426 protein-coding genes, 5 tRNA genes, 7 rRNA genes, 7 pseudogenes and 7 riboswitches (2 of these 452 only partly in view) are annotated in these 461,373 nt (G+C 36.0%); of the genes and pseudogenes, 131 read left to right on the forward strand and 314 right to left on the reverse strand.

What is annotated here, in order from left to right; all coding sequences use genetic code 11:
* The 8 genes and pseudogenes from V6S17_RS10075 to V6S17_RS10110 all read right to left on the reverse strand — a co-directional run.
* On the reverse strand, positions 1-72 hold the 5' end (the start) of the coding sequence (locus tag V6S17_RS10075; RefSeq protein ID WP_029091424.1) for a helix-turn-helix domain-containing protein. The gene continues 291 nt to the left of window position 1, outside the view; the window shows 72 of its 363 coding nt (coding positions 1-72); it begins with the start codon at positions 70-72; its stop codon lies beyond the left edge, outside the window.
* 110 nt (positions 73-182) lie between these two features.
* Entirely contained in the window at positions 183-3,107 is a 2,925-nt protein-coding gene (locus V6S17_RS10080; RefSeq protein WP_036027214.1) for an insulinase family protein, read from the reverse strand.
* Positions 3,108-3,208: 101 nt separating this feature from the next.
* Positions 3,209-3,913, reverse strand: coding sequence for a YjjG family noncanonical pyrimidine nucleotidase (locus tag V6S17_RS10085; protein ID WP_029091422.1), 705 nt, complete (start codon positions 3,911-3,913; stop codon positions 3,209-3,211).
* Between the two features lie 15 nt (positions 3,914-3,928).
* Positions 3,929-4,297, reverse strand: a complete 369-nt coding sequence (locus tag V6S17_RS10090) for a Crp/Fnr family transcriptional regulator (protein ID WP_244990823.1) — start codon at positions 4,295-4,297, stop codon at positions 3,929-3,931.
* Positions 4,280-4,495: pseudogene (locus V6S17_RS10095) on the reverse strand (Crp/Fnr family transcriptional regulator); the annotation flags it as partial. The pseudogene V6S17_RS10095 and the gene V6S17_RS10090, both read right to left, overlap by 18 nt.
* Before the next feature lie 242 nt (positions 4,496-4,737).
* Entirely contained in the window at positions 4,738-5,463 is a 726-nt protein-coding gene (locus V6S17_RS10100; protein ID WP_029091421.1) for an amino acid ABC transporter ATP-binding protein, read from the reverse strand.
* Entirely contained in the window at positions 5,456-6,124 is a 669-nt protein-coding gene (locus V6S17_RS10105; protein ID WP_051457400.1) for an amino acid ABC transporter permease, read from the reverse strand. The genes V6S17_RS10100 and V6S17_RS10105 overlap by 8 nt, the downstream gene beginning before the upstream one ends.
* Before the next feature lie 33 nt (positions 6,125-6,157).
* Positions 6,158-6,946 carry a transporter substrate-binding domain-containing protein gene (locus V6S17_RS10110; RefSeq protein ID WP_029091419.1) on the reverse strand — a complete coding sequence of 263 codons (789 nt, stop codon included), beginning with the start codon at positions 6,944-6,946 and terminating at the stop codon, positions 6,158-6,160.
* A gap of 337 nt (positions 6,947-7,283) precedes the next feature.
* Between V6S17_RS10110 and V6S17_RS10115 the strand changes: the two genes are divergently transcribed.
* From V6S17_RS10115 to V6S17_RS10125, 3 genes are all read left to right on the forward strand, one after another.
* Positions 7,284-8,498, forward strand: a complete 1,215-nt coding sequence (locus tag V6S17_RS10115) for an NAD(P)/FAD-dependent oxidoreductase (RefSeq protein WP_029091418.1) — start codon at positions 7,284-7,286, stop codon at positions 8,496-8,498.
* Positions 8,499-8,752: 254 nt separating this feature from the next.
* On the forward strand, positions 8,753-10,228 hold the full coding sequence (locus V6S17_RS10120; protein ID WP_029091417.1) for an aldehyde dehydrogenase family protein: 1,476 nt from the start codon (positions 8,753-8,755) through the stop codon (positions 10,226-10,228).
* A 126-nt stretch (positions 10,229-10,354) separates the two neighbouring features.
* On the forward strand, positions 10,355-10,786 hold the full coding sequence (locus tag V6S17_RS10125; RefSeq protein ID WP_029091416.1) for a GNAT family N-acetyltransferase: 432 nt from the start codon (positions 10,355-10,357) through the stop codon (positions 10,784-10,786).
* A gap of 125 nt (positions 10,787-10,911) precedes the next feature.
* Here V6S17_RS10125 and V6S17_RS10130 read toward each other — a convergent pair.
* From V6S17_RS10130 to V6S17_RS10205, 16 genes and pseudogenes are all read right to left on the reverse strand, one after another.
* Positions 10,912-11,756: pseudogene (locus V6S17_RS10130) on the reverse strand (aldo/keto reductase).
* A gap of 11 nt (positions 11,757-11,767) precedes the next feature.
* Complete coding sequence (locus V6S17_RS10135) at positions 11,768-12,961, reverse strand: MFS transporter (protein ID WP_029091415.1); 1,194 nt, start codon at positions 12,959-12,961, stop codon at positions 11,768-11,770.
* A 184-nt stretch (positions 12,962-13,145) separates the two neighbouring features.
* Positions 13,146-13,676: an NADPH-dependent FMN reductase gene (locus V6S17_RS10140; RefSeq protein ID WP_051457399.1), complete on the reverse strand. Its 531-nt coding sequence runs from the start codon at positions 13,674-13,676 to the stop codon at positions 13,146-13,148.
* Positions 13,677-13,870: 194 nt separating this feature from the next.
* Entirely contained in the window at positions 13,871-14,440 is a 570-nt protein-coding gene (locus tag V6S17_RS10145; RefSeq protein ID WP_029091414.1) for a hypothetical protein, read from the reverse strand.
* Between the two features lie 64 nt (positions 14,441-14,504).
* On the reverse strand, positions 14,505-15,119 hold the full coding sequence (locus V6S17_RS10150; RefSeq protein WP_051457398.1) for a hypothetical protein: 615 nt from the start codon (positions 15,117-15,119) through the stop codon (positions 14,505-14,507).
* A gap of 238 nt (positions 15,120-15,357) precedes the next feature.
* Positions 15,358-15,540, reverse strand: coding sequence for a hypothetical protein (locus tag V6S17_RS10155; RefSeq protein ID WP_029091413.1), 183 nt, complete (start codon positions 15,538-15,540; stop codon positions 15,358-15,360).
* A 23-nt stretch (positions 15,541-15,563) separates the two neighbouring features.
* Positions 15,564-16,301: an ABC transporter permease gene (locus V6S17_RS10160; protein ID WP_029091412.1), complete on the reverse strand. Its 738-nt coding sequence runs from the start codon at positions 16,299-16,301 to the stop codon at positions 15,564-15,566.
* On the reverse strand, positions 16,298-17,152 hold the full coding sequence (locus V6S17_RS10165) for an ABC transporter ATP-binding protein (RefSeq protein ID WP_029091411.1): 855 nt from the start codon (positions 17,150-17,152) through the stop codon (positions 16,298-16,300). The genes V6S17_RS10160 and V6S17_RS10165 overlap by 4 nt, the downstream gene beginning before the upstream one ends.
* Before the next feature lie 97 nt (positions 17,153-17,249).
* Positions 17,250-17,927 carry a DUF6320 domain-containing protein gene (locus V6S17_RS10170; protein ID WP_029091410.1) on the reverse strand — a complete coding sequence of 226 codons (678 nt, stop codon included), beginning with the start codon at positions 17,925-17,927 and terminating at the stop codon, positions 17,250-17,252.
* Positions 17,920-19,194: a hypothetical protein gene (locus V6S17_RS10175; protein ID WP_029091409.1), complete on the reverse strand. Its 1,275-nt coding sequence runs from the start codon at positions 19,192-19,194 to the stop codon at positions 17,920-17,922. The genes V6S17_RS10170 and V6S17_RS10175 overlap by 8 nt, the downstream gene beginning before the upstream one ends.
* 921 nt (positions 19,195-20,115) lie before the next feature.
* Entirely contained in the window at positions 20,116-21,294 is a 1,179-nt protein-coding gene (locus tag V6S17_RS10180; protein WP_029091408.1) for an MFS transporter, read from the reverse strand.
* 182 nt (positions 21,295-21,476) lie between these two features.
* A complete protein-coding gene (locus V6S17_RS10185; RefSeq protein WP_029091407.1) occupies positions 21,477-22,043 on the reverse strand; it encodes an NADPH-dependent FMN reductase in 567 nt (188 codons plus the stop codon).
* Positions 22,044-22,055: 12 nt separating this feature from the next.
* Positions 22,056-23,111, reverse strand: coding sequence for an LLM class flavin-dependent oxidoreductase (locus V6S17_RS10190; protein ID WP_029091406.1), 1,056 nt, complete (start codon positions 23,109-23,111; stop codon positions 22,056-22,058).
* Positions 23,112-23,123: 12 nt separating this feature from the next.
* Positions 23,124-24,062 (reverse strand): VOC family protein, encoded by a 939-nt coding sequence (locus tag V6S17_RS10195; protein ID WP_029091405.1) that lies wholly within the window; start codon positions 24,060-24,062, stop codon positions 23,124-23,126.
* A gap of 83 nt (positions 24,063-24,145) precedes the next feature.
* Positions 24,146-24,577, reverse strand: a complete 432-nt coding sequence (locus V6S17_RS10200) for a MarR family winged helix-turn-helix transcriptional regulator (RefSeq protein WP_029091404.1) — start codon at positions 24,575-24,577, stop codon at positions 24,146-24,148.
* Positions 24,578-24,674: 97 nt separating this feature from the next.
* Positions 24,675-25,652, reverse strand: a complete 978-nt coding sequence (locus V6S17_RS10205) for a ring-cleaving dioxygenase (RefSeq protein ID WP_029091403.1) — start codon at positions 25,650-25,652, stop codon at positions 24,675-24,677.
* Positions 25,653-25,778: 126 nt separating this feature from the next.
* Here V6S17_RS10205 and V6S17_RS10210 point away from each other — a divergent pair, with 126 nt between their 5' ends.
* Positions 25,779-26,747 carry a quinone oxidoreductase family protein gene (locus tag V6S17_RS10210; RefSeq protein ID WP_029091402.1) on the forward strand — a complete coding sequence of 323 codons (969 nt, stop codon included), beginning with the start codon at positions 25,779-25,781 and terminating at the stop codon, positions 26,745-26,747.
* Between the two features lie 87 nt (positions 26,748-26,834).
* Here the strand turns inward: V6S17_RS10210 and V6S17_RS10215 are convergent, their stop codons facing one another.
* From V6S17_RS10215 to V6S17_RS10235, 5 genes are all read right to left on the reverse strand, one after another.
* A complete protein-coding gene (locus V6S17_RS10215) occupies positions 26,835-27,314 on the reverse strand; it encodes a tetratricopeptide repeat protein (protein WP_029091401.1) in 480 nt (159 codons plus the stop codon).
* A 166-nt stretch (positions 27,315-27,480) separates the two neighbouring features.
* Complete coding sequence (locus V6S17_RS10220; protein WP_029091400.1) at positions 27,481-27,882, reverse strand: DUF2871 domain-containing protein; 402 nt, start codon at positions 27,880-27,882, stop codon at positions 27,481-27,483.
* A 113-nt stretch (positions 27,883-27,995) separates the two neighbouring features.
* On the reverse strand, positions 27,996-28,988 hold the full coding sequence (locus V6S17_RS10225) for an acryloyl-CoA reductase (protein WP_029091399.1): 993 nt from the start codon (positions 28,986-28,988) through the stop codon (positions 27,996-27,998).
* Positions 28,989-28,990: 2 nt separating this feature from the next.
* Positions 28,991-29,476, reverse strand: coding sequence for a GNAT family N-acetyltransferase (locus tag V6S17_RS10230; protein ID WP_051535966.1), 486 nt, complete (start codon positions 29,474-29,476; stop codon positions 28,991-28,993).
* Between the two features lie 210 nt (positions 29,477-29,686).
* A complete protein-coding gene (locus tag V6S17_RS10235) occupies positions 29,687-30,847 on the reverse strand; it encodes an MFS transporter (RefSeq protein WP_211250352.1) in 1,161 nt (386 codons plus the stop codon).
* A 233-nt stretch (positions 30,848-31,080) separates the two neighbouring features.
* Between V6S17_RS10235 and V6S17_RS10240 the strand changes: the two genes are divergently transcribed.
* Positions 31,081-31,527 (forward strand): Lrp/AsnC family transcriptional regulator, encoded by a 447-nt coding sequence (locus V6S17_RS10240; protein WP_029091397.1) that lies wholly within the window; start codon positions 31,081-31,083, stop codon positions 31,525-31,527.
* Between the two features lie 22 nt (positions 31,528-31,549).
* Here the strand turns inward: V6S17_RS10240 and V6S17_RS10245 are convergent, their stop codons facing one another.
* The 9 genes from V6S17_RS10245 to cdaA form a co-directional block, all read right to left on the reverse strand.
* Entirely contained in the window at positions 31,550-32,467 is a 918-nt protein-coding gene (locus V6S17_RS10245) for an NAD(P)/FAD-dependent oxidoreductase (RefSeq protein ID WP_029091396.1), read from the reverse strand.
* 125 nt (positions 32,468-32,592) lie between these two features.
* Complete coding sequence (locus V6S17_RS10250; protein ID WP_029091395.1) at positions 32,593-32,985, reverse strand: RrF2 family transcriptional regulator; 393 nt, start codon at positions 32,983-32,985, stop codon at positions 32,593-32,595.
* 95 nt (positions 32,986-33,080) lie between these two features.
* Positions 33,081-34,100 carry an NADP-dependent oxidoreductase gene (locus V6S17_RS10255; RefSeq protein ID WP_029091394.1) on the reverse strand — a complete coding sequence of 340 codons (1,020 nt, stop codon included), beginning with the start codon at positions 34,098-34,100 and terminating at the stop codon, positions 33,081-33,083.
* 447 nt (positions 34,101-34,547) lie between these two features.
* Complete coding sequence (glmS, locus tag V6S17_RS10260) at positions 34,548-36,356, reverse strand: glutamine--fructose-6-phosphate transaminase (isomerizing) (RefSeq protein ID WP_029091393.1); 1,809 nt, start codon at positions 36,354-36,356, stop codon at positions 34,548-34,550.
* Positions 36,357-36,725: 369 nt separating this feature from the next.
* Positions 36,726-37,910: a phosphopentomutase gene (gene deoB, locus V6S17_RS10265; protein WP_029091392.1), complete on the reverse strand. Its 1,185-nt coding sequence runs from the start codon at positions 37,908-37,910 to the stop codon at positions 36,726-36,728.
* A 41-nt stretch (positions 37,911-37,951) separates the two neighbouring features.
* A complete protein-coding gene (locus V6S17_RS10270; protein ID WP_029091391.1) occupies positions 37,952-38,509 on the reverse strand; it encodes a sugar O-acetyltransferase in 558 nt (185 codons plus the stop codon).
* A gap of 205 nt (positions 38,510-38,714) precedes the next feature.
* Entirely contained in the window at positions 38,715-40,064 is a 1,350-nt protein-coding gene (gene glmM / locus V6S17_RS10275; RefSeq protein ID WP_029091390.1) for a phosphoglucosamine mutase, read from the reverse strand.
* A gap of 41 nt (positions 40,065-40,105) precedes the next feature.
* Entirely contained in the window at positions 40,106-41,248 is a 1,143-nt protein-coding gene (locus V6S17_RS10280; protein WP_036027208.1) for a CdaR family protein, read from the reverse strand.
* Positions 41,245-42,054, reverse strand: coding sequence for a diadenylate cyclase CdaA (gene cdaA / locus V6S17_RS10285; RefSeq protein ID WP_051457393.1), 810 nt, complete (start codon positions 42,052-42,054; stop codon positions 41,245-41,247). Before cdaA ends, V6S17_RS10280 begins: the two co-directional genes overlap by 4 nt.
* Before the next feature lie 213 nt (positions 42,055-42,267).
* Here cdaA and V6S17_RS10290 point away from each other — a divergent pair, with 213 nt between their 5' ends.
* Positions 42,268-42,903 (forward strand): SDR family oxidoreductase, encoded by a 636-nt coding sequence (locus V6S17_RS10290; RefSeq protein ID WP_029091388.1) that lies wholly within the window; start codon positions 42,268-42,270, stop codon positions 42,901-42,903.
* A gap of 176 nt (positions 42,904-43,079) precedes the next feature.
* On the opposite strand, the gene V6S17_RS10295 is transcribed toward V6S17_RS10290, so the two are convergent.
* The 5 genes from V6S17_RS10295 to V6S17_RS10315 all read right to left on the reverse strand — a co-directional run bounded on the left by V6S17_RS10295 (position 43,080) and on the right by V6S17_RS10315 (position 43,532).
* Positions 43,080-43,152, reverse strand: a tRNA-Lys gene (locus tag V6S17_RS10295).
* Positions 43,153-43,161: 9 nt separating this feature from the next.
* Positions 43,162-43,236, reverse strand: a tRNA-Gln gene (locus tag V6S17_RS10300).
* 9 nt (positions 43,237-43,245) lie between these two features.
* Positions 43,246-43,326: transfer RNA gene (locus tag V6S17_RS10305), tRNA-Tyr, on the reverse strand.
* Between the two features lie 31 nt (positions 43,327-43,357).
* Positions 43,358-43,430, reverse strand: a tRNA-Val gene (locus V6S17_RS10310).
* 30 nt (positions 43,431-43,460) lie between these two features.
* Positions 43,461-43,532 (reverse strand) — tRNA-Glu (locus tag V6S17_RS10315).
* A 229-nt stretch (positions 43,533-43,761) separates the two neighbouring features.
* On the opposite strand from V6S17_RS10315, the gene V6S17_RS10320 reads away from it, so the two are divergent.
* A complete protein-coding gene (locus tag V6S17_RS10320; protein WP_036027207.1) occupies positions 43,762-44,247 on the forward strand; it encodes a GNAT family N-acetyltransferase in 486 nt (161 codons plus the stop codon).
* A gap of 12 nt (positions 44,248-44,259) precedes the next feature.
* Here the strand turns inward: V6S17_RS10320 and V6S17_RS10325 are convergent, their stop codons facing one another.
* Both V6S17_RS10325 and V6S17_RS10330 read right to left on the reverse strand, forming a co-directional pair.
* Positions 44,260-45,159, reverse strand: a complete 900-nt coding sequence (locus V6S17_RS10325) for an NAD(P)-dependent oxidoreductase (protein WP_157679097.1) — start codon at positions 45,157-45,159, stop codon at positions 44,260-44,262.
* Between the two features lie 92 nt (positions 45,160-45,251).
* Positions 45,252-45,533 carry a hypothetical protein gene (locus V6S17_RS10330; RefSeq protein ID WP_029091386.1) on the reverse strand — a complete coding sequence of 94 codons (282 nt, stop codon included), beginning with the start codon at positions 45,531-45,533 and terminating at the stop codon, positions 45,252-45,254.
* A 165-nt stretch (positions 45,534-45,698) separates the two neighbouring features.
* On the opposite strand from V6S17_RS10330, the gene V6S17_RS10335 reads away from it, so the two are divergent.
* Complete coding sequence (locus tag V6S17_RS10335; RefSeq protein WP_154657734.1) at positions 45,699-45,872, forward strand: hypothetical protein; 174 nt, start codon at positions 45,699-45,701, stop codon at positions 45,870-45,872.
* Positions 45,873-45,943: 71 nt separating this feature from the next.
* Here the strand turns inward: V6S17_RS10335 and V6S17_RS10340 are convergent, their stop codons facing one another.
* From V6S17_RS10340 to V6S17_RS10380, 9 genes are all read right to left on the reverse strand, one after another.
* The gene (locus V6S17_RS10340; RefSeq protein ID WP_029091385.1) at positions 45,944-47,284 is read right to left on the reverse strand and encodes an MATE family efflux transporter; all 1,341 of its coding nucleotides are present in this window, start codon (positions 47,282-47,284) and stop codon (positions 45,944-45,946) included.
* Positions 47,277-47,882, reverse strand: coding sequence for a TetR/AcrR family transcriptional regulator (locus V6S17_RS10345; protein WP_029091384.1), 606 nt, complete (start codon positions 47,880-47,882; stop codon positions 47,277-47,279). The genes V6S17_RS10340 and V6S17_RS10345 overlap by 8 nt, the downstream gene beginning before the upstream one ends.
* Before the next feature lie 150 nt (positions 47,883-48,032).
* The gene (locus tag V6S17_RS10350; protein WP_029091383.1) at positions 48,033-49,763 is read right to left on the reverse strand and encodes a pyruvate oxidase; all 1,731 of its coding nucleotides are present in this window, start codon (positions 49,761-49,763) and stop codon (positions 48,033-48,035) included.
* 207 nt (positions 49,764-49,970) lie between these two features.
* On the reverse strand, positions 49,971-50,519 hold the full coding sequence (locus V6S17_RS10355) for a DJ-1 family glyoxalase III (RefSeq protein WP_029091382.1): 549 nt from the start codon (positions 50,517-50,519) through the stop codon (positions 49,971-49,973).
* Between the two features lie 15 nt (positions 50,520-50,534).
* On the reverse strand, positions 50,535-51,299 hold the full coding sequence (gene asd, locus V6S17_RS10360; protein ID WP_029091381.1) for an archaetidylserine decarboxylase: 765 nt from the start codon (positions 51,297-51,299) through the stop codon (positions 50,535-50,537).
* A complete protein-coding gene (locus V6S17_RS10365; RefSeq protein ID WP_029091380.1) occupies positions 51,292-51,780 on the reverse strand; it encodes a DedA family protein in 489 nt (162 codons plus the stop codon). Before V6S17_RS10365 ends, asd begins: the two co-directional genes overlap by 8 nt.
* Positions 51,781-51,783: 3 nt before the next feature.
* Positions 51,784-52,299: a CDP-diacylglycerol--serine O-phosphatidyltransferase gene (pssA, locus tag V6S17_RS10370; protein WP_051457389.1), complete on the reverse strand. Its 516-nt coding sequence runs from the start codon at positions 52,297-52,299 to the stop codon at positions 51,784-51,786.
* 270 nt (positions 52,300-52,569) lie between these two features.
* The gene (locus V6S17_RS10375) at positions 52,570-53,205 is read right to left on the reverse strand and encodes a response regulator transcription factor (RefSeq protein WP_051457388.1); all 636 of its coding nucleotides are present in this window, start codon (positions 53,203-53,205) and stop codon (positions 52,570-52,572) included.
* 335 nt (positions 53,206-53,540) lie between these two features.
* Positions 53,541-54,077, reverse strand: coding sequence for a YceI family protein (locus V6S17_RS10380; protein ID WP_029091378.1), 537 nt, complete (start codon positions 54,075-54,077; stop codon positions 53,541-53,543).
* A 199-nt stretch (positions 54,078-54,276) separates the two neighbouring features.
* Here V6S17_RS10380 and V6S17_RS10385 point away from each other — a divergent pair, with 199 nt between their 5' ends.
* Positions 54,277-55,272, forward strand: a complete 996-nt coding sequence (locus V6S17_RS10385; protein ID WP_029091377.1) for a Gfo/Idh/MocA family protein — start codon at positions 54,277-54,279, stop codon at positions 55,270-55,272.
* A gap of 82 nt (positions 55,273-55,354) precedes the next feature.
* Here V6S17_RS10385 and V6S17_RS10390 read toward each other — a convergent pair whose 3' ends face one another.
* Both V6S17_RS10390 and V6S17_RS10395 read right to left on the reverse strand, forming a co-directional pair.
* The gene (locus V6S17_RS10390) at positions 55,355-55,816 is read right to left on the reverse strand and encodes an S-ribosylhomocysteine lyase (protein WP_029091376.1); all 462 of its coding nucleotides are present in this window, start codon (positions 55,814-55,816) and stop codon (positions 55,355-55,357) included.
* Positions 55,817-55,850: 34 nt separating this feature from the next.
* Positions 55,851-56,474 carry a copper homeostasis protein CutC gene (locus V6S17_RS10395; protein ID WP_029091375.1) on the reverse strand — a complete coding sequence of 208 codons (624 nt, stop codon included), beginning with the start codon at positions 56,472-56,474 and terminating at the stop codon, positions 55,851-55,853.
* Between the two features lie 171 nt (positions 56,475-56,645).
* Here V6S17_RS10395 and V6S17_RS10400 point away from each other — a divergent pair, with 171 nt between their 5' ends.
* Both V6S17_RS10400 and V6S17_RS10405 read left to right on the forward strand, forming a co-directional pair.
* Entirely contained in the window at positions 56,646-57,470 is an 825-nt protein-coding gene (locus V6S17_RS10400; RefSeq protein ID WP_051457387.1) for an alpha/beta hydrolase, read from the forward strand.
* Positions 57,471-57,487: 17 nt separating this feature from the next.
* Entirely contained in the window at positions 57,488-58,327 is an 840-nt protein-coding gene (locus V6S17_RS10405; RefSeq protein WP_029091373.1) for an alpha/beta hydrolase, read from the forward strand.
* Between the two features lie 46 nt (positions 58,328-58,373).
* On the opposite strand, the gene V6S17_RS10410 is transcribed toward V6S17_RS10405, so the two are convergent.
* The 10 genes from V6S17_RS10410 to V6S17_RS10455 form a co-directional block, all read right to left on the reverse strand.
* Positions 58,374-59,153, reverse strand: coding sequence for a GNAT family N-acetyltransferase (locus V6S17_RS10410; RefSeq protein WP_051457386.1), 780 nt, complete (start codon positions 59,151-59,153; stop codon positions 58,374-58,376).
* Between the two features lie 107 nt (positions 59,154-59,260).
* The gene (locus tag V6S17_RS10415; protein ID WP_029091372.1) at positions 59,261-59,572 is read right to left on the reverse strand and encodes a PTS lactose/cellobiose transporter subunit IIA; all 312 of its coding nucleotides are present in this window, start codon (positions 59,570-59,572) and stop codon (positions 59,261-59,263) included.
* Between the two features lie 3 nt (positions 59,573-59,575).
* A complete protein-coding gene (locus V6S17_RS10420; protein WP_051535968.1) occupies positions 59,576-60,406 on the reverse strand; it encodes an ROK family protein in 831 nt (276 codons plus the stop codon).
* Between the two features lie 79 nt (positions 60,407-60,485).
* Entirely contained in the window at positions 60,486-61,823 is a 1,338-nt protein-coding gene (locus V6S17_RS10425; RefSeq protein ID WP_029091370.1) for a PTS sugar transporter subunit IIC, read from the reverse strand.
* Between the two features lie 55 nt (positions 61,824-61,878).
* A complete protein-coding gene (locus tag V6S17_RS10430; protein WP_029091369.1) occupies positions 61,879-62,184 on the reverse strand; it encodes a PTS sugar transporter subunit IIB in 306 nt (101 codons plus the stop codon).
* 648 nt (positions 62,185-62,832) lie between these two features.
* Positions 62,833-64,278 (reverse strand): glycoside hydrolase family 1 protein, encoded by a 1,446-nt coding sequence (locus V6S17_RS10435; protein WP_029091368.1) that lies wholly within the window; start codon positions 64,276-64,278, stop codon positions 62,833-62,835.
* A 266-nt stretch (positions 64,279-64,544) separates the two neighbouring features.
* Positions 64,545-65,276: a MurR/RpiR family transcriptional regulator gene (locus V6S17_RS10440; protein ID WP_029091367.1), complete on the reverse strand. Its 732-nt coding sequence runs from the start codon at positions 65,274-65,276 to the stop codon at positions 64,545-64,547.
* A gap of 167 nt (positions 65,277-65,443) precedes the next feature.
* The gene (locus V6S17_RS10445; protein ID WP_051535965.1) at positions 65,444-67,252 is read right to left on the reverse strand and encodes an ABC transporter ATP-binding protein; all 1,809 of its coding nucleotides are present in this window, start codon (positions 67,250-67,252) and stop codon (positions 65,444-65,446) included.
* Positions 67,249-68,973, reverse strand: coding sequence for an ABC transporter ATP-binding protein (locus tag V6S17_RS10450; RefSeq protein WP_029091365.1), 1,725 nt, complete (start codon positions 68,971-68,973; stop codon positions 67,249-67,251). The genes V6S17_RS10445 and V6S17_RS10450 overlap by 4 nt, the downstream gene beginning before the upstream one ends.
* Positions 68,974-69,012: 39 nt before the next feature.
* Positions 69,013-69,492: a DUF6530 family protein gene (locus V6S17_RS10455; RefSeq protein ID WP_029091364.1), complete on the reverse strand. Its 480-nt coding sequence runs from the start codon at positions 69,490-69,492 to the stop codon at positions 69,013-69,015.
* Positions 69,493-69,711: 219 nt separating this feature from the next.
* Between V6S17_RS10455 and V6S17_RS10460 the strand changes: the two genes are divergently transcribed.
* Positions 69,712-70,092 carry a hypothetical protein gene (locus V6S17_RS10460; RefSeq protein ID WP_029091363.1) on the forward strand — a complete coding sequence of 127 codons (381 nt, stop codon included), beginning with the start codon at positions 69,712-69,714 and terminating at the stop codon, positions 70,090-70,092.
* A 146-nt stretch (positions 70,093-70,238) separates the two neighbouring features.
* Here V6S17_RS10460 and V6S17_RS10465 read toward each other — a convergent pair whose 3' ends face one another.
* Positions 70,239-72,659, reverse strand: a complete 2,421-nt coding sequence (locus tag V6S17_RS10465) for a DEAD/DEAH box helicase (protein WP_051535964.1) — start codon at positions 72,657-72,659, stop codon at positions 70,239-70,241.
* A gap of 362 nt (positions 72,660-73,021) precedes the next feature.
* Here V6S17_RS10465 and V6S17_RS10470 point away from each other — a divergent pair, with 362 nt between their 5' ends.
* Positions 73,022-74,824, forward strand: a complete 1,803-nt coding sequence (locus V6S17_RS10470) for a LysM peptidoglycan-binding domain-containing protein (RefSeq protein WP_051457309.1) — start codon at positions 73,022-73,024, stop codon at positions 74,822-74,824.
* Between the two features lie 394 nt (positions 74,825-75,218).
* Here V6S17_RS10470 and V6S17_RS10475 read toward each other — a convergent pair whose 3' ends face one another.
* The 4 genes from V6S17_RS10475 to V6S17_RS10490 all read right to left on the reverse strand — a co-directional run bounded on the left by V6S17_RS10475 (position 75,219) and on the right by V6S17_RS10490 (position 78,036).
* Positions 75,219-75,593, reverse strand: coding sequence for a hypothetical protein (locus V6S17_RS10475; RefSeq protein WP_338515675.1), 375 nt, complete (start codon positions 75,591-75,593; stop codon positions 75,219-75,221).
* Between the two features lie 377 nt (positions 75,594-75,970).
* Positions 75,971-76,444, reverse strand: a complete 474-nt coding sequence (locus V6S17_RS10480; RefSeq protein ID WP_029091361.1) for a hypothetical protein — start codon at positions 76,442-76,444, stop codon at positions 75,971-75,973.
* A 12-nt stretch (positions 76,445-76,456) separates the two neighbouring features.
* Entirely contained in the window at positions 76,457-77,506 is a 1,050-nt protein-coding gene (locus tag V6S17_RS10485) for a lactonase family protein (RefSeq protein WP_029091360.1), read from the reverse strand.
* Positions 77,507-77,586: 80 nt separating this feature from the next.
* Positions 77,587-78,036, reverse strand: a complete 450-nt coding sequence (locus tag V6S17_RS10490) for a thioredoxin family protein (protein WP_051457310.1) — start codon at positions 78,034-78,036, stop codon at positions 77,587-77,589.
* 163 nt (positions 78,037-78,199) lie between these two features.
* On the opposite strand from V6S17_RS10490, the gene V6S17_RS10495 reads away from it, so the two are divergent.
* From V6S17_RS10495 to pta, 3 genes are read left to right on the forward strand one after another with little or no spacing between them, the layout of a single operon-like run.
* Complete coding sequence (locus V6S17_RS10495; protein ID WP_029091359.1) at positions 78,200-78,457, forward strand: hypothetical protein; 258 nt, start codon at positions 78,200-78,202, stop codon at positions 78,455-78,457.
* A 39-nt stretch (positions 78,458-78,496) separates the two neighbouring features.
* Entirely contained in the window at positions 78,497-78,880 is a 384-nt protein-coding gene (locus tag V6S17_RS10500; RefSeq protein WP_029091358.1) for a DUF423 domain-containing protein, read from the forward strand.
* Positions 78,881-78,901: 21 nt separating this feature from the next.
* Positions 78,902-79,879 carry a phosphate acetyltransferase gene (pta, locus tag V6S17_RS10505; RefSeq protein WP_036027201.1) on the forward strand — a complete coding sequence of 326 codons (978 nt, stop codon included), beginning with the start codon at positions 78,902-78,904 and terminating at the stop codon, positions 79,877-79,879.
* A 249-nt stretch (positions 79,880-80,128) separates the two neighbouring features.
* Here pta and V6S17_RS10510 read toward each other — a convergent pair whose 3' ends face one another.
* The 3 genes from V6S17_RS10510 to hemH all read right to left on the reverse strand — a co-directional run bounded on the left by V6S17_RS10510 (position 80,129) and on the right by hemH (position 82,890).
* Complete coding sequence (locus tag V6S17_RS10510) at positions 80,129-80,362, reverse strand: hypothetical protein (RefSeq protein WP_029091356.1); 234 nt, start codon at positions 80,360-80,362, stop codon at positions 80,129-80,131.
* A 243-nt stretch (positions 80,363-80,605) separates the two neighbouring features.
* A complete protein-coding gene (gene hemG, locus V6S17_RS10515) occupies positions 80,606-81,961 on the reverse strand; it encodes a protoporphyrinogen oxidase (protein ID WP_029091355.1) in 1,356 nt (451 codons plus the stop codon).
* Positions 81,958-82,890 carry a ferrochelatase gene (gene hemH, locus V6S17_RS10520; RefSeq protein WP_029091354.1) on the reverse strand — a complete coding sequence of 311 codons (933 nt, stop codon included), beginning with the start codon at positions 82,888-82,890 and terminating at the stop codon, positions 81,958-81,960. Before hemH ends, hemG begins: the two co-directional genes overlap by 4 nt.
* 191 nt (positions 82,891-83,081) lie before the next feature.
* On the opposite strand from hemH, the gene hemQ reads away from it, so the two are divergent.
* From hemQ to V6S17_RS10545, 5 genes are all read left to right on the forward strand, one after another.
* Positions 83,082-83,825, forward strand: coding sequence for a hydrogen peroxide-dependent heme synthase (gene hemQ, locus V6S17_RS10525; protein ID WP_029091353.1), 744 nt, complete (start codon positions 83,082-83,084; stop codon positions 83,823-83,825).
* A gap of 88 nt (positions 83,826-83,913) precedes the next feature.
* Positions 83,914-84,786 carry a Cof-type HAD-IIB family hydrolase gene (locus V6S17_RS10530; protein ID WP_029091352.1) on the forward strand — a complete coding sequence of 291 codons (873 nt, stop codon included), beginning with the start codon at positions 83,914-83,916 and terminating at the stop codon, positions 84,784-84,786.
* A gap of 32 nt (positions 84,787-84,818) precedes the next feature.
* Positions 84,819-85,631 (forward strand): bifunctional hydroxymethylpyrimidine kinase/phosphomethylpyrimidine kinase, encoded by an 813-nt coding sequence (gene thiD / locus V6S17_RS10535; protein WP_029091351.1) that lies wholly within the window; start codon positions 84,819-84,821, stop codon positions 85,629-85,631.
* 23 nt (positions 85,632-85,654) lie between these two features.
* Complete coding sequence (locus tag V6S17_RS10540; RefSeq protein ID WP_029091350.1) at positions 85,655-86,209, forward strand: DUF420 domain-containing protein; 555 nt, start codon at positions 85,655-85,657, stop codon at positions 86,207-86,209.
* A gap of 11 nt (positions 86,210-86,220) precedes the next feature.
* Entirely contained in the window at positions 86,221-86,757 is a 537-nt protein-coding gene (locus tag V6S17_RS10545; protein WP_051535963.1) for a GNAT family N-acetyltransferase, read from the forward strand.
* Between the two features lie 23 nt (positions 86,758-86,780).
* On the opposite strand, the gene V6S17_RS10550 is transcribed toward V6S17_RS10545, so the two are convergent.
* Positions 86,781-87,743: a rhodanese-related sulfurtransferase gene (locus V6S17_RS10550; protein WP_029091349.1), complete on the reverse strand. Its 963-nt coding sequence runs from the start codon at positions 87,741-87,743 to the stop codon at positions 86,781-86,783.
* Positions 87,744-87,996: 253 nt separating this feature from the next.
* Between V6S17_RS10550 and V6S17_RS10555 the strand changes: the two genes are divergently transcribed.
* Positions 87,997-88,461: a hypothetical protein gene (locus V6S17_RS10555; protein ID WP_029091348.1), complete on the forward strand. Its 465-nt coding sequence runs from the start codon at positions 87,997-87,999 to the stop codon at positions 88,459-88,461.
* A gap of 134 nt (positions 88,462-88,595) precedes the next feature.
* Here the strand turns inward: V6S17_RS10555 and V6S17_RS12710 are convergent.
* The 8 genes and pseudogenes from V6S17_RS12710 to V6S17_RS10590 all read right to left on the reverse strand — a co-directional run.
* Positions 88,596-88,706, reverse strand: a pseudogene (locus V6S17_RS12710) (IS3 family transposase); the annotation flags it as partial.
* Between the two features lie 388 nt (positions 88,707-89,094).
* Positions 89,095-89,210 (reverse strand): 5S ribosomal RNA (rrf, locus tag V6S17_RS10560).
* 3 nt (positions 89,211-89,213) lie between these two features.
* A 5S ribosomal RNA gene (gene rrf, locus V6S17_RS10565) occupies positions 89,214-89,329 on the reverse strand.
* A 257-nt stretch (positions 89,330-89,586) separates the two neighbouring features.
* Positions 89,587-92,515, reverse strand: a 23S ribosomal RNA gene (locus V6S17_RS10570).
* A 325-nt stretch (positions 92,516-92,840) separates the two neighbouring features.
* A 16S ribosomal RNA gene (locus V6S17_RS10575) occupies positions 92,841-94,388 on the reverse strand.
* A 222-nt stretch (positions 94,389-94,610) separates the two neighbouring features.
* Positions 94,611-94,726 (reverse strand): 5S ribosomal RNA (gene rrf / locus V6S17_RS10580).
* A 257-nt stretch (positions 94,727-94,983) separates the two neighbouring features.
* Positions 94,984-97,912 (reverse strand): 23S ribosomal RNA (locus V6S17_RS10585).
* 325 nt (positions 97,913-98,237) lie between these two features.
* Positions 98,238-99,785, reverse strand: a 16S ribosomal RNA gene (locus tag V6S17_RS10590).
* Together the 16S, 23S and 5S rRNA genes form the textbook arrangement of a ribosomal RNA operon.
* A gap of 552 nt (positions 99,786-100,337) precedes the next feature.
* Here V6S17_RS10590 and V6S17_RS10595 point away from each other — a divergent pair.
* Entirely contained in the window at positions 100,338-101,606 is a 1,269-nt protein-coding gene (locus V6S17_RS10595; protein ID WP_029091777.1) for a M20/M25/M40 family metallo-hydrolase, read from the forward strand.
* A 126-nt stretch (positions 101,607-101,732) separates the two neighbouring features.
* Here V6S17_RS10595 and trhA read toward each other — a convergent pair whose 3' ends face one another.
* The 3 genes from trhA to V6S17_RS10610 all read right to left on the reverse strand — a co-directional run bounded on the left by trhA (position 101,733) and on the right by V6S17_RS10610 (position 104,759).
* Positions 101,733-102,389 (reverse strand): PAQR family membrane homeostasis protein TrhA, encoded by a 657-nt coding sequence (gene trhA, locus V6S17_RS10600; RefSeq protein WP_029091776.1) that lies wholly within the window; start codon positions 102,387-102,389, stop codon positions 101,733-101,735.
* A 26-nt stretch (positions 102,390-102,415) separates the two neighbouring features.
* Positions 102,416-103,594, reverse strand: coding sequence for a class I SAM-dependent rRNA methyltransferase (locus V6S17_RS10605; protein ID WP_036027416.1), 1,179 nt, complete (start codon positions 103,592-103,594; stop codon positions 102,416-102,418).
* Positions 103,595-103,697: 103 nt separating this feature from the next.
* Positions 103,698-104,759 (reverse strand): PTS transporter subunit IIC, encoded by a 1,062-nt coding sequence (locus V6S17_RS10610; RefSeq protein ID WP_373453435.1) that lies wholly within the window; start codon positions 104,757-104,759, stop codon positions 103,698-103,700.
* Positions 104,760-105,013: 254 nt separating this feature from the next.
* Positions 105,014-105,123, forward strand: a riboswitch (SAM riboswitch).
* Positions 105,124-105,252: 129 nt separating this feature from the next.
* Here V6S17_RS10610 and metE point away from each other — a divergent pair.
* From metE to V6S17_RS10635, 5 genes are all read left to right on the forward strand, one after another.
* The gene (gene metE / locus V6S17_RS10615; RefSeq protein ID WP_029091773.1) at positions 105,253-107,538 is read left to right on the forward strand and encodes a 5-methyltetrahydropteroyltriglutamate--homocysteine S-methyltransferase; all 2,286 of its coding nucleotides are present in this window, start codon (positions 105,253-105,255) and stop codon (positions 107,536-107,538) included.
* A 20-nt stretch (positions 107,539-107,558) separates the two neighbouring features.
* On the forward strand, positions 107,559-108,662 hold the full coding sequence (locus V6S17_RS10620; RefSeq protein ID WP_029091772.1) for an aminotransferase class I/II-fold pyridoxal phosphate-dependent enzyme: 1,104 nt from the start codon (positions 107,559-107,561) through the stop codon (positions 108,660-108,662).
* A complete protein-coding gene (locus V6S17_RS10625; protein WP_029091771.1) occupies positions 108,659-109,804 on the forward strand; it encodes a trans-sulfuration enzyme family protein in 1,146 nt (381 codons plus the stop codon). The genes V6S17_RS10620 and V6S17_RS10625 overlap by 4 nt, the downstream gene beginning before the upstream one ends.
* A 12-nt stretch (positions 109,805-109,816) precedes the next feature.
* A complete protein-coding gene (locus tag V6S17_RS10630) occupies positions 109,817-111,682 on the forward strand; it encodes a bifunctional homocysteine S-methyltransferase/methylenetetrahydrofolate reductase (protein WP_029091770.1) in 1,866 nt (621 codons plus the stop codon).
* 143 nt (positions 111,683-111,825) lie between these two features.
* A complete protein-coding gene (locus tag V6S17_RS10635; protein ID WP_029091769.1) occupies positions 111,826-112,968 on the forward strand; it encodes an AI-2E family transporter in 1,143 nt (380 codons plus the stop codon).
* Between the two features lie 64 nt (positions 112,969-113,032).
* On the opposite strand, the gene ade is transcribed toward V6S17_RS10635, so the two are convergent.
* The 6 genes from ade to V6S17_RS10665 form a co-directional block, all read right to left on the reverse strand.
* Positions 113,033-114,775, reverse strand: coding sequence for an adenine deaminase (ade, locus tag V6S17_RS10640; protein WP_029091768.1), 1,743 nt, complete (start codon positions 114,773-114,775; stop codon positions 113,033-113,035).
* 116 nt (positions 114,776-114,891) lie between these two features.
* Positions 114,892-115,197: a hypothetical protein gene (locus V6S17_RS10645; RefSeq protein ID WP_029091767.1), complete on the reverse strand. Its 306-nt coding sequence runs from the start codon at positions 115,195-115,197 to the stop codon at positions 114,892-114,894.
* Positions 115,198-115,475: 278 nt separating this feature from the next.
* Positions 115,476-116,657 (reverse strand): MFS transporter, encoded by a 1,182-nt coding sequence (locus V6S17_RS10650; protein ID WP_029091766.1) that lies wholly within the window; start codon positions 116,655-116,657, stop codon positions 115,476-115,478.
* A gap of 259 nt (positions 116,658-116,916) precedes the next feature.
* Positions 116,917-117,387, reverse strand: coding sequence for a hypothetical protein (locus V6S17_RS10655; protein WP_029091765.1), 471 nt, complete (start codon positions 117,385-117,387; stop codon positions 116,917-116,919).
* Between the two features lie 22 nt (positions 117,388-117,409).
* On the reverse strand, positions 117,410-118,216 hold the full coding sequence (locus tag V6S17_RS10660) for a Cof-type HAD-IIB family hydrolase (protein ID WP_080712928.1): 807 nt from the start codon (positions 118,214-118,216) through the stop codon (positions 117,410-117,412).
* 13 nt (positions 118,217-118,229) lie between these two features.
* Entirely contained in the window at positions 118,230-119,003 is a 774-nt protein-coding gene (locus tag V6S17_RS10665) for a Cof-type HAD-IIB family hydrolase (RefSeq protein ID WP_029091763.1), read from the reverse strand.
* 119 nt (positions 119,004-119,122) lie between these two features.
* Here V6S17_RS10665 and V6S17_RS10670 point away from each other — a divergent pair, with 119 nt between their 5' ends.
* Complete coding sequence (locus tag V6S17_RS10670) at positions 119,123-120,109, forward strand: YdcF family protein (RefSeq protein WP_036027414.1); 987 nt, start codon at positions 119,123-119,125, stop codon at positions 120,107-120,109.
* A gap of 124 nt (positions 120,110-120,233) precedes the next feature.
* Here V6S17_RS10670 and V6S17_RS10675 read toward each other — a convergent pair whose 3' ends face one another.
* From V6S17_RS10675 to V6S17_RS10695, 5 genes are all read right to left on the reverse strand, one after another.
* Complete coding sequence (locus V6S17_RS10675) at positions 120,234-121,406, reverse strand: aminotransferase class I/II-fold pyridoxal phosphate-dependent enzyme (protein ID WP_029091761.1); 1,173 nt, start codon at positions 121,404-121,406, stop codon at positions 120,234-120,236.
* Between the two features lie 78 nt (positions 121,407-121,484).
* Positions 121,485-124,097, reverse strand: coding sequence for a YfhO family protein (locus V6S17_RS10680; protein ID WP_029091760.1), 2,613 nt, complete (start codon positions 124,095-124,097; stop codon positions 121,485-121,487).
* A 162-nt stretch (positions 124,098-124,259) separates the two neighbouring features.
* Positions 124,260-124,886, reverse strand: coding sequence for a YcnI family protein (locus V6S17_RS10685; protein WP_029091759.1), 627 nt, complete (start codon positions 124,884-124,886; stop codon positions 124,260-124,262).
* Between the two features lie 22 nt (positions 124,887-124,908).
* Entirely contained in the window at positions 124,909-126,573 is a 1,665-nt protein-coding gene (locus tag V6S17_RS10690; protein WP_029091758.1) for a copper resistance CopC/CopD family protein, read from the reverse strand.
* Positions 126,549-127,106 (reverse strand): DeoR family transcriptional regulator, encoded by a 558-nt coding sequence (locus V6S17_RS10695; RefSeq protein WP_029091757.1) that lies wholly within the window; start codon positions 127,104-127,106, stop codon positions 126,549-126,551. The genes V6S17_RS10690 and V6S17_RS10695 overlap by 25 nt, the downstream gene beginning before the upstream one ends.
* Positions 127,107-127,331: 225 nt before the next feature.
* Here V6S17_RS10695 and V6S17_RS10700 point away from each other — a divergent pair, with 225 nt between their 5' ends.
* On the forward strand, positions 127,332-128,303 hold the full coding sequence (locus V6S17_RS10700; RefSeq protein WP_029091756.1) for a Gfo/Idh/MocA family protein: 972 nt from the start codon (positions 127,332-127,334) through the stop codon (positions 128,301-128,303).
* 58 nt (positions 128,304-128,361) lie between these two features.
* Here the strand turns inward: V6S17_RS10700 and V6S17_RS10705 are convergent, their stop codons facing one another.
* Entirely contained in the window at positions 128,362-128,574 is a 213-nt protein-coding gene (locus V6S17_RS10705; protein WP_029091755.1) for a DUF2187 family protein, read from the reverse strand.
* 185 nt (positions 128,575-128,759) lie between these two features.
* Here V6S17_RS10705 and V6S17_RS10710 point away from each other — a divergent pair, with 185 nt between their 5' ends.
* Positions 128,760-128,960: a cold-shock protein gene (locus V6S17_RS10710; protein WP_029091754.1), complete on the forward strand. Its 201-nt coding sequence runs from the start codon at positions 128,760-128,762 to the stop codon at positions 128,958-128,960.
* A 449-nt stretch (positions 128,961-129,409) separates the two neighbouring features.
* Positions 129,410-131,380: a fructose-bisphosphatase class III gene (locus V6S17_RS10715; protein WP_029091753.1), complete on the forward strand. Its 1,971-nt coding sequence runs from the start codon at positions 129,410-129,412 to the stop codon at positions 131,378-131,380.
* A gap of 62 nt (positions 131,381-131,442) precedes the next feature.
* On the opposite strand, the gene V6S17_RS10720 is transcribed toward V6S17_RS10715, so the two are convergent.
* From V6S17_RS10720 to opp3b, 7 genes are all read right to left on the reverse strand, one after another.
* Entirely contained in the window at positions 131,443-131,793 is a 351-nt protein-coding gene (locus V6S17_RS10720; protein ID WP_029091752.1) for a DUF3899 domain-containing protein, read from the reverse strand.
* A 360-nt stretch (positions 131,794-132,153) separates the two neighbouring features.
* The gene (locus V6S17_RS10725; protein ID WP_029091751.1) at positions 132,154-133,827 is read right to left on the reverse strand and encodes a peptide ABC transporter substrate-binding protein; all 1,674 of its coding nucleotides are present in this window, start codon (positions 133,825-133,827) and stop codon (positions 132,154-132,156) included.
* A gap of 868 nt (positions 133,828-134,695) precedes the next feature.
* Positions 134,696-136,360 carry a peptide ABC transporter substrate-binding protein gene (locus V6S17_RS10730; RefSeq protein WP_029091750.1) on the reverse strand — a complete coding sequence of 555 codons (1,665 nt, stop codon included), beginning with the start codon at positions 136,358-136,360 and terminating at the stop codon, positions 134,696-134,698.
* Between the two features lie 140 nt (positions 136,361-136,500).
* Entirely contained in the window at positions 136,501-137,469 is a 969-nt protein-coding gene (locus tag V6S17_RS10735) for an ABC transporter ATP-binding protein (protein WP_029091749.1), read from the reverse strand.
* The gene (locus V6S17_RS10740) at positions 137,469-138,524 is read right to left on the reverse strand and encodes an ABC transporter ATP-binding protein (protein WP_029091748.1); all 1,056 of its coding nucleotides are present in this window, start codon (positions 138,522-138,524) and stop codon (positions 137,469-137,471) included. Before V6S17_RS10740 ends, V6S17_RS10735 begins: the two co-directional genes overlap by 1 nt.
* A 23-nt stretch (positions 138,525-138,547) precedes the next feature.
* Positions 138,548-139,570, reverse strand: a complete 1,023-nt coding sequence (gene opp3C, locus V6S17_RS10745) for an oligopeptide ABC transporter permease (protein WP_036027410.1) — start codon at positions 139,568-139,570, stop codon at positions 138,548-138,550.
* Complete coding sequence (gene opp3b, locus V6S17_RS10750; protein WP_029091746.1) at positions 139,567-140,496, reverse strand: oligopeptide ABC transporter permease; 930 nt, start codon at positions 140,494-140,496, stop codon at positions 139,567-139,569. The genes opp3C and opp3b overlap by 4 nt, the downstream gene beginning before the upstream one ends.
* 476 nt (positions 140,497-140,972) lie before the next feature.
* Here opp3b and V6S17_RS10755 point away from each other — a divergent pair, with 476 nt between their 5' ends.
* Complete coding sequence (locus V6S17_RS10755; RefSeq protein ID WP_029091745.1) at positions 140,973-141,761, forward strand: hypothetical protein; 789 nt, start codon at positions 140,973-140,975, stop codon at positions 141,759-141,761.
* A gap of 47 nt (positions 141,762-141,808) precedes the next feature.
* On the opposite strand, the gene V6S17_RS10760 is transcribed toward V6S17_RS10755, so the two are convergent.
* From V6S17_RS10760 to V6S17_RS10790, 7 genes are all read right to left on the reverse strand, one after another.
* Complete coding sequence (locus V6S17_RS10760; protein ID WP_029091744.1) at positions 141,809-142,480, reverse strand: histidine phosphatase family protein; 672 nt, start codon at positions 142,478-142,480, stop codon at positions 141,809-141,811.
* 91 nt (positions 142,481-142,571) lie between these two features.
* Complete coding sequence (locus V6S17_RS10765; protein WP_036027419.1) at positions 142,572-143,186, reverse strand: GTP pyrophosphokinase; 615 nt, start codon at positions 143,184-143,186, stop codon at positions 142,572-142,574.
* A 27-nt stretch (positions 143,187-143,213) separates the two neighbouring features.
* On the reverse strand, positions 143,214-143,558 hold the full coding sequence (locus tag V6S17_RS10770) for a hypothetical protein (RefSeq protein WP_029091742.1): 345 nt from the start codon (positions 143,556-143,558) through the stop codon (positions 143,214-143,216).
* A 149-nt stretch (positions 143,559-143,707) separates the two neighbouring features.
* Positions 143,708-144,160, reverse strand: coding sequence for an ASCH domain-containing protein (locus V6S17_RS10775; protein ID WP_029091741.1), 453 nt, complete (start codon positions 144,158-144,160; stop codon positions 143,708-143,710).
* A gap of 134 nt (positions 144,161-144,294) precedes the next feature.
* The gene (locus tag V6S17_RS10780; RefSeq protein WP_036027406.1) at positions 144,295-145,599 is read right to left on the reverse strand and encodes an NCS2 family permease; all 1,305 of its coding nucleotides are present in this window, start codon (positions 145,597-145,599) and stop codon (positions 144,295-144,297) included.
* Positions 145,600-145,743: 144 nt separating this feature from the next.
* Complete coding sequence (locus V6S17_RS10785; RefSeq protein WP_029091739.1) at positions 145,744-146,073, reverse strand: AzlD domain-containing protein; 330 nt, start codon at positions 146,071-146,073, stop codon at positions 145,744-145,746.
* On the reverse strand, positions 146,070-146,780 hold the full coding sequence (locus V6S17_RS10790; protein WP_232011792.1) for an AzlC family ABC transporter permease: 711 nt from the start codon (positions 146,778-146,780) through the stop codon (positions 146,070-146,072). Before V6S17_RS10790 ends, V6S17_RS10785 begins: the two co-directional genes overlap by 4 nt.
* Positions 146,781-146,905: 125 nt before the next feature.
* Here V6S17_RS10790 and V6S17_RS10795 point away from each other — a divergent pair, with 125 nt between their 5' ends.
* From V6S17_RS10795 to V6S17_RS10805, 3 genes are all read left to right on the forward strand, one after another.
* Positions 146,906-147,832 carry a permease gene (locus V6S17_RS10795; protein ID WP_036027401.1) on the forward strand — a complete coding sequence of 309 codons (927 nt, stop codon included), beginning with the start codon at positions 146,906-146,908 and terminating at the stop codon, positions 147,830-147,832.
* A 15-nt stretch (positions 147,833-147,847) separates the two neighbouring features.
* Positions 147,848-148,717 carry a TIGR03943 family putative permease subunit gene (locus V6S17_RS10800; protein WP_029091736.1) on the forward strand — a complete coding sequence of 290 codons (870 nt, stop codon included), beginning with the start codon at positions 147,848-147,850 and terminating at the stop codon, positions 148,715-148,717.
* A 90-nt stretch (positions 148,718-148,807) separates the two neighbouring features.
* Entirely contained in the window at positions 148,808-149,173 is a 366-nt protein-coding gene (locus V6S17_RS10805) for a DUF1516 family protein (RefSeq protein ID WP_029091735.1), read from the forward strand.
* A gap of 263 nt (positions 149,174-149,436) precedes the next feature.
* Here V6S17_RS10805 and V6S17_RS10810 read toward each other — a convergent pair whose 3' ends face one another.
* Positions 149,437-150,327 (reverse strand): phosphate ABC transporter substrate-binding protein PstS family protein, encoded by an 891-nt coding sequence (locus tag V6S17_RS10810; protein ID WP_029091734.1) that lies wholly within the window; start codon positions 150,325-150,327, stop codon positions 149,437-149,439.
* Between the two features lie 419 nt (positions 150,328-150,746).
* Between V6S17_RS10810 and V6S17_RS10815 the strand changes: the two genes are divergently transcribed.
* The 3 genes and pseudogenes from V6S17_RS10815 (at position 150,747) to V6S17_RS10825 (ending at position 153,605) form a co-directional block, all read left to right on the forward strand.
* Positions 150,747-152,111: a L,D-transpeptidase family protein gene (locus tag V6S17_RS10815; RefSeq protein ID WP_029091733.1), complete on the forward strand. Its 1,365-nt coding sequence runs from the start codon at positions 150,747-150,749 to the stop codon at positions 152,109-152,111.
* A gap of 202 nt (positions 152,112-152,313) precedes the next feature.
* Positions 152,314-152,832 (forward strand): transposase family protein, encoded by a 519-nt coding sequence (locus V6S17_RS10820; protein WP_069132781.1) that lies wholly within the window; start codon positions 152,314-152,316, stop codon positions 152,830-152,832.
* A 17-nt stretch (positions 152,833-152,849) separates the two neighbouring features.
* Positions 152,850-153,605: pseudogene (locus V6S17_RS10825) on the forward strand (ISL3 family transposase).
* 321 nt (positions 153,606-153,926) lie between these two features.
* Here the strand turns inward: V6S17_RS10825 and V6S17_RS10830 are convergent.
* From V6S17_RS10830 to V6S17_RS10865, 8 genes are all read right to left on the reverse strand, one after another.
* A complete protein-coding gene (locus V6S17_RS10830) occupies positions 153,927-154,328 on the reverse strand; it encodes a hypothetical protein (RefSeq protein WP_051457112.1) in 402 nt (133 codons plus the stop codon).
* A 120-nt stretch (positions 154,329-154,448) separates the two neighbouring features.
* Positions 154,449-155,282, reverse strand: a complete 834-nt coding sequence (locus V6S17_RS10835) for a hypothetical protein (protein ID WP_051535988.1) — start codon at positions 155,280-155,282, stop codon at positions 154,449-154,451.
* Positions 155,282-157,144 carry a bacterial Ig-like domain-containing protein gene (locus tag V6S17_RS10840; RefSeq protein ID WP_029091731.1) on the reverse strand — a complete coding sequence of 621 codons (1,863 nt, stop codon included), beginning with the start codon at positions 157,142-157,144 and terminating at the stop codon, positions 155,282-155,284. The genes V6S17_RS10835 and V6S17_RS10840 overlap by 1 nt, the downstream gene beginning before the upstream one ends.
* A 390-nt stretch (positions 157,145-157,534) precedes the next feature.
* Entirely contained in the window at positions 157,535-158,515 is a 981-nt protein-coding gene (locus V6S17_RS10845) for a DUF916 domain-containing protein (RefSeq protein ID WP_029091730.1), read from the reverse strand.
* A gap of 96 nt (positions 158,516-158,611) precedes the next feature.
* On the reverse strand, positions 158,612-160,045 hold the full coding sequence (locus V6S17_RS10850) for a helix-turn-helix domain containing protein (RefSeq protein ID WP_029091729.1): 1,434 nt from the start codon (positions 160,043-160,045) through the stop codon (positions 158,612-158,614).
* Between the two features lie 1,274 nt (positions 160,046-161,319).
* Positions 161,320-162,159: a LysM peptidoglycan-binding and 3D domain-containing protein gene (locus tag V6S17_RS10855; RefSeq protein ID WP_106786311.1), complete on the reverse strand. Its 840-nt coding sequence runs from the start codon at positions 162,157-162,159 to the stop codon at positions 161,320-161,322.
* Between the two features lie 409 nt (positions 162,160-162,568).
* A complete protein-coding gene (gene isdG, locus V6S17_RS10860; protein WP_029091727.1) occupies positions 162,569-162,907 on the reverse strand; it encodes a heme oxygenase IsdG in 339 nt (112 codons plus the stop codon).
* A gap of 107 nt (positions 162,908-163,014) precedes the next feature.
* Positions 163,015-163,401, reverse strand: coding sequence for a DUF1149 family protein (locus tag V6S17_RS10865; RefSeq protein WP_029091726.1), 387 nt, complete (start codon positions 163,399-163,401; stop codon positions 163,015-163,017).
* 213 nt (positions 163,402-163,614) lie between these two features.
* On the opposite strand from V6S17_RS10865, the gene V6S17_RS10870 reads away from it, so the two are divergent.
* Positions 163,615-164,496 (forward strand): MetQ/NlpA family ABC transporter substrate-binding protein, encoded by an 882-nt coding sequence (locus V6S17_RS10870; RefSeq protein WP_029091725.1) that lies wholly within the window; start codon positions 163,615-163,617, stop codon positions 164,494-164,496.
* Positions 164,497-164,569: 73 nt separating this feature from the next.
* Here the strand turns inward: V6S17_RS10870 and V6S17_RS10875 are convergent, their stop codons facing one another.
* Genes V6S17_RS10875 through V6S17_RS10885 form a run of 3 tightly spaced genes read right to left on the reverse strand, consistent with a single transcriptional unit; the run spans position 164,570 to position 167,501 of the window.
* Positions 164,570-165,463: a glycine betaine ABC transporter substrate-binding protein gene (locus tag V6S17_RS10875; protein WP_029091724.1), complete on the reverse strand. Its 894-nt coding sequence runs from the start codon at positions 165,461-165,463 to the stop codon at positions 164,570-164,572.
* An 11-nt stretch (positions 165,464-165,474) separates the two neighbouring features.
* Positions 165,475-166,317 (reverse strand): ABC transporter permease, encoded by an 843-nt coding sequence (locus V6S17_RS10880; RefSeq protein ID WP_029091723.1) that lies wholly within the window; start codon positions 166,315-166,317, stop codon positions 165,475-165,477.
* On the reverse strand, positions 166,317-167,501 hold the full coding sequence (locus tag V6S17_RS10885; RefSeq protein ID WP_029091722.1) for a quaternary amine ABC transporter ATP-binding protein: 1,185 nt from the start codon (positions 167,499-167,501) through the stop codon (positions 166,317-166,319). The genes V6S17_RS10880 and V6S17_RS10885 overlap by 1 nt, the downstream gene beginning before the upstream one ends.
* A 250-nt stretch (positions 167,502-167,751) precedes the next feature.
* On the opposite strand from V6S17_RS10885, the gene V6S17_RS10890 reads away from it, so the two are divergent.
* From V6S17_RS10890 to V6S17_RS10915, 6 genes are all read left to right on the forward strand, one after another.
* Positions 167,752-168,141: a VOC family protein gene (locus tag V6S17_RS10890; RefSeq protein WP_029091721.1), complete on the forward strand. Its 390-nt coding sequence runs from the start codon at positions 167,752-167,754 to the stop codon at positions 168,139-168,141.
* 109 nt (positions 168,142-168,250) lie between these two features.
* Complete coding sequence (locus V6S17_RS10895; RefSeq protein ID WP_029091720.1) at positions 168,251-169,000, forward strand: tyrosine-protein phosphatase; 750 nt, start codon at positions 168,251-168,253, stop codon at positions 168,998-169,000.
* Between the two features lie 73 nt (positions 169,001-169,073).
* Positions 169,074-170,063: a dihydroxyacetone kinase subunit DhaK gene (dhaK, locus tag V6S17_RS10900; RefSeq protein WP_029091719.1), complete on the forward strand. Its 990-nt coding sequence runs from the start codon at positions 169,074-169,076 to the stop codon at positions 170,061-170,063.
* Positions 170,064-170,076: 13 nt separating this feature from the next.
* Positions 170,077-170,673 (forward strand): dihydroxyacetone kinase subunit DhaL, encoded by a 597-nt coding sequence (gene dhaL, locus V6S17_RS10905; RefSeq protein WP_029091718.1) that lies wholly within the window; start codon positions 170,077-170,079, stop codon positions 170,671-170,673.
* Entirely contained in the window at positions 170,666-171,037 is a 372-nt protein-coding gene (gene dhaM, locus V6S17_RS10910) for a dihydroxyacetone kinase phosphoryl donor subunit DhaM (protein ID WP_029091717.1), read from the forward strand. Before dhaL ends, dhaM begins: the two co-directional genes overlap by 8 nt.
* Before the next feature lie 263 nt (positions 171,038-171,300).
* Positions 171,301-172,212 carry a DNA-binding domain-containing protein gene (locus V6S17_RS10915; RefSeq protein WP_051535987.1) on the forward strand — a complete coding sequence of 304 codons (912 nt, stop codon included), beginning with the start codon at positions 171,301-171,303 and terminating at the stop codon, positions 172,210-172,212.
* A 522-nt stretch (positions 172,213-172,734) separates the two neighbouring features.
* Here V6S17_RS10915 and V6S17_RS10920 read toward each other — a convergent pair.
* From V6S17_RS10920 to V6S17_RS10940, 5 genes are all read right to left on the reverse strand, one after another.
* Positions 172,735-173,904 (reverse strand): amidohydrolase, encoded by a 1,170-nt coding sequence (locus V6S17_RS10920; protein WP_029091716.1) that lies wholly within the window; start codon positions 173,902-173,904, stop codon positions 172,735-172,737.
* A 20-nt stretch (positions 173,905-173,924) separates the two neighbouring features.
* Positions 173,925-175,124, reverse strand: a complete 1,200-nt coding sequence (locus tag V6S17_RS10925) for a DUF819 family protein (protein WP_029091715.1) — start codon at positions 175,122-175,124, stop codon at positions 173,925-173,927.
* 165 nt (positions 175,125-175,289) lie between these two features.
* Positions 175,290-176,246, reverse strand: a complete 957-nt coding sequence (locus V6S17_RS10930) for a metal ABC transporter substrate-binding protein (RefSeq protein ID WP_029091714.1) — start codon at positions 176,244-176,246, stop codon at positions 175,290-175,292.
* On the reverse strand, positions 176,230-177,093 hold the full coding sequence (locus tag V6S17_RS10935) for a metal ABC transporter permease (protein WP_029091713.1): 864 nt from the start codon (positions 177,091-177,093) through the stop codon (positions 176,230-176,232). Before V6S17_RS10935 ends, V6S17_RS10930 begins: the two co-directional genes overlap by 17 nt.
* Before the next feature lie 9 nt (positions 177,094-177,102).
* On the reverse strand, positions 177,103-177,795 hold the full coding sequence (locus V6S17_RS10940) for a metal ABC transporter ATP-binding protein (RefSeq protein ID WP_029091712.1): 693 nt from the start codon (positions 177,793-177,795) through the stop codon (positions 177,103-177,105).
* 252 nt (positions 177,796-178,047) lie between these two features.
* Between V6S17_RS10940 and V6S17_RS10945 the strand changes: the two genes are divergently transcribed.
* Together V6S17_RS10945 and V6S17_RS10950 are read left to right on the forward strand one after the other, a co-directional pair.
* Positions 178,048-179,712, forward strand: coding sequence for a peptide ABC transporter substrate-binding protein (locus V6S17_RS10945; protein ID WP_051535986.1), 1,665 nt, complete (start codon positions 178,048-178,050; stop codon positions 179,710-179,712).
* A 190-nt stretch (positions 179,713-179,902) separates the two neighbouring features.
* A complete protein-coding gene (locus V6S17_RS10950; RefSeq protein ID WP_029091711.1) occupies positions 179,903-181,573 on the forward strand; it encodes a peptide ABC transporter substrate-binding protein in 1,671 nt (556 codons plus the stop codon).
* A gap of 50 nt (positions 181,574-181,623) precedes the next feature.
* Here V6S17_RS10950 and V6S17_RS10955 read toward each other — a convergent pair whose 3' ends face one another.
* The 3 genes from V6S17_RS10955 to V6S17_RS10965 all read right to left on the reverse strand — a co-directional run bounded on the left by V6S17_RS10955 (position 181,624) and on the right by V6S17_RS10965 (position 184,990).
* A complete protein-coding gene (locus tag V6S17_RS10955) occupies positions 181,624-182,937 on the reverse strand; it encodes an APC family permease (protein WP_029091710.1) in 1,314 nt (437 codons plus the stop codon).
* A 109-nt stretch (positions 182,938-183,046) separates the two neighbouring features.
* Positions 183,047-184,366: an RNA polymerase factor sigma-54 gene (rpoN, locus tag V6S17_RS10960; protein ID WP_029091709.1), complete on the reverse strand. Its 1,320-nt coding sequence runs from the start codon at positions 184,364-184,366 to the stop codon at positions 183,047-183,049.
* 117 nt (positions 184,367-184,483) lie between these two features.
* Complete coding sequence (locus tag V6S17_RS10965) at positions 184,484-184,990, reverse strand: PadR family transcriptional regulator (protein WP_051535985.1); 507 nt, start codon at positions 184,988-184,990, stop codon at positions 184,484-184,486.
* A 224-nt stretch (positions 184,991-185,214) separates the two neighbouring features.
* Between V6S17_RS10965 and V6S17_RS10970 the strand changes: the two genes are divergently transcribed.
* Complete coding sequence (locus V6S17_RS10970) at positions 185,215-185,721, forward strand: VanZ family protein (RefSeq protein ID WP_029091708.1); 507 nt, start codon at positions 185,215-185,217, stop codon at positions 185,719-185,721.
* A gap of 357 nt (positions 185,722-186,078) precedes the next feature.
* Here V6S17_RS10970 and V6S17_RS10975 read toward each other — a convergent pair whose 3' ends face one another.
* From V6S17_RS10975 to V6S17_RS10985, 3 genes are all read right to left on the reverse strand, one after another.
* Complete coding sequence (locus tag V6S17_RS10975; RefSeq protein WP_029091706.1) at positions 186,079-186,615, reverse strand: chromate transporter; 537 nt, start codon at positions 186,613-186,615, stop codon at positions 186,079-186,081.
* Positions 186,612-187,172: a chromate transporter gene (locus V6S17_RS10980; protein ID WP_029091705.1), complete on the reverse strand. Its 561-nt coding sequence runs from the start codon at positions 187,170-187,172 to the stop codon at positions 186,612-186,614. The genes V6S17_RS10975 and V6S17_RS10980 overlap by 4 nt, the downstream gene beginning before the upstream one ends.
* Positions 187,173-187,308: 136 nt before the next feature.
* Positions 187,309-188,163, reverse strand: a complete 855-nt coding sequence (locus V6S17_RS10985; RefSeq protein WP_029091704.1) for a DUF2653 family protein — start codon at positions 188,161-188,163, stop codon at positions 187,309-187,311.
* A 203-nt stretch (positions 188,164-188,366) separates the two neighbouring features.
* Positions 188,367-188,478: riboswitch (SAM riboswitch) on the forward strand.
* Positions 188,479-188,560: 82 nt separating this feature from the next.
* Here V6S17_RS10985 and V6S17_RS10990 point away from each other — a divergent pair.
* The 3 genes from V6S17_RS10990 to V6S17_RS11000 are packed head-to-tail and all read left to right on the forward strand — an operon-like array spanning position 188,561 to position 191,081.
* Positions 188,561-189,376, forward strand: coding sequence for a MetQ/NlpA family ABC transporter substrate-binding protein (locus V6S17_RS10990; RefSeq protein WP_029091703.1), 816 nt, complete (start codon positions 188,561-188,563; stop codon positions 189,374-189,376).
* Positions 189,377-189,403: 27 nt separating this feature from the next.
* Positions 189,404-190,426, forward strand: coding sequence for a methionine ABC transporter ATP-binding protein (locus V6S17_RS10995; RefSeq protein ID WP_029091702.1), 1,023 nt, complete (start codon positions 189,404-189,406; stop codon positions 190,424-190,426).
* Positions 190,419-191,081: a methionine ABC transporter permease gene (locus V6S17_RS11000; protein WP_029091701.1), complete on the forward strand. Its 663-nt coding sequence runs from the start codon at positions 190,419-190,421 to the stop codon at positions 191,079-191,081. Before V6S17_RS10995 ends, V6S17_RS11000 begins: the two co-directional genes overlap by 8 nt.
* Positions 191,082-191,133: 52 nt before the next feature.
* Here V6S17_RS11000 and tenA read toward each other — a convergent pair whose 3' ends face one another.
* The 4 genes from tenA to manA all read right to left on the reverse strand — a co-directional run bounded on the left by tenA (position 191,134) and on the right by manA (position 194,712).
* Entirely contained in the window at positions 191,134-191,805 is a 672-nt protein-coding gene (tenA, locus tag V6S17_RS11005) for a thiaminase II (protein WP_029091700.1), read from the reverse strand.
* 118 nt (positions 191,806-191,923) lie between these two features.
* Positions 191,924-192,027, reverse strand: a riboswitch (TPP riboswitch).
* Positions 192,028-192,071: 44 nt separating this feature from the next.
* Entirely contained in the window at positions 192,072-192,758 is a 687-nt protein-coding gene (locus V6S17_RS11010) for an N-acetylmannosamine-6-phosphate 2-epimerase (protein WP_198400967.1), read from the reverse strand.
* A gap of 351 nt (positions 192,759-193,109) precedes the next feature.
* Positions 193,110-193,733: a LysE family translocator gene (locus V6S17_RS11015; RefSeq protein WP_029091698.1), complete on the reverse strand. Its 624-nt coding sequence runs from the start codon at positions 193,731-193,733 to the stop codon at positions 193,110-193,112.
* Between the two features lie 16 nt (positions 193,734-193,749).
* Entirely contained in the window at positions 193,750-194,712 is a 963-nt protein-coding gene (gene manA, locus V6S17_RS11020) for a mannose-6-phosphate isomerase, class I (protein ID WP_029091697.1), read from the reverse strand.
* Between the two features lie 139 nt (positions 194,713-194,851).
* Here manA and V6S17_RS11025 point away from each other — a divergent pair, with 139 nt between their 5' ends.
* From V6S17_RS11025 to V6S17_RS11050, 6 genes are all read left to right on the forward strand, one after another.
* Positions 194,852-197,683 (forward strand): sigma-54-dependent transcriptional regulator, encoded by a 2,832-nt coding sequence (locus V6S17_RS11025; protein ID WP_029091696.1) that lies wholly within the window; start codon positions 194,852-194,854, stop codon positions 197,681-197,683.
* A 196-nt stretch (positions 197,684-197,879) separates the two neighbouring features.
* The gene (locus tag V6S17_RS11030) at positions 197,880-198,314 is read left to right on the forward strand and encodes a mannose/fructose/sorbose PTS transporter subunit IIA (RefSeq protein ID WP_029091695.1); all 435 of its coding nucleotides are present in this window, start codon (positions 197,880-197,882) and stop codon (positions 198,312-198,314) included.
* Positions 198,315-198,800 carry a mannose/fructose/sorbose PTS transporter subunit IIB gene (locus V6S17_RS11035; RefSeq protein ID WP_029091694.1) on the forward strand — a complete coding sequence of 162 codons (486 nt, stop codon included), beginning with the start codon at positions 198,315-198,317 and terminating at the stop codon, positions 198,798-198,800.
* 34 nt (positions 198,801-198,834) lie between these two features.
* Entirely contained in the window at positions 198,835-199,644 is an 810-nt protein-coding gene (locus V6S17_RS11040; RefSeq protein ID WP_269461287.1) for a PTS mannose/fructose/sorbose transporter subunit IIC, read from the forward strand.
* Positions 199,645-199,660: 16 nt separating this feature from the next.
* The gene (locus V6S17_RS11045) at positions 199,661-200,506 is read left to right on the forward strand and encodes a PTS mannose transporter subunit IID (protein ID WP_029091692.1); all 846 of its coding nucleotides are present in this window, start codon (positions 199,661-199,663) and stop codon (positions 200,504-200,506) included.
* Positions 200,507-200,613: 107 nt separating this feature from the next.
* A complete protein-coding gene (locus V6S17_RS11050; RefSeq protein WP_029091691.1) occupies positions 200,614-201,069 on the forward strand; it encodes a YobD family protein in 456 nt (151 codons plus the stop codon).
* A gap of 58 nt (positions 201,070-201,127) precedes the next feature.
* Here V6S17_RS11050 and V6S17_RS11055 read toward each other — a convergent pair whose 3' ends face one another.
* The 13 genes from V6S17_RS11055 to V6S17_RS11115 form a co-directional block, all read right to left on the reverse strand.
* Positions 201,128-201,418: a hypothetical protein gene (locus V6S17_RS11055; protein WP_029091690.1), complete on the reverse strand. Its 291-nt coding sequence runs from the start codon at positions 201,416-201,418 to the stop codon at positions 201,128-201,130.
* 111 nt (positions 201,419-201,529) lie between these two features.
* Entirely contained in the window at positions 201,530-203,689 is a 2,160-nt protein-coding gene (locus V6S17_RS11060; RefSeq protein ID WP_338515870.1) for a lectin-like domain-containing protein, read from the reverse strand.
* A 9-nt stretch (positions 203,690-203,698) separates the two neighbouring features.
* Positions 203,699-204,358 carry an adhesive domain-containing protein gene (locus V6S17_RS11065; RefSeq protein WP_029091688.1) on the reverse strand — a complete coding sequence of 220 codons (660 nt, stop codon included), beginning with the start codon at positions 204,356-204,358 and terminating at the stop codon, positions 203,699-203,701.
* A gap of 159 nt (positions 204,359-204,517) precedes the next feature.
* The gene (locus V6S17_RS11070; RefSeq protein WP_051457099.1) at positions 204,518-205,369 is read right to left on the reverse strand and encodes a WxL domain-containing protein; all 852 of its coding nucleotides are present in this window, start codon (positions 205,367-205,369) and stop codon (positions 204,518-204,520) included.
* Between the two features lie 26 nt (positions 205,370-205,395).
* Positions 205,396-205,728 carry an LPXTG cell wall anchor domain-containing protein gene (locus V6S17_RS11075; RefSeq protein WP_029091686.1) on the reverse strand — a complete coding sequence of 111 codons (333 nt, stop codon included), beginning with the start codon at positions 205,726-205,728 and terminating at the stop codon, positions 205,396-205,398.
* A gap of 68 nt (positions 205,729-205,796) precedes the next feature.
* Positions 205,797-206,570, reverse strand: a complete 774-nt coding sequence (locus V6S17_RS11080; protein ID WP_211250360.1) for a WxL domain-containing protein — start codon at positions 206,568-206,570, stop codon at positions 205,797-205,799.
* Positions 206,563-207,606 (reverse strand): DUF916 and DUF3324 domain-containing protein, encoded by a 1,044-nt coding sequence (locus V6S17_RS11085; RefSeq protein WP_036027381.1) that lies wholly within the window; start codon positions 207,604-207,606, stop codon positions 206,563-206,565. The genes V6S17_RS11080 and V6S17_RS11085 overlap by 8 nt, the downstream gene beginning before the upstream one ends.
* 29 nt (positions 207,607-207,635) lie before the next feature.
* Positions 207,636-208,478 carry a WxL domain-containing protein gene (locus V6S17_RS11090; protein ID WP_029091683.1) on the reverse strand — a complete coding sequence of 281 codons (843 nt, stop codon included), beginning with the start codon at positions 208,476-208,478 and terminating at the stop codon, positions 207,636-207,638.
* Between the two features lie 552 nt (positions 208,479-209,030).
* The gene (gene gdhA / locus V6S17_RS11095; protein ID WP_051457474.1) at positions 209,031-210,386 is read right to left on the reverse strand and encodes an NADP-specific glutamate dehydrogenase; all 1,356 of its coding nucleotides are present in this window, start codon (positions 210,384-210,386) and stop codon (positions 209,031-209,033) included.
* Positions 210,387-210,571: 185 nt separating this feature from the next.
* On the reverse strand, positions 210,572-212,308 hold the full coding sequence (locus tag V6S17_RS11100) for an FtsX-like permease family protein (RefSeq protein WP_051535983.1): 1,737 nt from the start codon (positions 212,306-212,308) through the stop codon (positions 210,572-210,574).
* A gap of 81 nt (positions 212,309-212,389) precedes the next feature.
* The gene (locus tag V6S17_RS11105; protein WP_069124469.1) at positions 212,390-213,349 is read right to left on the reverse strand and encodes an IS30 family transposase; all 960 of its coding nucleotides are present in this window, start codon (positions 213,347-213,349) and stop codon (positions 212,390-212,392) included.
* Between the two features lie 111 nt (positions 213,350-213,460).
* A complete protein-coding gene (locus V6S17_RS11110) occupies positions 213,461-214,219 on the reverse strand; it encodes an ABC transporter ATP-binding protein (RefSeq protein WP_029091882.1) in 759 nt (252 codons plus the stop codon).
* Positions 214,220-214,401: 182 nt separating this feature from the next.
* Positions 214,402-214,998 carry a PepSY domain-containing protein gene (locus V6S17_RS11115; RefSeq protein ID WP_029091881.1) on the reverse strand — a complete coding sequence of 199 codons (597 nt, stop codon included), beginning with the start codon at positions 214,996-214,998 and terminating at the stop codon, positions 214,402-214,404.
* A gap of 161 nt (positions 214,999-215,159) precedes the next feature.
* Between V6S17_RS11115 and V6S17_RS11120 the strand changes: the two genes are divergently transcribed.
* Positions 215,160-215,786: a pentapeptide repeat-containing protein gene (locus V6S17_RS11120; protein WP_051457290.1), complete on the forward strand. Its 627-nt coding sequence runs from the start codon at positions 215,160-215,162 to the stop codon at positions 215,784-215,786.
* Between the two features lie 75 nt (positions 215,787-215,861).
* Here the strand turns inward: V6S17_RS11120 and V6S17_RS11125 are convergent, their stop codons facing one another.
* From V6S17_RS11125 to V6S17_RS11185, 13 genes are all read right to left on the reverse strand, one after another.
* Positions 215,862-216,647, reverse strand: a complete 786-nt coding sequence (locus V6S17_RS11125; protein ID WP_029091880.1) for an ABC transporter ATP-binding protein — start codon at positions 216,645-216,647, stop codon at positions 215,862-215,864.
* Positions 216,648-216,659: 12 nt separating this feature from the next.
* On the reverse strand, positions 216,660-217,664 hold the full coding sequence (locus V6S17_RS11130) for a FecCD family ABC transporter permease (protein ID WP_029091879.1): 1,005 nt from the start codon (positions 217,662-217,664) through the stop codon (positions 216,660-216,662).
* Positions 217,661-218,680 (reverse strand): FecCD family ABC transporter permease, encoded by a 1,020-nt coding sequence (locus V6S17_RS11135; RefSeq protein WP_029091878.1) that lies wholly within the window; start codon positions 218,678-218,680, stop codon positions 217,661-217,663. Before V6S17_RS11135 ends, V6S17_RS11130 begins: the two co-directional genes overlap by 4 nt.
* Positions 218,681-218,722: 42 nt before the next feature.
* The gene (locus V6S17_RS11140; protein WP_029091877.1) at positions 218,723-219,766 is read right to left on the reverse strand and encodes an NAD(P)/FAD-dependent oxidoreductase; all 1,044 of its coding nucleotides are present in this window, start codon (positions 219,764-219,766) and stop codon (positions 218,723-218,725) included.
* Between the two features lie 14 nt (positions 219,767-219,780).
* Positions 219,781-220,713, reverse strand: a complete 933-nt coding sequence (locus V6S17_RS11145) for an ABC transporter substrate-binding protein (RefSeq protein ID WP_051457289.1) — start codon at positions 220,711-220,713, stop codon at positions 219,781-219,783.
* A 356-nt stretch (positions 220,714-221,069) separates the two neighbouring features.
* Entirely contained in the window at positions 221,070-222,158 is a 1,089-nt protein-coding gene (locus V6S17_RS11150) for a DUF871 domain-containing protein (protein ID WP_029091876.1), read from the reverse strand.
* 73 nt (positions 222,159-222,231) lie between these two features.
* Positions 222,232-223,503: a PTS sugar transporter subunit IIC gene (locus V6S17_RS11155; protein WP_029091875.1), complete on the reverse strand. Its 1,272-nt coding sequence runs from the start codon at positions 223,501-223,503 to the stop codon at positions 222,232-222,234.
* A gap of 77 nt (positions 223,504-223,580) precedes the next feature.
* A complete protein-coding gene (locus V6S17_RS11160; protein WP_172588623.1) occupies positions 223,581-223,892 on the reverse strand; it encodes a PTS lactose/cellobiose transporter subunit IIA in 312 nt (103 codons plus the stop codon).
* A 14-nt stretch (positions 223,893-223,906) separates the two neighbouring features.
* Positions 223,907-224,221 carry a PTS sugar transporter subunit IIB gene (locus V6S17_RS11165; protein ID WP_029091873.1) on the reverse strand — a complete coding sequence of 105 codons (315 nt, stop codon included), beginning with the start codon at positions 224,219-224,221 and terminating at the stop codon, positions 223,907-223,909.
* Between the two features lie 231 nt (positions 224,222-224,452).
* Positions 224,453-225,619: a GNAT family N-acetyltransferase gene (locus tag V6S17_RS11170; protein ID WP_029091872.1), complete on the reverse strand. Its 1,167-nt coding sequence runs from the start codon at positions 225,617-225,619 to the stop codon at positions 224,453-224,455.
* 15 nt (positions 225,620-225,634) lie between these two features.
* Positions 225,635-227,029, reverse strand: a complete 1,395-nt coding sequence (locus V6S17_RS11175; protein ID WP_029091871.1) for a glycoside hydrolase family 1 protein — start codon at positions 227,027-227,029, stop codon at positions 225,635-225,637.
* 247 nt (positions 227,030-227,276) lie between these two features.
* Positions 227,277-228,038, reverse strand: coding sequence for a formate/nitrite transporter family protein (locus V6S17_RS11180; protein ID WP_029091870.1), 762 nt, complete (start codon positions 228,036-228,038; stop codon positions 227,277-227,279).
* Positions 228,039-228,174: 136 nt separating this feature from the next.
* Positions 228,175-229,089, reverse strand: coding sequence for an aldo/keto reductase (locus V6S17_RS11185; protein WP_029091869.1), 915 nt, complete (start codon positions 229,087-229,089; stop codon positions 228,175-228,177).
* A gap of 404 nt (positions 229,090-229,493) precedes the next feature.
* On the opposite strand from V6S17_RS11185, the gene V6S17_RS11190 reads away from it, so the two are divergent.
* The 8 genes from V6S17_RS11190 (at position 229,494) to V6S17_RS11225 (ending at position 235,849) form a co-directional block, all read left to right on the forward strand.
* On the forward strand, positions 229,494-230,162 hold the full coding sequence (locus tag V6S17_RS11190; protein WP_029091868.1) for a hypothetical protein: 669 nt from the start codon (positions 229,494-229,496) through the stop codon (positions 230,160-230,162).
* Between the two features lie 116 nt (positions 230,163-230,278).
* Positions 230,279-231,532, forward strand: coding sequence for a dicarboxylate/amino acid:cation symporter (locus V6S17_RS11195; RefSeq protein ID WP_029091867.1), 1,254 nt, complete (start codon positions 230,279-230,281; stop codon positions 231,530-231,532).
* Between the two features lie 156 nt (positions 231,533-231,688).
* Entirely contained in the window at positions 231,689-232,378 is a 690-nt protein-coding gene (locus V6S17_RS11200; RefSeq protein ID WP_051457288.1) for a helix-turn-helix domain-containing protein, read from the forward strand.
* Entirely contained in the window at positions 232,371-232,655 is a 285-nt protein-coding gene (locus V6S17_RS11205; RefSeq protein ID WP_029091866.1) for a hypothetical protein, read from the forward strand. Before V6S17_RS11200 ends, V6S17_RS11205 begins: the two co-directional genes overlap by 8 nt.
* A 115-nt stretch (positions 232,656-232,770) precedes the next feature.
* The gene (locus V6S17_RS11210; protein WP_029091865.1) at positions 232,771-233,166 is read left to right on the forward strand and encodes a GntR family transcriptional regulator; all 396 of its coding nucleotides are present in this window, start codon (positions 232,771-232,773) and stop codon (positions 233,164-233,166) included.
* Positions 233,156-234,028: an ABC transporter ATP-binding protein gene (locus tag V6S17_RS11215; protein WP_029091864.1), complete on the forward strand. Its 873-nt coding sequence runs from the start codon at positions 233,156-233,158 to the stop codon at positions 234,026-234,028. The genes V6S17_RS11210 and V6S17_RS11215 overlap by 11 nt, the downstream gene beginning before the upstream one ends.
* Position 234,029: 1 nt before the next feature.
* Positions 234,030-235,076, forward strand: coding sequence for an ABC transporter permease subunit (locus V6S17_RS11220; RefSeq protein ID WP_029091863.1), 1,047 nt, complete (start codon positions 234,030-234,032; stop codon positions 235,074-235,076).
* 113 nt (positions 235,077-235,189) lie between these two features.
* Positions 235,190-235,849 carry a Crp/Fnr family transcriptional regulator gene (locus V6S17_RS11225; RefSeq protein ID WP_198400963.1) on the forward strand — a complete coding sequence of 220 codons (660 nt, stop codon included), beginning with the start codon at positions 235,190-235,192 and terminating at the stop codon, positions 235,847-235,849.
* A 326-nt stretch (positions 235,850-236,175) separates the two neighbouring features.
* Here V6S17_RS11225 and pflA read toward each other — a convergent pair whose 3' ends face one another.
* The 4 genes from pflA to V6S17_RS11245 form a co-directional block, all read right to left on the reverse strand.
* Complete coding sequence (gene pflA, locus V6S17_RS11230) at positions 236,176-236,925, reverse strand: pyruvate formate-lyase-activating protein (RefSeq protein ID WP_029091861.1); 750 nt, start codon at positions 236,923-236,925, stop codon at positions 236,176-236,178.
* A 60-nt stretch (positions 236,926-236,985) separates the two neighbouring features.
* On the reverse strand, positions 236,986-239,238 hold the full coding sequence (pflB, locus tag V6S17_RS11235) for a formate C-acetyltransferase (RefSeq protein ID WP_029091860.1): 2,253 nt from the start codon (positions 239,236-239,238) through the stop codon (positions 236,986-236,988).
* Between the two features lie 362 nt (positions 239,239-239,600).
* A complete protein-coding gene (locus V6S17_RS11240; protein WP_029091859.1) occupies positions 239,601-240,851 on the reverse strand; it encodes a nucleoside permease in 1,251 nt (416 codons plus the stop codon).
* Between the two features lie 127 nt (positions 240,852-240,978).
* The gene (locus V6S17_RS11245) at positions 240,979-241,797 is read right to left on the reverse strand and encodes a purine-nucleoside phosphorylase (protein WP_029091858.1); all 819 of its coding nucleotides are present in this window, start codon (positions 241,795-241,797) and stop codon (positions 240,979-240,981) included.
* A gap of 195 nt (positions 241,798-241,992) precedes the next feature.
* Between V6S17_RS11245 and V6S17_RS11250 the strand changes: the two genes are divergently transcribed.
* The 3 genes from V6S17_RS11250 (at position 241,993) to V6S17_RS11260 (ending at position 245,068) form a co-directional block, all read left to right on the forward strand.
* Entirely contained in the window at positions 241,993-243,192 is a 1,200-nt protein-coding gene (locus V6S17_RS11250) for an ROK family protein (RefSeq protein WP_051535994.1), read from the forward strand.
* A 291-nt stretch (positions 243,193-243,483) separates the two neighbouring features.
* Positions 243,484-244,413: an endo-beta-N-acetylglucosaminidase H gene (locus V6S17_RS11255; protein WP_036027458.1), complete on the forward strand. Its 930-nt coding sequence runs from the start codon at positions 243,484-243,486 to the stop codon at positions 244,411-244,413.
* Between the two features lie 109 nt (positions 244,414-244,522).
* Positions 244,523-245,068, forward strand: a complete 546-nt coding sequence (locus tag V6S17_RS11260; RefSeq protein WP_029091855.1) for an AAA family ATPase — start codon at positions 244,523-244,525, stop codon at positions 245,066-245,068.
* A gap of 263 nt (positions 245,069-245,331) precedes the next feature.
* Here V6S17_RS11260 and V6S17_RS11265 read toward each other — a convergent pair whose 3' ends face one another.
* Positions 245,332-245,829 (reverse strand): cupin domain-containing protein, encoded by a 498-nt coding sequence (locus V6S17_RS11265; protein WP_029091854.1) that lies wholly within the window; start codon positions 245,827-245,829, stop codon positions 245,332-245,334.
* Between the two features lie 111 nt (positions 245,830-245,940).
* Between V6S17_RS11265 and V6S17_RS11270 the strand changes: the two genes are divergently transcribed.
* A complete protein-coding gene (locus V6S17_RS11270) occupies positions 245,941-246,315 on the forward strand; it encodes a VOC family protein (RefSeq protein WP_029091853.1) in 375 nt (124 codons plus the stop codon).
* On the opposite strand, the gene V6S17_RS11275 is transcribed toward V6S17_RS11270, so the two are convergent.
* From V6S17_RS11275 to V6S17_RS11290, 4 genes are all read right to left on the reverse strand, one after another.
* Positions 246,266-247,294 (reverse strand): MMPL family transporter, encoded by a 1,029-nt coding sequence (locus V6S17_RS11275; RefSeq protein WP_051457285.1) that lies wholly within the window; start codon positions 247,292-247,294, stop codon positions 246,266-246,268. The two genes, V6S17_RS11270 and V6S17_RS11275, sit on opposite strands and share 50 nt — an antisense overlap.
* A gap of 58 nt (positions 247,295-247,352) precedes the next feature.
* On the reverse strand, positions 247,353-249,446 hold the full coding sequence (locus V6S17_RS11280) for an MMPL family transporter (protein ID WP_157679017.1): 2,094 nt from the start codon (positions 249,444-249,446) through the stop codon (positions 247,353-247,355).
* Between the two features lie 163 nt (positions 249,447-249,609).
* Positions 249,610-251,013 (reverse strand): PTS transporter subunit EIIC, encoded by a 1,404-nt coding sequence (locus V6S17_RS11285; protein ID WP_029091852.1) that lies wholly within the window; start codon positions 251,011-251,013, stop codon positions 249,610-249,612.
* A gap of 21 nt (positions 251,014-251,034) precedes the next feature.
* The gene (locus V6S17_RS11290) at positions 251,035-251,553 is read right to left on the reverse strand and encodes a PTS transporter subunit EIIC (RefSeq protein WP_029091851.1); all 519 of its coding nucleotides are present in this window, start codon (positions 251,551-251,553) and stop codon (positions 251,035-251,037) included.
* A 287-nt stretch (positions 251,554-251,840) separates the two neighbouring features.
* Here V6S17_RS11290 and galE point away from each other — a divergent pair, with 287 nt between their 5' ends.
* Positions 251,841-252,824: a UDP-glucose 4-epimerase GalE gene (gene galE, locus V6S17_RS11295; RefSeq protein WP_029091850.1), complete on the forward strand. Its 984-nt coding sequence runs from the start codon at positions 251,841-251,843 to the stop codon at positions 252,822-252,824.
* 371 nt (positions 252,825-253,195) lie between these two features.
* On the forward strand, positions 253,196-253,543 hold the full coding sequence (locus V6S17_RS11300) for a transposase (protein WP_080712931.1): 348 nt from the start codon (positions 253,196-253,198) through the stop codon (positions 253,541-253,543).
* 554 nt (positions 253,544-254,097) lie between these two features.
* Here the strand turns inward: V6S17_RS11300 and V6S17_RS11305 are convergent.
* The 23 genes and pseudogenes from V6S17_RS11305 to V6S17_RS11415 form a co-directional block, all read right to left on the reverse strand.
* On the reverse strand, positions 254,098-254,847 hold the full coding sequence (locus V6S17_RS11305; RefSeq protein WP_338515677.1) for a DUF5776 domain-containing protein: 750 nt from the start codon (positions 254,845-254,847) through the stop codon (positions 254,098-254,100).
* Positions 254,834-256,471, reverse strand: a complete 1,638-nt coding sequence (locus tag V6S17_RS11310; protein WP_338515678.1) for a glycoside hydrolase family 73 protein — start codon at positions 256,469-256,471, stop codon at positions 254,834-254,836. The genes V6S17_RS11305 and V6S17_RS11310 overlap by 14 nt, the downstream gene beginning before the upstream one ends.
* Positions 256,472-257,018: 547 nt before the next feature.
* Positions 257,019-257,894 (reverse strand): UTP--glucose-1-phosphate uridylyltransferase GalU, encoded by an 876-nt coding sequence (gene galU / locus V6S17_RS11315; protein WP_029091140.1) that lies wholly within the window; start codon positions 257,892-257,894, stop codon positions 257,019-257,021.
* Positions 257,895-257,896: 2 nt separating this feature from the next.
* A complete protein-coding gene (locus V6S17_RS11320) occupies positions 257,897-259,051 on the reverse strand; it encodes a CDP-glycerol glycerophosphotransferase family protein (protein ID WP_051535956.1) in 1,155 nt (384 codons plus the stop codon).
* Positions 259,052-259,074: 23 nt separating this feature from the next.
* Positions 259,075-260,568, reverse strand: a complete 1,494-nt coding sequence (locus tag V6S17_RS11325; protein ID WP_029091138.1) for a glycosyltransferase — start codon at positions 260,566-260,568, stop codon at positions 259,075-259,077.
* 2 nt (positions 260,569-260,570) lie between these two features.
* Positions 260,571-262,604 carry a CDP-glycerol glycerophosphotransferase family protein gene (locus V6S17_RS11330; RefSeq protein WP_029091137.1) on the reverse strand — a complete coding sequence of 678 codons (2,034 nt, stop codon included), beginning with the start codon at positions 262,602-262,604 and terminating at the stop codon, positions 260,571-260,573.
* A 12-nt stretch (positions 262,605-262,616) separates the two neighbouring features.
* The gene (locus tag V6S17_RS11335) at positions 262,617-263,513 is read right to left on the reverse strand and encodes a hypothetical protein (RefSeq protein WP_029091136.1); all 897 of its coding nucleotides are present in this window, start codon (positions 263,511-263,513) and stop codon (positions 262,617-262,619) included.
* A gap of 219 nt (positions 263,514-263,732) precedes the next feature.
* A complete protein-coding gene (gene tagD / locus V6S17_RS11340) occupies positions 263,733-264,119 on the reverse strand; it encodes a glycerol-3-phosphate cytidylyltransferase (protein ID WP_029091135.1) in 387 nt (128 codons plus the stop codon).
* 131 nt (positions 264,120-264,250) lie between these two features.
* A complete protein-coding gene (locus V6S17_RS11345; RefSeq protein ID WP_029091134.1) occupies positions 264,251-265,186 on the reverse strand; it encodes an alpha/beta hydrolase in 936 nt (311 codons plus the stop codon).
* Positions 265,187-265,518: 332 nt separating this feature from the next.
* On the reverse strand, positions 265,519-266,295 hold the full coding sequence (locus tag V6S17_RS11350; RefSeq protein ID WP_029091133.1) for a PHP domain-containing protein: 777 nt from the start codon (positions 266,293-266,295) through the stop codon (positions 265,519-265,521).
* 18 nt (positions 266,296-266,313) lie between these two features.
* A complete protein-coding gene (locus V6S17_RS11355) occupies positions 266,314-267,327 on the reverse strand; it encodes an ABC transporter ATP-binding protein (protein ID WP_029091132.1) in 1,014 nt (337 codons plus the stop codon).
* A gap of 19 nt (positions 267,328-267,346) precedes the next feature.
* Positions 267,347-268,135: an ABC transporter permease gene (locus tag V6S17_RS11360; protein ID WP_029091131.1), complete on the reverse strand. Its 789-nt coding sequence runs from the start codon at positions 268,133-268,135 to the stop codon at positions 267,347-267,349.
* Entirely contained in the window at positions 268,136-268,984 is an 849-nt protein-coding gene (locus V6S17_RS11365; protein ID WP_029091130.1) for an ABC transporter permease, read from the reverse strand.
* A gap of 15 nt (positions 268,985-268,999) precedes the next feature.
* Positions 269,000-269,809, reverse strand: a complete 810-nt coding sequence (locus tag V6S17_RS11370) for an alkaline phosphatase family protein (protein WP_029091129.1) — start codon at positions 269,807-269,809, stop codon at positions 269,000-269,002.
* 12 nt (positions 269,810-269,821) lie between these two features.
* Positions 269,822-270,934: an ABC transporter substrate-binding protein gene (locus V6S17_RS11375; protein WP_029091128.1), complete on the reverse strand. Its 1,113-nt coding sequence runs from the start codon at positions 270,932-270,934 to the stop codon at positions 269,822-269,824.
* A gap of 349 nt (positions 270,935-271,283) precedes the next feature.
* Positions 271,284-272,609 carry a DUF5068 domain-containing protein gene (locus tag V6S17_RS11380; RefSeq protein WP_051535955.1) on the reverse strand — a complete coding sequence of 442 codons (1,326 nt, stop codon included), beginning with the start codon at positions 272,607-272,609 and terminating at the stop codon, positions 271,284-271,286.
* Between the two features lie 458 nt (positions 272,610-273,067).
* Positions 273,068-274,507, reverse strand: coding sequence for a glycoside hydrolase family 1 protein (locus V6S17_RS11385; protein WP_036027037.1), 1,440 nt, complete (start codon positions 274,505-274,507; stop codon positions 273,068-273,070).
* Positions 274,507-275,958, reverse strand: coding sequence for a 6-phospho-beta-glucosidase (locus tag V6S17_RS11390; RefSeq protein WP_029091126.1), 1,452 nt, complete (start codon positions 275,956-275,958; stop codon positions 274,507-274,509). Before V6S17_RS11390 ends, V6S17_RS11385 begins: the two co-directional genes overlap by 1 nt.
* A gap of 90 nt (positions 275,959-276,048) precedes the next feature.
* Positions 276,049-277,443 (reverse strand): annotated as a pseudogene (locus V6S17_RS11395) (PTS transporter subunit EIIC); the annotation flags it as partial.
* Between the two features lie 47 nt (positions 277,444-277,490).
* Complete coding sequence (locus tag V6S17_RS11400) at positions 277,491-279,404, reverse strand: beta-glucoside-specific PTS transporter subunit IIABC (protein ID WP_029091125.1); 1,914 nt, start codon at positions 279,402-279,404, stop codon at positions 277,491-277,493.
* 212 nt (positions 279,405-279,616) lie between these two features.
* On the reverse strand, positions 279,617-280,471 hold the full coding sequence (locus V6S17_RS11405; protein ID WP_029091124.1) for a PRD domain-containing protein: 855 nt from the start codon (positions 280,469-280,471) through the stop codon (positions 279,617-279,619).
* 345 nt (positions 280,472-280,816) lie between these two features.
* Complete coding sequence (locus tag V6S17_RS11410) at positions 280,817-282,112, reverse strand: nucleobase:cation symporter-2 family protein (RefSeq protein WP_029091123.1); 1,296 nt, start codon at positions 282,110-282,112, stop codon at positions 280,817-280,819.
* Positions 282,113-282,215: 103 nt separating this feature from the next.
* A riboswitch (purine riboswitch) is annotated at positions 282,216-282,317 on the reverse strand.
* A 283-nt stretch (positions 282,318-282,600) separates the two neighbouring features.
* Complete coding sequence (locus tag V6S17_RS11415) at positions 282,601-283,650, reverse strand: 2,3-butanediol dehydrogenase (RefSeq protein WP_029091122.1); 1,050 nt, start codon at positions 283,648-283,650, stop codon at positions 282,601-282,603.
* Between the two features lie 232 nt (positions 283,651-283,882).
* Between V6S17_RS11415 and V6S17_RS11420 the strand changes: the two genes are divergently transcribed.
* Positions 283,883-284,905, forward strand: a complete 1,023-nt coding sequence (locus V6S17_RS11420; protein WP_029091121.1) for an asparaginase — start codon at positions 283,883-283,885, stop codon at positions 284,903-284,905.
* A gap of 62 nt (positions 284,906-284,967) precedes the next feature.
* Here V6S17_RS11420 and V6S17_RS11425 read toward each other — a convergent pair whose 3' ends face one another.
* From V6S17_RS11425 to V6S17_RS11435, 3 genes are all read right to left on the reverse strand, one after another.
* The gene (locus tag V6S17_RS11425) at positions 284,968-286,836 is read right to left on the reverse strand and encodes a beta-glucoside-specific PTS transporter subunit IIABC (protein ID WP_029091120.1); all 1,869 of its coding nucleotides are present in this window, start codon (positions 286,834-286,836) and stop codon (positions 284,968-284,970) included.
* A 202-nt stretch (positions 286,837-287,038) separates the two neighbouring features.
* The gene (locus tag V6S17_RS11430) at positions 287,039-287,857 is read right to left on the reverse strand and encodes a PRD domain-containing protein (RefSeq protein ID WP_029091119.1); all 819 of its coding nucleotides are present in this window, start codon (positions 287,855-287,857) and stop codon (positions 287,039-287,041) included.
* A gap of 931 nt (positions 287,858-288,788) precedes the next feature.
* Positions 288,789-289,130, reverse strand: a complete 342-nt coding sequence (locus V6S17_RS11435; RefSeq protein WP_029091118.1) for a zinc ribbon domain-containing protein YjdM — start codon at positions 289,128-289,130, stop codon at positions 288,789-288,791.
* A gap of 252 nt (positions 289,131-289,382) precedes the next feature.
* Here V6S17_RS11435 and V6S17_RS11440 point away from each other — a divergent pair, with 252 nt between their 5' ends.
* Both V6S17_RS11440 and V6S17_RS11445 read left to right on the forward strand, forming a co-directional pair.
* Positions 289,383-290,228: a Cof-type HAD-IIB family hydrolase gene (locus tag V6S17_RS11440; protein ID WP_029091117.1), complete on the forward strand. Its 846-nt coding sequence runs from the start codon at positions 289,383-289,385 to the stop codon at positions 290,226-290,228.
* A gap of 30 nt (positions 290,229-290,258) precedes the next feature.
* Positions 290,259-290,675, forward strand: a complete 417-nt coding sequence (locus V6S17_RS11445; protein WP_029091116.1) for a hypothetical protein — start codon at positions 290,259-290,261, stop codon at positions 290,673-290,675.
* A 350-nt stretch (positions 290,676-291,025) separates the two neighbouring features.
* Here the strand turns inward: V6S17_RS11445 and V6S17_RS11450 are convergent, their stop codons facing one another.
* The 5 genes from V6S17_RS11450 to V6S17_RS11470 all read right to left on the reverse strand — a co-directional run bounded on the left by V6S17_RS11450 (position 291,026) and on the right by V6S17_RS11470 (position 297,426).
* Entirely contained in the window at positions 291,026-291,844 is an 819-nt protein-coding gene (locus V6S17_RS11450; protein WP_029091115.1) for a response regulator transcription factor, read from the reverse strand.
* Positions 291,837-293,531, reverse strand: coding sequence for a sensor histidine kinase (locus tag V6S17_RS11455; protein ID WP_036027035.1), 1,695 nt, complete (start codon positions 293,529-293,531; stop codon positions 291,837-291,839). The genes V6S17_RS11450 and V6S17_RS11455 overlap by 8 nt, the downstream gene beginning before the upstream one ends.
* An 18-nt stretch (positions 293,532-293,549) precedes the next feature.
* Positions 293,550-295,205: an ABC transporter permease gene (locus V6S17_RS11460; protein ID WP_029091113.1), complete on the reverse strand. Its 1,656-nt coding sequence runs from the start codon at positions 295,203-295,205 to the stop codon at positions 293,550-293,552.
* On the reverse strand, positions 295,195-296,307 hold the full coding sequence (locus V6S17_RS11465; RefSeq protein ID WP_029091112.1) for an ABC transporter ATP-binding protein: 1,113 nt from the start codon (positions 296,305-296,307) through the stop codon (positions 295,195-295,197). The genes V6S17_RS11460 and V6S17_RS11465 overlap by 11 nt, the downstream gene beginning before the upstream one ends.
* Positions 296,308-296,391: 84 nt before the next feature.
* Entirely contained in the window at positions 296,392-297,426 is a 1,035-nt protein-coding gene (locus V6S17_RS11470; RefSeq protein WP_029091111.1) for an extracellular solute-binding protein, read from the reverse strand.
* Positions 297,427-297,662: 236 nt separating this feature from the next.
* Between V6S17_RS11470 and nhaC the strand changes: the two genes are divergently transcribed.
* Positions 297,663-299,036 (forward strand): Na+/H+ antiporter NhaC, encoded by a 1,374-nt coding sequence (gene nhaC / locus V6S17_RS11475; RefSeq protein WP_029091110.1) that lies wholly within the window; start codon positions 297,663-297,665, stop codon positions 299,034-299,036.
* 174 nt (positions 299,037-299,210) lie between these two features.
* On the opposite strand, the gene V6S17_RS11480 is transcribed toward nhaC, so the two are convergent.
* Complete coding sequence (locus tag V6S17_RS11480; RefSeq protein ID WP_029091109.1) at positions 299,211-300,269, reverse strand: bifunctional transcriptional activator/DNA repair enzyme AdaA; 1,059 nt, start codon at positions 300,267-300,269, stop codon at positions 299,211-299,213.
* Positions 300,269-301,030: an isocitrate lyase/PEP mutase family protein gene (locus V6S17_RS11485; protein WP_051457138.1), complete on the reverse strand. Its 762-nt coding sequence runs from the start codon at positions 301,028-301,030 to the stop codon at positions 300,269-300,271. Before V6S17_RS11485 ends, V6S17_RS11480 begins: the two co-directional genes overlap by 1 nt.
* Positions 301,031-301,290: 260 nt before the next feature.
* Between V6S17_RS11485 and V6S17_RS11490 the strand changes: the two genes are divergently transcribed.
* Positions 301,291-302,286 carry a N(5)-(carboxyethyl)ornithine synthase gene (locus V6S17_RS11490; protein ID WP_069124526.1) on the forward strand — a complete coding sequence of 332 codons (996 nt, stop codon included), beginning with the start codon at positions 301,291-301,293 and terminating at the stop codon, positions 302,284-302,286.
* A 785-nt stretch (positions 302,287-303,071) separates the two neighbouring features.
* Here V6S17_RS11490 and V6S17_RS11495 read toward each other — a convergent pair.
* From V6S17_RS11495 to V6S17_RS11505, 3 genes are all read right to left on the reverse strand, one after another.
* Positions 303,072-305,657, reverse strand: coding sequence for an efflux RND transporter permease subunit (locus tag V6S17_RS11495; protein WP_029091108.1), 2,586 nt, complete (start codon positions 305,655-305,657; stop codon positions 303,072-303,074).
* Between the two features lie 112 nt (positions 305,658-305,769).
* The gene (locus V6S17_RS11500; protein WP_029091107.1) at positions 305,770-306,312 is read right to left on the reverse strand and encodes a TetR/AcrR family transcriptional regulator C-terminal domain-containing protein; all 543 of its coding nucleotides are present in this window, start codon (positions 306,310-306,312) and stop codon (positions 305,770-305,772) included.
* A 148-nt stretch (positions 306,313-306,460) separates the two neighbouring features.
* Positions 306,461-307,354: a LysR family transcriptional regulator gene (locus tag V6S17_RS11505; protein ID WP_029091106.1), complete on the reverse strand. Its 894-nt coding sequence runs from the start codon at positions 307,352-307,354 to the stop codon at positions 306,461-306,463.
* 260 nt (positions 307,355-307,614) lie between these two features.
* Here V6S17_RS11505 and V6S17_RS11510 point away from each other — a divergent pair, with 260 nt between their 5' ends.
* The 10 genes and pseudogenes from V6S17_RS11510 to V6S17_RS11555 all read left to right on the forward strand — a co-directional run bounded on the left by V6S17_RS11510 (position 307,615) and on the right by V6S17_RS11555 (position 315,251).
* Entirely contained in the window at positions 307,615-308,166 is a 552-nt protein-coding gene (locus tag V6S17_RS11510; protein WP_029091105.1) for an NAD(P)H-dependent oxidoreductase, read from the forward strand.
* 19 nt (positions 308,167-308,185) lie between these two features.
* On the forward strand, positions 308,186-308,722 hold the full coding sequence (locus V6S17_RS11515) for a GNAT family N-acetyltransferase (protein WP_029091104.1): 537 nt from the start codon (positions 308,186-308,188) through the stop codon (positions 308,720-308,722).
* Between the two features lie 26 nt (positions 308,723-308,748).
* On the forward strand, positions 308,749-309,555 hold the full coding sequence (locus V6S17_RS11520; RefSeq protein ID WP_029091103.1) for an amino acid ABC transporter substrate-binding protein: 807 nt from the start codon (positions 308,749-308,751) through the stop codon (positions 309,553-309,555).
* 15 nt (positions 309,556-309,570) lie between these two features.
* Positions 309,571-310,383, forward strand: coding sequence for a transporter substrate-binding domain-containing protein (locus V6S17_RS11525; RefSeq protein ID WP_036027033.1), 813 nt, complete (start codon positions 309,571-309,573; stop codon positions 310,381-310,383).
* A 30-nt stretch (positions 310,384-310,413) separates the two neighbouring features.
* On the forward strand, positions 310,414-311,133 hold the full coding sequence (locus V6S17_RS11530; protein ID WP_029091101.1) for an amino acid ABC transporter permease: 720 nt from the start codon (positions 310,414-310,416) through the stop codon (positions 311,131-311,133).
* Positions 311,134-311,149: 16 nt separating this feature from the next.
* Positions 311,150-311,857: an amino acid ABC transporter permease gene (locus tag V6S17_RS11535; protein ID WP_029091100.1), complete on the forward strand. Its 708-nt coding sequence runs from the start codon at positions 311,150-311,152 to the stop codon at positions 311,855-311,857.
* Positions 311,854-312,609: an amino acid ABC transporter ATP-binding protein gene (locus tag V6S17_RS11540; RefSeq protein ID WP_029091099.1), complete on the forward strand. Its 756-nt coding sequence runs from the start codon at positions 311,854-311,856 to the stop codon at positions 312,607-312,609. Before V6S17_RS11535 ends, V6S17_RS11540 begins: the two co-directional genes overlap by 4 nt.
* Positions 312,610-312,621: 12 nt before the next feature.
* Entirely contained in the window at positions 312,622-313,644 is a 1,023-nt protein-coding gene (locus V6S17_RS11545) for an MsnO8 family LLM class oxidoreductase (RefSeq protein ID WP_029091098.1), read from the forward strand.
* A 3-nt stretch (positions 313,645-313,647) separates the two neighbouring features.
* On the forward strand, positions 313,648-313,920 hold the full coding sequence (locus V6S17_RS11550; protein WP_029091097.1) for a glutaredoxin family protein: 273 nt from the start codon (positions 313,648-313,650) through the stop codon (positions 313,918-313,920).
* A pseudogene (locus V6S17_RS11555) lies at positions 313,920-315,251 on the forward strand (LLM class flavin-dependent oxidoreductase). The gene V6S17_RS11550 and the pseudogene V6S17_RS11555 overlap by 1 nt, the downstream one beginning before the upstream one ends.
* A 392-nt stretch (positions 315,252-315,643) precedes the next feature.
* Here the strand turns inward: V6S17_RS11555 and V6S17_RS12715 are convergent.
* From V6S17_RS12715 to V6S17_RS11580, 7 genes are all read right to left on the reverse strand, one after another.
* Positions 315,644-315,748 (reverse strand): putative holin-like toxin, encoded by a 105-nt coding sequence (locus tag V6S17_RS12715; protein WP_080712882.1) that lies wholly within the window; start codon positions 315,746-315,748, stop codon positions 315,644-315,646.
* A 429-nt stretch (positions 315,749-316,177) separates the two neighbouring features.
* Entirely contained in the window at positions 316,178-316,282 is a 105-nt protein-coding gene (locus tag V6S17_RS12720) for a putative holin-like toxin (RefSeq protein ID WP_080712881.1), read from the reverse strand.
* A gap of 433 nt (positions 316,283-316,715) precedes the next feature.
* Positions 316,716-317,393, reverse strand: a complete 678-nt coding sequence (gene thiE / locus V6S17_RS11560; RefSeq protein WP_051457139.1) for a thiamine phosphate synthase — start codon at positions 317,391-317,393, stop codon at positions 316,716-316,718.
* The gene (gene thiD / locus V6S17_RS11565) at positions 317,386-318,198 is read right to left on the reverse strand and encodes a bifunctional hydroxymethylpyrimidine kinase/phosphomethylpyrimidine kinase (RefSeq protein ID WP_029091096.1); all 813 of its coding nucleotides are present in this window, start codon (positions 318,196-318,198) and stop codon (positions 317,386-317,388) included. The genes thiE and thiD (V6S17_RS11565) overlap by 8 nt, the downstream gene beginning before the upstream one ends.
* Positions 318,195-319,001, reverse strand: a complete 807-nt coding sequence (gene thiM / locus V6S17_RS11570; RefSeq protein WP_029091095.1) for a hydroxyethylthiazole kinase — start codon at positions 318,999-319,001, stop codon at positions 318,195-318,197. Before thiM ends, thiD (V6S17_RS11565) begins: the two co-directional genes overlap by 4 nt.
* The gene (locus tag V6S17_RS11575; protein ID WP_154657729.1) at positions 318,952-319,128 is read right to left on the reverse strand and encodes a hypothetical protein; all 177 of its coding nucleotides are present in this window, start codon (positions 319,126-319,128) and stop codon (positions 318,952-318,954) included. The genes thiM and V6S17_RS11575 overlap by 50 nt, the downstream gene beginning before the upstream one ends.
* Positions 319,113-319,215, reverse strand: a riboswitch (TPP riboswitch). Its footprint overlaps the gene before it by 16 nt.
* Positions 319,216-319,271: 56 nt before the next feature.
* Positions 319,272-320,150: a LysR substrate-binding domain-containing protein gene (locus V6S17_RS11580; protein ID WP_029091094.1), complete on the reverse strand. Its 879-nt coding sequence runs from the start codon at positions 320,148-320,150 to the stop codon at positions 319,272-319,274.
* Between the two features lie 124 nt (positions 320,151-320,274).
* Here V6S17_RS11580 and V6S17_RS11585 point away from each other — a divergent pair, with 124 nt between their 5' ends.
* Entirely contained in the window at positions 320,275-321,408 is a 1,134-nt protein-coding gene (locus V6S17_RS11585) for a CynX/NimT family MFS transporter (protein WP_029091093.1), read from the forward strand.
* A gap of 63 nt (positions 321,409-321,471) precedes the next feature.
* Here V6S17_RS11585 and V6S17_RS11590 read toward each other — a convergent pair whose 3' ends face one another.
* Positions 321,472-322,236, reverse strand: a complete 765-nt coding sequence (locus tag V6S17_RS11590; protein WP_029091092.1) for an alpha/beta fold hydrolase — start codon at positions 322,234-322,236, stop codon at positions 321,472-321,474.
* Positions 322,237-322,281: 45 nt separating this feature from the next.
* Complete coding sequence (locus V6S17_RS11595; protein WP_036027029.1) at positions 322,282-322,674, reverse strand: GtrA family protein; 393 nt, start codon at positions 322,672-322,674, stop codon at positions 322,282-322,284.
* Positions 322,675-322,846: 172 nt separating this feature from the next.
* Between V6S17_RS11595 and V6S17_RS11600 the strand changes: the two genes are divergently transcribed.
* The gene (locus V6S17_RS11600; RefSeq protein WP_029091090.1) at positions 322,847-324,424 is read left to right on the forward strand and encodes a hypothetical protein; all 1,578 of its coding nucleotides are present in this window, start codon (positions 322,847-322,849) and stop codon (positions 324,422-324,424) included.
* Positions 324,425-324,468: 44 nt separating this feature from the next.
* Here the strand turns inward: V6S17_RS11600 and V6S17_RS11605 are convergent, their stop codons facing one another.
* From V6S17_RS11605 to V6S17_RS11615, 3 genes are read right to left on the reverse strand one after another with little or no spacing between them, the layout of a single operon-like run.
* A complete protein-coding gene (locus V6S17_RS11605; protein WP_029091089.1) occupies positions 324,469-324,849 on the reverse strand; it encodes a VOC family protein in 381 nt (126 codons plus the stop codon).
* 29 nt (positions 324,850-324,878) lie between these two features.
* Entirely contained in the window at positions 324,879-325,247 is a 369-nt protein-coding gene (locus V6S17_RS11610; RefSeq protein ID WP_029091088.1) for an MmcQ/YjbR family DNA-binding protein, read from the reverse strand.
* Between the two features lie 4 nt (positions 325,248-325,251).
* Positions 325,252-325,803 (reverse strand): GNAT family N-acetyltransferase, encoded by a 552-nt coding sequence (locus V6S17_RS11615; protein ID WP_029091087.1) that lies wholly within the window; start codon positions 325,801-325,803, stop codon positions 325,252-325,254.
* A gap of 340 nt (positions 325,804-326,143) precedes the next feature.
* On the opposite strand from V6S17_RS11615, the gene V6S17_RS11620 reads away from it, so the two are divergent.
* The 3 genes from V6S17_RS11620 to V6S17_RS11630 are packed head-to-tail and all read left to right on the forward strand — an operon-like array spanning position 326,144 to position 329,834.
* Complete coding sequence (locus V6S17_RS11620; protein WP_029091086.1) at positions 326,144-327,646, forward strand: FtsX-like permease family protein; 1,503 nt, start codon at positions 326,144-326,146, stop codon at positions 327,644-327,646.
* A 12-nt stretch (positions 327,647-327,658) separates the two neighbouring features.
* Positions 327,659-328,333, forward strand: coding sequence for an ABC transporter ATP-binding protein (locus tag V6S17_RS11625; RefSeq protein WP_029091085.1), 675 nt, complete (start codon positions 327,659-327,661; stop codon positions 328,331-328,333).
* A complete protein-coding gene (locus V6S17_RS11630; RefSeq protein ID WP_051535954.1) occupies positions 328,326-329,834 on the forward strand; it encodes a PASTA domain-containing protein in 1,509 nt (502 codons plus the stop codon). Before V6S17_RS11625 ends, V6S17_RS11630 begins: the two co-directional genes overlap by 8 nt.
* A 395-nt stretch (positions 329,835-330,229) precedes the next feature.
* Here V6S17_RS11630 and V6S17_RS11635 read toward each other — a convergent pair whose 3' ends face one another.
* From V6S17_RS11635 to V6S17_RS11655, 5 genes are all read right to left on the reverse strand, one after another.
* On the reverse strand, positions 330,230-331,465 hold the full coding sequence (locus V6S17_RS11635; protein ID WP_029091084.1) for an ABC transporter permease: 1,236 nt from the start codon (positions 331,463-331,465) through the stop codon (positions 330,230-330,232).
* A complete protein-coding gene (locus tag V6S17_RS11640; protein WP_029091083.1) occupies positions 331,458-332,366 on the reverse strand; it encodes an ABC transporter ATP-binding protein in 909 nt (302 codons plus the stop codon). Before V6S17_RS11640 ends, V6S17_RS11635 begins: the two co-directional genes overlap by 8 nt.
* 450 nt (positions 332,367-332,816) lie before the next feature.
* Positions 332,817-334,325, reverse strand: a complete 1,509-nt coding sequence (locus tag V6S17_RS11645; protein WP_029091082.1) for a DUF1846 domain-containing protein — start codon at positions 334,323-334,325, stop codon at positions 332,817-332,819.
* A gap of 279 nt (positions 334,326-334,604) precedes the next feature.
* Positions 334,605-334,922, reverse strand: coding sequence for a MazG-like family protein (locus tag V6S17_RS11650; RefSeq protein ID WP_029091081.1), 318 nt, complete (start codon positions 334,920-334,922; stop codon positions 334,605-334,607).
* A 22-nt stretch (positions 334,923-334,944) separates the two neighbouring features.
* The gene (locus tag V6S17_RS11655) at positions 334,945-335,547 is read right to left on the reverse strand and encodes a DUF1349 domain-containing protein (RefSeq protein WP_051535953.1); all 603 of its coding nucleotides are present in this window, start codon (positions 335,545-335,547) and stop codon (positions 334,945-334,947) included.
* 201 nt (positions 335,548-335,748) lie between these two features.
* Here V6S17_RS11655 and V6S17_RS11660 point away from each other — a divergent pair, with 201 nt between their 5' ends.
* Positions 335,749-336,747 (forward strand): LLM class flavin-dependent oxidoreductase, encoded by a 999-nt coding sequence (locus V6S17_RS11660; RefSeq protein WP_029091080.1) that lies wholly within the window; start codon positions 335,749-335,751, stop codon positions 336,745-336,747.
* Positions 336,748-336,867: 120 nt separating this feature from the next.
* Here the strand turns inward: V6S17_RS11660 and V6S17_RS11665 are convergent, their stop codons facing one another.
* Positions 336,868-337,332 (reverse strand): MarR family winged helix-turn-helix transcriptional regulator, encoded by a 465-nt coding sequence (locus V6S17_RS11665; RefSeq protein WP_029091079.1) that lies wholly within the window; start codon positions 337,330-337,332, stop codon positions 336,868-336,870.
* 129 nt (positions 337,333-337,461) lie between these two features.
* Between V6S17_RS11665 and V6S17_RS11670 the strand changes: the two genes are divergently transcribed.
* Positions 337,462-339,108, forward strand: a complete 1,647-nt coding sequence (locus V6S17_RS11670) for an alpha-keto acid decarboxylase family protein (protein WP_029091078.1) — start codon at positions 337,462-337,464, stop codon at positions 339,106-339,108.
* Positions 339,109-339,228: 120 nt separating this feature from the next.
* Here the strand turns inward: V6S17_RS11670 and V6S17_RS11675 are convergent, their stop codons facing one another.
* Positions 339,229-340,155: a TDT family transporter gene (locus V6S17_RS11675; RefSeq protein ID WP_029091077.1), complete on the reverse strand. Its 927-nt coding sequence runs from the start codon at positions 340,153-340,155 to the stop codon at positions 339,229-339,231.
* Positions 340,156-340,292: 137 nt separating this feature from the next.
* Here V6S17_RS11675 and V6S17_RS11680 point away from each other — a divergent pair, with 137 nt between their 5' ends.
* The gene (locus V6S17_RS11680) at positions 340,293-341,135 is read left to right on the forward strand and encodes a LysR family transcriptional regulator (RefSeq protein ID WP_029091076.1); all 843 of its coding nucleotides are present in this window, start codon (positions 340,293-340,295) and stop codon (positions 341,133-341,135) included.
* Here V6S17_RS11680 and V6S17_RS11685 read toward each other — a convergent pair.
* From V6S17_RS11685 to V6S17_RS11705, 5 genes are all read right to left on the reverse strand, one after another.
* Positions 341,125-342,516 (reverse strand): sensor histidine kinase, encoded by a 1,392-nt coding sequence (locus V6S17_RS11685; protein ID WP_051457146.1) that lies wholly within the window; start codon positions 342,514-342,516, stop codon positions 341,125-341,127. The genes V6S17_RS11680 and V6S17_RS11685 overlap by 11 nt on opposite strands.
* Entirely contained in the window at positions 342,506-343,144 is a 639-nt protein-coding gene (locus V6S17_RS11690) for a response regulator transcription factor (protein ID WP_029091075.1), read from the reverse strand. Before V6S17_RS11690 ends, V6S17_RS11685 begins: the two co-directional genes overlap by 11 nt.
* Positions 343,145-343,158: 14 nt before the next feature.
* Positions 343,159-343,737 carry a glycoside hydrolase family 73 protein gene (locus V6S17_RS11695; RefSeq protein WP_029091074.1) on the reverse strand — a complete coding sequence of 193 codons (579 nt, stop codon included), beginning with the start codon at positions 343,735-343,737 and terminating at the stop codon, positions 343,159-343,161.
* Positions 343,738-343,847: 110 nt separating this feature from the next.
* Positions 343,848-344,348, reverse strand: coding sequence for a DUF1456 family protein (locus V6S17_RS11700; protein WP_029091073.1), 501 nt, complete (start codon positions 344,346-344,348; stop codon positions 343,848-343,850).
* Between the two features lie 298 nt (positions 344,349-344,646).
* On the reverse strand, positions 344,647-345,183 hold the full coding sequence (locus tag V6S17_RS11705) for a dihydrofolate reductase family protein (protein WP_036027026.1): 537 nt from the start codon (positions 345,181-345,183) through the stop codon (positions 344,647-344,649).
* A gap of 104 nt (positions 345,184-345,287) precedes the next feature.
* Between V6S17_RS11705 and V6S17_RS11710 the strand changes: the two genes are divergently transcribed.
* Entirely contained in the window at positions 345,288-345,800 is a 513-nt protein-coding gene (locus V6S17_RS11710; RefSeq protein ID WP_029091071.1) for a TetR/AcrR family transcriptional regulator, read from the forward strand.
* A 4-nt stretch (positions 345,801-345,804) separates the two neighbouring features.
* On the opposite strand, the gene V6S17_RS11715 is transcribed toward V6S17_RS11710, so the two are convergent.
* The 4 genes from V6S17_RS11715 to V6S17_RS11730 all read right to left on the reverse strand — a co-directional run bounded on the left by V6S17_RS11715 (position 345,805) and on the right by V6S17_RS11730 (position 348,760).
* Positions 345,805-346,824, reverse strand: coding sequence for an ROK family protein (locus V6S17_RS11715; protein WP_029091070.1), 1,020 nt, complete (start codon positions 346,822-346,824; stop codon positions 345,805-345,807).
* 33 nt (positions 346,825-346,857) lie between these two features.
* The gene (locus V6S17_RS11720) at positions 346,858-347,241 is read right to left on the reverse strand and encodes a VOC family protein (protein ID WP_029091069.1); all 384 of its coding nucleotides are present in this window, start codon (positions 347,239-347,241) and stop codon (positions 346,858-346,860) included.
* Between the two features lie 23 nt (positions 347,242-347,264).
* Positions 347,265-347,876, reverse strand: a complete 612-nt coding sequence (locus tag V6S17_RS11725; RefSeq protein ID WP_029091068.1) for a sugar O-acetyltransferase — start codon at positions 347,874-347,876, stop codon at positions 347,265-347,267.
* A 71-nt stretch (positions 347,877-347,947) separates the two neighbouring features.
* Positions 347,948-348,760: a helix-turn-helix domain-containing protein gene (locus tag V6S17_RS11730; RefSeq protein ID WP_036027049.1), complete on the reverse strand. Its 813-nt coding sequence runs from the start codon at positions 348,758-348,760 to the stop codon at positions 347,948-347,950.
* Between the two features lie 121 nt (positions 348,761-348,881).
* Here V6S17_RS11730 and V6S17_RS11735 point away from each other — a divergent pair, with 121 nt between their 5' ends.
* Positions 348,882-350,114, forward strand: a complete 1,233-nt coding sequence (locus V6S17_RS11735) for a beta-ketoacyl-[acyl-carrier-protein] synthase family protein (protein WP_036027023.1) — start codon at positions 348,882-348,884, stop codon at positions 350,112-350,114.
* A 17-nt stretch (positions 350,115-350,131) separates the two neighbouring features.
* Here V6S17_RS11735 and V6S17_RS11740 read toward each other — a convergent pair whose 3' ends face one another.
* From V6S17_RS11740 to V6S17_RS11775, 8 genes are all read right to left on the reverse strand, one after another.
* Positions 350,132-350,524 (reverse strand): YbgA family protein, encoded by a 393-nt coding sequence (locus tag V6S17_RS11740; RefSeq protein ID WP_029091066.1) that lies wholly within the window; start codon positions 350,522-350,524, stop codon positions 350,132-350,134.
* A gap of 21 nt (positions 350,525-350,545) precedes the next feature.
* Positions 350,546-351,643: a DNA alkylation repair protein gene (locus V6S17_RS11745; RefSeq protein WP_029091065.1), complete on the reverse strand. Its 1,098-nt coding sequence runs from the start codon at positions 351,641-351,643 to the stop codon at positions 350,546-350,548.
* A 21-nt stretch (positions 351,644-351,664) separates the two neighbouring features.
* On the reverse strand, positions 351,665-352,483 hold the full coding sequence (locus tag V6S17_RS11750; RefSeq protein ID WP_029091064.1) for an AAA family ATPase: 819 nt from the start codon (positions 352,481-352,483) through the stop codon (positions 351,665-351,667).
* A 16-nt stretch (positions 352,484-352,499) separates the two neighbouring features.
* Positions 352,500-352,997 carry an LURP-one-related/scramblase family protein gene (locus tag V6S17_RS11755; protein ID WP_029091063.1) on the reverse strand — a complete coding sequence of 166 codons (498 nt, stop codon included), beginning with the start codon at positions 352,995-352,997 and terminating at the stop codon, positions 352,500-352,502.
* Between the two features lie 56 nt (positions 352,998-353,053).
* Positions 353,054-354,463: a SulP family inorganic anion transporter gene (locus V6S17_RS11760; RefSeq protein ID WP_051457385.1), complete on the reverse strand. Its 1,410-nt coding sequence runs from the start codon at positions 354,461-354,463 to the stop codon at positions 353,054-353,056.
* A 79-nt stretch (positions 354,464-354,542) separates the two neighbouring features.
* Entirely contained in the window at positions 354,543-355,106 is a 564-nt protein-coding gene (gene efp / locus V6S17_RS11765) for an elongation factor P (protein WP_029091062.1), read from the reverse strand.
* A gap of 173 nt (positions 355,107-355,279) precedes the next feature.
* On the reverse strand, positions 355,280-356,974 hold the full coding sequence (locus V6S17_RS11770; protein ID WP_051535952.1) for a hypothetical protein: 1,695 nt from the start codon (positions 356,972-356,974) through the stop codon (positions 355,280-355,282).
* A 247-nt stretch (positions 356,975-357,221) separates the two neighbouring features.
* Positions 357,222-357,656 (reverse strand): GNAT family N-acetyltransferase, encoded by a 435-nt coding sequence (locus V6S17_RS11775; protein WP_029091061.1) that lies wholly within the window; start codon positions 357,654-357,656, stop codon positions 357,222-357,224.
* Positions 357,657-357,946: 290 nt separating this feature from the next.
* Between V6S17_RS11775 and V6S17_RS11780 the strand changes: the two genes are divergently transcribed.
* The 3 genes and pseudogenes from V6S17_RS11780 to V6S17_RS11790 all read left to right on the forward strand — a co-directional run bounded on the left by V6S17_RS11780 (position 357,947) and on the right by V6S17_RS11790 (position 359,404).
* Entirely contained in the window at positions 357,947-358,279 is a 333-nt protein-coding gene (locus V6S17_RS11780; RefSeq protein ID WP_029091060.1) for a DeoR family transcriptional regulator, read from the forward strand.
* 12 nt (positions 358,280-358,291) lie between these two features.
* Positions 358,292-358,396, forward strand: a pseudogene (locus tag V6S17_RS11785) (helix-turn-helix domain-containing protein); the annotation flags it as partial.
* An 84-nt stretch (positions 358,397-358,480) separates the two neighbouring features.
* Positions 358,481-359,404, forward strand: a complete 924-nt coding sequence (locus V6S17_RS11790; RefSeq protein WP_338515871.1) for a M protein trans-acting positive regulator PRD domain-containing protein — start codon at positions 358,481-358,483, stop codon at positions 359,402-359,404.
* A 58-nt stretch (positions 359,405-359,462) separates the two neighbouring features.
* Here V6S17_RS11790 and V6S17_RS11795 read toward each other — a convergent pair whose 3' ends face one another.
* The 4 genes from V6S17_RS11795 to V6S17_RS11810 all read right to left on the reverse strand — a co-directional run bounded on the left by V6S17_RS11795 (position 359,463) and on the right by V6S17_RS11810 (position 363,274).
* Entirely contained in the window at positions 359,463-360,185 is a 723-nt protein-coding gene (locus tag V6S17_RS11795) for a GntR family transcriptional regulator (protein WP_029091058.1), read from the reverse strand.
* 64 nt (positions 360,186-360,249) lie between these two features.
* Entirely contained in the window at positions 360,250-361,521 is a 1,272-nt protein-coding gene (gene celB, locus V6S17_RS11800) for a PTS cellobiose transporter subunit IIC (protein ID WP_029091057.1), read from the reverse strand.
* A gap of 11 nt (positions 361,522-361,532) precedes the next feature.
* Positions 361,533-362,927 (reverse strand): glycoside hydrolase family 1 protein, encoded by a 1,395-nt coding sequence (locus V6S17_RS11805; RefSeq protein ID WP_036027017.1) that lies wholly within the window; start codon positions 362,925-362,927, stop codon positions 361,533-361,535.
* Between the two features lie 26 nt (positions 362,928-362,953).
* Complete coding sequence (locus tag V6S17_RS11810) at positions 362,954-363,274, reverse strand: PTS sugar transporter subunit IIB (RefSeq protein ID WP_029091055.1); 321 nt, start codon at positions 363,272-363,274, stop codon at positions 362,954-362,956.
* 376 nt (positions 363,275-363,650) lie between these two features.
* On the opposite strand from V6S17_RS11810, the gene licT reads away from it, so the two are divergent.
* From licT to V6S17_RS11825, 3 genes are all read left to right on the forward strand, one after another.
* Positions 363,651-364,484, forward strand: coding sequence for a BglG family transcription antiterminator LicT (licT, locus tag V6S17_RS11815; RefSeq protein WP_029091054.1), 834 nt, complete (start codon positions 363,651-363,653; stop codon positions 364,482-364,484).
* 93 nt (positions 364,485-364,577) lie between these two features.
* Positions 364,578-366,437 (forward strand): beta-glucoside-specific PTS transporter subunit IIABC, encoded by a 1,860-nt coding sequence (locus V6S17_RS11820; RefSeq protein ID WP_029091053.1) that lies wholly within the window; start codon positions 364,578-364,580, stop codon positions 366,435-366,437.
* A 13-nt stretch (positions 366,438-366,450) separates the two neighbouring features.
* On the forward strand, positions 366,451-367,854 hold the full coding sequence (locus V6S17_RS11825; RefSeq protein WP_120488015.1) for a 6-phospho-beta-glucosidase: 1,404 nt from the start codon (positions 366,451-366,453) through the stop codon (positions 367,852-367,854).
* Between the two features lie 44 nt (positions 367,855-367,898).
* Here V6S17_RS11825 and V6S17_RS11830 read toward each other — a convergent pair whose 3' ends face one another.
* The 7 genes from V6S17_RS11830 to V6S17_RS11860 all read right to left on the reverse strand — a co-directional run bounded on the left by V6S17_RS11830 (position 367,899) and on the right by V6S17_RS11860 (position 377,034).
* A complete protein-coding gene (locus V6S17_RS11830) occupies positions 367,899-368,528 on the reverse strand; it encodes a DUF421 domain-containing protein (protein WP_029091051.1) in 630 nt (209 codons plus the stop codon).
* A 20-nt stretch (positions 368,529-368,548) separates the two neighbouring features.
* Positions 368,549-369,001, reverse strand: a complete 453-nt coding sequence (locus V6S17_RS11835; protein WP_029091050.1) for a DUF3290 domain-containing protein — start codon at positions 368,999-369,001, stop codon at positions 368,549-368,551.
* A 252-nt stretch (positions 369,002-369,253) separates the two neighbouring features.
* Positions 369,254-372,625 carry a hypothetical protein gene (locus V6S17_RS11840; RefSeq protein WP_029091049.1) on the reverse strand — a complete coding sequence of 1,124 codons (3,372 nt, stop codon included), beginning with the start codon at positions 372,623-372,625 and terminating at the stop codon, positions 369,254-369,256.
* Positions 372,626-372,743: 118 nt separating this feature from the next.
* Positions 372,744-373,850 (reverse strand): non-hydrolyzing UDP-N-acetylglucosamine 2-epimerase, encoded by a 1,107-nt coding sequence (wecB, locus tag V6S17_RS11845; RefSeq protein ID WP_036027013.1) that lies wholly within the window; start codon positions 373,848-373,850, stop codon positions 372,744-372,746.
* A gap of 16 nt (positions 373,851-373,866) precedes the next feature.
* Positions 373,867-375,702: an LTA synthase family protein gene (locus V6S17_RS11850; protein WP_029091048.1), complete on the reverse strand. Its 1,836-nt coding sequence runs from the start codon at positions 375,700-375,702 to the stop codon at positions 373,867-373,869.
* A 13-nt stretch (positions 375,703-375,715) separates the two neighbouring features.
* Complete coding sequence (locus tag V6S17_RS11855; protein ID WP_211250342.1) at positions 375,716-376,033, reverse strand: hypothetical protein; 318 nt, start codon at positions 376,031-376,033, stop codon at positions 375,716-375,718.
* A 113-nt stretch (positions 376,034-376,146) separates the two neighbouring features.
* Entirely contained in the window at positions 376,147-377,034 is an 888-nt protein-coding gene (locus V6S17_RS11860) for a glycosyltransferase family 2 protein (protein ID WP_211250340.1), read from the reverse strand.
* A gap of 414 nt (positions 377,035-377,448) precedes the next feature.
* Here V6S17_RS11860 and V6S17_RS11865 point away from each other — a divergent pair, with 414 nt between their 5' ends.
* Positions 377,449-378,948: a helix-turn-helix domain-containing protein gene (locus tag V6S17_RS11865; RefSeq protein ID WP_029091047.1), complete on the forward strand. Its 1,500-nt coding sequence runs from the start codon at positions 377,449-377,451 to the stop codon at positions 378,946-378,948.
* Between the two features lie 512 nt (positions 378,949-379,460).
* Here V6S17_RS11865 and ribE read toward each other — a convergent pair.
* The 8 genes from ribE to truA form a co-directional block, all read right to left on the reverse strand.
* Positions 379,461-379,925: a 6,7-dimethyl-8-ribityllumazine synthase gene (gene ribE / locus V6S17_RS11870; RefSeq protein ID WP_029091046.1), complete on the reverse strand. Its 465-nt coding sequence runs from the start codon at positions 379,923-379,925 to the stop codon at positions 379,461-379,463.
* 13 nt (positions 379,926-379,938) lie between these two features.
* Positions 379,939-381,144, reverse strand: a complete 1,206-nt coding sequence (locus tag V6S17_RS11875; protein ID WP_029091045.1) for a bifunctional 3,4-dihydroxy-2-butanone-4-phosphate synthase/GTP cyclohydrolase II — start codon at positions 381,142-381,144, stop codon at positions 379,939-379,941.
* A 20-nt stretch (positions 381,145-381,164) separates the two neighbouring features.
* A complete protein-coding gene (locus V6S17_RS11880) occupies positions 381,165-381,800 on the reverse strand; it encodes a riboflavin synthase (protein WP_029091044.1) in 636 nt (211 codons plus the stop codon).
* A 1-nt stretch (position 381,801) separates the two neighbouring features.
* Positions 381,802-382,872 (reverse strand): bifunctional diaminohydroxyphosphoribosylaminopyrimidine deaminase/5-amino-6-(5-phosphoribosylamino)uracil reductase RibD, encoded by a 1,071-nt coding sequence (ribD, locus tag V6S17_RS11885; protein WP_051535951.1) that lies wholly within the window; start codon positions 382,870-382,872, stop codon positions 381,802-381,804.
* A 220-nt stretch (positions 382,873-383,092) separates the two neighbouring features.
* A riboswitch (FMN riboswitch) is annotated at positions 383,093-383,235 on the reverse strand.
* Between the two features lie 500 nt (positions 383,236-383,735).
* Entirely contained in the window at positions 383,736-383,984 is a 249-nt protein-coding gene (locus V6S17_RS11890) for a hypothetical protein (RefSeq protein WP_029091041.1), read from the reverse strand.
* 299 nt (positions 383,985-384,283) lie between these two features.
* Positions 384,284-384,931 (reverse strand): DUF5105 domain-containing protein, encoded by a 648-nt coding sequence (locus tag V6S17_RS11895; protein ID WP_029091040.1) that lies wholly within the window; start codon positions 384,929-384,931, stop codon positions 384,284-384,286.
* 11 nt (positions 384,932-384,942) lie between these two features.
* On the reverse strand, positions 384,943-385,515 hold the full coding sequence (locus V6S17_RS11900; protein WP_029091039.1) for a hypothetical protein: 573 nt from the start codon (positions 385,513-385,515) through the stop codon (positions 384,943-384,945).
* A gap of 320 nt (positions 385,516-385,835) precedes the next feature.
* On the reverse strand, positions 385,836-386,576 hold the full coding sequence (gene truA, locus V6S17_RS11905) for a tRNA pseudouridine(38-40) synthase TruA (protein WP_029091038.1): 741 nt from the start codon (positions 386,574-386,576) through the stop codon (positions 385,836-385,838).
* Between the two features lie 143 nt (positions 386,577-386,719).
* Between truA and V6S17_RS11910 the strand changes: the two genes are divergently transcribed.
* The 3 genes from V6S17_RS11910 (at position 386,720) to V6S17_RS12725 (ending at position 388,557) form a co-directional block, all read left to right on the forward strand.
* Positions 386,720-387,328: a YdeI/OmpD-associated family protein gene (locus V6S17_RS11910; protein WP_051457415.1), complete on the forward strand. Its 609-nt coding sequence runs from the start codon at positions 386,720-386,722 to the stop codon at positions 387,326-387,328.
* A 139-nt stretch (positions 387,329-387,467) separates the two neighbouring features.
* Positions 387,468-387,737, forward strand: a complete 270-nt coding sequence (locus V6S17_RS11915; protein ID WP_029091037.1) for a zinc ribbon domain-containing protein — start codon at positions 387,468-387,470, stop codon at positions 387,735-387,737.
* A 109-nt stretch (positions 387,738-387,846) separates the two neighbouring features.
* Positions 387,847-388,557: a LytR/AlgR family response regulator transcription factor gene (locus V6S17_RS12725; protein WP_080712876.1), complete on the forward strand. Its 711-nt coding sequence runs from the start codon at positions 387,847-387,849 to the stop codon at positions 388,555-388,557.
* A gap of 51 nt (positions 388,558-388,608) precedes the next feature.
* Here V6S17_RS12725 and V6S17_RS11920 read toward each other — a convergent pair whose 3' ends face one another.
* The 5 genes from V6S17_RS11920 to V6S17_RS11940 all read right to left on the reverse strand — a co-directional run bounded on the left by V6S17_RS11920 (position 388,609) and on the right by V6S17_RS11940 (position 392,529).
* Entirely contained in the window at positions 388,609-388,965 is a 357-nt protein-coding gene (locus tag V6S17_RS11920) for a hypothetical protein (protein WP_029091036.1), read from the reverse strand.
* A gap of 371 nt (positions 388,966-389,336) precedes the next feature.
* Positions 389,337-389,681: an LPXTG cell wall anchor domain-containing protein gene (locus V6S17_RS11925; protein ID WP_029091035.1), complete on the reverse strand. Its 345-nt coding sequence runs from the start codon at positions 389,679-389,681 to the stop codon at positions 389,337-389,339.
* Positions 389,656-389,829, reverse strand: a complete 174-nt coding sequence (locus V6S17_RS11930) for a hypothetical protein (protein WP_157679137.1) — start codon at positions 389,827-389,829, stop codon at positions 389,656-389,658. Before V6S17_RS11930 ends, V6S17_RS11925 begins: the two co-directional genes overlap by 26 nt.
* Positions 389,830-390,166: 337 nt before the next feature.
* Positions 390,167-391,660: a glycerol kinase GlpK gene (gene glpK, locus V6S17_RS11935; protein ID WP_029091034.1), complete on the reverse strand. Its 1,494-nt coding sequence runs from the start codon at positions 391,658-391,660 to the stop codon at positions 390,167-390,169.
* A gap of 2 nt (positions 391,661-391,662) precedes the next feature.
* Positions 391,663-392,529, reverse strand: a complete 867-nt coding sequence (locus V6S17_RS11940; protein ID WP_036027009.1) for an MIP/aquaporin family protein — start codon at positions 392,527-392,529, stop codon at positions 391,663-391,665.
* Positions 392,530-392,903: 374 nt separating this feature from the next.
* Here V6S17_RS11940 and V6S17_RS11945 point away from each other — a divergent pair, with 374 nt between their 5' ends.
* The 3 genes from V6S17_RS11945 to V6S17_RS11955 all read left to right on the forward strand — a co-directional run bounded on the left by V6S17_RS11945 (position 392,904) and on the right by V6S17_RS11955 (position 396,179).
* Complete coding sequence (locus V6S17_RS11945) at positions 392,904-393,386, forward strand: hypothetical protein (protein ID WP_029091033.1); 483 nt, start codon at positions 392,904-392,906, stop codon at positions 393,384-393,386.
* A gap of 415 nt (positions 393,387-393,801) precedes the next feature.
* Positions 393,802-394,614, forward strand: coding sequence for a metallophosphoesterase (locus tag V6S17_RS11950; protein ID WP_029091032.1), 813 nt, complete (start codon positions 393,802-393,804; stop codon positions 394,612-394,614).
* Between the two features lie 435 nt (positions 394,615-395,049).
* Positions 395,050-396,179 (forward strand): IS3 family transposase gene (locus tag V6S17_RS11955; RefSeq protein WP_141690152.1). Its coding sequence is split into 2 segments (ribosomal slippage): positions 395,050-395,296 and positions 395,296-396,179, totalling 1,131 coding nucleotides; the frame shifts between segments, so codons are not numbered across the junction.
* A gap of 462 nt (positions 396,180-396,641) precedes the next feature.
* On the opposite strand, the gene V6S17_RS11960 is transcribed toward V6S17_RS11955, so the two are convergent.
* The 8 genes from V6S17_RS11960 to V6S17_RS11995 form a co-directional block, all read right to left on the reverse strand.
* Entirely contained in the window at positions 396,642-397,982 is a 1,341-nt protein-coding gene (locus V6S17_RS11960; RefSeq protein ID WP_029091495.1) for a sensor histidine kinase, read from the reverse strand.
* On the reverse strand, positions 397,969-398,634 hold the full coding sequence (locus tag V6S17_RS11965; RefSeq protein WP_029091494.1) for a response regulator transcription factor: 666 nt from the start codon (positions 398,632-398,634) through the stop codon (positions 397,969-397,971). The genes V6S17_RS11960 and V6S17_RS11965 overlap by 14 nt, the downstream gene beginning before the upstream one ends.
* Positions 398,635-398,667: 33 nt before the next feature.
* On the reverse strand, positions 398,668-399,303 hold the full coding sequence (locus V6S17_RS11970) for an ABC transporter ATP-binding protein (RefSeq protein WP_029091493.1): 636 nt from the start codon (positions 399,301-399,303) through the stop codon (positions 398,668-398,670).
* Positions 399,304-399,312: 9 nt separating this feature from the next.
* Positions 399,313-400,656, reverse strand: coding sequence for an ABC transporter permease (locus V6S17_RS11975; RefSeq protein WP_029091492.1), 1,344 nt, complete (start codon positions 400,654-400,656; stop codon positions 399,313-399,315).
* Between the two features lie 453 nt (positions 400,657-401,109).
* Positions 401,110-402,480 carry a hypothetical protein gene (locus V6S17_RS11980; protein WP_029091491.1) on the reverse strand — a complete coding sequence of 457 codons (1,371 nt, stop codon included), beginning with the start codon at positions 402,478-402,480 and terminating at the stop codon, positions 401,110-401,112.
* A gap of 715 nt (positions 402,481-403,195) precedes the next feature.
* Positions 403,196-404,344, reverse strand: coding sequence for a hypothetical protein (locus tag V6S17_RS11985; RefSeq protein WP_029091490.1), 1,149 nt, complete (start codon positions 404,342-404,344; stop codon positions 403,196-403,198).
* Positions 404,345-404,668: 324 nt separating this feature from the next.
* Complete coding sequence (gene rlmH / locus V6S17_RS11990) at positions 404,669-405,148, reverse strand: 23S rRNA (pseudouridine(1915)-N(3))-methyltransferase RlmH (RefSeq protein WP_029091489.1); 480 nt, start codon at positions 405,146-405,148, stop codon at positions 404,669-404,671.
* A gap of 68 nt (positions 405,149-405,216) precedes the next feature.
* On the reverse strand, positions 405,217-405,408 hold the full coding sequence (locus V6S17_RS11995) for a CxxH/CxxC protein (RefSeq protein ID WP_029091488.1): 192 nt from the start codon (positions 405,406-405,408) through the stop codon (positions 405,217-405,219).
* A gap of 179 nt (positions 405,409-405,587) precedes the next feature.
* Here V6S17_RS11995 and V6S17_RS12000 point away from each other — a divergent pair, with 179 nt between their 5' ends.
* Positions 405,588-407,051, forward strand: coding sequence for an ABC transporter permease (locus V6S17_RS12000; RefSeq protein WP_029091487.1), 1,464 nt, complete (start codon positions 405,588-405,590; stop codon positions 407,049-407,051).
* Between the two features lie 5 nt (positions 407,052-407,056).
* Positions 407,057-407,725, forward strand: coding sequence for an ABC transporter ATP-binding protein (locus V6S17_RS12005; protein WP_422388459.1), 669 nt, complete (start codon positions 407,057-407,059; stop codon positions 407,723-407,725).
* Between the two features lie 377 nt (positions 407,726-408,102).
* On the opposite strand, the gene V6S17_RS12010 is transcribed toward V6S17_RS12005, so the two are convergent.
* The 13 genes from V6S17_RS12010 to V6S17_RS12070 form a co-directional block, all read right to left on the reverse strand.
* Positions 408,103-409,374 carry a sensor histidine kinase gene (locus V6S17_RS12010; RefSeq protein WP_036027264.1) on the reverse strand — a complete coding sequence of 424 codons (1,272 nt, stop codon included), beginning with the start codon at positions 409,372-409,374 and terminating at the stop codon, positions 408,103-408,105.
* Positions 409,374-410,060, reverse strand: a complete 687-nt coding sequence (locus V6S17_RS12015; RefSeq protein ID WP_029091485.1) for a response regulator transcription factor — start codon at positions 410,058-410,060, stop codon at positions 409,374-409,376. Before V6S17_RS12015 ends, V6S17_RS12010 begins: the two co-directional genes overlap by 1 nt.
* A gap of 21 nt (positions 410,061-410,081) precedes the next feature.
* The gene (locus V6S17_RS12020; RefSeq protein WP_036027263.1) at positions 410,082-410,462 is read right to left on the reverse strand and encodes an iron chaperone; all 381 of its coding nucleotides are present in this window, start codon (positions 410,460-410,462) and stop codon (positions 410,082-410,084) included.
* A 72-nt stretch (positions 410,463-410,534) separates the two neighbouring features.
* Positions 410,535-411,863 (reverse strand): S1C family serine protease, encoded by a 1,329-nt coding sequence (locus V6S17_RS12025; protein WP_051457246.1) that lies wholly within the window; start codon positions 411,861-411,863, stop codon positions 410,535-410,537.
* 207 nt (positions 411,864-412,070) lie between these two features.
* A complete protein-coding gene (locus tag V6S17_RS12030; RefSeq protein ID WP_029091483.1) occupies positions 412,071-412,904 on the reverse strand; it encodes an MBL fold metallo-hydrolase in 834 nt (277 codons plus the stop codon).
* Between the two features lie 31 nt (positions 412,905-412,935).
* Complete coding sequence (locus tag V6S17_RS12035) at positions 412,936-413,751, reverse strand: two-component system regulatory protein YycI (protein WP_029091482.1); 816 nt, start codon at positions 413,749-413,751, stop codon at positions 412,936-412,938.
* A 15-nt stretch (positions 413,752-413,766) separates the two neighbouring features.
* A complete protein-coding gene (locus V6S17_RS12040; protein WP_029091481.1) occupies positions 413,767-415,041 on the reverse strand; it encodes a YycH family regulatory protein in 1,275 nt (424 codons plus the stop codon).
* Positions 415,038-416,897 (reverse strand): cell wall metabolism sensor histidine kinase WalK, encoded by a 1,860-nt coding sequence (gene walK / locus V6S17_RS12045; protein WP_029091480.1) that lies wholly within the window; start codon positions 416,895-416,897, stop codon positions 415,038-415,040. The genes V6S17_RS12040 and walK overlap by 4 nt, the downstream gene beginning before the upstream one ends.
* A 6-nt stretch (positions 416,898-416,903) precedes the next feature.
* Entirely contained in the window at positions 416,904-417,614 is a 711-nt protein-coding gene (gene yycF / locus V6S17_RS12050; protein ID WP_029091479.1) for a response regulator YycF, read from the reverse strand.
* Positions 417,615-417,879: 265 nt separating this feature from the next.
* A complete protein-coding gene (locus tag V6S17_RS12055; RefSeq protein WP_029091478.1) occupies positions 417,880-418,818 on the reverse strand; it encodes a siderophore ABC transporter substrate-binding protein in 939 nt (312 codons plus the stop codon).
* A gap of 15 nt (positions 418,819-418,833) precedes the next feature.
* Positions 418,834-419,592 (reverse strand): ABC transporter ATP-binding protein, encoded by a 759-nt coding sequence (locus tag V6S17_RS12060; RefSeq protein ID WP_029091477.1) that lies wholly within the window; start codon positions 419,590-419,592, stop codon positions 418,834-418,836.
* Positions 419,592-420,554 carry an iron chelate uptake ABC transporter family permease subunit gene (locus V6S17_RS12065; protein ID WP_029091476.1) on the reverse strand — a complete coding sequence of 321 codons (963 nt, stop codon included), beginning with the start codon at positions 420,552-420,554 and terminating at the stop codon, positions 419,592-419,594. The genes V6S17_RS12060 and V6S17_RS12065 overlap by 1 nt, the downstream gene beginning before the upstream one ends.
* Positions 420,541-421,497 (reverse strand): ABC transporter permease, encoded by a 957-nt coding sequence (locus V6S17_RS12070; RefSeq protein WP_029091475.1) that lies wholly within the window; start codon positions 421,495-421,497, stop codon positions 420,541-420,543. The genes V6S17_RS12065 and V6S17_RS12070 overlap by 14 nt, the downstream gene beginning before the upstream one ends.
* A 310-nt stretch (positions 421,498-421,807) precedes the next feature.
* Between V6S17_RS12070 and V6S17_RS12075 the strand changes: the two genes are divergently transcribed.
* The 5 genes from V6S17_RS12075 to V6S17_RS12095 are packed head-to-tail and all read left to right on the forward strand — an operon-like array spanning position 421,808 to position 426,392.
* Positions 421,808-422,053, forward strand: coding sequence for a hypothetical protein (locus V6S17_RS12075; RefSeq protein ID WP_029091474.1), 246 nt, complete (start codon positions 421,808-421,810; stop codon positions 422,051-422,053).
* Positions 422,050-423,402, forward strand: coding sequence for a tripartite tricarboxylate transporter permease (locus V6S17_RS12080; protein ID WP_029091473.1), 1,353 nt, complete (start codon positions 422,050-422,052; stop codon positions 423,400-423,402). Before V6S17_RS12075 ends, V6S17_RS12080 begins: the two co-directional genes overlap by 4 nt.
* An 18-nt stretch (positions 423,403-423,420) precedes the next feature.
* On the forward strand, positions 423,421-424,350 hold the full coding sequence (gene mvk, locus V6S17_RS12085; RefSeq protein ID WP_029091472.1) for a mevalonate kinase: 930 nt from the start codon (positions 423,421-423,423) through the stop codon (positions 424,348-424,350).
* Positions 424,351-424,354: 4 nt separating this feature from the next.
* Positions 424,355-425,323, forward strand: coding sequence for a diphosphomevalonate decarboxylase (gene mvaD, locus V6S17_RS12090; protein ID WP_029091471.1), 969 nt, complete (start codon positions 424,355-424,357; stop codon positions 425,321-425,323).
* Complete coding sequence (locus tag V6S17_RS12095) at positions 425,316-426,392, forward strand: phosphomevalonate kinase (RefSeq protein ID WP_051457248.1); 1,077 nt, start codon at positions 425,316-425,318, stop codon at positions 426,390-426,392. The genes mvaD and V6S17_RS12095 overlap by 8 nt, the downstream gene beginning before the upstream one ends.
* An 80-nt stretch (positions 426,393-426,472) precedes the next feature.
* Here the strand turns inward: V6S17_RS12095 and V6S17_RS12100 are convergent, their stop codons facing one another.
* From V6S17_RS12100 to V6S17_RS12135, 8 genes are all read right to left on the reverse strand, one after another.
* Entirely contained in the window at positions 426,473-426,772 is a 300-nt protein-coding gene (locus tag V6S17_RS12100) for an ArsR/SmtB family transcription factor (protein ID WP_029091469.1), read from the reverse strand.
* A gap of 93 nt (positions 426,773-426,865) precedes the next feature.
* Entirely contained in the window at positions 426,866-427,855 is a 990-nt protein-coding gene (locus tag V6S17_RS12105; RefSeq protein WP_029091468.1) for a metal ABC transporter substrate-binding protein, read from the reverse strand.
* Positions 427,856-427,867: 12 nt separating this feature from the next.
* Complete coding sequence (gene rpmG, locus V6S17_RS12110; RefSeq protein WP_029091467.1) at positions 427,868-428,017, reverse strand: 50S ribosomal protein L33; 150 nt, start codon at positions 428,015-428,017, stop codon at positions 427,868-427,870.
* Positions 428,018-428,035: 18 nt separating this feature from the next.
* On the reverse strand, positions 428,036-428,305 hold the full coding sequence (rpsN, locus tag V6S17_RS12115; protein ID WP_029091466.1) for a 30S ribosomal protein S14: 270 nt from the start codon (positions 428,303-428,305) through the stop codon (positions 428,036-428,038).
* Between the two features lie 54 nt (positions 428,306-428,359).
* On the reverse strand, positions 428,360-428,548 hold the full coding sequence (gene rpmF, locus V6S17_RS12120) for a 50S ribosomal protein L32 (RefSeq protein ID WP_029091465.1): 189 nt from the start codon (positions 428,546-428,548) through the stop codon (positions 428,360-428,362).
* A 308-nt stretch (positions 428,549-428,856) separates the two neighbouring features.
* The gene (locus V6S17_RS12125; RefSeq protein WP_029091464.1) at positions 428,857-429,045 is read right to left on the reverse strand and encodes a helix-turn-helix domain-containing protein; all 189 of its coding nucleotides are present in this window, start codon (positions 429,043-429,045) and stop codon (positions 428,857-428,859) included.
* 288 nt (positions 429,046-429,333) lie between these two features.
* The gene (locus V6S17_RS12130; RefSeq protein WP_154657737.1) at positions 429,334-429,510 is read right to left on the reverse strand and encodes a hypothetical protein; all 177 of its coding nucleotides are present in this window, start codon (positions 429,508-429,510) and stop codon (positions 429,334-429,336) included.
* 18 nt (positions 429,511-429,528) lie between these two features.
* Positions 429,529-429,984, reverse strand: coding sequence for a hypothetical protein (locus tag V6S17_RS12135; RefSeq protein ID WP_029091463.1), 456 nt, complete (start codon positions 429,982-429,984; stop codon positions 429,529-429,531).
* Positions 429,985-430,646: 662 nt separating this feature from the next.
* Here V6S17_RS12135 and V6S17_RS12140 point away from each other — a divergent pair.
* Positions 430,647-431,099 carry a DUF5626 family protein gene (locus V6S17_RS12140; protein ID WP_029091462.1) on the forward strand — a complete coding sequence of 151 codons (453 nt, stop codon included), beginning with the start codon at positions 430,647-430,649 and terminating at the stop codon, positions 431,097-431,099.
* On the opposite strand, the gene V6S17_RS12145 is transcribed toward V6S17_RS12140, so the two are convergent.
* From V6S17_RS12145 to pfkB, 5 genes are all read right to left on the reverse strand, one after another.
* Positions 431,089-431,601, reverse strand: a complete 513-nt coding sequence (locus V6S17_RS12145) for a helix-turn-helix domain-containing protein (RefSeq protein WP_080712908.1) — start codon at positions 431,599-431,601, stop codon at positions 431,089-431,091. The two genes, V6S17_RS12140 and V6S17_RS12145, sit on opposite strands and share 11 nt — an antisense overlap.
* A gap of 214 nt (positions 431,602-431,815) precedes the next feature.
* Complete coding sequence (locus V6S17_RS12150; protein ID WP_029091460.1) at positions 431,816-432,343, reverse strand: DUF5626 family protein; 528 nt, start codon at positions 432,341-432,343, stop codon at positions 431,816-431,818.
* A 1,013-nt stretch (positions 432,344-433,356) separates the two neighbouring features.
* Positions 433,357-434,316: a tagatose-bisphosphate aldolase gene (gene lacD / locus V6S17_RS12155; protein WP_029091459.1), complete on the reverse strand. Its 960-nt coding sequence runs from the start codon at positions 434,314-434,316 to the stop codon at positions 433,357-433,359.
* A gap of 14 nt (positions 434,317-434,330) precedes the next feature.
* Positions 434,331-436,217, reverse strand: a complete 1,887-nt coding sequence (locus tag V6S17_RS12160) for a fructose-specific PTS transporter subunit EIIC (RefSeq protein ID WP_036027259.1) — start codon at positions 436,215-436,217, stop codon at positions 434,331-434,333.
* A gap of 2 nt (positions 436,218-436,219) precedes the next feature.
* Positions 436,220-437,146, reverse strand: coding sequence for a 1-phosphofructokinase (gene pfkB, locus V6S17_RS12165; protein ID WP_036027257.1), 927 nt, complete (start codon positions 437,144-437,146; stop codon positions 436,220-436,222).
* 144 nt (positions 437,147-437,290) lie between these two features.
* Here pfkB and V6S17_RS12170 point away from each other — a divergent pair, with 144 nt between their 5' ends.
* A complete protein-coding gene (locus V6S17_RS12170) occupies positions 437,291-438,067 on the forward strand; it encodes a MurR/RpiR family transcriptional regulator (RefSeq protein ID WP_036027275.1) in 777 nt (258 codons plus the stop codon).
* 165 nt (positions 438,068-438,232) lie between these two features.
* Here V6S17_RS12170 and V6S17_RS12175 read toward each other — a convergent pair whose 3' ends face one another.
* Positions 438,233-439,882, reverse strand: coding sequence for an ABC1 kinase family protein (locus V6S17_RS12175; RefSeq protein WP_029091455.1), 1,650 nt, complete (start codon positions 439,880-439,882; stop codon positions 438,233-438,235).
* A 221-nt stretch (positions 439,883-440,103) separates the two neighbouring features.
* Here V6S17_RS12175 and V6S17_RS12180 point away from each other — a divergent pair, with 221 nt between their 5' ends.
* Both V6S17_RS12180 and V6S17_RS12185 read left to right on the forward strand, forming a co-directional pair.
* Positions 440,104-440,643 carry a folate family ECF transporter S component gene (locus V6S17_RS12180; RefSeq protein WP_051457250.1) on the forward strand — a complete coding sequence of 180 codons (540 nt, stop codon included), beginning with the start codon at positions 440,104-440,106 and terminating at the stop codon, positions 440,641-440,643.
* A gap of 71 nt (positions 440,644-440,714) precedes the next feature.
* Positions 440,715-441,836 (forward strand): aminotransferase, encoded by a 1,122-nt coding sequence (locus V6S17_RS12185; protein ID WP_029091454.1) that lies wholly within the window; start codon positions 440,715-440,717, stop codon positions 441,834-441,836.
* 8 nt (positions 441,837-441,844) lie between these two features.
* Here the strand turns inward: V6S17_RS12185 and V6S17_RS12190 are convergent, their stop codons facing one another.
* Together V6S17_RS12190 and V6S17_RS12195 are read right to left on the reverse strand one after the other, a co-directional pair.
* Positions 441,845-442,000, reverse strand: a complete 156-nt coding sequence (locus tag V6S17_RS12190; protein WP_154657736.1) for a hypothetical protein — start codon at positions 441,998-442,000, stop codon at positions 441,845-441,847.
* A 74-nt stretch (positions 442,001-442,074) separates the two neighbouring features.
* Positions 442,075-442,178, reverse strand: a riboswitch (SAM riboswitch).
* Between the two features lie 68 nt (positions 442,179-442,246).
* On the reverse strand, positions 442,247-442,504 hold the full coding sequence (locus V6S17_RS12195; RefSeq protein ID WP_029091453.1) for a GlsB/YeaQ/YmgE family stress response membrane protein: 258 nt from the start codon (positions 442,502-442,504) through the stop codon (positions 442,247-442,249).
* A gap of 209 nt (positions 442,505-442,713) precedes the next feature.
* Between V6S17_RS12195 and V6S17_RS12200 the strand changes: the two genes are divergently transcribed.
* The 5 genes from V6S17_RS12200 to V6S17_RS12220 all read left to right on the forward strand — a co-directional run bounded on the left by V6S17_RS12200 (position 442,714) and on the right by V6S17_RS12220 (position 447,740).
* The gene (locus V6S17_RS12200; RefSeq protein WP_029091452.1) at positions 442,714-443,997 is read left to right on the forward strand and encodes an ABC transporter permease; all 1,284 of its coding nucleotides are present in this window, start codon (positions 442,714-442,716) and stop codon (positions 443,995-443,997) included.
* A gap of 202 nt (positions 443,998-444,199) precedes the next feature.
* A complete protein-coding gene (locus tag V6S17_RS12205; RefSeq protein ID WP_029091451.1) occupies positions 444,200-445,132 on the forward strand; it encodes a VOC family protein in 933 nt (310 codons plus the stop codon).
* Positions 445,132-445,737 (forward strand): alpha/beta hydrolase, encoded by a 606-nt coding sequence (locus tag V6S17_RS12210; protein ID WP_029091450.1) that lies wholly within the window; start codon positions 445,132-445,134, stop codon positions 445,735-445,737. Before V6S17_RS12205 ends, V6S17_RS12210 begins: the two co-directional genes overlap by 1 nt.
* A 13-nt stretch (positions 445,738-445,750) precedes the next feature.
* Positions 445,751-446,344: a flavin reductase family protein gene (locus V6S17_RS12215; RefSeq protein WP_029091449.1), complete on the forward strand. Its 594-nt coding sequence runs from the start codon at positions 445,751-445,753 to the stop codon at positions 446,342-446,344.
* A 487-nt stretch (positions 446,345-446,831) separates the two neighbouring features.
* On the forward strand, positions 446,832-447,740 hold the full coding sequence (locus V6S17_RS12220; protein ID WP_029091448.1) for a magnesium transporter CorA family protein: 909 nt from the start codon (positions 446,832-446,834) through the stop codon (positions 447,738-447,740).
* 40 nt (positions 447,741-447,780) lie between these two features.
* Here V6S17_RS12220 and V6S17_RS12225 read toward each other — a convergent pair whose 3' ends face one another.
* A complete protein-coding gene (locus V6S17_RS12225) occupies positions 447,781-448,485 on the reverse strand; it encodes a hydrolase (protein WP_029091447.1) in 705 nt (234 codons plus the stop codon).
* 545 nt (positions 448,486-449,030) lie between these two features.
* The gene (gene brnQ, locus V6S17_RS12230) at positions 449,031-450,374 is read right to left on the reverse strand and encodes a branched-chain amino acid transport system II carrier protein (RefSeq protein WP_338061108.1); all 1,344 of its coding nucleotides are present in this window, start codon (positions 450,372-450,374) and stop codon (positions 449,031-449,033) included.
* 299 nt (positions 450,375-450,673) lie between these two features.
* Between brnQ and V6S17_RS12235 the strand changes: the two genes are divergently transcribed.
* Positions 450,674-450,838: a hypothetical protein gene (locus V6S17_RS12235; protein WP_154657735.1), complete on the forward strand. Its 165-nt coding sequence runs from the start codon at positions 450,674-450,676 to the stop codon at positions 450,836-450,838.
* A 23-nt stretch (positions 450,839-450,861) separates the two neighbouring features.
* The gene (locus V6S17_RS12240) at positions 450,862-451,716 is read left to right on the forward strand and encodes a cation:proton antiporter (RefSeq protein WP_051457251.1); all 855 of its coding nucleotides are present in this window, start codon (positions 450,862-450,864) and stop codon (positions 451,714-451,716) included.
* Between the two features lie 364 nt (positions 451,717-452,080).
* Here the strand turns inward: V6S17_RS12240 and V6S17_RS12245 are convergent, their stop codons facing one another.
* Positions 452,081-453,526 carry a helix-turn-helix domain-containing protein gene (locus tag V6S17_RS12245; protein WP_029091445.1) on the reverse strand — a complete coding sequence of 482 codons (1,446 nt, stop codon included), beginning with the start codon at positions 453,524-453,526 and terminating at the stop codon, positions 452,081-452,083.
* Between the two features lie 259 nt (positions 453,527-453,785).
* On the opposite strand from V6S17_RS12245, the gene V6S17_RS12250 reads away from it, so the two are divergent.
* Positions 453,786-454,616 carry a LysR family transcriptional regulator gene (locus tag V6S17_RS12250; protein WP_051535972.1) on the forward strand — a complete coding sequence of 277 codons (831 nt, stop codon included), beginning with the start codon at positions 453,786-453,788 and terminating at the stop codon, positions 454,614-454,616.
* A gap of 379 nt (positions 454,617-454,995) precedes the next feature.
* Positions 454,996-455,928, forward strand: a complete 933-nt coding sequence (locus V6S17_RS12255; RefSeq protein WP_029091444.1) for an L-lactate dehydrogenase — start codon at positions 454,996-454,998, stop codon at positions 455,926-455,928.
* A gap of 115 nt (positions 455,929-456,043) precedes the next feature.
* Here the strand turns inward: V6S17_RS12255 and V6S17_RS12260 are convergent, their stop codons facing one another.
* The 4 genes from V6S17_RS12260 to V6S17_RS12275 all read right to left on the reverse strand — a co-directional run.
* Positions 456,044-457,471, reverse strand: a complete 1,428-nt coding sequence (locus V6S17_RS12260) for a helix-turn-helix domain-containing protein (RefSeq protein WP_029091443.1) — start codon at positions 457,469-457,471, stop codon at positions 456,044-456,046.
* An 87-nt stretch (positions 457,472-457,558) separates the two neighbouring features.
* Positions 457,559-458,566 (reverse strand): acyltransferase family protein, encoded by a 1,008-nt coding sequence (locus V6S17_RS12265; RefSeq protein ID WP_029091442.1) that lies wholly within the window; start codon positions 458,564-458,566, stop codon positions 457,559-457,561.
* A gap of 228 nt (positions 458,567-458,794) precedes the next feature.
* Positions 458,795-460,096: a murein hydrolase activator EnvC family protein gene (locus V6S17_RS12270; RefSeq protein WP_029091441.1), complete on the reverse strand. Its 1,302-nt coding sequence runs from the start codon at positions 460,094-460,096 to the stop codon at positions 458,795-458,797.
* Between the two features lie 164 nt (positions 460,097-460,260).
* Positions 460,261-461,373: the 3' portion of an MSCRAMM family protein gene (locus V6S17_RS12275; RefSeq protein ID WP_338515872.1), read on the reverse strand. Its footprint extends 1,017 nt past the window's final position; only the last 1,113 of its 2,130 coding nucleotides appear in the window; its start codon lies beyond the right edge, outside the window; its stop codon occupies positions 460,261-460,263.

The raw sequence follows: 461,373 nt of genomic DNA on the forward strand, positions 1-461,373 counted from the left end.
TCGTTCAGCTAATTCTTTTTGTGTGTACCCTCTTTTTTGACGCTCGTCTTTAATTTTATCCCCAATATTCACAGCCTTCACTCCTTTGATAACTTTCTTCTTTATCTTATTTTACCATTGTTCCACAACAAAAAAAGCCTGTTCCCTCATTAATTATATTAAGAGGGACCAGACCTTGTATTTTAGATATCACGAACACTATCAAACAAATCAATATTTTCTTGAATTTTTTCATTATTTCCAAACACACAGATTTTTGCATCTTCTAATGCGTCTGCAAACATTTGCGCCATTTCACGGATGTCTTCTGCTGTTGTAGAAAGTATCTCATCGCGTGTTTTTTGGATATCTTTTACAGTGAGGCCTTTTTGGTGGCGAGCAACTGCACGAGCTCCCTCTTGTCGAGGTGATAGCGGCATATCCATCCCACCCATCGTTCCAATAATATATTTCGTCATTTCATAATCACTTGCATCAAACGTGCGTAAATAATCAACAACTTTATCATATACCGCCAATGTTTCAGGAAGATTAGGATCTCGGTACGACCAGAACAACCATTTTCCGTTTTCTTGCATTACAAAACCTGCACCATAAGCGCCACCAAGTACACGGACTTGATTCCATAAATAATCATATGAAAGAATTTTTTTCAATACAGTAATATGTCCATTATAGGGATATTTTTTATTATCCAATTTCCCACCTTTGACAACATATTGTACTTTACTAGACGTTTGAAGTCCTTCATTACTATTTTCATTTAATTCATAAGAACGATTCGCATTATTGCTACGCTCACTATGGTTTAAATCCAAAGCTTCAATCGCTTGTGTCACTTCTTGATAAATACTGTGATCACCTGTTACTGAAATACTCAAAGCCTCTACACTAATAATATCTGCTAACAAGTTAGTGAAACGTTCTTGAACTGATTCAAAGTCTGTTTCCAATTGTGTTGTTAAATCACAAATAAAATCATAAAAACCAAGTCCACGAATGTCTTCTGAGTAATTACTCAACGGCTCAATATATGAACCCAAACGAGCCGCAGCAATATTATGTCCTGCTTGATTCATGCTCATCTCAATACGTGATTTTATAATCTGAACAATCTCAGTAATACGTTTTTTATCAGTGAAAAGTGTTTCTTTTAAAATTTTAGTAACAAATGCTAAGCCATTTTTCACTTCATCCTGTAAAATTTTTGTTTTTACAGTGAAGTATGTTTGGAACTCTTCAGAAGGTGCTTTTTCACTTAAAATACTGTTGTAGAAACTTGTTCCACCTGTCACAATATTAAGTTCATTCGAAAGCTCAGAATAGTTGTATGATGATGTATCTAACTGGCCGACTAAGTCTTCTAAAAGTCCCAGGTATGGAACATCGGCTTTTGCAACATGAGAAGTGTTAAACATCAAGGCTATATATGCGATTTTATTCGTATCCGCCTCATAAAACATGACTGGTATATCATTAGATTTAGTCAATGATAATGGATAATCAGTCGCTTCAGCTTTTAAATCGGCACGTGTTAACATCGGCAATTTTTTCAACGCTTCTTCATCATCTACTAACTCTTGTTGCGCTTTTAAGTCAGCTGTTGCTACAACTAAATCAGCAACTTCTTGTTCAGATAAACTCGTTTTAAATGCATTAAGCTCAGCTGTTACATTCGCATTTGTTTCATCTGCTAAAGTATGTGAAGGTTCGACAATAACCAAACTTTGATGCAAGCTGTTCAAGAAATAGCGATCAATTAATTTTTCAAAATAAGGTGAATGTAACCCTTGTTTTACAGCCGTTAATGTTTTTTCATAAGCTAAGTGAGTGGCTGGTTTTCCTTCATATAACCAACTGTCCATTGCTCGCATCGAATAAATAAGACCTTTTGGCATCGAACCAAAATCTGCTTCACGTAATTGGAACTCTTTCAACATAATAGCAGATTCGATTAAATCTTTATCAATACCTTCTGACACAAGTTTTTGTAATGTTTCACGTACAACCTCTTGGAAACGCTCTTTATCTGACGCATTGGCATTTTTAATAACAATACTAAATAATGGCTGTAATATGCCGTTATCGTACATTCCAAAAACATCATTTCCTAATTTCGCATCTAATAAAGCTTGTTTCAAGGGCGCTGCTGAGCTTTCTAATAAGATATATTCAAGCACATCTAAGGCAAAATAATTTTCTGCATCAAATATGTCTGAGATTACATAGTTTAAACTTAAGAATGATTTATTATCTAATGATTCTGTTGGTAATACCGCATATTCTTTCACTTCCTCATGTAAATCGCCCAAGGCTAATTGATAAGGAATTGCTGTTGTATTTTCCACTTTTTCAAATTCTGATAAATACTCAGCATCTAAAAAGGCTAATTTTTCTAAGATATCTAAATCCCCAGCTAGCGTAATAAAACTATTTGAGGCATTATAAAAACGTTGGTAATCCTTGACGAACTGGTCGTAAGTTAACTCAGGAATCGCAATGGGATCACCGCCAGATTCATAGCGATAAGGCGTATCTGGAAACAATGATTTTTGAATACTGCGCATTAAAATTTGTTCCGGCGAAGAAAAAACACCTTTCATTTCATTATAAACGACACCTTTATACTCGATAGGCTCTTCCACACTATTTAATTCATAATGCCAACCCTCTTGTTTTAAGATACCTTGTTTTTCAGTTAATAATGGATGAAAAACTGCATCAAGATACACATCCATTAAATTATGAAAATCTTTGTCATTTTGACTTGCGACTGGATACATTGTTTTATCACTAAATGTCATTGCATTTAAAAAAGTGTTTAGTGATCCTTTTACTAATTCCACAAATGGTTCTTTTAATGGATACTTGCGCGAACCGCAAAGAACTGAGTGCTCGAGAATATGGAATACACCTGTATCATCTTCTGGTGGTGTTCTGAACGAAATTGAGAACACTTTATTTGTATCATCATTTTCAAAATAGAGTAATTTAGCCCCTGTTTTTTCGTGTTCGAAAACGTGTGTAATTGATTTTATTTCTTCAACTTCTTCACGTTCTTGGTAAATAAAGCCATGATACCTTGCTTCTAATTGTAAGTCTATCATCTGTTTCCTCCTATTTATACTGTCTATTTGTTCAATGACTCTATTATAGCAAATTACTGCTGTTATTTGACCAATTCAGCTTATTCCTTCATTAAAATAGCTTAATGCACAGTGCTAGTGACATTTAATAGGATTAAAATTTCTTCTAATTTTCTAATTTCAAGCGTTGGTTGATCCTCTTGACCAGCAATTGTTCCTCCTGGGTTATACCAACAAGTCGTAATACCGGCTAAATTACCACCTTTTATATCAGAAGTTAAGGAATCACCAATAATAATCGTTTCATTTTTTTCAAAATTAGGAATACGTTCAAAAACATAAGAGAAGTATTCTGGCATTGGTTTTTGATAACCTGTGTCTTCGGAAACAAATACATTTTTAAAATAAGGACGTAAACCTGAATCTTCAAGGCGACGATATTGTGTTGTAGAGACACCATTTGTTACGATATATAAATCGAATTTTTCATGTAATTCTTGGATTAAATTGAGAGCACCTTCAATTAAATGATGACCTTCTGCTAAAAACTCACGATATCTTTGGTCTACTTTAGCACCATCAATTTCTTTACCATACGCTTTAAAAACCTCTGTAAAACGGTTAGAGATAACTTCCTTTTGTGTGACCTCTCCACGTTCAAATGCACGCCACATCGCTTGATTAATCGTATGATAATGCAGCTCAATTTCAGCTGTTAACTCTAGTTTTTGTTCTTTAAAAAGTTTTTTCAAAGCAGCTTGTTCTGTTGCTTTAAAATCTAATAATGTATCATCGATATCGAATAATAGCGTTTTGTAATTTTTCATCTATATAAACCCCTTTTAATTATAAATATCTTTTGCTATGGCAATGAGTTTCTCTCGGTTTTTTATTATAATATCTGTTTCCGTACGCTCAATCATCCCATCTTCAATAAATGCCTTTATGATACGATTAAGATGTCTTGAACTGGTACCTATTAAATCAGCAGTGTCTTTAAGTTCAGACCGATTAAGGGCACAATTTTGTTCATCGCACACAATTGATGTTAAATAACTCGCAAAACGCACTTCGACTGGGTACAACAAATTAATGCTTAACGCCTCAGATTTTAACCAAAATTTTTCAGAAACGACATTCAACAATAATTGTAAAAACCTTGCATCTTGAAAACCATTCTGATGAATGACCTTTTTAGATATCGCCAACATTTTAACTGTTGATATTGCTTCAATGGTATTCATACATGATACATCTTGAATACATTCGACATCACCTAATATTTCAAATGGCTCTTTAATTGCAACAATTAAATTTTTCTCTTCTGAAGAAGTAGTGAAGATTTTCACTCGACCCTCTACTTGAAAAAGGACGTGCTCTATTTCCTCACCTTGTGTACAAATAAGTTCACCACTTTGATAGGTTTAAATGGTCATAAAAGAACGTAATTCTTCATTGATATGCTGATCTAAACCATATTTTTGAATATAGTAATCAACTTGTTCTCGATTCATAACTCGTTCCAAATCGACGCCTCCTCTTAGTTGATAACATTTTATCATAAAGTTAGCCCTATTATCGAGACTTATGTCCTGACAGTATTATCATCCCATAAAAAAAGCCCCTAATAAAATATTAGGGACGACAAATTCTATAACACTTTTTCTAAAAATATTTTTGCTCGTTCTGATTTTGGTGAATCAAAAAACACTTTCGGCTCTGTTTCTTCAATAATCGTACCTTCATCCATAAAAACAATTTTACTAGACACACGTTCAGCAAAAGCCATTTCATGCGTTACGATTACCATTGTAATACCTGTATCTGCTAATGATTGAATAACTTCTAACACTTCTTTAACCATTTCAGGATCCAGTGCAGACGTTGGTTCATCAAATAAAAGATACTTCGGTTTCATCGCTAAAGCTCGGGCAATTGCTACACGTTGTTTTTGTCCACCAGATAGTTTTGACGGATAAACGTCTGCTTTATCGGATAAACCAACTTGTTCAAGCAAAGCTTTGGCTTCTTTATGAGCCTGTTCTTTTGCTGTTTTACGAACTTTAATCGGTGCATAAGTAATATTTTCTAGCACTGTTTTATGTGGAAAGAGATTAAAATGTTGAAAAACCATCCCAACTTCACTACGCATCTTCATGACTTGTTTTTCTGACAATGATGTTATATTCTCATTATCGATAAAAATTTCGCCAGTTGTTGGCTCACCAAGTAAGTTAATACAGCGTAATAGTGTTGATTTTCCAGAGCCTGAAGGACCAATGATTGTAACAACTTCTCCATCATTAATCTTTGTACTGATATCTTTTAAGACATGTAATTTACCAAAGTTTTTATTAACGGTTTTCATCTCAATCACTGCGACCTAGTCTCCTTTCTAATAAAGAACCAATAAATGTTAAGATCATTGTTAAACAGTAGTATACGATAAATGCCACAATCATTGGTGGGAAGTAGGTATACATGTTCGCGGCAACAATCTCTGAGCGACGCATCAAATCGGTTACTGCAATCGTTGAAACAATTGCTGATTCTTTTGTTAATGTTATGAACTCATTCATTAATGCTGGAAGAATATTTTTAATTGCTTGTGGCAAAATAATATCTAACATGAATTTATTGTATGGGACTCCCAATGCCTTAGCAGCCTCATATTGTCCTTTATCCACAGCATTTAAACCTGAACGAATAATTTCAGACATATATGCTGCTGAATTTAATGAAAAGGTCAAAATTGCTGCTGTTAAAGGTTCAATATCAAAATGAAACAGCTGTGGTAATGCTAAATATACTAATGAAAGTTGCATAATAAGTGGTGTTCCTCGGAAAATCGAAGTGTAAAAATGTGCAAAACCACTTAATACTTTATATTTACTAATTTTGAAAATTGCTAAAATGATTCCTAATATAAAACCAAATAATGCGGAGAAAAAGGCAATTTGTAATGTGACCCAGACACCGTTTAATATATAAGGAATCGATGGTTTAAGATTATTGAATGTTTCTATTAACTCCTGCATGCCATCGTTCGCTCCTCTCTCACTTCGCGGTAATTACTTACCGCTTGTTTCAATCCATTTTTTAACGAATTTATCTAACTCACCGTTTTCTTCCATTTTTTTCAATTCTTTATTAAACTCTGCTGTTAACTTACTTCCTTTAGGAAATGCGATTGACATTGGATCACCTGTGACAACTGAATCATCTTTAATGTTAAATTGTGCTAAACGATCTGAATCATTTGTATATCCAAAAGCTACAGTATCCACTGTCACAATTGCATCTAGTTTATTTCCTGCCATTGCTTCTACCATTTCATTCACTTTATCCCATTGTTCAATATCCATTGGGTATTTCTTACTTAAATCTTCAGCTAATGTTGCTTGTGTTGATCCAATTTGAACTCCGACTTTTTTACCTTTTAAATCTGCTGCTGTTTTGATTTTGCTATCTTTAGGCACTAGGATAACTTGATGTGACGTATAATAAACATCCGAAAAATCAACTTGTTTAGCACGTTCTTCATTTTTCACCATACCTGACATTACAAAATCAATACTGTCTTGATTAAGTGCTGCTATTAAACCACCAAATTTTTGATCTTTCACTTCTAAATTATACCCTAATTTCTTTGTAATGTAGTTAGCAACATCAATATCAAATCCAACAATTTTGTTTGTTTTTGTATCAACTGATTCAAACGGTGGATAATCCGCACTTGTTCCCATTACTAATGTCTTTTTACCATTATCATCTTTTTTAGTTGGCGCATCTGCATTAGCGCCACATGCTGCTAGTACAAATAACGATGCCATCATTAGTATCAATACAATTTTCTTCATTTTTTTTCCCCATTTCAATTCAATTTTGTGTGTATTATTTTCAATTAATAATTCATTTATTATTTACTTCTATAGTTAATTATTTTACATGTAATAATTATACACGTCAACCCTTTTTTATAAATAATTAAGCTTTTTTATACATAAATAACTCTTTTTATTCATTATTTTATACATAATTTCCGTTTTATGATTCCCGCTTGGATGCAAGCGCTTTCTTTTTTGTGCAAAACACTACACTATATACAACATTTACACGATTGTAAAGAACTTTCATTTGCGTTATACTGAAATTGTGTCAAGAGTTTGTCTTATAAGACAAAAGGAGTTGAGTAGCTTGGTTAAGAAAAAAATTGTTATTTTAGGTGCTGGTTATGGTGGTTTAAGAGCACTTAAACGATTACAAGATTTAAAACCGAATGCTGAGATTGTATTGGTCAACAAGAATAGTTATCATTGTGAAAAAACAGCATTGCACGAAGTTGCCACTGGAGCTGCTAGCCCAGGTGACATCTGTTATCCCGTTTCTAGTGTGGTAGACCCTCAATACACAACTTTTATTAAAGCGACTGTATCTAAAATTGAGCATCACAGTAAAACGATTGTATTTGAGAATCGTGAACCGCTCAGGTACGACTACTTACTTATCGCACTTGGCTTTGAGTTCGAATCATTTGGGATTAAAGGTTTAAGTGACTATGCTTACCAGATAACAAATATCCCGTCTGTAGAACATATTTATAAACAATTAAATGAGAAATTACGTGCTGTGAAACCAGGAGAAAAATTATCAATTGTTGTTGGTGGGGCTGGTTTTACAAGTATAGAGTATATTGGTGAATTAATGGAACAGCTGCCTTTTCTTACAAAAGCGGCTCATTTGAAGCGTGACCAAGTCTCTGTTTCTTGTGTGCAATCCAATGTTTTGCCGATGTTTTCAGAAGACCTCAGTGGTTATATAATTGGAAAATTAGAGAAAAAAGGCGTTACTTTTATCAAAGGTCGCGTGGCTAATATAACTGCAAATAGTGTTTTCTATAAAGAAAGTAAAGCATCAACTGACTCATCTGAGCTCACTGCTGATATGTTTGTCTGGGCTGGTGGCGTTAGAGGGAGTTCAGTCATTACAAATTCAGATTTCAAATCTGATCGTGGGCGTGTGTTAGTTAATAATAATCTCACTGTACCTGACTGTGAAGATGTTATGATGATTGGAGACTGTTCGATTGTCATCGATGATGTTACAGGCTTACCTTATCCAACAACCGCTCAAATCGCAATGCAACAAGCTGATTGTGCGGCAGCAAATATTGTAGCTATCTTTAATCAAAAACCCGCTAAAGATTTTTATTATAAACCTAAAGGAACCGTCTGTTCCATTGGTCGACATGACGCTGTTGGTGTCGTGATGGGTAAACAATTACGCGGTGTTACAGCTTCGGTCTTAAAAAAAGTAATCGATACCCGCTCAATTGTTTTAATCGGCGGAGTTGATACTGTAATTAAAAAGCAAAAATTATTCCGTAAAAAAAGTATGCATGTTGTTAACTAGACTATTTTTAAAACCTTCTAATAATTAAATTAGGAGGTTTTTTTCTATCTTATAAAATTAATACCCATTAATACAAATCATTCAACATCCTCAAGTTAATCACACTCTCTATTAATACAAATAAACACCTTTTATTAGTCGTCATCGTCAATGCTTTATAAGCTATATCATTTTACAAATACTTCCAAATCATTTACACTTTATTTGTAAGCGCTTTCTATATTGTATTCTACTATCGAAAGGATGTTTTAGAAATGACTAAAATTACAGATGATCACTACGGATTATATATTGACGGAAAGTGGATAACTCCTGCTGGAGCCTCTCTTATTACTGCTGAAAATCCTAGCAACGGAGACGCTCTTGCTACTTTTGTTGACGCAACCCATGCTGATGTTGATGCGGCTGTTTTAGCTGCTCGTAATGCCTTTCCTACTTGGAAAAAAGTAGATGTTGTCTCTCGAAGTAAGATGTTGCTAGAAATTGCTGATTTGATTGATGCAAACAAAGAGCGTTTAGCCATGATTGAAACACTTGATAACGGAAAACCCATTCGAGAAACATCATCAGTTGACGTTCCATTTTCAGCGGATCACTTCCGCTATTTTGCTGGTGTTATTCGTGCAGAAGAAGGCAGTGTCAAAGATTTTGATGAAGATACCTTATCCATTATATTAAAAGAACCTATTGGTGTTGTGGGACAAATTGTTCCTTGGAACTTTCCAATATTAATGGCTGCATGGAAAATCGCTCCTGCTATCGCAGCGGGGAATACTCTGGTTATCCACCCCTCTTCATCTACAAGCCTAAGCTTGCTTGAATTATTTAAATTATTAGATCAGGTCTTACCTCCAGGCGTTGTTAACTTAATCACAGGCCGTGGGTCTGATTCTGGCGACTATATGTTAAAACATGATGGTTTTGATAAACTTGCCTTCACCGGTTCAACTGAAATTGGTTATGAAGTTGCTGAGCAAGCTGCCAAAAAATTAATTCCTGCAACATTGGAACTTGGTGGAAAATCAGCAAATATTTTCTTTGATGATATGCCTTTTGACCGTGCCATTGAAGGGGCTCAATTGGGCATTCTCTTTAATCAAGGTCAAGTTTGTTGTGCAGGTTCTCGTATTTTTGTTCAGGAAGGTATTTATGATAAATTTATTGCAGCCTTGAAAACTGCATTTGAGAATGTAAAAGTTGGTTTGCCATGGGAGATGGACACGCAAATGGGCGCCCAAGTAAATCAACGTCAACTTGAAAAAATCAAAGAATATATAAAGATTGGTACCGAGGAAGGTGCAGAAGTTATTACTGGTGGTATGACGCTTGAAGTTGATGGTAACAATAAAGGCGCATTCTTAGCACCCACTCTATTAGGTAATGTTGATAATAACATGCGCGTTGCAAAAGAAGAGATTTTTGGGCCTGTTGCCTCCGTTATTAAGTTTAAAACAATCGAAGAGGTCATTGAGCTTGCCAACGATTCTGAATATGGTCTTGGCGGTGGTGTCTGGTCAACCAATATCAATACTGCTTTGAAAGTCGCACGCGGCATCGAAACAGGTCGTATTTGGGTAAATACCTATAATCAAATTCCAGCTGGTGCACCTTTTGGCGGTGTTAAAAAATCAGGTTATGGACGCGAAACCCATAAAATGATGTTAGATGCATACTCACAAACGAAAAACATTTATATTAGTACCAAAGAAGCGACTGACGGGTTATACTAAAAAATTATTATTTCTACTCGTTAATTTCACGGGGCCAGAGCTGATATTTAGTTCTGGTCTGTTTGTATTCATTAGAAATTCCATGCTATACTTAAGGACAACTTTACTTATAGGGGGATTTTTTAGATGCATTTTATCCAAGTAACAACTAAAGAACAATTACAAGAAGCTTTCAAAATTCGTTTTACTGTCTTCGTTGATGAACAAGGTGTGGATGCCGCACACGAACTTGATGACTTTGATTCACTCGGTTCGACTGCTATTCATCTTATTCTTGTTGATAATGAAAAAACAATCGGTGCTGCTCGTCTCCGTTTTATAGATGACTGCGCTAAAATGGAACGCATTTGCGTGCTTGCCGAATATCGTAAAGGCGGTGTGGGCCGTTTAATTATGACTGGTTTAGAAAATATTGCTCGTGACAAACAAATGACGTTTGCTAAATTACACGGACAAACACAAGCCGAAGGTTTTTATAATAAACTTGGTTATGAGAAATCCTCTGATATCTTTTTTGAAGAAGGCATCCCTCATATTGAAATGAAAAAAACTTTATAAAAAAAGCGTTTCAAACCTTAGCACTCGATGCCATGGTTTGAAACGTTTTTTAGTTAAAACAAAGACTCCAACCTATCTACTTTTACATTTCATGAAACGTAACAAGCTAATTTATAACTGTTATTTTATGCAAAATCAAAAGTATCTGGGTCTGGTCCCACTCTTGTATCCATGTTCATGTTATTCAACTCTATCATCTCAAAAGTGGTTAATTCAAAATCAAACAAATCTGCATTAGCAATCATACGCTCACGTTTAACTGATTTTGGAATCGTAATTACCTCATTTTGAACATCCCAACGCAGAATGATTTGTGCTGCTGATTTATTGTATTTTTTAGCAATTGTTACAATCGTTTCATTATTTAACAACTCACCTTGCATCAATGGTGACCAGGCTTCAATATGAATACCATGTTTTTTTCCAAATTCGCGTATTTGTATTTGGCTAAGGCGTGGATGTAATTCAACTTGATTTATAGCAGGTACAACTCGCGCCTCTGCTAATAATGTTTCTAAATGTGATATTTGGAAATTGCTGACACCAATAGCTTTTATTTTTCCATCCAGATATAAATCTTCTAAAGCGCGCCACGCCGTCATGTATTTATCATTACCTGGCCAATGAATTAAATACAAATCTAAATAGTCTAAGCCTAATTTATCTAAACTCGTTTGATAAGCAGCTTGAGCTTCTTCATAGGTTAAACCATCATTCCAAATCTTAGATGTGATAAAAGATCTTCTCTTTTTAATCCCGTAGCTACTAAACCAGCTGCGATTCCAGCTCCAACACCCGCTTCATTGCCATAAATCGCCGCGGTATCAATACTACGATAGCCTACTTCTATTGCTGTTTTAACCATTTCAGCAACGTCTTGTCCATCCTCTACTTTAAATACACCTAAACCAAAACCTGGCATTTCTACTTCATTATTTAATACGACTGTATCTGTTAAACTTTTAATCATTATAATTCCTCCTAATATTTTTTATTTTTTTCGCGGTCAACTAATAACCATATCAATGTAATTATGGCAGCGATAAATACCATGATGAAACCAAATAATGGTGTCCATTGTAACCCCACAGTGGTTATCACTCTACCACCAATATATGAACCTAGAGCAATACCAATATTAAAAGCTGAAATATTTAACGCTGATGCCATAGCTATTGCATTTGGCACATATTTTTCAGCTAATTGCACAGCTAACAGTTGCAACCCAGCAACATTCATAAAAGAAAATAACCCCATGAGCAACACTGCGAACAACCCAAGTAGATGGAAATTAAGAAAGGCTAAAATTAATAACATGTTAAATGCTTTTAATATAAATACAAAGAACACCGCTCGTAGTGGACGATTATTCGATAAACGGCCTCCAATCGTATTACCGATGGCTACCATCACTCCGTATATTACTAATATAAGAACGATGGCACTGTCTGAATAGCCCATAAATTCTTTTAAAACGGGTGATATGTATGTATATACAACAAATATCCCACCGTATCCGAGTGCTGTAATCAATAACACTAACAATAAACGGAAATTACTTAATACTTTACCAATATCTCCCAGTGAAATGGCAGCGCCTTTTGAAAGATTTTTTGGCACTAACAGAAGCGTTGCAATTAAAGCAATGACACCGATTAACACAATGAAAATAAATGAGTAACGCCATTGCGTTGCTTGTCCAATAAAGGTTCCAAGTGGCACACCTGTGACGGTAGCCACAGTTAATCCGGTAAACATGAGAGCAATTGCGCTCCCTCTTTTATTTGGCGCTACCACATCGGCTGCAATCACTGAGGCAATCGACATAAATACACCATGTGCTAATGCTGATACAACACGACCTACTAATAAGATTGTAAATGTAGGAGATAGTGCTGCAATCAGATTACCGATAATGAATACTACCATGACCAATAACAAGACATTTTTTCGTGAAAATTTTGATGTTAAAACAGTCATAACAGGTGCGCCTATCGTAACACCAATTGCATAGAGTGATACGGTTAAACTGGCATTACTTAAAGTGACGCCCAGATCACTGACAATTAGCGGTAATAATCCTACGCTAATAAATTCTGTTGACCCTATCCCAAAAGCACTGATTGCCAATGCGAGTAAGGTCAAGGCTGGATTAATTTTCCTCGTTTGATCCATAATTGCTTTTCCTCCTTTATTCCTTCGATTCGATATTCTATATTATGGTTTAATAGGTACTAAAAGACAACAAGGTACTTTTTTGTTTCATAAGTACCTTTTGGAAACAATTGTATAATATCAGCCTATTTAGTCAAAAAAAAATAACACTCTTTACAATTATCCATTGCAGAGTGTTATTTATTTAGACTTTTTCTTCAGCTGTTTGTACTAACTGATGACCCATTTCATCAAGTCGATTCAGTACCGCTAAGTTTATTATCGCTTTATTTTGATAGTCCGCTTCTTCTAAAAATACATAAGAAGGCAATAAATTAGCTTTCATGTAAGAAAGAATCGGCTTTAGCTGTTGTTCTATCATTAAGAAATGTTTTTGTGTTCCTGCTGTGACTATGATGCCTACTGTTTTATGTTTTAAGGCATCGATTGGTAATAAATCAAAAATGTTTTTTAATGCGCCAGGGATAGACGCTTGAAAAGTTGGTGTTCCAACAATTAAAGCATCAGCTGCCATCAATGTCTCGGTGATATACAATGTATCTCCCGTATATTCTTGATAATGCCGCCCATCACTATAAGCAACCTTATACTCGCTGATATCAATCAACGTCACTTCATGTTGTGGGTACTCGTTTTCCAGCATCGTAAGCGTTCGTTCCATCGCAGTAAGTGTCTTTGTGCCAATCACTGCGCCTACTAATCCTACTATTTTCAAAACTGTAAGTCTCCTTCTGTATGTTCGAGCAATCACTAATGATCACTAAAAAGTTTTTATTTTAATCGTACCATTCTATTATAACGGTGATTTGTTATTACTGCTGTAAAAGTGTTCAAAAAAAACCAACAACTTTTCGAATTGTTGGTTTTAACTATGAAAAACTTTGCTTTTTATTTACTAAAAGGCGAAACCTATTGATGAAGTCCCTGATCAAGACCATGTATTACATTTTTTTGTTCTTTTTTCTCATTTAAGAAAACCAGTGCATAATATTTACCATCCATTAATTTAGTCTTATCTACTTTAGTCGGTTTTTTCAACAATGGGACTTCTATTTTATAAAAATAGAAACCATCTTTTTCCTCCAATGTATTTAAATCATTTTCATAAAAAGGTGATCCCGCATAGAGTGCTGATTTATTTTCAATAGTTTTTGTATATTTAGCTAAGATACCGTTACCCTCTTCTTCGATAACCTGATAGTAGCTCATCTGTTTTGTATTCTTTAATTTGTCGATAATTTTCTGAGGGTAACCTACCTCAAAAAATATGTTCAATTTTTTCCCTTCAATTGTAAACGTAGGTTTTGATATCGACACACCATCACCTGTAAGTTCTTCAAAGTAGTCATCCAACGAATCGTATTCTTTTTGTTCCGTTGTATTATTTGTTTTCCCTTCTTTTTCTACTGAAGCAGTATTAACTGCACAGCCCCCAAGTAAGATAACTAACATTACACTAACTATTAAAAAAAATTTCATGACTTTAGCTCCTTTGCTCTATAAAAATCGCTATTTGATTATACTAAAATTAAATATCCTACTATTATTTTATTTTTTTAGATACTTTAGATGTGTATTCACAGTGTGAATACTTTGCATCGACTGGTTTTCTCTTAATAACTTTTCCTCTATCATATCTAACGATGTTACCACGAGTAGTATATACTTTCGAACCAAATTTAATCGTTGTTTTTGTTTTAGCAGGAATAGTCCAAGTATGCTGAGTTGTAACAGTCTTAGATTTTCCAACCCCAATCTCTGCTTTCACTCCCACTTTAGCTGCAATCATTTTAAAATCTGCAGTTGTTGAAACACTGCCTTTTAAAAATTTATTACGTGTGACAGTTCTTTTTATAGTATCTGCTTTTTTGCTATTATTAACTGCCTCTGCCTTATATTTAATTTCTACCGATGAAGATTTATTTGTTGCTTCATAAATAGTCGCAGAATAATCAATGTATCTTGCGTTTTTTGAAAGTATTGGCTCTTTATCTAAAGGAAAAACTTCTGGTTGTTCTAACAAAATTTCAACACCATTGATACCATTTTTCAATTTAAATTCATTCAGTGTATCCGCTTGTATAATACTTGGTTTTGCTAAAAAAAGTAAAACAATCATTCCCAACACAATTCTTACAACGCTTCTTTTCTTTATCATAAATCCCATCCTATTCTTCAGAACAACCGCTTTGATAAAAAACAGATTATTCTGTTATTATCAGTTTAAAGTATTTAATGCAAAAAAAAACAGCTATTATTTGGCCAATTGTATCTATTAAACTCAAAAAAAATAATCTAGAGTAATAGATGGCTCTTGAAACATCAAAAGGCCAATCATTAATCACAGATTATCTTAATTAAAATTTACTGAATTTTTTATCTTAAAGTTTTTTATTCTAATACTTAGTTTTAAATGCACTATACAAACAAATAAGGCTCAATGTTGCCAGCGCAATTGAAGACGAAATTATTTTCACAAGGTAAATCTCAAAATATTCTTCTGATGCCATAATAAGTGTTGGCAAAAAAAAGATAAAACTAGCTAAAGCTACCGATAAACCCAACAATAATTTTTTCATAATTTCTCCTTATTCTACTAGATTTAATCGTTATCTAGACCACGTCGTTTATAATAATATAAAAACGCAACTAAACTAACAATTAACCAAATAAAGTGCACAATCACTGTATGTGTTGAAATCGGATCAGCAGATTTTGAAGCTAGATTAGCAATCGATTCACTCATACCACCTGTATATAAGTAATCGGCAACTTTTGCCATTCCTTCGTTCATATTAGAGAACAAGGGGATCATCATTAATACCATCACTAAAGGTACCGATAATAACGAAGCCGTCATTTGCGTATTAGCTACTAACCCTACAAGACCACCGATAATCAATGTGATTAAACTCGAAAATGTTGTTATTAAGATATATAAACCAATATTTATTCCAGAAACACCACTCACTGGCAATAGTAATATATTAACAATAACCATAATCAAAAGCACAGGTGCCATACTACCAATGAAAAACTCGCTCCCTTTTACTGAAGAAGTCATTAACACTCGTAATGTGTTTTTTTCTTTCTCTTCTGCTAAAGGCATACTTGATGCCATAATCCCTGTCATCATAATATTAAAAAGTAATCCTAACTGTAAAAAATAGGATTGCATAAATTGAGCTTCTTCTGCATTACCGCCACTTGGCATTATTTTACGATACATAAATACAAAGCCTAGCGCCATTAATGGACCAATCATAATTGATAAATTCGCCAATATCATTCTTAGTTTCATCATGAAAATAACCTTAACTTTTCTTAATGAGATGTTCATTGTAATTCCCTCCCTGTAACTGTGAGAAAGACAGTTTCTAGTGTTGGCTCCGTTGAATGCAGAGTCATAACTTCATCAGCTGATAACCAATCTGTTAATTTCTGCATATCTTCTTTTGTATTTTGTAACTCAACTTGAGTACCGTCATTCAGTAAAACTTTATATGCTTTTGATGTATTATATTTTAAACACACTTCTTTTGGCTTACCTGATTCAACAATTTCTCCCTGAAATAATAGAGCGACATTATCACATAGTTTAGTTGCTTCTTCCATGTTATGAGTTGTTAAAAAGATCGCTGTCCCTTGATCACGAAGCTCCAATAACAATTCATGTATTTCACTGGCTGTAGATGGATCAAGACCACTAGTAGGTTCATCTAAAAAAAGCATTTTGGGCTGATGTAAAATTGTACGTGCCAAGACAAGACGCTGTTTCATCCCTTTAGATAATTTACCTGTTGGTTTTTTCTTATCTTCTAATAGTCCAACGCGCTGTAAAACTTGATCAATTCGTTTTGTCTCAACATTCAGTAATTTTGCGAAATAGTGAAGATTATCATAGACGCTGAGTTTTTCATATAAACCACTATTATCTGTCACAATACCAATTTGTTCATAGATTGACTCATTGATTTCACGCGTATCTTTTCCTAATAAAATGGCAGTACCGCTTGTTTGTTTTAACTGCCCTGTTAGTATTTTTATGGTTGTTGTTTTTCCGGCTCCAGAAGGTCCTAAAAAGCCTAATATTTCACCACGTTTAATGTTAATTGAGATATCTTTTAATGCTGTCCTATTACCGAATTCCTTAGCAATATGATTCATTTCAAGTACATTTTGTAATTCCATTAAATCGCTCCTTTTAACTAATTATATAGTTATTTTAACATAGTATTAACAAACAACCTATCTTGATAAAAGATAGGTTACTGCAAATTAGTCGTTATTATCTAAAATGAAAACGTTTAACAAGCTCCGCTTTAAACTGTTTATCTGAGAAAATAATCATGCCGATAATCGTTATTAACGAGTACACAATCGTCGCAATTGTTGGCCAAATAACTGATGATAAGTTGAATATAAATAACAACATTGGGCATAAATTGATAAAAAACATTGCAAAAATATAACCGATATCATCTTGCCATAACGAACGTTTCCAAAGTGCGATGAGTGTCATTAAAAAGGTTGCACCCATACCAAGCAAAGGTATTGTATAGTTGGTTGACCACTGTTCAAATCCTAAGCAAAGATCAATCACAAAGAAAAACAACGCCAGCCAGATATAATGATACAGCAATCGTTTACCAATGTGATTTTTTGCAAGTAGCGTACCCTTAATAACAATCCATAAGTAAAAAATACCAAAACCGACAATAACAGACCAAAATACGCTATTTAGATTTAATGTCAGTAAATTGATAGTCAACGCAACCATTACAACGCTAATAGATAAAAACAAAAATATTTTTTCTTTTGAAATACGATTGACCTTTTTATAATGAATTGTATAGTCAGGATAAGTTGTTTGTGCAGATTTTTCTTCTTTCAAACTATGACCACATAATGGGCAATGTAAATGTTGCTCAGCTATATTGACATGACATCGAATACACTTAGTCATCTAACACACCCCAATCATTTGAATATATTTCTACATCTAACTCTAATTCTTTTGAGAGGTATGTAAAGAAAAATTGTAAGATATCAACATCAACAATATTACGTGCAAAGGTAATAGTCATACGATCACCCACAGTACATAAACTACAATTAAGTGGACTGTTTTTTGTCGGATACATAATTGTTTCTAACGCCTCTATCTCATCCGCCATTTCAGGTGGAAAATTCACCCTACCTAAATTAGACATTGAAATGGTCTTTTTATTTTCACCTAATTTTTGAAAACCAATATTCATAAAATAGCTTTTAAGAAAAAGTGGAACAAAATAAGCTGACTTTTTTCGTTCAAGCGATACGTAGTTATAAATAAGGTTTTGTAAATGTTCTTTGCTCGTTTTATGTACTAGCATGCTGTTACAACGTTTAATAATACTGCTGATTGTGGTTTCTTTTTCAACAAACACACCGATATTAACAACACCAAAAAAATTACGTAAGGTTTTAGAAGGGAACGCTTTTCTTAAATTAACTGGGACAGCTACAACAATCGGTTGATTTTTACGGTCATATTGTACTCTCGTTTGATGAATAGCATAAATAAGAATACCTGTTAATAACGCCGTAATCGTCACATTCTCTTTTTTTGCCAATGCATTAAGTGCAGCTGCACTGACAACCCCATGAGTCACATTTGTCCCTGGTGTATTAAAGGGCATACCTTTGATATGATATGCTTTTTGATTTTCCGTAGTTTCAACATAACACGGTTTATAATACCTTTGGAAACTGTCCTCTGCTTCAGCTAAACTATTCGTCGATTCTGCAGTTAGAATGTCGCTGCCCACAGTGAACGAATTGCCATTATTTTTAAAGTAATAGTACAATAACGTTTTTAAAAATTCGATTGCACCATTACCATCAGTTAATGCATGAAACATTTCTACTGCTATGCGTTTCTTATAATAAAGCACACGGAATAAATAACCATTATTTTGTTCAGTGTGAATGGTACTGCAAGGAAAATCTTGCTCCTCTTCTATCTTCAATTCTTTTTGATTATCATCTAAATAATTCCAAAAAACACCTTTACGCAACTGTACGGTAAACATTGGATAACGTAATAATGTTATTTTTATCGCTTCTTTTAATGCCTCAGGCTTAACTTCTGTTTTTAATATGGCTGCAACTCGAAAAACAGAAGAATTTCGTTCACTTGTTACAGATGGGAATACTTTTGCAGCATTATCTAATTGATACCATTTTTCCATTGTTTTGCCCCTTTTATAATCGTTACTCTGACTCCTTTAATCTTAACATAAGTTTGTTAACTTATAATACTAATATCGTAGCGGATTTATCCACCTTACGAAAGTAGTATGGGTGCTAATATCGTGGCGGATTTATCCACTTTACGAAAGTAGTATGGGTGCTAATATCGTAGCGGATTTATCCACCTTACGAAAATAGTATGGGTGCTAATATCTGAGCGGATTTATCCACTTTACGAAAGTAGTATGGGTGCTAATATCGTAGCAGATTTATCCGCTTTAAGAGATTAGTATGGGTGCTAATATCGTAGCAGATTTATCCGCTTTACGAGATTAGTATGGGACGGAGCGCAAGCGAGTACCAATCCTTCTATCTATTAATAACTTAGAAGTACCATTCCTTATATTCATAACTTGTGAGTACCAATCCTTCTATCTATTAATAACTTAGAAGTACCTTTCCTTATATTAATGACCTAGGAGTCTCATTCCTTATATTCATAACTTGTGAGTACCTTTCAACCAAATTATTGAAAAGCCCCTATTTCCTGTGAATGTTTTTCAGTATTTTTACATTGCACTTCATTTGAAAAGAGAGCACATTAGTTTAGTTAAAACTATTGATCGATAAGCTGAAAAATTTTGTGTTTTAGAACAACCATTACTAGGATCAAAAACAAAAAAACACACCAACAGGTGTGTTTACGATTATATATAACAACAAAATGGACAACTACATCTCATTTTTTTATGACTGATTATTTACTTTGTACGCCATACTTTTATGCAAAATATGATGCTGAAAATTAAACCCATCGCCATTACTATCCCTATAGCTATTTGCATAACATTCCCCCGAATCCTTTATATTATTATTTTAGCACAAAGGAACCGCGAGTTTGTGAGCAAAATGTGTCATTATTAGGTCGTTTCTGCCAGTAGCTGTTTATCTTTACGACCGTGTAAAAGGAAGTAAACAAAAATTCCAACTACCATATAAGCAGCCAACCCTAGATAAACGCCTCGGTAACCGAATGTTGGAATAAGATAACCTAATGCAACTGGTCCAAAACCAAGACCTAAATCTAGAAAAATAAAATAGGTTGAATTTGCTAAACCCATTCGTTCCTTAGGTGCAGCTTTAACCGCAATAGCTTGCGTTGCTGATTGGAAATTACCGTACCCTAAACCAATGATTGCCGCTGCTAATAAAAACATCAGTGTAGATGTACTCTGACTAAGAAGAACCAAACCAATTGCAAACAAAATAATGCCTGGGTAGATGATGCTATTACCACCACGTATATCCATAATTCTTCCTGTAAATGGACGTGATGCCAAAATAATCAAAGCATAAACTAGGAAATATAAACTCCCGGCAGATATTAAATTAACTTCAGCAGCATAGGCGGTAATAAATGAAAGTATACTTGAGTATGCCAATGCTCCATAAAACATCATCAATGAAATTGGTAACGAACGCACTTCAAAATACTGACTCCATTTAAAACCCGTTTGTTGTACATGTGAAATGATATAAGGTGGTTTAATAACTAATGTAAGTAACAGACTCACAACACCTATAATAAATGAAAATACAAAAATACTCTCGAACCCCTGTGTTCTCATTAAATAAATACCAATTAACGGACCAATTGCAGTTGAAAGAACAGTACTTAAACTAAAATAACCGATACCTTCTCCTCCACGACTAGCCGGCATAACTTGTGAAACGATTGTTCCGGTTGCTGTTGTTGCAATCCCAAAACCAATCCCATGAATCAAGCGAATGGCCATTAAAAGTAACAGGTTGCTCGGTATAAAATAACATAACGTCATAATCAAAAATAAAATAGTACCGATGATTAACATTTTTTTAGTCCCTAGTTTCGTAATTAAACGACCCGCAAATAAACGACCGCATAATGAACCAATAATAAAAATACTTGCAACAAAACCAGCCATACTTGCAGATGCTGCATGTGTTTCAATCGCATAAGTTGCCATTACAACAAGTAACAAATACATCGACAATGTTAACACGAAGTTAACGACTGATGTTGTGATAAAATCTTTTGTAAATAATTTCTCTTTTTCCATTTATAATCTGCCTTTCTATTTCTAATCTATCGTCTCGAACTATCTATTAAAAAAATATCACTAACATTAACTTTAATAATAGTTAGTTAGTGAAACTAACACAATTATAGTATCACTCTTTTTCAACTTTTTGTCAATATAAAAAAACACCTTTTAGTGATAAAAGATGTTTTTAAAACGGATTAAAAATCATACGCTTCGTCTTTTTCAATTCTAATTTTCTCTAACACATTAATCATTGTATAAGTATCGTCAACTAACCGCTCTAAACGAAAAACACTATCATCATTAATCAATTCATTACGTGAAAAATCTTTTTCTTCCATAAAAACATAAGTTTCAACTACTTGTGCTTTCATATAAGTTAAGATTGGTTTGAGTTGATGTTCGACAATTAAATAATGTTTTGCAGAACCTGCTGTAACAAACATACTCACAACTTTGTCACGGAAGGCATTAACGGGTAATAAATCAAAAATGTTTTTTAGAATTGCAGGAATCGATGCCTGAAAAATAGGCGTTCCTATTATAATTGCATCAGCTGCCATAATAGTCTCAGCAATATATTTAGTATCACCTGTGTAGGTACGATAATCACGACCATCACTAAAAACCATTTCATAATTTGCTAAATCAATCATTGTCACTTCAGCATCGGGGTGTTTTTTCGTTAAAAAATCCATGGTTACATTCATTGCTGTGCGTGTTTTAGATCCTACATTTGAACCGGATAATCCAACAATATGCATGTAATCTCCACCTTATTTTTTTGTGTATTTTTTAATCGCTGGCATAATTTCTGTCGCAATTAATTCAATGTTTTTTTCAATTTTGTCCATTGGAACGCCACCAAAATCAATTTGTGCCATAAAACGTTGTTGTCCGAATAATTCATATTGATAAAGCATTTTTTCAATAATTTGTTGAGGGCTCCCTACCATCAAAGCATCTCTTTTATCTATCGCTTGTGCAAATTGTTGTTTTGGATAACCACCGCCACGAATTGCTTGCATCCCCATGTTCAAATGAGGGTAATATTCACGTAATGCATCCTGAGAATTTTCTGCAACATAAAATAGACTCGTTGTTGCTATTGGCAATGCCTTTGAATCATGGCCATTGGCAGTTGCAGCTTCACGATAAGCGTCTACTGCAATCTTAAAATTCGATGCAGGGCCACCTAAAGTTGTAAGCATCATCGGTACACCTGCTCGACCCGCTTTAATTGCACTGGCAGGCGGTCCACCAACAGCACGCCAAATCGGCAAATTACCATTTAAAGGTTGTGGTAATATTGTCGCATTGTTTAAAGGTGCACGAAACTGCCCTTCCCAAATAACGCGTTCTTCACGATTAAGCTGCAATAATAACTCTAATTTTTCTTCAAATAACTCTTCATAATCCTGCACATCATACCCAAGTAAGCTATAAGCACCAATACGAGAACCACGCCCTGCAACAATTTCTGCACGCCCATTTGATAGTAAATCAATCGTTGCAAAATCTTCGTAAAGTCTTACCGGGTCCGCGGTGCTAATAACGGAAGCGGAGCTGGCAATTTTAATCCGTTCTGTTGCTTGAGCAATTGCTCCTAAAATCACAGTATGCGCTTGTGTTGTAAAATATGCTTCATGACTTTCACCAACAGCAAAAACATCTAGACCTGCTTTTTCAGCTAATTGGCTTGTTTTAACAAGTTCTTGAATGCGCTGTTGTGCAGGAATTGCAGTGCCTGTATGTGGATTAGGTACTAAATCACCAATTGAGTATAATCCAAATTCCATTCCTTTTGTTGTATCTATCCGGTATTTTTCCATTTTATTCACTCCTTAATTTAAAGGGGATAACCCTGCTTCTATTTCTGCTCTACGCTCTTCTAAAAACGGAGGTAAATCTAGTTTTTCTCCCAATTGCTCTTCTTTACTATCGATTAAAAAACCAGGTCCCATCGTTGCGACTTCAATTAAAATACCATTTAGTTCCCTAAAATAAAGGCTCTCAAAGTAATAACGATTCACAATACCCGATGAATGATAACCTCTTTGCTGAACACGTTGTTCAATTAGGACTAACTCTTCCTTGCTCTCTACAGCTAAAGCAAAGTGATGGATGCTTCCTTTGCCAGGTTTTTGCACGGAACCTTCATTTTTTTTGACGATGATATTACTACCACCATGTGCTTTATTTTTGTAAAGTATTCCTTCTTCATCACTCATTTTTTCTTCATATTCAAAAACTTCCGTGAGCATTTTTCCAAATCGCTCGGCTCGTTTCACTTGAGTTTCGATGATGTGAATTCCCATAATAGAGTGTTTTTCAGCAATGGGAGAGTGCTGCCAATAGTGCCAGCTAGATGGTATTGTTGTGTTTTCATCAACCAATAATACCAATTCCAAACCTTCAGGATCCTCAAACGGCAATGCTGAATACCCAGCATATGTTGTAATGGAATCATGAATCACATTTTTGGAATTAAAACGCCTTTGCCAAAAGGTTAAACTCTCGATTGATGGCACTCGCAAACCTATGCGGCTAATACTATTGCTACCTTTTGTTGTATGCCCTGCACGAGGTAATTCAAAAAAAGAAAGTTCAGTTCCCACACTGCCTGTCGTATCACCATAAAAAAGATGATACATACTTGGGTTATCTTGATTTACTGTTTTTTTCACTAATCTTAACCCTAACACTTCTGTATAAAATTGTTTATTCATTCGTGCATCTTTTGTAAACATCGATACATGGTGATGACCTTTTACTAATGACATATAAACCCTCCTTTTAATTGACTAGTCAATTGATTTTCTGAAAAGAAGGGCTCGCTTCAAATAAAGAGCTGCCCTTCCTATGTTTATTGTTTTTTTAAACTGTTCTTATGAACTTTTGTCATTAACTGATACAATGTTTTTTGCTCTGATTCTGTCAATGCGTCTTCAAAAAATGAAGTTTGAAATTTCAATTGATGCGGCATTGCCTTATTAACGATTTCTTCGCCACTTTCTGTTAGAGTGATGTATTTTGTTTTCCAATCCTGTGTACGATTAATATAACCTTCTTTTTCCAATCGCGTTAACATCCTTGAAATACCACCCTGAGTTACAGTTGCTTTCTCTGCCAGTTCCATCTGTGTAATTGATTTATATACTTGTATTTGTACAAGTACATCAAATTGTGCAGTTGTTAGCCCGAATTCTTTTAAAAATTCATTAGAGAGTTGATTACTAATATTTGTAAAGCGGATTATGCGTAACCAAATTAATGATCCTAATGTGTTTTTTTCCATTGATTGCGCTCCTTGACATAATTTATTTCTCTCGTCTAACTTTACTCTCCCTAGGCTAATATTGCAACTCATCCGTTTAATTAACACTGAATATTAACTACTCTTTTGTGTAGTTAATTGTGCTACGAACTGTATTAATCGGACGAACACTTTTTTCGATTGTTGTTCGTTTTGGTTCGAGGAATGGAGGTAATGATAATTTTTCACCGAGTGTCTCATAAGGTTCATCCCCCATAAAGCCAGGACCATCTGTAGCTAATTCAAATAATATTTGTGGTGCGACTTGTGAGTACAACGATTCGAAGAAATGTCGATTAACATAGCCTGATGTGTTTAAACCATATGATTGAATATGATTGATCCACTCTTCTAAAACTTCACGATTCTCCACACGGAATGCCACATGATGCACACTACCATAACCTTGGCGTGCTTGTGGTAACAATGGATTGTCCTCAATAATTACTTGAGCACCATTTCCTCCTTCACCCACTTCAAAAAGGTGATCAAAATCAGATACTGCTTTTTCTTTGAAGTTAAATACTTTTTCTAATACTTCTTTCATATAATCAAAATGGGCTGTGCGAATAAAAATCGGACCTAAGCCTGTAATTGCATGCTCCAATGGAATCGGACCAGCTTGCCATGGCGTGCCTGCAGCAACACCCGTATTATGTTCATCAGAAATCAACTGATAGTGTTGGTCGTCAAAATCAATAAATGATAACGTACGTACACCAAAACGTTCGATGATTGATTTGTGTGTAACATTCAATCTCTCAAAACGCTCTAACCAATATTCTAATGAGGCATTTGTTGGAACACGAAAAGACGTTTTTGAAATTTCGTTTGTACCATGTTCACCTTTTGGAATACCTGGGAAATCAAAGAACGTCATATCTGTCCCCGCATTTCCTTTATCATCTGCAAAAAACAAATGATAGGTTTGGATATCATCTTGATTCACTGTTTTTTTAACCAAACGCATTCCTAATACATTTGTAAAAAAATCGTAGTTTTTTTCGGCACTGCTTGTAATAGCTGTTACATGATGAATCCCAATTAATCCGTTCATTTTCATTCCTCCTATGTACTTTCTATATCTATCACTTTACTACTCAAGTGATAAAAAAGCAAGTAAATTTGTCTATTTTATAAAATTCCGTTAAACTGACAAAAACGAGTAGATTGGAGCTTTATTATGAATGCATTAATTTTTGAAAAATTTGGTTCTGCTGACGTCTTAGAATACCGCACTAATTTACCCCAACCGTTGCTTAAATCTGATGAAATTTTATTAGAAATGAAAAGTATCGGCGTAAACTATGCAGATGTGTATCGACGCAAAGGAAACTATCATTTAGCTGGACAACCCCCTTTTATTCTAGGGTATGAAGGATCAGGAATCGTGGCTGCTATAGGAAAAGATGTCTCGCACATTACGATTGGAGATCGTATCGGCTTTGCTGATGTGCCTTATGCAAATGCAGAATACGTTGCTGTCCCTATTTCTAAAGCAATTCCCTTACCTGAAGGCATTTCATTTGATACAGCTGCAAGCATGCTACTACAAGGATTAACTGCTCAATATTTAACAGAAGATAGCTATAGTATAAAGAATAATGATACTGTGTTAGTTCATGCCGCAGCAGGCGGTGTTGGACAGAATTTAGTTCAAATTGCTAAAATGAAAGGCGCTACTGTTATTGGCTTAACTTCTTCCCTAGAAAAAGCAGCGATAGTTTCAAACATCGGTGCAGACGCTGTTTTCCTCTATAAGGATGAGTGGGTAGCTCAAACACTTGATTTCACTGCGAATAAAGGGGTTTCTGTTGTCTATGAATCTGTCGGAGCTACTTTAATGTCTAGTTTTGAGGCAACTCGTATTGCTGGAACTGTTGTTTTTTATGGCATGGCAGGTGGTGATCCAGAACCAATTGACCCTCGTATGTTAATGGATACATCCAAAACATTAACCGGTGGTGATTTGTGGAACGTGTTAACAACCCCAACGGCACGTCAAGAAAGAGCCAACCGTCTTTTCAATTGGTTACTAGAAGGACATATTAAAACACCTGAACCCACAGTCTTTGCATTAGAAAATGGAGCTGATGCACATCGCTTTTTAGAAAGTCGTCAAAGCACTGGTAAGTTATTACTTCATCCATAAAGCATAAAATAAAAAAAACGATTGTAAGAACACAACCTTGTGTTTCTCTCAATCGTTTTTTTATAGTGCCGCTTTATCACAAGCTACTTATCCAATCTTATTTAAATCAGCAGCATAGTTAAGTAATGCTTTACTGTATTTTTTTATATGTTCATCATTGGTTGATTTCACTAATATTTTCAGTAGCTCCTCAACAGCTTGTTTGCTGTCATTTAAATTATAAAGAGTCATGCTCTTAAATGTCTGAAAAACTAAATTAGTTGGAAATTTTTCGATTGCTGTTTCAAAAGTCAGCAACGCTTTATCATATTTCCCGATCGAACGATAAGAACTTCCTAAACCAATTAACGCATCTTCTAATACATCCGCCTTCAAACCTAACATGATTGCTTTTTCATACAAAGGAATCGCTGCTACCTCATTACTTAGAAGGTCAAAACTCCAAGCACATTGATAATTAATCACTGAATCAGTTGGAAATTTTTTCACTAATTCCACAAGCATTTCATTCGATTTTTCATTATTTTTATAACGTAAGTCCAGTGCCGCTTGTAATCTTTCTTTCACTAAATTCAACTCCTTTTTTTGTTGTGAGACATTGACTCGTTGCAATTATATGATATCCAACATCCTAATTATATTAAAATTAATAAATACCCACAAATAAAAAAGCACGCTGACAAAAACGTCAACATGCTTGTTTCCAATTTATTCGTGGCTAGATGACTCAGTATTACTTTTTAATTTTCTCAAATAAAATAATAAATAAATACATGAGCCCCACTGTTAGCAAGATATGCCCTAAACCTGCCATACCAGCTAAAGCACTCCCTGTTGTTCCACCTAAAACCGTAATACTGCCTTTAATCACAAACAAAGTGACTGTCACAATCAAACCAGCATTATAAAGATAATAAAACAACTTAAAATTCTTGCTGCTCATAATTTGAAAGTTTTTTTCCAATACTAAAACAATCAAAAACATAAACATTCCCAACATTAGTAAATGTGTATGGATAACGCTTAACTGCGTATCCCCAGTAAAATCATTGTACTTCGTGAACTCACGATAATACACACCTGAAGCCAGGCCTAATAAACAATAAACGAATGACGTCATTAACAATTTTCTCATGGTTCTCTCCTTTTTAAAGCTTATTTGTAGATAAGTATGAAGAGTGTTACACCATTGATATTAGTCGTTATCACTTCGTTTTACAACCGCTCTTTCAATTTGTCCTAAAATGTTCACAGTTTCACAAGGTACCGTCCAACTGCTTGCCCTTTTAATAAGGTTGGCAATACTGTTGGTAAATCTTCTAATGTAATTTCTTCATCAATCAACTGTTCCAAATTTTGTGGTTTTAAATCAGTCGCTAAACGTTGCCACAAAGCGCGTCGGTCTGTGCTTGGAAATTCAACTGAATCAATTCCCAATAGATTAATCCCCCGTAAAATGAAGGGGAAAACCATCGTTGGCACGGCAGTTCCTGCTGTTAATCCACTTGCTGCTACACTGCCACCATACTTGATTTGACTTAAAAGCGAGGCTAATACTTCTCCACCAACTGTATCAACTGCGCCCACCCATTTTTGTGTGCCTAAGGCTTTTATCTTCCCATCATAAACCGCTTCACGCGAAACGACTGAGCTTGCTCCAATTTTTTGAAGAAACGCTGTTTGTTGTGCTTTACCCGAACTAGCGACGACATTGTAACCTTTATCGGCTAGTAAAGCGACTGCCATACTTCCAACGCCGCCTGTTGCACCTGTAACCAGTACTTCTCCTTGTTCTGGTTTCAAACCATTAGCTTCTAAACGATCAATCGATAGTGCAGCCGTAAACCCAGCTGTGCCATAAATCATCGCTTCTTTCATGGTTAATCCTTTCGGTAACGGTATCACCCATTCAGCAGGTAAAGCTGCATATTCACTGTAACCACCGAAATGAGAAACACCAATTCCATAACCCAATGCGATGACTTCATCTCCTGCTTTAAACGCGGCATTTTTTGATGAGACGACTGTTCCAGCAATATCTACACCTGGAATAAACGGATACTCTTTCACAATATTACCATTCGGAATCGTGGCTAAGGCATCTTTATAATTAATGCTTGAATAGGCCACCTTAACAAGCACATCTTCTACTGGTAGGTCTGCAAAAGTAATTTCCTCAATACCTACTTTAAAAGAATCTGCTTGCTTATCAACGATAAGTGCTTTGAATTTTTCTGTCATGTTTAGCTGCCTCCTTCAATTTTATGTACCATCTTACGACTATAAACCATTTGCTCACCTTTTATACCCCTAATACGTTGCGTTGTATCTTTAAAACCGCACGCTTGATATAATTTGATTGCTGGATGGTTCAGACAATTAACCAGTAATATAATTTCAGTAATGTTCGGAAAGTGCTTTTCAAGGTAGAATGGCAATGCCATCAATGACTGTTTGGCGTACCCTCTTCCCTGATAATTTGAATCGGTAGAAAAAGAACGCAAAAGAATAGCATTCGAATTTTCTGTATAAATTTGGACTGCGTCTCCAACTGACAAACTAAAAAAAGTAACAAGCTGTTCATCACTGATTGTTAAGACAGAAAAACGTTGACTATCGTCCTTTGCCTTTTGCACACAAACGGTCGGCAATTCAGTAAACCGCTGATGTTCTTCTAATAGTTGATAAGCTTCAATGTGTTTCTGATAACTAGGTGTATAGGCTTTCAACTGAATGATAAGCGTCCCCCCCCTCACATAATTACAGTATAACTTTTCTAAAAGCAAAATCAAAGGTGCCTGCCTTATACAAGACTAACGACACCTTTGACTTCTATTTTAATCCTTCTTGCTGTTTTATTCTACTACCTATCTGTTCAAGGAGTGAACACTTCCAAACAATTATTATGCTGTTTTAATCTTAATAAGATGCCCCTATTTTCACTTAGAAAAACCGGCTTTAGAGGCTGCGCCAGAAACAACCAATGCCCCTAATATAAGTACCAACATTACCCATGCAAAAGAAGCAGCGCCATAGTCATTTAACAACAACGCACCAATAATCCCAGCAATACCAATTCCTGAATTCCATGCTGTGACTAGCATGGACTGTGCCACATTAGCCGATGCTTGACCAACATCAGCAATCGCTGTTTGTAGTAATGTCGGTGCGACACCAAAAGTTAATCCCCATAATCCCATTGAAATACCAATTAGTATAGGTGTTGTCGTATACAACCCAAATAAAAGTGCGCCCAAAGCAAAGATAGTTAATGAACTCAACACCAATATTCGTAAATGTCGATCGATTAATACCCCCACTAAAAACAAGCCTACGATTGTAGTAACACCAAAAATAAAGAGCATCACATCTACACGCGCTTCCAGTCCACCTAAAGTGAGATAAGGCCCAATATAGCTGTAAAGGATATTATGCGCAAGCATCCAAGTAAAGGTAACAAATAGAACACTCCGCACGCCCGGCAATAATAAAACTTGTTTTAACGTCGTACGTTGTCCGACGGGTTGTCCCTCAAAATTAGGCATGTTAAGACTAATCCATATCAATAAACCAGCTGCTATAACTGATATAGCAGCAAAGATAAATCGCCAGCCTACTAGATTACCAAAAAAGGTACCTATTGGGACGCCTAATGCTAAAGCTAGTGGCGTTCCCAACATCGCCACAGCCATCGCGCGTCCCTTTAATTCATAAGGGACTAAACGTCGTGCATAAATGGCAACAATCCCCCACAAAACACCCGCTACAACACCCACTAAAAAGCGTGCGATTAATAACACGGTATAATTTGTAGCGATAGCTGTAATGCTATTGAAAAGTAAAAAACCAGCGATACAAGCTAATAATAGTGGTTTACGAGACCAAGTTTGTGTTAATGCTGTTAATGGCATTGCTGTAAGAACTGATCCTATCGCAAAGACTGTGATAAGTTGACCTACTCTTCCTTCCGATATAGCTAGACTATCGCTCATAGGTAATAATAAGCCCGCCGGTAATGTCTCTGTTAAAATACAAATAAAACCTGATAATGCCAAAGCCAATAATGGCGCCCAAGGTAAACGTTGTTGCTTTTCTCCCATAATAAAACCCCTCTTCTTTTATATCAATGATTGACGATTCGAAAATCAACATCGTCTATCCATTATACGAGGGAAAAAGCTAGTTAAGAATCGCTTTTTAACGGAGTTTTAAATAATAAACCGTTAAATACAAAGTATTTCTATCAAAAAACCTTTAATCTCTAAAACAGTAATTTAATGGTGTATCATGCTATACTTACGGTATTTTAAACCTAAGGAGTGAAACGTCCACTATGGATACTATTGATAAAGAAATACTAAAACACTTACAAACAGACGCTCGTCTTTCAATGACAGCCATTGGGAAACGCGTTAATTTATCACAACCCGCTGTAACCGAGCGTATTAAACGTTTAGAAGAACAAGCAATCATTGATTCTTACCAAGCTGTCATCAACCATGAAAAAATTGGCAAACCACTCGTGGCATTTATTATGTTCCGCACATACAGTTGCGATAACTTTTTGGCATTTTGTGAAACCTGCCCAGAAATCAGTGAATGTCATCGTATTAGTGGTGAATATAACTATTTAATAAAGGCTGTGGTGAGTGAAACAAAAGCGATAGAACGATTGGAAAATGAGTTGATTCCATTCGGATGTGCCTCAACACTTGTATCATTATCCTCACCGATTCCTTCCAAAATTTTACTACCTGAAGATGCGTTTTTAAAACATTAAAAGATACATCTTAACTCTTTATTTATAGACTTTTTTGATATTTAGCACTGATTGAATCCATATTAACTGCCGTAGCCACTAGATTACCATCTGCTGCTGCAAGCATCAATGAACTGGACTTTAATGTTCTGTATTCACCAGCAACATAAAGATGAGGGATTGTTGTTCGTCCTTGATCATCTGTAATAATTTGTTGGTTATTATCAAAATCACACCCAAGTTCTTCAGCAAAAGTAACCGAACGTTCATAGTCAGGCACAACAAAACCACCTTGGCGCTCAATGCTACGTCCTGTTGTAAAAGTTATCGCTTCTAACATCCCCTCTTTGCCTATTAAACTAGCAATTGGCGTGGTCTCAATTTCTATACCATGCCTTTCAAACAAATCGTTAGTTTCATTTGATACAGGCTGTCCATTAGTAGCGATAATTAAATCATTTGTCCAATTACTCACTAACTGTCCAAGATGACGAATAGTGCCTTCATTCTCTGCAATCACAACAAGTGCTTTATCTCGCAAAGGGTAAGCATCACAGTAGGGGCAACTGAATAAAGAACGCCCATAATATTGTTTGATCGGTAATTTCATCGAAAAACGTTCTTGAATACCAGTTGCCAATACCACACGTTCTGCTAAACAACGTCCACCTGCAGTGGTTTCAATCAAAAACTGATGAGCCATGGTCTGTTTCAGCTCTATAACTGTTTCAGAAACCACCCTCACATTCTCGTAGGCGTCAACATCTTGACGTGCCTTATCACGCAACTCGCTTGGCGTAATACCATCACGTGTTAAAAAGCCATGTGATTTTTGTGTCACACGGTTACGATTGGTACTATTATCAAACACGACGACTTTTTTTAATGATATACCCAAATAGAGCGCTGCACTTAAGCCAGCCGCGCCACCACCAATAATTGCAACTTCAAATTTCTCCATTCTATTCACTCTCGCTTTCTTATCGTGGATATTAAAGACTCTTATTATCCATGATTAGCATAAAAGAAAAAAGCGCACGCGTCAACCATTGTCGCTTTTCTTAGTCACACCTTTAGAACCAGAAATTATTTTATTTGATGGGCAACATCGATAATTCGTTTTTGTTTAAGCTGCCGTTCCATTTCAGTCTCTGCTTCAAGCATCACTTGATGTACCAAACAATGTTCACCATGCTGTGGATCACATTCAAATAATGATGCTTTCCCTTCAATTGCTTGAATCACATCGAGAAAAGAGACATCATTTTTATTTGCAGCTAAACTATAACCACCCTGTGCGCCAGAACTTGAAAGAACTAATCCTTCTTTTACTAACTTTGCTAATATTTTTGATAAGTACGTCGTTGATACACTTAATTCAGTCGCTAAGCTTTGCACCCCAATACTTGTTTTCTCTGTTTTATTTGCTAAGGAGAGCATGGCATGTAATGCATAGTTTGTCGCTTTCGAATACTTCATTGTTCATCCCTCTTTCTTACATCATTTCGCATAACTCCAGTATAGAACAAAATTGTCGTTATTTATAGTGAGGGGACTAACTACATTTCAAAATGCTAACTTCCCGAAAGATGCCCCTTTACTGTAATAACGACTTTTCCTTTCGTCTTACCAGCCTCAACATAATCCAACGCAGCCTGTGTCTCTTCAAAAGTGAAAATTTTATCTATAATAGGTTTGATGACACCTTTTTCTATCAAATGAGTAATTTTTTCCAATTGAATACCGTCGGCACGTTTCATAAAATAGTGATAGCTCACCTCATGTTTCTTCGCTAATGAGTGCACTTTGCGTGCATTAATTGCAAGCGCTAACTGAATCGCTTGTGGCAACTCTTCTCTTTTAGCAAAAGCTTTATCAGGTATGCCTGCAATTGAAACGATTTTTCCTTTTGGCTTGAGAATTGAAAAAGCCTTGATAAGATCATCGCCACCTCGTGTATCAAATACACCATCATAATTAGTTAATTGTTTGCTAAAATCAGTTGTTTGATAATCGATAAAAAGGTCAGGATGTAATGAGTTTATCAATTCGCGCCCTCGTGGACTACCTGTTGTCGCCACATAAGCACCTAAGTGTTTTGCGATTGGAATCGCAACAACACCCACACCACCAGCACCCCCTGGAATAAAGATTTTTTGACTGGGTTGAACATCCAACCATTCAGTTAAAGCTTGATAAGCCGTTAATGCTGTCAGTGGTAATGAAGCGGCTTCTGTAAAGCTGAGATTACTTGGTTTCAAAGCCGCGTATTGTTCTCCAACGACAAAATACTCTGCAAAACTGCCCCAACGGTCGGCACTCGCTGCCCCATAAACTGCATCACCCTCTTTAAAACGTGTCACCTCTACACCAATCTTCGTAATAATACCAGCAAAATCATTGCCTAATGTTAAGGGCAATTTTTTAGGACGCACAGCTTTTAATGCACCGTCACGTAATTTGTAATCAACAGGGTTCACGCTAGCCGCATAGACTTCAATTAAAATATCATGAGCGCCAACAGCAGGTGTTTTTACCTCTGTTAAAATAACTTTTTCATCTTTGCCGTATTGACTAATTTGCATTGCTTTCATTCCGCTTCACTCCTATCAATTTATCGTGATTAAAGCTTTTAATTTCTACAATGCTAAGTGTAAAACAAGTAGGGATTGAACGCAAAAATAAGAACTTCATTCAAAAGATACATAATGAGATAAATGACTATAGTATTTTGACGATTTTAAAATTTTTTATTACATTCATTTAATTAATGATAATGTTAAATTAACAACGTTATCGGTTGATACACGATTTCAATAAATATATAAACAAACTACGGTTGGAAAGGCATTTGTATCTTCGGTTTTACTATTAGTTTTTTAGCAATTATATTTTGGTTAACCACTTACAACACTACCAAAAAGCTTATAAAATAGCTTCTCTTCAAGATTAAACTACCTAAAAATAAGCTAAAATAAAATTGTCGTCAAAAAAAAACCTTTTAGATAATAACACATCCAAAAGGTTTTTTAAAAATAACTCTATTCTACTGTCACTGATTTTGCAAGGTTACGTGGTTTATCAACATCACAGCCGCGTGAAAGCGCTGCGTAATAAGCAAATAATTGCGTAAAGACAACAGATACAAGTGGTGTTAATTCAAGTGCAGTGTTTGGGATAACAAACGTATCGCCAGTTTGAGCCAATTCTTCCGTCACAACAATCGCTACTTTAGCGCCACGAGATTGTACTTCCGAACAGTTACTACGAATTTGTAATTGTGTATGAGGTTGCGTCACCAAAGCAATCACTGGTGTATCATCTTCAATCAAGGCGATTGTACCATGTTTTAGTTCACCACTTGAAAAGCCTTCTGCTTGAATATAAGAAATTTCTTTTAATTTCAATGCCGCTTCTAAAGAGACAAAGTAATCAACGCCACGTCCTAAGAAAAACGCGTTACGTGTTGTTGCAACATAATCTAACACCATTTGTTGGATTTGCTCTTTCTCATCAATGATTGTTTGCATAGCATTAGCTACAATACCTAATTCATGAGCCATATCATGCACTTGAACAATATCTTGAGCTTTGCCTAGAGTTTCAGCCAGAATGCTTAATACAGCTACCTGAGCTGTGTATGCTTTAGTTGATGCAACAGCAATTTCAGGTCCAGCATGTAATAACAATGTATAGTCTGCTTCACGTGATAACGTCGAGCCAGGTACATTTGTTAAAGTAATTGCGGGATGTCCTAATGCTTTTACTTTAACAAGGACTTGACGGCTATCTGCTGTTTCACCACTTTGCGAGATGAATAAAAATGCTGGTTTTTCAGATAATAAAGGCATATCATACCCAAACTCACTTGCCACAACCACTTCTACAGGAATGCCCGCTTTTTCTTCAATCAATTTACGACCAATTAAACCTGCGTGATAACTTGTTCCACATGCTACGATGTATAAACGGTCAGCGTTGATAACAGCAGCTTGTAAATCTTCTGCAATCGTAAACGCACCTGTTTCATCTTGATATTTTTGAACAATACGGCGAATAACACCTGGTTGCTCATCGATTTCTTTCATCATATAATGCGGATACATACCTTTTTCAACATCGTCTGCATCAATTGAAGCTGTAAACGGTGCACGTTCAATGGCTTCATTTGTTGTTCCACTAAAAAGTTGGTATCTCTCTGCTGTTAAAATACCATATTCACCATCATTAATTTCAACAAATTGATCGGTTTCTTTGATAACAGCCATAGCATCACTTGCGAGCATATTGCATTCAGCAGCTACACCGATTAGCAATGGACTTTTATTTTTAGCGAAAAAAAGTTCTCCTGGACGTTCACTATCAATTAAACCAAACGCAAATGAACCATCCAAAACATCTAACACATTACGGAAAATTTGTTCTGTTGATAAACCTTTTTCAGCAAATTTATCCATTAATTGCACAACAATCTCTGTATCTGTATCGCTTTGTAATGTAACCCCGTTTAAATACTGTTCTTCTAACTGACGGTAATTATCAATAACACCGTTATGAACAATCGTAAAACGACCTGATTGTGATTGATGTGGATGCGCATTTTCTTCATTTGGCACACCATGTGTCGCCCAACGTGTATGTCCAATTCCACAAGTACCAGTAGCGTCATTAGCTACGGCTTGACGTAAATCAGCGATACGTCCCTTAGTCTTAGTCGTAATAACTGTTTGATCATCAGCTACAAGGGCAATCCCCGCTGAATCATAACCACGATATTCCAATTTTTCTAAACCATCCAACAAAATATTTTTTGCATTTAACTTTCCAATATAACCAACAATTCCACACATCTTATAATTCCTCCTAAAGTGTATTAAACGCTTCAAGAAAGACCGTTGTTTACTCGGTTCTTGTGCAAACAGTCACCTGCTTGTTTTAACCTCGCATATCGACCCCAACAGGCCGGAAAGTATCCGCCGATTCCTCGATAACTTTCTCCTCGTCTACTTATTTAACTATAAGTACTGGCGCTAGCAATTAAGCTTTCAATAAATTGGTACAGTCTTAAACGTTTTATGTAACAAAGTAAATTTTACACCAATACGCTTATCAAAGTCAATTTTATTCATTATAAAATAAACAAAAAAGACATAATTCTATGTAAGAATTATGTCTTTTTATCAATTGGTATAGCTCAATTCCGATGACTAATGGAAATACTAGTTTAAATCACCTAAAAAGCTTTTTCCGTATGCTGGCATTTTAACACCAAAATTATCAGAAACTGTCGCTCCCAAATCAGCAAATGTTTCTCTTAATGCTAATTCACCGTTTCCTGTTAAGTTTTTCCCATAAACCAATAACGGTACATATTCACGTGTATGGTCTGTGCCTTTGTATGTCGGATCATTCCCATGATCGGCAGTGATAATCAAAAGATCATCCTCTTTCATGTTGGCGAATACCTCAGGTAAACGAGCATCAAATTCTTCCAATGCATCACCATAACCAATAGGATTACGACGGTGGCCATATACCGCATCAAAATCAACTAAGTTTAAGAAACTCATACCATGGAAATCAGATTTCAACACTTCAACAAACTTATCCATTCCATCCATGTTTGATTGTGTGCGGACTGCTTTCGTTACACCTTCGCCATCAAAAATATCTGAAATTTTCCCAATAGCGACAACATCTAAACCACCATCTTTAACATGATCCATAACTGTTTTATCAAATGGTTTGAGCGCATAATCGTGACGATTTGGCGTACGTGCAAAATCTGCTGCATTTGTCCCTAGATAAGGACGCGCAATAATACGTCCAAGCATATACGGGTCTTCACGTGTGATTTCACGACAGTACTCACAAATGCGGTACAATTCGTCTAATGGAATAACCTCTTCATGGGCAGCAATTTGCAACACTGAATCAGCTGATGTATAAACAATTAATGCACCTGTTTTCAATTGCTCTTCACCAAGTTCTTCTAGAATTTCTGTCCCACTGGCTGGTTTATTACCAATAACTTTTCGACCTGAGAAAGCTTCGATTTTTTCAATTAATTCATCAGGAAAACCATTTTCAAAGACACGGAAAGGCGTATCAATAAATAACCCCATGATCTCCCAATGACCTGTCATTGTATCTTTACCTGCTGATGTTTCTTGCATTTTTGTATAATAACCAAGTGCTGTTTCTGCTTTAGGAACGCTTTGTATTTCTTTAATATTCGAAAGACCTAAATCTGCTAAGTTAGGAACAGTTAAGCCGCCTTTTTCACGAGCTATATGCCCAAGTGTATCAACATCAAAATCACCAAATTCAGCTGCATCTGGTGCTTCTCCAATACCGACTGAATCCATTACAACTACATGTATACGTTTGAATTTTTCACTCATTTTTAAAACTTCCCTTCATTTTAAGTAATATGCCATCTTCATTATACTATGTCTTTTAACTTTTTAGCAGGATTTCCACCCACAAGTGTATTAGCTACAACGTCCTTGGTTACAACAGAACCTGAAGCAATGACTGCATTATCTCCAATTGTAACACCTGGATTAATAATAGCGCCGCCACCAATCCAAACATTGTTGCCAATATTAATTTCTTTGCCAAATTCAGCACCTGATATTCTTGTCTGTGCATCTAATGGGTGTGTTGCTGTGTAGAGATGAACCCCCGGCGCCAACATGCAGTTATCACCGATACGAATGACACACACATCTAAAAAAACACAATCAAAATTGGCATAAAAATCAGCACCAACATGGATATTATACCCGTAATCACAACGAATATTAGGTTCAATATAAGTATTTGTATCTGATGTTCCTAATAATTGTTTTAACAATGCTTTTCGTTCTTGGATGTCTATCTCCGATGTAGCGTTATATAATCGTGTTTTCGTTCGTGCTTGTGTTCGTTCAAAGACAAGTTCTGCATCCATTGAATTGTGCAGCTTGCCCGCTAACATTTTTTGCTTCTCAGTTAGCATTATCATACCTCCTTATTAACTTTCTACTCTCTCATTTTAACATATAAAACGCTTTCATCACATCGTTTGAACAAATTCTCTCTAACAGTTTTTACTTTTGTTCACATCGCTTTCATCAGTTGCTTTCGATAGCTCATCATCGTATGCATAAAAAAAGGGCTTCCTGCCAAAACTGTCAGCAAGAAACCCATTATATTTTATAATCCTATAAACCCATTTCTGTTTGTACAACTGCTACAATTTTATCGCAGTAATTTTCACAATCTTCTTCACTTGCCGCTTCAACCATAACACGTACTAACGGTTCTGTTCCTGAAGGTCTAACAAGGACACGGCCTTTATCGCCCATCAAAGCTTCTACCTCAGCAATAACAGCTGCAACAGTTTGGTTATCAGTGACATGATGTTTATCGGTTACACGCACGTTTACAAGCTTTTGCGGGTATTTATCCATTTGTTCAGCAAGTTCTGACATCTTTTTGCCCGATTGTTTTAAAATATCTACCAATTTGACCGCTACAAGCATACCATCACCTGTTGTATTATGATCTAATAAAACGATATGACCTGATTGTTCGCCACCAAAATTGAAATTATTCTTACGCATTTCAGCAACAACGTAACGGTCACCGACTTGAGTCATTACATCGTTAATACCAGCTTCTTCTAAGCCACGATGGAAACCAAGGTTGCTCATGACAGTTGAGACAACTGTGTTGTTTTTCAACAAACCTTTTTCAGATAAGTAATTACCAATGATAAACATTAATTGGTCACCATCAACAATATTACCTTTTTCATCAACTGCAATAATACGGTCACCATCACCATCAAACGCTACACCAACATCCGCTTCATTATCAACGACAAAACGTGCCAAAGCTTCTGGATGTGTCGAGCCAACACCATCATTAATGTTTAACCCATCTGGTGTAGAAGCCATTGTGAAGATATCAGCATCTAAGTCAGCAAACAATCGGTTAGCAAGTTGACTCGTTGCACCGTTAGCCATATCGATAGCTACCTTAACACCTGTAAACTCTTCACTTGCACAAGAACGTAGGTATTGTAGATATTTTGCTGAGCCTTCATAAAAGTCTTCAACTGATCCTAAACCATCGTCACTCGGGCGTGGTAGAGTATCCTCCGTTTGATCAAGCAACGCTTCAATTTCAAGTTCAGCTTCATCACTCAATTTGAAACCATCAGGTCCAAAAAATTTAATCCCATTATCCTGTACCGGATTATGTGATGCAGAAATCATAATACTTGCAGCAGCATCTTGTACGCGCGTTAGATAAGCTACACCAGGTGTCGAGATAACACCAAGACGCATTACTTCACAACCAACTGAAATAAGACCGGCAATTAGTGCCTGTTCTAACAACACACCTGATATTCTTGTATCACGACCTACAAGTACGCGCGGATGTTTTGTATCTGAGTGCTGCGTTAATACATAACCTCCAAAACGACCTAATTTAAAAACTAGCTCCGGTGTTAATTCTTGGTTAGCTACACCTCGTACGCCATCTGTTCCAAAATATTTACCCATTTTTTATTTCGCTCCTTTAAATTAATCCACGTTACAACTTATTATTCCGTTGTTTCTGAGGATGTATTAGTTTCTTTATTTTCAGTTTCACTATCAGACGTTGTTGCTTCATCAGTTGTGTTATTTTCAGCCTCTGTGTTTGTGTCTGTTGCTTTTTTTTCGCTACTTTCAATTACTTCTTCATTCTGTTCATTTGTTTCTTCTCTCACATTGTTTACTTTTTCCCCTGTACGAATTGTTACATTAATTGTTGGTGCTGAAACTAACTTTATGCCATCAGGCACCTGTATGTTAACTTTTTTTATGATATTACCACTCACATCACTCACATCACTGACATCAACTGGTACTTCGAGCGATTTTATTTTATCGAGCTCTTTTTCATCACCTTCTAAAGTGACTTGTGAAACATTAGAAGTCAAACTAGAAATAGTCAGATTGTTTTTTGGCTCTCCCTTTTGAATTAATGAAATCGGGATGCTTTTACCTGATTTTGAAATCGGTACTGTAATTTCAACAGACTTTTTACTTAATTGAACATTCGTGATTTTATTATAGTTATTATCAAGCACTGTTAAATTCGTTTTAATCGTTGTTGTCTCATTTAACGGTTGCTCAGATGTAACCTTAGCCTTTACAGCTGTAATATTTAAAATTGTATCTCGTGGTCCAGTCACCTTGATTTTATCGACATCTGAAGTAGGCGTTCCAGATTTATAGCCCGTAGCAATAAGCTGTGGTGATATTTCAGGTTCGACATTAAATTCCTTGGTGATTTTTTCTTGAATCGTTACAGTAATTTCAGCAGGCGTAACAGTCGCTTCGATACCCTCTGGTAAATTAGTCGGTTCCAGTTTGACTATCTGTGTACCTACAGATACATTCTGTAAATCAGCAACAACCGAAAAATCACCTTGCTGTTCCATCGCTTTAATTACATTGCGTGAACCTTTAACTTCCATTGTTACCTCTGAAGGCACACCAGAAATAACGATACCATCTGAATCATTTAATACCTTAACTTGAACACCAGTAATGACTTCTGTATCATTGCCTAACAAAGACAGGCCACTCTCTTGTGTTTTACTTGCTGTAGAATCTGTTGTCACACTGTAGAGTACAAGCGTTAAAACCAATGCTAACACTCTTAATGCCCAACGACTCGATAGTATGCGGTCAATCATTTTTTACGCCCCCTTTTTGGGAATATCCATAGGGTTTGTTTGCTCTCTTGTTTTTCGAACGTTTTTTCAAGATACGCTCGTAAATCGCTTAAACTTAACTCTTGTTGCATTTTTCCATTCATTGTTGTTGAGATGCCACCCGTTTCTTCTGATACGATGACTGTCAATGAATCCGTTACTTCAGAAATCCCCATCGCAGCACGGTGACGTGTTCCTAGCGATTTAGAAATCAACGGACTTTCTGATAAGGGTAAATAACCTGCTGCTGCTGCAATCTTATTATCCTTAATAATAACGGCACCATCATGTAAAGGCGTGTTGGGTATGAAAATATTGATGAGTAATTGTTCGGAAATATCAGCATCTAAAGGAATTCCCGTTTCAATATAATCATCTAACCCCGTCGTTCTCTCAATTGAAATCAATGCACCAATACGACGCTTAGCCATATACGAAACAGCTTTTTCAATTGATTCAATCAAATTCATACGTTCTTTCTCAGCTTGGTTTCTCTTACGTCCAAAAATATTTCCACGACCAATTTGTTCTAATGCACGTCGCAGTTCGGGTTGGAAAATAATAATAAACGCTAAAAATCCCCAAGTAAGTGCTTGATCTACTAACCATTCAATTGTTTTTAACTCGAAAAAACTACTCAAAAGTTTAACGATAACAATAATTAAAATCCCTTTAAGTAATTGCACAGCTTTAGTGCCACGCACAAGTAAGATGATTTTGTAAATCACAAACCAGACGACAAGTATATCAATTATACCCGCAATTCCCGGTAAATGTGATAGCAACATAAGCCTTCCTCCAATAGCTAATTAGTTAAACAGTTTCTTATTAAAAAACTCTTCTCTATTATATCATACTCTTTAATATCTTTCGGGTGAAACCAAAAGCCTTTAATTCTAAGATACTTTTCCACTTTTATCTATTGTAATAAGCACAATTTTTGGATGTATCTTAAAAAGAGCTTACAATAGAAGTATTACACATAGAAAGTAGGTATAAAAATGAATGTCTTAGTTATTGGAGCAAATGGTCAAATTGGGCAACAATTAGTTGCTAACATTGCAAAAAAAACAAAACATACGCCCTTCGCAATGATTCGTGATGAAAAACAGCGAGGTCACTTAGAAGCATTAGGTGCTGAAATTATCATTGGTGATTTACTCGAAGATTTTAGTTTTGCCTACAACAATATGGATGCGGTTATTTTCACAGCAGGTAGTGGTGGCAAAGGCGGTCCTGAATTAACAAAAAAAATCGATCAAGAAGCCGCTATTAAAGCCGCCACCATTGCCCAAGAAAAAGGCATACAACGCTTTATACTTGTCAGCACTATCCACTCCGGTGAAAGTGATAAAGTGCCTGAAGCGCTCGCTTACTACATGGAAGCAAAAGGTATTGCTGATCAAGCTGTTCTTGCAAGTGATTTAGCCTACACCATAGTAAGACCCGGCACATTAACAGATGACGGTGCTACGAACAAGTTTGCGACTTTTACAAACGAGGGCAATAATGCAATTACTCGTGCTGACGTTGCGTCATTCCTTACAGCAATTCTGTTCAAGGAGAATACCTACCGTAAAATTTTAACGATTCGTAATGGTGAACTTTCCTTATCGGACTATTTATTGAACATGTAACCTTCTATTATTGATTAAAGCATTGGTGATAACTCATCAATGCTTTTTTTATAAAAAAAGACGATTACAAGTTTTAGCACTAATCGTTGACTGTGTATCCCTATTATTTTTTCATCCTAATTTCTATGTGATAAAAAAAGACAAAAAAATACCTCGGCTACTGCCGAGATACTATATGAGCCGTGCTGGGCTCGAACCAGCGACCCTCTGATTAAAAGTCAGATGCTCTACCAACTGAGCTAACGGCTCTTATTATAATGGCTGGGGTGGCAGGGATCGAACCTACGCATGATGGAATCAAAATCCATTGCCTTACCGCTTGGCTACACCCCATTATAAGAGTGGAGGAGAGTGGATTCGAACCACTGAACCCTAAGGAACGGATTTACAGTCCGTCGCGTTTAGCCACTTCGCTACTCCTCCATATAAAATTAAAGTTGTTTTAAAAAAACAATGGGGGATGACGGGCTCGAACCGCCGACCCTCTGCTTGTAAGGCAGATGCTCTCCCAGCTGAGCTAATCCCCCTGCTGCTAAATATAACTAATATATAAGCAATGACCCGTACGGGATTCGAACCCGTGATACCGCCGTGAAAGGGCGGTGTCTTAACCGCTTGACCAACGGGCCTAAGATTTTTTGATGTGTCATTTGTTCCTTAACACAAAATCTATTATATAAAGAATAAACACATTTGTAAACCCTTTTTAACAAAATAAATCTTTTTCTTTTTTAAAATAGCTTTTACCCTTGATGTATATGGGTTCCTTCTTTTATATAATTTTCCAAACTCTCTTCTAAAAGCCCTTTTTTTGTTAAATCTGATATAATTTTATATAACTTAAAGGAGCTGATTATAGTGAAAAATTTAACGATTCGAAAAATACAAAAAGAAGATTATCCACAATTAGTTGCAATTGAAAATAGTGTGTGGACTGTCGAAAACACCCCGGGGATTGTTCACTATAATAATACTTCTGAATATATGAGTCGTTACCCTATTGGATCAAATTTTGTCGCTGTCGACGAAAACAATCATGTTCTAGGTGTTTTACAATATGAAAACGCGACACCCTTACCCACAAGTAATAAAACACTGAGTTTAAGTATCGCCGTTTCTCAGACAGCTCAAAATGCTGGTGCTGGTTCCGCTTTAATGAACCGTGTAAAAGACTATGCACGTGAACATAATTATAGAAAGCTAACACTACGTGCTTTAGGATCAAATGCACGCGCATTAGCTTTTTATCAAAAACATCAATTTGTGATTGAAGGACATCTCAAAGATGAATTTTATATTGATGGAAAATTTGTTGATGATTATTTACTCAGTTATTTTCTGTGAAAATATGTAAGTTTACAACACTCGGTTTTGAGGTTCTTCACCGTTCAATACTGCGGTTAAGTTAGCCACTGCATCACGTTCCATTCGATTTCTCGTTGCCAATGTAGCTGAGCCCATATGAGCTGTTACGACCACATTATCCAACGTTAATAGCGGATGATTTTGATTGATCGGTTCTTTCTCAAATACGTCAAGACCCGCACCGGCAATTACACCTGTTTTTAAAGCCTCATACAGCGCTGTTTCATCCACTGTTTTACCTCGACCAACATTAATGAAAAAAGCACTATCTTTCATTTTCGAAAAAGTTTTTTCATTCATTAAATGATGTGTTTCTTCACTGTATGGCGCAAGCATGACAACAAAGTCAGCTGCCTCTAAAAAACCATCTAAATCAGGGTAATGTTTGGCATCATATGCGACTTCAGCATTTTCATGACGAGATCTAGTATGATAAATAACATCCATTCCAAACCCAGCATGAGCGCGTTGTGCCACCGCTGTGCCGATGCGCCCCAATCCAATAATACCGATTGTTTTCTGATAAACATCTGTTCCGTAAAGGCCTGTTGCTGTATCGAGGGGGCCTTTTACCCATTCATTAGCCCTTATAGCACGATCAACAGTTGTTATCCTACGTGCCGCTGCAAGTAATAAGCCCATCGCTAAATCTGCCACAGTTTGAGTTAGTGCATCTGGCGCGTTAGTAATACTCACCTCTGCTTTATCAAAGGCATTCCAATCAAGCGTATCAAAACCAGCTGTTATATTACTTACTACTTCTAATTGAGGCATTTTTTGTAATTCCTCTGCACCCATTACAATCCCTGCACCTAAAAGACCATTTACAGTTGGAAGAGCCTCTTCAAATTCTGCTTTTTGCGTGGTTAAATAATCTGGTAAGTATTTCACGTTAAAACTCTTTTTCAATTCTTATAATAAATGCGTTTGAATTGTTCGATAGACAATGATATTCTTCATTTTCTTCTCCTCCTCAAGCAAATTTATTGGCGCACAAACAAACCTGCGTCGTTGTAATCAATAACAATATTAGCTACTTTTTCATTAAGTTCTTTGTTCCAGGCGACATTTAAATACCCATTAATTGGCATCACAATATCATCTGGCAAAGGCGCTTCTAATGACAATGAAAGGTGATGATGGGTTGCGTCACCGTGTTCACTCCCACAATCACACGAAGAGTCAAACACACAGATGGTGTCTAACGCTTCGTAAGCTGCTAATATTGGTGCTAAAAAAGCTTGTGCTTCATCTGTTACTTTCACAATATCCCTCCTCTATGACTACGTTCTCTTATATTATAAGCACTGCTTAAAGTGATAGCAACAGCCGTGCATTCAGGTTTGACAATTTTAAGCTTTTACCTTATGATTATCATTATGACAACATCAGGATAAGCAGTTCAAACCTGTCTAAGAGGAGGGAGTCGTATGAAATGGTTCGGCATTATATTATTAATCGTTGGTCTTGCCGCCATCTCAATTTCATTTAGCATTGCACACATCACTGGTTTAATTGTATGTGTAGCTGGCTTTTGCTTTGTTATTATCGGTACAATTCTATTATTTAAACATCAACCAAAAAGAACCAATCGATATTATTAAAAAAAACATCATCTGTACTTTTTTATAAATAAAAACGACTACTCCATATGGAGTAGTCGTTTTTTTATTTATTATAACGCCGTTAATTTATCTTTGCGCTTGATAAATATAAAGTAAACACTGAGTAAAATACAGATAATAAACTCTGCAATTGGTACCGCTAACCAAACACCTACTGTACCTAATAACGGTGTTAAAACAAGTAAGAATATAATAACCAACACGAATTCTCGAATAGCCGTAATAAAAATCGCAAAATTCACATGGCCACTTGTTTGCATAAATGTAATCAATACAAAGTTAGTTCCCATAAATAAATAGGCGAAGAAGAATATACGAATACTCTCAGTTCCTAACGCAATTAATTCTGGCGTAAATGAACCAAATAACGAGATAATCTGTGTCGTGAACACTTGACCTATAACAATAATCACAAGACCAATGATCACTGATGACGTAATCCCATACTTCACAATCGCTTTTTGTTCCTTATACATTTTCGCACCTTGATAATACGAAATAAGTGGTTGTGTTGCTGAACTTAAACCTAGGAATAGTAATAAGGCGATACTGTGTGTGTAATTCACAATCGAAAATGCCGCCGCACCCATCGTTCCAGCTGCACTTACAATCGCAATGTTATATGCAATCGTGAAAACTGAAATTCCCATTTCAGCTAAGAAACTCGGGAAACCGATATAAAAGAAACTCTTTAAATACCAATTGCCTTTAAATTTAAAATTAAACTTCAAATTATTAGATTTGTGCACAAAATGGGTAAGTAATACGAGGATACCTACTGCTGCAGCGATAATCAAACCTAATGCCGCAGACATAATGCCCCACTTCAATACAATCAAGAAATAGTAATTCAAACCAATATTAACAACAGCAGTAACAATTAATACAATCATCGCTAACATCGGAGAACCATCGTTTCTAACGAATAAACTCAACATATTCTCTAAGGTTAATACAAATCCGAATAGTAAAAAGATATGTAAATACTCTGATGCCATGGGTGTAATTTCTGCATTTGCACCCAACCATGATAATAAATTATCACCTAATAATCCTAAAGTTGAACTCACTACTATTGATATACTAACAATTAAAAACACTGCTTGAGTGAAAATTGTCTGTGCTTTTTTTCTATCACCCTCACCCATTGCTTGTGAGTATCGAGTCGTCGCTCCTACACCAATCCATAATGACATTGCAACATAAAAACTGTACACTGGAATAACGATATTAACTGCTGCTAAAGCAGTTGCGCCTAAAGCATGACCGACAAAAACACCATCCATCACGACATTTATCGCCATCAGCATCATTCCGAACATTGAAGGTATCGCATATTTCGCAAATACCAACAATGGATTTTTATCTTTCATAGCATCTAATTTATTCATTGTCTCCTCCTTCAAACCCATTAACATCTGTTTCTATTTTTTTAAGATATATCTCTAAGAACAATTTAAAAGCAGACATTATCTGCTCATCGCTTTCTTGACGCATTGTATCTGACATGCCATAAAGACTGCCAACGATGAGGTTCACATGCGTATTCATCTGTCCCGTTTCGATATTATAGTACCCTTCACTCACACCGCGAGACAATATAAAAGCAATAGATTCTTGATCGCATTCGACCCAGCGTTCCTTTTCTTTCTGCTTAGAATCTGCATCACCTAAAAATTCATCAAAGGCTTTGCGTAAGGGATGGCGTAAATCTTCGTAAATAAACACATGAAAAAAACCTTGTAACTGCACGCTAGGATGACAAGTTTCCGCTTTAATCCGTTCCCAAGTGACAACCCATTCATCTTCCCAGTCTTTTAAAATGATTTCGAAAAGGGCTGCTTTACTTTTATAATGATACAAAATATTGCTACGGGTTGTCCCCACTTCATCTGCTATCATTTGCAACGATGCGTCGTTATAACCTTTCTCAACAAAAAGACGCTGCGCCGCTACTAGAATCGCTTGCTTTTTCAATTCTTTTTTCATGAATTAACCTCCTCAAAAAAACTGACCACCTGTTCAGTTTATGATATTTATAAAAAAATGTCAATAAAAAAAGAACTATCTTTAGAAGATAGCTCCAATTTCACATACGTTCATCACAATTGCTCTATTAAAAATTAAACACTCATCATTTTAAAAGAATTGGCGCATTACATCTTTTAACGGTGGCATTGACGCAATTCGTTTTTCCTCTAAAGCCGTTCTAATCTCAAATTTCGCAAAACCTTTTGCTTCATCCATCACAATTTTACCTGGTAGTGGTGCTGCTTCAGGATCAACAACAACATCGATAATTACTGGACAATTATCTGCTTTCGCTGCTGTAAACACCGCTTCTAAATCAGCGGTGTTCTCAACACGGTAGCCCTTACCACCACACGCTTCTGCGTATTTGGCAAAATTGATATCGCCATGATCAATTCCATAATTCAACTGACCTTGAGCTTGTTGTTCATATTTAATAAACGATAATTGCTTATTGCTTAAAACAACATTAATTATTGGTAAATCATAATAAACTGCTGTAGCAAAATCTTGCATTACCATTGAAAATGCACCATCTCCTTGTAAAGAGATAACTTGTCTATTTGGATAAGCAATTTTAGAAGCAATTGCTCCTGGTAAAGCACAACCCATTGTGCCTAACCAAGCCGACACAAGAAAATCATTTTTTTGACCTAGCTTCAAATAGCGAGTGCTCCATACAGTTGAAGTCCCAACATCTATTGAGAAAATAGCATCCTCATCAGCGATACGTTGCATTTGTTTAATGACTGCTTGTGGTGCGATTGGTGAAGTGTCACGAGCCATATGTTCTTCCATCCATTTCCACCACGTTTGCATATTTTTAGTACAAGCTTGTAAGAACGGACGGTTGGTTACTTCTTCACCATGAGCTGTTAAGTACGCCAACGCTTCTTTGGAATCGCCTACAATACCGACTGTAACATCATGTCTTTTCCCCATGCGTGAAGGTTCTATTTCAATTTGAATACATTTAACATCTTTAGGTAAATAAGTTCCGTATGGATAATCGTTACCTACCATTAATAATAAATCAGCTTCTTGCATTGCTTCAAAAGCTGGTTTTGTTCCAATTTTCCCAATGTTCCCTAAATAATTTGAATGTTCATCAGGCATAATTCCTTTTCCTGGCAAGGTTGACATCACTGGAATATCAAATCGTTCTGAAAAAGCCAAAACTTCAGCTTTCGCTTTTTTTGTACCCGTACCAATTAACATTACCGGTTTTTTTGACTCATTAATCAATGCCACTGCAGCTTCTAAATCAGGCGTATTTAACCCTACTTGTGTTGGCTTTTTAGCTTCTTTAACACGTTCTACTGTATCAACAATTTTGTTAGCAGGAATATCATCAGGAATTATAACAACTGCTACGCCTCGTTTCTCATATGCTGTACGAATCGCTTGATCAACAATAAGTGGTAATTGTTCTGGACGAGTAATTTCCTTGTTAAAGACAGCAACATCTTCGAAAATTGCTGAAGTATTTACCTCTTGAAAATAATCGCTATTTGCAAGGTCACTCGGTATTTGACCAACTAACACCAATTGCGGTACTTTATCCATTTTCGCATCATACATTCCGTTTAATAAATGAATCGCCCCAGGACCACCGATTGATAACGCAACTCCGATTTTTCCTGTCAATTTTGTATAGGCTGCTGCCGAAAGTGAAGCAACTTCTTCATGACGCACATGGATGAACTTAATAGCTTCCTGTTCTTTTTGTAACGCATCAACGATATGATCAATTGAATCTCCTGGTAGTCCATAAACATGGTCTACATCCCAATTTTTCAATACATTCACTACTGCGCTACCTGCATTAATTTTCGCCATTTTATATTCCTCCTCAGGTTGAAAACCTATTCTATCTTCCTTGATTACACCCTCATACTAACAACAATATTTTTATTTTTCAACAATTCAATTCACAATCTCACTTTACAAACACATTGATAATACTATGTTATAACAGTTAAATACCCTGTTTTTCACAAATTAAAAACGATAGTAGTTACCTACTATCGTTCACTTTAAAACTTATTATTTATGCAAAATCGCTAACGAAATTTCATTCGCTACATCAGGATAACCTAATTCTGAAACAAGTATTAAGGCGAATTCAATTGTTGTTCCAGCAGCACGTGATGTAATAATATGCCCTGAAATAACCACTGACTTTTCTTCATAAATTGGTGTCACTATTTGCGGTTTCATCGCTGGAAAACTGGTAGCATGGTGCCCTTTTAAAATACCAGCTTCTTCCAATGCAATCGGTGCCGCACAGATTGCTGCGATTTTCAATTTCGCTTGGTGATGACGTTTAATTATCTGTTGCACAACAGGATCTGAGCGCAATGCTTCTGCACTGCCGCCACCACCTGGAAGGTAGATGAGATCAAATTGTTTTTCTGCGACTGTATCTAATGTAATATCCGCATTCACCTCAATTTGATGCGCACCCTTCACCGTTATATCATTGGTTAATGAGGCCACTTGTACATCAAACTCTGCTCGTCTAAAAATGTCAATTGCGCTAATAGCCTCTATTTCCTCAAAACCTTCAGCTAAAAATACCAATACATCTGTCATGTTATCAACACCCCTTTATTTATAGTCAGCAATCCCACTTCGTACTTTAATAAATTTACCTGGCGCAAGATCTTGCTGCCATTCTAGTTGTTTATCTGGTGACAGTAATACTACCGTTGATCCAAACGTAAAGTAGCCTACTTCTTGCCCTTGTTTTTCAGAACCTGCCTCATAACTATCAACAATCGAATTGATATTCAATGCACCTACAGCAATCAATAGGGTCTCTTCACCAATTTGATAAGCAATACGATGATTTTTAACATATAATTTATCAACGTTATCAAGTCCCCAATCATTGACAGGAAAACTGACCTTACCAAATTCAGCAAGCTTCTTTACTTTACCCGTTACTGGAGAATGATATCGATGGTATTGACTTGGACTGAGGTAAACGATAATAAAACTGCCTCCATTACCAAATTTCCCAGCAGTTCGATCATCTAACAACTCATTTAATCGATACTTTGTTCCTTTGACAGTAAATGTTTGTTCTTTATCAATTTCACCAAACTCTTGAACAAATCCGTCTACAGGACTTACCCAATCATTTGCTGCTATCGGACGTTTCTCTAAATTAATTTCGCGTGCAAAAAATGCAGATAAACTCTTGTAACTTTTTATATCTGCTACCATATCACCTTGATTTATTTGATAATGCTTTGCAAAAACAGGGATCAATGGACGACTTATTTTTGATAAAGTTAGCGCCTTCAACGGATATGAAAAAAAGCCTAATGAAAGAATACGTGCACCTATAATTAATAATTTATTAAACATTTAAAACTCCTATAAATTTACCAATGAGTATAAAAAACGAGCTCCATATAAGAGCACCTGCAAAGGCAAAAACCATATATTTTTTTAATGAAATCTTAGAAATTCCACAGAAATAACAAATTGCGTGTCGAAAACCAGGAATAAAATAACCAAAGGTTACTGTGTAATAACCAAACTTCATCATCCATTTTTCAACACGTAAAAGTCTTTTGGTGGTTAAACCAATCCACTTCCCCACACGATAAATAATTGGGCGGCCTATTTTAGACCCAACAAAGTAACTGACAACCATCCCTAAAAAAGAACCTAAAGTTGCAATCAGTATTGCAACTGGTGTACTTAAAAAACCGACACTACAATAGTATCCGATCGTCGTCATTAAAACTTCATCGGGTACCGGCAGTCCAATAAGGCCTAAAAAAAGTGAAACAAAAATTGCAAGATACCCATAATTAAGAATAAACCATTCAATTTTATCCATTACTTAGACCTCTATTTCTTCTTTCGCATGCCCTAATTTTTTAACATGGATGTTACTAACCATCAAACCACCGAGTACTACGATAACTAACCCACATAAAATGCTCGGTAATATTTGAACAATAAGTAATGCAACTAATGCAGCAGCCGGAACTGGTAAACCAATAAAATAATTCAATTGTGACTGTGCCACGTTAAAACGTGCAAGCCTCACAATCGCTCCAATAGAAAATGCAAACATACTTAATATTGTCCAAAATCCCATGCCGTTGACTGCAAAATGGATAATCATCGGCGCTACACCAAATGTCACAACATCAGCTAACGAATCGAGTTCTTTTCCAATCGGAGAACACACATTAAGAAGCCGAGCTGAGTAACCATCAAAACAATCAAACAGCATTCCCATTAATATCATCACTACTGCATAGAATATATAACCGTGTGACGCAAATAAAATAGCACTGATTCCAGCTATAAAATTACTGATTGTAAGTATCGAAGGAACATATTTCACCATCGACACCTCCTTCCTAATCTCCCTATCATTATATACCTTTCTATAGTTCTTTCATACCGCTTTAATGATTTTTGCAGTAATATATACGTTGTAAGCAAAAAAAATAGTACATGAGCTCATTCAACAGAGATTATTCATTCAATAAAAAAGAACATCTGCTAAAAATCAGCAGTTTTCATTTCTGCATTAATTTTTATAAGATGCTCTACTATTTATTTTATATTCATCATTGTTATTAAATAACACATGCTTGCAAGAAAAATTACGCCTTTATAATGAATACTCATATTCTTCTGTTGGATTTATATCACTATGTGAACGAACTTTTAAGATGACTTGATTACGACTTTTAACATTCATTTTTTGCAAAATATGACTGACATGATTTTTCACCGTATTTTCACTTAAACCTAACTTATCAGCAATTTTTTCATTATTGAACTGTCCAATGATTAATTGTAATACATCACTTTCACGCGCAGTAAGCTTATAGCGTATTGCACCATTAAGACCTCGATCTTTTTTCAATTCTATAACATTATTCATAAAAAAAGGATCAATAAAAGTTTCTTTATTTAGCACAGCCTCTAAACCACTATGTAAATTTTCTTTGCTTATACTAAAAGAAAAGAACCCTTTTACTTTATTGTTGCATGATCTCGAATTAAATGATTGTGAAAAAAGCACGTACTTTGTTTTTGCTTCATTGTAATCGACCCGATTACTTCCTGAATATTCAGCATCTATCACACAAATTTTCGCCTCTGCTGTTCTTACATCTTCATACGCTCTATAATGCTTTGTTTTTATATGATTTTCCTGAATAACATTAACCAGTGACTCATCCAACATACTCTTTATGCCCTCACAAAAAATATTACGTCCTCGCAGCTCAATATAAATCATTTTTTTGCCTCCCCATAAAGATTAAAATTTTAAAAAATAAAATTACATTTACCCTCGTACTTAGGTACATTCCCCTTTTTTAGAAAAAGAAACTTATTACTAGCCATTTTTCGTAAATTTTATTTTAAAATCCGCTTCCTCTTTAAGTCTATCCTCTTAAAATACTAACAGTATGAGTCTTGAAAGTCCATTGTTAAAGAACAACAGCCGCTTGATTCGCCCTTATTAATTTTTCTGTGTCATTAGACCTAATTTTTTTAAAGAAAAAAATTTTATAAAAAAAACTCAAGATGAGTAACGATACTCCCATCCTGAGGTTTCAGAAAATTATTTAATTATTCAGCAGTTGAAACTTCAATTTCAACACTAATTTTAATATCATCACCAATAAGCACGCCACCTGTTTCTAATGGTGAATTGTAGACAATACCGAAATCTTTACGGCTAATTGTTGTATTTGCTGAAAAACCTGCAACTGTAGTGCCATCCATCGGGTTTTTACTTTGACCTTCAAAAGTGACATCAAATGTCACTGGTTGAGTCACACCAGCTAAACTTAATTCACCAGCCATGTTATATTTGTCACCAGATTTTTTTGTGATTTCAGTTGCTTTGAAATCAATTGTAGGGAATTTTTCAACGTTAAAGAAATCTTCACCTTTAATGTGTCCATCACGTTGTTCTTGTTTTGTATTAACACTATCTGCTTCAATAGTAAAACTAATATCTGCAGTAGTTAAATCTTCAACATCCATTGTGATATCTGCACTAAATTTTTCGAATGTTCCTTTTACTTTTGAAATCATCATGTGTTTTACTTGGAAATCCACTGAAGAATGTGCTGCATCTAAGATATATTTACTTTTTGTCATTTTAATTCCTCCTAATTTGTTTGTTATCTGTTTATATATGTATAATAACACACTTACTTTATGTAAGCAAGTTATTTATAGTATACACTATTTTATTTTCCCTCTTTTTATTGACACTAAACATTTCTATAATTTCTAAGTACCTATTTCCGAAAAATTTTATGCTATAATTATGTAAAATATGAAACGAGGCGATTATATGATAAATTATGCAGTTATTGGAACAAGTATGATTACAGGAAAGTTCATTGAATCCGCACAAGCAACAAATAAATGGGACCTCACAACAATTTATTCACGAACTGCAGAAAAAGCAGAGAACTTTATAGATTCAGAAGCTTTAAAGGATATTACAATTGAAACGGACTGGAATGTTTTTTTAAATTCTACTCATTTTTCAACCGTTTATATTGCCTCACCAAATAGTATCCATTTTCAACAAGCAATTGCTCTTTTAAAAGCAAAGAAAAATGTTGTTGTTGAAAAACCAATTTTCCCTACTGCTGCCGAATTAAAAGAGGCACAACGTATCGCTAAAGAAAATAATGTTTTCATTTTTGAAGCAGCACGTCATATTCATGAAGCGAACTTTAAAATTGTTAAAGAATTAGTAGCAAATACACCTAACATAGAAGGCGCTACATTTGCCTATTCAAAATATTCATCTCGTTATGATCAAGTACTTAACGGTGAACAACCTAATATCTTTACCACTAAATTTGCAGGTGGCGCATTAGTCGATTTAGGCATTTATCTTGTTTATTCAGCTGTTGCGTGGTTCGGTGTTCCCGAGCGTTCACATTATTTTGCCAAAAAAATTGTAACTGGTGTTGATGGTTCTGGCACAATCATTTTAGAATATCCTGATTTCAATGTCACTTTACTTACAGGTAAAATAGTTCAATCATACCTAGGTTCTGAAATTTACAGCAACCAGTCAACCATTTTATTGGATGCTGTGAATGCAATCACAACAATTGATGTTTGGGACAGAAAAACAGATACTACAACAGCTAAAGGCGTAGAAGCTCCTGAGCTATTGCTTTATGATGAAGCGATTGCTTTTGCAAGTGTTATTAATAATCCAACAGATGCTAAAGCTCTTGAGGATTATCGTGAATGGTCAGAATTAAGCCTTAACGTTACTACTTTAGTAGAAAGTTTACGTAAAGATGCTGGTATTGTATACGATTAAGTGAAAATAAAAAAATAGTAAACCGTTATGAACGATTTACTACAACTCAGCAATTCACTTTTTAGTGAGTTGCTTTTTATTTCTAAAAAATACGTTTAAAAGGATCGCGACTAATACCTTGATTTAAAACATTCTCGGCATAAATTTTAGCAGAAAATAAAGAATGATCTTTATAATTACCACATTCTAATGCTGAAACCGCAGGTACATCCACAGTTTCAATGATACGTTTCAATGTTTTTTCTAAAGCGACAGCAATCTCTTCAGGTTCATGTAAATCCCATAAAATTAAGTAAAAGCCTGTACGGCATCCCATTGGCGAAATATCAATAATGCCTTCTACTTCGTCCCGTAAATAAGTAGCAAGTAAATGTTCTAAGGTATGAACTGCAGCTGTTGGTAGTGAATCTTCATTAGGTTGTAAAAAACGTAAATCATATTTTTGAACAGTACTTCCTTGCGGGCTTGTTTCCACACCTGCTGCTCTAACATAAGGTGCTTTTACAATCGTGTGATCCAATTCAAAACTCTCTACTCTCGCCATATCGCTCATCCTCTTTTCTAGTATTTTAAAATTGTTAAACTAAACGCGTACCATGAACTTCGTGAACAGCTAAATTTTCTGCTACAGATGCCATATTCTCTTTTGTAATCCCACCACCAGGTAATATAATTAGGCGATTACCAGCATATTCTTGATATTGGCGTAATCTGTCATAATTATCTGAAAGTGCAGTATTTAGTGGACCTCCATGTGTCAAGATACGATGTACTCCTTGCTCAGCTAACCAATCAATTGCCGCCAGTGGCTCGTTTAATTCGTCAAACGCCATATGAAAAGTTAATAAAGCACCCTGAGCTGCTGAAATAATTGCTTGATTGGCTGCTAAATCTAAGTTATTGTCAGCTGTTAAACAGCCAAAAACAATACCATCCATACCAAGTTCACGATAAGCCGCCACATCTGTAAGCATGCTACGTAACTCCGCTTCTGAAAAAACAAAATTACCTTTACGTGGACGTACCATGGCCATTATCGGCACTTTATGTTTCTTGCTAATACTAAGTGCCTCTTTAGCAACACCGATACTAACAGACGTTCCGCCTTCTGCTAGATTATCACACAATTCAATGCGATCAACTTCTCCAATAATTTTCGGTAATCGTTCAAAATTTTCTACACAAACTTCTTTTAATAACACAGACTAACCTCCTTTATAGTTTGTTTTATTATAGCTCAATTTCTCTTCTAAAAAAAATATTTTCGCTCCTTAACATTGAGATGTCACATACAACAAATATTGTTATAACAGTCAGCAATTTATGTTATAATTAGCTCAACTTACAATCTACTGCAAGGAGGTCGGAATTATATGAAAAAACAGTTTCTTATTATGATAAGTCTGCTGCTTCTCTTCATTAGTGGTTGTCAATCAAACAAAACAGAAGCTGCTTTTTCTCCGAGAAAGGAAACAGCGATTCCAATTATTTTAGTGCCTGGCACCAATGCAACGGAAGATCGTTTTGATGAATTTACTGATGATTTAAAAATAAGTTATTTACATAAAGCCGATGCTCTTAAAGTAACTGTTAAAAAAGATCAAACATTATCATATAGTGGAAAAGCTTTAACATCTAAAAATCATCGTCCGTTTATTGTAATCGCTTTTGAAGATAACTCAGAGAAAGGTATTTTAAAACAAGCGGAATGGCTTGCGATTGCTCTAAATGATCTTTATGGAAAATATCATTTCTCTACTTTTGATGCTATTGGTCATTCTAATGGTGGTCTTGTTTTAACTAATTTTTTAGAATACCATAGCACCGAAATTGAACCTCATCTCCGTAAATTGGTGACTGTATCAACACCTTATAACGACACAGATGAAAAAGATAATGGTAGCGCCCATGATTTGAAGAAATTACCGAAAAAAACTAGTCTATTGCAGACGTTTATTGATCGTAAAGGTTTTATCCCAAAAAGTATTTCAGTATTGAATATTACTGGCGATTTAAAAAATAATCATGTATCCGATGGAATAGTCCCAGTAAACAGTGCGTTAGCTGGTGAACTAATCTACAAAGGAACTGTCAGTTCATACTCGAGTAAGATATATAATGGGAACGATACTGGACATAGCGATATTTTATCTAATAAACATGTTCAAACGCGTATCATCCATTTTCTATTCAAATAATAATGAGGTGACCTTTTTTGAAAAATTATCAACTGATCTTTTTTGCTTTGATAGCCTTACTCATACTTACCTCTTGTACAAAAGAGTCTGATTCAAAAGAGACTCGCGAGCAATTGCCTGTCACCAAAAATAGCCAACCGATTGTTCTAGTACCCGGGACAAATGGCACAGCAAATGATTTCGACGATTTTATAGCTGATGTTTCAAAAATATATGATTATCAACCTGAAATATTGCGTCTAACAGTTAATGAAGATAATAGCATCATCCACAGTGATGAGCCTCTTAAAAAAAATGCCTATCGACCTTTTATCGTAATTGCGTTTGAAAATGCGACGGAAGACGGTACATTAGAACAGTCTAAACGTCTAAAAACGGCATTAATGTCATTAGAAAAGAAGTATTCTTTTAAAAACTTTGATGCTGTAGGTTATTCTAACGGTGGTTTAGTTTTAACACATTTTCTAAAACACGACGCTAACACAACTAAAATCAAGCTTAGACGAATGGTCACTTTAGCAACACCCTATAATTATTTAAGCATGGACGAAAATGGAAAAGAAAAAAAGGTGACGCCTCTTCCATTTCATTATGAATTACTGACTGAACTATTAACCGATGATGATTCAATTCCGCAAAATATTTCCTACTTAAATATCACAGGTGATATCGACTCTGACCATGGTTCTGACAGTGTCGTTCCCGTTAACAGCGCCTTAGCTGGAAGACTCATTTATCAAGATAAAATCAAGTCATATAAAGAACAAATCTTCTCTGGAAAACAATATAGTCATAGTGGCATTGTTAATGCGACAGCGAGCGAAAAAGCAGTCATGTCGTTTTTATACGGAGACTAAAAATAAAACCGTTGAACTCAGGAAATAAATGAGTTCAGCGGTTTTTTTAATTAAATTTCAATTTTGATAATTGTTTACCTTCGTTATCAAAATTTTCAGGTGATAACCATTTCACGTAGTTTTCTACCTGATTACGCCAAGCTATATCCGTCATTGCATACCAAGTGGTGTCACGATTACGTCCATGTGTCGTCGTAATTTGCTGAAAAAGACCTTCGTATGAAAATCCTAAGCGTTTAGCTGCTTTTTTAGAAGGTTCATTCAATGCATCAGCTTTCCATTCATATCTCCTGAAACCAAGCGTTTCGAATACATAGCGCGCAAGTAAATAATGCGCCTCAGTTGAGACAACTGTTTGTCTCATTTTTTCCGAAAACGTAACCATTCCCACTTCGACAACACCGTTAACGATGTCTAAACGCATCAATGCAAATGTTCCAACTGCTTCATTGTTTGCGTTAATAATCGTAAAACAATCATAATCATTGCTGTTTTCCATTCCCAATACGTAATCATTAAATTCAGAATAGACTGTTGGTACAGCGCTCGGTAGATAAGTCCATTGTTGTGGTGACTGGTTCTGACTAAAAGAGTGAAAGAGACTTTCTGCGTGCGCTTCAGCATTAACTGGCTCTAAACGACAGTATTTACCCGTTAAAACAACTTTTTCAGGCTTTTTGAATGTCAGGGTATCTTCTGCTAAGGCGACTCCCACTGGCTGTCCATAGTCATTCATACGACTATTTATTTCATCAAACTGTTCGTCACCACAGACACACCGAATCTTATCAATTCTACCTAAACCACAACTTTTACAAATCCTCATTTCTTCATCCCCTTAACGCTATTATTTTCATATAACTTAACACGATAACCAATATTAACAAAAAAAGCCCCTGTAGAGCAAATTTATCTCTACAAGAGCTTAATTTTTTATTTTTCCATACGTTTATAAACGTTAACAAACTCAATCACGACTTCGCGTAATGTTTCAGTTGTAATTAAAAGATCCTCAGCATGTACTAATAAAAGTTGAATTTCGACTTTCTCACCTGATGCTTCTTTTTGGATCAATTGGTGGTGCACACTGTGACCTGTTTTTAATGATTCGTTTCCTTCTTCAATTTTACTCTCAGCTTCTGTAAAATCGCCGGTTCTTGCTGCTCGCAAGCCCTCGAGATAGCTACTACGTGCTGAGCCGACATGGCTAATCATACCAAATATAATCGTTTCCATTTCATTCATCTTTTATTCCCCCTGTAGATAATGATAAACTGCCCCTAACAATCCCGCTTGATTACGATGCGTCACTGCCTCAATCACAGTGTCACGTAAACCAAACCATGTCATTTGTTCCTTTAACTCCTCAATAAATGTTGGACGACTGGTAATTCCACCACCAATAAAAATATGTGATGGATCAAAGAGATAGATTAAATTGTACAATCCTGTACAAATACCGTTATAAAATGAAGAGACCAATCGCGTACAAACAACATCACCTGCATCATACCCTGCAAAAATTTCTTCACCTGTAATATCTTCCAATGCACGTTCTGTGTATGCTGCATATTGCATTCTCATACGATAAATCGTCGTTGTATCATTAAGTGTTTGTGTACCCGGCAATGCTGTACCCGGTGTTTCAGTGAACATATAGCCAAATTCGCCCGCTCTATAGCGATTGCCACGAACTAGTTTATCATTCACATAAATGCCGCCACCAATTCCCGTTCCGATTGTTAAGCACAAGAAGTTTTCTAACGGTTTGGCTTTGCCCAACCATTTTTCTGCTAATAATGCACAATTAGCATCATTTTCAATTGCAGTTGGTAGCTTTAAATTTTTTTCTGACCATTCTAACATATTAAATTCATCAAAATCACGAATAGCACCACCCATTGAAATAACACCCGTTTTGGGATTAACGTAACCAGGCGCACTAATTGCAATTCCACTAACTTCTGGATGTGCAATCACCCATTCTTTCATCTCTGATAAAATATGTAAACCATCAAAATGCTGAATCGTCACTTCTTTTGTTTCAACAATTTCGCCATCGGTTAGTACAACGCCCATTTTGAGCGCTGTGCCACCAATATCGAATGCTGCAATACTACTACTCACTGCTATCACATCCTATTACTTAAAATACAATTTATGCTTCAGAAGCACGTTCTTCTGCATCAGCTGCGTTAACTTTATTCGATACCATTACAAACGGTAAGTAAATCAGAACTGATACTGCCAAACATAAGAGACCCACAGCTAAAGCTAAGAAATTACCACCGGTTCCTAAGAACGGAATTAACGGTCCAGGTGTTGTCCAAGGTACTTGATAAGCTATTGGCGGAATAATCTTTGTTGATACAAAGAAGAAACCAATTAACGTATTAATTGCAGGTGTGATGATAAACGGAATAATAAGGATTGGATTCAATACAATCGGTAAACCAAAGATTACTGGTTCATTGATATTGAATAATCCGGGTCCTATCGATAGTTTTGCTATATCACGATAATCCGCTCGACGAGATGCAATGAAGATGGCAATTAACAAACCAAGTGTCATACCAGAACCACCATAGTTAGCGAATGCATCATTTAATCCACCCCATGTTTCAGGATATGGCGCGCCCCAAGCTGTACCATGTGCTGCAACATAAGATAAGTTTTCTAAGTTTGGCTCTGTGAAAATAGTATCGCGAATAGCTGCGATTGTATTTGGGCCGTGAATACCAAGCACCCATAAAATGTTGGAAATGAATCCAAGTAATAAGACTGAATAAATATTGGTACCCATATCTTTTAATGGTGATTGAATAACTGTATAAACCAAATCATTGATCCCTTTTGGTGAAACCAATGTGATTAAATAGTTTAATACTGAGAATAGAATTGTGATAATTACAATTGGAATTAACACTTTAAACGAACGTGCGACTGCGGGTGGTACCTGATCAGGCATTTTTATTAGTAATTTAGGAGAACGTGATAGTCGACTGAAAACCTCGCCGACAATAATACCAACAATAATAGCAACGAAAAGACCTTGAGCTCCTAAAAACTTAACTGTCATATATGCTTGGTTATTTACTGTTTCATACGGTGTATAAACAATAAAGAACGCACCAACAGCTGTTAAACCTGCGAGTAAATCATCTTCCTTAAATGATATCGCCAAATTTCGGGCGACGAGGAAAACAATTAATATTGCCATAATATTCGTGGAACCTTGCATAACCGGTGTAAATAGTGCCTGTGCCGAAGCTAGATTCGGAAAAATCTTTCCTAAGAACAATATTTTCGCAATAAATCCATCTGGTGAAAGAACTGCAAAGTTTAGTAATGTAACAATTGATCCTGCCATAATAAGCGGGAACACCAGGATAAAAGCATCACGAATCGCAGCAATATGGCGCTGCGAGTTTAATTTATTGGCAACTGGTACCAACATTTTTTCCATACCACGTTCAAACTTTGTCATCATACTCATTTCAATTACCCCCCATAGGTCTGATTTTCATTCATCATCACTGATGATTTACCCCTTAGCCTTCGATTGCTTTTAATGCAGTTTCTAAAACGGCTTTCCCATTAATCATTCCATAATCTTTCATTTCAATCACAAGTACAGGAATACGACCAGCTACCATTTCATCAACTTGTGGTTTTTGATAACGTACTTGAGGCCCTAACATTACGATATCTGCTGTATCAATTTTTTTTGATGCTTCTGAAATTGATAAAGCTTCAATCGATACTTCAACGCCAACTTCGTCTGCATGCGCTTTCATTTTGTTAACCAATAAACTTGTAGACATTCCTGCTGCACATACTAATAATATTTCCTTCATAATAAATTCCTCCTCTAAGTGATGTTCATTGATTGATAGATAGACTGATTCGTTATGAATCAGTCTATCCTAAATAAAATTCCTAGTCTAACGAGTATTGAACATATTTTCTCAAACTACAACAACCGATGTTTTTAGCTATTTCAAAAAAATCATTAGACACAGATAGCCTTCTTCATTTTTCTACAATATCTTCAACACCAACCAGGTTGTTTTCGTTCTCAAAGATTCCAATTTATCAGTGTTTTACAAGGTTGAAGATGCTTTTACTCTTCTCTAGCACTTCAACCTAAAACACCTTTAAATTTCATACCCTTATAAAATCTCAAGTACTAGACCTGAAATTTGTATGATAACGTCGAAACATTTCCAGAAAAACTAAGCTGTCTTTATCGAAATTTCATAACGGGATTAAATAATATAACGAGACCTGAAATTTAAGTTTTAAATAGACGTGAATCAGTCTATCCTAACTGAAATTTCTAGTCTAATATGTTATATTTCTAATCCATTCCAATTTGGATAAAGTAGAACGAGCTTATTTTTCTTTCAATAATCAGTCGACGCTCATTAAAATTTCTAGTCTAACGAGTATTGAACATTTTAAAGATTCCAATTTATAAGTGTTTTACAAGGTTGAAGATGCTTTTACTCATCAACTAAATTGGCACCATTTTCTTTAATTGTTTTTTGGTACCAATAAAAGCTGTCTTTCTTATATCTTTTAAGCTCTTTCTCATCGTTTTCTTCACGGTCAACATATACAAAGCCGTAACGTTTTTGGTAACCGTTTAACCAACTTAGTAAGTCAGTGAAGCTCCATGTACAGTAGCCTAACATTTCAACCCCATCTGTAATCGCTTCTTGAATCGCTAATGAATGTTGGCGTAAGTAATCAATTCGATACTCATCGTGAATTTCCTTATCGTCTGTCAAACTATCGTATTCCCCTAAACCATTCTCTGTAATTAAGATTGGTAAACGATAGCGACTTGCGATACGACGCAAACCTATTCTTAAACCAGTTGGGTCAATTTCCCAATCCCAGTTTGTTTTTTCAAGATATGGATTATCTTGTATCTTGAATAGTCCTGGCACACCTTTTTCTTCACTTGTACCTTTTTCACCTGTTGTATTCATTTTACCGTGCCCGACTCCATCAATTGGATTAAAGGCATTTGTCATTGTACGGTAATAGTTTACGCCCATAAAATCTGGCTTTCCTTTTTTCAGTAATTCAGTATCACCTGTTAATATCTCCGGTGCCCAACCTTGTTCTTCTAGCCAGTGGAAGATAGCCTTAGGATACTCACCCCATACATAAATATCCATCCAGAAATTAGCATTAAATTCTTCTGCATTTAAAGCCGCTAATTCATTTTTAGGATGTGCATCAATCGCATAGTTAGGACCATATGCAAAACTTGGACCTATTTTACCTGATGTCCCTAATTCACGGAACTTGTTGATTGCTGAAGCATTTGCTAAGTTTGCGTTATGGTTTGCATTATACATACGTTTTTCATCTGAAACGCCTGGTGGATGGTACGCTAATTGATAACCGTGCGAGATGAACACATTTTGTTCATTCAAAGTTACCCAGTGATGTACTCGCCCGTTGAAACGTTCGAACAAAATTGCAGCATATGTTGTGAAATCTTCAATGATTTGACGTGATTCCCAACCACCATAAGCATCTTGTAGACCTTGAGGAATATCCCAGTGATATAAAGTCACGACAGGTTTAATATTATGAGCAATTAATTCATCAATTAAATCATCATAAAATTGTAAACCTTGTTCATTGATTTCACCTCGACCTGTTGGTAAAACACGGCTCCATGCGATAGAAAAACGATAAGCTTTTAATCCTTGTTCAGCCATTAAAGCCACATCTTCTTTGTAACGATGATAATGGTCCACGGCTACATCACCGTTTGTTTCTTTAAATGTTGTACCTGGAATACGGACAAATTCATCCCATACTGATGGGCCTTTGCCGTCTTTATCCCATGCACCTTCTACTTGGTAGGCTGCTGATGCCGATCCCCATAAGAAATCTTTTGGAAAAGGACTTAAACGTTTATGCTCCATAATTCGTACCTCCAAAAAAACTTTATTTTCCTTGCTCCTTTAATGTATACGCTTTCTTTACTTTGAACAACTGTTTCTGAAGGTTCTGACGATTGTTTCACACGTTAGGAAATTATTTCAGAGCTGAAACACAGCGTTTCACTGTCAAAAACCTTTATTACCAAGGACTATCGTCTTTTTTTAACGTTTTTATCATTTTAAAGCGTTCTCAATACAGTCAAATAAAAAACAGTGTATCTATTTCATACACTGTAACTGGCACCCCGTTAATCATTATGCTCACGATCGTAATTCTTTTTAGCCATTGCTTCTAAAATAAAAAGGACAGGAATTTGAGTGGTGATATTCGTTCGATCAACCATTTCTTGCGTTACATAGTATGAAATATTAACATCAGATAACCCTGCTAATGTATTATGCGTTGTATTTGTAATACTGATAATTTTACTACCGTAATCTAACATGTTATGAGCCTGCTCCAACACCTGATCTGTTTCACCCGATACGGATAATATAATCATGACGGCATTTTTAAATTGTTGTCCTGCATTTGGATAAAAGGGATCCTTTATAAAAAAAGTACGTTGTTTCATATTAGAAAAGAAACGTGAACCATACTCTGCTAAAATGCCTGATGTTCCAATACCAAAGAAAACCACTAAATCAGCTTCATTAATCATATCAACCGCTTCATCTAATATTTCATCATAACCACGGTTCATTGTTCGCTCAAAAAATTCTTCCAACACTTCAACTGTATCGATTGTTTGTGCTTTTTCTTTTTTGACAGCTTCTTGTTTTAATTTAACTTTAAATTCTGAAAAACCTTCACAACCTACTTTACGTGTAAAACGAACAATTGACGCTGGAGAAACATGAGTTGCCTCGGAAAGTTCACGCACTCGCATAAACATCACTTTATCTCGATTATCTCGGATATAGCGATACAAGTGATGTTCCGTTTCAGTGAATTGTCTAACTTCTTCATTTGTAAACATCATGCCACCCACTCCTTCTTACACTCTTCTTTTATTTAATTATAACTGACAAAACAACAATCACAATATGTTTTTATTTCTAAATGCCTTCTATTAATAATAGTTCGCATAAATTTCCAACAAAAAACCGCCATGAAGTTTTAATTCTTCAATGACGGTCATACTAATTATTCAGTTACACCAAATTGGCTATTGTACAAATCAGCATAAAAACCTTTTTGTTCAATTAACTCTTGATGATTACCACGTTCGATAACATCGCCTTCTTTCATGACTAATATTAAATCAGCATCTCTGATTGTAGATAGTCTGTGTGCAATAACAAAGCTGGTACGACCACTTCGTAAATTATCCATTGCTTTTTGTAGGTTAACTTCTGTTCGTGTATCAACTGAAGAAGTGGCTTCATCTAACACAAGCATATCCCGGTTAGCGATAATTGCACGTGCGATTGTTAACAATTGTTTTTGACCTTGTGAAATATTATTACCATCTTCATCTAGTACTGTGTCATAACCTTCAGGTAATTTTCGAATAAAGTCATCAGCATATGCAGCTTTTGCTGCTTCGACTATCGTTTCATCATCTGCATCATTGTTACTGTATCTAATATTCTCACGTATTGTTCCTTTAAATAACCAAGTATCTTGTAACACCATACCAAACTTCGCACGAATTTCTTCACGCGTTTGACTTTGAATATCGTAGCCATCAATAAAAATATGGCCTTTGTTCACATCATAAAAACGCATCAGTAAATTGATAATCGTCGTCTTACCTGCACCAGTTGGCCCAACGATAGCCACAGTCTGGCCTTTATTAACCGTGAAATCAAGATTTTCCATCAATAATTCTTTACCGTTATAACCAAAAGCAACGTTCTCAAATGCTACTGCATCTGCATATTTTGGTGTATAAACTGCTGGTACTGTTGCTCTTGTATCAATCTCATCAGGTTCATCTAACATTTCGAATACACGCTCAGCTGATGCAATAGTTGATTGGATAATATTTGCAATATTTCCGACATCTGCAAAGGGTTGATTAAACTGACGTGAATATTGAATGAATGCCTGAATATCACCTACGTTGATGCGACCATTTAAGGCATAAAAACCACCGACTAAGGCCACACCAACATAACCAAGATTACCTACAAAACGCATGAGCGGCATTATCAAACCAGAAATAAATTGTGCTCGACGTGCTGCTTTGAAATATTTTTCATTTCCTTCGTTAAAAACAGTAAGAGATTCATCTTCTCTTTGGAAAGCTTTTACTAATTGATGACCACTGTACATTTCTTCTATATGGTTATTTAGTAAACCTAGCTCTTTCTGTTGTGATTTAAAAGCTGATTGTGATTTTTTAGCAACAAAGATAACCACAATAAGGCTCAAAGGAACCGTCAACAAAACAATCAGTGTTAGATTGAAGTTAATCGTAAACATCATGATTGTGATACCAATTATGGTCACGATTGATGTTATCGCAGTCGTTAATGATTGTTGTAATGTATTAGCGATGTTATCCATATCGTTAACAGCTCTTGATAATAAATCACCGTTATTACGTTGATCATAGTAATTCAATGGCAAACGATCCATTTTTTCTTTTAATTGTTTACGCATGTCATATACAGTATTTTGCGCGACTGAACTCATTATGTACTGTTGAACAAAACTAAAGATTGAGCTTAGTAAGTAGAGCGCAATTAACCAAATGACAATCGTTCCTACTGCCTCGTAATCAACATGACGTTCTGGACTCATTACACCTTTAAAAATCAAAGTTGTTGCTTCACCTAATATTTTTGGTGAAACAATTGTAAATAACGTCGAGAGTATTGCAAATATAAACACGATAATAAGATTCAGACGATAAGGTTTCAGATAACCTAGCAATCGCTTAAAACTCGTTTTAAAATCCTTTGGCTTCTCTACTTTATTCATACTATTTCCAGGTCCATGACTCATGCCCACTCCTCCTCTGACAGTTGTGAACGCATAATCTCTTGATACACTTGGTTAGTATTTTTTAACGTTTCATGTGTTCCCACGCCAACCAGATGACCTTCGTCCATCACTAATATTTTTGTTGCTGACATTACTGATGTAATGCGCTGTGCAATTGTAATCATAATTTTTTCATCTTGATAAGCAGTTAATGCTTTACGCAATTTCGCATCCGTTTTAAAATCCAATGCAGAGAAACTATCATCAAAGATATAAATTCCAGCATCTTTAACTAACGCTCTTGCAATTGCCAAACGTTGTTTCTGACCACCTGAAAAGTTATCGCCACCTTGCTCAACTGGTGCTTCTAATTGTTGCTCTAATTCACGCACAAAATCAGCTGCCTGAGCAATTTCTAAAGCTTTCCATAAATCACTGTCGCTTGCATTGGGATTACCGTAACGTAAGTTATCAGCAATAGAACCCGTGAACAATAACGCTTTTTGTGGCACAAGACCGATTTTAGATCTTAATTCAAGTTGAGTTAAGTTTTTTATGTCCACACCATTGATCGATACCTTACCTGCAGTTGCTTCATAAAAACGAGTAATCATATTAATAACAGTCGTTTTCCCTGAACCAGTACTACCGATAATCGCTATTTGATCACCTTTATTTGCAGAAAAGCTGATGTTTTCAATTGCTGCTTTTTCGGCATTTTCAAAATTAAATGACACATTGTCAAACACTAATTGTTCAACACTATTAGTGGTTTGAGGTTGTTTAGGATCATGAATTTCTGTTTCTAACGCTAAGACATCATTAATACGTTGTGCCGAAGCAGCTGCTCTAGGAATAAGTACAAACATCATTGCTAACATCATGAATGAAAATAACACTTGCATGCCATATTGGATAAAGGCCATCAAGTTACCTACTTCCATTTCACCTTGTCCAATTAATTTACCACCAAACCATACAATTGCTATGCTTGTTACATTCATTATTAACATAATAACAGGCATTGCAAATGCCATGACTTTGTTTGCATAAATTGCTGTATCAGAATATGAACGGTTAACATCATCAAAGCGTTGACGTTCATCACCACTTTTATTAAATGCTCTTATAACACGAATCCCATTTAAACCTTCACGAATAACGCGGTTTAATGCGTCTGTTTTTAACTGTAATTTCTTAAATATTGGGGTTACTTTCATACCTATAAATATCATTACTAAAATCAAAATCGGCAATACAACGCAAAATACTAATGATAATTTTGCATTTCGTGATACTGCCATTACAATACTTCCCACTAACATAATGGGCGCAGTTAGCATCATTCTTAATACCATCATTGTTAAAGTTTGCATTTGTACCACATCATTCGATGTTCTTGTAATCAATGACGCGGTTCCAACTTTATTAAATTCTTGCAAAGAAAATGATGTCACTTTCTTAAAGATTGCATCTCTCAAATCACGGCCATATGACATGGATACTTTCGCTGAGAAAAATACAATAAATACCATTAATATGATACTGATTAATGTTAACACCATCATTTGAATACCACTTTGCCAAATGTAAGCTGTATCAGCTTGAACAATTCCTTTATCAACGATATTTGCCATTACAGTAGGTAAGTACAATTCTGCAATAACCTCCGCAAAAGTCAAAATGACAATAATCATAATCGACCACTTATAAACTTTTAATCGTGAGAGTAGTTTAATCATTTTTTCACCTCTTCATGTTATTGTTTCTATTTAAGATAATTATAAAACATCTTTTAATGCTTCTTTTAAACGTTGAATTCGCTCACCAATCAACTCATCGTCTTTTCGCATCGTTTCATTAAATAATTTAATATCTTCATCAATATGTTCATTATTTGTGCATATCCCTAAACGCATCGCATTCCCTTGCAATGCTACCTTAGCTATTTCAACCTGTTCAGGATCATACAATTTTTCATGTTGATAAGCCTCTTGTAAATATTTTTTTGCTTCAGCAATCATAATTGCCAAATCTAACACCCGATGCAAAGGTAATTCCTCTGATTGACGAGACCACTTTTCGCCCGTATAACGCCATACTTTAGCTGAAACGTCATAATTACCACGCTTACTCCACTGTGCTATCCCTAAAGATAACCCTTTAGTATCAGTTTCTTCTTTTGTTAGTCTTCCGTCGATGTCATCATAGTTCTCTACTGTAAACACAGGTGCATGCTTTAAATTTGTTGGAATCTCCATAACATCCTCCTTTACTAAAATTAGTAATTTCACTAAACTTAGTAGCACTAATGCATAATACCATTTATTTTTTCGATAAGCAAACAATAATATACTACTAAATAATAACTAATAAACGGTATTATACAGTAGTATATATCAATTTTTTTATGCCATTGTAACTTTCATGTTTTTCATCTACAATAAGCATATAATGTATTTATGAAAGGGATGTTTTTTATGCGTTTTGTCGTAACTTTTTTAGCGACGATTGTACAGTTTATCATCTTCGCTTTTATCGCTTATATGATTGTTTTCAGAGAAAATTACACACTCGGGATTCTGATGTGTGTGTTGATTAGTGCACCTGTTGTTTTTATTGGCGCAACTGCTGCAGAATTATATTACGGTTTACGTAAAGGTACCCCTATACGTTTCGCAATGTATGGCGCTGCTTATGGTTTTTTTGTTGGTTTATTAGTAGCTTCTTTATTCCAACTCTCAACGGCTTTGTTGATACTTACTTGCTTATTAGGTGTCGTTTTCGTTGGTATTTTAGGCGTTACATTCTACTATATCCGCGGTGCTAATCCTGGACAAGCTCGTAAAAAAATTGCTTAATAGAAATTCGGCTCACTTAATAGTGTTGATGACATTTTGTCGTCAACACTATTTTTATTTACTTTTCACAGTACAACTTATCTTTTTTAGAAATTTATATTATTAAAAAACACCCCTCTGATATAACTATTAGAAGGGTGCTAATTTTATTTTTTATTATACGATTCATGTAGCATACGAATAGATTCTTCTTCTGAGTCTGCCTCAATCCCTAACTCTTTCATCACGCGTTTAACCTCATTAATATCTAAAGCCAATGTCGTTTCTGCTGGTGACGAAGGCACTGGTAGAGTAAGGATTTTAGTTACATAAGCTGCATTGCATGCTTCAATAAAACGGTTATAAAGAATGTTAGTTTCTCTTTGGAACGTCACTAATGGATCAATTTGCCCATAAGCTCTTAATCCAATACCTTCCTTAATTGCCTCAACTTGATAAAGATAATCGATCCATTGTTCATCTATCGTTTCAATAAACATTTCACGCTCCATTTGATTAATTGAATAAGCATTAAAACGCAAACGATTCTCATTATACCATTTCAGCATAAACGTTACACCCTCACGTTTACCCATATCAACTAGTTCATCGACCGGTAGTGGCAAAGCGATACCATCAAACAAATCAAAAATAGCAACTTTTTTTGCTTCATCTGTCTTTTCTTTTATAAATATCGTTGTCAAAATTTCTTCCATAATTGCTTCAGTAAAAGCTTTTGTTGTTGTCATATCTAAAATTTTGCGTCTTTCAGCATAAACTGTCTGACTTTGAACATGTAAAATTTCATCGTATTGCAACAATTGTTTACGCACATCAAAATTATGTGCTTCCATTGCTTCTTGAGCATTACGCATTAACTTTTTGATGAATTTACCTTTAAGTGGTTGATAGGTCAGTTCTCGTTTTTTTAATTTGTAGCGTTCCCATCGTTTACTATCAAATTGCTTCAGAAGCTCGTCTTCTAACGATAAAATAAATTTGCTGTAACCTGGATCACCACGACGGCCTGAACGACCAATTAATTGTAAATCAATGCGACGACTATCAAAACGAGAGGCTCCAATCACACATAAGCCACCGCGTTTTAAAGATGCTTGATCTAATTTAATATCTGTACCGCGACCTGCCATATTGGTTGCTATGGTCACCGTTCCTACAGTCCCAGCTTTTGATATAATAGCTGCTTCTAATCGATGATTTTTAGCATTTAAAATGTTATACGGGATGCCTTCAATGTTAAGTAATTCCCCAAGCCACTCACTATCTTGAATAGAATTAGTACCTACTAAAGACGGTCTACCTTCTTTCAAATTGTGATAAACTTCTTGTACTATTGCTTTTCCTTGCTCTTCTCGTGTTCGATATATTTCCTCTGCTTTATCTTTACGATTTATTCTCATGTTGGTCGGGATGACCACAACATCCAAATTATAAATATTATGAAATTCTTCTGCCTCTGTTGATGCAGTTCCAGTCATACCAGATACTTTTTGATACATTCTAAAATAGTTTTGAATCGTAATCGTTGCTAAAGTTGTTGATTCATAGTTAATTTCAACACTTTCTTTTGCTTCAAGCGCTTGATGAATACCATCATTATAACGACGGCCTGGTATTGCTCGACCAGTATTTTCATCCACGATGACAACTTTACCATCCATTACAACATAGTTTTTATCCTTTTTCATTAAAATATGTGCTCTCAGAGCTGTCATTGTTGCGCGTATTAAATGTTGATTCTCTGAAGAAAACAAATCTTTCACTTGCCAAAAATACTCTGATTTTTCAATACCATTTTCTGACAACCATACTGTATGATGAATTTCATCAAAATTATAGTCTGACTGATTAAATGTTGACAACAAGCGGTTGGCACGTTGATATAAAGATAAATCTTCTGTTTTAGTACTTGAGATAATTAACGGTGTCCGTGCTTCGTCAATTAGAATAGAGTCTGCTTCATCTAATAAAACAAAATCCAATCCAGTCTGAACACGATCTTCGTTGTTTTTTATCATATTATCTCGCAGATAATCAAAGCCGAATTCTGAAGCCGTGCCATAAATAACATCACCTTCATAAATCGCTTTTTTTTCTCCGATGGATGCTTCAGCTATATTTAAAGTAACCGTTAAACCCATAAATTCAAGGATACGTCCAATTTCTTCCCGGTCTCTTTCAGCAAGATATGTATTTGCAGTCATAAGATGTACTTTATTCCCTTTTAAAACTTCTGAATACAATACAAATAATGATACGAGCGTCTTTCCTTCACCCGTTTTCATTTCAGCAATACAACCATCCTCGAGTGCAAGTGCTCCTATAAGCTGCACATAAGCCGCTTCAAAACCAATAACACGGTGGATCGCTTCACGCAGTAAGGCAAAAGATTTCACAAGATCATCCTCAGTTAAGGGTTGACCTTCTTTATATTTAATTCGCCAAAAGGCTGTTTGTTCACTAAATTCACTATCATCAAAATAAGTATAGAGTTTACTTTGCTTCAAAACACGACGGGCTAGACGGCGGTATTCTGTCATCTGTTTATTATGTTTACCAATGTTCATAGTTTAATACCCTCCTGATTGCTACTCTTTCATTATACAATGATTAAAATTTAAATGGTATTTTTATATTATAATATCTAATAACTTACCATTGTTGCATCAATAATTATACTTTTCAATACAATAATGCGATATAACTCATAAATATATGACATATTATTCAATTTCAAGTCGAAATTAATTAGGTCTTAAGACCCTTAAATATTTCAAGTATGTGACATTCGTTGTAATTATGTTCTTTTCACTGTAGAATTAGTATGTAGATTGAATGTTATGATGAGATAGGTTTATTTCAAATTATTAGCATTACAATTATTTGTACATGAACACACTATTACGAGCATGAAAGGGAGAGAGAAAACATGAAAAAATTAACGTTATCTTTAGCTTCAGCTAGTATCGCTGCAACATCTATTGTAGCACCAACAGCAGCGGCAGCCTCAACCGATATCACAGTTGAAAAGAACGATACACTTTGGGACTTGGCAAATAAACATAAAACAACCGTAAAAGATTTAAAAGAGATTAACAATTTAGACTCAGATAATATCCAAATCGGTCAACAATTAAAAGTGGCACAAAATAAAGACACATATGTCGTTAAAAGTGGTGATTCTCTTTGGAAGATCGCTCAAGCAAACCATACTTCTGTTGAAGAATTAAAAAACATCAATAAGTTAACATCTAATACTATTTTTGTTAATCAAAAATTAGAGATACCAGGAATTGATTATGTAATGGATACGACAGCTGTTGTTCAAAAAACATCAGACGTTTCAACCTCTGCACAAACTCCTGTTGCTGAAGAAGTAGCTCCTGTTGCTGAAGAAACTGCTCCTGTTGCTGAAGAAACTGCTCCTGTTGCTGAAAAAGCAGCTCCTGTTGCTGAAGAAGCAGCTCCTGTTGCTGAAGAAACTGCTCCTGTTGCTGAAGAAACTGCTCCAGCCGCTGAAGAAACTGCTCCTGTTTCTGAAGAAACTGCTCCAGCCGCTGAAGAAGCAGCTCCTGTTGCTGAAGAAACTGCTCCAGCCGCTGAAGAAGCAGCTCCTGTTGCTGAAGAAGTTGATACAAATGCTTCCACTTATGAAGTTAAAGCGGGTGATTCATTAAGTAAAATTGCTGATTTATTCAATACATCTGTGAATAAAATTGCCGCACTCAATGAATTAACAAATTCTGAAACTTTATCTGTCGGACAAGTTCTCGCTGTAAAAGGTGAAGTTAAAGCCCCTACAGTTTCAGAAACACCAAAAGAAACAAAACCTGTTGCCGAAGAAAAAACGGAAGCTACAGTTAATACTAATGCTTCAACTTACAAAGTTAATGCTGGTGATACATTAGCAGTTATCGCTAGTCAATTTGGAACAACGACTTCTAAATTAGTCGCTCTTAATAACCTTTCAAATGCTAACTCGCTTACAGTAGGACAAACATTAAAAGTTAAAGGTTCAGTTCCAGCACCAACAGTTACTGCACCAAAACCTACACAAACAGTAGCTACACAAACACCTTCAACACAAACAGTAGCAAAACCTTCTGTATCAGCTTCAACTCATACTGTAAAATCTGGTGATTCATTAGGTAAAATCGCATCACAATATGGTGTATCTGTAAGTTATCTTGTTAACCGCAATAATCTTTCAAATGCTAACGATTTATCTGTCGGACAAGTACTTCAACTTAAAGGTGCTGCTTCATCATCAGTAACACCTAAACCAACTACACCTAAACCAACTACACCTACAACAACTTATAAACCTTCTAAGCCTTCTGCACCTTCAACAAGTGGCTTAAGTTTTAATACACTGTTTAGTTTTGCTCAACAATTCAGCGGTACTCCTTATGTTTGGGGCGGTACAACACCATCTGGATTTGATTGTTCAGGATTTACACAGTATGTTTACGGAAACTCAGGTGTTTCGTTAAACCGTACTGCTGGAGATCAAATGAACCAATCAACTAAAATTTCTGAAGGCCAAGCTAAACCCGGAGATTTAGTATTCTTCTCTTACAACGGTGGTTCTTCAATCGATCATGTTGGTATTTACATGGGTAACGGCCAAATGATCAATGCTCAAAATAATGGTGTTAAAATTGACAACATTCACGGAAACGGCTGGGGCGAGTTCCTTGTTGGATTCGGAACTGTTGGTAACTTTAACTAAACTAAATTATTATTCAAAAGCCACACATAATGTGTGGCTTTTTTTGTTGCTATCATCGTTGTAAATTTATTTGCTTACGAGGATAGTATGGGACGGAGCGAAAGCGAGTACCACTCCTTTGTTATCATCGTTGTAAATTTATTTGCTTACGAGGATAGTATGGGTGCTGACATTGTTGCGAATACATGAGCTTACAAAGACAGTATGGGTGCTGACATTGTTGCGAATATATGGGCTTACAAAGACAGTATGGGACGGAAATTTCCAAAGGAAATTGAGTACCACACCTTTTGTTAGTTGCTTGAGTACCATTCCTTTTGTTAGTTGCTGAATACCACACATTTTGGTAGTTGCTGAATACCACACATTTTGGTAGTTGCTTGAGTACCACACCTTATGCTAGTTGCTTGAGTACCACACCTTTTGTTAGTTGCTTGAATACCATTCCTTTTGCTAGTTGCTTGAGTACCACATCTTTTGCTAGTTGCTTGAGTACCATTCCTTTTGTTAGTTGCTTGAGTACCATTCCTTTTGTTAGTTGCTTGAATACCGTTCCTTTTGTTAGTTGCTTGAATACCATTCCTTTTGCTAGTTGCTTGAGTACCACATCTTTTGCTAGTTGCTTGAGTACCATTCCTTTTGTTAGTTGCTTGAATACCATTCCTTTTGCTAGTTGCTTGAGTACCACATCTTTTGCTAGTTGCTTGAATACCATTCCTTTTGTTAGTTGATTGAGTACCACACCTTTTGGTAGTTGATTGAGTACCACACCTTATGCTAGTTGCTTGAGTACCATTCCTTTTGTTAGTTGCTTGAGTACCATTCCTTTTGTTAGTTGCTGAATACCACACATTTTGGTAGTTGCTTGAGTACCACACCTTATGCTAGTTGCTTGAGTATAGTTCCTTTTGTTAGTTGCTTGGGTACCGTTCCTTTTGTTAATAATGTATGATTCCGTATGCCGACGTATTCTTTTGTGAAAAATAGGCATCAGTGAAACTTCACCCACACCATAGATAGAATCTTTAAACACAGTCATTGTAAATGATAACACTAAAAAAACAGACTATCTATTGACGAATAAAAATTCGTAATACATAATCTGTCTATTAATTGAAACACTAACATGTTCTCTATTTATTAAACTTAGAGAGCTTTACTTAATGTGATATTCTCTTCCGTCTCAGTTAGTACAGAGTAACCTAATTTTTTCCAGAATGAAATACCAACGTCGTAACTTGATGGAAACGTAATATCAAATTGCTTCCCACCATCATCTTTTGCCCATTGAAGAGCAACTTTTTCTAGTAGTTCATCAAGACCTTCTTCAACTACATCTTCAGCAATAACTAACCATTCTATTGTAAAATGTGTACTTTCATTTGGATTTTGTAAAATATCCAACAAGCCTTTTGCATTGTCTTCACCGTCCAAAAGTGCAAACGTATACTTATTGAAATTCGGTTTATTCGTTCCAAGAACTAGTTCGATATCCGCTTCAGTAAATAAACGTTTTTTTGTTTCTTTAAAATAATTAGGTGCTTTTTCAAATACAGATCGTACTGTATTTTCATCTGCTGGATGTAAAACTTGGATATGGAAACCTTGATAATTTGACATAGAGAGACTCCTTTAGTTAATGTTATTTAAAAATGATACTGCCACTGTTTCAGGGACACTCACTTCTTTACTGACTGCTGTTAATTCACCAGATTCTGCATTAATTTTATACGATGTTGCAGTTCCTGTATCCTCATTTGCTGCAATCAGAACAGTTCCTGCTGCATTGACATTAATATCTCGTGGACCAACTCCGAATGATGAAATAAATTGTTTAACTGACAACGTGCCATCCGCTGCGATATCAAAAGCAGTAATCCCATCATAACCACGGTTTGAAACATATAATGTTTTTTCGTTTGGCGTAATACGGATAGCTGAACCTTTGTTAGCTCCTTTAAAATCTTCAGGGAGTGAGTAAATTGTTTGTTTTACTACAAGACCACCTGTCTCTTTGTTGAATTTAGCAACAATTACTTCGTTAGATAACTCTGTCATGATATACACTGTTTCACCATCTTTTGTGAAAACAAGATGACGAGGGCCACTTCCTGGCTTAACAGATAGTATAGCAACACGTTCTAATTCCGCTCCATTTACTTTATATGAATAAATCTCATCCGTTCCTAAATCTACACCTAAGACAAATTTACCATCAGGTGTTAAGTCTGAATAGTGAGCATAAGCTTTATCTTGACGTTCAGGATTAATGCTATTACCTTCATGTGCATCTCTTGAAACCACACGATCAATTGATCCATCTTCATTCAAAGCGACTGAATCAATTAAACCACGGTGATAGTTTGCTGTATACAATACATTACCTGCATTATTAATTGCAACATAACAAGGTGGTGCTCCCTCTTCTGAAATATTATTTAATGGTGTTAATGTTGCATCTTCATTAATTTTAAAAGATTGAATTCCACCTTTACCATCTACCTTAGCAATTGAATAAAGGTAACTATTAGTAGGATCAATTGTTAAATAGGTCGGATTATCTACCTTACCTGCAACAGCAACATTGCTTAATTCAGCTGTTTCATTATTAACCGTCGCTGTGTAAATGCCTTGGCTTGCTTTTTTTGTGTATGTTCCAAAATAAACGCGTTCATTACTCATAGTATATCTCTCCCTTACAATCTGTTTTCCTCTATATTATAACACCATTTTAACTTACCGTCTGTTCATAATGGGTGCGCTTACTTTAATTTATTAGTATCTAACCATTTTTCTGTTTGCGTCGCTGATTTATCTGCTGCATTAAAAGAGGCCTGTTTTTTATTATCTTTAATAACCATAAGTGTCGGTACGGAGGAAACATCTAAATTATTAAGCAGTTTAGTCAACGATTTATCATCACTTTTACGCGCTTTATCTGTATTGTAATAATAAACTGTCAGTTTTTTATCTTTTGCGATTTTTGCAAGCTTAGGTGTAAAAGCTCGGCAATATTTACACGTTGGTCGACCTATATAAACAACAAATCCATCTTTAGATTCTTTCATCGTCTCAAACTCAGTTGTTGTAATCGCTTTGAAGGTTGATGTATCCATTTCTTTCGTTGCAAAAGGTTTGAAAATCAATACTCCACTACCTATGACAAGTATTGCTACAACAATAATCATCCACCATTTTATCTTGTTAATCACAACTTTCCCTCCCTATTCTTAACTGCTTTAAGAATAACGTTTATTATGCTTAATTGCAATTGTATTTTTTATCGTTTCTTCATTGATTTCTAGATGTTTAATCACCTTTTTTATGATACAATTGTACTATGGGGCAAATTTATAAGAATTGGAAGGTGTTACAATGTCAACGTTTAAAATCATTGATGCCATTCAAACAGAATGTCTTTTGGCTAAAGAAGCCACAGGTAGTGAACAAGCAAAACACCTCTATACTATCAAACAACTGGCACTGTTGATTGAGGATGTTTCATCACCCTCGAATACGTCCACAATGGAACTCCCTAAACCAATCGCAACTGTTGCGTCTCACTCACCAACTGAATCTCTGACTGTCACTTCAGAAAGCGATCACTCATCAGGTTCATTACTAGACTTCTAACACGCATTTATTTCAAGCTACATGAAATGAGGAGCTCACATGAAAAAATTTGCTATTATTGGTGCAGTATTTGCAATGCTAGCCGTTGCACTTGGTGCATTTGGAGCACACGCCTTAAAAGAACAACTTGGCAGCTCTCGTTCCGTTTGGGAAACTGCAGTGCAATATCAAATGTTTCATGCACTCGCACTATTAGTAATTGCTATTTTACTTCATCTCTTCCGTGATTCGTTTTTTTCGATTGCGGCATGGTTGATGGTTATAGGTACTTTATTTTTCTCAGGTAGCCTTTATACACTTAGTCTTATAAAAATCACTGCAATTGGTATCGTTACACCTATTGGTGGCGTCTTTTTTATTCTTGCATGGCTATTTGTAATTTTGGGTATCTTTAGAATTCGCACATCACGTTTTAACTATTAAAAAATTTTAGGAGGCAACATTTTGAAAACATTAATCAATGAGTTAAAAGAAAAAGTTGTAGGGAAAGATATTCGTATTGTCTTCCCAGAAGGAAACGATACACGTATTGTATCAACTGCTGCACGTTTACAAGCAGAAGGAAGTGTTATCCCTGTATTATTAGGTAATCCTGAAGTCATTGCAGCCACAGCAAAAGAAGCTGGTGTTATTATTGATAACATTGAAACTCATGATCCAGCTAATGATGAATTATTTGAAGAATTGGTAACAGCCTTTGTTGAACGCCGCGCTGGTAAAACAACTGAGGAACAAGCTCGTAAAATGCTACTAGATCCAAACTATTTTGGCACAATGCTTGTGCATACTGACAAAGTACAAGGTCTTGTAAGTGGAGCAGTTCACTCAACAGGTGATACTGTTAGACCTGCTTTACAAATCATCAAAACTAAGCCAGGGATCAAAAAAACTTCTGGTGCTATGATGATGCTTGGTCGTTCATCACGTTTTATCTTTTCAGATGTTGCAATCAACATCAGTCCAGATAGTATTGACTTAGCTGAAACTGCTATTGCAAGTGCTGAAACTGCAAGTATTTTCAACATTGAGCCTAAAATTGCTATGTTGAGTTTCTCAACTCATGGTTCGGCAAAATCTCCAGAAGCAGAAGCTGTTGCTGAAGCAACTCGCCTTGTCAAAGAGGCACGCCCTGATTTAATAGTTGATGGTGAAATTCAATTTGACGCTGCATTTGTTCCAGAAGTTGCACAATTAAAAGCACCTGATTCACCTTTATTAGGTAATGCTTCTGTTTTCGTTTTCCCTAATCTTAGTGCAGGTAATATCGGATATAAATTAGTACAACGTTTTGCTAAATTAGAAGCAGTTGGACCTATTCTACAAGGTTTAAACAAACCTGTGAATGATTTATCGCGTGGTTGTACTGCAGATGATGCTTATAAATTAGCATTAATTACTGCAGCTCAAGCTGTCGCTAAATAATTAACACCCCAATATTACAGTATTTTTACAGCTGCACTTTGTGTGGCTGTTTTTTTGTATCGACATTCAAAATTTTCATTTGAATATCAATCAGTCCAATTGAGTGGTTCTCTTTTCCCACAAAAAATAGGCATCAGTGAATACTCACCAACACCATAATACGCTTACTTATAAATTAGAAAGTAAAGTTATCAAAAAAAGACCGTATATCACCATCAAATATCGGCAATATACAGCCTAAAATAATTTTTATGAAAATATTTGATTTTTAGGTAGCCAAGCAAAATTATGTTCGTGTATTCCAATAATGTTAATATCTTGTTGGATTGTATCCCTAAAACGCTTTTCTATTTGTATTTTTGTCCAATCGACTGGAAAAATACAATATCTATGTATTTTTTTCACTTCTTTATTTAAGTCTTTTTTAGAAGTAAAGACGATTGAATAAATCAAAACATCATCCCAATTATCTTCTATGCGCATCTTTATTCTCCTCTCTGATTTATATATATACCACCTTCATACAACTTGATTTTAACATAGAAACACCTCCTCATATAGCTCATTAAATACCTAAAAAGAAGCAGTTTATGGAAAAACAATCACCTTGTTATCACTTTATCCTTATTTATTCTTATGCACTATATATATTTAGCGAATATAAGTCATTCAAAAAAACTTTTCATCTGATTCAGATTATCTCCAAATCAAATAAAAAGTTCTTGTTCACATATTCTTTACTGTTTCTTTAGCTAATTGAATACAATCTGGAATACCTACACCCTCGTATGACATACCAATAAAATGCAGTCCTTCTCGTTGGTGTTTTGTCTTTTCTAATAACGAAGCTACTCTTTCAGTATGTCCAATATCGTATTGAGGCATTGCCATATTCATCTTACTTATTTCAGTAACTTCTGGTTCCGCCGTAACACCCATTATATCTTGTAGATAAGTACGTGCTAAGCTGATTAATTCATCATCTGCTAACTCAGTAACGTTAGATAGATTGCTTCTGCCTAAAAACACACGTAATAATATACGATTTTCTGGTACCATATGTGGCCATTTTGTATGGACCCATGTACAAGCTGTCATATGTTCGTCTTTTTCACGTGTCATTAAAAATCCTGTTCCGTCAGGTAGACTGGGAACATCATCTATCTTGAAACCAAATGACAATGTCGCTGAAGAAGCAATTTTTTGATTTTTTAATGGTGACTCATATTGAGGCATTAGTTCTAATGCTCTTAAATGATTAATTCCGAAGATAATCTCATCTACAACTTCTATTTCTCCATTTTTGAATAGTAAATGATATCTATCTTCTTTTTTTTCAATATTTTCAATTGCCTTATTAAGATGACATCGTTCTGTTGGAAGTTGTTTCACCAACTCATCAACAAGTTGAGTCATTCCACCCTTTAGTGTTCGAAATGCACCAATTGTTTGCTTTGTTCCTGTCGTTTGTACTCGTTGCTTTCGCAAACCTTTTAGTATACTACCATTTTCATTAAGAAGGGTTTCCATTGCCGGATAAGTTGCTCTCAAACTCATTTGATAGAGATTACCTGCATAAATACCTGAAAAAAGAGGTTCAATTAAATGAGTAACCATTTCTTTACCAAATCGCTTCTCAAAAAAATCACCTAATGATTGATCTTCTTTTGATCTATCTGCTGGTTTGATTAGTTCATATAATACCCTTACTTTACCAAGTGGCGAAAACAGTTTACTTTTTAAAAAGGGTTTTAACTTTGTAGGTATACCCATGATTGAACCATCAGGTATTGGGTGGAAAATTTTATTTTGATAAATGTATGACTGTCCCGTTGCATTTTTCACTAGTTCTGAATCTAGTTTCAAGTCATGAATCAACTGCATCCCTGCTGGTTTACGTGCTAAAAAAGAGTCTGGCCCTTTTTCAATGATATAACCTTGCTTATGAACAGTTTTTATATGACCTCCAAAACGTGCACTTGCTTCATACACTTGCCAATCTATGTTTTTATTTTGACGGGCTAAATAGAAAGCAGCCGTTAATCCAGACAAACCGCCACCAATAATAGCTACTTTTTTCATAGGTTAGTTTCACGGGCTTTCATAACAATATCAGTTAATGCTTCAATAAAAAGCGGATCTGTATTCGGCATCTCTAAACGGTGATAATTTGCACCGATTTCGGCTACAACATCTTTACATTCGATATCATTATCATAAAGAACTTCTAAGTGTTCTGCTACAAAACCAACGGGTAAGTATATGTACTCCGTATAATTATTTTCACTAAGTTCTCGTGTTAAATCTAAAACATCTGGACCGATCCATTCATCAGCTGTTCTACCAGCACTTTGCCACCCTACAACAAAATTCGTAATACCTGCTCGTTCAGCAATTAATTCCGCAGTTCGTTTCACTTCTTGAGGATAATAATCACCATCTTTTAAAATTTTCACTGGTAAACTATGAGCAGAAAAAACATACATTGCATTTTTTCTTTGTTCATCTGTAAATGAATGATTCAATGCTTTAATTTGATTTGCCCAAAAATCTAAGAATTTAGGTTCTTCAAACCAACGTAATATTTTTGTTAATTTAATTTCCGAACCAATTTCATCAATTTTTTTCTGAGCACGAGAATGATAAGATTGTGTACTAAAACCAGAATATTGTGGAGCTAGTACTATACCATAAGCCTCTTTAATGCCATCATTTTCCATCTCGACAACAGCCTCTTCAATCCAAGGTTCGATATGTTTTAGCCCAATATAAACCTGGTATTGAACATCTTCATTTTTACTGTTCAAACTTGAACCAAGTGCTGCAGCCTGTTCATCTGTAATACGTGCTAAAGGAGAAATCCCACCAATATCACGATAACGTTCTGCTAAATCATCATATAGTTCTTGCGTAGGTGCATGACCATGACGAATATCTGTATAATATCTTAAAATATCTTCTTCTTTATATGGTGTCCCGTAGGCCATCACCAATAAACCAATTTTTTTCAAAACATAGCCCCCTTATTTTTAATCACAATTAGCTTAACATACTTATTTAGAATAATTATTAGTAAATATCCGTCAAATGTTTCAATTTAGTGTCTAAATTCAAAATTTTTTCAGAGAACTTCCCTCTATTTTGGTTTTATAATCTGCTATCCTTTATAATTGAGGTATTAATATATAGAGGAGAGATAATAATGGTAGAAGCAGTTAAAACCCACGATGGCTGGTATTGCCTTCATGATTTCCGCACAATAAATTGGGCAAAATGGCGTATTTTAAGTTCTGAAAAACGTTCACAATTAACAAATGATTTTATCAACTTCATCACTTCACTTGAGAACGTTAGTGCTGAAAATAATGGTAGCCACTATTTCTTTGATGTTACTGGTCACAAAGCAGACCTAGGTTTAATGCTTTTACGTCCTGAGTTAAGCGACTTAAACAATGTTGAAAATCAATTCAATAAATTGGAAATTGCTGATTATTTTGTACGCACACATTCCTATATTTCTGTCATTGAATTGAGTACTTACTCAGGCGATTCATCAAATCCCAAAGTTATGAAACACATCCAAAATAGACTTTATCCGCAGTTGCCAAAAAATAAATACGTTTGTTTTTATCCCATGAATAAAAAACGTGATGGCGATGATAACTGGTTCCGTTTGTCGATGGAAGAGCGTCAAAAATTAATGTATGATCATGGCATGATTGGTAGACAATACGCTGGGCAAATACGCCAATTCATTACTGGCTCAATTGGTTTTGATGATCACGAATGGGGTGTTACGCTTTTCAGTAATGATGCTCTTCAATTCAAAAAAATCGTCTATGAAATGCGTTTTGATGAAGCGAGTTCTCGATATGGAGATTTCCCTTATTTTATGGTTGGTGTTCATTTACCAAAAGAAAATATCCCCACTTTTCTTTCACTATAAAATTAAAAAAATGAATCCTTAACTGCCTATATATTAACGAAACGTGGTAGACTAGGTATAGGTATGCATAAAATTTAAGGAGGATTCTATGATTCAATTAATTGCAACAGATATGGACGGAACATTGCTTGGAAGTGAGGCTAAAATCACTGATGATAATGCCCGTGCTATTAGAGATGCTCAAGCAGAAGGTTTTAAAGTTGTTGTGGCAACCGGAAGAGAATACGCAAGTGCTTCTGAGCTTTTAGCTGAAAAAAAATTGGAAAACATTCAAATGATTTGTTTAAACGGTGCTCAAACGCGGTCTGAAAAAGGCGAGTTAATTGAGGAAATCGTTCTTCCATCTAAAGAGATATTAGCTGTCTATAACGCTATTAAAAATGAGAAAGTTATCTTTCAAGTTTACACATCAGATGATGTTTTTGGCGAAAAACGCGAAGAAACAATCAGTCTACTAACTGAATATTTTTTAAGTATCAATGAAGAAATGACTAAAGATGGTGCTGAGAAGCTTTCTACAAAATTTACCGATGCTCATATTCCTCATTTTGTAGATGACTTCCAAGAATTTTTAAACACCTATACTGAAAATAGTTTCTTGAAAATTATTGTTTCAGGATATCATGCAGATATGATTGGTTATTTGAGTCCTAAATTAGATCATATTGAAAATATTGCTATTTCTGCTTCTGGTGGAAATAATATCGAAATCACACATATAAATGCACAAAAAGGAATTGCCTTAACTAACTTGGCCGATAATTTAGGAATTGATATTACTAATGTAATGGCTCTCGGTGACAATCTAAATGACATTTCTATGTTATCAATCGTAGGGCATTCTGTTGCTATGGGGAATGGTGTACAGGAAGTCAAAAATACTGCGCTTTATACTACAAAACCAAACTACGAAAGTGGCGTTGCTCACGCAATCGATAAATATGTTTTAAATAAAAAGTAAACCAATCGAATTATTTAATAGGGGGATTTTTAATGTCAATCAAAAAAACACTAACCATCGCCGGTTCTGATTCTAGTGGCGGAGCAGGTTTACAAGCTGATTTAAAAACATTTCAAGAGTATGGAACATTTGGTTTTTCTGCAGTAACTTCAATTGTAACCATGGATCCTGATAATAATTGGAGCCATGGTGTAACAATCATTGACTCTGAAGTTGTTAGGGCAGCTCTTAAAACGGTTCTTTCTGGTGGGCCAGTCGATGCAATGAAAACAGGTATGTTAGGTTCTGTAGAAAACACAAAAGCCGCAGCTGACGCAATTGAACAACATCAATTAAAAAATGTTGTTATTGATCCAGTTATGGTCTGTAAAGGTGAAGACGAACTTATGCAACCAGAAAACGCTGCTGCTATCCGTGATTTATTAGTTCCCTTAGCGACAGTGGTGACACCAAATCTATTCGAAGCAAGCCAACTAGCGCAGACTGCTCCTATTACCGATCTTGAAGGTATGAAAGTTGCGGCTGCCAAAATACATGCTTTAGGTGCTAAATACGTTGTTATTAAAGGCGGAAAAGCCTTGCAAACTGATAAAGCTATCGACTTGCTCTTTGATGGTAGTAACTACACTGTATTAGAAGCTCCAAAGGTACCTGGTAATCATAATCATGGTGCAGGTTGTACATTTGCAGCAGCAATTACTGCAGGACTTGCTAATGGTATGACTGTTTCAGAGTCTGTTGCTAAAGCAAAAGACTTTGTTACTGCAGCAATTAAAGATGGTTTTGCGCTTAACCAATTTATTGGACCTGTATGGCACGGTGCATATAACCGTCAAAAAAGCTAATTATAATTAAGGAGGACATTTAAATGTCTCAGGAACACCACCCAAAGAGTAAAAAAAATCACGTTGGTTTAATCATAACAGTCTCTATTCTAGCCGACATATTCATTCTACTACTCTTTTTCTCACCACTTGTTGGATACAGTGGAAAAGTATCATTCGATCTCTATCTTTTCCCTCGATTCAACGCTGTGTTTAACAGTTTTACTTTCATTTTCTTATGCTTTGCATTGTGGGCGATTATTAAGAAGAAAAACATTAAATTACACCGCGGCTTTATCTTAGCAGCGTGGGTAACGACAATGCTCTTTTTATTCTCTTATCTTACATTTCACTTTCTCCAAAGTGAACCACCTAAATTTGGTGGACAAGGTGTTGTTCGTCCGATTTACTTCTTTATTTTAGTAAGTCACAGTATATTAGCTGCACTTGTTGTGCCACTTGCTTTATTTTCTACATGGTGGGGTTGGTCAATGCAAACAGTCAAACATAAAAAAATTGTTCGTTGGACAATGCCTATATGGCTATATGTTAGTATAACTGGTGTAATCGTTTATCTCTTTATGGCACCCTATTATTAAGGTGCTTGGTAATGACACCTATCACAATTACTAAAAATGATAGCTCTTATCAAATTACACCTCGCTGGGCGACACCAGACGACTATCACTCTGTTTGGAACCTATTACTGCAAAAAGCTAAAGCGTTCAAAGAATCAGGTTCTAGTCAGTGGTCAGCGTTGTTAGATGGTGTTGACTCTCATAATACAAAATATCGAATAACTAATAATGAAGTTATGGTTTATGAATATAATAGTCAAATTATTGGTGCTGTGATATTACTTCACGAACAAAGTACTTGGGACACTAAACTATGGGGAAAAGATAAAGCCAAAGTCTTTTATATCCATCGTTTAATGGTTAGCAATGAATTTAATGGTATGAATCTCGGTTCACACATGTTAAAACACATTGAAGAGATTGCAGAAAGTTTATCTATCTCTTCACTAAGACTAGATTACTTAAATAGCAATAAATTTTTAAAACAGTTCTATACAATAAATGGTTTCACTGTTAAAAAAAAGCATCAAGAATTTACTACAATGCAAAAAGCAGTTTCTCTCAACTAATTTTGAGAGAAACTGCTTTTTTATTATTTACCATCTGTTATTAATAATAGACGTTCTTGATACTCTTCTTCAGACATATTATGGCGTTTAGTATAAATATTGTCTTCATGTACACGACATTCATGTGAACAACTTCCCAAGTATTTTAATTCATTTGATTCATTAGTTAAAATTTGTTTATTACAACGTGGATTCGCACAGTTAATATAACGTTCACAAGGTGTACCATCAAAATAATCGACACCAACAATAACTTCTTCTACTTGGTTGATTGGAACTGATATGCGCTTATCAAAGACGTACATTTTACCATCCCATAAATCGCCTTTAACCATTTCATCTTTACCATAAGTAGCAATACCACCATCAAGCTGTCCAACATCTTTAAAACCTTCACGTACAAGGTAACCAGAGAATTTTTCACAACGAATACCACCTGTACAATAAGTAACTACTCTTTTTTCCATCAATTCATCTTTATGATCCTGAACCCATTGAGGTAACTCACGGAAAGAGCGTATATCTGGGCGAATTGCGCCACGAAAATGCCCTAAATCATATTCATAATCATTACGAGCATCCAATACAACAGTATTTTCATCTAGTAATGCTTCACGGAACTTATCAGCATTTAAATACTCACCTGTTACTTCATGAGGGTTAATATCATCCTCTAACTCTAGAGCTACAATTTCAGTTCGTGGACGACAATGCATTTTATTAAAAACATGACCGTCTGCTTGATCAATTTTAAATTTTATGCCTTTAAATAGTGGATTCGCTTGCATATCTTTAACATATTGATTTGTTTTCTCTACAGTACCTGAGACAGTACCATTGATACCCTCATCACCAATTAATATACGACCCTTCAATTCCAAATCCTTACAGTATGCCAAATGATTTTGTGCGAATTCTGTTGGATTTTCGATTGGTGTGTATAAATAATAGAGTAAAACCTGGTAAGCTTCTTTTGTTTCTTGCATAAAAATAACTCCTTTCACTATATATATAATAGATTACAACTAATATATTATACCATGAAAATGTCACAATAAACTAATATTTTACACCAAATTAATTTTGTGTATTACTAATAAGTACAGTTGCTAAATTGGTAATTCTAATGATACTTTGCTATACTGTACTAGACTATTAGAAACATTCAAATACTTATAATTAAACTGTATTTTTAGTTTCTATCCAATGATAATAAAGATATTAAAAGGAGACTGACATATGTCATCATATAAAAATAATGATAGTACTGAACAAATTGCACACGAATTAGCACATACTTTTAGATTGGGCACTTTCAAAACAAAAATTAATGAATCGGAAACAAACTTAAAATGGTCTACGTATTTGATTCTTGATTTGTTAGCTGAAACACCAAAATTATCTGCTGATAAAATTTCAGAAATTTATCATATAGAATTAGAAAAAGTCAAAAAACAACTAAAAGATATGGTTAGTGAAGGTGTCCTTCGTGTCGAAACTAGCATCGAAGATAAAAAGTCAAAAAAATATTCTTTAACAGAAAGCGGACGTTATTTTTTAAAGAAAGCTCATCAAGCACGCCATAAAATTTATGAAAGCCTATTAGATGAATGGTCTGAAGCAGAGCGCCTCCAATTCTCTGGCCTCATTCAAAAATTCAACGGGGAACTAAACAAAACTGATTTTATGTCTCCAGTTAATTAATTTAGAAAATAAAAACACTTAATGTAGTAACCAAAAAAGCTAGACTTTTTACAGAGTAGATTTTCTACTCTGTTTTTTTACGTAGTTCCGCTCATTTTCTTTATGAATTGAGCCACACTTTGCTAGTTTAATTTTTATTTCATTTGAGAATGATGATAGTATGCTATATAATTTTCAATCCCTGATTTTAATTCCTGATATTTTTTATAGATAATGCCCTGGTAAAGTTCTAGTTTGAGTATGCTAAAGAAATTCTCCTATGGATAATTTCTAAGCAGTTTCGTTTACGAGACATACTTTGAAAAATATGCTTTTTTTAGTTCATTGTTAAAAACTTTCATTTGCTATCTCCATCCTTTATTTGAATAAAAAGTTCGATGATAAGTACCATCACTTTTTTCTCAATTGTTTATTTCAATGCAGTCATAACCGAATGATCTCTTGGCTTCACTGAAATTGCAGAAGAGAAAATCTCGTTATTATACATCTTCATGAATGGATTTAAATAAAGTTTCTTAATAAGCAAACTCCCTGAGTTATTTTTTCATAATATATAAATATTTTCAGGTCTAATTTTTTGGGGAGCGGTTAATATTTTCGAAAAAAAAATACCCATAAGGGTATTTTAAGTTTGCTTGGCAATGTCCTACTCTCACAGGGGGAAACCCCCAACTACCATCGGCGCTAAAAAGCTTAACTACTGTGTTCGGGATGGGAACAGGTGTATCCTTCTTGCTATTACTACCAAACTTGCTTGGCAACGTCCTACTCTCACAGGGGGAAACCCCCAACTACCATCGGCGCTAAAGAGCTTAACTACTGTGTTCGGGATGGGAACAGGTGTATCCTCTTTGCTATCGTCACCAAACGTTTTTTTGATGCCATTCTCTTAGTAAGCTGTGTATTTCGTTGTTGTCTTATCGTCTCAATTGTCACATACCATAAGTATGCTCCTCAATCGACTCAAAGCCGTCTAGAAATCCTTCGCTTCATAAGTGAATTCATCTCACTTGCTTGGATAATATGAAATTATCAAGAGAATTTGCACTCTCAAAACTGAATACTTATTGATATAGAAAGAATTTGCGACAACCAATCGTCATTTTCGCTTTTTTAAAAATTAATAAGGTTAAGTCCTCGACCTATTAGTATTCGTCCGCTCCATACATTGCTGTACTTCCACTCCGAACCTATCAACCTGATCGTCTCTCAGGGGTCTTACTCACATAAAGTGATGGGAAATCTCATCTCGAGGGGGGCTTCACGCTTAGATGCTTTCAGCGTTTATCCCTTCCACACATAGCTACCCAGCGATGCTCCTGGCGGAACAACTGGTACACCAGCGGTGTGTCCATCCCGGTCCTCTCGTACTAAGGACAGCTCCTCTCAAATTTCCTGCGCCCGCGACGGATAGGGACCGAACTGTCTCACGACGTTCTGAACCCAGCTCGCGTACCGCTTTAATGGGCGAACAGCCCAACCCTTGGGACCGACTACAGCCCCAGGATGCGATGAGCCGACATCGAGGTGCCAAACCTCCCCGTCGATGTGGACTCTTGGGGGAGATAAGCCTGTTATCCCCGGGGTAGCTTTTATCCGTTGAGCGATGGCCCTTCCATGCGGAACCACCGGATCACTAAGCCCGACTTTCGTCCCTGTTCGACTTGTAGGTCTCACAGTCAAGCTCCCTTGTGCCTTTACACTCTGCGAATGATTTCCAACCATTCTGAGGGAACCTTTGGGCGCCTCCGTTACTCTTTAGGAGGCGACCGCCCCAGTCAAACTGCCCATCTGACACTGTCTCCCACCCCGATAAGGGGTGCGGGTTAGAATGGTCATGTCACAAGGGTAGTATCCCACCAACGCCTCCTCCGAAGCTAGCGCTCCGGAATCTAAGGCTCCTACCTATCCTGTACAAGTGACACAAACATTCAATATCAGATTGCAGTAAAGCTCCACGGGGTCTTTCCGTCCTGTCGCGGGTAACCTGCATCTTCACAGGTACTATAATTTCACCGAGTCTCTTGTTGAGACAGTGCCCAAATCGTTACACCTTTCGTGCGGGTCGGAACTTACCCGACAAGGAATTTCGCTACCTTAGGACCGTTATAGTTACGGCCGCCGTTTACTGGGGCTTCAATTCGCACCTTCGCTTGCGCTAAGCACTCCTCTTAACCTTCCAGCACCGGGCAGGTGTCAGCCCATATACGTCATCTTACGATTTTGCATAGACCTGTGTTTTTGGTAAACAGTCGCTTGGGCCTATTCACTGCGGCTCTCTCAGGCTTTCACCTTAATAGAGCACCCCTTCTCCCGAAGTTACGGGGTCATTTTGCCGAGTTCCTTAACAAGAGTTCTCTCGCTCACCTTAGGATTCTCTCCTCATCTACCTGTGTCGGATTGCGGTACGGGCAGTCATTAACTAACTAGAGGCTTTTCTTGGCAGTGTGGAATCAGAACCTACGGCACTAGGTGCCACCACATCACAACTCAGCTTACACGGAAAGCGGATTTGCCTACTTCCCTGCCTAATTGCTTGTACATGCATATCCATCAGCATGCGTTCGTATCCTCCTGCGTCCCCCCATCGCTCAAACATTAATGACTGGTACAGAAATATCAATCTGTTGTCCATCGCCTACGCCTATCGGCCTCAGCTTAGGTCCCGACTAACCCTGGGCGGACGAGCCTTCCCCAGGAAACCTTAGATATTCGGTGGACGGGATTCTCACCCGTCTTTCGCTACTCATACCGGCATTCTCACTTCTAAGCACTCCACCAGTCCTCTCGGTCTGACTTCACTGTCCTTAGAACGCTCTCCTACCACGGACATCTTAGATGTCCATCCACAGTTTCGGTAATACGTTTAGCCCCGGTACATTTTCGGCGCGGTGTCACTCGACTAGTGAGCTATTACGCACTCTTTAAATGGTGGCTGCTTCTGAGCCAACATCCTAGTTGTCTAAGCAATACTACATCCTTTTCCACTTAACGTATATTTAGGGACCTTAACTGGTGGTCTGGGCTGTTTCCCTCTCGACAATGGATCTTATCACTCACTGTCTGACTCCCGAGTATAAGTCGATGGCATTCGGAGTTTATCTGAATTCAGTAACCCTAGATGGGCCCCTAGTTCAAACAGTGCTCTACCTCCATGACTCTCAACCTCGAGGCTAGCCCTAAAGCTATTTCGGAGAGAACCAGCTATCTCCAGGTTCGATTGGAATTTCTCCGCTACCCACACCTCATCCCCGCAATTTTCAACTTACGTGGGTTCGGACCTCCAGTAAGTTTTACCTTACCTTCATCCTGGACATGGGTAGATCACCTGGTTTCGGGTCTACGCCTACTAACTAATTCGCCCTATTCAGACTCGCTTTCGCTGCGGCTCCGTCTTATCAACTTAACCTTGCTAGTAAACGTAACTCGCCGGTTCATTCTACAAAAGGCACGCTATCACCCATTAACGGGCTTTAACTACTTGTAGGCACACGGTTTCAGGAACTATTTCACTCCCCTTCCGGGGTTCTTTTCACCTTTCCCTCACGGTACTGGTACACTATCGGTCACTAGGGAGTATTTAGCCTTACGGGATGGTCCCCGTGGATTCCGACGGGATTTCTCGTGTCCCGCCGTACTCAGGATCCACTCTGGAGAGAAACGCTTTTCGTTTACGGGACTGTTACCCTCTTTGGTTAACCTTTCCAGGTTACTCAACTAAACGTTTCTTTTGTAACTCCGTGTAGAGTGTCCTACAACCCCAAAGAGCAAGCTCTTTGGTTTGGGCTGTTTCCGTTTCGCTCGCCGCTACTTAGGAAATCGATTTTTCTTTCTCTTCCTGCAGGTAATAAGATGTTTCAGTTCCCTGCGTCTGCCGTCAACAACCTATGTATTCAGTTGAAGACACTATGCGATCAAGCATAGTAGGTTTCCCCATTCGGAAATCTCTGGATCAAAGCTTACGTACAGCTCCCCAAAGCATATCGGTGTTAGTCCCGTCCTTCATCGGCTCCTAGTGCCAAGGCATTCACCGTGCGCCCTTTCTAACTTAACCTTCAGGTTTACAATGTCTTTCGATGTAAGATGACTCCTACACTTCAATGGTTGTATTCCTTTACCTTGCCTCCGAAGAGGCAAAGTTCGACATGATGAACACATGTCTGGTTGATCGTGCGATACGATCTGATGATTATAAATCACCTAAAATGAGTCTCGGTTGTTACTTGGTCTTTCTATTTAATATCAATTAGTATTCAGTTTTCAAAGAACAAATTTTTATAGAGAAGATTGACTTCTCAAAACTAAATGAACGCTAGACATAACATATAACAATTAATTTGTAACATTATCACATCCGAAGATGTGTTCCTATTCCTTAGAAAGGAGGTGATCCAGCCGCACCTTCCGATACGGCTACCTTGTTACGACTTCACCCCAATTATCTATCCCACCTTAGACGGCTAGCTCCCGAAGGTTACCAAACCGGCTTTGGGTGTTACAAACTCTCGTGGTGTGACGGGCGGTGTGTACAAGGCCCGGGAACGTATTCACCGTAGCATGCTGATCTACGATTACTAGCGATTCCGGCTTCATGCAGGCGAGTTGCAGCCTGCAATCCGAACTGAGAATAATTTTATGGGATTGGCTCCACCTCGCGGCTTCGCGACCCTTTGTATTATCCATTGTAGCACGTGTGTAGCCCAGGTCATAAGGGGCATGATGATTTGACGTCATCCCCACCTTCCTCCGGCTTACACCGGCAGTCACTTTAGAGTGCCCAACTAAATGCTGGCAACTAAAATCAAGGGTTGCGCTCGTTGCGGGACTTAACCCAACATCTCACGACACGAGCTGACGACAACCATGCACCACCTGTCACTTTGTCCCCGAAGGGAAAGTTCTGTCTCCAGAATGGTCAAAGGATGTCAAGACCTGGTAAGGTTCTTCGCGTTGCTTCGAATTAAACCACATGCTCCACCGCTTGTGCGGGCCCCCGTCAATTCCTTTGAGTTTCAACCTTGCGGTCGTACTCCCCAGGCGGAGTGCTTAATGCGTTAACTGCAGCACTAAGGGGCGGAAACCCCCTAACACTTAGCACTCATCGTTTACGGCGTGGACTACCAGGGTATCTAATCCTGTTTGCTCCCCACGCTTTCGCGCCTCAGCGTCAGTAACAGACCAGAGAGCCGCCTTCGCCACTGGTGTTCCTCCAAATATCTACGCATTTCACCGCTACACTTGGAATTCCACTCTCCTCTTCTGTCCTCAAGTCTCCCAGTTTCCAATGACCCTCCCCGGTTGAGCCGGGGGCTTTCACATCAGACTTAAGAGACCGCCTGCGCGCGCTTTACGCCCAATAATTCCGGACAACGCTTGCCACCTACGTATTACCGCGGCTGCTGGCACGTAGTTAGCCGTGGCTTTCTGGTTAGATACCGTCAAGGGGTGAACAGTTACTCTCACCCATGTTCTTCTCTAACAACAGAGCTTTACGACCCGAAGGCCTTCTTCGCTCACGCGGCGTTGCTCGGTCAGACTTTCGTCCATTGCCGAAGATTCCCTACTGCTGCCTCCCGTAGGAGTTTGGGCCGTGTCTCAGTCCCAATGTGGCCGATCACCCTCTCAGGTCGGCTATGGATCGTCGCCTTGGTAAGCCATTACCTTACCAACTAGCTAATCCAGCGCGGGTCCATCTCACAGTGACAGCCGAAACCGTCTTTCACTTGAACATCTTATGATGTTCAGCACATTCGGTATTAGCATCGATTTCTCGATGTTATCCCCAGCTGTGAGGCAGGTTACCCACGTGTTACTCACCCGTCCGCCACTAACTTCAAAAGAGCAAGCTCTTTATCCGTTCGTTCGACTTGCATGTATTAGGCACGCCGCCAGCGTTCGTCCTGAGCCAGGATCAAACTCTCGTTAAAAAGTGATAGTGTTTAAACCATCAAATGATCCTTAACTAGTTCGCTAGCTAAAAATTTGTTACTTGTTTGCGTTACGAAATTAATTGGTTAAACTCCGAAGAGTTTAAGCATATAATATGTCTTTTCGTTCATTCAGTTTTCAAAGGTCAATCGCTGATTGAACAGCTATTTAATCTTACCATGTTTAGCGATCAATGTCAAGCATAAATCACATGATAGATTGCTTGGCAACGTCCTACTCTCACAGGGGGAAACCCCCAACTACCATCGGCGCTAAAGAGCTTAACTACTGTGTTCGGGATGGGAACAGGTGTATCCTCTTTGCTATCGTCACCAAACGTTTTTTTGATGCCATTCTCTTAGTAAGCTGTGTATTTCGTTGTTGTCTTATCGTCTCAATTGTCACATACCATAAGTATGCTCCTCAATCGACTCAAAGCCGTCTAGAAATCCTTCGCTTCATAAGTGAATTCATCTCACTTGCTTGGATAATATGAAATTATCAAGAGAATTTGCACTCTCAAAACTGAATACTTATTGATATAGAAAGAATTTGCGACAACCAATCGTCATTTTCGCTTTTTTAAAAATTAATAAGGTTAAGTCCTCGACCTATTAGTATTCGTCCGCTCCATACATTGCTGTACTTCCACTCCGAACCTATCAACCTGATCGTCTCTCAGGGGTCTTACTCACATAAAGTGATGGGAAATCTCATCTCGAGGGGGGCTTCACGCTTAGATGCTTTCAGCGTTTATCCCTTCCACACATAGCTACCCAGCGATGCTCCTGGCGGAACAACTGGTACACCAGCGGTGTGTCCATCCCGGTCCTCTCGTACTAAGGACAGCTCCTCTCAAATTTCCTGCGCCCGCGACGGATAGGGACCGAACTGTCTCACGACGTTCTGAACCCAGCTCGCGTACCGCTTTAATGGGCGAACAGCCCAACCCTTGGGACCGACTACAGCCCCAGGATGCGATGAGCCGACATCGAGGTGCCAAACCTCCCCGTCGATGTGGACTCTTGGGGGAGATAAGCCTGTTATCCCCGGGGTAGCTTTTATCCGTTGAGCGATGGCCCTTCCATGCGGAACCACCGGATCACTAAGCCCGACTTTCGTCCCTGTTCGACTTGTAGGTCTCACAGTCAAGCTCCCTTGTGCCTTTACACTCTGCGAATGATTTCCAACCATTCTGAGGGAACCTTTGGGCGCCTCCGTTACTCTTTAGGAGGCGACCGCCCCAGTCAAACTGCCCATCTGACACTGTCTCCCACCCCGATAAGGGGTGCGGGTTAGAATGGTCATGTCACAAGGGTAGTATCCCACCAACGCCTCCTCCGAAGCTAGCGCTCCGGAATCTAAGGCTCCTACCTATCCTGTACAAGTGACACAAACATTCAATATCAGATTGCAGTAAAGCTCCACGGGGTCTTTCCGTCCTGTCGCGGGTAACCTGCATCTTCACAGGTACTATAATTTCACCGAGTCTCTTGTTGAGACAGTGCCCAAATCGTTACACCTTTCGTGCGGGTCGGAACTTACCCGACAAGGAATTTCGCTACCTTAGGACCGTTATAGTTACGGCCGCCGTTTACTGGGGCTTCAATTCGCACCTTCGCTTGCGCTAAGCACTCCTCTTAACCTTCCAGCACCGGGCAGGTGTCAGCCCATATACGTCATCTTACGATTTTGCATAGACCTGTGTTTTTGGTAAACAGTCGCTTGGGCCTATTCACTGCGGCTCTCTCAGGCTTTCACCTTAATAGAGCACCCCTTCTCCCGAAGTTACGGGGTCATTTTGCCGAGTTCCTTAACAAGAGTTCTCTCGCTCACCTTAGGATTCTCTCCTCATCTACCTGTGTCGGATTGCGGTACGGGCAGTCATTAACTAACTAGAGGCTTTTCTTGGCAGTGTGGAATCAGAACCTACGGCACTAGGTGCCACCACATCACAACTCAGCTTACACGGAAAGCGGATTTGCCTACTTCCCTGCCTAATTGCTTGTACATGCATATCCATCAGCATGCGTTCGTATCCTCCTGCGTCCCCCCATCGCTCAAACATTAATGACTGGTACAGAAATATCAATCTGTTGTCCATCGCCTACGCCTATCGGCCTCAGCTTAGGTCCCGACTAACCCTGGGCGGACGAGCCTTCCCCAGGAAACCTTAGATATTCGGTGGACGGGATTCTCACCCGTCTTTCGCTACTCATACCGGCATTCTCACTTCTAAGCACTCCACCAGTCCTCTCGGTCTGACTTCACTGTCCTTAGAACGCTCTCCTACCACGGACATCTTAGATGTCCATCCACAGTTTCGGTAATACGTTTAGCCCCGGTACATTTTCGGCGCGGTGTCACTCGACTAGTGAGCTATTACGCACTCTTTAAATGGTGGCTGCTTCTGAGCCAACATCCTAGTTGTCTAAGCAATACTACATCCTTTTCCACTTAACGTATATTTAGGGACCTTAACTGGTGGTCTGGGCTGTTTCCCTCTCGACAATGGATCTTATCACTCACTGTCTGACTCCCGAGTATAAGTCGATGGCATTCGGAGTTTATCTGAATTCAGTAACCCTAGATGGGCCCCTAGTTCAAACAGTGCTCTACCTCCATGACTCTCAACCTCGAGGCTAGCCCTAAAGCTATTTCGGAGAGAACCAGCTATCTCCAGGTTCGATTGGAATTTCTCCGCTACCCACACCTCATCCCCGCAATTTTCAACTTACGTGGGTTCGGACCTCCAGTAAGTTTTACCTTACCTTCATCCTGGACATGGGTAGATCACCTGGTTTCGGGTCTACGCCTACTAACTAATTCGCCCTATTCAGACTCGCTTTCGCTGCGGCTCCGTCTTATCAACTTAACCTTGCTAGTAAACGTAACTCGCCGGTTCATTCTACAAAAGGCACGCTATCACCCATTAACGGGCTTTAACTACTTGTAGGCACACGGTTTCAGGAACTATTTCACTCCCCTTCCGGGGTTCTTTTCACCTTTCCCTCACGGTACTGGTACACTATCGGTCACTAGGGAGTATTTAGCCTTACGGGATGGTCCCCGTGGATTCCGACGGGATTTCTCGTGTCCCGCCGTACTCAGGATCCACTCTGGAGAGAAACGCTTTTCGTTTACGGGACTGTTACCCTCTTTGGTTAACCTTTCCAGGTTACTCAACTAAACGTTTCTTTTGTAACTCCGTGTAGAGTGTCCTACAACCCCAAAGAGCAAGCTCTTTGGTTTGGGCTGTTTCCGTTTCGCTCGCCGCTACTTAGGAAATCGATTTTTCTTTCTCTTCCTGCAGGTAATAAGATGTTTCAGTTCCCTGCGTCTGCCGTCAACAACCTATGTATTCAGTTGAAGACACTATGCGATCAAGCATAGTAGGTTTCCCCATTCGGAAATCTCTGGATCAAAGCTTACGTACAGCTCCCCAAAGCATATCGGTGTTAGTCCCGTCCTTCATCGGCTCCTAGTGCCAAGGCATTCACCGTGCGCCCTTTCTAACTTAACCTTCAGGTTTACAATGTCTTTCGATGTAAGATGACTCCTACACTTCAATGGTTGTATTCCTTTACCTTGCCTCCGAAGAGGCAAAGTTCGACATGATGAACACATGTCTGGTTGATCGTGCGATACGATCTGATGATTATAAATCACCTAAAATGAGTCTCGGTTGTTACTTGGTCTTTCTATTTAATATCAATTAGTATTCAGTTTTCAAAGAACAAATTTTTATAGAGAAGATTGACTTCTCAAAACTAAATGAACGCTAGACATAACATATAACAATTAATTTGTAACATTATCACATCCGAAGATGTGTTCCTATTCCTTAGAAAGGAGGTGATCCAGCCGCACCTTCCGATACGGCTACCTTGTTACGACTTCACCCCAATTATCTATCCCACCTTAGACGGCTAGCTCCCGAAGGTTACCAAACCGGCTTTGGGTGTTACAAACTCTCGTGGTGTGACGGGCGGTGTGTACAAGGCCCGGGAACGTATTCACCGTAGCATGCTGATCTACGATTACTAGCGATTCCGGCTTCATGCAGGCGAGTTGCAGCCTGCAATCCGAACTGAGAATAATTTTATGGGATTGGCTCCACCTCGCGGCTTCGCGACCCTTTGTATTATCCATTGTAGCACGTGTGTAGCCCAGGTCATAAGGGGCATGATGATTTGACGTCATCCCCACCTTCCTCCGGCTTACACCGGCAGTCACTTTAGAGTGCCCAACTAAATGCTGGCAACTAAAATCAAGGGTTGCGCTCGTTGCGGGACTTAACCCAACATCTCACGACACGAGCTGACGACAACCATGCACCACCTGTCACTTTGTCCCCGAAGGGAAAGTTCTGTCTCCAGAATGGTCAAAGGATGTCAAGACCTGGTAAGGTTCTTCGCGTTGCTTCGAATTAAACCACATGCTCCACCGCTTGTGCGGGCCCCCGTCAATTCCTTTGAGTTTCAACCTTGCGGTCGTACTCCCCAGGCGGAGTGCTTAATGCGTTAACTGCAGCACTAAGGGGCGGAAACCCCCTAACACTTAGCACTCATCGTTTACGGCGTGGACTACCAGGGTATCTAATCCTGTTTGCTCCCCACGCTTTCGCGCCTCAGCGTCAGTAACAGACCAGAGAGCCGCCTTCGCCACTGGTGTTCCTCCAAATATCTACGCATTTCACCGCTACACTTGGAATTCCACTCTCCTCTTCTGTCCTCAAGTCTCCCAGTTTCCAATGACCCTCCCCGGTTGAGCCGGGGGCTTTCACATCAGACTTAAGAGACCGCCTGCGCGCGCTTTACGCCCAATAATTCCGGACAACGCTTGCCACCTACGTATTACCGCGGCTGCTGGCACGTAGTTAGCCGTGGCTTTCTGGTTAGATACCGTCAAGGGGTGAACAGTTACTCTCACCCATGTTCTTCTCTAACAACAGAGCTTTACGACCCGAAGGCCTTCTTCGCTCACGCGGCGTTGCTCGGTCAGACTTTCGTCCATTGCCGAAGATTCCCTACTGCTGCCTCCCGTAGGAGTTTGGGCCGTGTCTCAGTCCCAATGTGGCCGATCACCCTCTCAGGTCGGCTATGGATCGTCGCCTTGGTAAGCCATTACCTTACCAACTAGCTAATCCAGCGCGGGTCCATCTCACAGTGACAGCCGAAACCGTCTTTCACTTGAACATCTTATGATGTTCAGCACATTCGGTATTAGCATCGATTTCTCGATGTTATCCCCAGCTGTGAGGCAGGTTACCCACGTGTTACTCACCCGTCCGCCACTAACTTCAAAAGAGCAAGCTCTTTATCCGTTCGTTCGACTTGCATGTATTAGGCACGCCGCCAGCGTTCGTCCTGAGCCAGGATCAAACTCTCGTTAAAAAGTGATAGTGTTTAAACCATCAAATGATCCTTAACTAGTTCGCTAGCTAAAAATTTGTTACTTGTTTGCGTTACGAAATTAATTGGTTAAACTCCGAAGAGTTTAAGCATATAATATGTCTTTTCGTTCATTCAGTTTTCAAAGGTCAATCGCTGTCAAACTCTCGCTGACAACTACTTTAGTATAGCACAGCTATTTTATTTCGTCAACAACTTTTTGAAAGTTATTTAAGAAGTTTTTATATCTGTTAGCTATCAATTAATGCTCTATCAACAACAGTTGTATTTGCTTTCTCTTGTTGAGAACTTTATAAATATACTACGTTTACTGATACATGTCAACGACTAAAAACATTTCATTTACATGGCCTATTAATTATAAAATCACTTATTTAGTATTTTGCGAACAAAACAATCTATCATCAAGTTTCCCGCTTGGTTTTATCGCTTAATAACAGACGATATACTCATTTATGAATACATTATATGCTTTTAGCAAAAAAAATAAATTACTGTATAATATAGAAGTATAAAAGGAAATGGGGTCATACAATGGAAAATGAAGCGAAAACATCGGATTTTCAACAAAACATCCAAAAAATATTATCTGATGACAGAGTGAAAGAAGCCTTACATCAGATTTTTTTAGAAAGCGAACAAACAATTGCAACACAGATAAAATTAGCCGAAACTGCTAGCCCGCCTTTTAATGAAGAAAAACGTCGTGAATTATTCATTAAACTCTTAAATGACAGTGGATTAGAAGATTTAACAATCGACAACGAAGGGAACACTTATGCTTATTTTAATAAAACAGATAACGCAGATACCCCTACACTGTTTTTAAGTGCGCACTTGGATAGTGTTTTTGATAACGAAACTGATGTCACTGTTACTTTCAAAGACGGCATGTATTATGGCCCTGGCATTTATGATGATGCTAGAGGCTTAGCTGTAGTAATAGCATTAACAAAAACACTTACACAATTTGATATCAAATTGGAGAGTTCTCTTATAATTGGTGCAACAGTCGGTGAAGAAGGTCCTGGTGATTTACGAGGTGCTAAACATTTCTTTAAAAAACACGACTCTATTGACGCCTTTATTTCTATTGATATCGATGTGCCTAACGAAATTATCTATCAAGCAACCGGCAGTTTACGCTACATTTATACTTTTAATGGCATGGGGGGGCATAGCTACAGCGACTTCGGTAAACCTAGCGCTGTTCATGCTGCAGCTAGAGCTGTAACATACATTGCCGACATGGTAACCCCATCAGACCCGAAAACAACATTCAATGTTGGTGTAATTAATGGTGGTACAATACCTACAGCCATTGCAGAAAAAGCAATGATATACGTAGATATGCGCTCAACAGACCCTAATGAATTAAAAAAGAGAGAACTTAACATTAATGCATGCGTCCAAACTGCGATTGATGATGAAAACAATAGATGGGCAGTATCTTCAAAAAATGATGCAGCTATTACTTTTTCTGCTGAACTAAAAGGTGACCGACCTGCAGGGAAACAATCAATTTCTTCTGAGCCAGTCATAGTCGCTGAGGAAGTTGCGAGAGCCTTAGGTCTTGACCCCTTACTATCTGAACCTGCAAGCACTGATATAAATGTTCCCCTAAGCTTAGGTATACCCGCTATTGCGATTGGTGGTGGTGGAAAAGCTTATAATCAGCATTCTCTTACTGAACATTTCGATCCGACCGATTCACATCTTGGTACACAACGTGCCTTTATAACTGTTCTAGCATTATTAGGAGTTACCGGTTTAACTCAACCACTATTAAAAAAGAGACTATAAACGTTCAAACAAAAAAGTAGCAAACCTTTAATGAGGCGCTACTTTTTATTTTTATATAAAAAATGACCTCCAGAAGTTAGCTGTTACTGCTAACTTTCTGTGGTCAGTTCAATAGATTCTTTTCAGTTACACGTATAACAATACGCTAAAGTATATAAAACCCGTTCCTGCTAATACAAATAAATGCCAAATTGCATGACCAAATTTTATTTTTGGAAAACTGTAAATCACAGCTCCTACCGTAAAAGCTAGCCCGCCAATAATTAGCAATATAATACCGTCGCCTGTTATTGCTTCGTAGAGTGGTTTCATCGCAAAAACAATACCCCAACCCATTATGATATATATAACTGTCGAAAGTATACGAAATTTTTCTAAGAAGAAAATTTTATATACTATACCTAAAATAGCCATTCCCCAGATAACTCCAAATAATGACCACCCTAATGCACCACCTAGACTTATTAACGCATATGGCGTATAAGATCCGGCAATCAAGAGGTAAATAGCAGCATGATCTAAAATATTAAAGAAATACCTCACTTTAGAAGGTGGTAGGCTATGCAACATTGTTGAACAAAAGTACAAAACCATTAGTGAAACACCATAGATTGTAAAACTTACAACATGCATGGCTCCACCTTTAGAAACAGCAATTAATATTAAAAACACTAATGCTGGAATACTCAATAAGAAACCTATACCATGTGTAATAGCATTTGCAATTTCTTCTGCCAGATTGTAAGATGATACTTTTTTTGCTGTTTGTGTCGTTGTCGTCATAGTCAACCCACCCTCTTTCTATTCCTCTAAGATAATACTTTAAGAATAACTACTTTTAAATAAGCACTTTCTGGATAACCTTTAATAGAAGCAAAATCCACTGGTTGCTCAAAAGTTGTTTCTACATGATACTTACGACCCTGTTTGGCAAACGAATTTTTGATTGTTTTGTTGAAATCAGACATCGTAATTCCACTGTGATTAGTTGAAGCAACAACATACCCATTAACTGCTGTAATATTGATTGCCTGTTCTAGCAAAGTACCATAATCTTTAGTTGCACTAAACGTTACTTTTTTTGTTTTTGCGAAACTTGGCGGATCTAAAATAACCAAATCAAATTCCAGTTCTTTACGAGTTGCGTATTTAAAGTAGTGGAAAACATCTTCAACCATGATTGTGTGATCCTGAGGGTTAAGATTATTAACTTCAAATTGTTCAGCTGTTTTAGCACGACTTCTGTTAGCAACATCAACACTTGTTGTATGTATAGCACCACCCATTGCAGCTGCAACAGAGAAAGCACCAGTATATGAGAACGTATTAAGAACACGCTTGCCAGCAGATAATTCTTCCATAATATAACGTCGTACATCACGTTGGTCAAGGAAAATACCCGTCATAGCACCATCATTTAAATACGTCGCAAAGTTAATATTGCTCTCTTTTATAATTAGTGGTTCAGGAGCTATCTCACCTTTGACAAAATTATCATCATCAACGAATTGACCATTTTCACCAAAACGTCGTTTAGCGTAGATACCTTTATATGAAATAACTTTTTCAAACGCAGAATAAATTGTATCTGAATGTAGAAAGAGTCCTTCACTATACCAACTAAATAAAGCAAAGCCATCGTACCAATCAATTGTTAAACCACCAATGCCATCACTAATACCATTAAAGACACGGAAAGCTGTCGTTTCTTCAGATTTGAATAACATTTCTCTTTTATCTACTGCTGCTCTAACTTTGCCTAAAATAAAAGCATAATCGAATACTTGGTTCTGTTTATTAGATATAACCCAACCGATACCTTTATTTTGCTTACCTACAAGCGCAGTTGCGACATAATGTTTTTTTTCATCCATTAATTCTACAACAGCACCTTCTTCTTTAGGTACTTTGTTATAGAACATTTCTTTCGTTAACAATGGTGTTCCACTGTTAATATTACTCACTGCCCATTTCTTAATTTCATACATTAACGCATTCCGTCCTTTTTTTTATTGACTTATAGCTATCATACCCTAAATACACATAGAACACTAGCAAGTTAACAAAAATGAAAAGGACTAAACACCTTTATTACATGACCTCCATCTTAAGATCTTTACGGTTAACCCACTTCAATTTCAACATCACTTGATGAACAATAAATGTAATAATAGCTGGAAGTACAATCCCCATTAATAGATAGACAAAGAAATCATTATTACCTTGTTTCCCCCAAATAGCTATTGGAGCAATCAATGAGTTTAAACCCAGACCCGCTAACTCATAGCTCGTCTTAAAATGAAAGACGGTTGTCGCTATAGGTGCACAAATAATAGAGGCCAAAAATGGACCAGCTACTAGTTGTGGATGTTTGATAAGATTTGGAAATTGTACTTTTGGAGTAATTAATCCTTGTGCAAGATTACCACCTAAATCATTTTGTCGGAAAGACATTACCGTAAATCCAACAAATTGTGCTGTACAACCTATCAATGCAGCAGCTGATGATACTGGGTCTAATTGTAATGCAATTGCCAGTGCTGCTGAAGATGCTGGCGTCATTAACAAAATACTCCAGACTAACGCTATAACACTTGAACCAAATAGTGGAGACACAGTAATTGATTGTGCCATAAAACCACTTAAATCGACTAAAAGTGGTGTAGTTACTGCTGCTAGACCTAATCCGGCTACGCCCCCCACAACAACTGCAACAAAAGGAATAAATACCATATCTAAAATCGTTTTACCTGTTAACCATAAACCCACTAACGTTGCAATTATCCCTGCTAAAACTGCTGATATTGGTTGCCCTGAGACGAAGACCAAACCTACTCCACCTGTTGCAGCATTGGCACCTTCCACAAAATGTACGGCAGCACCACCTACTGTTGCTGCAATCATTGAACTAAATACCACTAATGTATTTCCCTTAAGTTGATAAGCGATTGCCACACCAAATGCTGGTGCTAATAGTGACTTAGCGATTGTTCCGATACCAATAAAAGCTGGCCAATTAAGAAAACCACCTATCGTTTCAATTAATAAACCAATTCCTAACATTACTAAAACAGCGTTAGCTACTCCCGCCGATACACGATAAACATAATCGATAAAACGCATATTTTCTTCTTTCATTGTTTCTGTTTTCATAAAAAAACACTCTCCCTTTAAATGAATTATCTGACAATTCCGATAATATGCTTTTTAGTATACTCCTATTTGCATTAGTAATATAGACCTTTTTACAATTGGAAACACTTACATTGATATCACTTTTTTATGATTGCCTTATTACTAATCTATTTTTAATATTGGTAACATTTAGAATATTCTAAATTATTGTTGACTTCTGAAAATAACAAGTGTAATATCAGTATCAATAACATTCACAAATTCATATACAACTCTTATTACGAGTGGTTGAGGGACTGGCCCTATGACACCCGGCAACCTTTCATTTCGATGAAAAGGTGCTAAATCCTGCAAGGAATCTTTTTTCCTTGAAAAATGAGAGAAATCGAGCACATCATTTATTGCAGCTACGATTCGCCTCTCTATAGTTTTTTATAGAGAGGCTTTTCTTTTGGGACGGGGTTTGTTAATTGAAGTGAGGTTATCATTATAAATTGGAGAGGAATTGATCATTATGACAGTCAAAAGTTCAAGTTTAGGATACCCACGTTTAGGAGAAAAAAGAGAATGGAAGCGCGCGTTAGAAAGCTATTGGAATGATGGTTCATCGAAAGAAGAGTTACTTGCAACAACTAAAGAATTGCGTTTAGCAAGTTTACAAAAACAGGCGGATGCAGGTATTGATAAAATTCCATCGGGAGATTTTTCACTATATGATCATGTTTTAGATACTTCAGTGACATTGGGAATTGTTCCTGAACGTTTCAAATATACAGATGGTGAAGTTCCATTAGAAACTTACTTTGCAATTGCCCGTGGTAACAAAGATGCCGTTGCTTCTGAAATGACTAAATGGTTCAATACAAATTATCATTACATCGTACCTGAATTAGACAATGCAAGACCTCAATTAACTTTTAATCGCCCCTTATTTTATTATAACGAAGCAAAAAATGAGTTAGGTTTAGAAACTAAACCCGTTATACTTGGCCCCATTTCATACTTAAAACTTGCAAAAGGTTATGAAGAAGATCAATTTGAAACACTGCTTACTGCTCTTATTCCTGTCTATGTACAGATTTTCGCTGAATTAGAAGCTGCTGGTGTTCAAACAGTTCAATTAGACGAGCCTTATTTAGTGCTTCTTACAGATAAAAAAGAATTGAACTATTACAAAAAATCTATCGCTGCTTTCAAAGAGGCTGCCCCATCAATTCAATTGATTTTACAAACATATTTCGAACGCTTAGATCATTACGAAGCGATATTAGAATTACCAGCAGACGGTTTTGGGATTGATTTTGTGGCAGATCACGGTGATAACTTACGTTCACTTTTACAATTTGGTTTCCCAAAAGATAAGATATTAGCTGCTGGAATTATTGATGGACGTAATGTATGGCGTTCTAATCTTAAAGATAAATTAGCCTTACTGACTTTAATTCAAGCAAACGTTCCTGCTGAACGACTTATTATTCAACCTTCATCATCACTATTACATGTACCAATTACAGTCGCACATGAAACCACCTTCGAAAAAACATTAGTAAACGGCTTAGCTTTTGCTGATGAAAAATTACATGAAATTGTTCTATTAACAAAGGCTGTTCGTGATGGTGTATCATCTATTCAAACAGAATTGGATGATAGTTTTGAAAAATACACAGCGTTACAAAAAGCTGACTTTAGAAATAATCAAACGGTTGAAGCTGAATTAACTAGCATCCAAGGTGAAGAAGTTAATCGTGCGCTTCCTTACGCTGAAAGAATTTTATTACAACATGAAGCACTTAATTTGCCACTATTACCTACAACTTCAATTGGTAGTTTCCCGCAATCAGCTGTTGTCCGTCAAAAACGTGCGGCTTGGAAAAAAGGTAATCTCACAGAAGCTGACTACCGTTCATTCATTAAAGAAGAAACTGAACGTTGGATTGATATTCAAGAAGGTCTTGATTTAGATGTTTTAGTTCATGGTGAATTTGAACGTACTGACATGGTTGAATACTTTGGTCAACAATTAAGCGGCTTCCAAGCAAGTACATTTGGTTGGGTACAATCATATGGTTCTCGCGCAGTGCGTCCACCACTCATCTTTGGTGACATTGCCTTCGAAAAAGAAATGACTGTTGAAGAAACCGTTTATGCACAATCCCTAACTGAGAAACCAGTCAAAGGAATGTTAACAGCTCCTATCACAATTTTAAACTGGTCTTTTGTTCGTGATGACATCACGGTAGATAAAGTTGCCAACCAAATTGGTTTAGCATTACGTAAAGAAGTACTCGCATTAGAAAAAGCTGGTATTGGTATCATCCAAATCGATGAGCCTGCTTTAAGAGAAGGGTTACCTTTGAAAGAAGAACGATGGAAAAAGTATTTAGATGCTTCTGTTTATGCTTTTAAATTAACTACTGCTGGTGTTAAAAACGAAACACAGATTCATACACATATGTGTTACGCCGAATTTGACGACATCATTGATACTATCTCAGCCCTAGATGCAGATGTTATTTCAATTGAAACATCACGAAGTCATGGTGATATCATCGAAGCATTTGAAGTCCACACTTATGACAAAGAAATCGGGTTAGGTGTTTATGATATTCATAGCCCTCGGGTTCCTACTGCGGAAGAAATCAAACAAAATATCTCTCGTGCATTGCAAGTGTTTCCACCTGAACAATTCTGGATTAACCCTGACTGTGGTCTTAAAACACGTCATGAATCTGAAACAATCGATGCGTTAAAAACAATGGTCGATGTTACAAAAGAAATTAGAAAAGCCTATAACTAATACTCACGGAGGCGATATCAATGGGACATCACATCGACACTTTTTTAGCTCAGATTGGTAATAGAAATGACGAAAAAACAGGTGCAATTACAACACCGATTTACTTATCTTCAACATATGCCCATCCTGCATTAGGAGAATCAACGGGCTTTGATTATACAAGGACTGCGAACCCCACACGTTCTGTCGTTGAGGAAGCTTTAGCTAAACTGGAGGGCGGCTCATTTGCCGTCGCTACTAGTTCTGGCATGGCAGCTATTCAACTCGTTATGTCATTGTTTAAAACAGGCGATCATATCATCACTTCACATCACTCTTATGGTGGTAGTTTACGCTATTTTGATTTATTAACAGCTCAACAAGGTATAACCTTTAGCTTTTGGGATGATTTGAACAGTGATATATCTGCATTGATTACTCCTGAAACGAAAGCAATTTGGATTGAAACACCCACCAACCCTTTAATGTTGGAATTAGACATCGCTGCGATTGCTAAAATTGCGCATAAACACGATATATTAGTTTGTGTCGATAACACATTTTATACACCACTATTACAACAACCGCTTCAACTTGGGGCAGATATCGTTGTTCATAGTGCAACTAAATATTTATCCGGGCATAACGATGTCCTAGCAGGGGCTGTCATTTGTAATGACGATGCCTTAGCGAAAACACTAGGCGCTAACCTCAATACAACAGGTGCTACACTGGCACCTTTTGATTGTTTTTTACTCATCCGTGGACTCAAAACATTAGCTTTAAGAATGGCAAAACATCAAGAAAATGCTCAGGCTTTATTCAACTATCTAAGTACTCACCCTAGCATCGAACAAGTCTACTATCCTGGCCAAGGGGGCATGCTTAGTTTTTCAATTAAAGATGCCTCAAAAGTTGGGCCATTGCTTTCATCCTTAACTGTTTTTAGTTTTGCAGAAAGTCTTGGGAGTGTGGAAAGTCTTATTACCTATCCATTAACGCAAACACATGTGGATATGTCTGCTGAAGATTTAGCAATTTGTGGGATTGATGAACATCTTTTACGCTTATCTGTGGGTATCGAGGATAGCGCTGACTTAATTGCTGATTTAAAGCAAGCACTTGAAAGTGAGGAATTGTTATGACAGATTCAATCCAAACACAATTAATTCAAGCAACAACACAAATTGATCCAACTACAGGTGCTATCGTCGCTCCGGTTCACCATACAAGTACCTATCATCAAACAAGTGTTTCTGAATTTGGCAAATTTGATTACAGCCGTTCTGGTAACCCTACACGCGAATTATTAGAGACTGCAATCGCTGAACTTGAACACGGCACTCGTGGCTTTGCTTTTTCATCAGGTATGGCGGCTATTTCAGCAGCTTTATTAACGCTATCTCATGGTGACCATCTTGTCATTGCTCAAGATGTTTATGGTGGAACGTTCCGTTTTGTAACACAACATTTACCACGTTACGGGATCACTGCTACTTTTGTTGATCCTCAAGACTTGGATGCTGTTGTTGCCGCTTTTACACCACATACAAAAGTTCTCTATCTCGAAACGCCTTCAAATCCAACACTTTCAGTGACTGATATCTCTGCAGCAGCAGAATTAGCGCATCAACATAAAGTGAAGGTTTTTGTTGATAATACTTTTATGACACCCTATTTACAACAACCCTTATTATTGGGCGCTGATTTAGTTGTACATAGCGCAACTAAGTTTTTAGGCGGGCATAGCGATTTATTAGCTGGATTAGTTGTTACTAATGAAGCAAAACTTGGCGAACAAGTTTATAATGTCCAAAATTCATTTGGTGCAGTGTTAAGTCCTGCCGATTCTTGGCTCTTATTAAGAGGTATCAAAACACTGGGTGCACGTCTTGATGTTGAAACCGCTTCTGCTGAAAAAATAGCAAATTATCTCATCTCTCATAAAAAAGTAACTCATGTGTATTATCCGGGCCTAGCAACACACCCGCTCTCTCACATTCATTTAACGCAATCGAAAAATGGCGGTGCAATCGTCTCATTTGATATTGGCGGAGAGGAACAAGTGAAGATACTCCATCGCCACTTGCGACTCCCTGTATTTTCAGTCAGCCTGGGTGGTGTGGAAAGCATTCTCTCTTATCCAAGAACGATGTCACATGCAGCGATGTCCACTACAGATTGTGAAGAACGCGGTATTACTGACGGCTTATTACGTCTATCAGTCGGCCTCGAAAACGTTGAAGACTTAATTGCTGATCTAGATAATGCCTTATCCTATCTTTAAGGAGCTTAAACCATGACAAATTTACGCGATTCACTAAAAAATAATGTTTTAATTGCTGATGGTGCAATCGGTACTTTATTAAAACAACATGATCACACACATGGTCATGGCCCCTCTATTGATTCTCTCAACTTATCACAGCCTGACCAAATTCGTGACTATCATTTAGCATACTTGCGAGCTGGAGCTGATGTTATTCAAACAAATACCTATGGCGCAAATACTTTAAAGTTAGCTCGTTATGGTCTGGAAAAAGACATTGTAGCAATTAATCAAGCAGGTGTTCGCCTCGCTAAAGAAGCCATTAAAATACACGGGAGTGGTTTCTTACTTGGAAATATCGGGGGCATTAATGCCGAATATGTACCCGTCCACTTACGTTCAACATCACTCGATGATATTCAAAAAGTTTTCAGGGAACAACTTTATCTTTTATTACTTGAAGGTGTAGATGGGTTATTACTTGAAACATACTATGATCTTGAAGAGTTAAAAACGGTATTAAAAATCGCACGTGAAGTGACTGATATTCCCATCATAGCTAATGTATCTATTCATGAGGTCGGGATTTTACAGGATGGGACTCGTCTTGATATTGCCCTACAAGAATTGGCTGATTTAGGAGCTGATGTTGTTGGTGTTAACTGTCAATTAGGTCCTTATCATATGATTAAAGCTTTAGAAGGTGTTCCTTTACTCACTAATGCCTCACTCGCAGTTTATCCAAATGCTAGTTTACCCACTGTCGAAGATGGTGAAATCATTTACCAAACTGAGCCGAGCTATTTCAAAAAATATGCCGAACGCTTTCGCTTACAAGGTGCCCATTTAATTGGTGGCTGTTGTGGCACTACACCTGCTCACATTGCTAACCTGCGTAAAGGCCTTGAGTCTACAACACCAGTTGATACAAAAGTAGTCATTCCATTGCCTGATGAAGTCGTTTTTACCAAACCAAAAAAATTCAGAGGAAAACGTTTGGTTGATAAAGTCCTGACAGAAACAACTGTTTTAGTCGAACTTGATCCTCCGCGTACCCTTAATACTGAGACTTTTTTTAAAGGCGTACAAGCTCTTTATAATCAAGGAACTGATGCTGTTACTATTTCGGATAATTCGTTAGCTTCCCCACGTATTAGCAATTTAGCATTGGCGGCTTTAATTAAAGAACGATACAACCACAGTCCTTTAATACACATTACTACCCGTGATCATAACTTAGTTGGATTACATGCTCACGTTATGGGGCTGCATAAACTTGGCATCCATGATTTATTAGCAATTACAGGTGACCCTACAAAAGTTGGGGATTTCCCCGGTGCTTCGTCTGTCTTTGATTTACGTAGTGTTGAATTGGTACAACTTATCAAGCGCTATAATGATGGTTTATCCTATTCTGGTAAATCGTTGGGTGAAAAAGGCAATTTTAATGTGGCGGCGGCTTTTAATCCTAATATAAAAAAATTACAACAAGCTTATAAAATCATCCAACGTAAAATTGATTATGGCGCAGATTATTTCATTACTCAACCTGTTTATGATGTTGAAACAGTCCATCAATTAGCCGATATGCTAAATGAACACAACATTACAACACCCTTTTTCATCGGCGTTATGCCACTTCTATCTAGTCGTAATGCAGAATTTCTTCATAACGAAGTCCCAGGTATTCGCTTATCGGATGAGGTCAGAGGCCGTATGAAACAAGCTGATGTTGATAATCGTAGTTTAGAAGTTGGTTTGGAAATTTCAAAAGAAATTATTGATGCTATTTTAGAAAAATTTAATGGCATTTATATTATCACACCCTTCCAACGCTATGAAATAAGTCTGGAATTGTTGCATTATGCAAAAAAAACGGCACCCATCTTAAAATAATTACTTAACACGCCATTCTATATTGAATGGCGTCTTGTTTTCGTTTATAGTAAACAAAGTAAGGGAATAATTAAGGGTAAGAACACCTATTTTTAATTATATTCACTCTACATAAATTGATTAACAACTAAGGGGGAGACAACATGAAACAAACGCAAAAAACATCATTCGAAGAAGCCTTTTTAAACAATCGTTATGTCATCGGTTTAATTGTTTCATTGCTTCTAATTCTTAACATCATTGGTTTAACAAAAATATCATTTATTTTCCATCCACTTGCAGTAGTGATACAAACTGTGTTCTTTCCAGTCCTCATTGCCGGTGCGATATACTATGTATTAAACCCAGTCGTTAAGTTTTTATCACACCATAAAGTAAAACGCTGGTTAGCAACAACCATTATTTTTCTATTAATGATTGGAATTGTTGTTTTGTTAGGCTTTTGGATTGTTCCCGTTGTAAAAGAACAAATTCTAGAATTAATTGATGATATACCTGGCTATATTAAAGTATTAGAAGATAAACTTAATGAGCTTTCAAGCACTGGCGTTCTTTCACGCTATAAAGAACAGATTGATGCAGCAACAAATAATCTTGGAAATTTAGTTTCTAACAACGGCTTAGAATGGACGAAGAACTTCTTTGCTGGCTCATCTTCTTTCTTTAGTGCCTTATCCACAGTTGTTTTAACAATTGTTACAATTCCATTGGTGCTGTTCTATATGTTGAAAGATGCGGATAAAAAATTGTTACCCGCTCTTATCAAACCTTTTCCAGTAAAATGGCGTCCAATGTTGTCTCAAATGTTACGCGATATGAATGACAAAGTGAGCCATTATGTACGTGGACAATTGTTTGTTGCTTTAGTGCTGGCAATATTATTTTATATTGGGTATTTAATTATCGGAATGCCTAACAGTCTCACATTAGCGGTCTTAGCAGGTGCAACCAGTATCGTGCCTTACCTCGGACCAATCATTGCAATTTCACCAGCTTTAATTTTAGCTTTAATTACTTCACCCGCAATGCTGATTAAACTGATTATTGTTTGGAGTTGTGTGCAGTTCCTTGAAGGTAAATTTGTAACACCTCAAATTATGGGACGCTCACTAGATGCTCACCCACTTACAATTCTCTTTTCTATCTTAATTGCCGGACATTTGCTCGGTGTAGTTGGGATATTACTTGCGATTCCAGGTTACTCTGTTTTAAAAGTTTTAGTAAAATACATTTATCGCCTACTACATATCGAAACTGATTTATACAATGGCGACACGATGAAATAAAAAAAGCCCCCCTTGGAATATATTCCAGGGGGGTTGCTCTATTCTCTAACAACTATCTTTCATTTTACTTTGATTGTTCGACTTGAATAAAAGCGGCACTATAAAAATCATAATAACCTTGATCTGTAAGCTTCAACGCTGGGATAACTGGTAATGTCAAAAATGATAATGTGAGCATTGGGTCAAATCCTCTTGCCGTACTAATTGATTCAAATGCAGTATGTAGACCTTTTAATTGATCATTTACAATTTCATAGGGTTGATCCGATAAAAGACCCGCAATCGGTAAAGGTAAATCAGCAAGTACGCTAAGATTTCCATCAATCATTGCAATACCACCGCCAATATCAGTCACATGAGCAATCGCTTTAAGAATTGCCTCATCACTCGTTCCAACAGCCACGATATTATGTGAATCATGAGCAACAGTTGTCGCAAATGCTCCTTCTTTAAGCTCAAATCCTTTTACAAGCCCGACTCCAACACAGCCCGTACCATGATGGCGTTCAACAACAACCATTTTAACAATATCTTGCTGATAATCCGTTTTAAATTCACCATTATCTGGTGTAACTTGTAAGTGAAGATGATCTGTTTCAACATGATTTGGCTGAATCCCAATCACATTAACTTTTCCTGTGACCAACGGCAATACTAAGTCATTTTTTTTAACCTGATGTTCAATTTTTGGCGACTTAAATGTAGCTTTTTGCTGATTAAATAAAGCCTCATCTCGTTCACCATCAACAACAACAACTTGACCACGTTTAATAACAGTATCAATCTTTACTTTTTCTATATTGTCTAAAATTACAATATCCGCTTGATAGCCTGCTGCAATAGCTCCTATTTCAGTCAATTGGTGTGCTTCTGCTGCATTTAATGATGCCATCTGGTAAGCAATTTCTGGTGCAATCCCCGCTTCGATTGCTAACTTAACCGAATAATTAATAGAGCCTTCTGTCATTAAATCACTGATTAATTTATCATCGGTACAAAAAGAGAAACGGCGTGAATTTAAGGGAGTTACGGCACCTATTACATTCAACGTATCGCGGGTAATCGTACCTTCGCGAATAAATACATTCATTCCTGCTAACATACGTGCACGTGCTTCATCTTCTGTTGTGCTTTCATGATCTGTTCGAATACCAGCAGCCATATATATTTCAACTTGCTCTGCTGTTAAACCCGCACCATGGCCATCAACATGCCCACCTGAAACCAATGCATCAGTTATTTTTTGGATCATATCTTCTTCACCGCTAAAAACTGCTGGATAATCCATTACTTCTGCTAAACCAATAACTGTTTTTTCTTGATAGAGCGGTTTTAAATCCGCAGCTTTCAGAATTGCACCTGCGTGTTCAAAAGATACAGCAGGAACAGATGATGGTAGCATAAAGTACGTGTCTAATTGACTTTTTTCACCCTCTTTAATCATAAACCTAATCCCGTCAACTCCTGCAACGTTCGCAATTTCGTGTGGATCAGTCACAATTGAAGTAACACCGTTTAGCAATAATATCCGTGCCATCTCTTGGGGCGTCACATTCGAACTCTCTATATGAACATGTGCATCAATAAACCCGGGAACAATGTATTTTCCTGTTGCATCAATGATATGCTTAGCTTCGTGATAATCCCCTATACCTACAATTTTATCACCCGCAATAGCGATATTTTGTTGTGACCAACTACCATCGAATACATTTAAAACATTCCCATTTTTTATAATACTATCAGCACTAATTTTTTTTGTTGCTGTAGCAATTGCATGTTGCGTTGTTTTTTTTATAGTTGTCATTCCCTTAGCCCCTTTAACAGTTTTTACTAGTATAGCGATAAATTGAAAAAAATAAAAGTCCCTTTTAAAAAAGTTATTAACAAAAAATTGTTAATAGTGTGCACAACAATTTTTATTTATTTACGATGTCCCCACCATTCACCATAACTAAAATCATAGCCACCTTGTTGTGAGATATGTCCCAACTTCATTAGCGACATCTCACTTTCTTGTGTCATATGAATTCTGCGTTCAATAATTTCACGATAACAATCAGTAACAATCTTATTTAAAATAATCTGAGGTGCAGTTTCCACTTCTTCTAGTTGTTTCATTCCCGCTCGGACAATTTTTTTCAATGGGAGATCTTCAATTTCTAGCAATGTGGCATTCATTTCATTGAGAACTGCTTTTCCTTCTTGAATAACTTTTTTCTCTTGCATATGATATCACCCCTCTTTTTAACCATAACATAAATATGAGTAGGCTTCGAACAACTCGAATATTCCAAAAGAATAAAAAAATCCCGACAAGTCATTGTCGGGAAATCTTGTAAACAAAGTAATATCAAACTGTTTTTATATTCAAAATCAAATATAGCAATTTCTTAAAAGCTTTTTAAACGTCATCGATAAACCAAGAAGTAACGACCTAGCTCGGCTTAATTGTAGCTTCAAAAACTTTATATTACTATTATTTGATGAATATACTTCTTTACTTGTTAGCTGCCAGCTAACGCTGTATCTTTACGTCTCCGTAAAATACGATTAATATTTTCTGTGGATAACATCATTAGAACAACAAAACCTAAAATGACAATCGGGAAAATTCCAAATCCCACACGATTGGTTGCATAACCAACTAATGGTGGTACAAAGGTGCTCCCAATATAGGCTGTTGCCATTTGTATACCCATGATACCTTGCGAAATCTCTTTTCCAAAACGATGAGGTGTTTCATGTAACATTGAGGGATAAATCGGTGCACAACCTAAACCTAGAATGATAAAGCCCATCAATTGAAATTGATCTGTTAATGGAATAATCATCAAAGTCGCACCCACGATAATCAGGAATTGTCCCCCTCTAATCATATTGATGTTGGACACACGCACACTTATTAACCCCGCTATAAAACGTCCTACAGTAACACCGATATAGAAGAATGAGACCCACTTAGCTGCGGTAACTACCGAGATATCTTTGTATAGAACAAGATATGTACTGCCCCAAAGACCCGCTGTCATTTCGATTGCACAAAAGCAGAAAAAACCAACTAAAGCTGATTTAGCACCTTTAATTTTTAATAAGACACTTATTTTGACTTCTGCTTTTACTTCACTTGGACCAGTTGTGATTTTCGCACGTTTCCACATCGGAAGCGTTATAAATAGTACCAAGACCAAAATAATTTGTAGCACACCAATCACTAGATAACCCGTGCGCCAACCATTATCTTTCATTAAAAAGAGCGCCATTAACAATGGACCTGATGTTGCTCCTATCCCCCAAAAACAATGCAGCCAGTTCATATGTTTCGCATTATAGTGAAGTGCCACAAAATTATTCAATGCTGAATCCACTGCACCTGCACCTAGACCTAGTGGCACAGCTAAGAGACATAACCAAATAAAATTCGGTACAAAAGCAATACCTCCTAACGCAATTGCAGTCAATAAAACACTAACGATAGTAACATGAGCTGTTCCCCAGCGATTGATGAGACGTGCGCTGAACAAACTAGAAATAATGGTACCACCACAGATTATCATCGCAACTAGACCTGCTGAAGCAATACTTGAATTCAGGTCCATATACATACGTGGCCAAGATGAACCTAATACTGCATCTGGCAAGCCTAAACTAATAAATGTTACATAAATAATAATTAATAAGGTCGTCATTCTTGTTCTCCATTCTCAAGTAAATTACTTGTATAACTTAATAAAACTAATTAATAAAGTGTCTTTAATAATATAAATGATATCGCTTTCTTTGTCAATGTTATTTCAAAAAAACATTTGATTGATAACTTGATTATAGCTGTGGATAACTCTAGTTATTATTTAATTATCCATAAAAAAACGAAGTTCTATCGAAAAAATCTCGATAGAACTTCGTTTTGTTCAACAAGTGTGCATAGACTGTTGATAATATTTTAATTTAATCGTTACTCTTGAAAAAACCTTCATCTTCCAAATAACTCTCAGCTGCGGTTTTTGCATAAAAAGCCATCTCAATGTTACCATCATCAGTCAATACTTGCCACATATCTTTTTCGTGCGCTAAAATTAACTTTTGATGTAAACGCGTGTTGGCCCAAGTTTCTTTATAGTCTGCTTTAAAACCAGACTCATCCTTTTGTAATTCATCAATGCCCGCTTGTACAGCTGCAATTAATTGCTTTTCTGAGTAGTCACGCCCATTAACATAACCTTTATCATCTGTTTCTTCCATAGCTAAGAAAGGTGCATATATCCAAATGTTACCATTAGGATGTAAGTGTCGGACAAGGATTGTTTTTTCTTGTTCACTTTCTTCATAATGATAGTTGATACGTTTCAATGAGACCGGTTGTTTTTTTAATTCTGAAAATTGATCGATAATTGCTTCTTTTTGTTCAAATGTTAACATGTATTGTTCCTCTTTTCTTATATTACGGCTTCAACATAAATTTACGAACAACCGCTGCAACACCATCATCAGCATTACTCGGCGCTTCATAAGAAGCCAAATTTTTAATATTGTCATTGGCATTTGCCATTGCAACACCTAAACCTGCATATTTAATCATACTCTCATCGTTGTTACTATCTCCACAGGCAATAACATTCTCTGCCGTATAACCGAGAGACTTCGCTAATACGTCTAAACTAGCACCTTTTGTAATACCTTTCATAGTGCATTCTAAGAAGAATGGCTTTGAACGAACAACTTGTAGTCTATCCGCAAATACAGCCTTGATGAGTGGTTCAACAACATCTAAATCTTCTGATGCGGCTAAAAACATCATTTTATTTACTGGATGGTTAATTGCCTCTACCATATCTTCCTTTTCGAATACAGGCATATCCACAAGTCCACCTTCATAGGTTGCCCATTCATTAGGACGTCGCGTTAAGATGGTTCCCTCACTGTATGTAAGGATATCAATATCTCTAGTGATTGCTTCTTTCGTCATTTCTTGTGCTAATTCCACAGGAATCGTATTGGCAAAGATTGCTTCTTTCGTTTCACAATTATACACATAACCTCCATTATACGCTGAAATATAACCGTTATGTTGTTCTAATTGTAATTCTTTTGCTAATTTTGTCATTCCATCAAAAGGACGCCCGGAAGCTAAGACCACAGTATTACCTGCTAATTGCGCTTCTATCAGTACTTCTCTGTTAACCTGTGATAATTGACCTTCATTGTTTAACAGTGTTTCATCTAAATCTAGTGCAATAATTTTATACATTATTTGTGTCCTCCTATATCAATCCGTAGTGTTTCAAACCATTATAAATGCCCGACTGTTTAAAATCATCGGTTATATGATGTGCAATTTCTTTCAAAGGCGCCACCGCATTTCCCATGGCAACACCCTTATCAACCAACTTAAACATCTCCATATCATTGATACCATCGCCAAATGCATATGTCGGAATACCTTCAAACCCTTGTTGCTCAATAAATTGCAAAATACCAACTGCCTTAGAAGCGCCTTTAGGTACAACATCATATCCGTACGGTGTGTTTCTTAAAAAACTAAATTGTGGAAAACCTGTGAGTAACTCTGGATCTGGTTCTTTTGTCATTAATAACATTAAATAAATTTCTTTTTCTGTATACAACTGTGGACGATGTTGTGGATAACTACTATGCAAACTTTGGTAGTTTAATTCTGTCCACTGATCATCGGCGCGTTCCGATGTTATTTCAGCATCACTATAATAGGTGACGTTATAATTTTTAGATAGTGCCGCTTCTTTTAGTGCGTTCATATCTGCTACTTTAAGTGGATTCGAATAAATCAGCTCGTTTGCATTTACCACATACTGACCATTCATTGTTATTAGAGCTTCAATCCCCGTTTGTTCAAGTACACTTTCAATTTCGTGCCTTGCCCGCCCTGTTGCAATAACAGGTAAATACCCTGCTTGGCGTAATAATTTAATTGCTTCAAGTGAACTTTCATCAATTTGATTTGGTCCTATTAATAATGTTCCATCTAAATCAAAGAATATAATTGCTCGTGGCTTCATTTATATCGCTCCTTTATTTCGACTCCCTTTCATTCTATCATGAAGCGTATTATTTGTAAGTTCTTTCCTATACAAATAGAGTATAATAAAATTATAAAAGAAATAGGTGGTGACTTTCTGTGTTTGCTTTTTTAATTACCGGATTAGGTTTTGTTAGTCTCTTTTTTATTTTTAATGCCATTGATAATCGGCGCGTTAGCAATTCTATTTTGTTAACTATAGGCCTCTTCATTTTATTATTTGGGTTAGTCTCTATATGGACCTTAGATGATCTCAATACTAAAATTATCTATTATGGTTTTATTGGTGCCCGTGTATTTGTTATTTTAATTGGGGTAGCATTAATTCTTAATGGATTAGTTGTTATAAAAAAAGAAGGCCGCACATTACCCAATATTCTATCCTTAGCTTTTGGACTCGTATTGATTATTTTTATCAGTATCACTTTTACTGAACGCTTTTTAGCAGCACCTTCTATTCAACGAATATATGCAGCTTTTATTTTAATTGTTGGTTATTATATTTTCATCTTTTTTAATTGTTTTATTTCAGCGATGATTTACCAGCTAAATCGCCCAAGATTAAACCAAGATTTCATCATTGTTCTTGGCTGTGGATTAAATGGGGATAAAGTGACTCCCTTGCTAGCTAGTCGCTTAAATACTGCCAAACGTTTTTATCTTAAGCAAAAACATCGTACAACGCCACCGCTGATTATTGTTTCTGGTGGTCAAGGACCTGATGAATTAGTTGCTGAAGCAACCGCAATGAAACATTATTTAATTGAGCAGGGCATCCCTGAAAAACACCTTATTATCGAGGATAAATCCACTACTACAGAAGAAAACTTACGCTTCTCTAAAAAAATAATGGATGGTTTAAAAGATACCTATTCTAGTATTTTTGTTACAAATAATTATCACACATTCCGAGCTGGTATTTTTGCCAAACGTGTTCATCTTGATAGTGGTGGCATCGGTGCTCATACGGCACCTTATTACTTACCCACTGCCTTTGTTAGAGAATACATCGCTATACTGATGCTACACAAATGGTTACATCTCTGTGTGACAATACTACTGATTGCTTTACTCATTTTTGCTTAAAAAGAAGATGCATTTTAGATGCATCTTCTTTTTTATATTATAAGTAGACCGTGGATAAAATAAAAAGTGATTTTATACTGTGATCATTTATATTGATGTAGGATAAGTCACCTCTTTTTACTTTCTAAAACAAATTAAGCTTATCGATTCTATCAATCACTTCATGAATACGCGGTAACTCTTGTAACACACTCACACGGACATAATCCTTCCCCTCAGAACCAAATCCAGAACCTGGTGCAACCGCAATATTTGCCTTTTCTAATAAACAATCGGCAAACGTTTCACTAGTATATCCTTTCGGCACTTTAAACCATGCAAAAAGTGAGCCTTGTGGCGCTTCTACCTTCCAACCGATTGTTTGTAATCCGCTTACTAAGGCGTTTAAACGTTCTTCATAAATGTGACGATTGCTTTCAATTTTAGCATAAGAGCCATTTAAAGCTGCAGTCATTCCATCTTGAATAAAACCAGGAACAGTACTGTAAGCATTGCTATGATAATTTTTAAAAGCGGAGATAATTGATTCGTTTCCGACTACAAAACCAAAACGATAACCTGCCATCGAAAATGTTTTGGAAGCTGTGTACAATTCTACTCCGATATTTTTTCCATTACCCATTTGCATTAGGCTCAATGGTTTAACACCATTGTAGCCAATTGCTGCATAAGCAAAGTCATGAATAAGTGCAATATGGTACTTTTCACAAAATGTTATCGCTTTTTCAAAAAACGTTGTCGTTGCCACGGCACCTGTTGGATTATTAGGGTAATTTAACATCATTACTTTCGCTTTCTTAGCTACTTCAATTGGAATTTCTTCAAAATCAGGTAAAAAAGCGTTCTCAGCTAGTGCTGGCATTTCATATACTTCAGCTTGCGCCAATTTTGCAGCAGCAAAATACGGTGGATAAGCTGGATTAGTTAATAAAATGGTATCACCAGGATTCAAAAGCGTTTGTGGTACAGCAACTACACTTACACCCGATGAATTAACAATCATCACTTCTTTTTCAGCATCTATTACTACGCCATACATCCGTTGATAAAAGTTAGCTACTGCCTGTTTAAGTTTTGCTTTACCCGTAAACGGCGGATAAGCCTGGTTACTTGGATCTGTAAGAGCTAATTGTATCGCAGCTAAAACAGCTGGATCCATTGCCAAATCAGGACTACCACTTGCTAAATCAATAACATCTTCCCCAGCATCTATTTTCGCTGCTACTTTATCATCTATTCCACTAAAATAATTAAAAGGCAGAGATTTTACAATCTCTGCCTTTTCAAAATCAACCATGGCGCACAGCCCCTTTCATATACATCATATACTGATATATTACACTAAAAGGGCTTTTAAACCTAGTTAAATTCATTTTTATTTATATTTATCCATTCTTCTGTTGTAAATTAACAATAGGCAGAAAGCGCCAATTCCAACAAAGAAGAGGATTATCCCTGATACTAGACCTTCAGGGAAAAAGACAAGTTCTATCTTATGTTTGCCCTTTTCAACAGGAAGTGATAAAAATGCATCATTTACAGAATTAATTGGCGTTAGTTTGCCATCCACATAAAGCTTCCATCCTTTATCATAAGGAATGGTTGTGAAGATTGTCTGTTTAGCTTCTTTCACAGTGACATCAGCGGTTGCTTTACGACCTTCCACTTTAAAATCAACACCGTTTTGAGCAATTCTAGCAACATCATCTTGGTATTGATTAACATCCATAAACACAACAACTGGATCGCTTAATGTGATAACATCTGTTCCATAAAAATTAGTTGTAAATTCAATATCCTGCGCTTTAGGATAATAGCCTAAATCATGGTATTGTCCATTAATAGATAACTGAGTTGCCTTATTAATGCCATTCACAGTCATCAATACGGAAGAAGAGCTCAATTGACCATAATCGGTTGGCCATAAACTCATATAGGCTTGTTTATTGGCTGGAACATGAACTTTCCAAGTGATTTTTTTATCTATTTTATCTTTTATCGCGGTATAAGTAACATTGCCTGAGTTTGTATCTTTTGATAGCGTAATATTTTCAGTACTGACTACAGCTGGTTGGTTGCGTGTAAAGTAAGTATTGGTTGATTTAGCTAACTGACTAAACAAGGCAGCTTGTGTTCCCAAGTTATCTTTTGGTTTCACTTTGAAGTTATTAATTTTATCAGCAGTAACCATACCTAAAGGTAACGCATCAGTATTTCTAAAAACATAGTAACCTTTGTCATTTGAATATTGGCTAAAACCAAACTTATTAATAGGCACTTTTGAAATATTGTAACGAACACCAAACAATGCGTCCATCAACAACGTATTATTACCATAACGAATATTTAGATTGGTCCCCCGTGATTTAAAACCTAAATCATTCATAAATGAAAGGGCGTTTCGATTACGCACAGATGAAAATTGGCTAATACCGTTAAAACCATAGTTTATGGCATCATTGGCAGATACAGGATTCATTGTTTCTGTACGGTAAAATTCTTTAGTATCTTTTCCAACTGTTTTTTCAACCACTTCCCGGTATGTTGAATACGGTTCTGAATAAGCGGTTCTTGCTGGATAATTCCAATCAGAAAGTACACCATTAATCATTGTTCGCATATTAACAGCCGCTTCGCTCACCATTACAATTACTAAAAGTAATGCTAAGTATTTTTTTATATCTTTGTTAAAGCCAGCCAAAGAAAATATAACGACATATATAAGTAAAAAGGCTAGGGTTAAATAGAGTGAATCCATTGTTACGTAAGTATAGAGTGTTTCTGGTAATAAATACTTCACACCTAGGAATACTGCCGCTAATATAACACTGATAACTACAAGTTTACCACTGTCTTTTCGTTCATATTTTGCTAAGCCATACCCTGCTAACATCACAACTGTGAATGAAAACAGATACGAATAACGGAACAAGAACATGTATGGAGAATGCATCCCTTGCCAAAATAGATTAAGTGCCGATATATTAAAACTAATAAAAATAATCATTAATAATGAACCCAAAACAACTTTTGTTTTCAAGGCTATTTTTGGTGTAACAAAAAAGAAAATCGCCATAATGAGAGGTAACAATCCAACATATGTAAAAGGAATACTATTATACTTCGTTGTGTCATAAACACCTATCATTGATTTGACTACCATATCCCATAAATGTGTTTCTTCTGTTAAAAAACTTGTGATTGTCGATAATTTTTCACCATTATTTCGTAAATCTAAAATCATTGGCAAAATCATAATCATCGATGTTAAACCTGCTAGTATCGATGTGCTAAAATATAACACTAACTTACGTAAACGTCCTTCAGGTTCGAGTATAACCATGCAAATGACGTACATAACGGTAAATATTCCCACCATAAAACCCATATAGTAATTAGAAATAAATAATAGAGCATAAGCCACGAATAATAAAGTAGGTTTAGACTTTTGCAATAAGCGATTTATTCCCAAAACAACCATCGGTAAATAGATGAGTGCATCCAACCACATGATTGACATCGAATAGGCACCAACAAACGACATTAATGCGTAAGCAACACTCAAACCAAGATGAAAATAATGATTGATTTTAAAGGTTTCTTTCGCATAGATCCAAAAGCTCAATCCAATAACGCCAACTTTAACAATTGTCATTAAATACAAGACATCTGGCATATTCGCATTAGAAAAGAACACAACAAAGAATGGAAAAATACCACCTAAGTAGTAAGACATTAATGCATAATAATTAAAGCCTAATCCCAAGTTCCAATTATAAAAAAGACTCGCCTTTCCATGTAGCACATTATTTAAACTTGCATGAAAATTACTATATTGAGAAAAACTATCACTTGCTAAGATAGAACGTTCACTTCCCCAGTATATTCCTAAACTGTAATAAACAAGCGCCATGATGACAAGGGGTATCATGAAAGCCCAGATATAATAAATAAAATTGCTTTGTACAACGTTCCATATTTTTTTCATGAATAACCTCCTGCAACTTTCTTAATTTAGCTATTATTAACTATCTTACTTCTTACTATATTATACGCTTCACCGTCTTGCAATGACAAATAGCAATTTAACTCTGCAAGAGGAGGAGGAAAGAAAAAAACCAAGCCTAATCGGCTTGGTTTAAAAATCAATTTACTTTTTTCTTGTAGAAAGGACAATAGCCATTACACTTGCTAATAAGGCTAACCCACTTATAACCCAGAGGGCAATTGTATTTGTGTTATTGGTTGATTCTTTCCCTGAATCCTTAGTATCTGTAACTTTTGTATGTCCATGAGAGTCTGTTTTTTCTGCTGCTTTTTCAATAGTTGTTTGAGAATGTGGTGAGTCTGAATCGGAATCACCAGTCCACTCGACGATACTTTTATCTTCATAATACTGATACGCATCCCAGTCAATTGATCCCTCTTTATCGGGATTTTTAGCATCAAAACTAAATTGCTGAAATTGACCTACATCGATACCGCCTGCGTTTTTTTCTTTTTCCCAAGTCACGCGTTCAATTTTGTCATCTTTTGTTTTATCAGTTGTAACTTTCCAACCAGGGATAGGTTGATAATTATAAAACGTAACTTCTTTTGGTATAACTAGCACTACCTTGTTTGTAAGAATATCTTTTTCATTCGGCACCTTCATCGTATATGTTTCGTAAGACTCTGTTTGTGAAACTGCTGGTTTAACTGTGACATGTGCGCTTGCTGAAATATTCAGACCGAATACTCCAATAACTGTTAATAATACTATACTTAATTTTTTCAATATTATTTCCCCCTCTTATTGATTAACGTTCAATTCTAATAATAAACGTCTCTTCGACTGTTTTAAAATCTTCTGATAATGCCTTAATTGTAATTTTCCAACGACCAACTTGACTAATAAATAACCCTTGAGCTTCATAAGATTGCGCATCTTTGTTCCAAGACATCGTAGTTGTTGTTGAAACTTCGCTTCGATCTTTTTCTACAATCATCTTAATTTGTTGCCAATTACCTTCTTTTTTCTCTCTATCCATCCTAACTCTGAACGTATTTTGTCCAATAACGGCTGGAAGCACTTCAAGATCAATTGTATGATCGCCTACAACTACACTAGACGAAATTGGTTTTGGATCAGGTGGCGGTGGCGTTGCCGTATTAGTTAGAAAACCTACCACACCTAATATCAACAGTCCTGCTATAATTTCAGCCCACAATGTCCCTCTATTTGGCACTTTTTTATTTTTCATTGTACGAGATACAAAATGGAAAATGCCTAAAACACCCATGATGAAAATTAACAAGCCTTTAATCAACAATGTTTGTCCATAGGTTGATTTGAATATCTGCATCAATGATGACAAATAAAATGCACTGAGTAACACACCACTCATTATAAGAACTAAAACGGCAATAAATCCGACAGCTGCAAAACGTTCTAGACTTTTTGAATAGGCGACATTCACCACTTCATCACTTTTTTTAGAACGATGTGCCAGGTAAAGTGATAATAAAAGCATTACACCTCCTAGCCATATTCCAGCAGCTGTTAAATGAATCCAATCCGTTAAGGTTGAAAGTATTATTGTTGTATAAGCCTGTGTATGACCCATAAAAGAAGTCGCAAGACCCATTATAATAAACAACAACGTCATAACACCTAACTTAAGATGCCATTTATCGCTCGACCGATTAAAATAAAAATGACCTATTACTGCAAACATAAATAACGAAACTGTTCTGATTAACCAAATGATGCCAAACTCTGTACTGATTAAAGTCTTCCATGCAAGTCTAAAATCTAATGCTTTCACAACTGAAACATTATTTAACAAAGCCGTTTGCGCAATGAATTGAGTGATAGATGCGATGACTATCAATAAAATACCAATCATGGTCAATAGCTTCAAATTGTGAAAGAGATGGCGACGGCTTGTTCTAGGTATCAAATAAAATAATCCTAATAAAACACCTGAAATTAAGCTAAATCCTGTATAAAGTGGCCATTTAACAAGTGATTGTAGCACCGGTGTTTTACTTTCATCACTAGAAGCCGATGGTATCTCACCACTTGAGTTAAATCCAAACATAAAAGTGCCTGAAATCGCATGACCATCAGCCGAAATCACACGCCAATTGACCGTATAAATACCTTCTTTAATCCCTTTTTTTAAAGGCACACTAACAACATGTGAATTTTCTTTTTCAATTGAAGCATTACCATCGCTGATTTGTTCACCTTTTTGATTGGTTACAATGATTAAAGGTGATTGATTTTGAATCGCCTCATCAAATTGCACAACAACCTCTTTAGGTGCTTGTTTCACATTTTCTTGTATGCCCGGTGTTGTTTGTTGAACATAAGCATGCGCTGATACTTTTGTTTGCATACTTGTGAAACCTAAAATAATTGTCATCACAACAATTAAAAATACTCCCACCACACCTATTTTTTTGTGTGCTTGCAACATGACATCACCTCACTGACTTCTTCGATTGCTTTTTCGAGTGAGAGTACCCGCCCACCAAAACCTTTTGTAAATTGTGTTGCAATCTTACATTCTGAAAAAAGGTAAACACTCGGATCACAACAAAAATGAGGTAAATTTGCACCGATTACAAAATTAGCTCGCTTTACATTAACTGTCGTATCCATTAAAAAATCTGTACCTAAAATCTGTTGTACCTCTTTAATATGCTTCTCTAAATATATGAGTGCACAATGAGCACAACAAGCTTTTTTTTCTACCCCAGATATCAAATGCAGTGTTATTCTTTGACGCTTACTTTGCGGTTGTTTATGACAAACAACACAACTATCTATCGGTAATAGCTTCGCACCACCACTAATTCTTATTAACTTACCTGTCGTTTCAAGGTATTGCAAATCGCGGTAGAGTGTCATTTCAGACATTTCATAAGCTCGACTAAACGCTTTTAAATCAAATAGACCTGTTGCGTCTAATTCATTTAATATGAGTTTGTGTCTTTCTTCCTTTAACATTTATTCACTCCCCTAAATCTAAAATCAGTATAGCATTTTACCTGTTATTATTTGTTGAATTTAACAAATAATAACGCTTCCACTGAACATTTTTGTCTATTTTGTGACATTCTTTAAGTTTTCAATTGACAATTATTAAGCAAATTCTATTGAACAGTTATTTTCGCATAATTCCAAATACTATTATATACTGATTGTATCATGATAGAAATGGGGTTTTATTTTATGACAACATTTAATTGGGCGATAGTCGGACTAGGTGGTATTGCAGCTAACATGGCAGATACATTACAAGCAAGGGATAATAAAATTTACGCTGTTGCTTCTAGATCCACAGCAAAGGCAGAAGCATTTGCAGAAAATTACACTGTCGAAAAAACTTATGGTTCTTACTCAGAGGTTTTTGCAGATGAAAAAGTAGATATTGTATATATTGCTACACCACACAATAATCATTATGAATATATCATGGAAGCTTTACATCACAATAAGCATGTTTTATGTGAAAAAGCGATTACGGTTAACTCATCAGAACTCGAAGAAATTATTGCTTTAGCACAAGAAAAAAAATTATTTGTCTCTGAAGCGATGACAATTTTCCATATGCCTCTTTTCAAAGAAATTAAACGCTTAATTAATGAGGGCATTTTAGGTGAAATGAAAATGATTCAAGCCTCTTTCGGTAGTTCTAAACCTTATGATGTTACAAGTCGTTTCTTTAATCCTGATTTAGCTGGCGGGGCATTATTGGATATTGGTACCTATGCAGTTTCATTTGCACGTTACTTCCTTAGTAGCCAACCACATCAAATTAAAACAACGATGAAACAATTTGAAACAGGTGTAGATGAACAATCGGGTATCTTACTGCAAAATAATGAGGGTGAGATTGCTGTCATCAATCTAAGCATACGTGCCAAAACACCAAAAACAGCCGTTCTTGGTGGGGATAAAGGTTACATAACTATTACAGACTATCCTAGAGCTGATAAAGCAACATTTATAAGCACTGCTGGAGAAACCACGCTGATTCAAGCAGGGAGTGGCGCCGATGCGATGCTTTATGAAGTTGAAGATTTTGAAAAACTCCTGCTCGGAAATCTTGAAAACACATTACCTTTAAGCAAAGACGTGTTGGATATTTTAACAGATGTTCGTGAACAATGGGGCTTAGTTTACTCGTTTGAAAAAAAATAACAAAAAAGAAGGTTCCTCAATAGAGAGGAACCTTCTTTTTATACAAGAGGAGGCAGAATTATTTTTTTATGACTTTATAATTTTTAAAGTTTACGACTGTTGTCGGATTAGCTTTTACTTCTTCAATTGCCGACTCTCTCTTTGTAATCGTTAGAACTGCAGAGTTAGTTAAGAATTTTAAAATAATACCTTCTCCAGACATATCTACTCGTTTAAACTTTACCAAGTCTCCTACTTCTCCAACTGGTACAATCTCTTTTTTTTCTGACAAATCAAATCAGTCCCTTCATAATATAAGAATAACATATATTTGATTTTGTTTTGCTATTATTGTTTCAACGTGTTATGATTAACATGTGCTTTTGTAAGGTAAAGAAATGAATTTCAAACTTCTTTTTATGCCTAAAACAAGACTACAACTATTTGCACTTAGTGCATAACTGGAGGTTTTTTATAATGGAAACAGGTAAAGTAAAATGGTTTAACTCAGAAAAAGGTTTTGGTTTTATCGAACGCGAAAACGGCGACGATGTATTTGTACATTTCTCAGCTATCCAATCTGAAGGATTCAAAACTTTAGAAGAAGGCCAAGCTGTTACTTTTGAAGTAGAAGATGGTCAACGTGGACCTCAAGCTGCTAACGTTGATAAAGCGTAAGTAACTTAATGAAAGAGTCACCTTCGGGTGGCTCTTTTTTCATTTAAAACACTATATACAAGGTGTTTTTTTTATGCTATACTTAATACTTGCGATGAGCCTTTTGCAGCGTGAACATTCCGCTGCGCAGTGTGAAATAGTCACTGCATTATCCCCCTAACATCTTTGCTTTGTGGAAAGCAGTTAGGGGGATTTTTATATGCTAAAAATGTGCTATAACTTTTAAAAAATTCCGAAATTGAAAATCTTTTGATGTCATTGGACTACTCTACTAAAAATAAAAAAATACCCAATTAACAGATAAAAATCAATTCTTATCCATTAGTGGTCTACTCCAATGTGTTTATTTTGTTTTTTCAAACAATTTTTCTTGCAACCCTGCCCTTTTTTTCCTAGAATGAATCTATCGTACACGTTTTTACAATACTATAGAAGGAGGTCTTTCTCCATTGTCAAAAGGACAAGAAAAGTATTTGAATTTGTTATCAAAACAATATAAAAACAAAGCAGAAACAATTACAGAGATTATTAATCTTGAGGCCATCCTTAATTTACCAAAAGGAACAGAGCATTTTTTAAGCGATCTTCATGGTGAGTATGATGCCTTCGAACAAGTTTTTCGTAATGGATCGGGTGTCATTAAACGAAAAATCCATCATTTATTTAACGATCGTCTCACTTCAAAGGAAATTAATACTTTGGCAACTTTAATTTATTATCCTCGACCAAAAATGAGTCTGATTTTACGAGAACTAAATGATACAGAAAAAAACGAATGGTATCGTCTTACTATATTACGATTAATAGAACTAACAAATTTTGTTTCTTCTAAATATACACGGTCAAAAGTTCGTAAACAGATGCCAAGTGATTTTATCTATATTATCGAAGAATTACTCTATCAAAATAACGCTCAAATAGAAAAAGACGACTACTATAATGAAATTATAACAAGCCTCATTCATTTAAACGCTGCTCAAGACCTCATACACGCGTTTTCTAAACTTATAAGACGTTTAGTTGTTGATCACCTACATATCGTTGGTGACGTCTTTGACCGTGGTCCTGCACCAGATAAAATAATTGGTCGACTCAAAGAAAATCATTCACTTGATTTTCAATGGGGAAATCACGATATGATTTGGATGGGAGCTGCTAGTGGATCCGCAGTCTGTTTAGCAAATGTTTTACGTATATCAGCACGCTACCTCAATCTAGATACAGTAGAAGAAAGTTACGGCATTTCTTTACGCTCACTCGCTATTTTTGCTGATGAAGTATACGCTAACGATCCCGCAACTGCTTTTCAACCTAAAACTCAAGAGCATGCGGAGGAAACAACAACCGAATTACAACAAATAGCGCGTATGCATAAAGCAATCGCTATTATTCAATTCAAATTGGAAGGGGAAATCATACAGCGCCATCCTGAATTTAATATGGAAAATAGACGTCTCCTTGATAAAATTGATTATGCTGCTGGCACTATTAGTATCGCAGGGAAAGATTATTTACTTACCGATACCCATTTCCCTACTATCAACCCAAAATCTCCTTATACGCTCACTCCAGAAGAATCTGAAGTTATTCATCGACTCGTCTCTGGATTTGTCAACTCGGAGAAATTACAAGAGCACGTCGCCTTCCTCTATTCAAAAGGCAGTATGTACCTGCGTTATAATGGCAATTTAATTTATCATGGTTGTATTCCTCTAGATGATGATGGTTCGTTTGAAAAGTTATTGATTGCTGGCAAAACATATAGCGGACGATCACTCTTAGATCAATTTGATCGTTTTGCTCGTGAAGCTTACTCACAACCTGATGGAAGTGAAATTAAAAAGAATGCTTTAGATTATGTCTGGTATTTATGGACCGGTGAAACGTCGCCTTTATTCGGGAAAAAAGCAATGACTACATTCGAACGCTATTTTATCGAGGATAAAACGACACACTATGAAAAAAAGAATGCTTATTATCAACTGCGTAATAATGTCTCAACAGTCGATAAAATCTTAGTAGAGTTCGATTTAAATCCAGATATAGGTCATATCGTTAATGGCCACACACCCATCAAAGAAGGAAAAGGCGAGACACCTATCAAAGCTGATGGAAAGATGTTAGTAATAGATGGTGGCTTTTCTAAAGCTTATCATAACGTCACTAGCATCGCGGGCTATACACTCATCTATAATGCTTATGGACTTCAACTTGTCAGACATCAGCCATTCACGTCTACTGAGGATGCTATTTCAAATGAAACTGATATTGTTTCAACTCGTCGTATCATCGAAACAGAAACCTCACGAAAAATGGTAAAAGACACAGATATCGGTTTCAAACTTACAGCCCAAATAACTGATTTAAAAGCATTATTACTTGCTTACCGCAGTGGTATTATAAAAGAGAAAAACGTTTAATATAAAAAGAAACCTCTAAAAAACTATATGTTTTTTAGAGGTTTCTTTTTATTAAGAGCAGTTTAATAGAAAATAACGAGGAATAAAATATTCACAACAATATAAATACCACCGACAATTAATAAATGGTGATACTTAACCGCTACTAGTTCAGAAAGCATTCCGGCCTCTCTGATTTCTTCTGCGGATCGTCTGTTGGGCCCAAAATTGAATAACATACGCATTGATGAATGAAAGATATCAAAAAAGCCTCCACGAACAACCCAAATCAATAACCCTAATAACAACAAGACTAATCCAACGATGAAACTGACATCCATAAAATGCTCAATTGTCCAACCTGGTTCCTTAAAAGTAACAAAGCCACTTATTACTAAAAAACTGACAATTACATAAATCCCTAACTTTTTCAATATGAATATCCTCTCTTACTTTATCTTTTTCTTTATTATAGCTTATTTAAGTTCAATTACCAAACAACTATTACCTGGGAAATAAAAGTACTTCCTTTAAAGAAACCTTAAAGATGCCTAGTATTTGTCACTATTTTTTAAAGACCGCTATAATGTGTTTCCCTTAAAATTCAGCTGAATTCCCTCTTCGCATATACTAATTTATGTAAATTAAGTTTATTTTTTTCTTTACTAGTATCTATTTTTATCATTACCTCACTTACTTCTTCTAAGATTGTTGCTCCTAATATTTATTTTCAAGTATCACCAAAAAAAGCCTTTACGTTAAATAACGTAAAGGCTTTTCCAGTTGAGTAATTGCTATTTAATGTAAGCTGCTTTTAAGCTGTAATCAGAACCAAAGTTATGACGGTACATATCTTTGATTGCTGGGTTTTGAAGAATTGATAATGAACGTTGGTAAATTGGTGCGATTGCTGCATCTTGATTAATCAAGATATCTTGCGCTTTGATGAAGTTTTCCCAACGTTTTTGTGGGTCAGCTGCATCTGTTGTTTTGTTAGCATTAATCAATGCATCGTACTCTTTATTAGAGTAGTTAATGTTTGCATTAGATCCACCAGTTACATAAAGATCTAAGAATGTCATTGGATCTTGGTAATCTGCACCCCAACCAGATAATTCCATATCAAAGTTAGATTTACTATCTAAATCAACACGGTTGTTAAATGGTACGTTTTTAAGACTAAGTGTCAATCCTGGAAGATTTTTTTCTAATTGATCTTTCATATACTGTGAAGAAGATTTTGCGTTATCAGTATCGTCACTTAATAACTCAATTGTTACTTTATCACCAATTTCTTTTTGAGCTTCTTTCCACTCTTTTTGTGCAGCTTCAACATCATACGTTAAGTATTTGTTTGCTGCTGCTGCTGATTTCGTGAAATCTTCACCAGTTTTTGGATTTGCTGCAAGGCCTTCAGGTACTTGTTGATCTACTGCTACAGAGCCGTTAGCTAAGATTTGTTTAGCGTAAGCTTCTTTGTTAAATGCTTGAGCAATTGCTTTACGAGCATGTTCGTTAGCTAATGGCGTTTCTTTGCCATCACGTTTTTGGTTGAATTTAAGGTAGAATACTGATGCTTGTGGCACACTGATTCTATTTTTATCTTTTGCATATTGTTTAGCATATTCTGCAGATAAGTTTACAGCGTCAGCTTCGCCTTTAGTGTATAAGTTAATACCTGTTGAAGGTTGTTTAACAACGTTAATTTTAGCATTTTTCAACTTAACATCTTTAGCGCCCCAGTATTTATCATTTTTTACATATTCCCAAGTATCGCCATTACCATCCCAGTCTTTCAATGTGAAAGGACCGTTATAGATTAAGTTTTCACTTGTTTTAGCGTAGTTTTTACCTTGTTCTTTAACAAACTTTTCATTTTGTGGTTTGAAAGTTACAAATGCAAATAATGATTTGATGTAAGTAATCGGACGTTCTAATTGAACTTCAAGTGTTTTATCATCTACAGCTTTAACACCTAATGTATCAACGCCTTTTTTCTTAGTCATAATGTCAGAAGCATTTTCAATTACACCATCAAACATGTATGCGTATTGAGCACCCGTGTCTGGATTAACAGCTTTGCGCCATGCAAACACAAAATCGTTTGCAGTTACATCGTCACCGTTAGACCATTTAGCATCATCACGTAGTTTGAATGTATATGTTTTATTGTCTTTGCTGATAGTTGGTTCTTCAGCAGCAACACCTAATTCAAATTTATCATCTTTACCTAATGAATAAAGACCTTCAATTACTTGATCCATTGCTGTTCCAGATACAACATCTGTTGACATTACTGTATCCATTGTTGCAATTTGTGCTGACTCAAGCAAGTTAATAGTTTGCTCTTTATCTTTTTTGGCTGAATCTTTAGAATCGCTTGATGAGTTACCTCCACCACACGCAGCCAACACTAGACCAACGATTAATACGATTGCCATTACGGCAGATACTTTCAATTTCTTCATAAACAAATTCCTCCCCTAAAATAAGTTTTGAACCACAATACCATGCACTACTTAGATATGAACTGTTGTCTACAAACTATTGTATCACAAGTTGATTAATTAATCATAAAATTCTGACATTTATATGAAATAAATGTAACTTTTCTGACAATTATAATGTCACAAACCCCTAACCCCATGCTATCATTGGTTTTATCTGCATCTAATAACTGTTGTTTTTTGTAATTATTTTTTGTAAGTAGCTTTTTCATCCTTTAAAAAAGGTAGTTTAAGGGTATATATCGTTTAAATATTCTTTCTTCTTTAAAATTATCAGTAAATAGAATTGAAAATAATAATAATTAAAATGGAATTATTCAATATTTTTAGCACAAAAAATATAAGTAGTTTTGAGTTGTAAGAATTTCCATCTATTTTTTATGATATGTGTCTTTGTTATCAAAAAAATCGTTATACCAAATAGTAAAAGAATGGTTATCTAAATATTAAACGTTTTTCATATAAAAATAAAACAGCCACACATATATGTGGCTGCTTTAAAGTAAGGATTGGTACTCAATTGCTCTATGGATTGGTACTCAATTGCTCTAAGGATTGGTACTCGCTTTCGCTCCGTCCCATACTGTCCTTGTATGCTCATTTCTTCGCAACAATTTCAGCACCCATACTATCCTCGTATGCTCATTTCTTCGCAACAATTTCAGCACCCATACTATCCTCGTAAGCGAATAAATTCGCAACGACTTTAACAAAAAACAGCCACACATATATGTGGCTGCTTTAAAGTAAGGATTGGTACTCAATTGCTTACGCAATCACCGTCCCATACTATCCTCGTAAGCGAATAAATTCGCAACGATGATAGTAATTATTTAATATAAGCTGCTTTTAAGCTGTAATCAGAACCAAAGTTATGACGGTACATATCTTTGATTGCTGGATTTTGAAGAATTGATAATGAACGTTGGTAAATTGGTGCGATTGCAGCATCTTGATTAATCAAGATATCTTGTGCTTTGATGAAGTTTTCCCAACGTTTTTGTGGGTCAGCTGCATCTGTTGTTTTGTTAGCAGTAATTAAGGCATCGTACTCTTTGTTAGAGTAGTTGATGTTAGCGTTTGTTCCACCAGTTACATATAATTCTAAGAATGTAAGTGGATCTTGGAAGTCAGCTCCCCAACCAGATAATTCCATATCAAAATCAGATTTACTATCTAAATCAACACGGTTGTTAAATGGTACATTTTTAAGGCTAACTGTTAAACCTGGAAGATTTTTTTCCATTTGGTCTTTCATATACTGTGAAGAAGATTTTGCGTTATCAGTATCATCACTTAATAATTCGATTGTTACTTTATCGCCAATTTCTTTTTGAGCTAATTTCCACTCTTTTTGAGCTGCTTCAACATTATACGTTAAGTATTTGTTTGCTTCTCCAGCTGCTTTAGTAAAATCTTCACCTGTTTTTTCATTTTTAGCTAAACCTTTTGGTACTTGTTGGTCAGCTGCTACAGAGCCGTTAGCTAAAATTTGTTTAGCATAAGCTTCTTTGTTATATGATTGAGCGATTGCTTTACGTACGTGTTCATTTGCTAATACAGTATCTTTACCTGCACGTTTTTGGTTGAATTTAAGGTAGAATACTGATGCTTGTGGCACACTGATTCTATCTTTATCATTTGCATATTGTTTAGCGTATTCTGCAGATAGTACAACTGCGTCTGCTTCACCTTTTGTATATAAGTTGATACCTGTTGATGGTTGCTTAACAACGTTAATTTTAGCGTTGTTTAACTTAACATCTTTAGCACCCCAATATTTATCATTTTTTACATATTCCCATGAATCGCCGTTACCATCCCAGTCTTTCATTGTGAAAGGACCGTTATAGATTAAGTTATCACTAGTTTTTGCATAGTTTTTACCTTGTTCTTTAACATATTTTTCATTTTGTGGTTTGAATGTTACAAACGCAAATAATGATTTAGCATATGTAGTTGGACGCTCTAATTTAACTTCAAGCGTTTTATCATCTACAGCTTTAACACCTAATGTGTTAATGTCTTTTTTCTTAGCCATGATATCTGATGCATTAGCAATAAAACCATCAAACATATAAGCATATTGTGAGCCAGTTGCAGGATTTACTGCTTTTCTCCAAGAGTATACAAAATCTTGAGCTGTTACTGGTGTACCATTTGACCATTCAGCGTCATCGCGAATTTTAAATGTATATGTTTTATCATCTGAACTAATTGTTGGTTCTGCTGCTGCAACCCCAAGTTCAAACTTATCATCTTTACCTAATGTGTAAAGACCTTCAAATACTTGATCCATTGCTGTTCCAGATACAACATCTGTTGACATTACTGTATCCATTGTTGCAATTTGTGCTGACTCTAACAAGTTGATTGTTTGGTCTTTTTTGCCTGTTTCTTCTTTTGCTGTACTAGAACCATTACCACATGCCGCAAGTACAAGACCTACGATTAAGACAACTGCTGTTACAACCGATAACTTCAATTTTTTCATTTTATAAATCCTCCTCAAAATTAGATAATACTATTTACAAAGTAATCCGAAGGTTTACTTTTATAGATTTTTCAAATTAATACTAGGCATAATACAAGCACCCAAACTACAGGTGCTTATGAACCGCCGTTCTATTTTACTTATACTGAAACTTGAGCAATTTTTTTAGCAGCCAATTTCGCACGATAAGTCTCAACTTCATCTGCTTTACAGTAAACAAAGTGACCATTTTCAATTTCACGTAATTGTGCATCATCAGCTTCCACATATTGATGAGCTTTAGCATCATAAATAATACGTTGACGTGTACGCTCATAAATCGGATCTGGAATTGGAATCGCTGATAATAATGATTCAGTATATGGGTGTAATGGTGTTTGATATAAATCATCAGAAGTAGCAAGTTCTAAAATACGACCTGCATACATAACCCCAATACGATCACTGATATATTTAACCATTGATAAATCATGCGCAATAAAGAGGTAAGTTAAATTCTCCTCTAACTGTAATTCTTTTAAAAGGTTAACGACTTGAGCTTGAATTGAAACGTCCAATGCTGAAATTGGTTCATCAGCAATAATAAATTTCGGTTTAACTGCTAAAGCACGAGCGATACCAATACGTTGACGTTGACCACCTGAAAACTCATGAGGGTAACGACTTGCATGATCACGGTTTAAACCTACTCGTTCAAGCAAATCATCAACCATCGCATTACGTTCTTGTTTATCTTTTGCTAATTTATGAATATCGATACCTTCAGCAACAATATCACGAACTGTCATACGTGGATCAAGTGATGCATAAGGATCTTGGAAGATCATTTGCATTTCACGACGAAACGCTAACATTTGCTCGCGTGATTTAACAGCATGAACATCTGTACCTTCAAAATCGACTTCACCACTTGTTGCTTCATAAAGGCGTAAAATTGTACGACCAGTTGTTGATTTTCCACAACCAGATTCTCCAACAAGGCCAAAAGTTTCACCTTCATATATATCAAAAGAGATATCGTTGATGGCACGCACTTCTTTTTTAGTACCTTCGTTAAAATATTGTTTTAAATTCTTAACTTCTAATAATTTACGGCGTTCTTTTTCCATCAAACTCGCACCCCTTCATTTAATTTAGCGAAAACAGCTTGACGACGCTGAATCTCAGCTGGCGCTTCAACCTTCGGTGCATCAGGATGTAATAACCACGTTGCTGCAAAATGAGTGTCAGAAACTTTAAATAGTGGTGGTTTTTGTTCACTATCAATCTTCATTGCAAATTCATTACGTGCAGCAAAAGCATCACCTTTAGGTGGAATCAATAAATCCGGCGGTGAGCCTGGAATCGCGTAAAGAGATTCTGTGCTTGACTCTAAGCTAGGCATAGAGCTAATTAAGCCCCAAGTATAAGGATGTTTAGGATTGTAGAAAATTTCATCTACTGTTCCAATTTCAACAATTTCTCCTGCATACATTACAGCTACACGATCAGCAATACTTGCCACAACACCTAAATCATGTGTAATAAAAATAACAGCTGTGCCTGTTTTTTCTTGAATTTCTTTAAGTAATTCAAGAATTTGAGCTTGGATTGTTACATCCAATGCTGTTGTTGGCTCATCAGCAATCAATACTTCTGGATCACATGCTAGTGCAATTGCGATAACAACACGTTGACGCATACCACCTGAGTATTGATGTGGGTATTCTTTCAAACGTTTTTCTGCGTCTGGAATTCCTACTAATTCTAATAATTCAATTGCGCGACTACGTGCAGCATCACGGTTCATACCTTGATGTTTACGTAATGGTTCCATAATCTGTTTACCAATTGGGATTGTTGGGTTTAAAGAAGTCATTGGGTCTTGGAAAATCATTGCGATTTCTTTACCGCGGACTTTTTGCATTTTTTTCTCGCTATATTTAACAAGATCATTGCCTTTAAACTTAATGCTACCATTGGTAATTTCTGAGTTACGCGGAGGTAATAACCCCATTATTGCTTTAGAAGATACTGATTTTCCTGAACCAGACTCTCCAACAATTGCGAGTGTTTCACCTTTATATAGTTCAAAACTGACACCTCGAATGGCTCTAACTTCCCCAGCAAACGTGTGGAATGAGACATTGAGATTATCAACCTCTAAAATCTTTGATTTATCCATTGATACAACCTCTATTCTTTAAATTAATCACGCATTTTCGGGTCAAATGCATCGCGTAAACCGTCTGCAATTAAGTTAAACACAATCATAATCAAACAGATAACGAATGCAGGATACACAATTTGATACGGTAAGAAGCGCAATGACTTATAGCCTTCTTCAATTAATGTTCCTAATGATGCTGTCGGTGGTTGTAACCCAATACCGATGAAACTTAAGAAAGCTTCAAAGAAAATCGCATCAGGAATAGTGAACATCGTGTTAATAATGATAACACCTGACAAGTTAGGAATTAAGTGCTTAAAGAGAATTCCTGACGTTGGTTTACCCATTGCTTGTGCTGCCAATACAAACTCTTGTTGTTTCAGCATTAAAACTTGTGCCCTTACTACCCTAGCCATATTAATCCAACCTGTTATCGCAATAGCGATAATGATTGCATTTAAGCCTGGTTTCATAATAAGAAGCATTAGGATAACAACGACAAGGTTAGGAATCCCTGAGATTATTTCAATGATACGTTGCATAAAGTTGTCGACTCGTCCGCCTACATAACCTGATACCATACCGTATGTAACACCTACTGCCAAACTAATAATTGTTGCTATTAAAGCAATATATAAAGAGATACGTGTTCCTTCCCAAGTACGTGAAAAGAGGTCACGTCCAAGTGAATCTGTTCCGAACCAGTAATAATCTTTTACATTATTTTCTTTGTAAACATCTGTTTCTGTTCCAGCAAGCTCTTGTTTACCATTCCAAAAAGGCATATTTTCAAAACCTTGCACTTTAGGTGGTAAGTTTGAGTGTTCAACATTTTGATCGTTTGGCGCGTGAGGTGACATCCATGGCCCAGCAATCGCCATAAGCACAACAAGTACTAAGATCACTAAACTCACAATTGCTGCTTTGTTTTTTCTAATTCGCATCCAGCTATCCTGCATCGCAGTTAAGCTTGGACGTGAGATTTTTTCGCTTTTTTCAGTACTAATTCCAACTTGTTCAAACATTTCAGAAGGAATATTATCATTTTTCTTATATGTCATGCTTTATTTCCTCCTAAACGAATTCTAGGATCAATGATTCCGTAAAGAATATCAGTGATTAAAATAACAGATACAAGCAGCGCAGAGTAGAGCAGCGTTGTCCCCATAATTACTGAGTAGTCATTTAATTGAATCGCTTTAACAAATTGCTCACCAATACCTGGTATCGCATAGATTTGTTCAATAACCATTGAGCCTGTCATTAAACCGACTGCAAGTGGTCCTAAAACCGTAATAAGCGGAATTAAGGCATTACGAATCGCATGTTTAAAAGCAACTGCTGGTGCAGAGTTACCTTTTGCTTTTGCCAGTAAGATATAATCAGATCCAAGTACATCGATTAGTTCGGTTCGCATATACCTCGCGGCAATTGCTAACGGGAACATCATCAGTGCAATTGTTGGCAGAATGGTGTATTCTGGTCCATTCCAAAATGCAACTGGTAATAAGCCTAATTTAACAGCAATAAAATACTGTAATAGCGCGGCAAATACAAATGAAGGAATTGATTTACCTACAATTGCGATAAATGTACTTGTAGTATCCGCCCAAGTATTTTGGAAGATAGCTGCAACACATCCTAGTATGATACCAATAACAGTACCAAATACAAGCGCTTGAATACCTAATTGAATTGAAGGCGAGATACGTGCCATAATCAGAGCTGTTACACTTTGACCTTGGAATTGGTAACTTGTCCCTAAATCAAACTGCATTAAGTTCACAATGTAATTCCAATATTGTACCATCAATGGTTTATCTAAACCATAATGAGCAATAATAGCTGCTTTCTGTGTCGCTGAAAGTTTCTCTTGCGCACTGAAAGGTGTTCCTGGTAAAAACTTCATCAAGAAAAATGTCGCTGATGCAATAATGAAAAGTGTGATTAACATGTATAGAACACGTTTTAGAATATATCTTGCCATCTTAGTCCTCCTGTTGATTGATTAAATCAAAAATTCTGAAAATACCGATAAAAGTAAGAGAAAAACGCCTCGTTCTTTTGGTAATAGGTCTATTATATACTAAACCTTTTAGCATGACAATCAACTTTTTTTCTGTATATTTCTGAAAATTACCGATTAATTATACATATATTTTTTTATCGCATACCCAAAAACATTGAAAAATCAACAATCAATGCTAAAAAAATATTGAATGGGCTTTTTTTATCTACTCGTAATATACAAAAACCTGTATATCTGTGTTTTAAATTTCGTAAAAAAATTCGACAATTCAATTTATTCAATTTACTTAAACCTTGTCATTCCTTTATTACCAAGGTTTTTACTCATAACTTTTAGTAATTCTTTTTTGACGACTTCCCTGCAAACATTCAATTGCTTTTATCCGACTCAAATATTTGCTACACTAGTAGCTATATAAGAAAGAAGGTATGTTGATGGACGACCTTATAAAAAGTGGTCAGATAACGTTAGAACACTCTGCCCATTGGACAATTATTTTCAAACAACTATCTAGTATCCTGATAATGTTAATCGCAGTTATCATTTTATTTTCACTCACTGTATTTTTTAAAAAATTTATTAATTATTTTGTAAAACGAAAAATTTTTTCATACATAATATCAAGCATTATCTTCCTAGCAGCAGCTGGTGTGTTTTTAACAGTTTATATCAATGCTATGGTAGAAAGTGAAAATATGAATCAAAAGGTGTTACTAGCTGAAAAATGGAAAAAAGAAAAAGGGATTCCTTATATTAATAACCTCCCTTTACAACAACAGCTCCTATTTTCTTATGAAGAAGTGAAAGGAAAGGTGTCTGCAGATAACTTTATTGATTCTAGCACACTACTTCCTGCATCTATACCTGGTCGGACTGATGAAAATGATGCAAATCTAATCGATAGTAGTCGTATGGTCAATTTAATAAAAGGAGAACGTGTTAAATTTACATATGCGCTGGATGGCCAGCTCGTATCCGAAACAGGTTGGACTTCCGTACACTTCCAGCCTAACGAAAGTTTTCTTTTCCTAAGCTGGGATAACGATCGTTATATTACATTTAACCGGTTGCCAAAAGATATCGGTAACGGACTCAACGCAGGCATTTACGATATTAAAATTTATTTACCTCATAGTGATTTAGAAAAACTATTCGGCAATAAAGTTCCTGACGTTAAAGTTTCATCTGATGATGCTACTTCTGTAAAAGAAGAAAAAAAATAAAAACGCGGCGCTCAAGTCTACTGTATCAATTGAGCACTGCGTTTTTTTTATTTTTTAAAGTGTGATGTATCGTTAATTTTTTCAGCTTTAAATAAACCTTGTTCATAACTTAAAATAGAAACACTCGCATTATCCAACACAAATTGTTCCGTTATCGATGGATCTAATTCATGGATAATATTTCGAATGGTAACACCATGTGCAACAATAAAAATATTACCACCTTGAGCACGATGACGATTAATAATATCTAAAAACCCTTGCTCTACTCGTGACCAGAACATTTGAAAATCTTCAGCATCACCTGTCGGATCTGCCGCACGTGTTGTATTGAGAATTTCTCGAACAGATGATTGACTAAAAAGTTCTTGCTCATTAGATAAACCGCGTTGTGCAGCTATTTCTCCCCAAGCATATTTCCCATCAAGTCCTTCGAATGAACCAAAAAATGTTTCTCGAAATTCTGGTCGTTGTTCTAACTGTAAACCGTAAGCATGTTTATTTTCTGTTAACATTGCATTTGCAGTCGCAACTGTTCTTTGTAAGTCGCTTGAATAGGCTGCAATAAACTCAACATCGCTGAGTCCTCTTCCACTTGCTTTAACATTTTCCAATCCCTCCGGTGTAAGCGGAGCATCAGACCATCCTTGCATTCGACCATATTTATTTAAATATGTTTGACCGTGACGTATAAAATAAAGAGATAATTTTTTAGTCATACTAACCAACCCTTCTTCACTTATAATGTTATCGCTTACTCTATTATACCGTTTAATAGCATCTTGTATCAAGTTTTTGAATAGGTTGGTATTATGATTCCTTAATACGATTATTAATAGTTAACATTCTATCATCAAGTTCATTGACAATATTTGCTGTTTTAGTCAGTTCATCAATCAAACCATCTGGCACTTCTTTATCAAATTTATAATAAATTTTATGTTCGAGACTTGCCCAAAAATCCATAGCGATTGTTCGCAACTGAATTTCAACCTCCATCAACTCCATACCACCCTTTAGGAAAATTGGTATTTCAACAATAATATGGAAGCTACGATAGCCGTTTGCTTTTGGTTTACCGACATAATCTTTAATTTTCTTTACTTTTACATCAGTTTGTTGAGACAACATTGTGAAAATTTTATCTATGTCAGAAGTAAAAGCACAAATCACTCTAACACCTGCCATATCATGAATGTGTTCACGTGCCGATCGGGCAGTGAACGGGATTCCTTTACGTTCAAGTTTTTTAGAAATACTTTCAATTGATTTCACACGTGATTTAATGTGCTCAATCGGGTTCCCTTCATCTAAGTGTTGACATTCCTCATTTAAAATTTTAAGTTTTGTTGTAATTTCATCGAGTGCGAATTGATTCCACAATAGTAATTGGCGCCATTCTTTAAGTTCCTCTACTGGTGGCATTGACTTCACGATATGTACCCTCCTTTTTTATAAATGCGTTTGCATGCGTGATTGTTGTTCAATATCAAGCATCAAACTAATCTTTTCAGCAATTTTATGTTGTGCCTCATAATACCATTCTTGTTCTACTGACCATTCAGTAAAACGACCACTAAGCGCTTCAATACTAACGCCAATAAAACGTGCAATCTTATTTAAACTTTCATTATAGTTCATTGGTGATAATTTCATTCCTGCTAATAACTTCATAACAATATTTTGTTTTAGTCCAACTTTATTTGTAAAGTATTGTGGTGTCATTTCCATACTATCTATATATGTTGTTAAATTGTATGCTAACGCATTTCTTTGTGATTCCGTTTTAATTTTCATAATTTTCCTCCTGTGGGAATGTGATGTTATCTCTTGTTATACTAATCATAGCATTCAATTATGTTAAAACTATGATGAAAGAATGACAAAACAGGAAGAATTCAAAGAAAAAAGAATGCGATTGCACTCTTTTAAAAAACAAATTCATATTATTTATAAACGACTTTAAATGTCTCCAACACAACACCCATTTTTTCAGTAAATGGCAAATCAACACTACCAAGCTCTTTAATGAAATAATCGCGATGTGCTTCACGCCAATATTCTAAACTACGATCACCTTCACCTTCTAAATAAGCAAATTCCGCTGTTACATCTTCAAAATAAACAACCTTCACATCTGTTGTTTCAATAATAGCAACCGCTTCACCTTTACCATCAACAATAACATTCAACAAACCTGGATAAGGTAATGCATTATCATCTTCATAAAGATCATAGGCAGATGCTGTCGCTGTTTTGATCCCCTTAACTACAAGTTCACTCAATTCATCAGCCATTTTTTCTGAATCACCAAACGGCCATGCTGCGTAATCATCACCAATCGATGGATTATCTTTTTTATAGGTAGACCACATATTTTCAACTGATTGATCGTTCATTTATAACGCTCCTCTATTTTGGATGGATAAACAACAATTTATTGCTCCACTAGCCTTAATAGTTCCATTATACTTTAATCATTTATAATAATCAAAAAGCCCTTGATATGAAATCAAGGGATCACTCTTTCAATCTATTGTAGAATAAACGCGAAATATAGAATAAACAATACCATCAAAACATACATTAATGGATGTACTTCTTTTCCTCGTTTTGCTACCAGCATTGTAATCGGATAGAAAATAAAGCCAATTGCAATCCCTTCAGCAATACTGTAGGTAAGTACCATCATGATGATTGTAAAGAAAGCAGGTGTTGCAATTTCAAATTTCGTCCATTCAATATGACGAACATTACCTAACATCATAATCCCTACGATAACCAATGCCGGCGCTGTAACTGCCGATGTAATAACTGATAATAAAGGCGAGAAGAAAATCGAGACTCCAAACATGATAGCAACTACAACTGCCGTTAAACCTGTTCGACCACCTACCGATGCGCCAGAAGCTGATTCAACATAAGCAGTTGTCGTTGAAGTACCGAACACCGCACCCACTGTTGTTGCTGCTGCATCTGCAAATAATGCACGCCCAGCACGTGGAATTTCATTTTTTTCATTAACAAGACCTGCTTGTGTAGCCACTGCAACTAATGTTCCCGCTGTATCAAAGAAATCAACAAAGAAGAACGTTAGGATAACTACCAGCATTTGCCAAGTGAAAATGTTCGGTAAATTAATAATCGCTTGTCCAAATGTCGAAGAAACATCTGGTACCGCACCCACGATTGCTGTTGGCGTTGAAATTACACCTGTAATCATACCGATGACAGCCGTGGCTACCATACCGATAAAAATACCACCGTTAACTTTTGCCGTTACTAATACAATAGAAAGTACAATACCAAAAACAGCTAAGAGCACAGCACCGTTATGTAGATCACCTAGACCTACTGCTGTCGCTTCATTTGGAACGATAATTTTCGCATTTTGTAAACCTAGGAAGGCAATAAACAAACCAATTCCTGCTGAAACTGAATATTTCATAACGCCAGGTATCATGTTAACAATTTTTTCGCGAATACCTGAAGCTGTTAATAACATAAAAACAACACCGGAAACAAAAACACCTGATAAAGCCGTTTGCCATGGAATGCCCCATGCACCTGCTACGGTAAAAGCAAAAAAGGCATTCAGACCCATACCTGGAGCTAAAGCGATTGGAAAGTTTGCAAACAATCCCATAAACAACGTTCCAACGATTGCCGCTAATACAGTTGCTACAAACACAGCACCTTTATCCATCCCCGCGATTTCAAGTAAACTTGGATTGACAGCTAAAATATAAGCCATCGCTAAAAAAGTTGTTAACCCTGCTATAATTTCAGTTTTAATTGTTGTGCCATTTTCTTTCAGTTTAAAAAATTTGTCTAACAAACTGTTCACCCCTAGTTGATTTATATTCGTTCATTACCTTTATGAATAATACCACTTACACAGTATACATCCAAACACGAACGTTTTCAACCTTTTTTGAGTTTTCGTTAGCTTTTTAACATGTTTACGCTTCCAATAAAACGTTTATCCGAAAAGTAAGCGTAAAATAAACATAAACAAGATACCTGCAATTACAGTTATTAATAAATTTTTTGTTTTAAATGCGATTAAGAACGTCAAAATAGTGGCCATAATACTCACACCACTCAAATGATAGCCTCGAGAGCCTTCTTGCGTCACAATGCTGCTAATAACGAGCGCGATAAAAAGACAGATTGGCACATAATTTAACCACCGAATCACAATGATCGGTAGTTCGAATTTAGAGGATAACATAAATGGTACTAACCGCGGAATTGATGTCACTACCATCGCTGCGATTATTACCAAGATAAACCACCATGAAGTTGTCATTTTTCTCTTCTCACTCCCATCATCGCACCAATAATCGTGCTTACTAATACTGCTAAACTACTTGGCATCACTGCCATAAAAACAAACATTCCAATAAACGTTGTGGCAACAGCCTCTAAATTAGCGCGTAACTTGCTACGTTCAACAAGTTCTAACTGTAAAACTAACAACGCTATAAACATTGCTACTAAAGCAAAATCCAATCCTAACACTTCAGGATTTTTAATCCAATTACCTATTAGAGCACCTACAAGACAAGAAATAATCCAAACAATATAAGCTGTAATATTTAAACCCATCAGCCACTGTTTTCTAAGCGGTTCATTACGATTTTTTGCATACTTAATAACCGCCACACCGAATGATTCATCTGTCAATAAAAAGCCTAGTCCTAAACGAACCAATAGGGATTCATGTTTAAAGTGAGGAGCAATTGTCATACTTAACAACAAAAAACGAATATTAACAACGGCAACGGTAAGTATAATAGTAAAAAACGGTGCACCTACAGCAATCAATCCCGTCATCACCATTTGAGCTGCACCCGCATAAACAAAAATCGCTAACAACGTTACTTCTAGAACACTTAAATTAGATGCGGTTCCAATGATACCACATGCTAAACCGATACTTATATATCCCAACAATGTGGGTAAACAATCAATAATGCCTTCTTTAAAGTAATTAGGCTGTTCTACTGCCTTCATAATGTGTTCCCTCATTTCTATGTATATACTCTTCATATTAACATGTGTTCATATTATTTTCACTTTACTTTTTAGGCTGAATAAGAGTAAACTAGCACTACTTATAAATAAAGGATGTGGCTTCGTTGTTCCAATCACTCCCCCATTCATTTTTACAAATGAATACTATCTTCATCTCCATTTTAATTGAGGCACTCCCTTTCGTTTTAATTGGTGCTTTTATATCTGGTTTTATACAATCTTTTTTATCTGAAAAATTTATCGCACGAATTATACCTAAAAATAAATTCTTAGGTGTTCTGTTTGGCTCTTCACTTGGCGTCGCTTTTCCTTCTTGTGAATGCGGCATCGTACCTATTGTGCATCGTCTTAACAAAAAAGGCGTGCCCATTCACACAGGTGTAGCTTTCATGTTAACAGCACCTATTGTTAATCCCATCGTTGTCATGTCAACTTATATTGCATTTGGTAATACTTGGGAAATCCCTATACTGCGTGTAGTAGGTAGTCTTGTTGTTTCAATCGTAGTCGGAACGTTAATTGCCTATTTTTACAAAGGTGAAGGTCTTCGAAAGGTTGTAGAAAAAAAATTAAATGCTAAAGAACATGGCCATACAGGCCATCATCACCATCACTCTTCATCTCAAAAAGAAACAATCGGGCAAAAATTATGGCATGCTTCACAACATTCTGTCGATGAATTTTTCACTGTTGGTAAATACCTCGTATTCGGTTCGCTTCTTGCCGCAGCCATGCAAGTCTATGTTAAGACATCCATTTTAACAACTCTTGGCGACAACAAATTAATGGCCATCCTAGTAATGATTGTCTTAGCATTCCTATTATCACTTTGCTCTGAAGCCGATGCTTTTATTGCCGCATCATTCCGCGGATTGTTTCCACAATCGGCAATTGTTGCATTCCTAGTGTTTGGTCCAATGATTGATTTCAAAAATATTTTAATGATGATCAATGCTTTCAAGACAAAACTCACAGCATACATTGTCGTTTCTACCACTGTAGTAACAATTATATACGCTCTTGTAATATAGAAAGGAGGTTCACTAATGTTTCGTGTTTTTATTTTATATGGTTACGCCGGTTTAATGACATATTTACATGTTAGTGGTAATTTGAACCAATATATCAATATGAATTATGCCTATCTAAGTTTAATTGCACTTTTTGGTTCTTTATTGCTTGGAACAATCCAATTAATTATGGTTTTTAGAGATGAGGATGCCGCCGCTCATAAACACCAAACACCTCTAACTCATGGCCCTGATGAACATGTTCATTTAGGCGAGAATACGTGGTGGAAAAAAGTATTGGTTTATTCCTTACTATTTTATCCATTATTAGCAGGTTTCACTTTTCCTAAAGCTTCATTGGATTCAAATATAGTATCGGCAAAAGGTTTTAAATTTCCCACTAATGAGGATGCCGTTGGTGATTCGTTCGTGCGTAATCAATACCTCAAACCTGATACAAGTTTTTACTATAATAAAGAAGATTATGAAGCGACAATGAACAAAGATCTCAAACCGTATTTAAAACAGGACACCATTGTTTTAGACGAGAAAAACTATCTAACAGTTATGGAATTGATATATGATTATCCCGAAATATTTGAAGGGAAAAAATTGACTATCAACGGATTTGCTTATGTTGATAACAAAGTAAAATCTGCCAAAAATCAGATGTTCTTATTCCGTTTTGGTGTTATACATTGTATTGCTGATTCAGGAGTATTTGGAATGTTACTAAATCTTCCTGATGATAAAACATATAAAGATGACACCTGGCTTAGCGTAACAGGCGTTATTGGCACAGAATTTTATGCACCTTTCAAACAAAGCATCCCAACATTGAAAGTTGAAAAACTATCTGAAATTAAAACGCCGAAAGATAAATACGTTTATCGGGACTATTACTAGATTGTTTTCGGTCATAAGTTGCATTTAAAGTTAATACTCTGTACACTAAATGTGTTCGTGTATCTCATTAATTTTATAGGAGTGACTTAAATGTTTAAAACTTTTTTATCTATTCATGCTTCATCTTGGGCAGTATTAGTGGTATTACTTATCGTTACAGCGATTCTCTACAGCAATAATAAAATTAAGGTCGGCACAATTACACACATGATTTTACGTTTAATGTATATCATAATGCTTGTTACTGGAATTGGAATGCTCTCATTAGCCATTCAAAACAGTGGCATGACCAGCTTTACTTGGACATTTTTAGGCAAGGCAGTCCTTGCGATTTTAATGATTGGTGTAACAGAAATGTTATTAGTTCGCATTAAAAAACAAAAAACCAGCATGAAAATGTGGATTATTGACAGCATCTTACTCATCGCTGTATTAGGAATCGGTTTTTCGTTTTAATTGAAAGTAAAAAACAATACAAATGGAGTATTACCTTTATTTTTTCGACAAACAAAAAACCACCTAAAAGGTGGTTTCAGATTGTAGACAAAGTCTCGAAAAACCACTTTTTTTTGAAGATGATTTAAGCGACTTTGACTACAATATGAGAAAGCTGAATAGAAATGCTGTTATAGTAGGAAGACGACCTAGAACAGTGTTTATCTTCAGTCTCAAGCCACCTGAAAGGTGGCTTTTCGTTTATATGTGACATTATTTATCTGTTACTTATCTGTTACTTTACCATCTACTGAACGTTCAACTTTCATTGCGTTAACTGATGAGTAACCTAAGTCAGATACAGCACCTTTTTGAATTTCATCAGATAACATAAATTTGATGAAAGCTTTTGTTTGTGCATTTGCATCTTTTTTGGTGTACATGTGTTCGTAAGCCCAAATTTTCCAATCGTTTGTTTGAACATTAGCTTCGGTTGGTTCTACTTTATCGACTGTAAGAGCAGTTACTGAATCATCGAAGTACGAGAATGCTAGGTAGCTAATTGCACCCGGTGTTTTTCCAACCATTTGACGAACAGTACCTGAGTTATCTTGTTCTTGTGCTTTGACAGAGTCTTTACCATCAAGTCCCCATTTTTCGAAAGTTGCACGTGTTCCTGAACCCTCAGCACGGTTGATAACAGTAATCTCTAAATCTTTTCCACCGACTTCTTTCCAGTTTTTAATTTTACCTGTAAAGATACCGATAAGTTGTTCTTTAGAGATATCTTTCACGCCAGTATCTTTATTTACGATTGGCCCCATTCCAACGACCGCTACTTTATTATCTTTAATTTTATCAGTTGGAACACCTTCTTTTTCTTCAGCGAAAACATCTGAATTACCAACATCGACTGTACCAGCTGCGATTTGACTAAGTCCTTGACCACTACCGCCACCTTGAACATTAACCGTCACTTTACTATTTTCTTTAGTAAATGCTTTCCCAGCTTCTTCTGCTAAAGGTTGTAGCGCTGACGAACCAACAGCCGTGATTGTTCCTGAAAGATCTTTACTCTCTTTATCTGAATCTGATGAAGCCCCTCCATTACCACATGCTGCCAATACTAAACTTGCACTCATTGCTATAGCCATAAAGCCGATTGTTTTTTTCATATTTTACACTCCATTTCTGTTTTGGTGTTCCTTACATTTATTACTATAACGAAAATTTGTAAAGATGAAATAAAGGTCATGTATCGTTTTTGTAAAGGTTGTGTAAAGTTGATAATATTCTCAATGTTAAATTGGAAGAGTTTAAAATACTGCTACTTGTAAAACTATATGTGAGAGAACAACGCCAAAGACATTAATACTCCAACTTATCTTATGATTCTATCAATGGCTGTTTTGTAGAGCGATAAAATAACGCTTTTCTTCCTATATAATATCTATCATTCGAAAAAATATAACGCTTTATGAAAATATGTAGCGTTACTGTTTTTTGATTTATCTCTTTAAAAATGGTATCCTATATTAACCTTTGTAACTAGAGTCTGACTACTAGTTTGCTAAGTGAAAGGAGCGGTTTTATAATGAATAAAATTTTAAGAAACAGCCTTATCGCGCTTTTATTTGTCTTAATTGCGGTATACGGCATTGTAACCTACACATACAATTCAAAATTTTTACCAAACACCACTTTGAATGGAGTGGCCATTAACGGATTAACAACGGATGATGCAAACACCACATTAGCCAAGAATTTTCAAACAAAAAAATATCACTTAATCGAAGATGATAAGACACGTTTTACATTGACTGGAAGCCAGTTAGGTTTTAATGGTGATTTCAAAAAAACACTAACAACTGCGATGGCAGACCAAAATGCCTTCGCTTGGCCAATTGCACTTTTTACTAAGCAAAAAATCACTGCAGAAAACACAACAAATATGCTTAATCAAAAACAGTTGACCGCTACTTTAAATAAACTAGATATAAACGCTGGTGAGCGTACTGCTTCAAAAAATGCGAGCATAACAAAAAATGACAACTCTTTTCAAATAAAAAAAGAATCTTATGGTAACATAATTGATGAAAAAGCGCTTGAAAAAACAATAATTTCACAGGTTTCAGATAATAACACCACCATTAAACTTGATAAACTCTATATTAAACCTACATTATTAAGCAGTGATTCAAAGTTAACTGAAAGTCTTGAAAAATTAACAGCTTTAAAAGATAAAAAAATCAAATTGGCGATCAGTAAAAACGAAGTTGTTATTCCTCAAAAGGTAATGTTACAAGCTCTTACAGTAACAAATACAGGAGAACCAACAACTGACGAGACTGTTTTGAAAAATTACGTGACTAGTTTATCAAAAAAATACGATACAAATGATACTGCACGTTCATTTAAAAGTACAAAAAAAGGTGAAATCACCACAGCATCAACTGGAACATATGGATGGTCTCTTAATACTTCTGATACAGAAAAGAAGATTTCTAACGCCATCTTAGCAGGTAAAGATACCACTATTCAACCTTTACATTACGGTTCAGGTTATGGTGAAAATGATCATTCTATCTCTGGTAATTACGTTGAAATTGATATTGCTGCTCAACATATGTGGTTTTATCAAGATAACAAATTAGTGGTTGATACGCCAGTCGTTACCGGAAATGCTAAAAAGAACCACGATACTCCAAAAGGTGTTTTCGCAGTTTGGAAAAAAGAACGTAATGCAACATTGGTAGGCGAAGATTATAAACAACCTGTTTCTTACTGGTTGCCAATCGATTGGACAGGCGTCGGTATTCATGATGCAAACTGGCGACCAAAATTTGGTGGTGACATATATAAAACAAGTGGTTCACACGGTTGTATTAACACACCTCCAGATGTAATGAAAAAAATCTATGAGACTATTTCTGAAGGAACACCCGTTGTTGTATACTAAAAAAACTGAAAAAACGCGCTTAACTTTACACTTTCACATCAGGAGCAGCCTACCTTAACCAGGTAGCTGCTTTTTTTGGCTCTATAATTTATGGTGTTGGTGAGTTTTCACTGATGCCTATTTTTCCGCAAAAAAATAGCGACATTTTCAAAATCCCTGTAAAATTAAGTCACCACAACAAATTTATAAGGGGGATTCGAAAATGTCAACTATCACTTCTAATAATATCGCAAATTCCTCTGGAATTACAGATGAAAATATTTCTTTTTCAAAAACGTGGTGTGAAAAACAAGTAATTAAGGGATTTTCCAGCATTTGTTACTATGGAACGCTCACTTATACACCTAGCAGGTGTTCAAATTGTGGTTTTACTAGTGAGACAGTCAAAATTATTAAATATGGCACGAAATTATCCCGCATTACGCTTACTAAATCAGCGAATCTGCCTACCTATTTATTTTTGAAGAAACAACGCTTCTACTGTGAAGGTTGCCATACTACTTTCACCGCATCATCTTCACTAGTAAAAAGAAACTGCTTTATTTCAAAACGTGTGATACAAGCAATTTCGTCTGAAGGTCAATTTATTTCTTCTGAGAAGGATATTGCTTATAGACACAGTGTTTCTACGACAACTGTCAATCGTGCAATACATCCCAATTCAAACCCAGTTATGGGAGCCTCCCGGCTCACCTTTCAATGGATGAATTCAAATCAGTAAAAAGTGCAGACAGCCAAATGAGCTTTATTTTCACGGATGCGAGAAAAAATGAAACTATGGATATCTTGCCTACTCGAAGATTGCATCATTTGAGGGATTATTTTCTTAATTATTCCTACGAAGCGAGAGCTTCTGTAAAAACTGTCGTGGTAGATATGAATGCGCCTTATACCTCGCTAATTAGAGACGTTTTTCCAAAGGCAATCGTGATTATTGATCGTTTTCATTTGGTTCAATTGGTGATGCGCTCGCTTAATCAAACACGTATCAAGCTCATGAATCGCTATAACACTTCACGTCCAGAAGATAAAAAGGTTTATCGTAAGCTCAAATCTTATTGGAAATTATTACTTAAAAACAAAACAGAATTGAGTGATTCAGACTAACGCTACCAACGGTTATTTAAGGGACCTAAAAGTTCGATGGGGATTATCGATTATATTATGACACTTGATGTTGAATTTAAAGCAACCTATCAAGTAGCGCAAAACCTACTCGTTGCAGTGCAGCACAAAAATATTTCAGCGTATCAAACACTTGTTTTGAGTGAAAATAAATTGATTTCTCCACAAATGAAATGCAGTTTAAGAACATTGAAAAAATATTTACATAAAATAGCGAATAGCTTTAAATACAATGATTCTAATGGTCATTTGGAAGGTATCAACAATAAAATTAAAATGATTAAACGTATTTCTTTTGGTTACCGTAATTTCACAAATTTTCGCAACCGAATTTTACTTGGCTTCAATAATAAACGTGTAGCGTCATGACGTTTGCGAGGGGGACTCTAGCGGGAACAGTGGCATCTGAATACCCCACAGCGAAGCGAGGAGGATGAAGAGTCACCCGCAGAAAGCTTCCCTCACGTTAGGAATGACTAAAAATAAACAGCTACCAAAAAAAGGTAGCTGCCTAAGTGACATATTTTGCTTAATTTTGAATAACAACACTATTTGACATAGAGCCCTTTTTTTGCAGTCATTTGGTTAAAATATTGGATTGTAAGTGATCAAGTACGCAAAATAAACAGCTATCAAAAGATAGCTGTTTAACGACTTTAAATTAATTCAGTTGAATCTACTATTCTTTTCCTATTCTGCAATATCGGCTGTTGAACCTTTTGTTAATTCCCAATTGATCACAGATGTGAACGCTCTTGTTTCTGTCGCACCAGTATATTTTAAAGCAGCGTTTACACTACCCTCATTTTCACCAACATCATGAGTTGCTTCAGCGACTACTTCTGTAGCATCAGTATTAGATAATTCTGATTCTGATCCTGATGTACCAGTAATCCTTAATGAACGTGTTGTATCAGCATCCCCCAATTTTGCAGTGATTGTGTAACCATTGGTTGTTCCAGAGTAATCCGTCACTTTAAAGTTGATGACTTGATCATCAAAATTAACAACAGGTGCTAATTCTTTTTTTCCGAAATTAGTTGTTGCATCAACTGCTAATGTTACCTCACCCTCTGTGATTTCTGAATTCACAATTGTTTCACCATTCGTATTATTATCTGCTGCACCTAACGCTACTTACGAATGAGAACGCCATCATTCCCCCACATATTACGCTACCTGTCTTCATTAATTTTTTCATCTTAATCTCTCCTATTCTTCAATTTTTTTTTGTGTGTTCGGTTGTAAGTTCCATTCTAAATTTGCTATATAAGAACCAGCTAATGCTGTACCTACTATTTCCACTTTTGTATCATCTAATACGACTTTTCGACTCATTGTTTTCTGTCGTTTTTGAACCACTATTTGACTATTATTTGTGATAGCTTTTTGATTAATCACAATCGAAAAATTCTCTCGATACTGATCGTAATTAGGCGACTTTATTGTGAGTTGCCATCCTTCATTGATTCCACGATAATCAGTAACATTCGTCGTTATATCTTTCAACTCAACAGTTTGTTTCTTACCTGTTGTTAGTATTGTTTTAAAACTAATATCTGTTGGTTTTGTCATTGTAAAAACCCCCGGAGAGAGTTCTCCAATTACTGTTGACGTTGTATTTGCTTTACTCGCTAGTGGATGACTTAAAACTAACAGCATCGTTACTAATCCTAGTAATACCTTTTTAGAGACTACTGTTTTCAATACACCGCTTTTCCAGATAATTAATGTAACTATAATCAACACCCCCGCAAAGATAGTAATTGCGTCAGAGTCATCACCTAGCTTCGGTATTTTTGAAATAGTGTTGACATTTTTGGTGAGATTATTATCCGAATGAAGAATCAATTGATAGTCTGGCTGAGGGATATTCTCTTCTTGTTGTTTTTCTTGTTGTTTTTCTGACCCTTCTATCAAAACACCTTCAATTTTGGTCATCGTTTGTTCAGCATTCACAGTTGAAATACTTCCGCCAAAGACTACACCCATCATGATTAAAAACGTCATTAAATACATAATTGTTGTGTAAGGACTCTTCTTCATTATTCACTCACCCCTTTGATCGAAGGCGTAATATTCCACTCAAAGGTGGCATTATCCGTTCTCAATGACTTAGCATCAGCATAGTCAATATAAATTAACTCCTCATTTAATAGCTCATCACTTACTACTTTAGTACCTTTACCTTCATCAATTACAATTCGTTCGGTTCCGACTAATTGTTCTTGGTGATACACGTAGTTACTGAAATCAGTATTTGTTTTTACTTGCACAGAGAGTTCCCAACCCTTTTTGGCACTATCCGTGATTGTTATTCTATTTTTATCATCCCAATAAAGTTTTGTTTTACGTGTTCCTAAACTATATTTTCCAAAATCAACAACATCTGGGACAGAAATCTCAAGCGGTCTCTCTATAACATCTACGGTAAATGTTGAATCCACACTTTTAAATTTGCCTTTATAGGTGTAGGTGATTTTATGCGTTCCTGGTTTTGATGTATCCACTTTAGAGCCATTCGTACTAATAGCAGAAGAAGCCCACTCTACAGGTTCACCAGCCATGTCCGTCGCACTTACAAAATTATCTTTTTTATTCCAAATGTCGCCAACATATACCGTAGATGGCTTTGTTTTTAACGAGGACTGATCTTTTAATACCGTAACCGTTTGATTTCTATACGCAAGATCGTTATCAGCATTCTTCAGCCCATAAAACACAGAGGTCACACCAGGGGTATTCATATCAATGGTCGTGGCCTCGCCCCCAACCCAAGCAAGCTCATCATTGAAGGGGAGCTCATTCCCATCCTTATCCCATGCACCGACAAAACCATTTTTGAAATCAAACGTCTCACCTTGATAGTAAGTTGTATTAATCGCCTTTATAGCTGTTTTATCTTCTTTTACCGTTACGACATAATCCGAAGTGACCGTTTTATTTTCACTCTGAAAAACATAGGTGTAGGTTAACCGTTGTTTGTAGTTTCCGGGTTTAGTCATATCAACAACATCACCTGATACTTTCATCGTTTTTTCATCCCACTTTAAAGCATTACCATCAATGTCTGTACCGCCCACAAAATTATTTTTAGGATTATACGATTGTGTTGAATAAAGTACGCTGTCCTTTGTTTCAATTGTAGGTTCCGTTTCTAACGGTATTTTATATGTTTTATTCCAACTAAAGCCTTGCCAATTTCTGATATAATGTTGCACCAACCCATTTTGAAGAAAATAGCTCGTCTTCCAGTTTAATTTCGTCGGTATTTCAAGTTGTTTCCCTACAGTCTTTTTCAATCGCTTGATTTTTATATGAAATTTCGCCTTATTACCAATAGTATTGCTTGGGGGATTCACATTATCAGGAAAAACAATTTTCACTACCTTTACCTCAAATGCAGAACTATCAGCCGCTTTTAAATTAAAGTTAAACTCAACATTATTATGATACATTCCCGGAATATTATCACTCATAAATTTATTACCATAGAACATAGTTGCCTGTTTATAATCCACAATGGCTGTTAATGATAAATCAACATAGCCCTCTAACGTATCTCCGACATTTGAACCTAAGGTAGCATCCTTTGTTTGAAACGTGATATCTTGATCGTACTCATAAATCAACCAGGGTTTTGCGTATATATTGAAACCTTGTATACTCCAATCAAATTCTTCTGTCCACTCTATTGCTCTTGTGCTAGGTTTTTCAGCTTTATTATTTATTGTTTTTCCATAATCTGTTAGTGACGTTTTTGCTTGACTCTCATCTTTATTTTCCACTTCTTGCTGCTCTTGCTCATTTAAAACAGTTGTTTTTTCTAAAGTACTGGCATTCGCTAAATATATATTAGGTTGCAATAACAGACCTATCATTATAATTAAAAAAAGTTTTTTTAACATCCCACAAAGCTCCTCTCTGAAGATACTTCTTACTCTAATAATACTAACATCTTCGATTCTTATATCCCTTCTTTTTTTTACAAAAAAAATGAGCGTCGACAGTAATTTTTGAAAATTTCACAACGTCTACCTGACACATCATAAGCTACTAAATACTCTAAAAAGGGCTTTAAAGCAGCTTTTTCTAATCATTCCGCGCCACAATTGCTTAATTGATTTATTATAATAAAAATCAAGTTCACTAAAAATAGGCTATACTCTGCAATTGACTATCGAGAAAATTTCAACCTAAGAAACAACTTTTTATATCAGTCTATTTTGATAAGTCAGTTCAGTTCCAAGAGTTGCTGACATCGTCGTTTCATATTCCCTTATTGCAAATAATCACTACTATTTATGTCTTTTTCTTAAAAATATAATGAGACCTACTCCTGCAACCACAATCATACCCAGGATAATATATACCAGCCAATTCTTATTGTCATTCTGTGTAACAGCCTTAATATCCTTTACATCTTTCTTACTAATTGTAAATTTATCATCAAAAGTCCAACGATTTTTTTTACTATGATTTACTTGTAATTTCACCTGGTACTCACCTGGCTTATATTTCCCTTCTAATTTGATAGGGTAGACAAATTTTGTTTCTGGTGTGATATCTATCTGATTAGTTTGCGATTCAATCACATCACCTGCACTATTTGTTACCGTTGCTTTGAATTTGACTTCCTTCAAAAAATTAACATTCTTATTATTTAATAATATATTTAAAGCGTATTTATCACTTGAAAATTTAGCTACCTTGATAGTTTCTAGATTTATTTCTGGATTCGGTCTTTTATCCACATTTCCTCTCAATACAATCGGAATATTATAGGATACTGTATTGGCCACACTAGCAGAATTTTTACTGCTATCAATTTTCGAAATATGTAGCCCTCCCATAATTATGCCATTGAAATCTTTAGAACCAAAAAACACACTACCTTCTATGCTCTTAGTGCTGTTTGCCGGCACTTTTATTTTTTGAGGAAGCTTTACTATTTCAGTGATTTTATACTTTGCTGTTTCAGCTTCTGGTTCATTATTGGAATAATCAATTATTCCATTAATATTTGTTCGCGCTTTATTTAATTCAATCGAATAGGATTGTTCGGTAGCTTCATTATTTGTGATTTTTAGACCGATTATATCTTTTTGCTTTGGCTCCCAGCGAATATCAAAAAAACTGTCCACTGTTTTTGTTTGGTGCTCTGAAAAAATCGGACTTACAGAATAGTCTGCACCTTCATTAGCATAAACAGTCTGATTTTGTTTAAATAGACTGACTAGCAGCAATACCATCATAATTATTCCCAGCATTTTTTTCATGTTCATTCTCCTTTGTTATCTTTCTAGTATTCTTATTAACAACATTATCTTGCGTAATCCGGATCTATTCTACTACGTTGATAATCGCTTTAATTTCTAAGAATTGAGTTTTTTATAAATGTTTTTCAATTTCGAATCTAACAGATATAACCATTTTAAATCTATCGTTTCCTGAAAATGTACTTTCTTAGCTTCTAGATTTCCGAGAAAAAAATAATTACTAATTATCAAGTCCGACTCATGCAACTTGTCATTTATACAATCAGCTACATGCAACTCAATCCTGTCTCCAAAATAACTTTTGATTATTTTTATCGTCGATTGGATCGTGCTATGGCTTGCAAATAGGTAAATAGTGACACGTGGTCTTTTCAAAACATATTTCGGTAATGATAGTTCAAAATTCAACAAAAGTACAAGTTCTTTATAAAACAATTGTTTTTGTTTTTCACTTTCAAATAAGAAGTTATGCTTTGCAACTATTTTATTTAATTCTTCGTAAAAATAAAAATAGTATTCTTGCTGTGTTTTGTAATTCAACGCCACAAAATCCAAAAGAAAATACGTCACTTCTGGTCCATATTTATGCAGATGATTCATTTTTAAAGTGACTTTTTTTTCAGCACGATATCGATTTTCACTTTCTTCAGTAGTCAATATATAATCAAAAACATCATTTATAATTTTCATTATTTCCGAGGTGCCACTATCTATCTCTTCACATAAAGTAGGGAAATAATATTTAGGGAGGATTTGATTTCGTACATCGTCAGTGAAATAAACACCTGTTTCAATCGCCATTATATTTTCAAATTGGATTAATGTATTATTTTTCATGTTAGTACCAAATGAAAGATATACCTCTTCGTTATTATCCACATGCCCTTTATTGGTTCGATAGAGCGCTGCTTTAACATAAAAAAACGACTTTATTTTTTCATGCTCACTTGTGTTACTATCAAAAAAATCATTCTTTAAAACCGATTTATATGCCCCATATTCTCGGCTTTCTTGTAGCTTAAATTCATAGATATCGATATATTCTAATTCAAATAACATTGTATGATTAAACCATCTGATTTGTGTTTCATTACCTAAAATCATTGTACAATCGGCACTTGTTTTTATTAAGAAATCAAAATTTCTTTCATCAAAATATTGGTTCCATACATCTATTAACCTTCTGGTTTTTGATTCCGACATAAATAAACGGCGACTAATTTTCACGATAGATAGCTCTTCAATGAGTATCAATCTCAATACTTCTACATGTAAAGATTCTCTTAGATAGGTGCAATAAAAAAAGTAGAAATTAACACCTTTCGTCTTATTAAAAAAAAAACCTTTTTCTCGATGGTATTCAACAACATCATATGCTGCATTAATACTAGCTATATCCTTACTTAAAGTTTTACGTGTACAATTTAACAGTTCTATCATCTCTGCAATTGATATATGTCGATTACTTTTATATAAATTATCTAATATAGTTAATTTTCTTGATATATCGTTCTCCAATATAGATAACATTTTAATCAGACTCCTTATCATTTTATTACTACTACCTTATCCATTCTATTTTTTCAAACATAATAATCCTCTTTTTTACTTTCATTGTATTAATGACACCACAATAAAAAATAGACGTACATTTTCCATCTACCTTTATCCGTTAGTTCTATTATGCATCATCCTATTTCGTAAGTTATTTATATTAATGACTTTTTTCAGCATAATTGTCCTTATTAAATTTTCTATATCCCTCTTTTATCAGACAATACTTGTAATCACGGCCTTTTTTTTATTTGACTACTAAATTAAGACTCTAAGGTATTATTTAAATGAGTGATTACTTTATTAAGTACTTTATTTTTATCTCTTTTCATTTGTTTAGTTTACAGATTACAATAAATATTTCTTCGAAAATATTATCACACTCTTTTTGAACCTCTTTAATTTTTCTGCGTTGCTAGTTTCAGCTGTAACCCTATCTCGTATTTGTGTTGTTTATTCTTCTGATAAGGTAGTTATCTCACCAAGTTTTCCTTTTCTTTAATACCACTCACCACTATGTACTTCTTATTGGTACTGTTCCCGTTCAGATTTATTTTGCGTTCTTATTTTTTCCATTCGATTATTTCTCCTATTTTTAAAATATAGCTTATTATTTAATAATATATCGTGTAAGTTTATTGCTGCACGTTTCTTTTTTTACCACTTAACGATTAACAACGTGTCATTTTTGAAAAATGATGCTACTAGCAGAGAAAATATAATTACGCATCTTATTTAAACCGTAGAAAGAACGTTTATTGGTGCCGACTTATAATATCTATCAAGTATAGCGGTGATGAATTTTCACTTATACTATTTCCCATAAAAAATAGCACTATGTTCAAGATTCCTGTAAATTAGGTCTTTTCGACAAATTTATATGTGGAATTGAGAACAGTTGCTACTCTTGTCAAGATTATTGTAAATTTATCTGGCATTATAGTCACCACTATTCTTTTTCAAAAACATGGTTTGAAAAGCAGCTTATCCAAACGATTTCAATCAGCTGCTAAGCTATTATTTCAAAGTAATCACATACACATCATCAAAGTGTTCGATTGATTGAATAATAATATATATCTAGTCATGACGGTTTTGGAACTGCTTAAAAACACAATGTTCTCGTTTTTGAATACCCACAACGTATTCGCCGTAACAGATTTCAATATAAGAGGAATGTTTTAAAAAATTGCATAAAAAAAAGACCAGAAGAAACCCTCTGGTCAATCAATTCATAATTATTCGTACAATTATTTAACTGTTACTGTGACTGTTTGACGTCCCCATTGTACAGCTTCAGCTGTAGACATGTTTAAGTCAATGATGTTACCTTGGATAGCACCACCAGTATCACGAGCTACGGCCGTACCATAACCAGGGATATACACTGTTGATCCTAATGGAATAACACTTGGATCTACTGCAATAACTTTTTCGCTTGTCGATGTAACAAGGTGACCTGAAGCAGTTCTACCACCTAATGAAACGGCATCATATGCTGTTGCTTGAACAGTAATTTGACGACCAGAGGCAGAATTATTTGAAGCTTCTACTTTTGGCGCTGCAGCTTTTGGTGCTGCTTGCTCTGCTTTTGGTGCTGCTGCAGGAGTTGTAGGAGCTGTTTTTTCTACTTTCGGTGTTGTTTGTTCAGCTTTTGGTGTTGTTGCTTGTGGAGCAGCTTCTGTAGCTTTTGGTGCTGCTTCTTGTGCAACAGGAACATCAGAACCAGTTAATTTCAATACTTGACCTGGGAAAATAATATCAGTTGATAAATTATTCCATGACTTCAAGTTTTGCTCTGTTACTTGTTTTTTAGTTGCGATTTTCCAAATTGAATCGCCCGTTTTAACTGTATATGTTGCGTCTGTTTTTGATAATTGTAATGTTTGGTTGGTTTGGATAACATCTGAAGATAATTTATTAAGTGATTTCAATTCATCGATTGAAATATTCTTTTCGTTAGCAATCTTCCACAAAGAGTCACCAGATTTTACTGTGTATGAGTTGGCAGAAACTCCTGTTGCAGAAAATGTAACAGTTGCAAGTGTTAGTCCCGCTACCACAGTAGCAGTTAGTTTTTTAATATTCATAAGTTTGAATAACCTCCTTAAGATTATGTTATAACTTTACCATGGATAATCGTTGCATGGGTTACACACAAATTAAGAGATGGTAACGCTCAAATGTTAAAAAAACGTCTTTTCGTCATATTTGTAATTATTTCTCTCACTGTTTTTTTAATATAAAACACTGTCCTTCCGCGATTTGATGTTTCATTTTATTTATTTTAATATTACAAAACAGCATTTTTTGTCACACTCTATTAATATATAAGCTATAAATTATCCTGTTTTTTCATATCAACTACTATTTATTTTAAATTAAAAACTGCTTTTTTCTCTTATCATTCGAAAAAAATTACCAATCGAGATATTAATTGTATAAAAAAAAGAACCGCAAGATGCGATTCTTTTTTTTTTATAGTTATAAAACTGCTTTTTATAGAGGTAGTTGCTCATGAACAACGTTGTAGCGATCAATTGAGCTGCTGATGATACCTTCACGTTGCTCTTTTTGATGACGGGTATCTTTAGTACGACCATGCGCTTCCTTGAACTGTTTACTCTTAACCCAGTTTTTTTGCGCTTCATCACTTTCCCAACGACTCGTTACAACAACTTCTTCATATTCTTCAGCACTTTGATTATGCCACAATTCAAAACCTAAAAAGCCTTCAACATCTGCGATATTTTTTGATGCATTACCATCCGTAAATTGTGCAATCACGCGTTCACCAAATCCAGGTTCAATTCTAATCGTATTAGTAACAATAATCATATGCAATCTCCTCTATTCTTATGTATATTAAGATTAGTATAATTGATAACGATTATCAATGTCAATGCAATTTGACAGAATTATCTTTTTTTATTTGATAAGTACTTTTAGCTTGGTTCAAATTTCAAATCATATCCTGGTCTATCAAAAGATATTTCAGTTACATCATAAGTCAATCGTTGTACATAATCTAATAAATCACGCGATAATTCCTGTATTGCTTCTTCAGGCACTTTTTGTATTTCATCAAAATAATCTACGAATTGTATCGATTGGGTAACAAGTCCCTCAACTTTAAAATCCTGTAATTGGATATTAAATGTCAATTCTAGGCGACAAATTTTCCCTTTTTCGAAAACTTCACTATCCTCATTACTTACTGGAGCTAGCTCCACAATATTTGTTTGGATTTCTGGCGAAGTAATTTCGTACTGTTTTTCTGGTGTTTCAAAGTTGAATTTCATAACTTTTACATCTGATCGATTGATTTGCATTTTCTTTCCTCCTATTTTGCTTTATTACTATAACTATAACCACTATATATTCTCTTTGCTTATCCCGCTTACTATTTTACCATACACACTCAAATATATTGACTTATACCCCTTATATGATATGCTATTTTACATTAAGAGAAGTTGTCTTTAAAACCATTTATTTCTATTATATGGTGTTATTTTAATGTACAGGTTCACAAGGAGACTAAAATGAAACAAATAAAACACCTTACTTTATTGTTGTCTTTAATATGTTTGGTTCTCTTCATCGCTGGTTGTGGTAAGAAACAACCTAATGAAGCACCACAAGAATTAACAGTCGGAATTTTATCTGACACATTCATTTGGAAGCAACTTGTTCAAGATGCTCAAGAAAAAAATATTAGTATTTCTTTAAAAAAATACCCTAATTCAAACGCCTTAAACAAGGCACTTGCTGCCAAAGAAATTGATATTGCTGGTTCGCAAACTATTAGCGCATTTGACCAATCAGTCAAGGAAAAAAACCTGAATAATCTCGTTGCTGTCGCCTCATCCTATTGGGCGCCAATGGGTTTATACTCAGAGAAGTACACTAAAATTACACAGTTGAAATCAGGTGATACTATCGCATTGCCAAAAGATCCCACTGATTTAGGAAGAGCTTTGGTTATGCTTAATGAAGCTAAGTTAATCAAACTCTCTAAAGAATTTGATGGCATTGGTTCATTAGATAAAATAACATCTAACACTAAAAAGTTAACGTTTGATTTAATTGATGTCGATACTATAAAAACGCCGCTTAAAAACTATGAAGCTGTTATTTTACCAAATGAAAGTGCTTTGAAATATCATTTAGATATTTATAAAGATGCTTTAACAATTGAAGTTGTTGTACCAAAACCATATGTTTCAATTCTAGCAACGCGTACAGATAACCAAACAGATAAAACAGTTCGCCATTTCATTGCCATTAGTCAATCAAAAAAAATGATTGATTACGTTAGTACTCATGCGAAAAACGGTGAACAAATTGTAAAAATTCCAATTGAAGGTTTGCTAAATTATCACGATAGTTACACAGAAAAATTAGAACAACCTTCAGGCCTTTAATAATAAAAAAACGACATAAGAAAGCACCTCCTGCTAATTCGTTAGAATTAGACAAGAGGTGCTCTTTTTTATATTATTTAGAGAGTAAATCTTCGATTGAATTAATATTTTTCATATACGTTGGAACTGCTAAGCCAACTTTAGCGCCTTCAAGGTTAGGACCTAAGTCATCAAGATCATCTTTAAAATCAGAATAAAGTTTCCCTGATGTATTAGGTAACCATGCAGCCACCATTGCATCTGCTTTATTAGTTGCAATTGAAATCCACATTGGTTGAATCTCCATTACTTGAATAGAAACATCATAACCAATACCTCGAAGTACTTCTGCAACAACATTAGTTGAAGCAATTTCAGAATCCCAAGCAACATATGTCATCGTCAACTTATTGCCATTAACTTTTTTAGCGCCTTTTGTCCACTCAGCTACTTTTTTCGGATTTTTTTTAATCCAATTAGCAGCAGCTTCTTGAGGGTCATCGCCATCATTTACTTTCAACATAACATCAGACATATCTTCAGGTGTCCAATAAAAATTATTTAAAACTTTGTATGCCTCTGGTTCATCTTTTTTCAAACCTTTACGTACAACTGTATTAATATTTTCACTTCCACCAAAAACACCTTTTGGATCATCTAAAAATTTCAAATCAAATTTTGTAAACATCCAGTGTGGTTCCCACCCTGTGACAACAATTGGTTGCTTATTTTTAATAGCTTTTCCAAGTGTACTTGTCATTGCGGCTGTTGAACTTGTTTGTAATTGCCACTTATCTTTTTCAAGACCGTAAACTTTCAAAGCTTCAGTAGTTCCGCTCATAACACCTGTCCCAGCATCAATACCGGTAATTGTGTAATTAATTTGTGGACCTAATGGTTCTTTATCATTGTATGCGGCCATTTCAGTACATGAAGCAAGTAGCACCGTAGTGAGAAGTAATACGACAGCGAGGTAATATTTTTTCATCTCGTCAGCACCTACTTTCTTTTAGCCGTGAAGGCTTGGGTCATACGATCTAATATAATAGCAACGATTACAATTGCAAGACCTGCTGTAAATCCAGCTCCAGCTTCGTTACGTCCAACTGCAAAGTAAACTTGCGTTCCTAATCCCATTGCACCGATCATAGATGCAATAACAACCATAGATAATGCAAGCATCATTGTTTGGTTAATACCGGCCATAATTGTTGGTTTAGCCAATGGAAGTTGGACTTTAATTAGTTTCTGCCAACCTGTAGAACCAAATGAATCTGAGGCTTCGGTTAGTTCAGTTGGCACTTCACGAATACCTAAGTTCGTCATACGAACTGTTGGTGGCATTGCGAAAATAACAGATGCAACAACACCCGGTACCATACCAATACCAAAGAATGCAACAGCAGGAATTAAGTAAACAAATGCTGGCATTGTTTGCATAAAGTCTAAGATTGGACGAATAATACTTTCAGCTGTTTTACTTTTAGCCATCCAGATACCTAGAGGGACACCAAAAATAAAGGTAATTAAACTACTTGTGATAACCAAAGTTAATGTTTGCGTCATGTCACGCCAGAAACCAAGGTTCCATATTAACAAGAGTCCCGCTAAAGCAAAGACAATTAAACCATATTTTTTAGTCTTTCTCGTTACAGAGAAAATAATAGCAAGTAATAAAATAATAAATAACCACTCTGGTATTAAATCAAACACCCATTGAATTCCGCCAACAATACCACCAATTACATTGGTCACACCATTGAAAAATCCTTCAAACGTAGTCAGTCGATCAACAATCCAGTCAATCCATACATCTAATGGTAATTTTGGTAATTTATCCATTATTCATCGCCCCCATTTCCTGATAATGCAGCCAGTAATGAACCACGAATAACAATGCCGATAAATTTTTCATCTTTCAACACAGCTAAAGGAACAGGACTTGTAGACATTTCATCAATCAAATCAGTTACCGGTGTATCCGAAGATGTTGTTGGAATATCTCCATGAATGATATCTTCAAATTCGCCTTCACCTTTTTTAATAAACTCTGAAACTTCAAGTGCATGAACGATACCGATCAACTTATGACGACGTGTTACGAAAACACTTGATAAACCTTCTTCACCCATTAATTTAAGAGCAAAACGAGGTCCTCGACGATCGATATCAATTGTTGTTGGACGAATCATCACATTCTCAGCTGTTAAGACTTTAGAACGATCGACATCTTCCGTGAACTCTTCAACATAAGTGTTTGCTGGATTCATCAAAATTTCTTCCGGTGTACCAATTTGTACAACAGAACCGTCTCGCATAATCATAATGCGGTCACCAATTCTTAAAGCTTCATGTAAATCATGCGTAATAAAGATAATTGTTTTCTTCAAATCAGCTTGAAGCTCAATCAATTGCTCTTGCATGTCTTTACGATTTAAAGGATCTAACGCTGAAAAAGCCTCATCCATTAAGAGTACATCAGGATTATTAGCTAATGCTCGTGCTAATCCTACCCGTTGTTGCATCCCACCAGATAATTGATTTGGATATTGTTCACCATATCCTTCTAAACCAACTGTTTTTAAGGCTTTTTCTGCATTTTTGAAACGTTCTTCTTTATCGATACCTTGAATCTCTAAACCGAATTCAACATTCTTTTGAATGGTTCTGTTAGGAAACAAACCGAAATTTTGGAAGACCATACTCATTTTTTTACGACGAACTTCAATTAATTCTTTTTTAGTCATTGTCGCAAGATTTTCACCATCTAACAACATTGCACCAGAAGTTGGCTCTATTAGTTGATTCAACAAGCGGATAAGCGTAGACTTACCACTTCCTGAAAGTCCCATGATTACGAAAATTTCTCCTTCTTCAACATCAAAAGATACCTTGTTAACTCCGACAGTAGCTCCTGTTTGTTTTAAAATCTCTGATTTGGATAGCTTGTCATCTAATAATGATAAAGCTTTTGTTGAATTTTTTCCAAATACTTTTGTTAAATTCTTTACTTCGAACTTAGACATTTTACCCAACCTTCCTTAGTAATTTATTCGTTTGTTCTTGTATAAGCCTAACAAATATTTGACATTGATTCAACAAGGCATGCTTCATTGAAAAACCTTAGTGGCGGCTTATCCCACGCTATCACTACGATAGAGCGCCCTAAAAAAATAATCATTTTTATTAATAAATCCATGTATTTCGGTCGATAAAAGTTGAAATTAGGCACATCTTATACTAGTATTAAGGTAACTATAAAAGGAGTTGTTATCAATGTCATTTAGAATGTTACATACTTGTTACCGTGTCAAAAACTTAGAAAAATCAATCGAATTTTATAAATCTGCGCTTAACTTCCAGGTAGTTAAAGAGCGTGACTTTCCAGAGTCGCAATTTAAGCTTGTTTACTTGAGTAATTCTCTAACTGATGATCGTTATGAATTGGAACTAACTTATAACTATGATCAAACTGAACCTTATGATTTAGGTAATGGTTATGGTCATATCGCTGTTGAAGCTGATGATTTGCAACGCACTCATGCTGCTCATAAAGAGGCCGGATATGAAGTAACAGACTTAAAAAGCCTTTCAAATAATGCTGCAACCTATTATTTCATTACCGATCCTGATGGTTACCGTATTGAAGTCATTCAGGCTAAATAAAAAGGGCCTTTTAACAAATGATTTTTAAGTGTTCACGCACCAAATTACGTCGTTAATTTGGTGCTTTTCTTTATTATTTTCCCAACAGACAGCTGAGGTGATTCAAAAAATGAAAAGAAAGATTATTAATTTCCGCGATATTGGTGGTTTTTCAAATGATTCAAATCAATTTATTAAAGAAAAACAAATTTATCGCGCTGGTAACCTCTCACAAATCAAATCGATTTCTCCTGCATTCTCGTCTTATAAAATTGCCACAGTTATTGATTTACGCACCCTCGTTGAAAAAGGTTATCATTATACGCGTTATGATTTTAAAAATGTGGTCAATGTGCCTCTTGTTGATAAAAGCCGGCAACTACTTAATCGTAAAACCTTAAAACTAATTAGTGGTAAAGCCACTGAAAAAGATTTAGAAAACTTGATGATTGACACGTATAAAAACATGGCTCTCTATTGTCAGGATGAAATCAATACAATTTTTTCTCTACTCACAGAAGAAAAAAACTTCCCGCTATTAATTCATTGCTCTGCTGGTAAAGATCGTACAGGTTTCATTGTCGCTCTAATCCAACTCTTGTTAGAAATCCCGTATCAGATTGTTTTAACGCACTACCTTGCATCAAATGATCATGTTACAAAATCATTAAGAGGACCTGCTCGATTATTAAAAATAATCAGCTTTAATCGTCTTGATGACCAAACATTAAAACCAATTACAACCGTTCGTAAAGAGTATTTAGATGCTGCCTTAGACTTGATTTACGCTAAGCATTCATCGATTGAATCTTTTTTAGTGACTGATTGCAATATGTCTATAGATGATATCAAAAAAATTAAAGACAACCTCCTCAGTTAAAAATTTGCTGTCTGGTTGTTTTAGTTGTAAAATGAAAGCGTATACAAATTATAATGAAGGGAGACGATTTTTTATGAAGAAAATTATGAATCAACCAGAAAATATTGTGAACGAAATGTTGGAGGGTTTAGTGACGATACACGATGATTTAGTCTACCGTGTACCCAATACAAATGTCATTGCTAGATTAGCAAAAACCCCTAATAAAGTTGGGCTAGTTAGTGGCGGTGGCAGCGGGCATGAACCTGCTCACGCTGGTTTTGTTGGCGATGGGATGCTTTCAGCCGCTGCATGTGGGGCTGTATTTACATCACCCTCTCCTGATCAAGTATTAGAAGCGATTAAAGTTGCCGATAACGGTGCTGGTGTACTCATGATTATTAAAAATTATAGTGGGGATATTATGAACTTTGATATGGCAAAAGAATTAGCCGAATTAGAAGATATCAAAGTTGATTTTATCGTTGTTGATGATGATATTGCTGTTGAAGATAGTACCTATACATCGGGACGTCGTGGTGTTGCGGGTACCGTATACGTGCATAAAATTTTAGGCGCAGCCGCTCGATCTGGGTTATCGCTAGAAGAAATTAAAAAAATTGCGGATGATCTTGTGCCGAATATAAAAACACTTGGCTTAGCAATTAAAGCTGCTACTGTTCCAGAAGTTGGTAAACCTGGTTTTGACTTAGGCGATGATGAAATTGAGTTCGGTATCGGCATTCATGGAGAACCAGGTTATCGTAGAGAAAAAATGAAAACATCACAAGAAATGGCGAAAGAGTTAGTGGATACTTTATCACGCAGTATTTCTTTTGAAGGCAACTCATTCGCAATCTTAGTGAACGGGATGGGCGCAACGCCTTTAATGGAACAGTATGTGTTTGCAAATGATGTTTTACCTTTAATTGAAGCTAAGGGTGCAACAGTTGCTTATAAAAAACTCGGGGATTATATGACAGCAATCGACATGGCTGGTATTTCTCTTACTGTTTTGAATATTACTGATCCACGTTATCTTGAATGGCTAGATGAATCAGTCACTACTATTGCATGGAACTAAAGGAGGAATAAACATGTTAACTAATGATAAATTAATTGATTGGCTTACTTTATTTGCGGATGAATTAATCGCCAACAAAGCTTACTTGAGTGACTTAGATTCTCCTATCGGTGATGGAGATCATGGAGTAAATATGGCACGTGGCGCGACTTTTCTTAAAGAGGCATTTAGTGAGAAACAACCACAAAACATTTCTGAAACATTGAAATTAACGGGAATGACACTTTTAAGCAAAGTAGGAGGCGCTTCTGGGCCTCTCTACGGCTCAGCTTTTATTGAAATGAGTAAAGTGACTGAAGAAAAATTAAACTCCGAGGCTCTGATTACAAACCTTAAAAACGGGATGGCCGCTGTTGGTAAACGTGGAAAATCGACTGTTGGTGAAAAAACAATGCTTGATGTTTGGGACCCAGTCATAAAAAGCTTAGAAAAAAATGAACTTTCTTCTGAAGCAATCACTACTTTTGTTGATAAAACAAAAGATATCCTTGCAACAAAAGGTAGAGCAGCCTTCCTTGGTGAAAGATCCATTGGACATATTGATCCAGGTGCTGCTTCGTCCGGCTTGTTGTTTTCAACAATGTTGAAAGCAGGTGTTCTCAATGACTGAATTCGGTATTGTGATTATTTCTCATGTCCCTGAAATTGCTTCAGGTGTTGTGTCGCTTCTGAAAGAAGCCTCAAAAGACGTACCTATCACCTATTCTGGTGGTAATGACGATAATGAAATTGGAACTAGTTTTTCAAAGATAGAAACAGCTATAAACAAGAACTCTGCTAGTTCTATCTACGCTTTTTACGATTTAGGAAGTGCTAAAATGAATTTAGAGATGGTTGCAGAACTCAGTGATAAAAACATCACTATTTATGATACAGCATTGATTGAAGGTGCCTATACAGCTGCTGCATTATTAGCAACAGGGGCTTCAAAAGATATTGTGGAGGAACAATTAAAACCACTTGTTATTAAATAACTATCATTTTTTAACAAATTCTTTTAAAAAACAACCCTTTCTTTTATTGCTATAAATTAACAAAAATTGACACTCTATTTTTCAAAACAACAAAAGACTGATATACCTGCTTTCAGAGGGGTATATTTTTTTTTTTTCATAAAATGTGTTTTAAAACTAGTATTTTGTGTTTTACAAAAGACTAGTTACTATGTCAAACTATAAATATAATCATATATTATTTAATAAAACAGTTACTATATATACACAGAGGAGGAAAAAAAATGAAGAAAAAAGAATTAATGTTACTATTCTCTCAACTAAGAGAATCACCAATTGATTCAGACAAGAATAATAAAAAAGAATTAATGGCTATGGCCGAAAAGCACAACGTTGCATTTAAAACGCTTCAGGAATTCCGAAATTTAATAACTGAAACATATCAAGAAATTGAAAAACGTGGCGGTGTCGAAAAATATATTCATTCCGATACAAGTTGGTTAAAATCAGAACTTCAATTACTACTATTATCTTATCAATTCTGTTCAGACTATGGCTTGAAAATCGCAGATATCTCAGATCTTATCAGCTCTAATCAATCCAATCTTTTTCCAAAAACACCTAGCCAGTTGCAAAATACGTTTTATAAATTGAAAAAAGATGAAATCCTTGTAGAAGAGATATGTAAAAGTAAACCTGGACGAAAACGTAAATCAAAATCTGAAAAAACCGCAAATTTGAAAGCCTTACAAGCAAAGAAAAAGAAACAGTCAGTAACGTATTCTAATCCAGAAATATTACGGTTACTATCTGATACAATGAATAATGTTCAATCCCTCTCACATAATCCTAATAATAAAGATAAAATCAATGATGTTTATCAACTTATAAACGGCTTGCATACTTTATCCGAAATGGCTGTTGATGCAAGTAATATTCAAGCCACAAACACAAATACATTAAATGATTATATTTCTCTAAAAAGCCGCTTTCTTAACTTAGAATTAGAACAAGAACGTTTGCGTAAAAAATATTATCGTTTACAACTACTTGTAGCAAGCTATATTTTCTTAGAAGATAATAAACTCCATGGACATCTAGACGATTTTATAGATGAGGCTCGAGAGATATTAGCACTTCAAGGTGTTACTTTTGAAAATCATGTGAAAATTGAAGAGTTGATTGAAGCCTTATAAATAAAAATGAGAACAGTGTCTACCTTATAAAAGGTAGACACTGTTCTCATTTTACATTTAATTTGTGAAGAAAAACTAATGATGTATTTATCCATTCCAATTGAGATAAAGTAGGTGTAACGGTACTTTTAAGAAAATAGATGAAGACTACTCGCTTTCTTAAAAGTTTGGTACTCTTAAGACATTTACATAAGGATTGGTACTCGCTTGCGCTCCGTCCCATACTGTTCTCGTAAAGCGGATAAAACCGCTACGATAACAGCACCCATACTACTCTCGTAAAGCGGATGAATCCACTACGATATCAGCACCCCTACTACTCTCATAAAAACGGATGAATCCACTACGATATTAGCACTCCTACTATCCTTGTAAACTCATAACTTCGCAACAATATCAGCTGCTTATCCTTCTTTCAACAATCAGTCTATCCTAACTGAAATTTCTAATCTAACGAATGTTTTTAAGTTTTCCCAATTTCTTGAAGAACGAACGAGCTGTCTTCACTTTTAAATTATAATCTCATTTATTAAGGTATTCGAATGCATAGTTGGCGTACAATGTGGCTCCAACTCTCATGCCTTCCTCATCTATATTAAAACGACCATGATGATGAGCCCACTCTGTATCTTTTTCTGGATTACCTGAACCAACTAAAGCAAAACAACCTGGGATTGATTGAATATAGGCACTAAAATCCTCACCGCCTGTTGTTGGTGGCTCATGTTTAACAGCCTCTATCCCATATAAATCAGCCACCAGTGATTGAGCAAACAACGCACTGCTTTCTTCATTAATTACAGGCGCAGTTCCTTTCCTGTAATTAACTTTTGCTGTTGCACCATAGATACCTGCAACATGGTCAGCATATTCATTAATACGTTGAATCATACGATCTTGAGTCGCTTCATCAAAACAACGTACGGTACCTTCCAGACGCGCATTTTCAGCAATCACATTGAAGCGTGTGCCCACTTCCATCTTCCCTACCGTAAATACTACGGGATTTAAGGGATTAACTTCTCGTGCAACGATAGCTTGTGCATTCATTACAAATGATGAGGCGACCACCGCAACATCGATCGTTCCTTCAGGCATTGCACCGTGTCCACCTTTTCCTTTGAAATCAATTGTTACGACATCAGCTGATGCAAATGCAGATCCTGGATCAACAGCTACTTGACCGACAGGTACTTGCGACCAAATATGAATACCAAAAGCATTGTCGACACCTTCAACTGCACCTTGTCTTACCATTTCATCAGCACCTTCAGCATTTTCTTCTGAGGGTTGAAAAATAAAGCGAACCGTTCCATGTAATTCGTTTTGATATTTCTTTAAAACTTTTGCTGCAGTAACTAACATCGCAGTATGCGCATCATGTCCACATGCATGCATTTTACCATCTTCCACGGAACGATAACTCAATTCACGATTAAGTTCGTATACCGGTAAAGCATCCATGTCTGCTCGCAATGCCACCGTTTTACCAGGATGTGCCCCTACTAAATTCGCGATAATACCTGTGGGTTTTGTTCTAACAAATGGAATGTCTAACTCTGTTAAAACCGCAGCTACTTTTTCTGTTGTCCTAACTTCTTCCCACTGCAACTCAGGATGCGCGTGTAAATCTCGTCTGAATGCTACCATTTCATCAAATAATCCGTCAACTTCTTCTGCTAATTTATTCATTTTTTCCACTTCCTTTTCTGTTAAAGTCCAATTAAAATAGGGGCGAAAATCCCTGCTAACACCACTGAGACCATTGTGACTGATATAAAACCGCCAACTAACATGGGTGGTAACATGTAACTACGTAAAACAATGCGCTCTTCTTCATCTTCTGTTAAGGCAGCTACTACTTCATTCGTAATAATATAATCTGCTGGAAATCCATACAATGCAGTTAATGCAACTGCAAATGCCATATTAGTGCTTATTTTAAGTATTTTCGCGGCGATAAACGAAAAAATATACATACCAATGACTCCTATCACAATAATTAAAACCATTGGTCCCACTAATTCTTGTAACATTTTTGGTGTTGCATTTTTTATTCCATCAAATATGAATAACATTAAACCCATGATGGCAAACCCTTGTCCGTTGGCTTTCTCAAGTGGTTTTGTTTCTAAAAAACCAAGTGACGAAGCAATAACACCAAATAACAAACATAATACAAACGGACTCACTGTCAAAATTGGAGCTAATGCAGTTGATGCCAAGTAAGCCAAACAAGCAATGATTGCTAATCGAGCCAACTTAAAGAAATTGGTATTATATCTGATAGGTACTTTTGCGAATAATTTTGGCTGTTTATCGATTGTTTCACTAACAACATCAGATACATTTACTTCTGGCTTCCAACTTCCTTCACGATAATCCTTCAACAAACGTCGCCCTTCTTTTTTCAAAAAAATCGATGTTAACGGGTAACCCGCGAATCCTTGCATCACATATATTAAAATTGCTAATACGGACAAAGACGTTAAACCTGCCGTTTGTGCTGCTTCAGACATTATTAGTGCTGAAACAATACCTCCAACCAATGGTGGCCCTGCAACTAAAATTGTCTCAAGATCTAAGAACCAATATCCAATTGTAAAAAGTAATACTAACATACCGATAATACCACTTAATGAAATAACAATTGTTTTCCACTGATTTAGCAGCTCTTTAAACGATAATAAGGTTCCAAGATTTGTGATCAAGAGGTACATTAACATCACTGCTACGCCTCCAGAGATACCTGAAACTTCCACAATGTTTTTCGGAAAAAAAGTCCAATAACCGATTAAAAATAATAGTGCACTAATAAAAACTGATGAAACCCATGCTTTTGTTCTGACTGAAACAAGATCACCGATAAATAAAATCGTTACTAAAATCGCCAATGCTACTGGTTGTGCCATATGTCCACTTCCTCTTCTGAATTTTCTGAATATTCAACTTAAATAAGCTATGTCTATTACAGTACACAGTTATTCTATAAGTTGCAACGTTTATTTATATCATTTTAAATATGAGTGCATAAAAAAACAGTCCTATTATCTTTCAATAGGACTGTTTTTCACTACTTATTTTGATAAACCATCATGGATTTGTTTAATGTTCCATTCCATCATACTTAAATACGTATCACCAGGTTCACCTTTGTTCGCTAAGGAATCTGTAAAAAGTTTCCCCTCATGGATTGGTACGCCAGTTTCTTGCGATAGTGTTTTCATACTCTTATCATTAACACTTGTTTCAACAAACAAACTTGGTAACTTTAAATCCTTCGCTAAATCAACAATACGTGTTAACTGATCAGGTGTTCCCTCATTTTCTGAATTAATTTCCCAGATATATTCCGCTCGTAAGCCATACGCTTGCGTGAAATATTTAAAGGCGCCTTCACTTGTGATAAGAATTGCTTTATCTTTTGGAATATCAGACATCTGTTTCTTCGCCTTTTTATCCACGACTTCTAATTTAGAAATATAAGCTGCTGCGTTCTTCTCATAATCAGCTCTATTATCAGGGTCTTTTTCTGATAATGTTTTTTCAATGTTTTGTATATATTTAATACCATTTTGGATTGATAACCACGCATGTGGGTCCTGCTCATTTTCTTGGCCTTTAGACTCTAGATGGATTGGGTCAATACCTTTTGAAACAGCGAAAGTAACTTTGTCCTCTTTATCTTTTTGTTGAGTGCTATCCAACAACTTCGTAAACCAACCATTTCCTGTCTCTAAGTTTAAACCATTATAAAATATCAACTCAGCCTTGGATGTTTTTGCGGTATCTGCTGGTAAAGGTTCATGTTCATGTGGATCTTGTGCAATCGGTACGAGACTGTGAACATCCACATGTTTTCCTCCAACTTGATTAACCATATCTTCTAAAATTGAATTTGTAACAACAATTGATAATTTGCCCTCATCGCTCTTTTTTTCATCTTTACCTGCACTTGTACCACAAGCCGTTAGCATGAGTAAAGCCGCAATCATTAACGTTACATAGATCTTTTTTTTATACAGAAATTTCATTGCTTTTTTCTCCCCTTTTTTTATTGGATTTGAAAGATAGTGTACTTTTCTTAGAAAAGATAAATGCTAGTATAAATAAAATGGTAGCACTCATTACAATTGTTGGTCCTGAAGCAAAGTTATTCACAAAACTAAAATATAAGCCACTAACAGAACTAACCATTCCGATGATTGTTGATAAAACAATCATATGACTCAACTTATTAGTTAATAAGTATGCCGTTGATGCGGGGATAACCAACATCGCTACTACAAGAATTACCCCAACAGTTTGTAAAGCTACGACCGTTACTAGTGTTAGTAAAACCATTAAAAAATAATGGATTACTTTTGTGTTTAAGCCATAACTTTTTGCAATTGTTTCATCGAAGGTACTGACAAACAGTTCCTTATAAAAAATAATCACCAATAACAATACCAGCATCGTAACTACCAATGTTATCCACATATCCACACGTTGCACAGCCAATATATTTCCGAATAATATGTGATAAAGATTGGTAGAACTTTTTGCCATTGTTACCAAAATCATACCGAGCGCTAAAAAAGAACTCAAAATAATACCGATTGCTGAATCATTTTTCAGCGGACTCTTATCACTAATAAATCCGATACCTAATGCTGCTAAAATACCAAAAATTGTTGAGCCAATTAAAAAGTTAATACCTAACATATACGAAATAGCGACACCTGGTAAAACCGCATGGGAAATGGCATCTCCCATTAATGACATCCCTCGTAAAACTACAAAACTACCGATAACACCCGAACTTACCCCTACCAATATAGATGTAATCAATGCTTGTTGTAAAAAATTATATTCTTTCACTGCTTCGATAAAAATAATGGTCCCCTCCTATACGTGAATTTCAATTCCATAGATTTTTTTCAATGATTGTGGTGTAAACAGCTCATCCACAGATCCAAATAACGTATAATCTGGATGTAACAGAATAACATCATCAAAATATTCTCTTACTTTTGTCAAATCATGGTGAACAATCACTACTGTTTTACCTGCTGCTTTAAGTTTACGAATACGCTTCATGATAATGCCTTCACTCACCATATCAACACCTGCAAAAGGTTCATCGAGTAAATAAATATCTGCTTCTTGAACCAATGCGCGTGCAATAACTACACGTTGTAATTGACCCCCTGATAACTCTGATATTTGTCTTTTGACAAATTCTGCCATTTCAACAGACTCTAAACTCTCAATGACTTTTTCTTTTTCCTTTTTACCTGGGCGTTTAAATAAACCCAATGATGGATAAGTTCCCATTAAAACCATATCGAATACTGTAATCGGGAATGTTAAATCAATTGATTGTCGCTGTGGTACATATGAGATGATATCTTTCTCATTATTTAAGGTGATTGTTCCAGTATCAGAAGGTATTAATTTCATAATAGCCTTTATAAATGTCGATTTACCAGCACCATTTGGTCCTAATACACCTGTTAGCTTTCCTGCTTTTATCGTTAAACTTACATCATTAAGCACCTGGTTATTACCGTATGAAACGGATAAATTTTTTATTTCCATAGCTCCTCCTTTGTTGTCTATAACTAATAATGTTTCCCTAGACCAACTTAATCAAAGTATACTTGAGAACACTTCCGCTTGTAAAGTGTTTTCTCTTATTAATTACGTTCCCTTTTATCGGAATAATCTGTTATTTCTATTTTATCTATTTACAGACTATTCTAAATATTGTATAGTATACAGAATACATTCGTCTCTTATACATTGTATGTGTTTAATGTATGAGGAAAATTCGATATTGGGGGAAATGACATGAAACTTAAATCTTGGAAGAAAAAAGGAACACTGGTAACATCTGTTGTTCTAACGGCTGTTATCTTAGGCGCATGTGGTAGCTCTGGGGCAAAAGATGACAAAAAATCAGAAACAGCTTCAAAAATTAAATTAAGTGCTCAAACAAACATCTCATATATGGATTCACGTCTTGCTACTGATGAATCAAGTATACAAACGCTTAATCAAACGAATGAAGGACTCTATACGTATGATTTAGAGGGTAAATTAATTCCAGCAGCTGCGAAAGAAAAAGCTCAAACAAACAAAGACAAAACTGTTTATACATTTACACTTCGTGATGATGCAAAATGGTCTAATGACAAGCCTGTAACAGCGGAAGATTTTGTTTATGCTTGGAAAAGCGCCGTTGATCCTAAAACAGGTTCACAATACTCATATCTTTATGATGGCGTTGTGAAAAACGCAACAGCCATTCTTGGTGGTAAGAAAAATCCTAAAGAATTAGGTATCAAAGCGGTTGATTATAAAAAAATTGAAGTCACTTTGGAAAAACCCGTACCTTACTTTGAGTCATTACTTGCGTTCTCTGTTTTCTTCCCATTAAATGAAGAGTTTGTAAAAGATCAAGGTGATAAATATGCAAAAAACAGTGAGCATATTCTTTTTAATGGGCCATATAAAATGAAAGATTGGGACCCAACTTCTGACTCATGGACACTTGTTAAAAATGATAAGTACTGGGATAAGAAAAATGTGAAAACAGATACTTTTGTTTATAACGTTATTGCTAACTCTGGTACAGGTGCAAACTTATTCGAAACTGGCGAATTAGATCGTGCTGAATTAACAGGTGATTTCGCTAAACAATACAAATCAAACGAGAATTTTGTTAGTACAGCAGGTGCTTTTATGTATTACATCAAATACAGCCAAAAAGTAGATGTTGCAAAAACTGGACTTGATAATCTTAACTTACGTAAAGCATTAAATGCTGCAATTGATAGCAAAGGCTTAACTGAACATGTCCTTTCTAACGGTTCAACACCTGCTGAAGGTATTGTTCCTGCTAACTTCGTAACAAATCCTGATACAGGTGCTGATTTCCGTAAAGATGCTAAACCAGTTATTAAATTTGATGCAACTGAAGCGAAAAAATTGTTAGAGCTTGCGAAAAAGGAAACAGGCAAATCAACATTTACAATTGAATTATTAAACGATGATGCTGATGGTAGTAAACCAACAGCCGAATACATTCAAGATCAATGGCAAAAAAACCTTCCTGGCGTAAAGGTATCGTTAAAAACATTACCTTATAAAAACAGACTTGAACTTAATGCCAGTGGTGATTTCCAAGCGCAATTAACACGTTGGGGACCAGATTATCAAGACCCTTCAACATACATTGACCTCTTTAAAACTGGTTCTTCATATAATATGATGGATTACAGCAACCCTAAATTTGATGATTTACTTGTTGAAGCTTCAACAACTCAAGCTACTAAACCATTAGAACGTTGGAACACTTATATTGAAGCTGAAAAAATTGCGATCAAAGATGACGCTGCTTCTGCACCACTTTATCAAAATGCAATTGCTTCTTTAGAAAATCCAAAACTTAAAAACTTTAAACGTTTCCCATATACTATGACTGCTTTAAAATATGTTTATCTTGAAAAATAAATAATTTTAATTTAAAAAAGACTAGCAAACAGAAATTGTTTGCTAGTCTTTTTGTATGCCACTATACATTATTTTTAATTAATACCTGTATTTTTAAATTACACACATTAATATTTTATAAAAAAAACGTTTACATTAACATTTTTCTGCTGTACGATTTAGTTAATCGTGACCTAAGGGGGAATTATTTATGGTAAAAAAAACGCATGTTTTTCGTCTCTTGCTAATTATTGTTGCAAGCACTGCACTTCTAATGACTGCCTGCTCAAATAAATCTGGAAAAGGCGAAGCTACTGAAGAAAAAATAACAAATGATACACCGATACATTTATCTACCCAAGTTCCTATCAGCACACTTGATCCTCGTCTCATTGCTGATAGATCGAGCATGGAACACCTCAATCAAACAAATGAAGGTTTGTATGCTTATAACGCTGAAGGGCAACTCACACCAGCGGCAGCTGCTGATTTCCCTAAAATAAATAAAGAGCGTACTATCTATACAATTCCAATCAGAAAAAATGGCATTTGGTCTAATGGTGACCCTGTCACAGCTCATGATTTTGAATATTCATGGAAAAGTGCTATTTCACCAAATTCTGGTTCACAACTCACTTATATGTTCGACGGTCTTTTGAAAAATGCAAATGCAATACTAAAAAACGAGGCTAAACCAGAAAGTTTAGGTGTAAAAGCTTTGGATGATTATACGCTTCAAGTAACGTTAGAACGTCCTGTTGCCTATTTTCCAAGACTGTTACCGTATACAATTTTCTATCCTATCAATGAAAAATACGCAAATAAACAAGGTGATAAATTCGGAACAGATGCTGAACATATTTTGTTCAATGGTCCCTATATCATTAAAAACTGGAAACAATCTGCAAACTCATGGCGTTATGAACAAAACAAAGATTATTGGAATAAAGATAGCGTAAAAACTGCTAACTTTACCTTTGATGTTGTTCCTGATTCTAATACTGGCGCCAATCTGTTTGAAGCAAAAAAACTTGATTATGTTGAATTGTCTAGCGACTTTGCTAAACAATATAAGGATAATAAAGATTTTGTTGCCTTTCCCGGTGATACAACCAAATTTATTCGGTTCAACCAAAAACATGACGTTAATACTAGCCACCTTGACAATACTGATTTACGGTTAGCTTTATCATTGGCAATTGATCGTGACATGTTGGTGAATAAAGTACTTGATAATGGTTCGACTGTAACAAAAGGCTTAGTACCTGCTGGTTTTGTTTCCAATCCTGTAACTAAAAAAGATTATCGCAAACAAGCACCTGATGTTGTTTTTTCTAATAATGAAGCTGCACAAGAACACTTTGCAAAAGCAAAAAAAGCTTTGGCAAAACAAACCTTCTCTATCGAATTGTTAGTTGATGATAGTGATAATTCCAAAGTTGTTTCTGAATTTGTTAAAGAACAATGGGAGAAAAAACTTCCGGGTGTCAATGTTGAAATCAAACGTGTTCCTGCTAAATTACGACAAGAATTAGATGGAAAAGGCGATTATCAAGCACAATTAACTGGCTGGTCGCCAAACTATCAAGATCCACTGACTTATTTAGAAATATTCAAAAGCTCGTATCCTGGTGAATCAATGGGCTACAAAAATGAAAAATTCGATCAGTTAATTAACGATGTTGAGACTAAATTATATGATAATGAAACTGAACGTTGGAAAACAATGGTTGAAGCTGAAAAAGTAGCCATTGAAGAAAGTGCTGCTGTAGCGCCACTATTCGTTAACTCCGTTACCGTTTTAAAAAATCCGGAATTGCAAGACTATAAATTACATCCCTATACGCTGTTAGCACTTCGTTATATGTATCTGGGTAAATAAGAAAATCCCCAAGAAGTTAGAGTGTTCATCTACTTCTTGGGGATTTTTTTTTAATCTTTACGATGTATTAACCAATACAGTGGTAATCCTATTAAAACAATACCAATAGAAATTGCTACACCAACTAAATCAGCTGCAACTTGGCTCCAAATAATATAGACAGAGCCTAAGATTGCTACAATTGGTGTAAAAGGATACAGTGGCACTCGATAACTTAATTTAACGCCCTTATTACGTTTACGCATTATGAATACACCTATAAAAGCAAAAACATAAAATAGATAAATAACAAAAATACATATGACTGATAAATAATCAGCATCAAAGAATAACATCATTATAATTGAAAATAGCATAATTATTCCAATAGATACAATTGGTGTATTTGCTTTAGGATGTACATAAGCTAATTGTTTAGAGAATGGTAAATCATTTTCTTTTGCCATCGCATAAACAATACGAGGGAAAGTCATTATTTTACCATTTAAACAGCCTAATATTGAAATAATAATAGCAATATTAAGTAATTTCCCGCCGATATCACCAAATAACATTGTTGCAACAAAGGGAGCTGCTTTTTCACCTTCAGCGATAATCGTATCTGCAGGCAACATTTTATAAATTGCTAAGTTAATCATGATATAACAAAACATTACGACTAACAATCCAATAGTCATTGCTCTAGGCAATAATTTTTGTGGGTTTTTAAGTTCACCTGCCATATTAGATAATAAAATCCAACCATCATAGGCATACAATGTTGCTAAAATAGCCACACCAAAACTTCCAGTTGTAGTTGAGGTCGCCTGTGTTAAAACTTGACCAAGAGCCGCCTCGTCACCTTGTATTAATCCAAATACAATGATTGCAGCGATAGGAACCAATTTACAAACCGTTGTGATAATTTGGGCACTTGCACCATAACGTTTGTTGAGCATGTTTAAGAACATTACACCTACTGCTGCAATAATTGCAATCGGTATTTGCCATTGATCTCCTAGTCCGAAAAAATGAACCATTAATACTGCTAAATATAAACTTAACGATGCTATGATTGCAGGACCATAAATAATTATTTGCATCCAACCAGCCAAAAAGCCCCATACTTTACCATAAATATGGCTCATATAAATATAAAGACCACCTGTATATGGAAGTTGTGTACCAATTTCAGCAATTGTTAATCCAGCTGCGATTGTTAAAATCCCACCTGCCGCCCAAGCTGCTAATGCCATATTTGCACTTCCTACTTCACCTAATACAGAAGCAGGCTTAAAAAATACGCCTGAACCAATAATTGTACCAATAATTAGGGCTAGAGCAGACCATATCCCTAGTGTTGGTTTTAGTTCATTTTCTTTCATAGTTACCTCCACCTATTATTTTTGACTTGTAAAAAAACAATAGGTTGATTATATCATAGTTTGCACTGCCAAAGTATTTCCCTTTTATCCTTTTTATATGCAATTATTGCTAAAAGCGTTTTCGCTGTTGTGCAGAACCGATATGCAGCTGTGTACGGTACTTAGCAACCGTTCGACGTGAGATGACAATATCGCTTTTTTTCAAAAGATCCGTTATTTTCTGATCAGATAGCGGTTTTTTTGTATCCTCTTCTGCTATTATTACTTTAATCAATTCTTGAACCGTTTTATTCGAGATATTATTTTCCGAGACACCTTGAGTGAAAAATGAGCGCAATTCATAAATTCCAAAACTTGTTTCGAGATATTTATTATTAACTGTTCGACTAATTGTTGACTCATGCACGTCAATTTCTTTGGCCACATCCATAAATGTCATCGGTTGTAAGGGGTGATGTTCTTCGTTAAAAAAGGAGTGTTGTCTTTGCAGAATGGCTTCTGTCACTGCAGTTATTGTTGAAATACGTTTATCTAGCACTTGCTTAATCCAGTGATAGTCAGCTTGCTTTTGTTGCAAGTACTGTTGCACTTCACTTTCCGTTTCAGCCTTCATCGAGTCGAAATAGCTCGTATTGAATTGTACTTCCGGAATGCCTGAGTTGATTGGAATAATTTGCCATGCATCAGCAACTCTTGTAACCCGAACATCTGGTGATATATACAGATTTGTTTCTTCGTTAAATCGCTTTCCAGGATAGGGTGTGAGTGTTTTAATATAATCAGCAATTTTTTCAATTTCTTGTAGACTAATATTTTCAGAAATAGCAATTTTCTGCCATTTTTTTTGCGAGAACTCTTCAAAATGATTTTGAATGATTCTAAATGCGCTTTTAGGCGCGCGAATATCGCGATCGATTTGTAAACAAATACATTCACTCAATGACCTTGCACCTATACCGGCTGGATCCAGTTGTTGCAATAAGGTTAGCCCATTTTCAAACTCAACTTCAGTTGCATCGATACTATCACTTAACTCTTGATATGTAAATTTAAGGTAGCCGTTCTCATCTAAATTATCCACTAGAAACTGAACAATATCTCTTAACTTCATTTCGCGCATACTTAACATAACTTGTTCATGTAAAAATTGGGCTAAATTCTTTGTTTTTTCTGGAAGTTGTCCAATAACATCGTAATCATCGCTTGTATTTTTATACTGTTCTTTATACGTTTCTTTAAATCTATTCTTATCCAACACACTCTTTTGGTCCACAACAATATCCAAAAATGGATTTTCTAATGCTTTATCTTCAAGATAAGCTGTCAGTTCCTCTTTTGTATATTGCAAAACCGCAATTGCTTGTGAGAGTTCTTGTGTCATTTTTATCGTTTGACGTTGCTCTTGGAGATGTTTATGTTCTAAATTCATAGCTCCTCCTTCACTGTTAAACAGAGTAGTATAATCCCATCGTAATTTTATATGTAGTAATTGTCAATAAAAAATGAAGGTCGCCATGTGCGCAACCTTCATTTTGTGTATAAAATATTATAACTTTTTTATCATTTGTTTAGACCATTTACGAGCTAATTGCAACTCTTTCATCTCTGTTTCAATTAACCCATTAACGTGCTCATTAATCTCATGAGCTAAAATGGATTTTTTATAATTAATCAATATCGTTGTGTATTGAACATAATTCGCATAAATATTAACTGCATCGTAGCGGCTAATCCACTTAATGGCACTTAATTTCACTTTAAAATGCATCATATACAAATGTTTGAACTCGATTGGTTCAACCATTAATTTATTGAACTCCAGTCTGCCTTTTTCTGTAATTTGATAATCTTTTTTACTTTTCTCATTACTTTCATGAACGATAGCCTCAATCAGTCCTACTTCTGACAATTCATGTATCAATGGATATAATACGCCCCAACTAATTTTTTTAAAAGGCCCTAATACATCATTAAGCACGCTTTTCAGCAGATAACCATGCATATCTTTTTCCATCAGTGTTCCTAAAATAAACAGTGTGTATATTTTTTTCATCGGCAACATTCCTCCTAAAACCACATACGTTTTATTGAGTCTGCGATTTTTAAATTTTAAATCATTTTGAAATATGAAAAATACATTCCACCCATAATATGTTAAAATGAAGTGCCTTCACTATCCTCTCCTCTGGATAGATCGACTAGTTAACTAGTCTGATACTGTTTTACGAAATATATACTTAAAATGATAACGCCGAAAAGAGATAGGAGCGATTTTACATGAAAAAAAACAATGTTATTGGATTTACTTCTTTAATTATATTACTAGTTATTGCTGGAACAATTTTTTATTCTTCTTCTCAACCATATGGGAAACAAACACTTATTCCTGTTTTAGAGACATCTCTGTCTACAAAACCCTTCGAAGATGTATTAATGAAGGTGGAATTTACTTACGGAAGTCAACCCGTTAGTATTGCTAAAGGGGGGTATTATCATTTCATTGAATTTTTTATTCGTAAAGCAGCACACTTTTCAATCTATTTTATTATGGGAATGATTTATATCTTAATTTTACATTCTTTCAGGGTTAAAAAGCAACTGATTTGGGTGTTATCTCCTATTACTTTAAGCCTGTTTGCAGTGACTGATGAATGGCACCAATCATTCACAGTAGATAGAACACCTCTTGTTTCTGACGTTATATTAGATAGCATTGGTGCTTTATTAGGTATACTATTAATGATTATTATCTTAAGAATCAGAAAAAAACGTCAACTTTCCTAGTATTTGAAAGACATGAAAACGGAAACAACCTGTTTGGTATTAAAGATATTGGAGAAAAATGAAGTAGGTTATCTATACCTAATGATTTTTTGAAATAGCTGAAAATATCGGTTGTTGACGTTGGAGAAAAATCAGAATGATAACAACCTGTTTGGTATTAAAGATATTGGAGAAAAACTCACTCATTAAACGTAAAATGAAAGTATCTTCAACCTTGTCAAAATAACGATTATTTAGAATACAAAAAAGAGGGCGTGTTAGATTAGGAATTTTAAGTCCCACTCTAACACGCCCTCTTTTTTATCATTATGAACATTCACAAAAGAATACGTGTTCTGCTTCTGTTGCAAACAAGTTTTATAACAGTGGTAATATAAGTCCACCATATACAAAGGCACCTAAAATAACCAAGGCTGGATGGTATTTCATTTTTTCTAACGCAATATAACTGATGATTGCAAGAATTACAAATTGAATCCAGCCTAGTTGTACGATTGATGTTTTACCCATCGTATAGGTCACACTGAACATTAACATTGCAACAACAGGCTGTACCATTAACATAATACCTAACATTACTTTTGATTTTTTATATTGATCTAGTTTTTTAAAGATCACAATAAAAATAATCGCTGAAGGTAATACTGTAGCGATAATCGCAACAATTGAACCAAGTATTCCCATCACAGGATAACCGACTGAAACTGCTAATTTAGTTGCAATTGGGCCTGGTAAAGCATTAGCTAAGGCAATTCCATTTGAAAAGTCGCTTTGACTCATCCACTGATGTTTTTCTACTTCATGAAACACTAATGGGATTGATGCGGGACCACCACCATAACCAAAAATATTTGCTGTGAAAAATGACTTAAATAATTCCCAAAGTACGATCATTTCTTTTTACCTCCAATCAAGCGGTAATGTTGTGAACCGTATAGAGTAAATAGAATAATGACCAATGCTGGATGAATATAGTACAGTAATATCCCTGCAACTGCACATGCTATAAGCGTTAATATCATACCCAAACCATTATATGCCGTCTTAGCAAAACGATAACCCATCAGTAATAACATCACCACAACCACTGGGGTTACTGCAGCGATAACGCCTTGAACAATTGGTGAGTCATTCAATACTGTTGCAGCTGATAATAAAGCAATCATTGCAATTGTACTTGGTAATAGATGCCAAAAAACTGCCCATATTGCGCCTAAAGTTTTTTTCCGTTCATATCCTAAGTAAGCTGCCACTTTTGTTGCGATTGGGCCTGGAAGAACATTAGCAATCGCAAGCGAGTTATCAAAGTCTGCACTACTCATCCATTTATATTTATCTACTATCTCATGTTGAAATAGCGGCATAACGGAGGGTCCTCCTCCAAAACCTAATATTCCTGTTCGTAGCATAATCATCATTAAATCTTTATACTCTGTATCTTTTTGTTTCATACATCGCACTCCTATCAGTTGTTCGTATGTCTATTCTAGCACTGTCATTGTTAAAATAAAAGGAATCTAAAGAATTCAAAAAACGCCACAAACGGATATATTTACATCCATTTGAGACGTTTTCTTTTACTTTATTTTAGCTTAAAGTTGCTGTAATACCTTTATCCTCAGAGAAATTAAGTTTAATCCCCATATTAGGATTTAAGTCAGTTTCTTTCTCTGCCCAGTAACGAATAGCTTGAACTAATGAGAAATGGTCAAGTGATTGAATAACACTGCCCGATTTATTAAGAACATCAGCACCAAAGCCTTGTCGCTCATCATAAGTTAATGATACTTGCATTTCATACATATTAATTTGTTTTTCGTATGAGAAGAAGTCAATTACCGCGTTTGAAATGTTATCTTCATCTAAAACAATACCAGTTTCAGCTTCTGCAGTCGCAGCGCCACCACCCATAGCATTTTGATAATTAGTTTGAACGTCTTGATCACGATCCATTTGGCGACTATCTGAGTATCCACCAGCTGTTGCTTGCGCTTTTTTATTTTGACGTATACGTGAAATAATCATAAATACTAAACGAATAATAATAATAATCGCTAATACATTAATAATCATTCCCAAGATGTTTCCGAAACCACCCATATTTGCTAGCATACCACCAAATAGCATTCCTGCTAAACCTCCGAGCATCATCCCACCTAGGAATCCACCAAAACGACTTTTAGCTTGTGCTTTATTCGCTGTAACAGCTTTATTTGTAGCGGCACGATTTGTATTTGTTCGGTTTGTGTTACTCTTCACACGATTGCTATTAGTGTTATATGAACGATTGCTCGAACGGTATCCACCACCACGCATTTTTGCACTTACAGTTGTAACGGATGTTGTTTTATATTGATCAGGTGTGACAAAGTTAATAGCTTGTGTCCCTACCGGTGACATCATAATAACAACGGCCATCATAATACTTATTAATTTCTTCAAAATCTTCCCCCTCTATTTCTTTGTGTCTGACTTTATTTTACCATCTTTTTATACCTGACTCAAAAGATATGTATCCGTTATCATCAAAAACACAGTTAGTAACTTTTTTCAAATTGTTATTGACTGAATATTCGAAAGAGATTGACTTATTATCTTTTTATAGCTATACTCATATTTATCAAAGTTTAATAAACTAAATAAATTTCTTATCCAGAGTGGTGGAGGGACTGGCCCTATGAAACCCGGCAACCTGTCAATTTAATTTGATGAGGTGCTAAATCCAACACAATCTTCATAGATTGTGATAGATGAGAGAAGTATGTCCACTGCCAACTTCTCTTTTAGAGAAGTTTTTTTTATTATCTTTTTTCAAAACATATCCTAGGGGGAAATCATTATGCATAACATCAAAAAATCAGTAGGCTTTATCTTTATTTTAGTAGCAGTTTTCACTCTAACTGCTTGTGGTAACAGTAGCAAAGCACTTGATGATAAAAGAATTACAGTCGGTGTAACGGGTGGACCCCATGAGCAAATCATGCAAGAAGTTGCTAAAGTTGCTAAAAAAGATGGCGTAACGGTGAAACTTAAAGTATTTAGTGATTACAACACACCCAATACGGCTTTAGATCAAGGGGAATTAGATGCAAATAGTTTCCAAACTTTACCCTTTTTAAAAAACCAAGTTAAATCAAAAGATTTTAAAATAACGGAAGCTTTCAGCACAGTAGCATTTCCACTTGGTATCTACTCAGATAAACTTAAAGATTTAAAAGATCTCAAAAAAGGTGATAAAATCGCTGTTCCTAATGATCCTGCAAATGAATTGCGTGCGTTACAACTTTTTGAAAAAGCTGGCATCATTAAACTTGATAAAAACGCTGGCGAAAATACAACTAAAAAAGATGTTGTTGAAAATAAACTTGATTTGCAAATTGTTGAACTTGACGCTGCACAAATTCCAGCTCAATTAGGTGAAGTAGCTGTTGCTGCTATTAATACAAACTTTGCAATGGGTGCTGGGCTTAACATTAAAGATAATGCTATTTACCACGAGCCATTAGTTAAAAACCCATATCCTAACTACTTTGTTGTTCGTACCGAAAATAAAGATGATGCTATTGTCGCAAAACTTAAAAAGTATTATCAATCTGATGATGTGAAAGAATTTATCGCAAAACAATTTAAAGGTTCGGTTGTTCCAACTTGGTAAATGACTGTATTACTGGAGGCGTAAGGCATGATTGAATTAAAAAACATTACGAAAAATTATAAAGTTGGTAAAAAAACAATCAACGCATTAGATAACGTTTCTTTAAGTGTTCATAAAGGTGAAATTTATGGCGTGATTGGTTATAGTGGCGCTGGTAAAAGTACTCTCATACGTTGTATCAATCTATTAGAAACACCGACTGAGGGTGAAGTTTTTGTTGACGGTATCAAACTAAATGATTTAAATAAAAATGACTTACAACAAACACGTCAAAAAATCGGAATGATTTTTCAAGGTTACAATTTACTTACAACTGCAACTGTATATGATAATGTGGCTATTCCATTGAAACTCGCAGGGTTATCAAAAGATCTTATCCAACAGCGCGTTAAGAAATACTTAGAAATCGTTGGTTTAAGTGATCGAGCGTCAGCTTTTCCTGCACAGTTATCTGGTGGGCAAAAACAACGTGTAGCGATTGCACGTGCCCTTTCACATGAACCAGAAATTTTATTAAGCGACGAAGCAACAAGTGCACTTGATCCCACTACAACAGAGTCTATCCTTGATTTATTGTTAGAAATAAACCAGGAGCTAGGCCTAACCATCTTTTTAATCACGCATGAATTAAGTGTTATTCAGCGCTTGTGTGATCGTGTTGCGGTGATGCAAGATGGACAAATTGTAGAACAAGGGCCTGTCGTTGATGTGTTTACACAGCCGCGTTCAACTATTACCAAAACATTCGTTCAAGATTCGGCAAAATACAAATTGCCTGCTAAATTTTTGCAAACTTTACCAGAAGAAGGCGTTCTTATCCATTGTACTTTTGTTGGTATTTCATCAACTAAACCAGCATTAGCACATGTAGCAACTACTTTTGGAGTGGTACCTAATATCATTGCTGGTGGAATTGATCAATTTAAAAATGAATCCGTTGGCAATCTTCTGGTTCATTTAGAGGGCGAACCAGACAAAGTAACTGCAGCAATTAATTATCTGAGTGGTCAAGGAATTATTGTGAAGAAAGAAGGTGAAATCAATGGCTAATTTTTTTAATGAATGGGGTCCCACTTTACTCGATGGTTTAGCTGCGACGATTCAGATGACCGTGATTTCCCTACTGATTTCAATTATTCTCGGCGTCCCTTTAGCTATTCTACTTGTACTAACACGTAAAGGTGGTTACGCGGATAGTCCTGTCGCATACGCTATTTCAAATGCTGCTATCAACGTTATTCGATCAATCCCTTTCATCATATTGCTATTCTTTCTACTCCCTTTTACAAAGGTCGTAGCTGGCACAACGATTGGCGTCCAAGGTGTTATCGTTCCATTAGTTGTCTATTGTGCGCCTTATATTGCACGTTTGATTGAATCTGCATTATTAGAAGTCGATAAAGGTGTTGTTGAAGCGTATCAATCCATGGGTATCTCAACTTGGAAAATCATTTGGTTTGTGGTGGTTCGTGAATCCCGTTCATCGATTGTTTTAGGTTTAACAATTGCTACTATTGGTTTGATTGGCGCAACTGCTATGGCTGGCTTTGTAGGCGCTGGCGGTTTAGGTGACCTTGCTTATCAATTCGGTTATCTTCGCTTCCAACCTAACATGATGTATGCCACCTTAATTTTGTTGATTGTGATTGTACAAATTATTCAATCTCTCGGCAGCTTAATTGCTCGTCGTTTGAAAAAAAATTAATAAAAAATCGCACGGTAGACGTAAAACACGTCAGCTGTGCGATTTTTTTCACTTACTTTTCTGATGGCCATTGTTCTCCGGCATAAGCCATTTCCCAAAATGCCAATTCATACTCCTTAGCCCGTTTAAATGCATCGCGCATTTTTTCCTTTTCCGCTTCACTACTTAGTTCGGCTAAACGATTTAACAAATCAATTTGTACTTGAGTCTCTTTCTGAAATAGCTCGCTACCATAGTTTTCCAGCCAACTAGCATACAAGGGGTTCACTGGTTTACTGTCCCGATAATAAGACCCAATATCTGCATAAAGCCAATAACAAGGAAGTAGTCCAGCAATCGTTTGCCCTAAACTTCCTGCCATCGCCACACGATATAAATGTGATGTATACCCATATGCTGTTGGTAATGGACGAATATCAGTTTGTATTGTTGTCGACATCCCTAATAAACGAGCATGCTCCGTGTGCATTAACATCTCTGCTGCAATTGTTTCTTGTGCTTGCTTCAATAACATATGAGTAACAGCTGTTTCTTCTGCTTGAACTGCTGCTAGCGCATGTATTTTACTATAATGGTTTAGATAATACATATCCTGCACTAAATACCGTTTAAATGCTTCTTCTGGTAATGTTCCTTCTGCTAGTTCGACTACAAAAGGATGTGTCATGCTTTTTTCCCAACTCTTTGCTGTCATGACTTTTAACTCGTCTGTGAACAATGTCATTTTCTGATCCCCCTTTAATTAAGCGTAAAAAAACAACCACCTTCTAAAAAGAGAAAGTGGTTGTTTTTGTATGCGAAAAAACGGCTAAACACCAGCTGTTAAACAGAATGATGTTCCATACGAGAACAAGCCACATTCCTTCCGCTGGTACTAACCAGATCAAGTCAAAGGGTTGAGGACAATGTCCAATCTCAGCTTATCTAAGCTCCCCTAGTGGTGTTTATTTACTGCTTCATCTTAGCATGTTCATTCTAATCATTCAATCGTTATCTTTTTTCATTCATTTTCGTTACAAATTTTTCTGTAATAAGTTGTGGACGCGTAATTGCGCTTCCAACAACAATAGAATGAACACCTAATTGTTTACACTGCTGTGCTTTTTCAGGTGTATCAACATTACCTTCTGCGATGACAGGTAGTGTACATTTCTCAATAATTGTTCGTAGTTTTTCAAAATGATTAGCTGCCAAATCATGACCTTCAGATTCAGCTGTGTACCCAATCAATGTTGTCGATATACAATCAAACCCTAACGATTCAGCATTAAGGGCTTCATCTACTGTAGCAATATCTGCCATTAGTAATATATCAGGATAATTCAACTTAATTTTAGAGACTAATTCTGCTAAACTTTCACCATTCGGTCGTACTCGGCTAGTCGCATCTAAGGCAATCATTTCACAACCTGTTGTCATTAATTCATTAACTTCTAACATTGTGGCTGTAATAAATACAGGGGAGTCCTCATAGTCCCGTTTGATAATTCCTACAATGGGTAAACTTGTTGTCGCTTGAATTGCTATAATATCAATTACTGAATTTGCCCGAATACCAACTGCCCCACCTTGCTCAGCTGCAACTGCTAAACGGCTCATAATGTAAGAACTATGTAAGGGTTCATTTTCTAACGCTTGACATGACACGATTAAACCGTCTTTTACCTTTTTTAACATCGTCATTTTCATCCGCCTCCATTACCTTTTCACTACACTTCTTCACAGCACTCTCTGACGCCATTTTTTTCACGTTACTGTATCACTACTCAAAAATGTTTTCACACACTAAATATAACGATTGCAATCGCTTTCGTCAAATTATAACTGTCACTACTGACCTATTAATGGTGAAAAATTCGAGCTGAAATACATACTGCAAAAAACAGATATTAGAAGATACTTTTGAAGATAAATTCAATGTGAGACCTGAAAATTAAACTGAAGTATATGTCGTTGACTTTAATGCCTGTCTTCAATACTCCAACTAAAAAAGGTAATGGTACGCTTAAAAGATTGAGGATCCTTTCACTATTTACTTGCAAATAATTTAATGCCTAATAGCACTAAAATGCTGCCCATAATTTTATTCAAATAGTGTGAAATACTTTGATTTTTTTGTAGTTTCCCACTCAAAACACCTGCTATGCTTGCAATAACAACACTCCATATGAAACCTGTCATTGTAAAGGTAAACCCCAACAAAACAAATGTTAAGGCCGTACTATCAGAAGGATTAATAAATTGTGGTATAAATGATAAGAAAAACAAGGCTACTTTCGGATTCATCACATTTGTCAACATCCCTTGAACAAAGAGTGTGCGTTTATTAGAGCCCCCACTGATGTGTTCGATATTTCCAAATTGACTTTTATCACGGAACATCTTAACGCCTAAATAAATTAAATAGGCAGCACCTAACCATTTTACAATCGTAAACGCAACAATGGATTTTACGAGTAGCAAACTCAATCCTAAAGCTGCCAACAACGTATGTATAATTGTACCTGCCGTTATGCCTAACGCGGAGTATAACCCTGCTGACCTGCCCTGTGACATGCTTCGACTCAATATGTACATTGTGTCCGCTCCTGGTATTAAGTTCAATAATACACATGTGAGCACAAACGTTCCATAATCAATAATACCGAACATCGCTTTTCCTCCTTATTTAACTGTTCTTTTCGCCAGGAGTAGAAGCAATGATTTCCATGTTACCTTTTAATTTCCATGTTGTTACATCAGTCGGTAAAACTAAGTGATCGCCTGCTTTTAAATCGTACGAATCGTCATCAATTCTGATATGTCCTGTACCTGAAATAACACTTATTAATGTATACGGTCCAGTTGCATTCATTGTTGCAGCACCACGTACTTCCCATTTAAAGACGTTGAAATAAGGGCTTTCTACCAATGTAATCATGCTCATGTTTTCTGATATTACCTTTTTCATAGGCATTTCTTCAACATGATGCGGTACTGTAGTTACGTCTAATGATTCTGTAATTTGTAAAGGACGCGTTTTACCAGTTGCTTCTTCCACACGATCGTAATCATATAAACGATACGTTGTATCACTACTTTGTTGTGTTTCAAGAATAACAATTCCTGCTCCAATCGCATGAACTGTTCCACTTGGTACATAATAAAAATCGCCTGCTTTAACGGGAATAGAGTGTAGTAATTTATCCCATTCACCACTTGATGCTAACTTTTCAAATTCTTCTTTTGTTTTTGCATTGTGTCCATAAATAATTTCTGCACCTGGCTCAGCTGCAATCACATACCAACATTCAGTTTTTCCTTGTTCGCCTGCATGTGCTTTACCATATTCATCATCAGGGTGAACTTGAACAGATAAATCTTCGCTAGCATCTAATATTTTAGTTAATAATGGAAATTCAGCTTGCGTTGATCCACCAAAATATTCACGGTGTTTTTCCCATAGACTTGAGAGCGTTTCTCCTTTGAGGCTACTATTTAAGACTTTGGCGTCACCATTTTTATGTGCGCTAATCCCCCATTTTTCACCCATTTTACCTTTGCCGTCTCCGTAACCAAATAATTCATGAAGTTTTTTCCCACCCCATATTTTTTCATGTACTTCTCCGTCTAAAAAAATCGGTTCTTTCATTTTTTTACGCCCCCTATTTATAATAAGACAGTATCGCCTCTGCTTTTAGTAAACGCTGTCTTTTTTTTAATACTCTTATTATCAGAATATCTTTTTTCATGGTAAAATACAAGTATCATAGGGTAAGGGGTGTTCTAATTTGAAAAGAAATGAGCGTATTTTAGCACAACTCGAAATGCTTTCTGTTTCGCTATCGTGGAATGATTTAAAAAAGAATGGTGGTATAACAGCATTACAAATTGCTGAATCTGTTGAAATACAGCGTAATAATGTGAGTGCTGACCTAAACCAACTATTCCGTGAACATAAATTAATTAAAATTAACGGGCGTCCGGTCGGTTATTTAAGTTTGGCAACGGCTGAACGTTTACTCGGTACTTTGCCCGAACAAACCTTTTTTGATTCCCTCGCCGATTTTATTGCACTCGAACCTCATACACTTAATACAGACGAAGAAAAAACACCGTTTTCAGATTTAATTGGAGCAGATTCTAGCCTTCGTAATCAAGTTGAACAAGCTAAAGCGGCCATTCTCTATCCACCTAATGGATTGGATACTTTAATTGTTGGGCAAACTGGGGTTGGTAAGACATTATTCGCTAATATGATGTTCAACTATGCACGCCATATTGGCAAATACTCAGAAGATGCACCTTTCATTGTGTTCAACTGTGCTGATTATTATACAAACCCTCAACTGCTAATGTCACATTTATTTGGTCATGTTAAGGGCGCTTTTACAGGGGCAGATTCTGATAAGCGCGGTTTGGTCGAAAAAGCACACCGTGGTATTCTTTTCCTCGATGAAGTCCACCGCTTACCTCCAGAAGGTCAAGAAATGATTTTTTACCTAATGGATAATGGCGGTTACGCGAAATTAGGTGAAACTGAACGCACACATCATGCAGATGTATTAATCATTTGCGCCACTACAGAGAATCCTGACTCCTCACTATTAAAAACATTTGTACGACGCATTCCTATTATTATTACAATTCCAACTTTTGAAGAGCGCTCTGCTAAAGATAAAATTGATTTACTACGCTTCCTATTAACAACCGAAGCACATCGTATAAAAAAACCAATTGAAATTGATACTGAGGCCACAAAAGCTCTCATTGGGAACACTACCTACGGTAATGTTGGACAGCTCAAATCAAATATTCAATTAGTATGTGCCAATGCCTTTCTGCATTCTCTAAGAGAGGAAAAACTTTCTATCCGCTTCAAAGATTTACCTGCTGAAGTTAAAAATGGCTTCTTTCATCTAAGTGGCAATCGTGTTGAAATGCAGGAATTATCTGACCAATTACAAAGTGATGTTATCGTTATGCCTGATGGTAAAAATATTTCACTCATAAAAGACGACGCTTACGAGCCTGATTTTAATCTCTATAGTATTATTGAAGATAAAGTTGGTTTCATGGTCGATCAAGGAATTAAAGACGAAGAAATCAATCGCTTTATTGGTATCGATATTGATATACATCTCAATTCATTTTACGAAAAATTTCAAAACAACACACAATCACGTGAAAAGATGCTGAAAGTGATTAACGAGGATATTTTGAATTTCACCGAAAATATAAAATCAATGATTGAAGAAAGCTTACGTAAAAAACTAGATGAACGTTTTATCCTTGCTTTTGGTTTACACCTTACTGCCTTTCTGAAGCGTAATAAAGAGCATAAGATTGTGCGTTATGCCAATATCGAGAACGTTGTCCAAGAAATGTCAACTGAATACGAACTTTCTTTACAAATTAACCAAATGATTAAAACACACTTTTCTGTTTCTGTACCAATGATGGAAACTCTCTATCTAACCTTGCTGATTAATTCGCTTTTAAAAGATAATAAATCACAACGCGTTGCTATTTTAGTTGCCATGCATGGTAGCAGCACTGCAAGTAGTATGGTTAATGTCGTTAAAACTTTGCTTGGTGAAAGCAATATCCGCAGTATTGATATGCCTCTAGATCTCAGCCCAAAAAAGGTATTGGATGACATGAGGACAATTGTACGTGAAATAGACACAGGTAAAGGTGTTCTTTTAATGGTTGATATGGGCTCGCTCACTGGTTTTGGTGATATCTTAACCGAAGAGACAGGAATCCCTGTAAAAACGATTGATATGGTCTCTACGCCGACTGTGTTAGAAGCTGTTCGTAAAGCAACTATTATGGAAATGGAATTGGATACAATTTACCGTTCATTGAAAGACTTTCGTGGTTATGATAGCTACTTGGAAAAACCATTGGGTACTTCAACGGCCTTAACAACTGCAACACATTTCGATAAACCGACTGCTATCCTTAGTGTTTGTACTACTGGTGAAGGTACGGCTTTAAAATTACAATCATTTTTAGGTAACATTCTCGATAATATGGGTCGGAGCGATATTGAAATACTTGTCATGCCGCTTCATGAAGTGGCTCAGCGTAAGGAAGAATTAGAGCGTTATAACATTGTTGTTTCAGTGGGTATTGCTAATCCCAATGTCGGTGTGCCTTTTATCCCCTTGGAGCAATTATTTGATAATGAGGGTGAAGATATTATTGCACACTACTTTACTGCCTTCAACTCATCAATTCAACAACAGGTTAATAAACCATCGATGGTTTTACAAATGAGCGAAGAAAGCCTCAATGAATTCTTAACTTATTTAAACCCTTCAAAAATACTGCCGTTATTGCGCGCTTTTATCGATGATATCGAATTATTTGAAGAGATAAACCTCACTAATGGCCAAAAAATAAATATGATGGTTCATATTGGTTGTGCACTTGAACGTTGTGTTCTAAAGGAAACTTTGACTTATTACTCTAAACCAAGCCCTTCACAACTCAGCAAAGTCGTTGATTATCAAACGATTGCGCTACTCTTTTCAACCAGTCTACAGATTAAATTGCCTGACAGTGAACTATTTTATCTCATGGATATGATTGAAAATGTAAAAATCCAAAATTAGCAGTCGCACATTTTCGACAGTACAAGACACTATTCAAAGCATCCGCAGAATTAGTGTCTTGCACTGTCTTTTTTTGTGTCTTTTTTTACGAAACACTTTATGTGGTAACGTTTCCATACCCGTCAAAAAAGTTGGCACGAATCTTGCATTATATAAAGTGTAGACCAAATAAATAAAAAAAGATGAGGTGAGACAAATGACAGTTGCGATTGTTATAGGTACACATGGTGCCTCTGCTGAGCAATTATTACGCTCAACTGAAATGATTATCGGAGAACAAAGTAATGTTGGTTTTATCGATTTTATGCCTGGAGAAAATGCAGACACGTTAGTCGATAAATTAAACGAAGAAGCACAACAGCTTGATACAAGTGAAGGATTACTCTTCCTTGTCGATTTATTCGGTGGTAGCCCCTTCAACGCGGCGAGCCGTATCGTTATTGAAGATGAGAATGCCGATGTTGTAACTGGAGTCAGTATTCCAATGTTACTGGAAACATTTTCAATGCGTCCTAGTCAGACTTTAGTTGAATTAGTGCAAACAGCAATTACATCAGGTCAGTTCGGCATCAAATCCTTAAAAGAGAGTTTGTCGGGAGCTGCAGAAGAAGAGAATGAGGAGGAATTATAAATGATTATTAAATTAGCTCGTATTGATGACCGTCTAATTCACGGTCAAGTTGCCACTGTTTGGACAAAAGAAACAGGTGTAAACCGCATTATCGTTGTATCTGATGAAGTTGCTGCCGATACTGTTCGTAAAACTTTATTAACACAAGTTGCACCACCCGGTGTTAAAGCACATGTTGTTGATGTTTCAAAAGCATCTCGCGTGTACAACAATGCCAAATATGCAGATGATAAAGTCATGTTCCTTTTCACTAATCCAACTGATGTTGTACGTGTTATCGAAGATGGTATCGATATCACAAGTGTTAACATTGGTGGTATGGCATTCCATGAAGGAAAACAAATGGTTACAAATGCAATTTCTGTTGATGACACTGATATCGCAGCATTCAAAACATTGCATGATAAAGGAATTGAATTAGAAGCACGAAAAGTTGCTGCTGATCATAAAGTCAACATGATGACATTGCTTGATAAAATCAAATAAACTATTGTAGGAAAAGGAGGAAAATCTCATGGAAATTGGTACTATACAAATTATCCTGGTCTTTTTAGTAGCATGTGTTGCTGGTATGGGTTCCATCCTTGACGAGTTTCAAACGCATCAGCCCTTAATCGCTTGTACGCTAATCGGTTTAGTGCTTGGTGACATCTCTCAAGGTGTTATGATTGGTGCTTCACTTCAATTAATCGCATTAGGCTGGATGAACATCGGTGCAGCTGTTGCACCTGATACAGCTCTTGCTTCAATTATTTCAACAATCTTAGTTATCGGTGGTGGCCAAAGTATTGGTGCTGGTATCGCTTTAGCTATTCCGTTAGCTGCTGCTGGACAAGTATTAACTATCTTAGTTCGTACAATCACAGTAGGTTTCCAACATGCAGCAGATAAAGCTGCTGATCGTGGCGATTTAAATGCCATATCTCGATTGCATCTCACCGCACTATTATTACAAGCTATGCGTATCGCTATTCCAGCGGTAATTGTTGCTTACTCAGTCGGTACTGATACAATTAAAAACTTGCTTGACTCTATCCCTGATGTTGTTACTGGTGGTCTTGCTGTTGCCGGTGGTATGATCGTTGTTGTCGGTTACGCAATGGTTATCAACATGATGCAAGCCAACTATTTAATGCCTTTCTTCTTCTTCGGATTCGTTGTAGCGGCATTCACTCAGTTCAACCTAATTGCTTTAGGTGTTATCGGTGCCTTCTTAGCAATTATCTTTATCCAATTACACCCTAAATATTACAAAGATGGTAATAATGGCGGTGGTGGTGCAACTGCAAACGGCGCACCGGCGAATGATTTAGACGACGAATTAGACTAAGGAGGAGGAGACAATCATGGCTGAAAAAGTACAAGAGTTAGAAAAACAATTAACGAGTAAAGATATACGTAACGTCTTTTATCGAAGCAATGTCTTCCAAGGTTCATGGAACTTTGAGCGTATGCAAGCATTAGGTTATGCCTATGCTATGGTGCCTGCGATTAAACGTCTATATCCTGAAGGTTCACCCGAACGAGTTGCTGCGATTAAACGTCACTTAGAATTTTTTAATACGCATCCTTATGTCGGCGCTCCAATTATCGGAGTTACACTGGCGATGGAAGAACAACGCGCAAACGGCGCTCCAATTGATGATGGTGCCATCAACGGTATCAAAGTTGGTTTAATGGGACCTTTAGCTGGTGTTGGTGATCCCATTTTCTGGGGAACTTTACGTCCGGTAGCTGGTGCACTTGGTGCGTCACTTGCAATGAACGGTAGTATTCTTGGACCGATTGTATTCTTCGTATTCTTCAATGCTGTACGACTTTTCATCCGCTACTGGGGTGTATCTTACGGTTATAAAAAAGGATCTGCTGTTGTTGGAGACATGAGTGGTGGTCTCTTACAAAAATTAACAGAAGGTGCTTCAATTCTCGGACTCTTCATCATGGGAGCATTGGTTAATAAGTGGACCACGGTGAATATGCCATTCGTTCTTTCTAAAGTAAAAGGCGCAGATGGTAAAGTCGTTGAAACAACTGTTCAATCAATTTTAGATCAATTGATGCCTGGTTTAGTACCGTTACTCTTAACATTTGCATGTATGTGGTTATTGAAGAGAAAAGTTAATCCACTTTGGTTGATTTTCGGTTTCTTCGTAATCGGTATCCTTGGTTACTGGGTAGGTTTCTTAGCTTAAATAATTCTAAATTATCAAGCAGGTAAGGCGAGGTCGTACATCCACCTTGCCTTACCTGTTTTTATTTTATGCTATAATTAATACAACACAGACGGAGGTGTACTCACATGTCTCTTACCACTTTGTTTTTAGGAGGCTATGTCGTTCTTATCGTACTTTATCTCATTTATGATACGTTCATCATCGACATGCTAAAGGGAAAAACCAGTTTGACAATTCAATTGCGCAAACGTAATATCATGGATACACTCATTTTTGCTGCTCTCTTCTTAGTGATTTTTATCATCACTCTTTTCAAAGGTGGTAATATGACGGATGCTTATTTATTATTAGCATTAACAGTCCTTTACCTGATCCTTTCTTTTGTACGACAACCTAAAATCCGCTTTAAAAAAGAAGGTTTCTTTTATGGCAATTTCTTTGTTCGTTATGATGCCATTGACCAAATGAATCTTGCTGAAGATGGTATTTTAGCAATTATTGCCAATACTCGCCGTCATCTCATTTACGTACGTAATATGGATGATTTAGAGCGAATGCTCCCTTACTTTACACGACAATAAAAAAACAGTTTCTTAGAAGACATGTAACACTGCTCTTCTAGGAAACTGTTTTTTTATTTTAGAATTTAATCGCCTTTACTTTGACCACTTCTGTTGAAAGATCATCTAAACTTTCAATCACTAAGCGACATTGAATACTACTAGCTCGTCCTTGATGCCAATAATAAAGTAGTTGACCCGAATTAGTGATTTCTTCCACCATTCTCATTGTGTTCGTTGGACCTAATAACTTTGTTTCGAAACCACATGTGGTCATTTTTTTATTCACTTTTTTTAAGCTCGTAGCTGTGTTTACCGTTAATAATTCTTCAACTAATATCTGCAATTCTTCTTTTTTAGGTATCTCCATGATAACAACCTCCTGCTTTTATCCTTCTCTAGTGTATCAAAGGATACAACTAAAAAAAAGAGAATCATACGCCATCTCTTCATGAAGTTGATTCTCTTTTATACAAAGTGCTTAACTCGCTGGAGCATCGCTTAAAGTCCATTCAACGACACCTTTATAATCACCTGGCTTACCTTTACCCGCATCAATTAACAAGCGGAAGCCTTCTTTGTTTTCAGACCAGTTATCTGATAGATTATTTTCTACCGTCTTATTTTTCTCTTGATACAAACGCACAAACTCGTTATTCAACGATAGTCTTTTGCCATCAGCCGTGAAAAATTGAATGGCATCTGTTAATTCAGATTGATTATTATGCAATTGTTCAACCATCCGTGCGTTTAATTGCCACGTATCTTTTACAACTCTAGAATCTCTAATGGTCAACTTATTTTTGTAATTCACTAATGGGTATTTTTTTGTGGTCGGTTTAACAGTTAAATCCTTCCCAAAGTTTAGCTCTGCTGGTACTGATGCTAACTCTAGCCCCCCTTTGTATTTAACTGTTACGGTAGCATCGTCTCCTTTAAAATCATTGCCAAGCTCGTCTTTTCCAATTGCAGATAACCTATTTGTTATCGTATCAGTTGGTGGTACCTTCACTACTTTCACCTTGAGTTTAACGTTTTTTGTTTCACCTGCTGCTAATTCAGGAATACGCCAGGTAACTGTTTGGCCATCCACCGTTACACTAGAAGAACTTGAGACATATTTCAAACTATCTGGCAGCTTATCTGTCAGCACAACATCTTTCCATGCGCCCCTATTTTCAGCATTTTTTGCATTTAATGTATATTCAAATTCTTGATCTTTTGTCACTTCTTTTACATCTGTTGTTTTGTCGATTGTTGGTTCTGGGGTAGGAATTCTGTAATTGTTCAATTCCAATTTAGCGACACCTTGACTTTGATCTGCTTCAATCATGACAGGATGTGCTTCTTCATCTTTTAGATAACCAGGCAATGCTGTTTTTTCTTTTACCACATAGTTTCCCGGCGCTAAATAATTAACTTTGATTTGGCCTGTGGCATCCGTTTCAAGTTCATTGTTAATAATTTTACCATCTTGTTGTTCAAGTTGAAAAACAACGCCTGGCAATGGTTTTTTTATATCGCCATCTCTCTTGTTAACAATTAGATTTCCCGTACTTACATTTGCTTCATTTGATTCCCGAGCTGTCTCATAGTCCGCTTGATATGTTGCCGTATTTTTAATTTTACCCGGTTTTTTTACAGTTGCTTTAAATTCAATCGTTTTTTCATCACCAGGTAAAACATCTCCTAGTTGAATCGTACCTTTATTCCAAACTGTATCACTTTTTGATATACCATTTATCAATAAACTTCCTGTTTTAAAATCTAATCGATTATCTAAGGTATCTATAATTTGACCATTTAACGATTCAAAATAGTTCTCGTTTGAATTTTTCATTACGATTTTATAACCTACTGTGTCTCCTACTTTAACTGATACATCATCATTATAAGCAGTTGCTGTCGTATCGTTTTTTACTTGTTTAGATATTGTTGCCTCATTTTGTTCTGGCAAATTTACTAATGATACTGATTGGTAGTTTGTATAACCACCCGTGGAACCTGTAAAACCCCAATATACCATATTACCGCCAAAAGTTTTTGCAAGATTGTCAACTTTATAGATGATCGGTTTGTAATCATCTAAACTGTAAGTAAGCGTTTGTGTTTTACTATCCCAATTCACTTTAAGCTGTCGCCATGTGTCATTCGCTAAAATTTTGTTGTTACTATCTGCTATCTGCAAACCATAATGATCACCCGATTTATTACCATTGTCAATTCCCGGAACTTGTACGGCAATATGTCCTTTATTAACAGCTTTTTTTGAAACTAAACGGTCTGTCCCAGGATTTCTACCGGTGTTATAGTACGTATCTAATTCAAAAGCTAACGCATTTTGAATATAGGTACCTTTTTTAGCAGTTGCATAAGCACCTAAGCCAGCTCCCGCTTCGCCTAAGACATTTAATTTTCGCGGATCATTTTGGAATACCAAAGCCATACCATCTGCGCCTTTAGGGTTACCACCTAAATAAATTGCCATTTCCATTGAAAAATCTTTTTGCAAATCAATCGGTCTCTTATACCAAAGACCTCCCATTTGACTTTTTTCATCTTTGGTAACAACTACTTGCGATTTATTTTTATCGTGAATAAAACTATCTGTATTATTTACAATATGAAATGAACTCGCAATATTTAAATTTTATGGCGGGGGTGATTCTTGATTGGCCCTTGTTACTGCTCGTTTTTCAAGTGCTGCTAAATGATCATTTTCATCAATTACACTTTCATCATCCTCATCACTATTTGGAGGCACTGTTCCACTTGTACTCTCACTTTTTTCAGATTGTGGGGATTCATTTGGAGTTGAAGCGTCGGCTGTTTTTTGGGGAAGATTTTGAACAGCTGTTATTTTTTCATCTGCTGTTAACATTATATTATTCGCATCTTTAGCCACTGCAAAGGTAATTTCATTAGATACATTTGCACCCTCATTTTCTGACGTGTGTAATTGCAATTGATAAGTGCCTATTTTTTTCGCTTGCAACTGCAAACGACTATTCCCATCAAATGGTTCGAACGTAATGCGTCTATTTTTTTCATCATATTGTATTTTTTTACCTAATTCTTTTTTCTGTGCAACCCACTCAATACCATCTGGTAAATGGATTGAGGCTTTTTTTATCATTGGCGCCTTCGTTTTAACAGCTAATATAAAAGTGTCATTCATTTTTATGCTTTCGTCTAATAGCTCAATGTTGATAATTTCTTTTTCATTTGCTTTAACACTAATACTATCGGAAACGACTGACGAGATTAACAACATCACTGCTACAAAAATTACTGAAAAATGTTTCTTCATACGATTCTTCACTCCTATCTATTAAAAATACCTCTACTGATTGTTGTACTTTGAGCTAATCGTTACAAAAAAAGCAGTCACAGAATATTTTTCTCTGTAACTGCATCCTTCAACTGTCTAAATCATACTAGTACCGCAGCAATACACTATCTTTGTAGATTAGTCTTCGCCTTCTTCTTCACTACCGTTATCAGCAACTTCGGATAATGTCCATTTTAAAACTGAACGATATTCTGCTGCTGATTTGTTAGATTTGCCAGGAATTGCTAGTGTGACCGCATTGTTGCGTTTCACTGCAAACTCTGTTGGATCGTTACCTTCTTCACCAGGTTTCCAATCAGTACCATCAACAACAGTTGCTGCTGAGTTACCAAAATGATTTACCCATAAACCAGCACCTTCACCTTGGGCGGCAGACATTACAGACACTTCTTGACCAGGTACTAACTCAATTGATTTTGGTGCAGTGCTTGGCGCTTTAATTGTTGAACCTTCAACTGTCTTAACAGTTGCATTTTCTAAAGTAATCACCGCGCCTTCTAGTTCTTTACCTGCCGTAGATGTTAATTGTTGTTCTTGATTCACTGTTAAATTCCACCCTGCATCTGCCCCGCGGTTATCTGTAACTTGGACGTAGTGTGGGCGAAAAGAACTAACGCCATCACTCACAACTTCTTGTGCATATGCTGAGTATACTTCGTCTGTTGTTGTGATTTTGCTTGTTCCGAATTGTAAACTTGAAGCGAAATCAATACTTAATGGCCCCTGTGTTCCTGGATTTGGACCTCCAGGTTTTGTTGGATCTATTGGTCCAACGGGTTTACCTGGATTAGGATTTTCTGGATCAACAGGTTTTGTTGGTGTTGTATTTTCAACAAAGTTCACAACTGCATTAGATTCAAAACTTTGAGTAGCTGCTGCTTGCACATCTGTTGCATTTATAGCAACTACTGCTGCACCTAAAATTATTGCCGTTGCTACTGTTTTTCCTAATTCGCTTGTCATTGTCATTATACTAACTCCTTTTTCAATTAATTTTATTGAATGTTCATTCTTCGCTTTAAAAGATAGACAGAACTACCTCCCAAAAGAATTAAACCACTGATTATCATGAATACTGACTGTTCATCTCCGGTAGTTGGTAATACACCAATTCCACCACCATAACCATTGCTGTTAGTATTATCACCACTTTGTGTTGATGGGTCACTGTTATTATTTTCCTCTGTAAAAACATACTCCCCGTAGAAGCTAGTAGAACCATTTGATTTGTATTGAATTGTCTCTGATGCCTCTACTGTGTTTAAATGAACTAACATAAGCAGCAATAATAGAAAGGGAAACAAAGCTACTATTTTTTTCTTTCGCATTTTTCGCCCTCCTTTTTTCTATTAATGAATACAAAGTTCTTTCGCAGCGACTTTGGTTCTTAATAGAACTAATTGCTAGCTACTTCTGAAAGAGTCCACGTTAATTGGGCACGATATTCGACAGCTGATTTCGGCGTTTTACCAGGAACTTCCAGTTGAACGTCTGTATTTTTATTAACACTCTCTTTAACCCCTTCTTCATTCACTATTTCTACCTTCTTTAGCCCTCCAAATACATCAACCCAAGTCCCATCTCCAGCACCATCTGCTGCACTCATAACTGGAACGGATTCGCCTGGATTTAAACTCACACTTTTGACTGTCGTTGGTGCGGTAACACCTTCTGAATTAGAAGCAGGCTGCCCGTTATTCAAGGTAATAACCGATCCTTTCAGTGTTTTGTATTTTGCAGTCGCATTTTCAAATTGTGCCTCTTGCTTTACTTTTAAATCCCAACCTGTTGATACACCACGGTTATCTGTGACTTGTACATAGTTTGCTGTCGCTTTACCCTCTTCTTTGTACAGCTGAGGATTCGCGTAATAGACTTCGTCTACGGAAGAAATTTTATTTGTTCCAAACTCAATACTTGAAGCAAAGTCAATGCTTAATGGTCCAGGAGTTCCTGGATTTGGTCCACCAGGAGTCAAAGGATCTACGAGCTTTCCTGGATCTATAGGGTCTACTGGTTTTACAGGATCATTATTTGGTACGAATTCAACAGCACCATTTGACGCATAGTCTGTACCCGTTTCTTCTGCCGCTACTGGAACTGTAGCAGTTGCCACTGCAGTTACACTTAAAAGCGCAACAATTGTAAGGTGTTTGCCATATTTAATCATTTTCATTCTCCTCTGCTCTGTTCTTTTTTTTCTTCACCACGATTAACCAAATAATCAATAGTACTATCAACAATAAAACGAGACCACTAATAATATATAACCAGATATTATTATCTTCGATAGTGACATCTTTTGCATTCAATGCAGAAGCTTCATCATCAGTGATAGTAAAATCTTCTTTCCAGTGCCACTTGTTTTTATAAGAAGCAGCCGAAATATCCAATGTATATTTACCTGGTTTAAGTTTTTCACCTGTACCTAATGCGATAGGATAGTTAAAATTAGTATTTGGCGCCATTTGCATCATGTCTTTTTTCGATTCGTAAAGTACTTCCGTATCGTTTTTACGCATAATTTTAGCATCAACTTTTAGTTGATTAACATAAGTCGCTTCTGTATTTTGGAGATTAGCAGTAATCACATTCCGAAAATTTCTTTGAGCAGGTCCCACTTTATTTAACTTCAATTCTGGTTTTACTGGCTTTAAATCTTCACGTAATGATAAGCCGACGACGTAGGCATAACGATTATCGATTGCCATTCCGCTCGTTTGTGTGTCCACTTTCTTTTCAGGCTCATCTTCTTGCAACGATAAACCGCCGGTAATACTACCTTTAAAACTCTCTTTTGGCATTTTAACCATTAGCTTTAATACATAAGTAGAATCCGCTTCAATAATAACTTTTTTCTCAGTTGTCACAATATCTTCGATGTTATATTTTAGTGTTTCATCAGCCTTCTTTTTTGACGGACTGTAATCAACAACCCCACTATCATTTGTGGTAGTCATTGCTATTTTAGGATGAATACTGACGGCTTTATTCGTTGAATTTGTCAATGCAACGCTAAGTTGCTGCTCTTGACCGGGTGTCATCTTCAAATCAAAATAGCCTTTTTTAAGATCAATTTGATTTCCTGGTTTTTGTGGGACTACGGCAAAATTAAATTCGGATGCACTCACTGGTAGTATTAAAATCAGTTGCAGTACCATCATTACTAGCGTTGTCATTACTAAAATGTTTTTTCTCAAACTCATAAAAAGCCTCCATCTTCATCATATATTACTTATTCTTCATCGTTGCCTGCAACTTCTGATAATGTCCAAATTAGGTTAGTTTTATAACTTGCTGCGGATTTAGCAATTTTACCTGGGACCAATAAACTGACTTTATGATTTTTGTTGATTTTTTGTTCAACCATCTCGTCATCCACTTCAACAAGTGATTTTTCATCATCTTTCAAATCGGTTTCACTTGAACCAAAACGAGCAACCCAGGTCCCTTCACCTTGGTTTTTAGCAGCACTCATAACTTGCACTGACTCACCAGGAATTAAATCTAACCCTTTATAAACAGTCGGTTCTTCTGATCCGGTGCCTTCTGTATAAGCAGTTGTACCGTCTAACGTAATCATTGAGCCCTTAAGGTCTTTATTTTTAACATCTTCTGTTGTTGTAAACTCACCCTCTTGTTTTACTGTTAAATTCCAACCAGCAGCCGAACCACGGTTATCAGAAACTTGAACATAGTTTGGTTTGTTTATTGTCTCACCTGCTTGATTCACAACTTGTTGTGAATATGCGTAGTACGTTACATCTGTTGAAACAATTTTTTGAGTACCAAATTGTAAACTTGATGCAAAATCAATACTTAAAGGACCATCTGTACCAGGATTTGGACCACCTGGGTTTAGTGGATCAATCGGAATAACCGGGCCAACTCCTGGACCTTCTGGATCAATTGGTTTTGTTGGGTCTGTATTTGGAATGAATTTAACCGCCGCATCTGATGAATATTCAGCACCATCATTTCCCTCTGCTGCATAGACTGCTGTAGTACCTCCGATAACACTTGCATTTAAAATTGCACTGATTGCCAAAACTTTGCCAAATTGTTTTGTTTTAATCATAAAAACATCTCCCTTAATTTTTTTAGTAGTCAACTAAGTAAGTAATCTGAATAATACTTTCTGTCTGCCAAGTTATCATTACGTATCTTTATTATTGATTGGACTTACTAGCTAAATTAATCTTACCAGTAATTTTTTGTATTTTTCTCTCAACATAGATACTGTTTTAACACAAAAAAAATAGGACATTTTACTATGCTCCTAAAAAAGAAAAGCATAATAAAGTATCCTATTTTGACAAATAATTTTAAATCACGTAGAAAAATATTCAAGTAAATTATTTTAATTTCCGAAAAGTGATGCGAGAATCTTTTTTTGGAATTAATTAGTTTTTTTTGAATGGCTTTTAAAATTATATTTCAGTTTAATTAGCGATAAATTTCACTTGATTTTAAAAAACAGCAACAAATAAGTATTTAATCACTAGTAACCAAAATAATTATGCCTTATTCCACCATAAAATGCAATGAAAAAAATACCTTGTCACAGGCATTAGAGAATTTTCATTTCTAATACGTAACAAGGCCTTTTCATTATTTAATAATAGGTATTTTAAACAATACCTTGTGAAACCATCGCATCTGCAACTTTTTTGAATCCAGCAATGTTGGCACCTGTTACCAAGTCATCTTCTTTGCCGTATTCTTTTGCAGTATCACTAATTGTTTTGTAGATATCTTGCATAATTTCTTTTAATTTTTCATCAACCTCTTCAAATGTCCAAGAAAGACGTTGGCTGTTTTGTGACATTTCTAACGCTGAAGTTGCAACACCACCTGCGTTTGCAGCTTTAGCTGGTGCAAATAACACACCATTTTCTTGGAAATAAGCAACACCATCTAATGATGTTGGCATGTTCGCGCCTTCTGCTACCGCTTTAACGCCATGTGACACTAATTTTTTAGCAAGTGTTAAATCGATTTCATTCTGAGTTGCAGATGGTAATGCAACAGTATAGTCGATATCGATATCCCAAACTGATCCTTCAGAATAGACAGCTTGCGGGCGTTGAGCAACATACTCTGTTAAACGCGCACGTTTAACTTCTTTACAATCTTGTAAGACGCTCACATCAATACCTTCTGCATCATAGATATAACCTGTTGAATCTGAACAAGCAACAACTTTAGCACCTAATTCTTGCGCTTTTTGGATAGCATAGATTGCTACATTACCAGACCCTGAAACAACAACAGTTGCATCTTTAAATGACAGACCTTTATCTTTTAACATCTCATCTGTTAAATAAACAAGACCATAACCAGTGGCTTCTGTTCGTGCTAAGCTCCCGCCATAAGTCAATCCTTTACCTGTTAAAACACCTGCATCATTTGAATGTTTCAGACGTTTATATTGACCAAATAAGAAACCAATTTCACGACCACCTACGTTAATGTCTCCTGCTGGGACATCTGTATTTTCTCCGATATGACGATATAATTCTGACATGAAACTTTGACAGAATCGCATGATCTCCATATCAGATTTACCTTTAGGATCAAAGTTTGCTCCACCTTTACCACCACCGATTGGTAAACCTGTTAATGCATTTTTAAAGACTTGTTCAAATCCTAAAAATTTAACGACACTAGCAGTTACTGTCGGATGGAAACGCAAACCACCTTTATATGGTCCAATCGCGCTGTTAAAGTGCACTCGGTATCCACGGTTCACTTGTACGTTACCTGCATCATCTACCCAAGGGACACGGAACTGAACAAGTTGTTCTGGCTCTAAAATACGATCAAGAATATTTAATTTTTGATATGCTTCATTCTCTTCAACAGCTGGATACACTGTATCAAGAAATTCTTTAACGGCTTGCAAAAATTCTGGTTCGTTAGCATTTAATTGTGCCACACGTTCATAAATTGCTTGTGTTTTTAAAGCTGTATTTGTATTCCCCATAAATAACACATCCTCATCTGTATAGTAGTATTACTTTAACACGTCTCCGTATTGTCTGACAATTCCGATTATTCATCAAACCGTTCTCATTTCGAGATTGATTACATCGTTTTTTTGTAATTTACGGCATTAAAAAACAATCATCCTTAAAAATAATATTTAAGGATGACTGCTATCACTGCTGTTTAATTGCTTTTACCTTTTTTCTTAGGTAACACAACATTTTGATAAAGGCTTACTGTTATCAAGTAATAAATACCATAAATCACAATGAAGATTGCAAAAGGAATCCAAATTTTGAAATACACATTAAGGCTTAAAAAGAATTCAAACATTTTCATTCCCACTAATACATGGACACTTGCAAGTAACGCTGGGAAAATAAAAATCAATACCAGTTCATAATTTAATGATTTAAATAACAGCTTACGTTTTACACCAATTTTATTAAGCATATCATATCGTTTAATATCAGATGGTGCTCCCACTAAAATTTTGAACATTAAGCAACTCGCCATCATAGCTAAGAATGCAAATCCTAAAAACAATCCCATAAAGATGATGCCACTAAACATACCACGCATCATATTATAAGCGCTATATTTACTGTAGATTTCTTTTCCAGGATAGCGGTCCGCAGTAATTTTGTCCAAGGCTGCTAACTCTTTTGAATTTGCTGTAAAATCTTTTAAAACAGTCGTAACAACATTTTCGGTTTTGCTATTTATTTTATCAAAATCCCGCTGCGCAATAATTTTAACTTCTCTTTCTGTCCCTAACTGACTAATCGCATTACTCCACTCTGACATACTATCATCTTCATAAAGTGATCGATTGGTTTTAATTTTCTGTTTTACTTTTAACACCTCTGCACCATTCTCATCATACTTCGAATAATTTAATGGTGTTTTTTCTAAATCGGATTGAAGAAAATAACTGATCTCGCCTTTATTTTTAAAACGATAAACGGCTTTTTCAGTTGTATCCATTTTTGCTAAAATGTTTTTTTCTGCAACTGTTGGATTTTTAATAATTGAATCATACGCTGTAGTACCTGAACTTGCTTCTAACATATTATTATTAAAAACCAACGCTACAGCCATCGATCCAACTGCAAGTGCGATTAGCATGGTGACAAGTGATAAAACTTTGGTTAAATCACTCACACGAAAACGTAACTGTGCTAATGTAAAACGATTGATATTACGATCATTGAAATGCGGCGTTTTTTGTAGTCGCACAATTAACAATGGTAACAGTGTCTTAAAGAAAAAATAGGTTCCTAATGAAATTGTAACTAGGGCAATAAACATCCCCGCAACTTGAAGTTTCTTTAAATCAATCATGCAGTAATAACCAATCGCTAATAAGATAACAGCCAATAGGCCCTCAATCACTTTTTTTGATGTGCTTATAACAACGCGTTCAGAGGTTTCTGTACCATTAAGTAGCTGTAAAACAGTTAAACGTGTTAATTTTATCACGTTGATAATTCCCGCAATAACAAATAAAACGATAAAAAAGAGGACTGTTATAAGTAACGATTGAGGATACAGCGCTTCAAAGTTACCACCTTCTAATCCGAGTCTATTCATTAGAAGTGTCGAAACACCTTTTGCTAATCCAGTACCTATTAAAATTCCTACAACAAGGGTAATCGCTGCAATTACAATCGTTTCAATAAACATGAATTGGGCAATTTTGTTTTTCTTAGCGCCTAACATCATATACATACCATATTCTTTTTGGCGTAAGGTTAATAAAAATGCATTGGCATATAAGATATAAACAACTGTAATTATTGCCAATAAGACGGTACCTGCATGAAAGACAATGCCCATAAACTCATATGGGGTGCTACCTTCAAGGAAAGACTTATTAATTGCTAACGTTTCAAACATGTAAAAAATTGCAATCGACATAATTAGTCCCATGAAAAGGATAATATATTCTTTTCTTTTACTTTTCATTCCAGATAATGATAGTTTTAATAATTTTATTTGTCAAATTAAGCTAGACAAAATATCATTATTAACATAACTCAAAAATACTTCCAATGGTGTTTTATAGTTCAATGACTTTCTAGGAATGTTATTTCTTTTAGAAGCAACAGACTGAATGAACGCTTCATCAACTTCATTGAAATTCATTCTCTTAGGTAGTCCGTCCTTGCGTAATAATCCGTTGGAGTTCTCATTTAACCCTCTTTGTGAGGGAGTACCTGGATCAGCAAAGTAGATATTAATATCATTGGAGTTACTGACAGATTTCCAATTAGAAAATTCTTTACCACAATCAAACGTAATAGACTTAAATAAATGAGTGGGAATTGTTTTAAACCAGTTGTTTAAACTGTTTTCAATATCTATTGCTTGTCTGCCGGTAGGTTTCAACGTAATAATTACTTTTGATAGTCTTTCAACTAAGGTAATAACAGCACTTTTATGATTTCTGCCAACGATAGTGTCACCTTCAAGGTGACCAAACTCACTTTTGAAGTGACGATTTTCCTTATCACGCTGATGAATCGTTCTTTTAAAAGCTTGTTTACCTCTCTTTTCTTTGTGACCATTCGGCTTTCTTTTCCCTTTCATTGGTAAGGCGGCTAAGTTAAAATAGCCACGCTTAAATAGTCTATAAAGAGTACGAACAGAACAAGAAATAGGAAACTCGTTACGACCAATAATCACGTCTGGTGTCCACCCTTGAGCCACTTTCTTTTGAATATAGTCAGTTTCATTATCAGGTAAAAGGATAGGAAGTCTCCCACAATTTTTTTTATTATTTTTGTATCGTTGGTAGTAATCTAGCATAGATAAACCATCATCTAAAGCGTTGTAAACATTATAAATAGTTTGTCTCGAACGTTTTAAAGTCTCTGCAACAAATTTAACTTTCTTAGTTTGATGATAATATGATTCTATTAAAACGAGTTCATCTGTAGTAAGATGTGTATAGGTCATTTGTGATCACTCTCCTTGTTTTCTTTCGTCGGAAATACAATTTGAGTGTATCACAAATGATTTTTTTAATTGTCTAGCTTAATTTTACAATCGGCGTAACATAAAATCCTCCTATTCTGCCATACTATATTCTTCAAGTACAGACAGTATTTCTTTATAAAATTCTTGTCGAGTACCTGTTCGTAATATTTCTTTAAATAACAAACCATCTTTAATAAATAAGATGCGTTTACAATAACTTGCACTAAATGCATCATGTGTGACTAATAAAATTGTCACTAATGCTTCTTCGTTTAATGCTTTCATCGATTCTAATAAACTTTGAGCATTTTTAGAATCCAGCGCACCTGTTGGTTCATCACCTAGTAATAAGTCAGGTTGATGTACAAGCGCACGAGCTGCTGCTGCACGTTGTTGTTGTCCGCCTGATACTTCATTTGGATAACTGTTTAAAATACGTGTGATACCCAATGTTTTTGCAATCTGCTCTACTTTTGTACGAATTGCCACACTTGACTCATTTTGTAATGAAAGTGGTAAGGCAATATTTTCATAGATTGATAAGTTATCTAATAAGTTAAAGTGTTGGAAGATGAAACCTAATTTTTGAGAACGAAATTCTGCTAAGCCATTTGTATCTAACATACTGAGATCCTGTCCAGTAATCGATATTGAACCTTTGGTTGCTGTATCTAACGTCGCTAAAATATTAAGTAGCGTTGTTTTACCTGAACCAGAAGGCCCCATAATACCAACAAAATCACCTTTATCAACCTCAAAAGATACATCTTTTAATGCCATGTGTTCATTTTCATTTTTTTTACCATAAATTTTTTGTAGGTGCTGAATTGTTACAATTTTTTCTACCATTTTTATTCCCCCTCAGATTCGCTTTCTTTCACTCCTATAACTATAACAAGCTTTTTCAACGGAATCGTGTGACTAGCATGACAGTTTCTCTTATTAGACTTACATTTATGTCACACAAATTTTAATTTTTTCCTAACAAAAAGCACCTTTATGACAATTGCCATAAAGATGCCCGTTTAAGTTTAGTCTTCTTCTACTTCTAATACTTTACCTGTTTTCGCATCAATTTTATAAGTGGATTCTTTGTCCCCATCCATTACAGTTATTTCATAAAAACGAAAATCAAGCTCTTTTTCTAACGTCAGTTGGGTCACATAACCTTTTCCCGCTTCTTTTAACGTTAGTTCCATCACTTCATCCATGGTCATTAAATCATCCAGTGTAAAACTATCTTGTTGTTTTTCAACACCACCACGATCTTCTTTATCTAGTTTTTCAGCTTTTTTACTCATAAGCTCGCCAGTTTCAGCATTGATTTCTACTTTATAAGAACGCTCATCATCAACACCACTCACCTCATAAACAAAGTTTCCCCAATCTTTTTCTAGCTCAACTCCAGTAAGACTAGCAGAAGAATAGGTTTCTTTTAATTGATCGACAGCTTTAGGCAGTGTCACTTTAAATTTACGATTGTTGATTTGTTCTTCATTTGTATTCTTAACCGCATTTTCTGAATCATTTTCTTTTGCAGTACCCGTTTGTTTATCTGTAGCATTGTTACCGCAAGCGACTAACAGAACTGTGGTTAAGAGAACAAGTAGAAGTAAGTATCTCTTCATTTTCTTCACCTCATTTATAGTTTATCGTTCTTTAAACTATACCCACATCAACTACTCTTAATCATATACAGCAAAGAGATACAATTTTATGTCAATGTCAACTCTAGCTCTTCTTTTAAAACTGGCTTATAATTAAACTAGTGAAAAAAATGGAGGTTCTTATGAAAAAGTCGATAATGAATAACGCTAATTTTACAAATACCGTCACAGATTCAATCGTTTCTAGTGATGCCTTTTCACCTCATACCCACTATGTTAACTGTAAAATCGATATCACTGCTTCTTTTGAAGGTTGCGAAGATATTCACTTTGAAAACTGTATTTTTACAGATTTAACATTTAAACGTTGCGAATTTTTAGATGTTATTTTTAGTGGCTGTGACCTTTCTAATAGTGACTTTGAAGATAGCGTATTTTTCCGGGTTTTTTTCAAAAGTTGTAAATTAATGGGAGCTAATTTCATTAGTACTTATAGTAAAGATACACAATGGATTGATTCTCAACTGCCTTATGCTAATTTTTCTGAAGCTAAGTTAGTGAAATCAACCTTTGAAGCAAATGATATGACTGAAAGTTTCTTCCAAGATGCTACTTTTGAAAGCATCAGTTTTATTAAAGATCGCCTTACTGGCTGTGATTTTTCTCAAACAAAGCTAAAAGGTGTTGATCTCTCAACCTGTGAATTTTATCATATTGTTGTCAGCCCTGAATTATTAAAAGGTTTGAAAATTGCACATTCTCAAGCTTCTGCGATTGTTCATCATTTTGGTGTCGAATTAACAGACTAACTGCATAATGTATGAAAACGCTAGCTCTCAAAAAGAGCCGCACTTCCAATTATTACGATGGAAGGACGGCTTTTTTTATTTCAACAAATTATAAGTAATACAGACTGGTTTTGTTGTCCGCGGATCAGTGGTAATTACTGCATCAATTTGAAATGTCTGCTCTAAAACATCAGTCGTCATCACTTCTGTCACTGGACCATCTGCAATAATTTTTCCCTTACCAATGGCTACCATTTCGTCAGAAAAACGCGCTGCTAAATTGATATCGTGTAACACCATGATAATGGTACGATTTTGTTCGCGGTTTAATGCTTCCAACAACTCCAATATTTCCAACTGATGTGATAAATCTAAATAAGTGGTGGGTTCATCTAATAAAATAACGTCTGTTTCTTGAGCTAACGCCATTGCAATCCATACCTTTTGACGTTGTCCGCCAGATAATGTATCTACTTCACGTTGCTCAAAGTCTGCTAAGCCAGTCACTTTAATCGCCCAGGAAACAATATCCTTATCCGCTTGTGTAGGTTTAGCAAAACCCTTTTGATGTGGGTAACGTCCATAATAAACCAATTCTTTAACTGTCATACCACTAGGCGCATCTTGTTGCTGTGGTAAAACAGCCATTTTTTTTGCAACTATTTTAGTTGGCAATTTTCGAATATCAGCACCATCTATTGTTACCACGCCAGCTTTTTGGCGTAATACACGACCAATGGTTTTAATAATTGTCGACTTTCCACAGCCGTTGGCGCCAATAATACTTGTAATCTTCCCTTTAGATAAACTTAGATTTAAATCTTCCACGATATAACGTTCATCATAGGCAATTGAGAGCGCCTTGGTTTCGATGCTTTTCATTCTTAATTCCTCCTAGCGACTCTTTGCCATTAAATAAATAAAGTAAGGCGTGCTAACAATTGTAATCAATAACCCCGCTGGAATAGTGACATCCAACGCACTTGATCGTATTAATGTATCTGCTAATAATATCATTATACTACCAACTAGTGCAGATGCGGGTAATGAACGTTTAGGATCAACACCCACTAACTTTTTAGCAATATGGGGACTAATCATCCCGACGAAGAAAAAGTTACCACCAATCGCTACACTCGCAGAAGATAATAAAATAGCGGCTAACGAAAAACCAATAAAGGCCAATTTGAGCGGTACACCTAGACCCAATGCTGTTTCATTTCCCAAGTGAATAATGTTTAGTTTTGGTGCGTGAAAATACACCCCTCCTGCTAAAAAAAGCACGACTGGTATGAGAATACTAAGATGTAGCCAATCAGCTCCCCATAAACTCCCCGCTAACCAACGTTGAACAAATTCGTGTTGTTGTGTGTCCATTCGTAATGATAAAAAGAGCGTCACCGCATCGTATCCTGTTCCCAACGCAACACCGGTTAAAATTAAGCGGGTCGGTGACAGTTCTTGTTTACGCTTAGATGCCAGTAAGAATATTAATCCTGCGGCAACAACGCCCCCAACAAAAGCAACTATTGGTAACATTGCTGGCGTATCACGCATTAAGCCTGTAAATAAAAATAGTATCATAAATAAACCTGAACCCGAACTAATCCCCAATGTTCCAGGACTAGCCATATCATTTTTCAAAAGACTTTGCATTATACAGCCTGCAATACCCATACCGGATCCTACAAAAACACTCAATACTATTTTAGGCATTCTAAAATCAAAGACAATTAAGTTTTGTTGTGGAGTGCCTTGACCTGTGAATACGGCAAGTAAATCAAACGGTGATACACTCATTTTACCGGTATTTAAACTCCAAATAAACACGACAATTAAAACGGTGATTAACGATACGAAAGGTAGTATTTGGCGATTAAAACGCTGATGTATTTTCATTCAAATTCCCTCCTTGTACGGTTGGATAAGAATAGAAAAAACGGCACGCCAATCATCGCAAAAATAATACCTAGCGGCGTTTCGTTCGGTCGATTGATTAAACGACCCACTAAATCAGCTAGCAATAAAAAGACTGCCCCATATACAATGCTGGCCGGTATAACCGCGCGATAATCAATTCCCACAAAGAAACGTACAACGTGTGGCACAATTAACCCAACAAAACTAATGGGACCCACTAACATGACTGAAAGTGCGCTTAATACAAACACAAGTATGACGGTTACAAGTTTAATGATTGACACTTTTGCGCCCAAACCTGCAGCAATCTCATCCCCTAAATTAATTAGCGTTAAGCCACGTCCAATACTGATACTCATTATAATTGTTATGAAGAAAAAGGGTGCGATTATTTGTAAATCATCCCAATTAACGCTGGCTGATCCCCCTGAAAACCAATAGGTCATTGATTGTCCTAAATGAAACTGCAAAGAAATTAAAGAAGACAATGCGCTGAATAACATTGACACTGCAATACCTGATAAAATCAAACGTTGCGGACTCATTGGGCGCTTCCCCATCATCGCTAAACCGTAAGTAATTGTTGTTGATACAGCTGCGCCGATACAAGCAAATATTATCAGTTGTATGTGTGATTGCCCTGGAAATAATGCCATACTTAATGCAACTGCGAATGCTGCTCCCGAACTAATCCCCATCAAACCTGAGTCTGCCATGGGATTACGTGTAGTGGCCTGCATCATCGCCCCAGTGACTGCTAAGCTGCTTCCAACAATAATATCCGCTAATGTTCTTGGTAAGCGTAAAGAGCGAATAATTTGGTGCTGAGTATTGTCGCTATCAAATTGTGTGAATGCTTGCCATGTTGTTGATAATTCAATTGATGCGGCTCCCAACGCAACTGATAATAACACTAACAATACAATTAAGAGAACGCCGATAGCAAGAAAAAGCGAAAGTCTTATTCGGGTAGGCGCTTTTTTTTTCTGTTTCATGTGTTTCTATCCTTTCGCTAGCATTCACTTGAACATGACTCATTAACCAAAAAATTGAGCTTTCAACGGAATGTTTTTTTCGTCAAACTTGTGATTATGCGACGAGACTCTCCCATGAGAATGTGCCTCTGGTTCGATGTATTTTTTCACTTGATTAACGGCGTTACCGGCATCATGGAAAGCACCTGCAATTAAATGTAATTTACCTGAATGTGAAACAACCTCTCCTGCTGCAAATATACCTGGCACATCTGATTGATTATCAAAGGATGTTTGCACATAAAAATCGTCATGTTTTTCAAGGCCGACTGTATTTTTATCGAAAATTGCGCCTTCTTCACTGTAACCATGATTAATAACAACCTCATCAACAGCAATTATCGTTTCTACCCCTGTCAGATTATCAGTTAATACCACTTCTGCAATACGTTCACCGGTACTATCTGCGATAAAACGCGTAATCGTATGGTTACCTTTGTAAGTCGCTTGACCTGCTAAAAGCTTAGATACTTGCGATTCATGGGCTTTTAATTCCGCTTGACGATACACTAACGTGACTTCTTCTGTTAATGGCGCTAATATATTCACCCAGTCAACAGCTGAATTGCCACCACCCGAAACAAGCACTCTTTTTCCGCATAAGGCTTGTGGATCTTTCACGAGATAATGAAGATTTGTTGCTTCGTATTTTTCAGAGTCTTCGACGGTGATTTTGTTCGGTAATAAAACACCCCAACCGCTCGCCATAATCAATGTTTTACTATAATGTTTGGCTCCTGTTTCTGTCGTTACAACGAATACGCCCTCTTCTTTATCAATCCCGATTGCTTTTTGACTTAATACAATGGTAGGGTTAAAAACCTCTGCTTGCTCAACCAAATAATCAATCACTCTTCCGCCAGGAGTTGGTGGTAAAGCACCAATATCCCATACCATTTTTTCGGTATACACATTTAGTTTCCCACCGAGACGAGGCTCGCTTTCAATAATTTTTGTTTTCAACTCACGCAAACCACTATAAAAGGCGCTAAATAGTCCAGCCGGGCCCCCGCCTATTATTGTCACATCATATATCTCTCGTTGCATGCGAATCCCTCCTTTTATTTAGCTACTTTGATTAACTCATCACGTACAAAATCAACTTGTTTATTTGCTGAATAAAGGTCCGTATAAAAACCGAGTGCAAATGGCATTTCTACTAAACGATTATTTTTAATGGCGGGTAAGTTTGTCCAAATCTTACTTTTATTCATATCATCCATGCCTTCATAGGTATTACGGATAATAACATCCCCTGCATACTCAGGTAATACTTCTAATGATACTGCTACATTAAATTTATCTTTATCGATGATTTTTTTCTGAATTGCCTCTGGTGCTTTTAATTTCAGGCTTTCATAAGCAATTGCACCAATACCATACTTTTTGCCATTAATATTCATCTCTTTTAAGCCACCTTCAAAGTTTGAAACCGTTAACTTATCATAACCAGCAGCCATTAATTTATTGTGTGAAGTGTCCACATTTTTTTCGTAATCAGCCAATGCTTTTTTAGCTTCTGCTTGTTTTCCAAGCAACTCACCCATAAATGTAACGCGTTCTTCTGTTGTCAATTTATCGTAAGGCATATAGACTGTCGGTGCTATTTTACCCAGTTTAGCTACTGCTTTTTTATCAATAACAATAATCAAATCAGGTTCTAATGCTAAAACAGCTTCTTCATCCCAAGCGTCCCAAGCACCTAAATCCTTCGTTTTCTTTGAATCAAAAACATCCTCAAGCGCTGAACCTTTTAATACATTCGAAATCCCTACAGGTGTTACACCTAATGCATACGCGTCACCAATTACATACTGAACAAGTACACGTTTTGGTTTTTTAGGAACTTTGACATCGCCCTCACTTGTTTTAACTGTATGCATTTCTGGTTTTTTATCTGCCGCTTTTTCCGTTTTTTCATTACCACAAGCTACCAGTAAACCAATCGCTAGAATCCCCATAATCATTATTATTTGCTTCATTGTTTTCTTCATTCCCCAAACCCCCCTTTATTTTTTATAACTCCTGTACATCTTGCTGTCTCTTTATCTTTAAACACTCTTCATAGCACTAAGCGCTTACAAACTCTTCTAATAAAAAAAAAATCATTAGCTACAACTATTAGTTACTTTCCCTACACCCCTTCAATTGATATTGATAGTCATTCTCAATTAGATTATAAAGAGTTATCATCTACAAATCAATCTCTTTTAAAGATATATATTCAAACGCTCTATAACCCTTCTATTACCGTCACATTTCCGACAAAAAAAACAGTACCCTGACAAAATATGTCAACATACTGTTTTCTCTCATTAATGATTATTTTATTGAACGTTTGGTTTTGCTTTTATTTTTTCTCGCGTAGTCCGAAAGATTCCCACGGTTGTAAGCGTTCAAGCAAGTACAATTCTTCTGGTACAATATGACCGACAATATTTGTCGTTCCTGTATTTTCCATTGTTTGTAAAGCTACATTCATTTCGCCTTTATAACGTGAGTCACCATTATTATCAATTGTAACATCACCTGCTTTGATTTCAGTTGTGTTATGAGGTTCAAATGATTCATTTTTATATTTAACACGCGATTGCGTACTACGCACAACATAAGCTGAAACATCGCCACGGTTATGGTGTGGTTCCTCAAACATTATAATATTTTCGGTTGTATTGTTTTCTGCTGCTGGAACAACATCAAACTCTAGTTTATAACGGTTTAACTCACCTAATGCTTTTAATTCTGCTTCAGATGCGTACATGTTACCGATGATTAAATCATCGATTAAACCTGTTTGCCATAAATCTTTAGCTTGCACAATGATTGATTGACCACGGTGTTCTTCCAATGTTGGTAAACCTTTTCCAGCTGCATCCCATGGGCCATAAGCTGCGTGTTGTGAAGAAATCATTGCTGCTGTTTTAATGCCATGATCTTTAAACATTTTTGATGTTTCTGTAAAATGTTTACGTGACAACGCTGTATACGGGCGTGGATAGAAGTTATGACAACCAATAATGTTTTCACGATTTGCTTGATACGATAAAATCGTTTCAAGGTATTTAGTACCGATACTGACATTTAATTCGATTTTCAAGTCACACGGATCCAATGACATGATTGCTTCTTCATGACCACTAAAGCCCATATCTAAACGAATGCCTGCTAAATGGTACTCTTCTTTTAATTTCGAAATGCCTGTGTAGTCAATCCCTAAGTCTTCAAAAACTTCTGGCGCCACATCAGCAATCACTTCAATACCTAAATCAGCTGCAAATTTATTTACATCTTTCATTTTTTGACGTTCACTTTCACTGTCTAACGAGATTAGACAGGTGAAAATACGAGTAAAACCATATTTATGTGCTAATTCAATATAAGCAGTAATTTCACTTGTTTCACTGTGTTGTGGGTAAACAGAAAATCCTAATCGTCTCATTAATAAAAACCTCACTTTTATTTTTTTTAAGAAAAGCCACATACGAAAACTCGCATATGGCTTTAAATTTTAATTATTTGCTCTCAGCTTTATGTTCTTCAACTTCAACGCGTGAAGACATCGCAACGAATGGTATATAGATTAATGTCGCGACTAAAATGATTACGATACTTAGTACCGCCCCTGTCCACGATTGTGTTGTAAGGAAACCATTGATAACCGGTGGTGTTACCCACGGAGTTGCAATTGTTGCTGCTGGAACAAAGCTTAACTTAGTTGCCCAGTAAGCAATTGTTACAGAAACCATCGGAGTGATGATAAACGGAATAAACAATACAGGGTTTAAGATGATTGGTAAACCAAACATCAACGGCTCATTAATATTAAAGAGACCTGGACCTGTTGCAATTCCCCCAACAGTTGTATATTGCTTATTACGACGGCCAACAATAAAGATGGCAATAATCAAAGCAATTGTTGTTCCTGATCCACCCATGTTAACAAAGGCATCTAAGAACGGTTTGTTAATGATATATGGTGCTGCATGACCTGCTTCAAGTGCTGCTGCATTTTCTGCAATAGCTGGTAAGTTGATTGTTTGTAAGAATGGGTCGATAATGTTTGCCCCATGAATACCGAATGTCCATAAGAATACAGGTACAAACGCTAGGATTAAACCAGCTACCCAAGTGTTTGTTAAGCCCATAAATGGTTGTTGAATTGTATTATAGAATGCTGTAATAATGTCTGGCATGTTAAATGATGTCGAGATAATTGTACGAACTAATGCAAATGCACCGATTGTAATAATCGCTGGTAACAACGCAGCAAATGATTTCGCAACTGCTGGTGGTACTGTATCTGGCATTTTAATCATTAATTTTGGACTACCTGATAAACGTGAAAATAATTCTGCTGATAAAAGTGCAATAATAAGTGATATAAAGATTCCGGCTGTACCAGTCGTCATTCCAGAAAGTCCACCTTCACCAAATGTACCAAATGTAAGGTATGTCGCTACACTGATAACACCTGCTGATAAACCATCTTTGTTATAACCTCTCGCTAAGTGATAAGCAACTGTAAACGCTATCAATATTGACATGAAACCAAATGTGGCATTCCACATGTTTCCGCCCCACTGAGTCCATACATCATGCGGCCAAATCTTATCCATTAAGTTCTGATAAGCTTTGATCGGTAAGTTGTTAATCAATACTGCAAAAGATCCTAAAATTGTTAAAGGCATTAGTGTTACAAATCCGTCACGAACCGCGATTAGATGACGTTGTGTACCTATTTTTGCTGCAATTGGTACGAATTTTTCCTCTAAAAATTTAAACATGTTCCCACTTCCTTTTTGTGTTTTTATATAGACGCCCAATAAAGGGCGCTATTTATTTGTTGATAATCGATTTACAATTAAGCGATGCGCTCATATAAATCAATCACTTCTACTGCTAAATCTTTAAAAGTAATCGCATTCATTAAATGGTCTTGACTATGGATAAGTAAAAGTGATACTTCTACTTTTTCACCCTTAGCTTCTTGTGTTAATAAACCAGTTTGTGAATGGTGTGCTTCCACCAAGTTTTTGTTTGCCTCTTCGATTTTAGCACGCGCTTCTTCAATCTTACCGGCTTTAGCCAATTGAATAGCTTCCATACAGTCACTCTTAACATTTCCACTGTTCATGATTAATCCCATGATTGCTTGTAATAATTCTTCATTCATAATTTAAACGCTCCTTATTTCTCCATTAATTCTACTGCACGATTCAGAACGTTTGCGCCATTCATCATACCGTAGTCTGCCATGTTGATTACTTCTACAGGTATATCTTTACCTGCCAATTTACCTTCCATTTGACCTTGTAAGTAACGTACTTGTGGTCCTAATAATAGAACATCAATTGTTTTGCTACCTAAAATTTGATCAACTTCACTTGCTGATACTGCAAAGATTTCAGATTCTAATCCTTTTTCTTTTGCAGCCGCTTCCATTTTTGTCACTAATAAACTTGTGCTCATACCTGCTGAACAAACTAACATAATTGTTTTCATACGTTTCCGCCTCCTATGGCTCGATTACTTATAAATCTAGAATAACACACAATGGTCTATACCACAATAAAGAAATCGCTTCCATTGCTGTTTTAACGGTGTTTATAAGCTATTTTAGTTAATTGGTACAGTCCAAAAAATAACGCTTACATTGTATAATAGACTAATTGGGACATTTTTTAAATAAGTTTGAAATAACTAAAAAATATAGTCATTTCTATACATTCCTATTTAAAAATGCTCATAGAATAAGGCAGACATCTGTGGTAATGCCTTTTCCCATTCTAACTTAATTTTATCAGATAAATCTGACAATGCATATCTTTCAATCATCGAAATATTTAAATAACCTAGCATTGCAGATGAAAACGTTGTGATATCAAGATGTAATAAGTCATTTGGTTGGTTTTCTTCCATTATTTCTTTTACAGTACCATCCGTTTCTATTCTATAGACACCTGCATTCCACGGTGCAAATTTATCGGCAATTTTCAAATGTAAGGGTGCTGTCAACTCTGCCCATTGATACTTTTCTAAGAACGGTTTTACGTCTACGATACGTACCATTTCATGTTGGACGAGTTCTTTCTTAAACTGCGGATCATTAAAATCAAAGCCTAGATAATCATTTACAATCGCTGAACCCTTTATTTCATTAACACTCGCACTATGAGAGCTAATAAAACGCCACAACGCTTGTTCAGCTTGAACGTTACTGGCAACAAAATCGTTCACCATAAATGTTAAACCTTTTAACGAGTATCGTACATACCCTTTGATTTCACCTTCTTTATGATAAACACCAAAAAAGCTATCCGCTTCACGACGTTCAATTCTATTCCACCAAGCAGCCTCTCTTTGAACCATTCCAGTACGTTTCAAAGCTTCTTTATTATGAAACGCCTGAACGGCTTGAAACTCTTTTTTATCATTATATTCAAAACTGAAACGGTGTACATCATCCATTTCTTTTCCGAAATTTGGAAATTGTGCTGTCGGAATCGTATAATTGATACGATCTACAAACAACTCCCAACCAAAGTAACGATAAAATGATACCGAATAAGGTGCCAACACAGAAACGATTTCACCTTTCTCACGCATTTTTACTAATAATTCCATAATCAATTGTTTCATAATACCTCTATTACGGTATTCAGGATAAGTGGAAACAAAACCAACGCCACCCATTTTGTAAGAAACTGTATTGATGGTCATATTCAATGGTAGAGACATAATTAAGCCCGCTAAAGAGCCTTCTTCGTAAGCGCCTAACGTAATGCTGTTTTCTAACCAATAACTAAAATCCTTACGACGTTCACCACTATAGGGTGTAAAACAATAATCCCGCAAACGATGGGCAATTTCAAAATCTTCTTTAGGGATAATTTTAATCATTTAAATTCCTCCTTCTCAATCTTCAAAGCCGTTGTTTTCGGAAACTTTTTTATACCAATGACCACTTTTTTTAATCGTTCGTTTACCGTCATTTTCTAAGTCGAGCGATACAAAACCATAACGATTTTTATACGCGTTTAACCATGACCAGTTATCAATAAAAGTCCACATATGATAGCCACGCACATTAGAACCTTCCGTAATGGCTTGATGGACATATTTCAAGTGTTCACTAACAAATTCAATACGGTAATCGTCATTAATCTGTCCCTGCTTATCAATAAAACGACTTTCATCTTCTACTCCCATCCCATTTTCCGAAATGTAACATGGGATATTGCCATAATTTTCGCGAATATTTGTTAATGTATCATAAATACCTTTTTCGTATATTTCCCAGCCACGGTAAGGATTAATCTTTTTATTTGGCATGTCATAAGTCTCAAAGAAATCCTCTGGCATCGGTACTGACCATTCATGTGGATTTTCGCGCGCTTGAATTCGACGTGGTTGGTAATAATTAATGCCTAATAAATCCACTGTATTATTTTTGATAATTTCCAAATCTTCTACTAAGTAACTCGGTAAAACATCTGCAGAGCGTAAATCATCAATTAAGTCTGCTGGGTATTCTCCCAGTACTGAGGGGTCTAAAAAAGAACGATTGAAGAAACCATCAGCAAATTGAGCAGCTTTTACATCAGACGGATTATTTTCATCGCGTGCGTAACTTGGCGTTAAATTTAAAATGATACCTATTTCACCGATTTTACCTAATGCACGATAAGCTGCTATTGCTTTAGCACTGGCCAACATTTCATGATACCCTACTTGAACAGCTGCTTTAAAACTCACCTCATGTGGGTAGTGAAAACCATAAAGGTAACCGCCTTCGACTGGAACAATCGGTTCATTATGTGTAAACCATTTTTTGACACGATCACCAAACAATTCAAAACAGGCCGTTGCATAGGCCACATAGGCATCAATTGTTTTCCGATTTTCCCAACCGCCCTCTTTTTGAAGCACCACCGGCATATCAAAATGATATAGATTAATAAAGGGTTCAATGTCATTCTCTAACAATTCATCAATTAGTTCATTATAAAATTTTACAGCTGCAGGATTAATCGCTCCACGGCCTTCTGGAATTAAACGACTCCATTGAATAGAAGTTCGGAAAGAGTTATGTCCAGTTGCTTTTAACAAGGCGACATCTTCTTTAATATGCGTATAAGCTTGTGATGTTTTTTCTGGTCCAATAGTATTGAAATATAATTCCGGTTGCTCTTTGTACCATAAATCCCAAATGTTATCGCCCTTACCATCGTTTTCATAGCGACCTTCTGACTGTGGTCCACTAGATGCAGAGCCCCAGTAAAAATCTTTTGGAAATTGATAATTTGTCATATTATTTCCCTCCTTGATATATGTAAGCGCACTCTTTTATTTCTAATCTAAATCACTTGTTAATTCATCAATTAACAAATGACTGCTACATTATCATGTAAGCGTTACCTCTTATTATCATACAAGAAACAAATAAAAATTGCACCAAAAATCTGTCTAGTCCAATTATAAAGGTACTATCGACCTAACTCATTTACACCTAAAAAAACCGCATTCTAAACATGATATTAGAATACGGCTCTCTGACTTATTTATTTTTCTTAAGGCCATAAAAGTAAATGGCTGCTACAAAGATTGCTCCTCCAACAACATTTCCAAAATACACTGGAATAACATTTTGGATAAACGCTAACCAAGAAGATTCGCCTTCGAAGATGGCCGCTGGGATGACAAACATATTTGCGACACTATGTTGAAAACCAATGGCTACAAAGGTCATAACTGGGAACCAAATCGCTAAAATCTTACCAGCAGCATCTTTCGCACCATAAGCAAGCCAAACTGCCAAACCTACAAACCAGTTACAACCTATGCCTGATATAAAAGCTTGTAAAGCTGTTGCATCGGTTTTAGCTGTAGCGACTGCGACTGTTTTATGTAAGTATTCAGCGCTACTGGTCAAACCCACAACATGTCCAAAAAAATAGGCAACAAACAATGCCCCTAACAGATTGGCAAAAGTGATCACTAACCAATTCGATAATAACTCTTTCATCGTTACTCGTTTGGCAAACCAAGAAGTCGCAACAGCCATAATATTTCCTGTAATCAATTCCCCACCTGCCATCACAATAACAATAAGCCCAATTGGAAAAACGGCAGCTCCTATTAAATTTGCAAAACTACCCCAATCCGTTATCGATGCTATCACTCGAATATAGGCTAAGTAGCCCAAGGAGATCATCGCACCCCCAACAAACCCTAAAATCATTTTTTGAATAAAACCAGTATCTACTTTTCCCCTACCTTTTTCAATCGTGACTTCTAAAATTTCTGACGGTGTTAACATCTAACTATCACTCCTTTAGGTCGTTATACTATGATTTTTTATCCATTATTAGTATATCGTTTTATTAGTCCTTTTTCACTCGTTCCTAGAAAAAAAGACACCCCTATTTCAGAAGTGTCGTTTTGTGTTCAAATTCTTATGGTAAAATATTACCTGCTACTTTATAAAGATCGTACCACTCTTCGTGAGTCAAATAAACATCTGTCGCTTTAATCATTGATTCAATGCGAGAGACATTCATACTTCCCAGTAAAACTTGCATTTTTGCTGGATGACGTAAAATCCAAGCAATGGCAATTGCTGACGAACTGACTTCATATTTATTAGCTAGTTTGTCTAAGGCAGCATTTAATTCCGGGAATTTTTCGTGTCCAATAAAAACACCTTCAAAGTAACCATATTGTAGAGGCGACCATGCTTGTATTGTCATTTTTTCACGACGACTATATTCTAATAAGCCAGCTGAAGGTTGCTCACCTTGATAGATGTTATTAACGTTAAACCCTTCATCTAACATTCCCGTATGTTTTAAGCCAAATTGAAGTTGGTTTACAACCAAAGGTTGTTCAATAGCTGTTTTTAATAATTCAATTTGTTGAGGGTTTTGATTACTCACACCAAATTGACGAACTTTGCCATTTTTTTCTAACTCATTAAATGCAGATGCAATTTCCTCAGGTTCCATTAAAGCATCTGGACGATGTAAAACTAACAAATCTAAATAATCTGTGTCTAAACGCTTAAGAATACCATCAACAGAATCAACAATATGCCCTTTTGAAAAATTAAAACCTTGTTTAGTAATACCACATTTTGATTGTAAAATTAAGTTTTCACGTGAAACATTCAGTTCTTTTATCGCTTTCGAAAAAACTACTTCTGATTCTCCACCACCATAAATATCAGCATGATCAAAGAAATTGATACCTCCTGCAATAGAAGCGTCTAATACTTTTGCTGCTTCACTAATTTCTAAGTTGCTCATTCTCATACAACCTAATGCGATATCTGATACTTTAAGATTTGATTGACCTAATTGAATTTGCTTCATGAGGTTCCTCCTATGTCTTTTATTCACTTTTTAGTTTACGCTATAACGTATCATTATACGAGTGAAAGCGCTTAAAAATCACAACGTTTTTTATCTATTTGTCACATTTCGTCCTATCTTCAAAAGTCGCAAATTATTAATTGCCGTCGAAACAGTGACTCACAACAATATTTTTATCAATACTCGTCTATTTTATCTCCTCAGCTAGCATTTATTACGATTAAGCTCTATCAAACCATTTTTATATTTACTAGTTACTTGTGTTCAAAAAAAGCGCTCTTTTGAATAAACACAGGTTAAATACTTATGTTATAATTAAGAAGGTAAATTTGAGTATTCACTCGACTGTAAAAACAGCTGATTACTCATCTAACATACGATAATATATTTTAGGAGAATGACTAATGAATAAACGTTTAAAGAAAAAAATGGAAAAACGCCAAAAAGAACTTGCGAACCTTAAAGATAAGACAGTTTCAACAGTCTCAAAAACAGTTTTACCTGTTGTTACTAAAGTAGAAGAAGTTATTGCGCCTGTAGTTTCAAAAGTAGAAGAAAAAATCACTTCTACAAAAACTAAAGCGGTTGTATCTAGCACACGAAAAGCCAAACTTACAAAACAAACATTACCTTTAGATAACGCGCTTTATCCTATTTTCACTACTATACTTGCCGCTGAAAAGAAAACAGCGACAGCAGTATTTAACGATCTTATGGCTGCTGAAGTCTCTAATTTTGTAGCTGAAGATGATATTACGGAAGTTGGTGAAGTTTTAGCCGCTTTCGCAGAAGCTAAACTTCATGTAGCTAAATACTACAAATCGAAAACGGCTGTTCGCCCATTAACTGCTAAAATGGTAACAGATGAAAAAACACGCCTAAAACGCTTCGCAGAAATCACTGCGCTCGCAGAAGAAATCACTGCTTTACCAACAACTTCAGAAGCTTTAAATCGTTCTCACCTGTCTGTAGATCTTGTAGCAGATAAAGCTTCACTTGTTGAACAACTCAATACAATTGTTTCTACCTATAATGAACAACTAGATGACACCATTGAAAAGCTTTCTATTTAAAAGAAACTTTCACTACTTTGTCAGTCCGTTGATAAGTGCTTTCTCACCCGGCGCTTATCAACATTTTTTTGAAAAAAAATCATTATCATTTTAAAATTACGAACAGGAGATTAACTATGAAAAACCGTTTTAAACAATACCGTTCATCCTTTCTTTTACTCTCAGCAATTATTTTGGGTGGCCTTATCGGGGTGCTTTTCCCACAACAAACACATTATCTCAAGCCGATTGGTGACGTTTTTGTCAATTTTATGTTCATGGCAATTGTTCCTTTTGTATTCTTCAGTATATCGTCTGCCATTGCTTCAATGGATGGTGCTAAACGCCTCGGAAAAATAATGGGTAGCACCTTCTTAATTTTTATTTTCACCGCAATTTGTGCTGCAATTATCGGCTATATCGGGATTCGTTTCTTCCCTCTCGTTCAAAATGCTAATTTAGATACTATCAAAACTTTAATGTCATCAACACCTGTCCAAGATGATATTTCACTAGCAGATCGTCTTGTCGGTATTTTTACTGTCAATGATTTCAGTTTATTATTATCCAAAGAACACATGCTGCCATTGATTTTCTTTTCAGTTCTAATCGGGTTAGCAACTTCTTCTTTGGGTACAACAGCAAAACCATTTGCTGTTTTTCTTAAATCCGGATCAGAGGTATTAATGAAACTTGTGCAATTTATCATGTACCTTGCTCCTGTAGGATTAGGTTGTTACTTCGCCGCAATTATCGGTGATTTAGGTTCACAAATTATTGGAAGCTATGTACGTGTTATCGTTCTTTACATTGGTATTGCTTTGTTTTATTTCATCGTGATGAACACTGTTTACGCATTATTAGCCGGTGGTAAATACAGTCTCCGTTCATTTTGGAGAAACATCACACAACCTGCAGTAACTGCGATTGCAACATGCTCTAGCGCTGCTTCTATCCCGGTAAATCTAAATGCAACAAAAGATATGGGGGTACCTAACGATATTGCTGAAACAGTTATTCCGCTAGGAGCTAACACACATAAAGACGGTTCTGTCATTGGTGGTGTATTCAAAATCGCCTTTTTGTACGGTGTCTTTAATCGTGATATTACTGGAATTGACAATATGATTACGATTATCCTTTGTGCCTTTTTAGTAGGAGCTGTCATGGGCGCAATACCAGGCGGCGGTATGATCGCTGAAGTCCTAATTGTTACGATTCTCGGTTTTCCACTTGAAGCCGTGCCACTTATCATCGTTATTAGCACTATTATTGATATGCCTGCGACGCTGCTTAATTCCTCGGGAAATACTGTCAGTGCAATGATGGTTACTCGTCTTGTCGAAGGGCGAAATTATTTTAAACAACGCTTCTCTAAAAAGAGGATTTGATAATGATAATGAACTCGTATTATTCTTTGAAAAGGTTACTTCTTAATTGAGGTAACTTTTTTTATGCTAAAAAGCCTATATTATCAACATGCAACAACTTGTTGCTTAACTTCTTTATCAAAAGAAACTATATTGGAAACAGAGGAGGTTGTACAAATGCAACTTGGAGAAAAAATAAAAACATTACGTCTCGCTATGAATTTAACACAGGAAAACACTGCTCAAAAATTATTCATTTCACGTCAAGTTCTTTCAAAATGGGAATGCGGTAAAAGTTATCCCGATTTAGAAAAATTACTCGCTATCAGTCAACTTTTCAATATCTCTATCGATACTTTATTAAAGGAGGATACAAATTTGCAATCACATATCATCAAACAAAGTCACTACAAAAAATATATTGGGTTCTTTTTACTTTATTGTTATTCATTTGTGGGATTACTCGTTATGCTCTGTGCAAGTTATGCTTTTCTAAATTTACCTGTCACAATGAAAACAACCGATGTTAATTTCCTTAACAGCCATTTCGAAAGTACCCACACAAAAGACGATACGTTATATATTTCTGGTGATTTGATTCCTTTTTTTGCTAGTTATCAAGGTGATTGGAGTTTTCAAACAACAGAAAAAACAATTACTATTTTCATGCATCGAACACGTGTCCCTCGTGCAGAAAATCATGTGCTATTAACACTCGAAAAAGATAAAAAACACGGGTTTGATTGGACAAATAAAGACATTTATTTTTCTGACGATACACATAAAACCTTACTGTATGATGCGTCTAAAAAGAAGCTAACTTTCACGCTTCCAGAAACAAATCAGGGAGGTGTTGGCAATGATTAAATATCTTTGGCATTACCTGTTCTTAATTTTATCGACCGCAACAATGCTAGTGTCCTTACCTTTAGTTTTAGTTGGTCGAGAGTTTAGTCGCTCCTTGTTCACTGTCGTGTTTGTTTTGTTAATCATTCTGTTTATCACTGGAACATTGGCTATTATTTTTTGGTTAATCTCGAAAACAACCACACGACATTTGAAAATAACGCTATATAGTTTTGCTGGTTTTCAGATAGTATATCTCGCTTTTTTCCTTTATCTCATTTTTATTACACGTCTATAAAAAGTTGGAATTGCGCTCTCTTATTCTTATGATACATTGACAAAACACCCTTTTGAGTGTACTATTTACATTAGTTCACTAAGTTCACATTTTATGTGAAAGGAGATGTTGACAATTGTATCAATTAGACTATAAAAATAACGCACCATTATTTGAACAAATCATTAAAAAAATAAAAGAGTATGTTGTCCGTGGCTTACTGGTTCCCGGTGACAAAATTCCTTCTATTAGAGAATATGCTGGCTTAGTAGGTATCAATCCCAATACTGTCAGCAAGGCGTATCAAGAACTTGAACGCCAACAAGTGATTGTCACGATGAAAGGAAAAGGTGCTTTTATTGCTGAGCATTCGCTTAATACTGTAATCACAATTGACGAAGTTGCCGAAAAAAAACGCTTAGAAAACACTTTAATAGACTTCATTTATAGTGGGATTCAAGTCGAAACCATGCACCAATGGATAGACGATATCTACACTAAACTGAAAGGAGCGAATGATAATGCAAATTAATCATCTTTCTAAACAACTTAATAACCGCGAACTTTTTTCAGATATAACGTTCAACGTCAACCCTGGAGAAATTATTGGTATAGTCGGTCGTAATGGAATTGGTAAAACAAGCTTATTCCGCACCATCATGGGACTCTACACGCCAGACCAAGGAGAAGTACTGATTCATGGCAAATCATTGGCACAGCATCCTGAATTAAAGGAACAGCTCTTTTTATTACCTGACGAATTTAAAGCATGGGAAGGTTATAAACTTAAAACGATTCAGAAATTTTACAGTAAAAATTACACGCATTTCAACGACGAAAAATTTACAGATTTAATGTTAGCATTCAATCTCCCTATCAACGCTAAACTCGGGACTTACTCGAAAGGTATGAGTGCGTTGTTTGGTATTATTCTATCGTTGTCGATTGGTGCTCAATATCTGTTGCTTGATGAGCCGATGGAAGGTTTAGATATTATTGTACAAAAGAAAATTATGAGTGCCTTAATGGCAGAAGTATCTGATCGTCAACTCGGGATTGTATTATCTTCACACCGTCTCGATGACTTAGCGCCCATCGCAGATTATGTACATCTTATCAAAAATAAAAAAATCGAAAAAACGTATCACCTCGAATCATTACGTTCAGAAGCGACTAAAATTCAAATTGCCTTTAAAGATGGTATTATTCCCGATTTTGTAAGAGAACAAGGAGATATTATCAATAAACAAGGTCAGGTATTTACTATTTTATTCATGCAAAAATACACTGATTTACACAAAAATTTATTGGAGATAGAACCACTTTTTATGGATCAGTTACCTGTCACTTTAACCGATTTATTCAATTTCCACTTGAAAGATGAGGAGGACTAATATGAAAACGGGATTAATATGGAAAGAATGGCGTCAAAACGTTTGGGTTTTTGTTGCATTTATTATATTAGTTATTGGATATGGACAAATCGAAGTTCATCAAACAATTGAAAATCATAATACACTGCAAAAATATTACCAATCGGAAGAGTTCGCACTCAGTCAAAAAAGCAAAGATGAAGATCTATACGAAGATGAAACAGAAATTGAAGACTTGCTTAAAGTCTATGCCGATATGCATGTACCTGCAACAGTATTTAGTATGATTTTAGTGCTTTTTATGGGACTTAAGATCACTGTGTTTGAAAAAAATAAGCGTGCAGATTATATTGCTCAAGCGATGCCCTATTCCAAACTTACAATTATTATGCATAAATTATTACTACCTTTAGTTATAATAATTGGTGCTTGTTTGCTCTATAGTGTCACCACTTATCTTACATTTACTGCTAATGTTGACGCACATTATCTGTTCACCCTAAATGAATGGCTTATCAGTAATCTGAACGCTTTACTTCTATTGCTTCTTATTTTTAGCTTTAGTTTTATGATGGGAACACTTATTGGTGACGTTGTCGTTGCAGTTGCTGCAACAGGTGCTTTGTTATTATCGGCGATGGTAATTACAGTAGGAACACTTCGCTATAATATTATCGGTTTTTATGCCTACTTTAAGAATAGTACGATAGAAAGCATTTCAAATTCTGACGACCTTTCCTTCTTATTTGATAGAGCTCCTTATGCCAATTATATAATTTTAATCATATTAGTTGTTGTTTTTCTTATACTAGGTTGTCTTTTTTATAGTAAAGCCTCATTAGAGAATAATGGTTTAATGTTGATGTTACCGAAAGCACGTATGCCTATTTTAATCATTGGTGCACTTTACACAGCATTGATTTTAACTACTTTAAATATTGATAATGATAATCGTGTGAGTGACGCTATGGTTAAATCTTATCTACTCCACTTTGGATTAACGGCCCTTATTGCGTTTGCTATTGGTTGGGTATTATTCTATAAAGTGAAAAAATTACGACGTATTTAACAAAATCTTCTTCGTAATAGTGTTTTCGTGATTCTGTCACTTTTCAACTCTCACATCATTACTTCACATGCTATACTAGATGGATAAGGAATGAAGTAATTGGGAGGTTCTCTATGATGAACGAACACATTCTAGTTGATTATATCGCACGCAAGCAACCTACTGTTATTACTAAAAAGAAGAACACTTATCTTGCTTATGATGGTGATGACATCAGTTACGTTGATATTTTGAAAAGTGGTATTGTCAAAATCAGTGTCATATTAAAAGATGGTCGTGAATTTAATATAGCTTATAAAAACAAGTTGGAAATTGTTACACTGATGAAAGATGAAGAATCCGCCATCACACAAGCGCCTTATAATGTTCGCATTGAATCTGACACCGCTGAGTTTTATCGTATTGATCGTTTAGAATTTTGGGAAGACGCAATGTATCATCAAGATTTATTGCTCTATACAAAAGAATTTTATCGTCAATCACTTCAATCAATCACACAGCATATGCAACATATGGTAATGAACGGTAAAAAAGGCGCGTTATGCGCATTATTATTGGAACTATCTCAACAATTTGGCGTACAAACAACTGAAGGAATCCAACTCAGCATTCATATTACAAATGAAGATATTGCTGCCTTTTGTGGGATAAGCTCTGATACAAGCGTTAGTAGGATGTTACGTGAGCTGCGTGAACACGGCGCACTCGCAACTGAGAACAATAATTTTTTAATCACAGACAAAGAATACTTGGAAGAATTTTTAGCAATTTAATAGTGAAAGTGAAAGCAAACGTTCAGCTACAAAGAAATTGGAGAAAACACTATTTTGACGTAATTTGTCAGGATAGTGTTTTTGAAATTTTGCAGGAGTTGTTTGTCTTTAAGTAAAAGCAACTTCACACCCATTTAAAACTGAAGAGATTGGAGAAAATCTCTTGTTGACGCTCTATGTCAGAATAGTGTTTTTGAAATCTCACAATTTTTGGTGTGAAGTGCTGGAGATAAATAAAAGCAACTTCAAGTTCCTTACATTCAAAAAAATTAAAATAAAACAAAAAACTCGAGGAGCTATTCCCTCGAGTTTTTGTTTATTTCTATTTAATTATATTTAGCTGTACCTAATAATTCATTCGCCATTTCAACAACTGGACTTTCAGGTGCATTGATACCTTCCAACGGGTATTCCAATCCTAATTCTTTCCATTTGTAAACACCCATTGTATGGTAAGGTAACACCTCTACCCGTTCAACGTTTGGCAATGTTTCAATAAAAGTATTTAAATCGGTCAAGTCTTGCGGATCATCCGTTTTTGTTGGTATCAAAACATGACGAATCCAGATGGGTTGCTCATGATCGCGAAGATAGTGGGCAAAATCTAAAATTGGTGCATTAGGACGTGTTGTAAGTTCACGATGTTTAGCTGGATTAATCTGTTTAATATCCAACATGATTAAATCAGTCACTGCCAACAATCGATCCATTTTATCAATAAATTTAGGTGAGCGACTAAAACAACCACCACATGAATCTATCGTTGTATGAACACCCGCTTCTTTACACAATGTGAATAAATCGATTAAAAAATCGAGATGAAGCAATGGCTCACCCCCACTGACCGTGATTCCACCGCCTGATGCATCCCAGAACTCTTTATATTGTATCGCTTCATAAAATACTTCTTGTGCTGTACGTTCTGTTCCAGTACCAATTTTCCAAGTATCTGGATTGTGGCAAAACTGACAACGTAACAAACACCCTTGCATAAATACGATAAAACGAATGCCTGGGCCATCAACAGTCCCCATTGATTCAACGGAGTGTACACGGCCAATTGCAGATCCTGTCATTGTTCTTCATCCTTTCATTTAACGCTTTATTAAGTGCTTCACACGCAATACCCGCTTTTACTACATTGTTTCATGCATAGTTCGTTTAATAACTTCTAACTGTTGTTCACGTGTTAATTTAATGAAGTTAACAGCGTAACCAGATACACGAATTGTTAATTGTGGATAGTCTTCTGGATGGTCCATTGCGTCTAATAATGTATCGCGATTAAAGACGTTAATATTTAAATGATGTCCCATTTTAGCTGAATAACCATCTAACATACCGACAAGGTTACTAATTTGAGAATTTTCTTCACGGCCTAAAGCTTTCGGTACGATTGAGAATGTGTTTGAAATTCCATCTTGTCCTTCGCTATATGGCAGTTTAGCAACAGATGCTAATGATGCTAATGCCCCTTTAGTGTCGCGACCATGCATTGGGTTTGCTCCAGGTGCAAACGCTTCGCCTTCACGACGACCATCTGGTGTGTTCCCTGTTTTCTTACCATAAACAACATTAGAAGTAATTGTTAAAACAGATGTTGTATGTTTTGCATTACGGTATGTTGGGTGTTTTTTAACTTTAGTCATAAATGTTTTTAATAACCAAACAGCAATATCATCGGCACGGTCATCATTGTTACCGTATTTAGGATAATCACCTTCAATTGTGTAATCAACTACAATACCGTTTTCATCACGAATTGTTTTAACTGTTGCGTATTTAATTGCTGATAATGAATCGACAGTAACCGAGAGACCTGCGATACCTGTTGCCATCGTACGTAAAACATCTGTGTCATGAAGTGCCATTTCGATGCGTTCGTATGAATATTTATCATGCATGAAGTGAATCACGTTTAATGTATTGAGATATAATTCTGCAATCCAATCCATCATTACATCATATTTCTCCATTACTTCATCAAAATCTAATACTTCTGAAGTAATCGCACGGTATGCTGGCGACACTTGTTCTTTGCTCTTTTCATCTACACCACCATTAATAGCGTAAAGTAATGTTTTAGCTAAGTTGGCACGCGCACCAAAGAATTGCATTTGTTTACCGATACGCATTGCTGATACACAACAAGCAATCCCGTAATCATCGCCCCAATCAGAACGCATTACATCATCATTTTCATATTGAATAGCTGACGTTTCAATCGACATCATCGCACAGAAGTTTTTAAAACCTTGTGGTAAACGTGTTGACCATAAAACAGTTAAGTTTGGCTCAGGCGCTGGTCCTAAGTTACTTAGTGTATGTAAGAAACGGAAACTGTTTTTAGTTACAAGATGACGACCATCTTCACCTACACCACCGATTGATTCAGTTACCCATGTTGGATCACCTGAGAATAGCTCATTGTAATCTGGTGTTCGTGCAAATTTAACCAAACGCAATTTCATAATGAAATGATCGACAATTTCTTGTACACTTTCTTCGGTTAATGTGCCATTTTTTAAATCGCGTTCAATATAAATATCAAGGAATGTTGATGTACGCCCTAATGACATCGCTGCTCCGTTTTGTTCTTTGATTGCAGCAAGATAACCTAAGTATAACCATTGGAATGCTTCTTGCGTATTTGCAGCTGGACGTGAAATATCAAACCCGTATGTTTGCCCTAATTTTTTTAATTCTGCTAATGCACGAATTTGTTCATTAATTTCTTCACGTTGACGAATAACATCTTCTAACATTGCATTGTCATTTGAAGTATTTAAATCTGCTTTTTTCAAGGCAATTAAATGATCAATTCCGTATAATGCTACACGACGGTAATCACCGATAATACGGCCACGACCATAAGCATCTGGTAAACCAGTAATGATTCCTGATTTACGAGCAGCACGCATTGCTGGTGTATAGGCATCAAAAACACCTTGGTTATGTGTTTTACGATATTCAGAGAAGATATGTGATATCTCTTCATCAATCTTAAAGCCATAAGATTCAGCAGCTTGTTCACTCATACGAATACCACCGAAAGGTTGTAAACCACGTTTGAATGGTTTCTCTGTTTGGAAACCAACAATTGTTTCTAATTCTTTATTTAAATAGCCAGGACCATGCGAAGTAATACTCGATACAACTTTCGTATCCATATCCAACACACCGCCGGCCTTACGTTCTTCTTCATTTAATTTCATTACTTGTTCCCATAAAGCATTTGTTGCTTCTGTTGGACCCGCTAAAAATTGATCGTCGCCATCATAGGCTGTATAGTTTTTTTGGATAAATTCACGAACATCCACACCATTTTCCCAGTCACCACGATTAAAACCTTGCCATTCATAATGTTTCTCTGTGCTATTTTGTTTCATGTCATTTTTCATCATTTTTAAAACCTCCTATTATGATTACTTATCTTGTATTCTAATTATAGTTTAGAATACTAACACAGTATTCTCTCATACAGATGATATTAACAAATGATAAGTAGGTTAAACGCTTCTACCACTATAAAGACCGAAAAAACTGACATGTAAGGGTTTCAATCTCGTTGCTTAATTTGGAGCAACGACAGAGTTGTGTCAATATTTCAACGTTGTGCTGTATTACACTAAATTCAAAGCTGTTATAGTCCTATTTCGGCATAACAAAAAAGCACTCTGACATATATCGTCAGAATGCTTTAATCTAAAATTTCACTCGTTTATGTTCATCTTTTGTAAAAAATTTGTTGTTATACTTTTACATTTTTCATTTTCTCAACATCGTGCTTGTAATGGAATGTGAAGTGGAAAATCACAGCTAATACTAATGTGTACGCCGCAAATATTAACCAAATCGCTGGCCAATTTTTAACGCCATCCACTGTAAAGTAATCAACAATCATTCCACTACCAATCGCACCGACATAAGCTCCCAAGCCGTTAACCATTGTCATGAATAAACCTTGAGCGCTCGCACGAATGCTTGAATCCACCTCTTGCTCGATAAAAATCGATCCAGAGACATTGAAGAAGTCAAATGCGCAACCGTATACAATCATTGATAACAATAAGAAAGTGAAACCTAGTGGTGATGGATCGCCAAAGGCAAACAATCCAAAACGTAATGTCCAAGCAATCATACTCATCAAAATAACTTTCTTAATTCCATATTTTTTCAAGAAAAATGGAATCGCCAAGATGAAAAATACTTCAGCTATTTGTGACACAGACAGTAAAATTGATGGGTATTTAACAACTAAGCTACCCGCAAATTCTGGGTTTAAACCAAAATCATGTAAGAATGGATTTCCAAATGTATTTGTAATTTGTAAAACAACACCTAATAACATAGAGAATAAGAAGAAAATTGCCATTTTTGGCTTTTTAAATAATACAAATGCCTCTAAGCCTAACAAACTAACCCAGCCTTGTTTGCCTTTTTTCTTCACAACTGGAATAGATGGTAACGTCAATGAATACAACGCTAGTGCCAATGATGCGCCTGAAGCGATGTACAATTGCGCTTTACTAAGCTCAAGTCCAAGTAAGCTAATTGCCCACATAGCAACGATGAAACCAATGGTTCCAAAAACACGTATTCCTGGGAAATTTGCTACAGTATCTAATTTGTACTTTTCTAACACAGCATATGATACCGTGTTTGATAAGGCCAATGTTGGCATAAATACCATTGCGTTTACAAGCATTACCCAAAACATCGTTGCAGAGTCCGTCACGGATGCTGCATAAAACAAGGCGATGGCTGCAATAAAGTGGCACAGTGTGAATAACCAATTGGCCCGTACCCATTTATCCGCAATAATACCAATAATACTCGGCATCAATATCGCTGCAATCCCTTTTGAACTGTAGACAATCCCAACTTCGGCACCCGTAAATCCTAATGTGTTAATCATATAGGAACCCATTGTGATTAACCAACTACCCCAAATAAAATACTGTAAAAATGACATGATTTTTAAACGATTTTTAATGCCCATCTGTCTTACCTCCTCGTTAGTGGTGTTGTTTTATTATTGCTGTCAATGCGCTTACTCTGTGCTAATGTTTTCGCGAGAACAGCACTTCCTTTGAGGAGGCAAACTTGCGAACACAAATCATATCAGATTAGAAACGTGCAATCACTTCTGTTACTAATTTTAAGAATGTTGATTTTACTCGCTCAGCTGTTTCAATGACTTCTTCATGGTTTAATGGTTGATCTAAAATACCGCAAGCCATATTAGTTAAGCATGAAATACCTACTGTTTCGATACCTGCATGACGAGCAATCAATGCTTCAGGAACTGTTGACATCCCGACTGCATCAGCACCTAACGTACGAATCATACGGATTTCAGCAGGTGTTTCATAAGTAGGTCCCGTCCACCATGCATAAACGCCTTCTTGCAAAGTAACATTTTGATCTTTAGCTACGTCTGAGACAACGCTGCGTAATTGTTTGCTGTACACTTCTGAAACATCAAGGAAACGCACACCCAGTTCATCGTTGTTTGGACCCATTAACGGATTATTTGCCGTTAAGTTAATGTGATCTGTGATTAACATTAAATCTCCAGGACTAAAATCAGTATTAACAGCACCACACGCGTTAGTAACAATCATTTTTTCCATTCCTAATGCCTTCATGACACGTACAGGGAATGTTACTTGATCGAGTGTAAATCCTTCATAGTAGTGGAAACGGCCTTTCATTGCAACGACTGTTTTTCCAGCAATTGTACCAATAACTAATTCATTTGCGTGGCCAACAGCCGCTGATTTAGCAAAATGTGGAATTTCATCATATGGAATGTGTACTGCATCTTCTAATGTATCAGCGAATGGACCTAATCCTGATCCTAAAATAATACCGATTGTTGGTGTCACTTTTGTGTGTTTTTCAATATAAGCTTTTGCCTCTAAAATTTCATTTGTTTTATGCATATTAATTCCTCCTCAATTTGTAAAGCGCTTTCATTGTTTCGATACATAAATCGTAACATGACGTTTTTAAAAAGTAAAGAACTTTTTATCATTTTGGTAATAAGTTATTTATGACCGATGTCTCGACTTGCTTTTAAATACTTTGTTTGCTAATCTTCTTTTAGAGACCACTCGCAAAGGGGGGCATTTATTATTATGAATGCGATGTTGGAAAGTTTTCATCAACCGAAATCTGCTAAAATTAACAAATTAAAAACGCTCTATCGCGCGATTCAGAAAAACGGCCCCATTAAAGCCGAAACACTGATGCTTCAAACGAATACAACTCATGCGACATGCGCACGTTTACTAGATGAGCTTCAAAAAAATAACTTGGTATCGGTAAAATCATCAACGGTTTCCACCGGGGGACGTAAACCCAACCTGTACCAAATAACACCCGATGCTGCTTATTTAATTGGTATTGAAGTCACTGCACTCTATTCTACAATATCACTGCTTGACCTTCATCTATCCATTAAACAACAAGCAAAAATAAAGACCGCTCACTTCACCTCTATTTATGACACATTAGATTTTATTATTACAGAAACAAAAAAATTAGTAACAACCGCTAATTTATCTTTTACTTCTATTATTGGAACCGGGCTTTCAATCGATGATTATTTTGATTCGTTCGACCATAAAAAAAATGATTTAACCACTGAAATTAAAACGCTGGAAGCTTATATTGAAGCACAACTTCCTTCCAAAGTGACAATTGGCAGTGGCGTTAACTTTGCAGCACTAGCCGAATACCGTTTGAATTATGGGGCATCAAGCCGTCGTTTTTTATTCAGCACAAGCGATATGGAGCTAAGAAGTTGTACTTTAACACATGGCGGAACACCTTTGAGTTCAAATGGAATGTCATTTACATTTGGGCATACAATCATTGATTCTCAGGGGCCGGTCTGTAGCTGTGGGGCAAAAGGTTGTTTACGCACATTTAGCTCATTACCTGCTATTAAAGCGGCTATTATCCAACGTGTTAACGCTGGCGAAACATCACAACTATCCGAGGTTGTCTCAAGTATTGAAGAAATCGATTTTTTCGACATTTTAAGTGCATCTGAAAATGGGGATACACTCTGTAAAAACGTACTTGAAGAGGCAGCCTATTATTATGGTATCGCATTAAGTAATCAGATCATCGTTTATCAACCAGATACCGTCGTTTGCGGCGGGACATTGATTCCTAAAAGTTCATTTTTCGAAGTTGTTCAACGGACAATTGCTGAACGTCTCGCGCCTTTCTCAGGTATTTCTACTAATGTGTACCCTGCCAAAGATTCTTATGATATTGTTTCACAAGGCGCTGGTGGCATTGTATTAGAGAAATTATTACGTTCATAACATTTGTTTGAACACCACTCAACTCCAAAATAACACTCCCCTCTTTGCCTTTGTCCTATGAAGTTGGAGGCGAGTGTTTTTTTTGATTGTAACTGCCTGTTTGATAATTTGGTCCTATTAATCAGGATTAACTTTTTTTATAATCATTGTCTATTCAATCGAACGAGACTTTCTTTAGCAATTGCGTAAAAAGTAGAAGGCTTGACAATTAATGTCAGTTACTACATCATAAAAATGTAAGCGCTGTCTTTTTTTGCGTTTATAAATACTTTTTATGATAGGAGATATATTATGAAAAAAAGAACAAAGGTTTTTTCGTTGTTATCGAGCTATTTTATTTGTATTACACTTTTAACCGGTTTAATGATCACCACTACCAGTCAGCAGGCAGAAGCTTCTAGCAAAGTCGTTCCAAAAACAGTAATGTATGTAGAAGTGAATGATCATGAGTTTCGAAATGTTGGAAAATACACACTAGCAAATTCAAAAAAAACGGCGATTGATATCGGAATCATTTTCGCAGCTAATATTAATTACGATAAAAATACTAAAAAACCTTATTTATTTTTAAATGAACAAGTCAAAAAAACTTTGAATGAAAACGCAACGCAAATCAAACCGATACAAGCACGTGGAACAAAAGTACTGCTGTCCATTTTAGGTAATCATCAAGGTGCTGGTTTTGCCAACTTCGCTTCTTATGAGAGTGCAGATGCTTTTGCCGCGGAACTTGAAAAAGTTGTCAATGCTTATGGTTTAGATGGCATTGATTTTGATGATGAATACGCTAAATATGGGGAGAATGGCACACTGCAACCAAATAACTCGTCTTTTATTTGGCTCGTTCAAGCATTACGTCAACGACTTGGCGATGATAAATTAATTACACTTTACAACATTGGCCCCGCAGCTTATAACTCTAAAGCTAACGATAGCCTATCAAAAAGTATTGATTACTCATGGAATCCCTACTATGGCACATGGAGTGCACCATCATTCCCAGGAATCGATTCATCGCGTTTAAGTGCAGCTGCAGTAGAAGTAGGTGTCAATAAGGCACAAAGTGTACAGTTTGCTAAACGCTCTATCAACGAGAACTATGGCCTATTCCTCATGTATAATCTAAGCGGAAAAAATTCAGCTGATTTTATTTCAGGAATCACACAAGAACTTTATGGTGAAAAAACAATCTACACAGAAACTGTTCCGTCTGTACGATAGTATAGTATAATGAGGCATAAACAGAGAAATCAGCCTGAAACAAAGTTTTTATGACTGATATTATTAGTTACCTATCAGTACATTATGCTATTGAACGGAGGCTCTTTTAATGAAAATAATTGGTTTTGCAGGTTTAAGTGAAAGTGGTAAAAGTTATTGTGGAAAGTACCTTGAAGAGCAGCATCAAATTCCCAGAGTAAAAATTGTCCGTTTTATTGAGCAGTGCCGCAAAGAATACATGAATAATGCGATTAGCTTGGATGAATTTCATGACTTTTTGTATCATCCCACTAATAAATTTACTGACTTTTTCATGGATGAGATAATTTCAAGAATGAAACAAATGTACAACGACCACGATACCATTGTGATTGAAAGCTTAAGAAATCCTTATTTAGGTAAGTATTTTCATGAAAAATTAAGGCATGATTTTACTATCGTTTATATGGATACCGCTTTAGATGTTAGAGTCAATCGAGAACGCAAAAAAATCAATCGTTCTTTTGAAGAAACACTTCGAGCTACTTATGAGAAAGATCAATTAAAAATCGCTCAAGGCGCACTTGAGTACAAAAAAATGAGTGACATTATTTATGATAATAATGGCTCATCCATAAAATTAGATCTTTTTTTAGATGAACTCGTTTCTCAATAAGTAATTGTTATTTAAGGCATTGGTGGTTCCCTCACTAATGTCTTCTTTAATACAAAAAACCACACAATAATGTGTGGTCAGATTGTAGACAATGTCTCGTTTTTTTCTTTGAACATGATTTAAGTGACTTTGACTACGATATGAGAGGACTGAATAGGCATGTTGTTATAGTAGAAACGACGCGCGAGTAGCGGCCTAAAACAGCGTTTATCTTCAGTCTCAACCACACACTAACGTGTGGTGTTCACTATTCATTTCAACGGTTATTCTGGCAATGTTTCAAACGCTAGTTCTTTGATAATTTCAGGATGATTGCTGTGCGATGCTAGTAATTCAGCTTGCGTGAATAATGTGAAATCACGGTAATCAAATCCTGGTGATACCATGCAGCTTACTAAACTATAGCTATCATCCGCATTAACGCTTGATCCAAAAATACTGCCTGCCTTCACAACATATTGGAGCAATTCTCCTTTCGCTGTATCCGGACCAATTTCAGTTGTTGTGTAACTACCGTCTTCTAATAATTCATGGACAGTTAATGCGTGCCCAGCATGATAGTACCACACTTCATCTGATTTCAATTGGTGGAAATGCGATGGATTATTTGATGTTAATAAAAAATAAATACTTGTATAAAGTGGACGCTCATTACCGTTCACTGTTGTGGTATGGGGTGAAGCTAATTTACGTACATAATAACCACCTTCTGGATGTGGCTCTAATCCTAATTCTTTGACCCATTCTTGTTGTGTTTTCATCGTAACTTATTCCCCCTTCAGTTAGATTACACATTAATTTTAACTTATTTAATCAAAAATTGCTTCAGTTTTTGATTTTTAGTATAAAATAAAAAGAAAAGGGGTGTCCTTATGATTACAAAAATTGGCGAACTCATGTTATACGTAAATGATCTAGATCAATCTGCAACTTTTTGGACTGAAAAAATCGGTTTCACTCAGCTAGCTGAACATAACGAAGCTGGGATGCGTTGGATAAACATCGCTCCCACATCAACAACAGAAACACAGTTTGTACTTCACGATAAAAAACAAATTGCAGCAATGCATCCAGAAGTACCTTTGGCTACACCTGCTTTATTATTCTACACAAAAGACATTCAAAAATTACATGAGGCCCTTTTTAATAAGGGGATACCTGTTGGGGATATTGTAGAAATGGGCGGTAGTCTCACCTTCAATTTCCCTGATCCTGATGGAAATTATTTCGCTGTGAAAAACAGTTGAACTTTTTTATGTGATCAACACACGAAACAAATAACAGCTTATTTTTGTTAAATAGTCGACGGATTTTTTCTGTTAGCCCCATCATTGCTGTGATATAGATGGGAATCATCACTAGACTTAGCAGTATCAAACAAATGATAACAGCGATAGCTACTTGCATTAACGTGAGAATTCCTGAAGGTATTAATGCAGCAAATGTTCCCCCTAGAATCACTGCTACCGCCATAATGACACCACCCATTTCTTTAGATGCAGCCACTATTCCTTCATAACTAAATGATTTTTCTTCGCGGTAACGCATCATCAAGAAAATACTATAATCAACACCTAAAGCCACACTCATAATAAAACAAAAGAAAGGGACATTCCACCCTAACATGGCATCTTTAAATAATAGTCCACTAACTAATTCAGTTAAACCTAAAGCAGTAAAGTAACTAATTAATAACGACGAAATAATAATGAGTGTCTGCCATGCCGAGCGTGTGATAAAGACTAACACAAGACCGATACCTATCAACATAATAATAAGCGTGCGTGTAAAATCATCTTGTGAAAGTGTTTGTAAATCAATATTTTGAACTGTTTTTCCTCCAAGAACTAACTGTTTATTTTCTAGTTCGGACGATTCATTTGCAGCAGCTACTTTACGATCTATTGTTTCAACAATCGCCATCGCTTCTTTGCTATATGGGTTCACATCCAGTACAATTCCAAAACGCATGGTGCGCTTATCTTTAGACATATACGTTGCGATGCTCTCTTGAAATTCTGCACTGTTAATTACTTTCTTGGGAATAGCGAACGTTGATCCATCATCTTCTTTACTCATCGTACCGATATATCGCTGTGCATCACCAAGCCCTGTTTTCACCTTACTTAAACCAGCAGTGCTCGCCGACATGCCCTCTGCCAATACTTTCATTTGGCCTTCTAATTCTCCTAGCCCTGATTGTAATTGTACCTGTCCTTTGTTCAATTGTTTCAGGCCACCTTCAACAGCAACGCTACCATCTTTTACTTTTATACTTCCAGTTTCACCTGTACGTAAACCTGTAGCAAGTTCTTTGGCCCCTTGTTTCTAATTTTACAACAGCTGTCTCCATCTGATTTAAACCATCTGATAGTTCATTGAAGGTAGATTCAGCCGCTTTTAAACCTGTTAGTGATTGTTCATACTTCGGTTGCACTGCTTTTAAGCCTTCACCAACAGTAGACATTCGTTCCTGTCCTGTGATGGCTCGCGCTAACGCATCTTGCATTTCTGGTAGCTCTTCAGACTCTGGCAATTCTTCCATTACTGCATAGAGGTTTTCTTCAATCTGCTTATAGTTATCCGTTTCATTCTCGATAACAGCATTTACAGCATCAAAGGCCTCACCAAAAGCACCGCCACTCGCAGAAAATGCGAGATAGATTCGCTTAAACTCTGTGATGCCTGTATTTAATTCTGTCAGTTCAGCACGTAATTGACCTAATCCAGTTGCGAGTTGATCTGCTCCCTCTGCGCCCTTTGCGAAGCCCGTTGTTAATTCGCCGACAGCACTTGTGAGCTTGGATGTCCCTTTACTTATATCACTTGTACCATCAATTAATTGTTGCACATTTTCTGCACCTGATACATCATTAGCAGCTAGTTTTTGCTCCGCCTCTGTCAAACCACTGTTAATGGTTGACAACCCTTTATTGGCTTTATCTAGCCCGCTATGTAATTGACGCGATTGTTCTTTCGTATACAGATTATCTACACGTTCCCCTAAAGGACGCGTTACAGAATAAACCGTTGCCACGCCATCAATATTTGCAATCTCAGCAGCAAGTTCATCGACCGCTTTTAAATCTGTCGGATTAGCCATGGGTTGCTCGCTTTTAATTGCTAAAGTTGTGGGTGCCGATAACCCTGCAGGGAAATGTTTAGTAATAAGCGTAATCCCTTGTTTTGATTCATATTTATCATTGATTTCCACTAAATCATCATAGTTTAATTTACCTGAATAATTAAGCATAAATGGCACAGTTAAAACCGCCACTATTATTAATGCAATGATCGGACGATAAAAGGCCTGTTTGGATAAAAAGCCCCATAGTTTACTTGATTGATGTCCCGCAAAATTTTTAGTTGGCCAAAATAACTTTTTCCCTAGCAAAGCCATGAAAATTGGATTTAGTGTTAATAACACCAACAATAGTACTGCTACTCCAATCGCTACAGGTGAAGCTGCTTGGTAAATTTTAAACTGCGCAAATATCAGTGCGGCAAAACCAATGAAAACGGCGACACCACTATAAATAACAGTTTTACCCGCCGTTTGATAGGTTGTTTTAATCGCAGACCCAACACTTTTTTGTTGTGATAATTCTTCCTTAAAACGCGTAAATAATAAAATATTATAATCTGTCCCCACACCAAATAAAACAACGACCATAAACACTTGGGTGAAATTAGAAAAAGGAAAACCAAAATGTTGTACTAATTGGGCGGTAATACCTAATGCCACAACATATGAAATGCCAACGCTCAGTAACGATACGATAGGAACAATGGGCGAGCGAAACACCAACAATAATACAAGTACGATAAATATAATAGCAATAACTTCTGTTTTCTCAACGCCCTCATGTGTTGCTTTTGCAAAATCTTCTAAAACGAGTGCATTACCTGTTAAATAACTTTCAACGCCTTTTATTTGCAGTTCTGGACGAATACGATCACCAATTTCAGTAATTGTTCCCTCTCGCAAAACTTCTAGTTGAAGCATGACCGTTGTCCCATCACTCGACAATAACTGTTTTTTTGCGGTCTTATTATCAAGATGTGAAACAATTCGATCAATACCTAAACTTGTTTGATTCGTTTGGATTGCGGTAATTCGTTTTTCAATTGTTGTCAGTTCATCTGCTGTGAGCTTTTTGTTTGAATGGAACACAGCGATCATTTGATATGTTTTTTCTTTGCCATCACGCATACCGTTAATAATTTTTGCTGCTTGTTCACTTTGAGCTGATTCAGGTAACGAAATCTGCCCTTTTTCTCTCACTAACGTTCCCATGTTTGGCATAAATAATACTAATAAAAGCGTTACCACAAGCCAACTTGTTAAAATTAGCACACGCCACTTTCTCTTGTTCATGTTCGTCACCATTCTTTCTCGTATATATCCTCCCCCAGAACAATACGGCCTTTTACTTTAGTGTACCTTATATCTTTCATTTGGACTATCACAAAAATAGTCTTTTAACGATAAAAAAAGCAACCGCACAATTGGCGGTTGCTTTAGATTACTATTTTAAGAATTATTTTTCAACGCGTTCTTTCAATTTATCAGCAACAAATTCTACATCTGTTCCAACGATAACTTGAAGAGCTGTATCATTGATTTTAACAACACCTTTTGCGCCTGCGCGTTTCAAAGCATCTTGATCAACAATATTTGTATCTTTTAATTGTAGACGTAAACGAGTTGTACAGTTATCGATAACTGTAAAGTTGTCAGCGCCACCTAATGCTTTAAGGTATTTATCACCAATAGCGTCATATTTATCTCCTGTAACTGGTGTTGCTAGTTCTTCTTCATCTTCTTCAATTGCATTTTCATCATCATCATCTTCACGTCCAGGCGTTTTGATGTCGAATTTTAAAATAGCAAAGTAGAAAATCACGAAGTAAACAACTGCGAAAACTAAACCAACTAAAAGTAAAAGGAGTGGCTTAGTTCCTAAACCGTAGTTTAGTGAGTAATCAATCGCTCCTGCTGAGAAAGTGAAACCCATTTTAATTCCTAATAAGTTAACGATAAAGCCTGAAATTCCTGCTAAGAGCGCATGCACAACATAAAGAGGGAATGCGATAAACATGAATGAAAACTCAAGCGGTTCTGTGATACCTGTTAAGAACGCTGTTAAAGCGAGTGATAACATCATCCCAAACGTTGCTTTACGTTTATGTTTTTTAGCAGCTGCCACCATTGCCATTGCAGCTGCTGGTAGACCAAACATCATAATTGGGAAGAAACCTGTTTGGAAAGCGCCCGCTGTCGGATCTTTAGCGAAGAAACGGTTAATATCTCCGTTTACAACAATACCTGTTGCAGCATCTGTAAAGCTACCATAACCGAACCATAAGTAAGAGTTTAACACGTGATGTAAGCCCGTTGGAATTAACAAACGGTTTGCAAATTCGAATACACCTGCACCGAATGCACCTGCACCAACGATAAATTCGTTAAGATGATTTAATCCAACTTGGACTGTTGGCCAAATGAAACCAAAAATAACAACAAGTATTAACGTCGCGATAGCATTTAATATTAAGGCAACATGACGTCCGTTAAAGAAAGCACCTTTATCAAATTTAAGGTACACAAGGTTATAAATAATAGGTGAAAATAGACCAGCGATAAAACCACCGAATACACCCATATTAATATCTGGATTAACGCCAATAACACCGAAGTTTAAGATAAAGTACATGAGCGCGCCACTTAAAGCTGCTAAACCACTATTATCCTTCGCTAAACCAATAGCAATACCCATTGCAAACATCAATGGTAAATAAGTGAAAATAGCGTTCCCGCCAGCATTCATAAATGGAATATTTAAAACATCAGCTGCGCCAAGACGGTTTAACAGACCCGCAGCTGGCAAAACAGCGATTGGAAGCATTAATGCTTTCCCGATTTTTTGTAATTGTGCTAACATAATTTAATTTCCTCCTTTACTTTATAAGTGTGGTAAGACAATATTTGCAATAAATGATCCAATAAACAAGGCAACAACACTTGTAATAATCGGAACAAAACGACGGCCACCAAAGAAGGCTAACCATTCAGGCATCTTAATATTGTAGAATTTGTTATACATCATTCCACTAACAAGTCCCATTACTAAACCACAAATAATGAAGAAAATTTGTCCTTTTACTTCGCCACCAAAAATAGAGATAGGTGCATTAACTAAAAATTGTGCTTTAGCATCAATTAAAACAGAGAATGATGCTCCAAATACTAGGTAACCTACCGCACCAGCTAAAGCAGCCGCTCCACTGTGATCAAACCCAATACCAACTGCAAAAGCAATCGATATAATTAACGGGAAAATCATTTTATAAGCGTTGAAAACACCTTCTAAACCTGAATTTCCTGTTAAACTTCCTGCCCAAAAAATAACTAAAAGGATTGCAGTAACTGCGACATATGAAAGGGATATTGCCAAACGTTTAACTAAACTTTCTTTTTTCATCTTTTTTCCTCCTCCAATATTTATTACGAAAAGAGCTTAAAATTCTTTTCCTATTCTGTTTTTTATCATAACATGAAACCGGTTTCTGGTCTATACCATTTTAAGATGAAACTATTCTTCTATAGTAAAAAAAATCTATCATCTATGCAATATTCGAACTATTAAAAACAATCTAAAACTAGAATTGTTTCTTTCCCCCAGACAATCCCAACCTAGTTTAATAGTACTGTTTATCTATGCTATAATAATAATAAATTAAACGTTTTTTTTAAAAGGAGTGTTTTTTTGTGACAATTGCAATTTGTGGTGGCGCCGGTTATATCGGTTCTCATGCCGTACTCGCATTACTTGATCGTGGAACGGATGTCGTTGTTATTGACAATCTTTCCACCGGACATGCTGAATCTGTACCTGCAGGCGTGAAACTTTATAAAGGTGATATTAGAGATGCTAAATTTTTAGATACTGTTTTCACCACTGAAAAAATCACAGACTTGATGCATTTTGCTGCTGATTCATTAGTTGGTGTGAGCGTCCAAGAACCTTTAACTTATTACAATAATAATGTGGGTGGTGCGATTACATTATTGGAAGCAATGAAACGTCATAATATCAACAACATTGTTTTCTCATCAACTGCTGCAACATTTGGTGAACCCTTGCGTCAACCCATTGTTGAAACAGATGCTCAAATACCAACTAACCCCTATGGCGAAACTAAATTAGCCATTGAAAAATTACTAAAATGGACTGCTAATAGTTCTGATTTACGTTATAAAGTTTTACGTTACTTCAATGTTGCTGGTGCAGACCCTACAGGTCGTGCTGGTGAAGACCATCGTCCAGAATCACACTTGATTCCATTAGTTCTTGAAGTAGCTTTAGGGAAAAGAGAGCATATTTCAATTTTCGGAGATACTTACCCAACAGAAGATGGGACATGCGTTCGTGACTACATCCATGTGTCCGATTTAATTGCCGCACATATTTTAGCACTTGATGATTTATTTGCTGACGGTGAAAATAGCGCCTATTATCTTGGCAACGGCCAAGGCTTCAGCGTTAAAGAAGTAATCGAGGTCTGTCGAAAAGTGACTGGTCACACTATACCTGAAGTAATGGCTCCCATTCGACTAGGTGATCCTGCAACTTTAATCGCAAGTTCTGATAAAGCCAAACAGCAACTTGGATGGTCGCCCCAACATGCTAAATTAGAAACAATCGTCGCAGATGCCTGGCACTGGTTTGAAAAAAATCCTAACGGTTATTAATCAGCCAACTTAAATAAAAAAAGCGTTAGTGACAATATGGAAATACCCTATCGAAATAGGATTAATCAAAAACTATTTCTTAGGCTTTAAATAGAGCGTTTCAGACTTTACAATGGTATTAATCAATTCGATACAGGCATTATTATTAAGTTCCCACCCTATGGGACCTAATGATGATGCCCTATTTTGATAGGCGTAAACTTTGTAATCTGAGCCCTAATCATTATGCAATAAGTAGCTTTCAAGTTTTGGCAATTGATTGAGAGTATCTAATACGAATGCCTTATCTTGACTATCATCAAATTTTCAATGATAAATGTCCATTATCGAAGATAAGTACATCCTTTTGAGCTGAAAGTCACGTAAATAATATTAGTGATTCAACAACCCATAAAATCATTGATATTTTACCTTCTCGCCGTTTAACTGTCCTTAAAGATTACTTTTCATCTTATTCTAGAACCGTCAGAAACGCGGTTAAAATAGTAGTTGTCGATATGAATGCCCCTTATTATGTAATGGCTAAAGAATTTTTTCCAAAAGCAAAATTAATTGTTGATCGCTTCCACTTGCCACAACTAATCGTCCGTTCTCTGTCACAGACTCGTATCCAACTCATGAATCGATTTAAAACCTCATCTCCAGAAAGTCAGAAAACATACCGTAAACTCAAACGTTATTGGAAGTTGATACTCAAGAAAGAATCTGAACTGAACTAAGCGATACGCTGTATCGTTATATACCTTTGTTCAAAGGTATAATGACCTCTCATGGTATTATAGATTACTTGACTAACTTAGATGAGTCATTCAAAGCAACCTACCGACTCGTACAGCAACTGACAGTTGCCTTTGACCATCGTAATTTTGAAGCTTACAATGCACTTATTCATCAAAAACATAGCGATGTTTCTCACTATTTGAAAAAAAGCCTACGAACGTTACGTAAATATTCACACGCAATCAATAATAGTTTTATCTATTGTTATTCAACCAAGATAAATAGAATGAATGATACTCAATTTCTGACGAAACTTCCGTCTCATACTAATCTCGTAAGCAAATAAATTCGCAACGATATTAGCAATAACAAGATTAAGCTTATCAAACGTGTTAGTTTTGGTTATAAGAATTTCAGAAATCGTATTCTTCTCTGTTTCAATAATTAATCATATACAAAAAAGGATTGTAGAACTTAATCTACAATCCAAAAAGCTTCTTAATTTAATAGAAATTTTTCTCACCAACACTATTTGACACAGTGCCTTTTAAAATCAATTATACTTTACGACATTTGTCTTGTGACCTGTATAGAATCGACCATTTGATAATTCCATCCGTGGCGAACCGTTCGAAGTATATACGATTCTTTTAACCTTAAGTATGCTTCCTACTTTATACTTTTCAACTCTGTTTTTTCCTGTGAAATCCACACTCTTGTGTGACCAATCTTCTTTTAAAACTTTAACTTTTTTAGGGTTAACCGTATAATATTTTGCAGCTGTTCCTATCGTTTGTAAAACATTTATCCGATGACCCGTATAATAATTACCATCTTCTAATTGCATACGTGGCGAACCATTCGCTGTGTATTTAATGGCTTTGACTTTCAAGATTGATCCCGCAGTGTACTTCTTCACTTTGTTTTTTTCCGTGAAATTCACACTCGTATGTGACCATTCATCTTTCAACGCCACTACGATTTTAGGATTAACCGTATAATATTTTGCAGCTGTTCCTATCGTTTGTAAAACATTTATCCGATGACCCGTATAATAATTACCATCTTCTAATTGCATACGCGGCGAACCATTCGCTGTGTATTTAATGGCTTTGACTTTCAAGATTGATCCCGCAGTGTACTTCTTCACTTTGTTTTTTTCCGTGAAATTCACACTCGTATGTGACCATTCATCTTTCAACGCCACTACGATTTTAGGATTAACCGTATAATATTTTGCAGCTGTTCCTATCGTTTGTAAAACATTTATCCGATGACCCGTATAATAATTACCAATTACCATCTTCTAATTGCATACGCGGCGAACCATTCGCTGTGTATTTAATGGCTTTGACTTTCAAGATTGATCCCGCAGTGTACTTCTTCACTTTGTTTTTTTCCGTGAAATTCACACTCGTATGTGACCATTCATCTTTCAACGCCACTACGATTTTAGGATTAACCGTATAATATTTTGCAGCTGTTCCTATCGTTTGTAAAACATTTATCCGATGACCCGTATAATAATTACCATCTTCTAATTGCATACGTGGCGAACCATTCGCTGTGTATTTAATGGCTTTGACTTTCAAGATTGATCCCGCAGTGTACTTCTTCACTTTGTTTTTTTCCGTGAAATTCACACTCGTATGTGACCATTCATCTTTCAACGCCACTACGATTTTAGGATTAACCGTATAATATTTTGCAGCTGTTCCTATCGTTTGTAAAACATTTATCCGATGACCCGTATAATAATTACCATCTTCTAATTGCATACGTGGCGCACCATTCGCTGTGTATTTAATGGCTTTGACTTTCAAGATTGATCCCGCAGTGTACTTCTTCACTTTGTTTTTTTCCGTGAAATTCACACTCGTATGTGACCATTCATCTTTCAACGCCACTACGGTTTTAGGGTTAACCGTATAATAATCATTCAGATTAATATTATCTCCAAATGCTTCTTTGTCCCAAGCGGTTAAGTTATTATAGGTAATTGTTCTTTGTAATTTTCCAGGGTAGTCAGGATCCGTTGCATAACCCGCTAACCAAATTTCATTGGTAGCTTTAATATAGTTTTTCTCGCCAAGTACTTTATAATAACGTGGATTTTCAACTAAAAATTTCCCGTGATCTTCCATACTTTCTTTCCAGCTCGGATATTTTCGGAATTCAGCATTCACAGTTACCCACTGGCCATTGATAAACTCAAGGGTTGGCCATAACTCAAATTGACCATTATAGCGCCCTTTGATACCAAATAAATTATTGGCGCTTAATGACAATCCCGATGAACCCCAACCACTTTCTAATGCGGCTTGAGCACCCGTCAATGATGGTAAAACCTTATATTTTTTCCAGCCCGATATTGCACCAGCTTTAATTTTACTCAAAAACAATTCGGTATTAGACATTGTTGGAGCAGCCAAACTACGTTTCGAACGTGTTTTAGATTCTGATTCAACTTGATAATAGCCTGGGCCTAAATCCGGTCTCAATTCCATTTTAGGTAGATTTGCCAGTGTTTCTTCCACCGCTTTTTCTTGTGGTGTTTTCTCTTCTGAACTGGATTTATCAGTAGTCTCATTACTACTTTCTGAAGTTATTGTTTCATTATCTGAAGTATTCACCGTTGCATCATCGTCAGATATTGCAGATGATGTAGTCTCACTATTTGATGTAGTCTCACTATTTGATGTAGTCTCACTATTTGATGTAGTCTCACTATTTGCTGTGTTCGCATCTGTTTCTATTTGTTCACTATCATTCAATGCAGACTCACTTAGTGAACTGCTATTATTTTGAATAGTCTTTGATTTTTCTGAAGTTACTGTCTCGTATGAATTACTTGCATACACTGATGGCATCGCTGTGAACGTAAGTACACCACTCATCAAAACCAAAAGCATCTTATTTTTTTTCACTAGCCTTCACCCCTTTTTTTACTCATATCTTCCATTATAACATTTTTCAGACGAACAAATTTTTATTTTTTATATCCAAAAAGTTATTTTTTGAAACTTCGTAGCTCACATCAATATATATAATAAATCCATAGCTATTGCTTATTATCAACTAATAGGTAGTATACACTATAAAAAAACATTTTAACCATTTGTCACCATAATGATACATAGATTTAATACACATTTTGTAATATTTTATCCGTTGTTTTTATTTAATTATTTTCAAATACGATATTACTTCATCGCACAGGTACTTATCCTTGTTTCTTTTCAATATGATTTCTCAAAAAGAACCTCTATAAATTCTCTTTTAAATATAGTTTTCGACCTACCCAGAGGATGATATATGACTCTTACAAATCATATTTTTCACAAATAAAATTGTTACTTTGTATTCGTTTCAATTAAAAGTAAATCACGCTCAAAAAAAAACATTCATAATTAAGTATCCATAAAACTGAGGCAGCTACAATTCTTGTAGCTGCCTCAATTACCACTTATTCTATTATTCTTTATTTTCTTGAGCTAATTCATTAACTAGCTCTTGCACACGCTCTTTAATTTCTGGATGATCCAAGGCAAAACGCAAAGTAGTATCAACAAAACCAAATTTATCTCCAACATCATAACGACGTCCTTCAAACTCATAAGCAAGCACGCGTTCTGTTTTATTAAGGCGGTCTATAGCATCTGTTAACTGAATTTCATCTCCAGCACCAGCTTCTTGCGTCTCAAGTAAGCTAAATATTCCTGGTGTAAGTAAGTACCGACCTAATATTGCTAATTGACTCGGTGCTTTTTCTACACTTGGCTTTTCCACAAAACCGCGCACACTATAGAGCTTATCTCCTATCTCAGTTTCTGGGTCAATGATCCCATACCTATTTGTATCTTCTAAAGGTACTGTTTGAACACCGATAATTGAGTTTTTTGTTTTATCATACTGATTGATTAATTGTTTAACACAAGGTGTTTCTGATTTCACAATATCATCACCTAATAAAACAACAAACGGTTCATTTCCAACAAACCCCTTAGCTTGCAAAATAGCATCTCCGAGACCACGAGGGCTTTTTTGTCGAATAAAGTGAATGTTGATTTTTGAAGTTTCTTGAACCATCGCTAGCATGTCCAATTTGTTTTTTGAAAGTAAATTTTGCTCTAACTCAGGCGCATTATCGAAATGATCTTCGATTGATCGTTTTCCTTTACCTGTAATAATCAGTATTTCTTCAATACCTGAATCGACAGCTTCTTCTACAATATATTGAATCGTTGGTTTATCAATAATAGGTAACATTTCTTTAGCCGTCGCTTTTGTAGCTGGTAAAAAACGGGTCCCTAATCCTGCTGCCGGTATAATGGCTTTTTTTACTTTCATATTCAACTCCCCTTCAAAGTTTTTTTAATAACTGATGATACAATTCTTTCTGTTGCTGCTCCATCATCTTGTGAACAATAGGACTCGATAAATTGAGTACTTGGATAAGTCGGTGTAATAATTGCTTCAATTAAAGCAGTTGTTGTATCTACTACTATACCCGGTAAATCCGCAATTATATCCGAATACATCCCTCTAACCTCATTTTGATAAGTCTCCCAATCCGGTGTAAAAAAAATAATTGGACGTTGTAAATTAGCGTAATCGAAAAACACCGAGGAATAATCTGTAATCAAAAAGTCACTAATAACAAAATAGCTATTGATATCATATGTTTGAGGTACTTTAATCGCAAAACCTTTGAATTTTTCAGGAATTTTTATCTGATCAGAAATAAGGTAATGCCATTTTATTAGAAGAACATACTCAGCTCCTAATACAGAGTACATTTTTTCTAAATCGATATCCAGAACTGAACGGTAAGACCCTTTTTCATGACTATTATTGTCTTTCCATGTAGGTGCATAAAGTATCACTTTTTTTGAAGTGGAAATCCCTATTTCTTTTTTCATTTCATCAACAAAATCAACATCAAAATTTTTCAAAAAATCATTTCTTGGATAACCTGTCACTTTAACTTTATCCGCAGATAAATTAAAAGCAGATTGATATTTTTCGCTTGCATAGTCATTTTGTGCAATCAAAAAATCCCATTTACTCGTATCTGATACCAACGTTTTGCGGTAAGTCGCTTGATCGATTCCAGGCATAGTTAATTTCTCTATATCCAATCCTAATTTTTTCAAAGGTGTTCCATGCCAAGTTTGAAGATATGTTGTTTTTTTATTTTTAACAACCCAATCAGGCACTCGAACATTATTCACCCAGTAACTCGCTCGAGCCATCAAAACCAGCCACTTAAATGAACCACGTTTCACCGTCTCAATATTCTGCTTAATAAATTCATCTTCATAACCAGGCTTCACTGCCCAGATTAAACGATAGGGATATTCATTCTTATTCTCCAATAAAAACTTGTGAATTGCTTTTGGGCTGTCACTAAATTGTTTTCCAAAAAAGCTCTCAAATACAATGATTTTTTTTACTGGTAATAAAGTAAAAAGACACATTATTAATTTAGCCATTTTCACTTTCATATGATTCCCCCTCGTAGCGCTAATTATTCAATAATTGATAACCAATTGCTAACAAATTTTTCCTCTGAAAATTTGTTAGAACGTTTTCTGGTTAAATTTCTATTATGAGGGGTAACTACTTCTTGTAGCATTTCTTCACATAGCGATTGCGGCGTGCTTTTTTTTGTAAGTCTCCCCGAGTTAGCGTCTAAAATTTCAGATGGTCCCCAGTAAAGATCATAACTAATTACAGGACACCCATTTGTAATGCTTTCTAAAACCGTCAAGGCAAAGCCTTCAGCTGTGCTGCACATTAATGAAAAGTCTGCTTCTTGAAAAATTTCATCTGGATTTTTAGTCACACCTTTAAAATTAATCGTTTCGTTAAGATTCAATTTCGACACTATTTTTTTTAAATCTACTTCATGTAATCCTTCACCATATATATTTAATTTATAAGCTGGATTAACTTTACTGAATTCACTAAAAGCAATAATAGCATGGTCAATTCTTTTTTCAGGAGCGAGTCGAGCAATAATAACAATTGTTTTATCTTTTACTTTATTTTTTATAGCTACTGTATTTCGAGCATGAGGTATTACCTCTACTTTCCCATCTAAATGTGGGTGTCTGGCAATGATATTTTTTTTCTGTCCTTCAGTTAAGGTTACAATTTTATCATTTTCACCCCATTTACCCTCAAAAGCTACTTTAAAACTTTTTTTCACATTGGAATCTAAGTTTGTTGGTTCACTAAGATGTGAACCATGAAGTTGTAAAATTTTTGTAATGTTAGTATCCAAATTCAAAATCGATTTATCTAGTAGACGTGCATCGTTTATAATTGTATCTCCAGGCTTAAATAGTTCTGAAAACCAATGTTCAAAGAATGCTGCTTCTGTTGAAAATACCTTTGTATCATCCTTTTTATCAAATAGTATCACTCTATCTACTATAAGTTTTTTATTATCATCATATGAATATTCCTTAGCTGCATAAGGCTTCAAATTAACATTGACAAAAACATCTGTATTTATTTTGTCAGTTCCCGCTTCAAAATAACGAATTTTATGAACATTACCATTACTATTTACATAGGCCCTTTTAACAGAACGTTTATAATTTGGTGAATAAAAATCAACATTTTTAACTTCACCTGACTTCTTATGATGTGAAACATGCATTACAATTCTACCTTCTTGATATGAATAGATGAGATTACTATTAGCTGAACGTTTTACATCATCACGGTTCCCTTTAATCTCTGTTTTTATCAATTTTAAATAATTATTTCTTTTGCCTCTCATGCTCCCTCTATAATAATCATAAATATTAACGGGATTAATAGACTCATTAATTTTATTGCTTTGCCTAAATTTTTTATATACTTGTTCATATTCTTCATTATAATTCGTTGTATAAATATTTATTTTTTTCCCTTCTTTAGAAAAAAGACGAGCTCTTCTTAACAATGAGGATGTTCTTCCTCCGTGAACTGGAGGTAAAGTACTTGTAATAATATTTATAGTTTTATTCATAATTACCCTCTTTTCATATTATTTACTATAAAATCAACCGTTTTAAACGATGATTTACCATCATTTATCGCACAGTAACGTTCATAAAAATCTTCAAAACGATGTGCGTATTTCACATTTTCATTTGAAAGACTGTTTTGAATTTCAAGCATTAAATCTTTTCTGTTTTTCACGATTGCTCCTGGCATTGTTTTTTCATAATCCAAATAAAAACCACGAAGTTCGTCTTTATAGACATGGTAATCATAAGGATAAAAAAGCATTGGTTTCTTCAGATAGGCATAGTCAAAGAACACAGAAGAATAATCGGTAATTAGCATATCAGATGCTAGATAAAGATCGCTAATATCTGGATGATCTGACGCGTTAATAACAAAATCTTCAAACCCCGTTAAATCCAACGCATTAGAAATTAAATAATGCATGCGTAATACTAAGACACTATCAGCGCCGAACTTAGCTTTCATATCATTTAGATCAAACGGCAATTCAAAAGTATATTTCCCTTGTTCAATGAATTGGTTGTCACGATAAGTAGGTGCGTATAGGATTACATTTTTATTTTCGGGAATACCCAAGTTAACTTTAATGTCATTGATATCCACCGCTGTGGCATTAATTAATTTATCATTACGTGGGTAACCCACCTTCAAAATTTTATTATCAAAGCCAAAAGCGCTACGGAAGATCGCTGTTGAATAATCATTGGGACTTATTAATGCATCCCAACGGTTTGCCTCTTTCACAAAATTACGATGATATTTTTCAGTTGTCGTTCCTGGCATAGAAACATTCTGTATATCCAAACCTAATTTTTTCAATGGTGTTCCATGCCATGTTTGTACGTAAAGTGTGTGAGTTTGTTTTTTCACCCACAATGGTATACGTGCGTTACTAACCCAGATATGTGCTTTAGCCATTGTATTCGCCCATTTTTGAGTTTCTCTCACAATATACTCAATCCCATTAGCAACACAATACTCCACTTGTACTTTATCAATGGACCAAATTAATTGATAACTTGGATAGTAGCGTTGCATCAATTTGTAAATTGCCATTGGGCTATCACTTACTTGTCTACCACCAAAACTTTCAAACACCACTGTTTGATTCTCAAACGGTTCATGTGTTTTATTTAAAATCCGCTTACATAAAAACACTTTGTTTTTTCGCATCAGCTGGTTTTTATTATTTTGAAACTTAGTATTCGCTCCTACTATTTTTTTCTTAGCTGTAATAGGAAGTGGATCCACCGTATACCTTTGTAAAAAGACAGTACCATCTGCATGAATAATGAGTTCAACATTTTCTTTTTTAGCTACCCGAAACTTCATATTAAGTCCCTGTTTAGCACCTTTATACTCTATCCTTTGATAAAAATTAATACATTCATTATGGCTGTTCACAATATCAAAAGATGTATATAAATCATATGTTCCTTTTTTTTCTATTTCTTCGATGGGGATCAGTGCATCAAAAATATAATCTATTGTTCCAATTGAAAAAACATTTTCATATCGATTATGACGTTTCTTCAAAATGATTTTTTGATTGCTCATCTTACAATTATTATAACGATTAACTCCCGATATATATAGTCCCTCGGGTGATAAATTGACACTTGTCACGTTGAATTTTTCTTCAATATGCTCTGTTTTAACACTGATTATAGCCTGACCATCACTGCTTGTTAAGAATTCAAAACTACTGCCTTTAATATCTAATAGTATTCGCTCAGTAATGTAGTTATTTTCTACATTAACAAGTTCGCTCGTATGCCCGTCATTTATAGCTAAATATATATGCCAGTTAAAACTAACAACATCTTCTACAGGATACTTCAGTACTAAAGGATCCAGTGTAATCGACATAATATTTCCATTGCTATGATTGATTGGAAAGCTAATGATTGCGTTCGTTTCCTGTTCTCTAAAAATGATATTCATGTATTTACTATCAGTAAGATTATCTAACATTTCAAAACTAAATACATACTTATCTTGTTGGCGTTTAACTTCTGAAAAAATCGCTCTCAATTAAAGTCCTCCTTAAAAATTAAAAACAAGTTGATTAGGTAAAGTGATTGCAACGTCAATTGCTTCTTTTTCATCCACGTATAATGTTATTTGTTCGTTTAAATTCAATTGTTCAATTAACTCTTTATAAAATTCATAACGATTATTCAGCTTGACTTGATTAACATAATCGATACCTTCGAATCTTTGGGTAATAACATATTGCGGTGCATTTGTTACTTTGGTTTCAGTATTTTCCATCTGCGTTGCATCCTGTATATCGTCAACACTGACATTCTCTTCAGCGTTATTATGTGTATGCTGTAGTTGAACAATCAATTCAAGTAGTTTTTCTTGTTCGCTGGGTTCACTGTTTTTTTCTTGTTCAATTATTTCTCTTTTTTCATGAACAATTCTAAAAACCATTTCTTTTGATTGGTTGAATAAAATAGTGGCCGTTGGTTTACTATCTCTAAAATAATCCACGGCTAGTAAGTGGTTATCTTTAAAATAGTGAGTCTCACTTAAATTTCCTAATATATAGAATTTAATGTAGTTTAATTTATCTTGACTCGTATAGTGATGTGCTTCTTCAACTTCATTTGAAGAATTAAAATATTCAATATATTTTTTACCTTTACTGTCATACGAGATGAGCGATGATGGGAAGTTATCTAATGGTTCTCTTATGTTATTATATGCCACACCTGGACTGTTGCGATAAATTTCTGATGCACTTGTAGTTGGAATGTTCTTTCCAAATAGCTTTTTAACAGTCTTTTCTGCCTTAAAAACATCCTTATATTGTGCCATCCCTAATATCAATTGCACGCTTTCCTCAGATGCTATACAAGCATTTATTTTTTGCGTTAGACGGCCGCTTATAATTGTATCTGTATCTGTCACTATAAACACATTCTTCATAATCACTCATTACCTCCTACAAAAATATAATCACTTCTTTTTGCGATTATTTACTACTAATATACTAGAGAATATCTTCATATCATTTATTATTATATCATTAATTCTGTGCCCTCACTATAGAAAACCGCATGTAGAACGCTTAATAAACAATCTAAAACTATTTGTGAGTGTTATTCCCCTACCATAAAAAAACCAACGATTAAGAATCGTTGGTTTTTAGTGCTATTTCATTAAGTCTTCTTTAATCATCGACGTTGAAATACCTTCAGTACGATCAAGATAAACAACCTCACATTGTTCACTTAGAAAGTCAAACTTACCTTTCCAATCATCGCCCATAACAAAAATATCAATGTCGTGAGCATCTACATCTTTTACTTTTTGTTCCCAATCGTTTTCAGGGATTACTTCATCCACATATTTGATTGCTTCCAAAATGTATTTTCTGTGTTCATAACTATGATAGGCTTCTTTATGCTTTATAAGATTAAATTCATCTGTTGAAATTGCGACAGTCAAATGGTCACCTAATTGTTTTGCACGCTCTAAAAGACGAATATGTCCCCAGTGCAATAAATCAAACGTCCCATAAGTAATAATTTTTTTCATATCATACACTCCACTCTAACTTATTTTTAAGTTATATTTTATTTAAGTTGTTTTATCAACGATAGTATAACATATTTAGCTAATAATCAGATAATAATAGTATAACATTGATTGTGTTGAAGTATGAGTAATTAATCTACATACTTATCTAAAAATGACATGACGTGGTTAGTAAATAATTTTTTATCTACTGGGAAAGATTCTACGTGATTTGCACCTTTCGCAATGTAGATTGCTTTTGGTCCTTTCGTTGCTTTATAAATTTCATAGGCATAGCTTGTGGGTACAAAATCATCTTTATCACCATGGATAACTAGCAATGGCAACTTGTTTTTTTCAATTGCTGCTAATGGATCTGCTTGTCCAAAGAAATAACCTGCACGTAGTTTTGTAATCCCACTTGTTATTGGCAACAACGGGAAACTTGGTAAGTTATAAAGCTCCTTTAATTGGTAACTTAATTCCGCTTTTGCTGAGGTATAACCACAATCCTCAACAATGGCTTTAACATTATCAGGCAGTTTTTCACCTGTTGCCATCATCACTGTTGCTGCGCCCATACTATGACCATGCAGAACGATTTCTTCCTCCGTACCATTCATGGCAATCGTTTTATCTATCCAGCGTTTGAAATCATTTTTCTCTAGATAACCAAAGCCCACAAAATCACCTTCGCTATCGCCATGCGCTCGAACATCTGGAACCAACACATTATAACCAGCATCATGATACATTTTTGCAACGCCTGCCATATCTAAACGAGAGCCCATGTATCCATGAGAAATAACCACTGTACGTTTTGTTTTTTCACTGGCTGGTAAATACGATGCTTTAAGTTTCAAATCATCTTGTGACGTGATAGACCATTCTTCTGTTTTAGCATCGTCTAAAAACCAACGTTTTTCTTTATAGAGCTTATCTTTTTTCGTTACACCCATATCTTCTGCTAAAAAGTCTTTTTCCCCCGGAACAACTGCTACATTATAAAAATAATTACCTGCAAAAATTAAACCACCACTAATAAGAACAACTATCGTGATTAGAATAATTAACATCTTCTTTTTCATCTCCGCCTCTTTCTGAATAAGCACTCATCGTTTTATTTAAATTCTCTACTTCCAATATACACTATTTTTAGCTAATATTTGTTCTAAATAGTAACTTTTAAGGACTACTTTTGGAAAGAGCATTTTGATGATAACACGACAAAGAACGTTCCAAATCAGTATTTGTCTTCAATAAAAACCAGTAGCTTGGCAGGGCTACTGGTTTTTTCTATATTATAGGGAGAGGCAAAATGAAAAAAACAAACTTGGCATTAGCTGTTCTTTACTCTTTAAATATAACAAGTGAGTGTTAACAAGTTATGACGAAGTTTGGTCTTTTTTGGGAAAGTTGTTTAGATTGGTTTAAAAATCGCATGTTGTTGATCATACACGGCAATTTTTGTCACACAATGCTTCTTCAGCAAAGCGATGGCATCTTTAAAGTGGAACCCATAATGTGCCACTGAATGCGCATCAGAACCGATTGAGAAGCGCTGTCCGCCCATCGTGACATACCATTCAATCATTTGTTCATAGAGTGCGACATTACCGTATTCATACATGCTACGCGTGTTTAACTCAAGCGCTATTTTATTTGTCTTCATCCGCTTCAGAATCGCTGTTAAAACCGTTTTATGTTTTTGGAACTCCTCCAGTGTGACATCAAATAAACGGATGCCATAATCGAAGTGACTGAGAATATTTGCTTGCGGGAAATGTTGTATCGCGATTAACAACAATCCAAAATATTCGTGCATCACTTGGCGGACTTCTTTTTTCTTCACTACGGGTTGTAAATAATCATACCGACCATTTTGATGCACGCTCAACAGCAATACATCAAATTCCTTACCCTCCAAATAAGCTAAGATTTTTTCTTTCGACTCCACCGTAAAACCCACTTCTAAACCTTTACGAATACGACGACCGCTCGTTGTTTCTAACTGGGCAATAGTTGCTGAATACGCGTCATAATCAAGTACAGTGTCTTGTTCATTGTTGTAAAAATCATGAAAATCAAGATGTTCTGTCGTCACAAGTGTGCCTTGACTGATTTTCAAATAATTGGCGAGTGTCTCTTCTGAGTCTGGCGAAAAATGTGTGTGCATATGCTGATCATACCGCTTCATGCTGATTCCTCCTTCATCCTAAGCAATACTCAAACAATTGCGTTTTTCAAAGCGTAAGTGCACCCAATCACCGACTGAAAGTAAATTGAAACTACGATACAGCTCATCAACACGTAAACGAACACCCTCTACTTCGACATAATAACTTAAAATATTCCCGCTCGTTGTCGCATCGACAATTCTGCCACGGACCGTGTACTCTTCTTCACTGGGGTTAAACGCTGCTTTGTTCGAATCAATCACTTCTGGACGGATTGCAATGTCGCTTGTAACTGTCTGACCTGTCACTTGAGCAAATGCTCTTGGTTCCAAAATATTATAGTTGCCCATAAATGAGGCGACAAATTTTGTTTTGGGCTGCGTATACAGTTCCGTCGGATGATCGGATTGTTCAATTTGCCCTTCATTCATCACATGAACCACATCAGATAAAATCATTGCCTCGTCCTGATCGTGTGTTACAAAAATAGTCGTGATGTTCAACTGTTTTTGAATGCGCCGAATTTGTTTTTGTAAACTCTTACGTAACATCGCATCAATTGCTGATAGCGGTTCATCTAACAGCAGTACTTTCGGTTCTGTTACAATCGCACGTGCCAGTGCAACCCGTTGTTTTTGCCCGCCCGACAATGACTGTGGGTACTGTTTTTCTTTACCGACAAGATCAACAATGGCGATTATTTCAGCGACTTTTTGTTCCCGTTCAACTTTTGGCACTTTGCTCATCTTCAAACCAAAAGCAATATTTTCTTCAACAGTCATATTGGGAAACAACGAATACTGTTGAAACACCATCCCAATTTCGCGTTGACCTGGCTCCAATTTAGTAATGTTTTTACCATTGATTAAAATCTCACCACCATCGATGGTTTCAAAGCCGGCTAATGCGCGTAATAAAGTTGATTTTCCGCAACCGGATGGTCCTAACAAGGTGACTAAATGCCCTTCCTCAATCGATAGGGATAACTCGTTCAATACTTGCTTTTGTCCATCATATGTTTTGCGAATGTGTTTAAATTCAATGTAACTCATGTTCTTTCTCCTCCTTATGTTAAGCCTTACGGTTAAGTCGTGTAACGCCATACGATAGCAATAACATCACCGCAAACATTAACACAGAAACGGCACTAGCCGAGTGCCCAGAAACAGCACGTATTTCATTCAGGTAAACACCTAATGTTGGGAAATAACTGCCTGCTAGTATATTGATTAAAACAAAATCACCAAACAAAATACCTACTGCCAAAAGCAATGTTGCCAATAAGCCTTTTTTCACACTTGGGACAATGATGCGGAAGTACGTATAAAACTTGTTGGCTCCTAAAATCGCTGCGCTTTCTAAAATCGGTACAACATCAATGGTATTTAGTGCATTTTTAATGCCTTGATACATATAGGGTAGTATGACGATGCCATAAGCACATATCACTAAGAAAATTCGGTTAGAGAGAAAACTATCGCTGCCACCGTATAGCGATAAAATACTGACTGCAAGAATAACTCCTTGTATTCCATAAGGAATTTTAGAGAGAATATCAACATACTTATCCACTTTTGGAAAATACACCCGAATGACAAATTGTGTCACTAACATCAACAACATCATCAATACTGTTGGGACAAAAGCCACAATCAACGTACGGATAATTGCTGGTCCGATCGCATTTCCTCGTGTAAACAAGTCGGTATAGAATGAGAGTGTAAACGCGCTTGGCATCAGTGTGGTGACATCTTTAAAGAGCGAGTTAACCAATGTTATCACTGGTGGGATAATCAAGAAAAGTGTCACTGCTACAATAATCACGTTGCTTAAAAAAGCTTTTCGTTTAAGTGTTTGCATTTATAAATCCTTTCTCAACTTCGCTAAAAGTCGCGTACTCAAAATCGTTGTCACACCCATCAACACTAATAGTATCAATGATAAGGCACTCCCCAATTCAACTTGCTGAACAACATCGCCTGTAAACATCGAAGAGATCCGAATAGGTAGTAACGAAAAATTGGTTCCCATTAACGCATAAGGCGTTGCATACGCTGCAAGTGCATTGGAGAACATCACCGCAAAGGTGCCCAGAATACTGGGTAACAACAAGGGTAACCCCACACGTAGCCAAAATTGAAAGGTGCTCGCGTGTAACAGTTGAGCCGCTTCTTTGTACTCCGTTTTAATGGCATCAAACGATGGATACAACAGCAAGGTTGCCAGTGGAATTTGAAAATAAACAAATGTGAGCATGATCCCTGACGACGAATACAGATTGAAGTTGGCTAAAAAATCGATCCCTGTTTGTTGACCCAAACGAACGAGTATACCTGAGTTGCCTAATAAGATGATGAAGGCAAATGCCAGTTGGATTCCTTGAAAATTAGCGGTCATATTCAAAACATTCACAAACCCATTACGAATTTTAGATGAGGATTGATGAATAGCATAGGCGCTCAGCACCGCAATTGCTAAACCAACCAATGAAGAAATAACGGCAATAATCAAACTGTTACGAATCGAAAGCGTGTAATAGTCGCTCGCAAAAATCTCTTTGAAATTGGCAAAGGTAAATCCCTCTCCTCCAACAGGCTTAAAACTGTTCTGTACTATATTAAACAAGGGTAATAATTCAAACATGATCACAAAAAGCGCAAATGGTACAAGTAAGACTAAATACTTCCAATACGATTGTTTCCCTAACACAAGTTGTGCCTCCCTTTAAATAAACGTGAGTGGTGCCATCTGTTCACTCGGAGTCAACCCTAAGAGCTGACAGAGTAACGGTGCAATTTGTCGTTGTTTAACGAGCACGTCGCGGTAATCCCCAGTTGTTACATCTTCTGAAAAGATATACAAAGGTACCTGTCGATCATCTGACGATATGCCGTTATGCGTTTGAAAGGTGTTCATGCCATGATCAGCGGTCACAACGATTTGATACCCTTGAGCGCGCCACTTTAAAATAAACCCTGCTAATAAACTATCGATCGCCACTGTTTGTTGAACGTATTCTTTACTATCTGAACCATAGCGATGACCCACATCATCAATGTTCATCGTATGAATCAGTGTATAATCCGTTTGTTGTTGCTGAATTAAATAATCACCATCCAATAACAAGTGACTATCAGGGTAATGGTCTTCAAAATAGAACAACCCCTGTTGAATATAGCCAGCACTATTAAATTGTAGGCGATCGGTTTCTGGATTAAACGGTGATTTATTATACAGTTCGCTCACCCAGTGATACGCTGCTGCACCTGTTGTAAGGCCCGCTTCTTGAGCGAGTTGGAACACACTCACCTCTTTAGAAGGGCTGGTGCAATGATTAGCGTAAATACCATTTTGATACGTTGGAACGCCTGTCTGCAATACTTCATAAAGCGGACGTGACTGTGCAGGCACTTCTGCTTCAACGGTGTACACCGCACACTGCTGTTGTTCGATCATATGTGCCATAAAACCCATATGCGCAAACGCCGTTTTGGCGTTAAGTCCATCTAATACGACAAAAATCGTTTTTCCCATCCGATTCACTCCCTATTTTGCTTTAGTTAAAACTTCTTCTTGCCATTGTTTACCTAAAGTCGTTGCCGCTGCATCCCACGCTTTTGTATCTTTAATTGGACGGGCTTTTTTGTACTCTGCATCATCGAGCAATTTGGCTTTAACATCTGCTGGCAATTTGACTTTATTACGAATCGGACGAGCAAATCCACGTGCGAGGTTAATTTGACCTTCATCAGATAAAATATACTCGCGTGTCAGTGCTGCTGCATAAGGATGTGGCGCATACGCATTGATGATTGTTGCATAACCACTTTGAACGCTACCATCTGTTGGAATTGAGACAGCGAAGTCAGTTTTAGCATTCCCTTTTTCAATCGCATTTTTGTAGTTCAATGCATTAAAATCCCAGAAAATACCGACAGCGATTTCACCTGCTTCTAAACGGGCAAGCGACGCTTCACCCATATCCAAACGCCCTTGTTCTGCTAACTTCGCAAAAAATGCCAATCCCGGTTCAAGATTACTTTCATCGCCACCATTCGCAATAGCAGCTGCAAGTACCGCATTTTGTGATTGTGACCCTGCATTCACATCGCCGATTGTTACTTTATAATCACCTTTTAAAATATCAGCAAATGATTTTGGTGCGTCTTTCACTTTGGCTGTATTTGTCATGAAAGAAATCGTGCCCGTGTAACCGATGACCCAGTCACCGTTATCGTCTTTTGCCCAATCAGGCACTTCGTCCCAATAAGATGTTTTATAAGGAAGCGTTACGCCCTTACTCTCTGCTATCGGACCGAATGATTGACCAACATCACCGATATCTTTGGTCGCTTTTTTCTTTTCTGATTCAAACAATGCAATTTCTTCGGCTGAGCTCATATCTGTATCTGCATGCTTGACCCCGTATTTTTTATCGATATTTCCCCAAGTCTCACCCCAGTTTGCCCATGTATCCGGCATCCCTACTGATTCGACTTTACCTTCTGCTTTCGCTTTCTTTTCAATGTCACTTAGCGATAAGCTATTTAAATCAATTGATTGACTTGTTTCTTTTTTATCGTCTGCCGACGCACCACAACCTGCTAATAATGTTGTTGCCACTAAAGATACCACTAAGCCTTTTTTCAATTTCCCCATTATAATAAATCCTCCTAGTTGTTCTTTTTTTGGTGGTTAAGCCGTTGCACCCTTACCACATCCTTAGATTAGCAGAGGATTATTGACGCTTTGTATCCCTTTCGTAAATGCTCTGTAAAGTTTTTTTGATACCTTTACAAAAATAAAACAAACAGAGAAGCCCGTTTGGACTTCTCTGTTTGTTTTATTTTATTCATGCACAACCTATATAAAGATAGTATCTTCTATATCTCTACGGCAATGAGACGCGTCATGTTGCGATATTTTGCAGGTGTCACAAAGGTTATGTTATTAACATCACCAAAAGGCGAGAAAGTATATATATGCTCTCTCGCCTTTTTGATGCACATTATTTTTTCCACTCAAAAGTAGCTGTTTTACCTTTTTCAATACTTGCTGATGTATCATAATCAAGCAATCTAGTTTCAAGTACAAATGATTTATCCTTCCAAATTTTATCGTATTGTTCTTTATCCAACACGAAAACTTGGATCCAATCGCCTGACTTACCCTGCTCTAGTTTACCTGAGGCTGGACTTTTAACAAGCATACCTTCACTTAATGTTTTTTGCGAACCATTGTTGACAAGTAATGTTGAGCTTGAAGAAGTTAATGAAATATCATAATCGCCTTGATTATCTAATTTAAACTTCGCAGTCAACAAAACAACGCCATTTTCAAAGCTAATAAAACGGGAAGCTTTATCTTCATTCGGTTTAAATTCGGTAAATTGATAACCTTCCAATGTCACTTCTGTTTTACCAATTTTCTCTTTTTTATTTAAAGCTGTATTTTCTTGTAAAAGTGTTTTCTCGCCCCAATTTTCTAACGTTACTTTATCTTTGTACAATTTTGCTTCTGAAGTGTTTTTATCACTTCCTTTTTCATTCATTGCTAAATTAACAAGTTCATCTTCACCAATCATATCTTCACGTTTGAAGCTATCCTCTTTTGAGAATGCTGCTGGAACTTCTGCTGTAATCAATCCTTCTTTTTCTATCTTTTCTAATCCCGCTTCTATCTTTTCTAATCCCGCCAAATCAATAGCATAAGCAGCATTACCAGTCACTTTTTCACCAGCGTTTATTTTGAATTTTTTACTTGTAACCATTGATGAAAAATCTTTAGACTCATCACTCAACAAACTTTTAGTACTCGAATAAGAATTTGTAGCACCTGTAAAAGTCAAATTAATACTTGGTGTAAAGTAAACTGGCTCTTTACCTTTATTTTCAACAGTAAATTCTGCTAAAACAACGCCACCTTTATCTGTGTTACCTTTAAATGGTATTTCAAAGTCACTATGAAAATCTGTCACTTCATCTAATTCAAAACCATTAATGCTGACAATTGTATCTTCGCGCTTAACTGCTTTAGCCTCTCTATCAGTGAAAATTGTTTTTACTTTCTCAGCTGACATCGTATCTTTTACTTCAGAACGTAATGAATTAAACATGTCCTCTGTTTTTTCTTCTTTAGTATTTTTATTTTCTGTTACTTTTTTTTCATCCGTACTTGGTTGTGAAGCATCATCCGTTTTTTCTGTTTCCTTTTTGCTATCTGATTGTCCAACTTTTTCTTTTTCTACCGTTTCTTTTTTATTATCATCATTATTACACGCTGCCAAACCAACTACTGCCATTAATAGCAGTAATCCCATACCAATTTTTTTCATACAAAACACTCCTCTTAAGTTAATTTGTTACTACTTAACATTATCATTAAAACTATTAAATTATTTTTCTATATTTAGTCTATCTACAAAAAAATAAAAATAAACTACGCTCTAATTTAAGTTATTAGCCGAAATTATGTTATTATTTTCAAACAACTGGTTGAACAACACGGAATTACTTCCCAGACTTCCGCGCGCCCCTCTTTATAACTAGCCTTTAATAATCACAATTAAAAGGAAATCACTAAATAATAACACGAAATAACCATTCCAAAGTTTTTTTTTGCTTTGAAAGGTGAAAAAACGAAACTTATCATAAATTGTTTTTATTTTTCACAAAAGGACTACAAAAAAGGACTGCATTAACTAAAAACAGGACATTTTCCACTTTTTGAGGCAAAAAAGAGAGATTCCTTGGATAGGAACCTCCCTTTTATTAATTTATGATGGTTTTATATTCACTTTTGAATAGCTACACCATTTGTACTAATCACATTTTTATACCATTCAAATGAATCTTTACGCGAACGTTCTAATGTCCCTTTACCTTCGTCATCAAGATCAACATAGATAAAGCCATAACGTTTAGCCATTTCACCTGTCGATGCACTAACAAGGTCAATACAACCCCATGCTGTATAGGCCATTAAATCAACACCATCAATAGTAACAGCTTTTTCCATTTCACTGATATGTTTGCGTAAATAGTCGATGCGGTAATCATCGTGAATACTGCCGTCTTCTTCAACTTTATCCACTGCTCCTAGACCATTTTCAGAGATATAAAGCGGCACTCCATAACGACCATATAAATCATTCAACGCAATTCTTAAGCCAACTGGATCGATTTCCCAGCCCCATTCACTTGCTTCTAAATAAGGATTTTTAGTGCCGCCAAAGAAGTTTCCTTCTGATTCTTCTTTCTCAGCTGTTTTCAATGCATGTGTTGTTGACATGTAGTAACTAAAAGATAGATAATCCATCGTGTTTTCTTTAATGACTTCTAAATCCCCTGGTTGAACGTCTAACACAACATTATTTTTTGTAAAGAAGCTGTGTGCATAAGTTGGGTATTCGCCGCGTACTTGTACATCGTTACAGAAGTAGTTAAACATGCGGTTTTCTTCCATTGTTTCTGCCACTGTCACTGGGTTTGAATCGTAAGCATACATCGTTGCATAGATACTCATACAACCCATCTTGATGTTGGGATTCAATTCACGGGCAATCTTAACTGCTTTTGCACTGGCAACAAATTGATTATGCAATGCTTGGAAATTATTATTAAGGCTCTCGTTACGCATCCCTAATGTGAAGAATGATCCTAAAACACCTGTGTTAATTTCATTAAATGTCATCCAATACGTTACTTTAGAGGCATAACGTTCGAGAATTGTGCGGGCATATTTTTCAAATAAACTGATTAATTCGCGGTTTTTCCAACCACCATAACTTTTCACAAGGTTTAAAGGTGTTTCATAATGTGAGATCGTAATGGTTGGTTCAATATTGTATTTTAAAAGCTCATCAATGACATTTTCATAATGTTTCAATCCCGCTTCATTTGGTTGTGCATCATCACCATTTGGGAAAATACGTGCCCATGAAATAGACATACGGAATGTTTTAAAGCCCATTTCAGCAAACAGTGCAATATCTTCTTTGTAACGATGATAAAAATCAATGCCCAAGTGGTTTGGGTATGTGTATTTTTCTAAATCAATTTCTAATGGGTAACTATCGTCACGCAATAATTTCATGCGTTGTTTCCCACCTGGAGACACATCAGCAATCGTTAAACCTTTACCATCTTCATTATACGCACCTTCAAATTGATTCGCAGCTGTAGCGCCACCCCATAAAAAACCATCTTTAAAACCTTTTTTCATTTCAAACATTACGCATCCTCCTCTGTTGTTTTATATACTTTTGCGCCATTTGTTGCAATCACATCTTTATACCAATGGAACGATGCTTTTTTAGAACGTGCTAACGTTCCTACACCGTCATTATCGCGATCAACATAGATGAAGCCATAACGTTTTTTCATCTCGCCAGAACCAGCACTCACCAGGTCAATACACCCCCATGGTGTGTAGCCCCAACACTCAACGCCATCTTTAATGGCCTCTCCCATTTCACGCACATGTGCTTCTAAATAATCGATACGGTAATCATCATTAATTTCACCAGTTTCTGTCGGTGTATCCACTGCTCCTAAACCATTTTCAACGACGAACAATGGCTTTTGATAACGATCGTACACCTCATTCATTGTTGTGCGCAGCCCCAGTGGATCAATTTGCCAACCCCATTCGCTTGCTTTCAAATAAGGATTTTTCAACGTCGCAAACACATTTCCTTCCGTTTCTTTATTTACTGCTGGATCCGCACTTGTTAAGCGAGACGAGTAGTAACTAAAAGATACAAAATCTACCGGATGCGCTTTCAACACTTCTAAATCTCCTACTTTAATATCTAAGACAATGTTATTATCTTCAAAGAAGCGTTTTGAATAGCTTGGGTATTCACCGCGCGATTGTACATCAATAAAGAAGTTGTTCTCACGATTTTTTTCAACGGCTTGCCATACATCTTCTGGCGCGCACGTGTTTGGATATGTTTGTCCAGCAGCTAGCATACATCCAATTTTAAAATCAGGATTAATTTCATGCGCTAATTTCGTTACTTTTGCTGATGCTACCAATTGATGATGTGCTGCTTGATAAGTCAATTGTTTCGGATTATCTGCACCACTGACATCAACACCCCCGCCGAAAAATGGCAAGTGTAAAATCATGTTAATTTCATTAAATGTTAACCAGTACTTCACTTTATCTTTATAACGTTTAAAAATAACTTCCGAGTAGTTGACATAAAAAGCAACGAGACATCGATCTGCCCAACCATTGTATTTTTTCATCAGTTCTACAGGTGTATCAAAATGATTGATTGTTACCAATGGTTCCATTCCCAAACGCACACATTCGGCAAACAAATCATCATAAAAAGCTAAGCCTGCTTCATTTGGTTCAGATTCGTCACCGTTCGGGAAAATACGTGGCCAACTAATCGAAGTTCGAAATGTTTTAAAACCCATTTCTGCCATAAGCGCTAAATCTTCTTTATAATGTGTATAAAAATCAATCGAGTCGTGACTTGGATAAAAATCATAATTACCTTCAAATGCCAATTTCGGATCAGCTAATGCTTCCCAACGCCCATGTGCCGCATCTGGTAATAAATCTACAAGCGAGAGACCTTTACCGTCTTTTTGATAGGCACCTTCACATTGATTGGCAGCTACTGCGCCGCCCCATAAAAAACCTTTTTGAAATGGTGTTGTCATAATTTTTCCTCCTCTGATGTTTTTTAAACGTTTAAACGACATTGATTATTTTGTTGCTTTTAAGGATTTGTCTCCTTGTCTTTTATCTAACACGATTGTTAAAACAAACGCAAGGATAAAGGCAACAGCGATAGCTATAAAAATACCATAGAACGTACTATCTATCCCTGTTTTCGGATTAATCATACTTGGAATTCCAAAAATCCCTAATCCTCCTACAATATAACCTTTAGTGCCCATTAAACCTAATACCGCTCCACCAGCCGCTCCTGCGATACAGCTTGCAATAAACGGTTTTTTACGTGGTAGGGTAATCCCATAAATTGCGGGCTCTGTTACACCAAAAATACCTGAAATAAAGGCCGAAATTCCTAAACCTTTTGTTTTTTTGTCTTTTGTTCGAACTACTACTGCTAAAACAGCACCAATTTGTGCGAATGATGCAGCAAATGTTAATGTTAAAATCGGATCATAACCCAGTGTTGCAATATTTAATATCGCAATCGGCACAAGTCCCCAATGTAAACCAAAAATGACAAGTACTTGCCATAAACCACCGATGATTAATCCAGCAAGTATCGGGCTGAACTGATACACTGCTAAACTTCCCGCGCCTAAAGCTGTTCCTAACCATGTTGAAATGGGTCCAATGACTAAGAAGGTAATCGGGATAACAACCAGCGCCGAACAAAATGGCACGAGGAATGTTTTAACAACATCTGGAATAATTTTTTTGAAGAATGGTTCCACTTTAGATGCAAACCAAACAGCCAGAATAATTGGAATAACTGATGATGAATAACTCATCATTACGACGGGTATTCCTAAAAAGGTAACATAGATAGGTGATTCGAAAATTGTTCCACCAAACAGCGTATATAACGGTTCAGCGCCTGCACCTGCCATCGCCATCGGACTCAAACCAACGATTGATGGATAAACAAGTGTTGCTCCTATCACCATCGCAAGAAACGGATTAACATTAAATTTCTTGCTGGCTGTATACCCTAACATAATAGGTAAGAAGTAGAAGAAGGAATCACCGAGCGCTTGCAAAACAACATAGGTTCCTGAAGTTTCTGCAAGCCAACCAAAGGTGAGAAACAGTGCCAATAGCCCTTTAATCATCCCGGTTGCTGCCAACAAACCTAAAGCTGGGGCAAAAATACCAGAAATTAAATCGATGAAACGATCAAGCAATGATCCTTTGTTGTCATCTGGTACTTGTTCTTGTCCATCAAGGCCTGTTTGTTGCATTAACTCTTGGTACACATCAGCCACATGATTACCAATGACAACTTGATATTGTCCTCCACTTTGTACAACCGTCACAATGCCATCTGCTTCTTTTAAAAAGTCAGTGTTCGCTTTCTTTTCATCTTTCAATTTGAACCTTAATCGGGTGGTACAGTGAACAACACTGTTAATATTATCTTTCGTTCCCACATTTTCGACAATCATCGCTACTAATTTTGTGTACTTCATATCTAAACCCCCATATTCATTTTATTGTGGCTCAAAAGCTTAATTACCTATTTTAATTCAAGTACTGCATCACCCACAGCAACATTCCCCTCTGCAATAGCTTTCACAGTGTTGTATTCACTCGTATTGGTTACAATCATCGGTGTAATCACTTCATAACCCGCCGCTTTAATTTGCTCAATTTCAAACGTCACAAGCAGCGTACCTTTTGTAACCATCAACCCTTTTTCAACGTGTGTTTCAAAGAATTGACCATCTAATTGCACTGTATCCATACCGATGTGCATTAATACTTCAGCGCCTGCATTTGTTTTCATCCCAACAGCATGACCTGTAGGGAATACAAGCGTCACTTCACCATCTGTTGGGGCATATAACTTACCTTCAGTCGGTAAGATAGCTACACCGTTCCCCATCGCTCCTGAGGCAAATACTTCATCACTAATACCACTTAACTCTTGTAAACTACCTGTTAGTGGACTAACCAGTGTTTCTTCTGTCAAATCAACTGTTTTGATAATGTCTTCTACCACTGGTTCTGCAAAAACTTCATTTTTATGTGATTTATCCATTAACAACGTTATCAATAAACCTAGAAGAAGTGCGACCACGATTGCAACCAAGTTACCGTAAAAACCGGTATCGATTCCTTTGGGTGAAATTTTACTTGGGATTGCGAAAATCCCTAATCCACCAACCATATAAGATTTTGTCCCTGCAAAGCCCATAATAGCGCCACCGACACCTGATGCAATACAGCTGGCAATGAATGGTTTTTTACGTGGTAATGTAATCCCATAAATCGCAGGTTCCGTTACACCGAAGATACCTGAAATGAATGCTGATATTCCCAAACCTTTTGTTTTTGGATCTTTTGTACGCAGTGTTACTGCCAACACTGCACCGATTTGTGCAAATGATGCAGCGCCTGTTAATACTAAAACAGGTTCAAATCCTAGTGTGCTGATATTTAATAAACCGATTGGGACAAGTCCCCAATGTAAACCGAAGACAACTAAAACTTGCCAAACGGCACCTAAAATGAAGCCTGCTAAGATGGGATTAAACGTGTATACTGCTAAACTTCCCGCTCCAATTGCAGTTCCTAACCATGTTGAAATCGGTCCAATTACAAGGAATGTCACTGGCACGACAACAAGTGCTGCACAGAATGGCACTAAAAATGTTTTAACGACATCTGGCATAATTTTTTTGAAGAAAGGTTCTACTTTTGAAGTTAACCAAACCGCTAAAATAATCGGAATAACTGATGATGTATAGTTCATCATGATCAGCGGAATACCTAAGAATGTAAGATAAACTGGTGATTCAAAAATGGTGCCACTAAATAGTGTATATAATGGTGTCGCATCTGACCCCATCATCGTTAAAGGGTTCAAAGCAGCAATCGTTGGATAAACGAGTGTCGCCCCTATGACCATGGCCAAGAATGGATTAACTTTGAATTTTTTACTCGATGTGTAAGCTAACATGATTGGTAAGAAGTAGAAGAACGAATCTCCCAACGCATTTAAAATGATATACGTCCCTGACTTATCACTGAGCCAACCAAATGTGGTGAAAATTGCTAAGAAACCTTTAATCATACCTGTTGATGCTAATAAACCTAACGTCGGTGCGAAAATACCAGAGATTAAATCTATTGCCTTATCTAAAACGGAACCCCCTTTTTCCTCAACACCGCCTTCTTCGGATAAACCTGTTTGCTTAACAATTTCGGCATACACGTCAGATACATGGTTACCAATCACCACTTGATACTGACCGCCACTTTGAACGACCGTGACAATACCATCCGCTTTTTTAAGAAACTCTGTATCTGCTTTTTTTTCATCTTTCAGTTTAAAACGTAAACGTGTTGTACAATGAACCACACTATTCACATTCTCTTTTCCGCCTATTTTTTCGATAATCATCGAGACGAGCTGTTCGTATTTCATAAAAATTCCTCCAATATTAAATTTAGTTTCTATTAGGTTGTTGTTGCGTGTTATTAAAGTGGCGTATTATTATAGCAAGTGGATTTAACAGGTATTTTTTTCTGAATCTCTTTAATTTTATGAACAAAAAAATGATCCAAAAAACACCAAAGTATGGTTGTTTTCCGGATCATGCCTAATTGAATAGTCACACGCCACTCTTTTTATGCTATTTATAATTCTTGTTTATTTGTTACACGCCAGATATGCAGGCAAAGGTATAATTTTTCATCTTGTGTTAACTGCCAGCCTTCCGTTTTTTCTAAATAGACTGCAATTTTCCCCACTGTTTTATAGGCTTCAGCATACTTGATGCGCATCATTTCGAGTAAACCAGAGTCTAGCGGCTCTATCAGTACACTTTCATTATCCAAGTGCCTCAACACAAAATACCGTAAGTGAGAAATAAAACGATCATAATGAAACGACTCTTCATTGAGAATAATTTGATACTTCATTTGAATAATTTCGAGAATATTATGAATTAATTTAGACATTTTCATCGTTTCTTCCAATTTACCTTCACTCGATTGCGCATTTACAAAATGATACGTTAAGAAAACATCTTCGCCTCTCGGTAAATCAATCGCAAAATTTTTCGTTAAAATTTTGATTGCTACTTTTGCGGCTTCGTATTCTTTAGGAAATAATTTTTTAACTTCCCAACGAATTGTACTATTAGTCATTTCTATTCCTTTTGTTGCACGTTCTATCACAAAACTAATGTGATCTGCCAAAATTAAATAATTATAGTTCTCAAACTTGATGTTCAGGCTGTGTTCTACTTTCCGTGTAATTTCTGATGCTGTTTCAACTATTTTTGAATCCATTTTCAACAATGAAATGACACCTTCATCCATCAAAGCGCTGCGTGATTCAGCCACAAAACGCCGCTCAATTTTAGATTTGTCAATCGCATCATTCACCTTCTTATTAAAACCAATACCATTTCCGATAACAATCCATTCTGTTAAGTCCACATCTTTAACAAGTACCGCATTGTTATTAAAGCTCCGGATGACCTTCATCAACGTCCCTCCCGTAAACTAAAAATTACCTGTTAAAATACAATGCTCTATCACCTCAATCGTAATAAAAAACACTCTATTTCAACAGGTAATGCCTGACTTATCAGTAACACCCTCTTGTATAAGACTAATAGTACATCAGGCTGAAAGCGCTGTCAAGACTATTTTTGAAAAAGTGTGTGTTTCACTAGTCGAAATTCACAAAATGTGAATATCTTTTGACTATTCTAATAAAAAAACATTTTCTTGCTATTGTAAAAACCAATAATCCTATAGACAAAAGAAAACAGCCATTACTGACTGTTTAGTTGTATTTATCTTCTCAAATTCGAACATAACTATTAGTTACGAGTTAACGGAGTTCACTTTATGCTCTTTTGTTTTTGGTCGCATGTTGAAAACAATGTTCAGTATAATTGCACATACACTTCCTGCAACAATGCCGTTGCTAGTAAAGAGTTGTACAAATTTAGGCAATACCGCGAATAACTCGGGTACTGTTGTTACGCCTAATCCTAGACCAACGGAACAAGCAATGATTAACAAGTTTTCTTGTGAAGCGAAATCAACACTGCCTAACATTTTAATACCTTGTGCGACAACCATTCCAAACATCGCTACCATTGCCCCACCTAAAACTGGTGTGGGAATGGTTGTTGTAATAGCTCCAATTTTAGGAATTAAACCTAAGATTACTAAAAACGAAGCGGCTACATAAATAACATTTTTCGTTTTCACTCCTGATAACTGGACTAAACCGACGTTTTGCGAATATGCTGTGTAAGGGAATGTATTAAAAATCCCACCTAATATAATGGCTAAACCTTCTGAACGATAGCCGCGTGATAAATCTTTGGTCGTTAGCTTTTGTTTTGTGATATCACTGAGTGCGAAATAAACACCGGTTGACTCCACCATGCTGACTAATGAAATAATTATCATCGTCAATATCGCTGATAAATTGAATGTGGGCGCTCCAAAAAAGAACGGTGTTGGCACATGTACCCAAGCCGCTTCAGAAACGGATTGAAATGAAATACCGCGGTAGAAATAAGCAAACAAGCTCCCTGCTAAAATCCCTACTAATACAGCAATTGATCGTAGAAAACCTGAACCAAAACGATACGTTAGAATAATAACAATCAGCGTTCCAAATCCTAAACTCAGATTAAAAATAGATCCAAAATCTTTACTGCCTTGTCCACCAGCAAGGTTATTGATTGCTACTGGAATGAGTGTTAAGCCAATAACTGTAACAACGGATCCCGTAACAACCGGAGGAAAGAAACGGACAACTTTAGAAAAAACGGGGGCGATTAATAATACAAATAATCCTGAAACAATAATAGCACCATAGATAGCACCTATTCCGATATCCTGTCCAATTAATACAATCGGGGCAATCGCTTGTACTGCACATCCCAAAACAACGGGTAAGCCGATTCCCATAAAACGTCCCACGCGTAATTGCAAGAAGGTTGCAATCCCACACATGAAAATATCAATCGATACTAAATAAGTCGTTTGCATCACTGTAAAATTCAATTGATTTGCAATTAGCAAAGGTACAATCACAGCACCTGCATACATCGCGAGTACGTGCTGAAAACCCAATGCCACTATCTTCCCTTTTCCAAACATTTACTTAAAATCTCCTCTCGAATTCCACAAAAATTATACAAAAAACCACTTCTCAAATGAGAAGCAGCTAAAAAACATCAAAAGAGTCGACTCTTTTAAATATTTTGGCTAAAATCTCACTCATAGTCCAACTATTTACGGCAGTTGGGTAGAAACGCGTCATCCATATTATGACTATTATATAAGTGTTTTTATCTGGTTGATAAGAAACAACCAACTGAAGGGTTCTTATCTTGTATTTCACTAATTTTAGCGGTTTTTCAAGTAAAGGTCAATAGTTTATTTGGTTTTTAGAGAATATTTTGTCTTATATTAGACAGAATGTTCGGTTTTATGTCTATTTCAACTTGATGATAGATACTATCGTTCCCTTTTCAAAAAAACAATCTTCCTACTGACGAAAAAGCTCGCAGTAAAAAGATTGTTATTAGGAGTGCTTTCTATTTCAAAAATAGGCTAACCCTTATCATTAAAATAGTTATAAGCGCTTATTTTTCGCCGCTTAACTCAACCAAAATTTTAGCTTGTGTTTTATCAGTTGTTAATGCTTCAAATCCTTTAGCAACAATATCATCTAAGACGATTTTAGAAGTTACAATTCCTTGAGGTTTTAGTTGGCCTGTCCCCATCAAATCAACTGTTTGTTGGAAAGTTGTTGGTGTATAAGCTATTGTTGATGTTAACTTAACACCTGTATTTGTAAGATGAATCGGGTTCCATTCAATTGGACGCGCAAAAATTGAGACGATAACCACGGTTCCACGAGCACGCGTTGCATCAATCGATGCTTTGAAGGTTGGTGCAACACCAGCGACTTCAAACGTTACGTCAACTCCACCAGGAACGATATCGCGCACCGCCTTAACACCATCAACTTCACCAGAGTTAACGGCATGCGTTGCACCTAACTCCAATGCTTTTTCTAAACGATTTGCTGAGAGATCAAGCACGATGATTTTACTTGCTCCTGCAGCTTTTGCAGCAATAATCGTTAATAAACCAATTGGACCTGCACCAAAAACAGCCACTGTATCGCCAAATAACATTTCACTTTCTTTCACGGCTTGTACAGCAACAGCCATTGGTTCCACAAGTGCACCATCTTGAAGTGACAGTGATTCTGGTAATTTATACACTTGTTTTTCAGGAGCGTTTGCAAACTTCGTAAAACCACCGTCTCCATGTAATCCGATGAAACTAAAACCATCGTATGTATCTAATGCTTCTGGTAAGTTGCCGTGTGTTAATGTTGGATTAATCGCTACACGATCCCCTACTTTATATTTTGTTACTTCACTACCGATTTCTTCAATCACACCAGCGAATTCATGCCCCATAATTAACGGTGCCACTTCTCCTGTTAACTCGTCTTCCTTGTCAACTGGAATAAATACTGGTCCTTCTTGATATTCATGTAAATCACTTCCACAAATCCCTGCCCAAGCGACACGTACTTTCACTTCATCAGCTTTCATTGGTTTTAAATCCCTGTCTTCAATACGCAAATCTTTTTCTCCATACCATACAGCTGCTTTCATTAATAAAAACCCCCTATTTTAATTAACTAAGAAGCAACGCACAAATGCAAGCGCTTCCTCTTTGTAATTATAGTATAAACCTCATAACTTTTATTGTCTACACTTTATATCTTTTTAGTTATATGTTTATCTTTTTTCAATTTCTTATTTTTAACCGTCTAAATTTCTTACTTGTAGCAAGGCATTCCATTCGTTAAAATAGAGACAGTTACATCATTAACGGAGGTTACTTATGAAAATACTTGTTTTAGCAACTGGCGGGACCATTGCGTCTGTTGAGACAGACAATGGCTTGCTTCCTGGTCTGAATGTTGAAGAATTACGTCGCTACTTTACTGAACAAAATAAGCAATATAGTCAATCAGAACTTGATTTTGACTTTCATCTTTTAATGAACAAAGACAGTACAAATATCAGCCCTCATGATTGGGTAACGATTGCTCAGGCGGTCGAAACACACTATAACGACTACGATGCTTTTATTATTACGCATGGTACGGATACTTTAGGTTATACCGCCGCCGCATTATCCTATATGTTACAGGGATTTGATAAAGCTGTCGTGCTGACTGGCTCTCAAATACCCCTCAGCTTCCATAAAACAGATGCTAAACGGAATGTTCGTGATGCTCTTACTTATTGTTTAGAAGGCCAACCAGGTGTGTTTGTTGTCTTTGATGGCAAAGTGATTCAAGGCACTCGAGCAGTTAAGATTAGAACCAAAAGTTATGATGCTTTCGAAAGTATCAATCATCCCTATATCGCTAAAATCATTGATGGCCATGTGGAAATGTGTGCATCTCCTGCCCAAAAAACAGAACGATTACAATTTGAAACACAATTGTGTTCAGATATCTTTCTGCTCAAGTTATTCCCTGGGCTTAAAGCATCGTTTTTTGACGCAATTGCTGACAATTACAAAGGTATTATTATCGAAAGTTTTGGTAATGGCGGCTTACCCTTTGAAGATGAAAATATCCTCGATCGTGTCGGTAACTTAACAAAGCGCGGTATCTCGGTTGTTATGACCACTCAATGTCTTGAAGAAGGCGAAAATCTTCTATTATATGAAGTTGGACAAAAAGTGGCTCAATACCCCATTATTCTATCGGGTGATATGAATACGGAAGCAATTGTCCCTAAATTAATGTGGGCGCTCGGACAAACGACGGATCCAACAGAAGTAAAAACATTATTTGAAACACCTATCGGTGGCGATTTATCTGCTGATTGGGATATGCAAATAACACCATAAAAAAACGCCCGTCGGGTTCTCCTCTATATTGAGGAAGTACCTGACGAGCGTTTTTAGTTTATTTATTTTACTGTAACTATTTCTTCGTTCATTTTCACTTGACCATTTTCTTTAGCGTATGTGAAATCTGTATAATCAGCTGTATTTGTTACGATAACCATTGTAGTGGTATCATACCCTTTTTCTTTAATACCTGCGATATCAAATGACCCTAGAACGTCGCCACGTTTAACCGTTGCACCCGTTTCTGTTGTCATTGTGAAACATTCACCATTCAATTCAACAGTATTAATACCGATATGAATGAGAACCTCTAAACCTGTCGTTGATTTAATACCGATGGCATGTTGTGTTCCATAAAGAATAACAATTTCACCATCGACAGGTGCTGTTACAACACCTTCTGTTGGTACAACCGCAAAACCTTTACCCATAATTTCTGCACTAAATACTGGATCATTCACATCTTTAAGTGGAATTAACTCACCTGTTAACGGGCTGGTAATTGTACTATCTGAAACGTTTGCTACGGGTACAACGTTTTCAGGCGTTGTCACTGCAGGTACTGGTTCTGCTTTTTTCGGTTTTGGAAGTCCAAAGAAAAGCGCACCGATAAATGCAATCACAATTGTAATCGCTGAAGCGACAAGCAATGCAGCAAAGTTAGAATCTTTCCCAATAAATAACGGGTAGAATAATGGGTTTAAGATTGGTGTAAAAGCAAAGATTTTAACTTCAAAGAAGCTAACAATCCCACCACCTACGGCAGCTGCAATTAAACCTATAATAAACGGACGTTTATATTTCAAGTTAACCCCGTATAATGCGGGTTCTGTAATCCCAAAGAAACCAGGGATTAACGCTGATACTGCGATGCTACGATCGTTACCTTTAAGACGCGCTACCATACCGGCAACTGCAGCTACTTGACCGTAAACTGCCATAAACATAACTGGTAAGATCGTATCGTATCCTTGAGTGTTCACATTGATCATTGCAATCGGCAAAATTGCCCAGTGCATACCAAAGACAACTAATAGTTGGAAAACACCCCCGAGAACAGCACCAGCAATCATTGGGCTTAAGCCATATGCTGATGAATAACCTTTAGAAATCATCTCACCCACAAACGTTCCTAGTGGTCCGATGAAAAGGAAAGCTAATGAACCCGCAACAATTAATGTTGCAAATGGTACAAGTACAATTTGTGCTGCTTTAGGAATCCAACGTTTAAAGAAACGTTCAACATAAGCAGTAACCCAAATCGCTAAGATTGTTGGTACAACGGCACCACCATATTTATCAAAGTAAATTGTATAACCAAAAGGTGCAAACGTTAATTCACCTAACGCATCAGTTAACGGGAAAACCATTGCCGCGGCAATTGCTAATGCGATAAAACGGTTGGTCTTAAATGCATCTGCAGCTGTGACAGCAATAAACAAAGGTAAGAACTTGAAAATACCTGTTGATAGTGCTGTAAGCATAACGTAAGTTAATGATTTATCAGAGATAACACCGTACATTTCTAACGTCATGACTAATGCCATAATAATACCTGCACCTGTCAATACACCGATATATGGTGTAAAGAACGACGCGATGACAGCTAATAAACCACTTAATGATTTTTTAGAAGGCGTATCCGACTCATTACTATCTTTCGCTTCTTTATTGTTAACATTGAAGTTGGCTTCGATTGAGCTGAACACATCATTGACTTCTGCCCCAATAACCACTTGATATTGTCCGCCTGCTTGAACGACTGACATTACCTTATCAATATCTTGTAATACTTCTTTATTAGCCTTTGACTCGTCTTTCAATACAAAACGTAGTCGTGTTGCACAATGTACAACTGATTTAACATTTTGTTCACCACCGACATTGTCGATGATTTTGGTAGCAATACCTTTGTATTTATCTGCCATTTTTTATACCCTCCTATTATGTTATCAAATAGAAAATCACCTTTTTCAGAGCAAAAAAAATAACCAAAGCTACCCGACATTATATCGAGTAAAACTTTGGTTATGCCTGATCGAATCAGTAACAGTCCATTTATATATGAAATCAGTTCCATCTGTAACCGATTTCTTTACTACGTTAGTATAACTGAATTCAAATATAATATCAATTCACATTTCGATGAATATGTATCATTAGATAAAATTTTTCATCAATATTCAAATTCCAACCATACATTTCGTTTAAATAGTGCTCAATTTTATTGACACACTGATATTCTGAAACATAACGTTCTTTAAAAAGCTGATACATTTCGCTTTCTTTTTCAGAAGAATCTTCACCGCTCAAGTGTCGAATAACAAAATATTTGAGATGGGTGATAAAACGCTGATACATAAATGATTCTTCATCAAACTCAACATTATAATGGTATTTTACAATATTCAACACATTTGTCAAAATCAGCATAACTGAAGTAGTTTCATGAAAATTCGATCGACCAATTTCATCATTGATAAAGTGCATTGCGATTGAACTCGCTTCATCTTTGGGAATAATAAGACCGGTCTGTTTCTCAATGTAGCGAATGGCTTCTAATCCAATTTCATAATGTAGCGGGAAAAAATGTTTTATTTCCCAATTCAAGGGGTTTGTTATTTCCATCTTTTGTTCTAAGCGCTCTATTGCAAACGATATATGATCTGCTAAAGTTAAGAACACTGACATGTTCAATTGTTTACTGAGTATACGTTCACCGATATTTACTACAGCATGTGTGTATTCAATTACCTCTGGTGAAAAACTTTGCAGTAAATCAATTGTTGTATCTTGTGGTACCTTATAAATTTTTTCTATTTTTGTCGAATCTTCTAATTGATAAGGTGTTTTTGGAAAGCCGATGCCCTTACCTGCAACAATAACCTCTTGCCCTGTATCATTGAGTGCCATCGCAAAATTATTGTTTATTTTTTTGATAATCTTCATTGCATCAGTACCACCTTTCTGACTATTTGAAGGAATTATCTTTTCACTTCATTTTTAACCATATGAAGTTAATTTTATACATCCACTTTTTTTTTGTCAATTTTTTATTACGCGTGACAAAACGAAACAGGTTACAACGCTATACCTGTCTCATTATTATTTTCCCACAAAAAAAGAGAATACTAAAGGGGATTAGTATTCTCTAGGGAATAAGGGATATTTTTTAAAGGGATAATTATTATAGGGAAATAATTATATTCTAAGTATACTATATTTTTTGTTATATATTATTCCAAAAAAGGTAATCTAGGGCGCACTTTTTGAAAAAAAAAAAAAAACGTGCTGCACTATTTTATTTCAACGAGTGCATGAACACTTTATATGCTTATTTATCTCGGCTCTATAATTTATGCTGTTGATGATTCTTAGTGAAAAATAGCAATAAAATTAAATCGCATAAAAAATTTATAAGCGATGAATTAAAATTATCAGCAACCTCCCCTAACTGAAATACGACTTCCAAAATCAGATGAATCGATAGAATAGTAACTATTAGAAAGATATTAAAAAATGGAGTAGTACTCTCAAGATATAAAAAAATGGATTGGTACTCGCTTTCGCTCCGTCCCATACTGGCCTTGTATGCTCATGTCTTCGCAACAATGTCAGCACCCATACTGTTCTCGTAAGCGAATAAATTCGCTACGAGAACAGTAAAAAAGAGAGAATGGCTAAAGGGGATTAGCATTCTCTCAGAAATAAGGGATATTTTTTAAGGGATAATTATTATAGGGAAATAATTATATACTAAGTATACTATATTTTTTCGCGTCCGTATTTTCAATAATAGTCTTTTAAGAAGCAATTTTTGAAAATATTTAATGATCAGCTACTAAAATAACATCCCTTATAAAATCCTATTAAATTATCGTTAGTTTTTCTTAACGAACTCTGATTTTAACTTCATTGGTCCAAAACCATCAATTTTACAATCAATGTTATGGTCCCCCTCAACGAGACGGATACTTTTAACTTTAGTTCCTAATTTCAAATCAGATTGAGCACCCTTAACTTTAAGATTTTTAATAACAGTCACCGAATCTCCATCAGCTAGTAGGTTGCCATTCACATCTTTTACAACCAAGCCTTCTTCAGTTGTTTCAGTTGTCGTTTCATTGTTCCATTCAAACGCACATTCAGGACAAACGAAATTGCCACGATCTTCATAAGTATATTCTGATTGGCACTCAGGACAGTTTGGTAAATTACTCATTGTAGCCTCCTAATTAGTTCATTTTATTTAACACTTACTATCTATTATACCTAATAGCTCAATAAATTCAAATCCACTTTTATGATTATTCACTAGTTAAACAGCTGTAATAGCTTATTTGTTTGACTTACTCCAAAATCTGTCACATTTTCCCTATAAAACAATCATGACCTTACATTATAATAACAAGGTCGTGTATAATGAAAGCGTGAACATTTTATGCAGAATCTACGCTTTAAAGGAGTGCAAACAATGGAAAATAAACTCATATTTATGGATGTTGATGGTACCTTATGCAACCCCTCAGGTATTGTACCTGACTCTGCCAAAACGGCAATTAAAACAGCTCGCTCTAACGGTCACAAGATATTTCTTTGTACCGGGCGCTCTAAACCTGAAATCATTGATGAAATTCTAGCAGTTGGTTTTGATGGTGTCATTGGTGCTGGTGGTGGTTATATCGAAATTAAAAACACTGTTTTAGAGCATAAACTGATGCCAGAAAAAGATGTCCGAGATATCATCGATTATTTTGAAAAGCATACTATCGGTTATTATATTGAGTCTAATAGCGGTCTCTTTGGTAGCGCTAATTGTCTTTCCTCAATCATCTCTCAAATCTCAAATGGTGCGATAGAAGGTAGTGTTGAATACGAACAAGCAATCGCTGAATTTGATTGGTTCAAGAAAATACTAGATGATAATGCAGGCAAAGCCATTGATTACGGTTTTGTTAATAAGATCTCTTTTATTAGTAACGGTCATCCGTATGACGCAGTTGCTTCTAAATTTGGCGATACTTTCCAAATGCATCGGACAACAGTGGCACAGTTTGGCCCTCAAAGTGGCGAAGTGTCCATTAAAGATGTCAATAAAGCCACTGCTATTGCAACAGTTTTAGATGAATTAGACATTGATATTAAGCATACCCTTGGTTATGGTGATGGGAATAATGATATCGATATGTTCAATGCGGTTGCACATGGTGTCGCAATGGAAAATGCCACGCCCTCTTTAAAAGCACTTTCACATGAAATTACCCCAACAGCAGATGATCATGGAATTGCTCTCAGTTTCAAAAAAAACGGCTTCATTTAAAGAAGACCTCTAAAAAGGAGTTTTTGTATCATGCCAACGTTCAAACAACTTAATGCACAAAAAGCTGCACTTGCGCTTTCACCAAAATTTCAGTTTAGTACAGTAACTGCTGATTCTATTTCAGAAGATGCCGGTGTTTATTTTATCGCCCGTCCCACAATTAGCAAGTATGGTGAAAAACATGAACAAATCCTTTATATTGGGCAAAGTAATAATTTACGGCATCATCTTTATGTCGAGCAATTTATTGGTCACACTGATACTGCCCGTTTGAAAAAAAGACTCATTGCCGATTATGATTATCCCGAAATAATGACCTTTGAACACGCCCAAAAGTTTTTAACCGACAACTGTTATTTTAAATATCACCTCGTTGAAACACCACGTGACCGCTCATTTTTAGAACATGGATTAAAATTTTCCTTATCACCCATGTACTTAGAGTGAAAGCACCTTCACCTACTTTCAAACATGTAAAGTGCGAGAAAATAAATAAAAGCAAAAACAAACGTTTAACTACAAAGAAATTGGAGAAAATAAAACTTTGATTCTTTTTATCACAATGTTATTTTTGAAATTTCACTGTAGTTGTTTGGCTTTTACTGGAGAAAAAATAAAAGTGAAAAAAGACGGTCAGAACTAAAGAGATTGGAGAAAATAAAAGGCGTGAACTATCTATTAAATCGTCACTAGATAAAAAAACAAAAACACGGTACATTCACTGACCATGTTTTTGCGCGTTGTGAAATTATTATAAAGATACATTCGGCTATTTTGTTCAACTATATTAGTTTTATCTAACATTCTTTAGTGACCTTCGATTTGTTATTATTTTTAGCATATTGCATAAACTCGCTAGGCAGTATATGTGTGTATTTTTTAAAGATATCAATAAAGTAGCGATAATTGCTGAATCCGACATCCAATGCAATTGTACTGATTTTATCTTCACCTTTTTCTAATAATAAGATTGCCTGTGAAATACGATACCGATTGAGATAATCATTAAAAGTGTAGCCCGTAATTGCCTTGAATTTTTGATTAAGATACGTTTTACTTCTTCCCAGTTCATCAGCAATATCTTGCACGCTGATTTTTTCATCATAACGCTCTTCAATCAAAGCTAATAATGCTCTGATACTTTTTGATGGCTGTACGGCTGCCTCTGTCTGTTTAAAGACAAATAATTCACGTTCACTTACTTCATGAATCTTTTCTTTAAACGTTTGATATTGACGTTTTAGCAATAGAGATTCCTTACAACGGTGGAGTGCCTGTATTAATTCCTCATGATCTAATGGTTTTAAAAGATAGTCTGTCACACCATACTTAATCGCTTGCTTAGCCTTTTCAAAATCGTTGTAACCTGAAATAATAATCGTCGCAAACACTTGTTTTTCTATTTGGCAACGTTGTAATACTTCAAGACCATTCAACAATGGCATGTTGATATCCAATAAAACGATATCTGGTGCCAATGTCTTTATTTGACTAACTGCCATTTCACCATCACTCGCTTCACCAACAATACGACAGTCTATTTTAGCCCAATTAATACTCATTTTAACACCTTCGCGCATAATATCTTCGTCTTCAATCAGCAACACTTTATACATGCTTTTCACCCTTTGCGATTGGCAATACGAGTCGAACACTAGTCCCTTCACCTAATTGGGATTGTATCGTTAATCCATAGTTTTCACCGTGAAGTAAGACTATTTTACGATGGGTATTATACACTCCGATTCGATCGCCATTATTTAGTGGTTCATGTAACGTTTCAGTGATTTCACGTAGCTTTTCAGGTGCAATCCCATGGCCATTATCGACAACAAGTAAATGTAATTCCTCACCTACTTGCTCAACCGTAATCGTAATCATCAATTGAAGTTGCTTTTCATAACCGTATTTTATAGCATTTTCAACTAACGGTTGTAATAATAGTTTTGGAATTTCAATATCATGCAAATCGTCTGGAAGATTTACTTTATAGTGTAAACGATCATTATAGCGGTAGGCGTGTAATTTCAAATAATCTGCGATGTAATCCATATCTTTTTTCAATGTCGCATGCTGTTCACCTTGATTAATACTATATCGTAAAATGCGTGACAAAGTCAGAATAATACGCTGCGCTTTTTCTTCATCTACTCTCATAGTATAACGAATCGTTTCAAGCATGTTAAAAAGAAAATGGGGATTGAATTGACTTTGAAGAAATCTAATTTCATCTCGTTGCAAAATATATGTGAGTTCCTGGTTGCGTAATAACAATAAATCAAGGCTTTTCAACATCTCGTTGTAACGATGCGCTAACTTTTCAAATTCATCACCTGTAGGTATTTCTACATAATTATTCAATTCACCACTTTTCAAATGATCCAGCGCATTCATCATTGTATTGAGCGCCATCGAGTGTTGGACTGACATTCTTCTAGATAAATAATGGAGCAAAATAAATAGTACGCCACTTGAAATTGTGGTAAACAGTACATAAAAAATAAATAACTCCTGATAATTAGGGCTAGCAATTAAGGAATACACCCGAAGCGGATAGGCCATCGCAACTTGTTCATTCATATAATAGGCTTTATTTCCCAGTTGAACGCGTTGTCCGTGTTCTCGTTTATACGTGAATTTCCCCATTAAACCTTTGACACTATTACTGTTTGAGACAATCACACGATCATATTTATCTGTTACAACTAACACATCCGCTTTGTTGCCAAAAAACATGCGTTGAAAATCCTCATCTTTCAATCGTACAACGAGATAACCAATAATTTCACCTTGATCTTTTACTGCTTGTGAAAGTAATAACACGGTCTTTTTATTGTGTGCTAAATTTTTTGTTTCCGCTTCAATTATCAATTGATCAGAGCGAGACCATCGCTTCAGTCGATAACTAGATATATCTAAGGACGTGCTATCTTCTAACATGGCTGAAGATAAACCTTGTCCTTGAGAATCAACTAATTGAAAAACACTTTGAACTTGTTGTTGGCTATTGAACGCATAAAAAGCGGCAAAAACCTTGTTGCTGTGCTGCTTATATTTCAGATAATTGATAACTGCTTGATTTTTAGCTAATTCATCAAACCCAGTTTCATAATTCCGGAGCACTTTACTAATATCTGCTACTGTTGTTTCACCCACTTTTTCAGCATCATGACTTACTTTCCAAGCAGAGAAGCTAAAAAGTCCAATGCCAAAAACAATAAACAAAAAGATAATCGGGATCAGTGTATATTTTAAAAATAGTACACGTGTCTGTTCTTTAAAATTACGTACCTTTTTCGACATCACTGATTCCCCTTTAAATTACATTGATATCTCTTTTTTACCAGTTAACTTGAAGAAAATCAATAGCGAAATTACTGTAATGGCTGTCAATATCGTTGATAACGCTGCAGCTGTACCATAGTTTCCTCGAATAACTTCTGTATAAATAGCGACTGACATCGTACGCGTACCGGATGTATACAAAATAATCGTCGTGCTCAATTCTGTAATAATAGTCACCCAACTTAAAATTGCCCCGGAAATAACACCTGGAAGCATCATTGGAAACGTAACTTTAAAGAATGTTTTGAGATTTGAAGCTCCTAAACTGGTTGCAGCTTCTTCAATACTAGGGCTAATTTGATGTACAATTGCTGCACTCGACCTTATGGTATAAGGCAAGCGTCGAATCACAAATGAGATAATTAAAATCATCGCTGTCCCGCTTAATAATAGTGGTGGTTTATTAAACGTTAGTAACAAGGCGATACCCATTACCGACCCCGGTACAATATAAGGAATCATTGAAACCACATCGAGTGAGTTTGTTAAAACATTGCGTCGTCTCACTGTTACATAAGCGATTAGTACAGCAATTAAAATAACAAAAATAATCGCAACAACGGCTAATGAGAATGTATTTTTAATTGCATCACCCGAACGATCCAGTGCGAGTTTAAAGCTATCTAACGAGTAACCTTTTACAAATATACGGCCTGACGTTTTAAGGAATGCTGTATAAATGACTGTTAGTTGCGGGGCAATTGCTGCAATAATAAAACCGTAAATATAAACATGAGCTAAAATGCTTTTCCAACCGGTTACTTTCTTGGCTTCAATTGGATGCAGAGCACTCATCGAGAATGATTTTCTATTTGTAATGTACTTCTGAATTAAGAATATTGTGATAGCAAAGATGATAACAATGATACTAATGGCCGCTGCAAACCCATCATCGCCACCCATTTCACTGATAAATTCATTGAAGATCAACACAGGGATTGTACGGTATCCCTCACCAATTAACATCGGTGTCCCAAAATCTGCCAATGCGCGCATAAATACCAACAAGGCTCCTGCTAATAAGGTTGGTAATATCAATGGGAAAATTATTTTCCACATTTTACGTAATCCTGTACATCCCATACTTTCTGCGGCTTCGATAATTGAATTGTCGATACTCTTTAACGCGCCCATTAAATACATATACACCAAAGGCACAAGTTGTAATGTTAATACCAAGACAATACCGACAAAACCATAGATATCCGGCGTCTGAATGCCAAATACATTGGATAAAAACTTAGTAACCGCACCGTTACGACCCAACAGTAAAATCCAAGAATACGCACCGATAAACGGTGGTGCCATTGAAGATACTAAAATCAAAATTTGAAGATAGACCTTCCCTTTAATCTTGATTGTTGTCATTAAGTAAGCTAATGGCGTTGCTAAAATAACGGATAATAATGTGACAGAAACAGTCACTTTAACACTATTGAATAATGCATCATAATAATAATTAGCTCCAAAAAACTTTGAAAAATAAGCCAGTGAAAAACCACCACTTGTCCCATCGGAAAAACCAGCCTTAAGCAATGTAAACAACGGGAACACAAGCATCACAAAGTAAAGTAATAAAATACCAATCGTTACATAAGTCCAGATATCTTTCTTCCTGCCTTTATTGAACATTGTTCACCACCCCTTTTGTGATACTTAATTCTGATTCGTATTCAAATACGTTAATCTTATCTATTTTTATTTTCAGTCCCACCCAAGTACCTGGTTCAATGATTTGACCAATTGTAGATTCTTGAATGATTTCAACCTGCTCACCATCAACAAGTTGCACATTATAGTGCGTGTTAAGTCCTAAGAACATATTATTAAGAACTTGTCCGCGAATCCCCTCATTATTTTCAGCAATAATAAACTCTTCGGGTCGGATTGAAATTTTAACCGTTCGTGTCTCATAATTAGTTGTGTCTAAGCTATTTAAAACCACACGATGGTTATCATCAAATACTAACGTTGCAATCTCACCATTGAATTGCAGCTCACGTTCAATAATATTTGTACGCCCTATAAAATTAGCAACAAAGACATTGGCAGGACGATGATAAATGTTTTGTGGCGTTCCAACATGTTGAATTTTACCTAAATTCATGACAGCAATTCTATCTGACACGGCCATTGCTTCCTCTTGATCGTGTGTCACATAAAGCGTTGTAATCCCTACTTCTTTTTGAATGTCTCGGATTGCATTACGCATATCCACACGTAATTTCGCGTCTAAATTAGAAAGTGGTTCATCCATTAAAAGCACACTGGGTTCAATAACAATTGCGCGTGCAAGCGCAATACGTTGTTGTTGTCCACCCGAAAGGTTTTCCGGTAACCGGTCTTTAAATTGGGAAATTTGCACGACATCCATCATTGTAGCTACTTTCTTTTCGATGTCGGCTTTTGACAGCTTTATTTTACGATTTTCTAAACCGAAAGTGATGTTTTTCTTCACTGTTAAATGTGGGAAAATAGCATAGTTTTGAAATACCATCCCGATATTACGATCTTGTGGTGAACTCGCGTTAATGGCTTTCTTATTAAAACATATTTCACCACCTTCAATACTATTAAAGCCCGCTACCATGCGTAGTAAAGTTGTTTTGCCACACCCTGACGGTCCTAGTAAGGTGAAAAATTCTGATGGTTGTACTCGTAATGACAGTGCCGGAATAACCGTATTGTCTCCATACTTTTTGATTACTTTTTCAAATGTGATTTCAGTGCTCATTTTTAGCAACTCCTTTAGGACTGTTTGATTGATATAAAACGGCCCATTACCCCCCATGTTATCCGAAAGTAACAGACCCTTGTGTTATTGCTTTTTAGTGAATAATTCTGTATATTCTTTCACGATTTTATCCTTGTTTTTTTGAACATAATCTTCATCTTCTTCAAGTGTTTTAATATCTTTCATCGGTGTCATATGGTCACCTAATTTTGCATCTTTACGAAGAGGACGATTGGTTAAATCATTCCCAAAGACATCTTGTGCCTCTTTTGAAGTCATAAAATCAACAAATTTTTCTGCGTTCTCTTTGTGTTTAGCATTTTTAATAATACCTAATGAGGCATCTAAATAAACGGAACCTTCTTTAGGATAAACAACTTTCACGGGCGCACCATCACGCACATAACTTGCTGATGGATCTTCATATGTTAACCCCACAGCAAACTCCCCATCAGCCACTCCTTTATGAACTGCTCCCGATCCATTAGCAACTTTACCATCAAGATTTCCAATTAATTTACCCACATAATCCCAACCTTTTTGTGAGTTATAATCACCGCCAACTGCTAATAACATGTTTGTTAACTGTGCAAAAGCTGAACTTGAGCTTGCTGGATCTGCTGCCGCAATTTTACCTTTTAATTTAGGGTTTAATAAATCTTCATAACTTTCGACCTTAATATCGCCGATTAAGTCAGTATTAACAAGGATATTACTACCATCTGTAATATAAGGTGTAAGTACGCCATCAATATTTTGATGACCCGTTAACATTTCTTTATCATTCTTAGACGTGTATTTTTCAAACAAGTCTTCATTTGTTAGTTTCGACTTATTCAAACCGCCAAACATCACATCTGCATAGGGTTTATCTTTTTCAGATGAAATACGTTTTAAAAGTTCTCCCGTTCCTGCAGATACCAATTCGACTTTAATCCCTGTTTCATCCTCAAACATCGGAATTAACGTGTTCACGATATTTTCACTGTTAGGCGAATAAACAACCAATGTATTATCTTTTTTGGAATCCTTATTTTTTGCTGAATCACCATTTCCACATGCTGCTAATAGTGTGACGAGTACTAATGAAAGAACCACTACACTTGCGATTTTCTTCATTTTAAAGCCCCCTTATATTTTATTAAACCAAGCATATCACAGGTTAAAGCGCTTACAATGCTAAAATAGAACACTTTTGTCTAAAATAGAACAACTTATATTCTTTTTTATTTTTCTGTTTAAGATACTCATAAGCCCCAAGCCATTGACAATTAGCACCATCGATGGTATTATTCACTTATAGTTTAACGCGGTAAAGCGTGTTAGAGATGAAAATTTAAAGGGGTTCTTTTACAATGTCAAATTCAAAACAAAAAAATATTCTCGAAGTTTTAATTATATTAGCGCTTATTCTCGCTATTTTAGGATTCAGTGTCATCAAATTAGGACTAGCGCCACAAGTACCCATTATGGCTGCGATTGCTCTGTTAATTTTATGGGGTAAAATGCATCGCGAATCGTGGCACTTAATTCATCAAGGCATTACGAAAGGGATTTCGACAGGCCTCATTCCAATGATTATTTTCATTCTAATTGGGGCTTTGATTGGGGTATGGATTGCCGCAGGAATTATTCCATCAATGATGGTACTCGGATTTGAAATCGTTAATCCGCACATCTTTATTCCCTCTGTATTCGTTATTTGTTCAGTCGTTGGTGTTGCAGTTGGGAGTGCTTTTACAGTTACTTCTACCGTCGGAATTGCCTTTTTAGGTATCGGCCTATCAATGGGTTTTTCACCTGCATTAATCGCAGGTGCTGTTATCTCAGGTGCCGTATTTGGTGATAAAATGTCACCCTTGTCTGATAGTACTAACCTTTCAGCAGCAATTGCAGAAGTAGATTTATTCCTTCACATTCGTAACTTAATGTGGACGACAATTCCCGCTTTCTTTATTGCCTTGATTGGCTTTGCTATCTTAGGAACAAACAGCCAAGAAGTGCCTCTTGAAAAAATAACTGAAATTTCACAGTTGTTACAATCACAATTTACAATCAGTTGGTGGTCCGCTGTGCCGGTTATTTTGATCTTTGTCTGTGCACAAATCAAATTACCTGCAATACCGACACTCTTCATTTCAATTACTGTAGGTATTATCATGTTACTTGCTACCAAAACAAACGTTAACATTAAAGAAGTGGCAGATATCATCCAAAACGGTTATGTTTCTAAAACAGACAACGCTACAATTGACACGCTCTTAACGCATGGCGGGATTCAAAGTATGATGTGGTCGATTTCATTAATCATTCTAGCGTTAGCACTCGGTGGTCTTTTGGTTGAACTAGGTGTTATTAGCACCTTGATGAATCTCCTTGTCCGCCAATTAAACACACGTGGAAAACTCATTTTAACAACTGCTCTGAGCTGTATTGGTATTAACTTATTAGTCGGAGAACAATACTTATCGATTATTTTACCTGGTAATGCCTTTAAAGAACAATACGCAGTGAATGGTTTACATCCATTAGCACTCTCTCGCGTTTTAGAAGATTCTGGCGCTGTAGTGAACTCTTTGGTCCCTTGGAGCGTTAGTGGTGTCTTTATGGCTGCTACACTCGGTGTTCCCACGTTAGATTACTTACCTTTTGCCTTCTTCTGTTTGCTTTGCCCTATCATCACTGTGATCGCTGGCTTCACAAACATTGGTATTAAGAAATTAGCTTAAATAGTCATAAAAAAAGTAGCAGCAGTGAATGAATCATCATTCGCTACCGCTACTTTTTATTTTGTCATTTACGAAACCGCTAAGCGATTAAACCTACTCCAATTTTTGGAATGACTCAGGTGTAACAACACATATTGCTGTTTGTCTCCTGTATAAAAGGGATGATCCTGCGACTCAGGCCTTTCTTGTATTTTCTTCATTGCGCAACAACCATTTCTTCCGTTCAACACCACCACCATATCCACCCATTTCACCATTGCTTTGAATGACGCGATGACAAGGGATTAAAAGGGAAATTTGATTGGCACCATTCGCTCGAGCAACTGCACGTGCCGCTTTATCGTTACCTAATTGTTGTGCCAATGCCTTGTAACTTGTAGTGGTACCACTAGGAATCGTTCGTAATAAAGCCCAAACAGTTCTTTCAAATGGCGTACCTATTTCGGCCGCTATCGGCGTTTCGAACGCTGATAGTTCACCGTTAAAATACTGATTCAACTCCTGTTCAAGTCTCTCCAATAAAAGATTTGTTCCTGGTACGATGGCAACGGTTTGCCGTTTTCGTAGCTTTTCAATCTCTTTTTCCAACCCCCGACGGTCAACAAACTCCAATAAGTAAAGCGCCTCGTCATTTGCAATCGCCAACATGGGTCCTAATTTAGTTTCAATCCAACAAGCACTTAACAAGCGGATGTCTTTATTTTTCTGGGGCACAATTCCCATCGTACGTGTAAAAGCATCACGAAAACCATTGCTTGATTCAAAGCTGCTGTCCAGTTGTGCATCGATTAAACGCGTACCTTTACGAATGGAATGGAAGGCTAGTCCTAAACGGCGTGCTCGAGCATATTCAATAAAAGTCATTCCAAATTGTTTTTTAAATTGACGGCGTGCTGTGTTTGGGCTAATTGTGAGTTCATCAAAATCTCGATCCGTCCATTTTTTCTCAGGATTTGCCTCTATACTCGCAACAAGCTCTTTCACTTCAGGTGATAAACCACTTGGTGTATTACGCGGCTGACATCGTTTACACGGCCGATAAGAAGCAAGCGTTGCTTCTTGGGCTGTATCAAAAAACTCACAGTTTTCTTCCTTTGGCTTACGCGCGGGACAAGTCGGTCGGCAAAAAACACCTGTTGTTTTTACACCGACATAAAAAATACCTTCATAATGCGAATTTTTTTCAATTAACATTTTATAGTAGACCTTTTTTGTTTGCTCATCTTGAATCATCACATCTTCCCCCACTCATTGATTGAATCAGCAAAAGCCTCTTTCTGACTAAGATAAATGCTCGGCCCATAACTTATTCGACTAACGCCTATCGCTTGATATTCTGCTAATGAAACGCTGTTATTCGTTATCATTATATTAACAGGTACCGGTGCTTTTTTCACGAATTCAGCCAACAATGTTAAATCTGTTAAACCCGGTATAAAAATACCATTTGCACCATTATCGGCGTAAATTAAAGCGCGCTCTAATGCAGTCGCTACTAACTCCTTTGTTTCCTTACCAGCCTCTAAAAAGACATCTGTACGTGCATTTATAAAGACTGGCCGTTTTGCTTTTTTAGCTACCGTTGAGACAATTTCCAGACGCTTGGCTTGCTCAGATACTGTATATAAGCCTTTTTCAGGGTGGCGGTCTTCAAAATTAATTCCTGCTACACCTGTTGCCATTACTTGTGCTGCATGCGCTTCTAACTTAGCCAGTGATTCGGCATATAAACCTTCAACATCTACTGACACAGGTATGTTCACGCTAGCGACTAAGCGCTTGGTCATCCAAACTAATTGCTCAAAAGGGAGCTGTTCACCATCTTCATAGCCCCACGCGTTTGCAATCGCATAACTACTTGTAGCGACTGCTTGTGCACCCCTTTCACTGATGACTTGTGCTGACACGACATCCCAACAATTGTGCAAGATTAACGGTTGTGCTTGGTGATGTGCTTCAAAAAAGGTTGATTTCATTATGATTCCCCATTTCATTTTTAGTCTTCCTGTATCATAATTTATTTCGCTACACCACATACCCACAAAATTAACAGCAATATTTAAGGTGTTTTTAGAGGGACATAAAATTAAAAATCAACCGCTGTTAACCTCGTGCTATCATAGGTTGACTAGCTATCTGTCTTATGCGATTACGGCTTCAAAATTTTTGCCCACGATTTACTATGTTACACTTGATATGTGAGGGAAACCTGACAGACTCCAAAAATACTGAACTTAGGGAAGAAGTAATCATCGTGAAAAAAACGATTGGATTTATTATCAGCCATAAGGAAAATGAACATCGCTTGGCATTATTACCAACAGATTTCATTAAGATAAAGAACCCATCGTATTTATTTTTTGAAGAGAATTACGGCGCCTATTTAAATATAAGTGATCAACAATATCGTGATGTTGGTGCCCAGATTGTCTCTCGAGAGATGGCACTGCAACAAGATATCATCTGTGAACCTAAATTAGGTGATGCAGATTTTTTACACACTCTAAAACCACACCAAACATTGTTTGGTTGGATACACGCTGAGCAAAACAAGCAATTATCGCAACTGCTCATTGCCAAAGAACTGAAAGTCTTTGCTTGGGAAGAAATGTTCCATCTTAACCGCCACCTCTTTTGGCGGAACAACGAACTAGCTGGTGAGGCAGCAGTACTTCATGCTTATTTATTACATGGTTGCCTCCCCTACGAAACCAAAGTAGCTGTGATTGGACGCGGCAATGTCGCAAATGGTGCTGTTAAAATTCTTCAACGTCTAGGTGCTGAAGTAACAGTCTATAAGCGTAATCAAGAGCTATTATTGCATGAAGAACTTGGTGAATTTGACGTGATCGTTAATGCCCTTTTATGGGATAACGCTCGTAAGGATTACCTTATCACACGTGCTGATTTGAAAAGAATGAAATCCAACGCACTTATTATCGATGTAAGTAGCGATTATGATGGTGCGATTGAAAGCTCACATCCAACTTCTTTAGAAGAACCGACATTCACTGTTGAAAATATTTGCCACTATGCCGTAGACCATACCCCTAGTATGCTCTACCGTACATCGACGCAAAGTATTTCAACTGTCATTGCACCCTTTTTGGATGATTTAATTACGGGAACAAGTAATCCTATTTTAGCTAAGGCCGAAATTTTACGTAACCCAGCGAGTAAGACTGTTAAAATCCATAAAATTAAACCACGTATTGCTGATAGCGGCAATGTATCGAGTAATAAAAAATAAATAAAAGCACTCCTCTTTCATTCGAACTGAATTTAAGCAGAAGTGTTTTTTTTATGGGGACATTTCGCGGCAGCTGACTGGTCAACTAACATAAAAATTCATCGCAATATCATCCCCTTCATTAGTAGTTACACTCTCTTATTTTCTAGCTACTTTCAAAATCACAAAAAAACACTATCCTGACAAACTGCGTCAAAACAGTGTTTCCTCCAATTCAGGCGCAATAGCGATGTTGAGATAGTAGGCACGACAAGTGAATGACGGTGCGCATACCTCAGTACGCAATCCCGAATGAACGAGAAGTAACGCCCTAGATTAGTATCGCTATTGTGTCTGAAAATGCTTTTATTTGTATCTAGTATTTCAAGCCATAACTTCCAAAATTTCAAAAACACTATCCTGACAAACTGCGTCAAAATAGTGTTTTATCAAATTCAGGCGCAATAGCGATGTTGAGATACTAGGCACGACAAGTGAATGACGGTGCGCGTACCTCAGTACGCAATCCCGAATGAACGAGAAGTAACGCCCTAGATTAGTATCGCTATTGTGTCTGAAAATGCTTTTATTTGTATCTAGCATTCCAAGCCATAACTTCCAAAATTTCAAAAACACTATCCTGACAAACTGCGTCAAAATAGTGTTTTATCAAATTCAGGCGCAATAGCGATGTTGAGATAGTAGGCACGACAAGTGAATGACGGTGCGCGTACCTCAGTACGCAATCCCAAATGAACGAGAAGTAACGCCCTAGATTAGTATCGCTATTGTGTCAGAAAATGCTTTTAGCGTTTTCTGAATAATATAATCAATGCCGGTAACACTGTTAACGCGCAGATTAAGCACAGCAGTGTATCTAACACGGTTGTTATTCCGAAATCACGTAAGATTGGGAAACTTACAAACATTAGTGTTGAGAAACCAACGATAACTGTTAAACCTGATACAGTGATTGCTTGTCCCACTTTAGATAACGAGACGTGAATCGCTTCTTTTGTTGCCAAACCTTTTGCTTCTTCTTCACGGAATCGTTCCATAATTAAAATCGTGAACTCTGTCCCTATCCCTAATACCAAACAGCTTAACGCGGTTGTTAAGGGGTTGTATGACATCCCTAGCATTTTTAATAGTAACGGTGAAAAACCGAGTACTAATAAGATTGGAATAATTGGATAAATCGCATGTTTTACACGTCGGTAAACTAGGAATAATCCCACAAAGATAATCAATAAACCTGCACCAATCATTAGATTACTGTTGGCTCCAATATTATCAATACCAAAGAGCATCATAACTTGTGCGCCTGCCGGTTTTACTGAGATGCCTTTGCCAGCATCAATTTTAGCAGTAATTTTATTCAATAATGCTAACTGATCGGCAGAAGATAGATTATTATCAATTTGGAACTGTAACGTTGCATAGTGTTTATTTTTACTTACAACCATTTCTTGAACTGATTTTGGTAATTGTGACACACTCTCAGGTAATTTTTCATTATCCTTTTTAACTGTCCCTTTACCTTCAATGTCTTCCACATAAGTTGCGACAGATGTTACTCCCGTAACGTCTTTAAATTCACCTTTAACTTTATCACCAAAAGTCTTCATCCATGATACAACTTCTGGCTGTGTCACATCATCAGCTTCTACTAAATAACTGATAAAGGTTGTAGAACCCACTGTTTCTTGTAGATAATTAGTGTTTTGTAATGCCTTCATTTCTTGTGGAATCATTTTCATCATGTTTGTTTCCGTTGGTATTGATTTTTCAACCGAAAAACCAATGCCTGCTAGAATAACGCCGACAATCAAAATTGGAGCTGCAAATTTACCAACCAATTTAGCGTAACTTCCTAACCCACGCGACAACCATGTTTCATCATTGTTTTTAATTTTCACTTCGCCTTTTTTCTTTTTCTTGTCCATCATATTGAATGTAGAGAACATTAATACGAGTTCAACAATGTAACAGAAAATAACACCTAAAGCGAGTGTTAAACCAAATTGTTGCATCATTGGTGCTTTTGAAAGGAACATTGTTAAGAAGCTCAATGCCATAATAGCGACTGCAATTCCTACAGCTGGTCCGATATGTCGAATAGCAGTGACGGTTGCTTCATCTGCTTTATAGTCGCTTTTCTTAAATTCTTCTTCATAACGATTATGGAATTGAACACCAAAATCCGTTCCTAGCCCAATGATAATCGGTAAGGTTGCCATTGTTGCTAGCGTAATTGGAATTCCTACCCAGCCCATAAAACCAAATGTCCAGATGAGACCTATCAGAACAAAACCTAATGAGATCACACGTCGACGCACTGGGAAAACAACTAATAATACAACAATCATTAATACAACTGACAAGGATAACATCACTGTCATTGTTGTCATTACTTCACCTTGAACATCACCTTGAATAATCGGCCCACCTGCTAATTTAACAGTGATGCCATCTCCAAAATCAGTGTTTTTAACTAATTTTTTCAGTTCCTCATTTGTATGTACTGCTGTATCCATCTCAGTATCATCTGATGTGTTAAGCATTATTAAAACATTGCCACCATTGTTGGGTATGATTTTTTCCAATGCTGTCGGTATTTTTCCTTTATCAGAAAAGACGATTTGACGTAACAATGAGTTATCCATATCCTGGATTTTAGGCATTGCTTTAATCACAGCTTCTTGCATATTAGCCGATTGTTTTTTTGTTAAAATACTTTGCGTATATGCTTCTACTTTTTGACGCTGTTCTTTTGTTAACGTAGACTGAACAATTCCTGCTTGCTGTTCTGGTGTCGCTGCAGCACCCAAGCCAGCAATTTGTTGACCGACTGTCATTTTTTGTGGATCTGTTAACAACGATTGCATGTATTCTTGAATTTTTGCACTTTGATTAGCAGATAAACTTGCTTGCATATCTGACTCGATTTTTTTCATTTTTGCTGCTGGAATTGCTTTTTGAATACTCTCAGATAATTTCGAATCACCTGACATATTGAAACCAGCACTTGGGTTATTTGATGCTAACATTTCATTCATTAAGCTAATATAGTTTGATGCACCCGTAATCGCTTCAATCTTAGTCGCTTTTTCAGAAAATGTTGTGATTTTTTGAGCTGTTTCATGTGAGATCAACTTGTCTTTATCACCTTCAAGCAGCAAATAGATGCCATCCCCACCAAAGTTTTTTTGATAAGTCGTTGTGTCTTTATAGACATCTGATTTACTGCTAACAAAAACATCATTGCCCATTTTCATATCTAATTTAGTTGCTCCAAACGCTAAAAAGACTGTCACTGCTAAAATGACAATAATATTTACCTTGGCATGTTTAATGATGAAATGGCCAATTTTATTAAATAATTTATCCATAATAATTGTCTCACCTTCCCTTTATGATAGTAAATATATCAACTTTAAAAGGGGCTGTCTAAGTCCAACATTCACCATTCGTTCTAAAATGAGACATATGTTTCAAAATGTATTATTTAATGAGATCATCAATGATTTTAACAAACTCTTCACGCGAATAATTGTCGCCGCTACTCACCATCCGCTTCAATACCTCAATAATACCACTGCTATAAAAATGGCACATCATTTCTGGATAAGTTGATTTCCTAATTTTAATTGAAAGGTCGTCATCCCAGTTTTGATAATGATCAAACATAATTGCGCTAACTTTTTTTATAAGGACTTCATATAATTCATAATTACCATTTTTTGTAATCACATTCATGAAATTGGTTTTATTTGCTTCGATAAAACCAATCACTTCTTCAGACATTGAGCGACTCGTGGGCTTACTAGCTTCGACTTTTTCATACATATCAGCGCTAATAAACTCCACTAGCTCTTCCAACAAAGCGTATTTGTCCGTGTAATAACGATAGAATGTACTGCGGTGAATGTGTGCAGCTTCACATAATTGATTGATGGTGATACTCGAAAATGATTTAGTTTCTAATAAAGACATCAACGTTTGTTCAAATAATTTTTTAGTCCTGGTTTGAGTTAAATTAGCCATACTTGGTCTCTCCTTTTTTACACTCTTTTACTTACTATTACAAAAGTAATCACACAATGCAATAAATCAGCATACACAACAAAAAACAGGTCTTAAATCGCTAAAAAACCTGTTTACCCTCACATATGAACGAAAAAAATTGCTCTATTTAAACTAATTCTGTTTTTAGATAGGCTTCTTTAATACGTGCAATCAAATCCAGCATATTTTCCGATGGATTATTTTGTTGTGCTCGCGTTAAAACTCCAATTGACGGCCTAATTGATACGCCTTCTGATTCTTTTACAACTGTTCCTGCAATCGGATTTAAATTAGCTGTTCGCGTAAATAGTGAAATCCCTAAATCTGCTTGCACGTAATATTTATGTGCCATGCTGCTAGACAGAACCATTTTATTGTAGTTAGAACCGATTTTTTTCTGTAATAGATGTTCGATTTGAATACGAATTGGGCAATTATTAGGGGTAAATAGAAAACGCTCTCCCTTTAAATCTTTAATCTTTATGCTATCTTGTTGTGCGACACGATGATGTTCATTCACTAACACCACTAGTTCATCTTTAAAGAAACGTTCATACCGATTACCTACACTTATTTCAGGCTCTCCACAAATAGCGAAATCAATCTCATCTTTTTCTAGCAATTGACTACATAAATTCGCATCACCTACGATAACATCTACACCTATATCTGGGTTATCTTCTAAAAATCGTGCCAATACTTTAGGAAACTTCACACTTGCTGTGGGTTCTGAAATACCGATTCGGAAATTCGCTGCTGTTTCCGTTTTGATGTTACGCACTGTATTCTCTAATAGTACAAACTCGTCCAATAATTTGGCTGATTTTTCTAGAAACAAGCGCCCGCTCGTCGTCAATTGTGCCTGTTTGCCACGTTTGAACAACTGCACACCTAAATCTGTTTCCAATTGTTTAATGCGAAAGGTGATTGTCGGTTGTGAATAATTTAATGCCTCGGCAGCTTTTTGAAAACTACCAAATTTCACAACAGCATGAAAGGTTTCAATTGCACGTATTTCCATATTCATCCCATCCTCCTTCAACATTTAATCCTCTGTGAACTCTTCTTATAACAATGTTTCACACTTAAAACATACTAATTACATCATTTTACTATGAATTAAAAAAATTTGATAGTCACACGCTTTTAGATTATCAATAATACTAATATTTTTTATTCATTAATTTAATTAGTCAGATAACTTTTATTGCGTTACAATTACATACAACCAATACCAACTTAAACAGTAGGGATTAAAATTTGTGAGGAGGATTTTTATTTATGACTACGATAACATTAATTGCTGGCGGCTATTCAGAAGCTTCACGTTTAACTGCCCTTATTCAAAAGGCGGATGCTTATTGTCATCCTCGCCATATCAATTTCCAAGTAGTTCAAGTTCATCAACTCAATGCAGAAGCACTTATCACAGCTGACTTCAAACATCCTGACATCGTTGCTGCCCACTTACTAGTGGAACAAAGTGCCGCAGTTATTGTGGTAACTCCCACATTCAAAGCTTCTTATTCAGGTATCTTAAAAACATTTTTGGACTTGCTTCCTTCTCGTATTTTAAAAGGTAAACCTGTTCTCCCTTTAGCTTTAGGTGGTTCCAAAGGTCACCTATTGATGTTGAAATATGCATTAGAACCGATTTTATCGGAATTAGGGGCTGAATTTATTGCACATGGCACCTATATAACAGACGATCAAGTAACTAAAGATTTCAATAATCATTATCACATCAATGAAGAAGCGACGAGCCGTATTGAATCATCATTAACATCGTTGCTAAATCAAGTGTCTCAACAACAAACTATTTTAGTTAATTGATTACACAGGAGGAATTCAAATGACCACAGAACGTATACGCATTGCTACTGAAGATGATATCGAAGCGTTTCATACTTTACTTTATAAATCTTTTCAAAGTATTCGTGATTTAGGCATTGATTGGCCGAGTGCTAACGCTTCTCGTGAATTAGTTTTAGAAAACATCACCAACTACTCCGCTTATGTACTTGAAGTAGATGGGAAACTCGTTTCAACCATCACCATCCGTTTTCCTTGGGAAAGCGAAACACCTGTATCGAAATACCCGTTTGTTTGGTGGTTTGGTACCGATCCTGAATACGCATCCAAAGGATACGGGAATCAGTTGCTTACATATATAGAAGAAACACTCTTACGCGATACACTTAAAGTCCCAACTTTAACGCTGGGCACGTCGGCACGAAAACATCCTTGGTTACTTGAGATGTATCAGCGTAAAGGTTATGAAATTTATTTCGAGCATGAATCGCCTGATGGTGATTTAGGTGCCATGTTACGTAAAGTCTTGATTCCTGAAAAATTTAACGCAGCGCTTTTATCCATTCCAACATTCTAATATTTTATCTTATTGGGGGCTTATCTATGAAAAAAATATTTCTTTGTTTTACAGCATTAACGCTTATTTTCCTTGTATCGTGTGCACCGAAAGCTGCAACTTCCGACAAAAAAAAGAACGTTGAAACTATTATCGTTGGGACAGGCACACAATATCCTGGCATTTGTTTCATTGATGAAAACGGCAAATTGACAGGCTATGATATCGAGGTGATTCGTGCAATTGATAAAAAATTACCGCAATACAACTTTGAATTTAAAACAATGGATTTTGCCAACTTACTTACAAGCTTAGGCGCCAATAAAATCGATATGATTGCACATAACATGGCTAAAAACAAAGAACGCGAAGAAAAATTTCTCTTCAATAATGAACCTTATAACTACTCACCGTTGTACATCACTGTTGCCAAAGATAACAATGACGTCAAATCCATTAAAGACCTTGATGGCAAAAAAGTGGTGGTTAGTGCCACATCTAATGCGGCTGATTACGTGACAGAGTACAACAAAAAGAATGGTAATAAAATTGAAATTGCTTATGCGGGTCAAGGAAGTAATGATACGGCCAATCAACTTAAAAACGGACGTGCTGACGCTACTCTTTCAACACCCTTTGCAGTTAAACACCAAAATGATACGAGTAGCATCAAAGAAAAAGTCGTTGGTGATATTCTCTTAGATACAAAAGTTTACTTCGTTTTCCCTAAACAAAAAACAGATCTTTCTAAGGCTGTTGATACGGCAATTAAAGAGTTGAGTACTGACGGTACTTTGAAAAAATTAAGCAAAAGATGGCTAGGCGACGATTACTCAAAATCGAGTTTTAAATAGAAGAGGAGCATTTATATGACAAAAACAAGATACCTATTATTACTATTATCCGTTTTCACATTGGTATTGCTGAGTGCATGTGGCGCAAGCGCTGGTTCGACGAAAGATAAAGTTACCAAAGTCATTGTCGGGACTGGTACGCAGTTCCCTAATGTTTGTTTTATTGATAAAGACGGTAAACTCACAGGTTATGATGTCGAACTTGTGCGTGAAATTGATAAACGCCTTTCCAACTATGACTTCGAGTTCAAAACAATGGATTTCTCTAACTTAGTGGTTAGTCTGGGTGCCAATAAAATCGATATGATTGCTCATGAAATGGAAATTAACGATGAGCGTAAAGAAAAATTCACGTTCAATAAAGTGCCTTATAACTACTTTCCTAACCAAATTACTGTTTTAAAAGATAATAAAGATATCAATAATATTGCTGATTTAAAAGGTAAAACAGTCATTACAAGTGCTACTTCAAATGGTGCAGCTTTAATCAATAAAATTAACAAAGATAATGGCGATCAATTTAAAGTCGTGTATGCAGGTCAAGGAAGTAATGATGTTGCTAAACAACTCGAATCCGGCCGCGCTGATGCAACTGTATCGACGACATTTGCTGTTAAATTCCAAAATGAAAGTAGTCCTATTAAAGAAAAAGTAGTCGGTGACGTTTTTAGCGACTCAAAAGTATACTTTATGTTTGATAAAAAAGACAAAACACTCAACAAAGAAGTTGATAAAGCACTTAAGGAAATTATCGACGATGGTACGTTGAAAAAATTAAGTGAAAAATGGCTTGGTGGTGACTACTCTAAATCAAGTTTTGGCAGTTAATCACATCCCAATTAAAAGCAGGTGAAACAAATGGATAAATTTTTCGATGTGGCGTTAATTCCACAGTTTCTAGCAACCTTAATTAAATATTTACCAACGACCCTTTATATTTTAGTTGTCTCTCTCTTGTTAGGCTTTGTACTGGGTGTGTTGATTGCTTTACCACGGATTTACAATATTCCAGTACTGAAACAACTTGCGATTGTTTACACTTCTTTTTTCCGAGGCACACCGATTATTGTACAGCTCTTCATTGTGTTTTACGGTATCCCCATTCTCACCGCACTAGTGAATGTGGATACAACACGAATGGATCCACTATACGCTGCCATTATAACGTATGGCCTTAGCAGCGCTGCTTCCATTGCAGAAATAATTCGTTCTGCCATCAATAGTGTTCCAAAATCACAAACAGAAGCTGCGCTATCCATTGGACTCACACAGCGTCAAAATTTCTTCCGAATCGTCTTTCCACAAGCACTTAAACAAGCTACCCCCAACTTTTGGAACTTAATTATTGGGTTCTTAAAAGATACTTCGTTAGCCTTTTCTATCGGGGTTATGGATATGTCTGGGCGTGGCGAGACACTTATCACATCTAGCAATCACTCGCTTGAAGTTTATGTTTCTTTAGCGATTATTTATTATCTTGTTGCACTTGTTTTAGAAGCAATTTTCAAACAAATAGAACTTCGGCTCAAACGCGACAAAGCCAATACGCGCACTATCTTTGAAATGATTCGTCAGTAAAAGGAGCTGAGTACCTATGTCAATCGATTACGCCTTTATTTGGACAGCGTTCAAGCTATTGCTAAACGCTATTCCACTCACCTTGTTGATGACTGTGCTACCTTTACTTTTCGGTTCACTCATTGCCATCGGCATCACTTATATTCGTCTGTACAATATCAGATTTCTTAATCCAATCGCCACTTTTTTTGTTTCTTTTTTCAGAAGCACACCCGCGATTTTACACATTATGTTAATTTATATTCTTTCACCAATTCTGATCGATTATTTAGCAAAAACAATTGGGTTTAGTGTCCAAACCAACAAGATACCTATTGCTGCCTTTGTGATTGTTGCACTTTCATTTACAGCGAGTGCCTATATTGCAGAAGCTTTGCGTTCCGGTATTCTTGCAATACATGTAGGTGAAGTAGAAGCTGGTTATGCTGTTGGCCTCACCTTCTCTCAAACCATTAGGCGGCTCATACTTCCACAAAGTTTTTATTACGCTTTGCCTAACTTTGTTAACTTATTCGTCGGCTTTTTGCATACGACAGCGATAGCAGCAATTGTTGCCGTACCCGAGATTACTGGGCGCGCTACTGTCGTCGCATCAACCAATTATTCATTTTTAGAAGCTTACATTGCCGCTGCACTTATCTATTGGGGATTATCCATCTTAATTGAGTGGGCGGCCCATTTATTAGAACGTAAAATAACTGCCTTTAAAGGAGGTATTTCATGATTGAAATTAAAGATATTCATAAATCGTTTGGTAATCATCATGTGTTAAAAGGTATTGATCTAACCGTTGAAAAAGGGAGTGTTGTCACTATTATTGGTCCAAGCGGCTCTGGTAAAACAACGTTTTTACGCTGCCTCAACCTCTTAGAACAACCTGATTCTGGCGCTATACGTATGAACAATCAACAGATTGATTGCGAAAAACCTTCAAAAAAAGACATTCTTGCGTTACGAAAACAAACGGCCATGGTTTTTCAACAATATAATCTTTTTTCACATAAAACCGTTTTACAAAACATTACTGAGGGTTTAATTGTTGCTCGTAAAATCAAAAAAGATATCGCTGAAAGTATTGCCCATGAACAGCTAAAGCGTGTGGGTCTCAGTGATAAAGCTGATTTTTATCCGGTACAACTTTCTGGTGGCCAAGCACAACGCGTTGGCATTGCTCGTGCGTTAGCCCTCAATCCTGATGTCATTTTATTTGACGAACCTACTGCTGCACTTGATCCAGAATTGGTAGGTGAAGTATTACAGGTAATGCTTGAAATAGCTAAAACTGGTGTCACGATGATTGTGGTGACACATGAAATGGAATTTGCCAAACGTGTCAGCGATCATATCATTTTTATGGATGAAGGACGCATTGTTGAGCAAGGGCCGCCACTCCTCCTCTTTAATAGCGCTAAAGAAGATCGCACAAAAAAATTCCTGCACCGCGTGTCGGCAGAATATTTATACGAAGCCATCTAAAGGAGGATCTCTATGACCATCTCATTAAGTATTTTAGAACAAAGTATCCAACCGCATGATTTTGATTTAAAAGATGTATTAACAGAAACAGTAGCCTTAGCACAACTTGCTGAGTCTTTGAATTTCAAACGTTTTTGGGTAGCTGAGCATCATAATATGGCGAGTGCAGCTGGCTCAGCGCCTGAAATTTTGCTTGCTTACTTAGCTGCAAAAACAGAAAAAATACAATTAGCGTCGGGTGGTGTCATGTTGCAACATTACAGTCCTTTTAAAGTGGTTGAGCAATTTAACACATTGAATAATTTAGCCGATGGACGTATTAGCCTCGGTGTTGGTAAAGCACCCGGTGGTCTACAGTCATCTACTCAAGCACTACAAGAAGGTTTCGCTAGTGATACCGCACCTTCATTTGAAGAAAAATTAGCAACATTGACACATTTCACACGCCATGACTTTGTGGAAGGGCATCCCTACGCTGACTTAAAAGCGCAACCAGATGTGGGGACACCTCTACCCTTATATTTATTGGGTGGCAGTGTAACAAGCGCTATTTTAGCAGCCGGACTGGGCATCAATTTCGTTTACGCCCATTTTATTAACGGTGACGACACGCTGTTAAAAGATGTTCACACAGCCTATCATCAGCATTTCACAGGTGATACTCCTAACTTTCAATTAGCATCGGTTTATGCGCTTGCCTCATCGAAGGCTGCAGCCGAAAAACTAATTACCGTTGGCAAAGGCTTTCGGGTTGTTTCAGCAGATGGTAAAAAGTTAAATCTCAATACGCGTGAACAAGTGGATAGCTATGTCGCTACGCTGGATCAATCCTACGAAGTGATACAACAGCAGGCTGGTCGATTTGTCGGAACGCCCGCAGCGGTTTTACAACAATTACATGATTTCCATACAACCTATGGCATCAGTGATTTTATCGCCGTCACACCGATTGAAGATGCAGCAGCAAAACGAAGCTCCATTACAGCTTTAGGAGCATTGCTCCCCCAACTAAAAATCTTAGAGAAAGTGGTGTAATAGATGACTGAAAATACACAAAAAGTAATTGTTTGGAGTAAAAAAGGTTGCCATTATTGCCAAGATGTAAAGGATTACCTTACAGAGAACTACATCCCCTATACTGATATTGATGTGACTGAAAATGATAATTTACGCGATGTTCTTGATGCTAAATATGGTATTCGTTATGTGCCTGTTGTTGAAATCGGCACGGGTTCTAACGATTACAAAGCCGTCACTGATATTGGGATTGAACATCTTGCCAAAGCACTTAAAACGAAAGAGGTGATATAATGGGACGTTCAGACAAACTAAAATTCGGTGCCATTTTACATGGTGTTGGCGGTTCAACAGATGGTTGGCGCCACCCTAGTGTTGATCCTGCAACGAGTACAAATTTTGATGCATACAAGTACAAAGCCTTAACAAGCGAACGGGGGTTATTTAGTTTTGTTTTCATTGCCGACGGGCTTTATATTTCAGATAAATCAATCCCGCACTTCTTGAATCGTTTTGAACCTATCACAGTTCTTTCTGCGCTTGCTGCAGTTACACAACATGTTGGTTTAATCGCTACTATTTCTACTTCTTTTAGTGACCCGTTCACTATTTCACGTCAATTATTATCACTTGATCATCTGAGTAACGGGCGTGCCGGTTGGAACTTAGTGACCTCGCCACAAGAAGGCGCTGCCCACAATTTCAGCAAAGCTCACCTCCCATCTCATGCTGAACGCTATGAAATTGCACAAGAGCATCTTGATGTTGTGCGTGGTTTATGGGACTCATGGGAAGATGATGCTTTTACATATGATAAAAAAACAGGACAGTTTTTTGACCCTGAAAAATTACATCGCCTTAATCATCAAGGTAAATATTTCCAAGTCAACGGTCCTTTAAATGTCCAACGCTCTAAGCAAGGGTATCCGCTTGTTTTTCAAGCAGGCGCTTCAACAGCTGGAAAGTCATTTGCAGCTTCAAACGCCGATTCAATTTTCACAATGTCAGAATCATTGGAGAAAGCAAAAGACTTTTATCGTGATGTAAAAGAACAAGCAACAGCCGCAGGGCGCAATGCCAGCACACTTCGTATTTTCCCTGGTATTAGCCCAATTGTTGCTGAATCAAAAGAAGCAGCTGAGGCCAAATACCAAGAATTTGCTGCTCTTGTTCCAATCGAAAATGCCGTCACTTATCTTGGGCGCTACTTTGACGATTATGATCTAACGCAGTTTGATTTGGATGCTCCTTTCCCTGATTTAGGTGATATTGGTAAAAATGCTTTCCAAAGTTTTTCAGATAATATGAAAAAACGCGCCAAAGAAGAAGGTCTCACCTTACGGTAAGCAGCTATTGAAGCAGCAACACCACGCCCCCAATTTATTGGCACGGCTAAAGATGTCGCTGACAAAATTGAGGAGTGGTTTGAAGAAGAGGCAGCCGATGGTTTCATCATCAGCTCCGACATCCCTAACTCGCTAGATGACTTCGTTGATTATGTCATTCCGCTTCTACAAGAACGTGGCATCTATGATACTGCCTACGACAGCAATACATTGCGAGGCAATTTAAATATTCCGCTTCCAGACAATCGTTATACATTAAAAAAGCAGAAAACTCATTAAATTGACAACTATTAGAATAGAATAAAAACAGAACTGCCCTCTTTCAAGAAACAAATAAAAAAACATTTCGTGTTGAATTCAAAATTAAATTTAACACGAGATTCTTTTAGTGTAAGCGTATAGGAAGTCATATTTAGAAAGAGATTTCTCTAAAACGAGCAGAAAAGAAGAGCCATAAACGCTAACTTCGATTCTTTTACAAGTCCTTACTTCATTACTGTGTAGTCGCTTCGTGACTTTTTATTGTTGCAACTTTTCTTAGTATCAGTTACACTAAAAGCACATAAAAAAAGACACTAGCTTCAACTAGTGTCCGTGTAGAACCGTTTAAGACGGTAGCTATACAATTAATAGAATTTAAATAACCGTAAACTCGCTAAAGTTTTTGACGGTTATTTTTTTTGGTCTAATTTTATGAATACCACAACCAGTGTTAATAATGAAATGATGAACATTCCAAAAACAAACATTAGTTGTAGTGACTCAAAAATAGTCACAAAAAGGCCTTTCCTTTCCTAGATTGGACACCTATTTCCATAAGCATCACCACCCTTCGGGATAGCCACCGTCTTCCACTTCTCTACCTCAATTACTATAACATATTCAATCCTCAATCGAATGTTTAAACTAAATGACTACTCACGGTATAGCCTATCCAAAGTAAGTCGTTTAGAAAGCGATTGTTATGAAATTAGCAAAAAAGAAGAGCAGTAAATACTAACTTCGATTCTTTCACAATTCCTTACTTCATTGCTGAGCAGCCGCTCCGTGACTTTTGTTGTTGCAAGTTTTCTTTGTATCAGTTACACTGAAAGTACATAAAAAAGACACTAGCTTCAACTAGTGTCTGTGTAGAACCGTTTAAGACGGTAGCTATACAATTATTCTATTGAAAGATAACCGTTAACCTGCTAAAGTTTGGACGGTTATTTTTTTTTGTCTAATTTAATGAGTACTACAACCAACATTAATAATGAAATGATAAACATTCCAAAAACCAACATTAGTTGTAGTGACTCAAAAATAGTCACAAAAAAGCCTTTCCTTTCCTAGATTGGACACCTATTTCCATAAGCATCACCACCCTTCAGGATAGCCACCGTCTTCCACTTCTCTACCTCAATTACTATAACATACTAGATCCTCAATCTAATATTTAAACTACATGACCATTCTTGTTATCAAAATGAATAATTGGTATATAATATAGAAATTATGTAGCACACTTGTTCATGGGATTAATATAAAAAAGCATTTCTTGTCGAATTAAAAACTCAATTTAACAGGCGATGATTTTAACACGTGTGTGTTTGTCTTTCACTCGCGACACATATAGTCGCTATTCATACTTCTTCAACCCCTTTGTTTCTGAACGGCTTATTTTACTTTTAGTTTTCTCCAGTATTTACCAAACAACTCCTTTGAAATTTCAAAAATAATATTTTGATAAAAACAATCAAATTTTTATTTCCTCCAATTTCTTTGGAGCTGAACGTTTGGTTTTACTTTTAGTTTTCTCACAGTAGTTTGTTTATCTATGCTTTGAGCTATTTCAGAGATAACAGCGATGCCATCAATCCCTGTTTCACGAACAATTTGTACGTTTGTGCTTGTAATTCCTCCAATAGCCACTTGGGGTATCGCAGAACTTAGTGCTTGGCAGTCTTTTAACAATTCAATGCCCACAGTGGCTTGAGCATCAATTTTTGACACTGTATTGAATACAGGACCAATACCAATATATGCTAAGTCTTTTTGCGTCATTGCTTCTTCAAATTCGCTTAATGTATTGGTAGATAAACCTATTGCCAAACTATTTTTCACATGCTCAACCGTTTCTGCGAGTGCTGTATCCGATTGACCAATATGAATCGCATCCGCTTGTATTTTCATAGCTAGCGCAATATCATCATTCACAATAAAAGGAATATCATAGCGTAGACATAACTTTTGACACGCTCGAGCAACTCTTTCAATATCATCAGGTTGAGACAAACTGCGCGGCCCTTTTTCACGATACTGAAAAGCTGTAATACCAGCATCTAAGGCTTCTTCTAGCATGTCTGTTAGTGTTTGACCCATTGGTACATCTTGTGTACCCGCAATAAAATAAACGTTTAATGCCGCTCGCCAATTAATCATTGTTATCTTCCTCTCGGTAAGCCCAATGATTCGTTGGTCCATGTCCATGGCCAATACCTAAGCCGTTAGCAATAGCAGACTGAATAAACGCTTTTGCGATGACAACCGCTTCTTGTATGCTATGTCCCTTTGCTATTTCAGCAGTGATACACGCGCCCAAAGTACAACCGGTACCATGTGTATCTTTGGTTTCAATACGTTCACCATGCAGCCATGCCTCTTCACCATTCTCTAATAAGATATAATCGACCGTGACAGTGGGATTAGAACCATGCCCTCCTTTAATAAGGACATTACGACAGCCCATTGCTTGTAGCCTCTCAGCCGCATTCTCCATATCTGCTTCAGTAGTGATAGTCATACCACTTAAAGCCTCAGCTTCAGGTAAATTTGGTGTCACTATGGTGGCTAATGGCAATAACTCTGTTTTCAATACCTCTAATGCTTCTTCTGCCATCAATGAAGCGCCGCCCTTAGCAATCATGACAGGGTCTACGATAAGTGGAATATCTGGGTATCCTTTAAGAATATCACTCACAGTTTGAATATAACTCGCATCCACCAACATTCCTGTTTTGATAGCGGATAGCTCAAAATCACTGAGCAGTGCTTCTAGTTGTTGTTTTACTCCAATAAGTGGCACAGGGTAAACATTCTGAACGCCTAACGTATTTTGCACTGTAACAGCTGTGATTACAGATGTGCCATAGACCCTTCGTTCTTGAAACGTTTTAATATCCGCTTGAATACCTGCGCCACCGCCACTATCACTACCAGCGATTGTACATACTTGTGGTATTGTCATTTATCCACACCCTCCCATCGATTAATTTTCTTGTGTTGTTGATACTGAGGCACTGTTAAATTTGCCAATCCATCCATAAAATGAACTCTAAACGATCCAGGTCCATTGGATTGTTGTTTGGCTTTCTCGCCAACAATACCATAGGCAGCATGTGCAGTAATAATGGCCTCAATTACTTCCGTTTTATTAGCACAGGCGATAAAAGCGCCACAAACACCACTCAATAAACAACCCATTCCTGTGACTTGCGCCATCAGCGAAACCCCATTCCTAATTTCTGCGGATTCCCGTCCATTTGTAATATAGTCAACTTCACCACTCACCGCCACGATACAGTTGAAGCGTTGGGCAACCTTATTCGCCATCTCAGAAACCGAAACCTTCCCTTGACCAGCATCTACGCCTTTAGCTTGCCACTCTACCTCAGCTAAATTTGCTATTTCACCGCTATTCCCACGAATCAATGTCACGTTCACTGCTGCTAAAATTTCGCGCGCCTTTTCTTGACGGTAGCTGCTTGCACCGACTCCAACTGGATCTAATACCACTGGTACATCTGCTTTATTTGCAGCGGTGCCTGCTATCATCATCGCTTCTACACCTGCAGATGTTAACGTTCCAATATTAAGGACAAGTGCTTTGGAAATGCTTGCTATACTAGCGACTTCTTCAACCGCATAAGCCATGACCGGGGAAGCACCCATTGCTAGTAAACCATTTGCGACATCATTTGCTACCACTTGATTGGTCATATTATGCACCAACGGGTTGTTTACTCTCACCTTTTCCAATAAGTGTGTCATTTTTTTCTTCTCCTCCTTCTGCAACTGATTGAACGTTACCTAGAAACAACAAAAAAAGCCATTCTCTTAAAGAAAATGGCTTCACCGTAGGAAACACAAACGAGACGTGTCCCTTCACTTCTGCCACATTTCCTCCGCTGGTACTAACCAGATCAGGTCCAAGGGTCAGGACAAACCTATCTCAGCCTTAAAAAAGGCCCCCCTAGTGGTATCGATTCAATTCACTTAAAGAATAGCACGCTTAACAGATTGTCGCAAGTTGTGGCACTTTTACTGTTTTTGAAAATAGTCGGTGAGTTCTGTGATAAACCTTTGTGCCGCTTTACTCAAATAACGATCATTGCGATAAATAATGGCTAATGACCGTTGTGGTGCGTCTTCTATTGGAATAGCTATCATATCTTTCTCCTCAAACGCTTCAATTAATTTATGGGGTTGGATTGAAGCCCCAACTCCCGCTTCAATCAATTGAAAGATGGCCGTTGAAGAACCAGGTGCCATTATCGGTTCTACACGAATGCCTTGTGTCAAACACCAACGGTCAATTAAATCACGGCCATAAAAACCTTTTGGGTATAAAATCAATGGTATATCTGCTAATTCACTAATTTCAATTTTTTTCCGTGTCGCCAAGTGACTTTTTTTAGATACAAAAAGGCAATAGGATTCTTTGAAAATTGGACGTGCTGTTAATTGTGAATGTGCGGGTTCCACTAAGGCTAATCCAATATCTACTTCATTAAGCAATACTTTATTGGGAATATCAATTGAAGGGATTACCTCGATATGGACAGACGGAAAGTCACGATGAAAGGCCACTAATAATTCAGTCAAATGATAATCCAAATCAGAAGGTAGCACTGCAACACGCAATGTCCCACTGTATGCATCTTTTAAATCATCTATCGCTGTTTGGGCGTTTTCCAATTCTTTAATTGCTTTGATAGCATACCGTTGTAGAATCAAACCGGCTTCTGTTTGCACTGTTTTTTTACCTAGACGATCAAATAAAGGCACACCCACCTCGCCCTCTAACACACGGATCTGCTGACTTAAAGTTGGTTGTGAAATACCGATTTTGAAAGCTGCTTCTGAAAAATGTAATTCCTCACATAATGTTAAAAAATAGTGTAAATGTCGCAATTCCATTATTCCACCTCTTCCTATAGCTAAAAACTATCGTTTGTATACAAATAATAGTGTTGTTGTATGTTTAAATCAAGTCTAAACTGATGATATCGCTAAATAATTCACAATTTAAAGGAGTTACACTATGAAAAAGTTATATCTAATACTCATTATTATTTTTGTCTCACTCAATTTACGACCTGCCATTACATCTGTTGGGCCCTTATTAGGCCAAATCCAAGCTGATTTACATATAAGCGCCGGTTCAGCAAGTCTTATCACCACATTACCCGTTTTATGTATGGGTTTATTTTCATTGCTAGCGATCAAAATCAGTCAACGTTTCAGTGTTGAAAAAGCCTTGTTCATTGCAATGTTACTGTTATTTGTTGCTACACTTGCTCGTTTCTTTGTAGATTCATTAACAAGTTTATTATTAACCGCTCTAATCGCAGGTATCGGCATCGGTATTGTCGGCCCTCTAATTGCCGGCTTTATTAAGAAACATTTCCCGGAAAATAACGGAATGATGAGTTTTTATTCAGTATCAATGGTTGTTGGCGCTGCTGTTGCCTCTAGTTTTACAATCCCCCTCTTCACTGCCTTTAATGACTCTTGGCAAATGTCCTTGAGTTTTTGGTCATTGTTGGCAGTTATCGCTGCGCTACTGCTACTACCACTCATAAAAAATAGTCCCACTAACAAAAATCAGCTTGTTAAACTTTCCTCATTATGGCGCCAAGCTTTTCCTATGATACTCTTTTTCAGTTTTATGGCAGCCATTTTCTACATTCTTACCGCATGGTTATCACCTTATGTACAAGCAACTGGCATGTCTCGTTATCACTCTGGTTTATTATTAGCTGTATTTACAGGTGTACAAATTCCTGTGAGTTTCCTCATTCCATTGTTAGTGACTCGATTTGGTAAACAATACCTTTGGTTAATATTTTGCGGGATAGCCGAGCTTCTGGGTGTTTTATTCCTGATTGGTGGTTTATCACCTTGGTTTTCTACTATTATTCTTGGCATCGGTGCAGGCGGCCTCTTCCCACTCGCATTGCTTCTACCTATGACCAGAGCGCAAACGTCTCAAGAAGCTATTTCTCTCTCTGCTCTTATGCAATTCGGCGGTTTTATCATCGGTGCTTGTGGACCGCTTCTATTCGGTTTAATGATTGATTACTTCGGTAATTTCTCTCTCGCATGGGGAATGGTAGTTATCCTGATCGTTACTATGTTAGCAAGTGTTATAAAACTAGTTAGAGCTTCATACTAAAAAGAGCCCTTCATTCGAAGGGCTCTTTAATCGAAGATAAATTGGAAGATAAATCCGTACTCTTTACTTTTTTAAAAAGTTCTTTTCATAAAAAGCTGCGATTTGGTCCATTACATCTCCTCGAACAAGATGACGCTCATGCTCATCTGTTAAAAACACAGTATTTTGAGCATATTTTTCTGCTTTAATCGTGTTATAAAAATCATAGGCTGCTTCATAAGGTATCTTTTCATCTAGTTTGCCATGCCAAAATAAAAAGGGACGATTCGCAATCATTTCTGGATGTTGCGCTAAATCATAATGGCCCACCCAGGATAAGGCCAATCGTAAATCTTTAGGTACAGCTATCTGTCGTTTAGCTGCAGAACTTATGACTAAATCAATATAAGACAGCGGACTCGGCGTCCCCATAACACAAGCCGCTGCTTGTATTTCTGGGTGTTGCGTTAATAACGCACAAGTGGTTATTCCGCCCATTGACACACCACCAACAGCGATTAAATCCCTCTCAATCATCTGTTTTTTTTCAAAGAAACGAACCAAAACAGAGAATTCTAAAATATTATGCTGAATACTCGACCAAAAGGTAACCGAAGGTATGGAAGAAGGTTCTCCCAACTTACGTTCACCGTGAAACATTGCATCTGGTAAAATTACCCGCACACCCAAACGCGCTATTTTACGTGCTTGCGTTAAAACAAGCTCCTTTGACGATTGCCAACCATGATAATAAATTAATAAGGGTAATGCTTCTGAGCGTGACTCCTCTGATACAACTTCTAATACTGGAATACGTTCAATTGAACGATGACGTACTGCTATCTTCATCTATCTCATCCTTTTATCAGCCTTCGTTTGTTAACGAAATAGCGTTTATTTAAAAATTAACCATTTGCTCGCTGCATAGTTAACAATAACAACCACAACATTCGCAATAATCTTGGCTATCAGTGCCATAATGCCAAAGACGCTTACCATTAATACCGTTAAACCAACGTCAATCCCTAGCGATACACCACGAAATCCTAAAAAAAGAAAAATCTCTTTTACAGTGCCTTTCGTATCTTTTTCGATGCGTTCAAATACCCATAATTTATTGCTGAAGTATGCGAAAATAATCGCTAAGATATTCGCTATGGTTGCACTGACCGCAAGCTCTATTGTTGTATATTCGTCTAAGCAATAAAACGCTACAATATTTACTAACGTTGTTAAACCACCCATTACTAAGTATAAAAACGCTTCTTTTTTATTGTTATTACTCATTATGAACTCCTTTTATTTACTGTTTACTTTGTGTTTTATCATAACCTTTTGCTATTGTTTCTGCAAATTTACAAGCGTTCTTCTTTTAACTGGTAATACCACATAACTGTTTACAAATAACGACAGTATTTGTTATGCTGAACCTTTAAATAATCAATAGGAGGATCTACTAATGCAACGCGCTAAAGAAAAACAAAAATCACCTTGGTATGATTATTTAATACTTTTATGCTTCGCCTTTTTCACCTTATTGTTCTTCACAAAATCATCACCCTTATTTTACCTTAACGATTGGGTTGACTCCAATGCTTACTTTACAGTTGGGAAAGGGATTATTCATGGCTTAATCCCCTACAGAGATTTATTTGAACAAAAAGGGCCTTTACTCTATTTTATTCATGCCGGAGCCTACCTCATTGAACGTAAAAATTTCACTGGTGTCTATGTTTTTCAAAGTATTGGCTTATTTATATCATTATTGTTTGCTTATAAAACCTTCACCCTCTACACTACACGCAAAATTGCATTGCTAATGAGCTTATTTTTACCTCCGCTACTTTTAATCACCTTATTTTATCGAACAGGTGATTCTGCAGAAGAATTTTCTACCCCCTTTATTTTTGGTCTCCTTTACTTCACTTTCAAAATCATCCATTCTCAAACTTTTCAGCATGGCCTCAGTTGTTATTTATATCAAGGTATTTCTTTAGGCGCTGTCTTTTGGATGAAATACACCTTAATCGGTCCTTGGATTGGTTTTTTCTTCTTTATTTGCTGTCTCCTACTTATAAAAAAAGAATTCGTTTTATTATTAAAAATCACCCTAATTAGTTTATGCGGTTTCAGCTTGATGTCTATCCCCATTCTCTTTTATTTCTATTATCATCAAGCCATCACTGATTTAATAGATGTTTATTTTTACTTTAATATCTTTTATTACCCTCCTACTACACACGCTTTTTTCAGCATCATACGTTCGTTCGTATTCACCGCTGGCAACATCATAAAAGCACCACTCATTCTAAAATTGATGCTAATAGTTGGGCTTTTTTCAGCCTTTTGCACAACCGTGATTTCAAAACGATTAATTGATAGATTACTCCTATTAACTCTGTTCAGTTTCACATTCATTACAGCTTATTGGGGTGGGAAAAACTACCTTTATTATTTCCTCATACTTTTACCATTTGTTATTTACGCTTTTATTGCCGCCCTTAAAACAATCAAAAAAAGACTAATTAATATTACTTTTGAAATAACACACCGTCATCTATTTATTGCTATTTTTGTAAGTATGGCGCTTACTTTTATGAATAATCCACTGATTTTAGAATCAAAAATTTTCCCTAACAATTCCACGCTGGTCAACAATAAACAAAATATTTCTACGAAAACGCCTCAAACTATCCAACATATTTTCGCTAATATTATCAAAAAATCTAACAACCAAACGCTCCTTAATTATGGATTTTTGGATTACGGAGTCTATACTGCTGGGGATTTCCTTCCAAATGTACGTTACTTTATGAAACAAAACATATCGAACGAGATTTATCCTGATATTATGGACGCACAAAATAAGTACATCAAATTGAAGACCACTCAGTTCGTTATTGTAAAAACCAAACACCCTCTCAAAGAAAAAGATGTTGGCACAGCTCTCTTACACAAAAATTATCAGTTGGTTGCTGATTATAGCGATAAAAAAACGAAAACAGTCCACTATTGGTTGTTTGAATCAAAAAAATAACATGCAGTAAACTGTCACTAACAGCCTTACTACATGTCTTCCGTTCATTCTAATGGCACAAATAAGCTGATTAAATTTCCATCAACATCTTCAAGGATACAATAACGTTGCCCCCAGAAAGCATCCCATGGTTCACGAACACCTTGATAACCTTTTGCGATAACATTATCATATAAGCGATCTAACTCCTGAACGTTTTCGCATAAAAAGGCTAACTCAATCCTTTGTCCTTTAGGTTTTTCTAACTCACCAAACAACGGCGTCACCATTTCTTCCGTATTAAATGATAAACGGACCCCGCCTTGATCCACTTCAACATAGGCCTCTTTCTCAGCATTATCTGGAAAACTAAAACCTAATGCACGATAAAAAGCTAACGATGCTTTCATATCTTTAACAATGATACCAACCATATCAAGTTTCATCTTATAACCTCCAGTTACTTTTATTTGAACTAACCTTCGTTAATCTCAGCCTTCATTTTCTTGGTTAACTTGTCGTAAATTAATTGGTACGATTGTTTTAGACATTTTTCTATTATGGGTGCACCAATCGATTCATCTTCCAATAAAATTGAAATCCAATGTGTTTTATTCATATAGTACCCTGGTGAAATTGCTGCATTTAATTCAATCAACTCTTCGTTATCAGAAGGTAAACCTTTAACGGTTAAAATCGTTTGTCCTGTTTTGTTGGTGCCGTTCATTGCAAATATTTTCCCACCAACCAGAAAAGTATCTGCTCCCCATTCATCTTTATGGACAATCATTGCACCAGGCAATTCAGACACAATATCCTTCAATAATTCACCTGCATTCACCATTATCTCAACTCCTTTTTTTCAAATGTGTTAATAGACGAATCAATAGCGGGGGTAAGGTCAACGCGTAAACATCTGTAATACGTTCAACGATTTTATCATCTCTGCTCATGTCATCTTTAGTTAGATAGAGCACTTCATATTTAACGCCAAATGAGCGCCAATCATATGGACTACGTTGCGCACCATTTTTTTCATAAAAATCGATACGCTTTTGTTTACTTTCATCTGTCGGATATTCACATTCAATCAACAAATTAGGCAGGTTTTTTTCCTTATGTAAACGCTGTAAAAAATAACTGCCATATCCATCTTGTTGATGCTTTGGCAAAATCGCAAACAAATCGAGAATACCAATATTTTGTTTTGGATCTCTTAATACCGCTGCAAAACCTATTAATTCACCCGCTTTTTCCAATATCCAGACAAAATAACACCCTCGTTTCATCAATTTTTTCAAACCTGAATACCTTCTAATTTCATTGCGTGGAAACATTGTCATAACATAGTTCTGATGTATCTGTTTAAAGGCTTCAGCCTCGATTTCTCTTATATTCATAGAGCTCCTTTTAAAGCACATTCATTCTTAACTTTAATTATACGGATAGAAAAAACATTCGTCAAAAATGTCCGCCTTAAATAAAAGATTTAACTAACATAACTAATCAAATAATTCATTTAATTAACAGTAATATTACAAATATTACATTTTTAACTTCCACCTGAGTGTACCCTATGTTATAGTACAGTTGTACCCCTTTCTAACAAAGCTCTAGGAAAATTTATCCTGTTCATTGTTGTAAATATCTTTACGATATATTTAGACTGATGACTAGTTAGTAAACTAGCTACTCGTCATCTAATTACTATAAAAATCAAACCACAAAAGGAGTTTTTACATGAATTTTTTCAAGCGCGCATTAGTTAGCATTTCACGAAAAAAAGGCAAGTCCCTTCTTCTTTTTGCAATTATCTTTATCTTAGGGAATGTCATTGCAGGTGCTGTTTCGATTTCACAAGCGACAAACAATGTCGAAAAAACAGTTAAGGATCAATTGGGTGCACAAGCAACCATTGATATGTCTGAAGAAACAATGGAAAAATTATTTAAAGATAGTAACGAAGATACGGAATTTCCTGAACCACCAAGTGTTGATGTGATTAAAAAAGTCGGCGCACTTGATTCTGTAAAATACTACGATTATAACATTGAGGATTATTATACCTCCGAAAAAGTAAAAGCAGTTATACCAAAAGATGAGGAAGAAAACGCTGAAGACATGGGTAACAGTTTCCAAGCTAAAGGTGTTGAGTACGCCAATCTTCTTGATGTTGAAGAGAATAAAATAAAGTTAGATGCAGGAAGTGTCTTTACTAAAGAACAGGTAGCAGATGGTAAAAATGTCATTATTATGTCTTCCCAAGTTGCCAAACTCAATAACATTTCAGTTGGTGACAACTTTGTTTTAGATAATGTCTACACTTCGTACGATGATAAAACTGACAAAGAAAAAAAATTATTTACACATGTCAATTCTTTTAAAGTAGTGGGACTTTTCACACCTACTAAAATTGAATCAAAGAAAAAATTAAGCAACGATAAAAAAATGGAACAAGAATGGGTAACGAACGAGCTTATCAACACTTTCTATCTACCTAATAAGACCGTTTCAAGAATGAATCAAGCTTATGTGAAAGAATCGTTTGAAAAAGATACCACAATGGCTGATGGTATGAGCGAAAAAGAACTGGCGAACTATAAAAAAGGTGCTAGTCAAGAGGCTTATTCATCAACATTTGTAATTAAAAAACCTGAACAAATGCCTGATTTTGTAGCAGATGCAACACCATTATTACCAAAACACTATTCAATTATTTCCGCACAAGATAAATACGATACAATTTCTGGTTCTATGAATAAAGTAGCCAAATTTTCTAAATATATTTTAATTACAGCAGCAGCAGCTTCAATTATTATATTAACGCTTGTAATTATTCTCTTTATTCGCGACCGTAAAAAAGAACTCGGTATTTATCTTTCACTTGGAGAAAAGAAAATAAAAATTATCGGTCAAATCTTTATTGAAGTTCTCATTGTTGCCTTCATTGCTATTTCAATTTCGCTTTTCACTGGGAACTTACTGGCGAAAAACGTTTCAACTTCATTGATTAGTAATGATACAAAAACGGAACAATCTAGCGGTATGATGTCCTCAGGTAATCAAATTGGCAATGCTAATGCTGATATTGATTTTGATACTGTTAAAGATTCATATACTGTGAAAATTGATGGTCCTTACATTGCCTTCTTCTATCTCATTGGCCTTGTGACTGTGATTCTTTCAACTGCGCTACCAATGCTTTATATTCTTCGATTAAATCCTAAAAAAATTATGATGTAAGGAAGTGAAACCATGAGTATACTAACAGTCAAAGATGTCGATTATTTTTATCAAGATGGCGATCGCCAACGTTTCATTCTCAAAGATACCGATTTAGCATTTGAGAAAGGGAAATTTTATACTATCCTTGGGCAATCTGGCTCGGGAAAATCAACTTTTCTTTCATTGATTAGCGGCTTAGATACACCGCATAAAGGCCAAATATTATACAACGATGTTGATATTAAAACGATCGGTTACGAAGAGTATCGTCGCAATGATATGAGTATTATTTTCCAGGGTTACAATTTGATTCCTTATTTAACTGCTGTTGAAAATGTTTTAGTTCCGATGTCGATTACTACAAATGATATTCCCACAGATCATAATGAAGTAGCCTTAAATTTATTGGATTATATTGGTTTAAATAATGACAAAGCAAAACGAGTGGTCACACAACTTTCTGGTGGTGAACAACAGCGTGTCGCTATCGCGCGTGCCCTAGCAACAAATGTTGATATTATTCTTGCCGATGAACCGACAGGTAATCTCGATGAAGATATGGAACAAGAAATCGTTGCTATTTTCAAAGAACTTGCTCATCAACACAATAAATGTATCATTGTTGTTACACACTCTAAAGAAATTGCAGAATTATCGGATGAAACGTACTATCTGCATAAGGGGGCTTTCAGCCAAAATGAGTGATTTTTTATCCAATTTCGATAATAAAAATTATCGTTCACGCACTGAAAAAAAAGCAGAAGAAAGCTCTGAAAAAGCTACATCGTCACAAACAGATGCTACTTCTACTCCTGAAATAGAAAAAAAGACAGTGGCCCACAAAAAGCAAAAGCCTATTCCATCTCGTGTTGATATGAAGAAAGCAGCAGCGAATCCAACTGATATGGACCCTAATGAAAATACGCAAATCGATCCTACGTACGCTAAACGTAAACGTCGTAAACGTATTTTAACAGCTGCCATTTCAATTATTCTTATCGCTTTAATTTGGTGGATATACTACAGTATGACTCATGTTAAGTTACCGAACTTTGTCGATAAAAACATTAGTGAGGTGCGTACTTGGTCAAATGAACAAAATGTGAAGCTACAGGTCGAACAAAAATATGATACTAAAACTGAACCAAATATTGTACTCTCACAAGAACAACAAGCTGATACTAACATCAAAAAAGGCGGCAATTTAATTGTTACAATCAGTATCGGTCCTAATCCTGATGAACAACTCAAACTGCCTAATTTTTCTGAAATGACTAAAGCTGAGGCTCAGACTTGGGTAGATAAGGAAAAAGCTGAAAACATTACAATTACTGATGACTTCAACAAAAAAATCGCGAAAGGGAAATTCATCAAGCAGACTTTCCCAAGCTCGGATGTCACTGCCGACAATTATAAGCGTAAAGATCAACTCGTGTTATATTTCTCTAAAGGTGAAGAAATATTTGAGAAAAACATCGAATTGCCAAACTTCTCTAAGAAAACTAAAGACGAGGTTTCTGAATGGGGTAAAACAAACGATGTGAAAATCACTTTCGAAAATGGAACAGCTGACGGAGCAGAAATTGGAACTGTCATCTCACAAAACTTTTCAAAAGGCACCAAAGTTGCGAAAAAATCGACATTAGTTGTGACAATTGCAACACTAAAAGTTCCTAATTTTGCTGATTACACGATTGAATCCGCTGGTGAAATCGAAGGTATCACTGCAAGTGTGAAAAAACAATTCTCTGAATCAGCTCCCTATGGTAGCTTAATTTCACAATCTCTTGAAGCTGGTACCTTCATTACTAACAAAGAAGGCGATGCAACAGTCAAAGTTGTTTATTCAGCCGGTCGTCCGTACTTGAAGAGCTATTTCGGCACACTTGAAGGGCAACTAGCAGAAGATTTTTATAATGATTATAAAGCAAATGGGGCTAATATCACTTATACAACTTATAGTGTTGATTCAGATGAAGAAAAAGGTACTGTGGTTAAAATGAGTAATTATAACGCCTATGTATCGATGAATTATACTGTTTCACTCGGTATTAGTAATGGAAAAGGTTATACACCTTCTGCTGAAAATACCGAAAAAAACACTGATACTGATGCTATCGATGACGATACTGCTGAAAATGATCCAAAAGATACCAAAACTAAAGACGATAAAAAAGATACAGCAACTAATGTTGATGCTGAATAACAACATAATTACAGACTCCTAAATTTAGGAGTCTGTTTTTTTGACTCTATATCAAATAGTGCTAATATCGTAGCGGATTTATCCGCTTTACGAGAGTAGTATGGGTGCTGACATTGTGCGAAGTTATGAGCTTACAAGGACAGTATGGGACGCAGCGACTGCGAGTACCACTCCATTATTCAAGCAGTTGAGTACCTCCCTTTATGTTAATTCCTTAAGAGTGCCAATAAGTTTTTCATAATTAGATACTCAAAAACACCTTATCAAAAAGACTGATAACAAGTCTCCTAATGATAAGGTGTTTTTGATGATTTTCGAACTATTCTTATAGTGAGCTTTATTCTATATAGTTAGCACCAATAAAATTCCCTTTCATTATTTATATTAGATTAATATCACTTCTCTCTTCTAATTGTTTTTTTTATAATTTTACTAAAAGATACCTCTGGTGCTAATAGGGATTCTTTGTAACTTCTGCTTGCGATATAAGATAACAAGATAATCATTGCAATTGCTAGTACTAACGAAAGTAAAAGCTCGTAAACATTTACATCTCTTGATGTCATACGAAATAACATCGTAAAAGGTGAAAAGAAAGGAATATAACTGGTCAACTTTATCAAACTATCATTAACCTCATCGATATTAAATATGATTAGGTAGATTGGAATAAACAAGAGGACATTAATCGGCATAACTGCTTGATTTATATTCTCTAAATTTTTTGTCATCGCTCCAATAATCATCGCAAAAATAATATACGTCGCTAATCCAATAAAAATATATATAATGCTTATTAGTATCAACAAAACTATATGCAAATTCACTTCTGTATCCATACCTTTTACAGAAATAATATCATTATCAAAAAGCCAACAAATTAATATCGTAGCGATTACCACACCTAACTGCGTCAATGCTACCGCGATTAAAGAGAGTATTTTACCCCATAAATGAAGCAACGGAGAAATACTTGTGAGAATCATCTCCATAACTTTAGAGTTCTTTTCTGTAGCAATCTCTAATGCCGCCTGATTTGAATAACTCAATATAATAATAAACATTACTGCAATACTAAAATAGACAATATATTGAATGAGTTCAGCTTCTTTACTTGAGTAAGCCGTATCACTTTTTATTTTTTCAGTTATTATTACATTGCTTTTTCCCAATTTTTCAATTTGTTTAATACTCAAACCGTAGTCATTTGCCCTTTTTTCAAACTGTAGTTTAGACAGCAACAATTGAATGTTAACTTTTTCACTTTCCTCGACAGCCCCTTTATATATCAATTTAGACTCTATATCTTTATGTTCATTTTCCTTAATAATATAAAACCTTGAAATATCATTAGTTTGGATGTTTTTTAATGCGTCACTTGCACTACTCATATGGAACTTTACTTTCGGATTTAATAACTCATTATTATTCTTTATTTCCTGATATATTTTCGCGTTATTAGTTACAATCGCAACATTACTAACTTCTTCAGAAACAAACCACTGCTTAATATTATCAAAATTTAAAAGTCCTACAACCCCGATTACTAATATAAGTGCCAGCGATACGAAAGATACACTACAAACTTTTTGACGGTATGTGAACTTGAATACGAGCCAAAATTTATTCATCTGTATCACTTCCTTTTTTATTCATAATCTCTAGGAAAACATCTTTTATTGACGGTTCTTGTATTTCAAATCTAGTAATAAATTTTTGTTTTTTTACTTCTTGGAATATTTTGTGACACGTATCTTCATCCTTAACTTTTAATGTCAGAACATTTTTTTGTTGTATTACCTCTTGCACACCTTCAATATCTTTTAAATAGCTCATATCTATATCACTAGCAATCACGATTGATTTATACTGCAGTTTATTCTTCACTTCAGTTATTGTGCCGTAGGCTTTTAATCTGCCATCATTTAAAATAGCTACTTTATTACAAAGCTCTTCTATATGCTCTAAACGGTGTGAACTAAAAATAATAGTAGTGCCTTGTTCATTTAATTCTATTATCGCTTCTTTTAAAATTTCGACATTTATCGGGTCCAGACCACTAAAGGGTTCATCTAAAATCAAAAGTTCTGGATTGTGTATGATACTAACTATTAGTTGTATCTTTTGCTGGTTGCCTTTCGATAGCTCTACTATCTTTTTATGTGTATATTGAATCACACTGAATTTTTCCAGCCAATAATCTGCATTTTTTATAATAGTTTTTTTATTTAATCCTTTCAAACTCCCCATGAAAATAAGTTCCTCCATCACAGTTAAATTAGAATGAAGGCCTCTTTCTTCAGGAAGAAATCCGATGTTATCAAAATCTTTTTTTGTGAATTCTATACCTTTAAATAAGATTGTACCGCTAGTTGGGTTTAATAAACCCAGTATTATTCTAAATGTTGTTGATTTCCCTGCTCCATTCTGTCCTAAAAAGCCAAGCATATCACCTTTCTCAAGTTCTAAATTAAGATTATCTAATACGATATGCTCTTTGAATTTTTTTGTTATATTTTTCACGCGTAACATTTATACATCTCCTTTATATAGCTGCTGTATTTATAACTAGTAAAAAGAATGAATTTTGAAAATTCTGTTTTTTATAAACTTAAAAAAATTTAATATTTGTGCATCATATCTAATAGCTATTTATGATAATAAAAAATGCCTTTTGTATATTTTTGTGGTAAAAATACCTATTACCATCAATCTATCATACACAAGTTTCTTTGTATACATCAATCGCATTATACAGTTAATTAGAACCATTCAAATTGAATTAAAATGATTATGCGATTATTTATACCTATGCATTTATACATTAATCAGAACAGTTTATAATACATTCAAAAAATACGTCATTAAGCGCATTTTTGCATTCCGTCTACAAAGTAGCAAGCCACATTCCTAGAAAATTAAAAGCACTTCTTGACAGAGATTGTCAAAAAGTGCTCTTTTAAATAAAATAGGCTTGATTACTTAAATATAATACAGATTATCTGATGGATAGACTGGATCACAGGTGATATCTAAACCTAATTTACGGAGTGTTTGTTCATCATTATCATTCAACATCACTGTCGAATGCGCTTGAACGCCATTTAATTCAGATAACTTATCGTAAGCTAACTGCGCCGTTGGGTTTGTTACCGCACTAATTGCTAAAGCAATTAATACTTCGCTTGCACTAAGTGCCGTCAGTTTATGATGTAACTCATTTTTTTTCATTTCTTGAATCGTTTCTAAAATAACAGGTGATAATAATAAAATCTCATCTGATATATTAGCAAATGTCTTGATAGCATTAAGAATCGCTGCCGCACAGGTATCCATCAATGCTGTTGTTTTTCCTGTGATAATACGACCGTCATTTAGCTCTAATGCAATCACAGCAGGCATATCATTGTTACCTGTCGTTTCTTTGAGACGCATTGCATAATCACGTGCAGGTTGCACAGATTTACGATCTTTTTTCTTGAGCTCAACTTCTTCCATAATCAACTTGATGCGATTTAAAGTATCTTCATCTAAAAGTCCCTTTTTAAAATCACATTCTGTGGCAAAACAACGACGAATAATTTCTTGTTTCGATGCTTCTTGAATTGCAGCATCGTCTGTAATACCAAAACCAACACGGTTAACACCCATATCAGTTGGTGAATGATAGACAGATTCTTTACCTGTAATTTTTTCAATCATTCGTTTAATGACTGGGAACGTTTCAACATCGCGATTATAGTTAACCGCTACTTCTTGATACGAATCATAGTGAAATGAATCAATCATATTCACATCTTTCAAGTCAACTGTTGCTGCTTCATAAGCGATATTGAGTGGGTGCTTCAAGGGTACATTCCAAACAGGGAATGTCTCAAATTTAGAGTACCCTGCTTCGCGACCTTGATGACTTTCATGATAAAGTTGATTTAAACAAGTTGCTAATTTACCGCTACCAGGTCCTGGTGCAGTGACAACGACAATCGGTTTTGTTGTTGGAATATAAGCATTTTTGCCAAATCCTTCTTCGCTAACAATTTTATCAATATTAGAAGGATAATCTTCGATTGCAGCGTGTTTAAACACCTTAATATCACGGCGCTCTAGCTTGTTAATAAATAATTTTGTAGAGGGCTGACCACTATAACGTGTGATGACAACACTGTTAACTTCTAAGCCAAATTCACGTAACTCATCAATTTGTCTCAAAATATCTTTGTCGTATGTAATACCATAATCACCACGTACTTTATTACGTTCAATGTCGCCTGCGTAAACGCACATCAAAATTTCTGTCTTATCTTTTAGCTTTTGTAACAATTTAATTTTGGCATCTTCATCAAATCCAGGTAACACACGTTTAGCATGTTTATCACCAATCAATTTACCGCCAAATTCTAAATAGAGTTTATCATAGTCATTAACACGTTCTAAAATATATTTTGATTGCTCTTCAATATATTTTTGTGGATCGAATCCTACTTTTGTCATTTTAAGGCCCCCGTTAATTTTGTCGCTCATTTTATTTTCCGTGTATTCAACACATTCTTCTCTATTATAGACGATTGAGATAGATTGACAACCTCTTATAGCGATTAATTCAATCGCAAAATGGCAAGGTTTTTACATAATGCGACATAAGCTATTGAGGAAGGTCTCTAAAAGACTATTCTAGAGACTTTCCTAATAACCGTAGCATCTTATCTCTACTTAATAGACTTCTCGAAAGCAGCTAATTAAGTTACATCCAACACACCAAAAATTTTATCATTACATCGTATCTTTACCCATATGAGCTTCCCATTTAGCTGTCTTCTTCTCTAACAATTCACTAAAAGTAGCTTCAGTTGCCGTATCTTCTGCTGATAATTTTTCAAACAACGCCAATGCTACCAAAATAACATCTACACATTCTTCCTGTGCATCTGCCATCGATAATTTTTTATAAACGCTGCCACTACTATTACCAGCTGATAAAATTGCTTGAGCGACTTCGCCAGTTTCTTCAGCTAATTTCAAAGCCATTTGTTCTAATGTTTTAGGTTCACGCTTTGCTAATGCTAATATTGATTGAATATTATTTTGCATGCCTTCATCCCCTTTATTTTGATTATGTATACGCTTCTTCTTTATCCGCAAAACCTTTTTCGTAGTGCAATTCACTCATTTCAACTTCTAACTTATCGCCTTGGGGGCTACAAGCATATACACCGATTTGCAGTGGTTCGGCTGTGGGTTCCATGTGAAACAAGCGGATTGTCTCCCACTTTTCACCCTCTATAGAAGTTGCAACATAAACAGTTTCGCGGATTTTTATTATTCTGAAATAATAGCTATCACGGTCAGGTACTGCCATTGTTGCCCAATCAGAAAAGCCATCTTTTGTTACAACTGAACCTAATTTATTATCTGCCTCTGGGATATATTCAACAGATGTTTTTGCCCAGTTACCTTCATCTAATCGCAACATTAATCCGGCTTGATCATACCTTTGCTGTGGCAACATTTTTATTTTCACTGAGAATAAAAAATTATCTACTGCTTCAGTACTTAAAAAATGACCATCATCACGTTTAAAACCATAGTGTGTTTGTTGCCAAAAGTCCGTGTCTTTTTTCGTTGTGACAATCAACAGCTCTTTTTCTGTATCCACCTGCATTTCTGCTGGTGCATTATACCAAGACATTGTTGGATATAAATCATTAAATGTCATACTCTTTTGCCCCCTTTATTAAAATGAGTATTCTCTCTCTTATTTTAGCATGATTGTGAGATAAACTCTTGTGACTTCAATCCTTAGGCTGATATCTTTGCTTTCAAGCCATTCTTTGTTAGAGTGGGGGTATATTTGTGATACACTCACAGACATCATATCGTTAGTTAACGTCGTTAACTCAGAAAAGGAGTTTTTTTCATGAAATTAAGTATTTTAGATCAGGCTGTTGTTCCCAAAAACACCGATGCAAGCGAGGCGCTAAACAATGCCGTTGAGCTTGCAATTGTGGGTGAAGAATTAGGTTATGAACGTATTTGGTTAGCAGAACATCATAATAACGAAGGTATTGCCAGTTCTGCACCCGAAATAACAATGGCTCATATCGCGGCTAAAACAAAACGTATTCATGTTGGTTCTGGCGGTACGATGGTGATGCATTACGCACCTTACAAGCTTGCTGAAACATTTAAAACACTCAGTGCACTTTCGCCCGGTCGTGTTGATTTCGGCGCTGGACGCGCACCAGGAGGCGATCATTATTCAACTATGGCACTATCAGAAGGACGTCCACCAGCTTATGACTCCGCCTATACAAAAATTAGAGAAGCGCTCGCCTTGATGAATGACCAAATGCCAGAGAACCCACTCTATCATAATGCTTTTGCTGTGCCACTTAACGTCACATTACCCACCGCTTGGTTACTTGGTTCTACAGGTGATAGCGCCTACCAAGCAGGTCGCATGGGACTTGGTTATTCTTACGCTCAGTTTTTCACAGGGAAAATGGAACCTGATGTTTTCAAACGTTACCGTGAAAGTTTTTCACCCTCTTACTTCATGGAAAAACCTAACATCATTGTTTGTTATATGATTACTGTCGCTGAAACGATTGAAGAAGCAGAATACGAAGCATTGCCTGCTGATATCTCACGTTTAAACTTAATGAGAGGTCGGTTAGAACAACGTCTTTCTCCTGAAGAAGCACAAAATTATCCCTTAACAGAGCGTGATCGTTTGGCGATTAGTGAGAATCGTAAAGCACATCTTGTAGGTACACCTGCAATGATTAAAGATATGCTAGAAGCAGAGCAAGCCTTACACGGTTTTGATGAAGCAATGATTTTATGTCCACCTTATGCACAATCAAAACGTCTTGAAATGTACCGTTTGTTAGCTGATACCTTTATAACACAATAAATAAAAGAACCGACCTCAAAAGTTAGATCACCATCTAATTTTTTGAAGGTCGGTTTTTTTGGGGGCTAATATGGGCGTTACACCTAATTTGCAGCGTTAAACAGCTTACTTTTTTTATTTTTAATCCATTCTTTTTAAAAAGTCTTTATCAATTTGCACAGCATATTTCTCCATAATTGCTGTCCAAACCTCACCTGTTGGATCACCTGTTTCAGTGAAAATCGTTTGCATTTTTTCTATTTGAGCCGCACTGATCTTATCATCAATTGCTTTACCCGAAGCAGTAACATAGACGTTTTTCTTACGTTTATCCTCACTGTTTTGAATAGTTTCGACCCACCCTTTGTCCACTAACTCTTGCATGGGACGGTTCAATGCTTGCTTGGTAATATCCAGCACATCTAATAATTCCTTCACCGTCAGACCAGGCATCCGCACTACAAAAAATAAAATACGTCGATGAACCTTGCTCAACTGATAGTGTTCAACTAAATCATCCGCTGTTTTGATAAACGAACGGTAACCAAAATAAAACAAGGCGAGCTTCTTATCAAAGTCTACTTTTTTATCTGCCAATATACTCATTCCTTCCCGCCATAATAATGTGTTAATTATAGCATATTTCAGAAAATTGAATTATAGGTCAATCAAGTTGACTTATTATACCGATAGGGCTATAGTGTAATTGAAATAGAATATTAGGAGGAGATAGACATGTATACAATTGGCGATTATTTATTAGATCGTTTAAACGAATTAGGCGTTGAAGATATTTTTGGTGTTCCTGGTGATTACAATCTCACTTTCCTAGATCATATTACTGCTCACCCACAGTTATCTTGGGTCGGAAATGCCAATGAATTAAATGCTGCTTATGCAGCAGATGGTTATGCTCGTACAAAAGGTTTCGCTGCTTTAGTGACAACTTTCGGTGTGGGTGAACTTAGTGCTATCAATGGGTTAGCTGGTAGCTTCGCTGAACGTGTTCCCGTGATTGAAATAGTCGGTTCGCCCGTATCTACAGTACAAACCGATAAGAAATTAGTCCATCATACGCTAGGAGATGGCGATTTCTTACACTTTGAAAAAATGCATGATGCGGTGACCGTTGCAAGTGCTCATTTAACCATCCAAAATGCGACTTCTGAAATTGATCGTGTGCTTACAACAGCCTTATCATTACGTCGTCCTGGTTATATCAATTTACCTATTGATGTTGCAGCTGCTCCTGCAGAAAAAGCACAAAAAAAATTACAGCTAAAAGTGACATCGCCAATCGATAGTACTCTGTTAGAAAAAATCCAAACAGCCTTTTCTTCGGCAAAACAACCTGTTTTTATTACGGGACATGAAATCCAAAGTTATCATTTAGAAGATACTGTCGCTAAAATTGCTGCGCATACAACTGTTCCTGTTGCTGCTCTTTCTTTAGGAAAAAGTAGTATCGATGAAACACACCCACAATTTGTTGGTATCTATTCAGGGGCTTTAACAGCAGAACCCTTAAAAACTTACGTAGATAATGCTGACCTTGTTATTTTACTGGGTGCGCAACTAACGGATACTGCAACCAGTGGTTTCAGTCAAAGTTTCAGTGCTTCTAAAATCATCGCTATTCATCCTGAAACAACAACTGTTTTCGGACAAGATTATCCTTCAAATGACTTCAAAGAACTCATTGAAGCGTTAACTACGATTGATTATCGTATGGAAACAAGTGCAGCGTTAAAAACAATGCCTTCTACTAAAGAATTCATTGCGACTGATACGCTCTTAACACAAAATCGTTTTTGGGAAGCGATTGAAACCAATTTCAAACAAAACGACACCATTGTTGCTGAACAAGGAACCTCTTTTTTCGGTATTACAAACACTCAGTTTAAAAAAGATATGCGTTTAATTGGGCAACCACTCTGGGGTTCAATTGGTTATACTTTCCCTGCAGCACTTGGAAGTCAACTTGCTGCTAGAAGCAAACGCCATCTTCTCTTTATCGGAGATGGTTCGTTACAACTTACCATTCAAGAACTCGGAATGGCATTACGTGCAAAATTAACACCACTTATTTTTGTTATTAACAACAATGGGTATACTGTTGAGCGTGAAATCCATGGGCCTAATGAGCGTTATAATGATATCCCTACATGGGACTATGCTCAGCTCCCAACTGTTTTTGGTGGCACGGACCAAAATGTAGCGACTTATAAAGTAACGACTGAAACAGAGTTAGCTGAAGCACTTGTAACCGCGAAAGCTGATACAACACGCTTACAATGGATTGAAGTCGTTATGGACCAAACAGATGCACCAGAATTATTAAAAGAAATGGGCCGCATTTTTGCCAAACAAAACACACACTAAAAATATTGTTAACGCTATGTAACACAAGATAGCTGCACTAAAAAAGGAGTAAACTCAAGAGTTTACTCCTTTTTGTGTTTAAAACAAAACCAGTTCGTTTAGCTATATTTGATAAACAGCTTAAGCTTCTCGTTTCATCATATGAGTGTTCAAAAAGACAATGTAATGAATGATGACATACAGTACCATTGCACAGGCAATAACTGTTTCAATGATTCCCGCCACATGTAAAAATTGTAGTTGTGGTAATTGTTTTGCACTTAATGTTAATGCTGTTGCTGATATTACCATCGGGAATGTCAACGCAGCATAACTTGGATAAAACGATAGACGTAGTACACGTGGTATTTGCAGTAATACAAACACATACAAAGCTTGAGCTAAACAAAGCAATGCAATCGCCAACCAACGAATTTCTCCACCATAAATCGTGATACATCCTGCTAGACATAATGAAGCCGGTGCAGCAATAATACCGATCAACGGGAGTGTTGCTTCTGGCATTTTTTTGTGCCAATAGACACGTTTAAATACAATTGGTAACACGATTACATACAGAGCTAGTGCAATCCATAAAAAGGTTTTTCCTAGTGTTGGGTAAAAATTCAAGCTGGTAACGGGGATTACGCCAATACCAACATACATCACAAACCAACTAGGATATATTTTCCCAATATGCCAAGGAAAAACAAATCGTGCTGTAAAATAGGTCATTAAACCAATGTGTAGTACAACAGCTACTAACCACAAAATTTGAGCTACAAGATGCCAACCAGCGAGCGGTTCTATATAGGTTGCTAAAATCATTATTGCCATCGTAAATGTGGGTGTTACAGCAACGATTATTGGATTATTAAAATCTGACCGTACATGACCTGGGTGTATCAATAGTTTCAATACTAATATAAAAACCATCACTCCACCTATAATTGCTAAACCATTCCCTATCAGAGGGTTGCCCCATAACTTAAATAAATTACCTAACGAACATACAGCTAAAGCCAAACCAGCCATCGGTAAAGGAATACCTGCTAAAAAGTGTTTCATAACATTGACGCCCCTTTTCTTCCCTTGAAAAATTCTTATATCATTTCTTTACATATCCTATCTTACAATAGTATGATTAATAAAGGAAATCGTTATTTTTTATGCAATTGATAAATTTTCTCTATAGGAGGGGTTAGATGTTTAAATTACTCAAAACATTCATCGCAGTATACGAGCAAGAGAGCTTTACAAAAGCAGCCGATTTATTATTTTTAACACAACCTACAATTTCGGGTCATATCAAAAAACTTGAAGACGAACTCGATACCTTATTATTTATTCGCACAAGTAATAAGGCTGTTTATCCTTGCCAAGCAGCGCAGATTTTTTACCCTAAAGCGATTGAATTGTTAGCCAATTGGGAACAGGAAAAACGTGCCCTTCAAAATGAAGAAAGTTATCATCAGCGTCTCCATTTAGCTGCCTCATTAACAATTGGCACTGAAGTTCTTCCGAAAATTTTAGCGGAAATTGCGCATGATTATCCACAGTTGCAAGTAACGCTCACCATTTGTAATTCAGATGAAGTCGCCGCTTTAATGGAAAATTCGCAATGTGACCTCGGCTTTGTAGAAAAAACTATCTTCTCTCATCATCTAAAAAGTCGCTTGTTGTGTCAAGACCGCCTCATTAAAATTACAACCGCACCCGATCTTAATCATTGGATTATTCGTGAACAAGGTTCTGGTTTGTTATTTGCAACACAAAATTATTTCGACACGAATAGAATCGTACCTGAGCATATTCTCACCGTCAATAATAACGATGCCATCATTCATTTACTTCATCTGAACATGGGCAATGCTTTATTGTCTGAAAGATATATACATCGTTTAACAATACCGTTCACTTACTTACCCGATCACTACACGCGACATTTTTCATTAATTCATCGCCCACGACAACTCGAAGATCCTTATTATGCTAAATTGATTGATCAGTTGACAACGTATGTCCAAGAGGATACACCTACGCCTTAATGGGTAAGTGTAAAATAAAGGAGAAGTGTCCGTCAACAATCGCTATTTTTGTACGATAACCGTGTGCCTCACTAATCGCCGCAACAATTGCCAAACCTAAACCTGTACCAGAAAGCGCTTCGTTACGAGAAGGCTCATGCGTATAAAAGGCGTCCCATAATTTATTGATGGGGAAATCCTCAGATAATGTTGTTTGATTGCTTAACACCAGTGTTACATCAGTAGTTGTTTGCGACCACGTCGCAGTGATTATTTTACTACTCGCATATTTCAGGCTATTGCTTACGATATTATCAAATAATAAACGCAGCACTTCTGCCTCAGCAAAAATAACGGTTTCTTTTTCGAGCCCGATTGTCTGCAATTGATGTTGTGTTAAATTTAATGCAGGTGTGCTTTCGTTCACGGTCTCTGACCAGAGTTTATTGATGCTCACGGCTTCACGTTTAATTTCACGTTGCTCGAGTTGTGAAAGTTTTAGCATCCGATTAACAATGTCATTCAAACGGTTGTTTTGTTCTTGAATAACGGTTAAATAGGCCCCATCATCTAGACCATCTTTTATTCCTGCTGAGTAAGCACCAATAAGGGCAATGGGCGTTTTTAATTCATGTGTCAAATCAGCTATCAATTGCTTCAATTGTGTATTATGCGCCACCAGTTGTTGCTGATAGAGCTGTAAATTTGTACTCATTCGATTAATATTTTTTGAAAGATCTCCAATTTCATCCGTCGTAATATGAGTCATTTTCACGAAATCAAACTCGGCAATCTTACCCGTTACTTCTTTCAATTCAATCAAGGGTTGCACCATTTTTCGTGCGGCAATAAACACTAAACTGATTATCACTAGTAACGTTAACAGTAACGTAACGCCATTAAAACGGTTCATCACTGCACTGGTTTCGGAAAAGTGAACGGTCGAAACACCTACCACGTAAAGTTGATTATCCAACACTTTCAACTGCACAAGAAAACTCGCTTTTTGTTTATCTTGATTGTATTCTTTCTGAATTGTTTCAGGATTTCCCTTGAGTTTTTCTAACGTATCCTCCGTTATCCAAAATCGATTGAGCGCAACTCTGTTTCTGGTTAATTCAAACGACACTCGCTCATTAAAAGCATCATTATTTTCCTCTACGATGGGCACTCTAACGATTACTACCTGTTGCTGCTCTTTTTGCTCTTGTAACCATTTTTCTGTTCTTAAGGCTTTGGGTTTTTCAGAAATATCCGCCATCATCGCACTGATTTTATTTTCCATCTGCCAATGATAATAACGTGGCGCAACATAACTATTAACGGTATACATGACCGCAAAACAGACCACAATAATCGCTGAAAAAAACAACGCCATTTTGATACTAATTTTATTTTTCAATACAATACCCCAATCCTCGTCGCGTCGTTATAGTATCGGCTCCAATTTTTTCTCGCAAACGACGAATATGAGTATCAACTGTACGGTCGACACCCTCATAATCTAAACCCCAAACATTATCAATCAACTGTTCACGCGTGACGTTTCGCCCACGATTTAACAACAAGACGTTGAGCAACTCGTATTCTTTTTTCGTAAGCTGAAGTTCAACCCTATCCTTCCAAACACGATGATTTTTCATATCTACAACTAAGTCACCCACATGATGTAGTTCATCAATACCGAGCAATCTTTTAATTCTTAAAAGTAACACTTGTGGATCAAATGGTTTACGAATGAATTCATCGGCACCGACTGTTAACGACTCAACCTCATCTGTAATTTCGCTTTTCGCTGTTAACATCATAATTTTCAAATCAGCAACTTGTTTAATTGTTTGAATAATTTCAATGCCATCCATTTCTGGCATCATCCAATCGACAATTAGTAAATCGATTTTTTCTGTTTCTAATATCGCTAAAGCATCCCTACCATTCAAAGCAGTATACACTTCAAAATGTGCTTTTTTCAAATAAGCTGTTAGTATTGTGACCATTTCTGGACTATCATCGACTACTAAAATTTTCATTCTTAATACTCCTCTCACCGCGGACGATCGTATTTAAATAAACTGTACTGTTCAATTATTTCAATTATTTTTTCGGCATATTTTGGATCGGTCGCATAACCACCCTCTTGCAAAATATAGGCTGATTCACGATAATTTTTACTTTTCTCTAACCCACTGTATGTACCACCCTCTAAAAATTCCGCATGGTCCAACACAGAATCAGCAATCGAATCATAGACTTTAAAATTATCAACTATTGTAATGCGTTCGCCCTCTTCATATTCATCGGTTGTCATTTTAATCGTTTCGCCTTTTATACCAAAGAGGTTGTTACTTTTTAGCGCTAATTCACTGCGACCCCAATCTGACTCTAAGATAGCTTGTGCAATTGTAATACTTGCTGAAAGAGATGTTTCATCCTCTAATTTTTGTGCTTGTTTAGAAATATCTTCAATGAATTTTGTTTGATATCTTGTATTATAACGTTCTTCCCAGTCAATCGCTGCTTTCTCCTCTGGCTGACTCAGTAACCCTATCGTTATTATTCCCACTAAACAGACTAAAAATCCTATAATAATATATCTTTTTTTTATATTTTTTTGTTTTTCCATTTCAACTCACTCCTTAAGATTTACTTGTTAACCTTATCTTAAGGGAGCAATGTCACAGTAATATGTCAAAATAAAAACCACCTGTCAACATGTGACAAAGTGGCTGAAATCTAATTGCGGTAACGTAAAGCTAAACCTTTTAGGAAGTTACGCGCAAATTTATCGCCGCATTGTTTAAAATTACGGTGATCATCCTTACGTAAAACTGCACTTAATTCGCCTTTAGATAAGTAAACACCTGCATCATCTAAAATTTCCAGCATATCATCGCTCGTTAATGATAAAGCAATTTTAACTTTCTTCAACAAAAGATTGTTGATGTGACGAATTTCTTTGCTTTTTTGTTGAGGGGGTAATGGTTGGTCATCTTTACGCCCTCGTTTAAACGTTATAAAACCATTGAAAAATGAGTCGATCATTGCATTGTCACACGATTTCACATAAACATTACCATCATCTTCACTCGTCATTAAGTATTCTTGTTTTGTTAGCATGTCTTTTACTTCTTGCAAAGTTAATTCAACACCTGCTAGTCGAAACATTTCAACCATGTCTGTATCTTTGATGTCTAGTGCGTAACGTAAACGCAACAGTATATCATTATTATTCATCGTCGTCTTCCTTTCACTTTACCGATTTGACTCGCACTTATAAGTATACTTCTTTCTGAGTAGTCTTGCATGTTTTTTTGTGAGGGTTATAGAGCATTTGCCTTAAAAGTAATTCCTCTGAAAAGTTAGTTAACCCCACTATTCTGTGAACCATCATTTTTAATCAACATTTTCTGCCACTTGTGTGATTTAAATCGTCAACGTCATCATAAATAGGATTCATATAAATAAGTCCCCCTTAATAAGGCAGCAAAAAGCCTAAAACAATATTAAATGTTTTAGGCTTTTTATAACTACTTTAGCGCGTATAAACTTGGCTACTCATACCATTGACAGCTGTAATTTCTTTTAATTTCAAATGACGTTTTGTGCTGTTTCCTTCAAACAAAGAGATTCCTTGTCCTAAAATAACAGGAACAGTTGTGAGGTTGTACTCATCAATTAAATCTGCTTTGATGAGCGGTGCTATTAGGCTAGCGCCACCGACCAACCAAATATCGCCACCTTCTTCAGCTAATAATCGTTCAATCAGCGATACGACCGATGCATTGACAAATTGCACGCCTTCCTTTGCTTTTAAATGTTGTTGCGTTGTTAAAACATAGGACTTTGCCCCTTCGTAGGGGTAATGATCTGGCGAAAGTTCTTCCACAACTTGTTGATAGGTTGTTCGCCCCATTACAACGGTATCAATTGTTTCATAAAACCGTTCATAAGAATCATCACTGACTGGTTTATCCACCGTTACCTCACCTAAAAAATCAATACCGCCTTGTGTATCTGCGATAAAACCATCAATGCTCACCGCAATATAAAGAATAACTTTTCTTTTCATAACCATCCGCCTTTCATTTATTACTAATAAATATAGTATACTCTAGAAAGGATAACGACATCATCCGACAATGTTATATCAGTGTCGGTCTTTGGAGGAAAATCATGAAATTAACCATTTGGAAAACCACTTATCGTTTATTAACTGAACAAAAAACACCTTTTTCAAAGCTATCTATCCGAGCAATTTGCGAAGCATGTGCGATTCACCATACCTCATTCTATTACCATTTTAACGATAAATTTGATTTATTTAACTTTGGTATACAGCAACTTTTAGCTGATTATGAACGGCTTTCAATACAAACTAAATTCACGTCACCTTTTAGTGTATCGAATACTTTCTTTAAAAATTCTGATTTACAATTATTAATAACCGCACAAACTCATGATCCACTCGCACCCTCATTAATTACCCGTTATGCTGAAAAACAATTAGTCACTGAAGCCTTTTTGTACCTTGAAAATAAAACGATCAGTGTGCCACAACAATTATTGGCACAACAACTCGTCCGTACGATTTTCACTATCAGCGATTGGTCTCAAACGCAAGCACACATTTCCGATACTGAACTAGATGCCTTGTATCAAGAGTTGACTGCAGATTTATTTATATAGTGAGTTATTTGAATGAGAATGGTAATGATACTTCATATTGTGTATTTAAGCGTTGCAGCGATAAACAAATCATCCCATAAACATAGTAGGCATAAAAACCTTGCCGCACTGTGACTGTTGTTTTTTCAACTGCTGGAAAAACCGCTTCAATTCGCTCTTCTATTTTTTGCTTCACAGCAACAGTTGCATGTGTACCAAAAACAACGACATGATGCGGGTCATACATACTGACTAATGATTGTGCCGACTGAATGATATTTTCTTCGATATCTGTCGCAGTTACAACCGATTCCCAATTTTGTTTGACAGGCAAATACTTAATTTCTCCCGCGAGACCATTCTTACCTTTTATCAATTTACCATTAAGATAAATCCCTGCCCCTGGCGGGTTTGAATCCGGGTAATATAGACCAACGACAGACTCACTCTGTAAGAATTTTTCACTAGTACAAAAACCAATAATTGCCGCATTAATATCATTTTCTAATATAACAGGTAATTGAAACCGTTCAGTCAATGTTTTTTCTAATTGAACATCCAGTAGTTTTTCAAAATCAATCATTGTTAATCTGCCATTGATTTCTTGTCCTGGAATCCCTACGCTGATTAATTTCAAAGTAGAGTAACGCGCAACATATGGCGCTAATGCTTCTATTAAAAACGACAGTGTTAGCTGCTGAACTTCCTTACGTTCTTCAACTATTGCCTCGCCAAAAGCATTTCCTACGACTATATCAACCACTTCATTTTCTTTTTCTTGGGATAAACACACCGTTAAAAATAATTCAAACTCACCATTGTATGCATATAAAGTTGCTTTACGTCCCGCTGTAGATTGTGTTTCTTTTAATTTTAATACTTCCTGACTATCCACCAATTCTTGAATAATCGCATTAATTGTGACAACACTCAAGCCGCTTATTTCAGATAATTCCGGCTTTGTCATCGTCTTTTTTGCTTTCAATATTTTACGCACCGTATTGACGTTGAGTTTTTTCATCAGTCTCGCATCGCCAATTTTCATGTCTACACCTCTTTTATATTCTCTACTGCTTTGTTAAATAGTTATTTCAATTTGATTTCCTTCTGGATCTTTAATACAACTTTCATAATAACCGTCACCTGTTGTACGTGGTTGACTCACGACTTCATACCCCTCGTTTTCTAACTGTTCAGTGAGCTGATTCACCTTTTCTTTACTTCCTACGTTGACAGCTAAATGCGTCCAACCTACTCTGTATAAGCTGCTTTCTTCAGGCTTATTTTCTGGTCGTGTCATTAATTCGAGACGCGCACCTTCTTCAAAAGATAAAAAGTAGGTTTGTAATCCTGTTTTTGGATTGTGATATTTTTCGCCCGCAACACCGTGGAAATAAGTTTGATAAAACATACGCATTTTTTCTAAATCCAATACATATAAAGCAATATGATCAATCTTCATCGTTTTTCCCCCTTAATTTGTGGTTAGTAATCCGTCACATCAAAACGTTGGTTTTTATAATAATAATCACGATCTTCTTCTGTAATTGCACGGAATACACGACAAGGGTTTCCCACGGCAATAACATTGGCGGGAATATCTTTCGTTACCACACTGCCTGATCCGATGACCGTATTTTCACCGATTGTTACACCAGGATTAACAACTGTATTACCACCAATCCATACATTATCACCGATAGTAATGGCAATGCCATATTCATAACCAGAATTACGCGATGTCGGATGAACAGGGTGCCCGGCTGTGAACAGCGATACATTCGGAGCAAATTGTACGTTTGATCCAATAGTGACAGGACCCACATCTAAAATCGTGCAGTTATAGTTGGCGTAGAAGTTTTCACCTACCGAAATATTTGCACCGTAATCACAGCGAAACGGTTGTTTGACTGTAATCGCTTCGCCCGTATTACCAAAAATAGCTTTGATCCCTTTCGATAACTCCTCACGTTGCGTGGGTAATAGTTGATTATACTTATGTACTTTTATTTTTAGTTCATCGCGTTCTTTTACTAAACTTGCATCTTTATTTGCGATATACGGCAGACCTGCTATCATGCGTTCTCTTTGATTCATTTTGACGCCTCCCTGACTTTATAAAGGTTCTTTATAAACAGTTTACGTCACCGTCTTAACCTTGTCAAACTTTAACTTTCACTTACGATTGGCACAAAAATGCTCAGCCTGTATTCACTTCCCACATCTGTTGTCTCTAATGATGTGAGTTGGTAAGCCACGCTCCCTATCCCTGGTAAATTAAAGATTAATTGTAAGTCTGGGTCACGATTAATCGTATTGGCATGCCACATTTTTTTAAATGTTTCACTTTTTGCTTCGAGTGCCTGAATAAAAATGCCGTATTGTGGATCAGCGGTATATTTGCCGTAATTACCTTTAAAAATCGCCACAAATTGTGTAGCTAATTCCGTCCAATTGAGTGCCAAACGACGAATTGCCCTTTTTGTAAAAATCACATCAATCAAATTACGTTCGGTTACCTTCAATTGTTGAAAATCAATCAGCAATCGTGTTGCAGCATCATTCCAATCTACAATGTTCAAATAGCGATCAGTGACTAATACGGGATAGTCACTAATTGCCTGCACTACTTTATGTACATCTTTGTGTTTATGGGTGGTAGCAGGTTGTGTCGGTGCGACTGCCTCATATTGGTAGTGTACCGCTAGCGAGAGTAAATAATTATTTTCTTCAGGTGTTAGTTGTAATACATTGGCAATGGCACGTACTGTATCAACTGATAGCTGTATATTTTTCCCTTGTTCAAATCGTGTGTACCAACTTGTGCTCACACCAGCAAGCATTGCGACTTCCTCACGTCTTAAACCAATAACACGACGTCTTTGCCCTCCTAAAGGTAAACCGACTGCTTCTGGTGACAATGATGCCCGTTTGTTTGTTAAAAAAGTTGAAAGTTCTTTTAATCTTGTTTCCGCTTCCATTTTGATACACTCCCTTTTATTAGCCTATTACTTTTTATCCTACCATAAATACAGTTCTGTCATAGGATATAACAGCTTGCTATACTAGCATTATCTTAGATAAATGAAGGGTTGGATAATTATGCAAGAACGTGTTGTCATTACAGGCATGGGAATGATTTCCCCGCTTGGTTATACAGTTGATGAAAGTTATCACAATTTACGTGCAGGAAAATCGGGGATTCAAAAATTACAAAATAGTGACGCGCAGACAGCATTAATTGGCGGTGTCATTAATGATCCTTATTCACACAGCTCTATTACAGTTAAAGAGCGACGACGCTTAGATAGATTTGCCTTTTTCGCACTCGAAGCAGCACAGCAAGCGTTTGACGATTCAGGAATTGAAAACAACTGTGATTCTTATCGTTTGGGCACCTTTGTTGGATCGGGGATTGGCGGAATAGAAACATTGATTAACAATATTGAGCTCTACAACACAAGAGGTCCTCGTCGTGTGAGTCCTTCTTTTGTACCGATGATTATGCCTAATGCTGCCACGGGCAATATAAGTATCGCGTTTAATGCTAAAGGTCCTTCTTACGCGCCTGTTTCGGCCTGTGCTACAGGAAATACGGCAATTGGTGAGGCTTATCGTCAGATTAAAGCTGGTTATATTGACGCTGCGTTTGCTGGAGGAAGCGAGGCTTCAATGGTGCCTGTTGCTTTTGCTGGTTTTGCAAACGCTCGCGCACTTTCTTCTGCTTATACAGAAACACCAGAAGCTGCCAGCCGTCCGTTTGACGATGCTCGTGATGGTTTTGTAATGGGAGAAGGCGGTGCTGTTCTTATTTTAGAAAGTCTCAGTCATGCCAATGCTCGCGGCGCCAACATCTATGCGGAGATAACAGGTTATGGCACCACAACCGATGCTCATCATCTTGTTGCACCTGAACCAACTGGCGATGGTGCTTATCGTGCGATGACCTTGGCATTAGCTGATGCCCATTTACAACCAAAAGATATTGATGTCATCAGCGCCCATGCTACAAGCACCCCTCTTGGTGATGCTATCGAAGCTGCCTCTTTACATAAGCTCTTCAAAGAGGAGTTAGCACATATTCCTGTTACTGCCAACAAATCGATGACCGGGCATTTATTCGGTGCTGCTGGTGCCTTCGAAGCTATCGCTCTTGCTAAAATGCTCGCAAATAATGAAATAACACCTACCCGCAATTATCGTTCGGATCATCACGAAGGCGAACTTAATTTGAGTGACAAATTAATAACGAAACCCCTCACACATGGCCTCAGCAATAGTTTTGGCTTTGGTGGCCATAATGCTGTACTCGTGATAAGCGCCTTCACCTCTTAAAAAACAAAAAACTGACATTAAGAGTCAGTTTTTTTTGTTGGGAATAATAAATTTGAATTCAATAAATACTTCATTTGATACTTCACTGTTAACGCACGTAAAAAGGGCAATAACTCATCCGTGGTGGGTGAAAAATGCTCACTCAATTCACGGTAACGTACGAGCTCCTCAGGTGTTGCTATGCGTTTGAAATAGCCCCACACATGTTGATATGCATTTAACAATGAACCTCTTGTAGGAACCGTTTCATAAGCGTTCTGAATCAATCGACGATAGGAACCTTCTTTCTCTTCGCTCCATTCATTACCTTTAAACAACTGCCGTATGGCGTTGTACTCTCTTTGGGAATGCGCCATCACATCGTATTTAAGCGCCGCCCATTCCTGCTGTTGCTCTCGCGTAACTTGCATTGAGTATCACTCCTCTACAATTTAAATACTGAAATCAACAGTTGTTTCACCAATGATCTCACCGTTTAATACTAAACGAAAAACATACGTTCCTGTATAATGTTGACGCGTCGTTAAGTTTTTCCAAACGTAATTTTTCTCACCGCCATAAGTCTTCATTAGTGGCGTTATTTTCTTTTCACTTAAAAAGAAACGTTTAGTAGAAGTTCCATGTTTTTTTACAAAATCCACTTCTAATAGAAGTCGTACGGTTGTTTTTTCACTTGCTAATGCGTCGAATGAATACGTAAACGTTGATGTCTCGCCCAAACTAACTGCAATACGATCAACATTAAATACAACATCCGTGAGTGTCATGTCAGAAGCAGCTGCATAATCTAACAGTGCCAACACATCTGACTGACCTTCTTTCAGCAATGTTCTTAACCCTTTACGTATGAGCCACATGACTTCTGCTGATGCGTTACTATGCCATTCACCCATCAATTCTATCACCAGCTGTGGGTGGTCTTTGCTCAAGTCATTAATATTATTAGCCACGCTTTTTCGTACATAAAGTGACTCATCATCTTTTAGTTGTTTTAAAATAGTGATAATATCAGCTGTTTGATCTACTAATCCCGGCACTTTTTTTGCCCATGGTAAACGCGTACGACATCCCTCGCTGGCTAAACGACGGACATGTTCATCAGTTGGATGTTGTGACCAAATCTTCATTTTCGTCATTGTTTCTTCGTAATGATTTGTTAGAAAGGCACGGATTGCAAATTCACCTGTCGAACCGCTTGTTAATTGCTCAAGTAATTGTAGCGCTACTGGCACATTATTTTGACCGTATTTCGCCACGTAATCAGGTAAAAAGATGTAAGCTAGGCCTTTACCTGTTTCTTGTATGTGTAACAATAATGGTCCAACAACTGTCAGGTCTTTGTTTTCCAAACTCTCATGCAAAGCACTTGAAAACCGGTCCACTCGACCCATTAACGTTAATTCTTCCCAACCTTTTGCTTCTATTTTTTGTTGAAAGAGCGCCTGGTTAAAGGTCGCATCATACTCTAAAATTGCTGACATGATTGTCTCCAAAAAAACTTCTGAATAAATATCCTTCACTAATGCCATTTCATAACCCCTTATTAATTTTTAGTTTGCATTGTTGAAAGAAGTGCTATGTTTTGCAAAGAAGCGCTGATAGGTTTGAACATTTTCTAATGCTGTCCAGTCACATGTATGCAATCCCGGTAAATCTAATTGATAAATGGTACTTTCCAATCCACCTAGTAAAAAAGGTGAATGTGTTGCAATAATAAATTGACAGTTTAAAAACCGTGCAGCATCAGCAATAAAATCAACTAGTTTCAACTGGTTTTCAGGTGACAAGGATGCTTCTGGCTCATCTAACAAATAAATACCCTCGGGTTCAATAAAATCTTCATATATATGTTTTGCTGTTTCACCGTTTGAATATTTTTCTTGAGAGAAACTGAGCCTATCAATACTTTTCTTCATCTCATATGTTTCGAGATGCTCTGAACGCTCTGCTTTCGTCTCACCAAGCTTACCACGTTCATAGAAATAACCTTCACGCAAAATAGCTTCTTGCTGTATCTTTTTTATCTCATATAAGATATCTTCACTTTTGATATAACGACTGTTTGCAGGTATATTAAAATCACGATTAGTCACTTCATCAAGCTCGAAACTAATCTGACTCTCATTCACATAGTTGGCAAAATAATCAACGCTACCTCCTTGTTTGGGTGGTTCTGCACCTGGTATCCCTAACTTTTGTGCCAGGATATTTAACAGCGTCGATTTACCAGAACCGTTAGTGCCATATAATATTGTGACCGTATCAAATACGAGAACTTCTGAACGCTTATTGGCTAGAATATTGTACGGATAGATAGTACACGCCTTCATTTTTTTAGCAGACAATTGAAAACTTCGTAGATAACGCATCCTGCCACTCCTCTAATTAATTGTTAGAACCATTATGAGAATGGGACTCTGAGTCTTCTACATAATCAATCGCAATCACTAACGCAATAATCGTATGTTCTAAACGCTCATCTTTAATTTCGACTTCAAACGTGTCACCCCAACTCAGCAACTTCTTTCTCACGCTTGCCACTCTTTGTCCATCACGCAGAACATCAAAGTTACGCTCCCACCAATCCCCATTGATTTCAAGACCTTCCGCTTCAATGTGATAACGCGTTTTGAACAAAGTTAATGCCTTCTTGATAATAATTTCTTTCTCACCCTCTACAGCGACATAAAACGTGGGATGCAAACTGAACATTTTTTTCGTAATAGTTGCTATTTCATTATCTTGTGTATCACGAATCACGAAGCTTTTTTTCATTGAAAACACACTACCTTCAACAAAATATTTATCATTTTGCCGTTCATCTTTGACTGTGAATTTACCGCCAAGACTAAATACTTTTTGCTTAATATAAAGATAACTCATTATTTTAACATCCCTTCTCATTGGAATTAGCTTACTCCTATTATACACTCAACAGGTTAATTGCGTCGTTCCTCACTATCTGTAGCAGAGGTCGTCACTTCTAATGACAAATCCGCCTCCTCAAATAGATGTCGAATCGTTATCACAGCATCTCTTCCTGCTTTATCCCAGATAGGTGCCTCTGACAAATCAAGTCGCATCCCATCTTCTAGTGTTATGTTCTCAAAATAAGTGATCATCGTTTGGGCCGAAACAAAAAATAGCGGTCCCGTAACTTTCACAGTTTTATTTTCACGTGAAACATTAATGTTTGCTAATTGAACGATAAAAATCACCATGCTTAACAATACACCTACCAAAATACCAATTGCGAGATTGTGTGTGTAGACAACAAGTATTACTGTAACGACCATTATAGCAGTCTCAGTTGCTGGCAAATGGGGGGGTTCTCGTAAGCTTGACCAACTAAAGGTTTTAACAGCAACCACAATCATAATGCCAATCAAGGCTGCTGTTGGTATTTGAACCATCACATCTTTGAAAAATACAATTAAAATGAATAAGGTCAACCCGGCAGTAAGTGTTGAGAGCCGTTTTCTTCCACCCGATTCCACATTGATGACTGCTTGGCCAATCATTGCACAACCAGCAGGGCCTCCAAAGAAACCTGTGATGATATTTGCTAACCCTTGTGACTTCACTTCGCGTTTATTATCACCCAGCGTTCCCGTCATTTTATTAATCAGCGGTAAGGTCAACAACGATTCCATTAAGCCAACAAAAGCGAGTGCAAGTGCCGTTGGCGTTATAATTACCAATGTTTCAAAAGTGAACGGTACCATTGGAATACCTGGTAAAGCTAAGACACCCGTCATCTCGCCTAAATCACCAACTGTTTGTAATTGTAGTTGCGGCATCAATGCAATACACGTCATCGCTACAATAATAATTAATGCGGGTGGCACGGCACGAGTGACACGTGGTAAAACATACATCAACACAACCGTAATTCCTACCACCGCATAAGTTGTTCCATTTTGATGCTCCAATTGTTGAATTTGCGCTAAAAAAATCAATAATGCCAAGGCATTTACAAATCCCATCATTACAGGTTTTGAAATGAACCGCATTAATTTATGTATCCCTAAATAACCGAATAACAACTGGAAAACCCCTGTTAAAATGGTGGCTGCAATCATATACTCGATACCATGATTTTTAATTAACACGACCATTACTAGTGCCATTGAGCCTGCTGCTGCTGACATCATCGCTGGTCGTCCCCCTGTTAAAGAAGTAACAATCGCTGTAATCACTGAGGCAAATAGTGCTGTCATTGGATTAACCCCTGCAATAATCGCAAAACCAATCACTTCCGGTATTAAAGCAACCGCCGTCACTAATCCACCTAGCAGATCATTTTTTACATTTCCGAGCCACTCGTCTCGTTTGATACTTAGTAACATTTCTTACCTCCTTTATTTTACGTTAATAAAAATGAACAAAAAAAGATGTGGTTGAGTTACCCACATCTTTTCTGAGAGATTATTTAGCCGCACGTTTCAAATACGAACCATCAGCTGTGTTAACTTCTAACACTTCGCCTGCTTCAATGAAATCAGGAACGTTAACTGTTAAGCCAGTTTCCATCTTAGCTGGTTTACCTGAACCTGTTGCTGTCGCACCTTTAATTGAAGGTTGTGTTTCAACAACTTTTAATTCAACTGTTTTTGGTAACGTCACACCAATTACTTCAGTCCCATAAAATTGGATTTTAACTTCCATGTTTTCTAAGATATAAAGCATTTCATCTTCAACGATTGTAGTTGGAATTTCGTATTGGTCATATGTTTCTAAATCCATAAAAATCTCAATGTCATCTTGGTTGTATAAGTATTGAACTGGTTTTGATTCAATGTATGCTTTTGGCACTTTATCATCTGGACGCATTGTTGTTTCAATTGTAGAACCTGAACGGATATCTTTCAGTTTCATACGCATTACTGTGTTACCTTTACCTGGTTTATGATGACTTGCTTCCAATACTTTGATTAATTTACCATCTTGTTCAAATGTCATACCTGCTTTAAGATCGCTCACTGCTATCATTTTATGATTCTCCTTTTTTCTAACTATACTCTTTACTCATTGTAGCAAATTATCGGAAAATATTCTATAGAAAGACCAGCACTAACCGCTGTTTTTTTCTATATAAAGTGGTTTTTTTAAACTTTTTAGATACACCTGTTTTATTTAAAAGCCTCTAAAGTACTAATTAATCACTAATCAAGCTTTTTTTTGCGACGGAAAGAATAGACAATTACCGCTAGCCAAGATGCGATAGTCACACTCAAGGCGATTTTAAAGAGCACTGTCGAATGATAAGCGACACTTAAACGATTTTTACCGCTTTTTTGTTGAACAATCGGGGTGCCCAGTCCTGTTTTACGGATTTCTTTATCCACCAATTTCTCTCCATTTAACGTTAATTCAGTCGCCCTATATTTAACAATAGGCAGCGCCACTTCTTTACTTTCTTTGCCTTGCCACTCCAACCATAATTTACCATCTGCAACAGTTTTTGTTACTTGATGATTTTTATCAATAATAAGCTCTGCGTAATTTTTGTAGGTATTACCCGTTAGTTTATCATTGATTGGTAAATAATCAGGTGTGGATTTTTGCCAATATTGTAAACTTAGCGCTTTATCTTTAGCAAAAAACGACCTTTTTATTTCATCGTTATCTTTCTTACTAATAATTGTATAATATGATTGATTAAATTCTTTTGGGTTTTTATAATGCCACATGTCTACTGTCGCGTTGATAGCCAAAACTGCTTGTATGATACTCAAAATAACGGCAATGCTTACATACCAACGGAGTCGTGTTTTATGGATACGACCCGAATTAAGAATGAGTGCGAACGAGAAAAGCAATAATACCGTACAAGGAACAAAGAAACGAAATGGAAATTGAATCAATTCAATCAAAGGCACATGTGCCTTCATCAATGTTTCCCATGGTATCACACTGGTCGAAAGAATTAAAAAGAAAGCAGCTGTACTAATAACCACTTTATTTAATTTAGAAAAATCACGCCAATAGCGAATCGTAATAATTAATTGTATGAGCAAAATCACCACAAGAATCATTGGATTTATTAACCAATAACTGCTGTGATTATTAATCGTATTGAGTGACATGTTGTTATTCACAAATGGTGCTAAAATATTATTTTCCTTATATAGATTAAGGTAGCTCACCCATATATTGCAGGTGAGTATAAAGAATAAACCGATAGCCATCGCTAATTGTTTCACCATAAGACTTTTTTCTTTTGAAGCCAACCAACCACTAATTACAAAAGGAAGGTATATTAATCCTAAAATCAGACTTGTAAACACATGCGTTTGAAACATTAATGCCATGAATACTGCCAGTTGTATCGGATGAATACGTTGCTTTGTTATCATATCCCTAAGTGGAATTAAACAGAGCGGTAAAATACTGGCCCCCCAACTAGTAAAGCCTTGTCTAATCGTCCAGTATTGTACTGCAAATGTCGTCATATAGATGATGGCTGCTGCCACACTAATCTTTATTTTGACTTTATTGGTACGTAATAATGCATACATTGAAAATCCTGATAGCAGATACAATATAAAATTAGAAAGTACTTGATAATAAAACCACGAACCACTTGCCAACACTAATAAACCTTGTAGATATGCAAACAATGGCCCATAAAAAGCATTTACAATACGCCCCGACTCTTGAAAACCAAACATCGAAATGAAATACTGGAAATTACCTGTTTTTATTTGCATGGCGGTATCATAAAATCGATTAAAATGAAAGATTGCATCTGATCCAATAATCATGCCTCGGCTAATAAGGTGAGGTATTATAAAAATAAATGCGACAATAATAATAATTAGAATTGGTGTTAACTTACTCCACTTGAATTTTTTCACGTTTATTAATTCCTTTCATCATTACTGAGAAGTCTATATATCTAGTACTGAATAGTTTTTATTAACCCGGTCATTATTCCTATTATATAGGATTCCGTTGCATTTTTCACTTATAAAGGGAAAAGGTACTATTTCATTTAAACTTCTACAATAAAAATAACCAGTCACCGATAAAACCGCTCACTGGTTACTAAACTATCTATTATTTACCTATACTCAAAAAAGTAGCGATGTTTTTGCAAACTTACTATTTTGCCATATCAATATGTTTGATGTCGTCTTCTAAGTAATAATCTGATACAGATTTAAAGCCAAAAGACCCATAAAATTTTTCCAAGTAGGCTTGTGCTTGTATTTTAACAAGTCTATTCGGGTATCGTTTATTAATTTCAGCTATAACAGTTGTTAATAATTTTTGTCCTTCACCCGTTCCCCGATATTTCGAAGCTGTGATAACACGTCCAAATGTAATATATTCCTCATTATCAATAATACGCGCGTATGCAACTAAATCTTGCTTTTCATCTACCTTAAATACATGTAAGCATGTTAAGTCCTCTATCGTTGGTTCTTGGAAGACACACTCTTGTTCAACGACAAAAACTTCAGAACGTGTATAGAGAATTGCAAATAGCTCTCTTGCTGTCATTTCCTCTAATTTCTTAACTTGCCATTCACTCATACTTCAATCTCCTCCCAACAAAAAATATTATTCCTATAATTTAACACAAAATTAGTAATATACCGAATTTAGGGTATTGTATAGTCTATCATTATTTTGCTAAATAACTTCTATATTTTATCAATTTTTATAGTTCACTACCACCACTAAGGCTAAGGAAAGTAAAGAAGAACATGTAAGTTAATACTAACCAAGAGATTTTTTTATAAAAAATGCAAATATTTATCAATTAGTCCTTTTTTTGATATAATAATAGATAATACTGACTAATTGAAGTAGGAGGTTCCAACTTGAGAAAAATACTATCTACTCATGATTTACGCGTTTTGCATATTGTTGAGTACCTACATTTACATGAACAACCTTCTGTAAGTGAAATCTGTCGTTTTTTCAATATCACGTCGAAAACATTACGCACTGATATTAATTTTATAAATGAATATTGTATGCCTTTACACATTACAACCCATAATTTTGATGGTATCTTCCTGGATATACCACAAAACTATACCGTTGAATATCTTTATGAAACCATTCTTTCTAATAGTACTGAATTCAAAATAATCGAAACTGTTTTCTTTGATGAAACGCATACCGTTGACTCTTTAGCTGAAAAATTATAACTTAGCACATCAACAGTGCGTCGTCTCATTAAGCGTATTAATAAGGCATTAGTCCCTGAAGCTTTTTCTATCAGCCTTACTCCTCTAAAAATCGTAGGAAACGAGACAAATATTTGTAACTTCATCATCTATTATATCTCTGAAAAATATACGGGTCGAAAAAAACCTTTTTCTAGAATACAATTGAATGTTCTTGATAAAATGTTTATTTCAGCTACAAAGTCTAATGGTCACACAGTAAATTTCCCTCAAATTGAAAAATTACGTATTTGGATAATGGTTATTATTATTCGTCTTCAAAATGGGAATCATACCGATGTGTATACACCCTTTTCAGAGGATGTTGATTTGTCTGCACTAGAAAACCCTCTGTTTAAAAACCTTTTCAAACTAACTTTCAAAGTAGAATTAACCGACGAAGTTATCTTTCGATTGTTTTATCCTTTTATAAATGAAAATTTTGCAGTTAATCAAGAAACACTTACTTCTATGGTCCAAAAAAAGGCTGAAGTAGCGGAAAAAGTTACTGCTCTACGTACATTATTAGATAATATTGCTTTAAAAATGAATATCCCACAACCTAACCAAAATGAGGTATTACTCAACCTCTATAATATTAGTATCTTCCAATATGGGAAACCCTATATACTATACAATCGTTACCAATATTTTGTTGATAGTATTGAAAAAGATTACCCCGAATTCATCGCTGTCTTCAAAGAAGAACTTAGCAAAAGTAATTTAGGTGAATTAGAGACGCATACAATTAATTCATTTGCCTATACTATTTTTACAAATTGGCAAAATCTAATGCTTGAGCTAGAAAAATTAGCACCCAAAATGTCAGTTGGCTTATTTTTCAATACTGACGTGGAACATATGCGCATGTTAAAAGATAAAATCACATATCTTTTTAATAACAATCTCGAATCGACTATAATAATGGACCTTTCACTCAAGTCATTTACGAAACATGCTCAAAAATACGATATTGTACTGACTAATATAACTGGATTACACGTCAATAATGTGCCTGTATTTTGCGTACCTGTTTTCCCGACAACAAAAGATTGGGTAGTTATTCATAACTACTATGAAAAAAACATAAAAACCTCTCCCAAATGAAATAAGAATGTTCAACCATTCTCTTCCGTCTAAGAAAAAGTTTTTATGAAGTAGCACATTATTTATAGGCATCTTTTATAACATCTGATATTGTATAACTCCTAGTATCAAAACGATTCCGTGATTTTGAGTATTCGAATGGGATACCATTTTGTTGATACACAACTTGTTCAACTTCTAATACCGGTGTTGTTTTTTTACAATTGAGATATTCAATATCATATTTGTCTGGAATATCTGCGTGTATTTTACGATAAGCACCACCAATAACCAATCCTAGTTCTTCTTTGATGTATCTGTAAATTGATTTTTCTAATATAGATGGCACTAACTTTTCAACAATACTTGCAACAAAATAAGTTTTTTCTAATACATACGCTTTTTTGTCTACTAAACGTAGACGATGCACAAAGTAAACGGCATCTGTCTCTTTAATCATTAATAATTGTTGGAGTGCTTCATCGGGAAATTCAATTTTAAATTCAATGATTTTACTGGTGATTTCTTTATGTTTCATCTGAACTGTTAGACCTTGGTATTCTATTGCCAAACTATCGTTTTGATTCCATAAGGCATTTTTTAGTACCCGTGTGCCCATACCTCGCTTACGATATACAAGACCTTCCATTGCTAAAATATCAATTGCTTTTTTCACGGTCATACGACTCACTTCGTATTGTTCAGCTAACGTGACTTGATCGGGCAAAAGATTATCGGCCTTATACTCACCGCTTTGTATTTTATGCCTGATATCATCTGCTATCAGTTTATATTTCAGCATCACTTTCACTCCTCTATAACTAAAAAAATGAAGACCAGAGGTCTTCATTTCATTATCGCATAGATTATAACTTTGTTGAAGCATTGACCTTTTCAAATATTTTCAAGAATGGGAACCAGCATAGGACAACAATAACAAGATCGAGTAGTTGTAAAATCCCACCCATCACTGAGTTAGTTGCCATCATCCCACTTAAGAAAATTGGAACTGTCCAAGGTACTGTAACTCCTGTTGGAATCGGGAAGATTCCTAGTGCCATGACCGCATAGTTGAAAGAGGTAACAATGAGTGGTGTGATTACCCACGGAATCATAATCGTCGCGTTCAAAACAATTGGAAGTCCAAAAATAACCGGTTCATTCACATTAAAAACCCCTGGCGCTAGAGCTAAACGACCAATTTCTTTCATCTGTTTATTTTTAAAGAAAAACGCCATCATTAATACAACGGCCAATGTCATACCAGAACCACCTAAACCAACTGTATACGTTTCCATAAATGATTTAGAAATAATATGTGGTAATTCATCACCTAATTTGTAGGCTGCTAAATTTTCTAGTGACAGTGTTTGCCAAATCGGGTCCATTACCGAGTTCACAATCACTTGGCCATGCAAGCCGAAAAACCATAACAACTGAGCAAATAAAAGTGCGACTAATGTTGCAGGTAAACCACTACCTAATCCAACAAGCGGTTTTTGTATAATTGTGTATACAACATCGTGTAAGTTTGTGTTAAAAAAGCCATTGACAGCAGCATTTAAAAGCAAGAATACGGTCAATGTTGTAATCGCAGGAATTAACGCAGCAAAAGAGCGGCTAACTGCCTCAGGTACGCCATTTGGCATCTTAATCGTAATACCTTTTTTAGTGATGCGCACATATATTTCTGCAGCAATGAATGCGGCTATCATTCCGATAAACATCCCTTTTGCACCTAATCGGTCAAGTGAAAGTGCACCTGTAACCGCTGCGCCTTCTGCTGTTTCGAAGAAAAATGGAGTAAGAATTAAGAAAGATGCTAAGGCGACGACACCACCAAATACACCATCTTCACCATAGGATTTAGTAAGATAATACCCAATACCAAATGCTACAAATACTGTCATGATAGACATTGTTGCATTTTGACCATTCCCCAATAATGTATTCAGTTGTAATGAAACATTTTCGGGCCAAAAAGGTAAGTTATTTAATACAACGACAAGTGAACCAAACATTGTTAATGGAAATGCCAACATAAAAGCATCTCTCAGAACAGTTAAATAACGATTTTGGCCTAATTTAGCAGCCAACGGCATCATTTTCTCAGCAAATTTATCAATCCATCCATTCATTTCAATTCCCCCTAATTATCAAACCCATTATTGTCAGCAACAGTTTTAAACCAGTGACCACTTTTCTTAATTGTTCGTTTCCCCTCATTGTCGATATCGACAGACACAAAGCCATAACGGTTCTTATAAGCATTAGTCCATGACCAGTTATCAATTGCTGTCCACATGTGATACCCCTTCACATTACTGCCTTCTTGCAGTGCATCATGAACATAACGGAGATGTCCCGCCACAAAATCAATTCGGTAATCATCTTCTATACTGCCATCTTCTTTTATAAAGCGCGCTTCGTTTTCGACACCCATTCCATTTTCTGAAATAAAACATGGAATATTACCATAATTGTCGCGAAGATTAATTAATAAGTCGTAAACGCCGCGTTCATATATTTCCCAACCGCGGTAAGGATTCATTTTTTTATTTGGCATATCGTACATATCAAAGTAATCATCAGGCATTGGTATTAAAGGATTGTTTGGTGTTTCCTTCGCTTTCACACGGCGAGGATGGTAATAATTAACACCTAATAAATCCACCGTATTCTCCTTAATAATGTCTAAATCATTTGCTTCATATTCGGGGAGCATACCTAACTCTTTTACAATATCAATGAGTTCTTGTGGAAAGGTACCCTTAATAGCCGGATCTAAAAACGAACGATTGAAGAACGCATCACAAATAATTGACGCCTTTACATCCTCTGGATTATTAACATCACGAGGATAGCTAGGTGTGAGGTTTAAAATAATACCAATTTCTCCATCAAGATTTAATTGACGATAAGCCGAAATTGCCATCGCACTTGCTAAATTCTCATGGTACCCAACTTGTATCGCTTTGCGTAAATCAACGATTGCTGGGTAATGAAATTGGTAAAGATAACCGCCTTCGACGGGTACAATCGGTTCATTATTGGTGAACCATTTTTTGACACGATCGCCAAATAATTCAAAACAGATTTTAGCATAACGCACATACGCCTCAACTGTTGCACGACTTTCCCAACCGCCTTTTTCCATCAATGACATTGGCATATCAAAATGATATAAATTGATAAAAGGCTCAATATCATTCGCTATCAGTTCGTCAATGTATTCGTTGTAAAAACGAACCGCATCCTGATTAACTTCTCCGTCACCCGTTGGAATTAAACGACTCCACTGAATAGATGTTCGAAAGGAATTATGTCCTGTTTCTTTTAACAATTGAACATCTTCTTTGAAACGCAAATAGGTATACGATGTTTTTTCAGGTCCAACTTGATCAAAAAACAGTTCTGGCTTTTGTTTATACCAATAATCCCATGTACTGTCACCTTTATTATCACCAGGGAATACCCCTTCAGTTTGTGGGCCACTTACCGCTGAACCCCACCAAAAATCTTTTGGAAAATTATATTTCATCATTAAATGCTCCTTTTATAACAAACTTTTTAGTTGTTTAATTTTTCTAAAGCAGCCGCTAAAACATTGCCGCCATGCATCAAACCGTAGTCACTCATGTTGATGACATCTAACTTCACATCTCGTTCACCAATTTGTTGCGCTACTTGTTTTTCAGCATAACGTACTTGTGGGCCTAATAAAATAATGTCGATGACCTCTTTTTCTAATTGTTGTGGCACTTCTGAAACAGAAACTGCGTATATTTTTGCATCTAGACCTTGTTCTTTGGCAGCTGCTTGCATTTTTGTAACCAATAAACTCGTACTCATCCCTGCTGAACAAGCTAACATAATTGTTTTTTCTGGCATTTTAACTTCCTCCTTTTATCAAAAGACTATACTTATGTTTATAATATACTGTACTTTTTGATAATTGTCACGCTTTTTTTGAAAGCGCTTTAAATTTAAAAAGAAATCGCCTTCAATTAATTGAGTATTTCCACATAATTCGGCTATATTTTTGTTGTATCATGAAATATAAATCTTTACAGTATTGACAGCCCTTACATTTTTTGCTAATCTGAAACCAATACCATAGATGTTATTACTTCGGGTAAGCATGCTATTTGTTAATTACTACCTATTTTAATTAGTTAATTTTGGATGTTATCACATTATTGTGAGCATGACCTATTTGCATTTCATAAGAAATGATAAATAGGATTTTTTTTTGGCAGGTGATTTTATGATAATAAAGCGTGTACTTAATAATAATACAGTTATTTCGACCAACAAGAGTGGGTTTGATATCCTTGTCATGGGACGAGGCATTGCCTTTGGTAAGAAAAAAAATCATGAAATCGATATGGAATTAGTTGAAAAAACGTTTTTATTAAGAGATAAATCGATGCAAAATAAATTCACAGAGCTATTGCTTGATGTGCCGATGGAGCATATATTAGTCGCTGAGACCGTTATAAACTTCGGGAAAATCAAGCTCGGAAAAGCCCTCAATGAAATTATTTACGTCAACCTAACCGATCATATACACTCTGCTGTCGAACGTTATAACACAGGAATAATTTTAAAAAACCCTTTGCGTTGGGATATCAAACGCTTCTATCCTGATGAATATGCGATTGGAGAAAAAGCGATTGAAATTGTCCAAAAAAATTTAGGTGTTCAGTTTGAGATAGATGAAGCCGCTTTTATTGCCATTCATTTTGTGAATGCTGAAGAGGGGAAATCCTTCGATTATGCCTATGAAATTGCTGAAATTACAAAAAACATTGAAAATATTATTAAAGAAAAATACCGTACGGAGTTTGATGAAACATCACTTGATTATTACCGTTTCATAACGCATGTGAAATTTTTTGCACAACGTATTTTAACGAGTGACCATTATGATGATGAAGACTCTGAATTACTCATGATTTTAAAAGAAAAATATCGCAATGAATATGAATGTGCCATTCTTATTCATGATTATGTTGAAAAAACATTTGATTACCCTCTTAGTTCAACAGAATTATTATATTTAACCGCACACATTCGACGTATCACTAAAAATTTATAATTAGGGTGCTTGCTGTCACTAAAGACGGCGCATGACCTAAAGCCTTGTTTTTTTGGGGGCTTTAGGTCTTTTTTTATTAGAGGAGGAAAAAAGATGAAATATACAAATACTGCAAAAGAAATACTCAAAACGGTCGGTGGCGAAGATAATATTGAATCATTAGTACACTGTATGACTCGCTTACGCTTTGTATTAAAAGATGAATCACAAGCAGATGATGCTTATATGAAAAATATCCCAGGCGTGATGGGTGTAATGAAAAAAGGTGGCCAATATCAAGTCATCATGGGGAATGATGTCGCTTCTTATTTTAAAGAGTTACAAAAAATAAGCACGTTCAGTACCAATGCCAACACAACCAGTTCAAAAAAGAAAAATCCATTTGAAGCTTTTGTCGATATCATTTCTAGTTGTATGTCGCCTCTGATTCCAGCATTACTAGGTGGTGGGATGATTAAAGTTTTACTCATTCTGTTGCCACTAATGGGACTGTTAGATGCAAAGGGACAAACGTATACTATTTTGGCATTTTTTGGTGATGCGCCCTTCTATTTCTTACCGATTATGTTAGCTTATACTGCTGCTATCAAATTTAATGTCACACCAATGCTCGCTGTCAGCGTTGCTGGCATCATGCTTCATCCAAATTTTGCGGCTATGGTAACTGCAGGAGATCCAGTCTTTCTATTTGGAATACCTGTGACACTTGCTTCCTATTCTTCATCCGTTATCCCGATTTTAATAATGGTCTGGTTAATGCAATACATCGAATCTTTTTTCGAAAAAATAATCCCGACTGCTATTAAAAGTTTTATGAAACCTTTACTCATTATTTTGATTTCTGGTTTCTTAGCTCTTGTTGTCGTAGGTCCATTAGGTACGTATGCAGGCGAGTTACTTTCAACAATTATTCTTGGCATTCAAGATAAAGCAGGCTGGCTTGCACTTGGATTGATGGCTGCCTTTATGCCTCTTATCATCATGACAGGTATGCATTGGGCATTTGCACCGATCTTTTTAATTGCCTCACCTGCAACACCCGATATTTTAATTTTGCCAGCAATGTTAGCTTCTAATATTGCGCAAGGTGCTGCTACTTTAGCTGTTTCACTTAAAGCGAAAAATAAAAACTTAAAACAAATTTCAGCAGCCGCAAGTATTTCTGCGTTAGTCGCCGGTGTTACCGAACCAGCTCTTTATGGCGTTAACCTTAAGTTGAAAAAACCACTGTATGCGGCAATGATATCAGGCGGGATAGTCGGTATTTATATTGGCATTACTGGATTAAAATCGTTTGCCTTTGCAGTGCCTTCTGTTGTTTCTTTACCACAATTTATCGGGGGCGGTAGTAATATTAACATCTTTAATGCGCTTGTTGTCACTGTCGGTTCGTTCCTCCTCACATTTATCCTTACATGGATTTTTGGTTTTGATGAGGAACCAGAAAACGCGCCGGTCCCAAACTCGGACGCTGAAAATACGGTGCAATCTGGCAGTGGCGATACAAAAAAAATTGCTGCCCCAACTTCTGGTAAAGTCGTACCGTTAGAAAAAGTAGCTGATACGGTTTTTTCTGAAAAAATGATGGGTGATGGTATTGCGATTCTCCCTGATGATAATACTTTCGTAGCACCCTTCAATGGTACAGTTACCACAGTCTTCCCTACAAAACACGCCATTGGTTTAACTAGCGATAGCGGCATTGAACTCTTGATTCATATCGGACTTGAGACCGTTTCATTGGATGGGAAATTTTTCACAACTTTTGTTGAAGCTGGTGACACAATTACTGAAGGTCAAAAACTCGTAGAAGTGGCGTTAGACCAACTTATTGCCGCAGGTTATGACATAACTACACCAGTTATAGTGACAAATACAGACGCTTATATTGATATCATTTCAAAAGATGTGACAACTATTAAAAAATCAGAAACCATTTTATATGTGGTCTAAGGAGGATAAAACAATGCAATTTCCAAAAGATTTTTTATGGGGTGGCGCTATTGCCGCAAACCAAATCGAAGGTGCCTATAATAGTGACGGTAAAGGATTAAGTGTTCAAGACGTTACGCCACGAGGGTGGAGAGAACGACCGACTGAAACACCGACTTCAGATAATATGAAATTAGAGGCGATTGACTTTTATCATCGCTACAAAGAAGATATTCGTTTATTTGCTGAGATGGGCTTCAAAGTATTCCGTCTTTCGATTGCATGGTCACGCATTTTCCCTAATGGTGATGAGCACACTCCAAATGAAGCAGGTCTTGCTTTTTATGATGATTTGTTTGACGAGTGTCATAAATATGGGATTGAACCACTTGTTACGCTCTCACATTACGAAACGCCGCTTCATCTTTCTAAAGAATACGATGGTTGGCGTAATCGTGAGTTAATTGGGTTTTTTGAGCATTATGCTCGGACAGTTTTCTTACGCTATAAAGGAAAAGTGAAATATTGGCTCACTTTTAATGAAATCAATTCAATCGCACACACACCTCTATTAAGTGGTGGGATTTATACACCAAAAGACGAGTTAACTGAACAAGACCTCTATCAGGCGATTCATCATGAATTAGTAGCAAGCGCGCGCGTCGTTAAAGCCTGTCATGACATCTTACCTGATGCTCAAATTGGCTGTATGATTTTGGGAATGCCTGTTTATCCCTTAACACCGCAACCCGAAGATGTGATGAAGGCTTTACAAACAGAAAGAGAAAACTACTATTTTTCTGACATTCAAGTGCGTGGTTACTATCCAAGTTACAGCAAACGATTATTAAAAGAAAAAGGAATCGAACTCGTTGTCACACCTGAAGATATCGGTGATTTAAAGCACACGGTCGACTTCGTTTCATTTAGTTATTACATGAGCACATGTGAATCAAGTAACCCTGAACATAAGGGTGGCGAAGGTAATATTATCGGTGGGGTTCCGAATCCTTACTTAGAAGCTAGTGAATGGGGTTGGCAGATCGATCCTGTCGGCTTACGTTTTTATTTAAATACGCTTTATGATCGTTACCAAAAGCCTGTTTTCATTGTCGAAAATGGCTTAGGCGCAGTAGACGAATTAATTACATTACCTGATGGTACTAAAACAGTTTTAGATGACTACCGAATTGCTTATCTCAATGATCACCTTGTACAAGTAGGTGAAGCCATTAAAGATGGCGTTCCTATCATGGGCTATACAGCCTGGGGGTGTATTGATCTTGTAAGTTTCACCACCGCTGAACTAAAAAAACGTTATGGTTTTATCTATGTCGATCGTCATGATGATGGTAGTGGAACTTTCAAACGCTTTAAGAAAAAAAGTTTTTCTTGGTATAAAGAAGTCATTGCGAGCAATGGTACTTCTTTGAAATAATAGCAAAATCCCCTTGTAAAAGACGTCTTTTACAAGGGGGTTCTTTATTTATAGGGGTACAGTACAATTGCTCCTTTATCATACTCTCCAATATAGATATCACTCATTTGATACCCTTTTTCAGTGAGTTTGTCCAATACCCATACCGCATCTTTTTGTATCAAATCCAATACATCTTCATTTATCTGTCCATCGATAATCAATGGGTATTTAATATTATCATCACCGTATTGAATCACAGTTAATTGTCCATTTTGTTCCATTACTGCCCGTTTAACAGTTTTTATCTCATAAATACCTAATGCCCTTAGTTTAAAAGTGAGGTCATTGCCTGATATACCTGATCGTAAGCAAGCCTCCACAATTACTTTACCATTGATAATAAGACCCACAGGTCGTCCATCAATGATATTTTTGGCAAAACGATTATGATTTTTCAAGAATTTCAGAGTAAATACCACAATTGTCCAAATAACGAGCACTAAGAAAAATTGTAAGATTGTAATGTCTTGATTGTAGATCACACCACCGATAATACCACCCAGCACATAATTTTGAACCTGATCCATTGCTGAAGATGGCGCTAAATTACCTTTACCCAGTAAATTTATTTGAAAAATCAAACAGATAAACCCTAAACTTAGCTTCACAATCGCTGTATAATATAGTTCCATTATTAATATGCCCTCATTTCTTACTTATGTGTTTTAACGATATCAATATTCTTATCTAACAACTTAACTTCCTTTAAATGATACGCTTCTAAGTTAGGGTTAAGTTCTACCTGATAATAGGAGTCTTCTAATTTAATAATCATATCATTGCCTACACTCGTCGTATTTACCAATATTTTTGATGTCGGTACTTGTTCTTCATTGCTAACCGATTCAATAAAAACAGCCATTTGAGCTGATTGTGATAAATTATTTTGATCCTGCGAATAATCCGTGAATTGTATGCCGATAATAAATATTAAAAGCAAGCAAAAAATTATGCTAAGATCACGATATTTTGTCTGCAATTTATCACGCATATACTTAAAAGTCACAAAACTTAAAAAAAGTAAAATAACGATTGTTAAACCATACTTCACATAATTAGTTAGATTAGATTCATTCATGAGATATTCATATGTATAAAATGACATGTTATTTGACACCTCCCTATATATCTCTTTATTTTACCTAACGTCTTATTCATACGTCAATATCAATTCCTTATACACTCATCAAAAGGGTCTACTTTTGATACTCTAAATATACCTCACATCTTGAATAATAAATGATGTAACTAAAAAAACGCCAAGACTTTTTTACAAAAGTCTTAACGTTCCGTTTTATTTTATGATTTAATACCACTAATTATAACCCTATGATTAGTCGTAAATAAAATCATGCCTTTATTTAAGTTCGAATTTGTATACTTCTTTACCTGCTTTATCAAGCACTTTTAGAGCATATGCATAGTTTTTTTCATTTCCAAAATCTTTAGGAATAATCGCTTGGAACGTATGGTCATCGCCCAGACTTGTTGGAATACCCCATGAAGTTGGTGCACTGTGTAAGTTTTCAATTGTTTTTACAACTTTATTTGAACTGTCTTTAATTTCTAACGTTTTGTTGAGGTCTTTAAATGATTCTTCCCCTGTCACATAACCATCAAAAACGAGTTCAGTATTATTGTTCCAATATTTATTGAACAATCTAAGCTGTGTGTCTTCGCCAAATTTTTCAATCTTAATCGCTGGAGAGTTATCGCTGACAAATGGCGATACTTTATTCTCTTTCAAAACAACACTTTCAAGATCATTGTATTTATCATGATAAGCACCACTACGCATTGCTGGTTTATTTAGCTCTAGCTTAACTGAATCTTGATCAACACCATCAATTTTAATATTCATCGTGAAGCTGTAATCATCCGCTGCTAAATCACCTAACACATCATTGTTAACGATGAATTGATAACCATCAAATTGCCCTGTTTTATACCAATCGGTATTAGCAGCTGTGATTGTTTTCACTACTTGACCTTTTGAATCAGTAACAGATACCGTTTTTTCAACTTTTGTCTTATCCGTTAAATCCCAATCATCATTGTTAACTTTCCCTTCATAAACTAAGCCGAATTTTTCCCAGTAGCCTAGTTTAAATTCAGAAGTTGTCTCTGCAGCTGCTGCTTTTTCTACAATGGTTGTAATGTTTTCTGACTTTTTATTTTCTTTTCCGTCTTGATGACCAATTAATGTCGCCGTAATTTCGTCACCTTCAGCTAAAGTTACATCTTTTGGTAATGAAAAACTAAATTCTTTTTCTGATTTCACTACTTCTGAAATGATTTTTTCACCATTTTGTGCAATTTCAATTGAATAATTACGTCCAAAATCAACTGCTTGTTGAGGAATATTACCAGTGATTTTTGTATCTTTAACCGTTAAATTATTCAATTCTGGATTAACGATTTTCCAATCCGCCCAGTTACTAGCATCCTTAACTTTTGTAGTGATTGTCTCACTCAGTTTAGACTCTTTATCTTTTTGATGCCCTTCAACTGTAATGGCAATTTCATCATCTTCTTCTAGTGTTACTTTTTCTGGTAATTCGAAATTGAATTTAGAATCAGATTCAACTTTTTCGTTTATAATTTCCGTACCATTTTGTGTGATAGTGACAGTATAATTACGATCAAAATCGATGTCTTGCTTAGCAATTTCACCTGTAATAGCAGTTGATTTTGTTGTTAATTCATTCAGTTCTGGGTTAGCGATTTTCCAGTCAGACCAGTTCGTACCATCTATTACTTCTGTTGATACTTTATCACTTGATACATCATCAAAATCAACTTGATGACCTACGACAGTGACTGTAACATTATCTTTGACTGCTAATTTCACTTCTTTTGGTAAGTCAATTTTATAATCACCATCTGGTGTAATTGCTTGTGTACTAATTACTTCATCATTCACCGCAACCTCAATTTCATAGTTACGGTCAAATTCGGTATCTTCTACTGGTACAGTTCCTGATACAAATGTGTCTGTATCTTTTACATCATTGATAGTCGCTGCTGCAACTTTCCAATTTTCATGATCTGTAACATCTTTCACAGTTTCTGTCGTATCTTCACTATCTTTGTCTTCCTTGTCTAGTTCGTGCCCCACAACGATTGCTGTTACTTTGTCCTTGTATTTCAAGTCGATTGAATCAGGAACACTCACCGAAAATTCACCACCGCGGGCTGTATAACCTTCTTCAGTCGCGACTAACTTATCATTCACTAACACTTCAACATCATAAGTACGACCGTTAAATTTATTTTGAATCGGGATGACACCTCTAATAATTTCATCACCTGATGAAATAGTTTCTAATTCTGTTGGTTCAACTGTCCAATTTTCCCAACTTTCTTGCCCTTCTTTATTTTCCTGAACAACTGTTTCAGCAACAAGGCTTTCTTTATCTGTTTCGCCTTCTTCATGTCCGATAATATAGGCCTTAACAACGTCACCTTTTTGAAGCACTTCATCAAATAACGGTGCGACTAGAGAACCAGATTCACCTGAAATAACAGCACGTTGTTTCTCAACATCATTAACTGTTACAACAGTTTCATAGGTGCGGCCATTTTGATGATTCTGCTCTGGTAAGTTACCTGTGATAATTGTTTCTTCATCATAAGCATCCGCTAAGGTAGGTGTTTTAATTTCCCAATCTGCCCATGATGTTGAATCTTCACCCACAGTATAGAAAGTAGGTGCAGAAACTTTTGTATTCACAATACCATTACCATTAGCTTCTGTTTCAGTACCCTCTACATAAGCCTTTACAACTGTTCCATTTGCTAAAGGTTTATCTTTACCATTACCCAGTGGTTTATCAAACGTTTTTTGCCAGTTTCCTTCACTATCTAGCTGGATGTTTTTGTATTTTTTTCCATCAATTTCTAATGTTACAAAATAATTTGTATCATGTTCATTGTCCATTGGTTGATAACCTACTCCAGTAAAAGTCATTTCATCTTCTGAAGTAATTGTAGTCGGTTTCACCTTATTTTCAATCCACGTATCATCTGGTAAATCATTACCGTTTAACACTGATTCTGCTGCACCCCATGACCAGTTAATACCAAGGTCAGCGTTTCCAGATTTCACCTTAAAGTTGAAGAAGTCTTTACGCTCTACTAAACGCCCCGTATCTTTAGACCATTTATCTAAATCAATTTCTAGATTAACATTTTGATATTGATTCGCAGATACTACTGATACTTCACTAAAAATAACAATGGCATTTATTTTTTCATCAAAATAAGCTGTATCAAAACCATTTAGCGGCCCCGTTTTTTTATCCCATAATTTTTGAATCTTAACATTGCTATTACCAATCCCAATATTATGAAGACGATCTACAGACCCTCCTAAATATTGTTTGTAATTCGGTGTACTAAAAAATTCTGATGCAAATTCAGGATCTACTGTAATCGTTGTTTTCGTTTGCGTTGCAAATCCAACAGCCAATAATGCCGATGAATTTGTATTAATTGTTAAGACACCATCTGTGTTTTCTAAATTTTTAAATTTGTCAGAGTAGCCTGTTCCCATACTAGCAAGAGGTGTTATACCTGCGCTATTTGTAATGTTATTCAGTTGACTCTTTGTCACCTCTTTGTTAGTCATATCGGCTGATGCAACTAAAGGTACCATCATAATTGCAGGTATCATGAGTGTTGACGTTACTGCTAATTTTACTGCCTTCTTCTTTTTATTAATTGTCATTCGTTGTTCCTCCTTTGATATCTCATACTTTCTGCTTTATTTTAGCAGAATTACTACGCTTGATTCCGTCATGAAAAACAAGCTAGTTCTTAAAATTGAAATTCATCCTGCTTTCGATTTAACTCATTTTAATAAGTGCGGCTATTATTTTAGCAGAGGCATTACCATCTCCATAAGGATTGCTCGCTTTACTCATTTGTTCATACAGCACTCTATCGGTTAACAAATCTAGCATAGCGTTTTGAACAGTTTCTTTTTCAGTACCTATTAGTTTTAATGTGCCAGCTAAGACACCTTCCGGTCGTTCAGTAGTCTCACGTAAGACTAATACCGGCTTTCCTAATGAAGGGGCCTCTTCTTGAACTCCGCCAGAATCAGACATAATAAAATAGCTTCTCGCAGCCATATTATGAAAATCAAAAACATCTAGTGGACTAATGAGGTGAATACGGGGATGATTACCTAACAATTCATGTGCACTTTTTTGTACAATGGGATTCAGGTGGACTGGGAAAATAATGTGCGTGTGTATATCTGCATTTATCACCTCAGTTATCGCTTTAAATACTTCTTCCATTGGTGAACCCTGATTTTCACGTCGATGCATCGTCAGTAGTACAAAACGATCCTCCAGCGGAATTTTATGTAACACGGGGTGTTCATATGTATCTGTTATTGTATATTTCAATGCATCAATTGCTGTATTACCGGTTATATGAATCGCTGACTCATCATGTGCTTCATTCAAGAGATTTTGACGGCTTTCCTTAGTGGGTGCAAAGTAGATATCACTTAATGAATCTGTCAATTGACGATTCATTTCTTCAGGAAATGGTGAGTATTTATCATAAGTGCGTAGTCCAGCCTCAACATGACCTATTTTCACTTGATTATAAAAAGCTGCTAAGCTAGCTGCTAATGTTGTTGTTGTATCACCATGCACAAGGATTAGTTCTGGTTTTACACTTTTTAGTACACAATCTAATTGCTGAATAACATTACTTGTTATCTCAGACAATGTTTGTTGATCTTTCATAATGTCTAGATCAAAATCTGGCGAAATTGAGAACGTCGCTAATACTTGATCCAACATTTGGCGATGTTGAGCTGTTACTGTGACGATGACCTCAAAATTAACATTTTTTTTCAATGCTAAAATTAGTGGCGCCATTTTAATGGCTTCTGGGCGCGTGCCAAATACTATCATTATTTTCCTTTTTTTCATTGCTGCCTCCTTTTTGCTAAATGCTAAAGAGCTCTTTACTGTAGCCTTCTCCAACAAACATGTCATATTGAAATAATTGATAATCGTGCAGAGCCTCCTTTAGTGGCGCTGTTAAAGCAATTTTTTCACCTTTCGAATTTAAAAAAAGGTTCTTTGCAATATTATATGCAGGTAACTTTTGCATTAAGTCATGTTCAAACTGGTAGAAAGGAGCTTGTGCTACGCTCATTTCGCTGAAAGCTAAACTACCTAAAAAACCTGGGTTGATTATCTTTGGTTTTTGTTCACCATTTATTTTATTGTTCCAGACAAAATAAGGCGTTAAGTATTTTTGAAGTTGTTTATCGTCTTTAAAAAAAGCGTTATCGTATAATGATTGATTCAGAGCTGGTCCATGGTCACCGTAAAAAACAACTGTTGTCGGTTGATCTAGCTCGGTTAACTTTTGAATAAGTAAATCAATTGTTGTATCCATTTTTTTAACACCACGCGCATAAAGGGCCAATTGGTCACCATCAACGATATCTTGGTAGTTTTCTAATAAATTATCGTCTTGCTTCAACTTACCTTTTGTGGCTTCTGTATAGGGATAATGATTTTGCATACTGACACTGTTAATAAAAGTCGACTTGTCATTTTTGTTAACTTCTAACAAAATACGGTCAACAAAACTCATATCACTGATGTAGCCTTCATCATAATAAATCGGCAATTCCTTACTTTCAGCAATCATTGTTTCTCGTGATATAAAGGAATCAAATCCTAATTTTTTATACACCTCATTGCGTTGATAGCCTTTTTTCAAATGTGAATGAACCCCTTTTGTCTCATAACCTTGTTTTTTCAAAAAGAAAGGAATGCCGATATTATGATCGTTTTTTTCCAAAATATGATTATAGGCAATACTATTTTTTTGTAAAAAGTTATAATCAAATCCACTCAACAAACTAAACTCGACATTAACTGTACCACCACCAAAAACTGGGCTATACATCGAACCTCCGAATTTTTCTTGTAGTTTATGAATCGTTGGCAACGGATCTTCGGTCCACTTTGTATCAGGAAATTTCGTGGGATCAATCAAGGATTCGCTGAGGATATAAATAATTTTTTCTTTTTTCACAGGAACTGCTATTTTTTCTATCGGATATTTTGCATTGTATTTTAAAACAAGGTCCTTCATTACTATTTCTGAATAATCAGTTGGTCGCGGCATTATTTCAGGATTCATACTTTCAATAAAATACTCAACTGCACCACTGTTTTGATTTTCGCTTGTTCTTTGGGTTGCATAACTGGTTGAATGATTGATATATAGTAAACAACTCGCACTTACTACTACACTAATACAGAGACCTGTTACTCGTAATTCAAGCGACAGTTGTTTGTCTCTCCAAAATTTATTGTACAGCCAGCCGCATAACACTATGACACTAACTGTCACTAAAACCAATATAAAATGCGGTTTACTAGTCATTTCCCAGACTACCTCTTTCAATAAATTATTTTGGAAATCCGCCCAAACAATGGGTAAACCTGTACTTACGTTTTTTACACCATTGGCGACCGTAAGCAGTACACCTATCATGATAAATAGATAACTTCCAATCGCTATATTCGTTAATGAAATTACAAATAATAATACTGAATAACCTAATAAATAAATCGTTAATGGATAATTAAACACATTTGAAAAGTCCCTAATATTACTATTTTCAACCATTGACGTTACTAATAGGCCAACCAGCAATAGATAACCTATCAGATATATCCTCGATTTTTTATTAGCATTGAAAAATACTGTTGCTAACATTAACGCTAAAATAACACTCACATTAATAACTACATACATTTTCTATTTACCGCTACTTTCTATTCAGACTGTCCGTAGAAATTGCACTTGAATGTTCCGTTTTTTTCCAGTGATTTTGTGGTAAAAACCATGTGAAAAAGCCTTGAATTTGTGCAAAGTAATAAAGAAGCGTTGAATAAAAGTAACCAATCCATAGCAACAAATACTCTTTGATACGCTGAGAAACTGACAGATCTTCAAAATAACTTTCACCTTCTTGAATAATATAAACTGTCGGTAATAATATATAATTAATAAACTCAAAAAATAACCAGAGCCAAAATAGCGAAAAGAAATAAGGAAAGCTTTCAATAAAACGACGATCAATCACTATTAGAAATACTAAACCTAATAACCATACCGAGCGTAGCATTGAATAAGAATAAACCAATGTTTCACATTTACTTATTAATTCTATTAATGATTTAGATTTGAAAAGAGAGCCTAGCTGTTGACCTGTTTTTGAAATCGCAATATACCAATGTCCTTGTGACCAACGTGTTCTTTGGACATGACTTGTCTTAATGTCATTTGGTTTCTCATCATATACTTTTGCAAAATGATTCCAAGTACTTTTTTGCCTTGAATTGATAACTCTACTTGAATTTCAAAATCTTCAGTATAACTACGCGGTGTCCAACCATTTTCTTTAATATAATTTGTATCGATTGCAAAACCTGTACCACCAATTGATGTATTCCATCCCAAACGGTGTTTTGCATATTGAATCGCACGGTTAGTGATAAAATAGGCCGCTGCATACCCACGCGACATAAATGATTCATTGATATTTTTAGAATCTAGATAACCTTGTATGACTGTTAAGTCTGTGTGTGCTAGAAATTGCGAATTAATTTCCAATAAATAATTTTCTGAAATTAAATTGTCGGCATCAAGAAAAACAATGTAATCAAAATTTTGCCAATATGTTTTATTTTCACGTAAATATTTACCAATAACATGAGGTTTACCTCGGGGTTCTCCTCTTTTACTTCTGTTCTCAAAGAGATTAACACCGTCCCTTTTTCTCACGATACTTGCGGTCTTATCATTGCAGTTATCTGCAAGTGTCACCACTTTATAGAGATTTTTATCATAGTTCAATTGACCGATACTTTCTAAACAGTTATCAATTACATTTTCTTCATTATGTGCGGGTACAATAATTAGGAAACTTTTATCAGCTGCTTTAATATCATAATTACGTTTTACCTTTTTCAATCCAAATAAACCTAAAATTGAATAAAAACCTAAGTGAATAAAAACCACTATCGACATTATTAAAGTAAAAACCTTAATAAAATTGTATAAAAAATCTGGTACTACAAACATTATTCATTCCTCTTTTCTAAATTAAATGCTCTTTTTATAAAAAACACTTATGTTCAAACACTGTAATAAATAAAAACAGCCACTAATACTATAAATATAGTTAAAAAAATAACGTTACTCCGTGCGATACTCTTCTGACTCATTATGCTATCGCTCTCTTTTTGTGACTTAATCACCACTCTCGACTCCACTATAATCCCTCCCTTCGTTCTTTAGACAACCACATAAAGTGAAAACTTTGCATCTATATTACTAACTCATTATATTTAAATTCTCAAATAACCACCGTTCAAAATTCATTTTTGTTTTTTTTTTTTTGAAACTATCATAAACAGCATTAAATGTTACAATTCCAGTAAGATACATAAAAATGTATCTTATTTTGTAATTATTCTAATAATCGGAGGTCAAATTTTGTTTTTACTTACGAATAAAAGTTATAAACGACAGTTACAATTAATACAGTCATGTTTCAACGCCTCAAGGCCGCTCTCACAAAAATATTTAACAACTACTTTAAAGTGTTCAATTTCAACCCTCACCAACACCATCAACTATATAAATGAAGAATTCGAATCCTTACAGTTTGAATATCGTGATGGCTGTTACACCCTCATTTCAAAAAGAGGTTACCGACTTAACGAAACATACAAACACTTTTTACAAACAGCTGAAGAATATAAACTTTTCGAACAACTTTTTTTTCATGAAGAAAGTATTCAATACTATGTAAATACGCTTTTCATGAGCGAGTCAAACATTCGAAGGATGGTGAAAAATCTCAATAAAGAACTGCGGCCAAAAGGTCTGTTCATCACTACAAATCCGATGAAGCTAAACGGAGATGAGTGGACAGTAAGACAAGCTTTCACTAGTTTTTTCTATGAAAAAAATCGTTTGGATTTCCAACAAACGTTTGGAGAAAATGTTCTATTTTATGATACCCTCACTGAAAAAACACTCTTTATTATGGGTGCTAAAGTATCTATGACAAACGCTCTCCTGTTAAAATACTGGTTGTATATCAGTGTTCAACGAACAAAAAAAAAGTATCATTTAAATAAACACACTTCTGCTACTAATGATGACTATTTCGCAAACACTCTTTATACATCAATTAAAGCGGATAATATTTTCCAACTTGAATTCACTAAAAATACAGGTCTTGCTGTCACAATAGAAACAATTGGAGATATACTTCCACATATAGATAGAGCATTCATTAATAACAATCAGCCACTGAAAGAAACCGATTATTACTTTTCTACCTATACAAATATTTCTTTACAGATGATCAGTGACCTCATAACTCAATTAGAGCGAGGATTAAATAGCTACGCTTCTTCAACTGTCAAAAATGAATCCATACATATGCTTTATAACTATTGTTCAACCCATTATTGTGTCCCTTCTTTTGCATACGATTTTAATAAGGCCTTTATTGATCTAATTCGCGAGAAAAATCCGCTCTTTGAACCCTTACTAAAAAAAACAATGACTCAACTCAACTATCCTCCAATGCTCCTTGAAGATCTAAATCAATATCATGGATTTTTTGAAATGATTACAATGTTATTCCCTGATTTTTTCATAACTTCTTCCAATTACAAACCGATACGAATCTTTCTAATAACAGATTTCATCCCCTCTTATGTTAGTTTTCTTATTTCCAGATTGTATGATGAATTTGGAACAGAAATCATTATTAACACGTGTGAGAACATCTCACGGGATACCCTTTTAAGAAGTGAGGATCTTTCTGAAAAAATTATTCTTATCAGTAATTTTTATGATTTACCAATCAATGCCAAAGAATATGATGCGTTCATCTTTTTTAATAGTTTGTTAAGTGCTAATGACATTGCTAATATAAGAGCATTAATCGCAGTTGATAAAAAAAATTGGACCCTTTAATGCTCCCTACTACAACTCTAATGCTGTGACATTATTATAAAAAGCAGTGTCATAACACCTTTTGTTTTAACACTGCTTTTTATAATCATACTTACATTAAACATTTTTATTTTGATAACTACCTTACGTTTTCTTCTTACGTATACAGCGCCTTACCTCTAAGTGGAGGAATAATGGGCATCAAAAAAAAGTTGCACAAAAGTGCAACTTTTTAATTACAACTGATTATAGCTTTGCTACAAAAACAACTCTCTCTACGACACCTTTTAAAGCTTCAATCACATCCCCTTTTTAGATACCTCCACCAATTAAAAATATAGTTGCTAATGAACCCTCTCTGTATAATCGATGTCTTTTCTAGGGGTTCAAAATTAACATACACTCTGTAAAAACATCTGCATAAACATCTGAAAGCCTAATCTAATGCTCAATCGTATTCCTTTTTTATAAACGGACATCAGCAAATTGACTGAGGTGTTACTCATTCCATTCATTTGGAAATAAGATATCCCTTAAGTTAATACTTTTGTTAATTGTGCCATCTCCAATAAACTCATAGCCGCGTCAACACCTTTGTTACCTGCTTTTGTACCTGCGCGTTCAATTGCTTGTTCAATCGATTCGGTCGTAACCACTCCAAAAATCACAGGTACGCCAGTTGTCAGACCAATATTAGCAACACCTTTACTCACTTCATTACATACGTAATCATAATGTGAAGTCGCACCTCGAATGACGCAACCTAACGTGATAATGCCATCATATTTACCACTTTCAGCCATTTTTTTAGCAATAAAAGGAATTTCAAAAGCACCTGGTACCCAAGCAACATCAATATTATCTGTTGGTACATCATGGCGAATAAGGCTATCTACCGCACCATCCAATAATTTAGTGGTAATAAAATCGTTGAATCTCGCCACCACAATCCCTACTTTTAAATCTGTTCCTCGTAAATGTCCTTCAATAATATTCATCTTATTTCCTCCTCTAGTCAATTGTGAGTTGATGATTAAATTTTGTTTGTTTTGTTTTTAAATAGGCTTTATTTTCAAGGCGCGGGGCTATTTGCAACGCAATACGCTCCACTACTTCAATGCCATATGCTTGTAGAGCAGTTACTTTATCCAAGTTATTCGTCAATAGTCGAATACGCTGAATCCCTAGTGTTTTAAGCATTGCTGCTGCTATACCGTAATCACGACCATCTGCCTCAAACCCTAACTCAATATTTGCATCGTAGGTATCCCGTCCCTGTTCTTGCAATTGATACGCACGCAACTTACTCACCAGACCAATACCGCGACCTTCCTGGCGTAAATACAAAACTGCACCAGTACCATCCGCTTCAATCCGTTGCAATGCTTCTACCAATTGCTCACCACATTCGCAACGGTGCGAACCAAAAATATCACCCGTCATACATTCTGAGTGCAAACGAATTAATGGGATTTTTTCTGTTTCAAATTCGCCTTTACTAACAACAATCTGCTCTTTTTGATCCGATAATGAAGTCATCACCTGTACCTTAAAGTCACCATACTCTGTCGGTAAATCGACCTGAACATCCGCTTCAAGAATACGATCATTGATGAGATGTCGATACCTAACAATATCAGCAACGGTAATAAAAGGGATTGCCATTCTAACAGCTTGTTCTTTTAACTCAGGTCGCCTTGCCATTGTCCCATCAGTATTTAGAATTTCACAAATGTAGGCCACTGGTTGCGCACCTGCTAATCTAGCTAAGTCTACTGCGGTTTCCGTATGCCCTGCTCTTACAATGGCTCCATTAGCCTGCCCTACTAAAGGAAAAATATGACCCGGTCGTAAAAAATCACTCGGCTTTGCCTCTGGATTGGCAAGCTCCCTAATTGTCAATGCACGTTCTGCCGTAGATATACCTGTTGTTGTTGTGTGATGATCAACACTGATTGTAAATGCTGTCCCATATGCATCCGTATTTTCACTCGTCATCTGCCCTAATCCTAGTCGCCGGGCTGTCCTTGCGCTCATCGGCACACAGACTAAACCACGTGCCTCTGTTACCATTTGATTTAATGTTTCACTCGTCGCATATTGAGCCAAACCTATCAAATCACCTTCAGCTTCGCGGTTTTCATCATCTGCAACGATAATCAGTTTTCCTTGTTGTAAAAAATGTATGGCTTCTTCTACTCTCTTTTTTACTGACACAACGTTTCCCCCCTTTATTGTTAATAACCATGTTGTTTTAAAAACGACTGACTGATACTTTGTCCATTATCTTCTACTAACGCACCTAAATACTTACTCAATAAATCGCTTTCCAGATTAACAATATCACCCACTTTTTTTTGACCTAACACCGTATGTGCCGCAGAATGTGGAATCAAAGCAACGACAAAAGCATCTGTACTTTTATCAATCACAGTAAGGCTTGTACCATCCAATGTGATTGAACCTTTTTTTACAATACGTCTTTTTTCTGAAGACAACAACGCCAATTCATAATAAATGGCATTTTGTTCTTGCCAGCGGCGATTAATTTTCACAGTACCATCCACATGGCCTGATACAAAATGTCCGTCTAAACGACCTGTGATTGGCAAGGATCGTTCGAGATTGACGGGTTCACCCTGCTTCAAAAGGGATAGATTAGTCGTACGATACGTTTCGGGCATCGCCTCAGCGCTAAATACGCCCTCATTAATAGCAACAACTGTTAAGCAGACACCATTAACTGCAATACTATCACCCATTTTAGTTGCTTTTAAATCTGTTTCTGGAAATAGAATGTCTAACACCATACTCTCTCGCTGATGTGTTGTTTTTTGTAACCGACCCATTTTTTCAACAATTCCAGTGAACATACTAGCCCCCCTTTTCCTGTGGTAGCCATTGTAATTTAAAGTCAGTTCCTAACTGCTCCATACTTATTAATTTTAAATTTGGCTGTTGTACAATGGCTCCGTCAATAGCATCAACTCCTGCTGACCCTAAAAGATGAGGCGTCAGATAGCTCAATAATTGTTGATAGTACCCACCATTTATAAAGGCATGTAATATTTTTGCGCCACCTTCAACAAATACGGACTGTATCCCTTCTTGAGCTATTACCATTAAAATTTGCTCAATTGTCCATAGTTCCGCGAAAAAAAGTCGAACATGTTGGTGGGTTAAACGCTGTTTCAAATTACTATTTTCTGTAAACACCCACGTAGGCTGACTAGTATCTGTAAACAACATGAGTTTGCCTGTTAATCTACCGGACCGATCAATAATAATCCGTGTTAAACCCTGCTTTCCTTGTGGGTTCCGAACAGTTAAGGAGGGGTTATCGACAAGCGCAGTTTCACTGCCTACTAAAATTGCCTGATATTTTTCACGTTCTATTTGAACATCTTGCCATGTCTCGCTACCACTGAGATTTGTTCTGACACCTCGTTTCGCAGCAATCTTTCCATCTAAACTACTCGTATATTTCAAGGTCACATAAGGCAATTTGGTTTCATGAAAGTGATTGTAGATGAGATTGATACGATAGGCTTCATCTCTCAGTATATTTTCGATGACTTCAATCCCCGCTGCTTGTAAAAGTGCCACTCCTCGCCCCGCTACTATGGGATTAGGATCACGTTGACCGATGACGACTTGTTTAAAGCCACCCGCAATAATACGTTCAGCACAAGGAGGAGTTTTTCCTGTATGGGCACACGGTTCTAAAGTAACATATAACGTTGCTTGAATAGATTCCTCAAGGCTGGTGAGTGAATCAATGGCTTGTACTTCCGCGTGTGCAGCACCATAGTGTGTATGATATCCTTTTCCTAAAACAACATTATCTTTAACAATCACTGCCCCCACTAGTGGGTTGGTATATGTTTCCCCTTGTCCTTTAAGCGCTTGTTCAATTGCCAAGCGCATATATTTTTCATGTCTCACTTTCTTCACCTCCAACAAAAAAGCCCCTCATATTTGAGGGACTTTTAAAAAATAGACAGTATTAATCTAGGTTAAACCACACATTCGTCTCTTTTGAATCAGATAAAAACCCCACTAAAAAGACTAGTGGGGTTAAAAAAGGTGTGCTTTAAATAAACGGATGCCCTTATAGGTAGGTGCTTTTAAAAAGCCTACAGCTATCGTTGGTTAACCGTTCCTTTGATTACTTCTCCCATCCAGACTTTAACTGTCGGTTTCAGATTTTCACTGAATCAACCACAATCGAAATTATGGTTCACGGACTTCAAAAATAATATTTTTGTCACCGCCGGTCGGGAATTACACCCTGCCCCGAAGAATCATTATTCAATTGAACACAGCATATCACCTGTTTTTTTATTTGTCAATATCAGTATTTTTTATTAAACACAGCAGAACCATCAAGTCAGTAAGTTCCCCTCACCTATAAATGCAAATAATAGCAACGAATCGAGTCAAAAGACTCTTCACTGTGTTATATCACTCCAAAAACCATGAAACTGACGGCAAATATTTTTGATAATAATTAATCACATCTATTGCAGAGTAATAGCCGAGCACTACACAACCAAAAATGAACACTCCCGTTAGCATCATAATCTTTATCTTTTTTTTACGGATACTTAGAATAAATATCGTACCTGCTAATGGAGTCAAAAAAGCACTTATACCGAGCATTAGCGGTGAAACATTCCCTTTTATTTTTCTGTAGCCAGACCTGTCCGAATAAAAAGTACCTCTATAAAAATGATCGTCCATCTGGTATTTAAGAATAAGTGCACCAATAGTCATTAGTATGGCGCAACTAATAAAACATTTAGTCTTCAAAGACATTTTTGAGAACTCTTGCAATCCCATTTAAAGACAACAATAATGATTATAGCACCCGCAATCATAATCTTTTGGAATATCAACATCAATGCAGTAACTGACATTATAACTAAACCAGTCGTGTTTTCTCCAAATAAGAACATAAAAACACCCACAATCATTAAAACTACAGCGGTAGTAATTAACCAGTCTCTTAAAGACATTTTCTTTAACTTTATTATCAATTCTTTGATTTTATTCATTTGTACTTATCCTTTGCCTATTTAATACGTAACTGTAGTAATAATAACATAGCCAAAGACTTCATTACTTACTTAGTTATGAACATTCAACGACTCTCTGAAAATAATAAGTTCCATCGCTCATCATAGTAAAAAGCCCCTATTCTAAGAAATAGGAGCCCAAAATACTAATCTCATTCTTTCATTCTCACTGACACTATTGCTTCTCTGTTCTTAAATTATCATTAACCTTATCACAAATAAAAACAGCTCGCTCTGCGCCTTCAATTAATGATTACTACTAGTTGAAAATTCAAATACTAGTTAAGTCCAAATTTAGCACTTAATTCCTTTAGGAATTCATCTTCATTTTGCACGATCCACTTCTCTTTAAACTCGGGATCTTGCACTAATAACATCGTTATTTTTTGAGCTTTTTTATTAGCCTTCACTTCATTCACTTTTTTATTAATGACACGTAAACTACTATTTTTAGCTATATTCGACAGTTCTTTATCGGTCGTTTTATGTGTTATTTTTACTTTTTGTGCAGTTAAATCTTTTATGACTTCTTTTTCAAAATCGCCTGTTTGCCATTCAGTTAAGCCAGTAATCATTAGGTCCACTTGAGCTTTACCCTCTTTATTTTCAATCGTTTCAGCCTTGAATTTTGTTTCATCTTGCAATTTTTTATTCAGTGACTCATAAATTCTACTTAAATTAGCATCATATGTATGATCTAACTCTAGTGCAGCTGATAACTCTTTTACAAACGCTGATTTTGATTCTTTTTTGATGTCACTTGTTTTATCCTCAAAAAAATCATTAAATTTCGCGTTATCTTTCCCATATATGTAAGTATCCACATAACTTTCGGCTGCTGCTTTTGGATCAGTCTGTTTTTGACAGGCACTTAATAATAAAATCATTAATAGGCCTAACAAAATTATTTTATATTTATGCTTCATTATAGATAGTCTTAACGACGTCCTCCTTGTCTATTTTGATTATAATTTTTCTTTTCTTGGATAATTTGTTGACGTTCTGATTGCGTAAGATCGGGATTACTTAATTTTTCACCATACGCTCTATTTTGGTTCGCTTTTTCATTACCATTCACTTGATTTGACTGGTTTCCTTGATTTGACTGGTTATAATTTTTCTTTTCTTGAATAATTTGTTGACGTTCCGCTTGCGTAAGATCTGGATTATTTAATTTTTCACCATATGCTTTGTTTTGATTTGCTTTTTCATTACTTATCACTGTATTCGCTTTTTTATCAGCTGCTTTTTGTTGTTCTTTTGCGGCAATCTCTTCTTTTTTAGCTTTAACCACTGCAATGTTTTTTACCTTTTTTTCCTTAACTTGTGTTGTTAATGTTGCTTTAGCAACTTTTTCAATTCGAGTAAACATCTCACGGATTTTTTCTTGTTTTATTGTTAGTTGCAAGTCTTTATTCATATTTGAAGCCTGAACATCAACGCCACCACCTAAAGAAATTCCAATTGCTGTAAACAAAACACTACACATTAACACTACTTTTTTAACCACTTATAATACACCCTTTCAAATGAAGTTTAAACACCATTATATAACTACTAATAACTAAAGTAAAGCTCATTTTTAGTTTATATTAATCATTTAATTTTATCTATAAAATAACCCCCCGATAATTACACCGTTCTTTCATTGCAGACGAATACTTAATTTTAATTGTGAAACCAAGTATTTATTAACCAGGATAAGTAATCACTAGAATCAATTTAACTTTTAAAAAAATTAATTAACGTAAAAAAAGAATAGATTTCTCTATTCTTCAAAAGACTATTTTTCCACATAAATGATTCACTTTATGTTTTTATTTTATGACTTTATTTATATTCCACACAATCCAGAAATAAGCCTTGAGCTGGTACTGTCATACCCGCATTTTTTCTCGTTTTGCTCATAAATACATCATCGATGATGTTAGCCTCTAAAGTTCCTGCACCAATTTCTAAAATTGTCCCCATCATGATTCTCACCATATTGTATAAGAAGCCTTCTCCCTCAAATTTAAACTGCAGCAAATCGCCCTCACTCGTAATTGTGATTGCTTTTATTGTACGCACCGTTGTTTTTTTTGATTTTTTAAGCGAAGAGAAACCAAGAAAATCATGGGTACCTTCCAACATACGGCAAGCACTATTCATTTTAGTAATATCTAACTTTTGCGAAATATGGTGGCTGTAATAACGTTCGAATGCTGATGGAATCGGATTATTCCAAACATAGTAGCTATACTGTTTACCAGTAGCGTTATAACGCGCATGAAACCGTTCAGGTACCTCTTCAACTTTTTTGACAATTATATCCCAAGGTAAATAGTGATTAAGTTGATTTAATAATTTATCACTCGTCAATGGTGAATCTGTTTTAAAATTAGCCACTTGCCCCCTCGCATGTGTTCCCGCATCCGTTCGTCCTGATCCAATAATCTCAATTTTTTCACCTGTAATTTGTGTTAAAACCGCTTCAATTCGTCCTTGAATTGTTTTATCAGAATCACCCAATCGTTGCCAGCCTAGATAACGTTTCCCATCGTATTCAATCGTTATTTTTATATTTCGCATTATCATTTTTCTCCTCATATTCGTGCTTATTATTTATTAATTCATTGTAGCAATAATCCCTTAAATTAACAATTACAGCCAAAATCCTCGTATCATGCTAAAATTAAAAAGAATATACTCTAATTAGATGGGATGATTTGAAAATGTCCAGTAGCTACTTTGAATTTACAACACGTAAAGACTTAAGAAATTGGCTTGTTGCTAATAGCAAAACTGAAACAGAATGTTGGCTCGTCATGAGTATTTCTATACAAACGAACACATTACTCTATCTAGATATCGTGGAAGAAGCACTTTGTTTTGGTTGGATTGATGGCGTCAAAAAAAAGTTACCTGATAACCGTTTGATTCAACGTATTTCACCACGCAGTAAAAGAAGTAATTGGACTGAATTGAACAAAGCACGTGTGCGTCGTCTAGAAGCTCTTGGTTTAATGACAACTGCCGGCCGTGCTGTTTTACCTGAAATGGACCCTAATCTCTTTGAGTGGGACGCTCGCATTGTTGAGGCCCTTCAACAAGACGATGTTGTCTACCAGAATTTTAGAACGTTTCCGATTTTGTATCAAACCATCCGGATTGATACGATTCAAAGCTATAAAAAAGATACCGAACTATTTAACAAACGCTTAGAAAAATTAATTAAATATACTAAAGCTAATAAAATGTATGGCAGTTGGCATGATAATGGGCGTCTTTTGGAAGATAATCAAAAACATTTTTTAGATACAACAACTAAAAAACTTAAATAATTTTTAATTTATTACATTCGAAGAACCCTCATCAACAACTTTTTTTGATAAACACTTTCTTAAAAAAAAGGAATTAAGCAATGATGCGTTGCTTTTTCATAGAATAAAAATTTATTTTTTTAACATCGGAGGAATTAAAATGTCAAAAACACCACAATGCCAAAGTTGCGGGATGCCAATGAATAAAGCAGATGAATTTGGTATCGAAACAGATGGCTCTGCTTCAGAAAAATACTGTATTAAATGTTACGATAATGGTCAATGGACCAATGGTGAGGCAACATTTGATGAATTTTATGAAATAAGTTTACGAGGCTTTCAAAATTCAAATATGAACAAAGTACAAAAATATTTTCTTAATAAGATGTACACTAAAAAATTCCTTAAAAAACTAGATCGTTGGAAATAGCAGGATTAGCCTCTTGAAACATCTAAGAGGCTTTTTTTACGTGCACTCTCTTCCACTCTTTTTTTAAGTTAACTACCATTACTATCAACTCTCTTTTGAAACGGTTATAATGTGCTCAAGAGGTGAGCTTAATGTTGCAATTTTTGCAAAGTACTCGTCAACCCTACACACTATCGAACGTCTTTTGGACAGCTATCACACTCAACTGTTCAATCCCCACTGTTACACCTATCCTATTCATCTCAACCCTGAATTTCGCGCTAACACTTTTTCTTTTTTTATTCTATCACTTGACGATACAGATATTGATGCACTTGCGCTAGCAAAAAAGATCCGACAATTAGCTCCTCCTGTTCCATTGATATTAACGACTACTAGGCAAAGGCTATTACCTGATCTATTGACACTCGATATCTTTGCTTGTATTCCTCAACCTATACAAAAAACACAGTTTTTCTCCACAGTTAAACGTTTATTATTTTCCCTTAAAACCACTCCTTCCTTATTTCATTTCAGTGAATATCAAAAAAAAATTCGGCTCCCCTGTGAAAACATTCTTTATTTTGAAAAAAAACGTCGCTTAGTTATTATCACAACTTTCCACGAAGTTTTTTCTCCTTATTTAACAACCACGGAAGTTCTTAAACAACTCGATACCTCTTTCATCCAAATTCATCGTTCCTATATTATAAACAGTCGTTACGTTATAAACTTGGGCAATAACAACGTCACAGTAACCGATTCACATGAAGAAATTATCAACTTGCCGATTGGTCGGACCTTTCAACAATCAGTTAAACAAAAATTACGACGATTGTGACAGCGAATTTTCGAATAAAAAAACAGACTGTCATGTCAGTCTGTTTGTAATCTACTTCTTTCGGTATTTATTAATCTCATAATTAATGCCTAAAATAAGGAAACGGTAAAAGATAAATACCGTAATAGTTAACAGGATATAGTTAGAGGAGTATTCTCCACCCGGAAAGGCATACATCGGATAATAAACCAAAAGACTCACAGTAATTAATTCTATCAGGGCTTGCCGTTTACCAATTTTACGTAAAATTTTTTTAAACGATTTGATATTAAAAACATCCGCCAACTCAAGCGTAAGCAAACCTTTTAAAGCGCCCATTACAAGAAGTGGCGCCATCACCATGTTGATTGAATCAATATTATAGATACGTAAAATCGTTAGATACAGAACAGTACTTATTAATAACATCAAGATTATCAGTCCTTTACTATTGAGATGATATTAGATAACCAATCATTTTCAATATTAGTATAGCACTAATAACACCTATAAAATAGCTAATGTAACCAACTGCAGATTATATGTAACAAGTGGAAGAGATAACTAAAATAGCCGTGATAAAGATGATGGTCTTAAAACAGCACCTAAGTTGTTTAGATTTTCGGATTCAATATATGACTTATTTTTCACTAAACAATCATGGTAAGATATGAATGAAACCTCTGATTATTTATCAATTTTTTAACTATTTTTATGGAGAAGAAAAAAACAGCCACATAAATGGCTGTTAAAATGAACAATTTATTTTACTATGTTGAAAGCAGTATAGCTATTAAATGTTATAGTTGTCCACTGCGTTTTTTGCTTCTTTTGACGTAGAACCACAACAAAACAGCTATACTAATAAGAATAGACCCTAAAACCGATAACCAAACGAGCGTTTCTGCACCTGTTGTTGGTAAATCGCCTGTTTTAATAATCGTTTGCTTCTTTTCTAAATTAGGCGTAACCACATCTTTTTCATCTGAATTTTCAACGATCGACTCAATGGCCTTATCTAGATTTCCAGTGACTTTAATGACTGAATTTTCGCTTGTTGCATTTACTATAAAAGGCATCGAAGTTAGATGGAGTGATAAGAGTGTTACTAGCACCAGTTTAATTGTTTGGTTTATACTTATCATCTTTATCCATTGTCCCTGTAAATTCAAAATTAGTAGCCCTATCTGCATCTGTTTTATCTGCAAATTCACCTTCATTATTCGCTAATCTTACAAGTTCTTGATTAATTGTGTACTTTTGCACCTCTGCTTTTGTAGCAACTAAAGGCACAATTTCATTTCCTTCATATTCTGTTGTACGTTTAAGGTTTAACTGAGTTAACGCTGGAACACCTTTCCCTCCACTGATTTCATACGTATCAACATCAACTTTTACAGGACGACCAGACTTGTTAATAATTTGGTAGTTTTTTGGTGAAGTGATGGTTGCTTCATCTTCAGACTCAAATATGACTTCAGTCGGTAATGTTACATTAATCCAACGATTGTCTCCATTAGGTAATGGCGTGTTAGGGTCAGTATTATCAATTTTCCCTAAGTTGCCTCGTGTACTAACATCGGCAGAAATATATTTTAAATAAATCTGTGACTCACATAACTGATACTTATTATTTAAATACTTGTGTTGCTTTTACTGCTTTTTGCCATCCTTCATAAAGCAATTCTTCTTTTTCAGTACCTTCGATTGGCTCAAATTGCTTTTCTAACTGCCAATGTTGTTGAATTTCTTCCTTATCTTTCCAAAAACCAACGGCTAAACCTGCTAAAAATGCAGCACCTAACACAGTTGTTTCTTTGTTTTCAGGGCGTTCTACTGGCACTTGTAACAAGTCACTTTGGAATTGCATTAAGAAGTTATTCGCACTCGCACCTCCATCAACACGAAGCGTTTCCAATTTAATTCCAGAATCTTTTTCCATACTGTCGATAACATCCCGTGTTTGGTAAGCTAATGATTCTAGTGTTGCTCGAACAAAATGCTCTTTCGTAGTTCCACGCGTTAAACCAAAGACTGCACCACGCGCTTCTGCATCCCAGTATGGTGCACCCAATCCTACAAATGCCGGTACGACATAAACACCTTGAGTTGAATCCACACGCATTGCATATTCTTCTGTTTCCGATGCTTTTTTCACCATGCGCATACCATCGCGTAACCATTGTAAAGCTGAGCCAGCAACAAAAATACTACCTTCAAGTGCATAGCTGACCTTGCCATTAATACCCCAAGCTAACGTTGTCAACAAACCATTTTTAGACTTAATTGCTTTATCGCCTGTATTCATAAGTAAGAATCCACCTGTACCATATGTGTTTTTACCCATTCCTTTTTCAAAACAACCTTGACCAAATAATGCGGCTTGCTGATCACCAGCAACACCTGCAATTGGTGTTTCTATCCCAAAGAAATGATAGCCTACTGTGTGACCATATACACAAGATGAATCATGTACTTCTGGCAGCATTGCTGCTGGTACATTAAGCATGTCTAATAATTCAGTATCCCATTTTAAATCGTGAATGTTATATAACAAGGTACGACTGGCATTCGAATAATCTGTTACATGCACTTTTCCACCACTCAGTTTCCATATTAACCATGTATCAATCGTTCCAAAAGCTAATTCACCTTTTTCAGCGCGTTCTTGAGCGCCATCCACATGGTCTAAAATCCAACGCACTTTTGTTCCTGCAAAATAAGGATCGAGTAACAAACCTGTTTTATCCGTTACCATTTTTTCATAACCTTTTTCTTTTAAATCCGTACAAATATCAACTGTTTGACGCGATTGCCAAACAATAGCATGATGAATGGGTTTACTTGTTTCACGATCCCAAACAACTGTTGTTTCACGTTGATTTGTAATTCCAATCCCAGCAATTTCTTGTGCATTAACACCTGTTTTTACCAAAACACCTGACATTGTCGCTAAAACAGTTCTCCAAATTTCATTAGCATCATGCTCTACCCAACCTGATTGAGGAAAATGTTGTTTAAATTCATGTTGATCGGTTCCTAATACTTTCCCAGCTTTATTTAATATCATTGCACGAGTACTTGTTGTTCCTTGATCAATCGCTAAAATATATTTTTTTTGCATAATTATGATTTCTCCTTAGTATAGTTATATTTTTGGACCTTATTTTTTTTTTGCACGTTTTGTTCTTTTTTAGTGCTAGATATCGTGATAATCTCTACAATGATTAAGACAGCGATACTGATAAATAGCCATATGCTTAACTGATGATGAATAATCAAATTATAAGCTGTAGCAGCGATTGTTGCTCCTAATACAGGTCCTACAACCGGTATCCACGAGTATCCCCAATCCGATGAGCCTTTTCTGGAAATAGGTAACACAGCATGCATGATACGAGGACCTAAATCACGCGCTGGGTTAATTGCATAACCTGTTGTGCCACCCAGTGCCATACCAATAACAACTATTAAAGTACCTACAATTAATGGATTCAATCCAGCACTAATTTCATTTGCCCCTATTGACATAATTCCGAAAACTAAAACAAATGTACCTACTACTTCACCAAATAAGTTTGATGTGTAATGGCGAATTGCTGGTCCTGTTGCAAATACACTTAATTTAGCTCCTTGATCTTTTGTTGCTTTCCAATGTGGGTAGTAATGTAACCACACAACAGTTGCCCCTATAAATGCGCCGATAAACTGCCCTCCAACATAAGCAGGTACACTTGTCCACGGAAATTCGCCTGCAAAAGCTAATCCTAATGTTAAGGCAGGATTCAAATGTGCCAAACTGAGATACCCTGAAACATAAGCTCCCATCGCTACAGCCAGACCCCAAGCAATTGTAATGACGACCCAACCTGCATTATTTGCTTTTGTCTTATCTAACACAACACCAGCAACAACACCTCCACCAAATAAAATCAAAATAAATGTACCTAAAATCTCACCTATAAATTGTAATACTAAACTTGTATCCATCATAATACCTCCTAAGTTAATTAATGAACGTAGCATGATGTATCATTCAGAGAACGAGTGTCTTACAAAAATGATTTTCCTAACCTTGAAACGATAAGATAATCGACACTCCCACTCCACATCCACATATAAACTGCTTACTATTCCGATACGTCACCAATAATGCTTCCTAAGTTTATTCTCCTATAAATGCATTGTCAATCACTTTTGACACAGATTGGACATAGTAATTATTTATGCTCGTCATAAATAATTACTATGTCCAAATAACAACAACTCCTTTGAATTTCGTGCTATAGTACGTGATATTAGTACCTGATGTTAATTCTAGTCTGATTGAAATTAAAAAGCACACACTTTTAGGAGATGATATATATATGTTCCAAGCAATAGGACGATCGTCAAAAAAATTATACTTTGAAGACAAGCAATATTCTGCTGTACTATCCTATGTGAGAAAGCTCAAATTACCTTTACCTGAGCCCCTTCAAATTATTGAAAAGAGCCAAATTAAAACATTTATACTAGGCATCACTATGACCAACTGTTATTCTAAATTATTATGTGATGAAACGATGCATTATAGTTTTATTTTTAAAATTAAGCAAAGTGATTTTGATATAAATCCTGTCAATTTAGCCCACGCATTTAATGAATTCAAAAACAATGCAGACGGTGAATTATTAACGCTCAAATTTGAGAATAAATCCTTTTTTATTGTATTAAACTCACAAATGACAATTATAGTTAAAAACACTAGGGACATGTTTGAGAAAGAAACAAATAATACTGTTGTTATGTTAAACAAACGTCAAGAAAAAGAAATTTTCAATTTATTGAAAATGAGAGATTCTCTCTAAAGTTTCCCTCTTGGACTTTGTTTGTGAAAGTTGATTGTTATCTTATAAAATTTAAGGAGGAATTATTAGAATGAAAAAAATAATTGTAACAATACTATTAGTAGTTTTTGGTTTGTTTTTTTTCATAAAAAGAAAAAAGCACACCTATATCCCTATAACTCAAGAAAATAATCGTAAGTAACGCTTTTCTAAAAAATATAAAAGTAGAGCCGCTATATTATATAGAGGCTCTACTCTTATACAAAGCTGAAGTATGCACTTCACTAGTAAATAAAATTCAGTTCTATAGAACCAATCGCTCACCTTAATAATTAGTTTTTATAAACTGTTATTTATGTTATCGGTTTTATTTAACTGGTTCCCATTGTACAATGTAGAGATATCTATAGATAATATTTAGTGATGAGGTGGGAAAATGAAAACAAAAATCAGTCTTTTAATAATAAGTGTTGTACTGTGTATCACTGCCTATTCATTTTTCATCGAACCTTTCTTAGTTAAAATGAATTATATTGAATTAGGAGATGAAAATAAAAAAGAAACACTAAAAGTAGTGCAACTGTCTGATATCCAGTTGTCCGAGAGTTACACAGAAGACCGATTGGATAAAATCGTAAAAAAAGTAAATAAGGAAAATCCTGATATTATTGTTTTTACTGGCGATTTATTTGATAATTATTCAGTCTATTCCAATGAAAATAAAATTATTGATCAATTAAAAAAAATGCACGCTAAGATAGGAAAATATGCAGTTTGGGGAAATCATGATTACGGCGGGGGTGCTTCACGTATATATGACAGCGTCATGACAGCTTCAGGCTATACCGTATTAAAAAACAACGGTACTACACTCAAATTAAAAAATGATAAAGAGGTTTATATTGGGGGCTTAGATGACTCACTCTTAGGAAATCCCTCGGTCGATGATACCCTTTCTTTTCGTGAAAAAAAATATGACTATTCTATTATACTCACTCATGAACCTGATGTTGCTGATGATTTTAAAGGCACAAACACTCAGTTAGTATTGGCAGGTCATAGTCATGGTGGACAAATATGGATTCCATTTTATCAAGTAACCAATACGCTAGCTGAAAAATATGTAAAAGGTCTGTATGACTTAGAAGATGATATGAAGCTTTATGTTAATACTGGTTTGGGTACCACTTCCATACACGCAAGATTTGGCGTTATTCCTGAAGTTACTACCTTTTTGATACATATTTAATTCTGTTATGATTGTTTTTGTTGAGATACTATTTTAATAAGAAGAAGCGATTTCTAGCAATAGGAATCGCTTCTTCTTATTTATCCACTATCTATTAAGCTTAAAAGAATGACATGAAAACTTTTCTGACAAAAACATTTACTACTTCTTATACCCTAGTTCCCATCTAATTTAATTTAAAGTTAACATCCTTTTCCGAAATATTGACTTTTTTTAAACAGTATTACTCTTTTTGATATCAAATACATCCGCCCATATAACTGCAGAACAGCTATATGTAAGTCAGCTATTTTTATAGTTTCATGTGGAACTATCTGAAACCTATATATTTTAAAACTAGCGACAATTATGAATATGTGGATAGGCTACACTAAGTTAGACAGAATAAATGAGGGCTTGTAAACTAAGACTACTAATAAAAAGGAGTGTGCTACTATGCCACGTCAACGTCGAACATTTACGCCTGAATTTAAACTGCAAATGGTGAAGCTTTATGAAAATGGAAAGTCACGTGCTGATATTGCTCGTGAATATGATTTAACCCCTTCGGGATTAGATAAATGGATTAAAAATCATCAAGCTACTGGCTCGTTCGCAGCTAAAGATAATCGAACAGAAGATGAAATAGAACTAAATAAATTACGTAAAGAAAATCAGCGGTTACTAATGGAGAATGATATTTTAAAGCAAGCGGCGCTGATCATGGGACGAAAATAAATGTGATTCGTAATAACGCTCACCTTTATTCGGTATCAGCAATGTGTGCCGTCCTCGAGATTAAAAGGAGCACCTATTATTATCATATAAATTTAGATGCCACTTCGCAGCGAAAAACAGAGGACATCGCACTTTCAAAAGAAATTGAACGGATTTTCAAAGAAAGCCGTAATAATTATGGTACGCGTAAAATCAAAAGAGAATTATTAAAGTTAGCTGAACCTAAACATGTATCAAGACGCCGAATTAGCCGCATAATGCATTCGTTAGGTTTAGTTTCAAACTACACTGTGGCTCAATTTAAACCGCAAAAATCACGTTCGAATGAGGCACTTATAAGAAACGAGTTAAAACGTGCGTTCATTCAAGAAAAAGAATTAGCTGTCGTTGTAAGTGATTTAACATACGTTCGTGTCGGTGGAAAGTGGCATTATGTATGTTTATTTGTAGACCTTTTCAATCGTGAAATTATTGGACATAGTGTAGGAGAAAACAAGACTGCAAGTCTTGTCTATGAAGCATTAGCAAGCATTTCTGCAAATTTAAATGACATACAGCTGTTTCACACGGATCGAGGGAAAGAATTTGATAATCGGTTGATTGATGAAGCGCTTGAAACATTTAATATTCAACGTTCACTAAGTATGAAGGGTTGTCCTTACGATAACGCTGTAGCGGAAGCAACATTCAAAGTGTTTAAAACAGAATTCGCAAACCAAGCTCACTTTTCCAATCTTAATCAGCTGGAACTTGAATTAAATGATTACGTTCATTGGTTTAATAACATCCGTATTCATGGAACATTGGGTTATTTAACGCCTACCGAATTTAAATTACAGCCCTTATAATTTTTGTTCAATTTACTGTTGCCATTCCAATGTTTTAAAACAAACTATTCTAACACTCTACATTCAGATGATTCCTAAACGGCAGAATATATGCCTCTAAATAAAAATAAAAAAAGAGCGAACATTAATGTCCACTCCTTTTTTCTATAATAACCACATGCGGCACTACCTACCTTTTATTGGCTCCATTCTGTTAGCTCTATTCAAACAATCATCACCTATGATATAAATGTGTAGCTCATGAGTAGTTTCTATTTCAAATTAAATGTTATTTTGCAAAAGTAAAATTCTTTAGGGCCTTCTCACAACCCTACTTGTTCTTTTAAATAAAGTAATCATACTTCAAGAGTACACAATAGTGAATGAATAAAAACGCAATGAAGAACAGTAAACATAATATTATTGAAAGTAGTAGTAATTTTTTCACAATGACCACCCACCTAAAAAATACTTTACAACAAGCTATTCTAATTTGTTAATTTTAGCTACAAACATATTACTGTCATTAATATGTGTTTTTAACTCATAAGGGTAGTTTAACAACATCATCTTAATTAAATACAAACCAAGACCTGTCCCTCCACTGGGACCAAAGGAAACAAATGGCTTCCCGATATTTTCCATATTGATAATATTTACGTTTGTTATGGGATTGTTCATGGTAAAGCTATCCGCGGTAATCACTATCCTAATAATCGTATGCTCATTTGTGTAATGAATGGCATTGCTTAATAAATTAGATAATATTTTTTCAATCAATTTAATATCAAACTTAATCTGAAATTCAGCCTCTATGATTAAATCAACATGAATATCTTTGTCATCTAATAAAACATCATACTTTTCAAGTGTTTGTTGTAACACTGTACTCAAAAAAATAGTCTTATCTTCTTTTCCTGCATATTTTTTTTGTGTCACAAATAGCACTTCATGTATCAATCTTTCCAAATTTGTCATTTGTTGGAGAACACTTGGAATAGTCTCGTTATTTGGGATTTGTGTCTGCAGTTGGCCAATCAATAATTTAGTCGACATTAATGGTGTTTTCATTTCGTGTGTAATTCCCTGTAACAGCGAAACATTTGCTCGTTCAAGTTCTTTTACCAGTAACATTTCTTGCTGCATTTTATTGTTAGATGTTTCTAGCGAGTCATATAAAGCTTTCACTTGTTTCTCAATAATGGCATAATCTTTCACCCGTATGCCAAAATCGGTTTCACTAATAGTCTCACTCGCAACTCTTTTTTCTGTTAAGTGGAATAATTTATTAAGTTTATTCTTCTCATTACGGTATAGAAAAATGTATAGCCCTGCTATTATTGCTACGATGATAAGTGTCATTACCAAAAGTATAGGGATTGATTTTAAGACAATCATTTTTATTTCTGGTGCCTGCAGTTGAACTGGATAACCTACAGATACCTGCTTGTTGCCAACAGTAAACGTTGTTAAGTAACCGTCTGAATCTTCCAAAAGTGAAATGTTAACACTTTTGGTATCCAATGCCCATGAAGAAAGAGCTTTGGGATAAATAAACATTTTACTAGTGGTATTGAAAACAGATATCTTATAACCTTTTCTAATAAATGGATCTAGCCCCTCCAAAGTGGGATCGCTAACAATACTATCTTTTACCGCTTCCGTTGCTTGATTAAATGTTTCTTGTTGAACACGTTCAATCTGCTTACCTAAATTACTAGATATAACACTTACTATCGTTATGAATAGAATAGCCGCCATAATAATTGTTGAGAAAATAATAACAGTACTCGTTTTCCACAAAACACGTTTATTTGGCAACACGATAGCCGACCCCTTTAACTGTTTGAATCAATTCTTTGCCTAATTTGATTCGTAAATTTTTGATGTGCACATCAATCGTACGTGAGTCGACAAAGTAATCATATCCCCATAACGCTGTTAAAAATTCTTCTCTTGAAAACACTTTCCCTTGGTTTAGTAACATTGCCTCTATCACTTCAAACTCTTTTGCTGTTAATTCAACTTTTTTCCCATCGCGATAAATTGTATAGTTTCCAATTTCCAAACAAATATTTTTGTATTCAACCATCGATTTAACAGTTGTTTGTACACTGCTTCTGCGTAAAACTGCCTCAATCTTCAGCAATAAAATATTCATCGAAAAAGGTTTAACAATAAATTCATCAATTTTTTCATTATAAATATTAATTTGTGTAAATTCGTCATTCAAAGCACTGATTACAATAATAGGAATGTTTTTCTTGTTATTAAACCTTTTCAAAAATGTTTCACCGCTCATTTTCGGCAACATTAAATCTAATAGTATTAGGCTAAACGTTTTATTTTGCAAACATTCTAATGCTGTTTCTGCATGCGAAAATGCATATACACCGTAACCTTCTTTTTCTAAACTGTAAATCATACTATTGCGGATGCTTTCATTATCTTCAATCAATAAAACGGAATGCTCCATTACTCTCACCTCTGTTAAAATATAGCAAACAGTTTAAGTTGCTGCAACCAACGCACCATCCTCAAGAGTTAAAACAACGTCGGCTTCTGCAGCTAGGGTGCGGTCATGTGTCACAACAATTATACATTTTCCCTCATTACTTAATTTTTTAAATAGTGACATCACTTGTTTTGCATTACGTTTATCTAGATTTCCAGTTGGTTCATCCGCAATTACTAAATTCGCACCCAACGCAATTGCTCTCGCTATGGCTACTCTTTGTTGTTGTCCGCCAGATAATTCCGTACATTTTTTCAATGTATTCTTTTCCTGTATCCCCAGCTCTTTTAGCGTATAGTTAATAGCAGGCAGACTCACTTTTTTACGATGAATCTCTAACGCGATTTTGATATTATCAACTGCTGATAAATACGATATAAGATTGAATGCTTGAAAAATATAACTGATACTTCGTCGGTATTCGGGATAATTTGTGATTTTCTTGTCTTTATAGTAAATCTCACCTTGCTGTAAAAATTCTAATCCAGAAATTAACGATAAAAATGTTGATTTACCCACACCAGATTCTCCCACTATCGCATATATTTTACCAGTTTCGAATATATAACTCACATTTTTCAATATTTCTTGTTCTTTATAACGATACGATAAATTTTTAATTTCTAGCATATTATTCTCCTATTCTGTGCTTGATAGTATATTTTTGGGGCTTTTACGGATAATCCTAGTTGTTGGAATTACTGTAGATAAACCTGTGATTCCTAAAATAATAAGGAAAATAATACTTGTTTCTACAGCATTACCCGTTCCTTCTTGGGCATCTATTTCAGTTTTTGCATCTAATTTCACACTATCATCTTCTTCAAACAAAGGTCCTCGTGGCATTCCTTCTGCCGGCTTATCATCCATCATGGTGGTTTCCATTTTCTCGTTCACAATATTCGTTGCATAAGGCGTAACCATGAAATTAGAAACAGCCAGACTTATTGCTGTACTAACAATCAAAACAATTACTACTTCCAAAAACATTTGCAGTAAAATATTAGCTTTTTTCTCACCTAATGATAATAACAGACCAATTTCATATTTTCTTTCTCGTAATGATAACAACATAATTAAACTAATAATGACTCCTGCGACCACAATTGTAATTATTTTTAACATTGAAAACATTCCAGTTAAATTATCAATCATTGAGCTAATTGATTTATATTCTTTATAGCTACTATTAAAAACAATACCTGTGAAATCAGCATCCCCCTTTTTAATCTCCTTTATAAATTTTTCAGTCTCCATTGGATTTTTTAATTCAATTTTTATTTTGTCATAAGGTGACATAACTCCCGCACTCTCGCCTTCAAAGCTCTTTTCATTAATAGCTGTCACTAGTTTTGCAGTTCCTAATAATGTTGAACTTTCCTGTTGCTTAGCGATATCTGAACTTTCAGAAGATAACTTATAAATACCTGAAACAGTTACAGGGTATTCTTTCTTTTCTTTAGCATTTTTTTCATAGTTCAAATTCAGTTTGATTGTATCACCAATCTTGATATCATTTTCTTTGGCATACGATTCTGATACCACAACAGGGCTTTTTTCTTTTGAATCTTGTGGCATTTTACCTTTTAAGAGATCGATGCTATTTTTAGCTACTTTTGCATTGGTGCTATCAAACACTGATACTGTTAAATTTTCAGGTGTACGAGCATTACCATACACAGAATAGTCTTTGACATATTTTGATTTTTTCACCTTTTCAACTAGAGTATCATTGATCTGCTGACGATTATTCTTACCCATATCTCCCGAAGTCATTTCTCGCATGAGCAAATCTAAATCTGTTTCAATCGATACAATCGGATTAACATTCTCCTTGTTTTTTTCTAAAATATTGTTCATCGCTCCTTGCAAAGATGCACCTGTAATGAGAAAAGTCATCACTAATAGAAAGAGCAATCCTAATATTAGCGTTCTTTTTTTCAAATGTATTGCACTCTGTATCGCTCGTTTAATAATTTTCAAAAAATTACCTCCTTTTGATATCTTTATGTTAACTGAGCAATGTAAGGTATACGTGTATCTAATGTGTATTTAACGTAAAGTGATTATTAACTAACTATTACTAAATCATGACTATTTCCAGTTAGCCATTACCTATTACACGACCTTTTTCTATTAGAAAAGAGACAATAATTTCAATAGCTTTGACTTTCATTGGATATATATAAATAAAAATTAGCCAACTCTATACGATATTAAATCGAATAGCTGTTAGCTAATTTTTGTAGTATTATCTTTATGCTTATAGACCCCGTATATAATGAATTAGAGCACGCTCAGTTAAAAATATCACTCAGTTCAACTCTTCTAACATTTCTCGACAAATGTCTATGGTAACAAATATTTTATGAAATACATGACAGCCTTAATTCAACATTGTATTTTAATTTTAAAATACTCCTTATGTGCTTACTATTATTGTTGAAATTTTTTTCCTTGATACTCAATATATGTCTCGCCTTCATTCTGTTTAATAACAAATTGCACGTTAAATTCGCGGTCTTTAGATGCACCATTTAATCGATTAGCCTCTTCATAAGCTGATATCGAAAGTGTATTTGTATTTCCATCAAATGATTGCTCCACTATATGACCAAATACGGCACTACCGGACTGTTGTTTTCCCATGACAACTTCGCTTTCAGTGATACTAATAATTAGATTTTCGCTTGTCCAATCGCCCATAAAGCTAGATTGTGTAAACTCAGGGGTATCATCGATTGTTTCTTCAGAGGGTGGCACAAACTCAGGAATAGCATCGATCATTTCTTGAGAGACATCATCGAATATATTACCGTTGTATTCAGGTAGAACGTTCCCCGTCGCATCGGTATATTTAAAATCGCCACGATTCGTTAGTGTATAACTTCCTTCAACACTACTCGTATTGGTTAGTGGATTAAGATACATGATATCACCATTACTAGGCGAGCCACTATACGCCACACTATAGTTAACTTTGACAGAGTCATCCGTAATATCCGTCTGGCTAAAATAGTAAGCCTTAACTCTATTAACTATTTCAACTTCTGATAAATTAGTTATATTTTTTCTCGCTTCCTCTTCACTTTTCAAAAGTTCTTTTTCTATTCCAGTTAATTTGGTAGCTAAGTTTTTTTTCAAGCTATCATTTTTAATTTTTTCGTTCCTACTCATTAATTTCTCGTAGATAGCTCTCGATGTATCTTCATTAATATTTGTATTTTTATAAAGTGTCTCAATTTCTTTCACTAACTTAATATATTCATTATATTGTTGTTGTGCACTTGAATAACTTTTTATATTATCCGCATAAAACTTTTTGGAAACCGACTTTACTTTGTCCAAACTGTCTTTTATATCATTTAATTGTTTAGTGGTTACTTTTTCATTTATGATATTTTCATCATTCAAAATAGCTTTTAATCCTTCATTAACATTTAACATACTAGTTGCCGTTATTAAATCCTCTTGTAAGCTCTTTTTCACCTGCGGATTAATCACCTTACTAACTGTTCTATTGACCATTGCTAATTTATCGGAAGTCACATCTTCCTTCAAAAGGTTATCGGAATCAAATAACGCTGCGACATCTTTTTTAGCAACTTCATTTTGATGCTGCATATATAGAAAACCTCCAGCTAAAATTACGAGTAAACCTACAAAACAGAGACTAATAATTAAAGTTTTTTTCTTATTTTTCTTTAATGCTCTTCCTGACCTGCTGATATCTTGCTGTTCCCCACAAAAATTACAAATAATCGTATCATCGCTAATTTTCTTCTTACACTTCGAACATTTTTTCATTACCAAACCCTCTTTTCAATTTAACTATTCTCAATTCTAATTTCACACTGACCCCAATTACTTAAATGTATTCGGCATAGTATCGTAGCTATATAAATATAATAGTTTAATCGTTGATAACCCTTTAATTCTCAATTTCATAAACTACGCAGACAATAGCTTCAAACCGTTCTCTAGTTTTTCTACCTCATTATAACGTTCACATTAATTACTTATATTCACGTTGAAATCACTGCCTACTCTCTTAATGATAACAAACCGTAATAGTAAGTGCTATTTAATTTTTAGAAATAGAAAGGTGTCGCTCATTCTTGAAAAACAATGTTAAATCGCTTCCACTCTCCATCAAAATGATTGCTTTTTGTCATTATATTAAAAAGAGATGTATCGCTATAAATAGCAATACATCCTTTTCAGTCTTCTCTTCTTACTAATAAAAACAAGCTCATATAATCTTACCTCAAGTAATTATTTCACATTTATTCATTCTAAGATTACAACCTAGATCCCCCCTATCCGAGTCCGCTTAGGTGAAAAAATGTGGCTATTATCGATTTAGTAAAGCTGTATAAAATAGCAGCTAAATTATTTATGATCCGTCTTAAGCATGAAAAGAGAATGAATATTTATATTCACTCTCTTTTTCGAATACTGTCTCAATGATTAAATTATTGAACTCGCTATATTTACCTCCGAAATCACTTTTTTCATTCCCCTAAAGTACTCTTTCAAAATATTCATCACATATTTTTGTAACAGCTAAGTTATCATATTCATCATAGATTAAATAATCTAGCATGATTTCATCGATTTGCTCCGAGTTACCAACACTAGATAGTTTTTCGAAGTAACTATATCTAATATCTTTATACTGATATTTTTTCGTCAATTGATATAGCCGCGGTAATTCTCTCTCTGTAAATACCTGACAATATGAAAAAAGACAGTCCAATTGTCCTTCCTGTAATACTACTTGTTCCTTAATAACCCGCTCGCACAGTAAGAGCATTTTTTCATGTGTCGTAATAGTTCGCTCTTCCATTAAATATCTAATATAGCAATAATCTTCAACTGTTGGTAATTGTGCTGTTCGCCCATTAAAAAACACTTCTTCTACTAATTTTTCCGGTGTGATGGGTTCTATTACTTTTTTCTGTTCTAATTTTTCAATTACTAAGCACTCAAGTGCTTGTTGACGTTCGTAAGCGACAGTCGCTTTATGATGACCATCTAATAAACAGCCTAAAAAACCAATGTAGCCCAACACTACTCCTCTTCCTAAAAAAGTTTTTTTTCGGTAGTCCTCTAATGTTTTTTCAGCTATTAATTCTTTTCCCTGTGTTGGCAGCATAAACCGCACACAGCTATCCATATAAACCGAATCATTATCTAACCATTCGTAATAGAGGTCAACAGAGGCTTTTAAAATTTTTTCAGTAGAAAATTGACTAAAAACATGTGTTTCCCCATAAGTTGGAAAAATTTTCTTAAGGGAAACACGATAATTACCTGATTCTAATAAACAAAAAAGCATTTCGTTAACTTCTAACAATTCAGAAAACGTTGTATTTTCTTGCATCATCGCTTTACGATATTCTGCCAATGCGTCCGTTAAAATGACCTGCTCAGTAGTTGGATAATGACGACGAATGAGCTTTTCATACGTTGGTGAGCCGTAACTTTCATCAATGGCACTATATACCTTCTGCCCTTTTATACTAAAAGTTACATGTGATTCTGTTTCATATTGTTGCATAGGTTCCTGTCTCAAATCACCACGACCATGCTTTACAGTTAGTATTATACTGTCATTTGTACCATCGAGAGTACTCATGTATTTTATTTTTGGCTTTCTAACAAACATTCTAAAACTCCAGTCCAACACTACTAAAGACAAAAAAAAATAGCATTTCTATCTAATCCAAGTAGCTCATTGTCTATTTTATTTGCGATTAATTAATTAATCACCAATTACTATCCCTATATAAAAAAGAGGGAATGAACACTACCTCATACCCTCTCCCCCACTAATTATGCCCCATCGGACATTAAGTCTACTTTATAAATTTTTTGTATACTTAATTATAGCAGTAACCATTACTTAATACTAATGCTAATGCTAATGCTAAAACAAGAGTATCAACTGATAATCCAGCTAATTATATATTGCTAATAGTTGGAAATCGCTCTATTTATGATACGTATGTCCATGGATAATTCGGTAACTTCGGTAAATTTGTTCCACTAGCACCAATTTCATTAATTGGTGGGGGTAGGTTAGTTTCCCAAAAGAGATTAATTGATTACTTTTATGTAAGACTTCATCACTTAATCCAAGCGATCCGCCAATAATAAACACGATGCTACTTTTACCACTGATACCGATTTTATCAATTTGTTGCGCCATACCTTCCGAGCTATATTGCGTCCCATTAATTGCTAAAGCAAAGATATAGTCTTGATCTTTCACCTTCGCTAAAATACGTTCGCCTTCTTTTTCTTTTACTTGTATCATTTCAGCTGCACTGAGATTTTCCGGTGCTTTTTCATCAGGAACTTCGACAACATTAAACTTACAATACTTCGTTAAACGCTTCGCATATTCTTCAATTCCTTGTTTTAAATACTTTTCTTTGAGTTTACCCACAGATATGATTGTTATATTCACAGTTTTCCATCCTTTTCCACAGACTTATGCACAGGGTGTTATCCACACAATCCACAACTTTATCCACATTATGTGTGCGAATGTATGTTCCCCACTATATAAACGGCATCCTTTTTACAGTACGCACAAGTTATACACAGGCTATCTTCTGGTATTTTGTTCATTTCGGGAAACGTTTCTCCCTCATAAATACAGTCATCTAAGATATAATCAACATGCTCATCGCATGCATAGTAAAGCTTTTCATTATTTTCACTCATTTTAAAACCTCCTGACTATTTAAGTATAGTTGATATTATCCACATTTTCAACGAGAGTTATACACAGACGTTGTCAACACTGTTGATAAGTTTTACAAAAGCAACTTCTGCCTTTTTAAGTTTCGTTTAAGCTTCATTGTTTATAGTGAACTTACTTACAAAAGGAGGTTATTATAATTATGAATTTTATTAAACGTGCTTGGTACAGTATCATCGTCAAACGAGGTCGCACCTTTTTATTAATTGCTGTTTTTTCTGCTATTTTAATTTTTATTTTAGCAGGTTTAACGATTAAAAGTGCTGCCTTACAAGCATCCGAAAATGCTAAAGAAAACATTGGTGCAACCGCAACGCTTTCGATTAACCGTGAAAACATGAGAGAACAACGGGGAAATCAAGACAAGAGTACAACTGAAAAAAACGAATCAGCGACGGAACGTGTCGTAAAATTAACGGATGTTGAGAAAATCGCCCAGTTAGACAATGTGAGTTCTTACAATATTCTTTCTTCAACATCCGCAGGTGCAACGTCCAAATTCACTGCTATCGAAAGCAGCTCCGATTCTAGTTCTACTACCGATACAAAAGAAGCTGACGGACATAATGATAGTGGTGGTCCACAACAAGCTCAGGGTGATTTTGCTATTTCTGGCGTATTATCAACTGCTGCTTTAGAAGCTTTTAGTGACGATGGCAATACAATTATTAGTGGAAAAGCAATTACAGAGGCTGACAAAAACACCAATAACGTTATGATTGAAAGCACACTGGCTGAACAAAACGATTTAAAAGTTGGTGATACCTTTAAGATTACAAATGCAACGGATACATCAGTGACCTATAAAATGATCGTCAAAGGTATCTATGAAACGAGTGAGGTTGCTGATGGTATGGGCATGAATTTCGCCTTTATGGATCCTGTGAATACCATTTATACATCCTATACATTTGCCAATACAATGAAGGGCTCTACTTATAAAAACACAGCTGATTCCGCAACTTACACGCTTGCTCAACCTAAACAACTAACAGCATTCGTCAAACAAGCGAACAAGTTAATTGATACGGATACATTTGAATTACAAACGAATGATTCACTTTATCAACAAATGTTGAAACCGATTAGCAATATTACATCTTTCTCAGAAAATATTGTACTCCTAGTTAGTGTTGCTGGTACGATTATTCTCGCTTTAATTGTAATGTTAACGATTAGAGAACGTAAATACGAAATTGGTGTGTTGTTGGCACTTGGAGAAAATCGCTTTAAAATGATTGCTCAATTCTTTACTGAGTTGATTTTGGTACTGTCCCTTTCGCTTGTTATTGCAGGGTTTAGTGGTAGTTATGTCGGCAATATTGTGGGCGAACAATTGCTTGCTCAAGAAACAGAAAGTACGACGACGTCTAATACTTCTAAATTTGAAGGTGGCGAACCTAATGGTGGTGGCGGCCCTGGCCAAGGTGGTGAAATGGCTGAAAAAGCGAAACAACCTGACGAAATTAAATCCCTCGATATCACTTTATCACTTACAGAATTATTGGAGTTGGGAGGATTAGGCTTAGGTATTTGTTTCCTGTCTGTTCTAATTGCTTCTGTCGGTATTATTCGTTTACAACCTAAAAATATATTAACTAGTTGAGGAGAATGTGTATGTTAACAGCAAAAAATATTTCTTATTGGTATAAACAGCAAGATGATTATTTATTTAAAGATGTGAATCTTTCATTTGATAGTGGTAAAACATACGCTATCCTCGGTAGCAGTGGGTCTGGTAAAACAACATTTTTATCCTTATTGTCGGGGATGGATAAGCCAAAGGAAGGCCAGATAGTGTGGGATGACCAAGATATTGCTAAACTGGGTCTTACACGTTACCGTAAAACCGGCGTATCGATTGTATTTCAGGCGTACAACCTACTTCCTTATATGACAGCATTACAAAATGTCACAACGGCTATGTCGATTACACGCGCAAAACAAAGTGATGCTAAAAAATATGCGCTTACAATGCTAAAAAGCGTTGGTATCGATGACGTTTTAGCTAAAAAAAACGTCACGAAACTATCGGGTGGTCAACAACAACGTGTTGCGATTGTTCGTGCAATGTGTTGCGATGCTCCGATTATCGTGGCAGATGAACCCACTGGAAATCTCGATCAAGCGACATCAAAAGAAATCATTACAATACTACAAACAATTGCTCGTCAACAAAATAAAACAGTGATTATTGTCACTCATGAGCTAGAAGTAGCTCATCAATGTGACTTTGTATTTGAACTAACAGATAAAAAATTTCAAACAATCATCTCTTAAAATAATAGTTCTATAATTTATGACGTTGGTGAGTTTTCACTGACGTCTATTTTTACGCAAAAAAATAGTGACATTTTCAACATCCCTGAAACATTAAGTCACCATAACAAATTTATAGGGGAGGCATTGAAAATGTCAGCTACTACTTCTAATAATGGCGTAGTTCTTCTGGAAATACAAAAGGATGGCACTCTTAAGACATTAACATAGGGAATTAACATAAAAAACGGTACTCTTAAGACATTAACATAGGGAATTAACATAAAAAACGGTACTCTTAAGACATTAACATAAGGAATGGTACTCGCTTGCGCTCCGTCCCATACTGTTCTCGTAAAGCGGATAAACCCGCTACGATAACAGCAAAGGATTGGCACTTACTTTCTAGCGAAAATCATCATGAAACACGTACCGCCGCTTGGATTTGCTACTGCTTTAATTGTGCCTTGATGTAGCGTTACAATCGATTGCGCAATGGCTAAACCTAATCCGTGTCCCCCGCTTTCACGTTGGCGTGCTTTATCCTCACGATAGAATCGTTCAAATAATCGTTCGGCATGTTCTGGTGCAATGCCAATACCTGTATCAGAGACTGTAAGTTCCCACTGTTTTGCGGTATCTGTTACGCTAATTGTAATCTCGTCCCCTTCACGTGTATATTTCAAAGCATTATCAAAGAGAATAATCAGCAATTGCGTCATCAATGTCTGATCAAAGTGTAACTGTTTTGTTGTCTCTATTTTCAATACGAATTTTTTCCCCTGACTTGCTGCAATTTCGCTATAGGGTTCGCATAATTTTTCGAGATATGGCGCTATCGCTGTTGATGTCATATTCACGTGGACTTCGTTGTTATCTGCCCGAGCTAACATCAGTAAATCACTTGTCAATCGACGTAAACGTCTTGTTTCACTTAATGCTAGGGCAATGCTTTCTGCTTCATCTAAAATCGTATGGTTTGGCGTTGTTAAAAGCTTTTCAAGTTTCGTTTGCACAATGCTTAACGGCGTGCGCAACTCATGTGACGAGTTCTCCACAAATTCTTGCTGTTTCTGCCAAGCAACCATAATGGGTGCCATATTTTTCCTTGCTAGGTAGTAACTTAGCACAATCGAAATAAGCCAAAACACAATCATACAGCTAATAATTACCTTTTGAAAAAACTGTACTGTATTTTCTAATTGGTTAGTGTTCGAAACCAATTGTATGTAATACGTTGTACCGTCTAACTTAATTTTCTTGATTACTGAGCGAAAACTCATTTGTTGGTCGTAACTATTTTTCACTTGAATGCTGTTAATTTGGTCTGAGTCTGTTTTATTAAATGTGATGTTTTTCAAATCATCATAACGATTACCGAGTTGCTGTTCATTCAATAACTTCCCTTTAGCTGACCACACCATCAATTCTGTTTGAAAGCTGTTAGGTGGGTTGTTTAGGTTTCTAAAATCACCTTCTGATAAGTTACGTTGTACCTCACTACGAATAAAATGTTCATTTGTGATGGCGAGTTGTAATTTTTCATCTACATCTTTATACAGTGATTGTTGTAAAATTTGACTAATAATCACACCTAATACCAAAAAGAGTAGACCAAATGCTATCATATTACGAATGAAGAGTGAGCGTTGTTGTCGATGAGCCTGCATTAAGCACTCTCCTCTGTTAAGATATAGCCCACATTACGAATGGTATGAATTTCCACTTGTGAGTGCATCTGTTTTAATTTTTTGCGCAAGTTGCTCATATAGACTTCGACCACAGTATATGTTGTTTCTGAATCAAAGCCCCATATGCGCTCAAAAATTTGTTCTTTTGTAAGAATACGACGTCGCTCTTTAATAAAATAGAGCAGTAAATCAAACTCTTTCCCTTTTAAGATAAGGTCCTCATCATTGACTGTGACACAACGACTGGTCAAATCACAAGTCGTATTTCGATAAACAACTGTTTGTTCTGCAGTGAGACCAAGACTACGTTTTAACATCGCTTGCGCTCTCAAAAGCAGCTCTTCGCGATAAAAAGGTTTTGTTAAATAGTCATCGGCACCATTTTTAAAACCTTCAATTTTAGCAGCCAAACTATCTTTTGCGGTTAACAATAGTGTGGCTGTGTTAATGCCGTTTGCCCGTAATTGCTTCAATACCTCATAACCATCTAACAATGGCAACATAATATCCAGTACGAGCAAATCATAACCGCCATACTGTGCTTCATAAAGGCCTTCTTCACCATCATTACAGTGTGTGACGTTACCTATTTCTTCTAAAATTTCAGCGATACTGCCTGCGAGTAAAATATCATCCTCTACGAGTAAAATCTTGATTGTTGCCATCTGTCTGTCACCCTAATCCAGTTATTTATTATTCTTTGTTCGCTCAATTTCACTATTTAAAACAGCTTTTGCTTTTAAAATAGTTTTTATTTCAGCTACAGGTACCGCCTGATTAAATTTAATCTGCAGTGTTCCTTTGCCTAATTTATAACCTTTTGCTTCTAATTCACTACGCATTTCAGCTGTTACAACATCTGAACCAAAGCCAAAACTAATATGTTGTTTATGTGCACTAAAGCCGACAAATTGCCCATGATAGTGGTAAAAGGGCACATTATAACTTATCTTTTCTTCTAACCCTGGAATGGTTTCTAAAATAATTTGACGCAAAACTTCCATAACCGGTTGCGCCTCTTCGTCTGCGTTTAGAATATAAGTTGTTACATCTGGTATTTTCGTCATCTCAATTTCCTCCTAATTTTTACAGTAAAAAGGCTGTCCCAACATTATCAGGACAGCCTTTTTAATTTATGATTAACTAGAAAGCGCATCACGCTCAGTTAATTTTACTTTTACTGTTTCTTTTTTACCATCACGGTAAACCACTACATCGACAGTATCGCCAATTTTTAATTTTGAATTGTACAAGGCTTTACGAAGTGACATTGAATCTTTCACTGGTGCGCCTGCAAAATCTACGATAACATCGTATGTTTTCAACCCTGCATCAGCAGCGGCAGAATTATTTGAAACATTTTGAATCATCACACCGTCAGTCACTGATTTAGGTAATTTAAGAACATCTACGAGTTGGTTAGATGAAATTGTATTTAAATCACGTAACGTTACACCTAGAGATGGACGTGTTACTTTACCATTTTTTTCGAGTGAGTTAATAATTGGCTCCGCATCATTAATTGGGATTGCAAAACCGATACCTTCTACTTCAGCAGAAGCCAATTTCATTGAATTGATACCAATTACTTGGCCTTCAATATTTACTAATGCACCACCACTGTTACCAGGGTTGATTGCTGCATCTGTTTGGATAACATTTGTTTCCCAATCACTTTTTCCATCATTATCAATATCAACTGGTACTGTACGATCAATACCTGAAATAATCCCTTGTGTGACTGAACCTGCATAAGCTGTTCCTAATGGGCTACCAATTGCAATCGCTATTTCACCCGCTTTTAATGCGGCTGAATCACCAAATGTAGCCACGCTTTTCACATCAGTGTCTTTAATACGTAATACGGCTAAATCAGTCCATGAATCCTTACCAATCAATTTTGCCTCTACTTTTTTACCACTTGATAAAATAACTTCAAGTGAATCAGCGTCCGCAATAACATGATTATTGGTTACGATATAAGCATAACCCTTCTCTTTTTTATAGATAACACCTGATCCTGATCCTGATTCAACGGCTTTATCTGTTGAGGCAGTCTGTTCACTCTTATCAGACCCACCAAGAATATCATCAAGACCATTGGATTGTTTTTGATAGTTCAACACACTAACTACGGCATCTTGTGACTTTTTAACAGCATCTGTCACAGCAGAACTCGAATCGACAGAAACTTTTTTCACATTTCCTGTTTGTGAACTTTTGGTGCTGTTATCATCTGATAACGGTGTGCTTGAGTCATTTTTCATACTACCTAATCCTAAGCTACCGCTCAAAAGCGCCACTACTAAAGCTCCAACAATCACACCAATGAGCCCTACCAAAAAGTGACTGGCACCACTTTTCTTTTTACGTGGTGGTTCTGGTTTATATTCTTCTGTTTGAGTACCCTTTATATTGTCTTGTTCATTTTGCGTAAGGTGTTCGTGTTCTTTATTCTCTTCACTCATCGATCATCCACTCCCTATTCTGTTGTTGTTATAGTTTAACTATAAATTATAATCATGAAAAAAATATGACGGTTTTGTAAAAGTTCATGCTCAAATGATTGAACGGTTTATTAACTGCAAAATAACATAAACACACCCAACATTCAGTCTCGGTGCAACTGATCGTGCGTGTGTCTCCGTCGATTAGACGACTATTATGTTTTTCCCTTAAATCAATTTATTTAAACCTGTTAATGGTGTTGCTTTATTAGGGTCTGTATCAAAAATTTGCACCTGTGGTCCGACGCTAATTCCTTGCTGTGTTAATGTTTGCTCGACTGCCATACGAGCAATGTCTTTCATATTATTATCTTGGCTGAGGTGTCCGAGGTAAATACGCTTTGTTTTATCTCCTAACACTTGGCTCATTGCCATACCTGCATCTTCGTTTGATAAATGCCCTTCATCCCCCAAGATACGCTGTTTTGTACTCCATGGGTAACGTCCTGCTCGCAACATTTGAATGTCGTGATTACTTTCAAACAGATAAACATCCGCATTACGAATAACGCCTTTCATGCGTTCGCTGACATAACCTGTGTCTGTCATTGTGACAATTTTATGCTGTCCTTGATGGAAAGCATAAAACATCGGATCCGCAGCATCATGAGAAACACCAAATGATTCAACATCAATTGATCCGAAGGTCTGCACTGTATTTGTATCAAACGTGAATTTTAAATCCGTTGCAATTTCTCCGACTGACTTCGGCATTGCTCGCCATGTTTTTTCATTGGCATAGATTGGGATTTGATATTTTCGAGCTAATACACCTAACCCTTTAATATGATCACTATGTTCATGTGAGATTAATATCGCATCAATATCTGCCAAAGAACGTCCGACTGATTGGCAAAGCTCTTCCATTTTTTTGCCGCTGTGCCCACAATCAATTAATAACAATTGATTATCTGATTCAATCAATGTTGCGTTACCTGAACTTCCACTTGTTAAAAATGAGTAACGCAAGTCAGCGACACTTGTTTTAGCTGCCTGTGGCATTGCTTTTGTAATAAATTCCATCTTTATCCCCCTATGACTGTGCAGTATACTCAACTTTTTGCGACATTTCTGTCGTCAATACTTGTCCTTCAATCGCATCTACCATTAGTTGCATGCGTTGATCATCCACTTCTATTGTATAGTACCAAACTGGCATATACACATTTGAACTCTCAAGATTTCCTAAGATGTAATAGCCCAATTGAATATCTACTAAATCGGCTTTGCTTGGTATTTTATTATTTTGAAATAAACTTTCAAATCCTTGACTAGGTGAAATCAGATCATTGGTTCCAGAAAGTTTGGTAATATCAGTCAACATTGTTTGTGTGTAACTTTTAACATAACCATCCTCGCAATAAAAAACCAGTTTGGCATCATCACCTTCAACGAAACGTTTATTGTCGTATTTTTGCTTAAAGACAATTTCAGTTGTATCATCGTTATAATTTACCATCGAGTAAGATGAGCCTCGATAAATATTATTAGCCACATAATTTTTTAACGCGGTGAAATCAGGACCTTCTGCAACAATATCATCTTTCAGTTCACTCACCATCAAAAAGCCATTATTCTCTAATTTAAACTTTTTTTTTGTTAATTTTTCAAAGTCTTTCAACTTAAATTTATTATAGCGAGCACTAAGATAAGGCGCCGTTGTAGGATGTGTTTTGAAGTTTACTTTATCAATACTAACTTGCTGCTCTTTTAACGTTTCTTCAAACGATGTTTGGCTTAAAGCATCTAACTCGTTTTCCTGCTGTTTGGTATACCATAAAAAAGCAAGGTATATGTCCAGTAACAAAAAAACCACTGCAAATATAACAAGTGTTTTCCGCCAATCCACGCCAACGCCTCCTCTCTAATCTAAAAATTGACTATTGCCATTAACAGTGTAGACCCAACGTGGCTCTAGATTAACAATTGTTGTTTCATGAGATCCTTTTGTCATCTCGTAACCAACTTCTAAGCTGTACACATCATCTAGCGTGCCTAATTTTTTTCGCAGCTTCTCTAAAGCCGCTGTAGGGCTATCTAAGGTTACTTTCACATCTTCTGAAGGAATACTGGTACTTAACTCAAACATTGGACGTTGATGCTGGTACACGCTCTCTTTACCCGCTGTTGTGGTTATAACTGCGCCGCCAAAATCACTATAGACTGGCGTGTTATCCACTCTCAAGCGATATCGCACTTTAAGTGTATTTTCATCAAAATCTTCAATACGATAGTCACCTGTGAACCCACTATAATTATTAATAAAACTTAAGCTCTCACTTAAAACATGCGTTCTTTGAATCATTGCATTGGCATCTGGCGTAATTTCTTGTGCTGGATTGATATATAGCAGATTATCATTATTCATATCATAACGAAGCAACACACTACCATTAATATATTCACGCATATTTTTATTACTACTCACAAGTGCAGGGTCTTTTTTATTCAATAGTGCTTTTTGAAATTTTTCAATTGGTAAACTTTCAGCTACATAACTCTTTTTGTCCAAAACCACAGGAATGGACGATGAATTAAATGTGAAATGATTGAGTACAATTGGCAAAACACTAGTGCTTGTATCTTCACTAAACAAATCCGACAGTTTTTTCGCCTCTGACAACGGCAAATCAGCTATTGCAGAAACACGTGTTGTCGAATTAATGAAACTGACATTATTTTTCTTTTTATCAAATGAAATAATAATTTCATCAAATGATTGTTCTTCATCAATTGTGCTTGTATCTATTTGCGTTGCAATTTGCTGAAAACTAGCAAAGGTTAATGCCACTGGGTATTTGAAGCGCAGTGAATTCGGCAAACTTTCTTCATCAATCAACTCATTTTTAGTGAGTGTACCCGTATTCTTCAAATTGCGGAAAATTTGACGATGCAAAGTGGCATTAATAACCGTTTCTTGCGATTTTAACACACGCCAGAATGAATTTTCTTTTTGATACATAATCATTTTAGGTTCATATGCTTCCGCAGCACTTTCAGTTTTACCAACAATTACCTTTTCACCTACTGCTGTTTCAATTGTTTCATAAGCGGGTTGCGAGTTCCAAATATTCCAAACGAGATAAATACTAATAACAACGAACACGAGCAAGATTATCGCCCAAAAACTTTTTCTCAATCCCATCCCTCCTCTGCTTCTTCAACAGAATCATCGTAAGGTAGAGTGAAAGAAATAATCGTTCCTTTTTCTTCGGTGCTTTCAGCCCAAATACGGCCACCATGAGCATCAATCATTTCCTTGGAAATAGCTAAACCTAAACCGGTGCCTCCCATTGCACGAGAACGGGCTTTATCTACGCGGAAAAAGCGCTGGAAGATTTTTTCTAAGTTGTCAGCCGGGATTCCCATACCTTGATCTCGAATACTAACTTTTATTTCATCTCCCTGTCTTGCTAAGTAGAAGGATATCGTTCCACCGTCAGGAGAGTATTTGATGGCATTGGAAATAATATTATCAATGACTTGAACAATTTTATCTTCATCCACTTCAATCAAGATATATTCAGTCGTAATATAACGTTTAAAGGTGATACTGTCCTTTTTAGACATCTCATGTCTATCAATAATTTGATTGAAGAAGGAATTAAAATGAACAAAATTTCGTTCGATTTTAGTCCGGCCACTATCCAATCGTGATAATTTTAACAAGTCATTAACCAGTCGAATCATACGTTCTGTTTCATTTTGAGTGACCTGTATGAAGTGTGGTGCAATATTCTCATCTTTCCATGCGCCATCACCCAATGCTTCTAAATAACTTGCCATACTCGTTAATGGTGTCCGGAGTTCATGCGATACATTTGCAACAAATTCACGCAATTCAGCATCCACGCGTTCTTGTTCAGTAATGTCATGTAAAACGGCAATTACGCCATTAATAAAACCTGTTTCACGTTGAATCGCTGAAAAATTAGCTCGTAAAACATAGTTTTGACGTTCAGTTGAAAGATCGATTGTCACTGAGTCTTTTTCTTCCAGAAGCGTTTCATAGGTATGATCTGATTCAATCTTCAATACTTCTGCAATCGGACGTGACATGGCATCCTCTTGATTAATTTTCAACATATCCGCAGCAGGACGGTTAATCAACATGATTTTCCCACGTCGATCCGTCGCAATCACACCATCTGTCATATACGATAAGATAGAAGATAATTTACGACTTTCACCTTCCACACTTGCTTGCGCATCCTGTACTTTACGCGTCAAAATATTAAAAGCTGTTGCAAGTTGACCAATTTCATCTACACCATACACTTTTACTTTGCGCGAATAGTTTCCGCGTGTCATCGCTACAGCTTGCTCACGCATTTCCTTGATTGGTTTGGTGATTGTTCGTGCCAACCACACTCCTAAAAGACAAGTAATCGCCATTGCAAAAACTGTCCCTTTGACAAAAATACTCGTGATTTCACTTACTTGCGTATACACTTGTTCAATTTCCGAAACAATATAAATAACACCGCGCGTATTATTCTGCAACTTCACCGGTTGCGCCAGGACCCACACGCGTTGTTTTTTATCCTTATCTAATAAAACACTATCTTCTTTCGTGTTATTCAATAACGTTCGACGCACCATTTGGTCCTTTGATTGTTGCCCCACAATTTGCTGGTTATCATTGTCTGTTGTCCCAATAACACGGCCACCGCTATCAACAACACGTACTTCTCGCACATTCGTTAAACTACCGGCAAAACTGCTCATACTTTTTTGAATTTCAGCTTCGGTTTCCTGTTCTTTTTCTTTAGTGCTTTGATTGGCCTTTTTATCCACCTCAGAAATGACTTCCTGGATATTATTCTCCAGCAAGCTCACACGGTCACGAATTGACTGCTGAAAATTGTACACTAATTGGTGCTCTACTTTTTGGACAAAGTAGGCACTAATAATTTGCATGGCAATTAATACCAGTAGCATATAAACTAAGACAATTTTAAAATGGATAGATTGATATATTTTAAGACGTTTCATTGCGCATTACTCCTGTTCAGGGTTACGTAGATAATAGCCTACACCACGTCGGGTGACGAGCCAGGTTGGGTGACTGGGTGTATCTTCAATTTTTTCACGCAGACGTCTAACGGTCACATCAACTGTGCGGACATCACCAAAATAGTCATAGCCCCAAACCGTTTGCAACAAGTTTTCACGTGTCATAACTTGTCCTATATGCTGTGCTAAGTAGTGCAACAATTCAAATTCACGATGTGTTAAGTCAATTTGCTGCCCTCTTTTTGATGCCACATAAGCTTCTGGGTGAATTGTTAACGCACCAATTTTAATTTCAGTGATTTTTTCTTGTTTTTGTGCTTTATCTGCATTGGCATGTCGACGTAGGTTGGCCTTAACGCGTGCAACAAGTTCACGGTTACTGAACGGTTTTGTAACATAATCGTCTGCACCTAGTTCCAATCCAAGTACTTTATCAAATTCAGAGTCTTTCGCAGTTACCATTATAATTGGCATGTCGTATTTTTTACGAATTTCACGACAAACTTCCATGCCATCGCGGCCTGGCAACATAATATCTAAAAGGATTAAATCCGGTTGAAAGGATTCAACCTTATCTAAAGCATCATCACCATCGTAAGCTACTTGTACCTCATAGCCTTCTTTTGTCAAATTGAAATCGACGATATCTGCAATGGGTTTTTCGTCGTCTACAACTAATACTTTCTTTTCACTCATGGTAATTCCCCTTTCTTATGTTGATTTAATTTTAAGTTAGTTTTATTTTATTTTAACAGTCATATAGTCATTATACCCGATTTTCACCACCATCGCACGAAAGCTCTATTGTAAAAGTTGAGAATAGCTCTTAAAGTAACAATAAATACGACGTCTGAAAAATACTCATCAAAGCGCCTCATTTATTAATAGCTCCAAAAATATAAAAAATAGCACTTTGACAAAAGATGTCAAAATGCCATTACTACCTATTTATTACCACATTTTACTTTTTAACGACGTTTCCAATTTCATCAATCATTTTATTAAATGACTCGATGCCTCCGCCTGCAAAGTACCAAACTTCGGGGTCAAGATATACCACCTGTTTTTCTTTGTAAGCATTTGTTTTTTCAACTAATTCATTTTCAATTACTTTTTTACCGCTCGCTTCTCCACCCACAACTGCACCACGATCTATTACAAAAATATAGTCAGGATTCTTTTTACTAATGTACTCAAAAGAAACGCTTTGTCCATGTGTTTCTACTTTAAGGTCTTTATCAACCGGTGTAAAACCAAGCACGTCATGGATGAGTCCGAAACGTGAGTTAGCGCCATAAGCAGATGCTTTACCTTCATTCGCTAAAATAATTAAAGCTTTCTTATCTGTTGGTACATTCTCACGTACTTTTTCTATTTTAGTATCTATTGCTTCTAACTGTTTTTTTGCTTCTGCTTGTTTATCGAAAACTTTTGCAATTTCAGTTGTATTTGTTTTGAATGACTTCAAATAATCCGCTGTATCGACAGACATTTGGATTGTTGGCGCAATTTTTTCGAATTTTTCATTCATATCTGACATACGTCCAGAACTAATTATTAAATCAGGTGCTAACTCATTAATTTTTTCAATATCAACTTCTTTTAAACCACCTAGATTCTCCACTTTATCTGTGTCGTACTTTTTCAAGTAACTCGGGACATTCTCACGTGGCATACCTACTACTGTATCACCTAAACCTAATTTATCCATCGTGTCTAATACACCATAATCTAGCACAACAACTTTTTTAGGATTTTTAGGCACTTTCACGTCACCCGTTGGTGTTGTGATTGTAACTGTTTCTTCTTTTTTCGTCTCTTTTTTTGTATCTTTGTTCGGGCTACACGCCACTAACAATACAAGTAATAATGTCACCATAATCATGAGTGTCTTTTTCATCAATAACATCTCCCTTTATTTAAAGTATAAACAATATTTGCAACTACCAATTTCAGTAATAGCTAATGGCATATCATAAACAATGTTCAACTGTTCAGGTGTCATCATTTCTGCCGTACTGCCTTGTGCTACGATACGGCCATCTTTAAGCCCTACCATATAATCTGCATACGCAGAAGCAAAATTGATATCGTGTAAAACCAGCACAATTGTTTTGCCAAAGTCATCTACCAAACGACGTAAAATTTTCATCATCTGTACTGCATGCTTCATATCTAAATTGTTCAAAGGCTCGTCCAACAAAACATACTCCGTATCTTGAGCAATAATCATCGCGATATACACACGTTGCTGCTGACCTCCAGATAACTCATCGATGTAATCTGCTTTTAAATCAGTAATCTCCATATATTCTAAAGCTTGCGTCACCTTCTGTTGATCTTCTAATGTTAATCGCCCTTTTGAATACGGAAAGCGCCCAAATGCCACTAAATCTTCAACTGTTAATCGTGCACTGACTTGATTACTTTGTTTGAGAATTGCCAATTTCTGTGCTAATGCACGACTCTTCCATTTAGTGACATCTTGATCATCTATCAAGACTTCTCCGTCTTCCTTAGTAATCAAACGACTCATGATTCCTAATAACGTACTTTTACCTGCACCGTTCGCCCCAATAAAGGCCGTGACTTGGGCTTGAGGTATTTCCAATGTAATATCATCAAGAATCAGTTTATCTTGGTATTTTTTAGAAAGTTTTTTTGACTGCAGCATTATTTCCGTCCTTTCTTCACGAGTAGGTAGATAAAATAGATACCACCTATGAAGTTAATAATGACACTCAGTGTTGTTGAAAAGGTCAATAGTTTTTCAACAATAAATTGACCTAATACTAAGGCAATAATTGCAATCAAAATTGTCCCAGGTAACAAAATACTGTGTCGATGGGTTGTAAAATATTGATAACTCAGATTAACGACTAACAACCCGAGAAAACTTACAGGTCCAACCAATGCCGTTGAAGTGGAAACCAAAATAGATACAATAATGAGGATATGCCGAGCCATCCCATTATATGAGATACCTAAATTGATGGTTTGATCTTTTCCCAACTGGAGCACATCAAGATTTTTAAATATTGCCGCCACATATAAAAGTGCGACAAGTGTGAATAACGTTGCAATCATTAGCACATCTGCATTTACGGCGTTAAAACTTGCGAACATTTTTCCTTGAATAATTAAAAAATCATCGGGATCAATCAGCATTTGCATAAATGAAGCACCACTTTGAAACAACGTTCCTAAAATAATGCCAAATAATAAAAGTGTAAAAATAGAATGGCTTAAACGCCCAAATAGAATATAGTAAAGCAGGAACGAAAAAACCATCATCAACAGTAAGGTTACTAAAAAATTGATATTTTTACTCGCTAAAAATTGTGTGCTACTCCCGAGAAAGTAAACCAACGCTGTCTGTAATAACATGTATAACGAATCTAACCCCATAATACTTGGTGTTAAGATACGGTTCTTTGTCAACGTTTGAAATAATAACGTTGATACTGCGACTGCAATTGCGGTTAATAATAGTGCAGCGATTTTAACTGCACGTGTTTCGAGTGCAAACTCCCAACTGCCTCCAAGTCGATAAAGCATGTATAACAAAATGCTCATCAACGCTAATAAACTGAGGGCACTGAACTTAAAAATCAGTAATTTTTTAGGATGCGGCATGTTTTTCCCCCCTCATTAAAAGATAGAGGAACACAACACTACCAATCATTCCAACCATCAAACTAATCGATACTTCGTATGGAAAAATAACAACCCGTCCTAAAATATCACATACTAAAACAAATGCTGCACCGAGCAGTGCGGTCAATGGTAATGTCTGTCTGAGATTGTCACCCATGTAAAGACTGACGATATTTGGTACAATTAAACCAAGAAACGGGATTGACCCTACGGTCAACATAATTGCAGCGCTCATTAATGATACAATTATCAGACCGATTGTCACCACTAAGCGATAGTTCAGGCCCAGTCCTACCGCTACGGAATCCCCTAGACCAGCCAATGTGATCCGATTGGCAAACAAGTAAACGAGTACAAAAAGTGGCAATGCAATATAGAGCCATTCATAACGACCACGTAAAATTGCTGAAAAATCACCTTGCATCCAAGAATTAATATTTTGGATTAAGTTGTTTTGATAAGCAAAAAATGTGGTAATAGCGTTCAAAACTCCACCGAACATCAATCCGATGAGCGGAATGAGTACCGGATCTTTTAATGGAATGCGATTCAGCAGCTGAATAAACACCAGCGTCCCAATTAAAGCGAAGGTGAATGCCACCGAAATTTTTTGCAGCATTGAAGCTGTTGGAAACACCATCATTGCAACGAGAACACCTAAACGAGCGGCATCCATTGTTCCAGCTGTTGTTGGCGATACAAAACGATTACGTGTGAGGCGCTGCATAATCATTCCACAAATACTAATGCCGGCTCCAGCGATGATAATGGCTAATAAACGCGGTAAACGCGAGATCAAAAGAATATCTTGTTGTTCAGCAGTTAAATGAAACAGCTGTGTAAAAGGTACGTCTTCAACACCTATCAACAAGGAAACAAAACTAAGCACTAATGTAATAACTAACAATAACCATGTTTTCACAGTGTTCGTCCTTTCAAATAGCTTTTTTCATATCGCAACTTTATCATAACTGATAATCATTATCAATGCCTTTCCTTGATAGACTTGCTTTTTTTATGGATTACATTGAAAATATGTCTATTTAGTGGACAAGTTCAGCTAAATACTTTTAAATATAGGTATTCTAGTTCTATTTATCTGTTCTAATAGATTAATTTTGATAACTTTCCATTTATTGGTATAATATTTTCGTGTGTCTATTTCTGCGAATATCAGAATAGATTGAACGATATATTTATTAAAACATCATAAAGAAAAGAGGCGTCATAACGTGAGTAATAAAAAATCACCGACAAATGTCGAAATATGGGCTGACCTTGTCAATATCAAAGACCTTATTTTATCAATTATTATCTGTCTTTTCTTTACGCTCGGTAGTTACTTTATTGCACCGAATAAACCGCCTATGCCATTGTTCTTTGGTCTTGGTGGTGCAGTGCTTGGATTTATCATTACGAGCTTTATCATTAAACCCAAACGCATCATTAAAGAAGAAAGTGAGGGCGAACAAGAATGACCCTTCAACTTGTTTTTGAAATGATTTTGGCTTCTGTTGGTGCCGCAGCGCTCTATACACTTATCGGAATTGCTCCTGGGACTGATGAAACAGCTGTTTTAGCGCCAGTTACACTGGCATTGGTTTTACTAGGTGTAGAACCCATTGTTGTGTTAGCCTTCTTTATTTCAGCAGTAGTGACATTAAATCTAACTGATGCCATTCCAGTCGCTGTTGCCGGCATACCAGGTGGCGTAATGGCGGCTCCAATGGTGCCTTACGGCATGATTCTAAAAAAAGCCGGTCAGAGTGTTATCGGGATTGAAAAAATGGCATCAGGGGCTGTTATTGGTACTTTGGTTGCTGTACCGGTTAGTTTGATCTTAGCTTCGTTTTTAGCGCCATTATCCAAGGTTATCGCAGCTTACTCTGCTCCTGTCTTTTTCTTTGGTGCATTATTTCTCGCATTAATGAGCCGCAACAAAGTAATTTCTATCCTTGTGATTATACCTTTTGCGATGTTAATTCAAGGATTACGTTACCTTTATTGGGGTGTCGGTGCCGTTCCAGAAACAACGACTGTTTCTTTATCTTTTTTCCTCGGCATTACAATAGGACCGATGATTTTTAGTATGTTAGCACTCTTAAATAAAGATCATCTTGCAACAATTAAGCGTGAGGATGTCCGCACGATTGTTATTCCAAAAGCAAGCAATCGCAAAGGATTTCCTAACCCTTTTAAGTTATTAACAAAAAAAGAAGCCGTTGCAACGGCAGCTTCTTCACTTGGCGGTTCATTGACCTTTTTCATGAGCCCAGTAGGAATGACGATTCTTTTCGGGGAAGCCGTTGTTAATCGAATTAAAGACCCTATTAAAAAAGCACGGATGGCGTTAGCGAGTATGGATGGTTTAGCCCACTCCACCTACATTGCGGGAATTTTAATTCCTTTAATCGCTCTAGGCATTCCATTATCACCTGTGGCGATTGGACCTGCTAACCCACTGTTTAACGCTGCGCCTGTTTTCACAGCTGATCATAATATGCATCATGTGTTATCTTATGGTGATTTTGTTTGGGCAACATTGATTGGCTCTATTATTGGTCTAGGTCTTACTTATTTCTTCATGATGAAGTACGCGACACATATCTCGCGCTTTGTTTTTAAATATATTCCACATGAAGCGATTCTTGGTCTCTTCATTTCACTCGTTGCCATGCTTGCTTATATGGATGGTGGTTTAATCAACATCGCTGGCGTTGTGCTCGTTGCGATTGTATCCGGAGCATTATCGCGTTTAGGCGTTAATTATGGCGTGTTATTTATGGCGATGTATGCAGCACCGTGGATGTTAAGTAAATTTTTCTAACGAAAGGAATGGTTTTTTATGCAAACGCAAGGTATCGCATCTGCTAAATTTATATTATGTGGGGAACACTCCGTTGTTTATGGCGAACCTGCCATTTCATTCCCTTTCAAACAAGCGCGTATTATTACAACTTTAAAAGAAATAGAAGGTTCAGAACATCAATTGATTTCTGATTTTTATACAGGGACCTTATCACAAGCTCCCGAAAAATTAACAGCTGTTAAAGCACTCATTCCACATATCCTTAAGCGTTACCAGTGTCATTCTGTTTTAGAAATAACGATTGATTCTAGCGTACCCGTTGGACGTGGATTAGGTTCTAGCGCTGTGGTAGCAACAAGTATCACACGAGCAATGCTTGCCTTTTTAAAACGACCTGTGATTTCTTCAAATGTTTTACCCTTTGTTAATTTTTCTGAAGATATTGCTCATGGTAATCCCAGTGGTATTGATGCTATCACCGTTGTAAACGAACAGGCGGTTTGGTTTGAAAAGGAAAAAGGACTCCAATCTTTATCCCTTAATTTAACCCTTCCCATTGTTGTTGCAGATACTGGTATTCCAAGTGAAACAAGAGCTTCTGTAGCCGCAGTCAGAGACCTTTATCAGAAAAACAACATCGAAGTCTCTGCTTGTATTTCACAACTGGGAGAAATTTCCAGGGAAATAGGTAAAGAAATCACTACGCATGGCGATTTACATACAGTTGGTGATTTATTCAATCAGGCACACCAGCTTTTACGTAAACTATCTGTCAGTAGTCCTGAAATAGAAAACCTCATTACTTGTGCGCTTGATAACCAAGCATTGGGTGCAAAATTAACTGGGGGGGGACGTGGCGGTTGTGTCATCGTTCTTTGTAAAGATAAGCAACATGCCCAGAAAATGGCTACTCAACTGAGTGCCGCGGGTGCAATTAAAACATGGATATCAATGATAGGAGAGTAAACGAATGAAAGCTACTGCGATTGCGCATACCAACATTGCTTTAATAAAATATTGGGGAAAACGAGATAACGTCTTGATTTTACCAGCGAATAGTAGTCTGTCGATGACGCTCGATCAATTCTACACGGAAACAACGGTTGAATGGTCGGACTCGTTCACAGAAGACCAATTCAGTCTCAATGGAAAGATACAATCCGATGCAAAAGTCGGACGTTTTCTCTCTATATTACGTGATCAGTTTTCACTCACAAGTTTTGCTCACGTTACATCAACCAACCACGTACCTACTGCAGCAGGACTCGCATCATCAGCAAGTGCTTTTGCTGCATTGGCACTTGCTGCAAGTAAAGCCGCGGGTCGAAATGACGATGAAACAACCCTTTCTCGTCTTGCACGCCAAGGTTCTGGTTCTGCCTCCCGTTCTATTTTTGGTGGGCTAGCCATCTGGCAAAAAGGTGAAGCAAACGATGGCAGTGATTCGTATGCTTATGAAATTCCTACACCTTCAAAACTTGATTTGGCGCTTGTCGTCGCTGTTGTTGATGCGGGACCAAAAAAAGTAGATAGCCGTTTAGGCATGCAAACGACAGTTGAAACGTCACCTTTCTTTGAAGCATGGACAAAACAAGCAACACTTGATTTAGAAGCAATGCAACGCGCGATGAAAGAAAATGATTTTGTTACGATGGGCGAAATTGCAGAACGTAATGCCTTAACGATGCACGCCACAACAATGGCAGCAAATCCACCTTTCACTTATATGCAGCCCCTTTCGTTAGCTTTAATGGACGCTGTTCGTGACTTGCGTGTTGCAGGTATTCCAGCTTACTTTACTATGGATGCTGGCCCAAATGTCAAAGTTCTTTGTTTAACAAAAGATGCGGAGCGGGTGAAAGAAGCATTGTCTGTCCATACATCACTCCTGTATATTTGCCACCCAGGACCGAAAGCTCGGGTGATTACACATGACTAAACATATGATTAAAATTCCAGGTAAACTTTATATTGCGGGTGAATATGCCGTTGTCTATCCTGGTCATTCAGCCATTTTAACAGCAGTGAACCGCTACATTAAAGTAACCATTAAAGACAATGATGTTAACAGTATCAATATCCCGTTAGATCAATACGCTGTTAACTGGCCGCTGAACAAACCGTTTGTTGCACCACGTCCAGCATGGCGCTTTGTTGCAGAAGCACTCAACACGACACAAACCTATCTCCAAGAACAGAATGTTCCGCTGACACCCGTCTCACTAAACGTTAATAGTCAGCTTGCGAGTGTTCAAGGCGCTAAATTCGGATTAGGTTCCAGTGCAGCAGTCACTGTAGCTGTTGTAACAGCATTATTGACACAATTTAAACAAGCACCTTCAAAAACACTTATTTTTAAACTAGCTGCCATTGCTCATTACAAAATTCAAGGCAATGGTTCTTGTGGTGATATTGCGGCTTGTACATATGGTGGTTGGCTTTCTTATACCTCTTTTGATCAACCCTGGTTATTAGAACAATTACAAACAGCTTCTGTCAGTGAATTAGTCGCTAAAGAGTGGCCACTATTACATGTGCTGCCTCTTAAAGCGCCTACTCCCTATTTTTGTGTCGGTTGGACCGGTTCTCCGGCAGGTACAAAGGGCTTGGTATCACTCATTCAAACCTATTTAGCTCATTCACCACAAGCATTGAAGCACTTTTTAACTACTAGTGATGCGTGTGTTGATAAATTTGCACAAGGTATTATTGAAAACAACACGACCTTGTTGAAAGAAGCTCTTTTAACAAATAGACGCCTCTTGAAAGCCTTGGGTAAAAAAGCAGATGTTCCAATAGAAACGCCTCTATTGACTACACTTTGCGACCTTTCTTTTCAAGTTGGAGGCTTTGGAAAAACATCAGGATCTGGCGGTGGCGATTGTGGGATAGCTTTTGTACCAACAGCCGAAATGTGTAAAAAACTATATAAACGTTGGCTTGCTGCCGGCATTAAACCGCTTGATTTTAAAGAGGGCCGTGTCAGTATTGAAGTTATTGAAGACTAAGCGCAACACCTAAAAAACCCCTTAAAAACCTTTTCATTTGGTTTTTAGGGGGTTTACTTATTGCTTATTAATCCTTGTGATTATTGATGCGATACATGTACGATGGTTTGATTTAAAATTTCAATAACATGTGTGTCGTCTACAGTATAAAAAATTGTTGTTCCTTCACGTCGTGTTTTCACCAAATTTGCTTGCTTTAACAATCTCAATTGGTGAGACACTGTCGATTGTTTTGCATCAATTGCTAAAGCAATGTCGTTAACAGCAATTTCGCCTTGGGCTATTTGCAGTAAAATTTTCAATCGTGTGGGATCACTTAATGCTTTAAATAATTGTGTCACTGCGATTAGGGATTCTTGCTCTAAATTTTTTCCTTCCATTTTTCAAACCTCCCGAAGGTGTCTATATGAGAATTAATTGATATAAGATGTTCAGACAAGACCTGCCTGTGCAGGTCCTTGGACTGACTATTATTATTTTATACTTTCTTGCAATGCTTTGAGGTTATTATCCATTGTTTTTATATAATCTAACCCTTGCTTTTGTTGTGCTTCTGTCAATCCTTCAAGCGGACTAAGTTCAACTGTTTTTGCACCTGTTTCAGTTGCTAATGTTTCTGCTAACTTCGGTGATGCTAATGCTTCAAAGTATATCACTTTAATATCATTTTTAGTAATAAATTCTTTGATTTTTGCCATCTCTTTTGGCGATGGTTCTGCTTCAGGAGAGAGACCTGCAATTGGCAGTTGGTTTAAATGATAACGGTTAGCGAGATAGCCAAATGCTGCATGCGATGTGACAAATGTCTTCTCTTTCGCATTTTCAAAAGCTGCTTGATAACGCGCATCTAACTCATCTAATTTTTTAACATATGTTTTTGCATTTTCATCATATGTTGTTTTGTTTGCTTTATCTTTTTTAACTAAGCCTGCTTGTATATTTTCCACCTGTTTTTGTGCTAAAACTGGATCTAGCCAAACATGTGGATTTTTATCTGCATCTGTCGCTGCTTCATTATCATGGTCGTGATCGTGTTCGTCCTCACCATGTTCATGATCGTGCTCATGTGCCGCTTCTTCAGCTGCGGTAAAATCTTTCAACTTAATACCTTTGCTAGCATCAATTACCGTTGTGCGACTTGTATCGATGTTTTCTAACACTTTTGGTACCCACGTTTCGAAATACTGACTGTTGTATACAAACACATCTGCTTCGGTAATTTTAGCGACATCTTTTGCTGACGGCTCATAATCATGCGGTTCAACTCCCGCACCAATCAACACGCTCACATCACCTTTATTACCTACTACTTGTTTTGAAAATTCATACATTGGATAAAATGTCGTGACTACTTTTAATTTTTTATCAGCTGCTGAATCCTTGCTACTTCCATTCCCGCAACCAGCAACAACCAAAGTCAATGCAGCGATGACAGCAACTAGTAAATACAGTTTTTTCTTCATATTTTTGCCTCCCTATTTTGTTTCACGATGTAATGTTTTTCGACGTAATTTGGGACTATATTTCATTAACTCAATTCTTTCAGGTTGTGTGCGTTTATTTTTAGTGGTGATATAATTACGTTCACCTGTTTCCGTGCATTCCAATATAATATTAATTCTCATTGTTCATCCCCTTTTCTTTTACCAACTTGCTTTTTTGACACCAGGTATTTGCCCTTTATGTGCCAACTCACGAAAAGCAATTCGTGACATGCCAAATTGATTCATATAACCTCGTGGCCGCCCTGTTACTCGGCAACGTTTTTTCAAGCGCGTGGGTGATGCATTGCGTGGTAACTTTTGTAAGCCCTCATAATCTTTCGCTTCTTTCAGTGCAAGTCGTTTGGCTGCATATTTTTCTACTACAGCTGTTTGTTTTTTTAATTTTTCAACTTTTGCTTTTTTAGCCATTGTCTTTACTCCTTTCTCATTATAAATCAAAACGATTACGTTTTACAATATAAATTACTTATTTTTTGTCGCTTCTGTTTGAATAACTTGTTTGCCGTTATACGTTCCATCCGGTGCAATGTGGTGTGCTGCTCGATATTCCCCCGTTTGGCTGTCTTTGACTAAATTGGGCACTTGCAATTTTTTATGCGTGCGCTGTTTATTTTTTTTTGCCTTAGATCTTCTGCGTGCTGGAACTGCCATTATTATCCCTCCATCAATTATCACTTTTATAAATCGTAATCATTACGTTTTGAATTATAGACTGTTCTACTTTTTTTTGCAAGCCTTAATTGAAAATAGCTGTTTTAATCTAAAGTTGTCATTCTAAATGGACAATCATTCTCTATGCTTATTGCACTTTCCTTTTAAGAAAAGGAAACGGTCACACATTTTTAATTAGACCCATCAACATATTGTTTTCCTATCTAATACTGGAAAGTTATCAACTTTGGAGTGGAGCTAACATAGGATTTAATAACATATCCTATTCCTAAAAAAGTGTCGCTTCTTCATTTTGTAAGATCATGTATTGTCGTTTCATAAAAAGTTGCTAACGCTTTTAAAGTGTTAATATCTGGCACGCTTGCGCCATTTTCCCATTTTGAAATAGACTGTCTCGAAATTTTGATTTTGCCTGCTACTTCTTGTTGCGTTAAGTTCTTTTTATGACGAGCTACTTTAAGTCGCTTCGCTAACATATAAACACACCTCCATTATTGTGTATATAAAGAATGGCAGCTTTACAGCACGAATGCAATTCAAATATATAGTCGATTTTCTCATATACACATCTCACGAAACAATCACTGGAAATTAAAGTGGTAATTATTACTATGGCTCCGCTAACAAACTAAAAACATTCTGCAATAAGGTGGCAGTATGTTTATATAACTTTTTTTAAAGTTATGAGTCTTCCCTAAAATAACAAACCAGCTATCAATACATAATAGGTGGTTTGCGATTTAATTTATTGTTCAAAAAAGCAGTTAAATAAAGACAGGTTTTTTAGAAAAAATATCTATTAACGCTGCGATTGTAATAAAAATAACTGCAAAAATGATAAATTCAATGATGTTATTTTGTATAAACATTGTTCTTGCAGAGATAAAATCCACTATCACCCAACTCATCAGAAAATTAATAAACAGTTTAAACATAACCATCTTTTCACATCTCCTTGATTAGTAACCTAAAACATTACATACAGTTCTAGTTACTTTATTTTGTCTTTTATAGGTTTTACAAAATTTCTTAGAGCCTGAATCTAACAATTTTTTACCTAACCACCCTAGACCTGCTCCAGCTAATGTTCTCGCACCCCACACTACCAAAAGGGGTATCACTCTAACATTTTTATAACCTGCTGCTCTTAACAAATCTGTTTTTTGCTTTTCAGAGAGCCTGTTAAAACTCGAACTTATTAAATCAACAGTTGTGTGAGACATCCCACTTTCTAAAAGGTACTCATCATCTATATATAATACGTCTTCAGTTTCATTATACTTGACGCTGAGACTTAAATTTAAATTGTCAAATCTTACAGATTCAGAATTTGCAGAAATAGAATTTGCAGGGATAACTAAACCTACCATCATTACACTCAATACTAGTATTATTAACTTTGTCACTTTTCTCATAATCATTCCCCCTTTACAATTTAAATTAACTATATAACATTGCTCTACTTAAGTAACGCACCAATTAGTTGCGCAATCTTTTTTCTAAGGTTTCTTGTTGAGAAACTGATTTTTCTTTTTCATCTGATTGATATTCAAGTTGTTCTATTTTTTTGAATCCCCTTTGAAAAGGTTTGTATATCAGCAGACAGCGTCCGCAAGGCGGAGCCGTAGCATACGCTTTTTCAATGTGGGAGTATTAGGGCTGTTTTTGTGTGATTTAATCATGATCACATGTCATACAGGGATTATACGAAATGGTGGTCAGTTTTTCATCTAAAAACGGTGCTGTGACAGCGATGTATAAGACGTGTATGGGTGATGGTGGGCGTGCGAGTTGAAAAGGCTGTTAGAATGGGTTTCTCAGACATGGTTTAGTTAACATAATTAGCCATTATGAGAAGTTGTAGTGCATTTTTATAATATAGGATAATCATTTAGTATCAATTTTGCAATAATAGAAATAATTGTGATAATAAAAATCAGAATAAGTAGTACTAAAATTATTTTTTTAAATAGTTTGAAAGGTAAGTTCAACGTTATCATAACCTTTATTTGTATTTGAAATAGTTATTTTAAGTTTTCTTTTTCATGTAAAATGAAAAAGAAAAGGAGTGATTGAGATGAAAAAAATAATGCTAGTAGCAATCTTTTTTTGTGCGTTTTTTTTAGTGGGAAACACCTATGTATCTGCGGATGCAAAAGTTGATTCGCAATATGATATGGAAAAAGGTGGAACTCAAATGTTTTATGAAACAGATGAGGATGGAGAATTAATTACTGTAATAGTAAGTGAAGATGTTGTAAGTCAGAGACTTGCAAATAAATCATATACTGTTAAGAAATCTAAGGCTTTACGATGGAAAATATCGTTCAAAGTAAATATTAAAAACAATAAAATACTATCTACGAATAGTTCGAATTTCGAAACAATCGTTGGAGCATTTTCTTCAGCAACATGTAAGAAAGACAATGCTACTCGTGCTAGTGCGAAGGCGACCTATACATTTATGGGTATTTCAAGCAATGTAAGTGTCATAGCTTCAATCAATAATAATAAACTAATTATTCAATAGTGACGGTACCTCCGAAATTAAAAACGTCACTTATCCACCCATATATAGCAAAAAAACTAACTGCAGTTATGATGACAGCTAAGAGGACAATCCATTTATATAAATGGTTGTCTTTTTTATTTTTAATCAAAACTAAAGGTAATGTAATAAAAATGAATGGTGCAAATAAAAATGTTAAACATAGTGTGATTAATAAAAACCAGCTGTCATCTGATTCATTTTTAGTAAGTATTTCTTTTATATTTGAAAGTTTTTTTTGTTGGGTGTGAATGGTGTGATTATTACTTTTAATTTTTTCTTTAAGACTTTCATTTTCTTTGGTGAGGTCTTGTATCGAAATTTCATAAAAAGAGGCTAGTATTTTTAAGGTATTAATATCGGGAGTACTTGATCCATTTTCCCATTTTGAAATAGATTGTCTAGAAATATTGAGTTTATTAGCGACTTCTTGTTGCGTGAAATTTTTGTTAAGTCGTGCCGATTTAAGTTGTTTTGCTAACATTATAAAGCCTCCAATCTAAAACTGTCATTCTGTATTTACAAAATGACAGTTTTATTAATTATATACAATTTAGTTGAGTACTGTTATTTTTTTAGCAACTATATTACAGTACTTTTTTTATTAATTTATAGATAATATATATAACCAGTACGACAACAGCAGTACTAGCTAACATTATTAATATTCCTGGGAAAACCATAAAAATCACCTCTTTTTATTTTACAGAGTAAACAATTTTGTTATTCGAGTTAATTTTAGCACGTAACCATCCATTCCATCCGCCAAAATCGTATACAGGTGTTGTGAATTCGAAGTATAGAGTGGCTTGTTTAGAATTGTCTAGTTTTAAGGTGTTTGATTTAAGACTAGCACCTAGAAAGAAGTAGGATTTGTCATAAGCCTTAGTTATTTTGTTCCCTTTTACAGTGAATTTAAAACTAGCATTAGCAACGCCGGTATACCAATAGGCTTTATAAGTTCCATTACTAGCTCTAAGAGAAGTATTGAAATCAGGTGAAATACCGAATGTAGCTGTTTCACCACTAGGCAAAACTACTTGTTTTTCTTGTGTCTCAAGTGAATTCAAGTCGAATTCACTTAAAATTGTTTCTGGAACTGAACTTTCTTCTTGTGGATAAGGATCTTTTTGATTTGCTGAAACTCCGTTAGGTAGAATCAATAAAGAAATAGTGATACTGAAGATACTTGTTAAAGATATAATTAATTTTAATGATTTTCTCATAATAATTGCCTCCCTTTTTAGTATGAGATAAGTATCTAATGAAAATGAATTTAATTAACGCACTAATCAGTTGCGCAACCGATTTACGTGGTTGCACACCAATGATATCAACGGTTTACTATTTATATATTTAATCGAAAATAAATAGAAAAACGTAGATTTTAAACTATTTATCTAAAATATCTTGCAAATAAAGAGTGATAGAGTTAACCTTAGGTTAATAAATAAACGAACGTAAACAGCAAAAAAGCCATCAGCTCCCCAGCCGATGACTTTTTATAAACTAAGTAAGAAGGACATTTCTTACAAAGTTTTGCTTATAGCTCTTATGTTTTAAAACAGTAAGTTCTTAAGAAACTAATTAAGTTTCATTAGATACACTGATTTTATCGCAAGTAAGTCAAATAATCAATCGGAAGAATTAAAAAAAACGATTGTAGCAAATCTTTGTTAAGTATAAACGTACTTCTCACAAGGTTTTAGCTACAATCGTTTTTTGTTGTTTATTTTTAGAACATACAACTAAATAACAGTTTTAAAAGAAAGTTTTGTGGGTTAGTGGCCGTAGTGAAAAGGAGACACTCGCAGTTTACTGTTCAGGTTATGATGGTATTCGGCGTAAGGCAGTGGACGATTGAAGAACTGTCAAAGCTCTAAGTGATGTGACAACACCATAAGAGAAACGAACAATCGGGGGCGATAGATCACGCTCTTACGTACGACTGTAGTTATCCATTTACTAGTAGGCGGCGAAGAGTAAGTGTCATACTTGCGTAAACGGCTTTCAGAGCGTCTTACAGGAACATTAGCGAAAGACCGAAAGGTTCGAAAGGTTAGAGTGCGAGGGCAAGAATCGGGCGTACAAAAGCTAATGACGAGCAATCAGCGTAAATGATAACCACAATGAGGACACCCCTAAACGTAAACAAAAAGCCATTGATGTTTTAATCAATGGCTTTTTTGACAGCATGCATCGTTATATGATATTTTTTAACATTTGCCATGAAGTGACATTAGTTAAATAATGGCGTGGCTGTTTCATTCAATACATTATTTAAGGCAGCCATATTTGCTTTCCCTTGAGATTTTAACCAATCACGTGCGATAGCTTCCCCCTCATTGGCATATACGACTGTACTGTCTTTCCAAGTGGCACGTCCACATAAAACACCATTGAAGGTTGAACCCGCTTCAGCTGCAAAACGTAAGGTGTCTTGAAAGAGCTGTGCACTAACCCCTGCACTTAAAAAGATGAAAGGTAAGGTCGTTGCATCACTTTGCGCTTTAAAGTGCGCTAACGCTTCCTCACGGCTATAAACTGTTGTGTCACCAAAACCTTCCACATAGTTCATCGTTACAGGCACTTCCACTTTTAAAACATCGACCTGATAAGCAGCTTTCGAGAACTCTTTCATCGCTTCAATAACTTTATGCGGTTTTACTTTGGCATATTTTTCGCCTGTGACATCCTCATCGGTTGCATCATATGTGACGATTTCTAAAAAGAACGGAATATCCTCTGCTTTACATTCCGATCCTACTCGCTCTATAAACACATGTTTTTGTTCATTGATACGCACATCTTCATCAACATCATAGTAAAGTAAAAATTTAACGCCATCCGCCCCTTCTTCTTTCATCCGTTTAACAGACCACTCAGGCAACAAATCAGGTAATCGCCCTACTGAATTAGCATCATAGCCTGTCTTTTCGTAAGCAATTAGTAAACCTGCATTACTTGCTCGTGCTTGAGCTGCTGGCAAACCATATTCTGGATCGAGTAAGATAGAACTCGCATAGGGGGTTAATTCTTCCGATACGCAGACTTTGAATTGCTCAATGGCTGTATCAGATACTGCGCTACCCTTTCCGAGCATTTTCTTTAATGAGCCACGCTGATCAATGGCTAATGCACCGATAATCCCTTTTTCATTGCTTAACCGTTTCAATGCTTGCTGTTTGTTTGTTGTCATCTTATATCCTCCTATTAATTAACTTTATTTTGGAATAAATTGTAAATCGTCGTTGTGTCTGTTGCTGTTTTAAGCTCAGTGATAAAATCGTCATGCACTAATAATTTGGCAACATCCGATAAAACATTCAGGTGATTGCTACTGCCACCCGTTGGAATAAACATTGCTAATACATGCGTAGTAGGCTGTCCATCCAAGCTATCCCAATCAACGGGTCGAGCCAATGTCACCACCATTAAAGCAGGCCGTATCACTGCATTATTCTCTGTGTGAGGAATAGCAATGCCCTGTTCCATTCCCGTACTTCCTTGCTGCTCTCTCTTTAGAAAACCATGATAGGTTGCAGCAGTATCACTAATAATGCCCTTTTCTTTAGCGATAGCCGCTATGTTTTGAAGCACTTCATCTTTGTTACTTCCTTGAACAGCCAAGCTGATGTTCTCTTTTTGAAGAACATCTTGTATTGTTGATACTGTCTGCGGCGTTGTCACAGTGGCGTTCTCTGTGGTTATTTTTTCTTTTGTAAAAATACGTTTCTGATTAATCGCCATCAAAATACCACTTACTACCGAACCAATCACAATTGCCATCACCCATAAAGCACCATGCGTTACAATCGGCAAGACAATAAATCCACCGTGTGGAGCTGGCACTTGCACATGCATCATGTAAGTTAAAACAGCCGCAATAGATGACCCGAGCATTAAAATCGGCAAGATAATTAAAGGGTTCCGGGCAGCAAATGGAATTGCCCCTTCAGTAATATGCGTCGAACCCAGCAAGAAGTTAACATAGCCTGCACTTTTATCACTTTGATTGTAGTATTTACGTCCAAAAAGAACGGCAAACCCTGTCGCCAACGGGGGAACGATACAAGCAGCCGATACACCCGCCATAAAATAGAAATTACCTTGAGCCAACAACGCTGTTCCGGTCACATAAGCTGCTTTATTGACTGGCCCCCCCATATCAAAGGCACACATCATCCCTACAACAATCCCTAAAATTAATGGGTTTGTATTTTGTAACCCTGCTAAAAACGACATCATTCCTTGATTGATCGCTTCCATCGGTGCAGATAAGAACCACATTGTTAAACCAGCAAGAAAAATACCAAGAACCGGATATAAGAAAATTGCTTTTAAGCCATTTAAAGCAGGTGGTAGTTTTCGCAAAGCATACTGCAATCCTAAGACTACATAACCTGCAAGAAAACCACCGACGATTCCGCCTAAGAAACCTGTTTCATTCGTATAAGCAATCATTCCGACGATAAAACCAATAATTAATCCTGGACGTTTTGCAATTGCTTCTGCAATATAAGCGGTCAGAATAGGCACCATCAAACTCATTGCCAAGCCACCGATTGAATTCAAATAGAAGGCAAATTGGTTAAATTCCTCACTTTTAGAGTCTGCTGAATAAATACCAAACATGAATGAAATCGCTATCATTACTCCGCCCGCTACAACTATCGGTAACATGTGTGACACACCATTCATCAGAGCAACATAAATACCGTGACCAATTGATTTTTTAGGTCTTTTTTCTGCGGACTGTTGTGGTTCGCCTGTTATCGAAGCACCTGGCATTATCGGTGCCGTTTGATTAACAATTGCGGCGATAAGAGCCGCAGGATCTTTAATACCTCTTGTGACAGGTACATTAATCACTCGTTTTCCAGCAAATCGTTCTGCATGAACGTCTTTATCAGCGGCAATAATCACGCCATCTGCTTCTGCAATGTCGGTATCAGTTAATTCATTTTGAACGCCTTCTTGCCCATGTGTTTCAACCTTAATTGTTAGACCTTGTTTTTTAGCTTCTTCCTCGAGTGCTTCTTTAGCCATAAATGTATGAGCAATACCTGTAGGACAACCTGTTGCAGCAATGATCTTCATCTTCAATTCCTCCCTATTTTTAATTCGATTGTTTGACGAAGTTTTTCAATATCTGTTAAATCACTAATACCTGGTTGAAATGCAGTGGATGATCCTGCTGCAGTTGCATAAATTAAAGCTTCTGCGATACTTTCTCCTTTTTCAAGTGACCCTATAAAGGCCGCTAATAACGTATCCCCTGCACAAGCCGTATTCACTACTTTTCCCTGTGGTGCTGTCGTCTGATAGATGTCACCTTGTGCCGTGACTAACAACGTACCCTTTTCCCCACGCGAAACCAATACATTACGCGCCCCTTTCTTTCGTAATTCGTTAGCGGCACCAATAATGGCTGCTGTACTTACTAATGCTGGTATTTTTAACCATGTTGCTAATTCTTCGTCATTAGGTTTAATGAGATAGGGCTGATAAGTCAAACATTCCAGCATAATATCAGAACTTATATCCATTACAAGCTTAAATCCTTTACGTAATGATAATTCAGCAATTTCAACTAATAACTTTTCAGGAACCCCTTGAGGCAAACTGCCAGAGACAATCAACATATCTTTTGTTCCTAAAATCGCTAACTTTTCTAATAGCTGGTGTTGTGACTGCTCAGAAATCATCGGTCCTTGATTAACCGCTTTATATTCTTTTTTATGGGCTCGTATAAAGGTATTGATTCGCGTAATCCCATCGATTGAAATAAAATCTGTTGCAATTTCTTTATTTTGAAGGGTTTCTTCGATAAAATCACCTGTGAATCCCCCTAAAAAACCCGTTGCTGTGTTGGCGATTTTCATTTTTCGCAAAACAAAAGAGACATTTACACCTTTACCATTTGCCTGATACTCTTCATAATAACTGCGATTTACTTCGTCTGGCTCAAAACTATCAAATTGACAAAAAAGATCAATAGCAGGGTTCATTGTACAGGTTACTATCATGTTCTTTCACTTCCTTTTCTCTTTCTATATTCAGTATCACACGAAAAAAGTTGTAAATGTTTTCCAAATACCGTACATTAAGTACAATAACAGGTAAACGTTTACAACTTATGAAAGGTCGTGATTTTTATTAAAACGAACATTATGAAACTCATTAACGCTAACTATCCTTCAATGAGTGAATCTGAACGTCATTTACTGCATTATATTACACAACATATCGATTTATTGCCTAATCTTTCAATTATTAAACTGAGTGAAGAAGCCAATGTTTCAACTGCAACAATTGTCCGCACGATGAAAAAATTAGGCTTTAACGGCTTCACGGACTTTAAAATCCGTTTAAAAGATGAAAATGAAACCAACCCTCGTTTTGCAATCATTGAGCAGGTGGATCAAGAAATTCAAACTGCCATTCTAAAAAATGCTCTAGAGGTTACCAAAACAATTCAACTCTTAGAAAGCGGCACAATTGAAGATACTGTGCAAAAAATCCGCCACGCTAAACGTGTTATTTTACTCGCCCGTGGTTTTTCCGAAATGATTGCCCAGGAAATGCAAGTGAAATTACAGTTACTCAACACTTACTGTGAGATGTATAGTGATCCGAATATTATTAGAATTGTTAGTACTCGGCTTAACCCTGACGATGTCATTATCTGTGTGTCTTTAAGCGGTGAGACGAGTGAACTTATAGAAGCTGCCCAAAATTGCCAAGCACAAAAAGTGACCTGTATTTCCCTTACTTGTAGTCCTACAAGTAAACTTGCCTTACTTTCCGAACTCAACTTTACAGGCTATAAATCCGAAGACTCTCTCATTCCAGACTATGAAGTCCGTTCACGGTTACCACTACAAGTCATGGCACGCATATTATTAGATGCCTACGCAATTCGTACTGCACATACTAAAAATCAGTGATAGTTGGGCGACTAGTGTCTTTAATCAAGCAAGCCAAAACTTGTGAGCTTTCAGAGCAAATAAAAAAATCAGACATTAAATTAGAGTTTGGCTACTAGCGTCTCTAGCTTTATTGTCTGTCTTTAGTATTTCAATTGGGATAAATAAGAACGGCTTGTCGTTCTTTCACTTCTTCCTTATACGGCGGATAAGCCATACGAGTAATAACATAAAGAATAGAACGATTGTAAGTGCAGTGATTGCCATGATACGGAAGGTTAGGTTGTTAAAGGCGGCAGATCCTGAGGCACTAGAAAAACCAACAAACAGTCCTGCTGTCAAAATACTAAAAGCTAACAGACCGACGCCAAATATCAGCATATACGTCAACTTTTCGATTCTTTGTAACAGTTTATCATCCATATTCATCTCCATCTTCACAACGGGTTTGCCATCCTTCAATTGGTGTAACACTTCATTGATTGTCACTGGTAATTGTCGTGCGGCTTGATAAAGTAAATGGGCGTTACTTTTAACTTTATTACCCATTTTAGTTACATTCAATTGTTCCTTAACTACAATTGGTAACGTTTTTCTCAATATAACGGACATACTGAGGTTCGGTGTCAAAATTAGTAAGGTGTCTTGTAATTTTAAAATCGCTTGACCTATTTGTAAAAATTCAAATGGGATTTCAATCGTATAAGAGCGCGCAATCAGTAATATATCTTGAATCAGCTGACCATAATTAATATTGCTCATATCAGATTGTAAATACCGTGCCATCATACGATCAATGTCTTTTTCAAAAGCGCGTCTATTAATTTTATTCGTAGTATCTAAGCGTAACATCGCTACTGTAAAACTAGTTGCATCGCGATTAGATGCTGCGATGATGAGATCAATCAGCAACTCGTTTAAGCTTTCACTTAATTGACCGACATTACCAAAATCAAGCATTGCTAAAACGTTGTTTTCTAATAATTTAAAATTTCCCGGATGAGGATCTGCATGAAATAGACCATGTTCAAACAATTGCATTGTCAATGCTTCACAAATAGTTGTCGATAACTCTTCTTTCTCATCTTCTGTTAACCTACTCAACGTTTCTTTATTTAAATCCTCACCCATGATACGTTCCTGAATTAATAAATCTGCTGTGGCTAATTTTATTGCAACATCAGGGATATAAAGTTTCGGATGGTGATTATTATCTTGCATCGTCCGCATCGCTTGCGCTTCTTGTTTAAAATTCAATTCTGTTAATAAACTTCGTGAAAATTCACGAACGAGCAATACAACTTGTACTTCTCTAGCATAGAGTGAATTTCTTTCTGCAAGTTTCGCAAGTTCCTGTAGCGTTTCAATATCATGTTTCACTTGTTTTTCAATGTTGGGACGTCTCACTTTTAGGGCGACTGCTTCACCACTTTTTAGAACTGCGGCATGCACTTGACCTATCGAAGCAGCACCTAATGGTACTTCTTCAATGCTACTAAAATAACGTTCAGAGTGGCCCCCTAAATTAGCATCAATAATCGGTTTCATTTCAGAAAATGCTAAAGGTGTCACACTTTTTTGTAGTTTTTTTAATTCGTTGATTAATGAGGCTGGCAATTCATCGCCTCGCGTTGATAAAAATTGACCTAACTTCACAAATGTAGGGCCAAGTTCTTCAAGTGCTGCAATTAACGCTGCACTTTTTGTATTTTCACTATCATTTTTTTTATACTTACCTTTGATTAAACCCAATCGTTGCAAATAACTTGCACACCCATGTTTAATAAAAATAGCAATAATTTCAGGACCGCGTAACATTGGACGTAACTTCACCATAACTTCCATCCTCGCCTTCATTGTTTCACTTTCTTTCATCATACCCTATTCAAACAAATTATTGTTGTTGGACTAATGATTCTGCATTGATTAACTGTCATTTTTTCATATAAAAAACATTTTTTGGAAAATTTAGAAATTTTATAAAGACTATTCCTAATTAATTTGTTATATTTATCGAGTACCATTACTAAAATACCCGACCTGAGGAGGTTCTGCATTTGATAAAATATAAATTCACTACGCAACGCCTAGTTCTTCTTGCTCTTTTAATTGCGATGCAAATTATCTTATCTCGCTTTTTAGCGATTGAATTGGACTTTATTCGCATTAGTTTTGTCTTTTTACCCTTAATCTTGATCGGTGCTTATTATCCACCTCTTATTGCTGGCTTCGCCTGCGCATTGGCTGATACTGTTGGTGTCTTACTCTATTCAAAGGGTGTTCCCTTTTTCCCAGGCTACACACTCACTACTTTCTTAACAGGCTTTGTATATAGTATCTTTTTATACAATAAACCGAAAGTATTATGGCGCATCATTGTTTCACATGCGGTTGTTTTCTTCCTGTTAAATTCTGTATTGAATACGTATTGGCTTTCTATCATATTGGATAAAGCAGCACTCGCTCTTTTCCCAATCCGTTTATTAAAAAATGCCATTGTCTTTGTTATTGCTATTTTTATAAGTTATATTTTTTTCAAAAGCCAAACTATTTCTTCACTCTTAACACGTCTCTCAACTCCACGCACAAAAAAATAGAACTAATGGACAAATTCTGTATAAAAATGTAAAATGATTGTATAAAATACATTTTTTCAGGAGTTGTTTTCATGAAATTAGAACCTTTTGGCGTAGAAGATTGGATGAACATATACGAAACACAGTGCGAAGTGAATATTGCAGAATCATGTGTCGAAGCCTTAACAACTGAAGAACTGCTTGATTTTTCTGAGGATAAACAAGCAGCTATTTCAGATATTTTAAAAATGAAACTTACTTATGGCGACATTTTTGGTAGTGAAGCTTTACGTGAAGAAATTGCAAAGTTATATACGTCAATCACACCCGAACAAATTACAATTGAACATGGTGGTATTGGTGCTAATCACCTAGTGTTAGAAACATTAATCGAGCCCGGTGACCATATCGTTTCAGTACTACCAAATTATCAACAGCACTACTCTTTACCAAAATCATATGGTGCCGTTGTGGATTTTTTGCCGCTCATTCCAGAAAACAACTATATGCCTGATTTTGATGCTTTAGAAGCATTACTAACACACGATACAAAACTGATTGCGATTAATAATCCTAACAATCCGACTGGTGCTTTGATGGATGAAGAACAACTTTTACAACTGGTCGCATTAGCACGGAAATATGATGCCTATATATTATCAGATGAAGTTTATCGTGGACTTACATTAACTGGTGAGAATTTCACGCCTTCTATTTCTGATCTTTATGAAAAAGGTATCAGTACTAGCAGCATGTCAAAAACATTCTCGTTACCAGGGTTGCGTATCGGCTGGATTATTAGTCCGATTGAAATGGTTCCTGAACTGAATAATCATCGTGATTACAGTACGATTAGTTGTGGAATGATTGATGATTACCTCGCAACTTTAGCGCTTAAACACAAAGATAAAATCTTGGATCGTAACCTAACTATTGTTCGAAAAAACAGTCAATATCTTGCGGATTGGGTAGCTAAAGAACCTCATATCACCTATATTCAACCACAATCAGGACCGATTGCCTTATTACATTACGATATGTCGATAAAATCGACTGAACTCTGTCGTCGTCTTCAAAATGAAACGGGTGTCTTTCTTGTCCCAGGTTCAGTAATGGGGTGTGAAGGCGGCCTACGTATTGGCTATGCCAATGATCTTAGTGTTCTCGAAGAAGGTTTGGCTCGTTTTTCTCGTTTTTTAAGAACGTTCGATTAATGTAAAAGCTATTTCACTCGTAATTGTTTTTCTAGTTCAAGTACTTCTTGTTCAAGTTGGCGAATACGTTGTTGAATAGCTTTTTTTTCTTTGCGTTTTGCTGCTGCATGAATGGTACCAATAGTTACAGCTTCTTCACCTGCTTTAGTAAATGTTTCTCCCATTATATTTCCCTCCTCCCGATTCAATAAAAAAGTACCCTTCTACTTATTAGTGCGCAGAAGGGTACTTTAGAATGTTCTCATCTGCCAAGCAACAGTTTGCTTGTTGGATTTAGCACCGTGCTTTTGCCGGTTGCTGAGACTTCATCGGGCCATATCCCTCCATCTCTCGTGATAAGTTATTTAGTTTTCAGTAATTAAACTACTTTGTTTTTTTATCATAACATAATTCGTTTGATGTTGCAGTTTTTAGATATAATTACGTCTTGTTACCATACGAGCTAAAAATGAAATAAGTACGACAAAGAATAATGAACTAACAAGTGTTGGTACAATCGCAGTCGCACCAATAGCTGGACCCCATTGACCAAATAATCCTACACCAATGTTCGCAACACATGCACCTGCAATACCTGCAATACTATTAACTAACCAACTCGCAGGAATCTTATTATTCATAATTGCACCTGCACTTACACCAATAATTACGCCAATTAATAAAAACATATAGAACTCTCCCTTCTATGTTTGAATAGCATATTTACGTTTCTTTACATCTTTATTTTACTATAAATATCATATTTGTCCAATTTGTGAACTTTTATGTCATTCCCTTCTGAAAAATATTTTTATTGCCTTATTTCCGTCCCATTTTTTTCATATTTCTCCTCTATACTAATAGAACAATCGTTATTTTATAGTGAAAGGAGTTACCTATGAATTTTGTTAAATCGTTTTTTAAAAATACCATTTCTACGCCTGTTCGTTTCATTCTAAGCACCTTAGTTTGGATTGTTATCTGCACGCTGCTTTTAATCGGGCTTTCTTTACAACATGTCGCCGATAATGCCAGTTCAAATGCAAAAAAATCCATTGGTAGCACCGTCACTTTAATTGCGAAACAAAAAAAAGTTACTGAAGCTGCTTCAACTAATACTAATGAAACAATTTCTCTTTTTAAATCAAGTGATGTGAAAATCAGTGATGTAAAAAAACTTGCTGAACTTAAACATCTCAATACATATAATTTCGTGGTGAGTACACCAGCAATAGCAAACTTCTCAAATACACTCCAAGATATTACAGTCACTGGTGTATTATCTAATGCCGCAACTGAGGATTTCTCTAATGGTACCCATACCATTGTAAATGGAACAGGCATTTCTTCTGATACGGCTTCAAATGGTGTCGTGCTAGAAAAAAACATGGCTGCGTCTCACCATTTGAAAGTCGGTGAGACTTTCGAATTATTATCAGATCACGGAGATACGTTAAAAAAGGTTACTATCACAGGTCTTTACACAAGTAAAAATGAAAATTCTTCTAAAATTTATGCGCCTTATCAACTGGCTAAATCGTTGAAAGGACAAGGTTCCAAAGCAACAGTTGACCTTGCAACATTTACTTTAGATGGACCACAATATATTGCGGATTTTAAAGAAACAGCAGAACAAATGGAAACAATTGATTGGGATAAAAATACGTTAATCGGCGATGATAGTGCTTATCAACAATTAACAGGGCCTATCTCTGATATGCATGCGCTCGGTGAAAAACTAGTGTTTCGTACATTAATTATTGGGTTTCTTTTAATACTCCTTCTACAATTAACCTTTCTTTATTATCGAAAAAAACAAACAGATACGCATACACACATAACCGGTTTCAAACGTTTACTTAGCGATATACTACTACCAATAATTATTGCTTTGTTAATAGCTAGCATGAGCGCTACTTCTCTTACGAAAATAATTGCTGAACATAGTGCTTCACCTGTTATATCAAAAGTTGAACAGGTTTCTCCCATCGCTTTCTTGTTTGATCACACACAACAAGCGTCTATACAAAGCGTAAGTGCTACTCAACCGGCATTTAATTTGACAAGTTTTCCCTCTCTAGAATTGTTGTTTAAAACATTTGGATTGGCTCTATTCATCAGTATAATTGCTGTCAGTATTATTATTTTTATTTTATATCGTCAAAAAAAAACAATTAATTGATTACTTTTTGTAAGTGTGTTAAAATTCCTGTACATCGTAACTTTACCTGTCAACTGATAACTTCCAATACGTTTTATTCTTTTTTGTTCCTAAACAATCCATTATTGAATGTCATAATTTTGTTTCTATTGGGTAATATTTTATATAGCCTACTTGATATGACTAAGTATCAAGTCAATCATGGGTTCTTGGAGGTGATTTTATGAAAACACTTGGCATTCACCACGTGTCTGTTAATACCGATTCACCACAAGCGACAATCGATTTTTATACGCAGATACTTGGTTTACGCTTAGTTAAACAAACGGTAATTTATAATCAACCTGAGCTATTACATCTGTATTTTGGTGATTATTATGGTTCACCTGGGTCTATCATTTCATTTATTTCTGGAAAGCAATACGTACCTAACACAAATAATTCTATTAATACAATCAGTTTCAGAGTTCCCGAAAACGCTCTTGATTTTTGGGAAGAACGTCTGACGTACTGTGGGATTGCGAATCAACGTATCATGCGATTTTCGGAAGAAAGTTTGTCCTTCAAAGACAGTTCTGGTACATCACTTGAAATTACGGCGCGTAGAGAGCATACGTTGCATAATAAAGAGGTGTCTCATTCTACGATACCTTCTCAATTTGCAATAAATGGACTAGCAGGGATCACGCTCTATTCCGCTCATCCTGATGCAACTATAAAATCCCTTTCAGTTCTTGGGCTGACTTGTATCCATAGTGAAGGTTCCATTTCACGTTTTTCATCAGCTACTACGATAGGTAACATTATCGATGTTACTACCGTAAGTTCATCTGACGTCGTCACTAGTCCGTCAATCCATCACATCTGTTGGCGTATCGCTGAGAATGATCACTTGTCTGATTGGCAAGCAACTATTTATTCTCATGGGTATCTACCTACAGAAATTATCGATTATCAGTATTTTAAATCGATTTTTTTCAGTACACCCGGAGAAATTTTATTTGAAATAGCAACCGATACTCCAGGTTTTACGATTGATGAGCCGTTAGATTCTCTCGGTGAGCAACTCAAGTTACCTGCCGATTATGAGTCACATCGTCAAACCCTTTCAAAATTTTTACCACCCATCAACTTAAGAAAGAAGCGTGCTTACTAATGAAACATATTTTCAAACAAGGATTGGAACAACATCCTACTTTGGTTCTTCTTCATGGAACTGGCGGAAATGAACATGATTTACTCTCAATTGGCGAAATCATTGATCCTAATGCATCGCTATTGGGTATTAAAGGTAATATTTTAGAAAATGGGATGCCTCGTTTTTTCAAACGCTTGGCTGAAGGACTCTTTGATGAAGAAGATCTTCGCTTCCGTACTGAAGAACTGCATGATTTTATTGAAGAAGCTGCTCAAACATATGGCTTTGACAAAAATAATGTATTGCTGCTAGGGTATTCTAATGGTGCTAATATCGCCGGTAGCTTATTGCTTAATTATGGTAATATTTACCAGGGCGCAGCGTTGTTACACCCAATGGTACCTATGCGTCAAGCATCGTATCCATCACTTAACCAGACACCTATTTTCATTAGTGCCGGCCGTAATGATCCTATTTGTGCCATGCCTGAAACAGATGAACTCATTGAAATATTGGAAGAAGCTGGCAGTACGGTTAGCAGTTTTTGGCATGATTTTGGTCATCGTCTGACCGCTGAGGAAGTTGCTGCTACGAAGCAATGGTACCAACAAACATTTAACTAAGGAGAGCTCTCACATGATAACAATACGCCCTGAATCCATTAGCGAGCGTGATAACTACAAATTTCTCATAGGAAGTGTTATTCCTCGCCCGATTGCTTTTATAACAAGCATCAATTCAGAAGGAGTCGTAAATGGTGCACCTTTTAGCTACTTTAATATTGTCAGCTCTAATCCACCCTTGCTCTCCGTTTCAATACAACGTCGTAATGGTGAAAAAAAAGACACTTTGCGCAATATCGAACAACAGCAATCCTTTGTTTTGCATATTGCCGATGACGGTTACATCGATAAACTTAACCAAACTGCGGCTCAACTGCCGCCAAATCAAAGTGAGATATCACTTACAAACCTCACACTTATCCCTAGTGAAACAATCGCTACCCCCGCTATTTCTGAAGCAAAAGTACGTTATGAATGCACGGTTCAACAAATTGTTGACTTGCCTAATAGCGAATTAATTATCGCAAATATAACCTGTTATCATATTGATGATGAGCTCTACGCTAACGGACGGATTAATGCGGCTAAACTTAATCCTATTAGCCGTCTAGCAGGAAATGATTACGCTCATCTAGGAGAGACATTTACACTTGAACGCCCTCAATAATATTGACACCGTTGCAAATTTATTTGCTTACGGAGACAATATGGGACGGAAATTTCGACAGAAATTGAGTACCAATCCTTCAAAAAACCGAGTACCATTTCTTTGTTATCACCGTTGCAAATTTATTTGCTTACGAGGACGACAGCAATTACCCATCCTTATGTTAACGTCTTAATCATTTTTCCAGGCACCTTATTTTTAAAGAAGATATATTTTCATCTGTAATTCCAGATGAACTAGCTTATTATTAGAGATACGAGCTGACATTTTCAATCCCTCCTCTATAATTTTTATAGAGCTTTAATTTTGCAGGGATTATGAAAATGTCGCTTTTTTTCGAAAAAAATCACCTGTATCCTTTTACAATTTGACCTCTCATTACAAACATAAAGATGGTACACTATTAGTATCTAATAAGGATTAAAAGAATGCTTATACTAGAATTAAGCACCTTGAAAATCGTTATATTAAAAATAGGAGTACGCATATGATGACTAAAAAAACATTCAATAACAAACAAAATAACTGGATCAACCTTAACACTGACAATAAAAAAGAGTTCCGAAAACTTTCTGATGAATACGATATTGATGAAGATATTATTCGTTATTCCTTAGATAAAAATGAACGTGCCCATTTAGATTATGATAAAACAACCAATGTTCTAACATTAATCTATAACGTTCCAAACCAATTGAAGATAGATAATCATTACGAAACCATACCGATGACCTTTATTATCAAAGATCATACACTGATTACCCTCACAAATAGTAAAAATCATTATGTCTATTTCATGATGAAAAACGCTATAGAAAAAGATGACACTCTGAGTGTATTCGAATTTTTATTCAATAGTTTATTTATGATTACAGACCAATTTTTCCCCTATGTCGAAGAAATGAATAACGAGCGGACACGAGTTAGCAGTAAATTGAAGAAAAAAACCACCAAACAAAATTTACTATCCATGTCTGATTTAGAAACTGGTATTGTTTTTTTCATCTCAGCTTCTAAACAAAACGTTGTATTGCTAGAGCAAATAAAAACACACATTTTTTACAAAAATCTTGCTGCTTCTGAGAAAGAAGAATTAGATGACGCCATGATTGAAGCCAAACAATTGGTTGAAATGACTCAGCTTTCATCACAAATTCTGCAACAGCTCTCGGGTACATATAACAATGTATTGAATAATAACTTGAATGATACCATGCGGATTTTAACCGTTCTTTCCGTATTACTAACTATCCCTACAATTATCACAGGTTTTTTCGGTATGAACATGCCTTTGCCTCTTGAAAACAATGCATTTGGTTGGATTATTACTATTATTCTCAGTACTTTCTTATGGTTTTTACTCTCATTCATTTTGAGAAAGATAATGAAGAAATAAAAAAAACGTTCTACGCATTTGATTGCGCAGAACGTTTTTCTTATTTTTTATGTTTTTTATATTTACTCTCTTCTTGTTCACGGTAAGTTTCCATTTTTCGTCTGAAAAGTTCGCCGTTTGAAGGAGGTGTATAAGTAATTGCATTTGCTCCAGCTTCAATTGTTTCAATAATAGAGGCTGGGTTTTTACCACCCGTTGCAATAATTGGCAAATCAGGAAATTTACGACGAATAACACGCACAATATGGGCCGTATTTGAGCCACCACTTACATTGATAATTTTGATTCCCATATCCAATTTCTTTTGAATGTCTGTATGCTCTGAAACAACAGTGAGTACAAGTGGAATATCAATGAAATCCACAATCTTCTTAATGGTTTTGTTGGGTGTAGGAGCATTTACAACCCCTGCAATAGCGCCTTCAGATTCAGCAGCTAACCCCATGTTTACTGAACGTTTACCATTAGTTAAACCGCCCCCAATCCCAGCTAAAACAGGGATATCTGCCGCTTGGCAAATAGCATCTATAATCGTTGGATGTGGTGTGAATGGATAAATAGCAATAACCGCATCTGCGTTACAATTTTTAATAATCGCAATATCCGTACTGAAAATAATCCCTTTGATTAACTTTCCAAAAATACGGATACCACTGGCTTGTTGTATTTCCGCAGGTAACCGAATAATATCCTGTCTTAACGTACTTGTGAGTTCTGGTATTCCTTGTTCTTTTTTATTTTCCATAACTATCCCCTAACTTATAGTGACAATAGCTCATCACCATAGTGTAATCCCTAAAAAAACACATTGATTCAATTGTTTTATGGATCTCTATTTGGGAAGTATCCCACTTCGTATTTATCTTAACATAACATGCACAGCAGTTCTTCTATGACACTTAGCATATCTAGTAAAAGTCGAATAATTAACACGATTCGATAACTATAGCGCGACGCACTTCTTACTTTAAATGTGTTATTTTGCTCAGTTTAACTAATTCTTGTTCGATTTGTCAATAGTCAGGCTCTTTTATACTAAATTAACTTTTTTTCATTATAAAATCGTCCTAAATTGTTTCATCAACTGTTTTATTTATGCTGTCTATCCACCTCGATTACTAGAAGCTCACAACGCTTGAATAACAGCTATCAATGACAATTTTGAGTACGCTAATAAAAACTCATTAGATCATCTTTCCTTGTACAAAAAAAACAAGCTATTTCAAATAGCTGAAATAGCTTGTTTTATTTTATTATGACTTTATTAGAACTGTGATTGTAACTCACTATCTAATCATTAAAATCAGGTTTCACGCTCGGCTTAGTTAGTAATGCAATGATCCAACCGACAACCAGACCGATTCCCCCCATTACTACCCATCCCATCGAAATATCATAGAATGGTAAATAATTTGCAAAGAAAGTATCAATTGGTCCTAAGTTAATTTCCAATGCTTTACAGAACTCTGTGATCGAAATAACGGCTGTAAATAAAACTGTTGTAACGTACACTACTCGGCGACCACCAATCAAACCGTTAAGGAATGTTAGAAGTACCAGTACTACTGTAAGTGGGTAAACTGCCATCAATACTGGTACTGAATAAGAAATAATCTTATCAAGGCCAATATTTGCTACTAAACCACCAAATACAGCAAATATAACAACGAAAGTTTTGTAATTAATGCGAGGTAATAATTTATTGAAGTAACTTGCACACGCTGTAACAAGACCAATACTTGTTGTTAAACATGCCAAGAATACAATTGCTGCTAATAATACTTTACCAAAAGAACCGAAGTAGAATGTCGCTGCGCCTGACAACACTGGGCTACCATTAGCTTGCATGCCAAGTTCATCTACACTTTGCGCGCCTATTAAAGCAATAAATACATATATAAATGCTAGTAAACCAATCGCAATGAGTCCAGTTTTTGTACACATAACCGCGACTTCTTTACGTGTTTTTGCACCTACTGACTTAACAGCATTTACAACAATGATACCAAATACAAGTGCGGCTAAAGCATCCATGGTCATATAACCTTCGAGGAATCCACTGATGAATGAATCGTTAATATATTTCCCTGTCGCTGCAGTTTGTGTACCCATCGGTTTAAAGATAGATGCGGCAATCAAGACCAATATAACAGCTAGTAAAATTGGTGTCAGTATTTTCCCAACACGATCAACGATTTTTGACGGTGAAAGAGATAACCATAATGTAACACCAAAAAAGACAGCGGTGAAAATTGCAAGTCCCATTTTCATCTGATCAGCTTCCAAAAATGGCGCTACACCAACTTCAAATGATACTGTACCCGTACGTGGGAGTGCAAATAATGGGCCGATTGTTAAATACAAAACGATTGTGAAAATCAATCCATAGATCGGATGTACTCGGCTAGCTAAGCTCTGTAAATCTTCTTTTCCTGAAAGACCAATAGCCAAAATCCCTAAGAATGGCAGACCTGTTCCTGTAATTAAAAATCCAATAATAGCGGGCCAAACATGATCACCTGCTTCTTGTCCTAGAAAAGCTGGGAAAATAAGATTACCTGCGCCAAAGAAAAGTGCAAATAGCATCAATCCAATCGCAATGTAGGCACTGAAACCTATACGTTTATCCATCATTTGTTCCTCCTAACATAATTTGAACCAATCTCATTCTATGTATCTTTACTTACTATGAAAGACCATCGTCTGAATTGTCTGACATTTCAGAAAATAAAAAACGCGTAGAACGGACTATAATTCTTAGTCTTAACAATCCCCATTATACAGTAAGCAGTCAATAGATAAAAGCTTTTTTTAGTTATTTTTCTAGTTATTTTTTTAAATAGAAAGCCCTCTCAATTTTATGTTATAATTAACTGATTATTACATCTATTTTCTGGATTTTATTAACCATACTATCTTAGGAGGTTTGTTTTATGCTCTTATTTCAACTTGTTGTTATTTTAGCTGCTGCAAAATTATGTGGCCACTTAGCCGTTCGAATTGGTCAACCAGGAGTATTAGGAGAGTTAATTGCCGGTATTTTGATTGGACCTGCTGTACTTAATATTTCACTCCCTCGGAACTCATTACCATTTTAAGTGAAATTGGCGTTATTTTCCCGATGGTTGCTGGCTTTATGATTGGGGAATTTGCCGGTATGAATACCGTCCACTCGCTTTTCCTTGGTCTAGTATTTGCGGCGACTTCTGTTAGTATTTCAGTCCAAACCTTTAAGGAACTCGGAGAATTTTCATCAAAAGAAAGCGTTACGGTATTAGGGGCGGCTATTTTAGATGATATTATTGCGATTGTCGGCTTATCTATTTTAATTGGATTTATGTCGAGCGGTGATACCAATTTATGGCCGTTATTTGGCAAGTTCGCCGTCTTTATTGCTTTTTCTGTTCTTGCTTGGCGTGGCTTACCGTGGTTAATGAAAATTCTCGCTCGTTTACGCGTTTATGAGCCGCGTATTTGCGCCGCAATACTTGCCTGCTTCACCTTTGCTTTTGTTGCAGAAGAATTAGGGTTATCAGCTATTATCGGTTCTTTCATGGCTGGGTTAATTCTTGCTAAAACTGATCTACAGTTAGAACTACAACAAAAAATTGAACCGTTAGCACAAGCACTCATTATTCCTGTCTTTTTTGCAAGTATTGGCCTATCTATGCAACTTGATGGTTTAAAAGAACATATTTGGTTAGTCGTCATCTTGTGTGTTATGGCTGTTTTCACGAAAATCATCGGTTCTGGTATTGGCGCACTACTGACTGGGTTCAAACCTAAATCTGCTCTTATTGTAGGAACCGCAATGATGTCACGTGGTGAAGTTGCGCTAATATTAGCCGCATTAGGGCTGCAACAAGCCTTGTTCCCCGAGGTTTATTACGCACCTATCTTGATAGCTATCATCTTTTCTACAGTGCTAACACCCGTCTTACTTAAATATTTTATACATTGGAATCGTAAACCCTAAACAATGTAATGACTCCTATACTAACACTGAATATTTGTATTTACACTTATAGCATGTTATACTATAAACATATAGTAATAGAAATGTACGGCATTCTACTAGTTGTTTTTGTAGATACTTTTTCACACTGGCGTGGCTATAGGGCCACAAGGACGTAAAAGAAGGTAGGGTTTACGTTGCTTAAGTTAGAAAGCACGAGTCGAGAATGATACCGCGGTTTTAAACAGCTTGAACTGTTTATATTATAATTAAAAACGGGCCCAATGTAAGGCCACTTAATATTGAATTTCACATTTTTTGTTACCTATTAAAGAGCCCCTCTGGCATTGAAGAGGGGCTCTTGTCCATTTATCATTTATTTTACTCACCTAACTTTATGAATACTTTCTTCAATTTCACCCCACTTCTTCTTATCTGGAAAGAAAGAAAAAGTAATGACATCTGTATTCTCGATGTATAGACCATTAACATCTGTTAATACCAAATTATAGTGATGTCTATTTTTTTTGATGTTTTTCAAGTGCTCCTCCCTTAAAATAACCAATGAACATTCATCTTTATATTCTTGTTTAATATAGTCTGCCAAAAAAAGTTGATGTCGTTCATCACAGTTAAAATAAAGACATATTTTAACGACTCTTTTCTTTTTAAGATCCTTAATTAGATTCTCCCAGCGTATCAACACACAGTAACTTAGCTTATAAATTAGTTCCTCGGAATACATTCCTTGATTGAAAAATTCTCGGAATACTTTCGAAAATGCACGATGAAAGTCATTGATTTCAATAGTTACATCCGTAATAAAGTCTTTATGTTTATTAAATAAAACACCATTATTTTTGTATAGTCTATTCATCTCATTAAATAGTTCTTGCAAAACAAATTCCCTATTAGGTATTTCAATTTCTAATTTAGAAGACAATTTCATTAAAAATTCATCACATTTACAATAGTCTCTATCAAAAAATAGGCTATCATCGTTATTTTCAGCCTCCATATTTACTTGCTTAATATCCTTTTCTCTACTGTCATATAAGATAGCGAAGACTTGCTGCAATGACTGAGGTTGTATCTCTAAATCAAATAGCGCTTGAAATTTGGCTACAAAAGACGGATTATCCAAAATCATTTTAAATAAATCATTATCATTTATGGGTTTCATATCTATATAATGATTGTTTGATGTTCGTATACAGGCAACTATTATGCCTACTTTTAATTTTTCTCTATTTATATTACTGATTTTAGTGATCTTATTTTCATATAACGCCAACAATTCATTGCTAAATGTTAATTGCTCCGTCGAAAACACCGCACTGCTTTTTTGATATTTTTCCAGTACTAAATTTATTAAGAATTGACGGATTCTAAGTTCATCACCACATATTTTAAAAGGAGATGATGTAATATGTATGTTACACACAGATAATTTTTCATTAAGAGTGTGTACTAATCGATTAAGTGTTGACTTACTAATGTACAATTCCTCACATAATTTACACGCTGAAAAAGGTACATTGAAAGCAAGCATCTCCAATAATCTAAACTCAGTACTGTCTCTTAATATGTACATATAAATGGCATTCTTGGAATAATTACTAAAAAAACGAATACAAAAGCCTTTTTTTCTAGAATATTCCAGCTTAAAAAAATTAGCATTGCAGTTTAAATCCTCAAGATCTGATCGAATCAGCCTTTCAGCTAAACCAAGTTTTTGTGACATGCTTTTAGTAGTAAGCCACCCCTTGTCATACAACATCTCTAATAAAATTAAATGTCTGAAAGAACGGTTGTTCAACAAATATCGCATTATCTATACTCCCTTTTTAAAATTTAATTTAAAACTTCTATTTACAACAATATACTGTCACTGTATTCTCACGTTAACTAAAGTTTTACAACTTACTTAATGATAGTCCCTCTGCACTGTCGTTGTGAAATAAAGATTTCTAATACTATGATTAAGAATATCTATTTCATGTTTTTTTATTTTTAATTCAAAAAAAAGCTTTTATTCCATAAATGAAGTAAAATTAAGAATATATTGCCATAAAAAATGGGAGGAGTTTATGCTTTCTTTATTGCACACCTACGTGACCGTTTATGAACTGCGTAACTTTTCAAAAGCTGCTGAGATGTTATATCTTTCCCAACCAACAGTATCTGTACATATACAGAAATTAGAAGAGATGACAGATACCCCTCTCTTTATTCGAAATGAAAAAAAAGGGGTTGAACCGACTGAATTTGGTGAAATATTTTATATAAAAGCACTCAACTTAATCAAAGATTGGGGAAGTACCCTTGATGAAATAAAGCAAAAGAAAACAAATCGTAAACACTATACTATCTTAATATCCCATTCAATTGCAGAAATGTATTTCAATAATTTCATACCTAGTCTTATTCTCACATTTTCTGAATTTGATTTTGATTTCCTTGTGAAAAATTCAGAAGAAATTATACATGCCCTTACGAACGAAAAAAATGTAATTGGCTTGATTGAAAAACCTACCAACCGTTCTGATTTTAATGAAACAATCTTATTGGAAGACCAAATGGTTCATGTCGGCAGTCAAGATTCGCCTTACTGGATTGAACGCGAAGAAAATTCTGGTATGCGTTTCTATCAAGAACTTTATTTGGACCAAAAAAAGCTCCATCTTCATACAATCACAACCAACAGTCTTAGTTTTCTTGTTAAACTGCTAGAAAACAATATCGGACAAACGTTAGTGTCTAAAAAGGCGTTAGATTATTTACCGCAATCCATTGATTGGAAAGATACTCAGTTGAAACGTCATCTCACTCTGATTCAAAAAACTGAACCGCTCAAAAATTCAGATGCCGGAAAACTGACTACTTTTCTAAAAACACAAATAAAAAAACAACAACCTTAAAAAATTAAAGAAGTACTCTTGAAATATGACAGTTCGAGGTGCTTATTTGATTTTTCTAGTTTTACCACCGCACTATTACTCAATTTTATAACCTTATTTAAAAATCAAATAGCGTTATTTTTCAATAACTTATGTTTGAATAAAAAAGCTAACTACCCTTGGTAATCCTTTCTCTCAGTTGCGTTTCCGTTGGCACATTCTGTATTTTCTCAAAAAAACAAGGAGGTTTTGCAGTTATTAAACGCTCTTTTTTGTTAGATTTGTCTAAAATATTTCGATTTCAAAGACCGCTTTACTTCTAGTTATCTTTTTTTCATTGAACTCCGTTTTAAAATGCTGAATAATTAACTTATAAATAAAAACTAAGGAGTGACGCATTATGAAAAAAACAACAACTAAAGTAGGTATCGTTGGCACAGGATTTGTTGGTTCTAGTATCGCCTATGCGATGATCAATCAAGGAATCACTAATGAACTTTTTTTAATCGATGTTAATAATGAAAAAGCAAAAGGTGAAGCACATGATTTAAGCGATGGTATCGGATGGGGTCAAACAAACGTCACTGTTTTTGCTGGTGATTATAACGACTGTAAAGACGCTGATATTATGGTCATTACTGCAGGTATCAACCAAAAACCTGGGCAAAGTCGTCTTGATTTAGTAGACACCAACGCTAAAATAATGACTGATATTACCAATAGTATTATGGCTAGTGGATTCGATGGCATTTTAGTTATTGCAAGCAATCCTGTCGACGTATTAACTTATGTTGCTTGGAAAGCATCTGGATTACCTCATAGTCGCGTTATTGGTACAGGAACTACTCTAGATACAACAAGACTTAAAAGTGCGGTTGCGGCTAAATTAGCGGTTGATCCTCGTTGTGTTCATGGTTATATTATTGGTGAACACGGTGATTCTGAAACAGCCGTTTGGTCACATACAACAATTGGCGGAAAAAACATCCGCGAGTGGGATGGTATTACTGAAGAAGTTCTAGAAACAATGTACGTTAACGTTCGTGATGCTGCTTATGATATTATTGACAAAAAACAAGCAACCTATTACGGGATCGGGATGAGCACAACTCGTATTGTTAAAGCTGTTCTTAATAACGAACAATGTGTGCTTCCAATTTCAGCCTACCAACAAGGGGAATACGGAGTGGACGATGTCTTTACTGGAACGCCTGCTATTGTTGGACAAGAAGGTGTGCGTGAAATTATTGCTCTGCCTATCTCAGATTCTGAACACAAACAATTTTTGAATTCAGTTGATCAGTTAAAAACAACGATTCGCTCTATCAAATAATCTAATAACTGAGTAGTTAGCTGTTTCTCACCATGTGGCCATCACTCTAAACTGCACATTAAAAGCATCTCAAACTTTATTGAGATGCTTTTTCACTGTCTATTTTTCAATATTTTCATAGCTGCTTGATTCGTTTTTTTATCAATTGTCTCTTTTTTTGATCAGGAAATAAAGAGCACGCAATCACCGGGGTACTCCCTAACGTCAAGCCTTCTTTATTCGTTAATACCAAGCTATAATTAGCAGCATTTTGCTCTAACGTTTCAACAGATATTTCATTGATAATCGTTAAATTACAATCCATTTCTAGCGCCTGTTTAATGTATTGTGCTAAGAAATATTGATGTCTTTCTGCTACATTAAAGTGCAAACAAATTGTTATATCTTTCTTTTTTTCCAACCTTTCTAATAGTTTATCCCAGTTGACCAAAACACAGTAACATCGATTGAACATTATATTATCCGAATACGACAAATCTTTGAAGATTTTACGATACTCACGTACAAAAAGATTATAAAAAGCACTGAAATTGGTATGCGAGTTCATAATGAAGTCTTTTCGTTTATTATACAAAAGACAATTACTTTGATATTTCCTACTCTCTTCATTAAGCAGACAATTTAAAACATGTTCTGCATTAGAGATTTCAAAGTCTAACGCCACAGATAACTTATTAAGAAGGTGTCGATAGTGATCCTGCCTTTTTATAAAAAACACACTACTCTCGTATTCAACATTACTTTTTAAATAACTTTCTAGCAAAAATACATCAAATATTTGTTGTAACAAAGGAATAGTGATTGGCTTACAAAATATTTTTTCTATTTTTTTCAAGCTATTTTTATCACTTATTATGTTTTGATAGAAGACATTAGAAACGTCATTGTTAATTGGAATTTTATGATTGTTTTTTGTCCTTGTGACAGACACTAATAAGCACACTTGCATTATGTATTTATCCGTATATTCAATCTTAGGTTCATCCTGTTCTTCAAGCATAACAATCATGTCATTTACTAAATTGAGGGAATCATCTGAAAAAACAGCAGTAGCTTTCTGATACTTTTCTAACATTAAGTGAATTAAGAATTGGCGAATTAATGATTCATCCCCTGTAATGCGATATGGATGGGATGTAATTTCCATTTTAGACGATTTTAATTTTTGATTAAGCCGATTCACCAATCTACCTAATGTTGACTGGCTGATGTATAGATGTTTACATATCGTTGATGCAGAGAAGCCAGTTCCAAACGCTAAAATTTCCAAAAAGTTAAATTCAAGGCTATCTTTTAAAATATACTTATAAATAGCGCTCTTAGAATAATTATCAAAAAGAGTTAGGCAATAACCGTATTTTTTAGCATATTGTATCTCAAAAAATTCCAATCCTCTATTCAGATAGGCAATATCTGATTGGATAAGCCGTTCTGATAAACCAACTTCTTCTGAGATAGCCTTAGTCGTCATCCATTCATTACAATACAGTATTTCTAACAAATTCAAATGCCGTAAAGAGCGACTATTCAATAACTTCCTCATCGTCACAATTCCTTTCTTTTCATAAAATAAAATTTTCTACAGAAAATCGATTACTTTGGTCTTATATTATAGCTGGTTTTATCGTATTTACATGAGTCGAAAAAGTCGTTTATTTCCACGTTTCGACCACAATGACAACAAAATCAGGTAGCTTACTATCACACTAACTACTTTTATAATTAAATAAAATGTCCCTTCTGAATAAATACCTACTACTTGACCGACCTTATCAAACCCTAACAATAAAAAATATTGTGTCCCTAGCAACAGAATTGCTTTCTTTCCAAAAATTGTTAGACTACACATCTTATTATATTGTTTGATAAGTAATACCGAAAATAAAATACCACTCGTTGCGCTGAGTAGAAATAAGAAATAATTTGTCCCGTAATAGTTATCATACACACTGATAAATTTCGACCCATTAAGCCATATCATATTAATAACTAACACTATTCCTGAACTGAAAAACAATAATACACATAAGTTTTTGTTAGTTTCTAGCCATCCTAATAAATCGTATTTTTTAGTAATATTTCCCAGATAGTAGAAGCAAAAACAACCGAAAACAATATGTATACCAAAGGGGTATTTAAGGCCTGTTTCACTTAGACCCCATCCAATAATACAGCTAGCAATAACTAAAGTGAATTGCAGCCACCTCTTGTTTTCTAATTTGTTAAAGCCTACAAATACCAGTTCTATTATCAGTAAGACAATTAAGAACCACAAGGGAGAATTCCAACCTATACTTCCATTGATATAAAAAACGCTTAATAATGTATTTAATGGTTCTCGCTCTAAACCACCCGTTTTAATATAATAAAAAACATTGATAAAGACTACAGAAATCATTTGGAAAATAAGATATGGAAGCAACAGGACTTTCCATTTTTTATAAAAATAATTCTCTTGATTTGGTCTAAATAAGTAACCTGAAATGAAAAAGAACAGCGGCATATGGAAAGAATAAATTAGTTTCATCAGCATACCCGTCGAGTCATTAGCAGCAGTTATAACAATTGAGTGCCCAATAATCACCAAAATTATTCCATATGCTTTTAAGTTATCCAACCATATCATTCGTTCTTGCATTTTTATCTTCCCCATTCGTTTTTCAGATAGTATCTCGTGCTCTTTTTCTGAATATTTTTTATTATAGCACTATTAATTTAACGAGAAGATGCCCTTATGCGAGAAAAACAATTACTCAAAAAATAGTTCTTTGCGCACTTATTTTAAACAGCGAATTTCTATTATCATTATAAAAAACCACGCAAATCTGCGTGGTTTTTTTAATACTTTATTATTATTTCGATTATCCTAGAAGAAAAGTTCCGGGTTCAATACATTTCCAATACCACCATATAATGATGTGCGAATTTCAAAATGTAAATGCGTTCCTGTTGATTGTCCGGTTGAACCCATACCACCAATTACTTGACCTTGTGTTACAGATTGTCCTACACTAACTGATTGTGATGACTGATGCGCATAGAGCGTATAGTTTCCATCATCATGTTGTATAATTGTAGCCATTCCGTAACCAGAGACTGGTGCCCCATCATTTTGAACAAGGACAACTTTCCCACTTTTTGATGCATAGATTGGCGAACCTTGTGCTCCACCAAAATCAGTTCCTTTATGGAAACCACTACTATCTAAACCACTACGTGGACCGTAATGTGAACTAATAGGTGCTGAACTCGGTCTAATATAGCCACTACCTGTTGGTGGTGAAGGTTGCTCAGTCTCTGGTTTTACATTTTGTTGACCTGATGGTTTACTAGATTCAACAGGCGGTGCCACCGTTTTAGTTGGTGCTTCTTTTTCTACTTCAGGCATTAAAGCAACTTCAACTTTTTCATCTTCAATTGCATTCGTTTTCTCAGACTCTGCTGCTTTTTTTGCTGCTAAAGCAACTTCTGCACGTTGTTTTTCTGCTGCTAAAGAGGCTGCTCTTGCCGCTTTATCTGCTTTTTCGGCAGCCACACGGACAATCTCTGCTTGTTTTTTACTTTGAATCGTTGTTTTTTCAGTTGCCAATTTTGCAACAACCGCCTCTTTCGTAGCTTCTTGTTCCTTTAAATCAATGGCATTAGTTTCTATTTTCGCGATATTCTCACGTTGTATTTTCATTATTTTATTCATTTCTGACGCTGCAGTATCTACTTCTTTTTTATCATTTTTTTGCGTATCAAACATTTCACGGTTAGCTGATACTAAACGAGAAACCACACTAACACGCGCTATTGCATCTGTTACAGACTCAGAATTCAAAACAAAGTCAACATAGTTAACATCTTGTCCATTTGTTTGAAGCGCACGTGCTTGTTTGATAAGTACGCCTTCACGTTTTTCCATTTTTTCTTCTAACTCAAGACTTCTTGTTGCTAATTTATCTGATTCTTCTTGTTTTTTCTTAATGTCGCTTATAAGTTTTTTAGATTCAGTTTGATTTTCTTTGATTTTATCAGTAAGTTCGACTAATTGCTCTTTAGTTGTTTTAGCTTGAATATCAATACTTTTAATTTGGTCATCATATGTGTCTGCTTTAACTGCAGTTATCATTATCGGTGCAACTAAACCTGTAATAAGTGTCACCGTAAGTAGTTTCTTTATCATTGTTGTGGTACACGTCCTTTCAATTCAACTACTCGATTGTAACACAGTTCTTCTGAGCTGATGTTACAGTAACATAACAATGTTGTTACCAATTAAAAAAGAAGTTCATCACCCCTTGTTTAAAGGGATAAATGAACTTCTTTTTGTAGTTTGTAGCTAAACTTCTAGAAATTTTTCTTAGGACGACGTTTCAACATGAAAGCACTCATCATTGTAACAAACATTCCTAAAACGACGAACAAGCGATCCATTGGGTTATCACCTGTAGTCGGCAACGAAGTTGGCTGATTTGGAATAAGAACAGATTCCGATGGTCCATCTGGTTTTATTGATCCATTTGGAGTCGGTGTCCAAGTTGTTCCTGGTTTCACTGGGTTACCTGGATTGCCTGGTTTACCTGGTTCGCCTGGTTTACCTGGTTTACCTGGTTTACCTGGTTTACCTGGTTTACCTGGTTTACCTGGTTTACCTGGTTTACCTGGTTTACCTGGTTTACCTGGTTTGTCTGGTTTGTCTGGTTTGTCTGGCTTCACTGGTGGAATAATAATTGTCTCTTCTTCCGCTTTATTAATAAATATTCCAAGGTCTAATGAAACAAATGTGTCTGATTCATCAATAATTGTAAACGTTAATAACTTCTCTGATTTCACAAAGCCTTGTGGCGCTTTTGTTTCTTTAAACGCATAGTTACCTGGCGCTAAATCACTGGCACTCACACGACCTTTTTCATCTGAAATCAAACCAGATTTTACAACTTCACCTGAATTTGTATCTATTAACTCAAACTCTGCATCTGGCAATGGCACATTATTTTCATCTACTTTGATGAAGCTTGCCATACCTTGATAGTTAACTAATTCACCTGCATTTACAACTTCTGGCACTGCTGCTTGTTCTGCTTCAATTGTAAATCCAACGGGATTAGTATTTAAAATGTATCCTGTTGGTGCTTTTGTTTCAACAAATTGGTATTTCCCAGGTGATAAATTATCAACTGTTATTTTACCACTTACATCTGTTACTAATTTATCTGCAATTGTTTTACCGTCTGCATCTACTACTTTAAACTCTGCATTTTCTAAAACTTTTCCAATAGCATCTACTTTCGTTAATACTGCGCTCGCTTTGTAGTTTGCTAATTCACCTGCATTTACAACTTTAGGCATCGCTGCTTGCTCTGCTTCTATTGTAAATTCAACGGGGTCAGTATTTAAAACGTATCCTGTTGGTGCTTTTGTCTCAACAAACTGGTATGTTCCTGGTGCAAGTTTTGTAGC

The organism is Brochothrix thermosphacta DSM 20171 = FSL F6-1036 (assembly GCF_036884295.1).
GTDB classification, from domain to species: domain Bacteria; phylum Bacillota; class Bacilli; order Lactobacillales; family Listeriaceae; genus Brochothrix; species Brochothrix thermosphacta.

Bases quoted from the DNA above. Each gene is read 5' to 3' on its own strand.
- V6S17_RS10135 (WP_029091415.1), bottom strand. From the start codon at position 12,961: ATGGATCAAACGAGGAAAATTAATCCAGCCTTGACCTTACTCGCATTG.
- V6S17_RS11270 (WP_029091853.1), top strand. From the start codon at position 245,941: ATGATTACAAAAATTGGCGAACTCATGTTATACGTAAATGATCTAGAT.
- V6S17_RS10480 (WP_029091361.1), bottom strand. From the start codon at position 76,444: ATGTCAAATTATCAAGGTTTCCATATCCAAGTTTTACATCCAGCAGAT.
- truA (WP_029091038.1), bottom strand. From the start codon at position 386,576: ATGCGAAATATAAAAATAACGATTGAATACGATGGGAAACGTTATCTA.
- V6S17_RS10710 (WP_029091754.1), top strand. From the start codon at position 128,760: ATGGAAACAGGTAAAGTAAAATGGTTTAACTCAGAAAAAGGTTTTGGT.
- V6S17_RS11100 (WP_051535983.1), bottom strand. From the start codon at position 212,308: ATGTCGATTGCAATTTTTTACATGTTTGAAACGTTAGCAATTAATAAG.
- V6S17_RS11045 (WP_029091692.1), top strand. From the start codon at position 199,661: ATGGCTGAAAAAGTACAAGAGTTAGAAAAACAATTAACGAGTAAAGAT.
- V6S17_RS10510 (WP_029091356.1), bottom strand. From the start codon at position 80,362: ATGCGCATAGAAGATAATTGGGATGATGTTTTGATTTATTCAATCGTC.
- V6S17_RS10470 (WP_051457309.1), top strand. From the start codon at position 73,022: ATGAAAAAATTAACGTTATCTTTAGCTTCAGCTAGTATCGCTGCAACA.
- V6S17_RS11895 (WP_029091040.1), bottom strand. From the start codon at position 384,931: ATGAAGCATAAATATAAAATAATTTTGTTAGGCCTATTAATGATTTTA.
- V6S17_RS11600 (WP_029091090.1), top strand. From the start codon at position 322,847: ATGCAACGCGCTAAAGAAAAACAAAAATCACCTTGGTATGATTATTTA.
- thiD (WP_029091351.1), top strand. From the start codon at position 84,819: ATGTCAATCAAAAAAACACTAACCATCGCCGGTTCTGATTCTAGTGGC.
- V6S17_RS11430 (WP_029091119.1), bottom strand. From the start codon at position 287,857: ATGAAGATTATCAAAAAAATAAACAATAATTTTGCGATGGCACTCAAT.
- V6S17_RS11435 (WP_029091118.1), bottom strand. From the start codon at position 289,130: ATGAGTAATTTACCAAACTGTCCTGAGTGCCAATCAGAATATACTTAT.
- V6S17_RS10180 (WP_029091408.1), bottom strand. From the start codon at position 21,294: ATGGAAAAAGAGAAATTATTTACAAAAGATTTTATCACAACATCAGTC.
- trhA (WP_029091776.1), bottom strand. From the start codon at position 102,389: ATGACGACAACGACACAAACAGCAAAAAAAGTATCATCTTACAATCTG.
- V6S17_RS10125 (WP_029091416.1), top strand. From the start codon at position 10,355: ATGCATTTTATCCAAGTAACAACTAAAGAACAATTACAAGAAGCTTTC.
- V6S17_RS12245 (WP_029091445.1), bottom strand. From the start codon at position 453,526: ATGCGATATTTGTTGAACAACCGTTCTTTCAGACATTTAATTTTATTA.
- V6S17_RS10385 (WP_029091377.1), top strand. From the start codon at position 54,277: ATGATAAATTATGCAGTTATTGGAACAAGTATGATTACAGGAAAGTTC.
- V6S17_RS12025 (WP_051457246.1), bottom strand. From the start codon at position 411,863: ATGAGTGAAGAGAATAAAGAACACGAACACCTTACGCAAAATGAACAA.
- V6S17_RS11625 (WP_029091085.1), top strand. From the start codon at position 327,659: ATGAGTATACTAACAGTCAAAGATGTCGATTATTTTTATCAAGATGGC.
- V6S17_RS10225 (WP_029091399.1), bottom strand. From the start codon at position 28,988: ATGACAGAAAAATTCAAAGCACTTATCGTTGATAAGCAAGCAGATTCT.
- V6S17_RS11290 (WP_029091851.1), bottom strand. From the start codon at position 251,553: ATGAAAAAAGAAAGTTTAGTTAAACGTTTGGCAATATCCCTTTCATAT.
- dhaL (WP_029091718.1), top strand. From the start codon at position 170,077: ATGTTAACTAATGATAAATTAATTGATTGGCTTACTTTATTTGCGGAT.
- V6S17_RS10090 (WP_244990823.1), bottom strand. From the start codon at position 4,297: ATGTTGGCGATATCTAAAAAGGTCATTCATCAGAATGGTTTTCAAGAT.
- V6S17_RS10245 (WP_029091396.1), bottom strand. From the start codon at position 32,467: ATGGAGAAATTTGAAGTTGCAATTATTGGTGGTGGCGCGGCTGGCTTA.
- V6S17_RS11760 (WP_051457385.1), bottom strand. From the start codon at position 354,463: ATGTTACTAAGTATCAAACGAGACGAGTGGCTCGGAAATGTAAAAAAT.
- V6S17_RS10650 (WP_029091766.1), bottom strand. From the start codon at position 116,657: ATGACGACCTTATTAATTATTATTTATGTAACATTTATTAGTTTAGGC.
- V6S17_RS11035 (WP_029091694.1), top strand. From the start codon at position 198,315: ATGATTATTAAATTAGCTCGTATTGATGACCGTCTAATTCACGGTCAA.
- V6S17_RS10835 (WP_051535988.1), bottom strand. From the start codon at position 155,282: ATGAAGAAGAGTCCTTACACAACAATTATGTATTTAATGACGTTTTTA.
- V6S17_RS11970 (WP_029091493.1), bottom strand. From the start codon at position 399,303: ATGCTAGAAATTAAAAATTTATCGTATCGTTATAAAGAACAAGAAATA.
- V6S17_RS11265 (WP_029091854.1), bottom strand. From the start codon at position 245,829: ATGAAAACACAACAAGAATGGGTCAAAGAATTAGGATTAGAGCCACAT.
- V6S17_RS12725 (WP_080712876.1), top strand. From the start codon at position 387,847: ATGTGCTCAAGAGGTGAGCTTAATGTTGCAATTTTTGCAAAGTACTCG.
- V6S17_RS10365 (WP_029091380.1), bottom strand. From the start codon at position 51,780: ATGGATAAAATTGAATGGTTTATTCTTAATTATGGGTATCTTGCAATT.
- V6S17_RS11495 (WP_029091108.1), bottom strand. From the start codon at position 305,657: ATGGATAAATTATTTAATAAAATTGGCCATTTCATCATTAAACATGCC.
- V6S17_RS11590 (WP_029091092.1), bottom strand. From the start codon at position 322,236: ATGAAGATAGCAGTACGTCATCGTTCAATTGAACGTATTCCAGTATTA.
- V6S17_RS11385 (WP_036027037.1), bottom strand. From the start codon at position 274,507: ATGTTTGAAATGAAAAAAGGTTTTAAAGATGGTTTTTTATGGGGTGGC.
- V6S17_RS11200 (WP_051457288.1), top strand. From the start codon at position 231,689: ATGCAACTTGGAGAAAAAATAAAAACATTACGTCTCGCTATGAATTTA.
- V6S17_RS11755 (WP_029091063.1), bottom strand. From the start codon at position 352,997: ATGAGTTATCTTTATATTAAGCAAAAAGTATTTAGTCTTGGCGGTAAA.
- V6S17_RS10345 (WP_029091384.1), bottom strand. From the start codon at position 47,882: ATGAAAAAAGAATTGAAAAAGCAAGCGATTCTAGTAGCGGCGCAGCGT.
- V6S17_RS10800 (WP_029091736.1), top strand. From the start codon at position 147,848: ATGTTTCGTGTTTTTATTTTATATGGTTACGCCGGTTTAATGACATAT.
- V6S17_RS11360 (WP_029091131.1), bottom strand. From the start codon at position 268,135: ATGCAAACACTTAAACGAAAAGCTTTTTTAAGCAACGTGATTATTGTA.
- brnQ (WP_338061108.1), bottom strand. From the start codon at position 450,374: ATGATGGATAAACGTATAGGTTTCAGTGCCTACATTGCGATTGGATTG.
- V6S17_RS10165 (WP_029091411.1), bottom strand. From the start codon at position 17,152: ATGGAATTACAAAATGTACTTGAAATGAATCATATTGCTAAGGAATTC.
- V6S17_RS11580 (WP_029091094.1), bottom strand. From the start codon at position 320,150: ATGGAATTGCGACATTTACACTATTTTTTAACATTATGTGAGGAATTA.
- nhaC (WP_029091110.1), top strand. From the start codon at position 297,663: ATGTCAAATTCAAAACAAAAAAATATTCTCGAAGTTTTAATTATATTA.
- ade (WP_029091768.1), bottom strand. From the start codon at position 114,775: ATGACAACTATAAAAAAAACAACGCAACATGCAATTGCTACAGCAACA.
- V6S17_RS11480 (WP_029091109.1), bottom strand. From the start codon at position 300,269: ATGATTCAAGATGAGCAAACAAAAAAGGTCTACTATAAAATGTTAATT.
- ribE (WP_029091046.1), bottom strand. From the start codon at position 379,925: ATGAATATTATTGAAGGACATTTACGAGGAACAGATTTAAAAGTAGGG.
- V6S17_RS10240 (WP_029091397.1), top strand. From the start codon at position 31,081: ATGGATACTATTGATAAAGAAATACTAAAACACTTACAAACAGACGCT.
- V6S17_RS11710 (WP_029091071.1), top strand. From the start codon at position 345,288: ATGAAATTAACCATTTGGAAAACCACTTATCGTTTATTAACTGAACAA.
- V6S17_RS11655 (WP_051535953.1), bottom strand. From the start codon at position 335,547: ATGACATTTAATGATTTATATCCAACAATGTCTTGGTATAATGCACCA.
- V6S17_RS11735 (WP_036027023.1), top strand. From the start codon at position 348,882: ATGCAAGAACGTGTTGTCATTACAGGCATGGGAATGATTTCCCCGCTT.
- pssA (WP_051457389.1), bottom strand. From the start codon at position 52,299: ATGGTGAAATATGTTCCTTCGATACTTACAATCAGTAATTTTATAGCT.
- pfkB (WP_036027257.1), bottom strand. From the start codon at position 437,146: ATGATAGTAACCTGTACAATGAACCCTGCTATTGATCTTTTTTGTCAA.
- V6S17_RS11105 (WP_069124469.1), bottom strand. From the start codon at position 213,349: ATGACCTATACACATCTTACTACAGATGAACTCGTTTTAATAGAATCA.
- glpK (WP_029091034.1), bottom strand. From the start codon at position 391,660: ATGCAAAAAAAATATATTTTAGCGATTGATCAAGGAACAACAAGTACT.
- V6S17_RS10455 (WP_029091364.1), bottom strand. From the start codon at position 69,492: ATGGAGATTCCAACAAATTTAAAGCATGCACCTGTGTTTACAGTAGAG.
- V6S17_RS11140 (WP_029091877.1), bottom strand. From the start codon at position 219,766: ATGCAACGAGAGATATATGATGTGACAATAATAGGCGGGGGCCCGGCT.
- wecB (WP_036027013.1), bottom strand. From the start codon at position 373,850: ATGAAAAAAAGGAAAATAATGATAGTATTTGGCACGCGCCCAGAAGCC.
- V6S17_RS11220 (WP_029091863.1), top strand. From the start codon at position 234,030: ATGAAAACGGGATTAATATGGAAAGAATGGCGTCAAAACGTTTGGGTT.
- V6S17_RS12250 (WP_051535972.1), top strand. From the start codon at position 453,786: ATGCTTTCTTTATTGCACACCTACGTGACCGTTTATGAACTGCGTAAC.
- gdhA (WP_051457474.1), bottom strand. From the start codon at position 210,386: ATGGGGAATACAAATACAGCTTTAAAAACACAAGCAATTTATGAACGT.
- V6S17_RS11245 (WP_029091858.1), bottom strand. From the start codon at position 241,797: ATGCATAAAACAAATGAAATTTTAGAGGCAAAAGCTTATATTGAAAAA.
- V6S17_RS10655 (WP_029091765.1), bottom strand. From the start codon at position 117,387: ATGTTAACATTTGAACAAAAAGAAGCAATTATCGATCAATTTTCAGAA.
- V6S17_RS11160 (WP_172588623.1), bottom strand. From the start codon at position 223,892: ATGAATGAAGAATTATTACAAGCAATCATGGGATTAATCATGAACAGT.
- V6S17_RS10880 (WP_029091723.1), bottom strand. From the start codon at position 166,317: ATGGATAAATTACCAAAATTACCATTAGATGTATGGATTGACTGGATT.
- V6S17_RS10970 (WP_029091708.1), top strand. From the start codon at position 185,215: ATGAAAAAAAACAATGTTATTGGATTTACTTCTTTAATTATATTACTA.
- V6S17_RS12065 (WP_029091476.1), bottom strand. From the start codon at position 420,554: ATGCCGCATCCTAAAAAATTACTGATTTTTAAGTTCAGTGCCCTCAGT.
- rpmF (WP_029091465.1), bottom strand. From the start codon at position 428,548: ATGGCAGTTCCAGCACGCAGAAGATCTAAGGCAAAAAAAAATAAACAG.
- V6S17_RS11910 (WP_051457415.1), top strand. From the start codon at position 386,720: ATGTCCAGTAGCTACTTTGAATTTACAACACGTAAAGACTTAAGAAAT.
- V6S17_RS10190 (WP_029091406.1), bottom strand. From the start codon at position 23,111: ATGGAAAAATACCGGATAGATACAACAAAAGGAATGGAATTTGGATTA.
- V6S17_RS11980 (WP_029091491.1), bottom strand. From the start codon at position 402,480: ATGAAAAAATGTTCGAAGTGTAAGAAGAAAATTAGCGATGATACGATT.
- V6S17_RS10755 (WP_029091745.1), top strand. From the start codon at position 140,973: ATGGACGACCTTATAAAAAGTGGTCAGATAACGTTAGAACACTCTGCC.
- V6S17_RS11530 (WP_029091101.1), top strand. From the start codon at position 310,414: ATGGATAAATTTTTCGATGTGGCGTTAATTCCACAGTTTCTAGCAACC.
- V6S17_RS11425 (WP_029091120.1), bottom strand. From the start codon at position 286,836: ATGGCAGATAAATACAAAGGTATTGCTACCAAAATCATCGACAATGTC.
- V6S17_RS10335 (WP_154657734.1), top strand. From the start codon at position 45,699: ATGAAATGGTTCGGCATTATATTATTAATCGTTGGTCTTGCCGCCATC.
- V6S17_RS10695 (WP_029091757.1), bottom strand. From the start codon at position 127,106: ATGTTAAAGGAAGAAAGACACAAACTCATATTAAATGAATTAGACGCA.
- V6S17_RS11485 (WP_051457138.1), bottom strand. From the start codon at position 301,030: ATGAAATGGGGAATCATAATGAAATCAACCTTTTTTGAAGCACATCAC.
- V6S17_RS11080 (WP_211250360.1), bottom strand. From the start codon at position 206,570: ATGATTAAATATGGCAAACACCTTACAATTGTTGCGCTTTTAAGTGTA.
- opp3b (WP_029091746.1), bottom strand. From the start codon at position 140,496: ATGGCAAGATATATTCTAAAACGTGTTCTATACATGTTAATCACACTT.
- V6S17_RS11260 (WP_029091855.1), top strand. From the start codon at position 244,523: ATGAAAATAATTGGTTTTGCAGGTTTAAGTGAAAGTGGTAAAAGTTAT.
- V6S17_RS10185 (WP_029091407.1), bottom strand. From the start codon at position 22,043: ATGCATATTGTTGGATTATCCGGTTCAAATGTAGGATCTAAAACACGC.
- V6S17_RS11240 (WP_029091859.1), bottom strand. From the start codon at position 240,851: ATGGGCATTAAAAATCGTTTAAAAATCATGTCATTTTTACAGTATTTT.
- V6S17_RS11130 (WP_029091879.1), bottom strand. From the start codon at position 217,664: ATGAAAATACATCAGCGTTTTAATCGCCAAATACTACCTTTCGTATCG.
- V6S17_RS11085 (WP_036027381.1), bottom strand. From the start codon at position 207,606: ATGAGTTTGAGAAAAAACATTTTAGTAATGACAACGCTAGTAATGATG.
- V6S17_RS11215 (WP_029091864.1), top strand. From the start codon at position 233,156: ATGCAAATTAATCATCTTTCTAAACAACTTAATAACCGCGAACTTTTT.
- deoB (WP_029091392.1), bottom strand. From the start codon at position 37,910: ATGAGTGAAAAATTCAAACGTATACATGTAGTTGTAATGGATTCAGTC.
- V6S17_RS10420 (WP_051535968.1), bottom strand. From the start codon at position 60,406: ATGGGCGTTGTACTAACCGATGGCGAAATTGTTGAAACAAAAGAAGTG.
- V6S17_RS11915 (WP_029091037.1), top strand. From the start codon at position 387,468: ATGTCAAAAACACCACAATGCCAAAGTTGCGGGATGCCAATGAATAAA.
- V6S17_RS12170 (WP_036027275.1), top strand. From the start codon at position 437,291: ATGAAACTCATTAACGCTAACTATCCTTCAATGAGTGAATCTGAACGT.
- V6S17_RS10110 (WP_029091419.1), bottom strand. From the start codon at position 6,946: ATGAAGAAAATTGTATTGATACTAATGATGGCATCGTTATTTGTACTA.
- manA (WP_029091697.1), bottom strand. From the start codon at position 194,712: ATGAAAGAACCGATTTTTTTAGACGGAGAAGTACATGAAAAAATATGG.
- V6S17_RS10775 (WP_029091741.1), bottom strand. From the start codon at position 144,160: ATGAACGATCAATCAGTTGAAAATATGTGGTCTACCTATAAAAAAGAT.
- V6S17_RS11135 (WP_029091878.1), bottom strand. From the start codon at position 218,680: ATGAAACAGAAAAAAAAAGCGCCTACCCGAATAAGACTTTCGCTTTTT.
- V6S17_RS10635 (WP_029091769.1), top strand. From the start codon at position 111,826: ATGAAACAAACGCAAAAAACATCATTCGAAGAAGCCTTTTTAAACAAT.
- V6S17_RS11790 (WP_338515871.1), top strand. From the start codon at position 358,481: ATGTTTATTTCAGCTACAAAGTCTAATGGTCACACAGTAAATTTCCCT.
- V6S17_RS11825 (WP_120488015.1), top strand. From the start codon at position 366,451: ATGCAATTTCCAAAAGATTTTTTATGGGGTGGCGCTATTGCCGCAAAC.
- V6S17_RS11690 (WP_029091075.1), bottom strand. From the start codon at position 343,144: ATGAAAATTTTAGTAGTCGATGATAGTCCAGAAATGGTCACAATACTA.
- V6S17_RS10085 (WP_029091422.1), bottom strand. From the start codon at position 3,913: ATGAAAAATTACAAAACGCTATTATTCGATATCGATGATACATTATTA.
- V6S17_RS11450 (WP_029091115.1), bottom strand. From the start codon at position 291,844: ATGTATAAAGTGTTGCTGATTGAAGACGAAGATATTATGCGCGAAGGT.
- V6S17_RS12125 (WP_029091464.1), bottom strand. From the start codon at position 429,045: ATGTTAGCGAAGCGACTTAAAGTAGCTCGTCATAAAAAGAACTTAACG.
- tenA (WP_029091700.1), bottom strand. From the start codon at position 191,805: ATGACATTGTTCACAGACGAGTTAAAAGTCATGACAGCAAAGAGTTGG.
- V6S17_RS11150 (WP_029091876.1), bottom strand. From the start codon at position 222,158: ATGAGACGATTAGGATTTTCTGTTTACCCACAACACAGTGAAACAAGT.
- V6S17_RS11615 (WP_029091087.1), bottom strand. From the start codon at position 325,803: ATGAATATAAGAGAAATCGAGGCTGAAGCCTTTAAACAGATACATCAG.
- V6S17_RS11730 (WP_036027049.1), bottom strand. From the start codon at position 348,760: ATGGAAGCGGAAACAAGATTAAAAGAACTTTCAACTTTTTTAACAAAC.
- V6S17_RS11520 (WP_029091103.1), top strand. From the start codon at position 308,749: ATGAAAAAAATATTTCTTTGTTTTACAGCATTAACGCTTATTTTCCTT.
- V6S17_RS11740 (WP_029091066.1), bottom strand. From the start codon at position 350,524: ATGCAAGTTACGCGAGAGCAACAGCAGGAATGGGCGGCGCTTAAATAC.
- V6S17_RS11840 (WP_029091049.1), bottom strand. From the start codon at position 372,625: ATGACAATTAATAAAAAGAAGAAGGCAGTAAAATTAGCAGTAACGTCA.
- V6S17_RS10885 (WP_029091722.1), bottom strand. From the start codon at position 167,501: ATGTCTAAGTTCGAAGTAAAGAATTTAACAAAAGTATTTGGAAAAAAT.
- V6S17_RS11030 (WP_029091695.1), top strand. From the start codon at position 197,880: ATGACAGTTGCGATTGTTATAGGTACACATGGTGCCTCTGCTGAGCAA.
- V6S17_RS12080 (WP_029091473.1), top strand. From the start codon at position 422,050: ATGACCCTTCAACTTGTTTTTGAAATGATTTTGGCTTCTGTTGGTGCC.
- V6S17_RS11620 (WP_029091086.1), top strand. From the start codon at position 326,144: ATGAATTTTTTCAAGCGCGCATTAGTTAGCATTTCACGAAAAAAAGGC.
- V6S17_RS11670 (WP_029091078.1), top strand. From the start codon at position 337,462: ATGTATACAATTGGCGATTATTTATTAGATCGTTTAAACGAATTAGGC.
- V6S17_RS11445 (WP_029091116.1), top strand. From the start codon at position 290,259: ATGCCAACGTTCAAACAACTTAATGCACAAAAAGCTGCACTTGCGCTT.
- V6S17_RS10605 (WP_036027416.1), bottom strand. From the start codon at position 103,594: ATGTATGAAATTAAGAAATGGGCAGTGAGTAATATTAACAGTGGAACA.
- V6S17_RS11175 (WP_029091871.1), bottom strand. From the start codon at position 227,029: ATGACAAATTATCAATTTCCAAAAGATTTTTACTGGGGCTCTGCATCT.
- V6S17_RS10435 (WP_029091368.1), bottom strand. From the start codon at position 64,278: ATGGAGCATAAACGTTTAAGTCCTTTTCCAAAAGATTTCTTATGGGGA.
- V6S17_RS12195 (WP_029091453.1), bottom strand. From the start codon at position 442,504: ATGTTTTTATTAATTGGCGTAATTATTGGTGTAAGTGCAGGTGCAATT.
- V6S17_RS10975 (WP_029091706.1), bottom strand. From the start codon at position 186,615: ATGATCGTACTTTGGGAATTATTTAAGTCATTTTTCACAGCAAATATT.
- V6S17_RS12205 (WP_029091451.1), top strand. From the start codon at position 444,200: ATGAAAACACTTGGCATTCACCACGTGTCTGTTAATACCGATTCACCA.
- V6S17_RS10810 (WP_029091734.1), bottom strand. From the start codon at position 150,327: ATGAAAAAAACAATCGGCTTTATGGCTATAGCAATGAGTGCAAGTTTA.
- V6S17_RS11795 (WP_029091058.1), bottom strand. From the start codon at position 360,185: ATGCTGAAATATAAACTGATAGCAGATGATATCAGGCATAAAATACAA.
- V6S17_RS10280 (WP_036027208.1), bottom strand. From the start codon at position 41,248: ATGATTGACCGCATACTATCGAGTCGTTGGGCATTAAGAGTGTTAGCA.
- V6S17_RS11595 (WP_036027029.1), bottom strand. From the start codon at position 322,674: ATGAGTAATAACAATAAAAAAGAAGCGTTTTTATACTTAGTAATGGGT.
- V6S17_RS12135 (WP_029091463.1), bottom strand. From the start codon at position 429,984: ATGAGAAAAGTGACAAAGTTAATAATACTAGTATTGAGTGTAATGATG.
- V6S17_RS12210 (WP_029091450.1), top strand. From the start codon at position 445,132: ATGAAACATATTTTCAAACAAGGATTGGAACAACATCCTACTTTGGTT.
- celB (WP_029091057.1), bottom strand. From the start codon at position 361,521: ATGAATGGATGGATTGATAAATTTGCTGAGAAAATGATGCCGTTGGCT.
- V6S17_RS10920 (WP_029091716.1), bottom strand. From the start codon at position 173,904: ATGAATAAATTAGCAGAAGAAGTTGACGGATTATTTGATGAAATGGTA.
- V6S17_RS11145 (WP_051457289.1), bottom strand. From the start codon at position 220,713: ATGAAGAAAACAATGAAGCAAATAATAATGATTATGGGGATTCTAGCG.
- V6S17_RS12020 (WP_036027263.1), bottom strand. From the start codon at position 410,462: ATGACGAAAATACCAGATGTAACAACTTATATTCTAAACGCAGACGAA.
- V6S17_RS10725 (WP_029091751.1), bottom strand. From the start codon at position 133,827: ATGAAGAAATTGAAAGTATCTGCCGTAATGGCAATCGTATTAATCGTT.
- V6S17_RS11695 (WP_029091074.1), bottom strand. From the start codon at position 343,737: ATGGAAAAACAAAAAAATATAAAAAAAAGATATATTATTATAGGATTT.
- V6S17_RS10545 (WP_051535963.1), top strand. From the start codon at position 86,221: ATGACACCTATCACAATTACTAAAAATGATAGCTCTTATCAAATTACA.
- V6S17_RS10770 (WP_029091742.1), bottom strand. From the start codon at position 143,558: ATGAAAATTAAAACGGAATCACAAAGAAATGCGTTAGCATACAATTTA.
- efp (WP_029091062.1), bottom strand. From the start codon at position 355,106: ATGATAGCAGTGAGCGATCTTAAAGCAGGTATGACATTTGAACAAGAT.
- V6S17_RS11090 (WP_029091683.1), bottom strand. From the start codon at position 208,478: ATGATTAAAACAAAACAATTTGGCAAAGTTTTGGCAATCAGTGCAATT.
- V6S17_RS10145 (WP_029091414.1), bottom strand. From the start codon at position 14,440: ATGAAATTTTTTTTAATAGTTAGTGTAATGTTAGTTATCTTACTTGGG.
- tagD (WP_029091135.1), bottom strand. From the start codon at position 264,119: ATGAAAAAAATTATTACTTATGGGACGTTTGATTTATTGCACTGGGGA.
- V6S17_RS11190 (WP_029091868.1), top strand. From the start codon at position 229,494: ATGAATAAACGTTTAAAGAAAAAAATGGAAAAACGCCAAAAAGAACTT.
- V6S17_RS11660 (WP_029091080.1), top strand. From the start codon at position 335,749: ATGAAATTAAGTATTTTAGATCAGGCTGTTGTTCCCAAAAACACCGAT.
- V6S17_RS11985 (WP_029091490.1), bottom strand. From the start codon at position 404,344: ATGTTTGTTAGAAAGCCAAAAATAAAATACATGAGTACTCTCGATGGT.
- V6S17_RS11375 (WP_029091128.1), bottom strand. From the start codon at position 270,934: ATGGGGAAATTGAAAAAAGGCTTAGTGGTATCTTTAGTGGCAACAACA.
- glmM (WP_029091390.1), bottom strand. From the start codon at position 40,064: ATGGGTAAATATTTTGGAACAGATGGCGTACGAGGTGTAGCTAACCAA.
- V6S17_RS11065 (WP_029091688.1), bottom strand. From the start codon at position 204,358: ATGAAGAAACATTTTTCAGTAATTTTTGTAGCAGTGATGTTGTTAATC.
- V6S17_RS10675 (WP_029091761.1), bottom strand. From the start codon at position 121,406: ATGGTTGATTTTGAAAAGGCAGAGATTGTAAAATCTCTGCCTTTTAAT.
- V6S17_RS10700 (WP_029091756.1), top strand. From the start codon at position 127,332: ATGACAACATTTAATTGGGCGATAGTCGGACTAGGTGGTATTGCAGCT.
- V6S17_RS10625 (WP_029091771.1), top strand. From the start codon at position 108,659: ATGACAGATTCAATCCAAACACAATTAATTCAAGCAACAACACAAATT.
- V6S17_RS11400 (WP_029091125.1), bottom strand. From the start codon at position 279,404: ATGAAATACGAACAGCTCGTCTCGATGATTATCGAAAAAATAGGCGGA.
- V6S17_RS10425 (WP_029091370.1), bottom strand. From the start codon at position 61,823: ATGAGTATGATGACAAAGTTTGAACGTGGTATGGAAAAAATGTTGGTA.
- V6S17_RS11725 (WP_029091068.1), bottom strand. From the start codon at position 347,876: ATGAATCAAAGAGAACGCATGATAGCAGGTCTGCCGTATATCGCAAAT.
- V6S17_RS11355 (WP_029091132.1), bottom strand. From the start codon at position 267,327: ATGAGTTACATTGAATTTAAACACATTCGCAAAACATATGATGGACAA.
- V6S17_RS10255 (WP_029091394.1), bottom strand. From the start codon at position 34,100: ATGAAAGCAATGCAAATTAGTCAATACGGCAAAGATGAAAAAGTTATT.
- thiM (WP_029091095.1), bottom strand. From the start codon at position 319,001: ATGACACACTTATTGGAAAAGGTGAGAGTAAACAACCCGTTGGTGCAT.
- V6S17_RS10105 (WP_051457400.1), bottom strand. From the start codon at position 6,124: ATGCAGGAGTTAATAGAAACATTCAATAATCTTAAACCATCGATTCCT.
- V6S17_RS11325 (WP_029091138.1), bottom strand. From the start codon at position 260,568: ATGAATAAAACTATAAATATTATTACAAGTACTTTACCTCCAGTTCAC.
- V6S17_RS11850 (WP_029091048.1), bottom strand. From the start codon at position 375,702: ATGTATGTAGTTATTAATGTGAGTGTTATTTTAGCGTTAATGTTAGCA.
- V6S17_RS11280 (WP_157679017.1), bottom strand. From the start codon at position 249,446: ATGAACAAGAGAAAGTGGCGTGTGCTAATTTTAACAAGTTGGCTTGTG.
- opp3C (WP_036027410.1), bottom strand. From the start codon at position 139,570: ATGACATATAAGAAAAATGATAATATTCCTTCTGAAATGTTTGAACAA.
- V6S17_RS10740 (WP_029091748.1), bottom strand. From the start codon at position 138,524: ATGGATAAATCAAAGATTTTAGAGGTTGATAATCTCAATGTCTCATTC.
- V6S17_RS12010 (WP_036027264.1), bottom strand. From the start codon at position 409,374: ATGCAGGCTCATCGACAACAACGCTCACTCTTCATTCGTAATATGATA.
- V6S17_RS11835 (WP_029091050.1), bottom strand. From the start codon at position 369,001: ATGTCATTTTATACATATGAATATCTCATGAATGAATCTAATCTAACT.
- V6S17_RS10895 (WP_029091720.1), top strand. From the start codon at position 168,251: ATGAAAAGAAAGATTATTAATTTCCGCGATATTGGTGGTTTTTCAAAT.
- V6S17_RS10820 (WP_069132781.1), top strand. From the start codon at position 152,314: ATGTCAACTATCACTTCTAATAATATCGCAAATTCCTCTGGAATTACA.
- glmS (WP_029091393.1), bottom strand. From the start codon at position 36,356: ATGTGTGGAATTGTTGGTTATATTGGAAAGTTAAATGCAAAAAATATT.
- V6S17_RS11455 (WP_036027035.1), bottom strand. From the start codon at position 293,531: ATGTCGAAAAAGGTACGTAATTTTAAAGAACAGACACGTGTACTATTT.
- V6S17_RS11050 (WP_029091691.1), top strand. From the start codon at position 200,614: ATGTCTCTTACCACTTTGTTTTTAGGAGGCTATGTCGTTCTTATCGTA.
- hemQ (WP_029091353.1), top strand. From the start codon at position 83,082: ATGGTAGAAGCAGTTAAAACCCACGATGGCTGGTATTGCCTTCATGAT.
- V6S17_RS11830 (WP_029091051.1), bottom strand. From the start codon at position 368,528: ATGGAACTATATTATACAGCGATTGTGAAGCTAAGTTTAGGGTTTATC.
- V6S17_RS12215 (WP_029091449.1), top strand. From the start codon at position 445,751: ATGATAACAATACGCCCTGAATCCATTAGCGAGCGTGATAACTACAAA.
- V6S17_RS10195 (WP_029091405.1), bottom strand. From the start codon at position 24,062: ATGTCATTAGTAAAAGGTCATCACCATGTATCGATGTTTACAAAAGAT.
- V6S17_RS10250 (WP_029091395.1), bottom strand. From the start codon at position 32,985: ATGAAGTATTCGAAAGCGACAAACTATGCATTACATGCCATGCTCTCC.
- V6S17_RS11535 (WP_029091100.1), top strand. From the start codon at position 311,150: ATGTCAATCGATTACGCCTTTATTTGGACAGCGTTCAAGCTATTGCTA.
- V6S17_RS10120 (WP_029091417.1), top strand. From the start codon at position 8,753: ATGACTAAAATTACAGATGATCACTACGGATTATATATTGACGGAAAG.
- V6S17_RS11195 (WP_029091867.1), top strand. From the start codon at position 230,279: ATGAAAAACCGTTTTAAACAATACCGTTCATCCTTTCTTTTACTCTCA.
- V6S17_RS11675 (WP_029091077.1), bottom strand. From the start codon at position 340,155: ATGAAACACTTTTTAGCAGGTATTCCTTTACCGATGGCTGGTTTGGCT.
- V6S17_RS10850 (WP_029091729.1), bottom strand. From the start codon at position 160,045: ATGTTATCTATATTGGAGAACGATATATCAAGAAAATTAACTATATTA.
- V6S17_RS10915 (WP_051535987.1), top strand. From the start codon at position 171,301: ATGAAGAAAAAAGAATTAATGTTACTATTCTCTCAACTAAGAGAATCA.
- V6S17_RS12225 (WP_029091447.1), bottom strand. From the start codon at position 448,485: ATGGAAAATAAAAAAGAACAAGGAATACCAGAACTCACAAGTACGTTA.
- V6S17_RS11510 (WP_029091105.1), top strand. From the start codon at position 307,615: ATGACTACGATAACATTAATTGCTGGCGGCTATTCAGAAGCTTCACGT.
- V6S17_RS11125 (WP_029091880.1), bottom strand. From the start codon at position 216,647: ATGAAAAGCATCGAAACCAAGGCGCTCTCAATTGCCTATGATGAACGT.
- V6S17_RS10930 (WP_029091714.1), bottom strand. From the start codon at position 176,246: ATGAAATTTCTGTATAAAAAAAAGATCTATGTAACGTTAATGATTGCG.
- dhaM (WP_029091717.1), top strand. From the start codon at position 170,666: ATGACTGAATTCGGTATTGTGATTATTTCTCATGTCCCTGAAATTGCT.
- V6S17_RS10220 (WP_029091400.1), bottom strand. From the start codon at position 27,882: ATGAGAAAATTGTTAATGACGTCATTCGTTTATTGTTTATTAGGCCTG.
- V6S17_RS10955 (WP_029091710.1), bottom strand. From the start codon at position 182,937: ATGAAAGAAAATGAACTAAAACCAACACTAGGGATATGGTCTGCTCTA.
- V6S17_RS10210 (WP_029091402.1), top strand. From the start codon at position 25,779: ATGAATGCATTAATTTTTGAAAAATTTGGTTCTGCTGACGTCTTAGAA.
- V6S17_RS11010 (WP_198400967.1), bottom strand. From the start codon at position 192,758: ATGTTAAAAAAGGTAAAAGACGGTTTAATCGTGTCATGTCAAGCGTTA.
- V6S17_RS11470 (WP_029091111.1), bottom strand. From the start codon at position 297,426: ATGAAGAAAATCGCAAGTGTAGTGGTTCTTTCATTAGTACTCGTCACA.
- V6S17_RS11185 (WP_029091869.1), bottom strand. From the start codon at position 229,089: ATGAAGCAAATTCAATTAGGTCAATCAAATCTTAAAGTATCAGATATC.
- V6S17_RS12200 (WP_029091452.1), top strand. From the start codon at position 442,714: ATGAATTTTGTTAAATCGTTTTTTAAAAATACCATTTCTACGCCTGTT.
- V6S17_RS10485 (WP_029091360.1), bottom strand. From the start codon at position 77,506: ATGAGTAATGAACGCGTTTATTTTGGAACATACACAAAAAAAGCAAGC.
- mvk (WP_029091472.1), top strand. From the start codon at position 423,421: ATGCAAACGCAAGGTATCGCATCTGCTAAATTTATATTATGTGGGGAA.
- V6S17_RS11925 (WP_029091035.1), bottom strand. From the start codon at position 389,681: ATGATAAGTATAAACCAAACAATTAAACTGGTGCTAGTAACACTCTTA.
- V6S17_RS10495 (WP_029091359.1), top strand. From the start codon at position 78,200: ATGTCAACGTTTAAAATCATTGATGCCATTCAAACAGAATGTCTTTTG.
- V6S17_RS10940 (WP_029091712.1), bottom strand. From the start codon at position 177,795: ATGGAAATAAAAAATTTATCCGTTTCATACGGTAATAACCAGGTGCTT.
- V6S17_RS11950 (WP_029091032.1), top strand. From the start codon at position 393,802: ATGAAAACAAAAATCAGTCTTTTAATAATAAGTGTTGTACTGTGTATC.
- V6S17_RS10730 (WP_029091750.1), bottom strand. From the start codon at position 136,360: ATGAAAAAATTGAAGTTATCGGTTGTAACAGCAGTTGTCTTAATCGTA.
- V6S17_RS11665 (WP_029091079.1), bottom strand. From the start codon at position 337,332: ATGAGTATATTGGCAGATAAAAAAGTAGACTTTGATAAGAAGCTCGCC.
- yycF (WP_029091479.1), bottom strand. From the start codon at position 417,614: ATGAGTGAAAAGAAAGTATTAGTTGTAGACGACGAAAAACCCATTGCA.
- V6S17_RS10205 (WP_029091403.1), bottom strand. From the start codon at position 25,652: ATGAACGGATTAATTGGGATTCATCATGTAACAGCTATTACAAGCAGT.
- V6S17_RS12030 (WP_029091483.1), bottom strand. From the start codon at position 412,904: ATGCCACAGGCAGCTAAAACAAGTGTCGCTGACTTGCGTTACTCATTT.
- V6S17_RS12060 (WP_029091477.1), bottom strand. From the start codon at position 419,592: ATGCTGCAGTCAAAAAAACTTTCTAAAAAATACCAAGATAAACTGATT.
- V6S17_RS11940 (WP_036027009.1), bottom strand. From the start codon at position 392,529: ATGATGGATACAAGTTTAGTATTACAATTTATAGGTGAGATTTTAGGT.
- V6S17_RS11250 (WP_051535994.1), top strand. From the start codon at position 241,993: ATGAATGCGATGTTGGAAAGTTTTCATCAACCGAAATCTGCTAAAATT.
- V6S17_RS10160 (WP_029091412.1), bottom strand. From the start codon at position 16,301: ATGAACATCTCATTAAGAAAAGTTAAGGTTATTTTCATGATGAAACTA.
- V6S17_RS11700 (WP_029091073.1), bottom strand. From the start codon at position 344,348: ATGAATAATAATGATATACTGTTGCGTTTACGTTACGCACTAGACATC.
- V6S17_RS11540 (WP_029091099.1), top strand. From the start codon at position 311,854: ATGATTGAAATTAAAGATATTCATAAATCGTTTGGTAATCATCATGTG.
- V6S17_RS11350 (WP_029091133.1), bottom strand. From the start codon at position 266,295: ATGAAGCGGTATGATCAGCATATGCACACACATTTTTCGCCAGACTCA.
- V6S17_RS11170 (WP_029091872.1), bottom strand. From the start codon at position 225,619: ATGATTAAAATTATCCCTAAAGAAGATTTTGAAATTGCCCATCGTTTG.
- V6S17_RS12190 (WP_154657736.1), bottom strand. From the start codon at position 442,000: ATGGGAGAAACATTTACTAAAGCAGGTGAAGAAGCTGTAACTATTGGT.
- V6S17_RS10690 (WP_029091758.1), bottom strand. From the start codon at position 126,573: ATGTTGCAAGCACACAAAAAAATAGGTGTGGTGGGAGTATTTTTAATT.
- V6S17_RS10805 (WP_029091735.1), top strand. From the start codon at position 148,808: ATGTTTAAAACTTTTTTATCTATTCATGCTTCATCTTGGGCAGTATTA.
- V6S17_RS11155 (WP_029091875.1), bottom strand. From the start codon at position 223,503: ATGTTTAAATTTTTAGAGGAAAAATTCGTACCAATTGCAGCAAAAATA.
- V6S17_RS11605 (WP_029091089.1), bottom strand. From the start codon at position 324,849: ATGAAACTTGATATGGTTGGTATCATTGTTAAAGATATGAAAGCATCG.
- V6S17_RS10290 (WP_029091388.1), top strand. From the start codon at position 42,268: ATGAATGTCTTAGTTATTGGAGCAAATGGTCAAATTGGGCAACAATTA.
- rpmG (WP_029091467.1), bottom strand. From the start codon at position 428,017: ATGAGAATTAATATTATATTGGAATGCACGGAAACAGGTGAACGTAAT.
- V6S17_RS11305 (WP_338515677.1), bottom strand. From the start codon at position 254,847: ATGGTAATTGGTAATTATTATACGGGTCATCGGATAAATGTTTTACAA.
- V6S17_RS10980 (WP_029091705.1), bottom strand. From the start codon at position 187,172: ATGAAACAAAAAGATACAGAGTATAAAGATTTAATGATGATTATGCTA.
- V6S17_RS11075 (WP_029091686.1), bottom strand. From the start codon at position 205,728: ATGCGAAAGAAAAAAATAGTAGCTTTGTTTCCCTTTCTATTATTGCTG.
- V6S17_RS11775 (WP_029091061.1), bottom strand. From the start codon at position 357,656: ATGAGTGAATGGCAAGTTAAGAAATTAGAGGAAATGACAGCAAGAGAG.
- V6S17_RS11945 (WP_029091033.1), top strand. From the start codon at position 392,904: ATGTTCCAAGCAATAGGACGATCGTCAAAAAAATTATACTTTGAAGAC.
- V6S17_RS10375 (WP_051457388.1), bottom strand. From the start codon at position 53,205: ATGATTTATATTGAGCTGCGAGGACGTAATATTTTTTGTGAGGGCATA.
- V6S17_RS11720 (WP_029091069.1), bottom strand. From the start codon at position 347,241: ATGAAGATTGATCATATTGCTTTATATGTATTGGATTTAGAAAAAATG.
- pflA (WP_029091861.1), bottom strand. From the start codon at position 236,925: ATGACAGGATCTGCAATTGGCCGTGTACACTCCGTTGAATCAATGGGG.
- V6S17_RS11680 (WP_029091076.1), top strand. From the start codon at position 340,293: ATGTTTAAATTACTCAAAACATTCATCGCAGTATACGAGCAAGAGAGC.
- V6S17_RS10550 (WP_029091349.1), bottom strand. From the start codon at position 87,743: ATGCAAGAAACAAAAGAAGCTTACCAGGTTTTACTCTATTATTTATAC.
- thiE (WP_051457139.1), bottom strand. From the start codon at position 317,393: ATGATTAATTGGCGAGCGGCATTAAACGTTTATTTTATTGCGGGTACA.
- V6S17_RS11650 (WP_029091081.1), bottom strand. From the start codon at position 334,922: ATGCAAAATAATATTCAATCAATATTAGCATTAGCAAAGCGTGAACCT.
- V6S17_RS12175 (WP_029091455.1), bottom strand. From the start codon at position 439,882: ATGGTGAAGTTACGTCCAATGTTACGCGGTCCTGAAATTATTGCTATT.
- pflB (WP_029091860.1), bottom strand. From the start codon at position 239,238: ATGAAACAAAATAGCACAGAGAAACATTATGAATGGCAAGGTTTTAAT.
- V6S17_RS10155 (WP_029091413.1), bottom strand. From the start codon at position 15,540: ATGAAAAAATTATTGTTGGGTTTATCGGTAGCTTTAGCTAGTTTTATC.
- V6S17_RS10765 (WP_036027419.1), bottom strand. From the start codon at position 143,186: ATGCCACCAGTAGAGGAACTTAAAGAATGGCGCCAATTACTATTGTGG.
- V6S17_RS11635 (WP_029091084.1), bottom strand. From the start codon at position 331,465: ATGAATAAATTTTGGCTCGTATTCAAGTTCACATACCGTCAAAAAGTT.
- V6S17_RS10990 (WP_029091703.1), top strand. From the start codon at position 188,561: ATGCATAACATCAAAAAATCAGTAGGCTTTATCTTTATTTTAGTAGCA.
- V6S17_RS11715 (WP_029091070.1), bottom strand. From the start codon at position 346,824: ATGAAAATTGGCGATGCGAGACTGATGAAAAAACTCAACGTCAATACG.
- V6S17_RS11995 (WP_029091488.1), bottom strand. From the start codon at position 405,408: ATGAGTGAAAATAATGAAAAGCTTTACTATGCATGCGATGAGCATGTT.
- V6S17_RS10235 (WP_211250352.1), bottom strand. From the start codon at position 30,847: ATGGGAGAAAAGCAACAACGTTTACCTTGGGCGCCATTATTGGCTTTG.
- V6S17_RS10785 (WP_029091739.1), bottom strand. From the start codon at position 146,073: ATGACAACTTCATGGTGGTTTATCTTGGTAATAATCGCAGCGATGGTA.
- V6S17_RS10645 (WP_029091767.1), bottom strand. From the start codon at position 115,197: ATGCAAGAGAAAAAAGTTATTCAAGAAGGAAAAGCAGTTCTCAATGAA.
- V6S17_RS12015 (WP_029091485.1), bottom strand. From the start codon at position 410,060: ATGGCAACAATCAAGATTTTACTCGTAGAGGATGATATTTTACTCGCA.
- V6S17_RS10430 (WP_029091369.1), bottom strand. From the start codon at position 62,184: ATGAAGGAAATATTATTAGTATGTGCAGCAGGAATGTCTACAAGTTTA.
- V6S17_RS11465 (WP_029091112.1), bottom strand. From the start codon at position 296,307: ATGAGCACTGAAATCACATTTGAAAAAGTAATCAAAAAGTATGGAGAC.
- V6S17_RS11880 (WP_029091044.1), bottom strand. From the start codon at position 381,800: ATGTTCACTGGAATTGTTGAAAAAATGGGTCGGTTACAAAAAACAACA.
- V6S17_RS10925 (WP_029091715.1), bottom strand. From the start codon at position 175,124: ATGGCACAACCAGTAGCATTGGCGATTTTAGTAACGATTTTATTTATC.
- V6S17_RS11860 (WP_211250340.1), bottom strand. From the start codon at position 377,034: ATGTTTGTAGTACCAGATTTTTTATACAATTTTATTAAGGTTTTTACT.
- V6S17_RS11120 (WP_051457290.1), top strand. From the start codon at position 215,160: ATGAAAAAGTCGATAATGAATAACGCTAATTTTACAAATACCGTCACA.
- V6S17_RS10620 (WP_029091772.1), top strand. From the start codon at position 107,559: ATGGGACATCACATCGACACTTTTTTAGCTCAGATTGGTAATAGAAAT.
- V6S17_RS11380 (WP_051535955.1), bottom strand. From the start codon at position 272,609: ATGAAAAAAATTGGTATGGGATTACTGCTATTAATGGCAGTAGTTGGT.
- hemG (WP_029091355.1), bottom strand. From the start codon at position 81,961: ATGAAAAAAGTAGCTATTATTGGTGGCGGTTTGTCTGGATTAACGGCT.
- V6S17_RS12150 (WP_029091460.1), bottom strand. From the start codon at position 432,343: ATGAGAAAATCATTAAAATTAATTATATCTTTAACAAGTATCTTCAGT.
- V6S17_RS10540 (WP_029091350.1), top strand. From the start codon at position 85,655: ATGTCTCAGGAACACCACCCAAAGAGTAAAAAAAATCACGTTGGTTTA.
- V6S17_RS10175 (WP_029091409.1), bottom strand. From the start codon at position 19,194: ATGGAAAAATGGTATCAATTAGATAATGCTGCAAAAGTATTCCCATCT.
- V6S17_RS11055 (WP_029091690.1), bottom strand. From the start codon at position 201,418: ATGGAGATACCTAAAAAAGAAGAATTGCAGATATTAGTTGAAGAATTA.
- V6S17_RS10200 (WP_029091404.1), bottom strand. From the start codon at position 24,577: ATGGAAAAAAACACATTAGGATCATTAATTTGGTTACGCATAATCCGC.
- V6S17_RS10530 (WP_029091352.1), top strand. From the start codon at position 83,914: ATGATTCAATTAATTGCAACAGATATGGACGGAACATTGCTTGGAAGT.
- V6S17_RS10890 (WP_029091721.1), top strand. From the start codon at position 167,752: ATGTCATTTAGAATGTTACATACTTGTTACCGTGTCAAAAACTTAGAA.
- rpoN (WP_029091709.1), bottom strand. From the start codon at position 184,366: ATGAATTTAGAACATAAACATCTCCAAGAGCAACGTCAAACGATAAAA.
- V6S17_RS11550 (WP_029091097.1), top strand. From the start codon at position 313,648: ATGACTGAAAATACACAAAAAGTAATTGTTTGGAGTAAAAAAGGTTGC.
- V6S17_RS11440 (WP_029091117.1), top strand. From the start codon at position 289,383: ATGGAAAATAAACTCATATTTATGGATGTTGATGGTACCTTATGCAAC.
- V6S17_RS11705 (WP_036027026.1), bottom strand. From the start codon at position 345,183: ATGAAAAGAAAAGTTATTCTTTATATTGCGGTGAGCATTGATGGTTTT.
- V6S17_RS11115 (WP_029091881.1), bottom strand. From the start codon at position 214,998: ATGAAGAGATACTTACTTCTACTTGTTCTCTTAACCACAGTTCTGTTA.
- V6S17_RS12260 (WP_029091443.1), bottom strand. From the start codon at position 457,471: ATGAGGAAGTTATTGAATAGTCGCTCTTTACGGCATTTGAATTTGTTA.
- V6S17_RS10660 (WP_080712928.1), bottom strand. From the start codon at position 118,216: ATGTATAAAATTATTGCACTAGATTTAGATGAAACACTGTTAAACAAT.
- V6S17_RS11820 (WP_029091053.1), top strand. From the start codon at position 364,578: ATGAAATATACAAATACTGCAAAAGAAATACTCAAAACGGTCGGTGGC.
- isdG (WP_029091727.1), bottom strand. From the start codon at position 162,907: ATGATTATTGTTACTAATACGATTAGAATTGAACCTGGATTTGGTGAA.
- V6S17_RS10735 (WP_029091749.1), bottom strand. From the start codon at position 137,469: ATGGAAAAAGAACGCCGTAAATTATTAGAAGTTAAGAATTTAAAACAA.
- V6S17_RS12130 (WP_154657737.1), bottom strand. From the start codon at position 429,510: ATGGTTATGTTTAAACTGTTTATTAATTTTCTGATGAGTTGGGTGATA.
- walK (WP_029091480.1), bottom strand. From the start codon at position 416,897: ATGAAACGTCTTAAAATATATCAATCTATCCATTTTAAAATTGTCTTA.
- V6S17_RS12240 (WP_051457251.1), top strand. From the start codon at position 450,862: ATGGTTGCTGGCTTTATGATTGGGGAATTTGCCGGTATGAATACCGTC.
- V6S17_RS10840 (WP_029091731.1), bottom strand. From the start codon at position 157,144: ATGTTAAAAAAACTTTTTTTAATTATAATGATAGGTCTGTTATTGCAA.
- V6S17_RS11000 (WP_029091701.1), top strand. From the start codon at position 190,419: ATGGCTAATTTTTTTAATGAATGGGGTCCCACTTTACTCGATGGTTTA.
- V6S17_RS11225 (WP_198400963.1), top strand. From the start codon at position 235,190: ATGATGAACGAACACATTCTAGTTGATTATATCGCACGCAAGCAACCT.
- V6S17_RS11750 (WP_029091064.1), bottom strand. From the start codon at position 352,483: ATGCGTTATCTACGAAGTTTTCAATTGTCTGCTAAAAAAATGAAGGCG.
- V6S17_RS10450 (WP_029091365.1), bottom strand. From the start codon at position 68,973: ATGATTAAACTACTCTCACGATTAAAAGTTTATAAGTGGTCGATTATG.
- V6S17_RS11420 (WP_029091121.1), top strand. From the start codon at position 283,883: ATGAAAATACTTGTTTTAGCAACTGGCGGGACCATTGCGTCTGTTGAG.
- V6S17_RS11255 (WP_036027458.1), top strand. From the start codon at position 243,484: ATGAAAAAAAGAACAAAGGTTTTTTCGTTGTTATCGAGCTATTTTATT.
- V6S17_RS11505 (WP_029091106.1), bottom strand. From the start codon at position 307,354: ATGGAAATACGTGCAATTGAAACCTTTCATGCTGTTGTGAAATTTGGT.
- V6S17_RS12265 (WP_029091442.1), bottom strand. From the start codon at position 458,566: ATGCAAGAACGAATGATATGGTTGGATAACTTAAAAGCATATGGAATA.
- V6S17_RS12160 (WP_036027259.1), bottom strand. From the start codon at position 436,217: ATGAAGATCATTGCTGCAACAGGTTGTCCTACAGGTATTGCTCATACA.
- V6S17_RS10760 (WP_029091744.1), bottom strand. From the start codon at position 142,480: ATGACTAAAAAATTATCTCTTTATTTTATACGTCACGGTCAAACATAT.
- rpsN (WP_029091466.1), bottom strand. From the start codon at position 428,305: ATGGCTAAAAAAGCAAAAGTTGAAAAATTAAAAAAACAAACAGCTGTA.
- V6S17_RS11390 (WP_029091126.1), bottom strand. From the start codon at position 275,958: ATGACAACACCATTTCAAAAAGGTTTTTTATGGGGCGGCGCAGTAGCT.
- V6S17_RS10630 (WP_029091770.1), top strand. From the start codon at position 109,817: ATGACAAATTTACGCGATTCACTAAAAAATAATGTTTTAATTGCTGAT.
- V6S17_RS12055 (WP_029091478.1), bottom strand. From the start codon at position 418,818: ATGAAAAAGACACTCATGATTATGGTGACATTATTACTTGTATTGTTA.
- V6S17_RS10460 (WP_029091363.1), top strand. From the start codon at position 69,712: ATGCGTTTTGTCGTAACTTTTTTAGCGACGATTGTACAGTTTATCATC.
- V6S17_RS11640 (WP_029091083.1), bottom strand. From the start codon at position 332,366: ATGTTACGCGTGAAAAATATAACAAAAAAATTCAAAGAGCATATCGTA.
- V6S17_RS10555 (WP_029091348.1), top strand. From the start codon at position 87,997: ATGTCATCATATAAAAATAATGATAGTACTGAACAAATTGCACACGAA.
- cdaA (WP_051457393.1), bottom strand. From the start codon at position 42,054: ATGTTGCTATCACATTTACCGGGAATTGCGGGTATAATTGATATACTT.
- V6S17_RS11370 (WP_029091129.1), bottom strand. From the start codon at position 269,809: ATGGGAAAAACGATTTTTGTCGTATTAGATGGACTTAACGCCAAAACG.
- V6S17_RS10150 (WP_051457398.1), bottom strand. From the start codon at position 15,119: ATGATAAAGAAAAGAAGCGTTGTAAGAATTGTGTTGGGAATGATTGTT.
- V6S17_RS11205 (WP_029091866.1), top strand. From the start codon at position 232,371: ATGATTAAATATCTTTGGCATTACCTGTTCTTAATTTTATCGACCGCA.
- V6S17_RS10665 (WP_029091763.1), bottom strand. From the start codon at position 119,003: ATGAAGCCACGAGCAATTATATTCTTTGATTTAGATGGAACATTATTA.
- V6S17_RS10415 (WP_029091372.1), bottom strand. From the start codon at position 59,572: ATGAATGAAATGGAAACGATTATATTTGGTATGATTAGCCATGTCGGC.
- V6S17_RS10790 (WP_232011792.1), bottom strand. From the start codon at position 146,780: ATGAAGGCAGTAGAACAGCCTAATTACTTTAAAGAAGGCATTATTGAT.
- V6S17_RS12235 (WP_154657735.1), top strand. From the start codon at position 450,674: ATGCTCTTATTTCAACTTGTTGTTATTTTAGCTGCTGCAAAATTATGT.
- V6S17_RS11415 (WP_029091122.1), bottom strand. From the start codon at position 283,650: ATGAAAGCAGCTGTATGGTATGGAGAAAAAGATTTGCGTATTGAAGAC.
- V6S17_RS10845 (WP_029091730.1), bottom strand. From the start codon at position 158,515: ATGAAAAAAATGCTGGGAATAATTATGATGGTATTGCTGCTAGTCAGT.
- V6S17_RS11500 (WP_029091107.1), bottom strand. From the start codon at position 306,312: ATGGCTAATTTAACTCAAACCAGGACTAAAAAATTATTTGAACAAACG.
- V6S17_RS11285 (WP_029091852.1), bottom strand. From the start codon at position 251,013: ATGTTAGCACAATTACAAAAAATCGGGAAAGCATTAATGCTTCCAATC.
- V6S17_RS11610 (WP_029091088.1), bottom strand. From the start codon at position 325,247: ATGGTGAATGCAGGTGAATTATTGAAGGATATTGTGTCTGAATTGCCT.
- thiD (WP_029091096.1), bottom strand. From the start codon at position 318,198: ATGACAATACCACAAGTATGTACAATCGCTGGTAGTGATAGTGGCGGT.
- V6S17_RS11525 (WP_036027033.1), top strand. From the start codon at position 309,571: ATGACAAAAACAAGATACCTATTATTACTATTATCCGTTTTCACATTG.
- V6S17_RS11070 (WP_051457099.1), bottom strand. From the start codon at position 205,369: ATGACAATGACAAGCGAATTAGGAAAAACAGTAGCAACGGCAATAATT.
- V6S17_RS10380 (WP_029091378.1), bottom strand. From the start codon at position 54,077: ATGACAAAAAGTAAATATATCTTAGATGCAGCACATTCTTCAGTGGAT.
- V6S17_RS10445 (WP_051535965.1), bottom strand. From the start codon at position 67,252: ATGAGTCATGGACCTGGAAATAGTATGAATAAAGTAGAGAAGCCAAAG.
- V6S17_RS10270 (WP_029091391.1), bottom strand. From the start codon at position 38,509: ATGCTAACTGAGAAGCAAAAAATGTTAGCGGGCAAGCTGCACAATTCA.
- V6S17_RS12105 (WP_029091468.1), bottom strand. From the start codon at position 427,855: ATGAAGAAAAAACTGTATTTACTAGTTGCTGTCATCGCTGCATTGACT.
- V6S17_RS12095 (WP_051457248.1), top strand. From the start codon at position 425,316: ATGACTAAACATATGATTAAAATTCCAGGTAAACTTTATATTGCGGGT.
- V6S17_RS11745 (WP_029091065.1), bottom strand. From the start codon at position 351,643: ATGGCATTAGTGAAGGATATTTATTCAGAAGTTTTTTTGGAGACAATC.
- V6S17_RS11645 (WP_029091082.1), bottom strand. From the start codon at position 334,325: ATGACAAAAGTAGGATTCGATCCACAAAAATATATTGAAGAGCAATCA.
- V6S17_RS10465 (WP_051535964.1), bottom strand. From the start codon at position 72,659: ATGAACATTGGTAAACATAATAAACAGATGACAGAATACCGCCGTCTA.
- V6S17_RS10400 (WP_051457387.1), top strand. From the start codon at position 56,646: ATGAAAAAACAGTTTCTTATTATGATAAGTCTGCTGCTTCTCTTCATT.
- V6S17_RS11805 (WP_036027017.1), bottom strand. From the start codon at position 362,927: ATGATGAAATATAATTTTCCAAAAGATTTTTGGTGGGGTTCAGCGGTA.
- V6S17_RS11165 (WP_029091873.1), bottom strand. From the start codon at position 224,221: ATGAAAACAATTATGTTAGTTTGTTCAGCAGGTATGAGCACAAGTTTA.
- V6S17_RS10870 (WP_029091725.1), top strand. From the start codon at position 163,615: ATGAAACAAATAAAACACCTTACTTTATTGTTGTCTTTAATATGTTTG.
- V6S17_RS12005 (WP_422388459.1), top strand. From the start codon at position 407,057: ATGTGTATGTTAACAGCAAAAAATATTTCTTATTGGTATAAACAGCAA.
- V6S17_RS10440 (WP_029091367.1), bottom strand. From the start codon at position 65,276: ATGTTTACAAATGAAGAAGTTAGACAATTCACTGAAACGGAACATCAC.
- V6S17_RS11345 (WP_029091134.1), bottom strand. From the start codon at position 265,186: ATGAAAAAGAAGATGTTAATTATTCTAATCACGATAGTTGTTCTTATT.
- V6S17_RS12000 (WP_029091487.1), top strand. From the start codon at position 405,588: ATGAATTTTATTAAACGTGCTTGGTACAGTATCATCGTCAAACGAGGT.
- V6S17_RS11110 (WP_029091882.1), bottom strand. From the start codon at position 214,219: ATGGTAGAAAAAATTGTAACAATTCAGCACCTACAAAAAATTTATGGT.
- V6S17_RS12270 (WP_029091441.1), bottom strand. From the start codon at position 460,096: ATGATAAAGAAACTACTTACGGTGACACTTATTACAGGTTTAGTTGCA.
- V6S17_RS10950 (WP_029091711.1), top strand. From the start codon at position 179,903: ATGGTAAAAAAAACGCATGTTTTTCGTCTCTTGCTAATTATTGTTGCA.
- V6S17_RS10355 (WP_029091382.1), bottom strand. From the start codon at position 50,519: ATGACAGATGTATTGGTATTTTTAGCTGAAGGTTTTGAGGAAATAGAG.
- V6S17_RS11405 (WP_029091124.1), bottom strand. From the start codon at position 280,471: ATGAAGGTCATCCGGAGCTTTAATAACAATGCGGTACTTGTTAAAGAT.
- V6S17_RS11180 (WP_029091870.1), bottom strand. From the start codon at position 228,038: ATGTTAACACCGTCAGAAATTTTAGAAGTCACGATTGAAAAAGGTAGG.
- V6S17_RS10595 (WP_029091777.1), top strand. From the start codon at position 100,338: ATGGAAAATGAAGCGAAAACATCGGATTTTCAACAAAACATCCAAAAA.
- V6S17_RS10410 (WP_051457386.1), bottom strand. From the start codon at position 59,153: ATGAGGATTTGTAAAAGTTGTGGTTTAGGTAGAATTGATAAGATTCGG.
- licT (WP_029091054.1), top strand. From the start codon at position 363,651: ATGATAATAAAGCGTGTACTTAATAATAATACAGTTATTTCGACCAAC.
- V6S17_RS11630 (WP_051535954.1), top strand. From the start codon at position 328,326: ATGAGTGATTTTTTATCCAATTTCGATAATAAAAATTATCGTTCACGC.
- V6S17_RS10945 (WP_051535986.1), top strand. From the start codon at position 178,048: ATGAAACTTAAATCTTGGAAGAAAAAAGGAACACTGGTAACATCTGTT.
- V6S17_RS12220 (WP_029091448.1), top strand. From the start codon at position 446,832: ATGATGACTAAAAAAACATTCAATAACAAACAAAATAACTGGATCAAC.
- lacD (WP_029091459.1), bottom strand. From the start codon at position 434,316: ATGACAACAAACAAACAGCAAGCATTGAAACGGTTAAGCAATGAAAAA.
- V6S17_RS12100 (WP_029091469.1), bottom strand. From the start codon at position 426,772: ATGGAAGGAAAAAATTTAGAGCAAGAATCCCTAATCGCAGTGACACAA.
- V6S17_RS11965 (WP_029091494.1), bottom strand. From the start codon at position 398,634: ATGGAGCATTCCGTTTTATTGATTGAAGATAATGAAAGCATCCGCAAT.
- V6S17_RS10680 (WP_029091760.1), bottom strand. From the start codon at position 124,097: ATGAAAAAAATATGGAACGTTGTACAAAGCAATTTTATTTATTATATC.
- V6S17_RS11545 (WP_029091098.1), top strand. From the start codon at position 312,622: ATGACCATCTCATTAAGTATTTTAGAACAAAGTATCCAACCGCATGAT.
- V6S17_RS11810 (WP_029091055.1), bottom strand. From the start codon at position 363,274: ATGCCAGAAAAAACAATTATGTTAGCTTGTTCAGCAGGGATGAGTACG.
- V6S17_RS11920 (WP_029091036.1), bottom strand. From the start codon at position 388,965: ATGTTATTAATAAGTACTGTTCTGTATCTAACGATTTTACGTATCTAT.
- V6S17_RS11890 (WP_029091041.1), bottom strand. From the start codon at position 383,984: ATGAATAAAATCAAAGAATTGATAATAAAGTTAAAGAAAATGTCTTTA.
- V6S17_RS10390 (WP_029091376.1), bottom strand. From the start codon at position 55,816: ATGGCGAGAGTAGAGAGTTTTGAATTGGATCACACGATTGTAAAAGCA.
- V6S17_RS11015 (WP_029091698.1), bottom strand. From the start codon at position 193,733: ATGTTCGGTATTATTGATTATGGAACGTTTGTGCTCACATGTGTATTA.
- V6S17_RS11515 (WP_029091104.1), top strand. From the start codon at position 308,186: ATGACCACAGAACGTATACGCATTGCTACTGAAGATGATATCGAAGCG.
- V6S17_RS11460 (WP_029091113.1), bottom strand. From the start codon at position 295,205: ATGTTCAATAAAGGCAGGAAGAAAGATATCTGGACTTATGTAACGATT.
- V6S17_RS10995 (WP_029091702.1), top strand. From the start codon at position 189,404: ATGATTGAATTAAAAAACATTACGAAAAATTATAAAGTTGGTAAAAAA.
- V6S17_RS10815 (WP_029091733.1), top strand. From the start codon at position 150,747: ATGAATAAAATTTTAAGAAACAGCCTTATCGCGCTTTTATTTGTCTTA.
- V6S17_RS10965 (WP_051535985.1), bottom strand. From the start codon at position 184,990: ATGAAAAAAATATACACACTGTTTATTTTAGGAACACTGATGGAAAAA.
- V6S17_RS11320 (WP_051535956.1), bottom strand. From the start codon at position 259,051: ATGAAAGTGAAAATGGCTAAATTAATAATGTGTCTTTTTACTTTATTA.
- V6S17_RS11410 (WP_029091123.1), bottom strand. From the start codon at position 282,112: ATGTTTGGAAAAGGGAAGATAGTGGCATTGGGTTTTCAGCACGTACTC.
- V6S17_RS10855 (WP_106786311.1), bottom strand. From the start codon at position 162,159: ATGAATATTAAAAAACTAACTGCTACTGTGGTAGCGGGACTAACACTT.
- V6S17_RS10350 (WP_029091383.1), bottom strand. From the start codon at position 49,763: ATGGCGAAAATTAATGCAGGTAGCGCAGTAGTGAATGTATTGAAAAAT.
- V6S17_RS11585 (WP_029091093.1), top strand. From the start codon at position 320,275: ATGAAAAAGTTATATCTAATACTCATTATTATTTTTGTCTCACTCAAT.
- V6S17_RS12255 (WP_029091444.1), top strand. From the start codon at position 454,996: ATGAAAAAAACAACAACTAAAGTAGGTATCGTTGGCACAGGATTTGTT.
- V6S17_RS10865 (WP_029091726.1), bottom strand. From the start codon at position 163,401: ATGCAAATCAATCGATCAGATGTAAAAGTTATGAAATTCAACTTTGAA.
- V6S17_RS10340 (WP_029091385.1), bottom strand. From the start codon at position 47,284: ATGAATAAATTAGATGCTATGAAAGATAAAAATCCATTGTTGGTATTT.
- V6S17_RS12145 (WP_080712908.1), bottom strand. From the start codon at position 431,601: ATGTTAGCAAAACAACTTAAATCGGCACGACTTAACAAAAATTTCACG.
- galU (WP_029091140.1), bottom strand. From the start codon at position 257,894: ATGAAAGTAAAAAAAGCCATTATACCGGCAGCAGGATTAGGGACCCGT.
- asd (WP_029091381.1), bottom strand. From the start codon at position 51,299: ATGTTTAATAAATTATTAATTATAGGTGCACGTATTCTTTCATTAGGC.
- V6S17_RS10610 (WP_373453435.1), bottom strand. From the start codon at position 104,759: ATGAAAACAGAAACAATGAAAGAAGAAAATATGCGTTTTATCGATTAT.
- V6S17_RS12140 (WP_029091462.1), top strand. From the start codon at position 430,647: ATGAAAAAAATAATGCTAGTAGCAATCTTTTTTTGTGCGTTTTTTTTA.
- V6S17_RS10500 (WP_029091358.1), top strand. From the start codon at position 78,497: ATGAAAAAATTTGCTATTATTGGTGCAGTATTTGCAATGCTAGCCGTT.
- mvaD (WP_029091471.1), top strand. From the start codon at position 424,355: ATGAAAGCTACTGCGATTGCGCATACCAACATTGCTTTAATAAAATAT.
- dhaK (WP_029091719.1), top strand. From the start codon at position 169,074: ATGAAGAAAATTATGAATCAACCAGAAAATATTGTGAACGAAATGTTG.
- V6S17_RS12185 (WP_029091454.1), top strand. From the start codon at position 440,715: ATGAAATTAGAACCTTTTGGCGTAGAAGATTGGATGAACATATACGAA.
- V6S17_RS10080 (WP_036027214.1), bottom strand. From the start codon at position 3,107: ATGATAGACTTACAATTAGAAGCAAGGTATCATGGCTTTATTTACCAA.
- V6S17_RS10875 (WP_029091724.1), bottom strand. From the start codon at position 165,463: ATGAAAAAATATTACCTCGCTGTCGTATTACTTCTCACTACGGTGCTA.
- V6S17_RS10170 (WP_029091410.1), bottom strand. From the start codon at position 17,927: ATGACTAAGTGTATTCGATGTCATGTCAATATAGCTGAGCAACATTTA.